We start from the raw sequence: 461373 nt of genomic DNA, 5'->3' as shown, positions 1-461373 counted from the left end.
AGGGTGGCTCCGGTTCGATCAACGCGATGATCTACGTGCGCGGCCAGGCTCACGACTTCGACGACTGGGCGGCCAACGGCGCTGAAGGCTGGGCGTTCAAGGACGTGCTGCCGTATTTTCGCAAGCTCGAATCGCACCCGGCCGGCAACAGCGAATACCACGGCGCCAACGGCCCCATCGGCATCACCCCGATGAAAGGCCAGGCGCATCCGATCTGCGACGTGTTTCTTGAAGGTTGCGAGCAGCTTGGCTACCCGCGCAGCGACGATTTCAATGGCAAGCACTTCGAAGGCGCGGGCATCTATGATGTGAACGTGCGCGATGGCCAGCGCAGCTCCAGCAGCATCGCCTATCTGCACCCGGCCCTGGGCAGGCCCAACCTGACCCTCGAACACCACGCACTGGTTGAACAAGTGTTGTTCGAGGGCAAACGCGCCGTGGGTGTGCGCATTTCACAAAATGGCGAGCAGCGCGAATTCCGCGCACGCCGTGAAGTGATCCTGGCCGCCGGGGCAGTGGATACCCCGAAGGTGCTGCAACTCTCTGGCGTAGGCGAGCCCGCGCTACTCGAACAGCATGGCATTTCGCTGCGCCATGAGCTCCCAGCGGTGGGCAAGAATCTGCAAGACCACTTGTGCGTGAGTTACTACTACGAAGCCAGCATGCCGACCCTCAATGACGTGTTCGGCTCCCTGCTGGGCAAGCTCAAGCTGGGCCTGCAGTACCTGCTGACACGCAAAGGCCCGCTGTCGCTGAGCGTGAACCAGTCTGGCGGATTCTTCCGCAGTGACGACCAGCAGCAGCACCCGAACTTGCAGCTGTATTTCAACCCGTTGTCGTACCAGATCCCCAAAAGCAACAAGGCGACGCTCAAGCCCGAGCCTTATTCCGGCTTCCTGCTGTGCTTCAACCCCTGCCGGCCGACCAGCCGTGGCGAAATCCGTATTGCCTCCAACGACCCGAACGTGCCGGCGCTGATCGACCCCAATTACCTGAGCACGCAGAAGGACATCGACGAAGCCATCCAGGGCAGCCGCCTGATCCGCAAGATCATGCACGCGCCGGCGCTGCAAGCGATCACCCTTCGCGAGGTGCTGCCGGGAGCGGCGGTAGATGACGAGCAAAGCATGTTGCAGTATTTCCGCGAAAACTGCGGCTCGATCTATCACCTGTGCGGCAGTTGCGCCATGGGTGACGACCCGGCCACGAGTGTGGTGGATAAACACCTCAAGGTGCATGGATTGCAAGGTTTGCGGATTGTCGATGCATCGATTTTCCCCAACGTCACCTCCGGCAATACCAATGCGGCCGTCATGATGGTGGCGGAAAAAGGCGCCGACCTGATCCTGGAGGATGCAGCGCGCCACGTTGGCAACGCCGCCTGAAGACCCTGTAATTCGCCTATGTTCATTTGAGTAGTTGGGGTCGCCTTGCGGCCCCAGTGTGGGCGGAACCTAACTTAAATGAACAGGGGGCGCTGTTCAGCTTGAGCAGGGCACATTAGCACTACTAATTGATCATCAGCAGATTTCACTGCAGCTTATGTCGTGCTCAACAATAATGCTGGCCCTCTGTGGCCGCATCCACGCCACCCAAATCCATACAGCTTAAGGGAGCACGCCATGTCGGGCGAAACCTCAATCGCAAAATTGCTATCGGGCATGCAACCTTCGCTCAATCCCGGCGAATACGTGTTCTGCACGTTATCCGACCCGGCCAAATTAAACGGTGAATTCCCCATTGGCACCTTCCGCGAGCAGGAGGGCCTGACCGCTATTCTAGAGCGGACCAAGGCCGACGCATTGGGACTCGAATACAGCTACGTGGCGGCCTGGATCACCCTGACCATTCATTCCGCGCTGGAGGCAGTCGGGCTGACAGCCGCGTTTGCCACGGCACTCGGCAACGCCAACATCAGTTGCAATGTGATTGCTGCCTACTACCACGACCATATTTTCGTTGCCAAAGACGATGCGCAACAGGCGCTGGCGGTCTTGCAGAACCTGGCGAAGTCGTCTGCTTGAGCGCAGTGATGGCGGCTAAACGTGGCGCAACGCAGCCAGCACGCTCGCCGCGTCACTGACCTCGAACTTGCCAGGCGCTTCGACAGCAATGTGTTTGACAACCAGGTTGTCGACCACCATGGCGTAACGCAGCGAACGGCGCCCCAACCCTCGCGCCGACAGGTCCTGGATCAGGCCCAGTGCGTCGGTGAACTCGCCGTTGCCATCGCCGATCATCCTCACCGCCCCGCCCACCTGCAGGCTGTTGCCCCAGGCATTCATGACAAAGGCATCGTTCACCGACACACAGAGGATTTCGTCAACGCCCGCAGCGAACAACGCTTGCGCCTCGGCGATATAACCCGGGACGTGGCGTTCAGAACAGGTAGGCGTGAACGCGCCAGGCAAACCGAAAACAACCACTTTTTTGTGCTTGCAGCGCGCGTGAACGGAAAAGGCATGCGGGCCGATCGCGCAGGCGCCTTCGTCATTGTTGTACTCGTACAGCGTAACGTCGGGCAGTAGATCGCCAGTGTTGATCATCGTGGTCTCCTGGGTGCGTTGATGGCCGGGCACGCTATGATGCCGCAGTCCACCAAGCGAGGTACACCATGCCCGCTGCAACGCCGGTTCAACGCGCCAATATCGCCTGGGGATGGTCGATGGAAGGCACAGGCACCGAAACACGCCGAACCGCCAGCCATTCGCGCATGCGCGCCGTATCGAAAATCTGCCCCTCTTCCATCATCACCAGGATGAGCGCTTGTGACATTCGGTAACATCCACACTGGGAGCAATGCCGCTCTTCCCATCCATGGGTGCATTCGACGGATTGCGCCTGCCCGGCGCAAATCAGACAACTCATGTAAGCCCCCTTTTGTTTTTGTCCATGGAGGGTGAACGCCAGGTTACGAAAATCGTATGCCAAGCGCTTTACATGAGATTTCCATGCCAACTTTGAATCCCCTCCCTTTTTAAAGCGCAATCAGGCCACAACACTCAGCCGACAACGACGCGTTCGGCAAACTGCACCTGCTGGTCAGCATGGTAGGACGAACGCACCAATGGCCCGGATGCCACGTTCCTGAAGCCCATTGCCAGGCCCTGTTCGGCAAACCAGGCAAAGGTGTCCGGGTGCACGAAACGCTGCACCGGCAGGTGGCTGCGGGAAGGCTGCAAGTACTGCCCAAGCGTCAGCATGTCGACCTGATGCTCACGCATGCGCTGCATCACTTCGATCACTTCTTCATCGGTTTCGCCCAGGCCGAGCATCAGCCCGGACTTGGTCGGCACCGTCGGTACCTGTTGCTTGAAGCGCTCCAGCAGGTCCAGCGACCACTCGAAGTCCGAGCCCGGCCGGGCCGCCTTGTACAGGCGCGGCACGGTTTCGAGGTTGTGGTTGAACACGTCTGGCGGCTCCTGCCCGGTGATGGCCAGGGCCACCTCCATGCGCCCGCGGTAATCGGGCACCAGGGTTTCCAGCTGAATGCCGGGTGACAGCCTGCGGATCTCGCGCAGGCAATCGGCAAAATGCCCGGCGCCGCCATCGCGCAAGTCGTCACGGTCCACCGAGGTGATCACCACGTACTTCAGGCCCAGGTCGGCGATAGCGATGGCCAGGTTTTTCGGTTCGTCGACGTCCAGCGGCCTGGGCCGACCATGGCCGACATCGCAAAACGGGCAGCGCCGGGTGCAGATGTCACCCATGATCATGAACGTTGCCGTGCCGCCAGAGAAGCACTCGCCCAGGTTCGGGCAGGCGGCCTCCTCGCACACGCTGTGCAGCTTGTGCTTGCGCAGCAGCGCCTTGATACGCGCCACCTCGGGGGTGGTCGGGATCGCCACGCGGATCCAGTCGGGCTTGCGTGGCACATCCTCGGTGGGCAGGATTTTCACCGGGATACGCGCCACCTTCTCGGCGCCGCGCAGTTTTACCCCGGCCTGCAACGGCTGCGGGCGCGGTGGTGTGTGTTGCAGTTGTTCGGTTGACATGGCTGGCTCCTGGCCGGCGATGAGGCTGAGTTCGCAAGCGGTCCGCTCCCAGCTGACCCGCACTGATTTCAAGGCAAACACAAGCCCTGTAGGAGCAGCCTTGCGCTGCGAAGAGGCCATTGCAGCGGCAGATAGTCTTTAGCCTTACCGGCCTCTTCGCAGCACAAGGCTGCTCCTACAAGGTGATGCGGCAGCCTGAGTCATGTGCAGTTCTGTGAGATTGGCTCATTTGCCTGGCTGAGGGTTACGGGTGTCAGGCCGGGTAGACCGGGAACAGCTTGCACAACTCAGCGACCTGCCCCGCCACATGGGCCTCGACATCGGCATCACCGAGGTGGTCAAGGATGTCGCAGATCCAGGTCGCCAGGGCGCGGCATTCCGCTTCCTTGAAACCACGGGTCGTCACCGCCGGGGTGCCGATGCGCAGGCCCGAGGTCACGAACGGCGACTGCGGGTCGTTGGGCACGGCGTTCTTGTTCACCGTGATGTGCGCACGCCCCAGCGCGGCGTCGGCGTCCTTGCCGGTAATGCCCTGGCGGATCAGGCTGACCAGGAACAGGTGGTTGTCGGTGCCGCCTGAAACTACGTCGAAGCCCCGCTGCATGAACACCTGTGCCATGGCCTGGGCGTTGCTGATGACCTGGCGCTGGTAGTCCTTGAAGCCAGGCTCCAAAGCTTCCTTGAAGCACACCGCCTTGGCCGCGATCACGTGCATCAGCGGCCCGCCCTGCCCGCCCGGGAACACCGCCGAATTGAGCTTTTTCTCAAGCTCCGGGTCCGCCTTGGCCAGGATCAGACCACCACGTGGCCCGCGCAGGGTCTTGTGGGTGGTGGTGGTGACCACGTCGGCATACGGCAGCGGGTTGGGGTACAACCCCGCCGCTACCAGCCCGGCGACGTGGGCCATGTCGACGAACAGGTAGGCCCCGACCTTGTCGGCGATCTGCCGAAAACGCGGGAAGTCGAGGGTTTTCGAGTAGGCCGAGAAGCCCGCCACGATCATCTTCGGCTGGTGCTCGACGGCCAGGCGCTCGACTTCGTCGTAGTCAATGAGGCCGTTGGCGTCGATGCCATATTGCACGGCGTTGTACAGCTTGCCCGAAGACGACACCTTGGCGCCGTGGGTCAGGTGGCCGCCATGCGCCAGGCTCATGCCCAGCAATGTGTCCCCGGCCTGCAACAAGGCCAGGTAGACCGCAGCGTTGGCCTGGGAGCCAGAATGCGGCTGGACGTTGGCATAACCCGCGCCGAACAGTTGCTTTGCACGGTCGATGGCCAGCTGCTCGACCACATCGACATGCTCGCAGCCACCGTAATAACGCTTGCCCGGGTAGCCTTCGGCGTACTTGTTGGTCAGTTCGGTACCTTGCGCCTGCATCACCTGCGGGCTGGTGTAGTTTTCCGAGGCGATCAGCTCGATGTGGTCTTCCTGGCGTTGCACTTCGCGGCGAATGGCGTCGAACAGCGCAGGGTCGAAATCGGACAGGGTCAGGCTTTTATGGAACATGGGTGTGATTCCTTGATTGTTCGGTCGGCAAATAGGGCCCGGAGCGGCTCCGGGCCAGCAGGGTCAGGCGTCTTGGTAACTCGACAGCGGCGGGCAGGCGCAGGCCAGGTTGCGATCGCCGTAGACGTTGTCCACGCGCCCTACCGGCGGCCAGTACTTGCTCTCGCGCAGGTCGGCAAGCGGGTACACCGCCAGTTCCCGGCTATAGCTGTGGGCCCATTCACCGACCAGTTCGCGGGCGGTGTGCGGCGCGTTCTTCAGTGGGTTGTCGAGCTTGTCCAGGGTGCCGTTTTCCACCGCGCGGATTTCTTCGCGGATGCAGATCATCGCGGCGCAAAAGCGGTCCAGCTCCTCTTTGGACTCGCTTTCGGTCGGCTCGACCATCAGCGTGCCGGCCACCGGGAACGACATGGTCGGGGCATGGAAGCCAAAGTCGATCAACCGTTTGGCCACATCCTCGACGCCAATGCCGCTGCTGTCCTTGAGCGGTCGCAGGTCAAGAATGCACTCGTGGGCCACCAGGCCGTTCTCGCCGGTGTACAGCACCGGGTAGTGCTCCTCCAGGCGCCGGGCGATGTAGTTGGCACTGAGGATCGCCAGCTGCGAGGCCCGCTTGAGCCCTGCCCCGCCCATCATGCGGATGTACATCCAGGTAATCGGCAAGATACTGGCACTGCCATACGGCGCCGCACTGACCGCGCCCTGTGGCTGCGGCAGGTGGCCGTGCCCCGGCAGGAACGGCGCCAGGTGCGCCTTGACCCCGATCGGGCCGACGCCGGGGCCGCCGCCACCGTGGGGAATGCAGAACGTCTTGTGCAGGTTCAGGTGCGACACATCGCCACCGAACTTGCCGGGCGCACACAGCCCGACCATGGCGTTCATGTTGGCGCCGTCCAGGTACACCTGGCCGCCACACGCATGAATGATGTCGCAGATACGGGTGATGCCGTCTTCGAACACACCGTGGGTCGACGGGTAGGTAATCATCAAGGCCGCCAGCGTGGCCTTGTGTTGCTCGGCCTTGCGCTGCAGGTCGGCGACATCGACATTGCCGCGCTCATCGCAGTTGACCACCACCACCTGCATGCCGGCCATCTGCGCCGTGGCCGGGTTGGTGCCATGGGCCGATGACGGGATCAGGCACACATCACGCCCGGCCTCGCCACGGCTGGCGTGGTAGGCGCGTATGGCCAGCAGACCGGCGTACTCGCCCTGGGACCCGGCGTTAGGCTGCAACGACATGGCGTCATAACCGGTGGCCGCACACAGCATGGCCTCCAGCTCATCGGTCAATTGCCGGTAGCCCAGCGATTGGCTGGCCGGGGCGAACGGGTGCAGGGCGCCGAACTCGGGCCAGGTGATCGGGATCATCTCGCTGGCGGCGTTGAGCTTCATGGTGCAAGAGCCCAAGGCGATCATGCTGCGGTCCAGGGCCAGGTCCTTGTCGCCCAGGCGACGCAGGTAACGCATCAGCTCGGTTTCAGCGTGGTAACGGTTGAACACCGGGTGCTGCAGGTAAGGCGTGTCACGCAGCAGCACCGACGGCAGGCAATCGGCACCGTCGGCAGCCAACGCCGCGAAGTCCGGAAGCGCCTGCCCCGCGCCCGCAAACACCTGCCACAGGGCCTCGACGCTCGCCTGCTCGCAGGTTTCATCCAGCGCCACGCCAACCCGTACGTCGTCGATCAGGCGCAGGTTCAACCGGGCAGCGTTGGCCGCCGCCAGCACATCGGCCAACGGCCTGGCGGTGACCACGCTGACGGTGTCGAAGAAGTGCGCCTGTTCGACCTGATGCCCGAGCTGGCGCAACCCCTGCACCAGGATCGCCGTCAGGCGGTGCACCCGCCGGGCGATCTGTGCCAGGCCTTGGGGGCCGTGGTAAACCGCATACATGCTGGCGATGTTGGCCAGCAGCACTTGTGCGGTGCAGATGTTGCTGGTGGCTTTTTCGCGGCGGATATGTTGCTCGCGGGTCTGCATGGCCAGGCGCAGTGCCGGTTTGCCGAAGCGGTCGATGGACACGCCGACCAGGCGGCCGGGCATGTCGCGCTTGAACGCGTCGCGGGTGGCAAAGTACGCCGCATGCGGGCCGCCGAAACCCAATGGCACACCAAAGCGCTGGGCGCTGCCGATGACCACGTCGGCGCCCCACTCCCCCGGGGGCGCCAGCAAGGTCAGGGCGAGCAGGTCGGCGGATACCGAAACCAGCGCGCCCGCTGCATGGGCGCGCTGCACCAGGGCGCGGTGATCGACGATTGCACCGGTACTGGCCGGGTACTGCAACAGCAGGCCGAAATAGCCGTCCAGGGGTTGGCCCTCCAGCGCCGCCTCATCACCGATGACCACCTCGATACCCAGTGGCCGCGCACGGGTAAGCAACACATCGAGGGTTTGCGGGTGGCAATGGCGGGAAGCGAAGAACGCCGGGGCCTTGTTCTTCGCCAGGCGCTTGCAGAAGGTCATGGCCTCGGCGGCAGCGGTGGCTTCATCGAGCAACGAGGCGTTGGCGATTTGCATTCCGGTCAGGTCGCTGACCAGGGTCTGGAAGTTCAGCAGTGCTTCCAGGCGGCCTTGGGAAATTTCCGGCTGGTACGGCGTGTACGCGGTGTACCAGGCCGGGTTCTCCAGCAGGTTGCGCAGGATCGGGGCCGGGGTATGGCAAGGGTAATAGCCCTGGCCGATGTGGTTGCGATACAGCTGGTTGCGCGCGGCAATTGCCTTGAGTGCGGCCAGCGCTTCTGCTTCGCCCTGCCCCGGGGTCAGCGCGAGCACACTGCTGCCCTTGATACTGGCGGGGATGACGCTGTCGATCAGCGCGTCGAGCGAATCATGGCCGGTCAGCGCCAGCATGGCCTCGATATCGCCTTCGCGCGGGCCGATGTGACGGGCGACAAACTCATCAAGCGTGCCCAGCGGGATACACGGGTTGTTCATGGCGGCTACCCCGGTTCAGGCGTTGTCGGCCAGGAAGCGGTCGTAGCCGTCCTGGTCCATCAGGGTGTCGAGGTCGGCAGGGTTGCTGGCCTGGATGCGGAAGAACCAGCCGTCCTGCATCGGCGAGGCGTTGATCAGCTCTGGGTCGTCGGCCAGTGCCTGGTTGACTGCCACCACCGTGCCTTTCACGGGCATGGTGATGTTGCTGGCGGCCTTTACCGACTCGAGCACCGCCACCTCATTGCCCTCCCCGTATTCGCCAGGCTCCGGCAGTTGCACGAACACCACGTCACCCAGGGCCTGCTGGGCATAGCTGGTGATGCCGACGGTAAGCTCGCCGGTGGCTTCCAGACGCAGCCATTCGTGTTCGGGCGTAAAACGCAGAGTGCTCATGGACGTTCCTCTCTTGTTATCGGGTGGGTCCCTGTGCGGGACTGCAAGAGACAAGAGCAAGGGCAATGCCAACTCACTATTTTCTATATTTATCAGTATGTTATGAGCAGCCACCTAACATCTCGAAGTACCTGAACCGGAGCGTATTCGCTCCACTGCCAGCGCCCGGCGGTCACAGCTTGCAGGGCTGGCCACTGGATGCGGGCTCCACAGCAAAACGGAGCGCTATCACTCCAGTGGAGCGCATTCGAACCGGGTCGGCTACGAGACCCGGCTGGCGATGCCGTACTTGCGCAGGCGCTGGCCGATGGCCGTGTGAGAGGTCTGCAGGCGCACCGCCAGTTGCCGGGTCGAGGGGTAGCTCTCGTACAGGTTCTCCAGCAGGGCCTTTTCAAAGGCCTGCACGGCCGCTTCCAGGCTGACGATTTCCGCCCCGTCAGCCTGCTGGCTGCTCAACGCTGTGCCCGCCAGTTCCAGATCGTCGCAGTCGATCACCTCGCCTTCGCTGATCGCCGCAGCGCGGAAAATCACGTTCTGCAACTGGCGCACATTGCCTGACCAGCGATTGCCCAACAGCAGCGGATGGGTGGCCAGCGCCAGGCGGCAGGGTGAGCGCTGTATCTGCGCGCAGGCCTGGCGCAGGAAATGTTCGGCCAGCAGCAGAATGTCCTTGCCGCGCTCGCGCAGGGGCGGCACCTTCAGGTTGAGCACGTTCAGCCGGTAGTACAGGTCTTCGCGAAAACTGCCCTCCAGCACCATGTTTTCCAGGTTACGGTGGGTGGCACAGACCACCCGCACATTCACCCGCACCTCGTTGCCACCCCCCACCCGGCGAAAATTGCCGTCGTTGAGAAAGCGCAGCAACTTGGCCTGCAGGTAGGGCGACATCTCGCCCACTTCATCGAGAAACACCGTACCGCCATCGGCAAGTTCCAGCAGGCCCGGCTTGCCGCCGCGCTGGGCGCCGGTGAAGGCGCCGGCGGCGTAGCCGAACAGCTCGCTTTCGGCCAGGCTTTCGGGCAGCGCCGCACAGTTCAGCGCCAGAAAGGACGTGTCGCGCCGGGCACTGAGCGCATGGCAGGCACGGGCCACCAGCTCCTTGCCCGTGCCGGTCTCGCCCTGGATCAGCAACGGCGCCTCCAGGCTTGCCACTTTGTGCAGGCGCGCCTTGAGCGCCTGCAGCGCGGCCGACTCCCCCAGCAACGCCCCCAGCCCTTCACCGTTGTCATGCAGCAGCGAGGCCAGGCGTTCGCCGATGCGGCTGGGTGGGTACAGCGTCAGCAAGCCCCCGACGAGACCTTCGGCGCCCCCGCTGATGGGCGTGGCTTCCAACAGCAGGGACTGGTCCTGAAAGCTCACCTCGCACATGGGCAGGCGAAAACCCTTGTCGATCAGGTTCTGCGCCAGGTCCGGCTCGGCAAACAGCTTGCTCAACGGCTCGCCCGCCGGCTCGTGGCCCACCAGGCTGACCAGCGTCGGGTTGGCCAGCAGCACATGGCCAGTAGGGTCCACTGCCAGCACCGGGTCGCTCATGGCTGCCAGCAAGGCCTCCAGCTGCAAGCGCCGGCGGTGGCCGGGCAGGAAGTCGACCAGCGACACCTCCTGCACACCGTCCACCCCCAACAAGGCGGCATACAGTTCATCCAGCACGACCGGGGACAGCGTCGGGGCATCGATGTAGACGTTGGGCGGAATCATTTCCACCGCGTCCAGGTTGAGATTGCGCGCCCCAAGTAGCGACAGGATTTCCTGGGTGATGCCGACACGGTCGACAAAGTTGACGTGGATTCTCATCTAAGCTCCTCAGCCAAAATCCCTGCTTGGTAAAAAGACAACAAGGGGACAGCGCAGCGCGCCATCCCCTTGGGCAACACATGAATGTGCCGCTCAGTCAGCGTCAAACGACAACTGCGCTGTCGCCTGTTTTTTCTGGCGGATGGACCGGTACGCCAGGCCCAGCACGGCAAACCACACCGGCACCAGGTACAACGCCATGCGGGTGTCGGCCTCCAGGGCCAGCAATGCCAGGATGAACGCGAAGAACGCCAGGCATACCCGGCACATCACGGTGCCACCCGGCATCTTGTACTTCGACGCCTGGTGCAACGGGTCGCGCTGCTTGCGGTACGCCAGGTACGACAGCAGGATGATCGACCAGACAAACATGAACAGCAGTGCCGATACCGTGGTAATCAGGGTGAAGGCATCGAGCATGTTCGGTACCAGGTAGATCACCAGCGCCCCGCCGGTCAGGCACACACACGAAAAGATCAGGCCATTGGAAGGCACGGCACGGCGGGACAGCGCGCCGAACTTGCCAGGCGCATCACCGTCCATCGCCAGGCCGTAAAGCATGCGGCTGGTCGAGAACACGCCGCTGTTGGCCGACGACATGGCCGAGGTCAGTACCACGAAGTTGATGATGCCTGCGGCTGCCGGCAGGCCGGCCAGCACGAACAACTCAACGAAGGGGCTCTTGTTGGCCACCACTTCACGCCACGGGGTAACGGCCATGATGGCGATCAGCGCCAGCACATAGAAGACGATGATGCGCACGGGAATCGAGTTGATCGCCCGCGGCAGGTTGCGCTCCGGGTTCTTGGTTTCGGCCGCGGTGGTGCCCACCAGCTCGATGCCGACGAAGGCGAACACCGCAATCTGAAAGCCCGCGAAAAAGCCCATGGCGCCGTGGGGGAACATGCCGCCGTCGTTCCACAGGTTGGCCAGCGCTGCGGCATGCCCCGCCGGTGACTGGTAGGCCGCAGCCACCATGTAGAAGCCGGTGCAGACCAGGGCGCAAATAGCCACGATCTTGATCATGGCGAACCAGAACTCCATTTCCCCGAACATCTTGACCGTCATCAGGTTCAACGTAAGCAACAGCCCGACGCAGGTCAGTGCCGGTATCCACAACGGCATGTCCGGGAACCAGAACTGTGTATAGGCAGAAATGGCAATCACATCGGCAATGCCGGTGACAATCCAGCAGAACCAGTAGGTCCAGCCGGTAAAGAATCCCGCCCACGGCCCCAGCAGGTCGGCAGCAAAGTCGATGAACGATTTGTACTGCAAATTGGACAGCAACAGCTCGCCCATTGCCCGCATGACGAAGAACAGCATGAAGCCGATGATCATGTAGACAAAGATGATGGAAGGCCCAGCCAGGCTGATGGTCTTGCCAGAGCCCATGAACAGGCCGGTGCCGATGGCACCGCCGATGGCGATCAGTTGGATATGGCGGTTGGACAGGTTGCGTTTGAGTTCGTGTGCGTCACCTTCAGGCGGGCAGTGACCGTGCGGCAAGTTATTCATTGTTATGTACCTTGCTAGTTTAATTGTTTTTATAACGTCACAAGTTCAACCCTCGGACCGGATGAAAAACTTCCAGTGCCGAGCGAGTGCAAGGTGGGGAGCAAGGTCTGTGCCAAGCGCAAACACCGCGAATTAGAGGGGTTCTTGCGAAAAAGGGCTGTACCGGCTGTAAAGAAGTCACTCCATGTATTTGTGTCAAACAGGCCGTTGAACTGCCCAAGGCATCGCCAGCGCTGTACTTGCCCGGCATGTATCGAAATCATTCCAATGGAGCGCATTCAGTCCGCCCGCCCCATCTAAAAGGGTAACGCGGTCAATGTGGGAGCGGCCTTGCCGGGGCGCTCCCACATTGACCGCGTTAACTGGCAACTTAACGGACAGGCAACTCACGTACGGGCTTGCGGCTACGCTGCGCCTCTTCCCAGCCCTCCACCAGGCCAACCGGCACATCAGCCGGTGGCAGCGGCTGGCGCCCGCGCACCAAGTCGGCAGCACGCTCGGCCAGCATGATGGTCGGCGCGTTGAGGTTGCCATTGGGCTCACTCGGGAACACCGAAGAGTCGATCACCCGCAGCCCCTGCAAACCGCGTACACGCAACGCCGAATCGACCACCGCCATGTCATCCTCGCCCATGCGGCACGAGCCGCACGGGTGCATGGTGCTTTCCATGTTGGCGCGCACGAAGGCGTCGATTTCTTCGTCGGTCTGCACCTGGGGCCCCGGCGCCAGCTCTTCGCCACGGTAACGGTCCATGGCCGGCTGGGCGATGATCTCGCGGGTCAGCCGTACACAGCGGCGGAAGCCCTCGCGGTCCTCTTCGCTCTCCAGGTAGTTGAAGCGGATTTGTGGGTGCTGGTACGGGTCGGCCGACAACGCCCGTACATGGCCCCGGCTCTTGGGCTTGTTGGGCCCGGTCAGCACCATGAAGCCATGCCCCTTGAACGGTTTGTCGCCGTCGTAGCGCATGGCCGCCGGCAGGAAGTGAAACTGGATGTCCGGCCAGCGCAGGCCCTTGGACGAGCGGATGAAACCGCCCGCCTCGAAGTGGTTGCTGGCCCCCAGGCCGTCCTTGAACAGCAACCAGCGCAAGCCGATCATGGCCTTGCCCAGCAGGTTCATCTTGCCGTTGAGCGTTACCGGCTCCTTGCAAGCATACTGGATGTAGATTTCCGAGTGGTCCTGCAGGTTTTCGCCCACCCCAGGCAAGTCGTGGCGCACCTCGATACCGGCGCTTTTCAGCACCGCAGCCGGGCCGATGCCAGAGCGTTGCAGCAGGTGCGGTGAGCCGATCGGGCCAGACGCCACCAGCACCTCGCGGTTGCACATGACCTTGTGCGTCTGCCCGCCCTGGTCATATTCCACACCCACCGCCCGCTTGCCCTCCAGCAAGATGCGCCGGGTCATGGCATGGGTGACCACGGTCAGGTTCGGCCGGCTCATGGCCGGGCGCAGATAGGCATTGGCGGTGGACCAGCGCACGCCGTCCTTTACCGTCATGTGCATGGCGCCAAAACCTTCCTGCATGTAGCCGTTGCAGTCGTCGGTCTTGATGTAGCCGGCCTCGGCACCGGCTTCGACCCAGGCGCCGTACAGCGGGTTCTGCATGTTGTTGCCGTTGTTGGTCGACAGCGGCCCCGCCCCGCCCCGGTAATCATCGCCACCGAACTTGTACTGCTCGGCACGTTTGAAGTACGGCAGGCAATTGCGGTAGCTCCAGTTCTTCGCGCCCAGGCTTTCCCACTCATCGAAGTCACAGGCATGGCCACGGATGTACACCAGGCCATTGATCGACGACGAGCCGCCCAGCACCTTGCCCCGTGGGCAGTGCAGGCGCCGGTTGTCCAGGTGCGGCTCGGCCACGGTCTCGTAGTGCCAGTTGTACTTCTTGGTGTTCATCGGCAAGGAGAACGCACTGGGCATCTGGATCAGCACGCTGCGGTCGCTGCCGCCAAATTCCAGTACCAGTACCGAGGTGCCGGCGTCTTCGCTGAGGCGGTTGGCCAACACGCAGCCGGCCGAGCCCGCACCGATGATGATGTAGTCGTATCGCTTGGTCATTGTTCTAGTCCTGTGCGCGAAGGCCTACGGCCTCGATGTTGCGTTCGTTACGCTTTGGGTAGCCGCCCCAACCCAGCCGCGTTGCCAGCAGCCGGGTCAGGCCGTAGTGCACCAGCCCGGCCAGCAGGCAGGACGGTAGCGAGGCCGTGGCGAAGGTGAAGAAGTTGGTATGGGCCAGGGTTTGCGGGTTGAACACCACCACGTAGACCGCAAAGCCCGCCACCAGCGCCACCAGTGCGATGGGGTTGAAGCCTTTGCAGTAGCGCAGGGGTGACACGCTCTGTTCGGCGTAGATATGCCGCAGGTTCAGGCGCTGCTTGCGCAGGAAGAAGTAATCGGCGATGCCGATACCGGCCAGGGCGCTGTTGAGGGCGGAGGTCCACACCAGAAAGATGAAGAAGCCATCGTAGATCCCCGGCAGCAACACCACGATAACCACCGGAATGATGCAGAACAGCGCGATCAACACCCCCCAACCCACACTGCGCAGGCGTTCGCCTGCCAGCTGGCGCAAGCCGATCACGGCGGTGTAGAGGATGTTGACCATGCCGGTCAGGTTGGCCAGCGCCAGGAAGCTCAGGGCGATGACGCCGAACCCCATGCCACCGGCCAGGCGCATCCACGCCGTGGGGTCGCTGCTGCCCAGGGTAGTGGCTGCGAACAGGCTGACCGATTCACCCAGCGAGGCACCGCCGAAGATGCCCACCAGGTTGGGCCAGAAGGCCGTACGCTGGTTGCTGCACAGCCGCGACAGGTTGCCGATGTAGGGCCACCAGGAAAAGCCCGCCGCAATGTTGATTTCCACCGCCACCATGAAGTTGACGTGCGGGTTCTCGAACGGTGGCTGCAAGGGTGGCATGGCCAACAGTTCGTCGAAGCTGTAGCGGCGGGAAATGAAGTACATCAGCGCCAGCATGATCAGGATCAGGCTGGGTGCGATCACCGCACTCAGGCGGCGGATCATGTCTGGCCCGCGCATGGCAACCAACGCCGCCAGCACAATGGCCAGCAAGGCCCCGGCGGTTACCAGCCAACCGTCTGCGCCGGGCTGGCGCTGTTGCACCAGGGTCTGGAGGTTGTCCAGCGCCCGCCCGCACATCAGCCCCAGCACCGCCAGCCAACCCATGGTCAGCACCACCACCGAGAGGAAGTAGACCAGGCGGCTGCCATTGAGGCCGAACATGCTGCGCAGAAAGGTGAACTGCTCGACGCCGTACTTGCCACAGGGCAGGCAGGTGGACGAGGCAGCCAGCACCACGCCGATGATGTTGCCGATGATGATCGCCGCAATCCCTTGCAAGGGCCCGACGAACAGCGCCGTGGCGCCGCCGATCAGGAACACCCAGGTGGCGACCGCCAGCGCCGAGTTGGCGTAGGCAAAGCCCCAGAAGCCCCAGACCCGCTCACCGGGTAGCAAGGGGGTGTCGCCACGTTCCGCCCCCAGGCGAAACTCCTGCTCGCGGGAGGCGCTCATGGCTGGCCTCCCAGGTAGTACGCGCCAGCAATCATCACCAGCACCAGCAAGGCAAGTGCAACCACGTCAGCCGCCCTCAAGGCGCCCGGCCACTGTGCCCTCTTCTCCAGTTCCTCGTAGGCGCACAGGCGCCTTTCCAGGTCCTGCGCACGCTCCACATCCACTTGGCTGTTCATCGGCATCACCTCGACAGGTTCTTGTTCTTGAAATTCGATGCTTGATTGAACCTGCGTCGCTCGCCAAACCTCAGCGACGCAGACAGGCCCTGAACCTCAGGGCAAGGTGATCCAGACCGCCTTGGTCTCCAGCAGAAACTCCAGTTGTTCCGCGCCCAGGTCCTTGCCATAGCCCGACTGCTTGTAGCCACCGAACGGCATGGCCGGGTCGAGGGTGCTGTGGGCATTGACGTACACGGTGCCGGCCCGCAACTGCGGGATCAGCCCGTGCACCCTGCCCAGGTCGTTGGAGTAGATCGCCGCGGCCAGGCCGAACAGCGAGTCGTTGGCCAGGGCCAGTGCCTGCTCCTGGGTATCGAACGGCTGGGTGACCAGCACCGGGCCAAAGATTTCCTCGCTGACGATGCGCATGTCATTGCGGCAGTGGGCGAAGATGGTTGGCTGCACGTAGAAGCCCGGGCCGTCCAGCGGCTCGCCGCCATAGTGCACCTGCGCGCCTTCGGCCTTGCCCAGGGCGATGTAGTCCAGCACCCGCTGCTGCTGTTGCTGCGACACCATGGGGCTGATGAAACAGTCGGGGTCGAGTCCCGGAGCAATCTTCAAGGTCGCCGTATAGCGCGCCAGCGCGTCAAGGAATGCCGGGTAGACACTGCGCTCGATGTAAGCACGGGTACCGGCGTCGCACACTTGCCCTGAATTGAAGAATACGCCGTTGGCCACGGCTTGCGCCGCCGCCTCGATGTCCGCGTCGGCAAACACGATCACCGGTGATTTGCCGCCCAGTTCGAGGGTGAGGCGCTTCATCTGGTCTATCGCCGTCTTGCCCACCGCACAACCCACCGGGGTAGAGCCGGTAAAGCTCAGCTTGTCGATGCCCGGGTGGCAGGACATCGCCTGGCCGACCACGCTGCCGCGCCCGGTCACGATGTTCACCACCCCGTCGGGAATGCCTGCCGCCTGTACCAGTTCGGCAAAGCGCAGCGCCGACAGCGAGGTCAGCTCCGCCGGCTTGACCACCACGGTGCAGCCGGTGGCCAGCGCTGCGCCCAGTTTCCAGGCCATGGTTTGCAGCGGGAAGTTCCACGGCACGATGGCGCCGACCACCCCTACTGCTTCCTTGCGGGTGTATGCCAGGTAATTGCCTGGCAGCGAAGGCTCGACGGTGCGGCCATGAATCTTGCTGGCCCAACCGGCGAAATAGCGCAGGGTGTCGACCGTGCCCTGAATATCGACAGCACGCGCCTGCACCACCGACTTGCCCATGTCGATGGCTTCGATCTGCGCCAGTTCGTCGCCGTGGGTTTCGATCAGGTCGGCCAGGCGATGGATCAGGCGTTCGCGCTCCAGCGGTTTCAGCTGGCGCCAGGCGCCACCATCGAACTGCGCACGCGCGGCGCGCACCGCACGGTCAAGGTCATCCGCAGTCCCCATAGGGATGCGCGTCAGTACCCCTTCGGTAGAAGGCTCGACCACCTCGGCGCTGCCGCCGTCGCTGGCCTCCAGCCAGGCCCCCCCGATGAACATGCGCTGCGGCTTGCTGAGAAAACGCTGGGTCGCCTCGCTAACACCAAAGGCCTGCAAATAGGCTTTTACCTTGTTGTCCACAGTACAGTCTCCGGGTCAGCGGGCTTTGGCGCGCGCGTGGAAGATGAAGCCGATGCTGTTCATCAGCAGTTGTGCGGCAAGGATCGAGGTCATGCCGGTGGGGTCGTAGGCCGGGGCCACTTCGACCAGGTCCATGCCGACAATGCGGCCGTGGCTGCGCTTGGCCAGCGCCTGGATGATTTCCAGCACTTCGTAGTAAAGGAAGCCGCCATGGCTCGGCGTGCCGGTGCCCGGGGCGATGGACGGGTCGAAGCCGTCGATGTCGATGGTGATGTAGTAGTTGCGCCCTTCCGGGATTTTCGCCAGCACGCCTTCGCAGCCCAGGCGGCGAACGTCACGCACCGAAAGAATCTGCGAGCCGGCCTCGCGAGCGGCGTCGTAGTCGTCGCGGTTGGATGACGACACGTTGCGGATGCCCATCTGGGTCATGCCGACGATGTGGTCCAGCTCCGAGGCGCGGCGCAGTGGGCTGCCGTGGCCATAGCGCACACCATGGCGCTCGTCGACAAAATCCAGGTGGGCATCGAAATGCACGATGTGGATCGGCCCATGGCCTTCGAACGCCTTGATCACCGGGGCATGCACCGAATGGTCACCGCCCAGTACCACCGGCATGGCGCCGGCTGCGAGGATTTGCCGTACGGCCGCCTCGATGTTGGCGTTGCTGCTGACCATGTCGGTGTGCACGATGTCGGCATCGCCCACATCGACCATGCGCACCTGGTCTTCGGTCAGGTAGGTGGCGTCATCCTCGAAGTCGTAGGCACCGGCATGGCCGAAGGAAAACAGGGTGGATGCTTCGCGAATGCCACGCGGCCCGAAACGCGCCCCTGAGCGCCACTGGGTGCCCATGTCGTTGGGTGCGCCCAAAATCGCCACGTCGGCGTCGATAGCCTCCCAGTCAGTGCACACCGGCGCCTTGGCGAACGTGCAATGGCCCACGAAGGGCAGGTTCAGGCGGCCGGACTCGTAACCGTGTTTTGCCATGTTCTGGTTTCTCCACTTCTTGTTTTATGTCAGGAGACGGGGCGACTGCTCGACCACCGTTGCAGCCACTATGGCAACCACCGGGGCAGGGAAAAATGCGCAAGTGCAGATACATACATCGCCCCTTCCGATGTATCCGAAGCCAACGTGGGCGGACAACGCCAGGCATTGCAGCGGCCAGGCACTCATGGTTAGCTTGCGCAACAAGAACAATGCACGGGCGCTCATATCAGCACAGGCGATGTGAGGCCCGGCCGGGAGGCTACGGTGATCCAGCTCCACGATGTCGACCTGAAGCTGCTCAGGGTTTTCACCACTATCGTCCGGTGCGGCGGCTTTTCGGCGGCGCAGGCGGCACTCAATGCCGGCCAGTCGACCATCAGCGAACAGATGACGCACCTGGAAACCCGCCTGGGCGTCAAGCTGTGCCAACGCGGGCGCAGCGGCTTTCGCCTGACCGAGCAAGGGGTGGCGATCCATGAGGCAACCCTGCGCCTGCTCAGTGCGGTGGAGAGCTTTTGCCTGGACGCCGACGTGCTCAAGCAGCACATCAGCGGCAAGCTTAACCTGGGCATCATCGACTCCACCCTGACCGACCCCGTCTCACCACTGCCGCGCACCACCCAACGCTTTGTTTCACGCGGGCACGATGCGCACCTGCACATCTACATCGGTGCCCCGGCAGAACTCGAAGAGCGGGTGCTGGATGGCAGGCTGCACCTGGCCATCGGCCACTTCCCGTTGCGGGTAGCGGGCTTGTCCTACCTGCCGCTGTATGACGAGGCCCTGGGGCTTTACTGTGGCCGGCGCCACCCGCTGTTCGCCAGCAATGCAGCCAACGGCCGGCTGATGGAAGACGTGCGCCAGAGCCGTATCGTGGTGCGCGGCTACATGCAGCAGTACGACCTGGAGCAATTGGGCATCACCAAGGCCGACGCAACGGTGGAGAACATCGAGGCAGCGGCGATCCTGATCATTTCCGGCGCCTACATCGGTTTCTTGCCCGTGCACTTTGCCGAGCAGTGGGTCAAGACGGGCGAAATGCGCCGCCTGGGGGCCAGCACGCTGGACCTCAGCTCACCCTTCGAGGTGGTTACCCGGCGCGGTGTGTCGCGCCCGCCCATCCTGCAGGCCTTTCTGGAAGACATGGCGGCCTGCACCAGCCAGCCAGCGGTGCCATGAGCCGCAGGCTCAGCCGGCTTGCGCCAGCTGCACCTGCAGAAACGCCATCAATGCCCCCGCCGCCGGTGACAAGCTGCGCCCCTTGCGGGTGAGCATGCCGATGTGCCGCTCTACCCTGGGCTCGACAAGCGGTACGAACGCCAGCTTGTCGTTCTCTTGCGGAAAGGCCAGGTACGGCAAGGTGCTGATCCCTACTCCCTCCTCCAGCATGGCGATCAACGAAATCATGTTGGAGATGAACAGCCGGCTGTGTGTCAGCAAACCCTCTGCTTCGGTGCCTGCCAACAGTTGCGAGGTGCCATTGCGGATCATCGGCACGCCCTGCAACTGCGCCCAGTGCAGCGGATCACCCGACTGCGCCAACGGGTGGTCACGGCGGCACGCCACGCCCACCTGATCGTTCACGATCGGGGCGAATTCGAGCTGCTCATCGTCCATCCACAGGCTGCTGATGCCGAAATCCACCTGCCCTTGCGCCAGCAACTGCTGCACACGTTCGGCGGTGCCATCCTGGATACTCACCTGCACGTTCGGGTGCGCGGCCACGAAGCGGGCCAGCGGCCCTGGCAGCATGCGGCTGGCCACCGAAGGCACGGTGGCGATGCTGACCTGGCCGATTTCATGCCGGGCCAGCAACGTGGCTTCACGGGCGATACGGTCATGGTGCTCGAGCAAACCGCGAAACAACGGCAGGCAATGCTCGCCGAAGGGCGTCAGCTCTACCCGTCCCCCGCCCTTCTCGACCAGGGCCTGCCCCAGCTTCTGCTCCAGTTCACGCACGGCCAAGGATATCGCCGGCTGGGTGCGAAAGGCCTGGCGGGCGGCCGCGTGGAAGCTCTTGAGTTCGGCAACCAGTACGAAGTAGCGCAACTGGGCGATCTTCAGCTCGGGCAACATGGTTAGCATTCCTTATCAAAGCATTTTTTTTATTAATTTTTATTTGCTGCATATTGCTCGCATGATGAATGCCATGCAAACAGAGGCGTTCATCCATGTCACACAAGACCTACAACAACTACATTGATGGCCAGTGGTGCGAAGGCACCACCACCCTGGGTAACTACAGCCCCTCGGACACCGGCGACCTGATCGGCCAGTACCATCAGGCCAGCGCCGAACAGGCCCGCCAGGCCATCCAGGCCGCCCGCGCCGCACAACCGCTGTGGGCCGCCAGCGGCCTGGAAGCCCGCCAGCAGATCCTGATGGCCATTGGCGACGAGCTGATTGCCCGCAAGGAAGAGCTCGGCGAGCTGCTGTCGCGAGAAGAAGGCAAACCCCTGGCCGAAGGCATCGGCGAGGTCAACCGCAGCGGCCAGTTCTTCCATTACTACGCCGCCGAAGTACTGCGCCAGATGGGCGAGACCGCCGCCTCGGTGCGCGCCGGGGTAGATATCGAAGTGCATCGCGAACCGGTGGGTGTGGTGGGCATCATCACCCCATGGAACTTCCCCATGGCCACCGCCGCCTGGAAAATCGCCCCAGCCCTGGCCTTCGGCAACGCCGTGGTGTTCAAGCCGGCCAACCTGGTGCCGGCCAGTGCCTGGGCACTCACCGAGATCATCAGCCGCCAGGGCTTGCCCAACGGTACCTTCAACCTGGTGATGGGCAGCGGCGCCGACGTCGGCGAAGCCCTGGTGCAGTCCGCCGACATCGATGCCCTGACGTTCACCGGTTCGCTGCAGACTGGCCGGCGCGTGGCGGTCGCCACCGCAGGTAACCTGGTGCGCTGCCAGCTGGAAATGGGCAGCAAGAATGCCCTGGTGGTCATGGACGACGCCGACCTGGAACTGGCCGTGGAATGCGCGCTAAACGGCGCCTTCTTCGGCACCGGGCAGAAGTGCACCGCGTCGTCACGGCTGATTGTGTGCAACGCCATCCACGACCGCTTCGTCGAGGCCCTGCGTGTGCGCATGCGCCAGCTCAAGGTCGGCCATGCCCTGGAGGCCGGCGTGCAGATCGGCCCGGTGGCCGATGCACGCCAGCTGGAACAGAACCTGGCCTACCTGCAGCTGGCCCAGGACGAAGGCGCCACCTTGGTCGAAGGTGGCGAACGCCTGCAACTGGAGAGCGACGGCTACTACATGCGCCCGGCGCTGTTCATCGACAGCCGCAACGACATGCGCATCAACCGCGAGGAAGTGTTCGGCCCCATCGCCTGCGTGATCCGCGTGCGCGACTTCGAAGAGGCACTGGCCACGCTCAACGACACCGAATACGGCCTCACTGCCGGCATCATCACCCAGTCGCTGCGCCACGCCAGCCACTTCAAGCGCCGTGCCCAGACCGGCTGCGTGATGGTCAACCTGCCCACCGCCGGCACCGACTACCACGTGCCCTTCGGCGGCCGCAAAGCCTCGAGTTTCGGCCCACGGGAGCAGGGCCAGTACGCCCGTGACTTCTACACCGTGGTCAAGACCACCTACCTGCGGCCCTGAAGGAGTACACGCCATGCACGACCTCTTGATGATCGACGGCCTGCAGTACTCCAACTGGAGCCCGGAAATATTCCAGCAGATGCAGGCCGGCGGCCTGAGCGCGGTGCACGCCACCATCGCCTACCACGAAAACGCCCGCGAAACCCTGTCGCGCCTGGGCGAATGGAACCGCCGCTTCGAGACCTGGCCCGAGCTGATCCGCCCGGTGCGCACGGCCAGCGACATCCGCCTGGCGCACGAAGAAGGCCGGGTAGGGATTTTCTTCGGCTTCCAGAACTGCTCGCCGATCGAGGACGACATCGCCCTGGTGGAAGTCTTCCGCCAGCTGGGAGTGTTCGTCATGCAACTGACCTACAACAACCAAAGCCTGCTGGCCAGCGGCTGTTATGAGCGTGAAGACAACGGCATCAGCCGCTTCGGCCGCCAGGTAATCGCCGAAATGAACCGCGTCGGCATGCTTATCGACATGTCACACAGCGCCGAACGCAGCACACTGGAGGCCATCGAGCTGTCGAGCCGACCGGTGATCATCTCCCACGCCAACCCGGCCAGCTTCCACGCCGCCAAGCGCAACAAGTCCGATGCGGTGCTGCGCGGGATCGCAGCGTCCGGCGGGCTGCTGGGGTTCAGCACCTACCCGTTCCACCTCAAGGGAGCCTCAGGCTGCAGCCTGGAAAGCTTCTGCGACATGGTCGCGCGCACCGCCGACCTGATGGGCGTGGAGCATATCGGCATCGGCACCGACCTGTGCCAGGCGCAACCGTTGGCCGTGCTGGAATGGATGCGCAACGGCCGCTGGAGCAAGGACAAGGACTACGGCGAAGGCTCCAAGGACAACGCCAACTGGCCGGCGCCCTTGCAGTGGTTCCGCGACAGCCGCGACTTCGGCAACATCGCCCAGGGCCTGCGCGCCCGTGGCTTTGCCGAACAGGACGTGGCCAACATCATGGGCCTGAACTGGTTGCGCCTGCTGGAGACCGCTACCACGGCACAGGCCTGAGCCCCTTGCACGGACAGCATCAACAATAACAACAATCGCAGGTTCCGGAGGCTTCATGAAAAACCCAACCACCCTGCAGGCTGAAGGCCAGGCCATGGGCCTGCCAATGGCACGCGACATCGACTGGCCGCTGTTCGTGATCAGCGGCGGGTTCCTCGGCGCCTTCCTGCTGGCGGCACTGATCGACATCGACAGCGTGTCGGCGCTGGTCAATACCCTGTTCGCCTGGTCGACCAGGTTCTTTGGCCTCTACTGGCAAGTGCTGATGCTGGCAACCTTTGCCGTCAGCCTGTTCATTGGCTTTTCCAGGTGCGGGCGCGTGCGCCTGGGCGGCGTCACCCAGCGCCCGGACATCAGCACCTTCAACTGGATCGCAGTGATCATGTGCGCCCTGCTGGCTGGTGGCGGCGCCTTCTGGGCCGCTGCCGAACCCATGATGCACTTTGCCAGCCCGCCCCCCTTGTTCGCTGGCGTGCAACCGCACAGCGAAGCGGCGGCCACCGCGGCACTGGCGCAATCGTTCGTGCACTGGGGCTTCCTGGCCTGGGCTGTGCTGGGCAGCCTGCTGGCAATCGTGCTGATGCACCTGCACTACGACAAAGGCCTGCCACTGGCGCCGCGCACCCTGCTTTACCCGCTGTTCGGCGAGCGGGCGCTCAAAGGCCCGATCGGCACCCTGGCCGACGCCACCTCGATCATCGCCGTGGTCGCCGGCACCATCGGCCCGATCGGCTTCCTCGGCCTGCAGATCAGCAGCGCCATGCATGCGGTGTGGGGCTTGCCCAACGATATCGTCACCCAGTCGCTGACCATTGTCCTGGTCACGGCCATGTACACCGTCTCGTGCCTGGTGGGCCTCAAAGGCATCCGTTTTGTCAGCGAGATCAACGTCTGGCTGATGATCGGCCTGGCGCTGTTCATGGTGGTGTTCGGGCCGACGCTGTTCATCCTCGGCGGCTTCCCGGCAGCCTTTGCCCTGCATGTGGAGCACTTCATCCCGATGGCGATGTTCCGCGCCGACCCCAAGTGGCTGGACTGGTGGACGGTGTTCTACTGGGGCTGGTTCATCGGCTACGCGCCCATGGTGGCACTGTACGTCGCGCGGATCTCGCGGGGCCGCACGATTCGCGAGATCATCATGACACTGTCGATCATCGCGCCGCTGGTGACCATGTTCTGGTTCACCGTGGTGGGCGGCACCGGTATCGGCCTGGAGCTGCAGACGCCCGGCATCGTCACCGCCCATGGCAGCCAGCCCGAAGACCTGCTGCTGGGGGTGACGCAGAACCTGCCACTGGGTGGCCTGATCAGCGCGCTGTTCCTGTTCCTGAGCTTCATCTCGGTGGCCACCAATGGCGATGCCATGGCCTTCACCGTGGCGCTGGCGATGTCCAGCAACGATAAACCGAAAAAATGGCTGTGCGGTTTCTGGGCCATCGGCATGGGCCTGGCAGCGGTGGTGCTGATCACCATCGGCGCAGGCGGCGTGACGGCCCTGCAGTCCTTCATTGTCATTACCGCGGTGCCGGTGTCGCTGGTGATCCTGCCAGCATTGTGGGATGCAGTGCGCATCGCCCGGCACATGGCCCGCGAACAAGGCGTCTGAACATGATCCATCCAGGTACAACAACAATGCCAAACAACGTGCCTGCAATACCCGCGTTGCGCCCTGCCAGCCAGGTCATGGACCTGGCCCGGCTGGGCAGCCACTTCCAGAGCCCGCTGAGCTTCGTGCGCAGCAGCATGCGGCGGATGATGCAGCAAAACTGGCACATCCAGCGCAGCTGCTTCGACCTTGACGGCCAAGGCTTCGGCACCGCGATCTACCGCATCGACACGCCGAATGGCCATTACCACTGCGTGATCTTCTCGGCCTACCTGCCGCCGGAAAAGCGCAGCGACCGGGTTATCGCCGACCAGTGGGACGTCACCTTCGTGCTGGTGAATGGCGATGTCGATGCCGAGCAACTGGCCGACCTGCAGCGTAACGTGCCGCTGCAGGAGGCTGGCCGCTTCGATGCCCGCGTGCTGGTACTGTCACGGGCCAACCGTAGCTTGCGCAATTTCGACCGGTTCCTGGCAGCGCTGGCGGAGGGGCAACAGCCCGACCCACACCAGTTGGCCGAGGTCGGCTACCTGTATCGCACCACGGCGGTGTACGGCAACGGCAAGTTCGGCATCGCCGACTTTGGCTGCCTGCAGGACAACCCCGACTTCAACCAGCCGTTCAGCGCGCAGATGTTCACGGTCTACCTGCTGCGCCACTTCAGCATCGAGCAGATCAACCACATGGCCCAGGCACTCGACCCGCAGCGGGCAGTGCAGCTGGCGCCGGCCCTGCAACGCTACCTGGGGGTTGGCAACGCGACCGGGTTGGGCATGGCCCCGTTCCTGATCAACCACCCGCAACTGGTGGAACGCTGGATCCGCACCCGGGAAAACGCCCTGGCCCTGGTGTTGGCGCAGCCGGCCGACCCTGACCGGTTGCTGCGCCTGCAGGCACTGCTGGCACGCGCCCGCCTGCATTTGGAACAGTCCCGGACCGAAGACCAGCGCCAGCATGAGCAGAACCTGCAAACCTTGGCCGAGCTTGCTTTGCTGACCACCTGGCTTGGCGCACACGCCACCGGCGCGGGCCTTTGGTCGCGCCTGCTGGCCTGGGCCGAGGCACAGGCGGGGGTGGGCTGCCAGGAACTGCTGGCAAGCCTGCTGCTGGAGCTGTACCCCGAGCAGGTCACGCCACTGGCCGAGCACATGGGCGTCAACGAAAGCTGGCAGCTGGACGCGCAGATGCCCCTTGGGCAACTGCGCCAGCTCATCGAGCAGCAGTACGGCTGGGCGCTGGGCTACGACTTCAGTGCCGTGGATGCCGAGCACTTCTTCTGGTACCGCTCGGCCGAAAAGGAGGAGCCACGCCTGGGCATGCGCGCCGAGGAACCAGGGGCCGAAAAAGAAATGCAGCTAGGCATTGCCCGCAATATCCAGCAGTGCCACGCCGCACTGCTGAAACACCTGCAGCTGGAGCCCCAGGCGCTGACCGCGCACTTCCTGATCGCCCAACCGGCGCTCAAGGGCACGGTGCGCCGCCTGCAAGGCATGGCCCAGACGACCTACGGTGAAATCCGCGCCAACCTGCTGGCACGGGACATGCTGCCGATTCACCTGCTGCGCTGCAAACTGGCGTTTTTCGGCGCGGGCAAGTTCGACCCCAAGTCGAGCCGCTGGGTGCGTATCACGCTGTTCCAGGGCGCACCTCTGGTCAGCGACATCGGCCAGCCGTTCGCAGACGACTGGAATTTCGCGGTCATGCCGCAAGGGGAGCGTTGACCATGCGTGTGTCGCTTAACGAAATACAGGTGATGTGCCGCAAGGCCTTCGAAGGCATGGGCTTCGCCCCCGGCGACTGCGAGGATGCCGCCGAGCTGGTGGGCTGGTTGCAATTGCAAGGGCTGGATGGCCTCGGTGCGCTGGAAAAGGCCCTGCGCTACCTGCAAGCCGAAGCTGCCCAGCCGTACACCCTGAGCCATGAGGATGACGCCCTGCTGGTGATCGACGCCAAGGGCCAGAGCGTGTTGCGCTGCGCCGCGACAGCGGTGGAACTGGCGGCCGCCAAGGCCATGCGCCGTGGCCACACCGAGTTGCGCATCCACCACTGCCACAACCGCTTGCTGCTGCTGGGTTACCTGAGCCGGGCAGCGGTGCAGGGGCTGCACGTGCAAGCCCGCTGGGAGGACGCCCGTCAGTGCCACCTGGCCGACTTTACCGCCGGCATCCAGCGCCCGGAACTGCGCAGTGAAGCCCGGCCCGGCGCCATTGACGCGGCCGAGCAAAGCGTCACGGTGCTGTTCAGCCGGCCAGGCCAGACTGCAACGGCGCCAGCCAACCCGCAAAGCACCTTGCAGCAAGGCTTTACGGTCAACGAACACACCTGGCTACGGCTCAAGCAGCTGGCCGAACACATCCTCGTCGAAAGCACCGATGCCTCGCGCCGCCATGGCGCAGGCGGCGGCAGCGATGCTGACTGAAGCGGCTCAACACTCAGGAAACCAACCCATGAAACATGCAATCAAGACCGAGCTGTTCGCCTCCCGGGCCCCCCTGGAGTGGGCGGTGGTCGGCAACGGTACGCTCTACACCGCCCAGATCCCCATCGATGCACAGGGCCAGGTGGTTGCCGGCGGCATCGAGGCACAGGCCCGCCAGACACTGGACAACCTGCGCCATACGCTGGAAGCCGCCGGCAGCTCGCTGGATGCCGTGACCCAGGTGCTGATCTACGTGACCGACCGTAAATACCTGGCCACCGTCAACAGCCTGTATACCGACTACTTCCAGGCCCCTTACCCCAACCGCGCGGCGATCGTGGTGGCAGGGTTGGCACGCGAAGAAATGCTGGTGGAGCTGGTGGTGTACGCCTGTCTCTGAGGGCCGTGAGGCGCTCGTCTGGAGATTTTCAGCGTCTGTGCGATCGAGCGCCGCCCGCGCGGCGCATCGCGAGCTGCGCTCGCTCCTACGTTTGTTTCGGGCCAATTATTCCTGGGGGAATTGCGCGCGGACGCTTTGGCGCATGCCTCGATATCGAGTTGTATCAACAAGGCGGTCGCGCGCGCCTGTCACAGGCATTACTGGCCCGAAACAAACGTAGGAGCGAGCGCAGCTCGCGATGCGCCGCGCGGGCGGCGCTCGATGTACGCACCACATCGACCGCAAGACATGCACCCAGAAGACCTCACGCCTCCCCCGCCAGGCACCGGCCTGTGCCCCATCTCGGTTCAAAACCCTCAATCCAATCAAAACCGCCCTTTTTTGATGCATCGGCCAAAGCAGCCAGACAGCGGCGCTCAGTCGTGCCCTCCGCATTTCCCGCATTCCCGGCACATCCAAGTGTTTTCGGCACTTTCATTGCAAAGGTTGTGTGTGCTCAACGCACAGGCAATCCATAGCAACCGAGGCTCACGCCAGACACAGCACCCACTTACCCCAGCAAGGCAGCACCCTGAAAAACGTAGAAGAACGGCAATGAAGCTGCCGGCGACGGCGGCAAGGAGTGGGTATGTCCCGGGCTTTTTTCAATGAAATGTACGAAGCGAACGGCAGTTGCCGCCCGCATTACCAGGAGTTCGCCCGCTGGCTGGCCAACACCCCGCTGGAGCTGCTGGAACAGCGCCGGCGTGAGGCCGACCTGCTGTTTCACCGTGCAGGCATCACCTTCACCTTGTACGGCGATAGCCAGGACACCGAGCGCCTGATCCCCTTCGATATCATCCCGCGCAGCATCCGCGCCAGCGAGTGGCGCACCGTCGAGCGTGGCTGTATCCAGCGGGTGCAGGCGCTGAACCTGTTCCTGCAGGACATCTACCACGATCAGCGCATCCTCAAGGCCGGCATCATCCCGCCAGAGCAGGTACTGGCCAACGAGGGCTACCAGATCGCCATGCAGGGCCTGGACCTGCACCGTGGGCTGTATGCCCATATCGCCGGTGTCGACCTGGTGCGTGACGGCGATGGCAGCTACTTCGTGCTGGAAGACAACCTGCGTACCCCCAGCGGCGTCAGCTACATGCTCGAAGACCGCAAGATGATGATGCGCCTGTTCCCCGAACTCTTTGCCGCCCAGCGCATCGCGCCCATCGACCATTACCCCAACCTGCTGCTGGACACGCTCAAGAGCGCCAGCCCGCTGGACAACCCCACTGCCGTGCTGCTCACCCCAGGCCGTTTCAACAGCGCCTACTTCGAGCATGCCTTCCTGGCCCGGGAAATGGGCATCGAGCTGGTCGAAGGCGCAGACCTGTTCGTGCGTGACGAGCATGTCTACATGCGCACCACGGCCGGCCCCCAGCAGGTGGACGTGATCTACCGCCGGCTGGACGACGACTACCTCGACCCGCTGTCCTTCAACCCTGACTCGACGCTGGGCGTACCGGGGCTGATCTCGGTGTACCGCGCCGGCAATGTGGTGCTGGCCAACGCCGTCGGCACAGGCGTGGCCGACGACAAGTCGATCTACCCGTATGTGGACGACATGATCCGTTTCTACCTGAGCGAGGAGCCGATCCTCAACAACGTGCCGACCTGGCAGTGCCGCAAGCCTGCGGACCTGTCCCATGTCCTGGCCCACCTGCCCGAGCTGGTGGTCAAGGAAACCCAGGGCTCCGGTGGCTATGGCATGTTGGTGGGGCCGGCGTCGACCAGCGCCCAGATCGAGGACTTCCGCGCGCGTATCAAAGCCCGCCCGCACGCCTATATCGCGCAACCCACCTTGTGCCTGTCGACCTGCCCCACCTTCGTCGACAGCGGCATCGCGCCGCGCCACATCGACCTGCGCCCGTTCGTGCTATCGGGCAGTGAAACGCGCCTGGTGCCTGGCGGCCTGACCCGCGTGGCCTTGCAGGAAGGCTCGCTGGTGGTCAACTCGTCGCAGGGCGGCGGTACCAAGGACACCTGGGTGGTAGAGGACTGAACCATGCTTTCGCGAACCGCTTCCGACTTGTACTGGATGTCCCGCTACCTGGAACGTGCAGAAAACCTCGCACGCATGCTCGAGGTCAGTTATTCGCTGTCGCTGATGCCCCAGGCCGGGCGCAGCGACGGCCATGCCGAGCTGGCCATGTCGCTGCTGGCCTCTGGCACGCTGGACGACTACATCCGCCGGCACACCGAGCTCGACACCGAGCGCATGCTGCACTTTTTTGCCCTGGACGCGACCAACCCCAGCAGCATCTATTGCTGCCTGCAGGCCGCCAGGACCAATGCCCATGCAGTGCGCGGCCGGATCACCGCCGACATGTGGGAGAACATCAACGCCACCTGGATCGAAATGCGCAACATCGCCAGCAATGGCCTTGGCCGCTATGGCATCAGCCAGTTCTGCGACTGGGTCAAGGAACGCTCGCACCTGTTCCGCGGCGCCACCTCCGGCACCATCATGCGCAACGATGCCTACAGTTTCATTCGCCTGGGCACCTTCCTGGAGCGGGCGGACAACACCCTGCGCCTGCTCGATGCGCGCTACGAAATGTTCGGCGAGGCCTCCGAAGAGGTCAGCGACAGCTCCGCCCGCGGTTACTACCAGTGGAGCGCCCTGCTGCGCGCGCTGACCTCGTACGAAGCCTTCAACGAGCTGTACCGCGCCGCGCCCAGTGCCCGGCCAGTGTCCGAGCTGTTGCTGTTGCGGGTGGACGTGCCGCGCTCGCTGCATGCCTGCATCGAGGAACTGGACATGATTCTGGCCGGCCTGCCAGGCAGCAGCGGCCGCGCCGCCCAGCGCATGGCCGCCGAACTGAACGCGCGCCTGCGCTACACCGCCATCGACGAAATACTCGACGCCGGGCTGCATCCCTGGCTGAGCGACTTCATCGGCCGCGTCAACCAACTGGGCCAGGCCGTCCATCACTCCTACCTGGAGGTTGTATGAAACTGTCCATTCGCCACGACACCACCTACAGCTACGCCAGCGACGTGAGCAACAGCATCCAGTTCCTGCGCCTGACGCCGCGCAGCAGCGAACGCCAGCGCATCAATGACTGGCAACTGGACCTGCCCTGCAAGGTCAAGGGCCAGATCGACCCCTATGGCAACATCCTGCATGTGCTGACCCTGGACAAACCCCATGGCCACCTGGCACTGACCGCCCGCGGCCAGGTCGAGATCGACCCGGACTGCGAACACGAAGCCGAGGGCCAGTCACCCCTGCCGTTCCTGCGCGGCAGCCACCTGACCTTGGCCGATCAGGCCCTCATTGCTTTCGCCGCGCAGCACTGTGGCAGCCACCGCGACCGGGCAGCGCTGATCGGGCTGATGCAAGGCCTGGCCGAGCACATGCCCTACAGCCCCGGGGCCACGTCGGTGGGCACCACGGCCATCGAAGCGTTCAGCGGTGGCGCCGGCGTGTGCCAGGACCACACCCACGCCTTCCTGGCCTGCGCACGCAGCCTGGGGGTGCCGGCACGCTATGTGTCCGGTTACCTGTGCACCGAGGACGAACAGCACCTGGCCAGCCATGCCTGGGCCGAGGCCTGGGTCGATGACGCCTGGTACAGCTTCGACATCACCAACCGCCTGACGCGGCCGGAACGACACTTGAAGCTGGCGGTCGGCCTGGACTATCTCGATGCATGCCCGGTCAGGGGCGTACGCCGCGGCGGTGGCGCCGAAGCCATGCAGGCCAGCGTCCACGTGCATCGCCAGTGACGGGCTTGCTGCAGGCCGGTCTTGCCGCGTGGGTGCGGCAAGGCCACTCCACACGCATCACAAGGGAAACCGCATGACTTACTGCGTCGCCATGCATCTTGAGGACGGGCTTGTCTTCATCAGCGACTCACGCACCAACGCCGGCATCGACCAGATCTCCACCTTTGCCAAGTTGTTCGTCTTCAGCGTGCCGGGCGAGCGGCTGATCGTGCTGCAGACCGCCGGCAACCTGGCAACCTCGCAGTCGGTGGTGAACCTGCTGCGCCAGCGTACCCAAGGCAGCGGCCCTCATCTGCTGAACGTTGCCACGCTCTACGACGCTACGGTGCTGGTTGCCGACACCCTGCGTGAAGTGGTCAGCCGTGACCGCAGCAAGCTTACCGCCGACGTCGACCTGAGCAGTTCATTCATTGTGGGCGGCCAGATAGCCGGCGGGCCCATGGCCATCTACAACGTCTACGCACAAGGCAATTTCTTCCAGGCCACGCCGGACACCCCGTTCCTGCAACTGGGCGAAAGCAAATACGGCCGGCCAATCCTCGACCGCAACCTGGATTACCGTACGCCGCTTGATGAAGCGCTGCGCTGCGGCCTGATTTCGTTCGATTCCACCATCCGCAGCAACCTGTCGGTGGGCATGCCACTGGACTTGCTGGTGTACCGCAATAACAGCCTGGAAAGCACGACCCGCCAGCGCATCACCAGCGACGACGCCTATTACCAGCAGATTCGCAGGCAGTGGAGTGACGGCCTGAAAACCCTGCTGGCCGAACTGCCAGCGCCGCCTTATGGCTGAATAAGCAAACTGCTCAAAATCTCTGCTGCCCGCACTGGCCTCTTCGCGGGCTCGCCCGCTCCCACAGTGGAAGCAACTGTGTTGCACCATCACTCAAGCTACCGCATCACCAGGTAGGAGCAGCCTTGCGCTGCGAAGAGGCCGGTAGGGCTGCAGGTCATCTTTGGCTGCAATGGCCTCTTCGCAGCACAAGGCTGCTCCTACAGGTGCTGTGCTTGCCTTGGAATCGAGACAGTAGTTGGACCAGCTGCCTGGCTGAAAATCTAAAAGGGGCCCCGCCCCCCGTGTGGGAGCGGGCAAGCCCGCGAAGAGGCCGGTACTGGCAACACGTCCGTGACGGCAATTGCAATCCTCGGGACGCCGTGGGTTATCCTGCGCCTTGGGAGCAACTGTCTGGCACCATCACTCAGGCTACCGCATCACCAGGTAGGAGCAGCCTTGTGCTGCGAAGAGGCCGGTAGGGCTGAAAATCATCTTTGGCTGCAATGGCCTCTTCGCAGCACAAGGCTGCTCCTACAGGTGCTGTGCTTGCCTTGGAATCGAAACAGTCAGTTGGACCAGCTGCCTGGCTGAAAATCTAAAAGGGGCCCCGCCCCCCGTGTGGGAGCGGGCAAACCCGCGAAGAGGCCGGTACTGGCAACACGTCCGTGACGGCAATTGCAATCCTCGAGACGCCGTGGGTTATCCTGCGCCTTGGGAGCAACTGTCTGGCACCATCACTCAGGCTACCGCATCACCAGGTAGGAGCAGCCTTGCGCTGCGAAGAGGCCGGTAGGGCTGAAAATCATCTTTGGCTGCAATGGCCTCTTCGCAGCACAAGGCTGCTCCTACAGGTGCTGTGCTTGCCTTGGAATCGAAACAGTCAGTTGGACCAGCTGCCTGGCTGAAAATCTAAAAGGGGCCCCGCCCCCCGTGTGGGAGCGGGCAAGCCCGCGAAGAGGCCGGTACTGGCAACACGTCCGTGACGGCAATTGCAATCCTCGAGACGCCGTGGGTTATCCTGCGCCTTGGGAGCAACTGTCTGGCACCATCACTCAGGCTACCGCATCACCAGGTAGGAGCAGCCTTGCGCTGCGAAGAGGCCGGTAGGGCTGAAAATCATCTTTGGCTGCAATGGCCTCTTCGCAGCACAAGGCTGCTCCTACAGGTGCTGTGCTTGCCTTGGAATCGAAACAGTCAGTTGGACCAGCTGCCTGGCTGAAAATCTAAAAGGGGCCCCGCCCCCCGTGTGGGAGCGGGCAAGCCCGCGAAGAGGCCAGTACTGGCAACACGTCCGTGACGGCAATTGCAATGTTCTAGACACCGTGGGTTATCCTGCGCCCTCGCCCCTGTCACGAGACTGTCATGTCGTCCGCTGCCACACCGGTGCAAACCCACCGCGCCGACCAAGACTCGCGCAATGCCGCCCAGGTACTCAGCCTGTGCCTGCCCAGTGACGTACTGCTCTACCTGCTGCTGCCGATGTACGCCGCCGATTTCGGCGTGACCCTGGCCGAGGCGGGCATTCTGCTTGCGGCCAACCGCCTGGTGCGCATCATCGGCTACGGCTGGGTAGTGCGTTTCTATGCCCGCCATGGTGACCGCGCGGCCTGCAGCCTCGCCGCCTTTGCTGCCGCCGTGTGTGCACTGGGCAACGCGGTGCTGACCGGTTTCGCCGCACTGCTGGTGCTGCGCCTGGTCTGGGGCCTGTGCTTCGCCACCTTCAACCTCAGCACCCAGACCCTCGCCACCGCCGAAGCACAGGGTGCAGCCCGCCGTGCCGGGCGCTCGCGGGCAAGCATTTCCATCGGGCCAATGCTGGCCTTGCCGCTGGGTGCGCTGATGACCCAGGCCTACGGCCCGCGCAGTGTGTTCTTCGTGCTGTGCATCAGCGCCCTGTTCGGGCTGTGGCGTGCGCGTGCCCTGCCCTGCACCGGTCACCCGGTTGCCAGCCGGGGTGGCCGACGGCTGCGCCTGCCAGACAGCATCGCCACCTGGTCCTTCATCGAAGGGGTGACCCTGGACGGCCTGTTCATCTTTGGCCTTTCGCTTTACGCCCAAACCCACCTGGGTGAGTCCGGCGTGCTGGCAGCGGGTGTGCTGATGGCGGTGCGCTACCTCAGCGAAATGCTCTTCAGCCCCTTCGGCGGGCGCCTGGCCGACCGCTTCGGGCCGCTGCGCATGCTGGTAGCGCTGTCACTGGCCACATCGTTGGCGCTGCTGCTGTTCGGCAGCCACTGGCTGTTCATCGGCGCGTTTTTCGTGCTGGTGCTGCGCGCCCTGCAACTGCCACTGGTGATGACGCTGGTCGCCCTGCGCAACCCGCAACAACGCATCCAGGCACTGGCCGGCAACGCCATATGGCGCGACATCGGTGCCGGGCTCGGGCCGATGCTTGCGGGGGTATTGCTGCCGCAGGTACCGGCGATCTGGGCCTATGCCGGGGCGGCACTGGCGGTTGCGGTGGCGGCGTTGAATTGTGCCTGGTCGGCGCGGCAATGAAGGCTGGTGCCATGCATGACATGGGCTCACCTATGGGGTGAGGAGTGATCGTTTGAGTCGATCAAATCGCTGAAATCTAATGGGTGCAAACCAACAAGAAGCTCGCACGGAAGCGATCAGCGATAGAGAAAACCACACGATGACTCCAACGTTCTCATTACTCGTCCTGGGCACCGCGATACTCCTGATCGTCGTCATGATCAGCAAACTTAAAGTACACCCCTTTCTGGCCTTGATGGCCGCAAGCCTGGTGGTCGGTGTCGGCACCGGCATGGCGCCCACGGCAATCGTGGCCGCATTCGAGAAAGGCATGGGCAGCACGCTGGGCTTTCTTGCCGGCATCATCGGCCTGGGCAGTATCCTCGGCAAACTGCTGGAAGAATCCGGGGGCGCCAGGCGCATCGCCACCACGCTGCTGAACAGGCTGGGTGAACGCAATGCTTCGTGGGCAATGATGCTCGTCGGCTTCATCGCCGGTATCCCGGTGTTCTTCGAGGTCGGTTTCGTCCTGCTGATACCGTTGATCTACGTGGTGGCACGGCAAACCCGCATCAGCATGCTGTACCTTGGCGTGCCGCTGGCCACCTCGCTGATGGTGGTGCACTGCATTCTCCCGCCACACCCGGCCGCCACGGCCATCACCGGCATGCTCAATGCGGATATCGGTACTGTCATCCTGTACGGCCTCATCGTTGGCCTTCCGACCGCTATCATCGCGGGCCCGGTGTGGGTTCGCTTCACCTGTGGCCGTGAAGCCGGCGAATCCCAGCAGGCCTTCCTGTCTGCGCGCACGGTGGCTCAAGCAGAAGAGCAGGCAATGCCCGCGTTGGGCATCACACTCACCACCGTACTGCTGCCACTGGTGTTGATGGTCGGCAAAACGTTGGCCGCTACGGTTCTGGAAAAGGGCTCTGCGCTGTACGAGTGGGTGGCCTTCGTGGGCAGCCCACTGATTGCCCTGACGCTGTCGGTGGTGTTCGCCTACTGGGCACTGGGCTTGCGTCGCGGCCTGGACATGGCACACCTGCTGAGCCTGACCCAGCGCTGTTTCCCTCCCCTGGCCGGCATTCTGCTGATCATCGGTGCCGGTGGTGCCTTCAACGACATGCTCGTGGGCAGCGGCATCGGCAAGGCACTGGCCGATGTGCTGAACCAGACGCAGCTCAACCCGATCATCCTCGCCTGGTTGATCGCCGGGATCATGCACTTTGCCGTTGGCTCGGCCACCGTCGCGATGATCAGCGCGGCCGGCATGGTCATGCCGATCCTTGGCCAGCACCCGGAATACAACCGGGAAATCCTGGTGATCGCCATCGGCGCCGGCGCCATCGGCTGGACCCACATCACCGACTCTGCGTTCTGGGTGGTGAAGGAATACCTGGGCCTTTCCCTGAGTGATGCACTGAAGAAGTTCACTGCCGCTACAGTACTGGCCTCGGTAGTCGCCTTGTGCCTGACCCTGCTCCTTTCGAAGATTGTCTGATCTACTCTGCACATACCGCACTACAGGTGAAATCATGATTCACGGAAAAACCCTGGAAGCCTGGCAACAAAGCCACCCGATCATCGCCGAGCTGGTTGCCCTGAAACAAACCAGCTGGTTCAACCCTGGCATCGCCAAGGCTGCAGAAGCCCTGCACGACGTGGGCCTGACAGCGGCCGACGTGCAAGCCACCAGCGCGCGGCTGCTGCGGTTCGCGCCTTACCTGGCCACGGTGTTCCCCGAGACGGCAGCGGCCGGCGGGGTCATCGAGTCGCACATCACCCCGCTACCGCAGCTGCGCCAGCTGCTTATCGACGAAGGATCGCTACAGAATGCAGGCAGCCTGTGGCTCAAGGCGGACAGCGACTTGCCTATCTCCGGTTCGATCAAGGCCCGGGGCGGCATCCATGAAGTGCTCAAGCACGCCGAGGACCTGGCCCTGGCGGCCGGCTTGATCACGCCAACAGATGACTACACCAAGCTGGCGAGCGACCAGGCCCGTGCATTCTTCAGCCAGTACAAGATCGCCGTGGGTTCGACCGGCAACCTGGGGCTGTCGATTGGCATCATGAGTGCCAAGCTGGGCTTCCAGGTGAGCGTGCACATGTCGTCTGACGCCAGGCAATGGAAGAAGGACAAGCTGCGCGCCAACGGCGTCACGGTGGTCGAACACGCCTCCGACTACAGCGTGGCGGTCGAGCAAGGCCGCCAGCAGGCGGCTTCAGACCCCAGCTGCTACTTTGTCGACGACGAAAACTCCCCACAGCTGTTTCTCGGCTATGCCGTGGCCGCCGAACGGTTGGCGCGGCAGTTCGACCAGGCCGGCATCCAGGTAAACGCAGATCATCCTTTGTTCGTGTACCTGCCGTGCGGCGTAGGGGGCGGCCCGGGTGGTGTCGCATTCGGGCTGAAGCTGGTGTTCGGCGATGCCGTGCACTGCATCTTTGCCGAACCTACCCACTCCCCCTGCATGCTGCTGGGTGTTTATACCGGCCTGCACGACGAAACCAGCGTGCAGGACTTCGGCATCGACAACATCACCGCCGCCGACGGCCTGGCGGTCGGTCGCCCATCAGGGTTTGTCGGCAAAGCCATGCAGCGGCTGATCGATGGTTACTACACCGTGACCGACGAGGAACTGTACCGCTTGATGGTCATCGCCCATGAGCAGGACAAGGTCAAACTGGAACCCTCTGCCCTGGCCGGCGTACCCGGTATGCTGCGGGTGCTGCAAGCAGGCGAGTACCTGGCTCGCCAGGGCTTCACCCCAGCCCAGTTGCAGCAGGCTACCCACCTCGTCTGGGGAACGGGTGGCAGCATGGTGCCGATTGATGAATTCAACGCCTATCTGGCGAAGGGGCGTAGCGTGCAGGCGGCGCCGTGAAACTCAATGGCTCGCACCTGGGCAGCCTGCATGTCTTTCTGGTGGCGGCACGGCACTTGAGCTTCTCGCGCGCCGCCGATGAGCTGTGCCTGACGGCCAGTGCCGTGAGCCATCGCATCAATCGCCTGGAAGACGAGCTGGCGCTCAAGTTGTTCCATCGCATGCCGCGCAAGGTCAGCCTCACCGAAGACGGCGAGCGCCTGTTCGCGGTCATGCAACGGACCATGGATGAGCTGAGCGAGGCCGTGCAGGAACGTGCGCACGCCGAAATCGCCGGCCAGCTGACGTTGTATGTGCGCCCGTCAGTCGCACAATGCTGGCTGGTGCCGCGGCTGGCGCAGTTCACCGCCCGCTACCCTGATATCCAGCTGGATATCAGGGTGGGCAACGAGAGCATCGATTACCGCACACGCAAGATCGACTTGGTCCTGTGTTATTCGGATGGCCATCACCCGGGGTTGCAGAGCATCCACTTGATGGACGAGCGGATCGCCCCGGTGTGCTCCCCCCGTTACGCAGAAACCCATGCACTGACCGGTGACCTGCACCCGCTGGATCACTGCACCGCCTTGCATGACGTAGCGGCCTGGGACAACGCTGCATTCGATGCAGAATGGCAGCTCTGGGCCAACACCACAGGTGCGGGTATCAGCCTCCCGCGCCGATTCCTCACCTTCGATCGCTCCGACCTGTGCACGCTCGCCGCGTTGAATCACGTAGGTATCGCCATCGGCCGCGAACAGCTCGTCAAAGATCGTATTGCACACGGTGAACTGGTTCTACCGTTCGGTGGTTTCGTCGACACCCCCAACTATGGCTATTACCTGGTCTACCCGCATCATGACCCGATGCCCAAACGCCTGCAGGTGTTGATCGACTGGCTCGTGAAAGAAGCCTGCACTGACCTGTAGGAGCGGCCTTGTTCAGGCGCGGATGCACTGCGCAAACACCGGCTCCTGCAGATAGGCCACGTTCAGTCGGGTCCAGGGTGTCACAGCCTTCTGGTTCGTCTGGAAGATCGCCCCCGGCGCCAGCATTACCCCCTTGCCCTGCACTTCGCGGGTCAGCAGCGCGGTGTCTTCGATCCCGGGAAAACGCGCCCACAGGTACAGGCTCTGTTCCGGTCGGCAGAACACTTCGGCCCCCAGTTCGTCCAGGACCCGCAAGCCACCGGCAGTGGCTTCCCGCACCCGGTCCTGCAGGCGCATCAGGTGCCGCAGGAAATGCCCTTCGCTGAGGATCACATCCGCCGTGCGCTCGCACAGTTCCGAACAGCTGGTGTGCAGCATCATCTGCAGGTCGGCCAACTCGTCGATGGCCTCCTTGCTGCCTGCGATGTAACCCACCCGCAAGGCCGCCGACACCGATTTGGAAAAACTGCCGATGTACAGCGACCGGCGCAACTGGTCGAGCGCTGCCACCTTGAGCGCAGAGCTGGGTTTGAAGTCGGCCAGGGCATCGTCTTCGACCAGCAGCAAGTCGTGCCGCTCGGCCAGTTGCAGCAGCCGGTGGGCCTTGGCCGGGGAGATATCCGAGCCGGTAGGGTTGTGGCACACCGACTGGATGAAGAACAACCGGGGCCGCTCGACACGCAGCAGGGCCTCCAGCGCGTCCATATCCGGGCCATCCGCCAGGCGCGGAACGCTCAGCAGCCGCGCGCCGTGCAGTTGCAGCTTGCCGAACAGCGGGTAGTACCCCGGGTTTTCCACCAGCACCGCGTCGCCCGGCACCACGAAGCGGCGGATGATCAGGTCCAGCGCATGGTTGGCACCGTGGGTGGTCACGATCTGCCGGGGCGTGGCACTGATGGCGTAGCTGGCCAGCTTGCGCACCAGGCTCTGGCGCAGGCCCGGATTGCCCAGGCGGTTGCCATAGCGGAACAGGTTGCCGGCACCGCTGCGCATGGCCTGCCGGGTGAACTTGTCGAGGCGCATGTCCTGCAGCCAGGCCACCGGCGCAAAACCTTCACCCAGCGGCGCCAGCCCGGGTTCGCGAACGAACTGCTGACGCATCATCCAGATGGTGTCCATCGCCCGGGTATAAGGCGGTGTCTCATCCACTTCGGCGGCCTGCACCTGCGCGCCGACGAAAAAGCCCTGGCCGTGGCGCGCCTCCACCAGCCCCTTGGAGGCGAGGATCTCGTAAGCGGTGATCACCGTATTCTTCGAATGCCCATGCAAGCGCATGTATTCGCGCAGCGACGGCAGGCGATCGCCGACCTTCAGCACCCCAGTACGGATCTGCTGCTCAACCGCATCGGCGACCTGCTGGGCAAGGGTGACACGGGGCATCGGCGGGCTCCTGGGCTGTCAGGGGTACAGTCTGGGTACTGTTGGGCAAAACTGTACCTTTAATCAAGGGCACAGTGGCTGCACATTTAGCACCAAGCCGGCGACGCGCTCAAGCCGCCGCCCAACAACAATGACTCCAACGGAGCTTTCATGAGCCTCGACTCCCGCCTGCCCGCTTTCCGCAACCTGTCCCCTGCCGCACGCCTGGATCATATCGGCCAGCTACTCGGCCTGAGCCACGACGACGTCAGCCTGCTGGCCAACCCCGGCGCCCTGCCGATGGACATTGCCAACGGCATGATCGAAAACGTCATCGGCACCTTTGAACTGCCCTTTGCCGTGGCCAGCAACTTCCAAATCAACGGCCGCGATGTGCTGGTGCCGCTGGTGGTGGAAGAACCCTCGATCGTCGCCGCGGCTTCGTACATGGCCAAGCTGGCCCGCGCCAATGGCGGCTTCATCACCTCCAGCAGCGCCCCACTGATGCGTGCCCAGGTACAGATCGTTGGCGTGCAGGACCCGCTCAATGCGCGCCTGAGCCTGCTGCGGCGCAAGGACGAAATCATTGAGCTGGCCAACCGCAAGGACCAGTTGCTCAACAGCCTCGGTGGCGGCTGCCGGGACATCGAAGTGCACACCTTCGCCGATACCCCACGCGGCCCGATGCTGGTGGCGCACCTGATCGTCGATGTGCGCGATGCCATGGGTGCGAACACCGTGAACACCATGGCCGAGGCCGTGGCGCCGCTGATGGAAGCGATCACCGGGGGCCAGGTACGCCTGCGCATTCTGTCCAACCTGGCCGACCTGCGCCTGGCCCGGGCCCAGGTGCGCATCACCCCTGAACAATTGAAAACGGCTGAGTTCAGCGGCGAGGCGGTGATCGAAGGCATCCTCGACGCCTACGCCTTCGCGGCGGTCGACCCCTACCGCGCGGCCACCCACAACAAGGGCATCATGAACGGCATCGACCCGCTGATCGTCGCCACCGGTAACGACTGGCGTGCCGTTGAAGCCGGCGCCCATGCGTTTGCCTGCCGCAGTGGCCACTATGGTTCGCTGACCACCTGGGAAAAGGACGGTAACGGCCACCTGGTCGGCACCCTGGAAATGCCGATGCCCGTGGGCCTGGTCGGCGGCGCCACCAAAACGCACCCTCTGGCGCAACTGTCGCTGCGCATCCTGCAGGTGAAAACCGCCCAGGACCTGGCGGAGATTGCCGTGGCCGTGGGCCTGGCGCAAAACCTCGGGGCCATGCGCGCCCTTGCCACCGAAGGCATCCAGCGCGGCCACATGGCCCTGCATGCGCGCAATATCGCTGTGGTCGCGGGCGCCCGGGGCGATGAGGTGGACTGGGTTGCCCGGCAACTGGTACAAAACCACGATGTGCGTGCCGACCGCGCCGTAGCGCTGCTGAAACAGAAGCGCGGCGAATGACCATGGCCCCGGCGCAAGCGGTAAAGGTGTTTGAAGTCGGGCCGCGTGACGGCCTGCAGAACGAGCGCCAGCCGTTGTCGGTGGCCGCCCGCGTGGGTTTGATCGGCGAATTGGCGGCCACCGGCCTGCGGCATATCGAAGCCGGCGCTTTCGTGTCGCCGCGCTGGGTGCCGCAAATGGCCGGCAGCGAGGAGGTGTTACGCCAGTTGCCCGATAACGACGGGGTTCGTTATGCAGCCTTGGTGCCCAACCTGCAAGGCTTCCAGGCCGCGCAGCGGGCCGGTTGCCGCGAGGTGGCGGTGTTCGCCGCCGCCTCCGAGGCGTTCTCGCGTAACAACATCAATTGCTCCATCGATGAAAGCTTCGAACGCTTCGCCCCGGTGCTGCAAGCCGCCAGGCAAGCGTCAATCCAAGTACGCGGTTATGTATCCTGCGTGCTCGGCTGCCCGTTCAGTGGTGCGGTGGCGCCAGAGGCCGTGGCCAAGATCGCACGGCGCCTGCACGAACTGGGCTGCTACGAGATCAGCCTGGGCGACACCATCGGTGCCGGCAGGCCGGACGCCACCGCGCAGCTGTTCGAGCACTGCGCGCAGCACGTGCCGGTGGCAGCGTTGGCGGGGCACTTCCACGATACCTGGGGCATGGCCATCGCCAATGTTCATGCCGCGCTGGCACAAGGTGTACGCACCTTCGACAGTTCGGTCGCAGGCCTTGGCGGCTGCCCCTACTCGCCTGGCGCCAGCGGCAACGTGGCCACGGAAGATTTGTTGTACCTGTTGCACGGCCTGGGCTACAGCACCGGTGTCGACCTGCAGGCCGTGGCACGGGTTGGCGTGCACATCAGCGCCCAGCTGGGCACCGCCAACCGCTCCCGCGCCGGCCTCGCCCTGGCGGCAAGGAGCGCCAGCCAGCACTGATCGCACCCGTAGCTCCCGAACAAAAACAACAAGCCCGCAAGGGCAGGAGAAAACCAATGACCCTTGAATGCCGCCTGCAGCCCCTCCCCCCGGAGGTGGACCATGGCTGACGACAACCTGTATGAAGTCTGGGGCGACACCGTGGACAGCCGCCACCTGCTCGCCGCCATCGCCATCGGCGCCGCCTGCAGCCTGGGCACGTTCTTTCTGGCCGAACACTTGCTGACCGGCTGGGTCGAGTCCAGCCAGATGGCCCGCGCCTACGCGATGCTGCTGGGCATTCTTGGCTCACTGCTGGGCGGCGGGGTCAGCGCCTGCCTGTTCAAGCCCAAGCGCCATGTGGTCGAGCACGTCGCCGACCCTGCCTGGCGCCAGCAAGTGATCGAAGAGCTGCGCAGCGAATACGGCGGCATCGGCCAGCTCAGCGACCTGCCGCAAGAGGTACGCAACGAGTTGCGTGAACTGGGCCTGGAGCGCCTGTTCGATGAAGCCGAACCCGATAACGCAGGCGTCGCCTGCACCAGCACCGCCACCCTGAAGCGAGGTGCCGCCTGATGGACGCCCTGTTCGACCAGGTTCTGATAGCCGTACTGATGGGCGTGATCGGTGCCGTGGTGTTTGCTGCCATCGGCCTGATCTCCGGCAGCGACGAAACCACCACCCTGGCGCCGCTGACCTTGCTGGTGGTCCTGCTGGGCGTGCCCGCAGCCGGGGTGTTCACCTTCTTCCTTGCCGGCGCGGTGGCCAAGCACATGACCCACGCGGTGCCCACGGCGTTGCTGGGCATCCCCGGTGACACCATGGCTACCCCACTGATGCGCGAAGCGAACTTCCTGCGCAACCTTGGCGTGCCGCACATTGCCCTGCGCAAGATGATCTCCGGTGCGGTGATCGCCGCGCTGGTGGCCGTCCCGCTGGCGGTGCTGTTCGCCGTGCTGCTGGCGCCCTTCGGCGATGCGATCAAACAGGCCGCGCCCTGGGTGTTCCTCGCCGCCGCCACCACCATTGCCTACTTCTCGGCCGGCCGCTGGGCCTCGGTGCTGGCGCTGCTGCCCTTCGTGCTGGTGATCATCGCCTTGCAGACCCTCACCGGCCAGCACGGCGTCAAACTCAGCGTCAGCTACTTTCTGGGCATCGCCATCGGCCCGCTGATCGCCGCCCTGTTCGCCATGCTCGCCCCGGCAGAGCGGGCGCGGATGAAGCGCAACGAGCGACGCACCTTTGCCCTGTCGCCAGACGTCAAGGGATGGGGGGGCTGGTTCCCCAACCCGCTGAAGGTACTCGACCGCCGCCAGGCCGGCTGGACCTTGGCCACCGCCACGGTGTCCAGTGCCACCTTCGTGTTCAGCCCGGTGGCGATGACGGTGATCCTCGGTGAGGTGGTGGGCTCGCGCATCAAGCACGCCTATCACCGCCTGACCACGGTCATCAGCGTGCGCAATGGAGTTACCGAGTCCACCTACATTGCCGAGGCGCTGATCCCGCTGATTGCCTTTGGCCTGCCGCTCAGCCCGGTAGCCGCCGGGCCGGCCGCACCGCTGTTCAACGCCCCGCCACGCTTCACCGTGGACAGCGCCAGCGGGCAGGTGAACAACCTGCACAACCTGCTCAGCGCAAGCGAGTTCCTCGCCTACGGCATGCTCGCGGTGGTGATCGCCATCCTGATCGCCTACCCCTTCTCGATGAACTTCGCCCACCGCGCCGCTTCGTTCGTTTCCCGGCGCATCAGCCACGAAGCGGTGATCGCCACCTTCGTCGGCCTGATCCTGGTGATCGGCCTGTGGGAAGGCGGCCTGCTGGGCCTGCTGGTGATCCTCACGGTCGGCCTGCTGGGTGGTTTCCTGTACCGCTTCATCGGCTTCAACATCGGCGTGCAATTCATGGGCTACTACACGGCCGTGCTCAGCGTGCCGGCCATCGTCGCCCTGTTCGGCTGAACTGACCCTCCCCTGCTCTGCCACGCAGCCACTGCGGCTGCGTGGTTTCACTCGCCTGCAAGAAAGGAACAACAACAATGAATATCCTTTGCCCCCCTTGCCGCATCACGGCGGCTTGTGCTTGCCTGTTGCTTGGCGCCGGCAGCGCCCAGGCCGAAGGCTTCAGCGAAGACGCCAAGGTCGGCCTGACCTTGCGCAACTTCTACATCAACCGCAATTTCGTCGACCCGGCCTACCCCCAGGGCAAGGCCGAGGAATGGACGCAAAGCTTTATCCTCGACGCGCGCTCCGGCTTTACCCAGGGCGTGGTCGGCTTTGGTATGGATGTGCTGGGGCTGTACTCGGTCAAGCTCGACGGCGGCCGCGGCACTGCCGGTACCCAGTTGCTGCCGGTGCACGACGATGGCCGCCCGGCGGATGACTTCGGCCGCCTGGGTGTGGCCCTCAAGGCACGCGTTTCAGCCACAGAGCTGAAGGCTGGCGAGTGGTCGCCGATGCTGCCGGTGCTGCGTTCGGACGACGGTCGCTCGCTGCCCCAGACCTTCCAGGGCGCCCAGCTCACCTCCCGCGAAATCGACAACCTGACCCTTTACGGCGCGCGCTTTCGCGGCAACAGCCCACGCAACGACGCCAGCATGGAGGACCTGTTCATGGCCGGCAGGCCCACCGCCACCTCCGACCGCCTGGACATCCTCGGCGCCGAATACCTGTTCAACGACAAGGCCACCCAGCTGGCAATCTGGCATTCGGACCTGCAAGACATCTACCGCCAGCAGTACTACAACCTGATCCACAGCCAGGCCGTGGGCAACTGGACCCTGGGGGCCAACCTCGGCTACTTCGTCGGCAACGACAGTGGCCGCTCGCTGGCGGGTGCCATGGACAACCGCACCACCTCGCTGCTGCTCTCGGCCCGTACCGGCGGCCATACCTTTTACCTCGGGCTGCAACGGGTCAGTGGCGACACCGGCTGGATGCGGGTCAACGGCACTGCCGGTACCAGCCTGGCCAACGACAGCTACAACTCCAGCTACGACAACGCCCACGAGCGCTCCTGGCAGCTGCGCTACGACCACAATTTCGCGGTCGACGGCCTGCCCGGCCTGCAATTCATGACCCGTTACATCAGCGGTGACAACGTGCACATCGGCAGCATGCGCGATGGCAAGGAATGGGGCCGCGAAACCGAGCTGGCCTACACAATCCAGAGCGGTACCTTGCGTGACCTGACTGTGAGGTGGCGCAGTTCAACATTGCGCCGGGACTTCAGCAGCAATGCGTTCGATGAGCACAGCAATGCGTTCGATGAGCACCGGGTGATCGTGAGCTATCCGTTTTCGATCTTGTAAATGCGCCGGATATTCAGCGACGCAGTAAAGCGACGTTCTGATCAATGCGTCCCTGAACCGTGCGCAAGGTATCGCTCGTAATGCCGCCTGGGTACAGCTGGCCGGCAACGCTTGCAAACTGATTGGCCACATCACAAATGCGGTCGATCATTTTGCAGGCAACGTCCCGGGGCACTTCGGCCTCTTCCGCAAGCCGGAGCACTTGCGTGCGGGAAATGGCCAGCGCTTCCCCCATCACATCCATCTGATGATACCCGCCAGGTCCCTCGCAGAACGTCACATCGTAGGCCGGCGCCAGTCGCCAGTGGCCTTGCTGCGACATGAGGTACGCAAAGTTCTTGGGATGATCGTCTCTGTTGTTGAATGCAATATTGAAGACGGCACGCTCGAACGCTATCGCCATTTCACGCACGTCACGGGTACACATCTGCGTTGCCCGCACGAAATTGACGTAGTCCAGAACCCCGGGGGACTGAAAATCGGCCCCCGTAAAAGCCGCGAGGCTTTGCATTGGTACACGCAGCCCCTGCTGCCGGTCAAAACGCTTGCTGGCAAATGCCGCAAGCCCATTGGGCAAGCTAAAGTACTGCGTGTCGGGGGTTTCGATACCGCAGCGGCGCAAGCATTCGGCGTAGGCCATCTCGATGGCACACACCTCGGCATGCTCATCCTTGGCCGGGAACTTGACCAACCAAGCCTCCAAGCCTGGGGTCGCAGCAGTAGTAAAACCGCCAGTCTCAGGGTTGCGATAAACCAGGGCCTTGGGCCTGGCACCTTGAGGCGAACCGCCGACTAGCAGCAGTGTCTGCAGGAACTCTCCACCCTCACCCTGAAGCACCTGCGCCACTTCGGCGGCGAGCTTTTCCAGTGGCACATGGACTTCCGGTAGCAACCCTTCAGGTGCAACGGGCTCGAAACTCATGGCACCCATTGCATTGCCACCGATGTAGGCCAGCCGTTCCAGTGCGCCGATACGCGCCGTGTTAAGCCCGCGTCGCCTGAACATGCGATCCATCAGCAGCATGCCCCACCCGTCGGGCAACGCGTCGTACACCGGCCCTGGCAAGTGAAGCTGATGACCGGGGAAGTCCCTGCGTAACGTCGGCCCCTGCAACGGCAGTGTATAGGCGGACAATTCCAGGCCTCTTCGCCTGGCTTCGTCGCTGTACTCGAACACAATCAACGGGCGAGCTGTCAGGGCTGTCGTAGCGGCCAGTGAGCCCCATTGCCAGCGCTCCCCCCAACCCTCGTAGAACACGTTCACCTGTTCAAGCATTGCCAGGCTTCCTTTTTGACCGAAGACGCTTGGCGCTGTTTTCGTAGCGCCGAATGTCTTCGATGCTGTCGAGCCGGGGAAGGAACAAGCCTTCCAGTTCCTTGACGCGCCCAAGCGCCATCGCCACGCGGACAAGATTCTCAAACCCGACATTTCGACCGGCTTCAAGGTTGGACACGGTGTTGACGCTGATACCGGCCCGGCCGGCCAACTCAGCCTGTGTCATGTCCAAAGCGAGGCGCTCGGTGCGTAAACGCTCGCAAAGGCGCCTGACGATTTCGCCGGGCTTGCTGAAGCCTAAATCCAGCATAATGTGTACTAACCATCAAAATTAGCGAATAACACCCAAATTATAGGATTTTCGGCGTTCAGCATCAAGATATCTTCGGCTGCAATGCCTCTTCGCAGCACAAGGCTGCTCCTACAGGGCTTGTGTTTGCCTTGCAATCAACGCAGGTCAGGTGGGAGCAACTGGCTCAACACCGCCCGCAGCTTGCCTGGCTTGACCGGCTTATTCAGCAGCGGCACCCCCAGTTTTTGCAAGCCCCGCCGGCATTGATCGCTGCGGTCTGCGGTAATGATCACCGCCGGTATGGCAACCGCAAAATGCTCACGCAAATACCTGACCACCTCGCACCCCACCACGCCATGGTCCAGGTGGTAGTCGGCCAGGATCAATTCCGGGGCCCGCCCTTGCAAGGCCAGCAAGGCACCTGCCTGGTCGGTCGCGGTCACCACTTCGCAGCCCCACTGCCCAAGCAGCGCGCCCATGCTCTCGAGGATGCTCACTTCGTTGTCCAGCACCAGCAGGCGGCGGCCCGGTAGCGGGTTGCCGACGCTTGGCAGCGGCACAGCCGGGTGAACGGCCAGTGGCACCTCTTTACCCAGCGGTACCTCGATGCTGAACACCGAGCCACGCCCCGGCCACGAACGCACCTGGATCCGGTAGCCGAGAATCTTGGCAATCCGCTCGACGATGGCCAACCCCAGCCCCACGCCCTTGCGATCTGCTGCGCGACCGACGTCCAGTTGGTTGAACTCAAGGAAAATCGCCTGCAACCGGTCTTCGGCAATGCCCCGCCCGGTATCCCACACTTCCAGCCGCAAATGGCCACCCCGGCGCCTGGCACCCAGCAAAATCCGTCCTTCGTCGGTGTAGCGGCAGGCGTTGCTGAGGAAGTTGCGCAGGATGCGCGTCATCAGCCGCAGGTCGGTACTGATGGCACAGTCCGGGATGCGTGCATGCAGCTTGAGGCCTTCCGCGTCGGCCACCGAGCGGAACTCCGAGACCAGTGGCGCGAACAGTTCATCGAGGCGGTACACGGCCACGTCCGGTTTCACCGCTGCCTGGTCGAGCCGGGAAATGTCCAGCAGGTCGGTCAGCAGGTCTTCGGCGCCCTCCAGGGCCTGGTGGGTACGCTCCACCAGCACGTGCTCGGCCTCTGGCAATGGCCGCTCGCGCAAGGTGGAGATCAGCAGGCGGGCAGCGTTCAGCGGTTGCAGCAGGTCATGGCTGGCGGCAGCGAGGTATTTGTCCTTGCTGCGGTTGGCAGCTTCAGCGGCATCGCGCGCCTCCAGCAATTCATCGGTACGTGCAGCGACCCGTTGCTCCAGCTCGTCATTCAGTTGTTGCAGGCGCTGCTGGGCCAGCTTGCGCTCGGTGATGTCGGCGACAAAACCCTCCACCAGCCCTTCCTGCCCGGGCTTGAGCAGCAGGTTCATCAGCACATCGAGGTGGCTGCCATCCTTGCGTCGCAAGCGGGTTTCATAGCCGTGCAGGCTGCGTTCACGGGCCAGGATCGCGGTAATCGCCTGCAACTCTTCGGCACCGCCGTCGAACAGGTTGGCGGCCAGGTCGGTCAGGGAAAACAGCACTGCTTGCGGGTCGTCGTAGCCGAGCATGCGCGCCAACGCCGGGTTGGCGGCACGCATGCCATCCTGCAGGCTGGCCTGGAAAATCCCGTGCACGGCGTTCTCGAACAGCCATTTGTAGCGGTTGCGCTCGGCCTCCAGTTCGTCCAGGCGGGCAGAGAGCTCCGGGTAATGGCTTTTGCGCGCCGAGTGGTCGCCCAGCCCCAGCAACCCGGCCAGTGCCCGCTGCTGCTCGTCAGAGGGCCTCGCCATAAACGACCTCGACATCACGCTGGCTCGACGCGCGGGGGTTGGTGAGGATGCACGGGTCATCCATTGCATGCTGCGACAGGAACGGAATATCCGCGGTGCGCACCCCGTGCAGGCCCAGGGTTTCATGGAAGCCGATGGCGTGCTTAAGGGCAATCAGGTGCTCCACCAGGCGCCCGCAGATCTGCCGGTGGTTGAGGCCACGGCAATCAATGCCGAACACTTCGGCAATCACCTTGAAACGCTCCGGCGCCGAGCTGTAGTTGAACGCCACCACGTGCTCCACCAGAACGGCGTTGCACAGGCCATGTGGCAGGTCGAGGAAGCCGCCCAGGCTGTGGGACATGGCGTGAACCGCGCCCAGAATCGCGTTGGAGAACGCCAGCCCTGCCTGCATGCTACCCAGCATGATCTTCTCGCGCAGGCCGATATCGGCCGGGTTGGCGATCATCTCCACCAGGTTGCCGTTGATCAGGCGCATGGCTTCCAGCGCATGGGGGTCGGTCAGCGGGCCGTGGCCGGTGGAAACAAAGGCTTCGATGGCATGCACCAGCGCATCGATACCGGTGCAGGCCGACAGGAACGGGTCCATGCTCAGGGTGGTTTGCGGGTCGATCAGCGACACATCCGGCACCACCGCCTTGCTGACGATGGAGAACTTCATGCGCTCCTGCTGGTTGGAGATGATCACGAACTGCGACACGTCCGCCGAGGTGCCGGCCGTGGTCGGGATCAGGATCAGCGGCGGGCTGGGCACGCGGATCATGTCCACGCCTTCGAATTCGAGGATGCTGCGCCCGTGGGCGACCACGATGCCGATGGCCTTGCCGCAATCCATCGGGCTGCCACCGCCGACGGCGACGATCACATCGCAGTGGTTCTGCCGGTAGATCTCGGCGCCGAGCATCACCTCTTCCACCCGCGGGTTGGGCGACACGGCGGTATACAGGCAGTAATCGATGCCCTGGGCCTGCAAGCTGGCCTCCACGTCCGCCACCCAGCCGGCGGCGATCACGCCTGGGTCGCTGACCACCAGCACCTTGCGGGCACCGAAGGTTTTCGCGTAATTGGCGACGTTGTGCCGGCAACCGGCACCAAAGATGATTTCAGGCGATACGAACTTGCGAAGCGGGCTGAAACTCTGGCTCATTGGCAAGCCTGTTCTTATTGTTCTGGAAGGTAACCGCCAGCGTAAAGCATCCCGCAGCGAAAGCAACCAGACCAACGAGTAGCACTGGATCAGCCACGGGCGATCAGAGGAACCGGCCACCGTAGCAGTGGCCGGGTGGCACATCAGCGATTGGCGAAGTACATTGTCACTTCAAAGCCGATGCGCAGGTCGGTAAAGGCGGGTTTATTCCACATGGGCAGTCCTCTTCTTGTGCCGGGGGAGTCCGGTAGGTGCATTAATGCACGGGGGGCGGTGGGACTGAATGCTACTTTGGAACGAGTAGGCCGGTAGATTTTCAGCGCCTGTGAGATCGAGCGCCGCCCGCGCGGCGCATCGCGAGCTGCGCTCGCTCCTACGTTTGTTTCTGGCCAGTAACGCCTGTTACAGGCGCGCGCGACCGCCTGGTTTGTACGACGCAATATCGCGCCATGCGCAAAGGCGTTCGCGTGCAAGTTCCCCAGGAATAATTTGCCCGAAACAAACGTAGGAGCGAGCGCAGCTCGCGATGCGCCGCGCGGGCGGCGCTCGATCTCACAGGCACCGATAATCTACCGGCATAAAACTTCCAGATTGTGCGCCTTAGAAGAAGCCCAGCGGGTTGATGTCGTAGCTCACCAGCAGGTTCTTGGTCTGTTGGTAGTGGTCGAGCATCATCTTGTGGGTCTCACGGCCCACGCCAGACTTCTTGTAACCGCCAAACGCCGCATGCGCCGGGTACAGGTGGTAGCAGTTGGTCCACACACGCCCGGCCTTGATGCCGCGGCCCATGCGGTAGGCGCGGTTGATGTCGCGGGTCCACAGGCCGGCGCCCAGGCCGAACTCGGTGTCGTTGGCAATCGCCAGCGCTTCGGCTTCATCCTTGAAGGTGGCCACGCCCACCACCGGGCCGAAGATTTCTTCCTGGAACACACGCATCGAGTTGTTGCCTTTGAGCAGGGTCGGCTGGATGTAGTAACCGCTGCCCAGGTCGCCCTGCAGCCGCTCGGCACCGCCGCCGGTAAGCAGCTGCGCGCCCTCCTCCTTGGCAATCTGCAGGTACGAAAGAATCTTGTCGAACTGCTGCTCTGAGGCCTGGGCACCCACCATGGTCTCGGTGTCCAGCGGGTTGCCCCGGGTGATCTTGGCGATCTTCTTCATCACCTCGGCCATGAAGGGCTCGTAGATCGATTCCTGGATCAATGCCCGCGACGGGCAGGTGCACACTTCACCCTGGTTGAAGAACGCCAGCACCAGGCCTTCGGCGGCCTTCTCGATGAACGCGGGCTCGGCCTGCATGATGTCTTCGAAGAAGATGTTCGGCGACTTGCCGCCCAGTTCGACGGTGGACGGGATGATGTTCTCGGCCGCGCACTTCATGATGTGCGAACCGACCGGGGTGGAGCCGGTGAAGGCGATCTTGGCGATGCGCTTGCTGGTGGCCAAGGCCTCGCCCGCCTCACGGCCGAAGCCCTGGACGATGTTCAACACGCCTTTAGGCAGCAGGTCGGCGATCAGCTCGGCAAAAATGGTGATCGACAGCGGCGTCTGCTCGGCCGGCTTGAGCACCACACAATTGCCGGCGGCCAGGGCCGGGGCAAGCTTCCAGGCGGCCATCAGCAGCGGGAAGTTCCACGGGATGATCTGCCCGACCACGCCCAGCGGCTCATGGATGTGATAAGCCACGGTGCCTTCGTTGATTTCGGCCGCGCCGCCCTCCTGGGCCCGGATGCAACCGGCAAAGTACCGGAAGTGGTCCGCTGCCAGCGGTACGTCGGCATTCAAGGTTTCGCGTACGGCCTTACCGTTGTCCCAGCTTTCGGTGACGGCCAGCACCTCCAGGTTCTGTTCGATGCGGTCGGCAATCTTCAGCAGCACCAGGGCGCGCTCCTGCACCGAGGTCTTGCCCCAGGCTTCGGCGGCTGCGTGCGCGGCGTCCAGGGCGCGGTCGACGTCCTGGGCAGTGGAACGCGGGAATTCGGCAATCGGCTGGCCATTGACCGGCGAGCTGTTGGTGAAGTATTGGCCAGCCAACGGTTGCACGAACTCGCCATTGATGAAGTTGCCATAGCGTGGCTTGAAGGCCACGACGGCGCCTGGGGTTCCGGGTTGTGCGTAGATCATGCTGAGCCTCTGCGGGTCGATGCCTGTCCCACGACAGGCGATGGACCGATGGTAAAAAGCCCCGCGTGCCAGGCGAATGCATCGTTGGCAGCGGGGCTCTCGTCATTTGGTAGTAGGGCCGCTTGCCTCAGGCCGCTGCTTTACGGCTTGGCGCTTGCCGTTTGCTGCAGCTGCTTGGGCAACTTGAAGGTCCAGAGCATGCCGCCCTGGTTGAAGTCCTTGACCCGTTTGGCCACTTCGCCGCCCCACAGCGGCACCGCGCCGCCCCAGCCGGAGACCACCGACACGTATTGCTCGCCGTCCATTTCCCAGGTCACGGGCGAGCCGAGCACACCGGAGCCGGTCTGGAATTCCCAGACCTTGTCGCCGGTCTTGGCGTTGAAGGCCTGCAGGAAGCCTTCCGGCGTGCCGGTGAACACCAGGTTGCCCTTGGTGGTCAGCACCCCGCCCCACAGCGGCGCGTAGTTCTTGTGCCGCCACACTTCCTTGCCACTGATCGGGTCGATGGCGCGCAGCACGCCGATGTAGTCTTCGTTGAGCGGCTTGATGGTGAAGCCGGCGCCGAGGAACGCCGCGCCTTTCTTGTAGGCAATGCCTTCGTTCCAGATGTCCATGCCCCACTCGTTGGACGGCACGTAGAACAGCCCGGTGTCCTTGTTGTAGGCCATCGGCATCCAATTCTTGGCGCCGAGGAAGGCCGGGGCGACAAACACCGAACTGCCCTTGGCTTCGCTGCCGGGTGCGCCCGGGCGGCTGGCATCGTTGTAGATCGGCCGGCCGTCCTTGTCCAGGCCGGTGGCCCAGGTGATCTTGTCGACGAAGGGGAAGCCGCGAATGAACTTGCCGTTGGTGCGGTCCAGCACGTAGAAGAAACCGTTGCGGTCGGCCGTAGCGGCGGCTTTGACCTCCTTGCCGCCGTCCTTGTAGTTGAACGAGATCAGCTCGTTGACGCCGTCGAAGTCCCAGCCGTCATGCGGCGTGCTCTGGAAGTGCCACTTGATGGTGCCGTCGTCCGGGTTCAGCGCCAGGCGCGACGAGGAATACAGGTTGTCACCGGGGCGCAGGTGCGAGTTCCACGGTGCCGGGTTGCCGGTGCCGAACAGGATCAGGTTTGTTTCCGGGTCGTAGTAACCGCCCAGCCAGGGCGCAGCGCCGCCGGTCTTCCACAGGTCGCCGGGCCAGGTCTTGCCCGCCTCGCCGCCGGAAATACCGTTCTCGATTGCCTTGCCGTCCTTGTACACGTAGCCCATGTGCCCTTCCACGGTGGGGCGCATCCACAGCAGCTCGCCGTTTTCCGGGTTGTAGGCCTGGATCTTGCCCACCACGCCGAACTCGCCACCGGCGACACCGGTGATCAGCTTGCCGTTGACGATCATGGGCGCGGCACTGATGGAATAGCCTTCCTTGTGGTCGGCCACCTTCTTGCTCCAGACCACCTTGCCGGTGTCCTTGTTCAGGGCCACCAGCTTGGCGTCCAGGGTGCCGAAGAACACCAGGTCGCCGTACAGCGCCACACCCCGGTTGATCACATCGCAGCACGGGCGGATGTCATCCGGCAGGCGTGCATCGTATTGCCACAGTTTCTTGCCGGTGCGGGCATCCACGGCGAACACCCGCGAGTAGGAACCGGTCAGGTACATCACCCCGTCCTTGATCAACGGCTGGGCCTGCTGGCCGCGTTGTTTCTCACCGCCGAAAGAGAACGCCCAGACCGGCCGCAGTTCCTTGACGTTGTTGGCGTTGAGCAGGTCCAGCGGGCTGTAGCGCTGGCCCTGCACACCCAGGCCATTGGTCACGATCTGCTGCGGGTTCTTCGGGTCCTGGAGGATTTCTTCATTGCTGACAGCGGCGTGGGCTGCGCCGGCAAGCAGCATGGCGCTGAGCACCAGGCTCACGGCGAACAAGGGGCGACGCGGGGATCGGGTCATGACGGCTACCTTTGGTTTTTTTGTTGTGCCCGGGAAAATTTCCCGGTGTGCCGGGAATTCTTGGTTGCCGCCCGTTCGCCAACAATTGCCCGCAGTGCGGAGTTTTCTAGTTCCTTGGTACAGGGCTGCACCCCAAGACTTGCACGATCCCATGTAGGAGCGGCCTTGTGTCGCGATAGGGCTGCGCAGCGGCCCCAGGATTTGTGCCTTTAGCTGAAATCGCCGGGGCCGCTGCGCAGCCCTATCGCGACACAAGGCCGCTCCTACAGGGGATCGCGTCAGGGCAGCAGGTTCAGGGGTTGGCGTCGACGCGCTGGAGTTGTTGGCGTTCGTAGCGGGGATACAGGTGGCTGACACTGCGAATCAGCTCATAACGGGTCAGGCTGATGCCGGCAAAGCGTTCGGGGATGGGGCTGCGGATCATCTCGGCCATGTCGTCGCCGCGCGCCGCGCCGTCGCGCATCAGCCCGTCAAGCCAGCCCAGGTAATCACGCATCTGTTCAAACGGCCGGGCATCGCTGGCCACCGGCCCGTGCCCGGGTACGAGCTGCTTCCAGGGCAAGGCTTGCAGGGTGTCCAGGTCCTTTTCCCACACCCCCAGGCCCGGGCTATTAGGGGTGGTCAGGGCACGCTCGTAGAACACCAGGTCACCAGCGAACAGCACGCCGGTCTTCTCATCCAGAATCGCCAGGTCGGCGCCGGTATGCCCGCCCAGCTCCAGCAACCTCAGGCGGTGCCCGCCGACCTCGTGGATACCCGGCTGCAACATTTGGGTCGGCAGCACCACTTCGGTGCCGCGCATCCAGTCGCCGACCAGGCGGTACATGTTCTCGGCCATGGCCTCGCCCTGCTGGCGCAGCAAGTCGCTGGTACCGGCCAAGGCGCCAATAGGCACATCGGCAAAGGCCTGGTTGCCCAGTACATGGTCAGGGTGATGATGGGTCAGCAGCACTTCCAGCACCGGCTTGTCGGTGGTGGCGGCAATCGCCTGGCGCAACGCTTCGCCGTAGCGTTTCGAAGGCCCGCTGTCGATCACCACCACACCGGTGTCGGTGACGATGAACGCGGTATTGACGATATTGCCGCCATTGGCCTTGGCGAAGTGGTCGGTACTGCCCTCCAGTAGCCAGGTGCCCTCCGCTATCTGCCGGGGGACAAGCCGATAGTCCAGGTCTGCCTGGGCCGGCAGCCCCAGGCATAGCAGCAACAGCAGGATCCAACGCATGAAGGGCGCCTCGGGTCAGGGGTGAAATCGGGCAATGTGCTCAGGGCACCGCCGCTTCGAACTGGTTGCCGCTGTTGTCCTGCAACAGCAGCCGGGTTGGCCCCGCGCCCTGGATATCGAAGCCCAGGTTGGGGTTTTCGCTGACCGCCGGGTACAGCTCAAGGCTGGCCAGGCGCTGGCCGCTCGCGTCTTGCAACTCGGCATGGTTGAGGAAGAACTCGGGAATACCACTGACCAGGCCGTTGTCCATCGGGTGGGCCACCTGCAGGCGCAAGCGGCTGCTGTCGCCACGCGGGTAGCGCCCGCCCAGCACTTCACCAAGGTGTTCTTCCCAGCCGGGTTGGGTGCGCACCACGCTAGGGGCCGTGCAGCCGCCGCCAGCGGCGTCGATCAGGGTCGAGCCGACGTGCCACAGGCCGTCGCGTGTCAGCACGGCGGCGCGCAGCGGGGTGGCCTGTTCGATACGGATTCGGATTGACAGCCAGGGCAGCACGCGTTCGCCGGGCTGGAAGTCGACAATGCGTGGCAGCGGATTGAGTTCGGCCCAGGCGATGATGCGCACCACCTCGCCAGCGAATGCCCGGGCGTCGATCTCCAGCGGCACCTGCCGGGCGTCCTCGGCAAAGGGCGGCGCCAGCAGCTTGACCCGGTCATCGAAGACGAACGCGGCCTGGCCCAGCAACTGCTTGTGGTAGAAGTCCCACATCACCGACGGCACCGGGTCCGTCTGGGTACTTTGTGCGGCAGCCTGGGCTGCCCAGAGCATCCAGCAGGCCAAGAGGAAAGTCGCTTTCAGGTTCATGATCCGCTCCCATGGATCAACACATGGCTTTCAGGATTACCCGAGGCCACTGTGGGAGCGGGTTCACCCGCGAAGCATGCAACGCGGTATATGACACCGGCTTCGCCGGTGTTCGCGGGTGAACCCGCTCCCACAGCTATTGGTACATTTCCGGGGTTTCGTAGCGCAGGCCGTACGCGGCATACATGGCCTTGAGCCGGCCATCGCGGATCATCGCCTCGAGGGCTTCTTCCACGGCATAGGCCAACTGCCGGTTGCTTTCATGCACGGCCATGCCGATTTCCCAGGCCTGCTTGCCCAGGTTGGGGTAGGCGTTTTCCGCCAGGGCCAGGTGCGGGTCAGCGGCCTGGTGCAGCTGCCAGTCGACTTCGCCACGCATCGCCATCACTGCGTCCACCTGGCCAGCCTGCATGGCGCTGAACGCCTGTTGCACGCTGGGGTAATGATGGGTTTTGGCACTGAGCATGCCGTTGAACACCGAGGTCAGGTAGAACGAAGGCACGCTGTCCACCTCGACCCCGATCGGGTGCTGCTGGAACACCGCCACGCTGGCCACCGACGCCAGGCGGCGCTGGTCGTAGGCCACCTGCCAGCGCTCTTGCTGATAAGGGCCGAACATTACCACCTGGGCGTTTTCCAGCTCGCCCAGTTCGTTGCGCTTTTGCGCGTAGGCCTGGTCGTAGGGCACACGCATCATCAGGTCGGCCAACTGCTGGTGGCGCAGCGGGCTGCCGCGCCAGATGTAGTCGCGCAGGTCATCGTCGAGCTTTTCCCCGGCGGGCGCCCAGATCAGCTGCAAGCGCACCCCCAAGGCCGTGGCCAACGCCTGCGCCAGCTCTACATCGACACCGCGGGGTTTGCCGTGGTCCTCGAAACTGTAGGGCGCGAAATCCTTGTACACCGCCACTTTCAGCTCGCCGGCGGCGATGATCGCATCGTAGTTACGCACCTGCGCCTGGGCCGTCGCGCACACCAGCAGCAGGCTACAAAACCATACGGCAAACAGACGCATGGCCGTCACTCCTCGACGTGCACGCTGTCCAGGTAGGTGCGCACCGCCCACAGGGCTTCCTGGCTGAGGTAGTCGGCCATCTTCGGCATGTACACACGGCCATCGCGCACCGCGCCATGGCGTACCCGTTCGACAAACCATTCATCCCCGGCATCACCGACATCGAGCATGCGCAGGTCTGGGGCGATACCGCCGGACTTGGCCTCCAGGCCATGGCAGGCAGCGCAGTTCTGGTTGTAGGCCGAGGCGCCGATCTCCACGGCCTTGTCGTGCTCGGGCGAGCTGCGGTAAGGGTTTACTGCCGCCCAGCCGTCGCCGTCCAGGCTTACGCCGGCGTCCTTGATCGGGGTCAGGCCCTTGGTCTCCACCGCCTGGGGCACCACGTTGCCATGGGCGAAGGCCGTACCGGTCAGCACCGCCGCGGCCAGCAGCCCTGCAGCAAGCAACACATTGCGTTTTGTTGTCATTGTTATGCCCTCACCATTGCACGCAAAGCCTCAACCACAGAGGCCGTGCCGCCATCTTAGAAACAGCCTGCGGGCGGTCGAATGCTGCTTTGGTGGCCGGGCCTTACTCCCTTGGTAGTAGGGCTTGTGGCGAAGGGCCAATTGAGGTGCCGTTCGGGAACTATTCCCGGCAAGGGCGGGACTTTTTCCGTATCCCGCAACAGCTCCCCCGCCCCACCCTGTGCAGGCCAAAACCTCCACTGGGAACTGCAACCATGACAATAAGATCGCTACCCGCCCTTTCCCCTCTGGCCCTGAGCGTGCGCGTCCTGCTACTGGCCGGTGGCCTGGCCCTGGGCAATGTGGCAACAGCGGCCACCGCACCTGCTGCACCTGCCGGCAAGAGCGTCACCTGGGAAGACATCGCCAACGACCACCTCACCACCAAGGACGTGCTGCAGTACGGCATGGGCACCAACGCCCAACGCTGGAGCCCGCTGGCCCAGGTCAACGACCAGAACGTGTTCAAGCTGACCCCGGCCTGGTCCTACTCCTTTGGCGACGAGAAGCAGCGCGGCCAGGAATCCCAGGCCATCGTCAGCGACGGTGTGGTCTACGTCACCGGTTCGTACTCGCGGGTGTTTGCCCTCGATGCCAAGACCGGCAAACGCCTGTGGACCTACAACCACCGCCTGCCCGACAACATTCGCCCGTGCTGCGACGTGGTCAACCGCGGGGCGGCCATCTACGGCGACAAGATCTACTTCGGCACCCTCGACGCGCGGCTCATCGCCCTCGACAAAAACACTGGCAAGGTGGTGTGGAACAAGAAGTTCGGCGACCACAGCGCCGGCTACACAATGACCGGCGCCCCGGTGCTGATCAAAGACAAGACCAGCGGCAAGGTGCTGTTGATCCACGGCAGCTCCGGCGATGAATTCGGCGTGGTCGGCCAGCTGTTCGCCCGCGACCCGGACACCGGCGAAGAGGTCTGGATGCGGCCCTTTGTCGAAGGCCACATGGGCCGCCTGAACGGCAAGGACAGCACCCCGACCGGCGACGTCAAGGCGCCGTCCTGGCCAGACGACCCGACCACCGAAACCGGCAAGGTCGAAGCCTGGAGCCACGGCGGCGGCGCCCCTTGGCAGAGCGCCAGCTTCGATGCCGAGACCAACACCATCATCGTCGGTGCTGGCAACCCCGGCCCCTGGAACACCTGGGCGCGCACCTCCAAAGATGGCAACCCCCACGACTACGACAGCCTCTACACCTCAGGCCAGGTCGGTGTCGACCCCAGCACCGGCGAGGTGAAATGGTTCTACCAGCACACGCCAAACGATGCCTGGGACTTCTCCGGCAACAACGAGCTGGTGCTGTTCGACTACAAGGACAAGGACGGCAAGGTGGTCAAGGCCACCGGGCACGCCGACCGCAACGGCTTCTTCTACGTGGTGGACCGCAACAACGGCAAGCTGCAGAACGCCTTCCCCTTCGTCGACAACATCACCTGGGCCAGCCATATCGACCTGAAGACCGGGCGCCCGGTGGAAAACCCCGGCCAGCGCCCGGCCAAGCCGTTGCCGGGTGAAACCAAGGGCAAACCGGTGGAAGTCTCGCCGCCGTTCCTGGGTGGCAAGAACTGGAACCCCATGGCCTACAGCCAGGACACCGGCCTGTTCTACATCCCTGGCAACCAGTGGAAAGAGGAATACTGGACCGAGGAAGTGAACTACAAGAAGGGCTCGGCGTACCTGGGCATGGGCTTCCGAATCAAGCGCATGTACGACGACCATGTCGGCACCTTGCGCGCCATGGACCCGACCACCGGCAAGCTGGTGTGGGAGCACAAGGAGCACCTGCCGCTGTGGGCGGGCGTGCTGGCAACCAAGGGCAACCTGGTGTTCACCGGCACCGGCGACGGCTTCTTCAAGGCCTTCGACGCCAAGACGGGCAAGGAGCTGTGGAAGTTCCAGACCGGCAGCGGCATCGTCTCGCCGCCCATCACCTGGGAGCAAGACGGCGAGCAGTACATCGGCGTGACCGTGGGCTACGGCGGCGCTGTGCCGCTGTGGGGCGGCGACATGGCCGAGCTGACCAAGCCGGTGGCTCAGGGCGGCTCGTTCTGGGTGTTCAAGATCCCGAGCTGGGACAACAAGACTGCGCAGCGCTGATCGCCAGCGGGGAGCAGGCCAGCCTGCTCCCCGCTTCTGCTCACCTTCCGCCAGGAAACCTTTGCCATGAACTACCTGCCATTTGCCTTGCTGTTGGTGCTGGCCCCGGCCTTGGCCGTGAGTGCCGACGACGATGGCAACGATGCCCCCCTGACCATCAACGGCTGCGTCATTGCCGAAGCCAGCCAGTGCCCGGGAGCCAACCTGCGCGGCGCCAACCTGGCCAACCAGGACCTGCGCAAGATGAACCTGGCCGGCGCCGACCTGCGTGATGCCGACCTGCGCCATGCCCGGCTGGACCTGGCCAACCTGGAAAAAGCCCGGCTGCAGGGCGCCAACCTGACCCGCGCCAGCCTGCAACAGAGCAACCTGCGTGTGGCTGACCTGAGCAACAGCAAGCTGGTGGCCATTCAGGGCTGGGGCTTGTTCGCCCAAGGTGCACAGTTTGAAAAGGCCGACCTCAGTGCCGCCTACTTGCAGTTCGCCAGGCTGTCCGGGGCGAAGCTGCTGCAGGCCAACCTGCAGGCGGCGGACCTGGAAATGGCCTGGCTGAGCAAGGCTGACCTGCAAGGGGCCAACCTGAGCGATGCCAACCTGCAAGAGGCCAAGTTTGGCCAGAGCAACCTGGCACGCGCCGATTTGCGCGGGGCGCGGCAGCATTACGGGAATTTCCAGGAGGCCAACATGGAGGGGTGCACGGGGTGCCCTGATACCTGGGACGAATGAGCGAAGGGTTCGCCGCGGCATCTTCAGCGCCTGTAGATCGAGCGCCGCCCGCGCGGCGCATCGCGAGCTGCGCTCGCTCCTACGTTTGTTTCGGGCCAATTATTCCTGTGGGTTTTGTGCGCGAACGCCTTGGCGCATGGCTCAATATCGTATCGTACAAACAAGGCGGTCGCGCGCGCCTGTCACAGGCATTACTGGCCCGAAACAAACGTAGGAGCGAGCGCAGCTCGCGATGCGCCGCGCGGGCGGCGCTCGATCTCACAGACGCCGCAACTCGCACGTCGAATCACCCCGCCACCCGCACCACCCCCAGGTCAATCCCCAGGTGCACCAGCTCGGCATGCGAACTGACCTGCAACTTGCTCTTGAGCAAGGTCAAATGATTGGACACGGTCTTGGCGCTGATGCACAGCTGCTCGGCAATCACTCGCGCCGGCGTGCCCTTGGCCAGCATGGTGAAAATCTCCAGCTCACGCTGGGTCATGCGCTGCAAACGCGGGTCACTGTCGCTTTGCTGTGACGTGCACGCCAACTGGGTAGCCAAGGGTTGTTCAATGTAGGCGTGCCCGGCCAACACCCGCTGCACCGCGTCGATCAACACTTCTGGCGCCGAGTTTTTGGTCAGGTAGCCCGAGGCACCGGCCTCCAGTGCCTGGCGCACCAGCGGCAGTTCGTCGTGCATGCTGAAAAACAGCACCCGCAGCTGCGGCAGGCGCTGGCGCAGGCGGCGGGTGGTTTCCAGGCCACTGATACCCGGCAGGCCGAAGTCCATGATCACCAGGTTCGGCACTTGCTCCTGCACCCGGGCCAAGGCCTCTTCACCACTGGCAGCCTCTCGCACCTGCACCGTCGGCAACACCGTCCGCAGCAGGCTGGCATAACCCTGGCGGACCACGGCATGGTCATCGACCAACACGATATTCATCACACCTCCTTGGGAATGTTCAGGGCCAGCGCCCAACCACCACCCGGGCGGCTGAGAATGCGCAGTTCGCCTCCCAGGCTGCGGGCGCGCTCGGCCATCGAGTGCAGGCCTACCCCTGGGCGCTGGGGCGGGTGCGCACCGCAGCCATTGTCGCGAATGAACAGGCGCAAACCCTTGGCACTGCGCTGCAGGCGCACCCGCACCTGGCTGGCGCCGGCATGCCGGGCGACGTTGGTCAGTGCCTCTTGCAGCAAGCGGTACAGGTGCGTTCTGCTCGCCCCGGGCAGCGCCGGCAAATGCTCGCCAACCCGCAGCCGGCATTCGATGCCCTGGCTGGCCTGCCACTGGCTCACCAGCAGGCTGAACGCCTCGGCCAGCGGCATGTAGTGCAGCGCCACCGGGTACAGGTTGTGCACCAGCGCGCGAAAGCCTTGCTGAAGGCGCTCGCAATTGAGTTCGAGGTCGTGCGCCGTCTGTGTCACCACCGCAGGCTGCTCGGCCACCATACGCAACAGGCAGAGCTGGGCACGAATACCGGCCAGGTATTGCCCCAGGTCGTCGTGCAGCGCCTGCGCAAGCTGGGTACGCTCCTGCTCCTGCGCAGCCAGCAGCGCCTGGGTCAGTTGCGCATTATCGGCCCGAGCCTGCTCCAGCGTCGCGGTCATATGGTTGAAGTAAGCCGCCAGCTGGCGCGCCTCCGGCAGGCCCGCCTCGCGCAAGCGCGCAGTCAGTTGCCCGCCCGAAACCTGGCGCAGGGCGCACAGCAGTTCATCCAGCAGGTCCATGGCCCGTCTCACCGCCCAGCGGATGGACAACAAACTCAACAGCAAGGCCAGGCCACACAGGCCAAGCAGTTGCTGCAGGGAGTCCCAGACTTCGTCGATCTCATCCCGCGGATCGACCGCAATCAACACCCGGCGCCCGTCATTCAGGTCCAGCAGCCGGCTGCTGCTGGGGCGCTCGCCAAACAGCTGGTGGCCCAGCCAGGCATCCAGCCCGGTCTGCGGCGGTAGCCGCGGCGCTTCACCCGCCGCCAGCCAGTGCACCCGCACATGGCGCAGGCTCTGGGTCAGCCGGGGTTGCAGGCTTGCCGGGTCGCGTTCGGCCGTGTCGCCGAGGTACGCCACCACCGCTTCGGCAGACTGCAACTCACGCTCGACGTCAGCTACCGCCTGATGCAACAACACGCCGGCACAGGCCAGCGTCACCAGGGCGAAACAGAACGTGACCCAAAGGTTGATCCGCCACAGGGCCGACAGGTTGACAAGGCGCACAGGCGATTCTCCTCGGGGCGTCGTGGCCCATCGTGCTCCCCATCCTAAAGCCGCAGCACCCGCGCAGAATTACTACCTTGGTACCGGGCTAGCGCTACTTTCTGCATATTTCCTCCTCCAGGCGGGCTTCCTATGCTGGCGCCATCTGCCGTGGAGTGTGTTATGCGCCAGCCTGCCCACCTTGCCCTGACCTGCCTGCTGGCCTTGGCCGCGACGTTGTCTGCGCCCCTGGTCGCTGCCGCTCAAGGCCAGCCCGCAGAACCGCTGCAAGTGCGCATCGGCTACCTGGGCTATCGCCCCGACCCCGGCCCGCTGCTGTCCAACGTCATTCCTGAGCCTGCCGACGCCGGGCGGCAAGGCGCCGAACTGGCGATTGTGGACAGCAACAGCACCGGGCGCTTCCTGAAGCAGCAGTTCCAGTTGAGCAACGCCACGGTCGACAGCCCCGAGGCGCTACTGCAGGCGGCCAAGTCGCAACACGACCAAGGCCTGCGGCTGTTTGTGGTGAATGCCCCGGCCGCCAGCCTGCGCGCATTGTCTGCCGCCCTCCCCGACAGCCTGCTGTTCAACGCCGGCAGCCCCGACGACGGCCTGCGCAGCAGCCAGTGCCTGGGCAATGTGCTGCACAGCCTGCCGGGGCGGGCCATGCTGGCCGATGCGCTGGTGCAATTCCTGGTGCTGCGCAAGTGGCAGCGGGCGCTACTGGTGGTGGGCCAGACCGAAGACGACCAGGCCTACGCCGCCGCCCTGCGCCGTTCGGTGAAGCGCTTTGGCGTGCAGCTGGTCGCGGAAAAAACCTGGACCTTCGACAACGACCAGCGCCGTAGCGCCCAAGCCGACATGCCGCTGTTCACCCAAACCGCCGAATACGACGTGGTGCTGGTGGCCGACGAGCGCGGCGACTTCGGCGAGTACCTGCCCTACCAGACCTGGTACCCGCGCCCCGTGGCCGGCACCCAGGGCCTGACCCCCACCGGCTGGCACAAGACCGTGGAAACCTTTGGCGCAGCGCAACTGCAAAAGCGCTTCGAAGCCCAGGCGGGGCGCTGGATGAATGACCGCGACTTCGCCGCCTGGATGGCCGTGCGCAGCGTCGCCAGCGCGGCCAGCAAGCTGCGCCAGGCCGAACCACGCGCACTGCAGCAGTTGCTTCTCAGCGAACAGTTGCCACTGGACGGTTTCAAGGGCCGCAAGCTCAGCTACCGCCCGTGGAACGGCGAACTGCGCCAGCCGATCCCGCTGGTGCAGCCGCGCGCCCTGGTCAGCACCTCGCCGCAGGAGGGCTTCCTGCACCCCTTCAACGAAATGGACAGCCTGGGCTACGACAAACCCGAAGTGACCTGCAGCTACCCCTGACCCGATAACCACAACAATAAGGAATTCGCCATGCGCCGCCCCCTCTTCCACCGGGCCCTGCTTTACCCCAGCCTGCTGTCGGCCGCCTTGGCGCTGGCCTGCGGGCACGCCATGGCCGCCACCGCCTGGGTGTCCAACGAAAAGGACAACAGCCTCAGCCTGATCGACATGCAAACGCTTGAAGTCACCGAAACCTTGCCGGTGGGCCAGCGCCCGCGCGGCTTGCTGCTGTCACACGACAACAAGCTGCTGTACATCTGCGCCAGCGACTCGGACCGGGTGCAGGTGATGGACGTGGCCACCCGCAAGATCATCAAGGAGCTGCCCTCCGGCAAGGACCCCGAGCAGTTCGCCCTGCACCCCAACGACCGCTGGCTGTACGTGTCCAACGAGGACGACGCGCTGGTGACGGTGATCGACACCGTCACCGACAAGGTGCTCGGGCAGATCGACGTCGGCATCGAACCTGAAGGCATGGCGGTGAGCCCCGACGGCAAGTGGGCCGTCAACACCAGCGAAACCACCAATATGCTGCACTGGATCGACACCAGCACCCAGACCCTGGCCGACAGCACCCTGGTCGACCAGCGCCCGCGCTTTGTCGAGTTCAACAAGGACGGCTCGCGGCTGTGGGCCTCGGCTGAAATCGGTGGCACGGTGACCATCCTCGACGTGGCCACCCGCCAGGTGCTGAAAACCCTGAACTTCCAGATCAAGGGCGTTCACCCGGACAAGGTCCAGCCGGTGGGCATCAAGCTCAGCGCCGATGGCAAGTACGCCTTCGTCGCCCTGGGCCCGGCCAACCATGTCGCGGTCATCGATGCCAAGACCTATGAGGTACTCGACTACCTGCTGGTCGGGCGGCGGGTCTGGCAGCTGGCGTTCACCCCGGACCAGAGCCAATTGCTGGCTACCAACGGGGTCAGTGGCGACGTTTCGGTGATCGACACGAAGACCCTCAAGGTGCTCAAGTCGGTGAAAGTCGGGCGCTACCCCTGGGGCGTGGTGGTAACACCATGAACGCCCTGGACGTCAGTGATGTGAGCTTCGCCTACGGCCAGCGCGAAGCCCTCAAGCAGGTGGGTTTCAGCCTGGCCACCGGGCGCTTCGCCGCGCTGCTGGGCCCCAATGGCGCTGGCAAGTCGACCTTGATTGCCCTGCTCACGCGCCTGTACGACCTGCAGCATGGCGACATCCGCGTGTGCGGCTGCTCGCTGCGCAACGCTGCACGCCCGGCCCTGCGCCAGCTGGGCGTGGTGTTTCAGCAAAGCACGCTGGACCTGGACCTGAGCGTTGAACAGAACCTGCGTTACCACGCCGCGTTGCATGGCCTGTCGCGGCGCCAGAGCAACCTGCGGGTCGAAGCCGAACTGGCCCGCCAGGGCCTTGGCGAACGCCGGCGCGATCGTGTGCGCGAGCTGAACATCGGCCATCGACGCCGGGTGGAAATTGCCCGCGCGCTGCTGCATGAACCGCGCCTGCTGCTGCTCGACGAAGCCAGCGTCGGCCTGGACCCGGCCAGCCGCCTGGCGCTCAACCAGCACCTGCGCCGGCTGTGCCGCGAGCAGCAGCTCAGCGTGCTGTGGACCACCCACCTGCTGGACGAAGTGCAGCCCAGCGATGACCTGCTGATTCTGCATCAGGGGCGACTGGTGGCCAGCGGCACCGCCGATACCCTGAGCCAGGAACACGGGGGCGATCTCGACAACGCCTTTGCCCGGCTGACCAGCACGCCCTCGGGAGCCAATGCCCTATGAACGCCTACTGGCAATGTTTCAACGGCATCATGCTGCGCGAGTGGCTGCGCTTCGTGTTGCAGCGCACGCGCCTGCTCAGCGCCCTGGTGCGTCCGCTGCTGTGGTTGCTGGTGTTCGCCGCCGGGTTTCGCGCGGCGCTGGGCATTGCCATCATCGAGCCCTACGACACCTATATCCCCTACGAGGTGTACATCATTCCGGGCCTGGCCTGCATGATTCTGCTGTTCAACGGCATGCAGGGCTCGCTGTCGATGGTCTATGACCGCGAGATGGGCAGCATGCGTGTTTTGCTGACCAGCCCGTTGCCACGGCCGTTTCTGCTGGCCAGCAAGCTGTTGGCGACCTCGTTGATTTCCCTGCTGCAGGTGTATGCCTTCCTCGCCATTGCCTGGCTGTACGGCGTGCAGCCACCGGCTGCGGGCTTGCTGCTGGCGCTGCCGGCAATGCTGCTGGTGGCCTTCATGCTCAGCGCCCTGGGGCTGTTGCTGTCGAACGCGATCCGCCAGCTGGAAAACTTTGCCGGGGTGATGAATTTCGTGATCTTCCCGCTGTTTTTCCTGTCTTCGGCGTTGTACCCGCTGTGGAAGATGCGCGAGGCCAGCCAGTGGTTGTACTGGCTGTGTGCCGTGAACCCGTTTACCCATGCCGTGGAGCTGGTGCGCTTTGCGCTTTATGAGCGGTTGAACCTGCTGGCGCTGGCGGTGTGCCTTGGGCTGACCGCGCTGTTCACCCTGCTGGCGATACTCACCTTCAACCCCCAGCATGCAGCGCTGCGCAAGCCCCGCTCTATGAGTTAATCGAGAACCCTGTGGGAGCGGGTTTACCCGCGAAGAAGGCGACGCGGTGCATGGCACCGGCTGCGCCGGTGTTCGCGGGTGAACCCGCTCCCACAAGGACCGCGCCAGCCTGCAGGTATCGGGTAAGCCGGAGGTGTTGGCTACCCCAGCCATCTACTACTTTAGTACTGCATTTGCTGTCTATCGTCGCATTCACAAAGCATCGCCACTGGCATGTAATGGGCCTATAACAAAAAGGAAAATCCCCATGCCACGTGCCCTGCGCCCCTTGCTGGCTGCCGTTTCGCTGAGTCTGTCGCTGGGCGTCGCCCAGGCCGACAGCACCCCGCTGTTCTCCGCCGAAGGCTACCGTGCCACCCTCTACCGCAGCCCGACCCCGCAGCAGGTCGAAGGCGGCCAGGTCATCGACACAGCCGCGTTACAGCACCTGCTGGGCCAGAACCCCAGGCCGGTGCTGATCGACGTCTACCGCCGCCAATGGCTGCAAGGCCGTTTCATCGAAGACGAGCCCCACGCCAACCTGCCCGGCAGCCTGTGGCTGGCCAACACCGGCGACGGCGAACTGAGCCCGGCCTGGCAGGACTACTTCGTGCGCAATCTGCAAAAAGCCACCGCCGGGCACCCGGAGCAACCGCTGGTGTTTTACTGCCGCTCCGATTGCTGGTTAAGCTGGAACGCGGTAAAACGCGCAAAAGCCCTGGGCTATGAAAACCTGTACTGGTACCGCGACGGCGTGGACGCCTGGCAGCAGGCCAACCTGCCGCTGCAACCGGCGCAACCCGTGCCCTTCCCCTGAATAACTTGCCTGCGAATGCGTGCCCCGCCCCATCCAATAAAAACAAGGTGAATAGGCCATGTACAAAATTCTGATTGCCGACGATCACCCCCTGTTTCGCGAAGCCATCCACAACGTCATCAGCGATGGCTTTCAAGGCAGCGAGGTCATGGAAACGGCCGACCTGGACAGCGCCCTGGCATTGACCCAGGCGCACGACGACCTCGACCTGATCCTGCTCGACCTGAACATGCCCGGCATGCACGGGCTCAACGGTTTGATCACCTTGCGCAACGAAGCCCCGACCACGCCGGTGGTGATCGTTTCGGCCGAGCAGGAAAAGCAGATCGTACTGCAGGCCATCACCTACGGGGCCGTGGGTTTCATTACCAAGTCCTCGCCGCGCTCGCAGATGATCGAAGCGATCGAGCAGATCCTCAACGGCAATGTGTATCTGCCGCCCGACATCATCCGTGCCCAGAAAAGCAGCAACAGCCGGCGCCACAACGATACCCCCAGCTTCCCGCCGGAAATGCTCCAGGCCCTGACCCGCAAGCAACTGCTGGTGCTTGAGCGCATGACCAAAGGCGAATCGAACAAGCAGATTGCCTATACGCTGGAAATCGCTGAAACCACGGTCAAGGCGCATGTATCGGCGATCTTGCGCAAACTCAATGTGCATAACCGGGTGCAGGCCATTCTCAGTGCCGGGGATATTGATTTTGCTGACTACTTGCGGCGCTGACCTGCTCTGGCCTCTTCGCGGGTAAACCCGCTCCCACAAGTATCGCGCAGTGCTGAAAACCGCGGGATCCTGTGGGAGCGGGTTTACCCGCGAAGAGGCCGGCAGCTATGTCCCGCTGCTGGCCAACAAATGGCTCATCGCCGTCTTGAGCCTCATCGGCCGCACGGGCTTGTGCATCAGGGTATGGCCCAACTCGCGGATCTGCAGCTTGAGGTCGTTGCTGTAGTTGGCGGTGATCATCAGCGCCGGTAGCGGCTGGGCGCGGCGGGCATTGATCCGCGCCACGGCGTCGACACCGTTGCAGTCGTTGTCCAGGTGGTAGTCGGCAATCAGCAGGTCGGCCTCGGCGTGGTAATTGTCCACCTGGCGCGCCAGGTCTTCCTCCGACAGCGCCGTGACCACCTGGCAGCCCCAGCCCTCCAGCAAGGTGCGCATGCCGGCACAGATCGCCGCATCGTTATCCAGCACCCACACCCGCGCCCCACGCAGGCGTTCGAGCATCGGCTCGCAGATCACCGGGCTTGGCTGGGCCTTGGGCGCGGTGGCGCTCAGCGGCACTTCCACCGCGAACACCGAGCCTTTGCCGAGCCATGAACGCACCCGGATCCGGTGGCCGAGGATGCCGGCGATCTTTTCCACGATCGCCAGGCCCAGGCCCAACCCGCGGTCCTGGTCCGGGCGCTGGACATCACCGCGCTTGAACTCCTGGAACATGTCTTCCAGGTGCTCTTCGGCAATGCCGATACCGCTGTCCCACACTTCAATGCGCAGGCCGCCACGCTGGCGCCGACAGCCCAGCACAACGCGGCCGCTGCAGGTGTAGCGGATGGCATTGCTGAGCAGGTTGCGCAGGATCCGCGCCAGCAGCTGGATGTCACTGCGCACCACCGCAGAACAGCCCACAAAATGCAGCTCAAGCCCTTCGCTGCGCGCCACTTCGGCGTATTCGGCAGCCAGGTTGTCCATCAGCTCGCTGAGGGCGAACGGGGCGACATCGGCCTTGATCACCCCGGCATCGAGCTTGGAAATATCCACCAGAGTGCCTAGCAGGTTCTCGACATCCTCCAGCGAGTTGCTGACATTTCGAACCAGGTGGGCACTGTCTTGCGGCTCGCGGCGCTCGAGCAGCGCACTGGTGAACAGCCGCGCCGCGTTAAGCGGCTGCAGCAGGTCGTGGCTGACCGCAGCGAGGAATTTGGTTTTCGACAGGTTGGCCTGGTCGGCCTCGCGCTTGGCCTCTCGCAGGCGCGACTCGGCTCGGCTGCGCTCCTCGATTTCACGCAGTAGCTGGTCGTTGAGGCTGGTCAGTTCAGCGGTGCGTTCGCGCACCCGCTGCTCCAGGTGCTGATAAGCCTGGTGCAGCGCCTGGGCGGTATTGCGGCGCTCGGTGATGTCGCGGATCAATACGAAGATACCCACCACATCGCCACTGGCCAGGCGGTTGGGTACGTACGAGCGCAGCATGTAGCGCTCCTGGCCATTGATGTTGGTTTCGGCAAACTCGAACGTGACGCTCTCCCCCGCCAGGGCCCTCGCCACATAGCCTTCCAGCCGCTGGTAATGCTGCTCGCTGTGGGCCTCTCGCAGGCTCTGGCCCAGCATTACGCCGTGCGGCCAGCAATACCATTCTTCATAGACCTTGTTGGTGAATTCGTAGACCAGATCGGCATTCAGGTAAGCGATCAGCGCCGGAACATTGTCGGTAATCAGGCGAATCTGGTGCTGGTGGGCAGTCTCGGCCCGCTGTCGAGCCTCGCTGAGCAGGCGGTTGACCGCCTTGAGCTCAGCCATGGCCTGGTTCAGGGCATCGGTGCGTTCACGCACCTGCTCGGCCAGTACCACCGAATGCTGGAACGCCGCATAGGGGTCGTTGCCCCGCGTTACCCCCGACTCGATGCGTTCGATCAACGCGCCGTTGATCCGCTGCAGCTTTTGGTTTTCGTGCTGCAGCCGGCTGAGCTCTGCTTGCAGTTCAGCGCCCGACCGGAGGCCGGTTGCGGGCAATGGCGACCCCGGTGAAGGTCTGGTTGATGTGCATGCCATTGAACTGTTCTCCGTAGGTGTTGAAGCCGATCACCCGCTGCTCGCGCAAGAACGCACCCACTGGCTCCAGGCCGTGATGGGCTTCCAGCTCCAGGCGCCGCAGAAAGCAATCGCAACCGATGGTCAGCAGCGGCGGGCCAAGGCGCTGGTGCAAACCGTCGAACAGCTGGTGCAGGTTCGGCAACAGCGGGCCCGGGGTCATGGCGGTGAGCACGATGCCGTTTTCCACTGCGCAGTAGAAACTCAGGCTCAGGTCCGGATGCACTTGCTGGATCGCCCGCACGTAATACTGGTCATGAATGCGCACCGCCAGCGGGTGGGCGGCGAAAACCCGGTAATCGAGCGCAGCCACCGGCACGCCGATGTGCCGGGCGTACTCCTCGGCCGCAGGCTCGGCATTCAGCTCGAAAACCCGACGCTGGGCACTGTCGGCGCCGGTTACCACCAGTTTTTCCTGGCGTGGCAGGATGTGGTGCGTGGTGAACACTTCGAAATCGAGCCAGGTGTTGACCAGCACCACCACAGCGGCGCCGTTGTGGAACGCGCCGCCGAAATACACATGGGTACGGGTCAGGTAGTTGTCGTCGCCGGCCGAACCGCCAAAATGCGGGATGTCCCCCAGTGCCGCGCTGAGGGCGGCGAGCACCATTTCCTCACGGCTGGACAGGCCGTCGAGCAGGGTCAGGGCAAAGCTGTGGCCCTTGATCGGTGCCAGGGTGTTGCTGCGACAGGTGCCCACCAGGCGCTCGACCATCTGCTGCGCGTCGATCAAGCTGAAGTGCTCCATTTCATCGATCAGCTCGGTGGCGATGGAAAAATGCCGGTGATCGAAGCCCACCGCCGTGACGCAATTGCGGCCGTAGCCCAGCGGGGTGATTTCGCCGGCGCTGGTGCAGCCGACCAGGCGTATGCCGCCAAAATCCTGTTCCAACGCGTCGCCCAACGCCTGCAAGTCGTATTCGGCGGAACAGAAGAACAGCACGAACCCCAGGTGCGGGTGCAGCAGCTGCCGCGCCAGGTCCTGGGCGGCCAGCCGTGCATCGGTGGCCTGGGACATGGCGCTGACCACACCGTCGTTTTGGGCCTGCTGCATCGTGGTCTCCGGCGCGGGGGTGGCTGAGTGGCAAGTGTACGAAGGTGGGTACGGGCGGCGAATGCTACTTGGGTAGCGGGTGGGCGGTTCCATGGGTGTAAAAGCAGCCTGTGTTTAGCAAATCATTGTGGGAGCGGGCGTGCCCGCGAACACCGGCGAAGCCGGTGCCATAAATCGCGTCGCCTGATTCGCGGGCATGCCCGCTCCCACAGGTACACACCAAGGCTGATAACCTGTGATCTACCAGGTCAGCACCGCGCCCACCGCAAAGGTATCGGTGTCTTCGTTCTGCGCACTGGTGTCATGCCCGTCGATGGAAAACTGGTTGTACTCGGCCACCAGCTTGAGGTTGTCGTTGACATCATGGAACAGCGCCACACCCCGGGTCTCGTAGTCCGCCCCGCTACCCACCGCCCCGTTGCCGTCGTCCTTGGTCTTGCCATACGACAGCGCCACGCGGTTCTTGCCGACCTTGTACGAGCCCTGCAGCAGGTAGCCGTCACTGTCGACATTGCGCAACACCGGTTCGCCCGCGTTGTTGGTGAAGAACGGGTTGATGCCCTTGGCCTGGAAGCCCGAGCCGGTCAGCGACAGCCCGCCTATCTTTGCCTGCACCCCGTAACCCACCCCCTTGGACGTGACCGTTTCTACCGTCGAGTCAGTGTTGTCGGAAGTCTGGTAGCTGCCGTTGACCCAGCTGTAGATCTGCGCCCCGCCCAGGTCGAACTGGTAGGTGATCTCGCTCTCGGTGCGCGGGTTTTCCTGGTAGGCCTTGCCGGTCGGGCTGCTGTCGTTGGTGTCCACCGGGTCCATGATGCCCACCGCCACCCGCAGGCCATCCATCACTGGCGTGCGGTAGGTGATCTGCGAGGTGGGGAACGGGTACGGGTAGCCACTGCCGATGTTGCCGAACGACACCCCGCCACCATCCACCAGCCCCAGGGTGTCGCTGACCTGGCCATAACCGGCCAGCAGTTCGTCGAGCAGAATGTTGGAGCGGGCGAACAGCCCGAAGTCCTTGCCGATCAGTACCTCGCCCCACTCGGGGTTGGCCACGGTGCCGTAGAACTGGCGCACGTCGATGGCGGTATCGGTGCCATTGGTTTCACTGTCGTTGATCGTGACCCAGAACGAGGCACGCGCGCCGAGCTTCAGGTCATCCACCTGCTTGCCCATGTTGAAGCCCAGGTAGTTGGGCAAGAAGCCCATCTTCACCCGCGACTGGCGGCGGTCGAACTGCTCGCCCTCCCGGTCGACCTTGCTGTTGACGTAGAAGGCGTTGATGTAGCCGTCGGTAGAGAACGTTGTCTGGTCCTTGTCGTACAGCATGATCTCGGCCTCGGCGACGCCGCTGAGGCCCAGGGCAGAAAAGCTGGCGATGGCGGCTGCCAGAAAACGAGGCGGCAGGTGCTTATTGTTGTTGTGCATGGCGCGCTCCAAACGGGGACTGGATGTCGGAGGCGATTATCAGAAGTGGGCAAATTGCCGGGTACGCTGCTTTCGGGCGGGCGGGCAGGTGCTTTGGGCTGGCGAATGCGGCGTGAGGATTTGGTCGCGGTACCCGGTCGGGCCAGGAGGCAAGACTTAGGGTGTACGCATGAATAGCAGGCGGGTATCAGTACGGCTGTACGAACGGGTGAATTGCGGTCCGGGAGGCGCTGGATGGCACCGGCGCTGCCGGTGTTCGCGGGTAAACCCGCTCCTACAGGTGCTGCGCAAGGCTCGAAGGCTGCGCAAACCCTGTGGGAGCGGGTTTACCCGCGAAGAATTCTACGCGGTGGGTGTCGCTTCCATCAGGAAGCAAGTGCCTGCGAACGCTGGCACGCGGGCATTTCATAGCGGTGCGGTTGCTGCCAGGCCAGGCGGGCCTGCACATCGATAGCCGCGGCCTTCACCTTCTCTGCCCAGTTCTCGTCTTTCGGGCACACCACCACAACGCGAAAACCGTGGTCGACGCCTTCCAGCCGCACACCTTCGGAATCATCGACATGCAGGTCGATGTCGAACGCCGAGGGCAACTTCGAGGGGGAGTTCTCCAGGCCGTTCTGGGCCAGGATATGCTGGTGCCGGTCACTGTTGACCACGCCATCGACATGGATACCGTAGAGCATCAGCCAGCGGCGGATGTACGCCGGGGTGCGCCCCGACGAGGTGTAGATCCAGATGCTGCAGCCCTGGCGGCGCAGGTCGCGGATCAATTCACGCGTGCCACTGCGCAGGGGCTCACCCAGCCAGCGGTGGACGAAGTCTGGAAGCTTGCTGTCTTCGGCGGCAGCATGCTCGGGCAGGCAAGCAAGCGTGTCGTCGATATCGAACGAAATACGTACCTGGCCACGCTTGAGCTTGCGCTCGATGGCTTGCCGCCCGCGTACGAACATGGATGAACGTTGCATCAGCGGTGCCCCCCACAGACAGGCACGGGCGTGCCGTTCAGGAAGAACTTGCCGGGCTCAGGCGCCTTCTCTTCAAGGAAAGCGGCGTACTTTTTCTTGATCTTGGGTAGTTCGTACAAGGCCTTGACACCGTGTTTAGCGGAGTTGCGTATGACCGAGGACGGGTTGAAATAACCCTCGGCGTTGTCCAGCGACAGCACGAATGGCGGTAACCCGGCACGCATCAGCAAGTAGCTGACAATGAGCGAACCTGTGCGATTGTTGCCTTCGATGAACAACTGCGGCTTGCTGAGGATACGTACATACACACCGGCTGCCCGCTTCCAGATCGAATCGCTGCGGTACGAGCAGTACCAGTTGTACAAGTCCTTGATGCCACCTTCGACGTTGTTGAAAAAGTGTGCCTCGGTTGCCGCGAGGTGCGGGGCATATTCCAGGCGACGGGCCGGGTCGCTGCCGCAGAGCACGGTGGCATTGATTTCCAGCATCAGGTTCAGCTGTTGCAGGTCGAAGAGGTCGATACCGCGAGCGACATAGTCGTCAATCAGCGCGTAGCCTTCAAGTACGTTCAGCAGCACCTCGTCGGTAAACGGGTCCCGCGGTTCGGTGAAATGCCGGCTGAGTTCGGCAAAGCGGCCCTGCACCTCGCGCAGTGCGCGCTCTACCGCTGAAAGATCAAGACGACGCGTTGCTCGCATTGGAAATCCCGGGTAACACTTTAACGGAAGGTAACGCGGCCGGGTGCTGCAACCTCCCTGGCTGCAACACCCGGCCACCTTGGGCAGGCCTGACTCAGCTGAACTTGCCGCTGATGTAGTCGCTGGTCAGTTGCTCGCGTGGGTTCTGGAAAATCTGCGCCGTAGGGCCCATCTCGACCAGGTAGCCGGTGCGGCTGCCCTGGGAAATATCGACCGAGAAGAACGCCGTGGTGTCGGCTACACGAATCGCCTGCTGCATGTTGTGGGTCACCAGGGCGATGGTGTAGTCCTTCTTCAGCTCGACCATCAGCTCTTCCACGCGACGGGTGGCAATCGGGTCGAGTGCCGAGCAGGGTTCGTCCAGCAGCAGCACTTCGGGTTCGGTGGCGATGGCACGGGCAATGCACAGACGCTGCTGCTGGCCGCCGGACAGCGACAGGCCGCTGACCTTGAGCTTGTCCTTCACTTCGTCCCACAGCGCGGCACCTTGCAAGGCGTGCTTCACGCGGTCACCCAGGTCGCCCTTGTAGCGGTTCAGGCGCAGGCCGAAAGCCACGTTGTCGAAGATGCTCATCGAGAACGGGTTGGGCTGCTGGAACACCATGCCGATGTAGCGGCGCACGACCACAGGGTCAACGCCCTTGCCGTAGACATCCTGGCCCAGGAAGTGCACATGGCCTTCAAAGCGGAAGCCCTTCACCAGGTCGTTCATGCGGTTGAGGCTACGCAGCACGGTACTCTTGCCGCAGCCCGACGGCCCGATGAAGCCGGTGATCTCGTTCTTTCTGATCGGCACATGGCTGTCACGCACGGCCATGAAGTTGCCGTAGAAAATCTTGTCCAGCTTGCAGTCCATGACGATCGGGGTTGCTTCACTGACCATGGGAGCGGCTCTTTGCGCAGTGGATACGTTCAAGTTGGATGCTCCCTTTCTCAATACTTGGGCTTGCCGAAGACTCGGCTCAGAATGTTGATTACCAGCACGATCATTACCAGCACCAGCGAGGCCGCCCAGGCGAGCTCGAGCTGGTTGTCGAATGGCATGCCGGAGAAGTTGTAAATCAGCACGGCGAGCGAGGCCGTAGGGTTCATGACCGCCAGGCTGCCGTCATGGTAGATCCAGTAGTTGCTGAACAGCGCGGTGAACAGCAGTGGCGCGGTTTCGCCAGCGGCGCGGGCCACGGCCAGCATGACGCCGGTGAGGATGGCCGGCAGGCCGGTGGGCAGGACGATCTTCCAGATCACCTGGGCACGGGTGCAGCCCATGCCGTAGGCGGCGTCCTTCATGATCTTGGGCACCATCTTCATCGACTCTTCAGCGGTCAGCACCACGATCGGCAGCATCAGTACTGCCAGGGCCACACCGCCAGCCGGCGCCGAGTAGGTACCGGTGGTCATCACCACCAGGGCGTAGGCAAATACCCCGGCCAGGATCGACGGCAGGCCGGTGAGCATCTTGGCGGCAAAGCGCGCGGCATTGGCCAGCTTGCTGTCGGGGCCGAGTTCGGCCAGGAATACCGCGGCCAGGATACCTACCGGTACCGCGATGGCGGCGGCAATGCCGACCATGACGAAGGTACCGGCCATGGCGTTACCAAAACCGCCACCCATTTCGAAGCCGGTCGGCGGCAGCTCGGTGAAGACTTCCAGGCTAAGGCGTGCACCGCCGCGGGTGATCAGCATGTACAGCACGGAAATCAGCGGCACGCTGGCCACCAGGGCCGCCAGCCATGCCAGGGTGGTCAAAAGCACGCTGCGCAGGGCACGGCCTTCCAGCTTGCGTTGCAGGCTGGGCAAAGCGGCTACAGGGGTCGTCAAGTCAGTCATTGTGTGTTACCACGCTGGGCGTAGAGCATGATCATCGAGCCAAGCACGTTCACCAGCAGGGTGATGAACATCAGGACCAGTGCCGCGTACATCAGCACTTCGACCTCGTTCGGGCCGGCTTCCGGGAAGTTCAGCGCCAGCAGCGCCGCCAGGGTGTTGGCCGGGGCGAACAAGGAAAGGGAAATGGTGTTGGCGTTGCCGACCAGCATGGCCAGCGCCATGGTTTCACCGAGCGCGCGGCCCAGGCCCAGCACCAGCGAACCAAAGATGCCGGTAGCCGCGGATGGCACCATCACCTTGAGGATGGCTTCCCAGTGGGTAGTGCCCATGCCGTAGGCGGCTTGCTTGGTTTTCATCGGTACGCTGGTCAGCGCATCCTGGGAAACGGCAGCGATGGTCGGCAGGATCATGATCGCCAGTACCAGCGCAGCAGGCAGCAGGCCAGGCCCGCTCAGGGAGGTGCCGAAAAACGGGATCCAGCCCAGCTCGCTGTTCAACCAGGCGGTCAGCGGGCGAATCGCCGGGATGACCACATAGATGCCCCACAGGCCGTAGACCACGCTGGGGATGGCGGCGAGCAGTTCGACGATGGTGCGAAACACCGCGGCGAGCTTGGCCGGAAGGAAATCCTGGGTGAGGAAAATGGCCATGCTGACGCCGAAGAAACCGGCGATCAACAAGGCGATGAATGCACTGTAAAGCGTGCCCCAGATCGCTGGCAGAATACCGTACTTGCCTTGGTTGACGTCCCAGACGCTGCCGAACAGCACGTCAAAGCCGTGCTTTTCGATGCCGGGCAGCGCCTTGCGGCCCACTTCGTAGACCAGCGCGAAGACCAGCGCCAGCACCAGCACCACACCAATGCGTGCAAGCGCACGGAAGGTGCGATCGACCAGGAAGTCCTTCGCAGACGGTGGCTGGCACGCGGAGTCGGGGTTATCCGGTATGGCAAAAGGTGTGTTCATTGGCGAGTTCCGGGACAAGGGACAAACACCCCCGGTATGGCTTCATGCCGATACCGGGAGCGCCTGGGTATTACTGGATGTTGGCGGACGCTTTACGCACCTGGTCGACAACCGACGCAGGCAGCGGGATGTAACCCATCGAGTCGGCGATGGTCTGGCCTTTGGTCAGGCTGTACTCGACCATTTCACGCATGGCCTTGGCTTTTGCCGGGTTGCCGTTGTCCTTGCGGAAGATCATCCAGGTGTAGGAAGTGATCGGGTAGGACTTGGCACCGTCCGGATCAGGCAGCCAGGCCACCAGGTTTTCCGGCATGTTTACCGCAGCCAGTGCTTCGGCACCGCTCTCTGCGTTTGGCACGACGTATTGGCCAGCCTTGTTCTGCAGCACGGCGAAGTCGACCTTGGCCAGCTTGGCGAAGCCGTATTCGATGTAGCCGATGGCGCCCGGGGTCTGGCGGACGGTGGCGGTTACGCCATCGTTCTTCGGCGACTTGATGAACTTGTCGGTGGCCGGCCAGTTGACGGTGTTGCCCTCGCCCAGGCCTTGCTTGAAGTCAGCGTTGATGGCCGACAGGTGCTTGGTGAAGACTGCGGTGGTACCGCTGGAGTCGGCGCGCACGACCACGGTGATCGGGGTGGCTGGCAGTTTCAGCTCAGGGTTGGCCGCGGCGATTTGCGGGTCGTTCCACTGGGTGATCTTGCCCAGGAAGATGTTGGAGTACACCTCGCGCGGCAGCTTCAGCCCTTTAGGGTTGCCCGGCAGGTTGTAGGCCAGGACGATTTCGCCGGCGGTCATTGGCAGCAACTGCACGCCTTCGCCAACCTTGGCGATGTCTGCTTCGCTCATGGCCGAGTCGCTGGCGGCGAAGTCGACGGTCTTGTTCAGGAAGTCCTGAACGCCCGCCCCGCTGCCCTTGGACTGGTAGTCAACGGTGACGCCAGCAGTGTTCTTGCTGAAGTCCTTGAACCAGGTCAGGTAGATCGGTGCAGGGAAGCTGGCGCCGGAACCTGTCAGGCGAACGTTTTCTGCAGCAAAGGCTGCCGAAGTGGCGCAAAGGGAGACCGCAACGGCGAGTGCAGCAGACTTCATCAGGCGTTTCATCAAAAAGTGCTCCTTGTGATGGCCGGCACACTTTGCATCAGCTGTGTTACAGCTTTGTGACTATTGAATGGCACCCCCGTGGTAGAGCGTATTGCACGTGCCATCACGGCAGGTTGATGTCATGCGCTGGTAACCGAAGGCGGCTATCACTTGGCCACCCCCGCCCACGTGAGCCTTTGCCATGACCGAAACCGAACACGCCTTGATGAGGCGCATTCACCGCGAACTGCTCGACCACAGCGACGAAGAGCTGGAGCTGGAACTGGCCGAGGACGGCCATGACCTGAACGCGCTGTTCGACGAACATGTCGAGGACGGCAGCGAAAAGGCCGCGCGCAGGACTTATTTCCGTGAACTGTTCCGCCTGCAGGGCGAACTGGTAAAGCTGCAAAGCTGGGTGGTCAAGACCGGCCATAAAGTGGTGATCCTGTTCGAGGGCCGCGATGCTGCCGGCAAAGGCGGCGTGATCAAGCGCATCACCCAGCGCCTCAACCCCAGGGTGTGCCGGGTTGCCGCCCTGCCCGCGCCGAACGACCGCGAACGCACCCAGTGGTACTTCCAGCGTTACGTTTCACATTTGCCGGCCGCCGGCGAGATCGTGCTGTTCGACCGCAGCTGGTACAACCGCGCCGGCGTGGAAAAGGTCATGGGTTTTTGCAACGACGACCAGTACGAAGAGTTTTTCCGTACCGTGCCGGAGTTCGAACGCATGCTGGCGCGCTCGGGCATTCAGCTGATCAAGTACTGGTTCTCGATTTCCGACCAGGAGCAGCACCTGCGCTTCCTCAGCCGTGTGCACGACCCGCTCAAGCAGTGGAAGCTCAGCCCCATGGACCTGGAGTCCCGCCGGCGCTGGGAGGCCTACACCAAGGCCAAGGAAATCATGCTGGAGCGCACCCACATTGCAGAAGCGCCCTGGTGGGTGGTGCAGGCCGACGACAAGAAGAAGGCCAGGCTCAATTGCATCCACCATCTGCTTGGGCAAATGCCTTATGAAGAGGTGGAAGTGCCGATGATCGAGCTGCCACAACGGGTCAGGAAGGAGGACTACATCCGCAACCCGACGCCGAAAGAAATCATCGTGCCGCAGGTTTACTGATACCTGCTCTTGGCGCTGTGTTCATGCGCAGCGCCTGAGCAAGGTCTTGATCGGGCGCCTTACCCGGCGCTTGGCCACTTGCCTTGGTTTGATCCAGCGGCAGGCGTCGATTTCGTTCAGGGGGCGCGGCTTGTCTGCCGCCTTGCGGGCTTCGAAGAGGTAGTGAATGACCCGCTCCTCGCGGTACTCACTGACAAAGCGCAACTCGTCGAAGGCCAGGCCTGTTTCTTCCGCCATCTCTCGCCGGGCCGCCTGCAGCGGGGTTTCGTCCGGCTCTACCCTGCCACCCGGCAGGTTCCACTTGGCGTTGCGCTTGCGCACGAAAAGCACCTGGCCATCCTTGCGGTAGATGACCGTGGCGCGGAGTTTGATGCCTTTGCGCCTGGCTGTAGCGCTGTCCATTGCCTTCATGCGTGATCCCGGTTCGACTCGCTGGGCTGGAGCACTGCAATGGCTCCTGCCTCAACCCTAAAGGCTCAATGTGTCGATTAAATGACTGCCGCCCTGGGCGAACCCGCCGCTCGTCCATTGCCCGGCACTTTCGATGCACAAGTGGCTTCAACCGTTCAGGCCAATCCAGCAGGAGAGAAAACCATGCCGCGTGGTGACAAAGGCAAGTACACGGAAAAGCAGAAACGCAAGGCCGAGCACATTGAGGAGAGCTACGAGCATAAAGGTCTCCCCAGGGAAGAAGCCGAGGCGCGTGCCTGGGCCACTGTCAACAAGCAATCCGGGGGCGGAGAAAAGCAAGGAGGCTCCGGCAAGGCGACACCTTCCGGCGAGAAGAAAACGGCTCGCTCGGACTCCGCCAAGCGGGCGTCGAAAACACGCCAGGGTTACTCGCGCACTTCAGCCAGTTCCCTGCAAACCCAGACCAAGGAAAGCCTGATGAAGGAAGCCCGCAGCAAGGACATCAAGGGCCGCTCTACCATGACCAAGGCCCAGTTGATAGAAGCGCTGCGCAAACACGGTTGAAGGCATAGTGGCTGGCACCGGCTGCGCCGGTGTTCGCGGGTGAACCCGCTCCCACAGGGAACGGGGGGCGCATGCGGTACAAACCGGGGACATGGTTTACAGGCTGCAGCATCACCTTGCAGGAGCAGCCGTGTGCTGCGAAGAGGCCGGCAAGCCTGAAGATTATCGATGGCTGCAATGGCCTCTTCGCAGCACAAGGCTGCTCCTACAGGGCTTGTGTTTGCCTTGAAATCTCAGCCAATGCCGACAATACCCGCTTCATCACCATCCCGGTTGCGGGATGCGCACTCGAACTCGGCCTGGGCCCGTGTGGAAAAGTTGAGGCTCAAGCGCATCTTTTCTTGGGTGTCATAAAGGTCATACCCCTCTCCCAGGGCGGCAGGAAAGCCAAGACGCCGAGGGTAAACCTCTCGTTTTACTGGCACTGCGGGCACCACAACGAAGCGCGTCTGCATGATCGTCCCTCTTCGGCAGTGCTTAAGTATTAGTACCGCTATGTGAAGGCATCAAGATAACTCATGCAATATTTTGGTTCAGCGACCTATGCTCGCGGTAATGAGTGCGCAAAAACCCACCAGGCAGACAGCCCCGATGGCATAGAACAGCGTTCTCCATGGCTGCACGCCCAGCAGGTAGGCCAGCGTATGCAGCACCCTGGCAAGGGTGAAAGCAATGCTCAGCCACACAGTGGGCTGCGCCGCAACGTCCAGGGCGATAGCCAGCCCACCCAAGGCGAAAAACGCCGGGATGTTTTCCAGGTCGTTAGCCCATACCTTGGCGGCGCGGAGCACCTCAGGTCGCTCAGCCGCTTGCGCCGCACGTTTGAAGACAGCAGCATCCTCAGGGTTGGTGAACGCCACAAAGCGCAAGCGGTGATAGCCCTGGTAACAGGAGACCATGAACATCTTCAGGAACAGCACCACCATACACAGCGCATAAACAGTCAAGGCATTGCTCATGGCTGACGCACCCCGGCAACGCCTCTGTTGACCAGATACAACAGCGGCCCCGCCGAGACGAACACAGCCGTCAGCAACAGGTAGGGCAGCAACGACATCCCCTTCCCGCCCCGTGCACGGTTGTCCCTCACCATCCAGACGCAGGCCAGCCCTGCCATCAGGTACAGGTCGATGACCACCTGAGCGGTGTCAGGCCGCGACAGCAGTTGCAGGCCGAACGCTAGCAGCGACTGCTCGGCAATCAGCATCGTCCAGCCGGTATACAGCGAAAACAGCACCAGCAACGCCAGCGCGCAGATACGCAAGCCCATCGTCCTTTCCTCGGTAGGGTTTGCCGGCACAGTAGTGATAGGGTTGCCTGCGCTCAATGACCTGTGAGGTCATGGACGCTGCAATCAAGGACGATCAGGATCAACACATGAGTCATCATCTGTTCCACCGCAAAAGCCCTGCGCCGGAAACATCGCCAGGCCAGCACCTGCGCCACTTGCGCCAGCAGGCCGGGCTCAGCCAGCTGGCGCTTTCGCTATTGGCTGGCGTATCGCAGCGCCACCTGAGCTGCCTGGAAACCGGGCGCGCCAAGGCCAGCCCTGGCACCTTGCATGCCCTGCTCTCGGCCCTTGGCGCGCCACTGGAGCACTGCAACGAAGTGTTCATTGCCGCCGGCTACGCGCCCCGCTATGCGGCCTCGCCGCTCGACGCGCCTGAGCTGGCATTGGTGCATACCGCCATCGAGCACATCCTGCAGGCGAACAACCCTGCACCTGCAATCGTCATCGACAGCAACTGGGAGGTCATCGCTGCCAATGCCAGTACCGGCCTGCTGCTGGCGATGGTGGGTGTTGCGGCGCAGGCTGCGCCCGGCCTCAACCTTCTGGATACGCTGCTGCGCCCTGGCGGCCTGGGCGATCATCTGGCCAATGCGCAGGAAATTCGTGCCGTTGCCTGGCAACGTGCATCCAGGGAGGCTGTGGGCAACCCGACACTGGCAGAACACTTGCGCAATCTTCCAATCCCGCCCAACCCGGAACAGGCCGCAGGTATCGCGCCCGTGTTGCTGACCCGGGTGACCACCCCCTATGGTGAGCTGAGGTTCCTGTCGACCTTCACCACCTTCGGCATGCCGCTGGATATCACGGTGGAATCACTGCGAATCGAGCACCTGATCCCCGCCGACCCACAAACCCGGCAGAGGATGCAGGCGGCGTTTGATCAATGGTCGGCGGTTACAGCGTGAACGACAGCGCCTGGCCCAGGAACCTGGCGCTAACCTGATGGCCTGTCTCGTTCAGATCGAAAGGCTGGCACATGGCCCCCGTGGTCACCACATCACCTGCCTTCAAGGTCTGGCCACGTTCGGCAGCATGGGCATACAAGTGGGCCAGCGACACCAGCGGGTCGGTCGCGGCATCGCCGAACAAGCCGCGGGCGCGTAACTCGCCGTCTACGTACACTTCGGTGGTCTCGGCCAGGTCGGCCAGCAACGGCACATCGATGCCTGCGCCGAGGTTGTTGCCCACGACCAGCGCTTCGAAGCCCACGTTGTCCGCCACGAAGCTTGGCCAGCCGACGCTCTTGCGGTCGACGAAGCGTGAGCGCACCACTTCGAAGGTGACACAAGTAGCGCGGATATCTTCGCTGGCCGGCACCCGTCCCGCTTGCGGGGGGATATCACGGTCAAGCACGAAGGCGATCTCGCATTCGATGGTGACAGGTGTCACGGCCGGCAGCTCGATGTGCACACCATCAGCGTGGCAGCGCTTTGCTTCCAGCTGGCCAATCAGCGGCCGGGACAGGTTGGCCGCACGCATGCCTGCGGGGCTGCCGACACCCAGCTTCCACCCTCCACGCTGGCCAGCGGCGTCGGCGAAGAACTGGTCCTGGCTGTCATAGCCTTGCTTCAACGTCTCGGGCCTGAGGCTGGCAGGCAGTTCCGTCAGCAGGTCACCGCTACGCCAGTGCTGCAGTAACAAGGCCGCGGTGCGTTGGGGTACGAAGAGCGAACTGTTCATCAAGACCTCATGGAAATGGGCGATGCCGGGCAACCGATGCTAGGGGCTGAAATTAATAATGATAAATATATTGTCATGATGCCTGGTATCACAAATTGTTATGGAAAATCCTCGCGAAGCTGATGCGATCTTTGTGGGAGCAACTGTCTTGATCAAAATCTAAAAGATTGCGCGATCACTGTGGGAGCGGGCTTGCCCGCGAACACGGGCGAAGCCCGTGCCATCCAACGCGTCGCCTGCTTCGCGGGCAAGGCCGCTCCCACAGGGATTGCGCAGGCCTGGCGATCACTGGTCAGTGGAAACCGGCTGCTTCAGCAGCAATACATAAGCCATCGCCGCCACCGCCGCCACCGCAGCGCTGATCAGGAACGCCGAGGCAAACGACCCGGTCTGCTGGATGCTGAACCCGGTCACGATCGGTGCCACCGAGCCTGCCAGGTAGCCACCAAAGTTCTGGATCGAGCCAAACGAGGCCACGCGCTGGCTATCGACCACGGTGTTGGCAATCATCCAGGCGGTCGAGCTGGCCATGTTTACGCTGAACAGCGCGCAGCACAGCAGCGCCACGCTGAGCATCAAGCCGCTGCCGAGCGACAGCGGAACAGTGAATGCCGCGGCCGCAAACAACGCCGTCACCACTACCCGCTTGCGGCTACCCAATACGCTCGCGCCGTTCTTCACCAGGCGGTCGCAGATGCGGCCCGCGACAATGGTGCCCAATGCGCCGAATACATAGGCCAGCGAAACCACCCAGGCCGTCTGGTACAGGCTCAAGCCATGCTCACGCTCGAAGTAGCCCGGCAGCCAGGTAAGGTGCAGCCACAGCATGTAGATCACCCCCATGAAGCCCAGTACGGCGCCCCAGGTGCTCTTGTGGCGGAACAGCTCGGCCCAGGCCGCCAGCTGTGCCCGCAGGCTCGGCCTGGCGCTTGCCACCGGCTGTTTATGGGCCTGTGTCGCCAGCAGCCGCTCACGCTCCTCGGCAGGCAGCTCGGCCAGGTAACGCGCCTTGCTTTTGTAGAAGGCAAACCAGCAGGCGGCGACCAGGATGCCGAACACCCCGGTGACAATGAACATGCCGCGCCAGCCCCAGGTGATCATCAGCAGCGTCAGCAACGGCGGCGCCAGGCACGGCCCGATGCAGGTCGATGACAGCACGATGCCTGTCGGCGTGCCGCGCTTTTCGGCCTCGAACCACTCCGCCAGCGCTTTCGCTGCCGACGGGAACATCGGTGCTTCGCCAATCCCCAGCACCACCCGCAAGCCGATGAATGCTGAAAAACTGTTGATCAGGCCGGAGGCTGTCTGCGCCACCGACCAGCCCAGCAGTGCCGCCCCCAGCGAGATCTTGCTGCCCAGCCGGTCGATGATCATGCCCAGCGGCAACTGCGAGAAGGCATACGCCAGGGAAAACGCCGACAGCAAAATGCCCATCTGTGAAGGCGTGATGCCCATGTCGCGCTGGATCGAGGTATTGGCGATCGACAGCGCACTGCGGTCGACGTAGTTGATGATGCCGATCACCAGCAACAGGCTGACGGTGATGACCTGGTACTTCCTGAACGGGTTCGGGCTCACGACCGCTTCCGGCGAGTGGCCGAGCTCGGCTTGCGCATACTTGGTATTCATGGGCGTTCACTTTTGTTGTTATTGATAGAACAGCGGGTTGGCGCTTTACATCGACGCTTCAAGCAACCCCTGGTAGTCCGCGGCAGACGCCTCACGCGGGTTGGTCCGATGGCTGTGATCGGCCAACGCGCCCTGGATTATGCGTGGGAACTGCTCCTCGCTCACACCCAGTTCGCGCAGGCCGGTCGGCAGGCCCAGGGCGCGGGTCATGTCGCGAATGGCCTGTTCGATCTGGCTGTCATCGGCCAGCCCCATCGCCTGGGCGATACGCGCCATCTTGTGCTCGTTCAGCACGGTTGCGGCCTTGCGGTTGAAGGTGATGACTGCAGGCAGGAAGATCGCGTTGAGGGTGCCATGGTGCAGGCGCGGGTTGATCCCGCCCAAGGCATGGCTCAGGCTGTGCACGCAGCCCAGGCCCTTCTGGAAGGCCAGTGCACCTTGCAGCGAAGCGCTCATCATGTTGATACGCCCATCGAGGTTCTGCGGGTCTCGGGTAGCGCTTTCGATGAAGCGCCAGGCACGCCACAGGCCGTCCAGAGCGATACCGTCGGCAGGTGGGTTGAATGCAGGTGCCATGAACGTTTCCAGGCAGTGGGCAATCGCATCCATGCCGGTGGCCGCGGTCAGTTGCGCAGGCAGGCCAAGGGTCAGCGCCGGGTCGCAAATGGCCGCCTTGGGCACCACATGGGGCGAGATCACGCCCACCTTGCGCCCGTCATCGAGAATCAGGATGGCGCCCCGCCCTACCTCGCTGCCGGTCCCGGCCGTGGTGGGCACGGCAATCACCGGCGCGGTTGCCGGCGTGATTCGCGCCAGGCCGCCTTCGATCACCGCAAAGCTTTTCAATGGCCCTTCGTGCCGGGCACACACGGCCACACCTTTGGCCAGGTCGATCGCCGAGCCGCCGCCAATGGCGATGATGCCGTCACAGCCGCACTCCTTGAACATGGCCACGGCTTCACGCACCGCGTTCTCGTTGGGGTTGGGGGGCGTACCGTCGTAGATCGGCAGTTGGCCAGCGCTGCCTGCGAAGGTGTTCAATGCCGTATCGACGATACCGGCAGCGCGCACGCCGCGGTCGGTCACGATCAAAGGCCTGGTTATACCAATGCGCTCGCATTCGGCAGGCAACAGGGCAATGGCGCCGATCTCGAACTGGATCTGGGTGATGTAATTGATCAGGGACATAAGGCTCAGCAGGCTCCTGGCATTGTTGTTCTGGGCGGTTTAGCCGCACTGGATGCGACACCGTGCAGCGCCAGTATAGGAATGCGCGCCTGGCTATGGTATTGAGAACAATCCATAGCGGTATAACCAGGACGCATACCAGATGACCCCATCACTCAATTCGATCATGTCCAGGCTGCACGCCCGCCACCTGCGCCTGCTCATCGAGCTGGACGAGCACCGCTCGCTGTTGGGCGCAGCAAGCAGCGTCGGGCTTACCCAGCCCGGCGCCAGCAAGGCGCTGCAGGAAATCGAAACCACCTTCGGCACGGTGCTGTTCAACCGCACCAACCGCGGGCTGGAGCCCACAGCCGCCGGGCACTGCGCCATCCGCTACGCGCGCGTGGTACAGACCGATATTGCCAACCTGCGCCATGACCTGGATGCAATCCTGCGCGGTGTGGGCGGCCGGCTGGCGGTGGGCGCCATCATGGGCGCCGTGCCATTGCTGATGCGGGCCGTGTCGCAGTTGGCCAGTATCCAGCCGCAGATGTCCTTCGAGGTCATCGAAGACACCAGCCAGTCGCTGCTGGCACAGATCGAAAGCGGCCGGCTGGACATTGCCCTGTGCCGCACCAGCGTCAGCAATACGCCGCAGCTGTTTGCCAGCACCTTTGTGCAGGATGAGACGCTGGCGGTCATCGCCAATGTCGACCACCCGCTCAAACACGCACAAACCGTGAGCCTTGCCGAGCTGGCCGAGAGCCGCTGGATCGTATACCGGGCCAACATGCCGATGCGTGTGCAACTGGAGCGCGAGTTCCACGACGCCGGGCTGCGCTTCCCGCTGCACCTGGTTGAGACCACCTCGATCCTGGCCACCTTGTCGCTGCTGCAAGACCGCCCCGACTTTGTGGCGCTGGTGTCGATCGACGTGGCCCGGCAATGCGCGATGAACCAGCAAGTGCGCATTCTGCCCCTGGCCATGGGCTCGGTCAGCGACCCCTACGAGCTGGTCACCCGCAAAGGCAGCCAGGCGACACCGGCCATGGACACCCTCACCGAACTGCTGTTGCAGGGCGCACAGCACAACAACAGTTAGTTGTGTTTTCAGGCAGGAACAGCCCATCACAAGCATCTAAAAGCCTGATTTTACTGGACTAAAACATTGGCACAGCAGCTGCAATGCAAGGTCATCCGACTGCATTCGAGCTGCCCATGCCTGACCTGACCGTTTCTGCCACATACGAAATCCGCCAACCGGCGGCGCACATCATTCGCGACGACGCCGAAGCGTTGGCCGTCGCTTATCAAGTCGCCGGGCTGCTGCGCGAGGGCGCCGCCGAACGCGACCGCAGCCGCGAAGTACCCGCCGACATCGTCGACGCGTTTTCCAACAGCGGGCTGTGGGGCATCACCGTACCGCGGGCCTATGGTGGCGCAGAGGTTTCGTTCGCCACACTCGCCCGGGTGATCGCCATCGTCTCCGCTGCCGACCCTTCGCTTGGGCAGATTCCACAAAACCACTACTGCCTGCTTGAAGACATCCGCCTGCAAGGCACCCCAGAACAGCAACGCTATTTCTACGACCTGGTACTGCAAGGCCATCGCTTTGCCAATGCCCTGTCGGAAACCGGCGGCAAGACCGTGCAGGACATTCGCACGCGCCTGGTCGCCGAAGGTGACGGCTATCGCATCGACGGGCGCAAGGGCTACTGCACCGGCTCGTTGTACGCCCACTGGCTCGGCGTGCTAGCGCTGGACGAGCAGGACCGAGCCCAGCTGGCTTTCGTCCAGCGCGGCAGCGCCGGGCTGGTGATTGTCGACGACTGGAGCAGCATGGGCCAGCGCACCACCTCCAGCGGCACGGTGCTGCTCGACGGCCTGCGGGTACCGGCGTTCAACCTGTTCCCCAGCTACCGCTCCTACGAAAGCCCGACCCTCGCCGGCCCTTTCGCCCAGTTGACCACCGCAGCCATCGACGCCGGCATCGGCCGCGCAGCGCTGGACGACACCATTACCTTCGTACGCGAGCATGCCCGGCCATGGATCGACGCCCAGGTCGACAAGGCCAGCGAAGACCCGTTGACCATCATCCAGGTCGGCTCGCTGGAAATTCGCCAGGAGGCCGCCGAGGCACTGCTTGAGCGTGCAGGCCAGGCCCTGGATGCGGCCAGGCCCGCACCGAACGAAGAGAACGTGGCCCAGGCGTCGATTGCGGTGGCCAGGGCCAAGGTACTGACCACCGAGGCCGCCATCGAGGCCAGCAACCGCCTGTTCGAACTGGGCGGCACGCGCTCGTCGCTGACCCGCCACAACTTCGACCGCCACTGGCGCAACGCCCGCGTGCACACCCTGCACGACCCGGTGCGCTGGAAGTACCACCTGGTCGGCAACTGGGCACTGAACGGCATCAAGCCGCCGCGCCACGACTGGAACTGAGGCCGCGCCAATGAACGACCTGCTGACCAACGTCGACTGGGCGGAAATCGCCCAGGCCTGCCTGGAAACACTGAGCATGCTTGGCGCCGCGCTGGGCTTTACCGTGCTGCTCGGCTTGCCCCTTGGCGTGCTGCTGTACCTGACCGGGCAGCGCCAGTTGCTGGCGCACGACCCGCTGTACCGAAGCCTGTCGGTGGTGGTCAACGTGCTGCGCTCGCTGCCGTTCATCATTCTGCTGATCGTGCTGATTCCGCTGACCACCCTGTTGACCGGCACCTCGCTGGGGGTAAAGGGCACCATCCCGCCGCTGGTGGTCGGCTGCACGCCGTTCTTCGCGCGGCTGGTAGAAACCGCCCTGCGCGAAGTGGACCGCGGCCTGGTCGAGGCCAGCCAGGCCATGGGCGGCAGCATCGCGCAGATCATCCGCTACACCCTGCTGCCCGAAGCGCGTACCGGGCTGATTGCCGCGGTCACCGTCACCGCCATCGTGCTGGTCGACTACACCGCCATGGCCGGGGTGATCGGCGGTGGCGGCCTGGGCGACCTGGCGATCCGCTTTGGCTACCAACGCTTCCAGACCGATGTGATGGTGGTCACCGTGCTGCTGCTGATCCTGCTGGTGCAGGCGCTGCAGATGAGCGGTGACCGCCTGGTAAGGCATTTCACCCGCCGCTGAGCCCCCTACTCATCTCAGGTACCGATCATGAAAAAAACCCTCACCGCCCTCGCCGCTTTCCTCGCCTTCAGTGCCCAGGCCGCCGAACACCTGGTGGTCGGCGCCACGCCGGTGCCGCACGCGGAAATCCTCGAATTCGTCAAACCGGCCCTGGCCAAGCAAGGGGTCGACCTGGACATCAAGGTGTTCAACGACTTCATCCAGCCCAACCTGCAACTGGCGCAGAAGAACCTGGACGCCAACTACTACCAGTACCGGCCGTTCCTCAACGATTTCAACAAGACCCGGCACACCGACCTGGTGCCGGTGGTGGGCGTGCACATCGAACCGTTCGGCGCCTACTCGGCCAAGTACAAGCACCTGGCAGAGCTGCCCGATGGCGCCAGCGTTGCCATCCCCAACGACCCGGTCAACACCGGACGTGCCCTGGTGCTGCTGGCCGAGGCCGGGCTGCTCAAGCTGAAAGACCCGACCAACCCGCAGTCCACCCAGCGCGACATCACCGACAACCCCCGCCACCTGAAAATCCGCGAGCTGGAGGGCGCCATGCTGGCGCGCTCGGTGAAACAGGTCGACCTCGCCTTCGTCTTCGCCAACTACGCCCTGGAGGCCGGCATCGATACCAACAGCGCGCTGATCGTGGAAAAAGGCAAAGACCTGTACGTGGAGTACCTGGTCGCTCGCCCCGACAATCTGCAGGACCCAGGCATCCAGAAGCTGGCCAAGGCGCTCAACTCGCCGGAAGTGCGCAACTTCATCCTGACCCGCTACAAAGGCCAGATCGCCCCTGGCTTCTGACCCCTGCCGCCCTCTGGCGACAGAGGGCATGGAACCCGAACATGAGCCGTTACCAGCAGCAAATTCAGCCAACCGATGCGCAGCTGTGCCTGCGCGGCATCCACAAACACTACGGCGCGGTCAGCGCGCTCGACGACATCGACTTGCAGGTACGCCGCGGCGAAGTGTTCGGCATCATCGGCCGCAGCGGTGCGGGCAAATCCTCGCTGCTGCGCCTGCTCAATCGCCTGGAAGCCCCCAGCGCCGGCCAGGTACTGATCGACGGCCAGGACATCGCCGGGCTACAAGGCAAGCCCTTGCATGCGCTGCGGCGCAAGGTGGCGATGATCTTCCAGCACTTCAACCTGCTGGCCAACAGCACGGTGGCCGAGAACATCGAGTTGCCGATGCGCATGGCAGGGGTGCCGCAACAGCAGCGAAGCGCCCGTGTGGACGAGCTGTTGCGCCTGGTTGGCCTGGCCGGCCGTGGCGGCGCTTACCCCGCACAACTGTCCGGTGGCCAGAAGCAGCGCGTCGGCATTGCCCGGGCGCTGGTGCTGGAACCACAGATTCTGTTGTGCGACGAAGCCACGTCGGCGCTGGACCCGGAAAGCACCCAGGCAATCCTCGACCTGCTGCGCAGCATCAACCAGCGGCTGGGCCTGACCATCGTCCTGATCACCCACGAAATGCAGGTAATCCGCGACCTGTGCGATCGTGTAGCCGTTCTGGAACAAGGCCGCATCGTCGAGACCGGCGCGGTGTGGGAAGTGTTCGGCAACCCGCGGCACGCCGTCAGCCGCCTCCTGCTCAGCGAGGCCACGCCGGCCGCACAGGACAGTACTGCCGGCAAGCGCTACCTCGACCTGCACTTCACCGGCGGCAAAGGGCTAACGCCCGACCTGGCAGCCATCGGTGCCGCGCTGGGCGATGGGGTGAGCCTGTTCTCGGGCTCGATCGCGCCAATTCAAGGGCGGTTTCTTGGGCAACTGCGCCTGGCCATCGCCAGTGCGACGCCGGACGACGAGCTGTTGCATCAGGCCAGGCTGCTGGCAGACCGCGCCGAGTGGGTGTGAATCAAACATTGATCTCAAGACATGCGCAACTCCCGGTAGGAGCAGCCTTGTGCTGCGAAGAGGCCGTCACCGCCGAAGCATATCTATTGCCTTGCCGGCCTCTTCGCAGCACAAGGCTGCTCCTACCCGGTAACGAGGCAGCCCGGGCACACGGCATTACTGCTACACCGGCAGCTCGGTGGTGAGCTTGATCTTTTCCATCGGCACTTCGGTCTTCACGTTCTGCACCACGCTCAGGCTGGTGAGGTGCTTGATCTGGAAGCGCCGATAGGCTTCCAGGTCTGCCGCCACCACCCGCAACAGCAAGTCGCAATCGCCCGCCATCACATGGCACTCCACCACCTCGGGCAACTGGCGCACGGCCTCGACAAACTCGTCGGTGGTGTCCTGGTCCTGGCGCTTGAGCCACACCCGCACGAACAGGGTCAGGCCCAGCGCGACCTTGGCCGGGTCCAGCAACGCCACATAGCGCTCTATCACCCCGGCCTCTTCCAGCAGGCGCACCCGACGCAGGCACGGCGAAGCAGACAACCCCACCTGCTTGGCCAGCTCCTGGTTCTGCAGCCTGCCGTCGCGCTGCAGCGCGCGCAGGATGCGCCGGTCGATGGCATCGAGCTTGATTGGCATTGATAGACCTCATTTTCGATATTCTCGGTAGCAGATGCCAAATCCTCGGCGCATCAGTGCAACTACGCAAGCCAATTCCAGCGGTTCATTGGAATAATTTGCCTCCACTGGAGGTGACCATGAATACCCTTGAACCTGTACTGAACGATCCGCCCGCCACCACGCCGCAAAGCGAACTGCGCCGCGGAGCTGTTGCCGCACTGCCGGTGCTGCTGGGCTTCATCCCTTTTGCCCTGGTACTCGGCGCGCAAGCTTCCCGGCAGCAACTGGCACCAGGCGAAGTGGCACTGATGACCGGCCTCAACTTCGGTGGCGGCTCGGAATTCGCCGCGATCGAGCTGTGGACCTCACCGCCGGCAATCCTGGTGATTGTCGCCATGACCCTACTGGTCAACAGCCGCCACCTGCTGATGGGCGCAACCCTGGCGCCGTACTTGCGCCACCTGCCGCTGCCCAAGGCATTGGGGGCGCTGTTCTTCATGTGTGACGAAAGCTGGGCCATGGGCCTGGCCGATGCACGCCAGCGCGGCGGCTTCAGCCTGCGCTATTTCATGGGGGTGTCGCTGTGCCTGTGGGTTACCTGGGTCACCTTCACCAGCCTCGGCGCACAGGTCGGGCCGATGCTCGGCGACCTGCGCAGCTATGGCTTCGACATGGCCTTCGCCGCGGTCTTCCTGGTGCTGCTCAAGGGCATGTGGAAAGGTGTACACGCCGCCCTGCCCTGGCTGTTCAGCCTGATCACTGCCGCCCTGTTCTACCTGCTGATCCCCGGCGGCTGGTACGTGCTCGCGGGCACGGTGGCCGGCCTGGTGACGGCTTACCTGTGGGCCAAGCCATGATTGACGTTGCGACGCTGGTCACCATCGTGGGCATGGCCGTGGTCACCTACCTGACCCGTGCGCTGGGCTTTTTGCTGCTGCGCAACCGCACCCTGGGGCCGCAGCTGACCCAGGTGCTGAACGCCGCGCCCGGCTGCGTGCTGATTGCCGTGATCGCACCCAAGTTCGTGTCCGGGCACCCGGCCGACCTGATTGCGCTGGGGCTTACCGTGTATGCGGCTTCGCGGTTTTCCATCCTGCCGGTGGTGGTGTTCGCCATTGTCGTGACGGGGGTGCTGCGCGTGCTGTTGCCGGCATGATCCGCCGCTGCACCTACACTCCATTGACGCAAATCAAGCACCCGCGCCGGGTTCGCGCGAGGATGGCTGCGAGCAAGGAATGACTCAAGCACCGCCAGCCGCACAGCAATAGGGATTTACCCAATATCACTGTGCGCAGCCTTGGACAAGGAGCCCCACATGAGCCCGCTGAAACACATCCTGGTCGCCACCGACCTGTCCCCTCACGCCCGCAACGCGGCGGAGCGCGCTGCCTACCTGAGCAACGCGCAGCAGGCCTCACTGGACCTGCTCTACGTTGCCAACCCGGCCCCTTTCGAGCGCCTCAAGCAGTTGGTGGCGCCTGATGACGACCTGTTGAAGCGCGTGCTGGACAGCGCTGGCGAAAAAACCCGCGCACTGGCAGCCCTGTTGTTCCAGCGTTACGACATTTCCGCCGGGGTACAGGTTGCCAGCGGCTCGGTGATCACCGAGATCACCCGGGTGGTGCAAGATAAACGCAGCGACCTGCTGGTATGCGGCGCCAAGGGCCAGAGCGTGGCGCGGCGCCTGCTGCTGGGTTCAACCGTGCAGAAAATGCTCAACCACATGCCCTGCCCGTTGCTGGTGGTCAAGCCGGCCCCGCGTGATGCCTACCGCACCGTGCTGGTGCCAGTCGACTTCTCCCCCGTTTCACTGCGCGCCATCAAGCTGGCCAAGGCCATTGCCCCACAGGCCGAAATCATTCTGCTGCATGTGTACGAAGCCCCGTTCGAAGGCAGCGTGCGCTTTGCCCATATCGACCACGACACCCTCACCCACTACCGCAATGTCATCCGCAAGGATGCAGCCGCACAACTTGCTGCGTTGAGTGGGGCTGCCGGCATGCCCGATGCACGGCAGATCATGGTGCACGGTGACCCTGGCTGGCGCATTGCCGAACAGGAACAGGAGCTGGAGTGCGACCTGATCGTGGTCGGCAAGCAGGGTGCAAGCGCGCTGGAGGAGCTGTTGGTGGGCAGCGTCACCAAGCATGTACTGAACGAATCACAGTGTGATGTGCTGGTGGCTCCCTAGCAGGCGAGACCAGGCGGGCCGCCCTTCTCAGGGGGCCGCCCAGCCTGCGTGCAGCATCACCAGGTCCCGATGCACATCCGCCCCGCATTGGAACGTGGTCTCACCCACGACTGCAAAGCCATTGCGCACATAAAAGGCAATAGCCCTGCTGTTGCTGTCATTGACCGTCAACCGCAGAGCCCCTGCGACGCCCTGCAGCACCTCGGCCATCAGGCGCTGGGCCACACCCGCCCCGTGGTATTCGGGCAGCACGTAGCATTTGCTGAGCTCGGCAATGCCATCGGCAGCCACAATGCCCAAGGGCTCCGGGGCAAGGTTGACCAGGCTATAGCCGACGACCGTATCGCGCATCAGGCCTACCGACAGGCGCATATGCGGTTCCCGGCTCAAGCGTTCAAAGTCGGCTGGCATCAACGCCCCTTGGATGTAGGCGCTAATTTCCGTCCCTGGCGTATTCGCCGGGCAAGCCAGCGCAAAAGTGCGCGCCGCGACCTGGCTGATCGCATCACTGTCTGCGGCTGTCGCCGGCCTGATCAAAAAATCCATGAGTTTGGCCCTGGTGTGTAAATGGCGGCCTTGCAACGGCTCAAGAAAAGCATAACACTCGCTATATACATTTCTATACACCGCCTCTCAAAGCCCAGATGAAACCGTGATGTACGCCCAACCCGACATGCCACACACGACCAGCGATGGTGCTGACGCCCCTTTCGGCTCGGTCGACCACGCGCTGGGCAACCCCGGTATCCGGCGCAAGAATCACAAGCTTATTCTGCAGGCTGCCAGCGAAGCGTTTGCCGTGACCGGCTTTACCGCCACCCATTCGCACGATATTGCCGAGCGCGCCGGGCTGCCAAAGGCCAATCTCTATTACTACTTCCAGACAAAAGAGAATTTGTACGTTCAGGTGCTGATGAGCTTCATCGAGCCGCTGGTGAGGGCTTCGGCAGCCTTGCGAAAAAGCGACGACCCGATCGTGGGCCTGCGGGCCTACATCAAGGCCCGCATCCGCATCATTCGGGAGCACCCGTTCAGCGCGGCCGTGTTCAGCCAGGAGTTACTCTCTGGCGGCAAGCGCCTGCCTGAGGTGTGCAAGAACATGCTGCAGGAGGAAGCCAGGCGCAACGTCGCCTGCCTGCGCAACTGGATCGATGATGGCCGGTTGGCGCCCTGTGACCCCGAGCACCTGATGATTTTCATCTGGTCGGCAACGCGCACCTACACCAACCTGGCCTGGCAAATGTCGCAGCTCAGAGGCGTGGCTGTCCCTGACAAGCCGGACTTTGATCGTGCCACCCGCACGGTGACCCAGATGGTGCTGGGCGGTGTCGTCCCAGCATGACCGGCAGCATTGCACCCGGCAGAATGCTGCCGTGGCTGTCATCCACATGCCCAAACGCACATAGACACTATGCGCCTGCAACCATGGGCGGGGCTGCTTTGGCTCTTTAGCATGGATCCGGCATCAAGTACCCGTCGGCATGCCAGGCAAGGCCTGGTCTTTCGCCGACGGTTTCTCCCGATGCCGCTTTCATAACAAGGAGAACCGAAGTGTCCACAACCGCGATTGCCTGCCGGGACGTAACCTGGAACCCGATCACCAAGCACAGCACCTTCACCCCGCACGACCGGGAGATCCTTTGCCAGCAATGGCACCCTGTCGCGTTTTCAGCCGAGGTCACCGACACGCCCTTTGCCGCTACGCTGCTTGACGAGCCCATCGTACTGTACCGGGCCGGTGGCAAAGTGAATGCCGCGCGCGACATCTGCAGCCATCGCGGTGCCCCGCTGAGTAAAGGCTGGGTCCAAGGTGAGAACATCATCTGCCCCTATCACGGCCTGCATTTCGGCATTGACGGCCGCTGTACCCGCATCCCCTCAGAGCCAAACGCCAACCTGACCGAGCGCCACCGTATCCAGGTTTATGCGACCCGCGAAGACTTCGGGCTGATCTGGGTGTTGATGTCGGGCACGGACGCCCCGTTCGCCGAAATGCCCTCCTGGCATGACGCAAGCCATCAGCGCATCCTGCCGCCCTCGATTGACATTGCCGCTTCGGCCGGCCGCCAGGTCGAAGGGTTCATCGATGTAGCGCACTTTGCCTGGATTCACCATGAAGCCTTCGCAGAGCGTGACAACCCCGTGGTGCCGACCTACAAGGCGGAACTTACGCCATATGGGATCCACGCCGAATATGTCAGCAGCGTCAGCAACTTCCCCAAGCACATGCAGCATCGTGCACCCAGCGATTTTCTGTGGAGCAGGACTTTCGACGTATTTACGCCGTTCACGGCCCGCCTGACAGTCAACTTTCCCGACCCGGAACACCGCCTGGTCATACTCAACGCAGCCAGCCCCATTTCGGCGCGCAAAACCCGGATGTTCTGCGCCATCACGCGCAACTTCGACAAGGAGATGCCGCTGGAGGACGTGTACGCCTTCAATCAACAGGTGTTCGAAGAGGATCGCGACATCGTCGAGCTGTGTCGCCCGGAAGACTTGCCGCTGGACCTTGCGCTGGAAATCCATATTCCTGCGGACCGCTCCTCGACCGCCTACCGCCGCGCCCTGAGCGCACTGGGCCTGGGCCGAGCCTTCACCAGCTGAAGACCTGACTGCCAACCGATTGAAGGAGTACCGATCATGTTCAAGTGGGAATGTCTGGTATGCGGCTTCATCTATGACGAAGCTGCAGGCATGCCTGAGCACGATATCCCGGCGGGAACCCGTTGGGAGGATGTGCCGGACAGCTGGTTTTGCCCGGAATGCGGCGTGGGCAAGGCAGATTTTGAAATGGTCAGGATCCCGGCTGATGCCGAGGCCAGCCAGGCGAGCGGCGCCCCCGACCCGGTCATCATCCTGGGTTCGGGGCTGGCCGGTTATACCGTGGCGCGTGAGCTGCGCAAACTGGACAGCACTGTCGCAATCCGGATCGTGACGCGTGATGGCGGTGAGTGCTATTCCAAGCCGGCCCTGTCCAATGCGTTTCAAAGCGGGCGGCTGCCGGATCAACTGGTCACGTTCAGCGCCGGGCAGATGGCCGAGCAATTGCAGGCCCAGATCAACACCTACACCTCGATCGACCGTATCGATACCGATGCGCAAGCGGTCTATATCGACGGTTTGCCGCAGCGCTACAGTGCCCTGGTACTGGCATTGGGCGCCGATGCCAGGCGGCCACCCGTGGACGGCGATGGCGCTGACGCAATCATCACCGTCAATGACCTGGAGGATTACCGCAAGCTACGGCAACAGCTCGGTACAAACAGCAAAGTCGCCATCCTCGGTGGCGGCCTGATCGGCTGCGAGTTTGCCAATGACCTGCGCCATGCCGGCCACCAGGTGAGCATTGTTGACCGCGCACCTTGCCTGTTGAGCCGCCTGCTGCCTGCAGAGGCCGCTGGCGAAATGGCCAATGCGCTGCAATCCATCGGTGTGCACCTGCAGCTTGGCAATGCGCCCGTCGCGGTTCACCGCAAGCACTCGGGCCTGGAGTTGCAACTGGCTGATGGTCAACGGCTTGAAGTGGACCATGTGCTTGGCGCTACTGGCCTGGCACCGCGGGTCGAGCTGGTTCGTGCTGCAGGCATTACGGTGTCCAGCGGTGTGGTTACCGATGCCTGCCTGCGGGCAAGCGCCAGAAATGTCTACGCCTTGGGTGACTGCGCGCAGGTCCATGACCTGGTCCTGCCTTATGTGATGCCGATCATGCTCCAGGCTCGCGCACTCGCCCGGACACTGGCTGGCGAGCCCACCGCAGTCGCTTACCCCGCCATGCCTGTGACCATCAAGACCAGTGTGTTGCCCACGGTGGTTGCCTCGCCGATGGCCAATACAGGCCGGTGGTCGACCGAGTTGGCAGGGCGCTGCGACAAAGGCCTCGCGACTGTGCGATCCATCTACCGCGATGACCACGACCAGATGCACGGGTTTGTACTGATGGGCGCCAGCACCCAGCAAAGGGCCGAACTGCTGAAAGCGTTGCCCGACTGGAAATAGCCAGCCGCACGGCGGTGCTCGCGTGGACGCATTTCGGCTAGCGCTATATCATCATTTATATAGCGTCTCCCTCCTGCCAGGCCGAAACGAACATCCGTCGTGCAGAGGGCGCCGAGACATTCGAGGCTTCTGTGTCCAAGTCCATGCCGAACTGCGATGCGCAACTGATCCGCACGCTCTACACCCTGCTCACCGAGTGCAGCGTCTCGCGTACCGCCGAACTGCTCGGGCAGACTCAGCCTGCAATCAGCGTAGCCTTGCGCCGCCTGCGTGAAATCACCGGCGACCCCTTGCTCGTGCGCAGTGGCAGCCATATGGTACTGACGGAGCATGGCCAGGCACTGATCGAGCCTGTTGCACAGGCATTGGCCGGCATCGAACAGATCCTGCACCCGGTGGATAGCTTTGACCCAGCCACCACCAGGGAGACGTTTCGGATCAGCACACCTGACTATCTAAGTGTGTTCTTTGTCCCAGCCATCATCGAGCGCTTTCATGCGCAGGCACCTTTCGCCACACTGGAGCTGAAACACCTTCAAGCCGAAGGTGGATACGCCCGCGGGCTGGAGCAGGGTCGCCTGGACCTGGTGATCGGCAACTGGAGGACGCCTGCCGACCACCTGCACCTGCAGCCGCTATGCGACGATGACCTGGTGTGCCTGATGCGCGAGGGGCATCCCATCGGGCCAGGAAGCCTCACCCCCGAGGCCTATGCGGATGCCGACCACCTCGATGTCATGACCCATAATGCCTCCGGCGAAGGCACAATCGGCCTTGAGCTCGCCAAAAGCGGGCTTCTCAGGCGGGTTACGACAACCTTGCCGTACTTCTGCCTTGCGCCTTATGCGCTGGTGAAGTCGAACCTGCTGTTCACCACCACGCGATCATTTGCCAAGCATTACACCGAGTTGCTACCGTTGCGTATCGAACCATTTCCGGTGTCGGCGCAGCCATTGCGCTATTACCAGCTGTGGCATGCACGCAAACATCGTTCGGCAGCTTCCAGGTGGCTACGCAGCCTGGTGCTGGCGGCAGCCAGGAACATAGGCTTGCCGCCATAGGCGAAGGCTCTACACAAAGCGTTTCATCGATTGCGCTGATGATTACTATCAAGCGGCCTGCCTGTCGGCCTGACAAGGCCGTCCCTATAATCGCCTGCAAATCCCTCCGCTCCTGCGCCTGCTACAGGCGACATCCCTCATGGAACCGACCCCCATGCCAAGCAACCGCCAGGCCCCTCGCGGCCTTCCCGAACATAGTCAACAGAGTGTCACGCAACAATGGCTGGCAATCCTCTCGGTCGCCGTGGGCGCCTTCGCCCTGGTCACCAGCGAGTTCCTCCCGGTGGGGGTGCTCAACGATGTGGCCAGTGACCTTGGCATCAGTGCAGGCCTTGCCGGCCTGATGGTGACGCTGCCCGGCATCATGGCCGCGCTGGCCGCCCCGTTGATTTCCGTGGGCGTCGGCGCGCTGGACCGGCGCTACCTGCTGATCGGCCTGACGCTGATCATGATCATCGCCAACACCATCGTGGCCTATGCCGTCGACTTCAACCTGCTGTTGGTCGGCCGCGTGCTGCTGGGTGTCAGTATCGGTGGCTTCTGGGCGACCGCCATCGCCCTCAGCGGCCGCCTGGCCCCGGACGGCATGGGCGTGGCCAAGGCCAACTCCATCATCATGGCCGGCGTAACCCTGGCGACCGTAGTGGGCGTGCCCGTGGGCACCTGGCTAAGTGGCCTGATGGGCTGGCGCATGACCTTCCTGGTCACCGCACTGGTGGGCATTCCCGTGCTGCTGGCGCAGGTATTTTTGCTGCCGCGTCTGCTGCCGGAAAAGGCCATTCGCATCAGCGACCTGCCGGCCTTGTTCATCAACCCGCAAGCGCGGGTCGGTTTGATCGCCGTGCTGCTGATCGGCCTGGCGCACTTTGCCGCGTACACCTATGTTGCCCCGTTCTTCAAACAGAATGCCGGCTTTGACGGGCCAACGATTGGCTCACTGTTGCTGCTGTACGGCGTCGCCGGGTTCATGGGCAACATCTTCGCGGGCTACGCTGCCAACCGCAGCGTGCGGCATACCCTGATGCTGGTCGCGCTGATGATTGCTGTCAGCACCGCGCTGTTCCCGCACTTCGCCACCGGCATGACCGGCGCCGCGATGCTGATCGCGCTGTGGGGCTTCGCCTTCGGTGCGTTCCCGGCCTGCGCCAACATCTGGATGTTTGTGGTGGCGCCCAAGGATGTCGAACGTGGCATGCCGCTGTTCGTGGCTATGTTCCAGGTGATCATTGCACTGGGCTCGTTCTTCGGCGGGCAGGTGGTCGACCATATGGGCACTGCAGTGCTGTTGAGCCTGGCCACGGCGCTGGTGGGCTGCGGCTTTGTCACCGTGCTGGTGCTGGGGCGCAATGTGAGCAACAGCCTGGCAGCACAGCCGGGCTGAGTCGCCGCCTGGAGCGACTGCGCAAAGCATGAGCTGTCGAAGACCGAGGCGCCTGCTTCGCGGGCACGCCCGCTCCCACAGGTAACGGGCCGGTTTCAGGCTGACGCAGTCCCTGTAGGAGCGGCTTTAGCCGCGAACACCGGCAAAGCCGGTGCCATACACCGCGCTGGATTCTTCGCGGGTGAACCCGCTCCCACAGGTAACGGGCCGGTTTCAGGCTTACGCTGTACCTGTAGGAGCGGCTTTAGCCGCGAACACCGGCAAAGCCGGTGCCATACACCGCGCTGGATGCTTCGCGGGTGAACCCGCTCCCACAGGTACCGTGCCGGTTTCAGGCTTGCGCTGCACCTGTAGGAGCGGCTTTAGCCGCGAACACCGGCAAAGCCGGTGCCATACACCGCGCTGGATGCTTCGCGGGTGAACCCGCTCCCACAGGTACCGTGCCGGTTTCAGGCTTACGCTGTACCTGTAGGAGCGGCTTTAGCCGCGAACACCGGCAAAGCCGGTGCCATACACCGCGCTGGATGCTTCGCGGGTGAACCCGCTCCCACAGGTACCGGGCCGGCTTCAGGCTTGCGCTGCACCTGTAGGAGCGGCTTTAGCCGCGAACACCGGCAAAGCCGGTGCCATACACCGCGCTGGATACTTCGCGGGTGAACCCGCTCCCACAGGTACCGGGCCGGTTTCAGGCTTGCGCTGCACCTGTGGGAGCGGCTTTAGCCGCGAACACCGGCGAAGCCGGTGCCATACACCGCGCTGGATTCTTCGCGGGTGAACCCGCTCCCACAGGTACCGGGCCGGCTTCAGGCTTGCGCTGCACCTGTAGGAGCGGCTTTAGCCGCGAACACCGGCAAAGCCGGTGCCATACACCGCGCTGGATACTTCGCGGGTGAACCCGCTCCCACAGGTACCGGGCCGGTTTCAGGCTTGCGCTGCACCTGTGGGAGCGGCTTTAGCCGCGAACACCGGCAAAGCCGGTGCCATACACCGCGCTGGATGCTTCGCGGGTGAACCCGCTCCCACAGGTACCGGGCCGGCTTCAGGCTTGCGCTGCACCTGTGGGAGCGGCTTTAGCCGCGAACACCGGCGAAGCCGGTGCCATACCCTGCGTTGGATTCTTCGCGGGTGAACCCGCTGCCACAGGACCAGCGCCAGCTTCAGGCTCACGGGCGAAGCCCGTGCCACCTTGCAGGGCTCAGAACCACTGCCCGAAGCGGCGGATGTAGAGGGTCTTCATCGCTTGCGCGACCACGCAATAACCCAGCAGCGTAGCAACCAGCCAAGGGAAGTATTCCCATGGCAACGGCACCAGGCCGACCATCGCGCCCACCGGCGAGAACGGGATGTAGATGCCCAATGCCATCACCAGTCCCGTTGCCAGCACCACCGGCAGCGCAGCGGTGCTCTGGAAGAACGGCACCTTGCGAGTACGCAGCATGTGTACCACCAAGGTCTGCGACAGCAACCCTTCGATGAACCAGCCAGACTGGAACAGCGCCTGCATCTCGACGCTGTTGGCAGCGAACACGTACCACATCAGGGCAAAGGTGGTGATGTCGAAGATCGACGACGTCGGGCCGATCCACAGCATGAAGCGGCCGATGTTGCGGGCATCCCATTTGCGTGGTTTGCTGAGGAACTCCTTGTCCATGCGGTCCCACGGCAGCGACAGCTGGGAGAAGTCGTACATCAGGTTCTGCAGCAGCAGGTGAATCGCCAGCATCGGCAGGAACGGAATGAACGCACTGGCCACCAAAACCGAGAACACATTGCCGAAGTTGGAACTGGCAGTCATGCACAGGTACTTCATGATGTTGCCGAAGGTTTCGCGGCCTTTGAGCACCCCCTCCTCCAGCACCATCAGGCTCTTTTCCAGCAGGATGATATCGGCCGACTCCTTGGCGATGTCGGTGCCGCTGTCCACCGAGATACCGACATCGGCATCGCGCAGGGCTGCGGCGTCGTTGATGCCGTCGCCGAGGAAGCCCACCGTGTGACCATTGGCCTGCAGGGCCTTGAGCACGCGTGATTTCTGCAGCGGGGTGAGCTTGGCAAAGACCGTGCGTTCCTCGACCTGAAGCTTCAGGGTGGTGTCGTCCATGCGCTCGATGTCCTGGCCGAGCAGTGGCAGGCCTGGCTCCAGGCCCACTTCACGGCAGACCTTGCAGGTAACCACCGGGTTGTCGCCGGTCAGCACCTTCACCCGCACGCCCATGTCGCGCAGGGCGGCGATGGCCGGGCCGGCAGTTTCCTTGGGTGGGTCGAGGAAGGTCAGGAAACCCTGGATGACCAGGTCGCGCTCATCGTCGGTGTGGTACTGCGCCTTGCCTTCGGCCGCCGGGATCTCGCGGGTGGCGACCACCAGCACACGGAAGCCGTCCTGGTTGTAGGCATCGGCGCTGGCCAGAAGCTGCTGGCGGCGGCGCGGGTCCAGGACAACGACGCTGTCGCCTTCCTGCACATGGGTGGCGATGGCGAGCATTTCCTCGACCGCACCCTTGCTGACCAGCAGGTGATCACCCAAGGCGTTCTTCACCACCACCGACAGGCGACGGCGGATGAAATCGAACGGCAGTTCATCGACTTTTGCATAGGCATAGGGCACCTGGAACTCACGGTCCTGACCCGCGAAATGCAGCACGGCCTGGTCCATCAGGTTGCGGATGCCGCTCTGGTGATGGCTGTTGAGCCAGGCCAGTTCAAGGATATGCCGGTCGCGCTGGCCGTCGGAGCGCACGTGGTGTTCGAGGATGATCCGGTCCTGGGTGAGCGTGCCGGTCTTGTCGGTGCACAGTACGTCCATGGAGCCCAGGTTCTGGATGGCGTTCAGGCGCTTGACCACCACCTTGCGCCGGGCCATGGCCACGGCGCCCTTGGCCAGGTTGGCGCTGACGATCATCGGCAGCATTTCCGGGGTCAGGCCCACTGCCACGGCAAGCGCGAAGAGGAAGGCATCACCCCAGTCGCCCTTGACCACACCGTTGATCATGAACACCACCGGCACCATCACCAGCATGAAGCGGATCAGCAGGCTGCTGACGCTGTTCACACCGCGGTCGAAGGCGGTCTGGCTGCGCGAGCCGGCAATGGCTTTGGCCAGCGAGCCGAAGTAGGTGCGCCGGCCGGTGGCGACCACCACGGCGCGGGCGCGGCCGCTGACCACGTTGGTGCCCATGAAGCAGATGTTCGGCAGCTCAAGCAGGTTGCCCTGGTCAGCGCCATGCCCGGTGGCAGACTTCTGCGCGACATTGCCCAAGGTGTCGTACTTCTCGACCGGCAGCGCTTCGCCGGTGAGCACTGCCTGACTGATGAACAGGTCGCGCGATTCGAGCAGGCGAATGTCGGCGGGGATCATGTCGCCTGCAGAAAGCTGCACGATGTCGCCGGCCACCAGTTCGTCCATGGGCACTTCGCGCAGGCGCGGGGCCTGCCCGACCTGCTCGCGGCGCAGTACGGTGGCGGTGGTGCGCACCATGGCCTTGAGCGCGTCGGCGGCCTTGTTCGAGCGGTATTCCTGCCAGAAGCGCAGCAGGCTGCTGAGGCTGACCATGGTCATGATGATGATGACCTTGGTCAGGTCGGCGTCGTCCGTTTCGCCGGCGCTGACCGGCAGCCAGTAGTCGGTGACGAAGCTGATCCCGGCCAGGGTCAGCAGTACATAGATGAACGGGTTGTGCAGGGCCTTGAGCAATTGCACCAGGGCGTGGGGTTGCGGGTCGTGGGCGACCTGGTTGGCCCCATCGCGCTCCAGGCGCTTGGCAGCCTCGTGCTCGGTCAGACCGTGTTCGCTGGCATCAAGGTTGGCGAGGGTAACGGCCAGGCCATTGCGCGCTTCACGGGCAGCGCGGGTAGATAGGCGGGTTTCACGTTCGGCCTTGGCCGATGAGGTGTTGCGGTGTTTGACAGTCATGTTGCTGTGCTCCTGCCGCTGCGGCGGCACGACACACAGACGTTTCACTCAGGCGGTGAACGAAGGCATGTCGGGTCGCAGAAAAATACTCGGGTTGTCCGACAGTTGTCTGTCCGCTGCCGAGGGTCGGAAGTTGTTTCGGCAGCGAACTTTCTACTCGCGCAATCCATGGTTTGATTCCTGTTGATAAATACCGGGCAATAGTTACCCGTGAACTTTTAATTTAAAAAGTTCGAGAGCAAAGATACCGTTCAATATCTTGTATTCAGCGAGAAGTCTGGCGGCTCAAGCGGGCATGAAGACACGCCAGCGGCCCGCATCTACTGGGGGGCTCCTGGCTGTCGTCAGGGTACCCATGCAGGCGGGGCGGCCGGGCACGGGCCTGCTGCGGCGCAAGGCAGGCGAGCAGGCGATGTGATACGAATGAAGTAAGGTTCATGAGCTTGCCTCCAACCGGCGGACACCGGCGGCGGCAAGTCACGGCGGAGCATCAGGCTCTGGCGCGGCTTGCCCGACCAGGGTGTCGGGACCGGTGTTCCGGTTCAAGTGCCTGACCGGGCCATACGGCGGCGGTCAGGCAGCGACTAGATACTGTGTCCATTGAATTCTTCAGTGAAGGGAAAAAAGGCCCTTTCTCGGGGCGATCGAACTTTATGCAAGCGTAGTATCGAAGTCAACCAGCAAGGGGAACTTTAAATAAGTTTCACCGTATTTTAATGTTTCCTCTTTCCTTCAGGCTTGCACTGCCCCTTGTAGGAGCGGCCTTGTGTCGCGATGGGCTGCAGAGCAGCCCCGGGATTTCAGCACAGAAACACAAATTGCCGGGGCTGCTTTGCAGCCCATCGCGACACAAGGCCGCTCCTACAGTTGACCGCGACAACCGGCCAGGTGCGGGCTCGTCGCCCGCCGGACCTCAAACCCTGAACCGGCCCACCAATGCCGTCATCTCGCCCACCAGCCCCGACATCGCCTTGCTCGCTTCGCTGGTCTGCTGCGCGCCCGTCGCCGAATTGATCGACAGCTCGCGGATGTTCAGCAGGTTGCGGTCCACTTCCCGCGCCACCTGAGCCTGCTCTTCGGCCGCACTGGCAATGACCAGGTTGCGCTCGTTGATTTCGCCGATCGCACTGTAGATACCTTCCAGCACCTGCCCGGAGGCCAGGGTCACGTCCAGGGTCGACTGGGCGCGGTTGGTGCTGGCCTGCATCGAAGCCACCGCCGCTTCGGTGCCCGCCTGTACGCGGCCGATCATCTGTTCGATTTCCTGGGTCGACTGTTGCGTGCGGTAGGCCAGCGTGCGCACTTCATCCGCCACCACCGCAAAGCCGCGCCCGGCCTCACCGGCACGGGCGGCCTCGATGGCAGCATTGAGCGCCAGCAGGTTGGTTTGCTCGGACACCGAGCGGATCACTTCCAGTACCTTGCCGATATCCCGCACCTGCCCGACCAGTTGCTCCAGGTGCGCACTGCTGGTCTGGATCTCGCGGGTCATGGCCTCGGTGCCATCGATGTTGTCGCTGACTTGCTGGCGGCTTTGCGCGGCCAGCTGGTTGGACTCGCTGGTGGTTTGCGACGTGGTGATGGCGTTGCGCGCAACCTCCTCCACGGCCGTGGTCATTTCGGTCACGGCGGTGGCTGCCTGCTCCAGCTCCTGCCCCTGCTGGCGGAGGTTGTTGGCGCTTTCTTCGGTGACCGCGTTCAACGCGGTAGCGGCTGCATCCAGCTGCCGGGCACAGTGGTTGATCTGCCCCAGGGTGTCACGCTGGCTCTGCTGCATACGCTGCAGTTCGTGGAACAGCTGGCCGATCTCGTTGTTGCCCTGCCCCTGCACCGGCACGCTGAGGTCGCCACCGGCAATACGCTGGAAATGCCGACCGGCTTCGCGCAGCGGGTGCAAAACACGCTGGGCAATGAAAGCCCAGCACAGCGCCGCCAGCACCAACGTCACCGCCAGCAGCCCCAGACTCAGCAGTTGGGCGCGGGCCAGACGCCGATCAGACTCAAGCATGATCTGCTGGCCACGCTCGCTCAGTGCGCCCACCAGTTGCTGACGCAACGCTTGCAACCGGCCCATGGCATTGCCGGCGTCGCTGTTGACCTTGAAGTACTGCTCCAGCGAGCGCTGGCGGGTTGCCTCACGCTGCCCGGCCACCGCCTTGGCGTATTCGGCAAAGGTAGCCTGCAGTTCGATTGCCAAGGGCCGAAGGGCTGGCTCACGCGCGTTTTCGACAAATTCGTCGACCAGCTTCTGGCTCTTGTCGTTCAGCTCGACCGACAGCGCCATGCGCTTGGCTGCACTCTCGTCATGGCCACCCAACTGCTCGATGAAGCCCGAGGACACATTGGCACTGGAACGAATTGCCATCAGCAACGCGTTGTTCAACCGGTCCGACTGGTGCGCGGTCTGGTCCAGTTCGGTGATCTGCTGGTCGCTGCCCACTGCTGCCCGCCAGGCGCTGATGGTGGAAAACAGCAGGGTCAGGCTGAACAACGACAGCACCCAGAACATTCCGGTACGTATCTTCAGGTTGGCAAGCATGCGGGCAGTACTCCTTTGTTGGCACCACTTCTGGTCGAGATTCGACGGTGGGTGTGCTGCTATCGGAGGTGCCGGCGCAGGCTTGAGGCGCAGGGAGGCGGTTATGGGCGGTAACCGAACAGATGTTGCCGGCCGCAGGCCTCGCCACGGCCTGCCTCAGCGGCCGAGGACGTCGACGACCGCCTCGGCGAACGCCTGTGGTTGGTCCAGCATGATGAAGTGGAAGCTGCCATCTATGCGCTTGAAGCTGATATGCGGTGTGCCGGCATAGGCGTTGGCGAACAATGCATCAACGCTGGCAGCGGGTATGCCAAACAACGGGTCATAGGCGTACACGACCTCCACCGGCGCCTGGATACGGGCCAGTTCCGGGCGCAGGTCGGTAGTCATCAGTTCATAGGTGGCGTCGGCTACAGCCTTGCGGTCTGAACGCAGCGCCGCCTCGACCAACGCAGGCCTGGCCTCAGCCGTCTTGGCCAGCCGGTCGATGGCGGTACGCTGCATCGCTTCGGCCTGGGCTGGCGGGGCCGCCAGCATTGCATCCCGGAATGCCGCAGCCTGCGGTGCAGCCGCTTCGGCGGTCGCCATGGGGTTGATCAGTAACGTGTAGAACGGCAGCGCGTCGACAACGATCAGCCGCCCTACCCGCTCGGGGTGGCGTGCGCCAAGCATCAGCGCGACCTCGCCGCCCAGCGAATGGCCAATGATGGCCGGCGCCTTCAGGTGCTGGCTGCGGATATAGTCTGCAACCGCCTCGGCCACCGGGGCGGCCACGCGCCCGTCCACAGGGGCCACAGCAGGCGGACCGGCAAAGCCTGCAACCTGCACCAGGTGCAGGCGATGCTGTTGGCGCAGTGTGCTGGCGAGCCCCGCCCAAACCTCACGGGATGAGGCCAGCCCGGGGATCAGGATGACGTCCGGCCCGGTGCCCTCGACCTTTACCGAAATACGTTCGTCAGCCACAGGCACTGGCTGGCTTGGCGCAGCCAATGCCGAGCCCAGCGACAAGCTGGTGCCGATTGCTGCAAGCAGGGTGCGTATGCGCATGGTCGCCATTCCTTTGACTTCAACGGAGAAAAGCCCGCCACTATAAGGCCCACGGCAACCCATGGGAAAACTATCGTTTGCAACCCGCTGTGCTGCACCGTTAAAGTCGGGGCCTGGGCGCCGGCTGCGCCTGCGGTCCGCGCGAAGGGGTTGCCCGAGCCATGCGTCACAACATTTCCACACCAGCTCCCGGCTTGTCGGCGGACCGAGCCCCAAAGGAGTTGGCATGCCCGCCATAAATGCTTCCCGCCACCACGGCCTGCTCGACCTGCCCGCCTTGCGCAAACGCGCCAAGCGCTTGCTGGCCGAACTGAAAAACCACCAAGCCGACGACGCCCGCGAGCAATTGCGCGCGCTTGGCCTTCCCGGCCCCGACTACCGGCTTGCCGATACCCAATGGCTGGTGGCCCGCGAGGCCGGCTTTTCCAGCTGGCCCAGGCTCAAGGCCCATGCCGACGCCGTGGCTTTCGCAGCACGCCACCCCGGGTTTTCCGCCGATGACGAGGCCAGCGCGCAGCACTGGCGCTGCGGTAACGACATCGCCCACAGCTTGCGCACCGCCGGGTTTGCCGGCGCCTTCCAGATGTTCGACGACCCCATGGTCATGGGGCCCGTACCGGCACTGCCCGATGAACAGTACTGGCAGGTGCGAAGCGCCTACGTGCAACAGGCGTTCAAGCTGAGCACCCACGACCTTGAGCAGCGCCAAACGGCGCAGCGCAAAGCACTGGCCGGGCTGAACCGCGACAGTGAAATTGTGCTGTGGTGCGAGGCCGACGCATACGACCAGCTGTTCCTGGTTCGCGTGCTGGCCAGCCTGCCCTGCCTGCCGCGTCGGCTGGAGCTGATCGAGATTGATCAGGTGCCCGGGATCGAGCGTTTCATCGGCATCGGGCAACTGGCCCCCGACCTGCTGGCCTGGCTGTGGCCGCAACGTCGCGCACTGGGTGAGGATGCACTGGCCCTGGCCCGCGAGGCATGGGCAGCCTACACCGCAGCGGATCCACAGGCCTGGGCCAGGCTGGCTGGCCGCCAGCACCCGGCCTTGCCGTTGCTGGGCTGGGCATTGGCGCGCCAGCTGCAGGAACTGCCGGGGGCGCAAGATGGATTGAGCCTCACCGAACGCCTGCTGCTGCGTGTGCTGGCTTCACGCGGCGAGCTAGCGGCCGGCCGCGTATTTGGCCAGTTGATGATGCAGGATGAACCCCTGCCCTACCTCGGTGACATGATGTTCCATGTGCTGCTGCAACCGTTGATCCATGCGCCACAGCCGTTGCTGCTGGAAGGCCCGGGCGAGGCCTGGGCGCAGCGACCGCTGCGGCTAACCCCGCTTGCCGAGCAGGTGATTGCAGGCAAGGCGCACTGGCTTGATCACAAGCCTGCACAGCGTTGGGTCGGCGGGGTGCGGGTGGATGCGGCTGACAGGCCTTGGGTAGTGACCGAACAAGGCGAGGTGTGGCGGCGTTGATGATTCCGTAGGGATAGCAAGTCCCTGTGGGAGCGGGTTTACCCGCGAAGAAGGCGACTCGGTGTATGGCACCGGCTATGCCGGTGTTCGCGGGTAAACCCGCTCCCACAGGGCCCCCATTCGGGCATACACCTTTATCTTATCCCGCGGCAATAGCCCTCCACGCCTGTGCCAAACGCTGCGTGGCCTGCCGGATCTCCTCCACATCCAGCGAAGCAAACCCCAGGCGCAAGGCATTCTCGGCATGCCCAAACGGCGAGAACTGCCGACCGCTGCGTACTACCAGGTCCAGCTCCAGCGCCTTGGCTACCAACTGGTCCACATTGATCGCGTCGGCAAACCGCACCCACAGCGCCAACCCGCCTTCCGGTTCCTGCACGGTAATCTGCTCGCCAAACGCATCGTGCAGGCAAGCCAGCAGGGTCTCCCGGCGCCGACGGTACTCGCGGTTGACCCGGCGCAAGTGCTTCTTCAGCTCACCATCGTTGATCAAGTCCGCCAGCATCCGTTGCATCACCGCATCGCCCTGCCCCAGGGTCAGCGTCGCCCTGCGCTCAAGCACTGCTGTCACCTCCACCGGCGCGACGATATAGCTGCACCGGAACGTGCTGCCCAGGGGCTTGGACAGTGTGCCGATGTAAATCACATGCCGCTGCTGGCGGTCGCTGGCCAAAGGCAGATAGGGCCGCCCGGAAAAGTGGTATTCGTAGTCGTAGTCCTCCTCGACCACGCAGAAGTCGTGCTGCCGCGCCAGCTCCAGCAACTGCTGTCGGCGCCCGGCTGGCAAGCTGACCGTGGTCGGAAACTGGTGATGGGGCGTGATGTACATCATCCGCACCTTGTGCTGCCGGCACAGGGCATCGATCTGGTCGACCCGGCAACCCTCATGGTCCAGGTCCACGGTCACCAGCCGGGCACCCAGCTGACGGAAAATCTCCCACGCCGGCGGATAGCTCAGGCGCTCGACCAGCACGGCATCCCCCGGCTTGAGCAACACGCTGGCCAACAGGGACAGCGACATCTGCACGCCCTGGGTCAGGCAGATATGCTCGGCGCCAACGTTCAGGCTGCGATTGTGCCTTAGCATGTCGGCCAGGGCGGCGCGCAGGTAGAGGCTGCTGCAATCGCTGCCATGGCGCACGCTGTTGCTGGTAAAGCTGCTGCGCAAAGCATTGCGGTAATAGCGATGCAGAACTGCCTGGGGCAACAGCCGGTGGTCACAGGCGCCGTTGTCGAAGAACAAGGCCCCTGGCCGCCCCTGCTGCGCTGCAGCCCGTTCGTTCGCCTCGAAGTAGGCAACGGCGGGCTCCTCGGGTAACGCCAGGGCGAAGGGGCCCGTGGTAGCAGGCTCGTTGGGTGTACCGGCCGCCAGCTGCTGGCTGACGAAAGTGCCCCGGCGCTGCACGCTCTGCAGCCAGCCTTTGGTCTCGGCTTCCTCGTAGGCGAGGATCACCGTCTTGCGGTTGACGTTCAGCAGTTGCGCCATCTCCCGCGTGCCCGGCAGCGGCGTGCCAGGGCGCAGGCGGCCCTCGCTGATCGCGGCCACCAGCCCCTCGACGATCTGCCGGTACGAAGCCTGCGCCCCATCAAGCTTGAGCAGCGGCTGCCACTTGCGAAGCTGGACCATGTGAATTATCCAAAACTGGAGGTTCTGCTGGTCCTGGACTATAGCAACAATCGAGCCTCCATTTGCCCCCGAGGTGTTCATGCAAAGCCGCCACGTCATCGAATTGTCGCCCTCGGGCAAAACCTTCGAAGCCAGCCAGGAGTTGCTGCTCGATGCCATGCTCGCCAGCGGCCTGCCGGTACCCTTCTCCTGCCGCCGAGGCGCCTGCGGGTCCTGCAAGGTGAAAGTAATGTCTGGGCAGTATCAGGACAAGCAACGGGATGCAGACACCCCCGCGCCCTCCTACCCCCTGGCCGCCGACGAGATGCTGCTGTGCCAGAGCCACGCCTGCGGTGACATGCGCCTGGAGATCCCTGGCTGGTCCCTGGACGCCCCGGCACTGGCGTTCCAGGCGCAGGTTCACAGCCAGCGCGAGCTGAGTGCAGATATCGTCGAGCTGGTGCTGCAACCGGCTCAACCGCTGGAAGTGCGGGCAGGCCAATACGTGAGGTTCCAGCTCGACAACGGTGACAGTCGCTGCTTCTCCATCGCCAACCTGCCCGTTCAGGACCAGGGCCAACTGGTGTTTCACATCCGCAAGGTCAGCGGCGGCGTGTTCACCGAAGGCCTGCTGCCCACCCTGCAAGCAGGTGCCGTACTGAACCTTGAGGGGCCGGTCGGCGCCTGCACCTGGCAGCATGAAGACCAACGCCCAGTGGTGCTGTTTGCCACCGGCACCGGTTACGCCGGCATCAAGCCCTTGTTGCTGACAGCCCTGGCCCGCGGTGCCGAGGTCAAGCTGTACTGGGGTGGTACGTCGACGGCGGACTTCTATGACCGAGCGTTTCTCGAGCAGGCCAGCCGCGAACACCCACACTTCTGCTGGCACCCGGTTCTTTCGGCGGAGGCACGCGTGCAGCAGGTGGCGCTGGGCCAGGCGCATCAGTGGGCCGATACCCAGGTCTATGCCTGCGGCAATGCCGCAATGATCAGCCAGGCCCGCGAACTGTGCCTTGCCGCCGGCGTGCAACCCCACCGCTTTGTCGCGGAGGCCTTTGTCGCCAGCGGCGCACTGGCGCCCCAGGCTGCAACCGCCAACACCCTGCACCCAGAGCTGGAAAAAGTCGGCCCGCGCTACTCGCTGGACGGCATGCTCGCTGCACGCGAGCAGTCAGTGCGCTCCGTGGCCGCGATCGCCAGCCAACTGCGCGTCGGCATGACCACCGCCCAGGCACTGGAGATGGCTGCGCAAACCTTGCAGGCAATGGGCGCGTCCCACACCTGGCATCCCACCTACATCCGCTTCGGCGACGACACCGTGCGTACACCGCGGCAAGGCATCGACCTGCAACGTGTATTACGTACTACGGATATTGTCGTGGTCGACGTCGGCCCGGTATGGGATGGCTACGAAGGCGACTATGGCGACACCTTCGTGTTTGGCCAGCGCGACCTGCACCACGCTTGCGTCAAGGCACTGCACGAAGTGTTCGACGAAACCCGCGAGGCCTGGGGCCGCGGGCTGACCGGGCGCGAGTTGTATGACTTCGCCGAGCGCAGTGCCCAGGCCAAAGGCTGGCAGCTGGAGCGCAACCTGGCCGGCCATCGCATCGCCGACTTCCCGCATGTGCTGTATGGGCAGGACAAACTGGCCGAGGTGGAAATCGTCCCGAGCGAGGTGGTGTGGGTGCTGGAAATACAGCTGTGCCACCCCACCGAGCCGGTCGGGGCGTTTTTCGAAGACATCCTGATCGGTGAAGGCAAGCCGGCCGTGGCCAGGGCGGCTTAACTGAGAAAAGGCAACAAATCGGTGCCCGGCTTTCAGCCTCGCGGCTGATTTTGCCGGGGCCGCTGTTCTTGCAGCACGGTCTGCTCCACCTGCTGCTCGAACCACTTCAGCACGGCTTGGCACGCGGGGTGGGCAACGCCGCTGTCCCGTAACCACAGGGCATATACACCCCCTGTCTTCAGCGCCTCGCCGAACGGCACCACCAGGTCGCCGCGCACCAGCGCATCGTGGGCCAGCATTCGGTCGGTCATGGCAATGCCCATGCCTCGGGTCGCAGCATCCAGTGCCAGGTCGTCAAGGTTGAACAACAGGTCCTGATACTTGTGCTCGGCTGGAACCTGTTGGGCCTTGAGCCACAGGTTCCATTCGTAGCGCGAAGTGGAGCCGTGGATCAGCGCATGGTCGACGAGCTCCGCCGCACACTTGGGCGGGGCGCGGCCTTCGCCCAGCACAGGGGCGCAGACCGGGATCAGGTACTCGTCGAACAGCGGCGTCAACGGGCGTTCGTCCAGGCCGCCCGGCAGGTACAGCACATACGCGTCGCAGTCGCCGCCGGTGTCTACCAGGTCGCCGCCGACCGTTTCAATCGACAGGGTCAGGCCTGGGTTTAGCGCGTAGAACGAGGTAAGCCGCGGCAACAGCCAGCGTACTGCCAGCGACACGAACATGCGCACGCGGAACGGCCGGTCCAGTGGCGTCGGTGCCAGCTTTTCCTCCAGCGTGCGGAGGGTTTGCAGCATGCCCTTTGCCACCCCGTACACCTCGCGCCCATGGGCGGTCAGCGCGACCTTGCGGCTGGTGCGGTCGAACAACGTGGTCTGGAAATGCTCCTCCAGTTGCTGGATCTGCCGGCTGATGGCGCTTTGGGTCAGGTGCAACTGGCGTGCAGCCTCGGTGAAGTTGCTGGTGTCGGCTACCCGGACCAGGGCCTGCAACGCCTGGAGCGATGGCACACGAAGGTTCTTATCCATGCAAATTCCGAATGGATGAATGAATTATTAGCGTTAGAAATTGCGCTTTGGTCCTCGTAGATTGGAGCCAAGACGCGCTTTCGCGGGCAATAGCCAATAACGCCTGTGCATCGATACTGAAGGAGTGACACGCAATGAACAACCACTGTGGCTGGATTGCGCTGGCCGGTGAAGCACCGCAGCGGCCGCGCCTGCAAGGCACCCACAAGGCCGATTGGCTGATCATCGGCGGCGGCATTACCGGCCTATCCGCAGCCCACGCCCTGGCCCGCCGTTTTCCGTCGCAGCGGATCGTGCTGCTGGAGCGCCAGCGGGTTGCCCAGGGCGCCTCGGCGCGCAACTCTGGCTTCGTGGTCAGCCATGAATTGCCAGGTGCTGGCGAACTGATCGGTACAGCAGGTTTTTCCGCCTATCAGGTCGCCTCGCGGATCGGTGTCGCGGCAGGAAATGAAGTGCGCCAGCAAATCCAGGCGCTGGCTATCGACTGCGAGTTCAGCGACCACGGCTACCACTTCGCGGTACACGAGCCTGCCCATTTGCAGCAGGCCGAGCAGGCACTGGAAACCCTGCGTGCAGTGGGTGCCCAGGCAAGCTACCACGAGGGTGAAGCGCTGCAACGGCGCCTCGGTACCGCGTTCTATTCACGCGCCATCCATTGTGCGGGCGGCAACGGCCTGATGCAGCCGGCGCGCTACGTCAAAGGGCTGGCTGACGGCCTGCCAGAACAGGTGCAAGTGTTCGAGCAAAGCGCTGTGACCGACTTGCGCCGTCGCCCTGGCGAGGGCTGGACTGCCCGCACCGAGGCTGGCGAGGTCGAGGCCCGGCAGGTACTGGCCTGTGTCGGTGCGTTCCTGCCCAGGGTCGGGCTCAAGCGCAGCGGCACTTTCCCGCTGGAGCTGAGTGCAAGCATCACCCGCCCGCTGACCGGCGCGCACTGGCAGCAACTGTTCGACGAACAGGGCTGGGGCGTGCTGTCTACCTTGCCGGGCGGCTGCACCCTGCGCCTGCTGCCGGGGCGCCGCCTGCTGATCCGCAACACCGTGGAATACCGCCACCACGACATCGACAACCGTGGCCTGGCCGTACGCCAGGGTGCACACCTGCAGGGGTTGCAGAAGCGCTTCCCCGGCATCACCGCGCAAGATCTGCAATACACCTGGACCGGCCACCTCAGCGGCACCCGCACGGGCGAGCCGTACTTCGCCCGGGTCGCGGACGGCCTGCATGCCGTTGCCGGCTGCAATGGGTCCGGCGTTGCCCGCGGCACCCTGTGGGGTCGCCTGCTGGTCGAAATGGCACTTGGCATCGACTCGCCCTTGCTCGGCGACGTACTGGCCCAGGCCAGCCCTGGCTACCTGCCGCCCCGCCCGTTCTTCGACCTGGGCGCCAAGGTGCGCATGGCCTGGGAAGTACGCCGCGCGCGGCTGGAACGCTGACTTTCATTTACCTCGCAAACAAAAACAAGAGCGCTATCCCATGATCAAGCACACTTGCGTGGCCCTGTTGTCCTCAGCATTGCTGGCTGCGGCAGTGCAGGCCGAAGAACGGGTCAACATTGCCAACTGGAGCGGCTACATCGCCGACGACACCCTGGCCGAATTCACCCGGCGCACGGGCATCCAGACCACCTACGACCTGATCGACAGCAATGAGACCACCGAAGCCAAGCTGATGACCGGCAACAGTGGCTACGACCTGGTAAGCCCGTCCAACCACTTCCTGCCGCGACTGATCAAGGCCGGCGCCATCGAAGAGCTGGACCGCAGCAAGCTGCCCGCCTGGCACAACCTCGATCCGAAGCTGATGAAGATTCTGGAGGCGAGCGACCCGGGCAACCGCTATGCGATCCCGTATATGTGGGTAACCACCGGCATCGGCTACAACGCCGACAAGATCAAGGCCATCTTCGGCAGCACCGAGGTGACGCAATCCTGGAGCCTGCTGTTCAAGCCGGAGAACATCCAGAAGCTGAGCCAGTGCGGCGTGGCGTTCCTCGACAACCCGACGCAGATCATCTCGATCACGCTCAGGACCCTGGGCCTGGACCCGCACAGCGAGAAGCCAGAGGACCTGAAGAAAGCCGAGGCGGCCTTGCTGGCAGTGCGGCCCTATATCAGCTATTTCCACCAGTCCAAGTACGTCAGCGACCTGGCCAATGGCAACATCTGCGTAGCCATCGGCTTCAGCGGCGACGTGCTGCAAGCCATGGGTAGCGCACAGCAAGCGGGCAACGGGGTGAACGTGGGCTACAGCATTCCGCGCGAGGGCTCGACGGTGGCGGTGGACATGGTGGTGATGCCCAAGGGGGCACCGCATCGGGACAACGGGTATGCGTACCTGAACTACCTGCTGGAGCCGAAGGTCATCGCCAACATCAGCAATACGGTCAAGTACCCCAACGGCAATGCGGCGGCGCTGGCGTACATCACGCCTGAGCTGCGCGACAACCCGGCGGTTTACCCGCCTGAATCGGTACTCGATACGTTGTTCCCGATCAAGACCTTGTCGCCGGCGGGGATGCGCGCGAGCACCCGGCTGTGGACCCGAGTGACCAGCGGGAAGTGACGTAACAGGCACAACCCTTTCAGCCCCTGCATGGTGTGCAGCAATTCAGTTGCGCGCAGGGGCATGGCGGGTCTGTTCGGTAACGTACAGACGCTGCCAGGGCAACCGCCGCAGACTGAATGCTGGAAGGCCAGATCGGCAACCCGGCACACCATGGACAACCCTTGGCTTCTCGCACGCAGCTACCTTCGACGCCTGTACGCCCAAGCGGGGCGCTGGCGTTCGCCCCGGCATACCTTCACCTATGAAAGCCTGCTGCGCTCGGAGCTGTACAACGCCGACCAGATGGCCGAGCACGGCTTGCGGCTGGCCCAACAGCACCGCTTGAGCGAGCGACCGGCCAACGACGCCCTGCTTGACCGCCTGGCCGACAACGAGCGCATGCTCTCTACCAGTTGCACCGCCCTCGCCGCCGCCCTGCCCGGCTCCCGCCCGGCGTTACCGGCCGCGCAGTGGTTGCTCGACAACTTTTACCTGGTCGAAACCCACATCCGCATTGCCAAGCACGACCTGCCGGCCAACTACAGCCTGCAGTTGCCGCAGCTGGACAACGGCCCCTCGACCGGCCTGCCGCGTGTCTATGACATTGCCCTGGAGACCATTTCCCACGGTGACGGGCGCATCGACGCCGAGAGCTTCAGCCGTTTCGTCGAGGCTTATCAGCAGGCCTCTACCCTGACCTTGGGCGAGCTGTGGGCCATCCCCATCATGCTGCGCCTGGCCCTGATAGAAAACCTGCGCCGTGTGGCGGCGCGGGTCATGGCCAACTGGGCGGACCGCGACCTGGCCAATGTCTGGGCCGACCAGCTTGGCGAAACCGCCGAGCGCGACGCCAAGAGCGTGGTCCTGGTGGTTGCCGACATGGCCCGCTCGCAACCGCCGATGACCGCCGCCTTCGTCGCCGAGCTGGCCCGGCGGCTGCAAGGCCACAGCGCTTCGCTGACCCAGCCGCTGCTGTGGGTGGAGCAGATGCTGAGCGAGTCGGCGCGCAGCATCGAGCGCCATGTGCAGCTTGATGCCCAGCAACAGGCCATCGACCAGGTGTCCATCAGCAACAGCATCGGCAGCCTGCGCCTGCTGTCGACCATCGACTGGAAGGTGTTCGTCGAGCACCTTAGCCTGGTCGAACAGACCCTACGCAGCGACCCGGCCGCCATTTACCCCGCCATGGACTTCACCAGCCGTGACTATTACCGGCACAGCGTGGAGCGGCTTGCGCGCCACAGTAAATTCAGCGAACCAGCCGTGGCACGCACGGCCATCGAGCTGGCCCAAACGGCAGGCGCCGCGCCGGGTGAGCCGGCCGAGCACGTGGGCTTCTACCTGGCGGGGGCCGGCCTGCCGTTGCTGGAGCAGCACCTGGCCGCGCGGGTGCCGCTGGCCGAGCGTTGGCAACGCCTGCTGCACCGGGCACCGCTGACGTTCTACCTGCTGCCAGTGACACTGCTGTCGTGCCTGCTGGCCTGGGGCTTCATACGCGCCATTGGCCTGGAGGGCTGGCCTTTGGCGGTGCTGGCGGCCATGGCCCTGCCGGTTCTGCTGAGCACCAGCCGCCTGGCCATCGGCCTGGTGAACTGGCTGGTGACCTTGACCGTCAAGCCCTCCTTCCTGCCACGGCTGGACTACACGGCCGGTATTCCCGCAGACGCCCGCACACTGGTGGTGGTGCCCACCCTGCTGGCCAACGCCGGTGATGTCGAAGAACTGGTCGAAGGGCTGGAAGTACGCTTCCTGGCCAACCGTGACGAGCACCTGCACTTTGCCCTGCTCAGCGACTTCATGGATGCCCGTGAACAAAGCCTGCCCGAAGACGAGGCACTGCTCGACCTGGCCAGCGAAGGGATCCGGGGCCTCAACCACAAGTACCCAAGCCCTGCCGGTGCGCGCTTTTTCCTGTTTCACCGGCCACGCATATGGAACGCCGCCGAGGGCTGCTGGATGGGCCGTGAGCGCAAGCGCGGCAAGCTTGCCGAATTGAACGCGGTGTTGCGCGGCCACGGCCACGGGTGCTTCATGCGTATTGTCGGCGACCTGCAAGCACTCGGCCACGTGCGCTACGTGATCACCCTGGACACCGACACCCAATTGCCGCGCGGCGCCGCCCAGCAATTCATCGGTGCCATGCAGCACCCACTAAACCGCCCACGGTTCGACGCGCGCACCGGACGCATCCATGCAGGCTACGCCATCCTGCAACCACGGGTGGGCATCAGCCTGCCCAGCGTGTCACGCTCGCGCTATGCACGCCTGTTTGGCAGCGATGCCGGTGTCGACCCCTATACACGGGCGGTTTCAGACGTTTATCAGGACCTGTTTCTCAGCGGCTCCTTCATTGGCAAAGGCATCTATGCGGTGGACGCCTTCGAGCAGTCACTGGAGGGCCGGTTTGCCGACAACCGTGTACTCAGCCATGACCTGATCGAAGGCTGCTACGCGCACTCGGGCCTGCTCAGCGATGTGCAACTGTTCGAAACCTACCCCGCCCGCTACAGCGCCGACAGCAAGCGCCGACACCGCTGGATACGCGGCGACTGGCAACTGCTGCCGTGGCTGGTGCCCGGGCTGCACACCGGCACCCAAGGCCTGGTGCAAAGCCCGCTCAGTGCCTTGTCGCGCTGGAAGATTTTCGACAACCTGCGCCGCAGCCTGGAGCCGGCGGCACTGCTGGCCCTGCTGCTGTGGGGGTGGCTGGCCAGTGCCGCGCCGCTCACCTGGACGCTGGCCCTGCTGGCCTTGCTGCTGACCCGCCCAGTGCTGGATTCGCTGCTCGAGGTGCTGGGCAAGCCCACCGATGTACCGGTGCACGCCCACCTGCTGGCAGCCTTACGGACCTCGGGCACCTTTTTCTTGCGTGCCGGCCTTTCACTGGCCTGGTTACCCTTCGAAACCTGCTACAGCCTGGACGCCATCTTCCGCACCTTGTGGCGGCTGGCCGTCAGCAAACAACGCCTGCTGCAATGGAACCCCTCACGCGAGGACGAACGCAGCAGCGCAGATACCCTGCAGGCGGTGTACCGCGAGCAATGGGGGCAGCCGGCTTTGGTGGCCCTGCTGACCGGTGCCTTGGCGATGCAGCCGGCTGTACTGCTGATTGCCTCGCCGGTCCTTGTGTTGTGGCTGCTCGGCCCTGCGCTGGCCTGGTGGCTCAGCCGCCCGAGTGACCTGACCGCGCTCATGCCCGGTGCCGAAGACCTGGTCTTCCTGCATCGGCTCGCCCGCGCCAACTGGGCCTTCTTCGACAATTACGTCGGCCCTGACGATAACTGGCTGCCACCCGACAACATCCAGATGCCGCCCTTCGCCAGCATCGCCCACCGTACCTCACCGACCAACATGGGCATGGCCCTGCTCTCGCACCTCGCGGCCCATGACTTCGGCTACCTCAGTGCGGGTCGCCTGTTCGAGCGCCTGGCCTGCATGCTCGACAGCATGGCCCGCCTGGAACGCTTCAAAGGGCACTTCTACAACTGGTACGACACCCAGACCCTCAAGCCGCTGTCACCGCTGTATATCTCCAGCGTGGACAGCGGCAACCTGGCCGCCCTGCTGTTGACGCTCAGGCCCGGCCTGCTGGAAATGGCCGACACGCCCCTGCTTGACCGGCGACTGACCCAGGGGTTGCTCGACACCTTCGACACGCTGCTGGACGCCTATGCCCGCACAAGCGCCGATGCCCAGCCGATCACGGCCCTGCGCGAGCAGGTGTGGCACGCCCATGAGCAGGTGGGCAACGTATCCGCCACGCTGCTGCCGATGTTGCGGGATCAGTTGCAGGCGCTGATCACGCAACCGGCTACCTTGGCGCCCGGCACAGAAGCTGCTGACGACTGTGCGTTCTGGCTGAACGCCCTGCATGCGCAATGCCTGGACCTGAGCGCCGAACTGCAGCAGCTGCAATTACCCCCTGGCAACGATCAGCCCGCCCAAGCCCCGCTGACCTGGCGCCAGCTGGCACAGCTCGACGCAGACCAGTGGCCGCCCGCCGAGCGCCTGGCGGTGGCCAACGTCAGGGCGGTTGCCCGCCAGCGCATCGCACAGGCACACGCCCTGGCCAGCCATATCGAGGACCTGGCCAGCATGGACTTCACCCTCCTGTACGACAGCCACCGCGACCTGTTCGCCATCGGCTACAACGCCGACGAACACCGCCTGGACGCCGCGTTCTACGACCTGCTGGCATCGGAGATGCGCCTGACCAACTTCGTCGTCATCGCCCAGGGCCAGGTGCCCCAGGCCAGCTGGTTTGCCCTCGGCCGGCTGCTCACCAGCAATGCCGGCGAGCCTGTGTTGTTGTCCTGGTCCGGCTCTATGTTCGAATACCTGATGCCGCTGCTGGTGATGCCGAACTACGAGGGTACCCTGCTCGACCAGACCTGCCATGCCGCCGTCAAACGGCAGATCGAACACGGCAAGCTGTCGGGCTTGCCCTGGGGGGTCTCGGAGTCGGCCTACAACGCGCTAGACGCGCATTTCAACTATCAGTACCGGGCGTTTGGCGTCCCGGGGCTTGGCCTGAAGCGCGGCCTGGGTGAAGAGCGCGTGGTGGCACCGTATGCCAGCGCACTGGCCTTGATGGTGGCGCCCGCTGCCGCCTGTCACAACCTGCAGCGTCTGGCCACTCTCGGCCTGGCTGGCCGCTTCGGGCTCTACGAGGCGGTGGACTACACCGAGGCACGCCTGCCGCCCGGGCAGGACGCCGTGGTGGTCCGTTCCTTCATGGCCCACCATCAGGGCATGAGTTTCCTGGCCCTGACCGCATTGCTGCTGAACAAGCCCATGCAACGGCGCTTCAGCTGCGACCCACAGTTCCAGGCCAGCATGCTGCTGCTTCAGGAGCGCGTGCCGAAAACCGCCGCACCTTACCTGCATACCCTCCAGGCCCCGGCCGTGGAGGCCGTCGAACGCACCCACGAAACACGGCTGCGGGTGTTCAGCGAGCCAAACCGGCGCCACCCGGCCGTGCAACTGCTGTCCAACGGCCGTTATCACGTCATGGTCAACCATGTGGGCAGTGGCTACAGCCAGCGCAACACGCTGGCGGTGACCCGCTGGCGCGAAGACGCAAGCTGCGACGACCTGGGCAGCTTCTGCTACCTGCGCGATGTCGCCAGCGGCGCCTACTGGTCCACCACCTACCAGCCGACCCGGCACCGCACGAAAAACCAGGAAGCGATCTTCAGCGACGGCCGTGCAGAGTTTCGCGTGCGCGAGCGCGACTTCGACTGCCATACCGAAATTGCCGTGTCGCCCGAAGACGACATCGAACTGCGGCGCCTGCACCTGACCAACCATGGCGACCAGCCCCGTACCCTGGAGCTGACCAGCTACGCCGAAGTGGTGTTGGCACCGGCCTTGAGCGATGCCCTGCACCCGGCCTTCAGCAAGCTGTTTATCCAGACCGAACTGATCCGCCCGCTACAGGCCATTCTGTGCACGCGGCGGCCACGCTCGCAGCAGGACGCCGTACCGTGGATGTGCCACGTGCTCGCTGTGCACGGGGCCGACATCGAGGCGCTGTCCTACGAAACCGACCGTGCCCGCTTCATCGGCCGAGGGCGCACCCTGGCGCGGCCGGCGGCCATGGACCGGGACAACGAGGCGTTGTCCGACAGCGCAGGTGCCGTGCTGGACCCGATCGTGGCCATTCGCTGCCGCATCACCCTGATGCCCGGCCATGCAACCACGGTCGACCTGGTCACAGGCGTTGCCGACAGCCGCGACGCATGCCTGCAGCAAGTGGCCAAGTACCGCGACCGGCACCTGGCCGACCGGGTGTTCGACCTCGCCTGGCCGCACAGCCAGGTGCTGCTGCACCAGCTCAATGGTTCGCTGGCCGACGCCCGTCTGTTCGAGCAGATGGCTGCCTCGGTGCTCTACCCCAATGCCAGCCTGCGAGCCAGCGCGGCGCTGCTGGGCAGCAACCGGCGCAACCAGTCCGGCCTGTGGGGCCAGGGGTTGTCAGGTGACCTGCCGATCGTGCTGGTACAGATCGCTGACCCGGCCAACATCCACCTGGTCAAGCAGATGGTGCTGGCCCATGCCTACTGGCGCCAGAAGGGGCTGGCCCTTGACCTGGTGATCTGGAACGAAGACCAGGCCGGTTATCGCCAGCAACTGCAGGAGCTGATCATGGGCATCGTCGCCTCCGGCAGCGAAGCGGCCCTGCTCGACCGCCCGGGCGGCATCTTTGTAAGGCCTGCGCAGCAACTGTCTGCCGAGGACCGGCTGCTGACCTTGTCGGTAGCGCGGCTGGTGCTCAACGACAGCCTCGGCACGCTGGCCGAACAGCTGCACCTGCGCCGCCAGCCACCGGCCCCCCCGCCACCCCAGGCCAACCCGGCCAGGCGCCGGCCCGCAGTTGCCAGCCGTTTGCCAACAGGGCAACCGGCGCTGATGCTGGGCAACGCCCATGGCGGGTTCAGTGCCGACGGCCGCGAATACGTCATCCCGCTGATACCCGGCACACCGCCACCGGCGCCGTGGGTCAACATCCTGGCCAACCCACATTTCGGCTGCGTGGTTTCCGAGGCCGGCAGCGCGTACACCTGGTACGAGAACGCCCACGAGTACCGCTTGACGCCCTGGCACAACGACCCGGTCATCGACCCCAGCGGCGAAGCCTTCTACCTGCGCGACGAGGACAGCGGCGAGTACTGGTCACCGACCCCGCAACCCTGCCCGGGCCCTGGCCGTTACCGCACCCGCCATGGCTTTGGCTACAGCGTGTTCGAATATGCCGATGACGACCTGCGCAGCGAACTGTGGGTGTATGTGGCGCTGGAAGCCCCGGTCAAGTTCAGCCGGCTCACACTGCACAACACCTCGGCGCGGGTACGCCGGTTGTCGGTAACCTGCTTCGTCGAGTGGGTGTTGGGCGATCTGCCCAGCAAAACCGCCATGCACGTGGTCAGCGACACCGACCCGGTGAGCGGCGCGCTGTTTGCCCGCAACAGCTACGCCGTGGAATTTTCAACGCAGGTGGCGTTTCTCGATTGCGACCTGCCGTTGCAGGGCCAAACCTGTGACCGCGGCGAATTCCTCGGGCGCAACGGCGATTACCAGGCGCCCTTGGGCATGCGCCAGGCACGGCTGTCGGGGCGTACCGGCGCAGGCCTGGACCCGTGCGCAGCACTGCAAGTGGCGCTGCAACTGGAGCCCGGCGAAAGCCGCGAAGTGGTGTTTCGCCTGGGCGCCGCCCGGGACGCCACCGCCGCCACCCGCTGCGTCCTGCAATACCGGGGCCTGCAGGCCGCCATGGACGAGCTCGACAAGGTCAACAGCTACTGGCGCCGCACGCTCGATACCGTGCAGATCGAAACGCCAGAACCTGCACTGGACGTGCTGGCCAACGGCTGGTTGATGTACCAGGTGATCGCTTGCCGGTTCTGGGCGCGCAGCGGTTTCTACCAGTCCGGCGGAGCCATCGGTTTTCGCGACCAGCTGCAAGACAGCATGGCCATGGTCCATGCTGCCCCCGCTGCGGCGCGCCAACACCTGCTGGCCTGTGCTGCGCATCAGTATGCCGAAGGCGATGTGCAGCACTGGTGGCACCCACCGCTGCAGCGCGGGGTGCGTACCCGCTGCTCGGACGACCTGCTGTGGCTGCCGCTGGCCGCCAGCCGCTACGTGGAGGTCACCGGGGACTACGCCGTACTTGATGAGCCGGTCGGCTATCTGGAAGGGCGCCTGCTCAATCCCGGTGAAGAGTCCTACTACGACCTGCCCGCCCAGTCGCCCCTGACCGAGAGCCTGTACCAGCATTGTCAGCGAGCCCTCGCCCACGCCCTGCAGTGCGGCGCCCACGGCCTGCCGTTGATGGGCAGCGGCGACTGGAACGACGGCATGAACAGGGTCGGCGAACAAGGGCAAGGCGAAAGTGTGTGGCTAGGCTTCTTCGGCCACGAGGTGCTGCGGGCATTCAGCTGCGTGGCCCTGCGCCAGGGCGACAGCGCCTTTGCGCTGCGTTGCACCACCCGGGCCGCCGCACTCGCCGAACAACTGGAAGCGCACGCCTGGGACGGCGGCTGGTATCGCCGCGCCTGGTTCGACGATGGCCAGGTACTGGGGTCGGCGAGCAACCAGGAATGCCGGATCGACTCACTGGCGCAAAGCTGGGCGGTGCTGTCGGGTGTCGCTTCGCCCGAACGTGCCCGCCTGGCCATGGCGGCGCTGGACAGCCACCTGGTACGCCGCGACATCGGCATCGTCAAACTGCTCGACCCACCCTTCGACCAGGGCCAGCTAGACCCTGGCTACATCAAGGGCTACCTGCCGGGCGTGCGTGAAAACGGTGGGCAGTACACCCATGCGGCCATCTGGGCGAGCATGGCCTACGCGCACCTGAGCGACGCCGACAAGGCCTGGGAGCTGCTGCGCCTGATCAACCCGGTGCGCCAGGGCTGCGACGCGCTGATCGATACCTACAAGGTCGAACCTTATGTGATGGCCGCCGATGTCTATGCGCTTGCGCCCCACGCCGGGCGCGGTGGCTGGAGCTGGTACACCGGTTCTGCCGGCTGGATGTACCGCTTGATCGTCGAAAGCCTGCTGGGCCTGCAACGCAGTGGCGACACCCTGCGCCTGCAGCCGCTGTTGCCGGCAGGCTGGCCGGGGTATGTCCTGCATTACCGCTTTGGTAGCGCCCGTTACCGCATCGAAGTCCGCAACAGCGACCGCAACGAGCTGACCCTGAGCCTGGACGGCGAACGGCTGGCCGAAGCCAAGCTTCAGCTGAAGGATGACGGGCGCGAGCACGACGTCATCGCCCAGTGCGGGGTGGCTTCTTGCCGACCCACTGAACCGTTGGGCGCGCCGGGGCTGCGCTGACGGAAGCCTGAGCCCCGCTAGGCTAGTCTTGTTCCGACAGCCGCTTGCGTCGATGGTCCCCCGCATGCAACACACGTCAAAGCCGCAAAACAACCACTTGCTGGCTGCCCTGTCGCCAGAAGCGTTCAGCCGCCTGGAGCCGGACCTGCAGCACGTCAACCTGCCCCTGGGCAAGGCGTTGTACGAGTCCGGCGACACCCTGCGCCACGTCCACTTCCCGGTCGATGCCATCGTTTCGCTGCTGTATGTGATGGAAAACGGCGCCTCGGCCGAAATTTCAGTGGTGGGTAACGAAGGGCTGGTGGGCATCGCCGTGTTCATGGGCGGTGAAAGCACACCCAGCCGGGCCATCGTGCAAAGCGCCGGGCATGCCTACCGCCTGCCCGTGCAAAGGATCAAGGACGAGTTCAACCGCCATGGCGAGCTGATGACCTTGATGCTGCGCTACACCCAGGCACTGATCACCCAAATGGCACAAACAGCGGTGTGCAACCGGCATCACTCCATCGACCAGCAATTGTGCCGCTGGCTGCTGTTGTCGCTCGACCGCCTGCCGGGCGACCGCCTGTGCATGACCCAGGAGCTGATCGCCAACATGCTGGGCGTGCGCCGCGAGGGGGTGACCGACGCCGCCGGCAAGTTGCAGCGCATGGGGGTGATCGAATACAACCGCGGGCAGATCAGGGTGCTGGACAGGGCACGCCTGGAATTGCTGAGCTGCGAATGCTACGCCGTGGTGAAGAAAGAAACCGACCGACTACTGCCTTACATGCCATCCCCCCACGGATGAAGCCCTGCCGGTCGCCCTCTTCCTGGCTTTTTCGAGACTGCATCCTTGGAACACTCAAAACCCCTCAGCTCACACCACCGTGCCCTCGACTGGCTGAATTTCTTCCTGGCCGACGTGCGCGACGGCCTGGGGCCATATCTGGCCATCTACCTGCTTGCGGTGCACCACTGGCAGCCGGCGAGCATCGGCCTGGTGATGAGCCTGGCAGGCATCGCGGCGCTGCTGGCCCAGACACCCGCCGGGGCCCTGATCGACCGTACGCCGGCCAAGCGCGCAGTGGTGGTAATCGCCGCCGTGCTGGTGACCGGCAGCTGTCTGCTGTTGCCGCTGATTTCTTCATTCGCCGGGGTGGCCTTGACCCAGACGGTCGGCGCCCTGGCGGGCTCGGTGTTCGCCCCGGCAGTTGCCGCCATCTCGCTGGGCATCACCGGCCCCAAGGCCTTTACCCGGCGAGTAGGCCGCAACGAAACCTTCAACCACGCTGGCAATGCCTGCTCGGCGTTGCTGGCCGGCGGCCTGGCCTACCTGTTTGGCCCGGTGGTGGTGTTCTACCTGATGGCGCTGATGACCGTGGCCAGTATCGTGGCAGTGGGCCGAGTGCCCGCCGCGGCCATCGACCACCAAATCGCGCGCGGGCTGCCTCATGGTCCGCAGCGTGATGAGCACCCTGCCGGGCTCAAAGTGCTGCTGCACAACCGTACGCTGCTGGTGTTCGCGATATGCTGCGCATTGTTCCACCTGGCCAACGCGGCGATGCTGCCACTGGTAAGCCAGAAACTGTCGCAAGTCGATTTGCGCCTGGCCACGCCGCTGACCTCCGCCTGCATCGTCGCGGCGCAACTGGTGATGGTGCCGATGGCGCTACTCGTGGGGGCCAAGGCCGACCACTGGGGGCGAAAGCCGTTCCTGCTGGCCGGCTTTCTCATCCTGCCACTGCGCGGCGCGCTGTACGTGGTATCCGACAACCCGTTCTGGCTGGTCGCGGTGCAATTGCTCGACGGCATCGGCGCGGGCATTTTCGGCGCGCTGTTCCCGATCGTGGTCAAGGACCTGACCGAAGGCACCGGGCGCTTTAACGTCAGCCTCGGCGCGCTGACAACGGTATTCGGGTTGGGCGCCGCGCTCAGCCCGGGCATCGCCGGGCTGGTGGTGCAGGCTGCGGGCTACGATGCGGCGTTCCTTACCCTGGCGGCGATTGCTGCGGGGGCCTTCGTGCTGGTGCTGGTCGCGCTGAACGAAACCCGCCCCGCCCCCGGCGCTTCGGCTTCGGTTTTGCACGCCCCCAACATAGGCTGACGCCACGTGGCGAGAGCTGCCAGTTGCAAGCCTGCACCTATCATGACCGGAAACATTTGGAGCGCTGACTGCAAGCGTCGGCACAAATCGTGGGGATGCTGTGTGAGCGCGACCACGTTCATGGTGTGGCCTCTGGCAGGCGGCTGAAGAACAAGGTGATCTGGCCAATCTCAACGCCCAGCTTGCTCATACTCGAGCGGTTGATCAGGGTGTCGTCATCCATGAGATACATCCAGTCATCCAGGTCTACCTGCCAGTGCCGCCCTTCAATCGGCAGGTCTAGCTTGTATCGCCATCGCAGCGCATTACCCGCCACTTCACCACGCGCCTCACCGATCACGTCCCCCGCAGTTCCGCGCCAGCGGCCAGGGCCGTCGGGTACCAGAGTCCAGGTGCGCTGCTGGCGTGTGCCGTCGCTATAGAGAAAATGCTCGTCGAGGATCAGGCGGTCACCTTCGCGGCGGCTATTGATGCGCACGTGGAAGCGCTTGACCACTTCCCCGGAACGCTTCTGGAAAATTCCCCAGGCCTGCACCGGCCGCGAGAAGAACGCAGCCAGGTCCAGTTTCGGGTGCTCCTGGTCATAGTGCTCGACACCGACATTGCCACAGCTGCCCAAAAGCAGGCAGCAAGCCAGCAACACTGCTCTGTACATGATCATGTTCCTCCGTCCTTGCCGACCAGCCCCAGCAGGTGCTGACGCAGTTCTGTATCCCTGGCGCGGGGGTCGAGCCAGATGGCGAAGAACGCCCGGGCAAAGACCGGGTCGGCGATTTCTCGGCTGAGTTTGCCGTCAACGTAGAAACGGCAGCCCTGCCCTGGCAGGTACAAGCCGGCTATGCGCATACCGGGGCGCACGTCCACGAAGGCCTGTTCAAGCACATTGGCCCACGCCGCGCGTTGCTGCGCCGTTATGCTGGCAGCGTTGAGGCGCACCATTTCCGCGAGGCTGGCCTCTGCCAATGTTTCTCTGGATAGCGATCGGTGATAGAGAAGCTCAAGTGCGAATGGCTGGTTCCAGTCATGCTCTGTACCTGCTGTCCATAACTGGGCCTTGTAGAGCCGCATGCCAAACCAAGCGAACTCACCGGCGCCCAACCGTTGCGCCGCAGGTAGCTCCGCCCGCCAATCCCCCGCCGCCGACAACGCAGTCAGTAGAAGGCAAAGGCAAATCCAACGGGCACTGTGCGGCATAGTGACCTCGAACACGCATAGGTACTGTACAAAAATAGCATCATGTACAGATATTTTGCTGCCAGGCCGACGTTGGGCCATAGCGCGTCATGGAGGCTTCGTATTGGTCGGGTGTGAGCTTTCCAGCGTGGTGTATTTTGACCGCACTTTGTCCGCTATCCAGGGGACATGCTGCACAGGCGCTCGACACCGAGGACGACCGCTATCGACCCATAGCGGCCTTTCACGAAAGCCTGCTATCGGACATCAGTCGACGATCATTGACCTCTGTCATGGAGCCACGTGCCGAAATGTTTGCGCACGGCCTCGTGGTGAGACTTATCCTCTCCACGCCATCATGCCGCCGCTTCCGACCAGTCGCTTCTTCGCAGAACCTTTGCCAGTGAGCCGTGAGGATAAGGTGTTCAGACCAAATTGACGGCCGTTCGCTGTACCGTTTCTGTCGACTCCACGTCCCACCGCTGGTCGCAAATAGCGAACGGCTGTATGTGCTAACCACTCTCCTATTCTGAGCGCCGCAGAAACGCATCCAGGCCATCGAAGCTAAGTGTCCTATCCCGTCGCTCGCTGTCTCGCCCGCCTCTCATACGAGCCTTGCTAAATGCTCGAGGGAGATCGCGCGGTTAAAAAATCGTTTGATCACGCCGGGCATTCTCGCTCGCCGGCGTCACCCGAGCAGCCTTGAACCGAGAGTCGGGATGCTCTACTGCCTGTGGCCTCTGGCCAGGAGCGCACTATGAACTTCGAAGAACGCGACAAGTACGGTATGTACAAGGGACGGACCGATTTCTCTGCCGACGGAGACCGCGGCCCGGGGCCCCAGCTGATGGGCGCGGATACCCTCATCGGCAACGACGTGTATAACACGCAAGACGAAGACCTTGGTGACATCAAGGAAATCATGCTGGACACCGCCAGCGGCAAGGTTGCATACGCCGTACTGTCGTTCGGCGGTTTCCTGGGGATGGGTGAAAAGCTGTTCGCCGTGCCATGGGCTGCTTTGCGCCTGGATACGGTAAACAAGCGCTTCGTCCTTGATGCCGACAAGGACCGTCTGAAGAACGCCCCAGGCTTCGATAAGGACAACTGGCCAAATATGAGCGATCCGACTTGGGGCAAAGGTATCCACGACTACTACGGCACCACGTGGGAAAACGATCCCCGGCTGTGATATTGCCAACCTGCTTGGCCGGGCTCCCGGCCAAGCCTCCCCTGACCAAGGCTCCGTGACAGGAGCCTTTCGGTCGATAGCTGTCATTTTCAGGCATGCAATCATCTGTTGCACGGTCTTGATTGGCCATTGATTACGAATTTATATGACAGTGCTTTGATCGTTCGCGATCGCTAGGGACGTAGCACGGTCATGATGACACGAGACGGTTTTTCGCTGCTCATATGAACTGTGTTTCGGGCTATTCGTTTGTTCGCAGCTTGCCCTTCAGGTTCACCGCTATTTGGATTCACATCGAAGCGGGGGAAATTGCTGCTCGCAATATCAATGCGCAGGCGATGACCTTCCTTGAAACGATTGCAAGTGGCAAAGGGATGGATTGATACCTTAAAGCACTGACCAGGCACGGTGGGCGAAGGGGCACTCCAGGAGTTGCGATACCGGGCACGGATGATCCCGTCCGTGATGTTCATTGCGAAACCCTCTGGGTAATCAATGCTCGGTGGGTAGACGTCAACCAGTTTTGCAGTGAAGTCAGTATCCAGGCCATCTGTCTCCACCCACAACTCAAACTCGATACTGCCGGCAACCACAAGGTCCGCCGCCAACGGCTCAGTTGAGAAGCTGAGTACATCGGGTCTGTCGCTCAAAGGACGGTTGTCACCCTGGGCTGCGAAAAAACGAGCCGTCTCGCGCTGGTCGTATGCGCCGCCTGCAAATACAGGCGCACCTGAGGTGAGCGCCCCACCAATGGTTGGCACTGGGTTCAGTGGATCTGCCAGGTACGTCTGGCTGCTGGAATTCGTAGGTGCTTCATCTCTCAGAACACCATCAGCGTAGAAGTGCAGCGTCATTTGCTGACTACCGGGTAAAGGCCACTGGGTTGCCGACAGCCACTCCCCGCCATGATCGATTCGTTGGGATTCGTTTCTGCTACCCGACCCACCGCCCATGATGAACACCTGCACCTGTTGGAGGGATGGCAAGGTTGCGGTTGACTGAAGCAGGTGGTTTTTAAACCACTGCAGGCGGCAAGATAGCCAGTCTTCCTCTACATGCCCATCGAACGCAGAGTTCACTCCGAACTCTGCGTCGCCACTGTGCGTGACGTTGCGATCACCGTGCAGCCACGGCCCCATAATCAGCCGTTGAGGTGCGTTCCCGTGGCGAATGAAGGCGTTGAAATTTTCCAGCGTCGAGCTGACATAGGCGTCATACCAGCTAGACATGTGGAGCACTGGAATGTCGGGAATCCTTGCGCGGTAATGGTCGGCGCAGATACCCAACTGCTTCCAATAGGCGTCGTAATTGCCCCGTCGCCACTGGTCAAGAAGGTAGTCCTCATATTCGGGGGCATGGCGTAACGGAGAGTGGCCAGCCTGCCACGGCATATTCGCAAACCATTCGTGGATGTCCTCCTGCTCAAGCGATGCTCGCAGTTGTAGATCAGTCTTTGCAGCGGGACTCTCTTTGGCCTGTTTGTAGGCCCAGGTAGCCTGCTTGAGTTCAAATGCCCCGCCTTGGCGAATTCCGCACTGGAAGGCGTTGGCGAACCCTCCTGAATCGAGAACCATCGTGCAGAGACCAGGTGGGTTAAGGCATGCCATGGCCAACTGCGTATGGGCGGCATAGGACAGACCCATACTGCCCACGCGCCCGTTACACCAAGGCTGCTCTACCAGCCAGGCGAGTGTGTCGTACCCGTCTTCACCCTCGTTGATGTACTTGACGAATTCGCCTTCGGACTCATACCGACCGCGACAGTCTTGGAAGACGGTCACGAACCCTTCGGTGGCAAAGGCGGCTGCCATTTCCTCACGCCCGAGGTGATGCCCATCCAGACGCTTCTCGGAACGAGATGGCATCGATTTGTTGTACGGGGTGCGCTCGATGATTACGGGTAGTGGAGAGTTCGTGGCATCGGGCAAATAAACGTCCGTGGCCAGCCGAACGCCATCGCGCATCGGCACCATCAAGTTTTTCAAAACGTGCATATCTGCTACTCGAAGTTGCTGGGCTGCTTGCACAGACCGTGATTAGTAACCGATGAGGACGGCGATACTGAGGAGCGCCAAGGCAATGGCGGTGAAGACCAAGAGCAGGGGCCAGATGAAGCGCGCCCACTGGCCCCAGCCCACTTGTGCAGTGGCAAGCAGAACCAGCAAGCCGCTGGAGGTCGGTGTGATGAGGTTTGTCAGTCCATTGCCGAGCAGGAAGGCATACACAGTGGTCTGCGGCGTTACCCCAGAAAGTTGTCCGAGCGGGCCAAAAATTGGCATGGTCACGGCAGCTTGGCCTGACGTGGAGGGAATCAGAACGTCCAGCCCCAATTGGGCGAAGAACATACCGAATGCTGATACCAGTGGGCCATGCTCACCCACCAACTCAGACAGGTGATTGACGATGGTGTCGAGTACCTGACCGGTGCTCAGGATGATTTCAACCGCAGTGGCCAAGCCAATCAGTACGCCGGCCATCAATACCTTTTTCATACCATCGACGAAGGCGCCGGCAGCTTCGCTAGCCCCAATCCCGGCAACAACCGCGAACACCATGCTCAGAGCCAGGTAGTACGCGGAGAGCTCCGGATACTTCCAGTGCCACCGGTTCGATGCGTACACCAGAAATGCTACACCCAGTGCCAAGAGCATGAGATTCGCAGCATGTCGCGGATGAAGGCGTGATTGCTTGAAGTCGAATTGTGCGGTGCTGTCGAAACCGTGACGGCGAATGCTCAGCAGCACAAATGCGATGCCGACTACCAAAAAGGTGAAATAGCTGGCCACCCGCATATCGAGCCCGCTAAACATTGGCACTCCCACCAGCGGCTGGGCTACAGCTAATGCGACAGGGTTGGTGATTGAGCCGAGGTAGCCCACTTTCACCGAGATGGCCACTATCGCGAGGCCGATGATGTTGGGGAGGCCGAGCCGATTGGCCATGGCGACCATCAGCGGGACGATGAGAATGAATTCTTTCGCCAGGCCCATGAATGTGCTGCCGGCGGAGAACACCAGCATCAAACAGGGAACCAAGACGTAAATGTTACCTTTGGTGAGGCCTAGTACACGCTCTAGGCCTGCATCGATGGCGCCTGCTTTGTTCAGAACGCCAAACATTCCGCCGATGAACAGCACCATGAAAATGAGCCCTGCACGCTTTTCGATCCCTTGAGGAATCGCCATGAAGGCTTCAGTCAGGGACACAGGCCGTGCGGCCTCTGCATTAGCGGTTCGAGGCTCGACCGAGAACAATTGACTGAGGCCAGAATCCTTTTCCAGGGTCTGATATGAACCAGGGATGACAGCAATGTCCTTGCGCTCAAATTGGCCTGAGTCCACAAAGTAAGTGAACGCGAGCGCCATGAAAACGATGCTCAGCAGGATCAATGCTGGGTTGAGCTGTTTGGACGGTTTGTTGGAAGTGGGGCTGGAAGGTGCAGCCTCATCAACCTGTTCGACTATTGCCGACGGAGAGTGGGAGCGATTCATAGTGCGCATTCTCGTTTGTTGTTCTTGGGGGGCCAGGCGTTATGGCGGCACACTAGAACAACCCTTCGTGAATGCTCAACGTTATGAGTAATTCGGGTTGACCTATGCGTTACTCGTTATTCGATATCGCCTTGAGGCGTTCACTCATGTGTTCAGCGAAGGCGTCGACCAGCCTGGAGCGAGGTTGATCTTTGCGGAAAATCAGACCGAATCTGTACGGCAGCGCCGGGCGAAGCGGCCTGCTCTGAAGCGCCAAGCTACCGAAGTCTCTGGCAAGCAGTCCGTTGATGATTGAGACGCCCATCCCCTCGGCAACGAATGCACAGGCTGCGCTTACGGAATGCACTTCGACACGTACCTGCGGGGTCACACGAGCCTCTCGAAAACGCTGATCCAGTTCTGAGCGAAGATTCCTTTGCCGCCCCAGGAGAACCAAGGGAACCGCTCGAAGATGATCTACGGTGACCTCCGATAGCTCTGCCAAGGGGTGTCCCTCAGGCACCACGCAAACTCCCTCGGTCTCCAGTACCGGTTGTACCTCGAAATCAGGAAGCTCTGCGGGCAATCGGACAAACGCAAAGTCCGCACTGCGGTCGAGGACAGCACGCTCCAAGGTGTCATAGCCCCCAGTAAGGATTTCAACCACTACGTCTTCCCGCTCGCGCAGGAACTCGGCCACGATGCCCGGTAGCAGGTGATGGGTCATGCTTGTTGGTACTGCCACGCGGAGCAGAGTTCTTCGGGAGCGACCGACCCGAAGCTCGTCAGCCAAACGTTGAACACGTTGAAGGTTGTCGACGAGTGAGGAGACTTGGCCCAAGAGCTCCTCTGCTTCAGGTGTTGCCATCAACCGGCCCTTGCGGCGCAGGAAAAGTGAGAAGCCCAAGTGCTCTTCAAGCTGCGTAAGAAGCCTGCTGACAGCCGACTGGGACAGATCCATCCGCGTGGCTGCGCCTATGGTAGATCCGGTCGCCATGATGGCTTGAAATGCTTCGAGCTGTTTCAGATTCACGTCCTGCTCCCAACGACTTAAGTAGGAGCGTGTGCATAGGGTAATGCGCATCGCTCATAACGTTGTGACTTGTTTCACAGGGCGCTAGTGTCCGCCGCACGACCACGTTGAGTCCAGTCCTGACCTCCACGAGGAGGTACTGACGCCAGTTGTTCGATTGCCAATCTGCCAATAATCACAACATCTAGCAGAGACCTCCTATGCGCATGCTTTTGAGCACGGGCACCCTCGCTTGCGCGGGTGTAATGACCAGCCTCGCCCCTGATTTGGCCGTTGCCGACTTCTTCAAGGATTCCGAGGCACGTTTGGCCCTTCGAAATTACTACTTCAATGACGACTACCGAGATGGCGGTGCTGATCGCAGAGAGTGGGCCCAAGGCTTCATTCTGAAAGCGCAGTCTGGTTTCACAGAGGGGCCAGTTGGGTTCGGAATGGAAGCATTGGGGCTTTCCGGTATTCGACTGGACTCAAGTACGAATCATGCTGGAACGGGCCTACTTCCTGTTCACGACGATGGGCGTGCTGCGAGTGAATACTCCAGCCTTGGCATTACCGGAAAACTGCGCTGGCAAGACACCCTGGTCAGTACAGGCACCTTGCTGCCCAAGATTCCTGTTCTGGTATACAACGACGGGCGCCTTTTGCCTCAGACTTTTCAAGGCACTCAAGTTGAGTACACCGGCATTGATAGGCTGTATGCGCATGCTGGGCATCTGGACAAGCTGAAAGCCCGGAACTCTACCGATAGCGTTGACATCTTTGCGCAGGGCTACACCGGCGGTGAAGGCACAGACTTCGACTTCGTGGGGCTCCGCTACGACCTGAGCAAGCGGTTCAGCATGAGCAGCTACTACGGGGAGTTGCGTGATTTCTATCGGCAGCAATTTTATGGCTTGACCTATACAGCTCCTGTTGGAAAAGGAAAGCTCACAAGCGATCTCCGGTATTTCATCAGCGATGACGCCGGATCAGCCAGAAATGGTGTGGTCGATGCCGACATGTTCAGTGGGCTGTTTACCTATCGCCAAGGGGGGCATTCACTCGGGTTCGGCTACCAGGAAGTCAGCGGGAGTACGGCTCTGCCCTATGTGATGTGAGTACGGTTTACTCCTTCAGCAACGCCAGCATTGGAAAATTCATCCAGCCAGGGGAACGCACCTGGATGCTGCGCTACGACTTCGATTTTGCCAGTGTTGGTGTGCCGGGTCTTGCGTTCATGACCCGCTACTACAACGGTAGCGGCGGTGAGTACCGTGGGCTAGAAGCCAAAGAGCATGAGACCGATACCCAACTGAAGTACGTGGTTCAGGACGGCCTGTTCAAAGGGATAGGGGCCGAGCTTCGACACGCTATTTCAAGAAGCACCTATGCTAGTGACCGCGACAATGTTCGGGTCTATCTGATCTACGAGATCGCGCTGTGGTGAGTTCGTGTGGTTGACTCATGCTGTGAAGGCCTCGATTGCTGAGATGGCCGCGCTGGAGTAGGTGTGGGTGTCCTGCTTGCAAGGGGCAAACGCGGTTTTGATCAACAATGTCGAGGCTCTGTCCTATTCGAGTGTGGCGCTTCTGACTTTGCCAAGCCAAGTCGGTTCAGTGAAGGCGCCAACTGAATTCTTACCCAGGCTCGCAGTCTCAGAAGCACACCTCCCCAGAGAAAAAACCATGATCAGGATAGCCCTACGCATAACTGTTGCCGTTGGGTTATCGGCCCTGTTGCTGGGCTGTTCACCTCTGAAGTTTTTAAACTTCCTCACTCCGGGAGGCACTTGCAACAAGGCATATGACCTGAAGTACGGTAACGATCCGCGGAACCGGCTGGATGTCTACACGCCCGTCAATCTCGCCACCGACGTGCCAGTGGTAGTGTTCTTTTATGGAGGCAGCTGGAGCAGCGGTTCGCGCAGTGACTACGGCTTTGTCGGCGAAGCGCTGGCAGCACGAGGCATCGTAGCTGTAATAGCCGATTACCGGCTTTATCCGCAGGTACACTATCAGGGTTTTCTAGAAGACAGTGCGCGAGCGATCGGCTGGACCCGCGAACACATTCGCCAATACGGTGGAGATCCAGCGCGGCTATATGTGATGGGCCATAGCGCAGGCGGCTACAACGCAGCAATGGTTGCGCTAGACCCCCAATGGCTGGCAGCGGTGGACATGGAGCCTTCGATGCTCAGCGGCTGGATCGGTCTGGCCGGACCTTACGACTTTCTGCCCGTCGAAAATCCGGCGGTGAGACCGATTTTCTTTTTTCCGAATTCGCCACCCGACTCTCAACCGATCAACCACGTTGGCGCCAAATCGCCCCCTGCGCTGTTGATAGCCGCGAGGGACGATACGCTGGTCAATCCCGAGCGCAACACGGGTGGCATGGCCCGACGTTTGCGGGAGCAGGGTGTGCCCGTGCGCGAGCGCTATTTCTCCAAGCCGGGCCACGGGACATTAATTGCAGCATTCTCCCGCCCTATGCGATGGCTGGCGCCGGTTCTGGATGAGGTTGTGGCGTTCATTCATGGGCAAGGTCTAGCATCGGAAATTTCTCACGACTGATGCATCTTTGAGGGTAGTGTTGCGGTGACGGTAGATGGCATCTGCTTAAGGTTCCGAATCCTTTTGAATAGGCGTTCAGTGGGCGTGGCTTATCGCATCACAAAGCCGCCATCGACAGAAATGGACTGCCCTGTCACGTAGCTGGAGGAATTGCTGCACAGCCACACCACGGCATCGGCAATTTCTTCGGGGCGGCCGTGGCGGGCCATAGGGATGAGTTGCAACATGCCGTCGAGGGCGTCTTTTTGCCCCGAGGCCACCATCTGATCGGCCATGGGGGTCCAGATCAGGCCGGGGCACACGGCGTTTACGCGAATGTTACGGGCGGCATATTCCAGAGCGGCGCTTTTGGTCAGGCCGATCACACCATGCTTGGCAGCGTGGTAGTTGGCCCGTTGTGCGCCGCCCACCAGGCCACCGAGCGAGGAACAGTTGACGATGGCGCCGCTGCCTTGCTCACGCATGTGCTGCAACTGGTATTTCATGCAGGCCCACACACCACGCAAGTTCACCGACATGACCCGGTCGTAATCTTCGCTGGAGGCATCAGCAGTTTCGGCTAACTGGTTCTGGATACCGGCATTGTTGAACGCGGCGTCCAAGCGGCCAAAGGCGGCAACGGTGGCTTTGACCATCGCTTCAACCTGACCCAGATCGGCGACATCGCAACTCAAACCGATTGCTTTGTGACCCTTGGTGACCAGCGCTTCAGCCGCCAATTGGGCGGCTGCGCCGTTGATGTCAGCCAGAGCAACGGCAGCGCCGGCTTCAGCGAATGCCTTGGCGGTAGCCAGGCCAATGCCAGATGCTGCACCGGTGACCAGTGCGACTTGGTTATGAAAGGAAAAGCTCATGGATAGATCTCCGTTGGCACGAGGGGCGTCGAGCTGTGCAGATGATGTCCACCCCAACTCACCGAAAACTGCGCGGCCGGACCCGCGTCGTCTCGAATGGTTGGCAGGCTAATCAGGAAAGCATGTGAGAACTAGCCAGGGAAACAGGATGCTCCAGTGAGCCAGCCTCATGAATAGGTGCGCCAGATCGGGGTAATTGATGAGCGCCACTCACAACTTCATGCGGTTTGAAGTCTGTAGTCGCTGCGCTTGTGCTGCATTAAGTTGACCACTGAACTGGCCTTCGCCTCAGGAGCTTACTGATGCCAAAAATCACCGCCGGGTTAGCCCTTGCTGCTGCACTGATCTCGAATGCGGCCATTGCAGCCGACCCTGCCCCCGATCAATCCATGCTGGTTGTGAAGAATGGTGAGCAGCCCTCCATCGTGGGACCGGCGAGCGGTTTTGTCGGTAGTGCGCGGATTGATCCGCTATTCCCGGCCCGAACGCCGTCTCGAGTGTCGGCGGGTTACGTCAACTTCCAACCGGGTGCACGCTCGATGTGGCACACCCACCCGCTGGGGCAGACGCTGGTGGTGACCGCCGGTACAGGCTGGGTGCAGCAAGCGGGTGGTAAGAAGCAGTTGATCAGACCAGGGGATGTGATCTGGACGCCCCCAGGCGTCAAACACTGGCACGGCGCAACGGCCACCACCGGCATGACCCACATGGCCATTCAAGAGTCCCTCGACGGCAAGAACGTTGAATGGCTGGAACCCGTCAGCCAAGCGCAATACGAGGCCGCCGAATGAAATTGCTAAAAACCGCTCTCGCTTCGCTTTCGCTGCTGTTGGCGGCCTGTTCTACCGCTGACAAAACCCCAGCCAACTCTACCGCGCAAAACCCGGTCGCACCCAACCTGGACGACGTGCGTGCAGTCTCGCCCGCCCTGGCGCACAACACCGAGAAGTTGCTGCTCAACGAAGTGTGGAAGCGACCGGGCCTCTCACCCCGCGACCGCAGCCTGGTGACACTCGCGGTGTTGATCAGCCGCAACCAGACCGTGGAGCTGGCGTATCACTTCGACCTGGCTCTGGATAACGGCGTGAAACCGACCGAGCTATCGGAGCTGATCAACCATCTGGCGTTTTACTCCGGCTGGGGCAATGCCACCACCAGCGTCGTGGTCGCCAAGGCAGTTTTTGCCAGCCGAGGCATCGCTGCCGATCAGTTGCCGCCGGTAGCGCCAACCCGATTGCCGATCAACGAAGCCGCCGAAGAAGTGCGAGCGGAAACGGTTGCCAGCAATGTCGGCCCCGTCTCACCTGGACTGGTGCACTACACCGCCGATGCGCTGTTTCATGACCTGTGGCTGCGGCCCGATCTTGCGCCTCGCGACCGCAGCCTCGTCACCGTCAGTGCTCTGATCGCCAACGGTCAGGTCGCTCAAGTGACCTACCACCTCAATCGCGCGATGGACAACGGACTGACCCAACCCGAGGCGGCCGAAATACTTACGCAGTTGGCGTTCTACGCAGGCTGGCCGAATGTGTTTTCTGCCGTGCCAGTCGTCAAGGATGTGTTCGCCAACCGCCACAAAGGCTGAGTTCCAAAGCGCGACGTGTTTGATTTCAGCAAAACGAACCGGCCGGATCAGGGGCTGATCGGCCCCAACGGCTGAACCTCGCGAATCAGGTCAATCAACAACCGCAAGCCCACCGGCAGTTGCCGGTGGCTTGAGTAATACATGTGAAAACCCGGCGCGACGCTGGACCAGTCATCCAGCACCCTGAGCAAATCGCCGGAGGCCACCAGCGGCGTGATCACCGGCTCAGGCGCATACATCAAGCCAGCGCCGTGCCGAATCAATGACACGCCAATGCGCGTCTCATCAATGGTGATCGCCCCCGGAACAGCGATGGCCAACTGTTCGCCATCCTTCTCGAATTCCCAGTCGTACATCCGGTCATTGCCCAGACGAATACGTAAGCAGCGGTGCTTGAGCAAATCGCGCGGATGCTTCGGCTCGCCAAAGCGATGGAGGTAGTTGGCAGAGCCCGCCACCACCCAGCGGATGTCCGGCGACAGGCGCTGGGCGATCATGTCTTCCGGCACCGTACCGCCATAGCGAATGCCCGCGTCATGCCCGCCACCAATCACATCCACCAAACGGTTGGTGACCGTCAGGTCGATTTCGATGTCGGGGTAACGGTCATTGAAAAGGGGTAATACGGGACCAAGGAGAAAATCCGCGCCATCGCTCAAGGTATTTAAACGAATGCGTCCAGTGGGCCCATCGCGGTAGCGATTAAGCACCTCCATCGCCTGGCCGATTTCATCGATAGGCCCACTGATCAAGGAATGCAACTCTTCGCCGGCGGCGGTCAGCGTCACACTGCGGGTGGTTCGGTTCAGCAACCGAACACCGAGGCGAGTCTCCAGACCTTTGATTGCATGGCTGAGCGCCGACGCGCTGATACCCACCTCAAGGCCTGCCCGGTTGAAACTCTGGTGGCGGACAATAGCCAGAAAATAAACGAAGTCGGCCAGGTTGGCACGGCTGAGTTGCATGGGCGGCTCCTGCTGGCAAAGACGGTTTGCGGATGTCTCTATACCAGCATTAGCAGCTTTCGTTAACTGGACACTCATTCAAAGCTCATTTCTCAGCGTCGGCCTGGCCAGGCGCTGGATCAATCACAGCACCATGGGTGCCTCACCCACGCCAGGTCGCTGCGCACGCCCAAGATGCCACGCACAGCATTACGACTGCCTGGGTGTCAACACAGAGGCGGTGGCGTTTTCGCTGGAGAAGACAAGGAACGCCAAGTGGGTCTCATAGCGATTGAGCACGTCATCTATGACCTGCTGTTTGGTCAGGCCCATCAAGTCATAGCCACCAGACCCCGTCTGGGTGAACACCTCCAAACGGTAATAGACATCGATCTCGCGCGTCATGCGGCCACTGAACATGGGCACAGGCGCCTCGACAATGGCGACGTGGTAATGGAAGTCACGGAATTGGTCCATCGACACCCGCAGCAACGGTTCCTCGATACCGCTTGTATGGACCAGGCTTTCCCGGGTGACGGAATAGCCCTGATGGCGGAATTCAGCGACGACCTCGCCCAGCGCTGGCCCGACTGTTCGGTTGAGGAACTGGGTGACCTGCTGCAGCGATGGGTACGCCCGCAGGTGCTCGAGCCGTTGCTTCCAGGAGCGCTCCGGGGCATGCCCCCCGCTGGCCGCCATCGAGGGCCGGCGCAGCACGCGCCCTTCACGTTCGGCACGTTCCATACGCAATACCTTGTAGAAGGATGCCATCACCAGATAAGCGATGACCGTCACCGGTAGCGCGAAAATCAGCGTTGCATACTCCATGGTCGTGACCCCGCCTGCGAGCAGCATCGCCACAGTGAGCATGGCCGTGAGCAAGGCCCAGAAGATCCGCAGCCAACTCGGGCCGTCATGGGAAGGGTCGGGAATCGTTGCAGAAAAATTCGACATCACCATCGCCCCGGAGTTGGCGCTGGTGAGGTAGAACAGCAAGCCTGACAGCGTTGCCAGACCAATCAGAAACATCGAGCCCGGGAACATCTGAAGCAGTGCGTACCAACCCTGCTCGGGGCTGTCCATCGCCAGCGTGGCAAACTCGGTGTTGCCCTGCAGCACCTGAAAAAGTGCGCTGTTGCCGAACAGCGAGACAATGATGAAATCGCACAGCACTGGCGCAGTGACTGCCGCCAGGACGAATTCACGCAAGGTCCGGCCTCGCGAGATTCGCGCCAGGAACACACCGACGAATGGCCCCCAGGCCAGCCAGAAGGCCCAGAAGAACAATGTCCAACCCGCCATCCAGCCGGCCCCGGCGGGCTCGTAGGCAAACGTCTGGAATGTACGCGCGGGAAAGGTGACGAGAAACTGACCGATGTTCGACACCAGTGCATTCAACAAGAACGCCGTCTGCCCTGTTATCAGGATGTACAGCATCATCGCCACGGCGCTCCATAGGTTCAACTCGGCGATCCAGCGGATGCCGCGATCAACCCCGGAGGTGGTGGCCGCAATGGTAAGCGCTACAGCACCCATCACCAATGCGATCTGTAATGAGAGGCCCTGTTCCAGGGCGAATATCAGCGAAAAACCAACACTCAGCAATACCACACCGATACCCATCGAGGTAGCGACTCCAAACACGGTGCCGACCAGCGCAATGATGCTGATGCCATCACCCAAGGGGCCGCGCACGCGTTTGCCAAACAGCGGGTAGAGCGCCGCGCGAATCGACAGCGGCATGTCCCAGCGATAGGCGAAGTAACCCATTGCCATACCCAGCAGCGCATACATCGCCCACCCTGCGATGCCATAGTGAAACATGGTCCAGATGACCGCGTCCTGCATGGCTTGGGCAGTAGCGCCTTCGCCGCTGGGCGGGTGCAAGTACTGTACGACCGGGCCGGTGACTGAATAGAACAGCATGTCTATGCCGACCCCTGCGGCGAACAGCATGGCGACCCAGGTCACTAGCTTGTACTGCGGCCGCGAGTGGTCAGGGCCGATGCGCACGTCCCCTTCCTTGGAAAACGCGACCCACAGCACGAAGCCGATGACCAGGGTCATCGTCAACACGTAGTACCAACCCAGGTTCGTCGCAATCCAGTCGGTGGTCCGCTTCATCGCCGAGCGTGCTGCATCGGGCATGAGGATCGTGGTAATGGAAAACACCAGGATCACCATTGACGAAATCAGCAGGACGCGCCAGTTGATGCGCGCCTCCTGATGTACGACTAATTGGTCGTGACCTTTGCTGAGGTCACTGCGAGATACGGGAGGAACGTCAGCATCGCCTGGTCGCCCAGGGCGGCGTGCCGTGCCGCCGAACTTGCTGCGCTCGAGTGCTGGCATCGACTTCACGCATGGGCCAGCAGTCGTTGAAGTGGTCGGGTCATCACCGTTGCAGTGTTGATCCTTGGGAGGTACGAAGGGCATGAGCTTTCTCCTGTTGCGTGCTTCATTCAACTCCGCCTGATCAGGCCTGCCTCACAGTAGGAGCGAATTCCATCCATTCGGTTGTTTCATGCAATTGCACGCGCGCATGTGCGCGTTTGGGCAGCAGTCCCCAAGGCAGGCTCGCCCGGCGCCAGCGCAAGTGCGTGGGTTGTGGTGGCCAAGCGTGCTGACGCCATGGAAAGCGCATTTGAAATGCGTGACTCGACTACCGTGGGGTAGCTCAGTCCTGCTGATGGAACGCCCAGCCACGAAAGGGCCTGATGATGACGACCACACTGATCGTGCGGGGCAGGATTGCCCCTTCTGGACACGGCTTCGTTAGCCGGGCGCAAGGCAGACAGCGCAGGAGTGCCACGCGTGTCGGTTAGATACACCGCAGTTCAAGCCCGCAGTGGCAATCAAGCGTTTCAACTGAGCCTTGGCTCAATTGAGGATGAAAGCCCTGGGCAGGGAGCATCGCCAGGGTTGGCGTCGTCGCTGTTGCCGGACGACGTATGGGGGGGTTCTGGTGGAACCCCCGAATTGTAACGATACGGGCAGTCAAATAGAAGACTCACCCACAGCTATCGGTCAGAAGCGGCGGAAAACGTTGTGGCCAGTCAGTGCCTACAAAATCAGGGGGAACGCTGCGATCTCCGTGTAGCAAGGAATTGCGCGAGTGCATGTTGCGAAATCCTACGTCAGGCCGGGATGAAAGTGACAGTTGGTCTGCTTCAGGGTGAGGCTTTACGCGACTTGCAAGGGTATCTAGTTGAGAGCACGTGAGTGTCCGCTCAGGGTCGATAGCGACCAGTCGTGGACCATCGCTTTCGCCCCAAAGTGCACTGCAAAGCTAAACGACGGGTAGCCATGAGAATGGCAACCCAGGATTGAAACTCGCACAGGCCTTGCCCTCTTCACTTGCCAAGTGAACTCATCCGTCAAGCTGTGACGCAAACAGGATGGGGATCGCGTCGAGGAAATGAAATGTTTCAGGGCTCTGGAAAAGCCCTGCCGACCTGGCTCTCGAACTCGGTGATTGCAGTTTCTGAACAGCCTGGGGCCAAATCTTCAAGGACCTCGGGAAGGTTGGCTTCCAACCAGTGTTCCAGTCGTTCCATCAATGTGTTCATCTCGAGCTTCCCTAAGGGCGGTTATTACTGGTCTGAATCGGTACGGGGAAACGTGGCGGTAAAAGTCGTTCCCTCTGACTGCTCGGTTTGCAATGTCAGTTCAAGCGATCAGAACGCCGGCACCACATCGCCGTGATAACGCTCGAGGATGAACTGTTTGACCTGAGGTGAGTTCAACAACACCCCAAGTTTCTGCACTGCCGGGTCGCTGGCTTTGTCCCTGCGCACGTACAGGTAGTTGGCGTACGGCGATTCCGAGCTTTCGATGAACAGCGCGTCCTTGTGCGGTACCAGCTTCGCTTCCAGCGCGTAGTCGGCATTGATCAGCGCCATGTCCACCTGGCCCAGCACGCACGGCAGCATGGCCGCTTCAAGCTCCTTGAACTTCAGGTGCTTCGGGTTGCTGGTGATGTCCGCGGCGGTTGCCATGATGTTGCCGGGGTCTTTCAGCGTGATCAGGGCCTGCTTCACAGGGTTTTTCCTTCGAATCGTTCAAGGGTAAACGAGGACAGATCAAGGTCGGTAGTGCCGCGTGTGCACCACTGCGCGAAGGCCTCGCCCAGGGCCGCCGAGTGCTTGAAACCGTGGCCAGAGCAGGCGGACACCACCAGGGTGTGCTTGAGCGTGGGGTGTTGGTCGATGATGAAATGCCGGTCCGGCGTGACGGTGTAGGCGCAAACGGCCGACTTGAGGACCTTGTCTGTGACCCCGGCAATACGGCCCTGCACCTGCTGCTGGTACATCTCGAGTTCTTCTACGGCAGAAACAGTGCGGTCCAGCAGGTCGGGCTGCGAGGCCGTGTGATACTGGGCCGTAGCAATTTTCAGGCTGCCCTCGCCGGGCTGCGCAGGGAAGCCGTAGTTGATTTTGTCGTCCCCCCGCCCATGGGTGAGGATGAACGTGGGCGACGCGCCCTCAAGGCCCGCGCCGTCTTCGAGCTCAAACCAGAACAGCTTTTGCCGGTAGACACTCAGCAACCGTTCGAAGGGCTCACCCAACAACCCGCCGGCCCAGTTCCCGGCGCTGAACACCAGCTTGCGGGCCTTCACCGTGCGCAGGTCAGTCGTGATCGTCACGCCCTGTTCATCCGAGCTGATCTGGGTAACCGTTTCGCCTGTGTGCAAGGTCGCGCCGTGCTGCACCGCCAAACGCAACTGCACCTCGATGCAGCGTTCAGGGCGCACGAAACCACCGCCCGGTTCGAAGTAACCGATCGCGTCGTCGTGTACGTTGGCGAATTGCGGGAAGCGCTGGCGGATCTGCTCGGCGTCGAGCACTTCGTGTTCAATCCCGTAGGTCTGGGCCAACCCTATGGTGCGCAGGGTGAAGTCGGTTTTATCGTCGGGGTCGAAGTCGGGGCTGGAAGTGAGTGCGAGCAAGCCGGACTGTTCGAACAACGACTCGCCAGACTGCGCTTCCAGATCGCGCCAGATCTGCTGGGCCCGCTTCACGATAGGCACGTACTGCGCACCCTCCCCCACGGACAGCCGGGTAATGCGCGTATCACCGTGGCTTGAGCCAAAGGTATGCGGGGGATGGAAGCGGTCGATGCCCACCACATCGACACCTGCCTTGGCCAACTGATACGTGGTGGCGGCGCCCATGGCGCCCAGACCGATGACGACTACTTCACAGTGCTCCACGGACAGCGCTCGCTCAAAAAGGCGCTAGTTGAAAACACAGGGGCTGGGGTGACAAAGAATTAAAGGGTATATGGTTATGCCTTAGTGAATTGGACCTGCGTAGCGCGTAAACATGCTGCACAGGTCCCTCGACATCTAGAAGTCGAGGAGGACCGCTATCGACCCATGGCTGCCATTACGAAAATGCTGCTATTGCTCATTTTCCGAGGCCGGCGTGAACGCTTTGGAAGCAACTGTCCTATTCAAACTTTAAAAGTTTGCGCGATCACAGTGGGAGCGGGTTCACCCGCGAAGAATACTGCGCGGTGGATGGCACCGGGTTCGCCGGTGTTCGCGGCGGTTCGACGCCTGGACACGCCCGCTCCCACAGGAATCGCGTGGACTTTCTAAGTTTGGGCAAGACAGTTCCTTCCACAAAGGTCACCTGACTGTCAGCTCTGGGTCGATAGCTACCTTTCGTGGAATACGCCCCCGCTACGGAGGCAACTTGCTCTAACTCCGGCCATCCCACCATGAAAGTACACGTCGCCTCGCTTCTCGTCTCACTACCTCAGGCAACTGCACGATCGTTTCCCCAGGCCTGAGCCATTGGACGGCCACGTCCCTTTGAGCATGGGCCAGCGTCGCACGAAGTGCTGACGGTGTTCGCCCAGAGCATGATGGCAACCGTCAAACCCGTCTACCCTGCCCCCCTGTCAAAGGCGTAATCCTCGAAAACCAACCACCCTATCCCATGTGAGCACTGTTCATGCCTATCGACTTCAGGCCCGCCCAAGCCTCGGACGCGCACGATATTGCGCGCTTCTTTCAACTGACATCGGAGGGCATGGCCGATTACATATGGAGCAAGCTTGCCGCGCCTGGAGAAGCGTTGCTGAGTGTCGGTGCGTCTCGCTATGCCAGGGAACAGGGCGACTTTTCCTACAAGAACTGCCTGATGGCCACTTTCGAAGGGCAAGTCATCGGCATGATGCATAGCTATGCCTTGCGCGAGGCCCCTGACAGGGCTGTCGAGACAGACCCGGTGCTCGCGCCTTATGCCGACATGGAAGTACCTGACACCTTGTACATATCCAGCCTGGCGCTGGATGAGGCCTGGCGCAGCCAGGGGCTGGGGGTGCAGTTTCTTCGCCACGCCCAGCAGCGCGCCGAGGACGCTGGCCTGGATGGGCTATGCCTGATCGATTATGCAGAAAACCACGGTGCACGCCGCTTCTACGAACGTCACGGTTTTCAGATTGTTAAAACCTGCCAGATCGTTGCGCACCCGATGCTGGGCGTAACCGGTGAAGCCTATTTGATGTATCGCCCTAACCATAACGTGCTCGAGACAAAACCATGAACAACAAACTGACCGTGTTCCGCGAGCTGGATATCCAACCGGTGCGCGACCTTCCCTTTTTTGAAGAGGTCCTGGAAGGCACCCCTCATACGTTGACGTCCAAGTACTATCACGATGAACAGCAAGGCCGCATTTCCGGAGAATGGGAAGCCAGCACCGGCGCGTGGCGCATCGACTACAAAGTGTGGGAGTTCTGCCATGTCCTGAGTGGACGCTGCGTCATCGAGCTTGAGGGCAGCGCCCCCGTCACACTGGCCGCTGGCGACACGTTCATTATCGAACCGGGCGCCAAGGGCAAATGGACCGTGCTGGAAGACATGAAAAAGAACTTCGTGATCATCCTGCCCGCGAACTAGGCATCGGGTCGCAGCTCACTTCACTGTGGGAGCGGGCATGCCCGCGAACACGGGCGAAGCCCGTGCCATCCACCGGGTCGCCTGCTTTGCGAACAAGCCCGCTCCCTCAGGTAGTGAACAGCCGTAGCCGTGCTGCAAAACAAAGAGGGCTCAGCTCCCCATCACTTCGTCCAGTGCCTGTTCAAGGGTGCTGACCGTGCGCTCGATGTTGTGCAGTTTTTCAAGCCCGAACAGGCCGATACGGAAGGTCTGGAAGTCGGCCGGTTCGTCACATTGCAACGGCACCCCGGCAGCTATCTGCAGGCCGTGTTCGGCAAATTTCTTACCGTTCTTGATGTCGGGGTCATCGGTATAGCTCACCACTACGCCCGGGGCCTGAAAGCCGGCTGCGGCCACGCTTTTGATGCCTTTTCCGGTCAACAGGGCGCGTACCCGATCGCCCAGCGCTTGTTGCTCACCGCGGACCTTGTCGAAACCGTAGGCTTGCATCTCGTTCATCACGTCGTTGAACCGCGCGAGCGAATCGCTGGGCATGGTCGCATGATAGGCATGTCCGCCTTGTTCGTATGCCTGCATGATCTGCAGCCACTTTTTCAGGTCGCAGGCAAAGCTGCTGCTCTGCGTGTGCTCGATGCGCTCGAGGGCCAAGGCACTGAGCATCACCAGCGCACAGCAAGGGGAGGCGCTCCAACCTTTTTGCGGTGCGCTGATCAGCAGGTCTACTGCGCACTTGTGCATATCAACCCACAGCGTGCCGGAGGCGATGCAGTCCAGCACGAACAGGCCTCCCACTGCATGCACTGCGTCGCCAATGGCCCGCAAGTAATCGTCGGGCAGGATGATCCCGGATGAGGTTTCAACATGGGGCGCAAAGACCACCTGCGGCTTGTGCGTCTCAATGGCCGCCAGCACTTCGTCCAGAGGCGGGGGCGCGTAGGCTGCCTGGCGCCCCGGCTCGACCGGCCGGGCTTTCAGCACCGTGGTCGCCGCCGGGATGTTGCCCATCTCAAGGATCTGGCTCCAGCGATAACTGAACCAACCGTTGCGGATCACCAGGCACTGCTGGCCGGTGGCAAACTGCCGCGCTACCGATTCCATGCCGAATGTACCGCTGCCCGGCACTACTGCGACAGCCTGGGCGTTATAGACCTGTTTCAGGGTGCTGGAAATGTTCTTCATCACCCCTTGAAACGTCTTTGACATGTGATTGAGCGAGCGGTCGGTGTAGACCACCGAGTACTCGACCAGCCCCTCAGGATCAATACTTGGATATAGCTTTGACATGCGGTGATTCCTTTGGCAGAGATGTCATTGGTATGGACCCTGTCTTATGCATTGGCAAATGACAAGTCGGCAATACTGCAAGCACATGCCCCCTCAGGCACCGGAGAGCGCCAGCACAGGCGATAGCCTGTCCCGGGTTGCTTCAGTACAAGCCTGCATGGGCTCGCGCAGCTCATCGGTCATCAACCCCTGCAACTGCAAAGCTGCCTTGACCACAGCCGGGTTGGGCTCGGCAAAGGCCAGCTTGATCCAAGGCAGCAACTGGTAGAACGTGCCACGCGCCGCCGCCCAGTCGCCGCTATCGACCTGCCGCAGCATGCGCACGTAAAGCTCGGCATGCACATGCGCCGAAGCCGAAATGGCCCCTGCACCGCCCAGGCACAGGTTGTTGAATATCTGCAGGTCTTCACCGGCCAGCACCTGGGCGTGGCCGTCCTGGATCAGGGCCATGGTGGTTTCGCTGTCGCCGCCGCAGTCCTTGACTGCCGCGATGCGCGGGTGGCGCACAATCCGGCGCAAGGTTTCGCGCTCGATGCGCACGCCGGTGCGGTAAGGGATGTCGTACACGATCACTGGCACGCTGGCGGCATCGGCTACGGTGTTGAAGAAGGCTTCGATGCCGGCCTGCGATGGGCGGATGTAGCAAGGCGCCGGCACCAGAAGCCCACCAATGTCACGCTGCTGGATTTCAGCCTGGAACGCCAACAGTTCGCGCAGGTTGTAACCCGACAGGCCCATCACCACCTGGCCTGGCGCCACCCAGGCCAGCACGGCATCCAGCACGGCCAGTTGCTCGGCCTTGGACAGCGCCGCCGCCTCCCCCGTGGTACCGCACACCACAAAACCGGCCACGCCGTCTTCGAGCAGCTTCTTCACCAGCTTTTCCAGGGCGGCGAAGTCGACTTCATTGGCGCGCATGGGTGTGACGAGGGCGATCCAGATACCACGGAAATTCGACATGCAAAAACTCCTGATGTTGACCGAAAGTCAGCGTCAGCGGGTGAAGAGTCGAAGTGGTCTGGCAGGGATGCCTGGCGCCTTCTGTCTCGTCAGCCCATCTGACGAGACAGCGCGCCTCGGTCAGATGAGCGGCTGTTTCTTGGATTTCTTGGCAACGGCAACGCACGCGCCTGCCTGGGCAATGAAGCCCGAAGCGGAAATGGCGTGGTTGGATGTGGACATCATGAGAAAGCCCGTTGCGCAGGTATGGCTGGATAATGGTGCGGCGGCGTGGCTGGTGTCAACCCTTGGTCTGCATCGGTATCTGGAGGACCGTGCAAGGCGGGTATTGCCGTCAACGCCACTCGCTGTAGGGCTCCAGCGGCGTTACCGGCAAGGCCAGGTTGCCCCGCCACGGCTCGAACAGGTAGCGCAGGTAGAGCATGCCATGGCTAGGCGCATAGTCATCGCTGTGCTGCCAGTCGAAGCCACCGCCCAGTACCCACTGATCACTCAGGCGCCGTTCGAACAGCCCGCGCAGGCGGTAGCCCAGCCCGCTGCTGTTGCTGGCTTCGCTCATGGCATCGATGTTGGAATCGACAGCATACTGCGCCAGCACTTTGCGATTGATGTGCGCGTCCGGGTACAACCGGCTGCTGCCACTGTGGGCCTGGGACCAGCTGACAGAACCTTCCAGCAACAGCGACCAGTCGTAGTTGCGCCAGGCGTAGCTGACCGGCATGCCCACCGACGTGTAGCGCTGCGGGCTGTAGTAACCGCCCTGCCCCAGGCTGTAGCCGCCCAGGTCCTTGTCATGGCGCCAGTGCATCAGCGTCAGGCCGACACGCACGCGCTCGTCGGCCCTTTCCACCACGCGGCGGTAATAGCCGGCCATGGCCCGGGTGCGCTGGTTGTCGGCAACGTTCTCGCCATACAGCCAGTGATGCCCCAGGCTGGCCCAGACACCGTTGTCGCCGCCCTGGTCCCAGCTTAGGCCGAGCGTGCCGCCATTGGCGGTGACCCCGCCCCAGCGCACGCCCGTCGGGCGGTCGCGTGCCCCGGCGAACGACAACAGCGAGTTGCTCATGGGCCGCCGCGACGCCGTCAGCGACCAGCCGACCTGGCCGAGGTCGCCGTTGAGCGTTGCGCCACCCAGCCAGTTGTTGATCGCGTAGCCTTGGGTGGTGCCCAGGTCGAATGCCCAGCGGCTGCCTTGCCAACCCAGCGCCAGCACGCTGCCGTCAGCGGTCTGCGAGCCCCCCGTGCATGCAGGCAGCGTTTTTCCGTCAGTGGTCTGGCCGACAAACTGGCAGCTACCGAAGTCGGGGGTGTAGCGCCCCTGATCGTCCTGCTCGAACGACCCTGCATCCATGCCGATGCGCTCAATACGGGCAAAGGCGGTGCCGTCCTGCCAAGGGGTATCGACATGCAACAGGGTCGACTGGGTACTCAGCTCGGAGGTGCCCGGCGTACCGTCATCCTGGCGCCAGCCGTAGTCGTGCATCAGCGTCACATGGGTATTGCGCTGGCGATACAGCGCGTCGACGTCGCTGCGCAGGCTACGCGCCAGCCAGTCGTCCGCGTCCTGCTCACGGCTGGCCAGCGTCAGGGCACGGTCATTCCGTGGCGAGGCGGCGGCACGGTCCAGCAACTGCGCATCGGCCATTGCTGCGGCGTACAGGTCCAGCGCCCGTTGCGGGTCGTCCTGCGCCACCAGGCGGGCGGCGTCACGGCGCAACAATGGGTCAGGCCGGGGCTGCTGCGCGGCAATCCGGTCGAGCAGCCCGGCCGCCTGGTCGTGTTCGCCCAAGGCCACCCAGACAGCCGCCAGGCGCCGCTGGGCATTGCTGTCATCGGCGGCCAGCTGTGGTACCTGCACGGTCATTATGTGCCGGGCCTTGGCCAGGTCGCCTTCAGCCACCGCGCTTTCGATCACGCCAAGCCGCGCGTCCGGTCTCCCGGGCTGTATGGCCAGCACACGTTGGTAATAACCAAGCGCCTTGCCAGGCTCACCGCGCGCTGCCGCCCAGTCAGCCAACAGCATCAGGTCGTCGGGGCCGCCTTCGCCACGCGCCAGGCTGGCTTCAAGCAAGGCTGTCGCCTCGGTACCGCGGCCTTGGGCCTGTAGCTGCTGCGCCGAGGCCAAGGTCATGCGGCGCTGAATGCGCCGCTGCAGCGCCTGCATGTCAGCGTTCCAGGTTGCCTGCGGCACTGCGCCCAGGCTGTCCAGGGCCAAGGCATCACGGTCGCTGGACTCCAGGAACAGGCCGTGGGCATAGCGGGTTGCCGGGTCGCGCGGCTGGTGCTGCACCAGCCTGGCGAATGCCGCGTCGGCCTCGGCGGTGCGGCCCTGGTGACGCAGGCTGTTGGCCAGCTGATACACCAGCCAGGGCTCATCGGGGGCCAAGGCAGTGGCCTGGGCCAGCACCTGGCTGGCCGCTGCCCAGTCTTCGCGTTGCAGCGCCTGCTCACCCTGCTGACGCAAGCGTGCAAGTTCCAGGCTGCGGCGCAAACTGGCGAACTGCACCTGCTGGCGTGGCGGCAGGCTGTCCAGGTACGCCTGCGCCTTGGCGGGCGATTGCGCCTGGTACACACGCATCAGGCCACGCACGGCACTTTCATTATCCGGCGCCATGCGCCTCACTTGCAGGAACTGCCGCTCTGCAGCAGCCGCATCGCCCTCGGCCAGCGAAACATCGGCCAGGCCAAGCAAGGCGTACTCATCTTTCGGGCGTTGCTGGCGCGCCTGCAAGTACAGTGCGCGGGCGCCTCGCAGGTCCTTGGCTTGCAGGGCGCGCTCAGCTTTGTCGAGTTGCGCCCAATACTGGCTGGACGACTCCAGGTCCTTCCACTGGCTGATCCAGTAGGTGTCCTGTTCCTTGGCACTCGCCGCCCGGAACGCTGCATTGGCGTTTTCGTAGCGGCCCTGGCGCATCAGCGCATAGCCCAGGGCGCCGTGCAGGCTGGCGTCCTCCGGGTACTTGCGCAACGCCCGACGCAGTTGCGCTTCGGCTTCGGCATTGCGGCCCTTGTCGAGCAACGCCTTGCCCCGCTGGCCCGCCTGCCAGGACGGGTCGGCCAGCAGCGTGCGCTGCTGTTGCAGGTTGGCGCTGGCCTGTGCCACCAGCGGCGAAGCCGGGTAGCGCTGGAGGAAGGCTTGCCAAGCTGCCGCACTGGCGTTGCTTACCGCTTGCCCGGACAGGTAGTCGAACTCGCGCTGGGCGGCAGCATCCCGTGCGCCGGGGTCGCGCGCCAGCTGATCGAGCAGTGCCAGCGCTTCGGGGGCGCGCTTTTCGGCGAACAGCCAGCCGGCCAGAGTCTGGCGCAGGCCGGCACTGCCGGGGTACTGCTGGTCCAGTTGCTGCAAATGCCTGATCGCTTCAGGCCGCTGGCCTGGCAGGTTGCCGCGCACGCGCCAGTAATCGAGGGCCAGCTCAAGGCTAGGCGGCTCGCCAGCGAACAGCTGCTCATACACCGCCAGCGCCTCTTGGTTGCGCCCGGTAACGGCCAGCAGGCGCGCCTGCTGCAAGCGCCGCGCGGTTTCCGGCTGCTGCAACGCGAGCAGGCGCGCCGCCTGACGCGCTTGCAGGCTACCGGGTGCCAGGGCGCTGATCCTGGCGCTCAGCTGCTCGGCCTCGGTGTTGTTCTTTTCGCGCAACGCCAGGCTCAAGGCCGCCAGCAACACATCCGGGTTGCGCGGCTCCAGCAGTTGCAGGCGGCCCAGTGCATCACGCACCAGGTCATCACGGTGCAGCGCCTCGCCCCGGCGCACCTGGTCCAACAACCATTGGCGCTGCTCCCCGGCATCCTTGGGTTGTGCCACGGCCTGGCAAGCCACAGTCGCCAGCATCAGCACACCGATCATTCGCTGCATGGCATGCTCCAGGCCGGCAACAGGCGGCCGTGCGGATCAAAACGGTAACGGGCCTCGTCCCACCCCTGGCCAAACAGCGCCAGCACCTGGCTGTAATACGCCTTGGCCTCGACCGGCTGCTCATGCAAGCGCTGACGCTGCGCCGCCAGGCCGGCCACGTGCTCGGGCGACGCCGCCAGCAAAGGCAGCAAGGCCGCCGAAAAACCTGCCGGGCCATGGCCGCTGGCAGCACCACTGCGCGCATCCACGTGCTCTGGCGGTAGCCCGTCACGTGTGGTCAATGCCGCCATCGGGGCATAGCGGGCCACCAGTTCGGCACGCTGTGGCGCGTCCTTGGCCAGCATGCCAACCCACAGGTAAACCCGGATGGCATCGTAATCACCGGCACTGCCATGCTGTGGATCCGTGGCCAGCTCACCGGACGGCGTCCACAGTAACCAGTCCGGGGCGAAGCCCTTGGGCGACGACGCCAGCCACAAGCGCCGCGTATTGGCCGCCAGCTCGCCCCACAGCGGGTCCACCAGGTTGAAGCGGTCGAACAGTTGCAACGGCAGGTAACTGGGGTTCAAGCGTGTGCCACGGGCATCCTCGAAACCGTAGTCGCCCGGCAGCAACATCACACCCAGGCCTGGCAGCTTGCGCACGGTCTGCGCAGCGATGCGCCACAGCAGGCGCTGGCCCAGTTGCGTGTAGGCCGGCTCGTGCCACAACCGCCCCGCTTCCAGCAGGCTGTAGGCAATCCACAGGTCGGCGTCGCTGGCGTTGTTGGCATCCAGCACCTGCCACTGCTGTTGGCTGTTACGGCCCCACAGCCAGGCGGGAAGATGCCGGGCCAGGTCACCTTCGGCCAGGTTGTTGGTGGTCCAGCGCAGCATTTGCGCGAAGGCCTGCCGGTCATTGCCTACCAGGGCGAAAAACAGTGCATAGCTCTGCCCTTCCGAGGTCGTGATCAGGCGCTTGTCGCTCGGGTCGATGACCCGGCCGTCCACACTCACCAGCTCGGCCTTGAAGCGGTCCCAGGCGGGCCACGGACAGGCCGGCACGGCATTGGCGAAGAACGGCAGGCCGAAGGTGACCAGCCCCACCAGCAATCGGCGCATCATCACCGCGCCTCACCCAGGCGGCGCTTGCCCGCCCAACGCAGTGCCCGCCATAGCAGGAAGGCAAACAGCACCACGCAAACGGCGGCGATCGCCGCCAGCAGCACGGGGTGCTCGGACAAGTGGAACCACAACAGCAGCCACCACGGCAAGGCGCCCACAAAGTAATGCTCACCGACAAACTGGCTGCTCACGCCACTGCTGCGCACCAGCGTGACCGAACCGGCCACTGCGTCGAGCTTGCCTACGTCGCCGAGCGTATCGCGCAGCAAGCCGTAGTCGCTGTCGCTACTGGCCAACAGGGCAACGACGCTGCGCTGCTCATGGAACGGCGATTTCAACCCGGTGATCGCCGCGATGGGTGCCTGCGCGCTTACCGCCACGCGGCTGCTTGCAGCCACCGGCGCGGTGTCGAAGCGCTGGCTGCCCGGCAGCCCTGCGCTACGGCCTTGCAGCAACCAGTCACGCTGGGCGCTGAGCAGCAGGCCAAGGTTGGGCGCATCGCTCAGGGTTTCGGGCAGGCTGCCGATCAGCAACAAGTCGGCATCGGCCGCTGCGGCCTGCTTCCAGTCATCCACCAGTTGCAGGCCCAGCGCCGGGTAACCGACCTGCCCTGCCACACCGCCAACGGTGTCGAGCAAGGTGCTGACCTGCATCGCCGTGGGTTTGGCCGGCATGATGACCAGGGTTTCGGAAAGGTCGGCCATGCGGCTGAACGGGAAGCCGCTGCGTGCAAATGCACGCAGGTCGGGCATGGCAATGTAGTGGTGATAACCGGACAGGTCGATGGTGGAGTTGTCGTCGATCGCGGCGCGCACATCCACCGGCAGCGAGGTCTGGCACCGGTCGCGCTGGGCGCTGCCCAAGGTGCTGGCAAAGCTGAAATCGAAGCGCAAGCGGTTGCGGTCGCCGATCTTCAGCGCCGGCACCAGTGACTTTTCGGTCAATGCCGTGCTGTCACCGGACAACACCGCCAGGCGCATTTCTTCGAGGGTGCCGCTGCGCCGGTCATTGCCCACCAGCGGCATGCTGGTGATGTACTGGTCGTTGACGCTGATGCTCAGGCGCGATTCGTCGGTTACCGCAGGCGCCGTGTAGCGGTACAGGGTGCGCAGCGGGATGCCCTGGTTACGCCAGACAAACAGGTCAGGCGGCAGGTTCAGCTCCAGCGTGACCGGCCGCGGTTGAAGGCCACTGACTTGCAACTGCTCGGGGTAGTCCAGCAACTCGGCAAAGCGTACCGGCCGGTCGGTGCGCGTCCAGTTGGGCGCATCGTAGGGCTGACGTGGTTGCAAGGGGGTCATCTGCTCCACTTTCACCCGGGCGCCGCGGAACAGGTTGTTGCCAACCGCCAGCGCCGACGCGGCCTTGACCAGATCATCGTCGTTGCGGCCCAGCACCAGCAGCACTTTGCTCCAGCGGTCATCCGGGTGGTCGATCATCTGCAGCACCGGGCCATCGACCGGCGGGAACTGCTGCAGGTCGGCGAGGAAGGCCGGGCGACGGTCGTTGGTGGCAAACACGATGCTTGGCTTCGGCGTGTCCGCCCGTGCCGGCAGGCGGTTGTACAGCACCGGGAAGGTTGCCTTGCGCCAGCCGGCCTGGCTGCCGAAGTACGACGCCAGGATCGCCGCCGCGCGTTGCTCACCCAGGCTTGGCACGCCGCTGAACACCACCGGCAGTTCCACCCTGCCGGTATCCCGCGCATCGAAGAACGGCAGCGGGAAATAGGCCAGGTCGTTGTCCAGCGCCAGGGCCTGCTCGTGCAACTGCACCTGGCTCTTGCGATTGAGGTTCAGCCACAGGCCGCTGTGCGCCGGGTCTTCGCAGATGTCGGTGTAGTGCCCGACAAACTCCAGGCGCACCCGGTTGAAGTCGCTGAGCAGCTTCGGGTCCAGCGGTAACTGGCGGCGCACGCGCTGGCCAGGCTGGTCTTTCTCCACGGGCACCACGCCCATCAGTTCGTCATTGAGGTAGACGCGCAGGTGCGACAGGTTCGGCAGCAGCGCTGGCGAAGGCGTGTAGTCCAGTTGCAGGCTGGCGTCAGTGGCCAGGCGGTCGCGACGCACGCCGAACTCGATGTGTTCAGTGTTGCGCACCCCCAGCAACAGGCTGTCGGACGCATGCCCGAGCTGCTCGAAGGTTTTCATCACTGGCCAGTTCGGTACCGTGGGTACGGCTGGCTCGGCAAGCGGGGCTACAGAGGCGGCAGCAGCAGGCTGCGACAAGGCGGCAAACAGCGCCATCGCCAGGCCCCAGGTACGCGCGGGATAACCAGTCATCATGCGTCTCGATCAACAAGGTTCAAAGAAGGGACAGCCCGCGGTGTGCGGGGCCAGTAGCTGGCCAGCCAACGTGCCAGCGCGCGCAGCGGTCGCAGCCACGCGTGTACCCACGGCGGCAGGTGCTCGAGCAGGCGCAGGTAACCGACACCGCCCAGCTTCAGCACATCGACCAGGCTGCGCAGCGGGCGCTCGACCTCGTGCTGCTCGCTCCAGCCCAGCCAGGCATCGGCGCGGGCAAAGGTGCAGTGCACCAGGTCGATACGCTGCTGCTGGCTGAGCGCGTGGAACACCAGGCCCACGTGCTGCCCGACGGTACGGGTGACACAGGCCTGGAAGGCGAACTCGCGCTGGCCACGGTTGAGCAGCAGGCGCACCTGCTCCCCCGGTTTCAGCGCAAGGCCGTCGTGCAGCTGCAGGCCGACACCGCCATCGGAGTAATCGACCAGGGTGCACGGGTAGGCGTGACCGGTGGCCAGCACCAAGCCTGCCGGCAGGCGCATCTGTACCCGGTGGGCGCGGCGCACCTGGCGCACTTCGGCGGCCACGGCAACCGCGGCGCCGATGATCAGCAGGTTGTAGATCACCCACAGCGAACTGACGATCACCGTGCCGATTTCTGCCGACGGGCCGGTGAACAGGCGCCACACGGCAAAGCCCAGGCCCGCTACGTTGAGTGCCGCAAGCCACAGGTACGGCTGGGCGATGTGCCAGTCGAACTGCTCCTGCTCCATCAGGCCGCCCTTGGCGGTGACGTTGAACTTGCCTTTTTTCGGCGCGAACAGTGCGACCGTGGTCGGCCGGGCGATGTACCAGGCCAGCACGGTCTCGTACACCTCGCCCCAGAAGGTTTGCCGGTACTTGCCCTGCATGCGCGAGTTGGTCAGGCTGGCGTGGATCATGTGCGGCAGCACGTACAACAGGATCATCAACGCCGGCGCGTAGATGATGTAGGCATGCAGCAGCAGGAACGCCAGCGGTGCGGTCAGGAACACCAGACGCGGCAGGCCAGCCAGGAAGTGCAGCATCGCATTGGCATAACACACCCGCTGGAACAGGCTCAGCCCACGCCCGAGCAGGGGGTTGTCGGTGCGGAAGATCTGCACCATGCCGCGCGCCCAGCGAATGCGCTGGCCGATGTGCGCCGACAGGCTTTCGGTAGCCAGGCCCGCCGCCTGCGGGATACTCAGGTAGGCAGATGACCAACCCTGGCGGTGCATGCGCAAGGCGGTGTGGGCGTCTTCGGTCACGGTCTCCACGGCAAAACCACCGATGCTTTCCAGCGCGGTGCGGCGCAGCACCGCGCACGAGCCGCAGAAGAACGCCGCGTTCCACATGTCGTTGCCGTCCTGGATCAGGCCGTAGAACAGCTCCCCTTCATTGGGGCGGCGACGGAACGAACCCAGGTTGCGCTCGAACGGGTCGGGGGAGAAGAAATGGTGCGGCGTCTGCACCAGTGCCAGCTTCGGGTCCTTGAGGAACCAGCCCACCGTCATTTGCAGGAAGGAGCGCACCGGCACGTGGTCGCAGTCGAAAATGGCGATCAGCTCACTGTCGGTCACACCCAGCGCATGGTTGAGGTTGCCGGCTTTGGCGTGTTTGCTGTCCGGCCGCACGATGTAGCCCACCCCCACTTCGTCGGCGAACGCGCGGAACGCATCGCGGCGGCCGTCGTCGAGGATATAGATGCGCAGGCATTCGCGTGGCCAGTCCAGGCCCAGGGCCGCCAGCACCGTGGTGCGCACCACCGACAAGTCTTCGTTGTAGGTGGGGATCATCAGGTCGACGGTCGGCCAGTGCTGCGGGTTGGCAGGCAAGTTCGCCGGCTTGCGCTGCAACGGCCAGCTGGTCTGGATGTAGCCCAAAATCAGCACGAACCACGAATAGGTTTCCGCCGCCAGCAGGATTACCCCGCACACCAGGTCGGTGGTGTCGTTCCAGTTCAGGGTCGCGGTGTAGCGCCACCACAGGTAACGGCAGGAAATGATGGTCGACAGCACGATCAGCATCAGTGTCGGGAAACGCCCTGGCATGTGCCGCACCAGCATGGCAATGCCCAGCAGCAGGCCGATAAACACCAGCTGTGCCAGGTAGCCGAACGGCTCCGTGACGCACAGCAGGGCCAAACCGGTCGCGCACAGCGTCAGCACGCTGTAGAACGCCCGCCGGGCAAACACGCTCAAGCCGCGCAAGCGTGCCGAGGCTTCATGCCTGAAGGCACTGCCACGGTAGCGGGCAGGTAGCTGCTGTAACCTGCCAATCAGCAGGCTGCGGTAATGGCCCGCAACCTGTCGCACGTTACGCAACAGCTCGCGCACGGTGCCCCAGGCACGCCGTGCGCGCCCCGGTCGGCGTGGCGCCGGTTGCTGCCTTAGCAACAGCCACAGGCTCTGGATCAACAGGCGGATCGGGTCACCCAGGCTCGGGCGCTTGCCCGCCAGTTGCGGGTACAGGCGCTGGCGCTCGGCCAACAGCGCCTGCCAGGCCGGAGACTCCAGCCGCAGGAACAGGAAGGCCAGCCAGACGCCGAGGGTAAACAGGCAGGCTACCGGTAAGCGCGCACCGCGCGTGCTGAACCAGGTGTACGCCGACAGGGGGCTCAACGTCACGGCTGGCGCCTCGTCAGGCAACGCACCGCCAGGCTCTGCACATCTCGGCAGGCCAGGCTCTGCGGCGCGTAATGGCCGAGCGGTGCCTTGCACGCCAGCGCTTCGAGGAATGCCTCGTCACGGTGTACCACCTGGATCGGCAGGCGATCACGGTACAGGTCGCGCCACACCATCAACAAGTCGCTTTGCAAACGGCTGGCCGGGTCGTAACGGTTGACCAGCAGCATGTCGTAGCGCTCGACCGGCTCGCGCCCGAGCAACAAGTGGCTGGCCATTTCGGCCTCGGCCACCAGCACTCGCACATCGGTCTCGATGCCGTGGCCAGCGGTATCGGGCGGCAGTTGCGGCAGGTCGAACAACACCCAGTCGAAATGCCCGGCCAGCTCGGCCAGACGCGCGCGCCATGCCTGCGGGTCGGGCGCAGGGCGCGGCACGCCATCTGGCAGGTTGCCGAACGGCAGCAAACACAGGCCATCGAGGACTTCATACACGGCATCGTCGACCCGCCGCCCTTGCTGCTCGGCCAACGCCCAGCCTTCTTGCGTATCCAGCGGCAGGTTGAAGTGCAGCCCGAGCAAGTTGCTTGGGCACAGGTCGATCAGCAGCACCCGCTCGCCCACGCCCTGCAGCGCATAGCCCAGTGCGGCCAGCAAGGCGCTACGCCCCAGGCCACCGCGCACGCCGTGCAAGGCCAGGCTGGTCATGGCGAAACACCCTCGCGCTGCGCTGCAGCTACAGGCGACGTGCCCGGGGTGCTGGCCCGGCAGCTTTCGCCCAGCAACGGCCAGCGCTGCAATGCCTGCTGAACCCCCACCAACATGGAAATGTCCTGGTAGTTCAGTTCTGACATGCCCAGGTGCTGACGCAACTGGGCGATATCGTCGCTGCGGTCCGACGGGTCTGCTTTGCCAATGTTCATGGGCGCTCCTCGGGGATGGGCTGCCAGTCGGGCTGGCCTTGCAGGCGCATGTAGGCGCGCCCCTGATAGTTCACAACCTCTGCCCCGGAGGTTTGCGCAACCTTCTCGGTGGTCGGCAGGTCGGCCAGCAGGCCGGGCACATCCAGCACCTGCTGCTGGCCAAGGCCGGCGTAAACGCGCGACACGAGCTCGGACAGTGCCAGGTAGCTGGTCGGTGCCGAGACACGCAGCGGTTCGCTGCGGGCCGGCTGCCCCATGCCGATGAACTTCAGGCCGACCGGTACATGGGTGATCGACGGCGTCGGGATTTCGCGCATGCCCGACAGCTGCATACGGTCACCGTGCAGCGCAGCGCCATGTTCCGGAACGATGGCCACGACCACGCGGCGGCCACTGCGCTCCAGCTCGTCGAGGAAGGTGCCCAGCTCGCCGAACAGCCGGTTGGCGCGGGTGGCGTAATCGGCCACGCGGGTACCGCCGTCGGCGGTCACGATGCGATTGCCGTCGTGCAGGCTGATGCTGTTGTAGAACAACGACACATGCTCGGCGTCGCTGCCTTTGCGCTGCCCCCACCAGCGGCGCAACACGTCCAGGTCGCTGGCAATCGGCGAGCCGTCGAAACCGACCAGCGCGCGCGGGAAGTCGGTATTGCGCAAGCCGGGCTGCGGCATGTGCTGCTGGGTGATGTCGCCGATGAAGTTGTCGAACTGGCCGCTGTGGTTGAGCAAGGTATTGCTCTGGAAGCCGAGCTTGGCCAGGTTCTGGAACAACAGGCACTGCTCCGGGGCGCTCTGGTAAAGGCCCGCGTGGGACGACTGCCCGCAGCTGGCACGCAGCACGCGGATGGCCGCCGGCCCGCTGTAGGAGGTGGCCGAATTGAACTGGTCGAAGACCACGTCCAGGCGCGACAGCAACGGGTTGTCACGCAGCCCCGCGGCAGACAGGTCATCCCAGGCCAGCGAGCAGATGTTGATGACCAGCAGGTCGAACGGTTGCTCATCGGCATTGAGGGCAGGGAATGCCGTCACCCGCTCCCGCTCGCTGGCGAAGAACCGTTCGAGCCAGCTGTCGAGCGTGGCATTGTCGGCAAGCGCTGCGGCCTGCACGGGCTTGCCGGGGTTTGCAGCCACATTGCCGGAAGGCTGGCCGGCGTTGACGGCCAGTGAAGGCAGCCCGCCCACGGCCAGCCACGCCAGCCCCAGCAGGCTGAAGGTGCTCAGGCGCAGCCAATGGCGCAAGTACAGGTAGCCCACCAGTAACAGCGCCAATGCACCGAGCAGGTTCCAGTTGATGAAGCGGCCCAGCAGTTCGAGCAGGTAGTCCCAGGAAAAGTCGAGCACACCCGGCTGTGCCAGCAGGCGGCTGAAGGGCGGGAACCAGGTGTCCTGGTAGAACAACGCGACCCCAATCGGCACCGCCACCAGCTGCCGCACGACGCGCAGCCACCTACCTGGCAAAGGCAGCAGCAGGAAAGCGGCGAACAGCAGGTTCGGCAACGCCTGGAAGTCCAGCATGCCGAGGGCGACCAGCAGGAATTTTGCCAGGAAATAGAGGTTCCACCCTCCCAGTCCAGGCCAGCGGGCCGGTACCGGGAGGGAGGCTGTGGTCTTAGTCATTACGGGGTTCCTGGCGTGCAGCGCGGTGGCGGACGCCCAGCGGTTTCAGGTAACGGGGTGCAAGGCGGCGGCGCAACCAGCCGCGCAATGCAACGCGCAAGCGCAGCACCAGCAGGGCCAGGGCAAACGTAACCAGCGCAGTGATGGCGATTACTTGCAGGAGCTGCACGAAGTTCATGCTGTACCCCGCTTGCCCAGGGCAGCCCGGCGTGGCGCCAGGGCCGACCTTGGTTGTGCAGGTTGTTGCGCCGATGCATCCAGCCGGGGTGGGCGCGGAGCGCTGTCGTCGAGGAACGCCGGGGTGGCCAGGCTGTCGACCCCGGCGAGTACCTCCTGGCTGATGAACAGTTCTTTCCACGACAACTGGAAGATGTGGTCAAGCGCTTGCTCGACGCCTTCAGAGCGGCAGGCGAACAGGAACAGGAACAGGACTTCGCCCACCACACAGGCGATGTCGCCATCACGACGGAACACCGTGCGCGAACAGGCCTGCAGCGGGGTCAGGCCAGGGGCCGGGCGCAATACCAGCAACTGGTGGACGATTTCGCCGTTGCGCACACCGTGCCACATGGTCTGCACGGCTTCGGCAAATGCACGGGGCGCCACCAGCCCGCAAATGGCCAGCGGTCGCAGCCGTGCGAGCAAGGCATCGAAATTGCCTGGCAGATGCCGGCGCCATACGTAGCCCTGGATGCTCTCGACCATGGTCAAAAAGCGCGACAGGCTGGCACCGAACGGCACGATCTGGGTGGCACCACAGGCCAGCAGCAGTTGCTCGTCCTGGTAGCGCAGGGTGGGCGCCATCTCGCGCACCACCAGCTTCAAGGCGTTGCCACGCAACTGGCGCAGGCGGTGCAGCTGGCGTGCCAGGCTGTCCAGGCGCTGCCCGCCATCCATGGCAAAGATCACCGTGGCAGACACCGCACGGCTGGCTTTGGCGCTCAGTTCGTCAAGGTTCTCGCAGACCTGCCAGTGCTCGGAGAAAGCGGGCGCGCCTTCCAGTACCGGGCGCTGGGCCAGGCACAGCAGTTCATCACCACCGGTGTCGGATGGCACCTGCGGCGCTCCGGTAACGGCAAACCCGACGTCGAGGCGCGCCAGTTCCAAGTCTCGCGTACCGGCCTTGCCGAGCGGGTTGCTCCAGAAATGCTGCAGGTAGCGCATCCCGCCTTTGCCGCGGTACACCTGGGCCAGCCCGTCAACGCCCTGATTGAACGCACGCAGCTGCTCCACCCGTCCGGCACCCTGCCCGCTGCTGATGACCAGCAGCAGCGCAGCCTCGGCCAACAACACCGGGCGCAGGGCATTGCACCAACGGGCAACGTCATCGCCCGCCCAGGCCTCGAGTGGCGCCAGCAGCAACAGCACACGCCCGGGCACGTCGATGCGTGGCAAGTCATCAACCAGGTGCAGGGTGGCTTGCGGGGTGGTCTCGTACAGTGCCAGCTCGCCCGGGCCCTGCGCCGCATCGAGCGCACCCAGCACATCACCCATGGCTTGTGCATCGGTGATCAAGGTTGCCCGCACGCCCTCGGGCATGCCTTCGAGCACTTGGCGGCATAGCAAAGTGGCGTCTTCCGTGGCGTCACAGGCTAACCAGTACAGTCCCTGTTCATGAAGGCAGCTGCTTTCGGCGCCTATGCCGGAAATAGCCAACAACGGCATTCCATTCGTCAAAACAGTGGCTCTACGTCAAAGATTTAAACAGCGTCAACGCTAGATTTGCACATGGGTCGTCGAGGCTTCTTGATCCTCGTCAAAAAAACGACAAAAACACTCATGCACTATTTCGGTGCGTCAATTCTACAGCAGTAAGGCAAAATAATGTCAACAAGAAATGTAATGAATTGCAAAGTTCTGTAATTCTTCCCCTCCTCCTCGCCCTTTCTCGCAGCCGAAAAAACCTCACTGGCAGGCCTGTGGGGGCTTGTTTTTTCGCTCACCGGTCCCGCGAACACGCGGCGCCATGTGTTTCACCTGCCCGCCACACCGCCCCAACCAACCGCACGGCAAGAACAGTTCGGCGACCAGCGTGGTGTTGCGCAAGCAGGCGAATGTTCCGATGTGCGGTAAGGTTACCTGTCAGGCAGATGCTGATTTTCCGGAGACACGCATGCTTCGCTTTTTTGAACGCTGGCTAGACCCCTTCCCCCCCGATGAGGTCCCGCCGCCGCCCGTTGGCCTAGTGCGCTTCATGTGGGCCTGCACCCGCGGCGCACGCGGCTACATTCTTGCCTTGGCACTGCTCAGTGCCGGGGTGTCGATTTACGAAGCCTGGCTGTTTGCCTTCCTTGGCCAGGTGGTCGACCTGCTCTCGGCCTGGCAGGCCGGCGGCGCCGCCGCCAGCACCCAGGAAAGCCACGTGCTGTGGGGGATAGGCATCGTCCTGGTCACCAGCATCGGGCTGGTGGCGTTGCGCACCTTGGTGCAGCACCAGGTGCTGGCCATCAACTTGCCGCTGCGCCTGCGCTGGGACTTCCACCGCCTGATGCTGCGCCAGAGCTTGTCGTTCTTCTCCGACGAGTTCTCTGGCCGGGTTACCACCAAGGTGATGCAGACAGCGCTGGCGGTGCGCGAAGTTTTGTTCACGCTCATCGAGATCCTGCCCGGCATTGGCGTGTACTTCATTGCAATCATCGCCCTGGCCGGTGGCTTTGCCCTGAAACTGATGCTGCCGTTCATTGCCTGGCTCTTGCTGTTCGGGCTGGCCATGCTGTATTTCGTGCCGCGCCTGGGCAAGGTCGGGCAAGAACAGGCCAACGCACGCTCGTCGATGACCGGGCGGATTTCCGACGCCTACACCAACATCACCACGGTGAAGCTGTTCTCGCACTCAAAACGTGAAGCGCACTTTGCCCGTGCGGCCATGGAGGACTTCAAGCAGACCGGCTTTCGCCAGATGCGCCTGGTCAGCCAGTTCGAGATCGTCAACCAGGCGCTGGTGGTGGGCTTGATCTTTGGTGCAGGCGGCTACGCGCTGTGGCTGTGGCACCAAGGCCAGGTCGGTACCGGGGCGGTTGCGGCCATTACCGCCATGGCCTTGCGTATCAATGGCATGTCGCACTGGATCATGTGGCAGATGACCTCACTGTTCGAGAGCATCGGCACCGTGCAGGACGGTATGGCCACCCTCACCCGCGGCCCCAAGGTGCAGGATGCGCCGGGTGCCACCGAACTGGTAACCGGCGGCGGCGCGGTGAGCTTCGACAAGGTCAGTTTCAACTACAACGGCGAGCGCCAGGTGCTCAACGACCTGAGCCTGCATATTCGCCCGGGCGAAAAGGTCGGGCTGGTTGGCCGCTCCGGCGCCGGCAAGTCCACCTTGATCAACCTGCTGCTGCGCTTCTACGACGTGGACAGTGGCGAAATCCGCATCGATGGGCAGAACGTCGCCAAGGTCACGCAAGACAGCTTGCGCAGCGCCATCGGCATGGTCACCCAGGATACCTCGCTGTTGCACCGCTCGATTCGTGACAACATCGCCTATGGGCGCCCGGACGCAACCGACGCACAAATCCGCGCCGCTGCAGCCAATGCCCAGGCCGATGGTTTCATCAGCCAGCTCAGCGACCGCCAGGGCCACAACGGTTACGACACTTTGGTGGGCGAGCGCGGTATCAAGCTGTCCGGCGGCCAGCGCCAGCGCATCGCCATTGCCCGGGTAATGCTGAAGAACGCACCGATCCTGCTGCTGGACGAAGCCACCAGTGCGCTGGACTCGGAAGTGGAAGTGGCGATTCAGGAAAGCCTGGACGAAATGATGCAGGGCAAGACCGTCATCGCCATCGCCCACCGGCTGTCGACGATTGCTGCCATGGACCGGCTGATCGTGATGGATGAAGGGCGCATCATCGAGCAAGGTACCCACGCCGAGCTGCTGGCGAAGAATGGTACCTATGCCCGACTGTGGCAGCACCAGAGTGGTGGGTTCCTGGGTGAAGACCAGGGCGTGGCCGAGGCGGTTGAATAGCTTCACCTGAAGCTGACGCGGACATTGTGCGAGCAGGCGACGCGGTGGATGGCACCGGCTTCGCCGGTGTTCGCGGCTAAAGCCGCTCCCACAGGTACTGCATAAGCCTCAAGCCTGCGCGGTCCCTGTGGGAGCGGGTTCACCCGCGAAGAATCCTGCGCGGTGGATGGCACGGGCTTCGCCCATGTTCGCGGGCACGCCCGCTCCCACAGGGATCGCGTGGACTTCCAAAGTGTGAGCAAAGACAGTTGGTCCCACAGGTACTGCATTAGCCTGAAGCCTGCGCGGTCCTTGTGGGAGCGGGCATGCCCGCGAAGAATCCGGCGCGGTGGATGACACGGGCTTCGCCCGTGTTCGCGGGCACGCCCGCTCCCACAGGGATCGCGTGGACTTCCAAAGTGTGAGCAAAGACAGTTGGTCCCACAGGTACTGCATAAGCCTGAAGCCTGCGCGATACCTGTGGGAGCGGGTTCACCCGCGAAGAATCCGGCGCGGTGGATGGCACGGGCTTCGCCCATGTTCGCGGGCACGCCCGCTCCCACAGGGATCGCGTGGACTTCCAAAGTGTGAGCAAAGACAGTTGGTCCCACAGGTACTGCATAAGCCTGAAGCCTGCGCGATACCTGTGGGAGCGGGTTCACCCGCGAAGAATCCGGCGCGGTGGATGGCACGGGCTTCGCCCATGTTCGCGGGCACGCCCGCTCCCACAGGGATCGCGTGGACTTCCAAAGTGTGAGCAAAGACAGTTGGTCCCACAGGTACTGCATAAGCCTGAAGCCTGCGCGATACCTGTGGGAGCGGGTTCACCCGCGAAGAATCCGGCGCGGTGGATGGCACGGGCTTCGCCCATGTTCGCGGGCACGCCCGCTCCCACAGGGATCGCGTGGACTTCCAAAGTGTGAGCAAAGACAGTTGGTCCCACAGGTACTGCATTAGCCTGAAGCCTGCGCGGTCCTTGTGGGAGCGGGCATGCCCGCGAAGAATCCGGCGCGGTGGATGACACGGGCTTCGCCCGTGTTCGCGGGCACGCCCGCTCCCACAGGGATCGCGTGGACTTCCAAAGTGTGAGCAAAGACAGTTGGTCCCACAGGTACTGCATAAGCCTGAAGCCTGCGCGATACCTGTGGGAGCGGGTTCACCCGCGAAGAATCCGGCGCGGTGGATGGCACGGGCTTCGCCCATGTTCGCGGGCACGCCCGCTCCCACAGGGATCGCGTGGACTTCCAAAGTGTGAGCAAAGACAGTTGCTCCCACAGGTACTGCATTAGCCTGAAGCCTGCGCGGTCCTTGTGGGAGCGGGCATGCCCGCGAAGAATCCGGCGCGGTGGATGACACGGGCTTCGCCCGTGTTCGCGGGCACGCCCGCTCCCACAGGGATCGCGTGGACTTCCAAAGTGTGAGCAAAGACAGTTGGTCCCACAGGTACTGCATAAGCCTGAAGCCTGCGCGATACCTGGACTGCCCCCAAGAAGTTGGACACCAATCCAATTTCTGGGGGTGTCCACATGAGCAAGTATTCAGACCAATTCAAGCTTACTGCCGTTCAGGCTTACCTGGAGAGCGGTGAAGGCTTCCGAACAGTAGCTCAACGATTTGCCGTGGATTTCAGCCTGCTGCGGCGCTGGGTCTCAAGCTTCCAGAAGCATGGTCAGTTCAGTCTGCGCAAATTAGGCCAGCGGTACAGTGCGGCCTACAAGTGCTCAGTCCTTGAGTACATGCATAAACATCAGCTTTCCTTGCGTCAGACCGCCGCCCATTTCGGTCTCGGTCAGTCTTCCCAAGTAGGCATTTGGGCGCGGCAGCACTACAGTGGTGATCCTGCACCGTTTGCTCCCAAGAGAAGAAAACCCGCTGCCATGCCGAAGAAGCCTTACCCCGTTAAACCTACGACTTCCGATGACACAGAGAAAAGCCGTGACCAGTTGCTGGCTGAGCTTGAGTGGCTGCGCATGGAGAACGCTTACCTAAAAAAGCTGGAGGAACTGAAGAAGCAGGAACGAAGGCAGCCCAAAAAGCCCTGATCGTATCGGAGCTCAAGGACCGGTTTCCCTTGGCTGCCGTTCTGCAGCTGGCTGATTTGCCACGCAGTACGTTCTATTACCAGCTTCAAGCGCAGGCCAAACCTGACAAGCATGCTGCTCTGAAGCAGATGATTCATCGTGTCTATCACGAGGAAAAAGGGCTTTACGGTTACCGGCGCGTTGCAATCGTGATTCGCAATGGCGGCACCTTGGTTAACAAGAAGGTGGTGGAACGTTTGATGGTCGAGCTTAATCTTCGCTCACTCGTACGGCCAAAAAAGTACCGGTCGTACAAGGGGGTTGTCGGCACCATCGCGCCCAACCTGTTGGAGCGAAACTTCCTTGCGCAACGCCCGAATCAGAAGTGGGTGACCGATGTTACCGAGTTCAAAGTGGCCCAGGAAAAGATCTATCTCTCCCCTGTGATGGACTTGTACAACGCCGAAATCGTGGCCTACGAAGTAGCCAGCAGGCCGTGCCTTGGGCTGGTTACCAACATGCTGGACAAGGCCTTCGAGCGCCTGGGAAACAAGCCGAAACTGGTGCTTCACTCGGATCAAGGCTGGCACTACCAACACTCGCAGTACCGCCACAAGCTGGCAGAGCAAGGGCTGAAGCAGAGCATGTCACGCAAAGGAAACTGCTTGGACAATGCGGCTATGGAGAGCTTTTTTGGTACGCTTAAGTCCGAGTTTTTCTACCCGAAGCGCTTCGAGAGCGTTGAAGAATTGAAAGCCGGTCTGGACGAGTACATCCACTACTACAACCATGACCGCATCAAGCTGAAGCTCAATGGCATGAGCCCTGTGAAATACAGGACCCATGCCGCTGCGGCTGCTAGCTGAAACTGTCCAACTTTTCGGGGGCAGTCCAACCTGTGGGAGCGGGTTCACCCGCGAAGAATCCGGCGCGGTGGATGGCACGGGCTTCGCCCATGTTCGCGGGCACGCCCGCTCCCACAGTGATCGCGTGGACTTTCAAAGTGTGAGCAAAGACAGTTGGTCCCACAGGTACTGCATAAGCCTGAAGCCTGCGCGGTCCTTGTGGGAGCGGGCATGCCCGCGAAGAACCCGGCGCGGTGGATGGCACCGGCTGCGTCGGTGTTCGCGGGCACGCCGTTCCCACAGTGGTCGCGCCAGCTTTCAGGTTTTGTGCAAGGCAGTTGCGCCCAACGAAATCGCGCCTACCTGAACCTGATACTTCAGCCAAACACATGCGAAGGCCGGCGCAGCACCGGGTCGAACGGGTTGACCCGTTCGCCAATCGCCGCCGCCTCGCGCTTGAGCAATGCCACCACGGTCGGCATGCGGTTGGGCCCCAGGCGGTCGCTGATAGTCGCCACGCTCAACGCTGCCACCGCATGGCCGTTACGGTCGAGAATCGGCACTGCCAGGCCAGCCATGCCGTCGAGCACTCCGGTGTTGCGCCCGGCATAGCCGAGGCTGCGCACGTTGTCGATTTCGGCACGCAGCAACACTTCGTCGTAATGGTGAAAGTCCTTCAACCGCGGCAGGTTGTAGCGGATCACCTCGTCGCGCTCCTCCGCGGGCAGGAAGGCCAGGATCGCCAGGCTGCCCTGCCCCACACCCAATGCCACCCGGCCGCCGATGTCGCCGGTAAAGGTACGGATCGGGTACGGCCCTTCGCTGCGGTCCAGGCACACGGCATCGAACCCCGAGCGCGCCAGCAGAAACAACGAATCGCCCAGCGAAGCCGACAACCGCAGCAGGCTGGGGCGCACCACATCGCGCAGGTTGCCCGCCTGCCCGGCCTTGGCCGCCAGGGCAAAAAAATCCAGGCTCAGGCGATAACGCTTGCTGGTAGCGCACTGGTCGACCATGCCCTCCTCGATCAGGCTACGCAACAGCCGGTGGGTGGTGGGCTGCGCCAGGCCAACCCGCTGGGCCAACTGGCTGACCTTCTCGCCTTCGCCCCCACAATCGCCCAGCGCGCGCAACACGGCGAACAGCCGCGACACTGCGCTTACGCCAACTTCCTTGGCTGGTTCATTTCGTTTATCGGAATCCATTTTTCGTTAAACCCATAGAAATTTCATTGAGTGGAATAATTTCAAAATAGCTGTCACTCAGTGAAATTACCCTTTGTCGCCATCCTAATCATTGCCCTACTCTCCGGTCCATAGGGCGATATCACAACATCGGCCGCCGCCATAGAAGCGAGCGCCAACGTCCGTAAAAGCATTGCTTTTCGCCGCTGGCGCTCTGCCCACCCTGAAACTGCCGGGTTACCCCGGTTCCGTTTGCGATGGAGCACAGCCATGACCTTTCTGTTGATCGACAAGCTTTGCAAGCGCTATGGCGCTACGGAGGCAGTGGCCAGTTCGTCACTGGCCATCGAAAAAGGCGAGTTTGTCTCCCTGCTCGGCCCTTCTGGCTGTGGCAAGACCACCACCCTGCAGATGATTGCCGGCTTCGTCGAGGTCACCAGTGGCCGCATCGTCCTCGACGGCCGCGACATCACCCACGCCAAGCCGGCCACCCGGGGCCTGGGCGTGGTGTTCCAGAGCTACGCGCTGTTCCCGCACATGACCGTGCGCGACAACGTTGCCTTCGGCCTGCGCATGCGCAAGGTGGCCAATGCCGAGATTGCCCGGCGCGTCGACCAGGCGCTGGCGTTGGTACGCCTGGACAAGCACGCCGAACGCTACCCGCGCGAACTGTCCGGCGGCCAACGCCAGCGTGTGGCCCTGGCCCGCGCACTGGTGATCGAACCGCCGGTGCTGCTGCTGGACGAGCCGCTGTCCAACCTGGACGCACACCTGCGCGAAGAGATGCAGTTCGAGATCTGCCGCATCCAGAACGAAGTCGGCATCACCACCCTGATGGTCACCCACGACCAGGCCGAAGCCCTGTCGATCAGCGACCGGGTAGTGGTGATGGAAGCCGGGCGCATCACCCAGATCGATGACCCTTACCGCCTCTACGAACACCCGGGCACACCGTTCATTTCCGACTTTGTCGGCAAGGCCAACCGCCTGCATGGCGTCACCGGCCCCGGCGGGTTGCCGCAGGCAGCCGCCCAGGGCCCGCTGACCCTCAGCCTGCGCCCGGAAAAGATCAGCCTGGGTGCAGCCGGCAGCGGCAAGCTGGCAGGCCGCGTCAGCTGTCGCTATTTCCTGGGCAGCCAGTGGCTGTACCGCGTTGATACCACCTTGGGCAACCTGGCGGTGGTCCGCGCCAACGATGGCAGCGCGCCGCTGGACGAAGGCACCCAGGTCGGCCTGGACTGGAACGATGCCCTGCTGCGGGTGCTGAACACAGCCGAGGTGGCCGCATGAGTACGGCAAAACTGCGCAGCAACACCTGGGGCTACGGCCTGAGCAGCCCGGCCCTGCTGTTGTTCCTGGCCTTGCTGGTGATGCCGCTGGGGCTGACCGTATTGCTGTCGTTCAACGCATTCGACTACACCAGCGGTATCCAGGCCGGCCAGTACACCTTCAGCCATTACCTGAGCCTGGTGACCGACACCTATTATTACGAGATCTTCTTCCGCACCTTCTGGATCAGTGCCCTGGTCACCTTGTTGTGTGTGCTGATCGGCATCCCCGAAGCCATGGTCCTCAGCAGAATGGGGGCGCCGTGGCGCTCGATCTTCCTGATCCTGGTGCTGACCCCGCTGCTGATTTCGGTGGTGGTGCGCGCCTTCGGCTGGAGCCTGCTGCTGGGGTCTGACGGCCTGATCAACCAAGGCATCAGCGCCCTCGGCGGGCAGCCGGTGAAGCTGCTGTACACCCCGTTTGCGGTGATCATCGGCCTGGTCCACGTGATGCTGCCGTTCATGATCATCCCGGTGTGGACCTCGCTGCAAAAGCTCGACCCGGCCGCCGAGCAAGCCGCGCTGTCGCTGGGCGCCAGCCAGTGGACGGTGTTCCGGCGCATCGTGCTGCCACAGATCATGCCCGGTGTGCTGTCGGGCACGCTGATCGTGTTCGGCCTGGCCGCCAGCTCATTCGCCATCCCGGGCCTGCTGGGCGGGCGTCGACTGAAGATGGTCGCCACCATGATCTACGACCAGTACCTGGCCGAACTGAACTGGCCGATGGGCGCCACCATCGCCGTCGCCCTGCTGCTGATCAACCTGCTGGTGATGCTCAGCTGGAACCGGCTGGTCGAACGCCGCTACAAACGCGCACTTGGAGTGTGAACCGATGACCCGTAACGGCCCGCTGGCCCTGTCCTTCCATGCCCTGGTGATGCTGTTCATGCTCGCCCCGCTGGTGGTGGTGTGCCTGGTGGCATTCACCCCGGAAAACACCCTGAGCCTGCCCACTGCCGGCTTCTCGCTGCGCTGGTTCAGCGCTGTGTTCGAGCGTGCCGACTTCCTCGACGCGTTCTACAACAGCCTGAAACTTGCCGCCCTGGCGGCCTCGCTGGCCACCCTGATCGCCGTACCGGCGGGCCTGGCGCTGACCCGCTACAGCTTCCCCGGCCAGGGCTTTGTCAACGGCCTGCTGCTGTCGCCGATCATCATCCCGCACCTGGTGCTGGGTGTGGCCCTGCTGAGGTTGTTCGCCCTGCTTGGGGTCAATGGCAGCTTCACCTGGCTGGTGTTCGCCCACGTGGTGGTCATTACTCCGTACGTGCTGCGCCTGGTACTGGCTGCTGCCATCGGCATCGACCGCAGCGCCGAACAGGCCGCGCAAAGCCTGGGCGCCGGGCGCATCACGCTGTTCTGCAAGGTCACCCTGCCAATGATTCTGCCCGGCGTGGCCGGTGGCTGGCTGCTGGCGTTCATCAACAGCTTCGACGAAGTGACCCTGTCGATCTTCGTCACCTCGCCCGCCACCCAGACCCTGCCGGTGCGCATGTACGTGTACGCCACCGAGTCCATCGACCCGATGATGGCCGCCGTCTCGGCGCTGGTGATTGCCGTCACCGCCCTGACCATGATCGCCCTGGACCGTGTGTATGGCCTGGACCGTGTACTGGTAGGCAAGCAATGACAAGGAATGCCCCTATGCCGCTGTTCAAGCGCGTGGCCGAACACGACCGCGAACCGCTGCCCTTCCTGCTCGACGGCCAACCGGCCCAAGGCATGAACGGCGACACCCTGCTGACCGCCATCCTGACCAACGCCACCCACCTGCGGGGCAGCGACTTCAGCGCCGAACCGCGCGCTGGTTTCTGCCTGATGGGCGCCTGCCAGGACTGCTGGGTACGCCTGCAGGACAGCCGCCGGGTGCGCGCCTGTTCGACCTTTCTGGAGCCGGGCCAATGTGTCACCCGCGAACCAGGGCGCCAGCCATGAGTACAACCGTCATCATTGGTGCCGGCCCGGCCGGCATCCGCGCCGCGCAAACCCTCGTGGCCCATGGCGTGCGCCCGGTGCTGCTGGACGAAGCCAGCCGTGGCGGCGGGCAGATCTACCGCCAGCAGCCGGCCAACTTTCGCCGCCCGGCCAAAGCGTTGTATGGCTTCGAGGCGGGCAAGGCCCAGGCCCTGCACAGCACCCTTGAACAACTGCGCGAGCAGATCGACTACCGCCCGGAAACCTTGGTGTGGAATGCCGAGCAGCAAGTGCTGGACACCTTGCAGCAGGGCCAGTTGGCCGACCGCCTGGCATTCGACCGGGTGATTGTCGCCACTGGCGCCACCGACCGCGTGTTGCCGGTCCCCGGCTGGACCTTGCCCGGGGTGTATACCCTGGGCGCGGCACAGATCGCCCTGAAGTTTCAGGGCTGCGCCATCGGCGAGCGGGTGGTGCTGGCTGGCAGCGGGCCGCTGTTGTACCTGGTGGCCTACCAGTACGCCAAGGCTGGCGCCACGGTCAGCGCAGTGCTCGACACCTCGCCGTTCAGCGCCCAGGTACGCGCCCTGCCGCGCCTGTTGCTGCAGCCGGGCACCTTTGCCAAAGGCCTGTACTACCGCGCCTGGCTCACCCGCAAAGGCGTGCCGGTGCATCAGGGTGTGACCCTGCTGGGCATCGAAGGCGAGCAACGCGCCAGCGCCGTACGCTGGTCGCACAATGGCCAGCAACACACCTTGCCGTGCGACGCCGTGGCATTCGCCCACGCCCTGCGCAGCGAAACCCAGCTGGCAGACCTGCTGGGTTGCAAGTTTGCCTGGAACGCCCTCAACCGCGCCTGGCTACCGGTACGTGACGCCCAAGGCCGCGCCAGCAGCCCCGGTGTGTACCTGGCCGGCGACGGCGCCGGCATCCTCGGTGCCGACGGCGCCGAAATGACCGGTGAACTGGCTGCCCTGACGCTGCTGGCCGACCTCGGCAAGCCTGGCAACCCGCAACGCCAGCAGCAGCTTGAAAAAAAACTGGCCACCCTGCAGCGTTTTCGCCAGGGCCTGGAACAGGCCTTCCCGTTCCCCGAGCAGTGGGCCCGGCAAGCCCCGGACCCGTTGACCGTGTGCCGCTGCGAGCAGGTCAGCGCGGGCGAAATCCGCGCCACCGTGCGTGCCGGGCACTGGGAAATCAACCGGGTCAAAGCCATGTGCCGCGTCGGCATGGGCCGTTGTCAGGGCCGCGTGTGCGGCGCCGCCGCCGCCGAACTGATTGCCTGCGAAAGCGGTCGGCCGATTGACCAGGTCGGGCGCCTGCGTGGCCAGGCACCGGTCAAGCCCCTGCCCTTCGGCCTGGAGATCAAACCATGAAACTGATCGAGGTGGACGCCATTGTGGTCGGCGGCGGCATCGTCGGCAGCAGCGCTGCATTAACCCTGGCCCGCGGTGGCAAACAGGTGGCGCTGCTTGAACGTGATTTCTGTGGCTCGCATTCCAGCGGAGTGAACTATGGCGGGGTCCGTCGCCAGGGCCGCTCGCTGGCCCAGCTGCCGTTGTCGATGCGTGCCCATGCTATCTGGGGGCAGTTGCGCGAGTGGATCGGCATCGACGGCGAGTACGCCCGCAGCGGCCACCTGAAGCTGGCGCGCAGCCAGACCGACTTCGACGCCTTGAAGGCTTATGCCCGTCGGACCCAGGCCTTTGACCTGCGCCTGCAACTGCTGGAGCACCGCGAACTGCGCCAGCGCTTCCCTTGGGTGGGCGATATCGCCGTCGGCGCGTCGTATTGCCCCGAGGACGGCAATGCCAACCCGCGGCTGGTGTCACCCGCCTTCGCCCAGGCGGCCCGGCACAGCGGCGCCCGGTTGCACGAGCAATGCAAAGTGCTGGAGGTAGACCACGACGGCCAGCGTTTTACCGTGCGCACCAGCACAGGCCAGTGCTTCAGGGCACCCTGGCTGCTGAACTGCGCCGGTGCCTGGTCGGCGCACCTGGCCGAATACTTTGGCGAACCGGTGCCGCTGACGGCAGCCCACCCGGCCATGCTGGTCACCGAGCCATTGCCCCTGTTCATGACCGCCAGCACCGGGGTCGAAGGCGGCGGTATCTACGCCCGCCAGGTGGCGCGCGGCAACTGCGTACTGGGCGGCGGGCGCGGCTTTGCCCTGACCCCGACCACCGCACGACCGGGGCAAGCCGCCGTGCTCGACATCCTGCGCAACGCCACCGAGCTGTACCCGGCATTGGCTGGCGCCCAGGCGATTCGCACCTGGAGCGGCACCGAAGGCTACCTGCCTGATGACGAACCCGTGATCGGCCCCAGCCTACGCCAACCCGGCCTGCTGCATGGCTTCGGCTTTGCCGGCGCGGGCTTCCAGATTGGCCCGGCAGCCGGTGAAGCCCTGGCGCAATGCATCCTTCATGGCGCGCCGGCCATCAGCCTGGCGGCCTTTTCCATCAACCGTTTTCAGCCCAACCACCACTACAAGGAAAACCTGTCATGACGCACAAGCAACGTTTGCTCGCCCTGTTCTGCACCGTACCTGGCCTGTTCGCCTGCCTGCCCGCCATGGCACAACCCACGTTGTACCTGGGCATGAACGGCGGCACCATGGAGCGGCTGTTCAGCGACAACATCCTGCCCCCGTTCGAGAAGGCCAACGGGGTGAAAGTGGTGATCGTCCCCGGCACTTCGGCCGACATCCTGGCCAAGGTCCAGGCCACGCCGAACAAGCCGTCGATCCACGTGATGGTGCTGGATGACGGCATCATGTACCGCGCCATCGGCATGGGCCTGTGCAGCACGCTCAAGCCCAACCCGACGCTGGCCCAGCTGCCGGAAAAGGCCCTGATCAAGGACAAGGCCGCCGCCGTCAGCCTGGGTGTGACCGGGCTTGCCTACAACAGCCGCCTGTTCAAGGAAAAAGGCTGGGCAACCCCCACCTCGTGGAACGACCTGGCCGACCCGCGTTTCAAGGACAAAGTGGTGTTCCAGTCGATGGCGTCGTCCACCTTCGGCTTGCACGGTTTCCTGATGTACAACCGCCTGCACGGCGGCAGCGATACCGACGTCAACCCGGGCTTCACGGCCTGGAAGAAGAACGTTGGCCCGAACGTGCTGGAGTACATCCCCAACTCGGCCAAGCTTTCGGAAATGGTGCAAACCGACGAGGCCGCGTTGTTCCCGCTTACCCCTACCCAGGTGACGGCGCTGAAGCTCAAGGGCATCCCGGTAGAATACGCCGCGCCCAAGGAAGGCGCCGTGGTGCTCAACCAGGCCGAATGCGTCACCGCCAACAACGACCAGCCGGAGCTGGCGCAAAAGCTGGCCGAGTTCCTGCTCAGCCCCGAGGCGCAGGCGCCGGCACTGGAGCTGGGTGACCAGATCCCGTCCAACCCCAACACCCCGACCAGCGACAAGACCCGTGGCCAGGTCGAGGCCATGCAGACCTACCTGCAAACTGCCGTGACCATCGACTGGGACCAGGTCAACACCCAGCGCCCGGAATGGAACGCCCGCTGGAATCGCCAGATCGAGCGATAGGCCGAGGCCCCTGACCCGCTGCCGGCGCCCCAGGTGCCGGCCAGCGGGCACACCACCCGCTTGAGCCACCGATAACTGCACCGTCGCTCTGCCCTGCAAAGGCGCGGATACGGCTTCTGCACGCCCGCAAAAGGCTCAGGTACCCCTTGCATCACGCTGCCACCTAACTAGAACAAGCAAACGGAGCATGACATGAGCATCAACACACTGGGTGTAACCGCCGTTCTGCTGGCGTCCGCCAGCCCCCTGCTGCAAGCCAGCGAGCAGGCCGAGTCGGCGGGGTTCATCGAAGGCAGCAAGCTGTCGATCAAGGCACGCAACATGTACATGCAGCGTGACAACCGCGCCAGCGGCGCGCGGCAGAACTACGGCGAGGAATGGGCCCAGGGCTTTATCGGTACCTTTCAGTCCGGCTTCACCCAAGGCACCCTGGGTTTCGGCATCGACCTGATCGGCCAGTACGCCTTCAAGCTCGACACGGGCGACGGCCGCACCGGTGGCGGCACCGGCCTGCTGGAGCAAGACAGCCACGGCGCCAAGCAGGACATCGGCAAGGCCGGCGCGGCGCTGAAAGTGCGCGCGTCCAACACCGTACTCAAGTACGGCACGCAAGTGATGGCAGTACCCGTGCTGGCCACCTCCGACAGCCGCCTGCTGCCAGAAACCGTCGACGGTTTCTCGCTCACCAGCAAGGAAATCCGCAACCTGCAGCTGGATGCCGGCCACTTCACCGGCCTGACCAACCGCAACCAGTCGTCCCGTGACAGCGGGCGCATGACTGCCGTGGACTACATCGGCGGCGTTTACACTTTCAATGAGCGGCTTTCCAGCAGCCTGTACTACGCAAAAACTGCCGAGCACTTTCGCAAGTACTACGTGAACACCCGCTATCTGATGCCGCTGGGCGCCAGCCAGTCGCTGAAGCTGGACTTCAACGCCTACGACACGCAAAGCATCGGCCAGGCCCGCAGTGGCGAACTGGACAACCGCATCTGGAGCCTGGGCGGCACCTGGACGCTGGGTGCACATGCCTTCACCCTGGCCTACCAGAAGGTGTCCGGCACCGGCGACTATGTGTACGGGCCGGACGGCAACGCGGTCTACAACTTTGCCAACTCGGTGCAGTACTCTGACTTCGACTACGAAAACGAGAAGTCCTGGCAGGCCCGCTATGACCTTAACCTGGCCGCTTACGGGGCGCCGGGGCTGAGCTTCATGACCCGCTACGTGAAAGGCACCGACTTCAAGAACGGCAGTGGCGGCGACCTGGATGGCAAGGCCTGGGAGCGCGATGTCGAATTGCGTTACGTGGTACAGGCCGGTATGGCCAAAGACTTGTCGCTGCGCGTGCGCCAGGCCAGCTACCGCAGCTCGGACCGCGGCGGGCAGATAGATGAAGTGCGGGTGATTACCGAGTACCCGTTGAATATTTTCTGATCGCGGTCACGCCCGGCAGGAGCTCGCGGCATGGCACCGCAAAGCAGGCGACGCGGTGCCAGCGCCATCAAGGTTTCAGTCCAGCACTGGTCGAAGCAACGCCTGCGCCTCATACAGTGGCGGCAAATAGCGCATGCGGATTTCATCCACACTCAATCGCGAGGCATGGGTCGTGATGGTCAGCGTCGCTTTCAGCTGCCCGGCACGGTCCAGCAACGGCACACCCAGTACGCGCATACCGATTTCATACTCCTGATCAACGATGCAGAAGCCCTGCCCCTTCACCCGCAGCAACTCCGCGTCTAACTGCACGCGGTCTGTCTGCGTATAAGGCGTCAACGCCCGCAGCGGGTTGCACGCAAAGTACTCATCCCGCTCCCCCTCACCCAGCCAGGCCAGCCAGATCCGCCCGCTGGCCGTGCAATACATCGGCACCCGCGAACCGGGCCTGATCGACAACGAAGCCACATGGCTGTAGCGACTGCGCACCAGGTGGATGATCTCGTCACCATCGCGGGTACCCACCGACACATGCTCCTGGGTCTGGCGGGCGACTTGCTCGACGATCGGCCGCAGCATGCGCGGCAGTTGCGCCGAGTCCACGTACGCCTGGCCGATACGCAAAGCCTTGGGCGTCAGCCAGTACTCGCGGCTGTCGGTTTCGGCAAAGCCCTCGTGCACCAAGGTCAACAAAAAACGCCGTGCGGCGCTTGGCGTAAGGCCCGACAACCTGGCCGCCTGCGGCACGCTCAGGCGCGGTTGCTCGGCGCTGAACAATTGCATCAGGGCCAGGCCTTTCTGCAAACCGGCGATCAGGTCGCGGGGGTGGATGGCGGGCGTGTTCATCTTTATGACTCGCAAGGGGAAAAAACAGCCGATTACTGCGATAACCGGATCATGATTGCGATTATCGCATTAAAAGCCCGATCAACGCATTGTTGCTCTCCCGCCCCTGCATCACGCTTGCCTCCACAACAACATCAATAAGGAGGTCAGCATGATTCGTGGTTCAACTGAACTGGTTGCCATCGTCGGTTCGCCCATTGCCCAGGTGAAGTCCCCCGAAAACTTCAACACCTGGTTCGCCAACAACAACTGCAACGTCGCCATGCTGCCCATCGACCTGCACGAAGCCGCGCTGGGCAGCTTTGCCGACAGCCTGCGCGGCTGGCAGAACCTGCGCGGTTGCGTGGTCACCGTGCCGTACAAGCAGGCCTTGGCCAGCCGCCTGGATGGCCTGAGCGAACGTGCAGCGGCCTTGGGTTCGGTCAATGTGATACGCCGCGAGCGCGACGGGCGCTTGCTGGGTGACAACGTGGACGGCGCCGGCTTCCTCGGTGCTGCGCGCAAGCATGGCTTTAACCCGGCGGGCAAACGGGCGCTGGTGATTGGGTGCGGCGGTGTTGGCAGTGCCATCAGCTATGCGCTGGGCGAAGCCGGGATTGCCAGCATCACCCTCCATGACCCCAGTTCTGAACGCTTGGGCGCAGTATGCGAACAGCTTGGCAATGCCTTCCCCGGGCTCAGCATCTGTACGCAGTTCAATGGACTGGAGGACTTCGACCTGGTGGCCAATGCCTCTCCTGTCGGTATGGGGGAAAACCCAGAGCTACCACTGTCTGCCGCGCTGCTGGCAACCCTGCAGCCCGACACCCTGGTCGCCGACGTGGTCACTTCGCCCGAAATCACCCCGCTGCTGAACCGCGCGCGGCAAGTAGGCTGCGCGACCCAGACCGGCCCGGAAATGGCCTTCGCCCAACTCGGCCACCTTGGCGCCTTCATGGGCGTGACACCACTTGAGATCTGAGGCCATGGCGACTCTTGAACCCATACAACACAGCTTTGACCTGGTGGTATTGGGCAGCGGCGCCGGTGGTTTTGCCGCTGCCGCCACGGCGGCTCGCCGCGGGCTGAAAGTGCTGGTAGTGGAAAAGGCCGAACGCTTTGGCGGCACCTCGGCGATATCCGGCGGTGCGGTGTGGCTGTACGGTACCGATCAAGCCCGCGCCGCGGGGGCCAAGGATTCACCCGAGGCCATGCGCACCTACCTCAAGCATGTAATCGGCGACGGCTACGAACCTGCCCTGGCAGACGCCTTCATCGAGCACGGTCACCAGGCGCTGCGCTGGCTGGAACAGCACACCGAGCTGCGCTACGCCCTGCGCCCGCACTCCCCGGACTACTACCCCGATGCCCCCGGCGCCACCCAGTTTGGTCGGGCGCTGGAAATGGTCGAGTACGACGGCAAGCACCTCGGCCCACGTTTCAAGGACCTGCAAATGCCACCGCCCGGCATGCTGTTGTTCGGTGGCATGATGGTCAACCGCGTGGATATCCAGCATTTCCTCAGCATCCGCCGTTCGCCCAAGTCGCTGTGGCATTGCCTGAAACTGATGGCACGTTATGCACGGGACCGCCTGCAGCATCCACGTGGCACCCGGCTGACAACCGGCAACGCATTGATTGCCCGCCTGGCCACCAGCGCCTTCGCCCATGGCACACAGCTGTGGTTGCGCAGCGAGGCCCTGGAACTGATCGTTGAACAGGGCGTGGTCACGGGCGTGGTGGTACAGCACGAGGGGCGCCGCGAGCGGGTACTGGCCCGGGGCGGCGTGGTGTGCGCCATGGGCGGGTTCGCGGCAGGCGCGCTTGCCGCTGGCTACCGGCCAACCCAGCAGGCAGCGCACCTGACCATGTCACCCGCAGCCAACGAAGGCGCAGCCCTGCGCCTTGGCCAGGCCGTGTCGGCAGCCCAGGGCGAGGGCCTGGCGGCCAACTTTTTCTGGGCGCCGGTTTCCGAACTGCGCCATGCCAGTGGCGAGCGTGAGCGCTTCCCGCACCTGGTCACCGACCGCGCCAAACCTGGCGTGATCGCGGTGAACCCGGCCGGGCGGCGCTTCGTCAACGAATCCGACTCCTACCACCACTTCGTGCAGACCATGTTCGCCAACGGCCTTGCCAGCTGCTGGCTGGTCTGCGATGCCGAGGCCATGAAGCGCTATGGCCTGGGCCTGGCGCGGCCGAAACCGGTGAACAACCAGGCGCTGATCGACGCCGGTTACCTGTATCAGGCTGCAACACCGCACGCCCTGGCCCAGGCCATCGGAGTCGACCCGCAGGTATTCGTGCACACCCTGGAGCAATTCAACGCCGACGCCTGCAACGGCATCGACCGCGCGTTCGGCAAAGGCGGCAACAGCTACAACCGCTACATGGGCGACCCGCAACACACGCCCAACCCGTGCCTGGCGCCGCTTGCCAACGGGCCGTACTACGCCATCCGTATCCACACCGGCGACCTCGGTTCGGCCTGCGGCCTGGTGACCGACGCCCACGCCAACGTGCTGAACCGCGACGGCCAGCCAATTGCCGGCCTGTATGCGGTCGGCAACGACATGAACTCACTGATGAAAGGCACCTACCCCGGCCCCGGCATCACCCTAGGCCCTGCCCTCACCTTCGGCTGGCTCGCTGCCAACCACATCACCGCGCGCCTGCAGGCGCCGGCCACCCAAACGGAGACCCCGGCATGTACTACGAATTGAGAACCTACACCCTCGACCCCCTGAAAATGGCCGACTGGCTGGCGCTGTACCAAAGCCATGCGCTGGAAGTGCAAAGCGAACACCTGGGCAACCTGGTGGGCTTTTTCACCAGCGAGTTCGGCGACGTCAACCAGGTAGTGCACATCTGGGGCTATGCCAGCCTCGACGAGCGTATCGCCCGCCGGGCCGCTATGGCAGCCGACCCGCGCTGGGCGGAATTCTCGCGGCGCAACCGCGAACTGGCGGCAGTCGTACGCCTGCAATCGCGGCTGATGCGGCCCACCGGCTTTTCGCCGCTGCAGTAAACCGGAAGCCACCTCCTACCAACGCCTGAGCGGAACCCTTGCATGCAACCCCTCGAATGCGACGTACTCGTCATCGGTTCCGGTGCCTCTGGCCTGGCGGCCGCCGTTACCGCCGCGCATCACGGCCTGCACGTGATCGTTGCGGAAAAAGCCAGCCAGCTGGGCGGCACCAGCGCCTGGTCGGGGGGCTGGCTGTGGGTACCGCGCAACCCACTGGCCATTGCCGAAGGCATCGTCGAAACCGACGATGCTCCAGAGCGCTACCTGCGTGCGCAAACCCATACCCACGATCTGGACCCACGCCAGCGTGCATTCCTGCGCCACGGCCCGGAGATGGTGGCGTTTTTCCAACAGCACACCGCTGTACAGTTTCAGTCCGGCAGCCGCATGCCCGACATGCGTGAAGGCGACGGCAGCGCATACGGCGGCCGCTCGCTGTGCGCCCTTCCATACGACGGCCGCCTGCTCGGCCCTTGGCTGCACAGGCTGCGTCCACCGCTGGACATCGTCAGCCTGGCCGGCATGGGCATTGCCGGCGGCCCAGACATGGCCGCTTTTTTCAATGCCACCCGCTCGCCCAAGGCAGCGCTGCATGTGGGTAAGCGCCTGCTGCGTCACGGGCGTGACTTACTCCTGCACCGACGCGGCCAGCAACTGGTCAATGGCAACGCACTGGTCGCACGCCTGCTGCGCAGCGCCCTCGACTTGGGTGTCACATTGCTGACAGACAAACCGGCCAGTCGCCTGTTGGGTGAAGGGCGGGTCGACGGCGCGCTGTTTGCCGATGGCCAGGCGATCCACGCACGCCGCGGCGTAGTGCTGGCCTGTGGCGGCTTCCCGCATGATCGACAGCGCATCGCTCAATTGATGGCGCATGCGCCGGATGGCACCCGGCATTACTCTGCCGCGCCCGAAGAAAACAGCGGCGACGGCCTGCGCCTGGGCGAACAGGCCGGTGGCCTGGTGAGCACCGAGCTGGCCCAATCCGGCGCCTGGGCACCGGTCTCACGAGTACCACACAGTGATGGCACCTTCGGCCATTTCCCACACCTGATCGACCGCGCCAAACCCGGCTTCATCGCCGTGCGCCGCGATGGCCGACGCTTCGTCAACGAAGCCGATTGCTACCATGACTTCATGAACGCACTGTTTGCCGCCACGCCTCAAGGCGAACCCCCAGAGGCCTGGCTGATCTGCGACCACGCCGCGCAACGCCGCTACGGCATCGGCTGGGCCAAGCCGTTTCCCTTCCCCACCCGCCCTTACCAGCACTGTGGCTACCTGCACAGCGGCGCTACGCTGGCACAGCTGGCGCAGCGCTGCGGGATTGATGCCGAGCAGTTGCAGCGCACGGTGGAAGGCTTCAATCGCCCCGCGGCACAAGGTGAAGACCCGACCTTCCAGCGCGGCGCGTCAGCCTACAACCGGGCCCAGGGCGAACCGCAGCAGGCGCCCAACCCGTCACTTCGACCATTGCTGAAGGGGCCGTTTTACGCGGTGAAACTGCTGCCAGGCAGCCTTGGCACTTTCGCCGGTCTGGGCACCGACGCCTCGGCCCGTGTGCTGGACCACGCTGGGCAGCCGATACCCGGGCTGTTTGCGGTGGGTAACGACATGCACAGCGTGATGGGTGGGCACTACCCGAGCGGTGGGATTACCCTTGGGCCGGGGATGACCTTTGGGTATCTGGCCGGTAGAACGTTAAGTGGCCTGGGCTCACCGTGACCTCCACGAGGGCTGGTTTTCATAAAGGCTGCCCATGCGCTTGCTCTACCAGAGCCACCTTAGGCGACTGTTGCAACAACCCTCGTGGCAAGCGGAAGCTTTTGAACGGTTGCTGGGTAATGGGATTGAAGGCCTTTTCAGCATTCAGCCTATAGCGCATCACGCCATCACCGGTCCTGAAGCTCAGGTCTACGCTGGTTGGCGTGCGCCCATTGAGTGAGCCGCGGCTGAGCAAGCGGAACATCGACCATGGCCCGCGGTACTCCAGGCTGCTGCTGTTACCGTTCTGCCTGAGCAAGGTAAGGTTGCTGCGCACCTGCTGCCCCAAAGTATTGGGCCAGACGATCCCGGTGATCTGGCTCGGTCCATGGGTGTAGGCGATCAACTGGCCATCCAGGTCCAGCAGGCTGGTGCGCTGGTTCGCACTGAGCCCCAACGGCTCGATGCTGAACTGCACACTCAGCCTGCCGCGTTGGTCGAAGAAGGTTTCGCGAATGCGATCCGCCAGCTGGAGTTGCTCGATCACATCGGTGCGAACCAAGGATTGCCCATGCTGAACGGACTGCAAGGCCTCAAGGTTTTCCTTGAGGAAGACGTCCAGATATTGATCACGAAACTGCTGCAGGCGTCCTTTTGGCCCGAAGAAGGCCTCGAAATCATCCAGTGAAGCATCGGGTGCCTTCACCATAAAGGGGTAGCGGCCGGCCAGACGTTGCTGGAAGAAGCTGTACACTTCAGCATCCCAACGTCGCTCCAGTTCGCGCAGTGCTTCAACGTTCAGCACCTGGGCGGTCTGCTCGGCGAGCTTTCTGACCTGGTGGTTGATGGGTTCAGGCAAGCCTGTGGAAACACGTTGCAGGGTGCCGATCGGGTCTTGTCCTGTCATCGCAAAGCGCTGATGCACGGCCTGCAGTGCGGCCTTGCCGCGGTCCGGGCTGTCCTGTACGGCCTTGGCGTAGTCCAGCACAGCCGCAACAGCGCCAAGGGTTTCATCGTAGTAGCTCGGTTTTTCTCCTGTCGCCTGCAGCATCGCGCCCAAGCCTGCAAACGCCCGCTGGATGGCCAACGCTTGCTGTTGTTCGGGTTTGCCTGTTGCTGAGCGCAGCGTATTCAGTTCACCCGTTACTTCAACACCCGCTGGCGAAGCGAGTGAAGTGTTGTCCCTGACCGTATCCAGCAGCCGCTGCAAAGGTGCTGCTGGGCCGGTCAACTGCTGCAGGACCGTGACACCATGGTCCAGATCACGGAAGTCGGCCACGGCGAAGGCGTTCAAGGCGCGTCGCCAACTGTCAATGTAATCGGCGCTGTAGAGGTTGTGCAGCCGTTCGGTCAGCGCATTACGGTCGACGTCCGAATAGTCGAGTTGGCTGCGCTCCCCCAAGGCCCACTGGTCGACCATCGCCATTTCAGCGAACCGCTGGCTGCGCGGCTCGAAGTATTCCCTGAAGCCTTTGGCGGTAAGCATGGCGGCCAGCAGTACCGCCTCCTCCCCTTGCCTGGCCCCGGAAGACGGCTGGTACACCACATCGAACGCAGGCCCTACCTGGTGGCGCAGGTCCAGCCCGGTGTGCAACTGCTCTTGCGCCTGTTGCTTCAGCCCCGCATAGACCCGCTGTGCCAACGGCAATTTACGCAACGCCTGCTGCACTTCGCTGACACGCTGACGGTACTGCGGCAAATCGGTATCGGCATAGGCCAAGGCGTACTTCAAATGCTGCATGAGGTCTCGCTGAAGTTGTCCCTGGCCAGGGAAAGCCCGTTGCCACTGACGGGCCATCCAGTCCTCGACCCATTCGGGCCGGCGGCTGTCGCGGTCCTCGATCATCCGGTAAACCCTGAGCGCGGCCATCTGTTGTTCGCTACCCGGTGGTGCTGCGTCCATGGCATCGATCACACCACTGGCCAAGGCCGGCAAGAATCGCCTGGACAACAAGCTCAGGTACGCCTCATCAATCAGGGGGCCAATGTTGCGCCCTTGATACAGGCCAAAATCGGCTACACCCAGCCATGCCGCGCGATAGTCGCCAAACACCGCCACCGCATCGCGAATCTGGTCCAGTGGCTCCAGCAGGTTGCGCCCGGTCGGATCAAGACGCAGATCGACTTCCTGCCGGCTGTACTCCTGGCTTTTGGCAAACACACTGGCAGCCTTGGCGCTATTGATATCGAAGTAGCGCTGCCAGCTGGCGATGGCGATGCCGAACGCCAGGAGGCCTACGCCAGAACCGATCCACAGCAACTGGCGCTTGCTGCGCGCTACCCGGACGTTGTCGCCCGCCAGACCGGCCTCCTGATAGATAACCCGCCTGAATGCTTGCTGGATGAAATAGACCAACGCCTTGCCCTGCGCCTTGCCCTCACGCAGGGGAAGTTTTGTCTTGTAGGGCTGTGCCGCTTCACGGACAAATGCATTGTGCATGTCGCCGAGCTGCACCACTGACGACCAATATACGCCACGTACCAACGGTGGCGTGGTGAAACGGTCACTTGCCAAGGCTTCGCGAAGAAATGCCAGCAGTATGGGGCGCAACCCGACCAGTTGCGCCTGCAGTGAGAGCAGGCGCCCGCGCGGCGATGTTTTGCCCAGCACATCCAGGTGATCGAAGACCTGCTCGTTCAATGTGGCGAGAAACCGCCCGTAGTGGTCGTCATACTCATCCAGCCAGGCGTCGAATGCCTCAACCGCATCCAGGTTGAACGTGAACCCCAACAGGCTTTCACGCTTGGCGGCCGGAAGCTTGCTGTAGAACTGGTCGAAGCCGTCCAGCAGATCGAATTTGGTCAGTACCACGTAGAGTGGCAGGCGCGACCCCAGCTGGGTGCTGACTTCGTACAGGCGTGTGCGCAACCCGTGGGCCAGCGCGACGCGTTGCTCGGGCTTGCCATGCAACAGCGCTGGCAGATCCACGACCAGCAACACACCATTAAGCGCGCGCTGGCTTCGGTTACGCACCAGCCAGCCCAACAGGTGCTCCCACAACCGGGCCTCGGTACCGGGCGGCGCGGAGGGTTCGGACTCGGAGGGGGCGTTGGCCGCCAAGCCCGTCGGTGTTTTTTGACTGATGAAGACACCGGGCGGATCAATGATCACAGCATCGTCGCTGACCCACCAGCCTACCGGGTAGGCCAGTGCTTCAGCCTGTCGACCCCGTGCCTGGGTCTGGTCGATTCGCGTCAGGGTGAAGCGCTGATCAGTGCGGTCGATGAAGCTGGTTTTACCGGACTTTTCGTCGCCCAACACCAGGTACCAGGGCAGCCGGTACAGCGCACGTCGTCCACCGGCATTGTCGAGGTATCGCGCAAGCCCCTGGCTCAACGCCTTCTCTTGCGCCTGCATGAACGGTAGCGTGCCATCCAGTTCGACGGTGCGTGCCTGCCGGCGTTCTGCTTGCAGGCGGCGTAAGCGCCGGCGCACCACTACAAGCCAGCACAAGAGCGGCACCAGCACGAGTACCAGGCTTGCCACGCTGCGATGCGCCACACTTGCCAGCGGCTGGTGCTCACGCCACATCCATTGCGGGCCAAGCCACCAGATAGCGACCAGCATCAGCAAGGCGCCAAGCCCGAGCAGCAGCGGCAGCGCCAGGCCAATGCGCGTTACCCACGGCAAGCCCCAACGTTTGAGTTGCGTCCATATTTGATTCATCGAGGCTCCTGATTCTTGTCTTGAACTGCCAGTGCTGGGGATGTCGCGTACTGCTGAAGCCGCTGGAACACTTCTGGCTCCCACGCACTGGCGGTGGTTTGCTGCATCGTTTGGGCAACGCTGGCGCACAGGTCCTGGGCCAGCCAGGACACACCCCGCGCGGCCAGCAGGTCGGCAGCGATCACGGTGGCGTGGCAGCGCTCACGAGGAGCACGAAAGCTCGCTTGCAGCCCTTGCAGCCTAAGGAGCACCGGTTCTACACCGGCGGTTTCCAGCTGGCTGACCAGCTCCTCGCGCAGGCCTCCAAACTCGTGTGAGGTTGCACTTTGCTCAGAAGGCCCTTGCGTGCCTTTGAGCCAGGCCAGGCATTGGTCGTCGACAAACACCGTGCCGTCGCTGAAGCACAACTGCTGCAGCGCCGGCATGCGCTGTACAAACCGGGCAGTCGCACAACGGATGGCTTCAGCCACCTCGTCCATCGCCAGCCGCGTGGCAACGGTCGCAGCCAGAAAGCTGCCACGAATCCAGTAGGGGCAAGCCGTTGCGCTTTTTTCAATACGCTGAAGCAGTGCAGGGTCAAATGCCGTACTGGCAATGGCCTCTTCATAGACCCGCGTGATATCCAGCGGAACCGCCATCAATTCCGTACGGTTAGCCTGCCTGGCCTGGGGAGCAGATTGAATGTGCGCCCACAACCCAAAACGCCGTAACTGGTAGCCGGTAGCGTCATACGGGTCCTGCTGGTTGATGAGCTCGGCCATGGCGAGCACGGCCCGCCGTGTCTCACGCTCATTGCCCATCGACAGGCGTGACGCGGGTGTGGCGATGACGTCGGCCAGCGGCGCAGGTTTCACGCTTGCCGCCGGTGCCTTGGGTATCGCACCCTCGCCGACACCGTTGGCGAGCTCTATGTGCTTTCGCAGCAGGCGCTCCAGTTCGTCGAGAACAGCTGCCTCCAGCTGTGCCGCGCCCTGTTGCTGCAGGTGCTTCAACGCCGCCTGCGCTGCCGCTGCATGGGTAGGGGTATAGGTGAAACGGTCAAGACGCGGTAACGCCTCGGTCAAACGATTGATTACCAGGCCAACCAGCTTGCGCTTGCCCAGGAAGCCTTTCGGCCCCGGCTTGGGATGAGCGGGTTCCCAGTAGCACTCGATCATGCCGGCCAGCAACGCCAAGGTGTATCCCCAACGCTCCCAGCAGCCGCTACGCAGCCATGCGGCACTCAGGTGCGCAACAATTCGCAAATGCTTGCATTGCTGGCTCAGGTACTGACGGGATGCTTCTTCGATGTAGACCCAGTCGATCGAGGTGTCCTGCAGCCCACCCAGCTTGACCATCTCCTGGTCAATGGCCTGATAGGTTTCGTCCTCGACATCGAACAGCCCAGCCGGCACTGCTGGATCAATCGGTGCGAGCAGCCGAGCGACTTCGACCGCAGATACCTGCGCTACCACCGACATGTGCTTCGCGCCTGGCTGATCAAAGGGTCCAGGCCTTGTGCATCGAAGGTCAGCCCGTCGATCTCGCCGTGCTCACTCACAACCTCGATACGCTGGGCACCGATCAGTTTCCTGATCTGCTCGATGGCTGGCAGGCCCCGCCCAGCATCTAGCACCTGCCCGTTCTCCATCACCTGCCAGGGCGTCTCACGGGTAGACCAGCCCTCCCCGGTCAGCCGTACCTTGACCCAGCTTGCGTCGATCGGGCGCCTGGCAATCAGCTGCAGCCGGGAGATGGCCTGGATGCAACTGATCGCCATGTAGGTAGTTTCATCACCCGATGCAATGGCGGGCGCCGAAATCACCAGCGCAGGTGCGCCAGCACCGTCCTGCGTCTGGCTGCCGATGCGAAACGTCAGGTCATCCGATGCCCGTGCAGCTTCATTTGCCATCACGCGCAACACACTGGGGGCCTGCTGCTCCGGTGCGGACCACTGTCGTTTTGGCGTATACGCCGGAGTGCCCGCAGCCTGATCGAAACAGGCCAGTCGCTCGACGTTGGACACAATCCGGGGGCAGTCCCGCGTGGGGCCCGCCAGCACCGATTGCAGACAAAACAGCAACGAGAGACCGGCGCCATATGCACAGCGGTTAATCATCCTGAACTTACTCTCTGAAATAGTACAAACGGCCTATATGACGGCGCGAACTTTCCTACAAATAAACACCAATGCCCATATGCGCATACAGCCAACTCCAACAAACCCAGCAGAAGCCTAATACAGAGTTCCGAGTGCACACAAACAAATATTTACTTACATCTTCACACTCGACCACCGAACACTTTTCCATGCATGGTTTTTATAGAAAACGGGCAGCCAGCCCGATCAATTAAACATACGCAGGAAACTTCCTACAAGACCGCAACAACAATAAACACAACTTGCATCTAAATTTCCTACAACCCAACAGGGAGTTACGTACTGATGTCTAAGAACACGGGATCCGTCGCACCTAAAGAACGCGTCAATATCAAGTATGTCCCCGCGACGAGCGATGAGCAGGCTGAGGTGGAGCTGCCCCACAAGATGCTGGTTCTGGGCGACTTCGGCCTGGATGACAGCCGTGCGCTTGAGGACCGCCAGGTCGTGCGCATCGATAAACACACATTCAACAGCGTATTGAACGACGCCGGCGTGAGCCTGGACGTGTCTGTGCCCTCCAGGCTCAGCACCGCCCCGGATGCCGAGCTGGCGGTCCACCTGCAGTTCAGGTCCATCACCGATTTCGGACCGGACCGGATCGCGCGCCAGGTGCCAGAGCTGAACAAGCTGCTGGAGCTGCGTGAAGCGCTGGTCGCCCTGAAAGGCCCACTGGGCAACGTCCCGGCCTTCCGCAAGCAACTGCAGCACCTGCTTAACAACGAGCAGGCCCGTAAACAGCTTGCCCAAGAGCTGGACCTGGTGCTTGAAGCACCCGAAAAAGACTGAGACAACGGAGCGTCCCCCATGCCTAAGCCAAGCAACACCACCATCACCACAGACGCAACGACCGACACGTTGGGCAGTGCCTCCTTGCTGGACCAGATCATGGCAGAAACCAAACTGGTACCTGCTCAAGAGGGCTACCAGGTTGCCAGGCAGGGCGTATCTGCGTTCATCGCCGAAATCCTCAAAAGCAATGACCCGGATCAACTGATCAACAAACACCGGGCCGACCAGATGATTGCCGAAATCGACCGGGTACTCAGCAAACAGATGGATGCCATTCTGCATCAGCCTGAGTTCCAGCAGCTCGAATCATCATGGCGCAGCCTGAAACTTCTGGTCGACCGCACGGATTTCAGGGAAAACATCAAACTCGAAGTCTTGCATGCCAGTAAAGATGACCTGCTGGACGACTTCGAAAACGCTGCGGACATCACCTGCAGCGGTATCTACAAACATGTTTACACCGCAGGTTACGGCCAATTCGGGGGGGAGCCGGTTGCAGCCATGATTGGCAACTACAACTTCGGCCCCTCTTCCCCTGATATCAAGCTGCTGAGTTACATGGCCTCCGTTGGCGCCATGTCCCATGCTCCCTTTCTTGCCGCACCTGCCCCCGAGTTCTTCAACTTGAGCAGCTTCGAGGAGCTGCCCAACCTCAAGGAAATAAAAGACCTCTTCGCCGGCCCACGGCATGCCAAGTGGCGTGCATTTCGTGAAAGCGAAGACGCCCGCCATGTCGCGTTGACCGGGCCGCGCTTCATGCTTCGCTCCGCTTACCACCCGCAGGAACAACCGATCGAGAGCTTCAACTACGACGAAGACATCGCCGGGCAGCACGACAACTACCTGTGGGGCAATTCTGCGTTTCTGTTGGCCAGTTGCATCAACGACAGCTTCGCCCGCTACCGCTGGTGCCCGAACATCATCGGCCCTCAATCGGGTGGTGCCGTCGAAGACTTGCCGGTGCACCTGTACGAATCCTTGGGCCAGTTGCAGGCCAAGATTCCTACCGAGGTGCTGATATCCGACCGCAAGGAGTTCGAACTGGCCGAAGAGGGCTTCATCGCCCTGACCATGCGCAAAGACAGCGACAACGCCGCGTTCTTCTCGGCCAACTCGGTGCAAAGGCCCAAGAACTTCCCGAAAACCCCCGAGGGGCTGGAGGCTCAGACCAACTACAAGCTGGGTACCCAGTTGCCCTACCTGTTCATCGTCAACCGGCTGGCTCACTACATCAAGGTGCTACAGCGCGAGCAGATCGGTAGCTGGAAGGAGCGCCGTGACCTTGAGTCCGAGTTGAACAAATGGATCAAGCAGTACGTCGCCGACCAGGAGAACCCGTCTGCCGACGTTCGCAGTCGCCGGCCACTGCGAGCCGCCAGAATCGAGGTCTCGGATGTTGCCGGTGACCCGGGCTGGTACCAGGTTTCGCTCGCCGTGCGCCCGCACTTCAAGTACATGGGTGCGAATTTCGAAATCTCCCTGGTCGGGCGGCTCGATACGCAATGAGTGGGCTTTTTGATCGTTTGATGCGGGATCAGTGTACCAGCCGGGAGCCGTCCCGACGGGAGAGCGCTTCCCACAAGTTCGCCGCCATCAAGTGCCACCTCGAAACATTGCTGAATGCCCGCCAGGGGTGCTCCCAGAGCAGCCCTGAGCTGGGCCTGCGCGACTTCAACGGGCATGACGTTAACAACGGCGACTTGCTCGTACAGGTGAGCGCGGATATCCGCCGCACCCTGCAGCGCTTCGAGCCACGCATACAGATACGCACGCTCAAAGCAGTGCCCGATGCCCATGCCCCGCTGGAGCTGCATTTCAGGCTGGATTGCCTGGTCCAGGTCAACAACCACGCCGAGCGACTGCAACTCGAGCTGCTGGTCAACGGGCACAACCGCTACACCCGAGTGAGGTGACCGATGTCACTGAAAGACAGTTTCAGCGAAGAACTGCGTTACCTGCACGAGCTCGGGAACGACTTCGCGAAGGACAACCCACAACTCGCCCGGTTGCTTGGCAAAGGTGCCAGCGATCCCGATGTCGAACGCCTGATGGAAGCCTTTGCGTTCCTCACCGCCAAGCTGCGGCTGAAGCTGGAGGACGACTTGCCAGAGCTGACCCATCCCATGCTGCAACTGTTGTGGCCGAACTATCTGCGGCCCCTGCCCAGCGCGACAATCATCCAGTTCAGCCCGATCAGGCAATCCCTCAGCCAGTCACAGCGCATCCCAAAGGGATCGCGGCTGTTCTCGAAACGGGTGGACGGTGTGGCCTGTGAGTTTCGCACCTGCACAGCGGTCAACATTCATCCGTTCGAGATCGACACGGTGGGCGCCACCCAGACACTCGACAGTTCCGTGGTCCGCATCGGCCTTCAAACACTGGTCGAGCGGCCGTTGAACAGCCTGGGCTGTACCAGCCTCGACTTCTACCTCAGTGGCGATACCCTCACCGCACGCACGCTTTACCTGTGGGTTTCTCAATACCTCAAGGATGTCAGCGTGACCATCGATGGCGAGGTTCGTCGGCTGCCGGCAAACAGCATCGCATTCCCGGGGTTCAGCCCCGACGACGCCTTGCTGCCTTACCCGCAGAACGTCTTTGATGGCTACCGGATCCTGCAGGAATACTTCGCCTTCCCCCAACGTTTCCATTTCTTCAGCGTGACCGGGCTGGAAAAAATCTGGCCAGCTCATGACAGCCAGCAGGTAAGCCTCGAATTTCACTTCACCCGCCAGCTACCCGACACGCTGCGTGTCGGCAGAGCAGATTTCAACCTGTTTTGCGCACCTGCGGTCAACCTGTTCCAGCACAGCGCCGAGCCCATCGACCTGTCCGGCGAGGACGCCCTGGCTCCACTGACGCCCAAGGGCACAGAGCCGCACGGCTACGAAATCTTCAGTGTCGACCAGGTCATCAGCACCCGAACGACGACAGAGGGGAACACCGGTGAGCAGCTGCGAACCTTTCGTCCCTTCGAGTCGTTCGCCCATGAAATCGAGCACGCTCAGGGGCGCACGGCGCTGTACTACCGCTGCCATCTGGAGGAGTCCCTGCACGGCGATGGCGTCATGCATCGAATCGCCTTCGTGCGCGCCGACGCCAACAGCTACATAGGCGAACTGGAAACCGCCTCCATCGACCTGACCTGCACCAATCGGGACCTGCCGTTGGCGCTGGACATCGATGACATCAATGTCCTGACCGAACTGACGCCCCCGCTGGCCACCTACACCAATCTCTGTAAACCCACCCGCCCCTGCCGCCCCGTGCTGGACGGCCAGTTGCAGTGGGCATTGATCTCCAACATGTCGCTCAACTACCTGTCCCTGCTCTCGGTAGAGCCACTGAAAGCCGTGATCCGCGCCTACGACTTCATGGCCCTGCACGACATCCAGCAGGCGCGCACCACCGGTAAACGCCTGGACGGCATGCGCGACATTCATACACAGCCCATGGATTGGCTGATCAAGGGGCAGCCCATTCGCGGCCTGCACACCCGGCTGAAACTGGACCAGACCGCCTTTCTCTGCGAAGGCGACTTGTACCTCTTCAGCTGTGTGCTCGCCCACTTCTTCGCCCTGTACGCCAGCATCAACTCCTTCCATCAGCTGGAAGTGATCAACACCACCAATAACGAGCACTACACATGGCCAATACAGACCGGCAAGCAACCGCTGATCTAGCCGACAAGCTGCTCTCTGAGGCGCATCAGTACAACTTCTTCCAGTTGCTGGAGCGGCTGCACGGGCTGCATGGCGATGACCTCGAACCCCGTTGGCCGGACGAAGCCACCCGGCGGCGGGTGCGCCTGGCCTGCGACCCACGGCTGAGCTTCCCGGTTTCGGATGTGTACAAAGCCCAGAGGATGCCCGCTGAGCAAGAGCGCTACCGCGTCATTGCCACGTTTCTGGGCTTGCACGGCACCGATTCGCCATTGCCCACCTACTACCTGGAACAGGTGGCCTATGAACATGCACAGGGCATCGGTGTACGGCCGGCCTTCTTCGATTTTTTCAACCACTACCTGCTCAGCCTGTTGCACCGTATCTGGCGCAAGTACCGCTATTACATCCGTTTCCAGCCGGGTGCCAGTGATGGGTTTTCGCAGTACGTGTTTGCCCTGCTGGGGCTTAACGACAAGCAGTTGCGAGGGGACACGGCGCTGCCTTGGAGCCGCCTGCTCAGTTTTGCCGGGGTGATCGCCAGCCGCAGCCGCGCGCCCGGTACTGTGGCCGGCATCATTGCGCACTGCTTCGACCTCGAGCATGTGCGCATCCGCGAGTTCGAGACACGCTCAGTCACCACCACGTCCAGGCAGCTCGTAAGCCTGGGGCGTGCCAACGGCCAGTTGGGCAGCACGTTCATGGTCGGCAGCCGCACGCGCACCCGCAGCAGCAAGTTCACCATCGTGATCAGCGAACTCGACCAGGCGCAGCTGCGGGACTTGCTGCCCAGCGGCATCAACTTCGGCCGTTTGCGCGCACTGATCGACTTTCTGCTGCGTGACGGTCTGGCCTACGACCTGGAGCTGCGCTTGAAACAGAATGCGTTATCACCCTTCTGCTTGCATCACACCCAGGGCGCTTACCTGGGCTGGACCAGCTTCGTCGATGACCGGCATGGCCAGATCAGCCCGGTTGTACGCTTCCGGGGGCGCTCATGAACACAGTGACCTTGAGCATCACCAACCTCGACCAACTGCAGCACGACGTTACTGCCCGGCACCGTTTCGATTGCAAGGGCGGCACCATCGGCAGCGAAAGGGCAAGCTGGCGGATCAATGACCGTGCTCAGGCCGTTGCGCCCCTTCACTGCGAAATCCGCTGGCTCGAAGGCAGCTTCTGCGTGATCGACCACTGCCACCGCACCTACCTGAATGACAGTGCTACCAGCCTGGAAACGCTTGCACCCAGGCGTCTGGTTGAAGGTGACCAGCTTCGCATTGGCGCCTACCGGCTACAGGTTCAGTACGCCCAGGATGAAGCCTGCACACGCTCGCTGGCGGACCTGTTCAACCCGGACCGAAGAGTGCTCGACCGCCTGATAGCCGAAGAGCCCGCCACCCCTTGGCCGACAAAGCCATCTGCCCCTCAACCAGCGGTCGAGATCTGCTCGGTCTTCAAGGCAGCCATGGGCAATGACCCGCTGGCAGCGCTGGACGCAGCGGCTGATGCAGGGGCGTTCCGAGAATGCCCACTGCAGCGCCTGATTGCAGGAGAACACCCATGACCCGTCATCCACTACTGATAGCGCCGCTGCTGCTTGCGTTGGTCGGGCTCACCGGCTGCACCTCTTTGAGCAGAGCGAGCCAGGTCGTCATGAACCCTTCGTTGCCCATCGGGCCGCCGAAGGACCATGCGACCCAGGTCGCGTTCAGCATCAATGCCAGCCCTACCCTCAACGGCAATCCGAACAGCCTTGAGGTAGCGGACGAACAGGAGCACGCCCTGGAGCCCAGCCCCTACGCAGTGACCCTGAGTGCCGGCGACCCCTATGCGCTGACCGAAAAAATCGGGACCCTGTTCGAATACCTGCAAGCGCAATTTCCTGCGATGTCCCCCGTCGAAATGCACGACGAAGGCGAAAGCGACCCGGTGCGCTCGCCCCTGGAAGAAAGCGCCCCCGGCAGCTACGACGACCCTACCGTGGTGCTGACCTTGCCACGCACCACAGCCATTACCTCAGAGCCTGTGGCCACGCCCATTGCCATCAAGATCCTGCAACTGCGCGACGACTCACTGCTGCGCAACACCGTGTACCAGCTGCTGGACCAGGACCCGGCCAAGGCACTGCGCAGTACCTACATCCGTGGTGACGACTACCTGCTGCGCCCTGGCCAGTTCAAGTACATCCCGTTCGAGCCCATCCACGCCGAAACACGCTTCGTCGCGGTGATTGGCGACTACCGAGGCCATGAAAACGCCAGTTGGCGGCAAGTGCTGCGCATTCCGCCGCGTGGCCACCTGATCATGCTGTCGGTGTTGGTCAACGACACGCACATCGTGCTCAAGGAAGAAGACTGATGGCGCCTGAACACCCTTTGCCCTTCCTGCTTACTCACGCTGACACGGAGCGCCCATGAGTTCACGCAACCCCGTTCTCTGGCCCGAAGGCCTGTTCGTCAAACCACAGCATTTCCAACAGGCTGCCAGGGCCAGCGAAGCAGCCATGCACCAGCGCCTCGCCAGCCTTAATGCAGCCTTCTACGGCTTCAGCGAACTTCAGCTGAACGACGAATACCTGAGCCTGGGCAAGATCGCCATCACCCGGGCGCGAGGCGTCATGCCGGACGGCACGGTGTTCGATATTCCCGCCGACCTGCCTCCACCGCCGCCGCTGGAAATCGACGACGCCTGCACAGACAGCGAGGTGTATCTGTGCCTGCCGCTGCGCACCAATGGCGGCCGCGAAGTGAGCTGGCCTGACAATGCCGCCAACTTCCGCTACACCGCCCAGGCACAGGAAATCAAGGATACCCACACCGCTGACGGTGACCTGGTACAGGTAGACCTTGCCGTGCCCAACCTGCAGATCAGACGCACCACCGAAGACAGCAGCGCCTACACCCGCCTGGCCCTGGCACGTATCCTGGAACGGCGCCCCGACGGCAGCTTGCAACTGGACGAGGCGTTCTACCCGACCAGCGTGTCGGTGCGGGCGGTGCCGGCACTGCAACGGTTCCTTGAAGAAATCACCAATACGTTGCGGGAGCGGGCGCGGGGCCTTGCCACGCGTATAGGCGCTTCGGGCCAGTCCGGTATTGCCGACATCCGCGACTTCAACCTGCTGCAGGCCATGAACCGTTGGTGGCCGTGCTTCCAGCATCTGGCCAGACAAGCGCACACGCACCCCGAGCAGCTGTACCTGTGCATGAGCCAAGCCTGTGGCGAATTCGTCACCTTCACCGACCAGAACAGGCTGCCGCAAGAGTACCCCGCGTACAACCACACTGCGCTGCGCGCCTCGTTCAAGCCACTGGAAGACACCATGCGTCGGTCCCTGAGCACCGTGTTGCAGCCACGCGCTGTTTCACTGCCGCTCGAGAGCGAAAAATTCGGTGTGATGACGACCACGCTGGCAGATCGCCGGCTGATCGACGAAGCCGACTTCATCCTCGCCGTGCGCGCCGACCTGCCACCGCAGGCGCTGCGCCAGATGTTCATCCAGAAAGCCAAGATCACCTCACTCGAGTCACTCAACGACCTGGTGCCACTGCAACTGCCGGGCATCCCTCTGTTGCCATTGCCGGTGGCACCCCGCGACCTGCCCTTCCATGCGGGCTTCAGCTACTTCGAGCTGAACCGACGCGACCCGGCCTGGGCATGCATGGCCAAGGCGAATGGCTTCGGCATCCACATTGCGGGCGATTTCCCAGGGCTTGAACTGCAGTTCTGGGCGATCAGGGGTGAGTGAAATGGGAGAAGACAACAAAACGCCCATCGATGAAAAAAACGCTGAAGTCGGCCCGCTTGGTTCAACCCTTAAAAAGCCGGTTTCCGACGCCCAGGCCACGGCAACCAATGCGCAAGCATCCGCGCAAATCCCTGAGCCAGAGCCTGCGTCGGAAGGCTACCCCGCCGACCCCGAATTTCAGCTGCGGGGCGGCTTCGCCAACCTGATGCTGGATGCCGCGTCACCGTTGTTCGGCTTGGTCATACGCCTGCGTACGCTGGACGAACTGCCAAACATCAAGGACGTGCACCAGCAAGTACGTAACCAGATCGACAACATTCAGGAAGAAATGCGCCAGCACGGTTACGAGCCCGCTCAGTTGCTGGCGTATTCCTACGGCCTGTGCCTGTTCATAGACGAGGCCGTGATGGAGCGGCCCTGGGGCAAGAGCAGTTGCTGGAGCCAGGAACCGCTGCTGAGCATCTTCCACGACGAAACCTGGGGCGGGGAAAAAATCTTCACCGTGATTACCCGACTGATGCAGGAGCCCAAGCGTTATCAGGATGTGCTGGAGTTCATGTACTACGCCCTGTGCCTTGGGCTGAAAGGCAAGTATGCGCTCGCGCCAAAAGGTGAAGAAACACTCAACGCACTGATTCACCAGCTGCACGGGATCATCCGCGAACTGCGTGGCCCCACGCCAGAAGAACTCTGCGACCCCTACACCAACGTGGCACCGCGCAACTTCCGCATGAACCGGCAGTGGCCCTGGTGGAGCCCTTTGGTGATTTCGGCCATCGCCATGGCGGTGGCCTACGGCATCTACAGCTATCGCCTGCACCTGATTACCACCGAGGTAGTGGAGTCGCTCAACCGCATCTTGCAGCAGTAGGCCGCAGCCATACGGGCCAAAAGAATTTCACGAATTAACGGGGCTGCAAGCCTTGTTGACAAGCCCATCGTTTCCGATGGCCACGCCACCCATGGTGCGCGTGTCAATCCACATGGACGCAGGAGAAACTGCCATGCCAACACCCGCTTACATCAAGATCGAAGGCAAGACCCAAGGCAACATCACCGCCGGCGCATTCACCTCCGACTCAGTCGGCAATGTGTTCGTCGAGGGGCATGAGGACGAGATTCTGGTACAGGAGATCAAGCACCAGGTGACTGTCCCTACCGATCCGCAAAGTGGCCAACCTGCTGGCCAAAGGGTGCACAAGCCCTTCATTTTCACCAGTTCACTGAACAAAGCCACACCCCTGATGTACCAGGCGCTGGCCAGCGGCGAAATGCTGCCAGTCGTTGAAGTGAACTGGTACCGCACCTCGGTGGAGGGCAAGCAAGAGCACTTCTTCACCACCAAGCTGGAGGACGCCACCATCGTGGACATCACTACCACCCTGCCTCATGCCCAAAATCAGAAAAACGCTGACTACACCCAGTTGATCGAAGTGGCCATGTCATACCGCAAGATTTCCTGGACGCACGTAACGGCGGGTACGGAAGGTTCCGACGATTGGCGCAAACCGATCGTCTGATCTAGCGGAAATGCCCGGGCAAGCATGATCTGCCTGGGCACTTCGAAGTCTCAGACGGCGGACAAGGACTGCTTATGCCTAGCCAATCTGATTTGCGATACAGCTTCCAGCCACTTGTTGGAAAAGCTGAATTTGAAGTGGTGTCGTTCAAGCTCAAGGAGGCGCTCAGCCAACCGTTCACGTTGACCCTGGAACTTATCAGCTTCGTGCACGATGTCGACTTCGGCCACCTGCTCGACAAACCTGTGCTGTTCACCATCTGGGACGGTGAACGGCCCGTACGCTACGTACACGGCCTGGTCAGCAGTTTCAGCCAGGGCGAGAGCGGCTTCCACCGCACCTACTATCACGCATTGGTCGAGCCGCAACTGGCCCGCGCGAGGCTGCGCTCGAACTGGCGCATTTTCCAGCACAAAACCGCGCCGCAAATTCTCGAACTGATGCTGAAGCGACAAGGCATCACCCAGTATCAATTCGGAACCGGCTTCAACTATCACGCGCGGGAATTCTGCGTACAGGCCGGCGAAACCGATCTCGACTTCTTTGCGCGCATCGCTGCTGAAGAAGGTTTGGTCTATCGGTTCGAGCACACTGAAAAGCATCACAAGCTGATCATCACCGACCGGCTGCTGACATTGGGGCAAATTGAGTGCAATGCAGCAAAAGCAAAGATCATCGATGAAGGGTTTGTCGATGACGATGAATCAACCAAACCCTACACAGTGCTGTACCACGCCAACGGAGGCGGCGACCAGCCCCAACCCTGCCTGCGGCGCGTGCGCTATAGCGAACAGGTACGTCCTGCACGGCAGGTTCAACGCGACTACACCTTCACCCACCCCGCCTATCGTCAGGAACACAAGGCCTCAGGCCCCTATCTGAAGCACCAGTCCACGGACTACGAGTACTTCGACTACCCCGGCCGCTACAAACGCGATGCCGTTGGCAAGCCGTTCACCGAAAACCGCATCACCGCCTTGCGCCACGACGTGCGCATTGCCGAGGTGCAAGGCGACGATATACGCCTGCAACCGGGCCTGAGCTTCACCCTGACCGGCCACCCGCGCGAAGACCTGAATGTGCATTGGCGGGTAAGCACGGTCAGCCACGAAGGCAGCCAGTTCACCAGCCTGCAGGAAGAAGCTGCGGGGGCCGACCAGAGCACACGTTACGAGCAAAAGGCGGTACTGGTGCCGGGCAGAACAGAATGGCGCCCGGCACCATTGCCCAAACCACGCGTTGACGGCCCGCACATGGCCACTGTGGTCGGGCCACCCGGTGAAGAGATCTACTGCGACGAATGGGGCCGGGTCAAGGTCAGCTTCCCCTGGGACCGCGAAAGCCAGGACAACGAGTTCAGCTCTTGCTGGGTTCGAGTATCCCAGGGCTGGGCTGGCGGCAGTTGGGGCTCGATGGCCATCCCGCGCATCGGCCAGGACGTGATCATCCATTACGTCAACGGCGACCCCGATCAGCCGATGATCACCGGCCGAACCTACTGCGGCAACCAGCTGCCCCCATACGACCTTCCCCGCCACAAGACCCGCATGACCATCAAGAGCCAGACCCACAAGGGCGATGGCTTCAATGAGCTGCGCTTTGAGGATGAACTGGGCCAGGAGGAAGTGTTCATTCATGCCCAGAAAGACCAGAACAATGTGGTCAGGCACGATGAGACAACGCAGGTAGGCAATGACCGCAAAGAACAGGTCAACAACGACGAATCAATCCTGATCGGCCACGACCGCAATGAAACGGTTGGCAACGATGAGCGCGTCACCATTGGGCATGACGCCGCGCTCGACATCGGTCGAAACCACACAATCAAGATCGCCAAGGACCGTGTTGAGACCATCGGCAATCACCGCCATGACCAGATCACAGCCAATCACCACACCCGCATTGGCGGCAACCTCGAACAACAGGTCGAAGGGCATGCCGAGCTTGAAGCCCGAGGGGATATCCGCAGACGTACCCGCCGTTATGAACTTCGAGCATCGGAAGCAGTGGTCATCCAAGGCCCTGGGGGCTCCATTCGAATCGATGAAACGGGCATCACACTGGACAGCCCGACGATTCGCATCACTGGCCAGATGCTCAAATCGGCAGATGGGGCAAGCAACCTCTTTTCCATCAGCGGCGCGCCGGTCGATGGCTACCCCCTAGATCGTCAGTGCGGACGCCGCCCCGATGGCACCTGCCCCTTGCCCGACTGCCGCTGCATCAGAGGGCCAGGCCAATGAAAACAGCCCTTTCAAATGCGCTGCCAGACGAGCACTTCGCAAAGAATGCTCGGTTCATTTTGCTCTTGACCAGCGAGCTCGAGTATTGGGCCTACCGACCAATACCCCAAGAGGGCGAACTGGTCCCGGCCTATGCCCCTTCGGTACTCGAGCTCATCAATGAAGTCAGCCGAAATACCCAGCACGCCTGGCTGTGGAGGCGCAGCGCCCTGGACGACCGTCATGACTTTGGGCCATTGCTGGTAGACGTGTCAGAAGCGCCCGAACTGCTTGCCCATGCAACATCGACCTGGATGCCCATTGGCGGTGCCATCGCGCTGGATGCCGAGATCGGCCTTGCCCAGTTGGCAGACCACTTCACCAGCCTTGTGCAGATCGCGCTTCCGGACCAGGGGCTAGCCACTTTCCAGTTCAAACCGGACCACCTTGCGGCCTGGCTGGATGCACTGGATGAAGACCATCGAGCAACGTGGCTTGGCCCTGTGACGTCGCTGGCCTGGCGCGTCAACTGGGGGCCGGCCTACGAATGGAAAACGCTCGAGCGCAGCCCGACCAATGCCCGCTCTTATCAGGAACCTGCATTACCCCTTCGCCGGCTTGAACTTGAACGGCTGCAAGCAGGCATGCACGAACACTTCGTGCTCACGTTGGCGCATGAGGTGTTAGCACTGCCACAGCACGCCACCCACACATTGGCCGACATCCGGCAATGGATCGAACGTCTGCTGCCACAACTGAAAGCCCTCAACTTTGGCGATGAGGAAGTCGCTGGGCAATTCATCAGGCTGATCGCCAGGCACATGTGGCTCATGGCCGATGACCAGGCGGGGAAGATCTACACCAACCTTGAGGAGTCACCCCAGGGCCGCCTCCGCGAGTTGCACGCACTGATCGAAAGCAAGGAGCCCACCCATGAATGACGCCAGTGTCAGCAGTGCCACCTCCGGCCCTGCGTGCAGCGCACGCATCCCTATCCTGCCGGTGCGCTATGCCATCGTGCCACGCATCGGCGATTCCCCCGCCTGCCGCTATGCCAATGCAGGTTTCAACCTGGAACAAGGCTTCGCCCCGCTGCAACACTCTGCTTACACCCTGCGCGCTTTGCGGCCCGGTTATGTGTACGTGTTCATGAAGGGCCCGAAGGGCGAAAAGCTGGTCATTCATGAGTACGTTGGCGCGGGCCTTTACAAGGAACTGCGTTACAAAGGGCTGGATAACTACCACCTGCGTGAGCGCTACTTCTCCAGCCGGCCCATGGGTTGGGTGTGGGCCGACACCTGCCCCGATACCGCCAAGGAAGTGTGGATCGGCTACAGCCCGCACCTGTGGACCAACGCCGTGACCGCCCGCATCACCGGTTCGTCAGCCCTGCGCAAACGACACATGCGCCAGTTGGACATGGCCGAACTGATCGCCGGCAACCAGGCGCCGTCCACCCAGCCCCATGCGTTGCCGGTGAGTGCCCTGCAAACCTGGGTCGAAGACTTCAAGCCAACAGAGCGGCGCATGCCTTTGACCTGGAGCAGCGACCCGGTCACCGATACCTTGCCTATCGGCAACCTTGTCGCCGTGGCGCGTCACTACCCCTGGACCCAGCCGAAAGTGCCGGTGGTGGTAGCGCTCGCCGACGCCGAAGGCATGGCCCTGGACCTGAGCCTGTCGGTCTCGGCCTACCAGCATCAAATGCGCGACCTGATGCCCGCCGAGCAACTGGCACACACAAAACCCGCGCAACCTCCCGAGCAGGAACGCGTGCCGGCGTGCTACCGCCTGGATGCCGAGCAACTGAGCGTGCAAAGCCGCGATTTCCACCATCGCAACCTGGTGGGCATGCTGCTGAACAAGACGCTGGAAAGCCTGTACCCGCCCGATGCACCATCACCAGAACTGGCCGCGTTCAGGCTTGGTACGGAGCGGCGTGGGCCTGCGCTGTCTGCGGCCGAGTCACATTTTCACGCCCTTACCCATGAAGCTTATTCCCCCCACGGCGCGCGTTTGGCAAAGCGCCTCGATATCGCCAAATACCGACGCTTCCTGGCCGAACGCGATGAGCTGGAACGGCGCATTGCAGCGCTGCGCAACCTGGCCTTGCAAGCCAGCAACGATCATGACGCCTGGCTGGCCACCGCCGAATCGCAACATATCGACAACCCCTACAGCCTGGCCGCCGCCCTGGCGTGTTACGACCGCGACGAACGCACCTCCGCCCGCGGTCTGGAAATCTCGCTGGCTTTGCTGATTCACCCGATGGGCCAGCCGACACCCGGCACCGAAGATCAGGACCGACGCTTCAAACGCCTGGAGCAATGGTTGGACCAGCACGACAGCCCGCTGTACACCGCCTTGGCGCCGTTCAACCCGTTCAAGGACAAGGCGGATTCGATGGGCTCTTTGTTCGGCGCCAGCGACAACGTGATTGAAGGATTGGTGGGTCGCTTCCCGGCCATGGCCGACATCACCGACCTCACCGCCCAGGCGGTCAATACCGTGGTGCTCAAGCGCCTGCGTGGGCAGACCCGCTGGGATGCCAGTCATGGTTTGCGTCAGCAGGTGTTGCTGGCGGCGCGTGAGGCGAATGCCGAGAAGGCGTTGGGGCTGTTGGCGGCGCGTTACCGGATCACCGAGCAGGCCATCACGGAAAATCCATTTAGCCAGGAGGTACAGAAGTATTTGAAGAGCGGCATGGCGCAGGTTGAGGAGATGAAAGAGCTGCGCATCTCGGGAAGCCGGAACGTGTCAATCGAACTGACCACCACTGCGCGAGTGAAGCCTAACTTTCTCGGGTTGCTTACAACGGGCGGTGGGGGTGGTTTGAACGCGGGGATGCTGTGGTTCAACATCTTATCGCTCAAGACGGCCTATAACAGCCTGCAGAAGAGCGATGCACCGGAATACACCTTGGGGTTTGCTTCATCGATTTTCGGTGTGATCGGTGCAGCGGCGGCGACGATGGTCAGCGTGCGGGCAACGCAGAAGGCTGTAATGCTGAGATTGAGTCCGACCGCACCAGGCATGGCCTTTGGCAACGGGATCATCAAGTTCTTAAGCAGTAACCTGTTTGCGCGTTTGGCCGGATACCCTGCAATAGCATTCAGCCTATTTTCAGACATATCAAAGGGAATGCGTCAGCTCAAAAGTGGTGGTTCAACTGCAGGCGGATACACCTTGGCCGGAGGGGTAACCATGGCCATCGGCTCTGCTGTCGTCCTTGAAGCAGGGCTTGCCGTTGCGGGCGCGACAACATTAGTACCCTTTGCCGGATGGGCCGCGGCTGCCCTTGTCCTCGTAGGCGTAGCCATCATTGCAGGAGGCTTGTACCTGCACGCCAAGGCACATGATCACCTTCACAGCCCAATTGAGCTTTGGGCCGCACGCAGCATCTTCGGTAATCGCATCAATGATGGAGAGGGGCGCCCTGGCATTACCTTGGACTATGAGCAGAAACTTCCGGCTTACGCGTCGCTACAAGCCGAGGTCAAAGCCTGGCACAACGAGCATTACGGACCGAAACTGCTGTCCGCCGAGCAGGCGCTGTCACTGGGCATAACTGAAGCGGGCACTAAATGGCATCGGAACGATCACTGGTCTCCGCCCAACTGGACAGCTATTACACATAACGAAGCAGCCAGACCTCAACCAACTGTTGGGTTCACAGTGCTACTGCCTGGCTTCAGGCTAGGCGTAAGTGAATGGTCAGGGAGCTTAAGCGCCCTCCGTGACGACCAAGGGATGGACGTTTTCCCAATCGCCCCAACCGGTCACATCGTAGGTGCTGGTTTAGTTCTGCACTTCGAGAACACGCTAACCAACCAAAATCATGTCTCGCTGCAATTAGCTTACAGCGCCAATCAAGGGTTGGACGAAGACAATGAGACCCTGTCAATTTTTCGACTGGAACGCTGAGCATGGCAACCATCTGGATATTCAATTCGAAGACAGGTTCAGGACACAAGCCCGCTATCACTGGGCAGCTATTAAGCCTATCCGACAATTTTTTATGCTTGAGAAACCCATGGGTAACAGACTCGGTATTCATGGGGAAACTGTACTGTGCAATAATAACTATTTCAATGATCGGCTTCTACCCCTATCTATTTGACGGGGAGTTCATTAAGTACTTTAAATCCAACCCACTTCTAATGACCAGCTTCGCACTCACGCCCTTCACCTTCCTCCCGTTCCTAATTTACCGAATATACTTCGTAAAGCGCTTATCGAGCATATGTTTCAACCGATCAACTCAGAAGATTTACTATCAACGCTTGAGCAAGGTATTCGTCTTTGAGTGGAGTAACACTGGCGGAGGCGTTTTCAAACGCACCGAGTACGGCGGTTCATCCTTCAGCACCAGCTACGCCCTCGCCTTCGCTCCTCGCAGAGAAGACGGCAGCCTACACCAAAAAGATTGCCTCTGGGTCGACAGCAATGAACCCACCGAACCCGGCGTCAGACACGTCGCCGAAGTATGGGAATACCTCCGCCATTTCATGAACCACGGCCCGGACAAGCTCCCCCCGCCCGGTGAACCCAATTGGTGGCACAAGCCACTCCATGCCATCTACCTGACCCCGGCAGAAGCCTGGCGCCACTATGCGCCTTGGCGTACCGGCGAGCCCGGTGAAATGCAGGGTAAAAAGAACTGGCAACTGCCGTTCTGGGCCGTGCTGTTCCCCTACAACCTCACGGTTGCCATCTGTTGGTACTTCATCTGCAAACTGTTCAACGTCCGAGCAGCAACCCCGCCCGCAGCAGCCTTTGAAGAAGCCCCTGGTCAACCGAAAAAAAGGAAGCGCAAATGAGACCTATCGTACTTGTAGGCCATCGTCACAGCTGCCCGCTCCATGGCGAAGGCACCGTGGAAACAGGCGCAAGCGCAACATTTGTGGATGGCAAAGCCGTCGCACGGGTGGGCGACCGCATCAGTTGCGGCGCCGTCATCGAAACCGGCGCAGCCTGCACGATGATCGAGGGCCAAGCAGCAGCACGGGAAGGCGACACTACCAGCCACGGAGGGACTTTGATCGAGGGGGACCAGGGTTGGCTCATTGATTGAAAGAAAATCCCAGCTACTGAGATGAGCCCGGTTAAACGCCAGACATCAAACGAGATCACTCCCTTAACTCTAAAACCTGTCAGTCACGTGATTGGGCCGTCTTTCGGCCCAAATACCGAGCACGTGCTCACTGGCACTATAAACCAAGGTTATCTCCTGAAACTATTAGTTCGTCCAGCGTGGGAATTCCCTTACACAAAACTCATAAATCTAAACAACTTCACGAAAAACGAAGCCATGGTGGTCTTCCAAGAAAAATCCTTCAAATTATTTCACCGCTTGCATTTCCATTCGGCAACCACTAACACTAACACCATCACCCGATGGAGATTAACCATGTCCCGCCTCGCCGAATTCCGTGCCCTCGAGCGACTACTCGCGACCAAAAAATCCGAACTCTCCTTCATAACAATCGACCCGCGCCTCATCCGCGAATTCGAATTCGAAAGCAAACTCCACAACCTGCTTGCCGAATATCAGTTCGATCTGTCGAACGTACTGACCATCCTCGAGAGTGAAATCGCAAACCAGGATTACAACGCCTATCAACAACCGCCCTCTGCCGTATTGCCCACACGTTACAGAGCTCGGCAAAGCAAATACTACATAAACCCTCATACCGGAGAGGAAGTAGAAGCAAAAAGCACCCTGCAGAAAACCGTGCGATTGTGGATCCAGCAGTACGGCCGCGCCGAGGTCGAAAGCTGGGCAACTGCATGGTCAGTGTGCACGCACAAACCCGGCCTGTAGCCACGCTGAACAGCACAACGATCACACCCTGCCTTCCCTGCTGACCTGCGCCCATCAAGCAACAAGGGTGAAAGCCTTCTACCCTTTATTGACGTGAATCCCTGCCGCGCCCACAGGGCAACGCAACCGTTCGGTAACCGAACAGTAGCCCGTCTCTCGAATTGACGCTGCCGCCTTCACTGCGCACCATGCACCGGCCTTGCGTGCCCTCTGCCTGGGAATCGGCCACGTACCCGTAGGGTTTGTACGAAAAGTGCCTGCGCGACGATCATGCTGCGTTGAAAACAGGCTCGGAATGCTCATTTGCAACTAGCAAACTCCGCTTCCTCGCCTGTTTTCGCCTTGCCTGATCGCCGCTCGGCGACTTTTCGTACAAACCCTAGCACCGCAGCTGAATACAATTTCAAGAAACGAGCAGTTTATGAACCACACCAAGACCACCCCCGCCGCGCCCCGGATGCACCAGGGTTCGATTGGCGACAAGCTTCGCGGCGCCTTCGGCGTCGGCAAGACCCGTTGGGGCATGCTTGCCCTGGTGTTTTTCGCCACCACCCTCAACTACATTGACCGCGCCGCCCTTGGCATCATGCAGCCCGTGCTGGCCAAGGAGATGAGCTGGACGGCGATGGACTACGCCAACATCAACTTCTGGTTCCAGGTCGGCTATGCCATAGGCTTTCTGCTGCAGGGCCGGCTGATCGACAAGGTTGGGGTTAAACGCGCCTTCTTCTTCGCCGTACTGCTGTGGAGCCTGGCCACCGGCGCCCATGGCCTGGCTACTTCGGCGGCCGGCTTCATGGTTTGCCGTTTCATCCTGGGCCTGACCGAGGCCGCCAACTACCCGGCCTGCGTGAAGACTGTGCGGTTGTGGTTCCCGGCGGGTGAGCGGGCTATTGCTACTGGCCTGTTCAACGCCGGCACCAACGTCGGCGCCATGGTCACCCCGGCCCTGCTGCCGCTGATTCTGGCCGTATGGGGCTGGCAGGCTGCGTTCATCGCCATGGGCTGCCTGGGCCTGGTCTGGGTGGTGTTCTGGGTATTGAAGTACTACAACCCTGAAGACCACCCCAGCGTGCGCCAGAGTGAGGTGCAGTACATCCAGCAGGATGACGAGCCCGAGCCGACCCGCGTGCCGTTCAGCCGTATTTTGCGCCTGCGTGGCACCTGGGCGTTTGCGGTGGCCTATGCGATCACTGCGCCGGTGTTCTGGTTTTACCTGTACTGGCTGCCGCCGTTTCTCAACCAGCAATACAGCCTGGGCATCAACGTGACCCAGATGGGCATCCCGCTGATCATCATCTGGCTGACGGCGGACTTTGGCAGCATCGGCGGCGGCATCCTGTCGTCCTGGCTGATCGGGCGTGGCGTGCGGGCCACCACCGCGCGGCTGGTGTCGATGCTGATCTTTGCCTGCACCATGGTCAGCGTCGTCTTTGCCGCCAACGCCAGCGGCCTGTGGGTCGCTGTGGCCGCCATCTCGCTGGCAGTCGGCGCGCATCAGGCGTGGACGGCGAATATCTGGAGCCTGGTGATGGATTACACGCCCAAGCACCTGGTGAGCACGGTGTTCGGCTTCGGCAGCATGTGCGCGGCGATTGGCGGGATGTTCATGACGCAGATCGTCGGCAGCGTACTGACCGCCACCAACAACAACTATGCCGTGTTGTTCACGATGATTCCGGCCATGTATTTCCTGGCGCTGGTGTGGATGTACTTCATGGCACCGCGCAAGGTCGAAAGCGCCTGAGGGCGCTAGCCACTTACCTCTACGGGGCCCTTGCGGGCCCTTTTTTTGGTCTGGTGATCAGGCCTGTCAGGGCAGCGTCGATTGCGAGGGCAAACACAAGCCCTGTAGGAGCAGCCTTGTGCTGCGAAGAGGCCATTGCAGCCGAAGATAAACTTTAGCCTTACCGGCCTCTTCGCAGCACAAGGCTGCTCCTACAGGGTGATGCGATAGCCTGAGTGATGGTTCCGAAATCAGACGGTAGCCAGTACAGCCATGGCTTTTTCCAGCGCCATGCGCGCGCGCTGTTCGCCGCTGATGCCTTGCTCCAGTAGCTGCCGTGTGGGGATTTCCAGGCTCAGCGGCACGGTTGGTGGCAGGCCGCGCAGCAGGCTGACCAGGTCGGCATCGCCGTCACCGGGGAAGCGCCGCTCGTTACGCGCCTGGCGCAGGATTTCGTCCATGTCGGCCGGTACCGGGCCGGCGACGTCGCACAGCTGGGCGTAGCGCATGCGTTGCGGCGCCAGTTGTGCCAGGTCGCCCAGCGAAGACCGGGAGCGGTTGAAGTGGAAGGCATCCACCAGCACGCAGCCATTGCTGCGGTCGGCGTTGGACACCACGCGCATGGCCTGGCTCAGGTCGCGCACATCGGTCCAGGGCATGAACTCCAGATGCGGATAAATGCCGTACCCCGCTGCCAGGTCACACAACGCGGCAAAGCGCTCGGTCAGACGGGCTTCATCCGGGTCGTTGCCAGCCACCAGCAGCTCCGTTCCACCCAGCTCGGCCCCTACCGCCAGAATTGGTTCGAAATCGGCCACGCAGGTTTCCGGCTTCAGGCGCAGTATCTCCAAATCGAGCACCTTGATACCGGTGTCGCGCAGGCGCGCCTGGGTTTGCCGGCGCAGGTCGGCGTCGGCCACCAGCGGGAAGTGCTGCTCCTGTTCGGTGGCGGGCACCAGGCGCAGGCCAACGTGGCTGTAACCGGCGCGGGCAGCTGCCTCGACCATGTCCGGCGGGGACAGTTCGAGCACCGTCAGGGCGGCAAGGGAGAAAATTCGATCAGTCATTGTTAGTCACCAAATATAAGTCAAGGTCGGCTTAGGCAATCTGCTCGGGGGCACAGGCCCGGCCGCTTTGTGCCGCCTGGCGGATCGCTTCGATCAGCGCCAGGGTGCGGCCACCGTCGGCAGCGTCGATCAGCGGCGCCTGCTCACCCCGGGCAACCCGCACGAAATGCTGCAACTGCAGGGTCAACGCCTCGCCGTCAGGAATGCTTTCTTCACTTTGCAGCAGCGGCGTGTGCCAGCCCGACCCCGCCTCGGCGTAGTGCCAGCGCTTGAGCTGGGGAATGCTCAGCGCCCCTTGGGTGCCGGCCAGCAGGTAGCAGGGCTGGCCATCCTGGCGCGGGTATATGGGGCTTTCGCCAGAGTCCAGCTCCCAGCTCCACGGCGCGGCCACCGCGTCGGAGCCGGTCAGGCTGCCCAACGCACCGTTGGCAAACTGCAGCAGCACCGCCGCGCTGTCTTCGTTGGCAAACCCGCGTACATCGTTACGGGTGAACGCCTGCACCTGCACTACCTCGCCGCACAGATGGCGCAGCAGGTCGAGGTCGTGGATCAGGTTGGTCAGCAAGAAGCCGGCCCCCGGCTCGCGACGCCAGGGGGTGTCGAAGTAACTGTCTGGTTTTTGCAGTTGCCACAGTGCAGTGACATTGATCAGCCGGCCCAGCTTGCCGTCGGCAATCACCTGGTACGCCTTGGCGATCAGTGGGTTGTGCCGCCGGTGATGGCCGACCAGCACTGGCACACCCCGGCTGCGCGATGCCTCTACCAGCGCACGGACTTCATCCAGGTGCACGCCCACCGGTTTCTCGACCAGCACTGGCACGCCGGCCTCAATGCAATCCAGCGCGGTAGCCACATGCAGGTTGTTCGGGTTGGCAACGATTACCGCCTCGGGGCGCACACGTTCCAGCATCTGCCGGTGGTCGGCAAAACAGGGCACGCCGCATTCGGCGGCAAAAGCCTCGGCCTGCGGGCCGGGGTCGGCCACCGCGCACAGTTGCGCTTGCGGCACATTGCGCAGGTGCTGGGAGTGCTGGCGGCCCATGATGCCGGCGCCGATCAAGGCAATACGAAGGGGTGCGTTCAACAGCCTGTCCTCTTGTCATTGTTGTTGTGCCGATTCTGAAATCAGATTCCAGAATCAACACTCGACAATTTAGAACCAAGTTCAGCTTTTCAGAAGAACCCTCAGAACAGACTGTGCGGTAATCGACCAGTAACGCGCTTTCAGGCGAACAATTCGCTTGCCCGGCTGGCTGCGGACAGCTCTTGCGCCGCCGCCAGCAGCAGCGGCGCCAGCTCTGCCAGGCGGCTTGGCGCCATGCGCGCGCTGGGCCCGGCGATGCTCAATACGCCGATCACCTCGTCCGTTTGCGGGCGACGCACCACCGCCGCCAGGGCCGAGGTTCCGATCGCCGAGGTTTCCTCCACCCAGGCATAACCTTGCTCGCGGGCGCGGTGCAGGTAGGCGAGCAGCGCGTCAGTAGAACGTGGCGCGTTCGGGCCGAACTGCGCAGGGTCGGCAATGCCCTGGCGCAGCACCATCTGCAGCGCCTGTTCATCGTCCAGGCTGGCCAGCCAGGCATGCCCGGAGGCGGTGTAGAACAGTGGCGCATCGCGGCCCATGTCCGGGTCGTAACGCAGCCCGGAGCGGGCGCCCTGAGACTTGGCGATCCAGGTCTGGCGGGCACCGTCAATCACGCCAAGGCGCACCAGTTCGCCGCTGTCCTGGGCCAGACGGTCGAGAATCGGCTGGATGATGTCGGCACCGTTGCTGGACAAGTAACGAAAGCCCATGGCCACCAGCTTGGCCGACAGCTGATAACGGCTGTTGTCGCGGTTCTGCCGCACGTAGCCCAGCCGCACCAGTTCGGTGAGCATGCGGTGGGCCGCGCTTTTGGGAATGTCCAGGCGCTCGGCCAGGGTTTGCAATGGCAGCCCCTGAGGTTCGCCGGTAAGGCTTTCTACAAGACTGAAGGCGCGTTCGATCTGACTACCAGCCATGACACAGGTCCCTGAATTTTTTGCGGATTCTAGAAGATGATTCCACATGAGCGGTAGAGGGCGCAGCCAGGAGGCCGTGAAATGTCCGGTTATCGCCCAGTAGTTGCCAAGCCAGGCTGCCATGCACTTGCAGGCCAAAGCAGTGCGAATAAAAATATGGAACCTTGTTCTAATAACAAAACAGGAACGCCGCAATGCCTTCTGCTGCTCTCGATACCGAATATGATGTACTGGTCATAGGCTCCGGCGCCGCCGGGCTGGCTGCGGCCGTGACGGCTGCCTGGCACGGGCAGAAGGTGATCGTGCTGGAGAAGGAACCCGTTTTTGGCGGCGCCACCGCCTGGTCCGGCGGCTGGGCTTGGGTGCCACGCAACCCGCTGGCCCAGCGGGCTGGCATTGCGGAAGACATCGAGCAGCCACGCACCTACCTGCGCAATGAACTGGGGGCGAATTACAACGCCGAGCGTGTGGATGCCTTCCTCGAAGCCTGCCCGCATATGGTGGCGTTCTTCGAAAAACACACAGCGCTGCAGTTTGCCGACGGCAACGGCATCCCGGACATGCATGGCGACACACCCGGTGCGGCCCAGGGCGGGCACCAAGTGATTGCCGCGCCGTACGACGCCCGCCAGGTTGGCGCGTTGCTGCCGCGTTTACGCAAGACCATGCGCGAAACTTCGTTCATGGGCATGCCGATCATGGCCGGCGTCGACCTGGCCGCCTTCCTCAACATGACCCGCTCGCCCAAGGCCTTGCTGCATGTCTGCAAACGCTTTGGCCGCCACCTGTATCACCTGGCCCGGCATGGCCGGGCGATGCACCTGGTCAATGGTGTGGCGCTGGTGGCGCGCCTGGCCAAGTCGGCACAAGACCTGGGCGTGCACCTGCAGGAGTCGGCGCCGGCCAAACGCCTGCTGGTCGAAGAGGGCCAGGTACGCGGGGTGCTGGTGGGCACACCGCAGGGCGATCGGCAGATTCGGGCCAAGGCGGTGGTACTCGCGGCCGGTGGCTTCCCCAACGACAGTGCCCGGCGCCGCCAGCTTTTCCCACGTGATGCCAGCGGCCACGACAACCTGGCCCTGCCGCCCCAGGGTTGTTCCGGTGACGGGCTGCGCCTGGGCGAGTCAGCCGGAGGCGTGGTCGCCACCGACCTGAAGTCGCCGGTGGCCTGGGCACCGGTTTCACAGGTGCCGCACCGTGACGGCAGCGTCGGCCACTTCCCGCACATCATCGAGCGCGGCAAGCCCGGCATCATTGGTGTGCTGGCCAACGGCAAGCGCTTTGTCAACGAAGCGCATGGCTATTACGATTATGTGTCAGCCATGGTCGCGGCGGTGCCGTCGGACGAAGAAGTGTGCTCGTGGCTGGTCTGCGACCATCGCTTCTTGCGCCGCTATGGCCTGGGTTATGCCCGCCCGGCACCGCTGCCGGTAGGGCCGCATGTGCGCAACGGCTACCTCAAGCGCGGCGCCACGCTCGAACAACTCGCCCAGGCCTGTGGCATCGACCCGTCCGGGCTACGCGCCACGGTCGATGGCTTCAACAGCCACGCCCGCAACGGCCAGGACCCGGCATTCGGCCGTGGTTCCACACCGTTCAACCGCAAGCAGGGCGACCCGCAGCACAAAGGGCCCAACCCCTGTGTAGCGCCCATCGAGCACGGGCCATTCTATGCGGTGAAGGTGAAGCCTGGCTGCTTTGGCACCTTTGCCGGGCTGCGCACCGATGGCAGTGCCCGCGTGCTGGACGAGGCCGGGCAGCCGATCCCGGGGCTGTATGCCGCAGGTACCGACATGGCCAGCGTGTTTGGCGGCTGGTACCCGTCGGGTGGCATCAACCTGGGCCCGGCGCTGACCTTTGGTTATGTGGCCGGGCGGCATATAGCCGGGGTGCAGGGGTACGAGTGAGGTTCGCCGAAAGGTTTGCAGCGTTTATGAGATCGCGCGCCGCCCGCGCGGCGCATCGCGAGCTACGCTCGCTCCTACGTTTGTTTCGGGCCAGTCATGCCTGTGCCAGAGGCGCGCGACCGCCTGGTTTATACGACGCGATATCGTGTCATGCAACGGGGCGTTCGCGCGCAAATCTCGCAGGCATAATTGGCCCGAAACAAACGTAGGAGCGAGCGTAGCTCGCGATGCGCCGCGCGGGCGGCGCTCGGTCTCACAGGCGCAGAAATTGTTGTGGTGAACACCTGCCGGCCCTTTCGCGGCTAAACCCGCTCCTACATAGCGCATGGTCCGTGGCTTGCATCAGGTGGCAGGCATTCCTGCGCTCGAAGCGGATATCTGCGCCAGCCAATACGGCACATCCACCTCGTCGATCTGCTCGGCGCGCAGGAAACGCTCGGCATACTGGCGGTACACCCCGCTGCTGAGGAACAGTTGCAGCAGTTGCCCGTCGATGTGCCTGTCGCGGGCCATGAACACCAGGATTTTCACCGACTCGGACAGCGTCTTCGGCGGTTTGTACGGCCGGTCTGCCGCCGTCAGCGCTTCGAAGATGTCGGCAATCGCCATCACCCGTTCGGCAATGCCCAGGTCGTGCTCGCCCAGCCGGCGTGGGTAGCCGCTGCCATCCATCTTTTCGTGGTGGTTGCCGGCAATGGCCGGTACCCGTTTCAGCTGACGCGGAAACGGCAGCGCGCTGAGCATGATGATGGTCTGCACGATGTGCTCGTTGACCTTGAAGCGCTCTTCGTCATTCAGCGTGCCGCGTCGGATCGACAGGTTGTACAGCTCGCCATGGTCGCTGGCATGGGCTGGCAGGCGCATGTCGAAGCCCCAGTGGTTGCGCGGGTCGCCCTTGGCCACCGGTGGTTTGCGCTCACCCCAGGGCACGCGGTGCTCCGGCCGGTCGGCCAGCAGGGGTTCGTCTACCGGCAGTGCAGGTTGCGGTAAGCCTGCAAAACGCTCGGCCTCGTCGCGGGAAATGCCCAGGCGGTTGTCGAAGTGGCGCTGCCAGCGGCGCTGGCCAATCTGCTGCAAGCGTTCGATGTCGGCGTCCTGCATGAACTCGCCGCCGATGTTGGCCTGGGCGACGAAGGCGAAGTCATCCTGCAAGCGGGCCTGGCTTTGTACCAGGTTGGCTTGCAGCGCCTGCTGATCTGCACCGCTGGCCAGGCCTTGCCAGTACGCGAGTTCGGCATCGCGCCACAGCACTTCAAAGCGCATGCGCACTTCGTGAATGCGGTTGTACAAGGTTTCCAGCTTTGTCGCCTTGTCCACCACATACTCGGGGCTGGTGACCTTGCCACAATCGTGCAGCCAGGCCGCCACGCGGAATTCGTAGCGCTCGGCCTCGGTCATGCTGAAACTGGCATAGGGGCCGCTGTCGGCGGCTACCACCTGGTCCAGCAGCATCTGCGCCAGCTGCGGCACCCGCTCGCAATGGCCGCCGGTATAGGGGCTTTTGGCATCAATGGCGTCGGCCAGCAGCTTGATCATGGCATCCATCAGGCGTTGCTGGGCTTCGACCAGCTGGCGCGTCTCGATGGCCACAGCCACCACACCCGACAGCTCTTCGACAAACTGCCGGAACGGCTGGCCCAACTGGTCGCGCGCCTGTGCGTCGTCCAGTTGCAGCACCAGGATGCCCAACAGCGCCTGGCTACGGTCTTTCAGCACCACAGCCAGGCTGCGTTCGTGCAGCCCGAGGGCCTTGTTCACGGCAGCGGCCAGCGTGGGCCGGGCAGCTTCATCCACGGCCAGCTCGGCCGGGTATTGCTCACCGCGGCAGGAGGCGGCCAGGCGTAGCAGCGCGTGCTCGGCGTCAAACAGGTACACCACACCGGCATCGGCCCCGGCAGCCTCCACCAGGTGGGTGAGCACGCCATCGAGCATGTGCTCCAGGTCGCGCTCGCGACTGAGTGCGAGGGTAATGGCCTGAAAGCTGCGGATGGTGCCGGACATGCGGCTCAGTACATGGCTCAGTCCGCGTACTTCGGTCACCCGCGACGTCACCCCCACTTCACGGCTGAAGTCGAAGCCGGCCAGGCCCTGCACCTGCTCGGCCAGCACCTTCAACGGGCGACCGATGCGCCGCCCGAGTACCCCGCCGAGCACCAGCAGCACGGCCATCAGCGCAGCGGTCCAGAGCAACTGCTCGAACAGCACCTTGCGCGCACCGGCCAGCAACTCATGGGCCGGCACGGCAATCAGTACCTGCAAGTCCTGCCCGGCCAGGTTGGTCAGCGGGATGCGCATGCCATACCAGGTCTGCCCCTCCACCTGATAGGGCTGTGCCCGGGTGCCTTGCTGCTGGTCAGCGTAAAGGTGCTGCAGGCTTGCAACGCCCAGCTCGCCGATACGCGACAGGCGCACGCCCTGCCCTTCGTGCACGATCACCCGCTGCAAGTCCGGGTAGGCCACCACGCTGCCCTGGTCGTCGACCACAGCAATCTCGGTGCCGGGGGTGATGCGCAGGCCTTGGGTTTCGCTGGCCAGGTCGTTGACCGAAACATCCATGCCGATCACTGCACCACCGTCAATGCTGCGTTGCGCCATGGTCAGGCCGATCTCGCGGGTGGTGAAAAACACGTATGGCGGGGTCAGCGCGGTACCGGGCTGTGCGCTGGCTTCGGCGAACCACGGGCGCGTGCGCGGATCGTAGCGGTATTCGGGTTTGGCCTGGGCTTGCAACAGGTTCAACGCCCGGTCGTAGTAGCGCCACTCGCCCTGTACCACCCCGCCCTCTCCCCGGCTGACACTCTGCACCAGAAACGCGGTGCCCGGCGGCGCGGCAAAGCGCTGCAGCAGCTGTGGGTCGCGCAGCCGGCGGACCAACAGGAAATCACCGTTGGTGTAGCCCATGTAAGCAGCACTGAGCATGCGGTTGGCATCCAGTGTCTCGACCAACTGTGGCAGCCGTTCCAGGCGCTGTGCCTGGGTATGTGCGGACGGGTTGTGGGCCAGCAGGCGGATGCTGCTTTGCGCCGGGTCGATCAGGCGCCGGGCGCGTTCGTCGATGGTCTTGCCAACCTGCTGGGCGGCATCGCCGGCGGCGGCGACCAGGGTCTGGCGAATGCCGCGATAACCCTGCCAGGCCAGGGCAGCGCCGAGCAACAGCATGCCCAGCACGATGGCCAGCGCTATCAGCCATTGCAGTGAGATACCACGCCCGGCTTTACCGGCAACACGGCCATTCGACACGCAGCCCATTCCAGGTACTCCATGTGTGGCACATTGCCTTGGCTGATATCCGGAGCAGTGTAGAGTGCGGGCGGGGTTTCTGCCGGGTTGGCGAAAAAATAACGTGGGGTTGACACGTCCGGTGCCTGCCGCAATACGAGCAGCGCCTGATCAGGCCTCTTCGCGGGCTCGCCCGCTCCCACAGTAGTGAGCTGCCCTCTGGTGTGACTCGGTTCCTGTGGGAGCGGGCGAGCCCGCGAACACCGGCGCAGCCGGTGCCATGCCACCACATCAACCGCGCTGCTCCAGCATGACCAGCGCGCCAACAATCAGCGCCTGCATGCCCTCAAGCAACTCCACTTCCATCTCCGATTCTTCGCCAGCCCGGTCGGCCTCCAGCAGCGGCTCGCGCCCCGACACCGTGTACACCGTGTCGGCCACCGCAAAGCCGTGGAACGCCACCGTCGACAACAACCAGCGCGCCTGCTCCAGGCTCAGGCCGTAGGCCTGGGCGATGTGTGCCTGGTGGTCGTTGATCTTGTCGATCATCGCTTCTGTCGCCGCCAGCCTGCGGATCACATACGGCGTCAACCCCGGGTGCGCCTTGACGAATGCCTGTACCGACGCGGCAAAGCGCGTCAGGTAGGCCTGTAACCCTTCTGCACAATCCCCGTCTGCCTTGGGGATTTGCCAGCGCTGGAAGACTTCCTCGGCCACCAGGCACTTGAGTGCTTCGATGTTCGGCACGTGCTTGTACAGGGCCATGTGGCTTACGCCCAACGCAGCGGCCACACCCACGAAGGTGAGGTTGGGCAGACCGATGACGACGCTCACGTCGGCAATCCGTTCACGGGTGATGGTGCGAGGGCGACCGCGTCCGGGTGTGCGTTGTGGTGGTTGCATCGGTTCCTCCAGGCTGTGTGAAGACAGTCTTGTAGCTGTCTTGTCGGGTTTTCGCAAATTAGTTTATAGTCATGCAACTAATTAATTTGCAGCTTTCCAGGCCCGCTTCATGTCCGATCCATCAACGCCCCTTGACGATACCGCCCCTCCAACCAGCAAAGCCCGCAGCCCGCTCAGCCGTGTACTCTCGCCCATTCGCGGGCGGTTGGCGCTGTCGGCATTTCTGGCCGCTGTAGGTTCGATGCTGGCTTTGGTACCGCTGGCAGGCATTGCGTACATCGCGCAGCTGGCCTTGAGCGAAACCGCCACATCGGGCGCCATTGGCCGGGCCATCGCAGCCAGCATCGCCAGCCTGTTCACCGGCATGGCCCTGATCACCACGGCCGAAATGCTGGCGCACCAGGCCGACAACCACATCACCCATCACCTGCGCGTCGCGATCGGCCAGCGCCTGATGCAAGTGCCACTCGGCTGGTTCAGCGAGCGGGCATCAAGCGACGTGAAAAGGGCCATGCAGGACGACATCGGCACACTGCACAGCCTGACCGCGCACTTTTTCACCACGCTGGGCCGCGCCGTGGGCGCCGTGCTGATTTCCGTGGCCTACCTGTTCGCCATGGACTGGCGCCTTGCCGTGGTCGTGCTGCTGCCCTTCCCGGCGTTTTTCCTGTTTCTGCACCGGGCCATCAAGGCCAGCTCAGCGCATATGGGTGATGTGGTGGCAGGCATGGGGCGCATCGACAACGCGGTGGTCGAGTTCGTCAATGGCATGCCGCTGGTCAAGGCATTCGGCGGGCGCGGCAACGCGCAGGACCGCTACCGTGCAGCGGTCGATGCCTTTGCCGACACCTTCACCGGGTTCACCCGCCCACTGGTGGTGGCGATGGCACGGGCCAATGCCTTGATCGCCCCGGTGACGGTACTGGGCGTGGTGCTGCTGGCAGGCATGGCGTTCGTGGCCCTGGGCTGGATAGCGCCGCTACAGATACTGCCCTTTGTCTTGGTCACACCTGGGTTGTGCGCGCCGCTACAGTTGTTGCACTTCATCACCCACGACCTCAACAACGCGGTGGGGGCGGCCCAGCGGGTGCAGGCCCTGCTGGACACCCCGGTGCTGCCGGCCCCTGCGGTTGGCAGCCTGCCCAACGGCAGCGAAGTACGCGTGGAGCAACTGAGCCATGCCTACGCCCCCGGCAACAACGTGCTCGATGACGTCAGCTTCACCCTGGCCCCCGGCACCACCACCGCCATCGTCGGCCCCTCTGGCGCCGGCAAGTCGACGCTGGCGCGCCTGCTGCTGCGGTTCTTCGACCCCGACGCCGGGCGCATCACCCTGGGCGGCGTCGACCTGCGGCAGGTCGAGAGCCGCGAACTGTACCGACGCATCGGTTTCGTGCTGCAGGAGGTGCGGCTGATCCATGCCAGCGTGGCCGACAACATCGCCCTGGGTAAACCGACTGCAACCCGCGAAGAAGTCGAAGCGGCTGCGCGCCTGGCCAACATTCACGCACGCATCCTGCAACTGCCGCGTGGCTATGACTCGGTGGTGGGCGAAGACGCGCAATTGTCCGGGGGTGAGCAACAACGCCTGAGCATCGCCCGCGCCGTGCTGCTCGACCCGCCCGTGCTGGTCCTGGACGAGGCCACTGCAGCCGCCGATGCCGAAAGTGAGGCGGCGATCCAGGATGCCCTGTCGCGTTTCGCCCGGGGTCGCACCCTGCTGGTCATCGCCCACCGGCTGGACACGGTGATGCATGCCGACCAGATCCTGGTGCTGGACCAAGGCGCCCTGTGTGAACAAGGGCGCCACAGCGAATTGCTCACCCGCCAAGGCCTTTATGCACGGCTGTGGGCGCAGGGTGGGTATCAGGACACCGTGAAAAAGGCGCTGCCAGCATGCTGAAAACCTTCGTTCGACTGCTGGGCGAAAGCGCCCCGGCCTGGCGCCGTTACCTGCTGATGACCGTGCTGTACGGGGTATTCAGTGGCCTGACCATCAGTACCCTGGCGCCGATCATGCTGCACCTGCTGAACAGCGAAATACGCGCTGCCAGTGCCTGGCTGGCCGTACTGGCCGCCGGCATGACGCTGTGCTGGGTCTGGCGACGCCGGGTGGAACAGGCCGGCATAAGCTTGGCGGTAGCGGTGCTGCAAGGCGGCCGTCAGCATATTGGTGCCCAGGTGGCGCAGCTGCCACTGGGTTGGTTCACTCCCGACAACACCGCGCGGCTCGGGCATGTGATCACCCAGGGCACGATGGCCGTGGCCCAACTGCCGGCCCATGTGCTCACACCCTTGATCAGTGGCAGCGTCACGCCGCTGGTATTGGTGGTAGCGCTGTTCATCCTGCACCCGCCGCTGGGCCTGATCGCCCTGCTGGCGCTGCCGGCGCTGGGTGCAGTGCTGCTGTTCAGCGCACGCCTGGGGCGCCGCGCCGATCAGGCCTTTCACCAGCACTTCGCCGCCGCCAGCCAGCGCATGGTCGAGTTCGCCCAGGCACAGTCGGTGCTGCGGGCCTTCAATGGGGCTGGTGGTGGCACGCGGTTGCTGACGCAAAGCCTGGAGCAGCAGCGCAGCAGCGGCATGGGCCTGATCATTCGTGCTTCGCTGTCAGCACTGCTCAACAGCTGGGCAGTACAGGCAACGTTCGCCGCGCTGCTGGTGGCCGCCGGCCTGTGGTTCGGCGATCAGGCGGGTGGCCAGGCGCAGGATGCAGTGGCGGTGATCGTGGCACTGGTGCTGGTCTGCCGCTTCATCGACCCGCTGCAGGACGTGGCCAGCCATGTCGAGATCCTGCGCGGGGCCCATGGCCAGTTGCAGGAAATCGAACGGATCCTGGCAGCCAAGCCGTTGCCAGAGCCCGCCTCGCCCCAGCGGCCAGTGGGCAGCGCGATCGACCTGCAAGGGGTGAGCTTGCGCTACAGCCCTACCGGGCCCGACGTGCTGCAGAACGTGAACCTGCACACCCCGGCAGGCAGCATGACCGCCGTCATCGGCGCCTCGGGTTCGGGCAAGACATCGCTGATGCGCCTGATTGCACGCTGCTTCGATACCACTGAAGGCAGCGTGCGCATTGGCGGCGCGGACGTGCGGCACATGGCCCGCGCCTGCCTGACCGACACGGTCAGCCAGGTGCTGCAGGATACCTGGCTGTTCCAGGGCAGCATCGCCGACAACATCCGTATCGGCAAAGCCGATGCCAGCGACGCCGAGGTGCTGCAAGCGGCGCACATGGCCGGCTTGGCGCACACCCTCGAACGGCTGCCCGAGGGCCTCGATACCCCCGTGGGCGAAGGCGGGGCGCGGCTTTCCGGTGGCGAGCGCCAGCGTGTCACCATTGCCCGTGCGCTGATCAGGCAAGCGCCAGTACTGCTGGTGGACGAAGCCACCGCCGCCCTCGATGCCGAGAACCAGGCCGTGATTGCCCGGACGCTGCACAGCCTGCGTGGGCGTTGCACCTTGGTGGTCATCGCGCACCAGCTCAGCACCGTGGCCATGGCCGACCATATCGTGGTGCTGGACGCCGGGCAGGTTGTCGAGCAAGGCGCACCGGCCACACTGCGGGCCAATGGCGGGCACTATGCACGCATGCTCGAACAGCGCCACGCCGCCAGCGGCTGGCGCATCGGGGCAGCGAGGGTGGAACACGACTGATGCGTGTTGCATGGCTCATCCTGTTCCTGCTGTTGTGCGCAGCCTCACTGGCGGTCGGCGTTCGTGAGCTGGCCTGGACCCAGTTGCTTACCCTGCAAGGCGACGCCTGGCTGACCCTGACCGCAAGCCGCCTGCCACGCCTGGCCGCATTGATACTGGTGGGTGTCGGGCTGGCGGTATGCGGGGTGATCCTGCAGCAGATCGTGCGCAACCGTTTCGTCGAGCCCGGCACCACCGGCGGGCTCGATGCCGCGCGCCTGGGCATCTTGCTGTCGCTGGGCCTGGCGCCGGCGGCCGGGGCCCTGCTGCGCATGCTGTTCGCACTGGCCGTGTGCTTTGCCGCCAGCCTGCTGTTTGTCGCCATCATCCGCCGCATACGCGCCCGCAACGCGGTGCTGGTGCCGGTCATCGGCCTGATGTACGGCGGCGTGCTGAGTGCGCTGGCGGAGTTCTATGCCTACCGCTTCAACCTGCTGCAAAGCATGCAGGGCTGGTTGCTGGGTGATTTTTCCAAGGTGGTGCAGGGCCGCTACGAAACCCTCTACCTGATCGTACCGATCGTGCTGCTCACCTACCTGTACGCACAACGCTTCACCGTGCTGGGCATGGGCGAAGGCATGGCCACCAGCCTGGGCCTGAACTACACCGCCAACGTGACGTTGGGCCTGCTGCTGGTAGCAGTGACGGTGTCGGCCAGTGTGATCATCGTCGGCGCCATCCCCTTCGTCGGCCTGGTGGTGCCCAACCTGGTCGCCCTGCGCCATGGCGACAACCTGCGCCGCACCCTGCCACTGGTGGCACTGGGCGGTGCGGCGTTGCTGCTGGTCTGCGACCTGCTCGGGCGGCTGCTGATCTACCCGTTCGAAGTGCCCATCGGCCTGACTGCAGGCGGCCTGGGCGGGCTGATCTTCCTCGGGCTGATCATCTGGAGGCAACGATGAAAGGCCGACACTGCATGTGGCTGGCCGTGGTCGCCCTGGCCACGCTGTTCGTGTTCGTCAACGCCGGGGCGGACTTCGCCTACCTCATCCCCAAGCGCCTTGTGCGGCTGGCGGCCATGGTGATCGGTGGCGTGTGCGTGGCCTGCTCCGCCATCGCCTTCCAGACCCTCTCCGGCAACCGCATCCTCACCCCGGCGATCATGGGCTACGAAGCCGTGTACCTGCTGCTGCAGGCGCTGCTGGTGCTGGGCATGGGCGTGCAGGGGCTGACAGTGCTGGGCAGTAACGGCAACTTCCTGCTCTCGGTGCTGCTGATGCTCGGCTATTCCTGGGCCCTGCACCGCTGGCTGTTTCGCGACGGCAAAAACAACGTGTACTTCCTGCTGCTGGTCGGCCTGGTGCTGACCATGGTCATGGCCACGTTCACCCAGTTCGTCCAGCTGAAAGTCAGCCCCGGCGAGTTCTCGATGCTGCTGGGCTACACCCAGGCGTCGTTCAACCGGGCATCGCCGCAGTTGCTGCTGTATTCGGCGGTACTGGTGGCGGGCTTGTGTGTGCTGCTGGCCCGGGCGGTATCGGTGCTGGACGTGCTGGCACTCGGGCGCGACCAGGCCATTTCGCTGGGCGTGGACTATCGGCGCAACGTGCGCCTGCTGCTGGCGCTGATCGCAGCGCTGGTCGCGGTGTCGACCAGCCTGCTGGGGCCCACGGCATTCATGGGCGTGTTCGTCGCCAACATCACCTATGCCCTGGCCGGCACCTTCCGCCACCGGGTCACCCTGGCCCTCGGCAGCGCCGTGGCCATTGCCGTGTTCATTGCCGCCCAGTTGCTGGTCGAGCATGTCTTCAACTACAGGACCACCGTCGGCATCCTCGTGAACCTGGTGTGTGGCACCTACTTCCTCGCCCTGATGGTGCGCAAACAGGGAGCCGCATGATTACTGTCCACAACCTGCACAAAACCTATGGCAGCAAGGCGGTGTTGAGCGGGGTAAGCGCCAGCTTCCCACGCGGACAGCTGACCTCGCTGATCGGCCCCAACGGCGCCGGCAAGACCACCTTGCTGATGATGCTGGCCCGGCTGCTGGCGCCGGGCAGCGGTGACATACGCCTGGACGGGCAACGCATCGACAGCATCGCCATCGGCGACTATGCCCGACGCGTGGCCACCCTGCGCCAGTCGGTGGACTTCAACCTGCGCCTGACTGTCGACGAGCTGGTCGCGTTCGGCCGCTTCCCCTACAGCCGTGGTGCGCTCACCTGGGAAGACCAGTTGGCCATCGACCAGGCCATTGCCTTTCTGTCGCTGGAGCCGCTGCGCCAGGCCTACCTCGATGAACTCAGCGGAGGCCAGCGGCAAATGGCGTTTCTGGCCATGACCATCGCCCAGCAGACCGACTACCTGCTGCTCGACGAGCCGTTGAACAACCTCGACATGCGCCACGCCGTGCAGATCATGCGCGCCCTGCGCCGGCTGTGCGACGAGTTCGGCCGCACGGTGATCCTGGTGGTGCACGACATCAACTTCGCCGCCGCCTACTCCGACTGCATCGTCGCCATGCAGGGCGGCCGGGTGCATTGCAGCGGCAGCGTCGAGCAGGTGGTCACCGAGCAACAGCTGCACGCGCTGTACGGGCTTGATTTCGAAATCACCCACGGCGCGCGCGGCCGCCTGTGCAACTACTTCAACCCACCCGGAGAACAGCAATGAACCGCAACCACACCGCCGGCGGCTGGCCATTGGCGCTACTGCTAGGCGCCACCCTCGCCCTGCACGGCTGCAACGAGCCCACGGCAGCCACAGCGGCAACGGAAAAAACCGCGCAGCATGGCGACTACATGCCGGTCACCGTGCAGCACAAGCTGGGCACCACCGTGATCAATCAACTGCCACAGCGCGCGGTGGCGCTGGACATGAACGAAGTGGACTTTCTCGACCAACTGGGCGTGCCCGTGGCGGGCATGCCCAAGGACTTCGTGCCGGACTTTCTTGCACGCTACAAGGATGCCGGGCAAACGGCAGATGTCGGCTCGATCGTGCAGCCCAACCTGGAGCGGGTGCATGCGGCGCGACCTGACCTGATCCTGATCACCTCGCTGCAGGCCAACCACTATGGCGAGCTGAGCGAAATGGCGCCGACCCTGCACTTCGATGTGGACTACCGCGACAGCGAAGCCGGGCATGTCACCGTGGTCAAGCAGCACCTGCTCAGCCTTGGCCAGGTGTTCGCCAAGCAGGACCTGGCCCAGCGCCAGGTGGACGCTCTGGAGGCCAGGCTGGCCCAGGCGCGCAACGTCACCCGCGACCGCCCGGAGCGGGCCCTGGTGGTGCTGCACAACAACGGCGCCTTCAGTGCCTTCGGCGTGCAATCGCGTTACGGCTTCATCTTCAACGACCTGGGCGTCAGGCCGGCCACCACCACCCTGGATACCGGCCTGCATGGCCAGCCGATTTCCAGCGAGTTCATCCAGCAGGCCAACCCCGACATCCTCTACGTGGTGGACCGCACCGCCGTGATGGAGCATCGCCCGATGATGACGGCAGACACCCTGGACAACCCCCTGCTGCGCCAGACCAACGCCTGGAAGCACGGCCGCGTGGTGTTCGTCGACCCACAGGCCTGGTACGTCACGGCCGCCAGCCCGACCTCACTGGCCTTGATCGCGGATGACGTGATCAGGGGCTATCAGGACTAGGCACTGCCTTTTTGCAAATGCCTGTCGCTGCGTTAGCGCGTGATTCTCGTTTGCCTTACGACTTCGCTTTTTAAAACCAAAAACACAACCAGCCATCTGTCCCTCTGGAGCCATCGCGTGTCCATCCGTCCCTTGCACACACTCTCGTCCCCTGCCCTGGCATTGCCTGCGCTGCCGCGCACCCCGCTGGCACATGCCGTACTCATTGGCTTGGCCCTTGGTAGCTGCACACTGGCGCCAATCGCCGCATACGCCGAGGCAGCCAACACCCTTCCCCAAGAGGCCGCTGAAGAAAAACCCGCCGCCCCGGAATTGCCCGCCACCCTGATCGACGCCCAGGCCAGCGCCGCCGATCCACTGCCACCGGTGTATGCCGGCGGCCAGGTGGCCACTGGCGGGCGGGTGGGCCTGCTGGGCAACAAAGACTTCATGGAAACGCCGTTCAGCACCGTCAGCTACACCGACACCTACATCCAGGACCTGCAGGCCCGGGACATCACCGATGTCATCGCCGCCACCGACCCGGCGGTATTCAGCAACGGCCTGACCGGCACCTACAGCGAGAACTACTCGATCCGCGGCTTCCAGACCAGCGTCAGTGACATGACTGTCGATGGCCTGTTCGGCATGGCACCCTACTACCGCGCTTCACCCGAAATGTACGAGCGTATCGAAGTCCTCAAAGGCCCGTCGGCGCTGCTCAACGGTATGCCGCCCGGCGGTTCGGTGGGCGGTGTCGTCAACCTGATACCCAAGCGCGCTGGCGACACGCCGCTGACCCGGCTGACCGCCACCTACGCGTCCGACGCCCAGCTTGGCGGCCATGTGGACGTTGGCCGGCGCTTCGGCGAGGGCAACCAGTTCGGCGTGCGCTTCAACGGCATGTACCGTGACGGCGACACGGCCATAAACGATCAACGCCAGCGCAACGTGCTGTCTTCGCTTGCCCTGGACTGGCGTGGCGAACGTGGCAAGTTGTCGCTCGACCTGTTCGATACCGACGACCACATCAGCGGCCAGAACCGCGGCATGGGCCTGGCCGCTGGCGTGCCAGTGCCCAGGCCACCCAAGAATGACACGCTGCTCAACCCCAACTGGGCCTATGTGGAAACCAAGGACAAGGGGGTCATCCTGCGCGGTGAGTACGAGCTGAACGACCAGTTGCTGGCCTATGGCGCGGTCGGCACCAGCAAGACCGACTATCGCTACAGCGGCGCCCTCACAGCCACGGTGAACAACAGCGCCGGCGATTTCACCACCGCGATGGGCCAGTTGCAGATGGAGATCCACAAGACCTCTGCCGAGGTCGGGCTGCGTGGCCATTTCGACACCTTCGGTATCGGCCACCAATGGTCGGTCAATGCCACCCAGTACAGCGACACGCAAAAGGACTTCGGCCGCCGCGCCGCCGGCTCGAACTGGACGACCAATATCTACAACCCGGTCTGGGGTCCAAAGGTGTCAGAGGCCTGGCCACTGATTGCCCACACGGAAAACGACCTGAAAAGCTATGGCATCGCCGACACCCTGTCGGTGCTGGATGACCGCATACAACTGACCCTCGGCGTACGTCGTCAGGAAGTGGTCACCGACACCTTCAACACCAATACCGGTGCGCGCAACAAACCCGGCTATGACACCCATGCCACCACCCCCGCCGGGGCCATTCTGTTCAAGCTGACCGATGAATTGTCGCTGTACGCCAACTACATCGAAGGCCTGAGCAAGGGCGCGGCCGCACCCATCACCGCAGCCAACTATGGCGACGTGTTCGCGCCGTACAAATCCAAACAGAAGGAAATCGGCCTCAAGCTCGACCTGGGCACGTTCAGCCACACCCTGGCGCTGTACGAAATCAAGCGCCCGGGCAGCTACACCGACCCGGTCACCAACATCTTCTCGTTCGGTGGCGAGCAGCGTAACCGTGGGGTGGAATGGAGCTTCTTCGGCGCCCCCCTGTCCGACGTGCGCCTGATGGGTGGCGTGGCCTATGTCGACCCCAAGCTGACCAAGACCGCAGGTGGTGCCAACGATGGCAAGACCGCCACCGCCTACCCCAAGCTGCAGGGCAAGCTGGGCATGGAATGGGACATCCCTGGCCTGGACGGGCTGACCCTGACCGGCAACGTGACCTCGCAATCCAAGCAGTACATCAATGCCGAGAACAGCCTGTCGATTCCGGGTTACACGATCTTCGACCTTGGCGCCCGCTATGTGACCCTGGTCGCCAGCAAGCCGGTGACCTTGCGTGCGAACATCGCCAACCTGGGGGACAAGGACTACTGGGGTGTGCCGCTGACCCAGACCTTGGGGCTGGGGGCGCCGCGGACTTATCAGCTGTCGGCTAGCGTCGACTTCTGACCGGGCCCGTTGCGGCGCCTGACAGGGCCTCTTCGCGGGCACGCCCGCTCCCACAGGTACTGCACCGCTCTCAGGTGCAGTGCGATTCCTGTGGGAGCGGGCGTGCCCGCGAAGCAGGCGACGCGGTTGATGACCAGAACCTCAGCCGCGCAACTGGTACCAGGTGGTCTTGAGCTGCGAATACTTGTCGAACGAATGCAGCGACAGGTCGCGCCCGAACCCCGACTGCTTGCCCCCGCCAAACGGCACCGTCACATCCAGCGCATCGACCGTGTTCACCGACACGGTACCGGCCTTCAACGCCCGCGCCACCCGGTGCACCTGGTTGAAGTCATCGCTCCACACCGAGGCCGCCAGGCCATAGATGCTGTCGTTGGCCAGGCGCACCGCTTCTTCTTCCGTGTCGAAGGCGCTGACGGCCAGCACCGGCCCGAACACTTCCTCCTGCGCCAGGCGCATGCGGCCATCGACACCGGCAAAAATGGTCGGCTCGATGTAGTTGTTTGAACCCTCGATGGTCAGGCGCCGGCCGCCACACACCAACCGTGCGCCCTCTTGCCCGGCACGCGCAATGGCGGCCTCGATGCGGCCGGTCTGCTCGGCATCGACAATGGCACCCGCACGGCTCGCCGGGTCCAGCGGATTGCCGGGCAACCACTGGCGGGCTTTGGCTTGCAGGCGCTCGACAAATTCGTCATGGATGGAGCGCTGCACGTACAGCCGCGAGTTGGCCGAACACACCTCGCCCTGATTGAAGAAAATACCGAAAGCGGCCTTTTCCGCCGCCAGGTCCAGGTCCTGACAGTTTTCGAACACCAGGTTGGGGCTTTTGCCGCCGCACTCCAGCCACACCTGCTTGAGGTTGGACTGCGCCGAGTACTGCATGAAGTACTTGCCCACCTGGGTGGAGCCGGTGAACACCAGGCAGTCCACATCCGGGTGCAGGCCCAGCGCCTGCCCGGCCTGCTCGCCCAGCCCCGGCACCACGTTCAGCACGCCTTCCGGCAAGCCTGCTTCCAGCGCCAGTTGGGCCAGGCGCAGGGCCGAGAACGGTGATTGTTCGGCAGGTTTTAGCACCACGCTGTTACCGGCCGCCAGCGCCGGGGCGAGCTTCCAGGCGGCCATGTCGAGCGGGAAGTTCCAGGGCACCACGGCGGCGACCACGCCGAGGGCTTCGCGGGTGATGGTGGCCAGCGCATTCGCCGCAGTGGGCGCCACTTGGTCGTACAGCTTGTCCAGCGCCTCGCCGTACCAGGCGAATACATGGGCCGAGCCCGGCACATCGATGTTGTAGGCGTCCATCACCGGCTTGCCCATGTTCAGCGAGTCCAGTAGCGCCAGCTCCTCGCGATGGGCCATGATCAGCTCGGCCAGGCGCAGCAGCACTTTCTTGCGCTCGCCGTGGGCCATGCGCGGCCAGGGGCCTTGTTCGAAGGCCCGACGGGCGCTGGCCACGGCAAGGTCGACCTCGCCCTGGCCGCAGGCGGCGACCTGGGCCAGTACGCCGTTGGTGGCGGGGTTGATGGCGGCGAAGGTGGCGCCATCCTGTGCGTTGACGGGTTTGCCGTTGATCAGCGCCTGGGAGGGCAGGTACAGGTCCGAGGCGCGTTGTTGCCAGAATTCGAGGGTGTACATTTGTACTCCAGGCGACCGCCGTGGCGGTCATTGTTGCGGAGGTATCAGGTACCACACAGTCCGCAAGCGCGCCGCGCTCCCTCTGTGGGAGCGGGCATGCCCGCGAATCAGGCGACACGATGGATGGCACCGGCTGCGCCGGTGTTCGCGGGCACGCCCGCTCCCACAGAGAAACAGGTGGCCCTTAGAGTTTGCCGACCAGGCGCGCGGTGCGGTCCACGGCAATGCGGGTTTTCTCCACCAGTTCATCCAGCTCGCTGTGGTTGGCGATCAAGGCTGGGGCCATGATCATCCGGCCCAGGGTCGAGCGAATGATCACCCCTTCCTCGAAACCAAAGGTGCGGCATTGCCAGGCCAGGTCGTTCTCGTTGGCAAAGCGTTTGCGCGTTGGCTTGTGCTCGGCGAACTGCAACGCTGCCACCAACCCGGCGCCCTGCACCTGGCCGATCAATGGGTGGTCGGCGAACACCTCGCGCAGGATGCGCTGCAGGTACGGCCCGGTGTCATCCTTCACCTGGGTGACAATGCCTTCGTCGCGCAGCGCCTTCAGGTTGGCAATCGCCACCGCCGCCGCCACCGGGTGGCCGGAATAGGTCAGGCCGTGGGCAAACACCCCGCCGCGCTCCACCAGTGCCTCGGCAATGCGCTTGCTCAGCACCAGGCCACCCATGGGCACGTAGCCGCTGGTCAGGCCCTTGGCGATCGACAGGGTGTCGGGCTCGAAGCCGAAGTATTCATGGGCAAACCACTCGCCGGTGCGGCCAAAGCCACCAATCACCTCATCGGCGCACAACAGCACGTCGTACTGGCGGCAGATGCGCTGGATTTCCGGCCAGTAGCTTTCCGGCGGGAAAATCATGCCGCCTGCGCCCTGGAACGGCTCGGCGATAAAGCCGGCAACGTTCTCGGCGCCCAGTTCGAGGATTTTTTCCTCCAGTTGCATGGCGCAGCGACGGCCGAACTCGGCCGGGGTCAGCTCGCCACCCTCGGCGTACCAGTACGGTTCGTCGATGTGCGCCACATCCGGGATCAGCCCGCCCATTTCATGCATGAACTTCATGCCGCCCAGCGCCGTGGCCGCCAGGGTCGAGCCGTGGTAACCGTTCCAGCGGCCGATCATGACTTTCTTGTTCGGCTGGCCAACCACTTGCCAGTAGCGGCGCACGGTACGGATCAACACTTCGTTGGCTTCAGAGCCGGAGTTGGTGTAGATCGCGTGGCTGTAGTGGCCGGGCAGCAGGCTGAACAGCAGCTCGGACAGTTCGATCACCGCCGGGTGGGTGGTGTGGAAGAACATGTTGTAGTAGGCCAGCTGGTCCATCTGCGTGGCGGCGGCGACAGTCAGGTCGCGGCGCCCGTAGCCGAGCTGGGTGCACCACAGGCCAGACATGCCATCCAGGTAGCGCTTGCCCTCGCTGTCCCACAGGTGCAGGCGTTCGCCACCGACGATCACCCGCGGCCCTTCGGCATTCAGCGCCTTCTGGTCGAGGAAGGCATGGATATGGTGCGCGGCATCGGAGGCCTGGTAGTCGCGGGTCTGGCGTTGCGGGGCGAAAGGCGCATTCATTGTTGGTTTTCCTTTGCGGTGGGGTTGCAGGGTGGCTGGCGCTCAGCGCAGCTTTCCCATGTAGCTTTCCAGCGGGTCCTTGCCCAGCACGCCCTGGGCATTGGCCAGCGCGTCGATGAACAGGGAAAACAGCTCGGACTGGGTGCCGATATCGAGCTTGGCGTAGACGTTCTTGCGGTGCGACTTGATGGTGTCTTCCGACACCCCCAGGCGCTCGGCCAGCGACTTGGTCGAGTGGCCACGCAGGATCAACTGGGCGATACGGCACTCACGCTCGGTCAGCAGCGAGCTGCCAAAGTTGTTCAGCGCGGCGTGGATGCGTTGTTCGAGGATGTTCTCGAAGCGCCCGGCGCGGCTGTCCAGCCCGGCGAAATGCTTGCTCAGCACCGCCAGCACCCAGGGGGTGATGCGCCCGTACAGCTCGCGGGTGTGCGCATCCAGCTTGTCGGTGAACGCCAGCGACACCGCCAGGCTCTGACCCGGCGCAACCTGCAGGATGTAGTTGAGCTCATCCTCCAGGTGCGAGTGCCGGTAGAACGACTGGTAGTACTCGCTGACCTCGAAATGGTCGGGCGCCACTTCGAACAACCCATAGCAACCCGACTCGACCTGCTCTACACACGCCCCGTAGAACGGGTCGAGCAGGTAGAAGCCGGACAAGTAGCGGCTGACATTGCCCTCGGGCTGCCAGGGCGCCTTGTCGTCTTGCTGGAACAGCGCACAAGGCATGCCGTCGTGCGGGTACAGGTACACCGTGGTCGCCTGGATCGGCCGGATCACGCCAAGTGCGGCAAACAGGTTGGCGGCAAAGCCCGGCCGGCCGATGGCCTCGGTGACCTTGGCCAGGTGCTCGAACCACTGTTCTGAAAGCAATTGATTAGTCACTGTGGGCCTGCCGTTTCCATTCAATGGCACCGCCGCCAGTGCGGTGCGTTGTTGACCAGATACTCCCACGCCGCTGCAGACGCCGAAATCACCCTTTGGGGTGAGCCGGGCAAGGGCTTCACCCACTCACCCCAAAGGGTGATTCCGGGTGCCTGCAGGGTGTGGGAGCATCAACCCGCCCCAGCGCTGCGAGCCTTCCGCTCGACCTCCTTGCACTTCACCCACCGGTAGCGAGCCTGCTCGCGTACTGCGGTGTCCTGCATCCTTTTCCAGGAGTTAGCAATGCATACAACAACAAGTACAGCCCATAGCACCTCCCATAGCCCCGCCCCGCATGCACCCTCGCAACCCGGCGCCAGCACCGGCCGCTTCCGCAAGTCCATGGGGCTGACCGCCCTGGTACTGTTCGGCCTGGCCTACATGGTGCCCCTGGCCGTATTCACCACTTACGGGCTGGTCACCCAGATGACCAAAGGGCACCTGCCCACCGCTTACTTGCTCACCCTCGCCGCCATGCTGCTGACCGCCTACAGCTACGGCCGCATGGTCCAGGCCCACCCTTACTCCGGCTCGGTCTACACCTACACGCGCAAGGCCTTCGGCAGCAGCATCGGCTTTATTACCGGCTGGACACTGCTGCTCGACTACATCTTCCTGCCATTGCTCAGCTACCTGCTGATCGGCATCTACATGTCGGAATACTTCCCCGCCATCCACGCCTGGGTGTGGGTGGCAGGCTCCATTGCCCTGGTCACCTTCCTCAACCTGATCGGCATCGAGTCCATCACCCGGGTCAACTGGATCCTGGTGGTGGTGCAGCTGGTGTTCATCATCGTCTTCGTCGCCCTGTCCGTTCTCAAGCTCAGCGGACAGGCGGAGCCGGTGTCGCTGCTGGCCCCCTTCCACCACGAAGGCTTCAGCGTGCCGCTGATCATGACCGGCGCCGCCGTGCTGTGCCTGTCCTTCCTGGGGTTCGATGCGGTCTCGACCATGGCCGAAGAAACGACCAACCCGACCTACCGCATTCCAGTGGCGATCCTGGCGGTGTCGCTGATCGGCGGCTTGCTGTTTTTGGTGGTGTCGTACTGCGCGCAGATGGTGTTCCCCGACTGGGGCAGCTTCGCCGACCCGGATTCGGCCTCGGTGGACGTGATGCGCCGTGTTGGCGGCGAACTGCTGGTAACGGCTTTCACTGCCACCTACGTGGCCGGCTGCTTCGCCTCGGCGATGGTGTCCCAGGCCAGCGTGTCGCGCGTGCTGTTCGCCATGGGCCGCGACGGCGCATTGCCCCGGGCATTCGGCCAGCTGGTGACGAAAAAACGCGTGCCGGCCACTGCCATCCTGGTGGTCAGCCTGCTGTCGCTGATCGCTCTGGTGATCACCCTCGACACCGTGGCCAACATGATCAGCTTTGGCGCGCTGTTCGCCTTCTCGGCGGTAAACCTCGCGGTAGTCAAGCACTACCTGGTCGACCAGAAGCTGCGCGGTGGCCGCAACTACCTGCTGTACGGCGCCATTCCCGGCCTGGGCTTTCTCAGCACGCTGTGGCTGTGGAGCAGCCTGACCAGCCTGTCGTTCACCATCGGCCTGTGCTGGATGGGCATGGGCCTGGTGGTGCTGATGGGGCTGACCCGCGCGTTTCGGGTGAAGCTGCCGGATTTGCAGATGGCGGAGTGACACCCAAATACGTGCGCGCCCTGAAATCTGGGTGATAACTGGTCGTTATCACCCGATCCGCATTAATCATTATTCAGCCCCCCGTTCGCCGCCTACAGTCCCAGCACAACGACTGTCATTGCCAACGGGAAACGAAATGCCCATCGAACATCGCCTGAACCATATCGCCGGCCAGCTCAGCGGCAACGGTGACGTGCTGCTGAACAGCGTCGACGCCCGCACCGGCGAGCCACTGCCCTACGCCTTCCACCAGGCGACCGGCGACGAAGTAGAGGCCGCCGTGCAGGCCGCCGAGGCCGCCTACCCGGCCTACCGCAGCACCAGCCCCGCCCAGCGTGCCACCTTCCTTGACGCCATCGCCAACGAGCTGGACGCACTGGGTGATGACTTCATCCAGCATGTGATGCGCGAAACCGCGCTGCCCGAAGCCCGCATCCGTGGCGAACGCAGCCGCACCAGCAACCAGCTGCGCCTGTTTGCCGAGGTGGTACGCCGTGGCGATTTCTACGCCGCACGCATCGACCGTGCCCTGCCCCAGCGTACCCCGCTGCCGCGCCCGGACCTGCGCCAGTACCGTATCGGCGTGGGCCCGGTGGCTGTGTTCGGCGCCAGCAACTTCCCGCTGGCCTTCTCCACCGCTGGCGGTGACACCGCCTCCGCGCTGGCCGCTGGCTGCCCGGTGGTGTTCAAGGCGCACAGCGGGCACATGCTCACTGCCGCCCATGTGGCAGCTGCCATTGACCGCGCGGTGGCCAGCAGCGGCATGCCGGCAGGCGTGTTCAACCTGATCTACGGTGCCGGCGTGGGCGAAGCGCTGGTCAAGCACCCGGCCATCCAGGCGGTCGGTTTTACCGGCTCGCTGCGCGGTGGCCGCGCCCTGTGCGACATGGCGGCGGCACGCCCGCAGCCGATCCCGGTGTTTGCCGAAATGAGCAGCATCAACCCGGTGATTGTCCTGCCCCAGGCGTTGCAGGCCCGTGGCGAGCAAGTCGCCGGCGAACTGGCCGCCTCGGTGGTGCTGGGTTGCGGGCAGTTCTGCACCAACCCGGGCCTGGTGGTGGGCATCCAGTCGCCGCAATTCGGGCATTTCGTGCAAACCCTGGTGGCTCGCATGGCCGACCAGGGCCCGCAGACCATGCTCAACGCCGGCACCCTGCGCAGCTACCAGAACGGTGTGCAGCACCTGCTGGCGCACCCGGATATCCAGCACCTGGCCGGTCAGCCACAAACCGGCAACCAGGCCCAGCCACAGCTGTTCAAGGCAGACGTAAGCCTGCTGCTGAACGGCGACCCGCTGCTGCAGGAAGAAGTGTTCGGCCCGACCACCGTGGTGGTTGAGGTGGCCGATGCCGAGCAACTGGCCGAAGCGCTGGGCCACCTGCAGGGCCAGCTGACCGCCACCCTGATTGCCGAGCCTGACGACCTGCACGCCTTTGCCGCGCTGGTGCCGTTGCTGGAGCGCAAGGCCGGGCGCCTGCTGCTCAACGGCTACCCGACCGGTGTGGAAGTTTCGGATGCCATGGTGCACGGCGGGCCTTACCCCGCCACCTCGGACGCACGCGGCACGTCGGTCGGTAGCTTGGCCATCGACCGTTTCCTGCGGCCGGTGTGTTTCCAGAACTACCCGGATGCGCTGCTGCCGGATGCACTGAAAAACGATAACCCGTTGGGGATTGCGCGGTTGCTGGACGGTGTGAGCAGCCGCGAGGCGGTGTGATCATCCGTTGATGTAGCCAGTGCCGGCCTCTTCGCGGGTAAACCCGCTCCCACAAGGATCGCACCCATTTCGATGATGGTAATAAACCTGTGGGAGCGGGTTTACCCGCGAAGAGGCCGGTGCAGGCTTAACTGGCCTGTATACAATCAGCAAAAACCTTGATTACAATGCCGTGCGCCTATGACATCGGTAATCGCCGATGCGTATTGCGGCAGGCTCACGCCATGTCATCTACAACCCCTGCAAAAACGCTACTCGTCAAAAACGCCGCACTTCTGGTCACCATGGACGGCCAACGCCGCGAGATCAAGAACGGCGGCCTGTACATCGAAGACAACCTGATCAAACAGGTCGGCCCCAGCGATACCCTGCCACAACAGGCCGATGTCATCCTCGACATGGCCGGCAAAGTGGTCATCCCGGGCCTGGTCAACACCCACCACCACATGTACCAGAGCCTCACCCGCGTGGTGCCGGCAGCCCAGGACGGCGAGCTGTTCAACTGGCTGACCAACCTGTACCCGATCTGGGCACGCCTGACACCCGAGATGATCGCGGTGTCGACCCAGACCGCCATGGCCGAGCTGATCCTGTCCGGCTGCACCACCTCCAGCGACCACCTGTACATCTACCCCAACGGCTGCAAGCTCGACGACAGCATCCATGCTGCCGCCGAGATCGGCATGCGCTTCCACGCCGCGCGCGGCAGTATGAGCGTCGGCCAGAGCCAGGGCGGCCTACCGCCTGATTCGGTGGTGGAAAAGGAAGCTGACATCCTCAAGGAGTCCCAGCGCCTGATCGAGGACTACCACGATGCCAGCCACGGCTCGATGCGCCGCATCGTGGTAGCGCCCTGCTCGCCGTTCTCGGTCAGCCGCGACCTGATGCGCGAAGCGGCCGTGCTGGCGCGCCAGTACGGGGTGTCGCTGCACACCCACCTGGCCGAGAACGTCAACGACATCGCCTACAGCCGCGAGAAGTTCGGCATGACCCCTGCCGAGTACGCCGAAGACCTTGGCTGGGTCGGCCACGACGTATGGCATGCCCACTGCGTGCAGCTCGACCAGCACGGCATCGAGCTGTTCGCCCGCACCGGCACCGGTGTCGCCCACTGCCCATGCTCGAACATGCGCCTGGCCTCGGGCATTGCCCCGATTCGCAAGATGCGCGACCACGGCGTACCGGTAGGGTTGGGGGTCGACGGCTCTGCCTCCAACGACGGCGCCAGCATGATCGGTGAAGTGCGCCAGGCCCTGCTGCTGCAGCGGGTAGGCTTCGGCCCCGACGCCATGACCGCCCGCGAAGCACTGGAAATCGCCACCCTCGGCGGCGCCAAGGTGCTCAACCGCAATGACATCGGTGCCCTTGCACCCGGCATGGTTGCCGACTTCGTCGCCTTCGACCTGGGCCATGTGGCCTATGCCGGCGGCCACCACGACCCGCTGGCAGCACTGGTGTTCTGCACCCCGACCCAGGTGCACACCAGCGTGATCAACGGCCGCGTCGTGGTCAAAGATGGCCAGTTGGCCACCGTCGACTTGCCACGCGTGCTGGAGCGCCACAACCAGCTGGCACACCAGCTGGTCAGCGGCGCCTGATCTACACGGGCTGCTGCGCAGCCCATCGCCGGCAAGCCAGCTCCCACAAATACTGCACATGCCTTGAGCCCGATGCGGTCAAAGTGGGAGCTGGCTTGCCGGCGATGGGCCGCAACGCGGCCCGCTTTTAGCTGTTCATCACTCAACGAATGCGACTGAGACCGTGCTGTTAGACGCATAAAATAAAAAAGCGAGCTACTCACCATGACTTCTCCCGCTTCACCTCGTCCGGAAGACGAGAACCTCGGCGTGGGCGCCAACCTGGCCTATGGCCTGCAACATGTACTGACCATGTACGGCGGCATGATCGCCGTACCGCTGATCATCGGGCAGGCCGCAGGCCTCAGCGCTGGCGATGTCGGCCTGCTGATTGCCGCCTCGCTGTTCGCCGGGGGCCTGGCAACATTGCTGCAGACCTTGGGCATTCCCTTCTTCGGCTGCCGCTTGCCCCTGGTGCAGGGGGTTTCCTTTGCCAGCGTCGCCACCATGGTCGCGATCATCGGCAATGACGGCACCGGCGGCATGCAGGTGGTGTTCGGCGCGGTGATCGTGTCGTCGCTGGTCGGCCTGCTGATCACCCCGCTGTTCTCGCGCATCATCAAGTACTTCCCGCCCCTGGTGACGGGCATCGTCATCACCACCATCGGCCTGACCCTGATGCCGGTGACCGCGCGCTGGGCCATGGGCGGCAACAGCCAGGCCGCTGATTTTGGCAGCCCGGCGAACATTGGCCTGGCGGCGTTCACCCTGGCCTCGGTACTGCTGCTGAGCAAGCTGGGCAGTGCCAGCCTGTCGCGCCTGTCGATCCTGCTGGCCATCGTGATCGGCACGCTGGCAGCGATGGTCACCGGCATGGCCGATTTCTCCCAGGCGCTGCAAGGGCCATGGGTGGCCATGCCCGAGGTGCTGCACTTCGGCGCGCCGCAGTTCCAGGTGGCGGCGATCCTGTCGATGCTGATCGTCATCGTGGTGACCATGGTCGAGACTTCGGCAGACATCCTGGCCGTGGGTGAAATCATCGGCACCCCGGTCGACTCCAAGCGCCTGGGCAATGGCCTGCGTGCCGACATGATCTCCAGCGCCCTGGCGCCGTTGTTCGGCTCGTTCACGCAAAGTGCCTTTGCGCAAAACGTCGGCCTGGTCGCCGTGACCGGGGTAAAGAGCCGCTACGTGGTGGCCAGCGCCGGCCTGATCCTGGTCACGCTGGGGCTGCTGCCGGTGATGGGCAGGCTGGTCGCCGCGGTGCCTACCGCCGTGCTCGGCGGTGCCGGGCTGGTGCTGTTCGGCACGGTCGCGGCCAGCGGCATCCGCACCCTGGCCCAGGTGGACTACCGCAACAACATGAACCTGATCATTGTCGCCACCTCGATCGGCTTTGGCATGATCCCGATTGCGGCCCCGGGCTTCTATCACCACTTCCCGACCTGGTTCGAGACCATTTTCCACTCCGGCATCAGCTCGGCGGCGATCATGGCGATTCTGCTCAACCTGCTGTTCAACCACCTGCGCGCCGGCAACTCCGACCAGCAGTCGGTGTTCGTCGCCGCCAGCGAGCGCACCCTGCGCTACCGAGATATCGCCGGGTTGAATGAAGGTGACGTGTTCCGTGATGGCAGGCTGTATGACCGGGATGGCAACGAGGTGCCGATCATGGAGGTTGATGAGGGGCATTTGAAACCGGCCAAGACGCCAGTGGCGCACATGCACTGACCCTGCATCTCTAAAGCCTTGCGCGGTCCCCCTGTAGGAGCGGCCTTGTGTCGCGATCGGGCTGCGCAGCAGCCCCCGGATTCCAGCGTCAACGCAGCCATTGCCGGGGCTGCTGCGCAGCCCGATCGCGACACAAGGCCGCTCCTACAGGGACCGCGTCAGTGTATCGGGCCGGTTATTGCTGCTGGCGGGTAGCGCACACCACGATTTCGCGGATGCACACCGACTGCGGCTGGCCATAGGCAAAGCCGATGGTCTCGGCAATGGTTTCGGCTGTGAGCACCCCGCCCATCTCCTGTTTCCAGTCGTTGTACCCCGCCTTGATGGCGTCATCGGTCGTGTGGCTGAGCAGTTCGGTATCGACTGCACCCGGCTCGATGGTGATCACCCGCACGTTACTCGGCGCCAGCTCTTCACGCAGGTTTTCCGAAAGGCCGGTAACGGCAAACTTGGTGCCGACGTAGGCGACATGGTTGGGGAAGGCTTTGCGCCCGGCCACGGAACTCACGTTGATGATGGTGCCGTGCTTGCGCTCGACCATGCCGCTGGCCACCGCATGGATGCCGTTGAGTAACCCACGCACGTTGACGTCGAGCATGCGGTCCCACTGCTCCGGGTCCTGGGTGGCGATACTGCCCAGCAGCATCACGCCAGCATTGTTGATGATCGCGTCTACCGGGCCAAACCGCGCTTCGGCTTCGGCGACGGCTGCCAGCACGGCAGCGCGGTCAGTGATATCGACCGCCAGTGCCAAGGTATCCGGCAACTGCAGTTGCTGCATCGGCGCCAGGCGACGGGACAGCAGCAACAGGGCGTGGCCACGGCTGGACAGCAGCTTGGCGGTGGCCAGGCCGATACCGGAGCTGGCACCGGTAATGACTACCAAGGGTTTGTGGGTGTTGGTCATGGTCACCATCCTGTTATCCGATTTGCCTATGGGTAAGAAGTAGAGCGAGTATAGAAGCTGGTTTTTCTTGCGAAAAACGGGAAATTCTTTTCGCAGCCATCGGCATCACTTATGGGTACCCCATGGATTATCGCCAGCTTCGCGCCTTTATCGCCGTGTTCGAAGAGCGCAACATCACCGCCGCCGCACGTTCGATACACCTTAGCCAACCGGCGCTTTCCAGCAGCATCCGGGCATTGGAGCAGGCCCTGGGCACCACGCTGTTCGTGCGCCAGGCCCGCGGCGTCGAGGTGACTGAAGATGCACGCGCGCTGTACCCCGAAGCGCAGCGCATGGTCGCCGACGCCAACCGCCTGCTCGGCCGCTTCAAGGGCGATCGTGAGCGTGCGCCGTTGCAGATCGGCGTGGAGCAGGATGTGAGTGCGGCGGTACTGGGCAAGGTGGTGCTGGCAGCGGCTGCCCTCCAGCACCCGGTGCGCCTGCAACTGGCGACCGGCTGCCTGGGCGCGGTGCGGCTGGCCAGCGAAGAACTGCGCTGTGAGGATGAGTTGTTTCTGCCGCTGCACAGCGACCCGTTCGTGCTGGCGGTTGCGCAGCAGGCAACCACCGAAGCGCGCTGGATCACCTGCCCGGCCCAGCCCAGCCATCAGCGCCTGCAACCTTTCTACAACGGTACTCTGGTGGCGGAAGCAGACACCTTTGCCCTGGCCCTGGAGCTGGTCGCCGCGGGCCTGGGTGCCGCGATCGTGCCGGAGTCGCTGGCCACCGAACACCCGGGCGTGCGCATCGAGCCCATGCCCCAGCTGGACCTTCGCCGGCGTATCGGCCTGTGCTATTCGGCCCAGGCGCTGGCGCTTGATGGCGTCCTTCAGCTACGCGATGCGTTGTAGGGCCGCGCCACGGCCATCAGGTGCGCAGCACTTGTTCCCCGGCGTTGCTTGGCAAGCGCATGGCATCCGCCAACGCCACACAGGCAATCAACGCAACGCCAATCAACGCCCAGTGGAAGTCGCTGACGGTCATCTCGCCTTCGCCGCCCCGCACCATCATCGCCACGCGCAACAGCAGTGCCACCACCGCCACACCCAACGCCATCGCCAGCTGGAAGCACATGCTGAACAGCGTCGAAGCCTCGCCCATCTGCGGCTTGGGTACTTCGGCAAAACCGACAGCGTTGTACGTGGTGAACTGCATCGAGCGCGAAAGCCCGCCCATGAACAACACAACGGCCATCCAGTACCACGGCATGCCTTGCTGCAAGCCCAGGCAGGCCAGAATGCAGCCAACGCCAAGCAGCCCGTTGACCAGCAACACGCGGCGGAAACCATAGCGGCGCAGCAACCCGGTGGTAAACGGCTTCATCGCCAGGTTGCCGGCAAAGATCGCCAGCACCAGCAGCCCGGCGTCCACCGGCGACAAGCCGAAACCAATCTGCAGCAGCAACGGGATGAGGAACGGCAAGGCGCTGATCGACAGGCGGAACAACGTACCGCCAACAATGCTGACCCTGAACGTGGGGATGGACAGGGTATCCAGTGGCAATAGCGGTGCAGCATGGCGCCGGCAATGGCGAATCGCCAACCAGGTCAGCACGCCACCCAGCAACACCAGCGCCAATCCGGCACCCAGGCTGTCACCCGCCAGCGAGCCAAGCATTTCCAGGCCGACCAGCCACGCCGCGCAAGCCGATGCCAGAAAAACGAAACCCAGCGTGTCAAAGCGGCGTTTTTCATCAGACCGCGTATTCGGAATCAGCATCCAGGCCGCCGCAATGGCCAGCAACCCGAGGGGGATGTTCAGGTAGAAAATCCAGGGCCACGACCAATGCGTGACGATCAGGCCACCGAGCGGCGGGCCCAGTACCGGCGCCACCAGGCCGGGCCAGGTGATCACTGCGAGCATTTTCACCAGGTCTTTCTTCTCGGTCGTGCGCAGCACCACCAGCCGGCCCACCGGTACCATCAGAGCACCGCCGATACCCTGAAGCACCCGGGCGGCGACGAAGGTTTCCAGGGTCGGGGCCATGCCGCACAGCAACGACGCCATGGTAAACAGGCCAGTGGCCCCGGCAAATACCTGTCGCGGGCCGAAACGGTCGGCCACCCAGCCACTGAGCGGAATGAACACCGCTACTGCCAGCAGGTAGGCACTGATGCCGATGTTCAGGCTGACCGCGCTTTCACCGAAGTCACTGGCGATTTGCGGCAATGCAGTGGCGATAACCGTGGCGTCGAGGTTTTCCATGAAGAAGGTGATAGCAACCAGCAAGGCGATGCAGGTGGTTTGGCGGGAGGTATAGACGGCTGCCGGGCTGGCCAAAGTTTCAGGTCCTTCTGATGGGTAGATGGGGCTCTGGCAAACCGTGCCCTCAGAGGACCATGACCATCTCATGCCAGGCCATGCCGCCATGATCCGACGGCGACGGTTTCACGTACTGATACCCCATCTTCTGGTACAGCGCCACATGCTGCTGCTTGCACATCAGGTGAATGGTCTGCTTGCCGGATGCCTTCATGCGGGCGATGAATTCGTCCATCAAGCGCTTGGCGTAACCTTTGCCCTGGTGAGCCGGGTCCACCACCACCGACATGATCACCACGTTCGGGGCTGCCGGGTCATGGCCGACCAGTTCCTTGAAGTCTTCATCCGACATGACCACTTCGTGGGCGCAGCCGCTATTGATGAAGCCGACGATTTCACCCGCGTGTTCCAGGATCAGGAAGCCTTGCGGATACTGCGCGATGCGGGTGCGGATTTTCTCCAGCGTGGCCGCTTCATCCCCTTCATAGGCACCGATTTCAATGGCGTAGCAGCGCTCGGCGTCTGCAAGTGTGGGGGTGCGGAACTGCGGGGTACTCATGGCTGACTCCTTGGAAACGTGAAAGCGTCAGGCATGTTAAACCACTCGCGTCGTGCTTGCCGCCTACCTGGGATGGCAAGCATCATGGGCGCATTGCCTACTCGCCCAAGGACACGCCTATGACCGCTGCCCCACCCCCTCTCACAGAGCCAGGGCGCTGCAAACGCCTGAAAGCGGCCAGCAGCAGCGACCATGACAACGTCGACGAACTGGTGATGGCGGCGCGGCCGTTCGCAGACCGCGAACGTTATGCCTGCTTCCTGCAGGTGCAGCACCGTTTCCACGGCAGCCTGTTGTCGCTTTACCGCGACGAGGCGCTCAACCTGCGCCTGCCGGGGCTGGTGCAGCTGTCGCGTTTTGCGGCGGTCGAGGACGACCTGCGTGACCTCGGGCTGCCGCTGCCTGCGTTGCCACAACAGGTTTGCACCAGTGCCGCCCAGGCCTTGGGCTGGCTGTATTGCAGCGAAGGCTCCAACCTGGGTGCAGCGTTTCTCTTCAAGCAAACCCAACGCCTGGGCCTGAATGGCGATGAGGGTGCCCGCCACCTGGCGCCGCACCCCGACGGTCGTGCACTGCACTGGCGCGAGTTTGTGGCCAGGCTTGATGGCCTGGTGCTGGATGAGGCGGAAGAGGCAGAAGTTGTGACGGGGGCGATTGCTGCGTTCGACAGTTACCGGACGCATCTGCGTGAGGTATTCCCACGAAAATAACGGTGCGGCATGGCACCGGCTGCGCCGGTGTTCGCGGCTGAAGCCGCTCCCACAGGTACTGCCTAAGCCTGAAGGCTGTGCTGTACCTGCAGGAGCCGCGAAGGAGGTAACGCAGCGCCTCACACCATGTGCTACACACCAGGCCTCAGTGGTACCCCTCGCCGTCCTTGACCTTGCCGCGGAACACGTAATACGACCAGGCCGAATAGCCAAGGATGAACGGGATGATCAGCAGCGCCCCGACCAGGGCGAAGCCCAGGCTCTGGGGCGGCGCTGCGGCTTCCCAGATGGTCAGGCTGGGCGGCAGCACATACGGCCAGATGCTGATCACCAGACCGGTAAACCCGAGGAACACCAGCAGCAGCGACCAGACGAAAGGCCCGGCGTGCGGTGCGCCGCGCAACGACTTGAGGATCGCCCAGGTGGCCACCAGCACCAGCACCGGTACCGGCAGGAAGAACCAGAAGTTCGGCAGGCTGAACCAGCGCTCGAAAATGGCCGGGTGGGTCAGTGGCGTCCAGATGCTGACGATCAGCATCGCCGCCACCGTCGCCAGGGTAATCGGTGAGCACGCGCGAATGATGCTGGCCTGCAACCGGCCTTCAGTCTTCAACACCAGCCAGGTGGCGCCCAGCAGCGCATACGCCACCACCACCCCGACCCCGCAGAACACGTTGAACGGTGTCAGCCAGCTCATCACGCCGTTGGTGGCCACGCCGTCGACAATCGCATGCCCTTCGATGAACGCCCCCAGCATCACCCCCTGGAAAAACGCCGCCGCGTAGGACCCGCACGTGAACGCCTTGTCCCAGAACGGCTTGTGCGCCTCGTCGGCCTTGAAGCGGAACTCGAACGACACACCACGCCAGATCAACCCGGCCAGCAGGCCGAGTGCGGGGATGTACAGCGCACTGAGCAAGATGGCGTAGACCTTGGGGAACGCCGCCATCAACCCTGCCCCACCCAGCACCAGCCAGGTTTCGTTGCCATCCCACACCGGCGCCACGGTGTTGACCATGGTGTCGCGGTGGTCGCGGTCGGTGATGAACGGGAACAGGATGCCGATACCCAGGTCGAAACCGTCCATGATGACGTACATCATCACGCCAAAGCCGATGATCAGAAACCAGATCAGCGGAAGATCAATACCCATGACAACGTCTCCGGTCAGTCAGTGTGATTGGGCGAATGTGGATACAGCGGGTCGTCCACTGCCGACAACGGGCGGGCGGGCCGCTGGTTGGCGGTCACGGGCTGCTCGTGGTCGTCGTGCGCCTGCGGCCCCTTGCCCACCAGGCGCAGCATGTAGGCGACGCCGGTGCCGAATACCCCTATGTACATCACCACCAGAACCACCAGGCCCACCGACAGGGTCAGCGCCGAGTGGTCGGACACCGCGTCCTTGGTACGCATCAGGCCGTACACCACCCAGGGCTGGCGGCCAATCTCGGTGACGTACCAGCCGGCCAGCAAGGCCACCAGGCCCGACGGCCCCATCCACAGGGCAAACCGCGCCAGCCCCCGTGACGCGTACAACCGCCCACGCCAGCGCTGCCAGGTGCCATACAGACCGAGCACGACCATCAGCAGCCCCAGGCCGACCATGACCCGGAAGCACCAGAACAGGATGGTCGCGTTGGGCCGGTCCTCTTTCGGGAAGTCCTTCAGCGCAGGGATCTGCCCGTGCAGGCTGTGGGTCAGGATCAGGCTGGCCAGATTAGGGATCTCGACCTTGTAGCGGGTGGTTTCCGCCTCCATGTCCGGGATGCCGAACAGGATCAGCGGTACGCCCTGCCCCGGGGTATTGCTCCAGTGGCCTTCCACTGCGGCAATCTTCGCGGGCTGGTACTTGAGCGTATTCAGGCCGTGCATGTCACCGATCAGCACCTGCAACGGCGCGGTGAACAGCAGCATCCACAGGGCCATCGAGAACATCCGCCGCACCGCCGGGGTGTTATTGCCGCGCAACAGGTGCCACGCCGCCGAAGCCCCTACGAACAACGCGGTCGACAGCATTGCCGCAGTGACCATATGGGCCAGGCGGTACGGGAACGATGGGTTGAAGATGATGGCGAACCAGTCCACCGGCACCACCACGCCATTGATCACTTCATGCCCTTGCGGTGTCTGCATCCAGCTGTTCGATGCCAGGATCCACGTGGCGGAGATCATCGTGCCCACCGCCACCATGACGGTGGCGAAAAAGTGCAGGCCGCGGCCGACCTTGTGCCAGCCGAACAGCATCACCCCGAGGAAACCCGCTTCAAGAAAGAAGGCCGTCAGCACCTCGTAGGTCAGCAACGGGCCGGTGATGCTGCCGGCGAACTGCGAGTAGAAGCTCCAGTTGGTGCCGAACTGGTACGCCATGACCAGCCCCGAGACCACGCCCATGGCGAAGTTGACGGCGAAGATCTTCGACCAGAAGTGGTACAGGTCGAGGTAGGCGTTGTCTTTCTTCCACAGCCACAAACCTTCAAGTACCGCGAGGAATGCCGCAAGGCCAATGGTGATGGCCGGGAAGATGATGTGAAAGGTAATGGTGAAACCGAACTGTATACGGGCCAGCTCCAGGGCTGTAAGGCTGAACATGGCTATGCCTCGCTCCGTTGGGAAAGACGTTGCAACAGGGTGCGTGGTGGGGCCTGGTGATGGGCGGCCGCGGCGTCCTGCCAGCGCTGCGCCGGCACGCTGGCCGACACCCGTACGCTGGTGAACCCGCACTGCAACAACATGGCGAACTGGTCGGGCAGCAAGGGCCCGGTGGCGCGCAGGTCACCGCTGAAGCCGTGGCGCTCGCGCAGCAACCTGGCAAGGGTGAAGCCGCGGCCATCGCGTGACTTGGCGAACTCGACCACGATCAATGCCAGGTGGCCGAGCAACGGCAGCACCTGCGCCGGGTCCTGGTCGGCGGCCAGCCACAGGCCTTCGGCCGGTTGGCCGAAACGCATGTGGTAGTCATCCCACTGCTGCGGCTGCAGCACGGTGTGCGGGGCGTAGGTCGGCAGCGCTTCACTGTCCAGGTAGCGCCAGCTGTCGGGCTGAACCCGGCCATCACGATCAACGAGCATCACGCAGCACCTCCTTGAACGGCTCGATACCGACACGGCGATAGGTATCGAGGAAGCGCTCGGCGTCCTCGCGCAATTGCAGATAAATGCCAACAATCGCCTCGACGATGTCGGGCACCTCCTCGAAGGGCACCGAACGGCCCAGGATGGTCCCGACCGCGGCGTCCTCTTCGGCGCTGCCGCCCAGGGTGATCTGGTAGTTTTCGTGGCCGGCCTTGTCCAGGCCGAGGATGCCGATATGCGCCACATGGTGGTGGGCGCAGGCATTGATGCAGCCAGACACGTTGAGTTTCAGTTCGCCGATGTCCTGTTGCCGGGCCGCGTCGAAACGCAAGGCGATGCGTTGGGCGACCGGCACCGAACGGGCGGTGGCCAGGCTGCAGTAATCCATGCCCGGGCAGGCGATGGAGTCGGACAACAAACCGATATTGCTGGTCGCCAGCCCGGCCTGGCGCAAGGCCTGCCATACGCTGTACAGGTCGCCCTGGCGGATGTGCGGCAGCACCAGGTTCTGCTCGTGGGACACGCGAATTTCGTTCAGCGAGTAGGCCTCGGCCAAATCGGCCAAGGTGAGCATTTCCTCGGCGCTGACATCGCCGGGGATGCCACCCGGTGGTTTCAGCGAAATGACGGCGCTGATGTAGCCACGCTGTTTGTGCGGGTGGGTATTGGTGCGTACCCAGCTGGCAAACCCGTTGTCGTCCGCCCGTGCACGCATAAAGCTGTCACACAACCCAGGCAGCGCCTCGAAGGCCGGCTGCACGAAGCGGGCACGGATACCCTGGACGATGGCCGGCTCCAGGTACTGGTGATCCGCCGGCAGGCTGGCGAACTCGTGCTCGATCATTTCAATGAAACGGCCGGGTTTGAGCTCGCGCACCAGGATCTTGATGCGTGCCTTGTACAGGTTGTCGCGCCGGCCCAGGGCGTTGTACACCCGCAGGATGGCTTCGACATAACGCAGCAGTTCGCGCTCGGGCAACCACTCCCGCACACGGGTGCCAACGACCGGAGTACGCCCCAGACCACCTCCGGCATACACCTGGAAGCCCACCTCACCCTGCGCATTGCGCTGCGCCAGGATGCCGATGTCGTGGAAGCGCACGGCCGCGCGGTCCTTGGGGCTGCCGGTAATGGCAATCTTGAACTTGCGTGGCAGGTAGGTGAATTCCGGGTGGTCGGTGGACCACTGGCGCAGGATCTCGGCATGCACCCGTGGGTCCAGCACTTCATCCTCGGCAGCCCCGGCAAAGTGGTCAGTGGTGACGTTGCGAATGCAGTTGCCGCTGGTCTGGATGCAATGCAGGTCGGCATCGGCCAGTACCGACAGGATTTCTGGCGTATCGGCCAGGCGCGGCCAGTTGAACTGGATGTTCTGCCGGGTGGTGAGGTGGCCGTAGCCCTTGTCATAGGTGCGGGCCACATAGGCCAGCTGGCGCAGCTGTACCGCGCTCAAGGTGCCATAAGGGATGGCCACGCGCAGCATGTAGCCGTGCAGTTGCAGGTACAGGCCGTTCATCAGCCGGTACACCTTGAACGCCTCTTCGTCCAGCTCGCCGCTCAAGCGGCGGGCAACCTGCTGCTCGAACTGGCGGGCGCGGTCCTTGAGGAACTCACGCTCGAACGGGTCGTACCGGTACACCCCAGCTTGCCCCGCCGCCACCGGCAGCAGCGGGCGCTCGCCCTTGCCACCTTGCGGCGACGTGCCTGCGGCCTGCTTGCCAAGGTCGCTGCGTACCGACGGGCCGCGCGAGCGCAACCGTTCACGCAGGCTTTTCGGCTCTGGCAGGCCATCGACCAGCCAGGCTTCACAAGGCGTCGGCGCAACCACCTGGTTGGCCAACACGGCAGCCTCGGCGGCGAGGGTTGCCGGCACCAGCGCCTGCGCATCGAAGGTGCCGGCGTGTTGCAGTGTGTCTACCCATTCATGCCCGGCATCAAGCCAGACCACAGCCCCATCGTCGAGGCGATTGGCGCAGATCAGATGACAGTCATCCATCAAACATCTCCATGACTGGCAGCCCGGAAGCGCTTATCGTTGCAACCCTGCCGCGCCGTTCCGGTGCACATCAAATAAACCATACGCTTTCCATATTGTATGGATTTTTTAATAATCGTATGTCATGATATGCCTATGTGTATGGACTTACAACCGGGAGGAATACCTATGCCTCTTGCCGAAACGCCAAGAGAAGCTGCTCAAATGCGCTGGACAAAGCCATTCAAGCCAAAAGCAGGCCCGAGATACATACAGATTGCAGAGATGCTTGCAGAATCCATACAGTCTGGAATTTTGCAGGACGGCGAGCAAATTCCGCCGCAGCGTGCACTGGCTGCGCACTTAGGCGTCGACCTGACCACGGTGACCCGGGCTTATGCCGAGGCTCGCGACCGTGGCCTGATTGCCTCCTACAGTGGCCGCGGCTCGTTCATCCTGGGCGCCCGCGAAACGCCCACCCTGGCAGGCATCGACCTGACCATGAACATCCCGCCGCAGCCGGCCAATGGCTCGATGGCCCAGCGGGTGAGCGCCGGGCTGGAACAGGTGCTGCAGCGCAATCGCATCGAAGTGCTGTCGCCCTACCAGGACGAACCGACCACCCGCTCGCTGCTGCAGGCGGCACAGGGTTGGCTGAAACCGGCACTGGGTGATCTGGACAGCCGCAGCCTGGCAGTCTGCTCGGGTTCGCAAGCCGCCATCTTTGCCATCCTCAGCGCTCACGCCCGCGCCGGTGACGCCATTCTCTGCGATCCACTCACCTACCCCGGCCTGCTGCTGGCCGCCCGGCAACTGGGGCTGCTCATTGTCGCGGTGGCCAGTGATGCCGACGGCATGCGCCCGGACGACCTGGAGCAGGCCTGCCAGGAGAGCGGTGCGCGCCTGCTGTACCTCAACCCCACGTTCCACAATCCCACCGCGCACACCATGCCCGCGGCCCGGCGCCAGGCAATTGCCGAGGTGCTGCTCAAGCGCGGTATCACGCTGATCGAGGATGACCCTTACCGTTACCTGCTCGACGACGCGCCGGCGCCCATCGCCTGCCTGACCGGGGGCGCCAATACGTACTACCTGGCGTCGCTGTCCAAGTGCCTGTGGCCAAGCCTGCGCACGGCCTTTGTGCTGCCACCGCGTGGCGATGACGGGCAAGGCCTGCTCAAGGGCTTGCGCGCATCGAGCATGGGCTGCTCGGCCTTGCTGCTGGCGCTGGTCGACCAGTGGATCCGCAGCGGCACCGCCAGGGAGCTGGTCCAGGAAATCCAGCGCGAAGCGCGTGCCCGCCAGCATCTGGCACGCACGCTGTTGAGCCATGAGTTCCAGGCCCACCCCACCGGGCTGCATCTGTGGTTGCAGCTGCCAGCGCACTGGCACCAGGAACGGTTTACCCAAGCCCTGGAGGATGTGGGGGTGAGCGTGGCCGGTGCGGACTCGTTCAGCGTGGCGACACAGGGGCCGGATGCCGTACGCATCTCGCTGGGTGGGGCGCCGGACCAGGCCCTGCTGGGGCAGGCGTTGCGCAAGGTGGAGGGGTTGTTGAAGGAAGACCGCCGGCGTGGCGGGCGGGCGTTTGTGTAAAGAGGTGACCCGGCGTCAAAGTTCTACAAGTTGTTGCTGCAGCGAACTTTTTCCCGTTTACCGGTCTATGTGGGAGGCACAGAAAGGTAGCGGCACGCGAGACAAGGTTCGCCCCACACCTGCTGGCCAGATGGCTCAATTGTTATCAGAGGTTGGCTTCGCTCATGAAAATACATGTCGCAAGGTTGGTGCTGCTCGGCCTGTTCTCGTTCGCGGCGGTGGGCACGGCATCGGCAACACAAATGAAAGCACCGGTGGCGCCGGCACCGGCCGTTCAGTCACCGTTGCAGCCTGCCGGCAACCCCTGGTCCAGGGTGGCCAGTGCGGCCGATGCACAGCCGGCGACACTGCTGGCGCACGACGACGACCGCTGGCATGACCACAGAAGCGACTGGCGCCGTGAGCAGTGGCGGCGCGAGCAAGCCCGCCGGGACTGGGAGCGGCGGCGTGACTGGGAACGGCGCCGCGACTGGGAGCGCCGCCACGAGCGGGCCATGCACCAGCGCCACCATGACGACCACCGCTACTACCGCCGTTGAAGCCAATGCGATCCCTGTAGGAGCAGCCTTGTGCTGCGAAGAGGCCGGTACAGGCGCAGCATTTGTGTCGCGATTACCGGCCTCTTCGCAGCACAAGGCTGCTCCTACCGGGTGATGCGGTAGCCTGAGAGACAGTTGTTACACAGCCTGCGTCAGTCAGCTGGATTGGCGCTATCCCCCACCGCCTCGGCCTCCATCTTCAAGCGGTCTGCCTTGCAGATGTACTTGGGCTTGCGCGGCGCCAGTTTGGCATTGGCCTTTTTGGCATGCGCTTCCAATAGCTGCTTGATCTTCTTACGACGGTTCATAGTCCACAGGGCCTGTCAGTGCTGTTTTGCTGACTACATCATACCTGTGCGGCCTGCGCATTGCGCACCACTTGCGCCAGACGCCTCAGCCCTTCGTCCAACTGGCCCGGGGCAACGTGGCTGAAGTTCAGGCGCAGATGCCCGTGATGCCGGTCCGGGTCAGGGAAAAACGGCTCGCCAGGCATGAACGCCACGTCCACCGCCAATGCCTCTGCCAACAGGGTGCGGGTATCCAGCGGCTGCTTCAACGTCAGCCAGAAGAACAACCCGCCATCCGGCTTGTGCCAGTCCGCCAAGTCGGCAAAATGTGTTTCCAGCGCCACCTGGAACGCATCCCTGCGCGTGCGGTAGTAGTCGCGCAACGTCTTCAGGTGCAACTGCAGCTTGTCGCTACCCAACCACTGCAGCACCTGCCACTGCCCCACGCGGTTGGTGTGCAGGTCGGCGGCCTGCTTGAGCCGCAACAAATGCGGGAACAGGTCGGGGCTGGCAATCAGGTAGCCGACCCGCAGCCCGGGGAGCAAGGTTTTGGAAACCGTACCGGTGTAAATCCAGCTGGCGTTACGCAAGCGGCTGACGATCGGCTGGGCGCTGCCACCATCGAAACTCAACTCGCGGTAGGGTTCGTCCTCGATCAGCGTTACACCGAATTCATCCAGCAAAGCCGCCACAGCATCGCGCTTGGCTTCGCTGTAACGCAGGCCCGAGGGGTTCTGGAAGGTCGGGATCAGGTAGATGAAGGCCGGGCGGTGGCGTTGCAGGCGATCACGCAGCTCAACCAGGTCTGGGCCGTCAGCTTGCATCGGCAAGGCGAGGCAGTCGGCACCGAACAGCTGGAATATTTGCAGCGCGGCCAGGTAGGTCGGCGCTTCAAGCAGGATCTGCGTGCCCTGGTCGATGTACAGCTTGGCTGCCAGGTCGAGGGCCTGCTGCGAACCACTCACCACCAGCACCTGGCTGGCCTGGCAGTCGACCCCCAATGCCCGTGCCTCGGCCGCCAGCGCTTCGCGCAGGGCCGGCTCCCCCTCACTCATGCCGTATTGCCCCATACCCACCGGCATGTCGGCCCAATCGACCTTGGGCAACATGGCTTCAGCCGGCAAACCGCCAGCAAAGGACATCACCCCGGGCCGCTGCGCAGCGGCGAGGATTTCACGGATCAGGGAACTCTTGAGGCGCGTGACACGTTCAGAGAAAGCCATGGGGATCACCGGTAGCAAGGCAGAAGGAAAATACGTCAAACTGTTTGACCGAAATTACGCTGCCGCCTACGGATAAGTCAATATGATTGACCTTAAAAACCCAGCCTCCCAACAACAGGCGATGGAAGCCTTTTTCTTTGGCTACCAGGCATTCACCGCCAAGGCAGACGAAATGCTCGAACGCCGAGGCCTGGGCCGCGTGCATCAACGCATCGTGTTTTTCGTCGCGCGCTACCCGAACCTGAGCGTGAAAGACCTGCTGGCCTTGCTCGGGGTCAGCAAACAGGCGCTGAACATGCCGATGCGCCAGTTGACGGAAATGCGCCTGGTGGACAGCGTGGCCTGCGAGACAGACAAACGTAAGCGTTTGCTGGCCCTGACCGAGGAAGGCGCACGCCTGGAGCAGATGCTGCGGCGCGAGCAGGTGAAGTTGCTGGAACGGGTGTTCGCAGAAGCCGGGGAAGATGCAGTGAATGGCTGGCTGGCGGTGAACATGGCGCTGGGCAACAGCCGGGCCTAACTGCGACAGCCCGTGGTACTCGCCGCGTTAACGTTATTTTCACACGCCGCAGATTAGCGTCACGCCCTTTCCGGTCACGGGCACATCCGCTGGCCTCCAAGGTACGACGAGGCATACGTGTCACACACTACATCCCCCGCCGCGCACACGCGCGTGGACTGGGCCGGCCTGGGCTGGCTGCTGCTGTTCTTCTGGTACTTCTCCGGCGTCACCCAGGCGCTGCTGCTGTTCAGCGGGACTACCGGCTTCGCCGGTTTTCGCGATGCGTTCTTCCTCAGTAGCCTGTGGCTGGCCCCGGTGCTGCTGCTGCCCCGCTTCACCCGCGCCACTGCGGCCGTCATCGGCCTGGTGTTGTGGGCTGCATCGCTGGTGGGCTTGAGCTACTTCGGCATCTATCGCCAGGAGTTCTCGCAAAGCGTCATCTTCGTGATGTTCGAGTCCAACACCGCCGAAGCCGGTGAGTATTTCAGCCAGTACTTCAGCGTGTGGCTGGGCCTGGCGTTGTTGCTGTACACACTAGGGGCGGTGCTGCTATGGAAGCGCGTGCGCCCGGTCAGCCTGCCCCTGCGCAGCCGCCTGCCGGTGGTGGCCCTGTTGCTGGTCGCCAACCTGGTGTACCCGTTCTACAAGCAGATGGTCACCCAGGAGCGCAACTTCGCCGATGCTGCCGAAAAGGTGCAGCAGCGCATGGAGCCCGCCGTGCCCTGGCAACTGCTGGTCGGCTACCGTCAGTACCTTCAGCAATTGGACAACATGCAGAAGCTGCTGGCGCAGAACGCCGCGTTGCCGCCCCTGCAAAACCTGAGTGACAGCAGTGGTAAGGCGCCACGCACGCTGGTGTTGGTGCTGGGCGAGTCCACCACCCGCGAGCACATGCACCTGTATGGCTACAACCGCGACACCACGCCTAACCTGGACGCACTGGCCGCCAGCGACAAGGGCCTGACGGTATTCCGCGACGTGGTATCGCCGCGCCCGTACACCATCGAAGTGATGCAGCAGATCCTCACCTTTGGCAACGAGCAGAACCCGGACCGCTTCCTCACCGACCCTTCGCTGATCAACCTGATGAAACAGGCCGGCTACAAGACCTTCTGGATCACCAACCAGCAGACCATGACCAAGCGCAACACCATGCTGACCACGTTCTCGCAGCAGACCGATGCGCCGGTGTACCTGAACAACCAGCGCAACCAGAACGCCAGCCAGTACGATGACGTGGTGCTGGCGCCGTTCGAGAAGGCCCTGCAAGACCCTGCGCCGAACAAGTTCATCATCGTGCACCTGCTGGGCACGCACATGGACTATCGCTTCCGCTACCCGAACGACTACGCGCATTTCACCGACAGCCAGGGCGTGCCGAAAGCGCTGACCCCAGACCAGGTAGAAACCTACAACTTCTACGACAACGCGGTGCGCTACAACGATTACGTGGTATCGAGCCTGATCAAGCGTTACTCGGCCGGCAGCCCCAATGGCTTCCTGCTGTACTTGTCCGACCATGGCGAAGACGTGTACAGCTCCGGCAACCACGACCGCCTGGGGCGCAACGAAGGCGCGCCGACCCGGCCGATGTACACCATCCCGTTCCTGCTGTGGACTTCGCCCAGCTGGCAGGCCGAGCACCCACGTGACTTGCAGGCCATGGCCAACCGCCCTTACAGCAGCTCGCACCTGATCCATACCCTGTCCGACCTGGCCGGGCTGAGCTATGACCGCTTCGAGCCGGCCAAAAGCCTGGTGAGCCCGCAATTTGTGGTGGCACCGCGCTGGATCGGCGACCCGTACCGCAAGGATGGCCTGCGCGAGTTCGACCACCTGCCGCTGGACAAGCCCGAGCGGGTGCAAGAGACGGCCAGCAACCATCAGTAGATCGTCACGTGTAGGAGCAGCCTTGTGCTGCGAAGAGGCCGGTATTGGACGCATACGGATGTGTGGCCTGTACCGGCCTCTTCGCAGCACAAGGCTGATCCTACAAAAATCGCGACAGGCCGTTTGCCGGATAAATTAAATTTAAATTGATTTTAAATTAAGCCTCAGCCACGCTCTGCCCATCTTCCTGGCTTGCAGAGTACCCACCATGTCCGCAGCCCCCCGCGAACCCCGCAAGGACGGCGCCGTCACCCGTACGCGCATCCTCGAAGCCGCCGGCGAACTGTTCGCCGCGCTCGGCTACGCCGAAACCAGCAACAAGGCCGTCGCAGCCAAGGCCGAGGTCGATCTGGCCTCGATCAATTACCACTTTGGCAGCCGCAACGGCCTGTACCTGGCCGTGCTCGACGAGGCCCGCCAGCGTTTCCTCGACCTCAGCGACTTGCAGCGCATCACCCAAGGCACCCAAACACCAGCCGAGAAGCTGCGCGTGCTGGTGGAACTGGTGGTGCACAAGGCCACCCAGGACCGGGACAACTGGCACTTGCGGGTACTGGCCGCAGAAATCCTCGCCCCCAGCCCTCACGGCCAGGCACATCTGCAGGCCGCCGCGCCAATGCGCCTGTCACTGCTCAAGGGGCTGTTGAGCGAGGTCAGCACCCTCCCCGTCGACGACCCGGCCCTGACCCGCTGCATCCTGTGCGTCACGGCGCCCTGGGCAATGTTGCTGATCGGCCCGCGTGGCGGCTCCGGGGCGCTGCACGAGATTCTGCAGATGCCCAGCGAGGCCGTTGCAGCGCAGCTTTACCGCTTTGCCCTGGCAGGCCTGCAGGACGCTGGCCAGCAGCATGCCCAGGCCCACGCCAAACCCCGTTGAGGTAAGCCCCGTGCAACCTGTACCCACTGATACCTCCCCAACCGCAACGGACGCGCAAACCTCCATCCCGCTGCTGTTGGCAGCGCTGATGCTGGTGATGTTCCTGGCCGCCCTCGACCAGACCATCGTCTCGACCGCGCTGCCGACCATCGTCAGCGACCTCGGTGGGTTGCGCTGGCTGTCGTGGGTGGTGACCGCCTACCTGCTGGCCTCCACGGTGGTGGTGCCGCTGTATGGCAAATTCGGCGACCAGTTCGGCCGCAAGCGCGTGCTGCAGGTGGCCATCGTGCTGTTCCTGCTGGGCTCGGCCTTGTGTGGCGCAGCACAGGACATGGCCCAGCTGATCGCCTTCCGTACCCTGCAAGGGCTGGGTGGCGGCGGCCTGATGGTGGTGGCGATGGCCGCCATCGGCGATGTCATCCCGCCTGCCGAACGTGGCCGCTATCAGGGCCTGTTCGGGGGGGTGTTCGGCCTGGCCACGGTGGTGGGGCCGCTGATCGGCGGTTTTCTGGTCGAGCAGCTGTCGTGGCACTGGATCTTCTACATCAACCTGCCCCTGGGCCTGCTGGCGCTGCTGGTGATCGGCAGCGTGTTCCGCCCGCATGTGGCGCTGGTACGGCATACGGTGGACTACATCGGCGCATTCTTCCTTACCGTGGCCTTGGCTGCCCTGGTGCTCATCACCAGCCTCGGCGGCAGCCTGCTGGCGTGGCAGTCGCTGGACATGCTGTGCCTGTCCCTGTTCGCCCTGATCGGCCTGGTCGGTTTCGTCCTGGAACAACGCCGCGCCGCCGAGCCGATCATGCCGCTGCACCTGTTCCGTCACCGTACCTTCGTGCTTGCCGGGCTGATCGGTTTCATCGTCGGGGTGTCGCTGTTCGGTGCCGTCACCTTCCTGCCGCTGTACATGCAGGTGGTGAAGAACGCCACGCCCACCAGCGCCGGGCTGCAGATGCTACCCCTGATGGGTGGCCTGCTGGTGGTGTCGGCGATTACCGGGCGGCTGATCAGCCGCTGGGGGCGTTACCGGGTGTTCCCGATTGTCGGCACCCTGCTGCAAGTGATTGCCCTGGGCCTGCTCAGCCGGCTGGAGCTGGACACGCCCATGGCGCTGATGAACCTGTACATGGGCTTGCTGGGTGCCGGCCTGGGTATGGTCATGCAGGTGCTGATCCTGGCCGTGCAGAACAGCGTCGAATTGCGCCACATGGGCGTGGCGACCTCCGGGGCGACCTTGTTCCGCTCGATTGGCGGCGCCATTGGTGTATCGCTGTTTGGCGCCCTGTTCTCGCATGCCTTGCTGGGCGGGCTGGGCAGTGACTTTGCCGCCAGTGCAGGTGGCGCCGCGAGCCTTTCGCCGGCCGCCGTGCATGCCCTGCCCGCAGCCCTGCAGCACAGTTACCTGCAGGCGTTTTCCGGGGCAATGCATGGTGTGTTCCTGCTGGCCGGGGTGATCACCAGCGTGGCTTTCGCATTGTCCTGGCTGCTGCGCGAAGTGCCGCTGCGCAAGGCCACGCAGGCGTGAGCACAGGTCGGCAAGCCTTCAGGCAGAGGGCGAGCAGCTGCCCCGAGCGGCACTGCCCCGCACTGCCTCGGCCAGTTTGCGCAGGTTGGCCTGGTGCGCATTCACCAGGCTGGTGATGCTGTTGTCAGCCGCAGTCTGCACCGAGGTGCGGCAGGTCAGCTCGGCCTGCCCCACCAGCTTCAGGCGCCACACGGCTTCCAGCGAGGCATAGCGCCCCGGCACCGTATCGAAGCGCTGTACGTCCACCCGCACTGCCGCCTTGGCGCCAGCCGACGGCCCTCCCAGTTGGTCCTGCAAGGCGCTGCGAAACTCATCCACCAGGTTGGCCCCCCACCATTCCGTCTCCAGAATGGCCAGGCCACTCTGCCCTTGGCGCACCACCAGTTGCGGGCGGTCCACCTGGGGCGGCACGACCACCCGGGTCACCCGGATGTGCTGCCCGCTGTCACGCATCGGCTCGTTCGGCACCAGCGTGTGGTAGTTGTTCGGCGTACTGCTGCAGGCCCCGAGCCACACCAGCAGGCTGGCCACACACGCATTGCGCAGTCGTTGCATCGGCTGTCTCCTCAGGGTTCAAGCTCTGCGGCCCCGGCTGCTTTCGGCCGCCCGCGAATCAGCGACTCGGGGTGCCGGCCCAGGTAGTCGGCAAGGTCACGCAGCGAACGCGACATGCGCTCCAGTTCGTCCAGTGTTTCGCCCATCCGCTCGCGCTGCGGCGAGTCCTCGGAAATGGCCGCATTGGCCGTGCGCAGGGTCTTGTGCACTTCATCCAGCGCCACCTTCACATCCGGCAGCGTCTGGCCATTGAACTGCTTGAGGCTGGCGCGCAGCTCCCGCAGGCTGCCGTCCAGGTTGCTGGCGATGCTTTCCAGCGGCAGCTTGGCAATGCGCTCGACCACCCGTTGCAGTTGCTCCTGCAACTGTTCCAGGCTGCCCGGCAAGGTGGGGATGGTGATGGGGTTGGCGGCCATGTCGAAGGCCACCTTGGGGGCATCCGGGTAGAAGTCCAGGGAGATGAACATCTGCCCGGTGATCAGGTTGCCGCTGCGCGCCTGGGCCCGCAGCCCGTGCTCGACGAAGGTGCCGATCAGCTGCCGCGCCCCATCCATGTCGCCCTCGGTGTGCTTGAACACTGCCAGCATCTTGCGGTGCACCGGCCCCAGCCGCTGCGGGTAGATCACCGCATCGACCACCACCGGGAAGGTCTGCCGCTCGGCATCGTAGTCAAGCTTGATCGAGGTGACCCGGCCAAACTCCACGCCCTTGAACTCCACCGGCGCCCCCACTGACAGGCCACGCATGGCCTGGTCAAAGCGCAGCTGCAGGTATTGCGCCTGGCCATTGGGCGGGGCCAACGCAGAGTCTCGGTCGGCAAACAGCTGGAAGCGGGCCTGATCGGCGGCCGGCTCTGCTTGCGGGGCAAAATCGGGCGAGCCGAAGGCCAGCCCGCCCACCAGGATCGATGACAGCGATTCGGTATCGACCTTCAGGCCGTTGGCGCCAATCTGCATGTCGACGCCACTGGCATTCCAGAAGCGGCTGTCAGCGGTGACGAAACTGTCGTAGGGGGCCCGCACGAACACGCCAATCTCCACCCCCTTGCCATCGTCCTGCAGGGCAAAGGACACCACCTCCCCCACCGGGATCTTGCGGTAGTAGATCGCCGAGCCGACATCCAGCGAGCCCAGGTCGCTGGCGGTGAGGAAAAAGCGCTTGCCCTTTTCGTCGAAGGTAATGGGTGGCGGCAGTTCCAGGCCGACAAAGGACTTTTCCGGTGTTTTCGATTCGCCGGAATCGGCCCCGATGAAACTGCCCGACAGCAAGGTATCCACCCCGGAAATCCCGCCCACCCCAATACGCGGGCGCACCACCCAGAAGCGCGCGCCCTGGGTGGCGAACGCGCGGGCATCGTCGGACAACTGCACCTTGGCCACCACGCTTTTCTTGTCCTCGGCCAGGTCCACCGTCGTGACTTCGCCAATCACCACGCTGCGGTACTTGACCTGGGTCTTGCCCGCCACCAGCCCCTCCCCCGAGTGGAAGGAAATGGCAATGACCGGGCCCTGCTGCATCCAGTTGCGCACCACCAAGGACGCGCCGATCAGGATTGCCAAAATCGGCACGATCCACACCAGCGACACACTCCAGCGCCGGGTGCGCACCTCAACCTGCCCCGCGCCTTCGCGCTCGTCAGTCTGCTCCCCCATCAGTGCGGCCTCCCTTCGTTGGCATGGCTATCCCAGATCAGGCGTGGATCGAAGCTCATCGCAGAAAACATGGTCAGCACCACCACCATGCCAAAGAACAGGATGCCCACCCGCGGCTCGATGGTGCCCAGCCCGCGCAACTGCACCAGCGCCGCCACCAGCGCCACCACCATCACATCGAGCATCGACCAGTAGCCGATCAGCTCGACGAAGCGGTACAGCTGCGAGCGCTGCCGGCAGGCCCAGGTGGAACGTTGCTGGACGGTGAACAGCAGCAGGCCGAGCGAGAAGAATTTGATGGCCGGCACCCCAACGCTGGCAATGAAGATGATCAGCGCGATGTCCCAGGCGCCGGCCTCCCAGAACTCCAGCACACCACCGCCAATGGTGCTTTCGCTGCCACTGCCAAGCATTTCGGTGTGCATCACCGGCAGCAGGTTGGCCGGGATGTAGAACACCAGCGCCGCCAGCAGAAACGCCCAGCCGCGGGCGATGGCATTGGCCTTGCGTCGGTGGATGGCTGCGCCGCAGCGGGTGCACCTGTGTGCGCCGCTGCCAAGGTCACAGGCCTGGCCGCAGCCATGGCACAGGCACAGGCCCAGTTCGTCGGCGTTGGCCGGGTAATTCATACCTGTACCCACAGGTCGCGTACGTCCTTGCCGGCAATGTGGATGATCAGCATGCTCAGTGCGGCCAGGGCCAGCAGGCCGATGCCGGGGATTACATCGAGCAGCCCGGCCAGCTTGATCACTGCCACCATCGCGCCCAGCAGGCACACCTCCAGCATGCTCCACGGCCTCAGGCTCTCCAGGCCGCGCATGCACAGGGCAAAACCGGGGGCTCGCTGGCCGGCCAGGGCAAAGCTCAGCACCCAGCACAACAGGGCAATCTGCAGCAGCGGCGCAAAGATGATCGACAACGCCATGACCAGGGCGATGAAGGTGATGCTGCCGTGGCTGAGGATTTGCACCGCGTCCCACAACGTCGCCGAATGGGTGAGCCCCTGCATGCCGATGGTCATCACCGGGTAGGCGTTGGCGAACACCAGCAGGATGCCGCCGGTCACACTCAGGGCCAGCCGCTGCTCAATGGTCAGTGACGTGTGCCGGTACAGCACACCGCCACAGCGCTGGCAAAGGGCGCGCTGGTGCTTGAGCAAAGGTGCACGCTGGTACACCGTGTCGCAGTACTCACAGATGATCAGATCTTGGGGCTGGGTCATGGCGTGTCCACGGGTAGCCCGACGTGAGGGTCACATGCAATGGCGAACTCTGATATCCGGTGTAGACCATGCGGGCAAATCCGCAATCCCCAACCGATGACGGACTATCCTGTGAAACGGGCTTTCTGCCCGGTGGAGGTGTGCCATGCCTACGTTCACGTGGAGTTACCTGCTGGTGCTGCTGTGTGCCGCATCGGCAGCCCAGGCGCAGTCGGTCGTGCCGCTCAAGGGCCAGAGCAGCCAGCAGATGCAACTGGACATCAACGATTGCAACACCGTCGCTACCAATGCTGCGAACAGCACCGCGACGTCCAGCGAAGCCCATGTCGGGGGCCGGGTGCGTGGGGCGGCAGCAGGCGCCGCAGCCGGTGCCGTTGGCGCGCAAGTGCGCGGCAACCAGCACGAGGAGCTGTACGACCGGGCCAGTGACGATGCCAAGCAACAATACCGGCAGAACCGTGCCGGCGAAACGGCCGCCGCCGGTGCGGCGGTCGGCGGCATGCGCCAGCGTCAGGACCGGCGACAGGATCGGCGCAGCCAGGACCAGGCTAAAACCCAGGCGCATGCCAGTGCCTACAGCGGTTGCCTGCAAGGGCGCGGTTATCAGGTAAACCCTTGATCAGCGGGCACGCCATGCGCCTGGATTGCGCAGCATGGCGTGCCAGCCTCAGAACTTGGCCAGCTCTTCTCGACAGAACTCGACGAACAGCTGTGCAGGTTTGGTCAGCTGCACCCGCTTCAACCACGCTGCCGCCAGCCCCGATAGCGCCACTGGCTCGGCTATATCCAGCAGGGCCAGGCGCTGGCCGTCGTAGGTGTATTCCGAATGCGGTCGGGTCACCAGCAGCGAAAAACCGAAGCCCTGCCCGACCATGCCCCGCACCATCTCGATGGACGGCGAGCTGAAGACGATGTTCGGCGTCAGGCCCATCTCGTTGAACAGGCTGACGAAGTAGGTGCGGCTGGGGGCCACGTCCAGCAGGATCATCGGCTCTGGGCACAGGTCGCGCAGCGATACCTGGGCCTGGCCGGCAAAGCGGTGGTTCTCCGGCAGCAGCACGTAAGGTTTTTGCGGTGGCATCAGCGGCTCGGCTTCAATGGTGCCGTCCAGGTCATGATCGTAGAGAAACGCCAGGTCGAACGTTCCGGCGGTCAGCCCCTGGATCAGTTCCTGCTGCTCGCCGTCGCGCAGGCGGATATCCACGCCCGGGTAACGCTGGCGAAAGGCGGCGATCAGACGCGGCAGATACAGCGGTGCCACGGTTTCGAAACAGCCGATGTCGATCTGCCCGGCGACGGTGTCGTTGTCAGCCAGGGCGTTCTGCTCGAACTCGTGGGCCATCTGCAGCAGCGATCGGGTCTTGGCGTAGAAGCGCTTGCCGCTGGGCGTCAGCGACACGCCCTGGGCGTGATGGCGAATGAACAGCTGCACGCCGAAGCTTTCTTCCAGGCTTTTGATGGCCGTGGAAATGGACGGCTGGGCGATGTACAGCTGGCGCGAGGCCTCGGCCACGCTGCCGGCCTCCACGGTGGTGACGAAGTACTTCAGTTGTCGCAAGGTATAGGCAGCCACGGGCACCTCTTTGACGCCGGTCTGGGCGCGCTGGGATCATGCCTGACACTTTAACCCCGGCCGCTGGCGGATGGGGGCCGGGCGATGAAGGATTTACCTATGGCTTGAGCAGTTTTTTTATAGAGCAATGGCCCGAGCCCCGGAACAGCTGCTGGCCAAATACTCCCAAACGTCTTTACTGATACCCAACGGCCCCAGCAATACGGAGTGCGCCTATGAAGATCGTGGTCACCAGCATTCTTGTCGACGACCAGGCCAAGGCCCTGGCCTTCTACCACTACGTACTCGGTTTCGAGCCAAGGCACGACATTCCCATGGGCCGGCACCGCTGGCTGACGCTAACCTCCCCCAACGACCCCAACGGCGTCGAGCTGTTGCTGGAGCCCGACGCGCACCCGGCGTCCAAGGTGTACAAGGCCGCGCTCAAGCAGGATGGCATCCCCGCCACCTCGTTTGGCGTGCGCGATATCCAGGCCGAATACACCCGGCTGTGTGCAGCGGGCGTGCAGTTCACCCAGCCGCCCACCGACATGGGCCCCGTTACCGTTGCCGTGTTCGATGACACCTGTGGCAACCTGATCCAGATCGCCCAGAAACACTGACAGCCCCACGCGCACCCATAAGGAAAACAGATGCGCCACGAATTCAGCGAAGTGCTCAACGACCTGGTCGATTACTTTCTGCTTGGCGATATCCAGCTGCTCGAGCGTTTCAAGCATGAGCATGAGCTACCGGACGACCTGGCCCACGCCTTCACCCACGGCGACAGCGGTGACAGGGCGGTGCGCGAAGGCATCGTGCTGCCGCTGGCCGGGGTCGACAACCTGCCCTACCGCATCCTGTTTACCCTCGATGGCCATACCCCGGCCCTGCGCGAAGCCGGCAGCCGCCTGAAGCACCGGCGCAATGGCTATGTGCTGCGGGTCGAGCACGGGGCGCTGATGCTGTACACCTGGCGCATTCTGCAGCACTTCACGCCCAAGACCCTGGGTGACCTGATTGCCCGCTACCAAGTGCCGGGGCGGCCGATCATCGAGCTGGACAATGGCTGGTATGACGTGGAGGTACTGGCGGGGGCGCTGGTGCGCGACGGGCTGTACGAGCCGGCGTTCGAGTTTGTGTTGAAGAAGCGCTGGAGCCGGGGTGAGGCAACGGAGGTGGATACCGGGTATGCCTTTGGGCTGCGTGGCTACTTCGACTGATTGATGGCCTGTGCCGGCCTCTTCGCGGGCTTGCCCGCTCCCACAGGTCCAACACAAGCCGTGAAGTCTGTGTTGTATCTGTGGGAGCGGGCAAGCCCGCGAAGAGGCCAGCACAGCTGCACCATCAGTCTCAGTTGATATCCCGGTCCTTGGTCTCCGGCAGGAAGAAGATCCCCAGCACCGCCGTCATTGCCGCGATCACGATCGGGTACCACAGGCCGTAGTAGATATCCCCGGTCGCCGCCACCATGGCAAACGCCACCGTCGGCAGGAAGCCGCCGAACCAGCCATTACCGATGTGATAAGGCAGCGACATCGAGGTGTAACGGATACGCGCCGGGAACAGCTCCACCAGCCAGGCGGCAATCGGGCCGTAGACCATGGTCACGTAGATCACCAGGATGGTCAGCAACAACAGCACCATCGGGTAGTGGATCTTCGCCGGGTCAGCCTTTTCCGGATAACCGGCTTCTTTCAGCGCTCCACTCAAGGTGGCGGTAAACGCCTCGCTCTGCACCTTGAAGTCCGCTGCGGCCATGCTGCTGCCTTCAAAGCTCGGCAGTACCCGCTCACCGATACGAATCTGCGCCACGCTGCCAGGCTCGGCCGCCTGGTTGGTGTAGGGTATGGCGCGCTTGGCCAGCAGGCTCTTGGCAATGTCGCAGGAGCTGGTGAATTTGGCCTTGCCCACCGGGTCGAACTGGAATGCGCACTGGCCAGGGTCGGCCACCACCACGACCGGGTTCTGCTCCTGGGCGACGAACACGTCCGGGTTGCCGTACTCGGTTAGCGCCTTGAAGATCGGGAAATAGGTCAGCGCAGCGATGATGCAACCCGCCATGATGATCTTCTTGCGGCCAATACGGTCGGACAAGCTGCCGAAGAAGATGAAGAACGGCGTGCCGATCAGCAACGAGCCGGCAATCAGCAGGTTGGCCGTCTGCGGTTCGATCTTGAGCATCTGCAGCAGGAAGAACAGCGCATAGAACTGCCCGGTGTACCACACCACCGCCTGCCCGGCTGTGCCGCCCAGCAGCGACATGATCACCACCTTGAGGTTGTCCCAGCGGGCGAACGACTCGGTCAGCGGCGCCTTGGAAGCTTTGCCTTCGGCCTTCATCTTCATGAACACCGGCGACTCGTTGAGCTGCATGCGGATGTACACCGAGATCGCCAGCAGCAGGATCGACAGCAGGAACGGCACCCGCCAGCCCCACGCCTCGAACACCTCGGTGCCCATAACCGTGCGGCAGGTCATGATCACCAGCAGCGACAGGAACAGCCCCAAGGTGGCGGTGGTCTGGATCCAGGCAGTGAAGAAGCCGCGTCGGCCTTTGGGTGCATGCTCGGCCACATAGGTGGCCGCGCCACCGTACTCGCCACCCAAGGCCAGGCCCTGCAGCAACCGCAAGGTGATCAGGATGACCGGCGCGGCCACGCCGATCGCGCTGTAGCTCGGTAGCAGGCCCACCAGTGCCGTGGACAGGCCCATAATCACAATCGTGATGAGGAAGGTGTGCTTGCGCCCGATCATGTCGCCCAGGCGGCCGAACACGATAGCCCCGAACGGCCTCACCGCGAAGCCAGCGGCAAAGGCCAGCAAGGCAAAGATGAACGAGGTGGTTTCATTCACACCGGCAAAGAAGTGCTTGGCGATGATCGCGGCGAGGGAGCCGTACAGGTAGAAGTCATACCATTCGAACACCGTGCCCAGGGACGAAGCGAAGATGACCTTGCGCTCCTCCTTGGTGATACCGCGTTGGGGCGCGCTACTGCCCGTGGATGCGCTGTCGATAACCGCCATGGGTTGCCTCCGTCATGTCGTCATACAGGCCGGAGCACCTCACAACCACTTCACCGTCGCACCCAGGCCCTGGGGCTTGCTTTGGTTGCGCGAAGCACGACGAGGCGGGCCGCCTCGGATCGCAGCAAGGTAAATGAAGCATAATCGGGTTTGCCGGGATATCCACCCGCCTGGCCATGAACAAGAGGGCGGCATGAACGGCACGGCAATACCGGGCTGGCAAGGCGACATCTGGTTGGCTGACGATCACTGCCTGCTGCAGTCGACGCTAGGCAGGACCGACAGCCATGTGCACTACGCGCATCAGGTACTTGTCGGCCTGGGTGCGGATGTCGAGGTACGCGTGGGTGAACAGATCTGCAGCGGCCCGCAGGTGCTGATCGCGTCGCGCCAACCCCATGCCATCCTCAGCCATGGCGTGCCTTGCCTTACCCTGTTCGCCGAACCGCTGGCGTTCGACCTGGCAGACCTTGCCCTGGCCTGCGTGCAAGCCGGCAACAGCGCAGAGCAACTGGCAGCGAGCCTTGGGCGCTGGCCGCGCCGCCCGCTCAACCCGCGCCTGGAGAAAGCGCTCGAGCGGATCCGCGCACTCGACGAGCAGGCCTTGCCCGCCCAGGCACTGGCCAGCACGGCAGCGCTGTCGATCAGCCAACTGGAACGCCTGTTCAGCGGTTCACTGAAACTCTCAGTACGGCGGCTGGTGCTGTGGCAGCGCTTGCGCGTGGCCCTGCAGCGGGCGCTGGGCGGCGCCAGCCTCACCGAGGCGGCACTGGCGGCGGGGTTTGCCGACTCGGCGCATTTCACCCGCAGTGTGCGCCATCAGTTCGGCCTCAGCCCCGGTGCCGCTTTGCGTCACTTGCGTCTACGCACGCTTGGCTAACGCCTGGCGCAGTCCCGCCGGCAACACCGCAGGAGGATGAGCATCTCCCCTCGCCCACGGCTCACGCAATTGCGCCAGGTATGCCTGGGGATAGTCCGGCCGGTCACCAATCCCCATGTCGTCGTCCGCCAGCGCATAGTCAGGCAGGTACAGTTGCGTGCCAAGCAGGCGGTCCCAGAGCGGAAAGAACAGGGCAAAGTTGACGTCACCGTTATTGCCGTACTTCAGGTGATGCAGGCGATGCACCGGCGCCCAGGCAAACACATGGCGCAAGCCGCCAATACGCATGTCGACGTTGCTGTGCTGTAGCAACAGCTGGATAGACACACTGAACGCCAGCAGCGCTGCCACATCGACGGGTAAGCCGAGCAGCAGCAACGGCAAGGTGCCGCCCACAGTTTCGAGCAACTGGTGTGCGGGGTGTTTCATCAGGCCATTGAAGCCGTACAGACGGGTGACACTGTGGTGTACCGCATGCAGCCGCCACAGCAGCGGGCTACAGTGGCTGGCGTAGTGCACCAGGGTGATGCCCAGATCGGCCAACGCAATGGCCAGCAGCAACTGCAAGGCCAACGGCCAGTGATCAGGCCAGAGACCTGTTGCCGGGAGCCAGTGGGCAAGCAACGGGATGGCCGCCACACTGGAGAGGGTCAGGCATTCGTTGACCAGTGCATGGCAAAGGTCGCGGCGGCCATCGCCTTGAGCCTGGTTCCAGGCGGGCTTGTAGGGGATGAGCCGTTCGCAGGTGAATGACAGCAGCACCGCACTGGCCAGCAGGGGCAGCAGCCACAACGGGTGGGCAGCCAATGACAGTGCTGCGGCAATGAAACCGAAGAAGAACAGGGGGGCGTAGAGGGTGCGCATGGGTGGCTCCAGGTAGTCAGGAGCCACCAGTGTTGGCGCAAGGGCCACGTTGGCGCTTGAACGAACGGCGCATGTATACGCGGTTTTTTGTGGAGGCTTCATATACGTCAAGGCAAACACAATCACTGTAGGAGCAGCCTTGTGCTGCGAAGATGCCATCGCAGGCGAAGACAATCTTTAGCCTTGCGGGCCTCTTCGCAGCACAAGGCTGCTCCTACAGGGTGATGCGCTAGCCTGAGTGATGGTGCAAGACAGTTGCTCCCACAACACCCCCGCCAGCCTTCAAGACCGACCATGACCGCAAAGGCATCACCGCAAAAACCGTGCGACTTCCGTCAATACTGCCTCAGCGTGCTCCCGGTGCGGTACATGCCCACACCCTTGCAGCAACTGCATCGCCGCCGGCCCGCCCGCCAGCGCCACCAGTCGCTCGGGGTGCGCGCATGTGCAGGTCGCTCATACCGCCTCCGCTACCGGCCCCTTCAACTCGACCTGGTTGCCATCCGGGTCGTAGCAGTACAGCGAAAGCCCCTCGCCTTCGGCGCCATAACGCTTTTCTGCCGGCTCCACTTTTACCCCGGCCGCTTCCAGGTAGGCGATCAAGGCCGCCTCGTCGAACGGCTCGATACGCAGGCAGAAATGGTGCAGGTTGCGCCCTTCTACCCCCGGTGCCGCCCCGCCTGGCCGCCCCAGCGGGCCTTCCAGGGTTACCAGGTCGATCATTGCCGTGCCCGTGGCCAGGTGCACCATGCCCAGGTCTTCGCGCACGCGGCTGACCTGGCAGCCGAGCAGCTCGGTGTAGAACGCAACACTGCGCGGCAGGTCGCTGACCCGCAGGACAAGATGGTCGATGTGCTTGATAGCGAACGGTCGCATGCCGGGCTCCTTGTGCCGTGTGTGCGAATACCTTCGCCACCATAGCCCAGCTTCGCCCGGCGTGACCAGAATCAGCTACTCGTTTACCAAGCGTTGCAGCACGCCCCCTTCATGGTGCGCAAGGATACGCAGCAGCTGGTCGACCAGCGCCCGGTCCGGGGCATCCAGGTGGAAGTGGTGCCCGCCGGGGTGCCAGGAAACCTTGGCATGGCTGGGCAAGGCTGCCTGACGCCGGGTAAAAGCCTCGCCGGTGAATGCCCCCTGGCGGCCGAACAGCAGGTACAGCGGGCAGCGGATCTGGTTGAGCAGGTCGCATGCGTCACGCTCGGTCAGCGGCATGGGTTCGGGCAACACCAGTCGCGGGTCGTGGCGCCAGCAATAGCCATCACCCAGTTGCAGCAGGTCGCGCAACGCCAGCAGCCGTGCGGCACCTTCCGACAGTTCGGTGTCAAGGCGCTCGCGGCGTTGCGCCAGGGCGGTGTCCAGGTCGTCGAAGCGGCCGGAGTCCGGCTCGGCAAAGCCCGGCAGCTGGCTGCGCTGGACCATGCGTTTGAGTCGGTAGGCCCGCGCCAGGTGCTGCACGCGGTCATCCTCGGCCACCGTGAACGGTGCCCCCATGCCATCGAGGAAGGTCATGCTGGCAATGCCGCTGGTCATGGCCGCCAGTAGCGACGCCACACCGGTGCCCATGCCATGGGCGAGCACGTGGAATTGCGCCAGGCCCAGGCTGTCGGTCACCGCCAGCATGTCTTCGGCATGCTCCCACAAGTAATAGCCACTGTCGCGGCGGCGATGGTCCGAACGGCCATGGCCGACCAGGTCGGGGGCCACCACGAAGCAACCGTCCAGCATCGGTGCCAGGCGTTCGAACGAGGCGGCGTTATCCAGCCAGCCATGCAGGGCCAGTACGGGAATACCGTCTTCGGCGCCCCAGGTGCGCACCGCTATTTCAATACCATCGAGGTCGAGCAGGTGATCTTTCGGACTGCACAGCGAACGCATTGCAATTCTCCTTGGCTGCCTGCGTCTTGGCCTGCCCCACCCTCTCGCACATCCCCCCTCGCCGCTAGCCCCTCACCGACCCGCGCATGCGCAGGACCGACCGGTGCCGACAACTATCTACCGCACCGCAGCGCCTCGATTGACGTCGACTATCACGCCCTGCGCAAGAGATCGCCGCCATGACAAACCCCACCCCCTTACATCAAGCCCAGATAACCCGCTCACTACCGAAATGGAGCAAGGCCCTTCATCCCGCTCATGTGCAGAGCGTGCTGCAAAGCCTGCGCAAGGATTATCTGGATGAAGATGGCAGCCCCTACGCGTGGTATGCCTCTGCCGATGCGCCAATGCGTGAGCAGCTACGCAGCGCTATCGAAACGCGGGACCAATCCCTGGCTCGGCTCAGAAAGGCACTGGTGGGGTTCAAGGACATCATCGCGTTCTGCACCCCCCTGCTGACCGAGCGGTTGAACGTGAGCGTACCTGTAGACAGGGCGCAATATGTCTTCCAGCCCTTTGAAACAGCCGCCGACATCTGGCCCGGCGTTCCCGATGTGGAAACACCCTTGGTCCCCGGCCTGGAGGTGGATGTTCTTGCTACCCGCCCCGTGGGTGAGGCGCAAACACGCAGTTTGCTGGAGGCTGCCCTGCACAACTTCGAGGGCCTGAATGAAGTCGGCGCCTACAGCAGGCTCACCTACGCCGCAGGCAGCGATACGCCCCTGCCTGACCTGACCATGGCGGACTTCGTCAAACATTGTCGGACGCTGGACCTCGGCAAGCGCTATCAGGACCATTTGCTGGCAACCCATGAGGGCGCCAACCGTGCTGAGATCCAGCACCTGTCGATATCAGCAAGCCGTGATGCCTTGAGGGTCCAGGCACTGATTGCAAGGCTCAAAGCCCTGCTGAGCCGCCACGGGCGCGATGCGCTCATGCAACTGTGCGACGGCAACCCCAACCCCACCTACGAAAACCAGGCACTGCAGTGCTGGCACTTCAACCTGTTCGATGTGCCGATTCACGAAATCCTGTTCATCGGGCCAGACAATCCCGACCAGACAAACCCCTGCATCCTGTATATACCGGGCGACAGCGAGCACCCGGTGCGGGAGTTCGACTCACACCAGGAAGCGGGCAGGCACCTGCGTAGCCGGCTACTACAAAGCAGTTTTCGCCAAGCCTTGGTGAACTTCACCTACAAGGACAGGCAAAAAGAACTGGCTGGAAAACTGGACAACGCGCTGTTCGAAAAGGATGAAACAGGCACACGCAAACCGCGAAAAAAGCCGGTAATCCCTTTCACCCCCTCACGAATGAGAAACGATCCCTGGACGACCCTGTATAACGCGCATCTCGAGCGCATGAAGGCCGACGCAAAAACCATCGCGGTTCCGACCGCCGAAGTTGACGCCAAGGCCCGCAATGAGCGCCTGAAGCATTGGCTGGATTTGGGTATGAATGCACTGAACGTCGCCGCGTTTTTCGTGCCCGGGTTGAACACGGTCATGCTTGGCGTTTTCGCCTACGACCTGATGAGCTCTGTTTTCACCGGCTTCGAGGCCTGGGAACAAGGTGATACCCAGCAAGCATTGGCGCAAGTGGAATCGCTGGCCATCAATGCGGCGGTGATTGCCGGCTTTGCTGCCGGTGCCAGGATCGTCCAGGCGTCAGGTTTTGTCGATGCGCTGACGAGCGTGTGGCACGAAGATACGCAAGTGCTCTGGCACCCCGACATGAAGCCGTATGCGAGCACAGCGGCTATCCCTGCAGGGGCTCGCCCCGACTCGCTCGGCCATGTGCACGTCGATGACAAGGCCTACCTGAATGTGGATGGGGCGCTGTACGAAGTGTTTCAGGATGCAGAGCAACAATGGCGCGTGCGCCATCCCGATGATCCCCGGGCCTACGCCCCACGCCTGGTGCATCAGGGCAACGCCCGCTGGCAACTGGCCCATGAGCAACCTCTGGAATGGGACCGGGAACAACTGATGCGCCGCCTCGGCGGCTACAGCGCAGGCCTGGACGATACGGAACTCGGTAGCGCCATGCGCATCACCGGCACGGAAGAAGACGTGTTGCGCCGCACTCAGGCAGCAGGCTTGCGCCCACCCGCTTTGTTGATCGACACCTTGCAACGCCTGCAACTGGACAACGAGACGCAGCAGATCATTACCCACGTACGCGATGGGCTGCCGCTGGCTGCGTACAAAAATTTTGCCCTACCTGAATTGCTGCGCCTGCCGGGGTGGCCCGAGGAGTACGTACTCAAGGTTTACCAAGGGCCAGAACCCTGGGGCGAAGCTGTGCGCTATGGCCCTGCACCCACGGTTGGTCTGGTAGAAATCGAATTGACCCGTACCGATCTGGACAACGGCCAGTTGAGCCAGACCGTGTTGGCTCAGATGGATGAACAAGCCGCACTGCAGTTGCTCGGTAACACGCAGCCCGAGCACCGATCATCGGCTTTGAACACCAAACTCGCGCAGCAGCTGGAGCAACATCGAGCGGCGCTGTTCAGCAGCCTGCAACAACATCGCCGCCCCGCTCTCCCCCCGACTGTGCGCCCCCTCGCCCGGCAGTTTCCCTCCCTGCCACACAGCGCGCTTGAAGAATTGCTGGCCAACATCAGCAACGCCGAACGGCAACGCCTCACACAGGCAAAGGTACCGCTGCGTGTTGCCGAAGAAGCGCGCCTTCTGCAGGCCCGAGCGCGACTTGACCGCGCCATCCTCGGCCTCTTCAGGCCCAGCCTGGCCAGCGACGACAGCCAGCGCCTGATACAGGCCCTGCAGGCCGAGCACCCTCAGGCTGACTCGGCCCGGTTGCTGCAAATCGCCCTTGGCGATCGCCAGCACTGCGCTTCATTGCTCGGCCAACAGCCCATCAAACCGGGCTTTCGCTCCCCCTTGCGATTGGCCAACGGCCAGCTGGGCTACCCACTGAGTGGCCGAGGCACGCAAGGGCGGGCCTTGCCAGCCGCGCGGCGACTCAGGGCTCTCTACCCCGAGCTCAGCAGCCAGCAGGTCAATGCACTGCAAACCGAACTTGCCCAAGGCGCAGACCTGGGTAGCGTTATCAGTCGCCTGGAAATTGAGCAACGCACCCTCAACCGCGACCTCAACCGTTGGGTGGGCGCCGCGCGCACCCTTGAAGAACGCTTTGATCGCCAACAATGTACCGAGCGACTGATGAGTGCGTCACGCCGTGAAGGTCGCGCACAGCGCGAAGCGCTCGTGCTGGACCGCATGCAACTGGAGGCGCTGCCAACGTTCACCGCATCCATGCCGCATATCCGGCAGCTCACCCTGGATGGGCTGCGATTGCGAGGCCTGGAGAGCAGCTTCCTGTCAAACTTCCCTAACCTGGAAATCCTGGAAATCATCGGCAATCCGGATATGGACGCCGAAGCATTGTTCCAGGCGCTCAAGTCCATGCCACGGCTGCGCGAACTGGGCCTGGCAGGCAATGGCCTGACTACCCTGCCACCCACTGCCCGACAGGCCATCGGGTCGATGCCCGGCTTGAAGGTATTGGGCCTCAGCCGTAACCGGCTGCGGCTCGACGACGCGAGTTTGGGTTTCCTCACACGCCTGCCCCTGGACGCACTCGGGCTGGGCCACAATCAAATCACACTCGATGAAACCCTCGCAGCCCGGTTTCAGGACATGGTCCACCCCAAGGTGCTGCACCTGTCTGGCAATCCACTACAGCGGGCGCCCGACCTGCGCTTCATGGCCCGCCTCACTCACCTGGACCTTGACCGTTGCGAACTGCAGCAGTGGCCCGACGGCTTGACCATTCTCATGAGCCAGCCCCAGTACCAACTGCGCTACCTCAACCTCTCCTCCAACCGCATTCGTACGTTACCAGACCTGCCAGGTGTGCTGCGTACCCCCTTCGCCCGCGATGTCGGCGCGCGCCTGCCGGAGCGCCGCTGGCTGTTCAACTACAACACCCTGGAGGCCCAGACGCGCGCACGCCTGAGTGCCAGTGGCGTCAACGTGTTCGAGCACGCAGAGGACGTGCCGCCTTGGCAGCAGGTTTTCCGCGGCGAGGCGAGCAATAGCGAAGAGCAGCTGTGGAGCGACTTGTTCGACCAAGGTGAAAACGCCGCGCTGCTAGGGGTGCTGGAACGCCTTGCCCAATCGGCAGAGGCACAGCGTGATGCCGAAGCCCTGAGCGAACGGGTCTGGGATTTGCTGGAGAGCGCTGCCCACGACACCCTGCTGCGTGAACGCCTTGCCACCGTCGCCGGCGACTTCCCCCCAACCTGTGGCGATGCAGGTGCCGACGCGTTCAGCGCCCTGGAGATAGAAGCGCTGGCCCACGAAGCTGCAGGCCACGCGGGTAGCCGGCCGGCCGATCTGTTGAACCTGTATCGCAAGCTGTATCGACGCGACCAGGTCAATCAACTGGCGGACCGCATCAGCTGGAAAAGGTCCTTGCGTAAACAGGCGCTGCTCGATGATGTCTTCGATGAACAACTCCCACCCTACGATGAGCTCGACGACCCCTCTGCCTTTCCGGACATCGACCTGGAAACGGGGCTGGTGGACGATATCGAGATGCGCCTGGCCTTGCGCCAGTCATTGGCTACCGCACTCGATTACCCCGAGCCGAGCCATGGCATGCTGTACCGCGAAACGGCCAGAATCAACCAGACCATCATCGACAGGGTGAAAGCTGCGGTCATGGCCCTGGATAAGGATGCCACCGCACGGGAGCAATGGTTGAACCAGCAGCCGGGTTGGGTTGAGTACCTCAAGCGGGAGCATGCGGCACAATTCAGCCTTGTAACCGACTTTTGGCGACCAGGGCTGGACTACCTGTACTACTGCCTGGATGAAACCGCAGAGCCGGTAATGTCGCTGGACAGCTCGGTACTACGGGCCTTATCCCGCGTCATGCCTGAAAGCCCCATGGATGCCCAAGGTAGCCTGCGTCGCGTCGCCATCAACGAGCAGCAGTATCGCCAGGGCGTGGATGTGCTGACTGCCGAGCAGCAACAGGTGGAAACCGGTCTGCTGACCAGTCTCACTCGCCAGACACAATCAATCGGGGGTTGAAGCCTGCCCACTGGCCGAGCACGTTTTCATGGAAGACCTGCCGGCCATCTACCGGGCAGGCAATTATCTACCACCTGGCGCGCCAGCTCATGCGGCCCCATAGCGGCTCCCGTCACCGGAGTGCCGACATGAGCCACACCCCTTATCACCACGCACAAATGGTGCGCACCCTGCCCACCTGGAGCAAGGTGCTGCATAGCGAGCATGCCAGCCAAATCCTGACGCGCGTGCGCAAGGACTACCAGGACAGCGAGGGTAAGCCCTACGCGTGGTATGAACAGGCAGACGAACCCACCCGCCAGGCCCTGCAGCGTGCCATCGCCAAGCGTGATGCCAGCAGCAGGGCCTTGCAGGCGGCGCTGAACGGCTTGCAGGGCATTACCGAGTTCTGCGCCCCTCTGCTGCAGAAGCGGCTGAACATCGATACCCCGGTCACTCAGGCGCAATACGTTTACCAAGCGACCGCCGTCAAGCAACCTGACCGGCTGCCTGGTGGCCCGGCAGTGCCACATGAGCCTGGCGAGATCGTGCCCAAAGGCGCCCCGCAGTATCGCAGCCTCCTGGAAGCGGCCCTGCACAATTTCGAAGGCCCTGCCGACACCACCCGCTTCAGCCGCCTGCAGCTTGGCCGCCAGGACATCAGGCCCGTCGCCGGGCTGACGCTGAGAGGGTTCATCGAACACTGCCGGGCGCTGAACCTGGGCGAGTGCTACCAGCAGCACCTAGACCAGGTTTACAACGGTGCAAACAAAACCGAGCTGCAATCGTTGGCCACGACCGCACGGCGTGACGAGTTCCGCGTGCAAACCCGGATCGCCGCCTGCAAAGGCCACCTGAGCCCGTCTGGCTCGCTCGCTCTGCATGGCCTGTGTGCCGACACCCCCACCCATACCTATCAAGGACGCCCCCTGCGTTGCTGGCAATTGCAGTTGTTTGGCATCCCCATTCACGAGCTGCTGTTCATCGCGCCCGCACAGAACCGCAAGCATGACCCGGTATTCCTCTACAACCCTGTGGATGGCGACGCAATCAGGGCGTTTGCCTCGCTGGGTGATGCACGCAAATACCTGCGCCAGCAGCTTCTGCAGGACGACTACCGCAAGCGCTTTGTCAGCCTGGCCCTGCAAGCACAGCAGGCAGGGTTGAACGAGCGGCTCAAGCGCGCCCTGTACAGCAACGCCGACCAGGAAGCCGGCACACAGCTGGAACCTCGCACGTCCATACATCTGCAGGCCATCGACAAACCTCTGGCAGAGGCTCCCTGGGCGCAACTGGAATCCAGCCACCTTGTACGCTTGCGGGCCGATGCTCGCCGGGTCGCGGTGCCCACCGAGGATGTTGACGCCCGGGTGCGCTTGCAGCACATAGCGTACTGGCTGGACCTGGGCATGACCGTGCTGAATGTCGCAGCGATGGTGGTGCCATGCCTGAACCCGATCATGTTGACCCTCGGCGCAGCGCAAATCATGGGCAGCGTGTTCGAGGGCATTTCGGCCTGGGAGGAAGGCGACAATCAGGAGGCTGCAGCCCAGCTTGAGTCGGTGTTGCTGAACATTGTCACGGTGGCGGCCGTAGGCGGCGGTGCCGTGGCGCTGAAGGGCTCCGGGTTCGTCGATGCCATGCAAAGCATCGTCAAGGACGGCAAGGACTACCTGTGGAGCGCCACGCTGAAGGGCCATGAAAGCCCGGTATCGATTGCCGGGCATCTCGAACCCGATGCACAAGGCCGTTACACGGTGGACGGGCGCCACTACATTCGCATCGATGGCGCCGTGTACGAACAGGTCCAAGCCCGCGGCCAATGGCGTATCTCCCACCCACAGGACGCACAGGCCTATCGGCCGATCGTGAGGGACAACGGCGCAGGCGCGTGGCGTGCGGCACACGAAGTGCCACTGGAGTGGAACGACCTGCAACTGTTGCAGCGGCTGGGGCCAATCGGTGACGGGCTGAATGAAGGCGAGTTGCAGGCAGCACTGCAGTGCTCGGGGGTACAAAGCGATGAACTTCGCTACACCCAGGTTGCCGCACGGCAACCGCCTGCCTTGCTGGCGGATGCACTCGACCGGCTGAGCATGCGAGACCAGGTGAGCCTTGCCGAAGAAGCCCGGCCCCTTGCAAGGCAGTTCCCGGGGCTGCCACACCACGCCGTAGAGCAGATCATGGCCAAGGCTAGCGCCAGTCAGCGACTGCGCCTTGCACAAGGCAGGGTTCCATTGCGCCTCGCCGAAGAGGCCCGGAGGTTTCAGGCACATGCCCGCTTGAGCAGGGCCTTGCTGGGGCTTTACCGCCCTGGCCTGGCCACTGCGGACAGTGAGGTGCTGGATGCTGCACTCAAGGCCGAATACCCTGACCTTGATGGACGCCAGCGGTATGACGTCGCCATCGCCGACCGGGCGCAGGCGGCGCGGCTGATAGGGCAGCAGCCAATCAGGCCAGGCTACCGTTCGCCGATGCGCCTGGCCGATGGGCGCCTTGGCTACCCACTCAGTGGAAGGCTGCCTTGGGCCAATACGGCAGATCGACGATTACGGGCACTCTACCCTGGCCTGAACACCCGTGAACGTAATGCCATGCTCGGCCACTTGCGCCAGCGGGGCGATGTTGCGGCTCAGCTCAGGGCGCTGGAAATGGAACGCAGCACGCTCGACGACTGGCTGCGCGACTGGGCAAACCAAGGCACGGAGGCGCAGCGCAGCGATCGCACCGAGCTCCGTGAACTGTTCAACGCCGCCTGGCGTCGTGACGAACCCGATAGCCTGACGCTGCAGGCTCTGGACATGGACACACTGCCATCGTTGCCGGCGCGCTTCGACCACATCACCACCCTTAACATTCGTGCCATCGGCCTCCGTCAGATCCCTGTGGACTTCTTTCAGAGCTTCCCTTCGCTACGCACCTTGCGCCTGGTGCAATGCCCGGAACTCGACTTTGACGTTATGTTTCGGGCGCTGCAGTCCACCCCCCACCTGGAGGTACTGGAACTGGGCAACAACCAACTCGGCGGCCTGACAGAAGAAATGCGCCAGCGCCTGCCCGGCCTGCTTAGCCTGCGCAGGTTGAGCCTGCGCCGGAACAGGCTGACGCTTGCCGAAGCAGACCTGCAAGCCCTTGCGCAGTTGCGCCTCGAACACCTCGACCTTGAACACAACCACATTGCCCTGGATGAACCCCTGGCCGCGTCCTTTGCCGGCCTGCGCAGGCTGCGCGACCTTCGCCTGTCCGACAACCCGCTGGGGCAGGCACCGGATGTGACCGGCCTGACACGCCTGGCAAACTTGCAACTGCGCAACTGCAATCTGGTGGCATGGCCACGCGGCCTCACAGGGCTGATGCTCCAGGCTGATGCAGCATTGCGTTACCTGAGCCTGAGCCGTAACCCCATTGGTCACGTGCCAGACCTGGACCGCATCCTGGCCGGCCCGTTTGTTGAGCGTGCAGGCTTTCGCAATGGAACATGGGACTTCAACGCCAACGCCCTGGACTACGAGAGCAATCGTCGGTTGCGCGCCCTGGGCGTACAAGTCGAAACAGCCCACCCACCGCTGGGCGCCGACAACCCCTGGCTGAACCAGGCACGTGCAGACCAGCGGCAGCGTTGGCACGCGCTGTTCGAAGGTGATGCCAATCGCCATCTGCGCGATGTGGTCGAGCGGGTGGCGCGTTCACGGCAAGCCGGGACCGATCTGCGCGGGCTGTCCAACCAGGTCTGGCAGCTGCTTGAGCAGGCCGGGCAGGATGAGGAATTGCGTACTCATCTGGACAATGTCGCGCAAGACTATCCACCCACCTGCGGCGATGCGGGTGCCGATGCATTCAGCGCCCTTGATCTCGAAGCGCACGTTTTCGGGCAACTGGCCGAGGAGGCAGAACGCCCGGCCTATCTGTTCAACTTTTTCAGAAGCCTGTACCGCCGCGAAATGGTCAACGCGCTTGGAGAGCGTATTCAACTCGCCCGGCTGGCCCGTCAGGCCCGCCTGCTGGAGCTGGAACGGCTACCAGCGCAAGCTCAGCCGGCAAGGCTTGATGTACCTGCACTGGACAGCCTGGACGTGATTGATGACGACTCGCTACTCGATGGCGGGGTGGACCTTATCGAAATACGCCTGGCGTTGCGCCAGTCGCTGGCGCTGCCCCTCGACTTTCCGGAAAGCAGCCAGGGCATGCTGTACCGCCGCGAAGCGATGATTTCGGAACGCGTGGCCAGCAATGTCGAACGCGCTGTCCGGCGGCTCGATGAAACGGCTGCAGAGCGCAGGGCCTGGGTTGCGCGACAGCCCAGCTGGCAACGCTACCTGGCCCAGCGCTTCGCCAACCGCTTCGCAACGCTGGACGAGCGTTGGTACCAAGGTATGCAGTACCTGGATTATTGCCTGGATGCAGAAAGCGAAGCGGTCACTTCACTGGATCGCGCGGTGCTGCGAACCCTTACCGAGGTACTGCCCTCGCCACCGCTGGATGCAACCGGCCAATTGCACAGAATGGACCTGGGCAGCCAGGCTTACGACCAGGCCAGCCGGCGCCTGAATGCCGGGCGCGACCAGCAGCGCGAAGCGTTGTTCGAAACGCTCACCCGCGCGCAGGATCCCAACAACTAGACCTCTCACAGGAACAGCACATAGCTCATTGATGTAGCGGGCCCCTGTGGGAGCGGGTTCACCCGCGAACACCGGCACAGCCGGTGCCATGCACCGCGTTGGCTTCTTCGCGGGTAAACCCGCTCCCACACGGAGGGCATGGGGCGAGCCTACTGCCCGCGCAGGTCTTCGAAGAAGGCCTGCCTGCCATCCACCTGGCTCGACGCCCTTGGGGCCGCCGCCGCATCACCATTGGCGGCCTCGACATGCCAGTAGCAGTGCTGCACTGCACGGGTCACCGCCACGTAGGCCAAGCGCTGCACTTCTTCCTTCTGCGCCGTATCGAACGGTTGGGCATCCCCGGCCTTGCCCAGGCCAGCCTGGCGATACACCTGGTTCTTGTAGGGCGAGCTGGTCAGGTACTGGCAGTCGCCCAGCATGAACACCGCATCGGCCTGCAAACCCTTGGCACTGTGGTAAGTCAGCTGACGCAACCGGCGCTGCTCGGCCGGCAACGCCGCCTCAGCCTGCAGCACGCTTTGCAGGTGCTCGTTCATCAACGCCCTGTCGCTGCCCTTGCGGTACAGCATCATCACCGTCTCGCCCCGTTGGTAGTGCTCGATCAGCGTTTCGCCCAGGGCAGCCTCGTCACGGTCGAACACCTTGACCGCAGAGCCCGGCAATTCGGCTGCCGGGCCACTGGCGCGGGCTTTCTTGCCGGCAATTGCCGGAGTGCCCTTGACCAGGTGCTCGGCCGCGTCGATCACCTGCTGCTGGCAGCGATAGTTGTCGACCAGCATCACCCGCGTGTTGGCCGGCGACGGGAAGGCTTTGGTGAACTCCATGAAGTACTTGGGCGAACTGCCACGCCAGCCATAGATCGACTGCCAGTCGTCACCCACACACAGCAGCGACGAATGCTGCGCATGGCGACCGGTGTGCATGCTCGGGCCACGTCGGCGGATTTCAGCAAGGCTGGCGCGCAGCCAGCTGACGATCTGCGGCGACACGTCCTGGAACTCGTCGATCATCAGGTGCGCCAGCGGCCGCAACAACGGGTCGGGCAGCAGTTGCAGGTTTTCCGGGTTGTTCTCGCTGAACAGCGCGAACATGCGGTTGTAGCTCATCACTGGCGGCGACTGGTCCAGCAGGTGTGCTTCCAGGGCCTTCCAGTACAGGGCCAGGGCCTCGAAAAACAAGGCATCGCTGTCGCCGGACGGGAAGCTCATCGCCGCCACCGCGTTGTTCACGCCCAGGCCAAGGTTCTCGATGAAGTTGGCCGCGCCGACAAAAGCGTCCAGCAACGGCGCCGGGGCCAGTTCGCCTTTGACCTTGTACTCGAACCCCGGGCCGGCCACGGCATCGCCAGCCAGCGAGGCCGCCAGGCGCCGGGCCATGGCGTAGTTGTCGAGCCAGATCAGCGGCCGGTCGCAGAACGCCTGCAACAGAGTGCGCTTGACCGCCCACTCGGCACGCACCGCCAACTTGGCGCCGGGGCGCTGGTACTGCGCGCTTTCCGCCGGGTCGAAGCCCAGCACCACCAACGGCCCCTGGCCAGCCAGGCGGCCATGCACATGGAAGCGGCTGCCCCGGATATCGACGGTTTCGCGGCACGGCTCGATGCCCTTGATTGGCCAGGCGCCGGCGGCGAACCACAGGTCCTCGATCACGTCGCACAGTTCTTCGTCGCGCTGGGCGGCCAACTGGGTCACCTGTGCGCGTTTCTGCACGTCAGGGTTGTTCGGGTCCAGTGGTCTGAGTTGCAAGGCTTCACTGCGCAACAGGCCGACCAGCTCGGCAAAACGCGGGCTCTCACCCAGCACGCGGCTATAGCACTGGTTCAGTTGCTGGCGCTGGGCATCGTTCAGGCGCAGGTCGAACGGGTTGCTGTCGGCCTCGGCCTCACGCCCGGCAGGCATCTCGTTGCCCAGCGTCTCGAAGGCGCGTACCTGGCCGAAGCCCGGCAGGCTGCGCACCAGCGGCAGGATGCGCGAATGGAAGGTACGCACCAGCTCGCGGGCCTGCACCGGTTGCAGGTTGATCTGCCACAGGGCGAACACCTGCAGCAGACGCTTGATGAAGTCTTTGCGCGACTCGCGGGTAAACGTGACCACGGTCATCGCGTCCAGTTCGTAGCCCAGGTAGTGGCGCAGCAGCAGGATGCGCAACACCAGCGACGTGGACTTGCCTGCCCCGGCGCCGGCCACCACACAGGTGGACGGGGTGTCACTGAAGATCAGCTTCCACTGCGCGGCGCTGGGCTGCGCTTCGGCGGGCAGGCGCTGGGCGACATCGGCCTTGAAGCGCTTTTTCAGCTCGGCCGTCAACGGCAGGCGCCAGTCGTCGAACAGGTTGTCGTCCTGACCGGGCACGGCAGCGATGTCAGGCCGGGTATCGCGGATCACCAGCACCTGGCGCCCGGCTTCGTAACCCTCCACCCGCCCTTGGTCGAACCCTTCGCGCACGCCATCGGCGTGGCCACTGCGCTGGCCGGTGGCGTGGCCAAGGAACCAGGAATCACGGTGCTGGGCTTGCAGGCGGGTCAGGCCACGCCCCAGCAGGCGGGCGGCCAGGCGGCGAAACCAGGGCAATTGCGCAGGAGGGGTAAGGTCGGCGGGGGCCTGGGGTTGATCGTGGGCCACGGTCACTCCGTTGAAAAACAAAAACAGCCGGCATGTTCGCCGCATCGACGGAAAATCGCCAGCGAATGCTTGCAGATCAGTGGATTAGGCGATGAAGCGGATCAAGCATGGCAGCAAATAATATCTAATAATACGATTATTTTAAGCCGATATTTACGCTTATTTTCGATGTTTCTTTAGCGCATCATGGCGTCATTCCACTGATTCAAGGAGCACGACCATGCTGCAACTGCGACCCTTTGAAGGCCTGGGCCACGCCAACCACGGCTGGCTCGATGCCCACCACCATTTCTCGTTCGCCGAATACTACGACCCGGCGCGCATGCACTGGGGCAACCTGCGGGTATGGAACGACGACCTGATCGCGGCTGGCAGCGGCTTCCCGCCGCACCCGCACCGCGACATGGAAATCATCACCTATGTACGTGAAGGCGCGATCAGCCACCAGGACAGCCTGGGCAACAAAGGCCGTACCGAAGCCGGTGACGTGCAGGTAATGAGCGCCGGCACCGGTATCGTCCATAGCGAGTACAACCTGGAAGACGTCGATACGCGTATTTTCCAGATCTGGATCGTGCCGGAGCGCACCGGTGAAGCACCGCAGTGGGGCAGCCGGCCGTTCCCCAAAGGCGAGCGTGGCGAAGGCTTCGTGACCCTGGCCAGCGGCCGTGCCGGTGATGAAGACAGCCTGCAGATTCGCACCGATGCCCGCCTGGTGGCTGCCACCTTGCGTGCAGGTGAAACCGCCGAGTACCGCTTCGATGCCGCACGCCGGGGTTACCTGGTGCCGGCCAAGGGGTTGGTGGACGTCAACGGGCTGCGGGCCAAGGCGCGTGATGGCGTGGCGATCGAGCAGGAAGAGGTGCTGCGGGTGACCGCCATCGAGGACAGCGAGATCGTGCTGGTGGATGTGGCCTGATGGATCGGCCCAGTGCAGGCAGCCTTGCAATGCCTGGACTGGCCTCATCGCCGGCAAGCCAGCTCCCACAGGGACCGTGCAGGCCAGAAGATTTATGTAAAACCTGCGCGGTCCCTGTGGGAGCTGGCTTGCCGGCGATGGGCTGCGCAGCAGCCCCCGCAATTTATGCAGCGCAGCAGAAACCGAGGGGCTGCTGTGTGCCCCCGGCTATCGCGGGGCATTGGCGACATCGGCCCGCCTGCACTAGCGTTGTGCTACCTGCCAGCCCAACGTTCATGCGGAGCCTTCACCCACCATGCCGGACCTGCGCCCGAACCCGACGCTGCGCCTGGAATACCGTGCCGAGCAGCCGATTCACCACGCCTTCCTCGAGCAGGCCGGCCGCTGCCCGGATGCCACCGCCATCCTTGGGCCGCACGCTACCTGCAGCTACGCCCAACTGGCGCAGGTCAGCCAGGGCATTGCTGAATACCTGGTGGAAAATGCTGTCAGCGGCACTGATCGTGTCGTCATCGTCGCCAGCCGCTGCGCAGCCCTGGTGTATGCCATGCTCGGCTGCCTGCGCGCCGGCCTGGCCTTTACCGTGGCCGACGCGGCCTACCCTCCCGCACGTATCGGGCAAATCGTCCGCACATTAAGGCCGGCCGTGATCCTGCGCTGTGGCGAGGCCACTGTCGATGCCAACGGCCCACTTGTCGTCAGCGTCCCGGAAGCCCCCGCCGAGGCACTGCAAGCCTTCCGCAGCCAACCTGTGGCGCTACCCCGCGTCAGCCCCGAGCAACCGGCCTACATCACCTTCACCTCGGGCAGCACCGGTGAACCCAAGGGGATCGTCACCCACCACGCGCCACTGGTGCACTTCATCGACTGGCATGTCCGCCAGCATGGCTTCACCCAGGCCGACACCTTCTCCCTGCTTTCCGGCCTGGGCCACGACCCGGTGTACCGCGACGTGTTCACGCCCCTGTCGATTGGCGCGACCATCGCCTGCCCTGCCCAGCCAACGCTGACCGACCCGGCACAACTGGCAGGCTGGATTCACCAGCACGGCGTAAGCGTGATCCACCTTACCCCACCGCTGGGCAAGCTGATCGAAACCGGCGCACACATGAAGGGCCAGGTACTCGACCGGCTGCGCTACCTGTTCTGGGGCGGCGATGCCCTCAGCCCGGCGCTGTACCAGCAGATCCGCGCCATCGCGCCCAATGCCGCCAATGTGAACTTCTACGGCACCACCGAAACACCACAAGCCATGGCCTTCCATACCCTCGACCCGGCTTCGGACACCTCCCGGGTGCCCTTGGGCAAAGGCATCGCCAATGCGCAGTTGCTGGTGGTCAACGCGGCCAACCACTTGGTCAGCGCGGGCGAAACCGGTGAAATCCTGATCCGCAGCCCCTACCTGTCGCAGGGGTACTGGGGCGACCCGGCGCTGACCGAGGCCAAGTTCATCGTCAACCCGTTCACTGGTGCCGCCGATGACCGCTGTTATCGCACCGGTGACCTGGGCACCTACCTGGCCGATGGCAGCGCCAGTTTTCTGGGGCGCGGTGACAGCCAGGTAAAAATCCGTGGCCATCGCATCGAGCTGGCGGAAATCGAGAACGCCATCACCCGTCACCCGCACATCGGCCAGTGCGTGGTCGTGGCCAACCACGACAGCGCGTCGATCCGGCTGGTGGCTTATTGCGTGGGTCAAACGCCCACCGGCGCCGATGAACTGCGCCAGGCGCTCGCCGGCCAGCTGCCGGACTACATGGTGCCCGCGCTGTTCGTGTTCCTCGACGCCCTGCCGCTGACCCCGAACGGCAAGGTGGACAAACGCGCCTTGCCTGCGCCATTTGACGACAGCGCCACCCTGCCCTTGTCCCCCCTGGCCGAAAAACTGAGCACGGCCTGGGCGCGCATCCTCCAGGTGCCGCGCCTGGACGCCAGGTTGAGCTTTGTCGAACTGGGCGGCGATTCGCTGTCGTTCGTGCAGGCCTCGCGGGTGCTGGAGGAGCTGATCGGCCACCTGCCGCAGCGCTGGGAAACGCTACCGGTGTGCCAGCTGGCCGAGCTAAGTGCGCCCCCGAAAAGCGCGTGGCGGGTGATGGAAATGCCGGTGTTCGTGCGGATGCTCGCCATTATCCTGATCGTGGTCGGCCACCTGAGCGAGTTCGACCACTGGCTGATCGTCGGCGAAACGTCGGTGCTGTTCCTGGTCTCCGGCATCAGCCTGGCGCGGTTCCAGCTCAAGGCCATCGAAGAACGTGGCAACGCGCGCACGCTGCTCAGGTCGCTGGCAGCCATCGTGGTACCGACGCTGTTGTACCTCGTGCTGATCCAGCTGGTGTTCGACCGGCTGCACTGGCAATCCCTGCTGCTGGTGTCCAACTGGTTCCCGGCCAGCGCGGTGAGCCTGTTCAATTATTGGTACATCGAAGTGCTGGTACAGATGATCCTGATCATCGGTGTGGTGCTGTCGATCAGGCGCATACGCCAGGCCGTCCTCGCCGCCCCGTTCCGCTGCCTGATCATTGCGGCCTGTGCTCTGGTGGCGCTGGATGTGCTGCTCAGCCGCTTCGTGTTCGACGCCAGCCCGCTGTTCAACCGGGTGCCCCAGCACTTCCTGGCGGTAATGGTACTGGGCATGGCCGTGCACCATGCCGACACCACGGCACGCAAATGGGTGGCCAGCGCGGTGGCCGTACTGGTGGTCGCCGAGCTGGACCTGATGGCGGTTGCCGGCGTGGGCTGGCAGGCTTTCTCGCGCTACATCGACATCGCCCTGCCGGCGATGCTGGCCCTTATCTGGTTCCGCTCGGTGCCTGTGCCTGCCCTGGTGGCGCGGGCAGGTGCGGTGATCGCATCGTCAACCTTGTTCATCTACCTGACGCATTTCCAGTTCCAGTCGGTAGCGGACCATATTTTCAATCATCCACTGTTCGAGTTGGCCCTGGCGCTCGCCGGCGGGGTGCTGGTGGGATACTGCTGGAATACCCTGGTGCGCCTGCTGTTTGCCCGCCGGAACAAACAGAATCAGGCACGCGGGACCGATCCAGCCGAACGCGCCACCTCTGCTTGAGCAGACGTACCGGGACAGGCGCAGTGATTGCAAACCCTGAAATACTCTGCCTAAAATGCGAACCATTAACATTTGCAAATATTTTCAGGCGGCATGGATGAGCACCCCGGATGTAGCGTTCACTTCTCAAGTCGGCCAGCTATACCGAGCCCAGAGCAAATGGTTGCACAACTGGCTGCGGCCGCGGGTGAACTGCAGCCACCTGGCAGCAGACCTCGTCCAGGATGTGTTCGTGCGGGTCATGTCTGCAGCCGACGCCGCCGTAAAGCTCGAAGCCGTACGCGAACCCAAAGGCTACCTGGCCACCATCGCTCGCCGCCTGATGATCGATCACCTCCGCCGGGTGCACCTGGAAAGGGCCTGGCTACAGGTGCTCGCCGAGCAACCCGAGGCACTGGACATCTCGCCTGAGCAACGCCTGGCCTTGCTGCAAACCTTGTTTGAACTCGACGCCATGCTGGCCTCGCTCGGGCCCAAGGTGCGTGAGGCATTCTTGCTGTCGCAGATCGATGGCATGCCCTACAAACACATCGCCACGCAGTTGGGCATTTCCGAAGTCAGTGTGCGCCGCTACATTGCCAAGGCGGCCGAGCACTGCATGATCTACAGCCTCGGCCATGATCAGTGAAGATGAACCTGAATGCCGAGCAACTGGCTTCGTTGCGCCAGGCCGCGCACTGGTTCAGCCAGCTCAACAGCGGTGACGTGCAGGCCAGTGATTATTCGGCCTGGCAGCTGTGGCTGAATGCAGCGCCCGTCAATGCCTGGGCCTGGCAGCAGGCCGAGCGCCTGCAAACACGCATGGCAGCCAGCGACAACCCGGCGTCTGCACGCGTGCTGGCGCTGGCAGCCCATGGCCGGAACGCCAGCCGTCGGCGCGTGGTCAAGGCTGGCTTGCTGCTGCTGGGTGGCGGCGCGCTGGGCCTGGGTGGATACCGGGAGGTCAAGCAGTCCCCACTGCTGGCAGACGTGCGTACCGGCGTGGGCGAACAGCGTTCGTTGATGCTGACCAATGGCACTGCGCTGCTGCTCAATACCGCCTCCGCGGTCGATGTGGCTGACGCCCACGACCCTGCGCGCTTGCGCCTGCGCCAAGGTGAAGTCATGGTCACCGTGCCGGCGCGCCAGCATTGCACGGTCAGCACTCGAAACGGCACGGTCGAGGCAGGCGAAAGCCGCTTTGCCCTGCGCTTGTTCGAGGACGGCAGCAGCCTGGAGGTATTTGCCCGGCAGGCGCGTGTAACCCTGAACTCGGGCCAGACCCTGCTGGTAAACACTGGCGAACGCTGTCGGTTCAACGACCAGGGCTTCGCCGCACTGGAAACCGTCCCCTTGGCCGCAGACGCCTGGGGCCGCGGGTTGCTGATTGCCAATGACCAGCGGCTCGATGCCTTCATCAGCAACCTGTCACGCTACCGCCCGGGCTGGCTGCGCTGCGCACCCGCCGTGGCAGGGCTGCGCATCAGCGGCACCTACAGGCTCGACGATACCGACCAGATCCTGCGCGCGCTGACCACGTCACTGCCGGTGCAGGTACAGGCCCGTACCCGTTTCTGGGTAACCATCACGGCAGCGTAAAAAAAATGCCGAGTGCCTGATCACTTTGCCAGGGCTTATCCGACTCATAGGTAACCCGACTTTTACCTATCAGAGAAACGCGAAGATGACCTGCCGCTTCACACCCAGGCCTTTCACTGCGCCAGGCCTGCGCACCTGCCTGCTACTGACTGCACTGCTCGCGGGGCCTGGCGTTGCCTGCGCCGCGCAAGCCCATGACTACCACCTGCCACAGGGCGACCTGGGCGAAACGCTGACCCAGTTCGCTGCCGAGTCTGGCATCGTGCTGTCGTTCGACACCCGCTGGACGCGCGGCAAACGTTCGCCTGCGCTTGACGGGCGTTATGACGTCGACCAGGCCTTGCAGATTCTGCTCAGTGGCACCGGGCTGCAGGCCACGCGGGAAAGTGACGGCCGCTATTCGCTGCTGTTGACCACCGGCCAGGGCGATGCGGTGGAGTTGGCCCCCAGCCGCGTCGACGCCCTGGGCTTGGGTTACGTCACCGAAGGGACCGGCGCCTACACCACCGGCGGCTCTACCACGGCCACCAAGCTGCCGCTGACCCTGCGTGAAACACCGCAGTCGGTCAGCATCATCACCCGCCAGGTAATCGACGACCACGGTTCGCAAGACATCGGTGACGTGCTGCGCAACACGCCCGGGGTTTCGGTGCAGGCCTACGACAGCGAACGCATGGAGTACGCCGCGCGCGGTTTTGCCATTACCAACTACCAGTACGATGGCATCAACACCATCTACGACGGTGTCTACGATGAGGGCGTGACCCACGTCGACATGGCCGCCTACGACCGCATCGAAGTCATCAAGGGTGCGACCGGCCTGATGACCGGCTCTGGCGACCCCTCGGCGACGGTCAACCTGGTGCGCAAGAAGCCCACCCACGACTTCAAGGCGTCGATCACCGCCAGCGCGGGCTCCTGGGACAACTACCGTACCGAAGGCGATATTTCCGGCTCGCTCAACGACAGCGGTAGCGTGCGTGGCCGCCTGGTGGGTGCCTACCAGGACCGCAAGTCGTACCTGGATCACTACAAGCAGAAAAAGGACGTCTACTACGGCATTGTCGAAGCCGACCTGACGCCCGACACCCTGCTGACCTTCGGCATCGACAACCAGGCCACAACCCCGCGCGGGTCGTCCTGGACCGGTAACCCGACTTACTTTTCCGATGGCAGCCGCACCGATTTCTCGCGCTCGCACAACCCGGCGGCAGACTGGAGCCGCCGCGACTTCCAGTCCACCACCTACTTCACCTCGCTGGAGCAGGCCCTGGCCAACGACTGGAAGGTCAAGCTCAGCCTCAACCACATGATCAGCGACCATGACACGCGCCTGGCGTCTGCCAGCGGCGGCAACCCGGACCCACTTACCGGCGAAGGCATGTTCCTGTATTGGGGCCGCTGGGAAGGCCACCGCGTGCAAAACACCGCCGACGTGAATGTATCCGGCCCGTTCACCCTGTTCGGCCGCGAGAACGACCTGGTGGCAGGCTTCATGACTTCACATTCGAAGCAGACCGGCGATACCTACGACGGCAGCGCGTTCGCCATGGTGCCCGGCTCCATCTTCGACTGGAACGGCAACCTGCCGGAGCAGGACTTCCCGAAAAACGGCGACTACACCACCACGCAAAGCCAGAACGGCGCCTACGTGGCCACCCGCCTGAGGCCGACCGACAAGCTTTCGGTCATCCTTGGCACCCGGGTCAGCACCTTCAAGTACAACGATGATCAGGACTACTACCCCACGTCTTCGTTGAGCGACACCCACGCAAGCTACAAGGAACACGGTGTGGTCACCCCCTATGCGGGCGTGGTTTATGACCTGGACGACACCTACTCGGTGTATGCCAGCTACACCTCGATCTATCAGCCGCAGGTTTACAAGGACATCAACGGCGCCACCCTCGCGCCCGTCGAAGGCAATGGCTATGAAGCCGGGCTGAAGGCCGCTTGGTTCGACGGCAGGCTGAACGGCACCCTGGCGTTCTTCCGCATCGAGCAAGACAACGTCGCCTCCAGCATCGGCACCAACCCGGTGACCAACGAAGGCATCTACAAGGCCATCGACGGCGCCACCACCAAGGGCGTCGAACTGGAGCTGGCCGGCGAACTGGCACCCGGCTGGAACGTCACCGCCGGCTATACCTACGCCCGTACCCGCGACGCCGACGACCAGCGGATTTTCGGCTTCCCTCTGGCAACCACCAAGCCTGAGCATGTAGTACGGCTGTTCAATACCTACCGCCTGCCTGGCGCATTCGACCCGGTGACCGTGGGCGGTGGCCTGCGCTGGCAGAGCGGCTTCTACGGCAACATCTACAGCCCGATCGCCAATGACTACACGCGCATCAAGCAAGGCGGCTACACCCTGGTGGACCTGATGGCCCGCTATCAGTACAGCGAGCACCTGAGCTTCACGGTCAATGCCAACAACGTATTCGACAAGGTCTACCTGACCGGGCTTGGCAACTTCGATACCACGTATTACGGCGAGCCACGCAACATGATGGTCACAACGCGCTGGGATTTCTGAACCTGCATCACCTGGTTGGTCTAGCATGGTCTCTGTGGGAGCGGGTTCACCCGCGAACACCGGCGCAGCCGGTGCCATGCACCGCGTCGGATTGTTCGCGGGTAAACCCGCTCCCACAGGGTCACCACAAGCCTTAGGGTTCTCGCCCCTACCCCGCCTGCACGATGATCTGGCTCTGCAGGTCGCGGATCATTGCCTCCAGCGCCGGCTTCATGGCCGCGAAATCCTCAGGCGTGCACACCACGTCCGGCCGGCTGAACCTGAAACGCCGCTCCACCACCACCGCATTGCCATCCTGGGTGTAGCGTGCGCTGTAGTCGACATTGCCGTCATGCAGCTTCACAGGTTTCGGGATTGCCAGCACATTGACCTGGGCCGGAAACTCGAAGCGCGAGGTTTCCACCGTGTCGTTGCCAATGCACACGAAGCTTTGGCTGCGTTCCTTCTCCAGGGTGAAGCTGTACACGTTCTGCGAGATACCGCCCGCCAGGCTGGTAAGGGTTGCCACACCCACCGGCCCTGGCAGGTTGACCAGGTTTTCCGTGTGCCCGTCCACATTGCTGACAAAGTCGCCGTTGGCGGTGGGTGGCTCGATCTTGAACGAACCACTGCCACGCTGCCCGTAGGCGGCCAGCACCCTTTCGACCAGCATTTGGCGGTCTGCCGGTTGCATCAGTTTCAAGCCAAAGCGGCTCATCTCGCTGGCCCAGCCCTTCACCGTCGAAACGTTGGTGAAGTCGGCGCCGCCATCGGCCTTGACCTTGAACAGCAAGTCACTGGAAACCTGGTTCAGCTGCATGGCCGGGGTCTGGCCAAACTCGCCGGTCGCAGTCAGCAGCACCCGCTTGTTCAGCACGGTCAATGGCAGGTAGCCGGCAGCAATCGACGGGTCGGTAGAGTCCAGGTACAAGTCCAGGCTCGGCACATAGGTGATCACATGGTTCAGCACACCCAAGGTCGGCACTTTGGGGAACACATAGGCAGTGCCCTGGTTCACCAGGGCCGGGGTGCTCTTGATGCCTGCCGCGCTCAGCAGCGCTTCCAGCAGCGCAACATGGTCCTTGCAGTCCCCGTAGCGGTTGTCCAGCACGGTTTGCGCGGCATGCGGCACTACACCGCCAGCGCCGACATACACCGCCACATAGCGGATGTTCTCGCGTACCCAATCACTGAGGGTCAGGGCTTTTTCCCGCGCGGTGGGCAAACCGGCCGTCAGGCGCTTCGCCAGTTCGCTAATCTGCGGGGTGACCTCGACCGAGGCCCTGGCTTGGTAGGCCTGGGCGAAATCCTTGAAGCCGGAGAAGGTCGAAACCGCCAGGTAGTGGCCGTAATCCAGGTACGACACTGCACCTGTCTCGATCCGCGCCCGCGCCGCCGGTAGGTAGTCCCAGCGATACACCGTGCGCCCTTCCCCGCTGGCGGGTGACGATGCCTTGAAGCCACGGGCATCAGCCTGAAACGGCATGCCCTGGGGCAGGTCGTAGGTCAGCGAAAACTGCCCGACCGGGTAGAACTGCGGCACGGTGATGTCTTCGAATTGCCCGGGGAAAAGCGCTGTAGCGCGGTTACGTTGATAACGCAGCACCAGCCGGTCCCCCACCGCAACCTCGGGGAAGATGACCACCTTGTTGACCGAGTCCTGGAACATCGGCGCCTGCGCAGAAGCCTGCTCCTGCTGCTCCTTGATATGCGCGGCATCCACCGGCACTTTGCGGCCGTCGGGCTTTTGCGTGTAGGCCTCCAGCACCTCCAGCGTCTCCAGCGAACGGTTGTAGCTTACCGGGTGCTGGGCGTTGGTCTTGATGGCGCGTTCTTCGTTGATCAGCATGACGCTGTCGACATCCAGACGGAAGCTGCCGTCCTTCTGCACCACGAACGTCTGCGCGACCTTTTCCAGGGTGACGGAACGGTCGGTACCGTCGGTAAAAGCCTGGGCAAGACCCGCCCAGAACAATGTGACAGGCAGCAGAACAGCTGCCAGGTATGGCGTTTCAAACATGGAGATCCTTCTCGATCAGCGGCTTACAATCGCCAATGATACGCATCGGCGCCACATGATGGCAAAGTGACAATATTGTTTAGCGTTGCGCCGCCAGTTCGGCCAGCACTTCAGTCGAGGTCGTGACCTGGCGGAAGTGATGCTGCCACAGCTCGATCCCCAGCTTGGCCGAGCGGTCCAGCGAAGAGCCTACCGTCATGTCCGTCACCAGGGTGGGATTCAGCCCGGCATCGAACAGGGCAAACCCGGCGGCCAGCACACAGGTTTCGGTCTGCAGCCCACACACCAGCACCCGCTCCACACCCAGCTGCCTGATGTACTCGAGGGCTTCGGCGCTCTGCCCGTAGCCATGCTTGATGAACACCTGGTCGGCTTCGATCAGGCTTTCGTCCTCGGCCGCCGGGTGCCAGCCGAGCTGCCGTTCGAACGGTGTAACCTGTTCGTCGTGCAGCTCGACCGAGGCAATGGTGGGAATGTTCGCAGACAACCGCCGCAAACCGTCGACCAGCCACTCGGGCGGGCTGAAGGTGGACTGGACATCGACGATGAGCAAAACCTGGCGCATAGCGTTCTCCGGCCATTGGCAAAATGGCGCGGAGTATAACGCGTGGCGTGGCGGCTTGATCACCAGTCGTAGGTCATCTCTACCGACGCTACCCGCTCCTGCCCGTAATAGCAGCCAAACGCGTAGTTGCAGTCCGATACGTACTCACGGTCGAAGACGTTCTGCACATTCACGCTGGCCTGCAGGCCGCGCAGGCTTGGGTCGAGCTTGGCCAGGTCGTAGCTGACGGTAGCGTCGTACACGGCATAGGCCGGTACATCGAAGGTGTTGGCCGAGTTACCCGGTTTGCGGCCGGTGTAACGGGCACCGGCGCCAAAGGTCAGGCCATTGAGGGTGGCCTGGGTGAAGTGGTAATCCACCCACAGCGTGGCCGACACCGGGGCCTGCGACTCGTTGCGGTTGCCCTGGTCGCCATAGGTGCTCTTGGTATAGAACGAGTCGATGTAGGTGGCAGCGGCCAGTACGTCGACATTCTCGATGCTGGATTTGAGCTCCAGCTCCACCCCACGCGAGCGCACCTCGCCATTTTGCGACTGGTACTGCGGGTACTCGGTATCACCAGTCAGCACGTTCTTCTGCTTCACCTGGAACACCGAGGCGGTGAACAAGGTGCCTTCGGCTGGCTGGTACTTCAGCCCCACTTCGTATTGCTCTCCTTCGGTTGGCTCGAACGCCTTGCCGCCACGCTCGGGCGCTGCCGTGCTCAAGGTTGGCAAGAACGACTGGGAATAGCTGACATACGGCGCCAGGCCAAACTCGGTGACATAGGTAAGGCCGATGCGCCCGGTGAACTTGTTGTCGCGCTGGGAAGCAATGCTGTGCGCCAGCAGGTCCTTGTTGTCGATTTCAGCCCAGTCCTGGCGCCCGCCTACGGTCAGGATCCAGTTGTCCAGCTTGATCTGGTCCTGCAAGTAGACCCCGGTCTGGCGCACGGTGTTGTCCCAACGGGTATCCAGCACCGGGGTCACGCTGCCGGTGGGGTAGTTGTTCTTGCCGTAGAGGTCGACCGGCAACACGTTGTAGGCGTTGTAGCCATCGTACTTGCGCGAGAAGTGCCGGTAGTCCGCACCCGCCAGCAAGGTGTGCCGCAGCGCGCCAGTGTTGAAGGTGTACTCCAGGTTGTTATCGACGGTGTAGGCGATGTTGTGCTGGCGCCAGTCAAGCTTGACCCGGTTGGCGCGGGTGTAGTCGACCACATCGCCATCCGTCACGAAGCTGCGCAGGTAGAAGCCCTTGTATTGGTCGCGCACATCGGTGTATCGCGCCGTAGAGCGCCAGGCCAGGTCATCGTTGAAACGGTGGCTGAAGTCGTAACCCAGAACGTACTGGTCGCGCTTGTAATCGTTGTAGCGGGAATCCCCCGAGAAGAAGTCGCGGTCGATTTTCTGGCCGGTCGGGCCACGCTTGAGCGAGCCCACCATCGGCAACGATTGATAATCGGCAAGGCCGTCATCGCGCTGCACTTGCGCCAGCAACGTCAGCGAGGTGTCTTCGTTCGGCGCCCAGGTCAGGCTTGGCGCCAGCAACAAGCGCTCGCTGTGGGTGTGCGCGACCATTTCATTGCCTTTGTCGGCTACGCCGACCAGGCGATAGGTAAAGACCTTTTGCTCATCCAGCGGGCCGCTGGTATCGAAGGCACCGTTGACCCGGTTGTAGCTGCCGGCGCCAAGCTTGACCTGGCTTCGCTGCTCGCGGGTCGGGCGCTTGGAGACCATGTTGATCAGCCCGCCCGGCTGGTTTTGCCCGTACAACACTGAGGATGGGCCTTTGAGCACTTCGATACGCTCCAGCGTGTAGGGGTCGATCTGCGGCGCGCCCCCCAGGCTACCGGCGTATGGAATGTACGCACCGTCCAGGTACAGCGGGGTCGGGGCAAAACCGCGGCTGGTGATTTCGTCGGCAATGCTGTTGCGATCGGTAAAGCCGCCAGTGGCCAGGCCCGGGGTGTAGCGCAGCGCCTGGGTCAGGTTGCGCGCCCCCTGGGCTTGCACCTGGTCGGCGGTGACCACGTTGATGGCCTGGGGGATCTCCAGGATGGGCGTGTCGGTCTTGGTCCCGGTGGCACTGCGGCTGGCAACGTAGCCATTCACCGGCCCATAGGCGGACTCCACGGCCGCGCCGGTCACGCTGGTGGTATCAAGCTGCAGGGTCGAGTCGTCACCGACCATTGGCAGCAGCGAGTAGCTGCCGTTGGCCTGCTTCAACAGCTGCAAACGGTTACCTGCCAGCAACTGGCGCAGGCCGGCATCGGGGCTGTAGCGGCCATGCAGGCCAGGCGACTTCAGCGCCTGCACCGATGACGGCTCGAACGACACCGTTACCCCCGCTGCCGAAGCAAATTGGGTAAGCGCCGTGACCAGCGGGCCGGCGGCGATATCGAAAGCAGCTTCAGCCTGGCTTTGCGCAACCGCAGGGCTGGCGACCATCACCGTTGCCAATGGCGTGGCCAGCGCCACGCTGAACAATGCGCGATTCACTGCACGCGCCAGTTTGGTCTTGGTCGAGTTGATCAATAGGGTACGGTTGCAATCGTTGACAGCGAGCATGCGGTTTCCTTTCGCCCTGCGGCAGTTTTTTCATTGCGCTTGGTGCGCGTCTACCTACAAGTCGAACGAGAACGACAATCGATAACCCTTCGCGAAAAAAAATTCGTCCGCCTTCGCGATAATGCCATTCAGCGATGCATTTTGGGGCCGCTTTACGGCCCATCGCCGGCAAGCCGGGCTCCCACAGGGACGGTGCAGCCCTCAAGCCTGCACTGTACCTGTGGGAGCCCGGCTTGCCGGCGATGGGCTGCGCAGCAGCCCCAAAATACCCAACTGACCGGCATTGGCTTCAGGCAGCCTCGACGCGCGTCCAGTAGCGGCTGAAGCGACGAATGCGCACAGGTAGCGTGGTGGTCAGGTTTTCCAGGACGATATCGATGTCGCCCAGGTGAAACGCACCTGACAGCCGCAACCCGCTCACGGCCTCATCACAGCCCAGGTACCCAGGCCGGTAGCGCTGCAGTTCGCTCACGACATCGGCCAGGCGCCAGTCATCCACGATCAGCATCTCGCGGGCCCATGCGTCTGCCATCGCCGCCACAGGCGTCACATTGCCCGTTTTCCCGGCGCTGAATTCCAGCTGTTGACCGGCGTCTACCCGCACAGCCGCCATGGCATGTGCACTGCGCACTTCCACGGCATGTTGCAACACGCACACCCGCGCAAAGTCGTTATCGCAGCGCACGATGAAACGCGTACCCAGCGCGCGGACGCTACCCAGTGCGGTATGCACGATGAACGGGCGGGACAACCCATCCGATGCGGTCTGCACCAGAATTTCCCCTTTCAGCAACTCAAGTGCACGCCACGCGCCGTCGTAGCGAATATCAACCGCGGTGTCGGTGTTCAGTTGTAATTGGCTGCCATCGTCCAGCCGCAACGAACGCTGCTCGCCAACGCCTGTGCGCACATCGGCCATCAACCGTGCAGCGCCGCCATCGCGCAACACCACACCCCCTGTCGCGCCCGCTACCAGCAGCACCGACAGCACCTTGAGCACTTCACGTCGCTTGGCCCTGGCGCTGCTTAACGTCGGCCGTGCAATACCGGGCACGACCTGCGCCAGCTTGCCCTGCAAGCGTGCCAGGCGTTCCCAGGCTTGCACGTGCCGCGGGTCACTCAGCAACCAGCGCTGATGCGCCGCGCGCGTGTTGTCATCCGCCTCGCAGCGCAGCTCGACATACCAGCGTGCGGCAGCCTCCAGGGTGTTGCGGTCCAGCGGTTCAGCCCCCGCCATCGCTTACGCCTCGGCCAGCATCAGGCAATGGGTCAGTGCCCGCACTGCATGCTTTTTCACGGTAGTGAGCGAAACATCCAGCCGCCGCGCGATTTCCACATAGCTCAGGCCATCGAGCTGGGCCATCAGGAAGATCTCGCGGGTACGCGTGCCCAGGCCATCGAGTAGCCGATCGATTTCCAGCAGGGTCTCGATGATCAGCAGGCGCGCCTCGGGCGAAACCGCTACAGGCTCGGGCCGTGCCGCGAGGGTTTCCAGGTAGGCCTGCTCCAGCGCACGGCGCCGGAACATGTCGATCATCAGGCTGCGGGCCACACTGCTCAGATAAGCCCGTGGCTGTTGCAGCTCCGCTGCCTTGCGCAGGGTCAGCACCCGTATGAACGTGTCCTGGGCCAGGTCGGCCGCATGCTCCATGCACCCGAGCTTGCTGCGCAGCCAGCCGCACAGCCAGGAATGGTGGTCCTCGTAGAGCGTGTGCACGGCTTTTTGCAGGGAAGGGTCAGCACAGGACATGGTAGAACCGATGAGAGCGTCTTTAGTAATGACTCTCATTTAACCTGAGTGTGGGCGGTTTTCGCAATTGCTTTGCGCAGATGGCTGGAGCCTAGGCCACGATACTTCTACTCAACCCCAAGCCCCACGCAGCGGCCATCTTCTCCCCAACACGCTCAAACGCCGGATGGCTGTTGCGATAATCCGAAAGCTCCGCCATCGCACGGTTCATGCCGACTTCCACCCTGTTGAGCAACTCCTCGCAGCGCGCTTGCGTCAGGTTGCACGCAGTGCGCCCGAACTGCACCAGCATCTTGCGCTTGGGCCACGCTTTCGAGCCGCCCAGCAACAGCCCCATGATGTCGTGGCTGTTGTACACCGTCGTGGTCACCAGGTCATACGCGGGTGCCAGCCAGATGTCGGCGTCCTCGGCACAGTTTTCGTAGAGCAGGCCAAAGTTCTTCAAGTGAGCATCGCCGTTCTGGATACCGGCGCACAACGCAACCATGGTGAAGAAGTCCTCAAGCGCACGCGCTACCCGACCAGGTGTGACATACAGCTTGATCAACTGCGCGCAGCCTTGGTAGCTGCCATCGTACTTCTTACGCGTGCCCCACCCCGAGAGCACGCACATGTCCTCAAAACCAAGGTAGGCGTTGGCGCCGACATCGAAGCGTCGAACAACCAGAAACCTGCCCTGCTGACTAAGCTGGAACTCAGGCACTTCAAGGCCGCAATGCAATGCCGCCCGCATGCAGAAATACTCGTTGGCGGCCAGCTGAGGGAAATCTGATTCGTTGAATGCCTTTACCAGGTGAGTGGCACCGCGGTGGGTGACCCGGTCAACATCGGGGGCGCTAGCATCGGTATCCCGCACCAGCACCTTGGGCTGGACACCTGATACGCCTGAGTAGGCCGCGTAGGTACTCAAAAGCTCGGCAAACAGGTCGCTTGCACCGTCGTGAACCAGCAAGCTGGACAGCTTCATGCCTGGAACGGGGTCGTCACCGAGATGCTGGGCGATGCTGATCCGCCCCAGTTGGTGGGGGCCGACAATGCCCAGCAAGGCGAACTCGTCGAAACCGCGCACCGACTTGCTGAACCGCCGCATCAGCTCTTCCTTGAGGTGCCCTTCGGGAAGGTTCATCTCGAACAACGGGTGTACTCCGTACTCCCACTTGTAACTCTCCAGGCGCGTTGGCATGGTCAGGGAGACGGCTTGCGCTTCGCCGGCCGATGGGTTGTAAGTGAAGACCGTATCACGCGGATTTTCGTCACTGCGCCCCAGGGTGCCGACAGTGGCGTCGCCCGCGCCGACGTACAAGCGATCACTCGAACTGATCATGGATACCCCCGGCCTTCAGCTCATCGAGGGTTCTACGCCGGCGCTTGGGCGTGGCCGTCAGTTCGTATCCCAAACCCTCCAGGATCGCTGCAACCTTACGAATGCCGACTTCGGCGATCGAATTGTTCTCGATCCCCGAAATGGTCGCACGACTCATGCCGTGACGCTGCGCAAGCTGGGCTTGGGAAAGCCCGGCATCCTTACGCAACTTCTTGATCAGTTTGCCCAATTCATCCATACATTTTTGCACCGTATACAATGCATATTGCAAAAAAACACATGAATGCATCGTATTTGATTCAATAAATCCTGTACAGGCGTTTTATTACGGCCCTGTAAAGCCAAGGTTATCGGGCGCAATACCGTACAACCGCAGTGCCTGCCCCACCACCCTGCTGAAAATTGGCGCCGATACCAACCCGCCGTAGTAGCCCTGCTTCGACGGGTTGTCGAGCATGACCACCACCGCGAACCTGGGCCTGCTAGCGGGTGCAAAACCGGCGAATATCGCCCTGTAGGCCTTGCCCTGATAGCCATGGCCTGCAACTGCGGTTTTTCTCGCCGTACCGCTTTTGCCACCCACATGGTAGCCGGCCACTTTGGCCCGGTAGATCCCTCTCGGCGCCTCGACCACCTGCACCAGCATGTGCTTGAGCGCATCCGCCACTGGCGGTGCAATGGCCTGGGTCGTCGCCGGTGCCTGCGTCACCTTGAGCAGCGACACCGGTACACGCCTGCCGCCATTGACCAGGGTGGCGTAGGCACTGGCCAGTTGCACGGCCGTGACCGACACCCCATAACCGTAGGACAGCGTTGCCGTCTCGGTGGCCCGCCATTGCCGCCTGAGCGGCAGCAGCCCCGAACGTTCCCCCGGAAAGCCCGAGCCACTTGCCTGCCCCAGCCCTACACGTTGCAAGGTGTCTTGAATGGTCTGGCCACCGATATCGAACGCTACCTGGCTGATCGCAACGTTGCTGGAGCGCACCAGGATACCGGTCATGTCCAGCCGCTCGCCTGCCGTGCGCGACGCATCGTGAATGGTGAAACGGCCAATCTTCAGGCTGCCGGTTTGCACCAGCACGCTATCGGAAGCCTGCCAGCGGCCGCTTTGCAGGGCTGCGGCTACCGAGAAAGGCTTGAGTGTCGACGCGGGCTCGAACACGTCCACCAGCGCGCGGTTACGCATCGCTGCCGGGCTGACATGCGCGCGGTTGTTCGGGTTGTAGGTCGGGTAGTTGGCCACGGCCAGCAGCTCGCCCGACTGCACATCCAGCACCACCACGCTGCCCGCCTCGGCACCGTTGTCCACGATGCCCTTTTTCAGTTCGCGACTGGCCAGGTACTGCAAGCGCAGGTCCAGGGACAACGCCAGGGCCTGGCCCGGCTTGGCCGGCAGGCTCACGCCCAGGTCCTCGATCACATGACCACGCCGGTCCTTCAGCACCTGCTGCTTGCCGCGCTCACCGCGCAACACGGCATCGTACGCCAGCTCAATGCCTTCGCTGCCGTTGCCGTCGATATCGGTAAAGCCGACCAGTTGCGCGGCAACTGCCCCGGCCGGATAAAACCGCCGCGGCTCCTCCAGGCTGTAAACACCCTTGACGTGCAAACGCTGCACCGCCTGCAGCAAGAGCTCTGCCTGCTCGGGGGCAAGGCGCCTGCGCAGGTAGATGAAGGCCTTGCCGGTGCTGCGCTGCAACAACGCGTTCAGCCGCTCGCGTGGCATGCCCAATGCGTCGGCGAGCGCCGGCCAGCTTGGCTTTTCCAGGGCCAGCTCCCGGCCATTGGCCCACAGCGTCACCACCGGCGTGCTGACCGCCAGCGGCTGGCCGTTGCGGTCGGTTATAAGCCCGCGCGGGGCTGCAATGTCCAGATAACGCAGGCTGCGTGCATCCCCCTGCTGACGCAGGAAGCGGTTATCCAGCACCTGCAGGCTGACGATGCGCCAGCACAGGACCGAGGACAACAGCAAGACCAGGAAAATGACCAACCTGAAGCGCCACGGGTAACCCGGCGATGTTGTTGTAGCGAATGGCATGGCTTGGGTTCACAACCGTTCAGTGCTGCATCCAGTGCGGCGGCGCAATGCCCAGCACCTTCAGTGTGGGCAGGTTGACGCTGCCAGTGAGGGGCAGTTCATGCGCCATTTGCAACAGGTAGAGTGCTTCCTGTGTGCGGGCGCCTATCAGCCCATCGATTTCACCCTGGTACAAGCGCAGCTCCGACAATGCCAGCTGTAGCTGCGTCACCAGTTGCGTGCCCGGTGCTGCTGCCTGGCTGTCTTCAGGCAACCCGTGCGGCACGTGCGGGGCAGCACTCGAAAGATTGGCGCAGAGCACCACCACCACGAGGCAAAAGCCTTGCATCAGCACCACACCTTTACTGAAGCGGGTCATAACCAAACGCATCGCTTTGGCTGTTCCATTCCACCACCACCCGCCGGTTGTATTGCATGGCCTCTGCACCACTGCCCTCGTGCGCGGGGTAGCGCTCGCCGTAGGCACGCGTATTCAGCTGATCGTACAAAGCGCCGTATTTCACCAGGTAATAGGCGATCATGTCGGCGCGTGCCTGGGCCAGCACCACGTTCTGCTCAGGCGACCCGTCGTCATCCGTATGGCCTTCGATGAACACCTCGGCCTGTGGGTGGGCAAGCAGAAAGCCCGCTACCTGCCCCAGCCTGGCGATGTCCTGGTCGGTAACGGCTGCGCTGTCCGTGGCGAAGTACACGACCAGGCCACCGGCCGTTTCGCGCTCATCCGACTGCAGGCGCAGCGCGCGTTCATTGAAGGCATCAGCCTCGTCAGCCGTTACCAGCAGACGGTGCTCACTGGCAGCGTGGTCGGTACTGCAGGCTGCCGTGGCGAGCATGCACATGGCAGGCAGCAGGTAACGCAGGCAACTGCTCATAAGCCCCCCTCGCCGTTGCACAACAGGCACACACCCAGCCACTGATAAAGCTTCAGCAGCAGAAAGTCCCAGGCACGGCTGAACCAGCCGCCCTCGTGGACCGCCTCCATCACGACCAGAGGCTTTTCCGCTATGTGCCGGGAACCGATCTGGAAATTGACCACACCCACCACCTGCCCCGCCTGCAACGGCGCATGGAGTTCGGGGCTGTCGAGGATGGCACTGACGCTCACGTCAGCGGCCTGCCCGTAAGGCACGCTGATGGCCGGGTGCGCGCCTGCATTGAGCTTCACGTTATGCGTGTCACCAAACCAGACACGCTTGCTCACAAACACTTCGTCGGCCTTGATCGGGGTGACCGTCTCGAATGCTCGAAACCCCCACTTGAGCAGCTTTTCACTCTCCTGAAACCTCAGCCGGTCCGACTCGGCGCCCAGCACCACGGCAATCAGCCGGCGCCCGTCGAGCACTGCCGAGGTCACCAGGCTGTAGCCACCCGCAGCGGAATTGCCAGTCTTCAGACCGTCGACAGCCAGGCTGGTACTCCACAACAGCCGGTTGCGGTTGTGCTGAACCACCTGGTTGAAAGAAAACGCCTTTTCCTTGTACAGGGCATATTCAGCCGGCAATTGTTCGATCAGTGCCCGGCTCAATAACGCCATGTCCCGCGCGCTGCTGTATTGCCCTTCGGCGGCCAGGCCATGCACGGTCTTGAATTGGGTATTGAGCATGCCCAGTTGGCGGGCCTGTTCATTCATGGCATCGACAAAGGCCTGTTCACTGCCGGCCAGGTAATCAGCCACCGCGATACAGGCATCGTTGCCCGATTGAATGACAATGCCCTTGTTCAAATCATCAATCGTCACCCGGTCACCGGGTTTCAGAAACATCAACGACGAGCCTTGCAACTGCGCGTTGCCAGCCGCCGAAGCGTCGGTGTCGATTGTCACGCGGTCATTCCCGTCGACAGTGCCGCCCTGCAGGGCCTGGCCCAGCACGTAGCTGGTCATGATCTTCACCAGGCTGGCCGGGTCTACCCGGGCGTCGGCATTTCCCTGCGCCAGCACTTCGCCGCTTTCAGGGTCCATCAATAGCCACGATTGCGCGGCAACACCCGGTGCTGGCAGATAATCTTCAGCCTGCGCCAGCCCTATATTCAGCACCAGCAACTGTGCAACTAACGCCCGTAACAACCAGCCGACAACTCGAATACCTTTCATACACTCCAGAACCTGAAACACATCACAACTCATACATTCAGAACCCCACCTGAAGTGCGCCCCTGAATTATTTGTCGGTGCATTCTGCGAGTGCGTATACTATAAATCAATCAACTATCAGGATATCTGATATGCATAGTATTGATATCGATAGCGTCGACCTGAACCTGCTTCGGGTATTTGTCGCGTTGATCGAAGAAGGCGGCGCCAGCCGCGCTGCGTTGCGCCTGGGCGTCACCCAGCCCGCGGTCAGCGCCGCCCTCGCCCGGCTGCGGGAGATCTACGCCGACCCGCTGTTTGAACGCACCGGCCGAGGCCTGCGGCCCACCGTGCGGGCCAACGAACTGGCACCGCTGATTGGCGAAGCACTCAACCGCTGCCGGCAAGCCCTGGCGCTGTCGGTGGCAGGCAAGGACATCAAAGGCCGGACCATCACTGTCGGGCTTTCGGACGATGCCGAAATCGCCCTTGGCCAAGGCCTGCTGGCACTGGTCGACAAGCACTTGGATGGGCTGCGTATCCTGTTCAGGCAAACCCATAGCGGCCTGGTCCAGGACATGCTGATGCGCCACCAGGTGGATATCGCCGTATCTGCAGGCGGGTTGTCCTCACCCCTGATCGCCCGGCAGCGCCTGGGCCGGGGCAATTACCTGGGCATTGCCGATGCACACAACACCCCGCCGGTCAGTGCAGAGGACTATGCCCAGCGGCCGCACCTGCTGGTGTCATCGGGTGGTTTTGTCGGCATCGTCGACGAAGGCCTGAATGCTGCCGGGTACAAGCGCAGCATTCGTGCCTCTACCTCACACTTTGCCGCCGTGCCGTTCCTGCTGGTGGGCTCGGAGCTGATCACCACGGTGCCTACCCATGCCGCACGCGCCATGGAGCGGGTGTCGACGCTCAAGACCTTTCCTTGCCCGGTAGCGCTGCCCTCCTACGACCTGGAGATCGGCACGCGGGTCGGCAGCAAGCACGACAGCACACTGCAAACGGTCAAGGCTTTGATCATTGAGCTGGTTGAGCAGTCGTTTTGCCTGTCGTGACGGGCGTGTCCTCTATCAGCCGCACCGGTATGGCAAGGATCAACACCGTTGCCCCCAGGGTGAGCGCACCGGCAAACACATACAGGCCAAGGTCGAGGCTGCCGGTGCTGGCCTTCACCGCCCCCAACACCGTCGGGCTGGTGAAGCCGCCGAACAAGGCCAGCGAATTGATCAAGGCAATGCCCCCGGCAGCCGCCTGGCCACCCAGGTAGCGCGTGGGGATGGTCCAGAACAATGGCATCGAGGCATACAACCCCACCGCTGCCACACTCAAGGTCACCAGCCCAGGTACCAACTGCCCCGGCACCCAGGTACAGGCAACCAAGGCACAGGCCGCCAGGACCATGCAGCTTGCCAGGTGCCAGCGGCGCTCACCCACCGCATCGGAGTGCCTGCCGATCACGATCATGCCCACACCACCGGCAAGATACGGCACGGCCGTAAGCAGGCCGATGTGCAAAGGGTCTGTCACGCCATAGCCCTTGATCATGCCCGGCAACCAGAAGCCCAGGATATACAGCCCGGCCATCACCGAAAAGTACACCAACGCCAAGGCATAGACCCGCGGGTCGCGCAGCACGGCACCCAGCCTGTGGCTGCTGCCGGCAACGGGCGCTTCGACCTCCTGGGCAATGCGCGCGCGTTCCTCGGCACTTAGCCATTTGGCGTCTTCGGGTCTGTCGATCAGCAGCAAGGCCGCCAGGATACCGAGGACAATCGCCGGCGAACCTTCCAGCAGGAACATCCACTGCCAGCCATGCAGGCCATGCACGCCATCCATCGCACCGATGATCCAGCCGGATAACGGCCCGCCCAGCACCCCGGCAATGGCGATGGCAGACATGAACACGGCAATCACACTGCCGCGCAGGCGTGCCGGGAACCAGAAGGTCAGGTAAAGGATGATGCCAGGGAAGAACCCGGCTTCGAACACACCCAACAGGAAGCGGGCGATATAGAACTGCTGTGGGGTCTGGACGAACATCATGCTGGACGACACCAGGCCCCAGGCAATCATGATGCGCATGATCGTCCTGCGTGCACCGATACGCGTCAGCAACAAGTTGCTGGGCACTTCAAACAATACATAGCCGATAAAGAAGATACCTGCGCCCAGCCCATAAACAGCATCACTGAAACCCAGGTCCTGTTGCATGCGCAACGCCGCAAAACCGATGTTCACACGGTCCAGGTAAGAAACGATGTAACTCACAAACAGCAAGGGCAAGATCTTCCAGGCGATCTTGCGGTACAACAGACGCGAATCGTTGTTCATTTTTGAAAAGCCTCGGATGTTTTTTTTATTAGTGCAGGGCTGCGTGATGCACAGAAACGTGAATCGGCCCCTGCCGGGCAGCAGCGCGATGCCAGGCAGGGGCCGATTCAACGGTGTCGCGTGTTCAGGTCACTGCTGGAACTTGACGGAGGCCTTGGCCCGTTCATCGACGGTCAGGGTGAATACGTCGGGCCGCGAATAGTGGCCGACCACATCGAAGTCGTAACGCGCCTTGACCAGCTCGGCCGAATCGATCTGCGCCACCAGCAAGCCCGGGCCGTTTTTCAGCGGGCCGGCAATCACCTCGCCCATGGGGCCTATGATTACGCTGTTGCCCTGCATCAGCAGGCGGTCATCGTCCCAATGCGGCAGGCTCACCCCAAGGTCGCGCGGTGAGGGCTGGAACTGGCAGGCACTGACCAGGAAGCAGCGCCCTTCGTGAGCGATATGGCGCATGGAAACCTGCCAGTTGTCACGCTCGTCCACGGTCGGTGCACACCACACCTCGATGCCTTTGGCATACATGGCCGTGCGCAGCAGCGGCATGTGGTTTTCCCAGCAGATGGCAGCACCGATCTTGCCGACCGGGGTGTCGATCACTGGCAACGTCGAGCCATCGCCCTGCCCCCAGATCAGCCGCTCACTGCCGGTTGGCATCAGTTTGCGGTGGTTGCCGACCAGCCCCTGTTCCGGCGAGAAGAACAATGCCGAGCAAAACAACGAACTGCCCGCCCGCTCGATCACGCCGACCACCAGATGCGCACCGGTGCGTTGCGCCAACGCGGCCAGTTCGGCAGTTTCAGCGCCCGGGACATCAATGGCATTGTCGAAATAGCGCTGGAACGCTTCGCGACCCTCAGGCAGGCGATAGCCCATGTAAGTGCCGAATATTTCACCTTTCGGATAACCGCCGAGCAACGCTTCTGGCATGACGACCAATTGCGCGCCAGCGCGCTTTATTTCGTCTTCATAAGTCAGGATTGTTTCCAGCGTTTGTTGTTTGCCGTCAGGGTGAGAGCCAATTTGCAGTGCGGCTACAGTCGAGATAGTCATGGGTTTTTATTTTTCAGGTGGTGGATGGTCTGCATAGGTTCCACTTACCCTCGATATCGAGCAATTCGCATTACTTTAAATCTGTTATCAGCTCTATTTATATCCTGAGCAATGGCACGCTGTTACTGTGTCACTGCCGTGGACATCATCCCTGGCCTACGCAACTCGCGGTAGGAGCAGCCTTGTGCTGCGAAGAGGCCATTGCAGCCGAAGATGATCTTCAGCCTTGCCGGCCTCTTCGCAGCACAAGGCTGCTCCTACAGGTCCTGTGCTTGCCTTGGAGAATGGAGCAGCTGCCACGCCGCCTGGCTGTCGTCCTGGGTGAAGAACGTCCGCAGATGCTCGACAAAGCACGACACCTTGGCCGACAGGTTCAGGCGTTCCAGGTACACCGCATAGATATCCGCAGGCGGTGTCTGGTAGTCGCCCAGCACTTCCACCAAACGCCCGCTGCGCAGGTGATCAGCCAGGTTCCACTCGGCCCGCATCAGGATGCCTTGCCCATCGAGGGCCCAGTTCAGGGCCACTTCGCCATCATTGGTGCTCAGGCTGCCACGTACCTTCACCGACTCGCTCTGCTTGCCGCGGCTGAGCCGCCAGATGCCGAACGCGGCATCGTTCTGGCGCAACACGATGCAGTTGTGGCTGGCCAGGTCTTTTGGCGTGCCAGGGGTGCCGTGGGCCTCCAGATAAGCGGGCGCCGCGCACAATCGGCGGCGGTTGGCCGCGATCTTGCGGGCGATCAAACGCGAGTCAGGCAGCTCACCAAAGCGGATCGCCACATCGATGGCATCGTTCGGCAGGGCGATGGGGCGGTCGGTCAGGTGCAACTGTACCTCTACCTCGGGGTAGCGTTTGGCAAACGACGACACGGCCGGCCCCACATGCGTACGACCAAAGCCCAGCGGCGCATTGACCCGTAGCAGGCCCTTGGGTTCGGCACGGCTGCTGGAAACCTGGCGCTCCATTTCCTCGATCTCACCCAGTATCCGCCGGGCATTCACCAGGTAGGTCTCGCCTTCGGCGGTAAGGCTGATGCTGCGTGTGGTGCGGTTGAGCAGGCGCACGCCCAGGCGCTGCTCCAGCTGGGCCAGGCGCTTGGAGACTGCGGGCGGCGTCAGGTTCAGTTCGCGCGCGGTGCCCGCCAGGCTGCCCACCCTGATCAGCTGGGTGAAAAACGCCAGCTCCGATACCGGATTCATAATTAACCTGAGGGAAACAATGAGTTGAATTTCATTGTATTACAGCATTTTTGAAAAACCATTACCTTTTGCCCTGCGTGATTAACCACAAAGACGCTGGGCTTTTCGGCCACCAAGGCCAGGTGTGACCTGCACCCCACGAGCAGCCCGGCCGCCAGATAAATCCGACTCACAACAATAATTCGGAGACGGCAATGGCCAAGCGATTGTTCGGCAAGCTTTACGTACAGGTATTGATCGGCGTAACCCTCGGGGTGCTGATCGGGGTGTTCTGGCCACAGGTTGGCGCAGACTTGAAGCCCATCGGCGACGCCTTCATCAAACTGATCAAAATGGTCTTCGCCCCCATCATCTTCGCCACGGTGGTGCTGGGCATCGCCAAGATGGAAAACATGAAGGAACTCGGCCGCGTGGGTGTGCGTGCGCTGATCTACTTCGAAGTGCTGTCCACCTTCGCCCTGGTACTGGGGTTGGTGGTGGTCAACCTGGTACAGCCCGGCCAGGGCATGAACGTCGACCCTGCAACCCTTGATGCCAAAAGCATTTCCACCTATACCGCAGCGGCCGCCGGCAACAGCGGGGGCTTCATCGACTTCATGCTGCATGTGATACCCGGCAGCGTGACCGACGCCTTCGCCAAGAACGAGATCCTGCCGATCCTGCTGTTCAGCACATTGTTCGGGGTCGCCCTCTCGCACCTGGGCCCTCGCGGCAAACCCATGGTGGATGTGCTGGAAGCGTTCTCCCACGGCATGTTCTTCATCGTCGGCATGATCATGCGTGTGGCCCCGCTGGCCGCCTGCGGCGCCATGGCCTTCACCGTCGGCAAGTACGGCCTGGGCTCGATCGTGTCGCTGGGCAAGCTGATGGCAACCATGTACCTGACCTGCTTCCTGTTCGTGGTGATCGTGCTGGGGGCCATCGCCCGGTTGTCCGGCTTCAACCTGTGGAAGTTCCTCAAGTACCTGAAGGAAGAACTGTTCACGGTACTGGGCACCAGCTCATCCGAGTCGGTGGTGCCGCAATTAATGAACAAGCTGGAAAAGGTCGGCGTGTCCAAACCAGTGGTGGGCCTGGTGATCCCCTCGGGCCTTACCTTCAACCCGGATGGCCAGTGCATCTACTACACCATGGCCGCCATCTTCATCGCCCAGGCCACCAACACGCCGTTGACCCTGATGGACCAACTGCTGGTGCTCGGCGTGCTGCTGCTCACCTCCAAAGGCTCCGCAGGGGTGACCGGTTCGGGCTTCATCACCCTGGCCGCGACCCTGGCGACCATGGACAACATCCCGGTAGCCGGCATGGTGCTGCTGCTGGGCGTGGACCGTTTCATGTCCGAAGCCCGCGCCATCACCAACACCATCGGCAATGCCGTCGGCACTGTGGCCATCGCCAACTGGGTCGGTGCGCTGGACAAGCAGCGCATGGCCCAGGCCCTGGACGGCCAGCTACCGGAAGAACCACAACCCACCGAGACCCGCCCTGCTGTCCTTGCACGCATGGAGGCCGGCACACCCACACCCTGACCTATCGATAACAGCAAGAAGAACCCGCCTTGTGATGCAGTGAGGAAATAATCATGGACAAAGAAACCGCCGTGTCATCGCTTACCGACGTGATGGCCAAGTTCACCGCCTATATCGGCAAACGCCTGCCCAAAGACGTGAAGGAAAAGACCGCCAAGTTGCGCGCCGCCGAAACCAACCCGTTGGCCATCGCCGTGTACGACTCGATGGCCGACAACCAGGAATACGCCGACAAGCTCAACCGCCCCAGCTGCCAGGACACCGGCGTGATCCAGTACTTCGTCGCGGCCGGCGCGCGCTTCCCGCTGCTAGGTGAGATGGAAAGCATCCTCGAGAACGCCACCAAGGAAGCCACTGTCCAGGGGCCGTTACGCCACAACGCGGTGGAAACCTTCATCGAGAAGAACACCGGCACCAACACTGGCTCGAAAATCCCCTGGCTGGACTGGGAAATCATCCCGGATGCCGACTACGCCATCGTCGATGTGTACATGGCCGGTGGCGGCTGCACCTTGCCAGGTTCGGCCAAGGTGCTGATGCCGGGGCAAGGCTATGAAGGGGTGACCGAGTTCGTCTTCGATGTCATCACCTCGCGTGGGGTCAACGCCTGCCCGCCGTTGCTGGTGGGGGTCGGGGTTTCGACCTCGGTAGAGACAGCAGCGCGCCTGTCGAAAAAGGCCATCCTGCGCGAAGTCGACTCCAGCCACCCCAACGAAAGCGCAGCAATGATGGAAAAGCTGCTGGAGGACGGCCTGAACGAAATCGGCATCGGCCCACAGGGCCTGACCGGCAACAGCAGTGTGATGGGTGTGAACATCGAGTCCTCGGCCCGCCACCCCTCCACCATCGGCGTGGCAGTATCCACCGGTTGCTGGGCGCATCGCCGCGGCAAGATCCGCATCAACGCCGACCTGACCTACGACATCCTCTCGCACGAAGGGGTAGTACTGTGAAAAAGATCCTGAGCACCCCGATCAGCGACGAAGACCTGGCAAACCTCAACGTTGGCGATGTGGTCTACCTGACCGGCCAACTCGTGACCTGCCGAGACGTGGCACACCGCCGCCTCATCGAACTGGGCCGCGAGCTGCCGGTCGACCTGCGGGGCGGCGCCATTTTCCACGCCGGCCCTATCGTCAAGAAGAAAGACGACGGCAGCTTCGAGATGGTATCCATTGGCCCCACCACCAGCATGCGCATGGAAAAGTTCGAGAAGCAGTTCATCGAGCAGACCGGGGTGAAGCTGATTGTCGGCAAGGGTGGCATGGGCCCGGAAACCACCACCGGCTGCCTGGAAAACAAGGCGGTGCATGCCGTGTTCCCTGGAGGCTGTGCAGTGCTGGCAGCCACCCAGGTCGAGGAAATCGAGCGCGCCGAATGGCAGGATCTGGGCATGCCGGAAACCCTCTGGGTCAACCGTGTGCGCGAGTTCGGGCCGCTGATCATCTCCATTGATACCAAGGGCAACAACCTGTTCGAACAGAACAAGGCCCGCTTCAACGCGCGCAAAGGGGCAGTGATCGAGAAGATCAACAGCCAGGTGCGGTTCATCAAATAAACCTCGGCTGCTGGCTACGCGGTCCCACCTGACCTGTATTTTATTTCAAGGCAAACACAGGCCCGGTAGGAGCAGCCTTGTGCTGCGAAGAGGCCGGTAAAGTTCACATAACAGTATGATCTGTACCGGCCTCTTCGCAGCACAAGGCTGCTCCTACAGGGATGGACAGCGCCCACTACGCTTTTGTCAGTTCGCCAATCTTCTCCAGCCGCGCCCGCACGATATTGCGGCTGATGTTCAGCAAGCGCCCCGTCTGCAGCTGGTTGCCGTGGCAATACCGATACGCCGCCCTGAACACCGTCTCTTCGATGTGCTCATACAAATTCGGCACATTCTGCTCGAACAGCGCCAGCAATGCGCTTTCCAGATCTGGCGGTGCCGCGCTCGCTGCCGGCAAGTACCCATGGGTCACAGGCGCCGCCACCTGCGGCCGCATATCGACCAGGTGCAGGTCCGCCGGTGCCACCACCTGATACCGGCACACCAGCAAGGCATGGTGAATGGCATTTTCCAGCTCGCGGATGTTGCCGGGCCAGCTATGCGCCAGCAATTTGCGCTCGGCATCCGGGCTCAGCGATGCCCGTTCGTAACCCAGCCGTCGGCAATGCTCTTCGATGAAAAATTCCGCCAGGGGCAGGATGTCCCCCGGCCGCTCTCGCAATGGCGGCAGGCGGATTGTCGCGACATGCAGGCGATAGAACAGGTCTTCACGAAAATGCCCCGCCACCACCGCATCGGCCAGGTTGACGTTGGTCGCCGCCACCAGCCGCACGTTGATCGGGATCGGCGTACGTGAGCCCAGGCGCACCACTTCGCGCTCCTGCAGCACCCGCAGCAACTTCACCTGCATGTTCAGCGGCAGGTCGCCAATTTCATCGAGGAACAGCGTGCCGCCATTGGCCGCTTCGAACCAGCCGGCCTTGTTGCTGGTGGCGCCAGTGAACGCGCCTTTCTCGTGGCCGAACAGCTCGCTCTCCACCAGGGTTTCGGCAAAGGCACCGCAGTTCACGGCCACGAACGGTTCGCGCCCACGGCGGCTGAGGTGGTGGATATGACGGGCAACCAGCTCCTTGCCGGTGCCGGTTTCGCCGATGATCAGGGTATTGGCCTCGCTGGGCGCCAGGCGCTCGATGCGGCTGAGTAGCTCCTGGGAGCGCGGGTCCTTGAACACGAGCACGGTGGCACGTACCGACTTGGTCAGCTCGCGGGCATTGGGGTGGGTGATCAGCGACATAGGGGCATTCCTGGCAGTTGACGCGCCGGCCCATAGTGCATGAAACAAATTAGATCAAAAAATTATTAATTAATCTTTCGATATTCGAATTAAGAATATTGCAATTTTCAGCAACCCATTGCTGCCACAGCAGCAACCCGTCAGCACTCCCCTGCCCGCCGATCAGCAGACCGTTTCCTTCACACCAACTTGTTCATGGCTGGAGGCCCTGTAAATAAAGGGCTTAAGCCACTTTAAGGCATGCTGGCATGCATTTCGCTCCTGGCCTGTAGAACCTTTGCCTGGAGCTGCACATGAACAATCCCTGGCGTCATGCCCTCGCCCTGCTGGGCGGCCTGTTCCTCAGCCTGGCTGCGCTGGCAGCCGAGCCACCGGCGGCGGTGCGCATCGCCATCGTCGCCTTCACCCAGGGCGGTGCGCCGGTGTTCGGCGGCATCCCCGGGCGGGTGATCGAAGAAGGCTGGCTGGAACAGCAACTGGCCGCCCGCGGCGTGAAACTGCAATGGACCGCCCTACCCCATGCCGGCGCCGGGCCGCAGATCAACGAAGGCTTCAGCAACGACAGCCTGGACTTTGCCGTACGCGGCGATCTGCCTTCGGTCATCGCCGGGGCCGGCCAGGTGCCGGGCAAGCTGGTGGTACCGGGTGGCAGCGGCAACAACATCTACCTGGTAGTACCGAGCGACTCGACGGTGCGCAGCATCCAGGACCTCAAGGGCAAGCGCCTGGCCTTGCACCGCGGCCGGCCTTGGGAGTTCGCCTTCAGCAACTTCCTGCAAAGCCAGGGCCTGGCACTGAGCGACTTCAAGATCGCCAACCTCAACCCGCAAGTGGGCGCCGCAGCGGTGTCTGCCGGCAAGGTCGACGCCGCTGTGCTGCTCAACGAAGCCTATGCCCTTGAAGACAAAGGCGTGGCGCGCATCCTCTGGTCGACCAAGCAAGGCGCCAACGACTGGCGGCTGGTCTCGGACCTGTGGGGCACTGACCGCTTCGTGCAGCAACACGCCGACCTGACGCAACTGGTGGCCACCGCTTGGGTGCGCGCGGCCTGGTGGATTTCCCAAGAGCAGAACCGCGATGGCTACTACGCGCTGTCATCCCGCGCTGGTGTCAGCGAAAGCGTGCTGCGCCGGGACGACCAGGACGACCCGGTCGCGTGGAAAGCGCGCTGGGCGCCGAAAAGCGATGCCCAGCTCAAGGCCCACTACGACGCCCTGGGCCAGTACGCCCTGGCCAACCGGCTGATCCGCACGCCCTACGACATTACCCACGACCTGGCCACGGGCTTTACCCGCCAGGCGCTGATCGACCTGCAACTGACCCACTACTGGCCGTCCCTCGACGCCCAGATCAGCCAACAACCTTGAGAGCCTTACCCATGAAACTGCCTGCTTCGCTCGTCTTCGGCCTCAGCGCCCTGGCTCTGTCCATCGGTGCCATGGCCGCCGAAACCTACGCGCCCAAACCCGACCCGCAACAGGGCGATGGCCGTGTCTCGGCCTTCTACACCTGGAGCAAGGCCATCCCCGCCACGCCCGGGAAACTGCTGCGCAGCGAACCGCTGGACCAGGCACTCAGCCTGCCCAATGCGGCCAGCGCGCAACGCATTCTGTACACCTCCCTGGATGGCATCGACGGCAAGACGCCAGTCGTGGTGTCCGGCGCACTGTTCATCCCCAAAGGCAAGGCGCCGGCAGGCGGCTGGCCGGTCGCCAGCTGGGGCCATGGCACTGTGGGTGTGGCAGATATCTGCGCACCGTCCTGGGCTGGCCGCAGCTACCGCGACGTGCAATACCTCAACCGCTGGCTCGAGGAGGGCTACGCCATCGTCGCCACCGACTACCAGGGCCTCGGTGTACCGGGCGGCCACCCGCTGCTGAACAACCGCATGGCCGCCTACGGCATTCTCGATGCGGCCAAGGCCGTGGTCGCCGGCGTGCCGGGGCTGGCCGACAAGGTGCTGATCATTGGCCAGTCGCAAGGCGGCGCCGGGGCCTTTGCCGCCGGTGCCTATGCGGCGACCTATGCACCCAAGCTGGGCGTCAAGGGCAGCATTGGCACAGGGGTGATCTACACCGTGGGCGCGAAGAATGTGGGCGAGCAGGACCCGGACAAGGTCGACCCGGCCCTGGCCTATGGCTTCTACACACTGCTGGCTGCGCAGCAGTACGACCCGAGCATCGACCCGCGCGACTTCTACACCGACAAGGCCCTGCCGCTGTTCGAACAGGCGCGCACCAGCTGCCTGTCGGCACTGGTCAGCGACGTGGTCGGCACAGGCCTGACCCCGGCCAACGCCAAGAAAGACTACCAGGGCGACCAGCTCAAGCCATGGCTGGCGCAGGTGTCGTACCCGACCCTGAAGCTGGCCCAGCCGATTTTCATCGGCACCGGCGCCGAGGACAAGACACCCGCCGCCGCTACACAGGTGGCGCTGATGCAGGACGCCTGCAAGGCCGGCTCGGTGGTGCAGGGCCACCTGTACAAGGGCCTGGGCCACAGCGAAACGGTGAATGCCTCGCTGAAGGACTCGATCCCCTTCGCCCGCCAGGTCATCAGCGGCCAGCCGGTCATCCCCAATTGCAGCCCAAGCGTCCAGTAAGGAGGCCAGCCCATGAGCATCGAATTCTTCACCCGCCTGCCCCTGCATGGCGAAACCCAGTTCCTCCCCGGCGACCCGCGCAACCGCGGCGACTGGCATGCGGGCGGGCCCAGCACCGGTGCGGTGTCGGGGTTTGCCGTGGGTGATCACTTCACCTACATCGACTACCTCGGGCAAATCGCCCGCGCCGCTGAAATCAACGGCTTCGGCGGCGCATTGATGGTCAACGCCCCCACCGGCGAGGAGCCGTGGACGGTGTGCTCGCTGCTGGCCCGGGAAACCCGCACGCTGAAATTCGTCACCGCGTTCCAGCCCTACCACTACACCCCGTGGGTGGCCGTGCAGCAGGCCGCAACCTACCAGCGCGCCACCGGCAACCGCCTGGTGTGGAACATCATCAACGGCGGCTCGGATGCCATCCAGCGCCAAGTCGGCGACTTCGAAGACCATGACCAGCGCTATGCCCGCGCCACCGAATTCATGGATGTGGTGCGCGGCTATTGGCACAACGAGCAGTTCCACTATGAAGGCACCTACTACCGCGCCGAAGGCGGCGGCCTGCGCGGCCCGCTGAAAAAGGCCGAGCTGCCGCTGATCTGCACCGCCGGCTCGTCGGTGGCAGCGCGCGAGTTCGCCGCCAAGCACGCCGACTTCTACCTGATGCGTGCCGAGCACCCGGACGAGATTGCCGCGCTGATCGCCGACATCCGCGCCCGGGCGCTGAAGTGGGGCCGTACCGACATCCGCTTTGGCCTGTCCATCGACGTGATCGCCCGCGAGACCGAAGAAGCCGCACTGGCCGAGGCCAAGCGCTTCTTCGACGAAGGCGTGGCCAAGGGCACGGTCAAGGCCCGCGCCGCCCACGCCGGCCTGCGCACGGCGCGCAAGCTGAGCTACGAGCACGGCTACAGCGACCAGGAGGAGCAGCAGGCGTTCGACGATTTCTTCATTCACCCCAATGTGTGGACCGGTTTCGGCTACATCGGCGTCCCGCCGGGCTGCGCGCTGGTGGGCAGCTACGCCAACGTGGTGGCGCGTATCCGCGAGTACCACGGCATCGGTGTCGACCTGTTCTTCCTCGCCGGCTACCCGCACCTGGAAGAGGCCTACCGCATCGGCGAGCACATCCTGCCGCACTTCCGTGCGCAGCGTGCAGCCCTGGCCCGCCCGGCAGCCGAACCCGTGCAACTGCACGCCAGCAACGGAGCCTGACGCCATGGCCAGGGACGGTTACCCACTGAGTCGGCGCGGCTTTCTTGGCCACGCCGGCGTGCTGGCTGGCGGGCTGCTGGCCGGCTGCGGCCCCGCCGACAGCCCGACCCATGCCGCAGCCGACCAGCCACGCCATGGCGGGCGCCTGCGCCTGGGCATCATCGACGGCAACCAGAGCGGCAACCTCGACGCCCACAAGCCCATCGGCAGCGGCATCGTGCGTGGCTTTGCGTTGTACAGCAAGCTGTGGGAATGGGACGAGCAGATGCAGCCGCGCCTGGCCCTGGCCGAGTTCGCCGAGCCCAATGCCGATGCCAGTGGCTGGACCTTGCGGCTGAAGCCGGGGCTGGAATTCCATCACGGCAAGACCATCGACGCCGATGACCTTATCTTCTCCATCCGCCGCCTCACCGACCCGCAGCTGGCCTCACCCTACGCGGCGCTGCTGCACTGGGTGGACCGCGACAACCTGGTCAAGCTTGACGACCGCACCGTGCGCCTGGGCTTTCGCGAGGGCCGCAGCTACCTGCCGCTGCCGGAAACCTGGGTCAACTTCGGCGGCATCGTGCCGGTGGACTACCACCCGGTCACCAACCCGGTCGGTGCCGGGCCGTACAAGCTGAAAAGCTTCACCCCGGGCCAGCGCTCGCTGTTCACCCGCTTCGACAACTACTACAAACCTGGCAAGCCCTATGCCGATGAACTGGAGATCATCGACTTCAAGGACCAGACCGGCCGCCTGGCGGCGTTGCGTGCCGGGCAAATCGACATGGCCAACGTCATGTCCACCGAACACCTGCAGGTGCTGCAGGCCGACCCACGGTTGCGCCTGCTGAAATCGGTGAGCGGCAACTGGCTGTCGTTCGACATGAATACCGCCAAGGCGCCCTTCAACGACCCGCGCGTGCGTGAGGCATTCCGCCTGCTGGCCGACCGCGAGGAGCTGGTGCGCCGTGCGCTAAATGGCCAGGGCCGCGTAGCCAACGACCTGTATGCACCGTTCGACCCCACCTTCGACCACAGCATCGGCCCGCGCCCCCACGACCCACAGCGGGCAGCACAGTTGCTGCGCGAAGCAGGCCATGAACAGTTGCAGGTGGAACTGGTGACCACCCCAGGGGCGGGGCTGGCTTCGGCCCTGGTATTGGCCGAGCAAGCCCGGCGCATCGGCGTGACCGTCAACGTGCGCCAGGTCGACCTGGCCACCTTCCAGGGCCCGCAGCGCGACGACTGGACCTTGAGTACCGGTGGCAGCATCGGTGCGCCGTACCTGGCCAGCGCCATCCACACCGACGCGCCGTTCGCGGTGGCCAACAAGACCCACTTCCACGACCCCGAATTCAGCGACGCCTTCCTCGCCGCCATGGCCCAGCCGGACCTGGAGCAACGCAAGGCGCTGGTGCACCGCGCGCAACGCATTCAGTACGAGCGCGGCGGCATGCTGATCTGGGGCTTTGCCGACCTGCTCGACAGCGTCAGCACCCGCGTGGGTGGCGCGCAGGCCGAGCAGTCGCTGTTCAGTACCTGGCGGTTCGAGAGCCTGTGGCTGAAAACCTGACCTCCAGCGCCATACACCCTCCCCCTGTGGGAGCGGGTTTACCCGCGAAGAATCCAACGCGGTGTATGGCACCGGCTGCGCCGGTGTTCGCGGGTGAACCCGCTCCCACAGAGACCGTGTAGTACATCCCGGCAATCCATAACCGCAGGCGCGGCTGCGCCCTCGTTTCTCCCACATTCCTACTCTTGAACGAGGCCCAGCCAATGCCCCGCGTGACCTTGCTGCACCCCAAATTCCAGCCCAGCGCCCTGGCGCTGGCCATTCTGGCCGGCAGCCTGCCGCCGGCCCACGCCGAAGACACCCAGCTGCAAACCGTCACCGTGCAGGCCGAACAGGCCGATGACGACGCCCTGCCCACCCGCCCGCCCGCCTCGATCTACGGCGGCCTGGAAGCCAAGGTGCTGGACACCCCGCGTTCGGTCACCCAGATCAACGCCGAGCAACTGGCCAACGACCCGATCCGCAGCTCCGACGACCTGGTCAAGTACGCCCCCGGCATCACCCGCGGTGGTGGCCAGAACGCCGGCATCGCCCCGCAGATGCGCGGGCAGAACACCGAGGTGTTCCAGGATGGCCAGCGCGCCTACGGGGTGCGCCACCCAGCCAACTTCAACGCCTACGAAGGCGCCGACATCGTCGCCGGGCCGTCGTCGGTGACCTACGGTTCGGTCAGCGGCAGTGGCGGCTACGTCAACTACCTGAGCAAGAAGCCCGACTTCAACGGTTTCCGCACCAAGCTCAGCGGCGAAATCGGCAGCTGGATCCCGGATGGCGAATCACGCGATGCCACCAAGTTCAACATCGACAACACCGGCCCGCTTACGGACAACCTGGCTTACCGCGTAAGCATCACCCGCCAGCGCCAGGAAGACTTCTACGACAACGTCGAGAACAACTTCGACGCCTTCTACGGCGCCCTCGCCTGGCGCAACGACAACCTGCGGGTGGACTGGAACGCCGCCTACGACGACTACTACGACTACAACATCACCCACGGCTGGAACCGCGCCACCCAGGACCTGGTCGACCACGGCAAGTACTCCGCCGGCCGCGCCACACCCATCATCCAGAACGGCAATACCCTGTGGTCGCCAGTGCTGTCCTCCGGCGCTGCCGATGCCCAGGTGCTCGGCTGGGTGCAGCGCCAGCGCAATGCCCAGGGCCAGTACCAGGTGGTCAACGGCAGCTTCCAGGGCGCGTCGCCCAACACCCAGGCCAACCCCGGCAGCCTGCGTGGCTGGGTCTATGACCCGTCGCTGGCGGGCAACGGCCTGACCTCCTTATCGTCACAAACCGGCCAGCGCGCGCAGGACGAGAACCGCTCGCGGCGCTTTACCACGCAGTTGCGGGTCGAAGGCGACCTGACCCCGTCGATCACCCTGGCCAACAGCACTTTCTACCAGCACTCCACCGACACCACCGATGCCGTCGGGGCGTTCCAGGTGCAGGGCAAGGACGACATCTTCGACAACCGCTTCGAGTTCCGCGCCCGTGGCCAATTTCAGCTGGGCGACCTTACCCTGATCGACGACAGCAACACCGGGCTGATCTACCGCCGCGAGCGCAACGAGTCGATCGCCGCCAACAACAACTTCGGCAGCACCATCAACGCCTATGACCTGACCCTCGACCCCACCCTGAAAAATCCAGGCGACTTGCTCGGCCTGGGCGGCCGCAACCCCGCCGGTGGCAACGCTGCCTGGATCGGTCAACCCGGCGTGCCGCAATTTTCCAACTATTACGGCTGGCTCAACCTGCCCGCCATGTACCCGGCCGGGCACGGCCTGTATGCCGAATCGGTGGCGCCCTACACCGCCGACAGCACCTGGACCACCAAGACCCTGTTCAGCCAGCACAACCTGCGCCTGGGCGAACGCGTGGGCCTGAACGTGGGTGCCAGCCGCAGCTGGATCGACGCCCGTATCGAAAACCCCTTCGTGCTGCCCGGCGGCAACCCGCGCAAGGACTCGGACAACTACCGGCTGTTCTCGGTGCAGGTCAGCCCCTATTTCAAACCCACGGAAAACAGCACGCTGTATTACACCTTCGACCGCTCGCTGGCGGTGAATACCGGCTTCTTCACCAACGGCCTGGGCTGGGGCAGCGGCACAGGGGCCAACCAGCTCAACCCGCTGGCCTTCGAGAGCCTGAGCGTGTTGCATGAGGTGGGTTTGAAAGTGGAGGCTGTGCCCGACCAGCTGTTCCTCACCCTGGCCGCCTACAAGCAGGCCCGCGACCAGTCGCCCGACAGCAACAACAACATCGCCCGGCTGATCGTCAAAGGCTGGGAAGCCACCCTACGCTACCAGGACCAGAACTTGCGCAGCGGCCTCAACCTCAGCCGCATCAGCGCCTATAACGAGTTCACCAGCCAGGCCGGGTTCGCCTCGGCCGGTTTCATCCCCGACAACGGCACCGTGTTCGGCGACAACAACAGCCTCAACCAGCGCCCGTCCGGCAAGTTCGATGCCGTGCAGATCCCCGAATACAACGCCGGCGGGTATGTCGACTACCGCTTCGACTCAGGGTTTGGCGTCGAGCTTTCCGGCTGGTGGACCAGCAGCTGGTACCTGAACCTGAGCAAGACGGTGAAAGTGCCGGACGAATACAACCTCGACCTTGCCGTGTACTACCGCCAGCTGCAGTGGGGCGTGACGGTGCGCATGCTCAACGTCACCGACGAGCTGAATTTCGTCAGTGGCCTGGCCGGTTCCACCAATACCTTCCTGCAACCGATGCCGGGCCGCACGCTGCTGGCCCAGGTCGATTACCAGTTCTGATCTCCCTCAACCTGAAAGGCCTCAGCCATGTCCATTGAATTTGTCGGCATGATCTTCCCTCGTCAGTGGTCCGAGACCCGTGGCGTACGCACACCCGACTTCGACCTGCCGTTCATCCGTCACCACGCCCGCGCCCATGAGCATGCCGGCTTCGACCGGGTGCTGATCGCCAGCGGCCCGGGCAGCGCCGACAGCCTGCAGATTGCCGCCTATGCTGCCGCGCACACCGAACGCCTTGGTTTCATGATTGCCCACCGCCCGGCCCTGACCGCGCCGACGGTGGCTGCACGGGCATTCGCCACCCTCGACCACACCACCGGCGGCGGGCGCATCCGCCTGCATGCGATCACCGGTATCACCGCCGAGCCGCAAGAGGGGGACACCCTGCTGGACAAGACCGAGCGCTACCGGCGTGCCGACGAGTACCTGGAGATTGTCCGTCGCACCTGGACCGCCGAAGAGCCGTTTGACTTCGAGGGCCGCTACTTCAACATCAAGGGTGCCTTCTCACCGGTGAAGCCGCTGCAGCAGCCGCATATCCCGATTTCCTTCGGAGGTTCGTCCGACATCGCCTACCAGATCGCCGTCAAGCATGCGGACCTGTATGCCCTGTGGGGTGAGCCGCTGAGCGGTGTGGCCGAGCAGATCAGCAAACTCAAGGCTGCCGCGAACGCTGCAGGCGTGGCGGCGCCGAGGGTCAGTTTGTCGGTAAGGTTGATTTTGGGTGCCACCGAGGAGCAGGCCTGGCAGCGGGCCGAACAGATCCTCGCGCAGATCAAGGCCAACCCGCAGTTTGCGGCGGACAGCCCTTGGCAGAAGCGCATCAAGGGCACCGGCTCCGAACGCCTGCTCGCCGCCGCCGCCCGCGCCGACCGGCATGACCGGGCGTTGTGGATGCCGACGGCGACTGCGGTGGGTGCCTATGGCGATACCACCGCGCTGGTGGGCACGCCGGAGACCGTGGCCCAGGCGTTGCTCGATTACGTCGACCTTGGGGTGACCACCTTTCTCAACCGGGGCTACGACCCGCTGTATGACACGGTGGATTACGGACGCTGGGTGATTCCGGCGGTGCGCGAGGAAGTACGGCGGCGGCAGGTCCGGTTTGTGGGGTGAGGGTTGGGGATATGGCTTTGGGGGTGCATTTGGGTTGTCAGGTGCATGCCTTGAGTTGTTTGGCGCCTGTGAGATCGAGCGCCGCCGCGCGGCGGAGGGTGTCAGAAATTTTGTGTTCGGGCATAACATGAGTAAGAGGTGCATGTATGCCAACCAAAAAGAAACCCTTGCGTGACCTGCCCAAAATCCCCAAAGAGCTTCTGGAGCAGTTCGGTGAGGGCCTGATGACCGCAGAAGCTATCGAGGATGCCTCTGCGGCATTCAAGAAGGCCCTGATCGAACGTGCTCTGCATGCCGAGCTTGGCCACCACCTAGGTTATCCGCCGGGCGCGCAGCGCCCAGAGGATGAAACCAATCAGCGTAACGGCAAGAGTAGCAAGACGGTTTTGACCGGCGATGGCCCGCTGCGACTGGAAATTCCTCGCGACCGAGACGGCAGTTTTGCGCCCATCCTGATTCCTAAGCATGAGCGGCGGTACACCGGTTTCGATGACAAGATCATCGCCATGTACGCCCGTGGAATGACGGTCAGAGAGATCCGGGCATTTCTGTCCGAGCAATACGGCACCGACGTTTCACCCGACTTCATCAGCTCTGTAACAGACGAGGTCATGGAAGAAATTGGCGCGTGGCAACAGCGGCCACTGGAGCCGATGTACCCGGTCATTTTCTTTGATGCGCTGCGGGTGAAGATTCGCGAAGAAGGCCTGGTGCGCAACAAAGCCATTTACTTGGTTTTGGGCGTTCTACCCGACGGGACGCGTGACATCCTGGGCATCTGGATCGAGAACACCGAGGGTGCGAAGTTTTGGATGAAGGTCTTTAACGATCTCAAGACGCGTGGTGTCGAAGATGTGCTGATTGCCGTGACCGATGGCCTCAAAGGTATGCCAGAGGCCCTCAGTGCCGTGTTTCCAGAGACGACGCTGCAGACGTGCATCGTGCACCTGATCCGCAACAGCCTCGAATACGCGGCCTGGGACAAGCGACGGGCTCTGGCCAAGGAGCTGAAGCCGATTTACCAAGCCATCAATGCCGAAGCCGCTGAGCAAGCGCTCGATGAGTTTGAGAACGGGCCATGGGGCGAGAAATATCCGACGGTGGTGGCTGCCTGGAGGCGGGCCTGGGATCGAGTGATTCCATTCTTTGTTTTCCCGCCCGCCATCCGCAAGGTGATCTATACCACCAACGCCATCGAGAGCATCAACGCCCAGCTACGCAAGGTCATCAAGACTCGTGGGCATTTCCCGAATGATGACGCCGCGACCAAACTGATTTGGCTGGGATTGCGCAACATAACAGCCAATTGGGGAAAACCGGCTCATGATTGGAAAAACGCGATGAATCAATTTGCGATTCTGTACGGAGATCGGTTCATCAGGCCAACCTGGTGAAAATCAGGGCCTGCCTAACGGCAGGCCGTTACCGGCCCGCACACAAAAAATCTGACAGTCCCGGTCTTTCAGGTTCAGATATTGATAAGCGCCTTGAGCACTGTCTTGAAGGTATCCAGCTGCGCTTCACTGAACTGCCCGAACACCTTGTCCTGCTGTTCGCGGGCAATGGTCCACAACGCCTCGGTCTCGTCCACGCCCTTCACCGACAACCGCACACGCCCCTCGTCATCGGCAATCAGCCCTTTGCGCTTGAGGTTGGCCACCGCCTCCTCAATCTCCCGCGCCGGCATCGCCACTTCCCGTTGCAGGTCGTTCAGGCTCAGGCCCGCATCGTTCTCCAGCACCATCAGCATGCGTGCCTCGCTGGTGCGCAGGCCGGTGCACAACTGGCGTGGCTGGTAGTCAGCCTGGTAGGCGCGCAACGCCTGGGTCATCAGGTAGTACAGGTTGTGCTGCAGACGGCCCTGGAAGTGGCTGCTCGGTGCCTGCCCCTCCGCGCGCTGGGTCATGCGGGTATGCGGCAGCACCATGGAATAGGCGCCCTGGTGGTACAGCAGCGGCGAGCGGCCGAAATCATCAAAGGCCACTACCTTGCCCACCAGGATCCAGTGATCACCACCGTCCAGCTGCTGGTACTTTTCACATTCGAAGCGCGCCGCGCAGTCGGCGAACAGCGGCGCACCGCCGACCCCGGTTTCGTACTCGACGCCGGCAAAGCGATCTTCCTTCGGGCGGGCAAAGTTGTTGGACAGGTCGATCTGGTCCGCAGCCAGAATGTTCACGGCAAAGTGCGAGGCCTCTTCGAACACTTCATGGCTGGTGGAGCGCTTGTCGATGCTCCACAGGATCAGCGCCGGGTCCAGCGATACCGAGTTGAAGCTGTTGGCGGTAACGCCGACCTTGCGGCCACTGGGGCCGGCGGCAGTCACCACGGTCACGCCAGTGGCGAAGTTGCCCAAGGCGCGGCGAAAGGCACGTGAATCGAAGGTTTCGTTGGACATGCAAGACTCCCGGGCAGGCCTGGCAGGCTGCCCTGTTTGTTGTTGTGCTTGTAGGGGATGGTTGAAAACAGGTGGCGGCTCAGACCATCGCCGGGTCAGGCTCCAGGCCCATCAGCTCGCGGCCGAGGATTTGCGAACACACGTCATAGTCGGTGTAGGCATGGGCGCCGGTCATGTGCGAATCGCGGAACAGCCGTTGCAGTTCGTTGCTCTCGAACCAGGCGCCACCACCGGCCGCTTCCATCAGGCGGTCGACGGCCTGGATGCACATCTTCACGGCGTAGCCCTGGTTGGTGCGCCAGAACGCCAGCGTGCCACGCGACGGGTATTCGTGACGGGCGCTGTGCTCGGCAATCTCGTCCCAGCTCTTTTCCAGCAATGCCCGGGCGGCGGCCACCTGGTGGGTCGACTCGGCCAGGCGCATCAGCGCCGGAGTGGCGGCGCCCACGGCAGCACCGGTGTAGGCACGCACGCGGTTGCGGGTTTTCTCGCGGAACACCTCCAGCATGCGCTCGGCAACGCCCAGGCTGACCGTGGAGAAGCCGCTGGCGAAATACGGGCGATACGGGGCAAAGAATATTTTGCTGTCTGGGTACAAGCCAAAGCCCGCCGACTTGCCCTCCATCATGTCCTTGGCCTTCTGGATGCGGTGCTCGGGCACGAAGGCGTCACGCACGATCAGGGTCTTGCTGCCGCTGCCGCGCATGCCCACGGCATACCAGTCATCACGGATTTCATAGTCGCTGCGTGGCAGGATGGCGAAGCAGTAATCCTGAGTGCCTTCGGCATTCTTGCGGCGGAAACCGAGAATCGCCCATTCGGCGTGATCGCAACCGGAGCTCCAGCCCATTTCGCCGCTGAACGACACGCCCCCCTCGACCTCTTCGGTGCGGCCGAACGGCGCGATACTGCTGCTGGCGGTGGCGTCCGGGTCGCTGCCCCACACCTCCTGCTGCAGCTTGGGCGAAAACATTGCCATCTGGTGGCTGTGGGTGCACAGCAGGCTCATGGCCCAGGCGGTGCTGGCGCAGGCCCCCGCCAGCAGGGCGATGCACTGGGCGAACTCCGGCAGGGTGATTTCCATGCCGCCGTAGTGTTTGGGCAAGAAGGCGCGGTGCATGCCGATGCTTTTCAGCAAGGCGATATTCTCTGCCGGTACACTGCGGTCCTGCTCTGCACGCATGGCATTGGCGGCAATGGTCGGCAGGACGGATTTCAGGTCTTCCAGCAGGGGGTTTGGCTTTTTCATGAGCGGTCTCTTTCTTATTGGATTCGAAGACGCGATCAGTATGTGAGCGGCGATGGGGGGGCGGAATGCACGTTACGAGGGGAACATTGCACTTTCCATGGCGCCCGGAAATTGCCATGCGACAAGCATTGACCCGTGCATTTTCGATCACCACAATCCCACCCTCAAGACGCGCGCGGCCCGCCGCGCCCCTGACGGAGCGATGCTGTTGAAAGACCTTTCCCCTTCTGCGGTGCGTGTGTGCGATGCCGCCGTCGGCCACTTCGCCGAGTACGGCTATGACGCCTCTTCGCTGAACGAAATCGCCCAACTGGCGGGCATGCGCAAGGCCTCGCTGTATGCGCACTTCGCCAACAAGGACGCCTTGTTCGTGGAGGTGTTCCAGCGTGCGCTGGTGCAGGAAACGGCCTTTGTCGAGCACAGCTTCGCCCAGGAAGGTCGTGACGGCCTGGCGCCGGGGCACTGGCTGGCCCTGCACCTGGCCGACCGTTACCGCGACTCGGCCGAACTGCGCTTCGTGCTGCGCACGGCGTTCCTGCCCCCGGCGGGCATCAAGCCGATTGTCACGTCGGGCTTTGAAAAATACCTGGACGGCATACGCGAAGGCTTCTGCCAGGCCCTGCAGGCTCGCCACGGCTGGGCGCATGAGCAGCACAGCCGCCTGGCGCTGTATGCCGATGCCTACCTGGGCATCATCGACAGCCTGTATGTGGAGCTGATGTACGCAGGCCCCGACGCCTATGAGCGGCGCGCGGCAGCACTGCTGAAAGTGCTTGAGGACTCGCTTTCACTCAACCGCTGACGCCTGGCGCGTCAGGGTTTGATCTTCTTCATTTCGTCCAGCAGCTGCATCAGCTGCTGCAACTTGTCCTCGCCAAACTGGGCGAGGATCTTGTCGTAGTTGCGCGTCATCTCTTCACTCATCGCCAAAAAAGCCTGCTGGCCGGCCTCGGTCAGGCTGATGAACACCCGGCGCTGGTCTTCCGGCGACTTGCGCCGCGCCACGATGCCGTCACGCTCCAGGCGCTTGAGCACCCCGCTCATGCTGGGCTTGAGGATACAGGCCAGCTCCGCCAACTGATGGCTTTCCAGCTCGCCTTGCTGACGCAGGATACGGATTACCCGCCATTGCTGCTCGGTCAGGTCATGGGCATTAAGCGCCGGGCGGAAGAACGCCATGGTGGCTTCGCGCGCCTGCAGCAAGGTCAGGGTCAAGGAGGGTCTTGGTGTGGTCATGCGGGCTCAAAGGGGCTGGAAATAGCAAACCGGCGAGTATGCCAGTGCACAATCATTAATACATTAATAGAATGGTTTTTACCCATTTCCTGACAGCAACGCCAGCCGCCGGTTGCGCCTGGCAGGCTGGTTACACGCGATGGCAGGCAAGAACAAGACACCTACCGAGCAGCTGGCGCTCAATTGCCGGGCGCTCCGCGAAACGGCCCTCTCACAATTCCAATTCAGCAGGCTGCGCCATGATCACCCTCGAGAGCCCCACCTACTACTCGGCGACCAAGAAGTACAACCTGAGCTTCCCTACGCTGGAAAGCGACATCGAGGCCGATGTGGTGGTGATCGGTGGCGGCTTCTCCGGCATCAACACCGCCCTGGAGCTGGCGGAACAGGGCGTGACCAATGTCGTCGTGCTCGAAGCCCGCTACCTGGGCTACGGCGGTACCGGGCGCAACGGCGGGCAGATCATGGCGGGTATCGGCCACGACCTGGAGAAGGTTCGCAGCAGCGTCGGCGATCAGGGCGTCAGGGACATTTTCGAGATCAGCGAACTGGGCGCCGGCATCATCAAGGCACGCATCGCCCGCTACGCCATCGACGCCGACTTCTGCCACGGCTACGGCTACATGGGCTTCAACCGCCGCCAGGAACAGACCCTGCGCAAGTGGGAAAAGGAATTCAAGGCGATCAACACACGCGACGAAATCCGTTTTCTCGGTGGCAGCGAAGTGCGCCAGATCATCGGCAGCAACGCCTACAACAGCGCCCTGCTGCACATGGGCGGTGGCCATGTGCATTCACTGAACCTGCTGCTGGGCGAAGCGCAGGCACTGGTGGGCCATGGCGCGCGCATCTTCGAACACAGCCCGGCCCTGGAAGTGACCTACGGCGAGCGCATCAAGGTACGCACCGGCCGCGGTTCGGTACGCGCCAGCAAGCTGCTGTGGGCGTGCGACAGCTTCCTCAACAAACTGGAGCCGGAGCTGCACGCACGCACCCTCAACACCTACGCCTTCCAGATGATGACCGAGCCATTGCCAGATGAGCTGATCGAGCGCATCAGCCCGATACGGGGTGCCTACAGCGATATCCGCCCGGTGATCGACTACTACCGGGTCACCCGCGAGAACCGCCTGCTGTTCGGCGCCGCCACGCCCTTCGTCGAGCACTTCCCGCTGGACCTGAAGGCCTGGAACCGCGCCCTGATGCTGAAGATTTTCCCTTACCTGAAAGACGTGCGCATCGACTTGGCCTGGGGCGGCCCGATGGCCACCAGCGCCAACCTGTTTCCGCAGATCGGCACGCTCGCCAACCGCCCCAACGCTTTCTATGTGCAGGGCTACTCCGGCTTTGGCGTCACGCCCAGCCACATCATTTGCAAGATCCTCGCCGAGGGCATGCAGGAGGGATCGAAGCGTTATGACCTGGTCAGCTCGGTCAAGCATGCGCGCATCCTCGGCAAAGACCATTTCCGCCCGTTGCTGCTCACTGCCGGCAAGACCGTGCACCAGCTGTCGGGCTACTTCAACGGCCGTCGCTGAACCTTTTGACTCAACCCTGGAGAACTGCCATGACCCTTACCGCCGCCAAGCAAGGCGTACAATTGTCCGAACTCGATGCCTGGGGCACCGTTGCCGACCTGGGCTCGGAAATACTTGAGGGCGAGGTGAAAGCCTTTGGCAAGATGACCTACGGCGCACCTGACGACGCTGTCAGCAGTGCCTATTTTGGCACCACCCGCGGCAAGTTCCGCATGGTCTACCCGTTCGACGAACAGGCAGTGATCGTGACGGGCGAGATCCAGCTGACCGATGAATCCACCGGCCAGATCACCCGCTACAAAGCCGGTGATGCCTGGTTCGTGACCAAGGGCACCCCGGTGCTGTGGGAAGTGCTGAGCGAGTCGTTCGTCAAGCATTACCTGGCGGTGGCTTGAACAAATCCCCCGGGGACTCCCAGCTGGCCTGCGGTGATTTCAAGACAAACAGAAGACCTGTAGGAGCAGCCTTGTGCTGCGAAGAGGCCATTGCAGCCGAAGAGAATCGTTAGCCTTACCGGCCTCTTCGCAGCACAAGGCTGCTCCTACAGGGTAAGCGGCAGCCTGACTGAGTATGCAAGACAGTTGCTCCCACAAGGGGGCGCGCAAGGCTCGTGAATAGTGTTCAGGCCATCGCCTGCGCCCGGTAATCCTTGGGCGAGCGTTCGAACTGTTTCTTGAACGAACGGCTGAAATGCGCCGAGTCGGTAAACCCCCACTTGTAGGCAATCGAGGTGATCGACTCGCTCCTGAAGAACGGGTTGGCCAGGTCATCGGCACTGCGCTTCAGGCGCGCACGCTGGATGTAGCGGCACACGCTATCCCCCTCCTCCTCGAACAGCCGGTAAAGGTGGCGCACCGAGATGTTCAGGCGCCCGGCCAGGTTGGACGGGGTCAGCCCTGGTTGTGACAGCGACTCGTCGATCACCTGCTGCACGTAACCGCGCAAGCTGGCGCCGTTCAACGCCCCCAGGTTGCCCGGCGCGTCGCCATGGCGCTCGAAGCCCGGTTCCAGCAGGGCGATGAAGGCAGTCTGCAGCGCGTCGCCCTGGGCGCCATCACCACTGACGTTGCCGTCTTTGCACAGCTGGTCCATCAGCACATGCAACATGCGCCCGCAGGCATTGCTTGAGGAGATCTTGCCAAACATCGGGCCGCTGCCTTGCACGTACTTGCGTACCTGCTCACGCGACAGGGCCAGCGAGACATGTTCGATCAACCCACTGGGGGTGATTTCGCAGCGCCCGACCGAATCCATCAGCAGCAGCTCACCCGGCGCCAGGCTGACCTGCATGCCACCCTGGGACACGGTGGAATGCCCCGCACGCTGGCTGACCAGGAAGCAATGCTGGTCATCGTCAAGCGTCGGGTTTTCGCCCAGCCGGCGGATGTTGCCGGCGTTGGTGCGCAGGTTGGCCAGCGGCAAGCCGGCACGGGAAAAGGTGGAAACCTCGCCGATGAACAGCGAGTGATTGGACGCAAGCTCCGTCTCGAAACGGCCACAGATCTGCTGCATGGCCGTGGTCCAGCGTTCCAGCCCCTGACGGTTGGATTGTTGAGTATGCATGGCTGCCCTCGACGCAGGATTTGTTGTTATGCGCACATTGTTAACATGTTATCTATGTGCGCACAACTGTCATCATTTGTCGGTAGATACAGCAAGCCGTATGCCAGGTTGCATCAAAGGGTGGGCAGCAACGTGTTGAACTGGGCCAGGCTGGCCATCAGGTGCGCCCGCTGTTGCGGGCTGATCGGGATGTAGCGACGAAACGCCGGCATGCGGTTGACCACTTCGCTGCCGCCCATGTGCTCCAGCGTCAGCAACCATTGGCCGTCGCGCCAGGCCAGGGTCAGGCGTTTGAAATCCAGCGGCATCAGCGCCGCCATCAATGCAACCTGCTGCAGCAACCGGTCGCGCAGTTGGGCGAAGCGCGCCCGATCGCCCTTGCGGTACACACAGGCCAGGCCGGTACGGCGTAGCGCACCGGTATGGCGCAGCTCCAGGCTGACCTCGCCCCCTTGCGGGGCAGGCAACTGCAGCTGGAATTCACAGGTGACGATGTGCATCAGCAGGTGGGCCTCGACGCGTTCGTGCACCTTGGCCTGCCAGCCCTGGGCTGGGTCGTGAATCACCCCCGCAGCCACCAGGCTCTGCTGACCCAGGTTGCGCGCCAGGCATGCCAGCGTCGCACCCGGGCGATAGCCGGAAGGCGCCCGAGGCGCCAGCAGGCGTTCACGCAAACTTCTGATCATGCAGCACGTGCTCCACGGCGTGGCCAGGCTCGGCGGCGAACTCTTTTTCGAGCACATCCTCGACCCGCGCCGGCTTGAACGGGTTGACCTTCTGCACGCACAGCGTCCAGAACAAGGCATAGCTCGCCGTGGCGCCAAGCATGATGGCGAACGGCACGTAGACATCGGCAGGGTTCATGCCCGGTGGCGTGATGAACGCCATGCCGATGAAGATACCGCTGCTGGAGAAGATCTGCGGCAACGGGAACAGCGGCGAGCGGTAGGCACGCGGCAGGTCTGGGCGGCGGATGCGCAAGATCACCACCGACAGCGTCACCAGCAGGTAGGCGGTGCTCCAGGCGCACACGGCAGCCAGCACCAGGTGCAGGATGTTGTCCGGGTTGCCGCCCAGGTACCAGGCATGCAGGCAAGGGATCAACGCCACCACCAGGATGCACAGCAGCGGCGTCTTGAAGCGCGGGTGCAGGTAGGTGAACACCTTGGGCAACGCGCCGTCGACCGCCATGCCGTAAAGAATGCGTGGCACACCGGCCATCAACGTGTTGATGGTGGCCGCGCCGGCGAACAAGAAGCCGATGCCCAGCCACACTGGGCCGATATCACCCATCACCTGCTCGGCGAAGCGCGGGATGGCCATGGGCGTGTCCAGCAGGTGCACGCCGCTGGCGGCATCCAGCACCACGTTTTCCACCTGGCGTTTCATCGCGGCGCCGTAGATGAACATGCAACTGGCCACGCCGAACAGGCCCAGCGCCATGGCCCGTGGCAGTACCCAGGCCGAGCGACGCAGTTCGGGCGCCAGCGGCGTGACGAACTCGCAGCCGACGAACATGAACATGGCCATGCCGACCAGCGACAGGATGGTCATCAGGTCGGTGCCCACCAGCGAAACGCCGAATGGGCCATCCAGTTCCACGGCGGGTGCGGCGATCAGGCCGAGCACGCCGAACACCATCAAGGTGGTCCACATGCCGAAGGTGAGGATCACTTCGGCGCGGCTGAAGGCGCTGACGCCAAAGGCATTGAGCACCGCAAACGCCACCACGAAGCACACCCCCAGCAACCACGAACCACCGGCGGATTCCGCCAGGGTATTGAGGTGCTCGAAGTTCACCAGCGCCATCACCCCCGACAGGATGGTTTCGGCGGTACCGGCGAACACATGCACGATCAGGTAGGCCGACAGCGTGCCGGTGATGGCGAAAAAGCGGCCCATGCCACAGTTGATGTAGTCGTATACCGAGCCCGTGGTCGGCAGGATCGATGCGGCCTCGGCAAAGGTGGTGGACTGCGCCAGCATCATCAGTGCGGCGATGACCATGGCCACGGCGAAGGCGCTGCCGCCGATGCCAAAGCCCATGGTCGCGGTGAGGATCACCGGGCTGGCCATGATCAGCCCGACGGTGCTGGCCAGTGCGGTGGGGAAACCGACCGTGCCGCGGTTGAGGTGCTCGGTGAGCTTGTTATTGAGTGACATCGTTATGCCCCGGCTTGTTTTTGTGGCGTTGAACGAGTGATTACTGTGCGCTGCAGGTGGCATGCCGTCTTGCCGATGGCTGCCGCCGGGCTTGTTGCTGCCTGCCAGCAATCAGCTCCAGAGCCTGGCGCCGCCCCTGTAGGAGCGGCCTTGTGTCGCGATCGGGCCGCAAAGCGGCCCCGGCGATATTGGCTGTGATGCAAAAAACGGGGGCTGCTGCGCAGCCCGATCGCGACACAAGGCCGCTCCTACAAGGGATCGCGCAAGGCTGACTCATCGCCTGGCAGCCACAGTCATGCCCCTGTCACGCAGGCACAAGAACCCCTCTGCCCCGCTCACTAAGCTGCAAGCTTTGGCCACCTGCCCCGGAGTCTGCATGAGCGACATCACCCTCCTACCTGCCGTCACGGCCTTCCTGGCCCGCGAGCATGGCGTGTTCATCCACGGCCAGCACCTCGCCAGCCAGTCGTCGTCGACAATCGCCGTGGTCAACCCGGCCAACGGCCAGACCATCGCCCACATCGCCGACGCCAACCAGGCCGATGTCGACCATGCCGTCAGCTCTTCGCGCCAAGGCTTTACCGCCTGGTCGCACACCAGCCCCGCCGCCCGCGCCGCCGTGCTGTTCAAGCTGGCCGACCTGCTGGAAGCCAACCGCGAAGAACTGGCGCAGCTGGAAACCTTGCAGTCCGGCAAGCTGATCGGCATTTCCCGTGCCTTCGAAGTAGAGCAGGCCGCGCACTTTTTGCGCTACTACGCCGGCTGGGCGACCAAGATCACCGGCCAGACCATCACCCCGTCGCTGCCCTCGTTCGCCGGTGAACGCTACAGCGCCTTCACCCTGCGCGAGCCGATTGGCGTGGTGGTGGGCATCGTGCCGTGGAACTTCGCCACCATGATCGCCATCTGGAAGCTGGCCTCGGCCCTGACCACTGGCTGCAGCATCATCCTCAAGCCCAGCGAATTCACCCCGCTGACGCTGCTGCGCATTGCCGAACTGGCCACCGAAGCAGGCCTGCCGGCCGGTGTACTGAACGTGTTGACCGGTGGTGGCCTGGTGGGCAAGGCACTGATCGAGCACGCAGGTACCGACAAGGTCTCGTTCACCGGTTCCGTACCCACCGGCATCGCCGTCGGCCAGGCGGCCATGGGCGCCAAGCTGACCCGCGCGACACTGGAACTGGGCGGCAAGAACGCGGTGGCCTTCCTGCCCGACGTGGCAACCGACAAGGCAGTGGACGGCATCATCGAGGCCGGCTTCCTGCACTCGGGGCAGATCTGCGCCGCTGGCGAGCGCTTCTACGTGCACCGCTCGCGCATCGACCCGCTGCTGGACGCCCTGTCCCAGCGCCTGGGCCAGCTGAAAATCGGCTCGCCGCTGGACGAGGCCACCCAGTTCGGCCCGGTGGCCAACAAGCCACACCAGCAGAAGCTGGGCGAACTGTTCGCCATCGCGCGCGCCGAGGGCAGCCAGATCATCCATGGCGCCCAGCTGGGTGACGGCCCCGGCTGTTTCGTCGAACCCACGGTAATCCTCGCCAGGTCGGCCAGCGACACCCTGCTCAACCAGGAAACCTTCGGCCCGGTGGCGACCTTCCTGCCGTATGACGACGAAGACGAACTGCTGCACCTGATGAACGCCTCGCCCTACGGCCTCAGCGCCAGCCTGTGGACCAACGACCTGGGCAAGGCCATGCGCATGATCCCGCGAATCCAGGCCGGTACCCTGTGGGTGAACATGCACACCCTGCTCGACCCGGCTGTGCCGTTTGGGGGCATCAAGGCGTCCGGCATCGGCCGCGAGTTCGGCTCGGCCTTCATCGATGACTTCACCGAGCTCAAGTCGGTGATGATCCGCTACTGACCCGCCCCCTTGGCCAAGGCGTGCAAGCGCCTTGGCAGCCACGAACAAGACCCCGCCCCACCGCACACGCCCTAATAGGCCATCGCCGCCAACCGCGATGGCCCCTCGCCAGCCCGAGGGTGCCCCCGAACAACAAAGGCCCCTCTGAAGGTGGCCGAGAACAATCGAGGGATGTGTAATGGTCAAACCGCAAACGCTGTCCACCCTGGCCCTGGCCACCCTGCTGGCCAGCCAGGCCGCGCCGGCCGTTGAGCTGTACGCCGACGATGACAGCCACCTGAACGCCGACATGCTGGCGGTATGGGGCATGTTCAACAGCCGCAAGAACTACGACGGCACCACGGGTGGTTCGACCTGGCGCGAAGGCTTCATCAAGTATGGCCTCAGCGGTGACCAGGGCCTGGCCGGCAGCGGCACACTGTACGGCAGCCTGAACTGGGTAAGCTCGGCCACCTGGGGCGACGGCGATGCGGCCGGCAATACCGATGGTTCCGAACGCACCACCAAGATCGAAGACGCCTTCCTCGGCTGGCGCTCCGCCGACCTGTTCCCCGCGCTGGGCAAAGATGGCGTGGACGTTTCCGCCGGCCGCCAAACCATTCGCCTGGGCAGTGGCTTTTTGATCAACGACGACGGCCCGAACCTGGGCAATGGCGTTGCCGACGGTGCGCTGGACCGTGGCGGGGCCTACTACCTGGCCGCCCGCCACGCCTTTGACCGCACCGCCATGCTGCGCCTGGGGGGCAGCGATGGCCTGCATGGCAGCCTGCTGTGGCTGAAATCCGACAACCGCGCCCAGGCCGAAACCGAACTGGCCGCCGGCACGCTGGACTACACCCACGCCCTGGGCACCCTGGGGCTGACCTGGATTCACGGCATCAACGTCACCGACCAATGGGCCAGCGACTTCCAGAAAGCCCGTGAAGGCATGGACGTGTACAGCGTGCGTGGCGAAGGCAGTGCCGGCATCGACAATGCCAGTTTCGCTTTCGAATACGCCTGGCAGGACAAGACCGACGGCCCCGAGCAAGCCTGGTACCTGCAGGCCGGCTACACCTTCGCCGACCTGCCGTGGGCACCGCAGGTCACCTACCGCTACACCCGCTACTCGGCAGGCTGGGACTCGCTGTTCAGCGGCCTGTCCAGCGGTTATGGCACCTGGTTCCAGGGTGAAGTCGCCGCCAACTACGCCGGCCCGTTCAACAGCAACACCGGCATTCACCATGTGGGCATAAAGGCGACACCGCTGGAAAACCTCACGGTCGGCGCGCTGTACTTCGACTTCGACACCGTGCGCAGCCGCGACAGCCTCAACCTCGATGCCCGGGAGCTGGACCTGTATGTGGAATGGGCGGTGAACGAGCACCTGATCATCAGCCCGCTGGTGGGCCTGTACCAGCCGCGCAAGGACGAGAGCAACGGCGGCAACCAGGTGGGAGGGAATGGTACCAATGTGTATAGCCAGCTGACGGTGGCTGTGCCGTTCTGAAGTCGCCACCCCCACCAATATCTAAAAGCTTGCAGGATCCCTGTGGGAGCGGGCATGCCCGCGAAGAAAGCGACTCGGTATATGGCACCGGCTTTGCCGGTGTTCGCGGGCATGCCCGCTCCCACAGGCGTGAGTGGCTTTCCGGAAGGGTTTGACCTTGACTGGGCCGGCGCATACTATTTGCCAACCTACCGATCGGTAGGTGAAAAATCAGCCAGAGAAAACCATGCAAGCCAATCCCTCCCCTCCCGTACGCTTCAGCTTCGCTCTGGGCCTAGGCCTGATCGGCGCCCTCGGCCCTTCCGCCGTCGACATGTACCTGTCGAGCCTGCCGGAAATCGCCAGCCACTATCAGGCAAGCTTCACCCGCGTGCAGCTGACACTGACCTTCTTCCTGCTGGCCATGGGCGCCGGCCAGCTGATCTTTGGCCCCATCGTCGACGCCTATGGCCGGCGCAAGCCGCTGCTGGCCGGCCTGCTGCTGTTCATCCTGTGCTCGCTCGGCGCAGCCGCAGCTCCCAGCCTCGACACCCTGATCATGCTGCGGTTCTTCCAGGGCCTGGGCAGCGCGCTGACCCTGGTGGTGATCATGAGCATGGTGCGCGATGTCAGCCAGGGTGTTGCCGCGACCAAACTGTTTGCCCTGCTGATGACCATCGAAGGCGTGGCGCCAATCCTGGCACCGGCCCTGGGCGGCGTGATCGACGCGCATTTCGGCTGGCGTGCAGTGATGCTGGTACTCGCCGGCATGGGCGTGGCAGTGCTGGTCAACAGCGTGTTGAACCTGCCGGAAACCCTGCCCTTGGGTAAACGCGAGCCCCTGCGCCTGGGCCACGCCTGCCGCACCTACCTGGCCATCCTGGCCGACCGCCGTTTCCTGCGCCCGACCCTGGCTGTGGCTGCGGTGTTCTTCTTCCTGTTCGCCTACATCGGCGGTGCCACCCTGGTGTACCAGGCCCACTACGGCCTGAGCGCCCAGGCCTTCGGCCTGCTGTTCGGCGCCACCGGCGTGTCGATCCTGTTCGGCGCCATGACGGCCAGCCGCCTGATCAGCCGGCTGGGCCTGAACACCCTGACTCGGGTGGGCGTGCTGTGCATGGCCGGCGGCGCCTGCATCAGCCTGCTTGGCGCACTGACGGGCCTGGGGCTACCGGGTGTGGCTGGCGGCATGGTGGTAGCCCTGTTCGGCCTGGGGATAGCCGAGTCAACGCTGATGTCGCTGGTGATGGCCTCGCAGGACAAGGCACTGGGCTCTACCGCAGCGCTGCTGGGCGCCATCCAGCTGTCGGCGTCTGCCGGCGCGGCCCCTCTGGCCGCAGTGGTAATCAACCACGGCCCGACCGCGTGGGCCGCGCTGCTGGCCCTGTGCACCCTGGTGGTATGCCTGCTGACTGCCCTCAGCCTGCGCGACACCCCGGCCAGCTTCTCGCTCGCGGGCCATTGAAGCCCTGGCACTGACGGTCAACTCGGCTGGCAGGCAGGCACAAGACGACCTACCAGTCGTTAGCGAAACTGGCTGCCACGTCACCAACAACAAATCCGACGGCAGCCAGCCCTGCGAGACCCGCCATGATCCTCGATACCAGAATTGACTTCATCTACCTGTCCGAGCAGGACATGATCCGCGCCGGCGTCACCGACATGCCGGCCTGTGTCGACACCATGGAAGAAATGTTCGGCCTGCTGTACCAGGGCGACTACCGCATGGCCGGCCCGAACAGCGACTCGCACGGCGCGATGATCACCTTCCCCGAACAATCGCCGTTCCCCAACATGCCCAAGCCCACCGCCGACCGGCGCATGATGGCGATGCCGGCGTACCTTGGTGGCAACTTCCAGACTGCAGGCGCCAAGTGGTACGGCTCGAACATCGCCAACCGCGAGAAAGGCCTGCCCCGCTCGATCCTGATGTTCACCCTCAACGATGCCGACACCGGCGCGCCACTGGCGCACATGTCGGCCAACCTGCTGTCGGCCTACCGCACCGGCGCCATCCCGGGTGTCGGTGCCCGCCACCTGGCGCGCAAGGACGCCAAGGTCATCGGCCTGGCCGGCCCGGGGGTGATGGGCAAGACCACGGTCGCCGCGTTCATGGCCGTCTGCCCGCTGATCGACACCCTCAAGGTCAAGGGCCGTGGCCAGAAGAACCTGGATGCGTTTGTCGCCTGGGTGAAAACCAGCTTCCCGCAAATCACGAATGTACAGGTGGTTGAAACCCTGGAAGAAGTGGTACGCGGCTCCGACCTGGTCAGCTACTGCAGCTCGGGCGAAGTCGGCGACCCCAGCCAGTACCCGCTGGTGCGCCGCGAGTGGGTCAAGCCTGGCGCGTTCCTGGCCATGCCAGCCCCGTGCAGCATCGACGCCGGCATGGAGCAGGCCGACGTGCGCAAGGTGGTGGACAACACCGGCCTCTACGAGGCCTGGTTCGAAGAGCTGCCCAAGCCTGCGCACAACCATGTGCCGCTGGTAGGCGTGCGCTTCATGGACATGATTGCCGAAGGCACGCTGGCCGCCGAGCAGGTGGAAGACATCGGCAAGATCATCAGCGGCGACGCACCGGGCCGCCTGCATGACGACGAAATCATCCTGATGTCGGTGGGCGGCATGCCCGTCGAAGACGTGGCCTGGGGCACCGTGGTGTACCGCAAGGCGCTCGAGCAAGGCATCGGCGTGAAGCTCAACCTCTGGGAAACCCCCGTTCTCAGCTGACCCCCCGCAACCGGATAACAAGGCAAAGCCCATGACACAGATCATCAAACTGAAAACCGGCTCCAAGTTCGAAGACATGGCCAGCTACTCCCGCCTGGTGGCGGTGGACAACTGGATTCACGTCTCCAACACCGCCGGGCGCAACCCGCAGACCCAGGTCATTCCAGAGGATGTCATCGAACAGACCCACCAGGTGTTCGCCAACATCGAAACCGCGCTGGCTGCGGTCGATGCCAGCCTGGCCGACGTCATCAACTCACGGGTGTTTATCCAGGACCCTGCCGATGTGCCACGAGTAATGGACGTGATCGGCGAGAAGTTCCGCGGCATCGACCCGGCCACCACGGTCACCTGCCCACCGCTGGGTTCGACCGTTTACAAGGTCGAGCTGGAGGTCACCGCCTACCGCGGCGCGGGGCAAGCGCAAGTGACCCTGATCCGCCTTGGCCAGTGAGGCCACTGGCTGGCGCTGAGCACTCCCCCTGCACGAACAATAAAGAGTAAAGCCATGTCCCCCACGATCGCCCCTGTGCAAACCAGCACCCGCCACCCCGACGCCACCACCGTGGTGATCATCGGTGGCGGCATTATCGGCCTCACCGCCGCATTGAGCCTCGCCGAACGCAACATACCGGTGGTGGTGCTGGAAAAGGGGCGCATCGCGGGCGAGCAGTCGTCGCGCAACCTGGGCTGGGTGCGCAAGACCAACCGCCACGCCCATGACATTCCCCTGGCGCTGGCGGCTGATCGGCTGTGGGCCGAGATGCCCGCACGAGTGGGCAGCGACGTTGGCTATCGCCAGGCCGGCATCATGTTCATCGGCCGCAACGACACACAGATGGGCATGCATGAAGGCTGGCTGAAAAGCGTCGAGGCGCTGAACCTGGATTCGCGGCTGCTGAGCGCGCGTGAAATCGCGCAGATGGTGCCGGGTGGTCGGGCGGATTGGGCTGGTGGCATCTTCACGCCGTCGGACGCCCGCGCCGAACCAACCCTGGCCGCCAGCGCCATCGCCCGAGCGGCAATCGCCAAAGGTGCGGTGCTGGTGGAGAACTGCGCAGTGCGCACTTTGGTCACCGCAGCCGGCCGTGTCAGCGGGGTGGTCACCGAGCAAGGCGAAATCCGCTGCGACCAGGTGTTGCTGGCCGGGGGCCTGTGGTCGCGCAAGTTCCTCGGCAACCTGGGCATCAACCTGCCGACCTTGCCGCTGACCTGTTCCGTGTTGCGCACAGCGCCCATGGACGGGCCAACCGACATCGCCGTTGGCGCACCAGACTTTTCCTTCCGCAAGCACAAGGACGGCGGCTACATCATCACCCAGCGCGGCGCGCTGGATGCCTTCCTCACTCTGGACCACCTGCTGCTGGGCAAGCGTTACCTGCCCCAACTGCGTGCCCAGCGGGATTTCTTGCGCATCAGCTTTGGCAAGTATTTCTTCAAGGACCTGGCCTTGGCCCGGCGCTGGAAGGCTACCGATGTAACCCCTTTCGAGCGGGTACGGGTACAAGACCCGCACGCCAACCCGGCACTTAACGACGAGGCCATGCGCAACCTGAAAGCGGCCTGGCCGGTGTTCGAACAGGCACGCATCGCCAGCGCCTGGGCCGGCACGATCGACGTCACCCCCGACTCCAACCCGGTCATCGGCCCTGTGGCCAGCATCCCGGGCCTGACCCTGGCCACCGGCTTCTCCGGGCATGGCTTCGGCACCTCACCTGCTGCCGGCCAGCTGGCGGCAGACCTGGTTGCCCAGGCCACCCCGCTGATCGACCCGTCCCCGTACCGCTTCGAGCGCTTCGCCTGACACCGCACCCGCCCTCACGGGCTTTGTGGAAGCGAGCAAGCCCGTGAACACCGCGTCGTATTCTTCGCGGGCAAGCCCGCTCCCACAGGACCTGCGTCTGGCTCGATTTATGCGCTGGACGCAATCCCTGTGGGAGCGGGTTCACCCGCGAACACCGGCAAAGCCGGTGCCATCCACCGCGTCGCATTCTTCGCGGGTAAACCCGCTCCCACAGGACCGGTGTCTGGCTCAATTTATGCGCTGGACGCAATCCCTGGGAGCGGGCGCGCCCGCGAACACCGGCGTAGCCGGTGCCATCTACCGCGTCGCATTCTTCGCGGGTAAACCCGCTCCCACACGGGGGGCGTGCCCCCTTTTAGATTTTCAGCCAGGCAGCTGGTCCAACTGACTGTCTCGATTACAAGGCAGGTACAGGACCTGTAGGAGCAGCCTTGTGCTGCGAAGAGGCCGTGGCAGCCAAAGATGATTTTCAGCCCTACCGGCCTCTTCGCAGCACAAGGCTGATCCTACCTGGTGATGCGGTAGCCTGAGTGATGGTGCAAGACAGTTGCTCCCACAGGACCGGTGTCTGGCTCAATTTATGCGCTGGACGCAATCCCTGTGGGAGCGGGCGCGCCCGCGAACACCGGCGTAGCCGGTGCCATCTACCGCGTCGCATTCTTCGCGGGTAAACCCGCTCCCACACGGGGGGCGTGCCCCCTTTTAGATTTTCAGCCAGGCAGCTGGTCCAACTGACTGTCTCGATTACAAGGCAAGTACAGGACCTGTAGGAGCAGCCTTGTGCTGCGAAGAGGCCGTGGCAGCCAAAGATGATTTTCAGCCCTACCGGCCTCTTCGCAGCACAAGGCTGCTCCTACCTGGTGATGCGGTAGCCTGAGTGATGGTGCAAGACAGTTGCTCCCACAGGACCGGTGTCTGGCTCAATTTATGCGCTGGACGCAATCCCTGTGGGAGCGGGCGCGCCCGCGAACACCGGCGTAGCCGGTGCCATCTACCGCGTCGCATTCTTCGCGGGTAAACCCGCTCCCACACGGGGGGCGTGCCCCCTTTTAGATTTTCAGCCAGGCAGCTGGTCCAACTGACTGTCTCGATTACAAGGCAAGTACAGGACCTGTAGGAGCAGCCTTGTGCTGCGAAGAGGCCGTGGCAGCCAAAGATGATTTTCAGCCCTACCGGCCTCTTCGCAGCACAAGGCTGCTCCTACCTGGTGATGCGGTAGCCTGAGTGATGGTGCAAGACAGTTGCTCCCACAGGACCGGTGTCTGGCTCAATTTATGCGCTGGACGCAATCCCTGTGGGAGCGGGTTCATCGAGGCGTCGAACCGCCGCGAACACCGGCAAAGCCGGTGCCATCCATCGCGGTGTATTCTTCGCGGGTAAACCCGCTCCCACAGGAATCTGCGTTGTTCAAGCTGTCAACGAATGTAGCTGCCGCCATTCACATCCAGCGTCGCGCCGTTGAGCGACACCTGCGACGGCCGCAAGGCAAACGCCACCAGCTCGGCAATCTCGGCCGGGCTGGCCATGCGCCCCACCGGGATGTCCGCTAACGCCGCCGCTTCGCCATGCTGGGCAATGAACTGCTCGGCCATGTCGGTGCGCACCCAGCCCGGGGCAATGGCCACCGCGACCACACCCTGCGCGGCCACGCTGCGCGCCAGCGACTTGGTCAGGTTGACCAGCGCCGCCTTGCTGCTGCCGTATGGCAGGGCATCGGCCGCATAACCGCGTTGCGCTGCGCGGCTGGCCATGTTGATGATGCGCCCGCCACCCTGCACACGAAAATGCGCCACGGCTTCCCGGCACAGGTCGGCCGCCGCGAAGAAGTTGACCTGAAACTCCCGCCGCCAAGCTGCGCGCCACTGTGAGGAAGGTGCATCCAGCGCAATTTCGGTACGGATACCCGCATTGTTGACCAAGCCGTGAATGCGTCCTCCTGCCAGCTCCAGCGCCGCTTGCCAGAGTTTGTCCGGCCCGCAGTCCTCGCTCAGGTCACCCTGCACGGTCCAGCCGTTGCCACCGATACGCGCCAACAGTTGCTCTGCGCCGTGCGCATCGCGGCTGTAATGGATCAGCGCCTTGGCACCTTCGGCCACCACCTGTTCGACGATGGCAGCGCCAATGCCACCGGTAGCGCCGGTCACCAGCACGGTCTGCCCGGCCAGAGGGCGTGCCAGATCACTCATTCTTGTTCACCTGGGCATTGGCGGCGAGCGATGCCTTGTCGACCAGCCGCTGGATGTCACCGGTCTCTCGGCGCTGCGCCAGGTAGATGTTCAGCACCTGCAGGTCGGCCGGGGAAATATCACGGCGCACGCCAAACGATACGCCCTGCTTGGCCAGCGCCGGCTTGGGCAGGATCTCGCGGGTCCAGCCGGGGTTGGCCAGGGCGAACAGGTGGTTGGTGTCGCTGGCGTCGACCAGCACATCGGCGCGCTTGGACATCACCGCCAGGCGCGCTTCGTCCATGCCCGGCAGGCGCATGATCTTGCCGTTGCGAATCACCGAGGAAATGGCTTTTTCCTGGGCAGTGCCAGACATCACCGCAAAGGTCACCTCCGGCTTGTCGAGGGCGCTGATGTCGTCCTTCACCTCGGCCATTTTGGGGTTGTCCTTGTTCACCAGCAGCGACACCTGGTAGTCGGTGGCCGGCACGGTAAAGCCCACCGCCAGCGCACGCTCCGGCGTCTGGTTCAGGGCCATGGCCAGGTCCCACTTGCTGCTCTGCAGGCCGGCCACCAGGTTGTCCCAGCTGGTATCGACGAAGGCCACCTTGACCTTCAGCACCTTCTCGCCGAAGTCGCGGCACAGGTCGACGAAGTAGCCGCTGTAATCGCCGCTACTGGCATCGCGCATCACGTAGGGCGCGGCCACCGCCGCGCCGCAGCGCAACACACCGGCCTTCTGCACGTCCTGCCATATCGAGGTTTCTGCTGCCTGGGCCGCCGACTGGGCCAGCAAAGCCCCACAAAGACCGGCGCCGATGACCAGGGCCTTGAGGGATGACGAGCGCGATGAATGCATGGTGGACCTCACTGAAATTCGTTGTTTTTGGGCAGGAAGGTACGGCAAGAACCTGCACGCAACAGTCAATGCATGCAAGGATGCATACAACATAGGAACTCTCTCATCGCCTGTCAACAGCCCTCGATCCGGGGCTTTTCGGGCACTGCTAAAAAAATCCGGGCATGAGTTGACAGGTCGCATCACTGCGCAATACCTTGAATACAGCACTGCACACATCGAAAAACTCAACGAAGCTCAGTGTGATCCTTTTTGCTTGCTCTTCTGCCTACAAGAACAATTCACCGGAGAGATTCAAAATGACCATTCCCCGTTTGGTGGCCGCCCAGCCACAGGCTTCGCTCACCCCGGATTCCACCCTGGGCGGCGATTTCATCCAGCTGCACGGTGTGCGCAAGGCCTACAGCGAGCAGCTGGTGGTGATGGACCAGATGGACCTGGGCATGCGTGCCGACGACCGGCTGGTGATCATTGGCCCGTCCGGCAGCGGCAAGAGCTCGCTGCTGCGGGTGCTGATGGGCCTGGAAGGCATCCAGGGCGGCAGCATCCGGTTCCAGGGCAAACCGTACATCGACGGCAGCCGCAAACAGGGCAAACCCCTGGACGAAACCCTGCACAAGCAGATTGGCATGGTGTTCCAGCACTACACCCTGTTCCCGCACCTGTCGGTGCTGGGCAACCTGATCCTGGCACCGGTCAAGGTGCACGGCATGAGCAAGGCCGAGGCCACCGAAAAGGCCCGCGCCTACCTGGCCCGACTGGGCCTGGAAAGCAAGCTGCACGCCTACCCCAGCCAGCTGTCCGGCGGCCAGAAACAGCGCGTGGCCATCGCCCGGGCGCTGATGCTGGAGCCCCGCCTGATGCTGTTCGACGAAGTCACCTCGGCGCTGGACCCGGAAATGGTCATCGAAGTGCAGAACGTGATGATGCAGCTGGCCGAGCAGAAGATGGCGATGATCATCGTCACCCACGACATGCACTTCGCCCGGCACATCGCCACCCGCGTGGTGTTCTGCGCCAACGGCAAGGTGGTCGAGCAAGGCCACCCCGAACAGATCTTCACCCGGCCTCGGGAAGCACGCACGCGTGAGTTCCTCGAGAAGGTTGTGCAGTTCGATTGAGGGCGCTGCGATGAACTACCAATTCGATTTCCACTTTCTCAACGGCAGCCTGCCGGCCCTGCTCGACGGGCTGAAGGTAACGCTGGAGCTGGCCCTGGTCTCGAACCTGATCGGCCTTACCTGCGGTTTCGTGCTGTGCCTGATGACCCTGAGCCGCTGGTTCTTCGTGCGCTGGCCGGCACAACTGTTCATCGAGTTTTTCCGCTGCACCCCGGCGCTGCTGCAGATCGTCTGGTTCTTCTACTGCGTGCCGATGCTGTTCGACGTGTTCATCGACCCCATCGCCATGGGCTTCCTGGCCCTGGGCCTGAACCTGACCGCATTCAACGCCGAAGCCTATCGCGCCGGTGTGCAGGCGGTGCCGCGCGAACACCTGGATGCCTCGATCGCACTGGGCCTGAAGGGCTGGCAACGCACCCTGTACGTGGTGTTGCCGCAAGCATTGCGCAGCGCCCTGCCGGTGTTGATCACCAATGGCATCGGCACCCTGCAGCAAAGCGCACTGGTGGCCATCGTCGCCGTCGCCGACCTGATGTACGTGGGCAAGAGCCTGGCCACCGAGGCCTACCGCCCGCTGGAAACCTACACCCTGATCGCCTTGATCTACTTCGCCCTGTCGTTGCCGATCGCGCAGCTGGTGCAGTGGTTCGAACGGCGCCAGGAACTGGCCGCCCAGCGCTGAGGAGAACGTCATGCCACTCGATTTTTCGGTTGTATTGCACTACTGGCCGGTGCTGCTCAAGGGCCTGGCCCTGACCTTGGCGTTCACCGCAGTGTGCGCGCTGCTGGGGAGCCTGCTGGGCTTCGTGGTCAGCCTGCTGCGCCAGACGAAGCTGAAGCTGGTGCGCCTGCCGCTGGCCCTTTATGTGGAGTTTTTCCGTGGCACGCCGCTGCTGATCCAGCTGTTCTGGGTGTTCTTCTGCTTCCCGGTGGTGTTCGGCCTGGACATCCCGCCCTACGTGTCGGTGCTGATCGCCCTGACCCTGTACATGGGCGCGATCACCAGCGAGACCTTCCGTGGCGCGCTGAAGTCGATTGCCAGCGAACAGCACGACGCCTGCACCGCGCTGGGCCTGACCTCGCGGGTGAAGGTGCTGTACGTGGTGTTCCCCCAGGCGCTGCTGCGCTCGGTACCGCCACTGCTGTCGAACGTGGTCAGCCTGTTCAAGGAAAGCGCGCTGATCTCCTCGGTCGGGGTCGCCGACCTGATGTTCGTCGGCCAGAACATTTCCAACAGCACCGCGCGCCCGGTCGAGTTCCTCTCGGCAGTGGCCGTCATCTATTTCCTGGTGGCCTTCCCGCTCACCCGCCTGGTCGGTGTGGTCGAGGGGCGCCTGCTTCGTCGCTACGCCTACTGATACCTTCCCCAAGGAGAGTTACCCGATGAAACTGAATGGCATCCTGCCCGCCCTGGTCACCCCGTTCGACGCTGCCGGCAAAGTCGATCACGACACCCTGGCCGCGATCCTCGAGCATCAGCTGGCCGCTGGCGTGAAAGGTTTCGTGCCGCTGGGCTCGACCGGTGAGTACTACGCCCTGGCCAACGACGAACGCCGGCAGATCCTGGCCACCGTCAAGGAAGTGGTTGGCGAACGCGGCACCCTGATTGCCGGCGCCAACGGCTCCTGCACCCGTGAAGTGCTGGAGCAGGTGCGGCAGACCGTCGACGCCGGCTACACCAACCTGCTGATCGCCCCGCCCTACTACGCACTGCCGTCCCAGGAAGAGCTGCTGGCCCACTACAACACCATCCTCTCGACGTTCCCCGAGATCAACGTGGTGCTCTACAACTACCCGATCCGCACCAACGTCGAAGTGGGCCTGGACGTGGTCGCCGCGCTGCACGAGCACCCGCGTGTGATCGGCATCAAGGAAAGCAGCGGCAACCTGTTGCGCGCCATCGAGATTGGTGAGAAATACAAAGGCATCCAGCTGTCGTGTGGTTCCGACGACCAGGCGCTGGATTTCTACCTGTGGGGCGCAGACAGCTGGATCTGCGGCCCGGCCAACATCTTCCCGGAGAAGGTGGTGGCCTTCCACAACGCGTTCACCGGCGGCGATATCCGTGGCGCCCAGCGGATCATGCGCAGCCTGTTCCCGGCCATGGCCAACCTGGAAAGCGGCAAGTTCGTGCAGAAGGTCAAGTACGGCACTGAGCTGGCCGGTTTCAAGGTGGGCCCGGCGCGTGCGCCGCTGCTGCCGCTGACCGATGAAGAGAAGGCCGAGTTCCGCAAGGTGTTCGAGGCCTCTCAGGCCTGATGCTTTCCCTTGTAGGAGCAGCCTTGTGCTGCGAAGAGGCCGGTATGCCCAGCAGAGTTGCAGTGCCTGGGCTGGCCTCTTCGCAGCTCAAGGCTGCTCATACAGGAACCTCACACACCCTTTAGAGCATGTGATCCATGAACAACCCGCACCCCTCACCGCAACAGGCTGTAGTCATCGGCGGCGGCATTGTCGGTGTGTGCTGCGCGCTGTACCTGCAGCGCGACGGCCACCGGGTCACCCTCATCGACCCTGCCGCCCCCGGCGACAGCACCGCCAAATGGAGCTGCGGGCAGATGGCGGTCAGCGAAGTCATCCCGCTGTCCAAGCCCGGCATCCTGATGAAAATACCCGGCTGGCTGCTGGACCAGAAAGGCCCGCTGGCCCTGCGCCCCAGCGCCCTGCCCGGCATCCTGCCATGGTTCATGCGCTTCCTGGCCTGCGCCCGGCCCTCGAAAATCAACGAAATCGCCCAGGACATGGCGCGCCTGACCCAGCATGTTTATGAAGACTATGCGCCGTTGCTGGAGGCATGCCCCGACAAGACCCTGCTCGGTGACCGCCCGATTCTGGAAGTGTTCGACTCCCCGGCGGGCCTTGAACACGAACGCCCGCACCTGGAGCTGCGCAAGCAATTGGGCTTCCGCTCCGAAGAGCTGAACGGCGAGCAGATCAGCGACCTGGAACCGGCCCTGGCCGGCAAGTTCCAGCACGGCCTGATGTTCCCCGACTGGCGTGCCGTGAACGACACCGAAGGTTTCATCGCCGCCCTGACTGAAAGCTTCATTGCCCAGGGCGGCGTGCGTGTGCGCCAGCGGGTGGAGAAGATCGACGAACACCACGACAAAGCCACCGGCGTCACCCTGCAAGACGGCACCCGCGTTCCCGCCGACCTGCTGGTGGTCGCCGCCGGCACGGGCTCGCGCGCCTTCTTCAACTCGCTCGGTGTGCACATCCCGCTGGCAGGCATCGCCGGCTACCAGGCCGTACTGCCACAGCCTGGCGTGGAAATCCGCCACTCGGTGATCTACGCCGATGGCGGCTTCTGCTTCGCCCCCATGACCCGTGGCCTGCAGATTGGCGGCACCATCGAGTTCGCCGGCGCCAATGCCGAGCCCAATTTCAGGCGCGCCGAAATCATCATGGAAAAAGCCCGCCGTGTGCTGCCGCAACTGAACACGCAAGGCATGGAATTCGGCGTCGGCTATCGCCCGTTCCTGCCCGACACAAAACCTGTGATCGACCGCTCGCCACGGCTGAAAAACGCCATCCTGGCCTTCGGCCACGGCCAGCTCGGCCTCACCCTTGGCGCCACCACCGGCCGCCTGGTGAGCGACCTCGCCGCACAGCGCAGCCCCACCCAGAACCTTTCTGCATTCGGTGCACGACGCTTCGCCGTGCTTGGAGGAAACGCATGAACCGCTTCGACCAGTTCTACATCAATGGCCAGTGGGTCAGCCCGATCAATGGCGGCAGCTTCAATTCGTATGACCCGAGCGACGAAAGCCTGATCGCCAGCGTGGCCTCTGGCTGCGCAGCAGACGTGGACGTTGCAGTAAAAGCTGCCCGTGCCGCGTTTGACGAAGGCCCATGGCCGCGCCTGAGCGGTGCCGAGCGTGGCGCCTACCTGCGCAAGATTGCCGAGGGCATCCGTGCCCGGCAAGAGGCACTGGCCGAGCTGGAAGTGCGTGACAACGGCAAGCCGTTCCCGGAAGCCATGTGGGACATCGGCGACACTGCCGGCTGCTTCGACTTCTACGCCAACCTGGCCGAGGAACTGGACACCCAACGCGAAAAACCGGTGGCGCTGGCCGATGACCGCTTCAGTTCCCTGGCGCGCAAGGAGCCCATCGGCGTAGCCGGCGCCATCGTGCCGTGGAACTTCCCCATGCTGATGGCTTCGTGGAAGATCGCGCCGGCCCTGGCCGCGGGTTGCTGCATCATCCTCAAACCCGCCGAACAAACCTCGCTGACCGCCCTGGAGCTTGCCCGCATCGCCGATGAAGCCGGCCTGCCCGCTGGCGTGCTGAACATCGTCACCGGCCCGGGCTCCACCGTCGGTGCAGCCATCACCGCGCACCCTGGTGTCGACAAGCTGGCGTTTACCGGCAGCGTGCCGGTGGGCAGCCGCATCATGCAAGCGGCCGCCCAGGACATCAAGAACGTGACCCTGGAACTGGGCGGCAAATCGCCGTTCGTGATCTTCGCCGACAGCGACATCGAACAGGCGGTGGAATGGATCCTGTTCGGGATTTTCTGGAACAAAGGTGAGGTCTGCTCCGCCACCTCCCGCGTGCTGGTGGAGCGTGCAGCCTACGCGCCATTGCTCGCCCGCCTGGCCGAGGAAACGCGCAAGATCAAGATCGGCAACGGCATGGACGAAGGCGTGCTGCTTGGCCCGCTGGTCAACCGCAACCAGTACGAAGGCACCCTGCAAGCCATTTCCCGCGGCCTGGAAGAAGGCGCGCGCCTGGTGTGCGGCGGCGAGCGCCCGGCGCACCTGGACAAGGGCTTCTACCTGCAGCCGACAGTGTTCGCCGACGTGCCGGAAGACAGCTGGATCTGGAACGAGGAAATCTTCGGCCCGGTGGTGTGCATCCGCCCGTTCGACAGCGAAGAAGAAGCGGTAAGATCGGCCAATAATTCGCGCTTTGGCCTGGGCGCAGCCGTGATGTCCAAGGACCTGCAGCGCTGCGAGCGCGTGGCGCGCAGGTTCCGTGCGGGCATCGTCTGGATCAACTGCTCGCAACCCACCTTCACCGAAGCCCCTTGGGGTGGCTACAAGCAAAGCGGCATTGGCCGCGAGTTGGGTGAATGGGGCCTGAACAACTACCTGGAAACCAAGCAGATCACCCGCTACGACAGCGAGCAGCCTTGGGGCTGGTACATCAAGTGAGGTAACACCCATGCGTTGGAAACAGACCCTTCAGCTGGCCGAAGTGCACTGCGAAGGCGAAATCGGCAAGGTCATCACCGGCGGCGTGCTGGGCATCCCCGGCGCCACCATGCTGGACAAGATGAACTACATCAACGACGTGGATGACAGCCTGCGCCGCCTGGTGACACTGGAACCGCGTGGCTGCCTGCAGATGTCGGTCAACCTGTTGCTGCCGCCAACCCGGCCAGAAGCCCAGGCAGGCTTCATCGTGCTGCAGGCCGACAAGGCCCACCCGATGTCCGGCAGCAACTGCATCTGTGTGGTCACCGCCCTGCTGGAGCTGGGCATGCTGCCAATGCAAGAACCCGAGACCACGGTGGTGCTGGACACCCCCGCCGGCCTGGTCACCGCCCGCGCCCAATGCGCAAACGGCCGCTGCCTGAGTGTTTCGCTGGACATGGTGCCCGCCTTCGTCGAGCACCTCGACCTTGCCATCGAAACCGAGGCCTTTGGCCCGATCAACATCGATGTGGCCTTTGGCGGCGTTTACTACGCGCTGATCGACGTGGAACAGACCGGCCTGTCGATTGCCCCGCAACATGCCCGCGCACTGGCCGATGCCGGTGTGGCCTTGAAAGCGGTGATCAACCGCCAGCTGAACATCCAGCACCCGTTGCTGCCTTCGGTCAACGAAGTGGCCTACGTGATGTTCCGCAACCGCCTGGACGCGCGCACCTACCAGACCTGCACCACCCTGCCACCGGGGCGGGTCGACCGCTCGCCCTGCGGTACCGGCAGCTCGGCCAACCTGGCCACCTTGGCAGCACGCGGGCTGGTGCAGGTCGGCGACCCGCTGGTGTCGCGCTCGACCATCGGCGGGCAGTTCCAGGTAGAGCTGCTGGGCCACACCGAGGTGGCCGGGCGGCCAGCGGTGCTGCCACGGGTGACCGGGCGGGCCTGGCTGTACGGCCTGCAACAGCTGGGGGTGGACCCGGACGACCCACTGGCGGCGGGCTTTATGCTGAGCGATACCTGGGGGGCTGGCCTTTCCTGATCCTCAACGGCAGTGCCCGCTCCCTGTAGGAGCAGCCTTGTGCTGCGAAGAGGCCGGTAAAGGCTGTACACAAGCTGTGCTGCCACTGGCCTCTTCGCAGCGCAAGGCTGCTCCTACAGAGAGCGCGTGATGCCGGGATGAAAACAACAAGGGCCGGCCTGTATGATACGGCCGAGCCCAACCGAGACCTGATGATGGCCAAAGATACCGATACCGAAGGCGCGCCACGACGCCACAGCGGCCGCTATATATACGAAGAGCTGCGCAAACAGATTCTCACCCTGAAGCTCAAGCCCGGCGTACAGCTGGACGAAGTCTCGCTGGCTGCGCAGTTCGGCCTGTCCCGTTCGCCGGTGCGTGATGCCCTTGCCCGGCTGATCACCGAAGGGCTGGTGGTGATCCTGCCAAACCGCACCACGCTGGTGACGCCGTTCGAGATCGAGGAATTCCCCAACTACATCTCTGCCCTGGACCTGATCCAGCGCGCCGTCACCCGCCTGGCCGCCACTCAGCATCGCGAAGAAGACCTGGCGGCCATCCGCAAAGCCGACGCGGCCTACCTCAAGGCGGTGACCGGCGGCGACTTCCAGGCCATGTCCGAGCTGAACAAGGCCTTCCACATGGCCATTGCCCGGGCCGGGCGCAACCCCTATTTCATCAACTATTACGAACGCCTGCTGGGCGAAGGCCAGCGCTTGCTGCACCTGCACTTCGACCACGTGGTCAGCTCGGCCGGTGCCCATCGCCTGGGCCGCGACCATGATGAAATCATCGAAGCCATCGCCGCTCGCGATGCCGACGCTGCCGAAGCAGCCGCCCACGAACACACCATGCTGTTCCAGCGCCGGTTCCTCGACTACATGCAGCAGAACCTCACGGCGCGCATGTCCATCGCCTGACCCGTAAAGCACCTTGAACCACATTGCGGGGCTGACTACGTCAGCCCTGTTGACACTCGCACGCCCACTCACTAGATTGCATGCAGCGCTGCACACAATATAACAGGAGTCGTGAATGAACAGGTTCCAGAAGAAAGTGGCGATCGTGACCGGTGGCGCGGGGGGCATCGGCGCCGCCATTGCCTCCCGGTTGGCAAGCGAAGGTGCGACCGTGGTGGTCAGTGATGTCAACCTCAAGGCAGCGCAGGCTGTTGTGCAGGCCATTGAGGCTGAAGGTGGCAAGGCCCTGGCCATGGTCGCTGACATCGCCTCGGGCGAGGCTTGCCGCGGCCTTGTGCAGGCAGTCGCCAGCGAGTTCGGGCGCATTGATGTGCTGGTCAACAACGCCGGCATCAACCGCCGCGGCAACCTGCTGGCCCTGAGCGAAGACGACTGGCACAGCAGCTTTGCCGTCAACCTGGATGCCATGTTCCACCTCTGCCGGGCCGTGCTGCCAGGCATGATCGAGGGCGGTGGTGGTGCCATCGTCAACACCGCTTCGCAGTGGGGCCTGTACCCGGCGCCTGGGCACATTGCCTACAACGTGACCAAGGCGGCGGTGGCCTCGTTCACGCAGAACCTGGCACGCGATTATGCGCCGCAGAAGATCCGGGTGAATGCCGTCTGCCCGGGCGAGATTCACACACCGATGCTGGAGGCTGGGGTATTGCGCTCAGGCCGCACCATTGCCGACCTGGACCGCATGGTGCCGTTCGGGCGCATTGGCAAGCCGGAAGAAGTGGCTGCGCTGGTGGCCTTCCTGGCGTCGGACGAGGCGGCGTTCATGTGTGGGTCGCTGGTGGAGATCACCGGGGCGCAGGCGGTGGCCTAAGGTACAGGCTTGCGCGAAATCTGTAGGAGCAGCCTTGTGCTGCGAAGAGGCCATTAATGCCAAAGAAGATCTTTAGCCTCACCGGCCTCTTCGCAGCACAAGGCTGCTCCTACAGGGTGTGCGCAAGGCATCAGAACGTGGTCGGCTAGCGGAACTGGTACTCCAACCCCGCCCCCGCATACCACGAGCGCCCGGGCGCTGCCTCGTAATAGCGCCCGTTGCTGTCGCCGACAATCACCGACCCCACATACTGCCGGTCAAACAGGTTGTCCAGGCGCACCAGCTGGTGGAACGTCCAGGCCCCGACATGCTGCTCGAACCGGGTCCGCCAGTTGAATACCGCATACGCAGGTGCGGCCTTGGCGTTGTTGCTGTCGTCCACATACACCTTGCTGCGGTACTGCCCTTCAACCCCCATGCTGATGGACGACATCGGCTTCCACACCAGCTCGCCATACAGGTTGTTCAGCGGCACACCGGGCAGCCGGTTGCCACTTTTGATGGCCTGGCTGATGTCATCGGCGTAGCGGGCATCGGTGCGGGTGTACACCAAGGTGGTCTGCCACTGCTCGCTCAGGTCACTCTGCAGGCTCGCCTCAAAGCCGCGTCGTACAGTACGCCCGCCATTGCGATAGCTGGTTCGACCATCCGTAGCGCTGGCCACGACGATTTCGTCATCGGTGTGAATCTCATACACCGCCGCATTCAGGCGCGTACGCTCGCCAAGCCGGTACTTCACACCCATTTCGTACTGCATGCTGGTGGCGGGCTTGAGGCCGAAGTTGAAGCTTTCGGCCAAGCCAGGCGCATAGGCCATTTCGGCCTGGGTGGGGGTTTCAAAGCCTTTGCCGACGCTCACGTAACCGCGCAGGTCCGGCGTGAACGCGTACATCACCGACAGCGATGGCGTGGCCTGCTGGTACTTCTTCGAGCCGCTTGAGTCGCCGTTGGCCAGGTAATGGTCGTCGACACGCATTTCCATGGTGCTGTAGCGCAGCCCCAGCTCGCTGGTCCAGTTGCCGATTTCCCAGTGCGCCTGGAGGTACGGGTCCAGGCTGGTCGCGGTGTCTTTCTCGTCACGGCGCAACTCGCCTTTCACGCCCAGCTGGTCACCGCTGAAGTTCTGGTAGCCGCGGCGGTCGTCCTTGCTCTGGTCGTAATCGGCGCCGACGGTGAAGGTGAGATTGCCCGGCACGTCGGCAACCGGCTGTATCCAGCGCAACGTTCCGCCGTGGAACTCGCGGTCGAAGGCCACAACCCCGCCGCCGCGCTGGCTGTTGGAAGCCACCGTTCTGGGGATGGACAGGTACTGCACCACGCTGCGCCGCCCCGCATACAGGTTGAACTGCAGCGTGGCATCGCCAAAGTAGCGCTCGTAGTTCATGCCCAGTTGCTGGTGGTCGATGCTTTTGCGGGTGTTGTAGGTTTCGGCCACTGCCGCCGTGGAGCGCGGGTCATGCTTGTAGGCATCCCAGGTTTGCCCCAGCGGGTCCTGCGTGTTGTTCTGCTCCAGGCTGCTGTAGATCAGCGCCATGCGCGAGTCTTCATCGGGCTTGAAATTGACCTTGGCGAAGGTCTGGTCACGGCGCGCGGCACTGTGGTCGCGGTAGCCATCGGTATCCAGGCGCGAGGCATCCAGTACAAAGCCTGCGGTGTCGTTACCGCCCTCGGCCGACAGGTGATTCTTGTTGAAGCCGTCGCTACCGAACGTGGTTTCGGCCCCCACACGTGCGGGCCCCTGCCCGTCGCGGGTAAACATCTGGATCACACCACCGGCGTTGCTGCCGTACAGCGTCGCTGCCGGGCCGCGCAGCACTTCGATACGGTCGGCCACGTCCAGGTTCAGCGTGGCGGCCTGCCCTTGCCCGTCGGGCGTACTGGCCGGTATGCCGTCACTCAGCAGCTTGATGCCACGCACGCCAAAGGCCGAACGTGCACCGTAACCCCGCGAGGAAATCTGCAGGTCTTGCGCGTAGTTCTGCCGGTTCTGCACCACCAGTCCAGGTACTTTGCTCAGCACTTCCGACAGGTTGACGCCAAGTTGGCCATCCGTGCCGTGGGACAGGTCAACCGTATCCACCGAAAACGGCAGGTCGAATGTGCTGGTGGGCGCATAGGCGCCGGTCACCACCAGCGGGTCCATGACCACTATATCGGGTACGTCGGGGGCGGCTTGGCCGGTGGTGCTCATGCCCCCTGTCAGCAAAAGGGCAAAGCCTGTCCGGGCAGGCAAACGGGAAAGGATTGGGTACATGCGAAACTTCCTGAAACCCGGGCCTGGCCCCTTACGAGCCAAGTCCGGGGTAACGCTACCGTGCGCAGGCACGGCATACGCAAAAAAATGAATTGAAAAGGATGGCGGCAAGCCAGCGCTAGATTCTGTTGGCGTAGCAGTGCCTCTGGGTACTGACCACCGACACCCGCTTCTCGATTGCCCTGCCTTGGTAATCCAGGGCAATGCGCACGATCTGCAACAGCGGCGCCCCCACTTCGATACCCAGCACCTGTGCCTGGCTGGCATCGGCGCTGATCGCAAAGATGCGCTCATCGGCATGTGCCACCGTGGCACCGAAGCGCTGCTGGTACAGGCGATACAGCGTGTTGGGCAGTACTTCAGGCTGCCTTTCCAAGCCAATGAAGCGCTCGGCGCACAGGGTGATGTCCTCGTAGATGGCCGGCTTGCCATCCAGCTCGCGGGTACGCGAAATGTGGATCACCTTGGCGCCCGGCTGCAGGCCCAACGCCTGCGCTTCCTGCGCACTGGCCTTGCGCACCTTGCGCCCCAGCACGATCGAAACCGGCAGGCAGCGCTCGCCGTCGGGGCGGCAGATGTTGAAGAAGCGGAACAACGCATGGTCGCCATCATGGGTGGCGACCGAGGTCCCCTTGCCCTGCTGACGCACCACCACGTTCTCGGCCACCAGCTCGTTGAGCGCCTTGCGCAGGGTGCCGACGCTGACCTGATAAGTGGTCGCCAGCGCCGCTTCGCTGGGGATGAACGTGCCGGGCGACCACTCACCTGTATGGATGCGCTCCATCAGCAAGTCCTTGATCTGCATGTACAGCGGCTGGAAGGTCGGGGCCTTTTGCGGGTTCTGCAGGGCGTCGGTCATGGTCATCAGTCGTCGGCAGTTCGTATGGCGCAAGTATACCCCAAGCACGAAAGAAAGCACCGCACCTTGACTATCCTATAACCTATGTCCTATACATGACTTACGGCATATGAATGACCGTCACAGGAGAACAACAATGAGCATTGATTTTGTCGTCCACGATGCCGACGACGCCGTCGGCGTCGTAGTAGTCGAAGGCGTGCAGGCGGGCCAGAAGTTGACAGGCTGGGTCATGGACCAGGACCAGACCCTGGAATTCGTGGTGCGCGACGCCATCCCGATCGGCCACAAGCTGGCCATCCGTGACCTGCAGGAAGGCGATACGGTGATCAAATACGGTGTCGACATCGGCCGGGTGATCAAGCCCATCCGCGAAGGCGAGCACCTGCACGTCCACAACGTCAAAACCAAGAGGTGGTAAGCATGCAACTCAACGGACGCACTTTCCTGGGCTACCGCCGCGACAATGGCCGTGTGGGCATTCGCAACCATGTGATCATCCTGCCGGTGGACGACATCTCCAATGCGGCCGCCGAAGCGGTGGCCAACAACATCAAGGGCACCCTCGGGCTGCCACACCCTTATGGCCGGCTGCAGTTCGGCGAGGACCTGGACCTGCACTTCCGCACCCTGATCGGTACCGGCTGCAACCCCAACGTGGCAGCGGTGGTGGTGATCGGCATCGAGCCCGGCTGGACCCGCCGCGTGGTCGAAGGCATCCGTGCCAGTGGCAAGCCGGCAGAAGGCTTCTGGATCGAACAGAACGGCGACCACAACACCATCTGCGCCGCCTCGCGCAAGGCTCGCGAATTCGTGCAGTACGCTACCGAGCTGCGCCGCGAGGAGTGCGACATCAGTGAACTGTGGGTCTCGACCAAGTGCGGCGAGTCCGACACCACCTCCGGCTGCGGCGCCAACCCCACCGTGGGCAATGCGTTCGACAAGCTGTATGCACAGGGCTGCACCCTGGTGTTCGGCGAAACGTCAGAGCTGACCGGCGGCGAGCACCTGGTCGCCGAGCGTTGCAGCACCCCGGCAGTGCGGGAGCGGTTCCAGTTCATGTTCGACCGCTACAGCGCAATGATCGACCGCTGGAAAACCAGCGACCTGTCCGAGTCGCAGCCAACCAAGGGCAACATCGAAGGCGGCCTGACCACCATCGAGGAAAAGGCCCTGGGGAACATCCAGAAGATCGGCCGTAAATGCCGGGTTGACGGTGTCCTGGACAAGGCCGAGGCACCCACCGGGCCAGGCCTGTGGTTCATGGACTCGTCGTCGGCGGCAGCAGAAATGGTCACCCTGTGCGCCGCATCCGGGTATGTGGCGCACTTCTTCCCGACCGGCCAGGGCAACGTCATCGGCAACCCGATCTTGCCGGTGATCAAGATCTGCGCCAACCCGCGAACCTTCCGTACCATGGGTGAACACATCGATGTCGATGTTTCCGGCCTGCTGCGGCGCGAAATCAACATGGACGATGCCGGCGACCGCTTGCTCGACATGCTGATGCGCACCGCCAATGGCCGCTACACTGCCGCCGAAGCCCTCGGGCACCGCGAGTTCGTGCTGACCCGGTTGTTCGAAAGCGCCTGACCTGCCGCGCCGTTGCCTGCCTCATCAGGCAACGGCGCTTGTTTCTGCCTGCGTTCAAGAAGTACGTCTCACAACAACCATAAATGGAGACCTTCATGAAACCGCTCTGCCCTGATGCCCTGCCCCCTCCGGTGTTTCTCCCCAAGCCCACGCAGCCACGACGACCGTAGTGAGCGCCCGCGTGCCGCGCAAAAGACCCGAACTTGCTCCCCTGCCCTGATCAGCCAGCTTGGCACGGGGTATTCGCTCATGGAGAAACAACCGTGAAAATTCTCAAGAACCTGTATGTCCAGGTGGTGATCGGCCTGATCGCCGGCATTGCCCTGGGCTACTGCTGGCCTTCGCTCGGGGTCGAGATGAAGCCGCTGGGTGATACGTTCATCCGCCTGATCAAGATGCTCATCACCCTGGTGATCTTCTGCACCGTGGCCATTGGCATCGCGCGCATGGAAAGCCTGAAGGAGCTGGGCAAGGTCGGCTTCAAGACCTTCATGTACTTCGAGGTGGTGACCACCCTGGCGCTGTTGCTGGGCATGATCATCGCCAACCTGGTGCAGCCTGGCGCCGGCATGAACATCGACCCGGCCAGCCTGGACGGTGGCGCCATGTCGCAATACCTTGACCAGGTGCATGCGCAGGAGTCCTCCAGCCTGCTCACCCAGCTGATCCCCAACTCGGTGGTCGGCGCCTTCGCCAGCGGCAACCTGCTGCAGGTGCTGCTGTTCTCGGTACTGTTCGGCGTGGCGTTGTCCGGCATGTCCAGGCGCAGCCGGCTGGCTGCGCGGGTGATCGAGCAGTTTGGCGAAACCCTGTTGCGCATCGTCGGCATGATCATGTGGCTGGCACCCATCGGCGCGTTCGGCGCCATGGCCTTCACCATCGGCAAGTACGGCATCGGGGCGTTGCAGCAGATGGGCTTGCTGATCGTCTGCCTGTACGTCACCAGCCTGCTGTTCATCGGCATTGTCCTGGGCTCGATCAGCTTTGCCTGCGGGATCAACATCTGGTCGCTGATCAAGTACCTGCGCGAAGAGCTGCTGATCGTGCTGGGCACCTCCACCACCGAGTCGGTACTGCCGCGCTTGATGCAGAAACTGGAACGGCTGGGCTGCGACAAATCGGTGATCGGCCTGGTGCTGCCCACCGGCTACTCGTTCAACCTCGACGGCGCCGCCATCTACCTGACCATGGCCTCGTTGTTTTTGGCGCAAGCACTGAACATCGACTTGTCATGGGGCCAGCAGCTGAGCCTGCTGGTGATCCTGCTGGTGACTTCCAAGGGCGGCGCGGGGGTGGCTGGCGCAGCGCTGATCGTGCTGACCGCAACGCTGGCCAGCCACGACATCATCCCGGTGGCAGCCATTACGCTGATTCTGGGCATCGACCGCATCCTCAATGAGGTGCGAGCGCTGACCAACATGATGGGCAACGTGGTCGGCACCCTGGCGATTGCCCGCTGGGAAGGCAAGCTCGACCTGGCCAAGGCGCGCGCCGAACTGGCTGCCCCCAGCCGCTTGCCTGTGCTTGATCAGGCACCGCTGAATCTGTCGCAGAAAAAACCCTGAAGCCCGCTGCAAGGAGCCACCCCATGACTGTGCAAATCAGCGTTCGCCATGCACATGAACTTGCCATGCAGGCACTGCGCAGCGCCGGCATGCCGGAAAGCGCCGCGCAAAGTTGCGCACAGGCGCTGGTGCAAGCCGAGCGCGAAGGCCTGCCCTCCCATGGCCTGTCACGCTTGCCGTTTTATCTGGAGCAGATGGCCACCGGTAAGGTAGACGCCAGGGCCGAGCCCAAGGTGCTGGTCGAAGGGGCAGTCGTGCGCGTCGACGCCTGCCACGGCCTGGCGTTTGCGGCCATCGATGCCGGCCTGGGCCCGGCGATGGCCACGGCGCGCCGCCTGGGTATCGCGGCGTTGGCCATCGGCCGCTCGCACCACTTCGGCGTGGCCGGGCAACCGGTGGAACGGGCTGCACGCGAGGGCTTACTGGCACTGGCACTGAGCAATGCACCCGCCGCGATGGCCCCCTGGGGCGGGCGAACGCCGCTGTTCGGCACCAACCCCATTGCCTTCGCTTCGCCACGCCGGGGTGCAGACCCTGTTGTCATCGACCTGTCGCTGTCGAAGGTCGCCCGTGGCAAGGTGATGCTGGCCAGGCAAGCGGGCACGCCGATCCCGGCCGGCTGGGCCATCGACAGTGCAGGTAACGACACCACCGATCCACAGGCGGCGCTGGCCGGCAGCATGGTGCCCATGGGCGATGCCAAGGGTGCCGCACTGGCGATGATGGTGGAGCTGCTGACGGCGGGCCTGACCGGCAGCCATTTCGGTTTCCAGGCCAGTTCGTTCTTCGATGCAGAGGGGGGCGCGCCCGGAGTGGCGCACTTGTTGTTGCTGATTGACCCGCAGCGGTTTGGCGCGGGGTACCTGAACCATGTCGAAGCGTTGTTCGCCGCCATATTGACGCAGCCGGGCGTGCGCTTGCCAGGGCAGCGGCGGATAGGTGAAAGGCAGGTACGCAGTGATTTCATCGAGGTGCCGCAGGCGTTGCTGGAACGGCTGGAGAGCTGCGTTTGAGCTTGTGATTTTGGGGGCGCTTTGCGCCCCATCGCGACGCAAGGCCGCTCCCACATGGACCGCGCAGGCTTCAGGCTTATGCAGTTACCTGTGGGAGCGGCCTTGTGTCGCGATGGGCTGCAAAGCAGCCCCAGGATCTACCAGGCAACCAATGGCTTTCCCCCTTAACAGAGGCAGATTCATTGCTCAACAGGCAGCTTATGCGCCAGCGCCACACATCTGCGCGCCAGGATCATCGTCGGGTCCACAAGCGCAACCGGCCTGCCATTCAGGTCATAGGCATCGCAGTGGCTGAGCACCAACGGCAGCTCTGTACAGCCCAGTATCAACACTTCTGCCCCGACCTCTGCGAGATGCTCGGCAGCAATCAGCAACTGATCCCGGCACAGCCCGTCCGTGAAACCCGCCTTGATGCCGCGCTCTCCGTAAATGGCCTCCATGACGAGCTTCTGGTAATCCGGCGCCGGCACGATCACCTCAAGCCCAGCGCGGCTCGCAGACTGGTGATAGACCTGGCTTGCGACGGTCCCTGAGGTGGCCAGCAAGCCGATAACCTTGTCTGAACCATACGTGCGCTTTATCCAGTCGACCGTTTCGGTGAGCATGTTGACGATCGGCACGCGCAGGTGCTCCTGGATGCGCTCGACGAACGCATGGGCGGTATTGCACGGGATCGCAATGGCGTTGGCACCCGCGCTCTCCAGCCGTTTGCAGGTCGCGTACATGGCCATGGTCGGGTCCGCCTCATCATTCAGCAGATTGGCTGTGCGGTCCGGTATTTGCGGGTTCTGCTCCACCACCATCTTGATATGGTCCTGGTCACGACCTGCCGGTGTGCTGGCAACCACCTTGCCCATGAAATCAACCGTCGCTGCGGGGCCGACACCGCCCACGATACCCAGTTTGAAAGGCAGGTCACGTGGCTCACGTGAGCCTTGCGTGGCAAACGTGGCGTAGAGGTCGTTGATATCGAGCGCCGTGATACCACGGCGCTGCAGGTCGGCGCACACCAGGGACAACTCGGTCATGCCCGGCACGATCAGTGCCGCCCCTTGCGCCTGCACTGAAAGGCAAGCCTGGTAGACCGACTCCAGCGGTACCCCGTCCAGATGCCCGTCCTTGATGCCGTTGCCCCCATACATGGCCTGCATAAGGGCGGCCTGGGCCTGCGCATCGGGGTACACCACTGCGTACTCGGCGCCCAACGCCCGCTCGAAGAGCCCGGAATGGCGCACGTAATCCGAAGCAAGCACACCCAGCGTGCTGCCCGGCACGGCGATCTGGCGGATGTGCTGTACCAGGCTTTCCATCATGTCCAGCACAGGGATGCCCAGCTCGTCCTGAATCTCTGCACGAAACGTCTGGCTGGCAAAACACGGCAGCATGATTGCATCCACACCGCTCGCTTCGAACGACCTGCACACCTCGAAGGCATAGAACTTTCGCGATGTCATGCTCGCGTCAGCATCCAGCGGCAGCTGTACACCCTTGAACGGATGTTGTTCGAGCAGGAAATGAAAACGCCCCTGGTCCTCCAGCACTGCCCGCGACTTCACAAGCTTGTAGAACAGGTCGCCCCCCGCAAGCGCCCCAAGCCCCCCGACAATCCCGATCTTGTGCGAAAGGGGTTGCTGCGCAGCTGCCTTCTCCGACGTCATGAGCCTATTCCTCAGGCGATTGATACTGGGCGATCGAGGGTGGACGGTTGGGCTGCAGTCTCATCGGCCTCATCCGGCTCGGCCTGTGGCTCTGACTTGGCGACTACAGCCGTGGCGATGCTGTTGCCCACGACGTTGGTAGCGGTACGCGCCATGTCGAGGAACTGATCGATACCGATGATCAGCAGCAGGCCAGCCTCTGGCAGGTTGAACATCGGCAAGGTCGCCGCGACCACCACCACCGAGGCGCGCGCAACACCGGCCATGCCCTTGCTGGTGATCATCAGGGTCAAAAGGATCAACACCTGCTGGGTGAAGCTGAGGTCGATGTTGTAGGCCTGGGCGATGAACATGATGGCGAATGCCTGGTACATCATCGAGCCATCGAGGTTGAACGAGTAGCCCAATGGCAAGACGAAGCTGGAGACACGCTTCGGCGCGCCGAACTTTTCCAGCGCCTCCATGGTTTTCGGGTAGGCCGCCTCGCTGCTGGCGGTAGAGAACGCCAACAGGACCGGCTCGCGAATCAGTTTGCCAAGCGTGAAAACCGACTTGCCCAGGAACAGGTACCCTACACCGAACAACACAGCCCACAAAAGAAGGATGCCTAGGTAGAACTCGACAATGAGCTTGCCGTAATCGACCAACAAACCCAGGCCTTGGGTGGTGATTGCCGACGCAATAGCGGCGAATACCCCGATGGGTGCAAAAGCCATCACATAGTCGGTAATGCGGAACATTACTTTGGACAGTTCATCGATACAATCAACAACCTTTGTATACCCGGCACGGTTGACGCTAGCCAGTGCGAACCCGAAGAACAATGAGAACACCACGATCTGAAGTATTTCATTATTCGCCATCGCCTCTGCAATACTGCGCGGGAATACATGGCTGATAAATACTTTAAGGCTGAAGTCCCCCGTATTCACAGGCACAGCCACGGCATCCGCATGCTGTACGACCTGCATGTTCAAGCCAGCGCCTGGCTCGAACAGGTTGACCAGTGCCATCCCGATCGCCAACGAAATGGCCGAAGCACAGACAAACCAGGCCATGGCACGAAAGCCGATGCGGCCGACCGAGCGCGAATTGCCCATGCTTGCAATCCCGCCCACCAGCGTGGCGAACACCAGCGGCGCAATGATCATTTTAATCAGGCGCAGGAAGATGTCCGTCACCATGCTGAAGTAAGCAGCCATTTCCTTCGCGGCTTGCTCGCTGCCTGCGAAATGATGACAGGCCCAACCGACAACTACGCCCAAGGCGATACCCATGGCAATTCGGCGCGGAAGCTTATTATTGTTCACGACAGTTTCCTCAAGTGATGTTCTATTTCTTCTACTTGGCAGGATTGAAATAAAGACAGGCACACCCACTTACCGAGTGGGTGTGGGGCAAGTTTATCGCCACGCGAACAGCCAGTTGATGAGTAATAGGGCTGGCCCTATGCGTTTTCGGAATAGTTTTTAGCCCTTGCTATCAGCGCTTGTCCGAACACGCTTACACTGTGCGCCTGGTGAAGGAGATCAGCGATGCAGATCAAGTGGCTTGACGACCTGTTGGCGATCGCCGAGTGGAAGAATTTCTCGCGCGCCGCCGAAGTGCGCTGCGTTACGCAGTCCGCGCTCTCCAGGAGAATCCGCTCGCTCGAAGAATGGGTGGGTGTGGAGCTGGTTGATCGTGCCACCTACCCGGTACAGCTCACCCCCGCCGGCCAGCGCTTTTGCGATGAGTCGCGCCAGGCGCTGGCCGCACTGATGGCGCTACGTGCCGACCTTCGGGACGTCAAGCGGATGCCGGGGCGCTCGATCCAGATCACCGCAGCCCACAGCCTGTCGATGACCTTTCTGCCAAAATGGCTCAGCCAGTTCCAGCAGCACAATGAACGCTTCAATGCCCGGGTAGTGGCCGCCAACATCAATGACGCCGTCATCGCCCTTGAAGAAGGCAGCTGTGACCTGATGATTGTCTACCATCACCCGCTTACCCCCATCTCGCTGGACCCTGAGCGCTTCGCCAGCCTGGCACTGGGGCATGACGCGTTCATCCCCGTGTGCGCACCCAATGCGCATGGCAAGCCGCTGTTCACACTTGCTGCAAACAACAAACCCATTCCACACCTGGCTTACACGGCCACGACTTTCTTGGGGAAAGTCGCAGACGTGGTCATTCGCAACGCCCCTGAGATTGCACCGCTGGAGCGGTGCTATGAAGCAGATATGGCAATGCTGCTGGTGCGCATGGCCGTGGAAGGCTACGGGGTAGCCTGGCTGCCCTACAGCGCTGTGCAGGATGAACTGGAAAGAGGGTTGCTGGTACAAGCCGGCGGCGCCGAATGGAGCACGCGCCTGGAGATTCGCTCGTACTGCTCGCTGTTGAACCAGAACCCTACGATGCGAAGCCTGTGGAATACTTTGGACAACGCTGCTCACGCATCCGCCCAAGCTTGAACGCAGTTTTCGCCTGACAAGCTGTTGCGAATTTACTTACAGTGAAATACTGTATGTGCATACAGCAAAATAAGGAACTGCCTGTGTCCAGCACCGCCTCCGCCACTCCGAGCAGCTATGAACAGTTGGGTGTACGCATCCAGAAGATCATCAACAGCCCCACCGCCCAGCGCAGCCGTGCGGCGCTGATCTTTCGCCTGGAGCAGGAAAGCCCGGATGACTGGGAGACCTTGCTCGAGGAAATCGCCGAGAACGACAACGTCACCCTCGCCCACCGTGACGATGGCGGCGTGCAGGTTTTCTGGACCGTACCGAAGGAAGACTGACCGCGCATGAGAGTTTCGTTTTTCGCGGCAGCCTGCCTGTTACTGACCACACCACTTGTGCAAGCCGACGCCCCGCGCACCTTCCAGGAGGCCAAGAAGGTCGCGTGGAAGCTCTATGCGCCGCAATCGACCGAGTTTTATTGCGGCTGCAAATACAAGGGCAACAAGGTCGACCTGGCATCCTGCGGCTATGCCCCGCGCAAGAATGCCCAGCGCGCGGCGCGCATCGAGTGGGAACACATCGTACCGGCCTGGCAGATCGGCCATCAGCGCCAGTGCTGGCAGAGCGGCGGGCGCAAGCAGTGCTCGCAGCATGACGAGGTGTACAAGCGCGCCGAAGCCGACCTGCACAACCTGGTGCCGAGCATCGGCGAGGTCAATGGCGACCGCAGCAACTTCAGTTTCGGCTGGCTGCCAGAACAACGCGGCCAGTACGGCAGCTGCCTGACCCAGGTCGATTTCAAGGCCAAGAAGGTGATGCCGCGCCCATCGATCCGCGGCATGATCGCCCGCACCTACTTCTACATGAGCAAGCAGTACAACCTGCGCCTGTCCAGGCAGGACCGCCAGTTGTACGAGGCCTGGAACAAGACCTACCCGCCGCAGGCATGGGAGCGGCAACGCAACCAACAGGTGGCCTGTGTGATGGGACGAGGTAACGAGTTTGTTGGCCCGGTCAACCTCAAGGCGTGCGGTTGAGCCTCAGGTCAGCGCTTGCAAATAGGCGCTGGCTTCCTGGTAACGGGCCAGCCGCGCCAGGTCGGCGGGGCCAGGGCAGGGAATGCGTGAGAGGTCACTGTTGTCGGCCAGGTCGGCCAGCTTGACGGTGCGTGCCAATGGGTCATCGCCCAGGCGTGCCACGAAGTCCTGATAGGGCTCGCCCTCACGGCGGCTGAGCGCCAGCAAGGCGGCAAGGATTTTCAGCGCAAACCCCTCGCGCGCCAGGTCGGACAACGTCAGCGGGGTGTCCTCGATCACATCGTGAAGCACTGCGACAATCCGTTGCTCGGGTGTGGACACCCGCATCATCACGCGTAGCGGGTGGAGAATGTACGCCACCCCACCCTTGTCGTATTGCCCTTCATGCGCCCTGGCAGCCACGGCAATGGCCCGCTCCAGTGTAGACATGAGGCCCCTCCCCGTTCGGCATCTTCAACCCAAGCATAGCCAAACTTGTGTGAACAATGTCTAACACACGCCTGACAAAGCTGCACACACCCGTTGGCGCGGCCTTTGTGGATGCAACTGTTGCGGGAGCAACTGTCTTGTTCAAAATCCAAGAGTTTGCGCGATCACTGTGGGAGCGGGCGAGCCCGCGAACACGGGCGAAGCCCGTGCCATCCACCGCGCCGGGTTCTTCGCGGGCATGCCCGCTCCCACAAGTCCTGCAAAGGTTCCGGGCTCCCACCCGTGGCCTCGGGCTTAGCGAGTTGCGCCGTGCTGGATGACCACCGAATCGGTGCCCAGCTTGGCCATCACTTCGTCCTTGCGCGCTTGCGCTTCTTCACGGGTAGGGAACGGCCCCATCAGCACCACCGGCTTGCCGTTGCGGTATTCCACCGAAGACGGGATGCCCTTTTCGATCAGCCGTGCGGTCATGTCGCTCAGTGCGCCCATGTTGGCACCCTGGATCACTTCCACATCCCAGCCTTCTGGTGCCGGCTGGCCAGCCAGTGCATCGGCACGGCGCTGCAGGTCGGCGCCGCCGCACACTTCGCGGATGCGCAGGTTGTTGCCGTTGTCGTCGACGATGATGTCGTACTGGCCGTCGCGCTTGATGGCCACGTAGCTGCGGTAGGCTTCGTACTGCCCGGCATCGTCCTTGCCGCGGACCTGGCCGCAGATGGTGCCCTGGGTGTCGATCCGCACGTTGCCGAACTTGGCGGTCTTGGGGTTGTGCAGGTGTTCGGCCACCTGCTTGTGCACGCCTTCGACCTCGTTCTCACAGCCCGCCAGGGCGAGCACTGCCATTACCACAGCCAGTTTGCGCACGCGTGTACCTCCAGTTTCGAAGGCGCGGATTCTAGCACGCCGGCCCTGCGCAAGAACCGCGACCATACGTTACACCTTGCAACCAAGTCATCGGATGACATTCGCTGGCAGCGGCGCTGATCGCTATTCCTTATCCCCCTGATAAAAAACTTGAGGCAGCGCAAAGCGGGCATTTGTTGAAGAATCCGGGCAGTCATACGACGACGTATGTCGAATAATAATAAAGGTGAACCCATGTCCCGATCACACATACAGGTGGATGCTCCCGTCCGCATAATCGCACCGGGCGCTTTTGGCGCTCCCTGGGCAGCCCTGCCCCAGGAGGCGCCATGAAAACCCTGGTCGACGGCTATTTCCTCATCCTCAAGACACTGGTAGTGGCATGCCTGGTAGGCATCACCTGCCTGATTTTCACAAACGTGGTTCTGCGCTACGGCTTCAACTCGGGGTTGTTTTTCAGCGAAGAAATCTCCCGCCTGGCGTTTGTCTGGCTGGTGTTCGCCGGGGCGCAGTTGATGCTGCACGAAAACGGCCACATCGGCGTCGACATCGTCACGCGCCGCGTCTCGCCCGGTGTAGCCCGCGGCCTGCTGGCGCTGACCCAAGTGCTGATGCTCTACGTCACCTGGCTGTTCATGGACGGCAGCTGGAAGCAAACCCTGATCAACCTGCATGTCGGCGCGCCCTCCACGGGCATTTCAATGGCGCTGTTCCATGGCGCGGGGCTGGTCTTCTCCGTCTTCAGCGCACTGCTGATTTGCACACAGCTGGCCAGGAACCTCATGGGCACCCTGCCCATGCCCACCCAGGCCGAACCTTCGGTAAATGATGGAGCAGTCGAGTAATGGCCCTGTCTGTTTTCGTCGGCGTGCTGATGGCCGCCATCCTGATCGGCGCCCCCATCGCCTATGCCCTGATCCTTTGCGGTGTGGCGCTGATGTGGTTGCTGGGCCTGTTCGATGGCCAGATCATCGCGCAGAACATCATCAACTCTGCCGGTAGCTTCCCGCTGCTGGCCATCCCGCTGTTCATCATCGCAGGCGAGGTGATGAACAGCGGCGGCTTGTCCAAACGCATCATCAAGCTGGCTATCACGCTGGTCGGCCACCTGCGCGGGGGGTTGGGCTATGTCACCATCTTTGCCGGCGTCTTGCTATCGAGCCTGTCCGGATCGGCGCTGGCCGACGCCGCCTCCCTGACTGCCCTGCTGCTGCCGATGATGGTCATCGCCGGCTATAACCGTGACCGTTCCGGGGGGTTGATCGCTTCGGTATCAGTACTCGGCTCGATCATCCCGCCCAGCATTGGCTTCGTGGTACTTGGGGTGGCTTCGGGGCTTTCGATTACCAAGCTGTTCCTGGCCGGCATCGCCCCGGGGCTTATGATCGCCGCCGCCCTGGTAGTGGCCTGGTGGCTTGTATCGCGGCGCAACAGCGACGTCGAACTGAGCCCCAAGGCCAGTGGCAAGGAACGCCTCAAGGCTCTGGTCGACAGCTTCTGGGCGCTGATGCTGCCCGTGATCATCGTGGTCGGCCTGCGCTTCGGCGTGGTCACGCCCACCGAGGCCGGTGCGGTGGCCAGTGTCTATGCACTGCTGGTGTCGTCGCTGATCTACCGCGAGCTCAGCCTCAAGTCGCTCAACGAACTGCTGCTGCGCGCCGGCAAGACCACCGCAGCGGTCATGTTCCTGGTTGCTGCCGCCTCGATTCCCGCATGGATGATCACCATCGCTGATATCCCCGGGCAGATCATCGACCTGATCCAGCCGGTGATGGACAACCCGCGCCTGCTGATCGTGGTGCTAATGCTGCTGATCCTGGTGATCTCCATGGTCATGGACCTCACCCCCACCGTGCTGCTGCTTGCGCCGATCCTGGTACCAGTAGTGACCGCCGCGAATATCGACCCGATCTACTTCGGTGTGCTGTTCATGATCAATTGCTCGATCGGCCTGATCACTCCGCCCGTGGGCACGGTGCTGAATGTGGTCTGCGGCATTGGCCGCATGCGCTACGAGGCGCTGCTCAAAGGGACCTTCCCGTTCCTGATCGCCGAAATCATCGTGCTGTTCCTGCTGGTCATCTTCCCCGAACTGGTCACCGTCCCGGCCCAGTGGTTCGGGCATTGATTCCTCCAATAAAAAGAAAGGTACCCACCATGAAAAAACTCGCCGTCATCGCCGCCCTGTTGCTGTCCAGCAGCTTGAGCATGGCCGCCGACTACAACGCCCGCGTCATCAAGTTTGCCGCCACCAGCCCCAAGGGCACGCCGCCAGCGATCGGCATGGAACTGTTTGCCAAGAAGGTGCAGGAGCGCAGCGATGGCAAGATCAAGGTCCGCACCTTCCCCAACGGCGTGCTGGGTGGCGATGTGCAGGTGCTGTCGTCGCTGCAGGGCGGCGTGGTGGAAATGATGACCTGGAACGCCGGGCTGATGCTCAACCATGTGACCGACTTTGGCATCCTCGACTTCCCGTTCCTGTACACCGACACCGCCAAGGTCGATGCCATGCTCGATGGCGAGGTGGGCAAGATCCTCACCGACCAGTTGCCCGCGAAGGACCTGGTAGGCCTGGCGTTCTGGGAACTGGGCGAGCGCAACCTGACCAACAATGCGCGACCGGTGCAAAAGCTCGAGGACATCGCCGGGCTGAAAATTCGTGCCCAGCAATCGCCGCTGTTCCTCGACGTGTGGGCAGCACTGGGGGCCAACCCGACGCCGCTGCCCTTCACCGAAGTGCACACAGCCCTGGAGACCGGCACCGTGGACGGCCAGGAAAACCCGGCCGCGCTGATTCTTGCCTCGCGCTTCAACGAGGTGCAGAAATACCTGAGCCTGACCCGACACAACTACAACCCGCAGATAGTGCTTATCAGCAAGCCCTTCTGGGACACCCTCAACAAGGACGAGCAGCAACTGCTGAGCGAGGTCGCCCAGGAGGTACGCCTGGAGCAACGGCGCATTTCCCGCGAGGCGGACAGCAAGGCCATCGCCGAACTGCAAGGTGCGGGCATGCAGGTCAACGAACTGCCGGCCGAAGAGGTGGCGCGGATCCAGGCCAGGATCCGCCCCGTGGTCGACAAGTACGCCGCGCAGATCAACCCGGAACTGGTCAGCAAGGTCTACCAGGCCGTGGGCTACCAGCCGCAGTGACGCCAACCGCGCCGCGCACTGCGGCGCCTTTCGAATGCCATCAAGGAACAGCATGAAAATCTCCGTAGCCCAGATTCATCCGGTGGCCGGCAACCCGGCCCTTACCGTCGACAAAGTCGCCACACTGGCGCGCCAGACCGCGGCCGAAGGCTCGCGCCTGATCGCCTTTGCCGAATGCCTGATCACCGGCGGTGCCTTCGACAGCCGCGAAGACCTCGAGCGTGGCGCCATCACCCTCGACACCCTGGCGCCGCTGCTGGAAGCATCGGCACAAACCGGCATCCTGATCGTCGTCGGCTTTTACGAGCGGCACGCCACCTCGGTGTACAACACCGCCGCACTCATCGGCCCGCAGGGCATCATCGGCCTGCACCGCAAGCGCCACCTGCCGTTCATGATCGGCGACCGCTTTACCGACCGCCCCAGCGAGTGGGCACCGCCGGTGTTCGACACCGAGATTGGCCGCATCGGCCTGGCCATCTGCTATGAAATCCGCTTCCCCGAAGTGGTCCGCACCCTGGCCCTGGAAGGTGCCGACATCGTCGTGCTGCCGGCGGCATGGCCAGAGCAGGCCCGCATGCTGCCGGACATATTCAGCACCGTGCGCGCCGCCGAAAACATGGTGTATTTCGTGGCCCCCAACCGCAACGACATGGACGAAGGCATGCAGTTCATCGGCACCAGCCACATCATCGAGCCGTCCGGCAAAACCCTGGTACGCGCCGGGCTGGAAGATGGCGTGTACAGCGTCGAGATCGACTTGGCCAAGGCCCGCAACAAATCGCTGATCCGCGACCCGGGCGTGTTTGAAGTGCACCCGTTCCGCGACCGGCTGCCCGAAACCTATCGCATCTGACCAAGGGGACATCACGCATGAACCAGAGCACCACACACACGTTGCTGAAGGCGCGCATGGCCCGCGGCACAACCTTTGGCATGAATATCTACAGCACTGCCTGCATGGCCATCGAGGTGGCTGGCAACTGGGGGCTGGACTTTGTCTTCATCGACGCCGAGCACACTGCGCTGGGCGTGGACCGCGACATGGAAAAACTGCTGCTGGCGGCCAGCAGCGCCGCCATCCCCAGCCTGGTCCGGGTGCGTGGCACACTGGAATGGGACATCCGCAAAGCCCTGGAGATGGGCGCTGCCGGGGTAATCGTGCCGCAGGTGCACAATGCCACGCAGATGCGCCAGATCATCCACTACAGCAAATTTCCGCCCTTGGGCCGCCGCGGCGGCGACAGTTCGGTGCGCTCGGCCGGGTTCGCCGGGCCGGGCTTCGACTGGGCGCGCTATACCCAGGCAGAAAACGCCCGCAGCGTGATCGTGCCCATGGCCGAAAGCTACGAATTCTTCGACAACATCGATGAGATTCTCGATGTAGAAGGGATCGATGCGGTGCACTTCGGGCCGGCCGACTACTCATTGTCGCGCGGGTTGCCGGTCGACTACCGCCTGGGCAACCCAGAAGTGCTACAGCGCCTGCAATTGCTTATCGAGAAATGCCACGCCCGCGCGATCAAGGTGATGGTGCCGTGCTTTCCAGCCGACCGGGTCACCGCCGGGCGGCTGCTGGACATGGGCAGCGACATGCTGCTGATGGGCAGTGACCTGTCCTGGCTCAACCAGGCCGGGCAGCACATTGCGGCGGTAAAACAGGCGCTGACCTGAACCGCGGGTACGCCCCCTTTAGCCGCAATCAATCCACCAAAAAGTTCTGCTTGACCAGCGTTGCCCGGATAATCGACACCAGCTCGCCAAGTTGCATGTCCGGGCGTTCGGTCAGGTAGGAAAGGCAGAACTTCGCGGGCGGTATCGGCGGATCGCAAGGCAATGTCTTCAACATATCCACTGCCAACATGTCGCGAATCAACGGCACCGGCAAGATCCCGATGGCATGCCCCGCCGATACCATCTTCGCAATAAAAGCCAGTGAATTGCTGGAGTGAAAAGCCTGGCTCGCCGAGCCGCTTTCCTTCAACCAGCGATCCACCACTGAATACAGTGTCGACGGCGCACTGTGGGTGACAATCGAATACTGCCGGGCGTGCTGCGGCAGGAACGGCCCTTCGGCAATCACCAAATGCCGCGCCGCTACCCACTGAAAGGTCATCCAGCCAAGGAACACATCGGTCACATCCTCACGCGTGGCCGGATTGGTCAGCAAGGCGATGTCCAGTTCGTGATCGTTCAGTTTGCGGTTGAGCGCAGCCCCCACGTCGATGGTGATTTCCAGGGTAATTTCCGGGAAGTGCGCCTTTATTTCACTGATCACCGCCGTCAGCCCGACCATGGCCGAACACTCGTCTGCGCCCAGTCTCAGGCGCCGGTGTTGCTTCTGCTGGGCGGCAAACTGTTCCAGCTGCGTGCTGTTGTTCAGCACCAGCTCGGCATGGCGCAAGGCCGTGTGGCCATCGGCGGTCAGGCTCATGCGCTGCTTGCTGCGGTCGAACAGCTTGACGCTCAGCAACGATTCCATTTCCTTGATCCGCGCGGACACCGCCGGTTGCGTCAGATGAAGATGGCGAGAGGCTGCGTGCACACCACCCAGGCGGGCGGTCCAGTAAAATGCCTCGATCTGCATCAGCGTAATACGCATGATAAAAACTGCTCCGGGTACTGCTTACGGATTTTTATTATCGACCGTTCAGGGCGCTTGTTAGGATGACCGAAACCCTTCGAAAAAGCATCCGGTATAACAACAACTCCCTATGTATATCATCGAAGCACTGCCTACTCCGGTTACCGCTCATGAACTTGAAATATTGGTCGACGCCGAACCGGCAACCATCGGCCATTTCATTACCCATGGCATCCCCAGCCCCGAAATCAAGGCGCACTTGCAGAATGTGCGAGCAGTGGGCACGGCCATTACCGTGCGCATGCCCGGCAATGACGGCGGTATCCTGCACTACGCCATGGGCTGCGCCCGCCCCGGCGATTTCCTGGTGGTGGACCGCTGCGGCGAACGCATCACCGCCGCACTGGGAGGGGCCATGGCCTACGCCGCCAAACAGGCCGGAGTAGCGGGGATCATCGTCGACGGTTACGTCACCGACCTTGGCGAATTGCGCGAGCATGGCGTGCCGGTGTGGTCACGCGGTGCCAGCGCCATCACCACGCGGGTGATCGGGCAGGAGGGCGAGTTTTGCACTGACATCCAGTGCGGCGGGGTCATCGTGCGCCCGGGCGATGCCGTGGTGGCAGACGAAAACGGCATCGTGTTCCTGCGGCCGGGCCAGGTGATCGAACTGGCGCAACGCGCCATCGACTTCCAGCGCAACGAAAAGAACACCCTGGCCCGGTTGGCCAAGGGTGAGAAGTTTCCCGATATTGTCGGCTCGCGGTCAACCATCGAGGCGGCCACCCGCCCGCGTGATTAGCGCCAGCCCTCTTTCGAAGTAGCTCCCTGACAACAACAAGAGGACTACCGTGAAACCAAGCGCCGCGTTCATTGCATTGGCCTTTTCTGCGTTTCTGGGCAGCCCGCCCGCACACGCGCAGGGCTATCCTGAAATCCGTTTCAACGTGATCGGTGGCGGCAGCCACAACTACACGTTCCGCGCGGTCGAACAGCCGTTCTGGGCCCGCACCTTGCCCGCCGCCTCCGGCGGCAAGGTCAGCGCGCAGCTGCTGGGGCTTTCAGAGAGCGGCCTCAAGGGCCCCGAGATCATTCGCCTGATGAGGTTTGGTGCGGTGGACATCGGCATGGGTGTGTTCGCTTTCGTCGCGGGTGACGATGCTACGTTCGAAGGCATCGACCTGCCGGGCATGGCCGCCGATATCGACACCGCACGCACCCTTTCGAACGCCTACAAGCCGGTGCTGGCGCAGCGCATGGCCGAGCGCCATGGCATCAAGCTGCTGGCCACCGTGCCGTATACCGCCCAGGTGTTCTTCTGCCGCGCCCCCGTGCCAACGCTGGCCGACCTCAAAGGCCGGAAAGTCCGTACTCGCGGGCGCAACATGGCCGAGTTGGTCAAGGCCCTGGGCGCGGCGCCTGTGACCCTGCCCTTTGCCGAAGTGGTCACCGCCATGCAGACCGGGGTCATCGACTGCGCCATCACCGGCATCGGCTCTGGCAACGCGGCCAAATGGTACGACGTCGCCGGCTATCTCTACGACCTGCCGGTGGACTGGTCAATCGGCTTCTACGGCATTGGCCTCAAGCGCTGGCAGCAACTGCCGCCGCAGGTTCAGCAATTGCTGCAGACACAGTCGCAGGTGCTGGAGGATGCCTTGTGGCAGGAGACCGCCCGAGAAAACCGCTATGCCATGGCTTGCAATGTCGGCAGCCCCGACTGCCAGATCCACCAACCCGCGCACATGATTGCCTCGGCACCTGACCAGCAGGAAAAACAGGCGGTGCGTGAGGCTGCGTTGCGAATTGCCAACGATTGGGGCAAACGCTGCGGCGCCCCCTGTGTTGCGCACTGGAATGCAACCGTCGGCCGTGCCGTCGGCGTACGCCTCACCCCATGAGCCATTTTTCCCGGAGAGTTCACCCATGAATACGGCCCGTTCCGGTATGGCAGCCATCACCGCCATTGCAAAGGCCAGCACCTGGTTCGGTGGCTTTGCCCTGCTCGCCTGCGCCTTGCTGATTGGCATCGACCTGATCTTGCGCAAGACCCTGGGCGTATCCATCGGCGGGGCAGACGAAATCGCCGGCTACATGCTGGCAATCACCAGTGCCTGGGCATTCCCGGTCACCTTGCTCAAGCGCTCGCATATCCGTGTCGACATCCTGTATGCGCGCCTTGGCCTCAAGCCACGGGTGGCCCTGGACGTGTTCGCCCTGGCCTGCATGGCCTTGCTGGTGAGCACCCTGGCCTACCACGCCTGGAATGTGCTCTGGGACTCCATCGAGTACCGCTCGGTGTCCAACACGCCGTTGCAAGTGCCGCAATGGATACCGCAATCCATCTGGTTTGCCGGCTACGTTTTCTTCGCCCTGACCCTGCTCAGCCTGGCGGTGGCCTGCGCTGGCCATCTGTTGCACGGGCGCTGGGGGGCCGCCAGCGCGCTGATCGGCATCAACACGGTCGAGGAAGAAATCGCGGAAGAACTTCACCCAGTCACCACCATCGCCAAAGGGCACAAGCCATGCTGAGCATCACCCTCCTTTTGCTGCTGGCCTTGTTGGCACTGAGCGTGGCCGCTGCTGTCAGCGTCGGCTTGCTGGGGATGTCATTGTCAAAACTGTTCTCGACCCTGCCGTTGAGCAATGCCATGGGCGAAATCGCCTGGAACACCAGCGCCGAGTTCCTGCTGGTGGCTATCCCCCTGTACATCCTGATGGGTGAACTGCTGGTATGCTCGGGCGTGGCTGGGCGCATGTATCAGGCAGTGGAAAAGTGGCTGTCATGGCTGCCGGGCGGGTTGATGAACTCCAATATCGGTGCCAGCGCACTGTTTGCCACCACCAGCGGCTCCAGCGTTGCAACTGCCGCCACCATTTCCACCCTGGCCATCCCGGAGCAGGAGCGCAAAGGCTACAACGCCCCGTTGTTCCTGGGTTCGATCGCCGCAGGTGGCACGCTGGGCATCCTGATTCCACCGTCCATCAACATGATCCTGTTCGCCCTGATCGCCAACGTCTCGGTGCCCAAACTGTACCTGGCCGCGACCATTCCCAGCATCATCCTCAGCCTGCTGTTCGTCACGCTGATCGTGCTGGCCTGCCTGGTGCGCCCGCAACTGGGTGGGCGCAAAGAACACACGCGCTGGGCAGAACGCCTGGCCTGCATCCCCGACCTGCTGCCGCCCTTGGCGATCTTCATCCTGGTGATCGGCTCGATCTACAGCGGTTTTGCCACCGCCAGCGAGTCGGCGGCACTGGGAGTGCTCAGTGCCCTGGGCCTGGGGCTATGGCGCCGGGCCTTCACCTGGCAGAGCCTGGGCCAGGCGTTCGAAGCCACGCTGCGTACCACCGGCATGATCATCTTCATCACCCTGTCGGCGTTCTTTCTCAATTTCGTCCTGGCGTCCATCGGGCTGACCACCCTCTTGTTCAACTTCATCCGCGAGTTGAACCTGTCGCCCATGGCCACACTGCTGGCGATCATCCTGTTCTACATCGTGCTGGGCTGCTTCATGGACACCCTGGCGATGCTGATCACCACTGCGCCATTGATCGTACCGATCGTCGTCACCCTGGGCTTCGACCCGCTATGGTTCGGGGTGGTGCTGATCGTGCTGTGCGAAATGGGCCAGATTACCCCACCGTTCGGCATGAACCTGTTCGTGGTGCAAAGTATCCGTGGCCGCGGCAATTTCATGGACGTAGTGTACGGAGCGCTACCGTTCTGCCTGGCGTTGCTGGCGTTGATAGGCTTGCTGATCGCCTTTCCACAGCTGGCACTGTGGCTGCCCTCGGCTTTCTAGCGGACAAATAAAAAGGGCGATCATTTCTGATCGCCCTTTTTAGATTTGGTAGGCACAATTGGACTCGAACCAACGACCCCCACCATGTCAAGGTGGTGCTCTAACCAACTGAGCTATGTGCCTGTCGTGTGGTGCGCATATTAGTGATCCGATGCGTACCTGTAAAGCTTTTTTTTGAGAAAAATCAAAAACTTTCGAATGTGAGCGCTGCCTGCCCATACCGCGGTTTCGATGCCCGCGAAATGGACAATGAAAAAAAGGATGACCCTTTCGGATCACCCCTTTTTCGATTTGGTAGGCACAATTGGACTCGAACCAACGACCCCCACCATGTCAAGGTGGTGCTCTAACCAACTGAGCTATGTGCCTGTCGTGTGGTGCGCATTCTACGCATTCCAGAAACCCTGTCAACACTTTTTTTCGAGCTAACCTACTGAATCTTAAACTCTTTATATAGAGAGGCGCTGGCAGGTCCGCCGTAAAGGATTTTCATCAGACGACTAGCGGGTGTTTATTATTATTGATAGCATCGGTACATTCGTTAAAAATATAAAACACGAGGTTCCTGCAGCATGGCTAACACCCCCTACCCCCAGTCCTACTACGCCGCCTCGGCCAACCCGGTGCCGCCACGTCCGGCGCTGCAGGGTGAGGTGGAAACCGATGTGTGCATCATCGGTGCCGGCTACACCGGCCTTTCCAGCGCCCTGTTCCTGCTGGAGAACGGCTTCAAGGTGAGCATCGTCGAAGCGGCCAAGGTCGGCTTCGGCGCATCGGGCCGCAACGGCGGCCAGATCGTCAACAGCTACAGCCGCGACATCGACGTCATCGAACGCACCGTCGGCCCCAAGGAAGCACAACTGCTGGGCCACATGGCCTTCGAAGGCGGGCGCATCATTCGTGAGCGCGTGGCCAAGTACAACATCCAGTGCGACCTGAAAGACGGTGGCGTGTTCGCCGCCATCACCAGCAAGCAGATGGGCCACCTGGAGTCGCAAAAGCGCCTGTGGGAACGCTTCGGCCACAACCAGCTCGAGCTGATGGACCAGAAGCGCATCCGTGAAGTGGTCGCGTGCGACAGCTATATCGGCGGCATGCTGGACATGAGCGGCGGCCACATCCACCCACTGAACCTGGCCCTGGGTGAAGCTGCTGCGGTCGAGTCGCTGGGCGGCATCATCTATGAGCAAACCCCGGCAATCCGCATCGAGCGCGGTGCCAACCCGGTCGTGCACACCCCACAAGGCAAGGTGCGCGCCAAGTTCATCATCGTCGCCGGCAACGCCTACCTGGGCAACCTGGTGCCGGAACTGGCCGCCAAATCCATGCCATGCGGTACCCAGGTGATCACCACCGAACCACTGGGCGAGGAACTGGCGCGCACCCTGCTGCCGCAGGATTACTGCGTCGAGGACTGCAACTACCTGCTCGACTACTACCGCCTGACCAGCGACAAGCGCCTGATCTTCGGCGGTGGCGTGGTGTACGGCGCGCGTGACCCGGCCAACATCGAGGCGATCATTCGTCCGAAGATGATCAAGGCCTTCCCGCAGCTGAAGAACGTGAAGATCGACTACGCCTGGACCGGCAACTTCCTGCTGACCCTGTCGCGCCTGCCGCAGGTCGGCCGTATCGGCGACAACATCTACTACTCGCAGGGTTGCTCGGGCCACGGCGTGACCTACACCCACCTGGCGGGCAAAGTGCTGGCCGAGGCCCTGCGCGGCCAGGCTGAGCGTTTCGACGCCTTCGCCGGCCTGCCGCACTACCCGTTCCCGGGTGGCCAGATGCTGCGCGTGCCGTTCAGCGCCATTGGCGCCTGGTACTACAGCCTGCGCGATCGTCTGGGCTTCTGATGTAAGCAGGCCTGGCCTCTTCGCGGGTAAACCCGCTCCTACAGGTACCTCGCGGTACATTGTGGGAGCGGGTTTACCCGCGAAAGGGCCGGCACAGGCAACGCTATTTGTTCAGGCTATTCACAGCCTGCTTCGCAGCGATCTCCTGCCCCGCCCTGGCCAGTTCATCCGCAGCCTTCAACCAGCGCTGACGATCCACCTGGGCCGGCAACTGCCGCGGTGGCTGCACCAGCACGGCCCAACTCCCCTGCTTCGCCCACGCCGACGCAAAGTCATCGAACGCCATCACCTGCCGCCGGTGCATGCCCGAGCGCAGCAGTACACGCTGCTTGTAGCGGTCATAGCCAATCAGCACTGCATAGCGTGGTTCACTCCACCAGGCCGAACCCTCCTCGTAACGCAACAGCACCGGGTTGCCCGCCGCCACCTGGGCCAGCAGTGCGTCCAGTTGTTTGTCCAACGGGTACACCACCATGCCATAGTCCCGCGCCACACGAGGGATGCCAGTGTCCAGGGCTTCGGCGCCCTGCGGCAGGTTCAACGGTTTGTCCAGCAGGCCCGGCGTGATGGGCGCTCCCTGTTGCGACAACACTGCTGCCAGCGCCATGGCACCGCTGTGGTTGGCGTTGCCACGGTAGAACGGCACGCTGCTGATCTCGACCCGCTGCGGCAGGCCCTTGAGGCTGGCGGGAGGTGCGCTGGCACAGCCCGCCAGGGTGACGGCCATCAGGCAGGCCGCCAGCAGCCGACGGGGGGCAGACTTGAAGGAATGTTGCTGCATGGACACTCGCTTGTTCCAACGCCAGGCAGGCAGCGCCCGGCTCTGACCACCGATCATAGGTCCGACAGCGGCGCGGGTATAGTCCGACAGCGGCTTGGAGCGAATCGGACCAAGAGATAGACCTTTGTTCGATGGAACGTCACAGGCGAAGGGCTAGACTAAAGCAGTGTCTGGAAGGCAAGGCTGGCCAATCGAGCGCTTGCCGTAGAGATGGAGGCACAGATGAGCCTGACCATGGCAATTCTCATGCTGGTAGGCATGTGGCTAAGCGTTGCAGCCGCCATGCTGTGGGGTGTACTGCGTATCGTGCGGCGCCATTCCCACCACCACCTGCCACCGCAGGCCCCTGCCAAGCCACAACCTGTGCGCCGGGCACGGCGACCAGCCGGAGTGCATTAAGACTTCAGAAAACGCGAACGGGGCGCAATGCGCCCCGCCTTTTTACATCAACCTTCAGCCGCCTCACGTTTCATGCGCGCCCGCCGGGCAAAGATGTTGAGCATCTCGATCACAGTCGAGAACGCCATTGCCGCATACACATACCCCTTCGGTACATGAGCGCCAAAACCTTCGGCGATCAGCGTCATGCCGATCATGATCAGGAAGCCCAGGGCCAGCATGACCACCGTCGGGTTGTCATTGATGAAGTTGGCCAGCGGGTCGGCGGCCACCATCATGACAATGACTGCCGTGATCACGGCAATGATCATGATCGGCAAGTGCTCGGTCATGCCCACGGCGGTGATGATGCTGTCGACCGAGAAGACGATGTCCAGCAACAGGATCTGGAAGATTGCCGCAGCAAAGCCCAGGGTAATGGTCGAACCGACCTTGGCTTCTTCCTTGGCACCGTGCGGGTCAACGCTTTCGTGGATTTCCTTGGTCGCCTTCCACAGCAGGAACAGGCCACCGGCAATCAGGATCACGTCCTTCCAGGAGAAGGCGTTTCCGAACACTTCGAACACCGGGTCGGTCAGCTGTACGATCCAGGCCACCGTGCTGAGCAAGGCCAGGCGCATGACCAACGCCATGCTGATACCGATACGCCGTGCCTTGGAGCGGTACTCCACGGGCAGTTTGTTGGTCAGGATGGAGATGAAGATCAGGTTGTCGATGCCCAGTACAACTTCCATGGCGACCAGCGTAGCCAGGGCAACCCAGGCGGTGGGGCTAGCGGCGAGTTCCAGCAAGTATTCCATTGTTCAAATCCTGCAGCGGCGGTTTAGGGTCAGATTTCCTGGGTGTCTTTTTTCTTGTCGGCTTCTTCAGGCTTTTGCCCTTCGCCGCCGATGGCCTCGTTCAACGCCTGCTGAGCGGCCTTGTTGGTGTCGTCGATGGCCTGCTTGGCCGACTGCGCGGCCTGGTCGAGCATCTGCTGGGCGGATTTCTCGGCCTGATCGCAACCTGCCAGGGTGAACAGGGCCAACGCCAGCACCAATGGGGTACCGATGGATTTGAGTTGCAGCATGGTGTCCTCGCTTGAAATATCCCGTCGGCGCATGGCGCCTGATGCGGTGCATTCTAGAGACGCTGATAGTTCAGGAAAATTCGTATTTTCATGGCGTATACTTCGGTTTTTACGAATCGGGACGACCGACGGTGCTCAACTATCGCCAGCTGCATTACTTCTGGGCCGTGGCCAAGACAGGCAGCATTACCCGCGCCAGCGAACAACTGAACCTTACTCCGCAAACCATCAGCGGGCAGATTAGCCTGTTCGAGCAAACCTACGGCCTGGAACTGTTCCAGCGCGCCGGCCGGCAGCTGGAGCTGACCGAGACCGGCCGCCAGGCGCTGGTATATGCAGAGCAGATGTTCCAGATCGGCGGCGAGCTGGAAGCCATGCTGCGCGCCGGCCCCCAGGAGCAGATCCTGTTCCGCGTGGGGGTGGCCGACGTGGTGCCCAAATCCATCGTCTACCGCCTGCTGGCACCGACCATGGAGCTGGATGAGGTGCTGCGCATCAACTGCCGCGAAGACAAACTTGAGCGGTTGCTGGCCGACCTGGCCATCCAGCGCCTGGACCTGGTGATTTCCGACAGCCCCATGCCCGGCAACCTGGACATCAAGGGCTACAGCCAGAAGCTGGGTGAGTGCGGGCTGAGCTTCTTCGCCACGCCGGCGCTGGCGCAACGCCTGGACGGCCCCTTCCCCGCCTGCCTGCAGGACGCCCCGCTGCTGGTTCCCGGCCAGGAAACCGTGGTGCGCAGCCGCCTGCTGCGGTGGCTGGGTGAGCAACAGGTGCAGCCGCGCATTGTGGGCGAATTCGATGACAGTGCGCTGATGCAGGCGTTTGGCCAGTCGGGCAGCGGCATTTTCGTTGCCCCCAGCGTGATCGCCGAAGAAGTATGCCGCCAGTATGGCGTGACGCTGATCGGCCAGACCGAGGCCGTGCACGAGTCGTTCTATGCCATTTCGGTGGAACGCAAGGTCAAGCACCCGGGGATCGTGGCGATTACCGAGGGGGCGCGTCGGGAGTTGTTTCACTGGTAGCCATCAAGGCCTGATTGACTCAAGCCATGCACTGAACCTGTAGGAGCAGCCTTGCGCTGCGAAAGGGCCTGCATGGCTAAAGCAAATAGGTGGCAGTAATGGCCTCTTCGCAGCACAAGGCTGCTCCTACAGGTATTGCATCAGCCTGTCCGCACAAGGCCAGACATGCCCTACAAGCCTCTATGGTAAAGTCCGACCTTTCCAGATTCCGAGATACCGCAGCACATGACCCCCCTCCTTCGCCTCCTCAACCGTACCAGCCTGGTGACACAGATCGTCATCGGCCTGCTCGCCGGCATCGCCCTTGCCCTACTCGCGCCCGCCATCGCCCGCGACCTGGCCTTCCTCGGCAAGGTATTCGTCAGTGCCCTGAAGGCCGTGGCGCCCGTGCTGGTGTTCGTGCTGGTCATGGCCTCTATCGCCAACCACCGCCACGGCCAGGAAACCCATATCCGCCCGATCCTCTGGCTGTACCTGCTGGGCACTTTCGCCGCAGCGGTGGTGGCCGTGGTCGCCAGCATGCTGTTCCCGTCCAATCTGGTGCTGAGCGCTGGTGAGGCAACGCTGAGCGCGCCGGGCGGCATCTCCGAGGTGATGCAGAACCTGCTGCTGAGCGCGGTCGACAACCCGATCAACGCCCTGCTCAACGCCAACTTCATCGGCATACTGACCTGGGCCATCGGTTTGGGCGTTGCCCTGCGCCATGCTGGTCAAACCACGCGAACCGTGGTCGAAGACCTTTCCAATGGCGTAACCCTGATCGTGCGCGTGGTCATCCGCTTCGCCCCGCTGGGCATCTTTGGCCTGGTCAGCTCCACCCTCGCCCAGTCGGGCCTGCAGGCGCTGCTCGGCTACCTGCACCTGCTGGCTGTGCTGATCGGCTGCATGCTGTTCGTGGCGCTGGTGATGAACCCGCTGATCGTGTTCTGGAAGATCCGCCGCAACCCTTACCCGCTGACCCTGCTGTGCCTGCGCGAAAGCGGCATCACTGCGTTCTTCACCCGCAGCTCGGCGGCCAATATCCCGGTCAACCTGGCGCTGTCGGAGCGCCTTGGCCTGCATGAAGACACCTACTCGGTGTCGATCCCGTTGGGCGCAACCATCAACATGGCCGGCGCGGCCATCACCATTACCGTGCTGACCCTGGCTGCGGTGCATACCCTGGGTATCCCGGTGGACCTGCCAACGGCCGTGCTGCTCAGCGTGGTGGCGGCGGTGTGCGCCTGCGGCGCTTCGGGTGTGGCCGGGGGCTCGCTGCTGCTGATTCCGCTGGCGTGCAGCCTGTTTGGCATCCCCAGTGAAATTGCCATGCAGGTGGTGGCGGTGGGCTTCATCATCGGTGTGCTGCAGGATTCGGCCGAGACAGCGCTGAATTCGTCGACCGATGTGCTGTTCACTGCGGCAGCTTGCCAGGCCGAAGAGCGGCGTAACGCTTGAGGACCAAGGGGCCGCTTGTGGGAGCGGGTTCACCCGCGAATCAAGCGACGCGGTGGATGGCACCGGCTGCGCCGGTGTTCGCGGGTGAACCCGCTCCCACAGGATTGCGAGCGGCCCCAATTGCCTTACACGGTGGCATTACCTACCCTAGTGGCCTTTCCCCAGTAATGAGACAGGGCCATGTCAGAACACGAAACCGCCGGTGTTGGCCGCTTCAACAGCGTTGAGATCCGCATTCTCGGTTCGCTGATCGAAAAGCAGGCCACCAGCCCGGAAAGCTACCCGCTGACCCTCAATGCCCTGGTCCTGGCCTGCAACCAGAAGACCAGCCGCGAGCCGGTGATGACCCTTACCCAAGGCCAGGTCGGCCAGGCCTTGCGCGCCCTTGAAGGGCAGGAAATGACCCGCCTGCAGATGGGCAGCCGCGCCGACCGCTGGGAACAGCGGGTGGACAAGGCACTGGAGCTGGTGCCGGCCCAGCTGATACTGATGGGCCTGATGTTCCTGCGCGGCCCGCAAACCCTCAACGAACTGCTGACCCGCAGCAACCGCCTGCACGACTTCGACGACACCGACCAGATCCAGCACCAGCTGGAGCGCCTGATCTCGCGCGATCTGGCCTTGCACCTGCCACGCCAGGCCGGCCAGCGTGAAGACCGCTATACCCACGCCCTGGGCGACCCGGCAGAAATCGAGGTCATCCTCGCTGCACGCCAGCAGGAAGGTGGCGCGCGCAGCAGTGGCGCCAGTGTCTCGGAAGACCGCATCGAAGCCCTCGAAGCCCGCATCGCGGCGCTGGAGGCGCGCCTGGCCGGGCTGGAAGGCTGAGCCGTCACGGCTCGCGGTCGGGGAAGTTGCGGCAGCTCTTGCGTTCGGCCAGCTCCCGGTCACTGGGGCGCTGGTCGACGAACACGGTACGGCCGTCGGCGTAGATTTCCAGGTAGCCCCAGTGCAGGTCCTGCTCTTTCTGCCCGGGCTTGGGGGGGACTAGCCACCAGGGTTCGCGGCTGATCAGGGTCATGTTCAAGCTCCTGAGGGTGTCTGCACTAATCATAGACACCCTCAAGTACAGCTTTGTCAGTTCCGGCCCTTTCGCGGGCAAGCCCGCTCCCACAGTGGCCTACACAATGCTCAGACTTGTGCGGTACTTGTGGGAGCGGGCTTGCCCGCGAAGAGGCCGGTACAGGCTTACGCCGGCGCCGAAGTGCGAATCAGGTGATCGAAGGCCGCCAGCGAAGCCTTGGCCCCCTCACCCACCGCAATCACGATCTGCTTATACGGCACGGTAGTCACGTCACCAGCGGCAAACACACCCGGGATGCTGGTCTGGCCCTTGGCATCGACGATGATCTCGCCACGCGGCGACAGCTCGACGGTGCCCTTCAGCCAATCAGTGTTCGGCAGCAGGCCGATCTGCACGAAGATGCCTTCCAGCGCCACATCGTGTTGTTCATCCGTGGTGCGATCCTTGTAGCGCAGGCCGGTCACTTTCTCGCCGTTGCCCAGCACTTCGGTGGTCAGCGCACTGGTGATCACTTTCACGTTCGGCAGGCTGTGCAACTTGCGTTGCAATACCGCATCGGCACGCAGTTGGCTGTCGAATTCGATCAGCGTCACCTGGGCGACGATACCGGCCAGGTCGATGGCCGCTTCCACGCCTGAGTTGCCGCCACCAATCACCGCCACGCGCTTGCCCTTGAACAGCGGGCCGTCACAGTGCGGGCAGTAGGCCACGCCGCGGCCGCGGTATTCCTGCTCGCCCGGCACGTTCATTTCGCGCCAGCGGGCACCGGTGGCCAGGATTACGGTCTTGGCCTTGAGCGACGCACCGCCGGCCAGGCGTACTTCATGCAGGCCGCCGTCGGTGGCCGGAATCAGCGCTTCGCCGCGCTGCAGGTTCATGATGTCCACGTCGTATTGCTTGACGTGTTCTTCCAGTGCCGTGGCCAGTTTCGGCCCTTCGGTTTCCTGCACCGAGACGAAGTTTTCGATGGCCAGGGTATCGAGCACCTGGCCGCCGAAGCGCTCGGCGGCGACACCGGTGCGGATGCCTTTACGTGCGGCGTAGATGGCCGCTGCTGCGCCAGCTGGGCCACCGCCGACTACCAGTACATCGAAAGCGTCCTTGGCGTTGATCTTCTCAGCCTGGCGAGCGCCGGCATTGGTGTCGATCTTGCCGAGGATTTCTTCCAGGCCCATACGGCCCTGGCCGAACACTTCGCCGTTCAGGTAGACGCTTGGCACCGCCATGATCTTGCGCGATTCCACTTCGTCCTGGAACAGCGCACCGTCAATGGCAACGTGGCGCACGTTAGGGTTGAGCACCGCCATCAGGTTCAGCGCCTGGACCACGTCCGGGCAGTTCTGGCACGACAGCGAGAAGTAGGTTTCGAAGGTGAACTCGCCTTCCAGCGCCTGGATCTGCTCGATCACTTCGGCACTGGCCTTGGACGGGTGGCCGCCGACTTGCAGCAGCGCCAATACCAGCGAGGTGAATTCGTGGCCCATGGGTATGCCAGCGAAGCGCAGGCTGATGTCGCTACCCGGGCGGTTCAGCGAAAACGACGGGCGACGGGCATCGGTACCGTCCGCGCTGAAGGTAATGAGGTTCGACAAACCGGCAATTTCCACCAGCAGGTCGTGCAATTCGCGGGACTTCGCGCCGTCGTCGAGGGAGGCAACGATCTCGATCGGCTGGGTGACCCGCTCCAGGTAGGTTTTCAGTTGCGATTTAAGCGTGGCGTCCAACATACGGGCGATTCCTTTTTTCAAAACTCGGATACAAAAACGCCCAGGCGATGTCGCCCGGGCGTTTGACGGGGCGGTAACAACTTCAGCTTTGGCGGCTGAGTACCGCCCGCGACTGGCTCACAGCCTTAGATCTTGCCAACCAGGTCCAGCGATGGCGCCAGAGTGGCTTCGCCTTCTTTCCACTTGGCCGGGCACACTTCGCCTGGGTGAGCGGCCACGTACTGGGCAGCCTTCACTTTACGCAGCAGTTCGGCAGCATCGCGGCCTACACCACCGTCGTTCAGTTCGACGATCTTGATCTGGCCTTCCGGGTTGATCACGAAGGTACCCCGATCGGCCAGGCCGGCTTCTTCGATCAGCACGTCGAAGTTGCGCGAAATGACGTGGGTCGGGTCACCGATCAGCGGGTACTGGATCTTGCCGATGGTGTCCGAAGTGTCGTGCCAGGCTTTGTGGGTGAAGTGGGTGTCGGTGGACACGCCGTAGATTTCCACACCCAGTTTCTGGAACTCGGCGTAGTTGTCGGCAAGGTCACCCAGCTCGGTCGGGCAGACGAAGGTGAAGTCAGCCGGGTAGAAGAACACGACAGACCACTTGCCTTTCAGGTCGGCTTCGCTGACCTGGACGAACTCGCCCTTGTGGTAGGCGGTGGCGTTGAACGGTTTGACTTGGCTGTTGATGATTGGCATGAGAGACGCTCCTTCATGGGGTTGGAATCAGTTGATGGATAGAATCCTAACTAATCATTCCGCTGAAGGCTCATTGGCAAAGCTCATGCTTGCGATTGGTTTTGGCTATAACCGGGGTTAATTAATAGAAGGGATTAAGCTGAGCAAAGGATTGCGAACCGAGCACCTGCCGGGTTGGCACACCCTCTGTAGGAGCAGCCTTGTGCTGCGAAGAGGCCCGAATGCCAGAAGAAGTTCTGTGACAGCAAGGGCCTCTTCGCAGCACAAGGCTGCTCCTACAGGTTGCAAGCAGACTGAGCGATATCAGCGGGTGACTGTGCGCATGGTCACGAACTCTTCGGCCGCCGTCGGGTGCACGCCGATGGTTTCATCGAACTGCTGCTTGGTCGCCCCGGCCTTCAGGGCAACGCCCAGGCCTTGGATGATCTCGCCGGCATCAGGGCCAACCATGTGGCAACCCAGCACCTTGTCGGTCTCGGCATCGACCACCAGCTTCATCAGGGTCTTTTCCTGAATGTCGGTCAGGGTCAGCTTCATGGCGCGGAAGCGGCTTTCGAACACCTGCACCTTGTGCCCGGCCTCCAGCGCCTGCTCCTCGGTCAGGCCAACAGTGCCGATAGGCGGCTGGCTGAACACCGCCGTCGGGATGTTCTGGTAGTCCACCGGGCGGTACTGCTCCGGCTTGAACAGGCGTCGCGCCACGGCCATGCCTTCGGCCAGGGCCACCGGGGTCAGTTGCACACGGCCGATCACATCGCCAATGGCCAGGATCGACGGCGCAGTCGTCTGGTACTGCTCGTCGACACGAATGTAGCCACGCGCATCCAGCTCGACGCCGGTGTTTTCCAGGCCCAGGTTGTCCAGCATCGGGCGCCGCCCCGTGGCGTAGAACACGCAGTCTGCAACCAGCTCGCGGCCGTCCTTGAGGGTGGCCTTGAGGCTGCCATCTTCAAGCTTGTCGATACGCTGGATATCGGCATTGAACTGCAGGTCGAGGCCGCGCTTTTCCAGTTCTTCCTTCAGGTGCGTGCGCACCGAGCCATCGAAGCCGCGCAGGAACAGGTCGCCACGGTACAGCAGCGTGGTGTCGGCCCCCAGGCCCTGGAAGATGCCAGCGAACTCGACGGCGATGTAACCACCGCCCACTACCAGCACCCGACGTGGCAGGTCCTTGAGGTAGAAGGCCTCATTGGAGGTGATCGCCAGTTCCTTGCCCGGGATGTCCGGGATCTGCGGCCAGCCGCCGGTAGCGATGAGGATGTGCTCGGCGGTGTAGCGCTGGCCTTCCACTTCCACTTCATTGGCGCCGGTCATGCGCGCGTGCCCCTGCAGCAGGGTCACGCCGCTGTTGACCAGCAGGTTGCGGTAGATGCCGTTGAGGCGCTCGATCTCGCGGTTCTTGTTGGCAATCAGGGTGCCCCAGTCGAAATGCCCTTCTTCCAGGGTCCAGCCAAAACCTGCGGCCTGTTCCAGTTCGTCCGCGACATGCGCGCCGTACACCAGCAGCTTTTTCGGCACACAGCCGACGTTGACGCAGGTCCCCCCCAGGTAGCGGCTTTCGGCCACTGCCACTTTTGCGCCAAAGCCCGCGGCAAAGCGCGCTGCGCGCACACCGCCGGACCCGGCACCAATCACGAACAGATCAAAATCGTAGGCCATGTATTCAGTCTCCTAGGCAGGCGCCCAGCATAACGCCGTTGGCCGCCGCAAACAAAAAAGCCACCCCGAAGGGTGGCTCTCGTACCAGCTGGGCTTATCAGTAAGCCTTGCCGGTCTTGTAGAAGTTTTCGAAGCAGAAGTTGGTCGCCTCGATGTAACCCTCGGCACCACCGCAGTCGAAACGACGGCCTTTGAATTTGTAGGCGATCACATTACCTTCCGCCGCTTGCTTCATCAGGGCGTCGGTGATCTGGATCTCGCCACCTTTGCCCGGCTCGGTCTGCTCGATCTTCTCGAAGATGTCCGGGGTCAGGATGTAACGGCCGATGATGGCCAGGTTCGACGGCGCATCTTCAGGCTTCGGCTTCTCGACCATCGAGTCCACACGGAAGATGCCGTCACGGATCTCTTCGCCGGCGATGACGCCGTACTTGTTGGTTTCCTGCGGGTCGACTTCCTGGATCGCAACGATCGAGCAGCGGTATTGCTTGAACAGCTTGACCATCTGCGCCAGCACGCCGTCACCGTCAAGGTTGACGCACAGGTCGTCCGCCAGCACCACTGCAAACGGCTCGTCGCCAATCAGCGGGCGGCCGGTGAGAATAGCGTGGCCCAGGCCTTTCATTTCGGTCTGGCGGGTGTAGGAGAACGAGCACTCGTCAAGCAGGCGACGGATACCTACCAGGTATTTTTCCTTGTCGGTGCCCTTGATCTGGTTTTCCAGCTCGTAGCTGATGTCGAAATGGTCTTCCAGGGCGCGCTTGCCGCGGCCGGTAACGATGGAGATTTCTTTCAGACCGGCATCCAATGCTTCTTCAACGCCATACTGGATCAGTGGCTTGTTGACCACCGGCAGCATTTCCTTGGGCATGGCTTTGGTAGCGGGCAGGAAGCGAGTGCCGTAGCCGGCCGCCGGGAACAAGCATTTTTTGATCATATACGTCCTTAACAAAGGCTAGGCCTGTGGAATTCGGCGCAGTCTAATCAGGCGGCACTCACCTTACAATGCCCCCGATAGCGACCGATGCCATCATAGAGATAACCCAGTGTAGATAGTTCCGGGGGATCGTAAATATTACCGTCATACATGACGGGCGGATGACAGCAAAAAGATGGCGCCCATGCCGGCCATTTCGCGGGCTTGCCCGCTCCCACAGGTAACGCACCGCATACAGAACTGTGGTGATCCTGTGGGAGCGGGCAAGCCCGCGAAGAGGCCGGCAAAGGCGCTACATCAGCTACCGGTCCCCTGCCCGATCAGCACCCCGTCTACCTTCTGACCATACAGGTTCACGCCATCATTGGCATGGAACTTCACCCGCGTCTTCTCGATGGAGCCCTCCACCAGTCGCGGGTCCTGCGGCCGTTCATGGCGGTTGACCCACGCGGCAACGTCCCAGGCCTGCTGATCGCTGAGGCTGCCCGGCTTGCCCAGCGGCATGTTGTACTTGATGAACGACGCCGCCGTGTTGATGCGGTGCATGCCAGCGCCCCAGTTGTAGGAGTCCTTGCCCCACAGCGGCGGCATCACGTAATCACCAGCCACCTTCTGCCCTTCGCCGTTGTCGCCGTGGCAAATCGCGCATTGCTCGCGGTACACCTGCTGGCCGCGCTTGAAGTCATAGCCGCCCTCAGGCTGCGGCACTTCCGGGTAACCACGCCCGGCAATCTCCACGCCAGTGGGCGCCTTGGTCGACAGCCAGTACGCATAGGTGGCCAGTGCCGTCATCTGCGGGCTATCGGCGGCGGGAGGCTTGCCGTTCATGCTGAACTGGAAACAGCCCTGGATGCGCTCTGCGTAGGTATTCACCTTGTCGTTCTTCTTGCGGTACGCGGGGTACATCGGGTACGCGCCCCACATCGGCGCGGAATGCGCCAGGCGCCCCTGGTCGAGGTGGCAGTTGCTGCAATTCATGCCGTTACCTACGGCCTCGGGCATCAGCCGGCGGGTATCGACGAACAGCGCATGGCCCTCGCGCACCATCTTGCCAAAGGCATTGTCGGGCAACTCGCTTTCAGCGGGCGGCACGAACTGCGGCGCGGCTTGCACGCCGGGTACCTTCAACTGCGACTGGTCTTCCATGGCGATCGGGGCGGCCTGGGCGCCGCCCATGGCCAGCAGCAACACGGCTGGAATCAGTGGTTTCATGGCGTGACCTCCTGGCTGGTAGAGCGGGCGAAGAACTCGGCGACAGCCTTGATCTCGTCATCAGTCATGGCCTTGGCCACGCCGACCATCAGCTGGTTGGGGTCATTGCTGCGGCTGCCGTCGCGCCAGGCATTGAGCTGCGCCACCAGGTAACCGGCGGGCTGGCCGGCCAAAGGCGGGAAGTGTTCGCCAACCCCGGCGCCGCCAGGGCCATGGCACTGCACACAGCCTGGGATCTGCCGGCTCCAGTCGCCGTACAGGGCCATGCGGGTGGTAGGGTCATCGGCAATCTGCTGGCGCCACAGGTGGCCGGCGGGGTCTGCTGGCAGGCTGGCCAGGTAGGCACTCACCGCCTTGATTTCATCTTCGCTCAGGGCCTTGGCGAGCGGTTCCATCACCGGCTGCTTGCGGCTGCCATTGCGCCAGTCATGCAGTTGCTTGCTGAGGTAACCGGCCGGTAACCCGGCCAAACGCGGAAAGCCGGCGGCGGCAATGCCCTTGCCGTCCGGGCCATGGCACCCGAGGCAAGCCATGGCAGCGGGGTTGGCCCCGCCCTGGGTGAAGACTTTCTGGCCATCGGCGGCATGCGCCGTGGGCCAGGCCAGGATCAGCAGGCTGCCGATCCCGACGCGTCTCAACGGTGTCATCACGAATCTCCTTTTCTTTTGTTATATGTTTAGGCTTAAAACATATAAGCAAAGAAAGGAAGGTCCGTTGCCTCAGATCAATGTCCGGAGATGCATTGGGTGGCCGCCGTGCGTACATCGCCCAGGCGCAGGGGGAAGTTGTTCAGCCGCTCATGCAGCTTGATGCTGCTGCCGCTGCCACGCTTGTCGATGTCCACCAGCGCCGCCGGGCCCACCCCCGAGCTGATCTTCTGCGGCACGATCAGGCGCAGGCCGTCGCCACGCGGCTCTTCCACCAGCGGATCGCGCGTATCGGCCAGCTTCTGCTTGATGCAGTCGGCATATTCACGCGGGGTCTTGCCAGAAATCACATCCAGCGTTTCGTGCGATTGCTCCAGCTCCGAAACGCTGACGCAACCGCCCAGCGCCGCCACAGACAACACCGCCACCATCCACTTCATTCAGAGCACCTCAGCCTTCAAGAATCCCGTTCGACCGCAGCCAGGCGGTTTTGCTCCCTGCCCTGGCAGATTTATCGGGGGCCTGGCCATCGAGCGCGCCAGTGTATCGGCACATCGTGGTATCTTTTGCCTTTACAGATCCAAACCTTGCGGAGCATCACATGAAATTCGTACACCAGCGCGAGCACCTCAACGAGGACGACATCGTCGTTATCGAATGCTCCCAGCGCTGCAATATCCGCCTGATGAACGACGCCAACTTCCGCAGCTTCAAGAACGGCGGCCGTCACACCTACCACGGCGGCGCTTTCGATCAGTTCCCGGCGAAAATCACCGTGCCCAGCACCGGCTTCTGGAACATCACCATCGATACCGTGACCACCCGCCCGATCTCGGTCACCCGCAAGCCAACGCTGACGCACAAGATCAAGTTCATCCGTCGTTCGTCGTCGAAACTCAGATAAGGCCACCATGTCCCAGACCACCAAGTACGTCATCAAATACAAGCTCGACGGCCAGCGCCGCTGGGATTTCGCACTGATGCCCGATGCCTCCCAAGAGCAAGCCCTGGAAGCACTGCGCAAGATCCACGGCGAAGACGCCGAGAAAATCAGCGATATCCAGGTCAGCAAGGCCCTGTAAAACCCGCCGCACCGCTCGCCCCGCGCAAGGAGAACCGCATGAGTCACTGGCCAGACCGCCGCATCCTCGACCTGCTGGGCATCGGCTTGCCTGTTCTGCAGGCCCCCATGGCGGGGGCAAGCGGTTCGCACATGGCCATTGCCGTGGGCCTGGCCGGCGGGCTGGGTGCCCTGCCCTGCGCCATGCTCACCGCTGAGCAGGTGCGTGCCGAGATCGAGGCCTTTCGCGCTGGCTGCCCGGGCCGCCCGCTGAACCTGAACTTCTTCTGCCACCAGCCGCCAGCGCCCGATGCCGAGCGCGATGCACGCTGGAAGCAGGCCCTGGCGCCCTACTACAGCGAAACGGGCGCCGATTTCACGGCCCCCACGCCGGTGTCCAACCGTGCGCCTTTCGACGAACAAAGCTGCCAGCTGATCGAGCAACTGCGCCCGGAGGTGGTGAGCTTTCACTTCGGCCTCCCCCAGGCAGACTTGCTGCAACGGGTGAAGGCCAGCGGGGCCAAGGTACTGTCCAGCGCCACGACGGTGGAAGAAGCGGTTTGGCTGGAGCGCAATGGCTGTGACGCGATCATCGCCATGGGTTATGAAGCCGGCGGCCATCGGGGCATGTTCCTCAGCGACGACATTACCAGCCAGATCGGCACCTTCGCCCTGGTGCCGCAGGTGGCGGACGCGGTCAGCGTGCCGGTGATTGCCGCAGGCGGTATCGGCGACCACCGCGGCCTGGTAGCGGCCCTGGCTTTGGGCGCTTCGGCCGTGCAGATCGGCACGGCTTACCTGTTCTGCCCCGAGGCCAAGGTTTCGCCGGCCCACCGCCAGGCGCTGGACAGCGCGCCCGCCAGCGACACGGCGTTGACCAACCTGTTTACCGGCCGCCCGGCGCGTGGCATCAACAACCGCATCATGCGCGAGCTGGGGCCGATGAGCGACCTGGCACCGCGCTTCCCGCTGGCGGGTGGGGCATTGATGCCTTTGCGGGCGATCACCGATCCGCAGGGTAACAGTGACTTCAGTAATCTGTGGTCGGGGCAGGCGTTGCGGTTGGGTAGGCACATGCCTGCAGGGGAGCTGACCCGGCAGATTGCAGAACAGGCACTGGCCTTGGTTAGTCGTTAGGCATCTTCATACGCAGGTTCGGCCTCTTCGCAGCACAAGGCTGCTCCTACAGAGGTTACGCCGCCTGTAGGAGCAGCCTTGTGCTGCGAAGAGGCCGGGCCTGCAAATGCATCACCCAGCCCCTTCCCGGCAAATGGCCTATCGCTATATAGTTGAAGATATAACGATAACCCCAAGGAGCTGTCTTCATGCGTATCCGCCCAACCCACCTGGCCGTCACCGCCCTGGCCACCCTGTTCGCCTTCAACACTGCCTGGGCCGACGAAGTCCAGGTTGCGGTCGCAGCCAACTTCACAGCCCCCATCCAGGCCATCGCCAAAGACTTCGAAAAGGACACCGGCCACAAACTGGTCGCGGCCTACGGCGCCACCGGGCAGTTCTACGCACAGATCAAGAACGGCGCACCGTTCGAAGTGTTCCTCGCCGCTGACGACAGCACCCCGAAGAAGCTTGAAGAAGAAAAGGAAATCGTCCCGGGGTCGCGCTTCACTTACGCCATCGGCACCCTGGCCCTGTGGTCGGCCAAAGATGGCTACGTAGATGCCAAGGGTGACGTACTGAAGAAGAACGAATACAAACACCTGTCCATCGCCAACCCGAAAGCCGCACCTTACGGCCTGGCCGCCACCCAGGTGCTGGACAAGCTGAAGCTCACCGAAGCCACCAAAGGCAAGATCGTCGAAGGCCAGAACATCACCCAGGCCTTCCAGTTCGTCTCCACCGGCAGTGCCGAGCTGGGCTTCGTCGCCCTGTCGCAGATCTACAAGGACGGCAAGGTAACCAACGGCTCGGCCTGGATCGTCCCCTCCAACCTGCACGACCCGATCCGCCAGGACGCGGTGATCCTCAACAAAGGCAAGGACAATGCAGCCGCCAAGGCGCTGGTCGAATACCTGAAAGGCCCGAAAGCTGCAGCGGTGATCAAGTCCTACGGCTATGAACTCTGATGCCACTGGACGCCAGTGACCTGGGTGCAATCTGGCTGACCGTCAAACTGGCCAGCCTGACCACCCTGATCCTGCTGGTTATCGGTACCCCCATCGCCTGGTGGCTGGCGCGCACGCGCTCATGGCTACGCGGGCCGGTGGGTGCGGTGGTGGCACTGCCGCTGGTATTGCCACCGACGGTGATCGGCTTTTACCTGCTGATCGCCCTCGGGCCGCACGGCTGGCTCGGCCAGGCTACCCAGGCGCTGGGCCTGGGCACTGTAGTGTTCAGCTTCACGGGCCTGGTGATCGGCTCGACGGTGTATTCCATGCCGTTCGTGGTGCAACCGTTGCAGAATGCCTTTGGCGCGATCGGCCAGCGCCCGCTGGAAGTCGCCGCTACCCTGCGCGCCAGCCCATGGGATACCTTCGTTCATGTGGTGCTGCCGCTGGCCCGCCCCGGCTTCGTCACTGCCAGCATCCTCGGCTTCGCCCATACCGTGGGCGAATTTGGCGTAGTGCTGATGATCGGGGGCAACATCCCCGACAAGACCCGCGTGGTCTCGGTGCAAATCTTCGATCACGTCGAGGCCATGGAGTATTCGCAAGCCCACTGGCTGGCCGGTGCCATGCTGGTGTTCTCTTTCCTGGTGCTGCTCCTGCTGTACGCCGGACGCCGCGGCAAAGCTGGCTGGAGCTGAAATGACCGCATCGATAGTGGCGCGCCTGAACCTGGCGCGCGACGACTTTACCCTGGACGTTGACCTGCACCTGCCCGGGCGCGGCATCAGCGGGCTGTTCGGCCACTCGGGCTCCGGCAAGACCAGCTGCCTTCGCTGCCTGGCCGGGCTGGAGCGGGCCGCCAGCGCCTACATCGAGGTTAACGGCGAAGTCTGGGAAGACAGCACCCGCGGCTACTTCCAGGCCCCGCACCTGCGGCCGGTGGGCTATGTGTTCCAGGAGGCCAGCCTGTTCCCGCACCTGTCGGTACGCGGCAACCTGGAATTCGGCTGGCGTCGGGTGGCGGCGGCAGAACGCAAAGTCAGCCTCGACCAGGCCTGCCAGTTGCTGGGCATCGGCCACTTGCTGGAACGCCGCCCCGCGACGTTGTCTGGCGGCGAGGCGCAGCGGGTGGGCATTGCCCGTGCCCTGCTCAGCAGCCCACGCCTGCTGCTGATGGACGAGCCGCTGGCGGCCCTCGACGGGCCGCGCAAGCGCGAAATCCTGCCCTACCTTGAGCGCCTGCACGATGAACTGGACATTCCGCTGGTGTATGTCAGCCACGCCCAGGATGAAGTCGCACGGCTGGCCGACCACCTGGTGTTGCTGGAGCAAGGCCTGGTGGTCGCCAGCGGCCCGATTGGCGAAACCCTGGCCCGCCTCGACCTGTCGCTGGCCCAGGGCGAGGACGCTGGTGTGGTGTTCGAAGGCCTGGTGGTCGGCCACGATCCGCACTACGACCTGCTCGACCTGCGCCTGCCCGGCGGCACAGGGCCGCTGCTGCGCATCGCCCATCCGGCCCACGTGATGGGCAGCACCTTGCGGGTCAAGGTGCAGGCCCGCGACGTCAGCCTGGCGCTGGCGGCCGACAGCACATCGAGCATCCTCAACCGCCTGCCGGTGCAGGTGTGCGAAAGCCGCCCGGCCGACAACCCGGCCCATGTGCTGGTCAGCCTGGATGCCGGCGGCAATGCCTTGCTCGCGCGCATCACGCGCTTCTCGGCAGACCAGCTCGGCCTGCACCCGGGCCAGCTGCTGTTCGCCCAGATCAAGTCGGTGGCGTTACTGGGCTGAGCATCCTGCGCGCGGGCGTTGTCCATTGATCAGTGACCTGATCGAGGCCTGCCCGCCATGCTCGACTGCCCCCTGCCGCGCAGTTTGCACTACGTTGACGACAGCCAGCCGGGCCTGACCCGGCGACGCTGGCGCGACCGCTTCATTTACCTGAATGCCGATGGCCAGCGGGTGCGCGACAGCGCCACCCTTGCGCGTATAGCCGCGTTGGTGATTCCGCCGGCCTACACAGATGTGTGGATCTGCACCGACCCACAGGGCCACTTGCAGGCAACCGGTCGCGATGCCCGTGGCCGCAAGCAGTACCGCTACCACACGCAGTGGCGCGAGTTGCGCGACCAGCACAAGTACGGCCGCATGCTGGCCTTCGCCCAGGCCTTGCCAAAACTGCGCGCGCAACTGGAAACCCACCTGGCACGGCCAGGCCTGGACCGGGAAAAGGTCATGGCATTGGTCGTGAGCCTGCTGGACCACACCCTGATCCGCATCGGCAACCAGCGCTACCTGCGCGACAACCAGTCCTACGGGCTGACCACCCTGCGCAACCGCCACGTTCAGGTAAAAGGCAGCAGTATCCGCTTCCAGTTTCGCGGCAAGCGTGGCGTGGAGCACGACGTCACCCTCACCGACCGGCGCCTGGCCAACCTGCTCAAGCGCTGCATGGAGTTGCCCGGCCAAGCGCTGTTCCAGTACCTGGATGAAGACGGCGAGCGCCACAGCATCGGCTCCAGCGAGGTCAATCAGTTCCTGCAGGAGCTGACCGGTGCGGACTTCACGGCCAAGGACTACCGCACCTGGGCCGGCAGCAGCCTGGCCCTGAACCTGCTCAGGCCCTTGGCCTGGGAGCCCGAGACCGAGGCAAAGCGCCAGGTCGCCGCCATCGTCCGCCAGGTGGCCACACGGCTGGGCAATACACCCGCGGTATGCAGGCGCTGCTACATTCACCCGGCGGTACTTGAACACTATGCCCTGGGGCGGCTGGGCAACTTGCCGAAGCGCCGTATGCGCAAAGGCCTGGACCCTGAAGAAGTAGCCTTGCTGTTATTTCTTCAGGCACTTGAGGAACAGGATGGCCATTAAGCCTGTCTATTCAGGCGATGATACGAAGAAATTTCCCATTGGCCGCCAAGCCCCCTATTCTTGCCATCGAGCACCTTGGCCGACAAACCGCTGGCGGTTTGTTTCGGCACCTGCAACTGAAGATACGCAACAGAATTTGTCTGTCGGGGAATTACTATCCGCCGAAAGCGTCTTTAATGAGAAGGAAGAGGGACACGCTCCCGCCGCCGCGGCAACTGGCCCAGCGGTCTTTTACATCACCAAGGAGAACTACATGCTGATACTCACCCGCAAGGTTGGCGAAAGCATCGTCATCAACGATGACATCAAAGTCACCATTCTGGGCGTCAAAGGGATGCAGGTGAGGATCGGGATCGATGCACCGAAAGATGTCCAGGTCCATCGCGAGGAGATTTTCAAACGCATTCAGGCCGGTAGCCCAGCCCCGGAAAAGCACGACGACTCACATTGAGCTTACCCCCTCCAGCGTGCAAGGACGCGCTCGACCGCCAGCCTCAGGTGCCCAGTAACTGACGCACCTTGGCGATCATCTCGTCCATGTCGAACGGCTTGTCGAATATTGCGGCGAACAGGGCCGGGCATCCTTGGCTGGCCTGCGCGCCGCTCATCAGAATGACCGGCAACTCGCACAGCGTCGGGTCTTCGCGCATGGCGCGGACCAGCTCCTCACCGTTGAGCAGCGGCATCATGTAGTCGGTGATTACCAGCTCAACGCGCTTCTCTTTCAGTGCCTCTAGCGCCTTGCAGCCATTGCTCGCCTTTTCAACCAGAAAGCCTTCGTCCTCCAGCGCAAAACCGAGGATATCGGCAATCAGGTATTCGTCATCGACGATCAGGATGGTGTTCATCGGCGCGCTCCGTCACCCATTCCCTTGCGGCACCGGCGTTCCCGACAGCACACCACAGGCGCCTTCGAACGCCTTGCGCAAGGTGATGCCCTGCGGCCCGATCAGCAGCTCGTGCAAGGCAGGGTCATGGTGACTGTCACGCACCTTGAGGATGGACAGCATGCGCCGCAGCTGCGAATCCAGCTCGACGAAGCGCATCAGCATCAGGTTGTCGACAATGCTCGACAGGTCCGGGGCCGGGGCGCTGATTTCGGCGCCGAAGATGTCGCGCATTTCCCAGGTCAGCATCACGCTTACATCACGCGCACGCAGCTCGCCAGCGATGGCGCGGAAAAACGCATTGAGCCGCGTCGGTTCGACAGCGAGGCGACTGAACGCCCCGAGGCTGTCAATCAACACGCGCTTGCTGCCCTGCGCCTCGACACGCTCAAGAAGGCGCGCACCGACCTGGTCCAGCAGCCCCTCGGTGGTCGGTTGCCAGCACAACTGCAGGCTACCTTCCTGCTCCATCGCTGCAAAGTCGTACCCCAGCGACGCGGCCTTGTTGCGCAGGCGTTCGGGGGTTTCGTAAAAGCCGAAATGCAGCCCCGGCGCCTGCACGGTGCTGGCGCCAAGAAAGGCCAGCCCCAATGAAGTCTTGCCGATACCCGACGGCCCGATCAACAGGCTGACCGAACCCTTGGCCAGGCCGCCGTCGAGCATTTCATCTAGGGTTGGCACACCGCTGCCGATGCGCGCCGGGGTGGCACTGCCCATCTGGCTGGGGTGGCTGTACAACGCCTCCAGGCGCGGGTAGACGTGCATGCCGCTTTCATCGATAAGGCATTCGTGGCGCCCCGACAACGCCCCACTGCCGCGGGTCTTGCGCAACTGGACATGGCGCACGGCGCGGCTGCCCACCAGTTGCTCACCCAGCTCGATCACCCCATCGACCATGGTGTGCTCCGGGCTGCCTTCGTCCAGCCGCGCGCTGGTGAGCAGCAGCACGGTGCAGCCGGCAAAGGCCGCATGGCCTTGCAGCTCGGAGACAAACTTCTTGGTGTCCAGCGAGGTTTCGGCACGCACCCGGGCATTGAGCACGCCGTCGACAATCAACAGGCTGGCCTGCTGCCGGGCGATTTCCTGGCGCAGCAGCCGCACCACGGCATCCAGCCCTTCCTGCTCCAGGGTGTCGAATGCACTGACAAACTGAATCTGGTCGCCGACCAGCGTCGGGTCGAAAAAGTCCAGGGTGGACAGGTACTGGAACAGCCGCTCATGCGACTCGCTCAGCAAGGTGGCCACCAGCACCCGGCCGCCCGCGCGCACGTGACCACACGCCAGCTGGTTGGCCAGGATGGTCTTGCCGGCACCGGGCGGGCCTTGAATGATGTAGGAGGCGCCGGCCACCAGGCCGCCCTTGAGCAGGGCATCGAGCCCTTCGATACCTGTCACCAACCGCCTGAGTGCCTGCGCCATGATGCTTACCTGTCGAGTGGGCTGTTGGTCTTGTCCTGATACGTTGGCAAGTAAAGCTGCATGGAAGTTCCATGGCCGAACTCACTGGCGACCCAAATGGCGCCACCGCTCTGCCTGGCAAAACCATACACCTGGCTAAGGCCCAGGCCAGTGCCCTTGCCAAACGGCTTGGTGGTGAAGAAGGGCTCGAAGATGCGCGGCAATACTTCTGGTGCAATCCCTTCGCCGCTGTCTTCCACCACAAACCGCACAAAGCTGCCGTGCAACCCTTCCACCTCGCCAGCCAACTCGACCACATCGGCCGTCAGCCCTATGCGGCCCTCCCCGGCGATGGCATCGCGGGCATTGAACAGCAGGTTCAGCAGCACCATCTGCAACTGCCCGGCGTCCACTTCGATCAACGGCAAGCCCGCTTGCAACTGCACCTGCAGTTCAATAGAACCGGGCAGTGCATGCTCCAATAGACCGCGAGTAGCCGCTACAAGGTCTGCCGGTGCGACGCAAGCCACATCGAGCTGTCGGTGGCGGGCAAAGCTGAGCAGTTGCTGGGTCAGTTCGGTGCCCCGCTGCCCGGCATCGAGAATGTGCTGCAGCATGCGCTGTATACGTGCCGGGTCCTGGCTGGCCAGCGCCAGGCGCGCTGAACTGATGATGATGGTCAGCATGTTGTTGAAGTCATGCGCCAGCCCCCCGGTCAACTGGCCGAGGGCTTCCAGCTTTTGCGCCTGGAACAGCTGGGCGCGCACGGCATCGAGCTGCATCGCCGACTCGCGGCGGTCGGTGATGTCCCGCGTGACCTTGGCCAGGCCGATGATCTGGCCCTGGTCATCGCGGATCACATCCAGCGCCGCCAGCGCCCAGAACTGTGTGCCATCCTTGCGCACCCGCCAGCCCTCATCCTGCGCCACACCCTGCTCCAGCGCCTGGCGCAGCAAGCGCTCGGGGCGGCCGTCGGCACAATCCTGGGGGGTGAAGAACAGCGAGAAATGCTGGCCGATCACTTCATCGGTGCGGTAGCCCTTGATCCGTTGCGCGCCGGCATTCCACGACACCACATGGCCGGTCGGGTCGAGCATATAGATGGCGTAATCCACCACCGACTGCACCAGCTGTTCATAGCGCTGGGCAGGCATGACGGGGTGATCGAGGCAGTCAGCTGAAACCATGAAAACTCCGCTGGCACAGCAGGAGGGACAATATGAGCTTAGCCGAGGGTAACCGCCAACGGCCCCCTGTGGCTACCGATCGTCAGCGTTCAGGCTCGACCAACGCAGGGCTGATACGCCGTGGCATGGCAACTTTCAGCAGCCACAGGCCAACCAGCATGATCACCGCGCCGCCAGCCATAGCCATCCACCGCTGCGGCTGTGGGTGCTCGGCATCGAAACCGAGCATCAAGAGGTAGCCACCCAGGCTGATCAGGCTGAGGTAAAGAAAAGCCCCCAACCCGATCACCAGCGCAAACAACAGCCGCCAGAACAGCCGTGGGCGCACGACACGCTCGCCAGCGTCGGACTTAGCCATCGCCGCATACTCTTGGATCCAATAAAGGGTGCAACAGTGGCGTAATGACAGCAAGGTGTCAATTACCCCGTGGTTCGGCCCTTCATTCTGTTGATCATAGGTGCTGCAGTTGACTCAACTATAACAATGGGTTATAAAGCGCGCTTGATTGCAAAGCCCTTCTGCTTAGAAGCGAGCTGGTCGTTGCGGCCCTTTCAAGCGTGCGAGTGTGGTGGAATTGGTATACACAGCAGACTTAAAATCTGTCGGCGTGAGCCTTGCGGGTTCGAGTCCCGCCACTCGCACCAAACTTCTTCGAAAAGGCGCCCTTGCGGCGCCTTTTTGCTGTCTGCCAGCAATGTTTTGCGCAGCTGCTAGAGTGGAACGTGTCCCCGTCCACTGGAACGCTACCATGCGCTACTCCCTGTTCGATGGCCAACGCGACATCATTATCCTGATCGCCCGCGTGCTGCTTATGATCCTGTTCGTCTTGTCTGGCTGGGCCAAGCTCACCGGCTTTGATGGCACAGTTGGCTACATGACGTCGTTGGGCGCCCCTGCCCCCATGCTGGCGGCTGCAATTGCCGTAATCATGGAGTTTGTCGTCGCCATTCTGCTGATCCTGGGCTTCTACACACGGCCGCTGGCGTTTCTGTTCGCGCTGTTCGTGCTGGGCACGGCGCTGCTGGGCCACCCGTTCTGGAACATGGTCGACCCCGAGCGCAGCGCCAACATGACCCAGTTTCTGAAAAACATGAGCATCATGGGCGGCCTGCTGTTGCTGGCCGTGAGCGGCCCAGGCCGTTTCTCGGTGGATGGGCGATGAGTCAGTCGTCTTCGCAATCATCGAACCAGGCCGAGTGATCACGCTCCTCGTCATCGAGGTCATCCAGCGTTTCCTCGTCCTCTTCCACTTCATCCTCGGCGCCCTGGGCATCCGCCTCGGGCTCCATGCCTTCGTCGAGAAATTCATGGTCAAGCAGGTGATCGTGCTCGGGTTCGTGCAGGTCGTCTTCGTCGTGCATGCTGGCTCCTGGGGTAATGGCAGGCCTGTATAGGCGCATCAGGTTCCGAGGTCAATGTGTTGCCGCTTAATCCTGGGTTAACCGGCCAGGCGCAGCCTGCAGTCTCTCCCTTCAAACGTCTTTTGCCCGCCTTTCATGGCGGGCTTTTTTATGGCCTTGGGCGCATGACAGCCTCATGACCTGAGCTTCACGAAATACTCACAACCGGATCGGCACACTGGCCCCGCTCCGTACGTTCTTGCAGCCCGCCGCATCATTGCCGCGGGCTTTTCTTTTTGCGGCGTGTTCTTGAAGCATGACCTACAGCAGTTTTGCCCGACCCGGCAAGGGCTATGCTAAGCCAGCGATAACCCAAGCTCACTCGGATAGACACGGAGGCTCTTATGAAAGCTGCTGTTGTTGCACCAGGCCGTCGCGTGGACGTGGTAGAGAAAACCCTGCGCCCCCTCGAACACGGCGAAGCACTGCTGAAGATGCAATGCTGCGGTGTCTGCCACACCGACCTGCACGTGAAAAATGGCGACTTCGGTGACAAGACCGGCGTCGTGCTGGGCCACGAAGGTATTGGCGTGGTCCAGGAAGTCGGGCCGGGCGTTACCTCGCTCAAGCCGGGTGACCGTGCCAGCGTTGCCTGGTTTTACCAGGGTTGCGGGCATTGCGAGTATTGCAACAGCGGCAACGAAACCCTGTGCCGCGAAGTGAAGAACTCCGGGTACACCGTGGACGGTGGCATGGCCGAAGCCTGCATCGTCAAGGCCGACTATTCGGTCAAGGTGCCCGACGGGCTCGACTCCGCTGCTGCCAGCAGCATCACCTGCGCCGGCGTGACCACCTACAAGGCGGTAAAGATCTCCAACATCCGCCCCGGACAGTGGATCGCCATCTACGGCCTCGGCGGGCTGGGCAACCTGGCCCTGCAATATGCCAAGAACGTCTTCAACGCCAAAGTGATCGCCATCGACGTCAACGAGCAGCAACTGCGCTTCGCCAGCGAAATGGGCGCAGACCTGATGGTCAACCCGCTCAACGAAGACGCCGCAAAGGTTATCCAGGCCAAGACCGGTGGCGCCCACGCCGCCGTGGTAACTGCTGTCGCCAAAGGCGCATTCAACTCGGCCGTCGATGCCCTGCGCGCTGGCGGGCGACTGGTTGCCGTCGGGCTTCCGTCGGAATCCATGGACCTGAACATTCCCCGCCTGGTACTGGATGGCATCGAAGTGGTGGGCTCGCTGGTAGGCACACGCCAGGACCTGCAGGAAGCCTTCCAGTTTGCAGCTGAAGGCAAAGTGGTGCCCAAGGTGACCCTGCGCCCGATCGAAGACATCAACCAGATCTTTGACGAGATGCTGGAAGGCAAGATCAAAGGCCGCATGGTGATCCAGTTCGAAGGTTGATAGCCTGAAGACGGATCATTTCGCACGACCACAAAGCCCGTAGATGATCCTCTACGGGCTTTTTGCCTTCTCAACAGTCAAGGAACAGACCATGAGCTTCGACTGGCACGCCGGGCCGATTACCCGCGCCACCCCGCTGGACAAGCAGTACCGCAACACGCAGAAGGTTCGTCAGTTTCTGCTCAGTGAGTGTGGCGCGTCATTCAAGTTCGACCGTGCATTTATGGCATGGATCAAAACCGGGGCACCCTCAACGATGGGCGAAGTCGCGGACGAATGGCGGCGAATCCATCGATGACAGCGGGCACCTGATGCCTGCGAGCAGGTTTGTGCTGTAGCGGCTTCTTTGAGCATCTTGTCCAACGATTCAACCATGCTGGAATAATCCATTTCCTGACTCCAATTGGATTTGGCTTGAGTTCACCCTAGCTGGAGAACGTTTCAATATTTGATGAGGGCGCCGAGGCGAAATTGCTCGCCCTCCTCCTGATGACCGTCGCGCAAGCGGTGAGGTTCAAGATAAGGCGCGAATCTTTGCTGCGGGAAAAACCCGGGATAGAGCGCCCTGGTCAAATGATGCGCCCGCCACGCTGGCGGGCTTTCCGGCATGGGCTATCTGAGGGGCAAGCGTGGTGAAACTACTGCACAGCTGGTGCTTGAGGCTTCCAGCCCTTTGCCGTTGCGGCTACGTAACTCATCATTGATAGGGGCACTTTGAATACTGGATAGGCAAGCGTCTGCATCCTGATCATGGTGTCCAGCATCAGCGTGCCGCTGCTCTGCTCGCTAGCAGTGCCAATCCAGGCCTGGTAAGTGGGGTGGGACGTCAGGCTGGTACTGATGAACCATCCTTGAACAACGCTAAAGCACGGGATCATAGCGGGCACAATGGCCATTAACCATCATCGTTTTCGATCGTCGCGAAACCCGGAGTGGGTGCCCACCTCAAGCACGAACCATGCATTCAAGGAGTAATTCAAGTGATTGGTGGTAATGCAGCCTCAGCGCCTGCACTTGAGACTGCTCCCCCTGCGACGAAACAAGCGAAAGGGCGCTGCCATGGGCATGGTCGACAAGCACATCACGCCATAGCAAAGGGTTCGTGGCAACTTGCTCCAAGCACTGAGTCAGCAGTTCGGTGAGTTGGGCTGTCACGCCAGCAAATGCTTGCGGGTTAGCAAAAATTGCCAACGTCAGCTGAGGGTGCTGGCTCACTGCATCGTGATATCGGGACAACAATGTACGGATCACCGCTCCGGCATTTACTTGAAGCGGAACTTCCTTTAACACGCCCGCATAGACGTGGTCCGAAAGCGCTTGTATAAGCCCCGCCTTGTCCTCTACATGCCTATAGATTGCCATTGCGCTGACCCCGAGCCGGCTTGCGAGTACCCGCATGGTCAAACCCGCTTCTCCGCTTTCTTGCAGCACCTGAAGTGCGGCAGCGATGATGTCGGCACGTGTAAGCTCGTTGCCTTGAGCGGGCCTGCCGCGTGCTCGTGTCATCCAACCACCCTGTAGTTGGACTGTACCAACCCGGAAGGAAAACTACGGCTGCTGACAAACTTCAAGTCGACATCAGCCTCTATTGCGCCAAACAGCGGTCTCCCCTGCCCCAGCAGGACCGGCGCCACGGTAATGACAAGGTCGCAGATGAGCCCCGCTCGCAAGAACGCTTGCACCACCTTCCCTCCGTCTACATAGACGCGACCTACGCCTTGCGCTGCCAGCTCCAGCATAAGTTCCACAGGCTGAGCGCTCGTGAAGTTGACCTTGCCCATTAGCGCTTCTGGCACAGGTGTTTCGCTCAGTTTCGTAGACATCACCAGTACGGGGCGATCATAGGGCCAAGGCCCCATTTCCAGTACCTTTTCGTAAGTTCCACGGCCCATTACGATCATGTCTATATTGGCGATGAAATCTCCATAACCATGATCTTCGGATGGGTCGTCACGCTCCATCAGCCAGTTCACATCGCCATTGGGCCGGGCGATGAAGCCATCCAGGCTGGTTGCGATGAAGGCATGTGCGGTGGTCATTGGTTAGCTCCTCACCCTTAAATATACGACGTATACTTTATCTGCGAGAAGCGGGTAACGCAAACAGGTTCCAGGCAGCTATCAGACACCTGCCATACTGCCCATCCCCTCGCCAGCTCAAGCTGTCTGTTCCTCCTCAATCAGCGCCCACCGTCTAGCCGCCTCGGCAAATTCCAGCATGTCGGCTAGCTGGTCTGCATCCACGTCACTGCGTCGATGCGCTGAAATTGCGAGCTCGGCAAGCACCGCGGCCTGGCCATCAGGATCCGCAACCAAGGCCGACTGGTCATTGAGCTCTGCCAACCAGGCCGCTGGCAGGTTCAACACTTGACCGTCCACAGCTGATCGATCCGTGTGGTATAGGATTGGCTCATCATCTCCCTCTTCATTCCCCAGTCCGGTGTTGCCGGCACGCTGGCGGTTCGCATTGTTCCCCTCCCCCAGCGCTCGTTGATGCCATCCATCATCTGCATCAGTCGGTCACATGCCACCGATTGCTTGAGGGCAAACAAGTCCTCTGAAAAATCACCAGGTTGCCGCAGGTCCATCAACAGCACCTCTGCCTTGCTGTAGCGAAACCCGGGCCTGAAGACCCGGCCAACCGCATCGGTGGCCAATCGGGTCATCAGCAACGTGTCGGAAGTCGGGTATGGCAGTTCTACCAATGCGCCCTGGGCGTGGTGTGCCTCGTCCGGGTTGAACATGCCGGTGCGGATGCTCACGCGCATGCGCTTGCACACTGAACCCTGGGCCCGGAGCTTTTCGGCAGCCCGGCCAACATAGGTGGCCACCGCCTGCTTGATGGGCGCCAGCTCAGTGAGGCGCCTGCCGAACATCCGGCTGCAGCAGATTTCCTGTTTCGGGGGCTCGGCCTCGTCCAGCTCCAGGCACGGCGTACCCGCCAGTTCGCGGGCAGTTTTCTCCACCACCACACTGAATTTCTGTCGCAGCGTCCAGGCATCAGCCTTGGCCAGGTCCATCGCCGTGTGAATACCCATCGCCTCGAGGTGAGCGGTCATCCGCCGCCCAACGCCCCACACCTCTTTCACGCCAGTATTGCGCAGCACCCAATCGCGTTTGAACGGCTCGGTAATGTCGACCACTCCACCCGTCTGCGCCTGCAGGCGCTTGGCGGTGTGGTTGGCCAGCTTCGCCAATGTTTTCGTGCTTGCAATGCCGACCCCCACGGGCACGCCGGTGCACTGGAAAATTCTGGATCGCAGCGCTCGCCCGAACTGGGTCAGGTTTTCCTGAATACCGGACAGGTCAGCGAAACACTCGTCAATGTAAAGGAAAGTTTAGCGGGTATGGACATCGCCGCAGGCCAGGCCGGGCCGGGCTTTTCTCGGACCTCACAATGTCCATAGGATGCGTCCGCTTTGTGAATGAAACCTTGTTGTGATGTCCATGGCACGCATCCACAAACGCTCCGCATTTTTTCGGCGAGGGCTTGACCCCTATTGCACATCCCACTCCGAATGAGATTTCATCCGCCAATCAAGGATGGAGATCTTCATGTACCTCGCTGAACTCACCATAAAAAACTTCCGCAAGCTGCGTGACACAACAGTGAAATTTCAGCCTGGGTTGAACGTTCTGGTCGGGCCCAACAACGTGGGAAAAAGCGCCGTGGTCGACGCGCTGCGGACGCTTCTGGCCGGGCATGAAGAGCCGTACCCACGTCTTGATATTGCCGATCGCCACCGGCCCCTTGAAGGCGAACCAGGTGGCGACATCAGCTTCCATTTTGTTTTTAGAGATCTGAGCCACGACGACGAGGCTGACTTTATCGCGGCCCTGAAACCCTCAGCTGACAACTCTATGGAAGCGCACATCCACGTCCGCTACACCGATGCCGATCAATCTGGTCGCTTCAGGGTTAAACGATGGTGCGGAGATCACCAAGACATTGCTCTTACTTCGGACATGATGGAAAACCTGCGTGGTGTCTATCTTCAGCCTCTGCGGGATGCTGCTCAGGGACTTCGCCCCAGCCGCAACAGCCAGCTGGCTCGCTTGTTCCACCTACTGACCGATGACCAAGGCCGAGAGGCTATCAACACCGCACTGAAAGAGCTGGATGACCAGTTGCAGCAGAATGAGTCGATTAAAAGTACCCATGCCGCGATCTCTTCGCGTCACGGCGCCATGATGGGTGAGCAGTTGGCGCAGGTGCTTGCAGTGGGACTGAGTGCGACAGATTTCCAGCGCCTTTCTGCTCGACTGTCCATGACTGCAGAGTCCATGGAAATTGAGCAGAACGGCTTGGGTTTCAACAATCTGATTTTTATGGCCGTGGTGCTGAGCGAACTGGCCAAAAACCCAGATGCTGCTTACCGAAGCTTGATTGTCGAGGAGCCGGAAGCGCATCTGCACCCCCAATTGCAGCGCGTGCTCTTGAGCTACCTGGCAGGCATTCCTACGAATGAAGGTGAAAAGCCTGTGCAATTGTTCGTTACCAGCCACTCGCCAAACTTCGCCAGCAATTCAAAGCTCCAGTCCCTGGTGTGCTTGGTCGAGAACGATGCCGGGGTAGAGACTTTCTTCCCTCGCGATGTCCAGTTCGAAAAGGGTAAGCGTGAAAAGCTCGAACGATACCTGGACGTGACCCGGGCAGAGCTGTTTTTCGCCCGTCGCGTCATTTTCGTCGAAGGCGCCGCCGAGCTCATGCTGGTGGACGCTCTTGCGAAACGGCTGGGTTTCGATTTGAAGGATTACGGCATCAGCCTCATCAGCGTCGAGGGTCTTAACTTCGACTCGTTCCTCCCACTGTTCGGTGAGAAGGGACTGCGTATACCTGTGTCTGTGATCACAGATGCCGACCCGTTTGAAGAGGAAGAGATCCCTGAATTAGCGGGAGCAGAACTGACAGACGTGGAGGTCGCGGAGGAGCTACTCGCAGAGGCGGCGTATCTTGAAGAGACCGACGCACAGAACGAAGAGGAAGTCGAAGAGCCTGCCGACTTGGAGGACGGTGACGGCGGCGGGAAGAAGAAAAAGGTCAAGCGCAAGGCTGTCTATCCTGGGCTAGGCGAAGCCATTCAGGTATCGAGCAACACGTTGAAGATGAAGGCGTCCGAAGACAAGTATGTAAAAGTGCATCACGGCGTTAAGACCCTTGAGTATGACCTTGCTCTGCTTGAGGAAAATCGAGACGCAATGCTGAAGGCTTTGGCTGAGTTTCATCCGAAAATCTCAAAGGCGCTGCGTAAGATCGTAGACGCTGCACCAGACAATACTGCGAAAGCGAAAGCGCTGTTCTGCGGTATGTTCGAGCGCAAGGACAGCCGTAGCAACGTTCAGAAAGGCCGTTTCGGTCAAGCGCTCGCCGAGCAGATCTCCCTGACACCTGGGTGCAAAGTTCCTGCGTACCTTGAGCAGGCGATCCAGCACGTTTGCCAGGGAGCGGGCAAACTATGAAATTGTCCGATGAGCAAAAGGCGGTGATCCACGCGCCATTACAGGCCATGGCCGTTACCGCTTGCGCCGGTAGCGGAAAAACTGCCACGGCAATCCGCAGACTCATCGCGATTCGGGAAAAGCTCGCAGATCACCGCGGGCGAGTCTTGCTGCTGTCGTTTTCCAATGTCGCTGTGAACACCTTCAACAAAGGTTACGCGCAGCTCGCTTCAGGTTTACCAGACGACGCTAATCGTAAGCGTGTAGAAGTGGACACATTGGATGGCTTCTTCACCCAGCATGTTCTACGCCCCCATGCCTTCCGCTCCATGGGCGCCAAGCAAGCCGCCTATCTCGTGTCAGGATCAGAACCCTTCTTAAACAGTTTCCAGTACTGGAGGAATGAGCAAGAGAAGAAGCGCCCTATCCCGCTGAAAGATCTGCAAGTGGGCGTAGAGGCTGGAAAAGCATTCTTTTTCGTCGAAACTCATGCTGGAGTCGAAAAACTTGACCGCGCGAAGGCCAGAGCGCTTATTGAGAAGCTAGGTAGTACTGGCGCGTACACCCATGAACTGGGGCGCTATTGGGTCTATCGAACGTTGATTCAACAACCTGCAATTCTGCGAGCGCTCGTCACTCGCTACCCCCAGATTCTGGTAGATGAATCGCAGGATCTGGGGTCGATGCATCAGGCAATCCTTGAGCAGCTGATCAATGCGGGCGCCCAGGTTTCGCTGATCGGTGACGTTAACCAAGGCATCTTCGCTTTCGCCGGCGCCGATGGCACATTTCTTAAAACTTACGCCAACCGCCCAAGAGTGCAAGACTACAAGCTTACCCGCAACTACCGTTCCCTCCCCCCCATCATAGATATCGCCAACCGGCTTTGCGGCCGCAACGATGAGGCAGACAGGGAAGCTGATCAAGGCGGAGCGTTTTTTATTGGGTACAAGGGCACCCGAATTCCCCATCTCATCACGGCGTTCAAGGCTCGCTTCAGTGAGTTGGGCATTGAGTCTTCAGATTCAGTCATTCTAAGCAGAGGAACTGATCGAGCCGCTAAGCTTTCAGGGAAGCCAGCGGCTCCAGGACAAGGTACGGTGAAGCTGTTCGCGGAGGCTTCACTTGCCCGTGACCAACAGGGTCGGTTAAGAGATGCTTTCCGCCTAGTGTGCAGTGCGGTGGTTAGCCTTATCGACGATGCTCCGCATGGCCTCAGCTCTGCGCTACAGGGTTCGCCTCACGAAGAGCGGCTGCTGATGCTCAGGCGATTATTGTGGGCATTTGTCCGAGATGCCGAGACGGGGCTTCCCTCCTCGACGCTGCAAGCCAGCGCAGAGTGGCATCCGAAGCTTTTGGGCAATCTGCGCTCACTGCTCGCAAAAATTGACCAACAGTTCTCGCTAAAAACGATTGCCACCTTCGGCAACATGATGGCCAAAAAGCGCTTGAATGACATCCCACTCAATGGCGCCAAAGCCGGTGAGCAGGAGCCACATGGCTTGAGGGTTGAAACTGTTCACCAGGTTAAAGGCGAATCCATAGGAGCTGTGCTCTACGTCGCGACCAAAGCCAACATCCGCGCAATGCTGGGCGGCACAGGGACGGAGGACGGCCGCATTGGCTATGTGGCGCTGACGAGAGCGAAAAACCTTTTCTGGCTCGCCGTTCCAGATAGTTGCTTAGACGAAGTGCGAGAGGACCTCATCAAGGCTGGCTTCACAGAGGTGCCAGCCGGTAAGGCGGAGAAACGCGTCAAACAAGCCCTCAAGGTCGAGTGAAACCCGTTTCTCACAGTGGCACGGCGGGCTCAACCCACTCAGCTCAGGTAGCTGGAATTACAGCCCACTGTCGGAACCTACTGTAGTCAGTGACTTCGTCGTGTTACGCTGCCTAGCAAGAATAGCCCCCACGCCTCGGGCAGATCGCTGAATCTGTACTGCGCACCAGAGGGTTAGTTTTTTCAGGGATTCCGCTTCTCCCGCCTTTAAGATCATGACCCTATCAGACCTCACCTGTGATTACTGGGTGGATCCATCAGAAAAGATCCTGCTCAGGTTCCGGGTTCAAGTGTTTCTCCAGAAATTCCAGCTTCGCAAGAAGTTCGTCAAAAGTGACGATATCCACGTCCTTGCAGGCGTTGCGGAACACCTCAAAACTGCGCAGTTGAATCGGATCGGTTGGCAAGGTCCCTGCAACGATCACGCATTTAATGACATCGGCACCTGATTGTTGCAATCCCGGAGTGTCGTGCCGATGGTGCACCCAACGTTGCTTGAGCTCATTTTGCTGGAACAGGACTTGGGTCATCGCTCCAGAGAGATCAGAGGTCGGTCCGAATACTTCCTGTCCACGGTAGGCCTTGGCTCGCAACAAGATCGTTTCCGGAGTCTTGATTTCCACTATAGCCAGCGCCTGACCACGCTCTTTAAATAGGAAGTCACCGATCTGAGCACCCAAGCCGGTTAAGGTAGATCCCTTGGCATGGAATTGCGTATGTGCCAGCTCAACAGGGCGTGCAAATGCCATACTCAGGACAAACTTGTTCATTTCAAAGAACATCTGCCACACGGGCTCGGTAAGTTTGCCCGCGAGCTTCTCACGGAAAGCCTCGATCATCTTGGCGAGGGTCACTCGCTCGATCTCAGCATGCAGCAACATCAGCTCCCTAGGGGCCTCGGTCACCAACTCATTGAGTTGCCTGCGAACGGTCTGCACATTGGATCTACGTTCGATACGCGCCCGGTTTGCAGCTTGCCTTGAACCCTCACGTCGAACTTCGACTAAGGGAGTTGTCACCCTTACAATGCGTGGAAATCGCTCGGGGTCAATCCGGTTTAGCACACCATCGTGCACGAGACCTTGCTGACTGTGGCGAATTAGCTTACGGCCGTTCGTTCTCACCCTATTAAAACCCCGACGCAGCTTGTCGAGTTCCTCTTCACCTACGGAAATTACTCTGTCGTCCGCGTACTGATCCGGATTTCGGCTAACGACTAGGGTCGTTGCATTCGGAATTCGCGAGAGACCTTGCCACACTTGGTCGAGATCTCCGTGCAAACCCAGGCCGCGATCCGGTGAGTCAAAGACTTTCCAAGGTAGTTGCATCTCAATGAGGCTCGTCGCTTTCGCGGCATCATTCGGCAATTCGGTGCCGACTTCAGTCATATAAATGACTGACGTAAACCGACCATTCTTTGGCGACAGGTAGCGCTGTGCATGTGGGTTTACATGGATAGGCCGCATGAGGATCTGGTTGGGAGTGATGGAAGCAAGGAGTGGCCATTCGCTCTCAGGTCTTGCATGCCAAATCCGAGCGTCTGCATCCGTAAGCTCGTATGTCCGGAGATACAGTTTGCGCGCTGGCGCTTCCGGCTCTGTCACGATCTCCAAGCGAAAAAACGCATCCAACACGTCCTGATCAGTGAATGTCTGTAACGGTGCTGCGTTTCCACCAGATCCTTTAGCCATGTAGCTATCCTTCGTTGGAATAGTAGGGATGTTCCATCCTATTTCAGAATCATACGGGCACCCAAACAACCTCGGAATGCTCATTTACAACCTGTAGGGGACACTGCATTTAGGAGATGAGAACAGCATGATCAGCGGTGAACGTCTTACGGAGCAGCAAACCTCCATTCGTCTCAAGGTGGCACGGCGGATCATTGGCGGCTGGGAAGCCACTCAAATGCAGGCCTGCCGGATTCTCAGAATTTCACCCGGAACCGCTGGCCGGCGGCTCGATCAGAATCAGCAGCGTATCGGGTTGGTGCTGGGCATCCATGCTTCTCTGCGGGCGGTCTTTTCCAGCCTTCGATATTCACGACGCAAAAATGCCGCCTGCTACGCGGCGTTAAGTACTAAAGCGAGCCAATCTACTATTAGGGGTACAATGCATTTAGGAGAGGAGAACAGCATGACCAGTGGTGAACGTCTTACGGAGCAGCAAACCTCCATTGGTCTGAAGGTGGCACTGCGGATCATTGGCGGCTGTAAAGCCACTTAAATGCAGGCCTGCCGGATTCTCCGAATTCCACCCGGAACCTATCGTCAAGCAACGCGTGGTTTTGCTGCTGGTCGGCGGCTCGATCAGAATCAGCAGCAGCGTTTCGGGTTGGTGCTGGGCATCCATGCTTCTCTGCGGGCGGTCTTTTCCAGTCTTCGATATTCACGACGCACAAATGACGCCTGCTACGCGGCGTTAAGTACTAAAGCGAGCCAATCTACGATTAGGGGTACACTGCATTTAGGAGAGGAGAACAGCATGATCAGTGGTGAACGTCTTGGAGCAGCAAACCTCCATTGCTTTAAAGGTGGCATTGCGGATCATTGGCGGCTGGAAAGCCACTCAAATGCAGGCCTGCCGGATTCTCAGGATTTCACCTGCAACCTATCGTCGAGCAACACGTGGCTTTGCTGCTGGTCGGCGGCTCGATCAGGATCAGCAGCAGCGTATCGGGTTGGTGCTGGGCATCCACGCTTCTCTGCGGGCGGTCTTTTCCAACCAGGAAAACGTGAGAGGCTTTCCTAGCTTCAAGAACGACAATCCTTTTTTTGCCGGCCGATCACCTCTGGATGTGATGTCTAGTGGTGACATGATCTCACTCTACGAAACCTTTAAGCGAATCGAGTACCTAGAGGTAACCAACTGAAGACCGCCGCTTGAACTGCCCTGGCATTAGTCGTGCGCCGATCTCTGGAGGTAGCAGATCGTCGGAGGAAGTTGGTAGAAGTCTTTGCGAATGTCTACTTTGGTTCGGAAGCGGCCGTTCGTCAGTGTCCGCTATCGACCCATAGCGGTCAGTGGTTGCAGACCTTTTGCTCAAATCACTTTTACCGCGCGGCCAATGAACTTCACCGGCCCCGTCGGCAGCCCGGTAGGCGAACCGCCGGATTTCTCCAATGTCAGCTCGAACAACTGGTTGGCCTCCAGCGGTGGCAGGCTCTGTAGCGGAACACGATAGGGCTCTCCGGGCTTGATCAGGCCCAGCGAAACCGGTGCGCGCCACTGTTCGCCCTTGGTCCAGAACTGCAGGGCCATGCCTTCGGGGACAGCGTCCTGGCCAAGCGGGATCAGCTCGATCATGCGGCTGTCGCTGGTCTGTACCACCCAGCCGGCGATCTGGCTACTCGGCGCCACCAATACCACCACGAATTGAGTGGTGGGCGGGGGCGCAGTAAACAATGTAAACGCCAGGACCGCGCTTGCAGCCAGCCCCGCAGCACTCAGCCCTTGCCACAGGCCGAGGCGCCTCCACCATTTGACTCGCTGTTGTAAGGCGGGTGCGGCCAGTTCATTCAGGCTGCGCTGGATACGGCCCCACAGGTGGGCGCTCGGTGGCTGCGGCGCAGTCAGCGCGATCAGCTCCAGCAAACGTGCCTCCCAGGCATCCACAGCGGCGCGCAAAGCCGGGTCGCTGCCCAGGCGCTCGGTCACTGTGGCTTGTTGCTGTGGCGACAGGGTTCCCAGCACAAACTCGCCGGCGAGGCTTTCCAGTTCCTCGGCAGTATCCGGCTTCATTCCAGGCACTCCCGCAATGCCTTGAGGCTGCGCTTGATCCAGGCTTTGACGGTACCCAATGGCGCCCCCAGCAGCCCGGCGATTTCGGCGTGGCTGCAGCCGTCCACATAGGCGTGCAGGATGCAGCGCTGCGGTGCAGGCTGCAGTTTTTCGAGGCAACGGTAGATCTTCGCCGACCCTGACCATAGGTCAATGTCGTCGAGCCCTCCGTGTGATGTGGGCGTCGTATCCACATCGGCTTCGTCCAGCACGGTTTCACAGCGGGTATCGCGGATCGAATTCAGTGCCAGGTGGCGGGTGATGCTGTAGATCCAGCCGCGTGCCGAGCCGCGCGCCGGGTCGAAGCTGGCGGCGCGGGTCCAGATACGGATAAACGCATCGTGGACAATGTCTTCTGCGCTGGCGTCGTCACGCGCGATGCGCCGGGCAACGCCCAGCAGGCGCGCGCCTTCGTGGTCGTAAAGCGCCTGCAGGGCGCGCCGGTCGCCCTGTGCGCAGGCCAGCAGGCAGCGGTGGAAGTCGAAGGGGGCGACAGGCGAGTTCAACGTGTGCAGCTTCCTTGTGTCATGCAAGGTACCCCGGCCATCCAGCCGGGGGCTTGCCAACGAGCGTAGATGAACGATTGCAAGGTGTCTGCTCAAGTGCGTCTTACTTGGCTGTCCAGAACACATAGTCGGCCTGGTACTGGACGACCTGCTTGGCACCTTTGTTCTGCGCCGTGCAGTCGCTGGCCGGCGCCACGCCGCCGCGGGTGGCCAGGCGCTGGATGTAGCTGACCCCTTGCATGGCGCCATTGCCTTCGGCCGGGTTGGCCTTGACCAGTTGATAGGGTATGGCGCCTTTGTCTGCGGGAGCCACCGCCAGCTGGGTGCCGGTGACTTTCGATCCGTCCTTGGCCTGCCAGGTGGCGGGTGGGCCGTAGTAATCGCCTACCTGTTTGCCGGCACGGTCATTGAGCACGGCCTTGGGGCCGACGAAGGTCCATTCGGTCTGGCCGGGGGTGTTGGCCTTGTCGCGGCACTGGTAGGTGATCTCGCCGACGCCTACGGTCTCGAGCAGGACGCGATGGCCATCGGGGACCTTGACCGCATCTGGCAGTGCGGATTGGGCGTGAACGGGTTGCAGCGCCAGGGCGATGCTGCAGGCGAAAAGGCAGGCGTAGGGTTTGAGGCTCATGGGTAGTGCTCCTGACAGGTCATTTGGCTGGGCAGACAGAGGCCGCCCATAAGCAATACCCGCCAACGGGTGGACTGGATGCACCGAATTGAAAAAAACTGCGCCAGGGCCACCCGGGCAGCACTTGCAAAGCAGGCTAGAGTGGATGAATGCGCCGCAGGAGACCGCCCCCTTTGCCTATCAGACCGAACACCGAGGATCCCACCGCAGGGGAAACCGAGGCCCAGGCACAAGATGTGCTGCTGCAGGCCTGCGGCAGCGGTAACCGGCTGGCCTTCGAAACCCTGTACCGCGCCACTTCGGCCCGGCTGTTCGGGATCTGCCTGTACTACCTGGGCAATCGCGCCGAGGCAGAAGAAGTGCTGCAGGAGGCCTACACCAGTATCTGGCTCAAGGCTTCCAGTTTCGACCCCGGTCTCGCCAGTGCCTACACATGGCTTGCGACCATCACTCGGCACAAGGCCATCGACCGACGCCGCGCCCGGCGTGTACACGAGCCACTCGAAGCCGCCACGCAATGGGTTGCCAAGGACACGGTCATCGACAGCGTCGAGCGCGAACGCCAGGGCTATGCGATCGATCGCTGCCTGGCAACGCTGGCGGAGGATCAGCAACGCTATATCCGCGTGGCATTCTTCGAGGGCTGCTCGTATGCCGAGCTGGCCGAACGCCACAGCATCCCGCTGGGTACCATGAAAAGCTGGATCCGTCGCGGGCTGCTGGTCTTGCGTGGGTGCCTGGGCCTATGAACGAGCAAGGCGTGCCATCCGACGAACGCGATCAGTTGATTGCCGAATACGTGCTGGGCGTGCTCAGCGCCGAGGACCGCGCTCAGGTCGAGGCCATGGCTGCGCAGGACCCGAGTGCTCAAGCGGCAATTGCCGCGTGGCAGTCTCACTTTGCCTGCTGGCTCGATGAGCTGCCCGAGGCCAGCCCGCCAGCGCATGTCTGGCAGGCGATCGAGGCGCAGTTGTTCCCTGTTGGCAGCCAGCAGCCGAGAGAACGAGCGGCCTGGTGGGGCGGCCTCGGGTTCTGGCGTTGGACCTCGGCGGCTCTGGCGGCCGGCTTGCTGGCAAGCGTGATCACGCTGCTGCAGCCGCCCCCTCCAGCGCCGCCCGCAATGCTTGCCCGCCTGGAGCAGAGCGACGGGATCACGCTGTTTGCCGCGACGGTTCAAGCCGATGGAGCCAGCGTGCTGTTCGTCCCCACCCAAACCGCCACCTGGCAGAATCGTAGTGCCCAGGCCTGGCTGATCGGTGGCGATGGCACAGCGCATTCGCTTGGCCTGCTGCCGGACAACGCCGCCACAGCCTTGGCCGTGCCCTCGAAACTGGCTGATGCGTTGACCGACGGCGCGGTGCTGGCGGTGTCACTGGAACCGCTGAACGGCTCGCCGACCGGGCTGCCGACCGGTCCCGTCATCGCCCAGGGAAAAATAACGTCGTTGTGATGCATCCATTCGGGCTACTGCTCCGTATATTCCTCACCTTCATCCGAAGGCCGAAGAATCGAGGAGACGCATCATGCTTACCTTTGTTCAACGCATTGCCGCGACCTGCCTGGCCGCCCTCTGCCTGGCCGCATCCCCCGGTTTCGCCGCCAGCCCTCCCATGGTCGGCGGCGCCCCGATGTACCCCAACAAGACCATTGTCGAGAACGCGGTGAACTCCAAAGACCACACCACGCTGGTGGCGGCGGTCAAAGCGGCGGGGCTGGTCGACACCCTCAACAGCAAAGGGCCGTTCACCGTCTTTGCACCGACCAACGAAGCCTTCGCCAAGCTGCCTGCCGGCACAGTCGATACCCTGGTGCAACCCGAGCACAAAGCGGACCTGACGAAAATCCTGACCTACCACGTGGTATCCGGCACCCTCACCGCCAAGCAATTGATGACCGAGGCCAAAGCGCACGGCGGCAAGATCATGCTGAAAACCGTCCAGGGTGAACCACTGACCGTGATGCTCAACGGCAGTCAGCTCTGGGTGGTGGACGCTAAGGGCGGCAAGGCCGCAGTCACCATCGCCGATGTGATGCAGGCCAATGGCGTGATTCATGTGGTCGATACGGTGTTGATGCCGAAGTAATGTTGTCGGCCATGGCGGGCATTCTGGTGATGCCCGCTATGGGTCGATAGCGATTAGTGGCGACAGGCTGCTTTCGACCCATAGCTGACGTTCGAGGGCTGATTACACAGGCGTTTAGGCGCCACGAAAAAAGCGAATGAAAGAGTCACAGCAATGAAGCTGCTTATGTACAGCAGTCAGTCAAGCGCTGAATTCCTACCCAAGCTCGCAGTCATAAAAGCACACTGCCTCAGAGAACGAACCATGATCAGGATAGCCCTACGCCCATTTGTTGTCGTTGGGCTATTGGGCCTATTGCTGGGCTGTTCACCTTTGAAGTTTTTAAACCTCCTCACCCCGGGAGGCACCTTCAACAAGACATCTGACCTGCAGTACGGTAATGATCCGCGCAACCGGCTGGATGTCTACACGCCGGTTAATCTCGCCACCGAAGTGCCAGTGGTGGTGTTCTTTTATGGCGGCAGCTGGAGCAGCGGTTCGCGCAGTGACTACAGCTTTGTCGGCGAGGCGCTGGCAGCACGAGGCATCGTAGCTGTAATCGCCGATTACCGGCTTTATCCGCAGGTACACTATCAGGGTTTTCTAGAAGACAGTGCGCGAGCGGTGGGCTGGACCCGCGAACACATCCGCCAATACGGCGGTGATCCAGCGCGGCTGTATGTAATGGGCCATAGCGCAGGCGGCTACAACGCAGCGATGGTTGCGCTAGACCCCCAATGGCTGGCAGCGGTGGGCATGGAGCCGTCGATGCTTAGCGGCTGGATCGGTCTGGCCGGACCCTACGACTTTCTCCCCGTCGAAAATCCGGAGGTGAGACCGATTTTCTTCTTTCCGGATTCGCCACCCGACTCCCAACCGATCAACCACGTTGGCGCCAAGTCGCCCCCTGCGCTGTTGATAGCCGCGAAGGACGATACCCTGGTCAATCCCGAGCGCAACGCTGGAGGCATGGCCCGACGTTTGCGGGAGCAGGGTGTGTCCGTGCGCGAGCTCTATTTCTCCAGGCCGGGCCACGGAACATTGATTGCAGCATTCTCCCGCCCCATGCAATGGCTGGCGCCGGTCCTGGATGAGGTAGTGGCGTTCATTCATGGACATCGTTTGGCATCGGAAACTTCTCACGGCTGATGAAGCGTTTCTGCCCCGTGCGCATCCTCTATCTGGAAACGTGGGTCGATTGCTGCCGGTCGTGGATGACTGCCATCGACCCGAAGCTGCCATTCTAGCCATTCAGACTTGGTCTAGCCTGCTTGAAGCAAGGTAACTCGGGCGGGATCCTGCATAAGGAAAACTAATCCACAATGAGTAGAATTGATTAAACTAATGACCTGCTTAAATGCACACTGCCGTCTTTCAAACGGGAGTAACGCTATGTCAGGTGAAAAATCGATCTCAGCTCTGCTCCGCGGCATGAGCCCAATCCTCAATGAAGGCGACTTTGTGTTCTGCACAGTGGCGGATGCTTCGGCGCTTCAGGGTACCGATGTGCTTGGTACATTCCGCGAAAAAGAAGGTCTCACTGCAATTATTGAGCGCAAACACGCTGATGAACTGGGCCTTGAGTACAGTTTTGTCGCAGCCTGGATCACGCTCACGGTCCACTCAGCTCTTGATGCGGTGGGTTTGACGGCCGCATTCGCCACCGCTCTCGGGAAGGCTGGCATCAGTTGCAACGTGATCGCAGCCTTTTACCATGATCACATTTTCGTAGCCAAGGACGATGCCCCTAAAGCCATGGATGTCCTCCAAGTCTTATCTCGCGCAGGCGAATCCGCTTAGCCCCCGGCCATGATGCTTGCGGGCTATCTATTGGTGGTTGCTACCTATGGTGAACATCCGCTATGGGTCGAATCGCGACGGTCATACTTCGACCGTCGCTGGACGCTGTCAGACCTCCGTCTGCTCTGCCATCTCCAATGCGTCATCGACCTCAATACCCAGGTATCGCACCGTGCTTTCAAGCTTTGTATGACCGAGTAGGAGCTGAACTGCTCTCAGGTTCTTTGTCCTGCGATAGATCAGCGATGCCTTCGTACGTCTCATCGTGTGGGTGCCGTACATAGCTGGATCTAGCCCAATAGACTTTATCCACGCTTTGACGATTCGGGCGTACTGCCGGGTGGAGAGATGCGCTGAGGCGTGTAGCCGGCTTGTAAAAAGACAATCCTCGCTGTGGAGCTGGGCTTGATTTATCCAGGCCTGTAGGGCCAGCCGCGTTTGCTCTGTAATTTCAAACTGCACGGGACGTTGGGTTTTCTGCTGCATCACTATTGCTCGCGATGACACGTGTTCCCCATGAGCAACGTCGCGTACGCGAAGCATGGTCAGATCGCAGGCTCGTAGCTTGCTGTCGATGGCCAGATCGAAAAGAGCCAAATCACGAGTTTCCTCCGCGATTTGAAGCCTCACTCGAATAGCCAGATATCTTTCAGTCGGAGCGGCGCTTTTTGCCCGACCAATTTTCCTTTGTTCCAAGGCTGATGGCTGCTGGTCGAAGTAGTACTCATGGCTTGCCCTCCATGTAAGAGAGGATAAGGATGGTCAGCTCGACCCAGAGGCGCTAACCGACTCATAGCGGACAGTCCTTGGATACCAGCCTTCGGTTCGTAGGGTTCTAAACGTCCGTCGATTGTTTAGCCTGCTTTGCCGGCAGCGGACCGATGAACATTATTTTTAACCGCTCTCGTCCGATAACACGTGCCAACTCAGCAATGACGCAGTACATGAATATCAGGGTGATCAGCAGAATTTGAATAGCCCAAAAGCGAGGCCAGTTCATCGAGGACCACAGGAGGGCGTTTGCATCCATGAAGCCGGGGGACTCTTTCCAGTAGTCATAAAGTCGCTCCAAGTAGTGGATTACCAGGGCGACGAAGGCATACATCAAGGTTTTCCATCCGACATTCCAGAGTAGTGGTTTATCGGGGAATCGATTGATAAACGGCAGCATGTCAGCCAGCAATACCGATTTGCCGAGGATCAGGGAGGCAATCAATACTGATCCGGTAACGGGGAGATCCACTCCAGTCCCCTTGATCATCAGTGAGCGAATCAAGGTTACGATATGCAGAATGACGAAGAAGAACAGGGTTGGCGGAAGCGCCTTCATGAACTCATGTTTTATTTTTAGCATCGCTGTTTTCATCAGGGAATCCTTCAGAATGTGAAATGCTCCGTGTGTAAGCTATTCAAGCCTTAACGTCCCCTGTCGTAACCCGCGCGACAGCGGCACTAAAGCCTATTTCTTTAACGATTGATAGGAGGTGGCCATGTCCTTGGCCCAACCATCGAGTACAGCACGGGCGTCTTTGGCCTGCATTACCTGCGAGGAATTCTCCAGGTCGGTGCCGGCGCCCTTGCGAACCACTTCAGCGACCACTTCATTGGTCTGGCCGTCTATGAATGCTGCTTCGGTGGCCACACTTGTATCTTGGTCGCGGATCCCCGTAGCAGTGCTGATACCTGCCGCCACCAACGCGATCGGGATCACCTCATACGGGCGCAGTCCCTTGGTTTTGGCACTCACCCCGGTAATCGCCGGTCTCACGATCAGCACGCCAGGGCCAGGACTGGTTGCCAAGGGCAGGTACTTGGAAAACTGAGTTTTCAAAGCTTGGTCGTAGTACTGAGTTATACCTTGTAGCGTCTGCTGGGGGATCTTTTCAGTCGGCTGCGGTTTAGGGTACAGCTGGCTGGGCTCAATAAAGATGCTGCTGTAGCTATTGGCATTGACCCCAGACTTGATCCAGCGCATTACGGGGGCACCTGATGGTGACTTGCCCTCTTCAAGCTTGCTGTAATCTTTGAGGAACCCTGAGTATTGATCCGGCTCTACGTATTTGCTTGTACAGCCATGGAGCAGTATTGATGCAAGGCACAATGCTGGAACTAACGATTTACACTTCATGCAAGTTCTCCATTTGCGTTAAATTACAATTCGTTTAATTCCCTCAAAAGCGCCACGTCGCGCCCCCTCCCAGAATATGGAGAGCTGCATTGTTGTAGCTACCTGAGAGCGTATTACCTGAGCGCGCCTTGGTTTGCTCTACGTCCATGTCGCCGAGCCAGACCAAGGTATAGGCCATATGTAAATCGAAGCCTTCCTCGACTTGGTAGTTCACCCCGGTTGCAAAACGCCAAGCCTCGCCCATGGGGTTGTCAACCGTACGATCTTTGTCGTCCACCGCTGAGCTGTCATAGCCCACGCCGAAGCTTAAGCGCAGTTGTTTGGTCATCTGGTATTGCGCGCCTATCGAAGCGTGCCAAGTATCCTTGTACTGACGATCGACCGTTCTGCTGACATCCGCCGCATTGGCGTCGACCTCCACCCCGATATCGCCAAAATCGCTCCAGTCCTGCCAGCCCAGACTGCCCAGCAACGTCCATTGATCGTCCATCTCGTGGGCGACGCTGAAAGTCACGGTCTGCGGCACGTTCATATCCAGCTCCAGCGTGTCCACGGCCAGGCGATTGAGTGCGGCGTTGATGATGGGGTTGTTGATGTCGCTGACGTGGGGGCTATCCTCGAACTCCAGTTTCACCTTGCTGGTGTAGGCCAGGCCCAGACGGGTATGGGGTGTGAGCTGATACATCAGCCCCAGATTCAGGCCCATTCCGACATCGGTATCCTTGTACTCCAGCTGGCCATCAGGGCGGTCGACCAAGCCCAACAAGCTATTGTTGATAGCCATTTCGGTACGGTAGTAGCCCAACATCATGCGAGGGCCAATCCCGACAGTGAGGTCGTCGGTGAACTTGTAGGCGAAGGTTGGTTGGAACGAGATACCGATAATCGCTGCTTCCTGAGTGAAATAGCGTCCGGTCCAGTCGTCGTCGTAGTCCAGGGCGAGTCCAAAGTTGCCGTACATTCCAAAACCGATCGCCGAGCGGTCATCAAGCTGGTGGCTTATAAACAGGCTGGACCCCGGCAGGTACTGCAAGGCGTTGCCGCCTTCATTGCCGTCAAACTGGTTACTGCTGTCGCGTGAGAAGCGCATGTCGCCGAAGATCACCTGAGCATTGGCACTGATCTGTGTCCCGGGAAGCAGCGCGATGCCCGCGGGGTTACTCATCAGCACGCTGGGATCCTGGGCCAGCGCCGCTGAGCCGGCGTTAGCTAAGCCATTACCTTCTTGGCCGGCTTCGTAGATGAAGATCCCCCCAGCCAAACTATTAGTGCTGTGGAGAGACAGCACGAGCAGTGATGCAGGTATCCACCATTGCTTACATTTGAATGGATAAATGGTCGTCATAGTCCCTTACTCCGCACTTAAAAAGAGCAGGACACCGAATTTTCAGTGCCCTGCCTGACGTCCGATTGCGTCAAGGGAGCAATCAAGGTGTGAAAGGGGCAGGCCCGAACACGTCTGTGTAACTCAACGGCTTCTGAGCGCACCTTCAGAAGCCCTTGCCAGAGGGTGCAACACCCTCCTCACGAATCAGGGCGAGGTCACTTCGACGGGCGGGAACTTGTATCCGCCGCCTTGCACTGCCTTGCTTGGGCCGTACAACCTCAAGACGATGTAGGCATCCTTTTCCGGAATTGGCAGGTAATTGGGGTTGCTCTCTTCACCCTTGGCGCTCAGCTCGATGGTGTATTCGCCATTCGCATCCGGCTTGAGGGTACGGTCACCGCGGCTGTGGCGGTTGATGGCGTTGTGGGCCATCAGGCGGTTGTCCGAGGCATAGACGGTGAAGGACCAGAACTGGCTGACCTCGGGCGCCTTGAAGTGCATGGTGTAGGACTTACCATTGGCACCATTGATCGGCTTGCCGTCCGCAGCGGTCTCGGTGCGCAGGTAGATACTTTCATCCGGTGGCAGCCCCCACTGGCCGATGTAGGTGCCCTCGGCAAACAGGTCACGGGGCCCGTCACCCAACTGCTCGCGTGTGCCCAGCAGCTTGCCGGCATCGGTCATCTTCGGAGCGAGTTCCTTGATGTGCTTCATGCCCAGTTCTTCACCCTTCTTCGCGGCTGCCAGCTGCTCCTTGGTGAAGTTTTCCTTGCAGGGTTCGACGCCGACTGACTTGTACTGGTCGAGCCATTTCTTGTCGGCCTGGCCCATGTTGCCGTCGCACAGCACGAAGTTCACCCGTTGCAGCCAATTGGTCTTGGCCGGATCGGGGTACGTGCGCTGCTTGGCCTTTGGGCCGGGCTCGCCCAGGTAAGCCGATAGCGTACGGACGTTCCAGTCGTCCATGTAGGCAAGCGCCTTCTTCTGGTCTTCAGGCCCGGTGGACATGATCCTGCCCATCAGCTTCACCAGGTTGGACTCGACACGGATCACTTCGGTGACGCTGTCGGGCACCGTGCCCTTCCACTGTGGTGAGGCGAACATGAAGTGGCCGCCCTTGGTGTCGCGCGTGCGGGAGCCGATCATGGACGTGGTGTAATGGCCCATGTCCATGGTGTGCAGGATCCAGTAACGACCTTTTTCCATGTCCGGAACGCTGACGATCACCGGTTCTGCGGCGATATCCAGCCAGCCCATCAAGTGCAGCGTGTCATTGTTGATGGTGGGGTGGTCGACGTAAGTGTCATCGGCCAGGTGGCGGATGTTCTGGAAGCGATTGAGCGGCGTATTGGTCTTGACTGCCGTCTCATAGAAGAACTTGTAGGCCTCGTCCATGGAGTAACCATAGATGTAGGCGTCTTCGGCAAGCTTATCGGGAATCTGTGCGAAGGCCGGCACGGCAAGCGAAAGCAGGGCTGCTCCAAGCACCATGGGTTTCATCAAGTCTCCTTGGGCCGGCGGGCCAGCCCCTGTCTTTTGGTTTTCGAAGGATGCAAGCAGTACTCAGGGGTTTACCCGTTCGAAGTCGGGCAACTTGAAGGTCTTGTTGTTGAACGCTTCGGTGGGACCGTAGAAGCGCATGGCAGGCAATGGACGCTTGCCGGAGGTGGGAATCCAGTTGGCTTCCTCGCCTTGCGGGGCCGTCGGCCCGACATAGATCGTCACGCCGCCATCGGCATTCTTCTTCATCTTGTCGACGTCGAACGACGACAGCGTGGTGCGGTTGCTGTCGCTGTAGATGAACGAGAAGGTGGCTCGGTCATAGACCGTCAGCGCCCAGAACTGCTTGACCGGCATGTCCTTGGGCACATCGAGCTTGTAAAGCTGGCCGGCTTCCAGCGGTTTGCCGTCCTTGTCGGCCATCGCCATCTGGTACGACGTCGCCGGCGAGGCACTGAGGACTTTAGGCATGTAGGTGCACCAGAAGTACTCCGCTGCCCGTTCGAGCAAGTCGATGCGATCTTCGTAGATGAACGTGAACGTGTGGTTGGCATCAGGCTGCAACAGCGAGACGTAGTGCCGATCCGGCCAGTACACGCGCTTGGACATCTCGGTGTCGAACCATTGCTGGAGAAAGAACCAGGCATCGATCGCGGCCTGGTGCATGGCCTTTTTGGCAGTTTCGTCCGGTGCGAAGGGTTTGCCTTTGACGATGCCCAGGGACGACAGCATGCCCATCATGACCTTGTCGTGTTCGCGCACTGGCTCCACGCTCATGATCGCGTGCATGTCTTCGAAGTGACGTTCGTCATAGAACGGCAGCGTCGGGTAGCGCTCATGGGCAGGGTCGATGAACTTCTGCTGCGGTGGCGACTTGGCTTCAGCCAGGTAATACATGCGCAGGCGCTTGGCGTATTCGTAGGCGTCCTTGGCTGTCTTGCCCGCGGGCGGCACCGAGCGAAACGCCAGAGCGATACGGTAGTTGGGCGAGGCCACGTGGATATAGCCCTTGGGTACTTCACCTTGGTAATCAGGTGCAGTGAACAGGTACTTGCCGCCTTTGCCTTTGTCGAGCCCTGCCGGGCCTACATCGGCGATGGTAAGTTGCCAGGCATCCACCACCTGGCCATATAGGCTGCCGTCCGCGGAGGCTGCCGGGATTTCCAGCACCACTGGGCCTTTGCGCAGGTCCGTGTAGGCCGCGATGTAAGGCGTGGTGCTGTTGGCAGTAATGGCTTCAAGTTGTGGGGTAGCCGTTGCCGAATAGGCAATGATGTCATTGTCCTTGTAGCCAAGATCCTTTTCGGCAGCACGGCGGAAGGAGTAGATGGCAATCGCCGGCATGTTCCAGAGGATCGCTTCGAACGCACGCTGGTACTTGATCTGATAGTCGAAGTCCTTCACCGAAGGGGTGGCCCCCGCTGGGGGTTGCCCACCCAAGGGTTCGGTCGCTGCCTGCGCGGTGACGACAGTACAAGCGGCAATCGCTGTGGCCAGCAGGCAAGGCTTCAGGCAGGTGACCATCCGAGTCATCAACCCATCTATGACTTCCATGAACATCTCCTTGGGCTAGAAAGACTGTCGGTAGACGGCAGAGGTAACGAGGCGCTAGTTAGCCTGCTGTATGCAGCATGGCGACTTCAGAAAACTTGAAGCAGTGTAGATCAGGTTTACTGGGCAGCTTGATGAGCTGCCAATTTTTTGCACCTGATTCTCCAGGCCTTCAGCTATGGCACTGGCAATTTCAACTCGCGCTCGGCGGCAATTGATATTGCCATTTGCCTGCTCTCACCGTGCGAGCAGTCGTTGTCTACACTGGCGCTGGGGCAATGCCTGCGAACTTCGAACCGCCTCTCAACAGGAAGAGCTTATGCAAAAAGTCCATTGCACATGCTGGATCTCGCTGGTCATTGCTGTTGGAGCCGGAAGTGCCCAGGCCGAAGACTCCGCAGAACTGGCCAAGGCTGCCCTCAACCCTGTGGCTGCCATGTACAGCCTGCCGGTGCAGTACAACTGGGATCAGAAGATCGGCTCCACCGGTGATGGTATGCACAGCGTGACTAACATCCAGCCAGTGCTGCCATTCACGCTGAATGAGGACTGGAATCTCATTTCACGCACCATCTTGCCTGTCATCGACCAGCACGGCCTGGCCCCCAACGGCGCAGCGAACAAATCAGGCGCAGGGGACGTTACGCAAAGCTTCTTCTTTTCCCCCAGCAAGCCCACCGACAGCGGATGGATCCTCGGTACAGGCCCAGCCCTGTTGATTCCGACCGCCAGCGACGAACTGCTCGGGAATGAACAATGGGGCCTGGGCCCGACTGCGGTAGCGCTCAAGCAGTCAAATGGTTGGACCCGAGGCATACTCGCCAACCATATCTGGGGGCTTGATGGCAGCCCACCGGATGGCAAGGAAAAGGTCAATCAGACATTCCTGCAACCCTTCCTGTCGTACACCACCAAGTCGCTCACCACCTACGGCATCAACACGGAATCGACCTATGACTGGCAGTCACGCGAGTGGTCGATCCCCATCAATTTGACCGTCACCCAACTGCTCAAGATAAATGGCCAACCCCTGACCATCCAAGCGGGCCCAAGGTACTGGCTGGACAGATCAGGCGATGGCCCCCAAGGCTGGGGATTCCGCGCAGCTGTGACATTGCTGTTCCCTCGCTGACAGGCCTCCATTCAACCGATGCATATCAGTTTTTCGAGAGGAATTTGAAGCCCCTAGACTTCGTCTGCCCATACCGCTATCGGCGAATGTCTGCTTTGGGTCGAAAGCAGCCACTCGCGAACGGCTGCTTACGACCCATAGCTGCCACTCACCACTGGCAGCTAACGGCCAATAGCGGACAACCGCAGTCTCTTGGAATCTTCCTGATGCACACCCGCTCTGCCTCACGATGAAGCCCCTCCCCCTATGTTGCTCAATTCAACGAAACCATAAGCGGTGTCCGCAAGGTGGCGCGTGCCGCGAGGTAGGCCAGAACGGCCCCCAGCACCAACAACGCTGCACTCAGTTCGAAAGTAGCCCGATAACCGTCAACAAGCTAACCTCGATCGCCGACGTGATGGGCGTGCATCCACTCAGCATTTTGGCTGAAGGCTTTTTGCTGCAGTCGGGGGGCAGTCTTGACGAACTATTCGCTCGTGTAAGGGCAGAAATCAGCGATGAATGCTGAGGCTTTGCCATCGAGGGCCAAGCTTTCTGGTGAGAATTGCACTATACCCGTTGGGTATGCACCCCTATAAGTCGTCACCCTGAGACGCTTGGGCACCTCGCCCTAGTGATGGAACCCACGGCAGCGTTAGAAAAGAGGCGTTTAGAAACTCAACACTTTACGGTCCACAGCTGATCAATCCGCGTGGTGTAAGACTGGCTCATCATTTCTCTTCGCATCCCCCAATCCGGCGCGACAGGCACGCGAGCAACCCGCATTGTCCCGCGCCCCCACCGGTCGTTGATATCATCCATAACCTGCATAAGTCGGCCACACGCAACTGGCTGCTTAAGCGCGAACAAATCCTCTGAGAACTCTCCAGGTTGACGCAGTTCCATCAGCAGTACCTCCGCCTTGCTGTACCGGAAACCAGGCCTGTAAATCTTCGACACAGCATCGGTGGCGAATCTGGTCATTAACAGGGTGTCGGAGGTTGGGTAAGGCAACTCAACCAGCACGCCCTGGGCGTGGTGCACCTCCTCCGGGTTAAACATCCCGGTGCGGATGCTTACGCGTATTCGCTTGCACACTGAGCCCTGCGCTCGGAGTTTTTCAGCAGCACGCGCGACGTAAGTGGCCACGGCTTGCTTGATCAGCACAAGCTCTGTCAGTCGCTTGCCAAACATCCGGCTGCAACAGATCTCCTGCTTTGGCGGCTCTGCTTCGTCCAGTTCCAAGCAGGGCGTGCCAGCTAGTTCACGCGCCGTCTTCTCCACCACTACGTTGAACTTCTGTCGAAGCGTCCACGCGTCGGCCCTTGCCAGGTCCATTGCCGTACGTATGCCCATAGCCCCGAAGTGTTCCGCCATACGACGTCCAACTCCCCAAACCTCCGTTACCGCAGTATTACGCAAAACCCAATCGCGTTTGAAATTATCGCGAATGTCCACCACTCCACCAGTGTGAGCTTGGAGCCTTTTGGCCGTATGATTAGCCAACTTGGCTAACGTCTTGGTGTGTGCGATACCAACACCAACTGGAATGCTAGTGCAGCGAAGAACTCGGTGACGTAAGTCGCGACTGAAAGCCTCCATGTCTCCCGGCATGCCTGTCAGATCGAGCCAAGCCTCATCAATAGAATAACGTTCACAACGCTCTACGGAAGATTCTAGGAGCGTCATAACGCGCTCGGAGATATTGCCATACAACGCATAATTACTAGAAAACGGAACAATTCCATGCCGCTTTAGCTTGTCTCTAATTTGGAAGAAAGGCTCACCCATTTTTACAAACGGTTTTGCGTCATACGACCGTGCGATCACACACCCATCATTATTACTCAGTACTACGATAGGCGTTTTTTCCAGATCGGGTCGGAAGATACGCTCGCAGCTCGCATAAAATGAGTTGCAATCAACCAGCGCGAACACTTGATCATTGCGCATGATCACGCACACTGAAACGGATTACGCCCCAAATCAATAGCTCATCTCCTTCGAGGACGTATCGCGCGGGATAGCTGGGGTTTTCCGATTTGAGTATCACCACCCCGTTACGCTTGTGAAGACGCTTACAAACTGGCTCATTGTTCAACGCCGCGATGACTACATCACCGTGCTCGGCCTCCCGGCTCCTGTCGACAATGACCAGATCACCCGAAAAAATCCCCGATCCCTGCATGCTATCCCCTTCTATTTTTACCAGATAAATATGAGGCGCTCGCAGTTCGAAAAGGTCGTCAAGAGAAATGTCGCCTTCCAGATGGTCGGTCGCAGGTGAAGGGAAGCCTGCAGGTACGCGAAAGGAATAGCAGGGAAGCTTGGCGGCACCACCGGTTGGCTTGCCTAAAAAGGTAATAGTCATGGCGAACGCTCAAGGATTAACTGTACATGCATACAGCTAATCCTTGATTCAGTCTCGGGTCAATCCCGCTCGCTGGTGATTCGTCGGAGCTTGCTCAGAGACGCTTGCGGCCTCGCGGATCGATTGGGCGCACATTCGTTGGCGGTAACTGCTGTTCTAGCTCAGAAATGCGGTCGTAGAGCTCCAGAATGGTAGCGTCCGCTTCGGTCAACAGACTGGCAAGGCGATCTCGTTGCTGAGTGATCTCTGCAATCCGCTGCCTAAGACCCCGGTTCGTTTTGCGTGCAAGCACCTTAGTCTGATGCACTGATGGGGGACGCGCCTGGGCCTGTCCCTCAACAAACCTCTGAATCTCTTCAATCAACAAAGGGAACCGACTTTTTTTGAGAGCCGACGGATCGCTGCCGGCTTCCTTGGCCACGTTGTTCTGGCTGACGAGAGCACCTTTAGGAAGTCGCTCAGGCTCGTTCGCCTTCAGTCGCTCAAACGCTGCCCGGTAAAGATCCCCCGCGCTTAACCGCCGTCCCGATTCAGGAGGTTGATTCGCGGATGACATTTCGATAATTCTCCACACTACGTTTTTGAGCTTCTAGGGATCCCATGAGGGGACTATTAGCATCGGCGGTCTCTATAAGCTCATCTAAGACGGTTTCAAGATTCTCGACCTGGTCGAGTAGCCTAGAGTCGTACAGCACATGAGCACAAGGCTTTGGATCGGCCTCCAAATCTCCTCCGCCACAATGAGCAATATTATCGATCCCTCCGTATGGACACGGGATTCTACTAGTACATACGCCGAGCACTACAGGCCTATGGGCTACCAGCCCTCGCTCCGCCAAATTAATCAACTTTTTTTCCTCTTCTGCCGAAACCAAGCGTACTATCTCGGCTTTTCTCTTTTCTCCATGAGGGCTAATGAATCTATCGCTCGCGAGTTGCTGCAACTGCTTACCTAAAACTTCATACATGGTTCGCACATAGTAGGTATGGGCTTTGTCTTCCAGCCGAACCTTTGAATGGTTTTGCCCATAGTAAAGGCTCATTGCACGCACAACATGCTTAAGCTGGAACTGTAAGGAGGCGTCACTGACCCAACCAGATGCCTGCATATTGACAGCACCAGTTCGCCTTAACTGATGCCACGCCAAGGGCCAGATTTCGCCGACCGCAAACTCATCGGTTAACGTTGGCGTCACCATTCGAGCCAACTCGAAGTCCTTGGGTGTAATGCGCAACTGCTCCGGATCAAACAACTTAATACCCGACTGCAAAAGTCTTTTATAGCTATAAATACTTGGACGCAACGACTTAGAGCCAGCATGCTTCTTAGTTAGCCAAGGCGCAAATTGATAATCGATAAGATATAGTGAGGATAACTTAGCAGAAACTAGATCTGGCAGCGTCATTAAAGCAATCTCCTGACGAAGCTCAGCGACCGCTCGCATTGCTTCAATAGCTACCGTTACAGATGGTGAAGTAACCCAAAGCGCCCTTTGATCGGACATTGTCTTAGTGGTTTCCCCACTTAAGACGTAAATATCGCCAAACTGGGGGTCACTCTCAATCTGTAAACAATCTGAACGAAGCCCCCACGCTTCCTCGACACGCATGAGACTGAAATTCAGAATATAAGCTAGTCCTACATAGCTTACAAATACAAGGTAGCTACTCAATATATTAGGGCGAAAATCTTCCTCTTTGCCCCCTAGCCAGCGACTGATCAAATTTGCGACGCCAAATCTGCGCGCAGTATTAACAAAAGGGCCATAGTAACGACAACCAGTCACTCGACCATGCTTTCCACCACTAGGAGGCTGAAACGGACGATATTTTGCAAATTTATCGCCCTTTATGAACCTAGCGTTATTATAGATATGCGCAGCACTGCTAAAGCGATAGCAGGCCTCGAAATCCTTTCGATGCTCCAGAAAGTCTTCGAGACACTCTCGCAAGCGTGAAACTTGGTATGCCCAAATTCGCGGTGGGATATAAGCGGTTTGCGCGGTCTGATGTTCTGGTATTGATGCTGCTAGGCAGGCTAAGCCGCCTCGATCCAGTAAAACGAATCCCAGGGCATCACGCCGCTCGTACAGCTCGTGCAGCAACGCGAGAAGCTCGCCTGAGCGGGAAACTTGTAGAACTGATGGCAGACGGTCGATCACGCGTGGAAAATGAGCCAGCTCAGATGCCAAAATTCCCTCTTGTGAACACAAAACGAAAAGCTTGCGAATTTGATCAAAGCGAGTTTTAAGCCCTCTGTAACCTCGTGCTGCACTTGGACCAAACATCCACCATCCAGTAATGATTCGGAGCAGGTCCGCATTTTTCGAATCAATCGCTGCCGCAAATTTCTGGGAGGAGCTATCTCCGAAATTCAAAGTAACTTTTTTTCCGGCCCAAGGATCGAGACGCCAAACAGAATCACCCCAGCAGCTAACAGTTTTACCTACCGCATCGATGATGGCCGGCCAATTAGGGTGCGGCGGCCAACTCGGTGGACGGTAATTAATAGCGTCCGGCCCTACAATAGGAGATTCGATGGCAAGTCCAAGTTCATGAAGGAAATCTTTCACAACGCTGATTCCTTTTGAAACTCTGCTAAACGTATAAAACCGTACCAAGCTGGGTGGTAGTCTTCTTCGTGTATACGGGCTGTGGCTTCGACGACCCACTCCTTGCGAATTGCGCTACTCTGCTCAAAAAAACGAAGCTTGGCTGTCAATCGATCTACAACCTGAAAAGTAGGATGCTCCGAAATACTTTGCTCATCATGAGCAGGCGGACGATAGCGGGCCAACTCTAAGGACTTTAGATGACGGAGACTTGCAAGAGACCAAACGTGGTCAGCACTTTCGATATCGCGATGGTGCATACAGAATAAGCATCCAGCTGCGTTGATACAATCCGGTTCCGGCACGTTCTTTAAGAACGTATCTAGAGGTTCTGGTGCTGCTGAAACGCAGCGACCAGGGGCTGGCGGTGATATCGAAGGATCGTTAGTTTGATGGAAACGTGTGATTTCAAGCATAGCCGTCTGTGGATGCGGTTCCGCATAAACCCTCAGGAGAGTTCCCACAGTATGCTGTGCAATTTCAGCGACCTGCTCCGGGTTCTGTGATTGTCGAAGAAGCCAATTGATGCGCGTGCCACGGAGCTTCAAAGGTCTCACAAGCACAACCCCAACTTCGCCACAAATGCGCGTTAAGTTAGTGAACTGCGGAGCAGTACCCACGAGTCGGCCACCACTACGAACAAGTGGAAAAAGTAAGGCGTCATCATCAATAGAAAACCACTGGGCTCGCCAGATCAAATAACGCTCAAACCACTTCTTGTAGCTGGCGAAAATTTCAAATAACACCTCGCCCTCCCGCCGCTCCTTATAGGCGCGGACCTGATATCCATCGAGATGGCTAGTGTAGTGGTACTGATCTAGCCTCAATGTATGAGTTTGCTTCAAATTTAGCCCTGTCTGGGCAATAAATATCAGCATCTCACTTTCAATTCGTAGATTTACGAGCGGGGTACGAGCTCTCAAAGACCTGTCATTTATCCATGCCTCGTTAAAACCTTTCGCAGCATCGATTTTTCGTTGGGCATGAGGCATTTTTCGTTGCGCTGCATACTTTTCAGGATTGCGTAGCCCTGACCACAATTCTAGCATCTTCCCTGAACTCAGCATGACTTTTACAGGTAAAGGCCCAGTTATCACCTCCCAGGTCAGGGCATCGCAAATAGCAGCCAGAAAACGACCAAACTCAAAGGTTTCTTGAAGACTTTGTTTAGCAGAGTGAGATGTGTGAACTTTACCGTTACCTCGCGGCTTTCGAACTCGAATTCTTTTACTCAAACTAGCCTTACTACCCAAGACTTTATCTAGCATCGTTGCAATGAGCTTAGTAAGCTCATAAAGGGTGCGCGCACTAAACTCCTTACGAATTCGATGACATTGAACCATGTGCTCAGACCAGCGAATAAATGCATCAGGGGCTGAATCAAGACTCAAAGGGAATTCTTCAGCGTCGACCCAGGCAAAAAACCTGCGGAGAACAGTCACCTTGTTATCTGCGGAGAACCGACTCCCACCACCGGCAAGATCATCAGCCAGGTTCTCATGAAGCTTGGTTACTAGTTCAATACGTTCTGCAAGGAGGCCTCCTAATTTATTGGACTCGATTAATTGGCTTACCTTATTTACCCTCACAGCAGCACCCCCGCGAAAAAGCAAGGACCTCAAGTCCCATGGAGTTTCAGTGGCACCGTATTCGAGCATGGGGAATGTAAGTACACCTTCGAAGTTATTCACCACGTGGTCTCTCGAACCTGACGCCGATGAAGGCAGACATAAAACTGTTTGAAATCGCTTGTTTAGCGGGCATTGCCTGAACGAAGCGTATATATTTAAAAGTGGTTGACTCAGAATTGCGCCCATGAAGTAGCGCATCACTAACCATCGCAACAACTACGGAGACATCGGCACAAGCACTAAGTGCGACTTGCGCCAACACAGTGCCAAACGTACATCTAGTTTGATGAAAGCGAAATCCCCGAAGAGCAACTAATCCGGAAGCAATACCAGACTTCCGTAGCGCTGACATTTCTACGTTCACTGCCGAAGATTGATCGCTTCCACGTCTCCCGTAAGGATTACCAAAACGGGTCAAAAACACCAAACTACGATTACCAGGTAACGCCTTGGCTTCTCGCTCTATTCGCCGCCAACTTTGGACGTACTCCAACAATGCGTTCCGCAGGGCGTGGGGAATCCAAACCTGACCGGTCACTTCAAACTTTGTATGTACCGCCGGGGACGCTCCCGGTCCAATGGCTATACGAAGAAGGCCTTGAGCACACGGGTCTGGAACTGCACGCTCCAGTGTATCAATCTTAAGATCGCAAATGCTACCGAGCCTCATACCTGTAAAGAACCCAACCGCCATCATCAGATAGAGCTCCGGCGTGGCGTTAGCCTTTGCAAAATCTAATATTCTATCCCTATCAACTTCGGACACTGGCAGAAGCCCACCTTCTAGAGTCAACCCAAGTCGACGCCTATTTGGAATGCCAAGATCAGTAGTTACACCACTGAGTGTACGCTCGAAGCCAACCTGATCAAAAAACTTTATAAAGTAAGATTTCTCGCGCCACAGTGCGACATGAGGAGCCAACAGGTCTTTCGCCCTTATCCACTTATAAAATTTTACGCAATTTCTCATGTATTCCGACGCTGTCGATGGGCTAACCCCTCCGACATTGCGTAACTTGATAAGCGCTCCCCGATACAATACCAAGCAGCGATCAGCTTTTCGGACAGGAAACTCAAACCACTGCAAGTTACGGGACTCAAGGAATTTAGCGTAATTCAATAGACCGTTCATATTGCTAGTAACGGTCTTTAGCGTCGCCTCGCCAGTAGTCACGCGTTCCACTGCCCAAAGATTTGCCTCTCTCCACGGGGTACCGTCAGTCCAAAAGATCTGCGGTAACCCTTCGATCACTTGACGGCTTCCACTTGGAGAGTAAGCGACCGCGCCAGACTCTCGTGTGTGGTAATGGGGTGAAAAGCAGATGCGCTCTAACGTGACCATTCGGCAGCCTCAGCGAACACCATCATGTCCATGGTCTCTACCTTGTTGTGTGGATGCCCATACCCTACACCTTACCGTTATCAATGCTGTAGACCTCGGTGGCCGGCACCATGGATTCGATCAAGGTCATGACGCGCTCGCTCATGTCGCCGTACAGCGCGTAATTACTGCTGAAGGCCATGATGCCATGGCGTTGCAGCTTGTCCTTGGCCTGGAAATACGGCTCACCCATCTTCACGAATGGCTTCGCATCGTATGACCGAGCGATCACACACCCATCGTTGTTGCTCAACACAACGATGGGTGTCTTGGCCAAGTCCGGCCGGAACACGCGCTCACAGCTCGCGTAGAACGAGTTGCAATCAATCAGCGCGAACACCTGGTCACTGCGCATGGTCGCGCACGCTGTAACGCACAACGCCCCAAACGACAAGCTCATCGCCTTCCATGATGTACCGCGCAGGGTATGCCGGGTTCTCCGACTTGAGAATCACCACTCCGTCACGGCGGTGCAGACGCTTGCATACGGGCTCGGTGTTGACCGCAGCGATGACAATGTCCCCATGCTCCGCCTCACGCCCGCGGTCTACGATAACGATGTCACCGGAGTAGATCCCTGCCCCTTGCATGCTGTCCCCCTCCACTTTCACCAGATACACATGGGGTGCGCGGAGGTCGAATAGCTCATCAAGGGAAATATGGCCTTCCAGATGGTCCGCTGCCGGGGATGGGAAACCGGCCGGAACGTGAAATGAATAGAGTGGTAGGGGTTCGGTACCGCCGGTTGGCGTGCCTAAGAATGTAATGGTCATTGTGGAAGGTCCGATGCAAACTGTATGCATATACAGTAAATCTGGCATCGGAAGCTCGGTCAATCCTGGGCGGTGAATTTTCTGACGAGCGAGAGGCTAGCGATGTGCGGACGGTATTCGATCTACGAGTCAATGGATTACTACCTGCGCCAGCTATCGCTGGATCTGGTCGTAATCAACGGCTACGACCACGAGCCAATCAGTCGCTACAACGTAGCGCCTTCGACCCGCGTCGAGGTCATACGCCAGGTAAAGGGTGGGCTGAGCGTGGATCGCGTCAAGTGGGGATGGTCGCCGTTTTGGGCGAAGGGGAAGCGGCCGGACCCGATTAATGCGCGGGCCGAAACAGTGGTAACAGGGAAATTCTTCAAAGACCTGTGGCCAGGTGGTAGAGCCCTGGCGCCGGCGAACGGATGGTTCGAGTGGATACCAGATCCAGCGGACCCAAAGCGCAAGCAGCCGTACTACATCACAAGCGCCAACGGCGCCCCGCTCTATTTCGCGGCGCTTGCAGAAGTGCACCAGAACACCGAGACAGACGAGCGCGATGGATTTGTGATCATCACCGCAGCAGCGGATCAGGGACTGATCGACATCCACGACAGGAAGCCCTTGGTGTTGCCCCCTGAGCTCGCGCGGGAATGGATCGACCCGACTACATCGCCGGAACGGGCTGTGGCGATCGTGGAGCAAGGTTGCAGGCCGGCTGCACAATTCCGGTGGTATCCGGTCGGCAAGGCGGTAGGAAATGTGAGGAATGAGGGTGAGTCGTTGATTACGCCGATGGACAACGAAAACCATCAAGGTCAGCTAGAGTTTTAATGAGTACAAGCACCGCGAGGTAACAATCATGCTAAAACAAGAAGCAGATGACGTGATTGAGCGTATAAGGGACGATCTGAAAAGGCACGGCGTGCTGATCGGCTACGATCCAGAGCTTACCAGTGCTGAATTCGGGTGCGACCTGGACCACTACGTTGCTCAGGCCAGAGAGGATCCGAACAACCGTGTGCTGGGTATCGCGATACATGACGAAGGCTTATGGGCCCAGCTCCGGCAGGGAACGGTGTATCGCTGTGTTGTCAGTGATTGCCGAGGGAAGCTCTTCGGTATTCCTATTACGATAGAACCGAGAACCGATGCTTCCTACACCATTCAATACAAGCTCTGAATGTTGCCTGGGTAGTCTGCCGGCAACACCACCCGACACCCCGCGCGGCACCGCCGCGCAAACCTGCCTTGCCCTCCCACGCTGCCCTTGAGCGCCTTGACGCTTATCGTGCAGCGCTGGCAACCAGGCACTGCTGCACCAGATGCCCCCGACATCGTCAGGTAGACCCAACCGCCAAAAAAATTGAATCTGCCAGTTGCCTGCCCGGTCAGCAATTAAGAACGCAGTAATCTGACGAGGTGACAGCAATGACTATCCAGGCAGAGACACTCGCTCAACTGACCGAAGCGCTTCAAAAGCGCGGCATGACCCTAGTATCAGACGTGGCATTCACCAGAGCGCCGTACCGGCAAAATCATCGTTGGATTTGCACCGTAGAGTGAATAACCCGCGATGCCGGCGGCCTGGAACAAAATTCCACCGCCGCCCCCCTTCTCAAGACCCCAATGTATAGACCGCGCAACCCTGGACTGCATGGCAACCTGACGCAGTGAGCACATTTGTACTCCGGCCCGCTGTAACTCCCTTCCCCTCTATTTTGAGCAGGCGAACTGATCGAACTGAGGGATGGTATCGGTAGCGACTCGACGGGCCCGGCCCACACCCCAGGCCAAACCCCTCGTCATCGACTCACCAGGGCGCGAATCGAAAGCCTCTTCGTGAAGTGCCATACCGGACGACGCATACACCCCGATGAACATCTGCGTAGTGCCTGTTCGCGACAGTCGCACCTGGACATCGATGCATGTGCCGTCATCGAGTGTCTCGCCATGAATGCGGTGATGAAGCGTCGGGTCAGCCCAAGCCCAGTACACGTGGCCCCTCATTCGCATAAAGATCTCCTTCACCGCCGGCTGGTGGTTGGTGTAACCAGGACTGGCAGACCCATCATTTGTAATTAGGCCTATCCAACTAGCTTGACCACCGGCCACGAACAAAACTCCATTTTTTTACCCCTCTGCCCTTTATTCACTGCCGCGATATGGCGGCCAGGGACGAAGTCATGCCTGAAGGTTTTGCGCTCCGCTTCTCGCATGTCGACGAACCGGGCGCGCGACATACCGCCTTCGATCTCGGCCGCCCAGCGCTGGGCTTCGGCCTTGGTATCGAAGGTCGCAGATAGGGAGGGATATCCTTTCCGGCGGATCTTTGCCCGCCATGCGCCGCCTGGGCGCTGCTCGTAAGTGGCCATGCACCGGGTTTTGCGGGGGACAACTGGGACACGCAATTTTCTTCGGTGTCCCAAATTTGTCCCAAATCGAGCGCGGGACAAAATCCGCAGGCATTAAAAAAGCCCCGCAACCTCAATGGCTGCGGGGCTTTCGAATGGTGGAGGCCGAGGTCGGAATCGAACCGGCGTAGACGGATTTGCAATCCGGAGCATAACCACTTTGCTACTCGGCCTCAAAGGTCGGATCTAGCTGCTTGCGCTTTGCTATCTCCTTGAAACGCTGAACCTTTTTCAAAGTTTGCTGCGTTTCGATGGGCGCCATTATGTCTTCATTCTTTTAACCTTGCAACCCCCTGAACGAAAAAAAATTTCAACGGGCTCAAGGTGTTAGCGCAGACGGCTGAGTTTACTCCACAAGCCCACCACGGTGTTCTCCACCGTGCCACTGGCAGCCATGCCGATTCGCTCTTGCAGGCTCTTGCGCTCGGCATAGTGCAGGTGGAACAGGTTGGCGTTGCGCGCGCGCTCGCTGAGGTACTCGTCGCTGGTCTGCAGTTCGTCCACCAGCTGGCGGTTGAGTGCGGCAACGCCGAGCCACACTTCGCCAGTGGCCACTTCGTCAATGTGCAGTTGCGGGCGATAGCGGGCGACAAAATCCTTGAACAGCTGGTGGGTGATGTCCAGGTCTTCCTGGAACTTCTCCCGGCCCTTGTCGGTGTTTTCGCCAAACACGGTGAGGGTGCGCTTGTACTCGCCGGCGGTCAGCACTTCGAAGTCGATGTCGTGCTTCTTCAACAGGCGGTTGATATTGGGCAGCTGTGCCACCACCCCGATCGAACCCAGTACGGCGAACGGGGCACTGACGATTTTCTCGCCGATGCAGGCCATCATGTAACCACCGCTGGCGGCCACCTTGTCGATGCACACGGTCAGCGGGATGCCCGCCTGGCGAATGCGCGCCAGTTGCGACGCGGCCAGGCCGTAGCTGTGCACCAGGCCACCACCGCTCTCGAGGCGCAGCACCACTTCGTCACGCGGGGTGGCGAGGGTCAGCAGCGCAGTGATTTCGTTGCGCAGGCTTTCGGTGGCAGAGGCTTTGATGTCGCCATCGAAGTCCAGCACGAAGACCCGGCCCTTTTCCTCGGCCTTGCCTTTCTTCTGTTGTTTTTCCGCCTTGGCCTGCTGCTTGCGCAAGGCCTTGAGCTGGGCCTTGTCGAGCAGGCCGGACTCCAGGCGTTCGCGCAGGTCCTTGTAGAATTCGTTCAGGCGGGTGACCTGCAGCTGCCCACCCGGTTTGCGCCGCCCTTTGCTGCGCAACCCGGCGATGGCCGACAGCACCACGAGGATGGCGATAACCAGGGTGGCGGTTTTGGCGAGAAAGCTTGCGTACTCGGCAAGAAACTCCACGTTGACTCCTTAAATACCTGCGCCAGAACGGCGCGTAACTGTTGCAAGCATACCGCTGCACCTGAGGCGCTGCCAGCCGGTGTAAACGCTGGCAACACCTTTCAAACAACCTTTTCAAACGCTTGTATGTTTTTTCGTTGACAGCCCGTGTGCTGCATCCTAACCTCGCAGCAACCTCCAAACAGGCCGGAACCTTTCGTGGGCAACCTCTACCTGATCCGACATGGCCAAGCCTCCTTCGGTGCCGATGACTACGACGTCCTCTCGCCCGTGGGTGTGCGCCAGAGCCAGGCCTTGGGTGAGCACCTGGCCCAACTGGGTATTCGGCTGGACCGCTGCGTGGCAGGCGACCTGCGCCGCCAGCAGGATACCGCACGCCTGGCCCTGGAGGCCTTGCATGCCAGTGGCTGCCCGGTGCCGGCTGTTGAGACCGACGCTGCGTTCAATGAGTTCGATGCCGATGGCGTCATCCGCGCCCTGTTACCCGGGCTGCTGCCAGAAGAGCCCGATGCCCTGCACATCCTGCGCAATGCAGCGCAGCACCGCAGTGAGTTCCAGCGCCTGTTCGCCTTGATGGTGCAGCGCTGGCACGCGGGCGAACATGCCGACGATGGCCTGGAAAGCTGGCAGGCGTTCACCAGCCGTGTACAAGGTGGCCTGCAGCGCGTGCTCGATGCCGCCGGCAGCGGTGATAACGTTGCCATCTTCACCTCCGGCGGCACCATTGCCGCCCTGCTCCACCTGGTTACCCGTATTACCCCCAGCCAGGCGTTCGCGCTGAACTGGCAGATCATCAACACGTCGCTCAGCCAGCTGAAGTTCCGCGGCCGCGACGTGGCACTGGCCTCCTTCAACAGCCAGGCCCATGTGCAGCTGTTGAGGGTACCGGAGCTTGTCACCTATCGATAAGCCCGGTTTGTTGTGTCCCTGCGGGGACGTGTAAATAACTCTATAAGGAATGCGCCATGACCTCCGTAGCTGATGCCGTCAAAACAATGCAAGCGAAGTTCAACCCATCCGCTGCCGCCGGCCTGGACCTGGTGTTCGGCTTCAACATCACCGACGAAGACAAGCAATACGCACTGATCGTCAAAGATGGCACCTGCGACCTGCAGGAAGGCGAAAACCCGGACGCCAACTGCACCCTGGTGATGGACAGCGAAACCCTGAAGGGTATCGTCAGCGGCGAAACCGACGGCATGCAGGCCTTCATGGGCGGCAAGCTGCGCGTTGAAGGCGACATGATGCTGTCGATGAAACTCAGCGAGCTGTTCCCGTCCTGAGGGCTGGGTACACCGGATGATCGAAAAACCGAAGCCTTGCCGGCTTCGGTTTTTTTTTGCCTGGTCCAGAACTGCGCTGGCTATTTGTAGGAGCGGCCTTGTGTCGCGATGGGCCGCCAGGCGGCCCCGGCAATCTTGCATGGTGCGCAAATCCGGGGCCGCCTTGCGGCTCATCGCGACACAAGGCCGCTCCTACACGGGGATGCGATCAGGCTATCGGTGGTTTACATCAAGGCAGTTGATCAGGCAGCAACACCCTCACCTATATGGCACCTGGCACGCTTGTTCCAACGCCGGCAGGCCATTAGATTAGCCAATAGTCCTTGCGATCGAGAATAAGGAAAACGCATGACGCTCACCGACCAGTCCACCCAGGTACGCCCCGGCGAAGAACTCGACGCGGCCGTCATCGACCCTTACCTCAAGGCCAGCATCCCCGGCCTGGACGGCCTGCCGCGCATCAGCCAGTTCCCGGGAGGGGCCTCCAACCTCACCTACCTGGTCAGCTACCCGGGCCGGGACTTTGTGCTGCGCCGCCCGCCCTTCGGGCAAAAGGCCAAGTCGGCCCACGACATGGGCCGCGAGTTTCGCATCCTCAACCAGTTGAACAGCGGCTTTCCCTTCTGCCCCAAGGCGTACGTGCACTGCACGGACAGCAGCCTGATCGGCGGCGAGTTCTACGTCATGGAACGGGTCAAGGGCATCATCCTGCGCTCGGACATCCCCGCCGAGCTGAACCTGGACGCCAGCCGTACCGAGGCCCTGTGCAAAAGCTTTATCGACCGCCTGGTCGAGTTGCACCAGGTGGACTACAACGCCTGTGGCCTGGCCGACCTGGGCAAGCCGGAAGGCTACGTGCAGCGCCAGATCGAGGGCTGGACCAGCCGCTACGAAAAAGCCCTGACACCGGATGCCCCGCGCTGGGAAAAGGTGACCGCCTGGTTGCACGATAAAATGCCCGCCGACCATCCGCAGCCCGCCATCGTGCACAACGATTACCGCTTCGACAACGTGATCCTCGACGCCGACAACCCCATGCGCATCATCGGCGTGCTGGACTGGGAAATGGCCACCCTGGGCGACCCGCTGATGGACCTGGGCAACAGCCTGGCCTACTGGATCGAGGCCGACGACCCGGCGCCGGTGCAGATGATGCGCCGCCAGCCGAGCAACGCGCCGGGCATGCTCACCCGCCGCCAGTTCGTGGATTACTACGCCGAGCGCGCGGGCATCCCGCTGGACAACTTCGATTACTACTATTGCTATGGCCTGTTCCGCCTGGCCGGCATCGTCCAGCAGATCTACTACCGCTACTTCCACGGCCAGACCCAGGACAAGCGCTTCGCCCAGTTCATCCACATGAACCGCTTGCTGGAGCAGATGAGCTTGCAGGTCATTGCCAAATCCAGCCTCTGAACAACGCCCACGACGACGGATAACAAGGAAAACAGCATGTCCAAGACCCACCTGTTCGACCTCGACGGCAAGATTGCCTTTGTTTCCGGCGCCAGCCGCGGCATCGGCGAAGCCATCGCCCACCTGCTGGCCCAGCAAGGTGCCCATGTGATCGTTTCCAGCCGCAAGCTCGACGGTTGCCAGCAAGTGGCCGAGGCGATCATCGCGGCGGGGGGCAAGGCGACCGCAGTGGCCTGCCACATCGGTGAGATGGAACAGATCCAGCAGGTGTTCGCCGGCATCCGTGAACAGTTCGGGCGCCTGGACATCCTGGTCAACAACGCTGCCACCAACCCGCAGTTCTGCAACGTGCTGGACACCGACGTGAATGCCTTCCAGAAGACCGTGGACGTGAACATCCGCGGCTACTTCTTCATGTCGGTGGAAGCCGGCAAGCTGATGCGCGAGCATGGCGGTGGCAGCATCATCAACGTGGCGTCCATCAACGGCGTGTCCCCCGGCCACTTCCAGGGTATCTATTCGGTGACCAAGGCAGCGGTCATCAACATGACCAAGGTCTTCGCCAAGGAATGCGCCCAGTTCGGCATTCGCTGCAACGCCCTGCTGCCGGGCCTGACCGACACCAAGTTCGCCTCTGCACTGGTGAAGAACGATGCCATCCTGAACGCCGCACTGCAGCAGATCCCGCTCAAGCGCGTGGCCGACCCCAAGGAAATGGCCGGCACGGTGCTGTACCTGGCCAGCGATGCCTCCAGCTACACCACCGGCACGGCACTCAACGTCGACGGCGGCTACCTGTCCTGATCAGGCTTTGACCGCCACCAAGGTGTAGCTCAGGGGCAGGCGTGCAGGCTGCTCGCGCAAGCGGTATTCACCATCGCTGCCCTTGACCATCTGCCCCGGCAGCGCCTCCCAGGGGATGCTCTGGTGCTCGACCAGTGCCGTCAGCTGCAGCCCATGTGCCAGCAAGGCAGTCACGACTTCACCCAGGCCGTGGTTCCATTCGTGGGTTTCGGTGTGGGCAAGGCGCTGTTCGGTTTCAACGTAGGTCTGGTCGTTGTGCCACACCGTCGGCGCTTCGTGCTCGAAATAGGGGTATTCGAGCTGCAGGCGGTCCGTGTGGTCTTCGTTGACGGCCATCAGCATCGGGTGCCCATCGCGCAGGAACAACCGCCCGCCAGGCTTCAGCAGCGCCGCGACCGCACGCGCCCACGGCTCGATGCGGGGCAACCAGCAGAGCGCGCCAATACCGGTGTAGACCAGGTCGAACGTGCCTGCCGGCAGGACCTTGTCGGCGGCATAGACGTCGGATTCGACATACGCGATGGGCACCGCGCAACGCTCGGCCAGTGACCGCGCCTCCACCAGCGAAGCGGCGGAATAGTCCAGGCCGCAGACCTTGGCGCCAAGGCGTGCCAGCGACAGGGTGTCGGTGCCGATGTGGCACTGCAGATGGACCGTGTTCAGCCCGTTGATGTCGCCGAGCAACGGCAGGTCGAAGCGGACGGTTTCGGAAAGGTGCCCCGGGCGCTGGACCAGAATCTCGACTTCGTAGTCCTTCGAGGCAGCGTGCAGCGGGGCGCGTTCGTCCCAGCTGGTGCGGTTGAGTTGCAGTGAGCGCTCCATGGTGTCTTCCTTGAGTGGTGACGGCTCATGCTAGCGTCCACCTACGTCCCCACGACACCACTGCCTTGCTAAAAATTGTAAAACCCGAAAAACACCCACCGGGCAAACAACTGGGCCCTTGTAGGAGCGGCCTTGTGTCGCGATAGGGCTGCGCAGCAGCCCCAGGGTTTCAGCGCAGACGCACAGATTGCTGGGGCTGCCTTGCAGCCCTATCGCGACGCAAGGCCGCTCATACAGGCCGGCGATGAAGCCAGCCTTTACAAACAGGTGGCCGCCGCCGCCCGGCGCTGCAGCGCCACGCCGTCATTCTTCTGCGCGTAGTAGTCGACCCGCGCCCCGCCTGCCTGCGGGTAAACATCCACAAACGCTTCGGCCTCACGGGTGTACACCGTAAACCCGCCTTGCTTGCGCGGCTCCAGGTAACCACTGGCATCGTCGCCGAACACCTTCTCCTCCTGCCAGCTGAACTGGATGCACTGGGCCACCAGCTCCGGCGCCTTGTGCGAATCAAGCTGCGCAGTCGGCTTGCCGCCGCGGGCCGTCTCCATGGTCGCAGAAGCACAACCGACCAGCATCAGCGCCGCGGCCATCGGCAGAATCGCACGCATGTTCCATCCTCAAGGGTATTGAAAAAGAAGCGACTCTAGCACTGGCGGGCATCGCGAGTGAATTGTCACGCACATGCCGCTGTCGCAGATAAGGCATGCCGCCATAAAGGAGCACCACATGAAGCTTCACTATCTGCTACTCGCCGCCCTGCCCTGCCTGCCCCTGGCTGTCAGCGCCGCGCCCTCCAGCGAAGAGAGCATCACCGCCCCGGAAACCCACAATCGCGAGCTGAGCGTCGGCGACAAGGCACCGGACCAGTACAAACGTGACGACCAGGCCATCAAGGACTGGAAAGCCAAAGGCCTGCCCGCACCCGAGAAGGAAAGCCATTGGGTGCGCATGGGCGAGCACTACGTGCTGGTACAGATCACCAATGGGGTGGTGCTGGCGATTCAGCCGGCGTCCTGATTCAACCCGCCTCGACCACTGCCGCCATGTGCACCGTGTTGCGCCCGGCGGCCTTGGCCTGGTAAAGCGCCGCATCGGCCTGGGCCAGCAGGTTGGCGGTGCTGTCGTCGGGGCCCGGCACGCCACACCACAGCCCGACGCTGAAGCGCAGTTCGATCTGGTCACCGGCAAAACGCGCCGGGCTGCGCGCAATGGCCTCACGCAGCCCTTGCAGCGCAGCCATCGCCCCGCTGCGGTCAGAGCCCGGTAGCAGCAACAAGAACTCCTCACCGCCATAACGCCCCAGGCTGTCGCCCTGGCGCAGCCGCTGCTGCAACTGGCGCACGCAATGGCACAGCACCTCGTCGCCGGCCAGGTGCCCATACAGGTCGTTGATGCGCTTGAAATGGTCGATGTCGATCATTGCCACGGCCAGGCTGGCCTGTTGCTGGCGAGCATGGTCCAGCTCCACGGCAAACCGTTCCAGGATTGCCCTGCGGTTGAAGGTGCCGGTCAGCACATCGTGCAGGGCCAGGTGCTGCAAGCGTGACTCGCTGCGTTCCTTGGCCATCAGCACCAGCCCGATCGAATACATCATCACCGTCGCCGTGCCGATTGCCACGGAAATGCTCTGCTTGAGGTTGCTGGTGTCGTAACGCATTTCCACTGCCGTGCCATTGGCCACCGCCACCACACGCATGCCCAGGCCGACCAGGCTGATCAATGCACCTATCTGCAGCAGCAGGTGGGCCCTGCCCGGCCGCTCGGCATGGCGCCACGCCCAGTAAAGGATCATCGCGCATTGCAGCACCAGTACCAGCGTCGCCAGCAGCATGCGCGGCTCCAGCGTATCGAGCAGCAGCATCAGCCCCACCAGCATGCAGGCGGGGATGACGAAGATGACACGCCAGGGCACCACCTGCTCGCGTACCCGGAACAGGCTGGCGGTGTAGAACGCCAGGGCCAGCGACAGCAAGCTGTTGCCCAGGCCATAGCTGACCCACAGCGGGGCCTGGGCATAGACGGTGTAGCAGACATAAGCCAAGGCATGCACCAGCAGCCCGCAACCGGTGAGCAGCAGGTTGTCACGGCGGTTGCTGCGCCCGACCAGCAGCAGGCAGAAGGCCAGAATGGTTGCGACCAGTGCAACGGCGGCGAACAACGTGGGGGTATGGGCGATCATCGTGATTCACCGTGTGGCAGATGGCCGTCTTGGCTGCGGCTTACCCCACAGTTTAGAGGGACATTGCCCGCTCGACCATGACCGAATGGGACAGAACAACAGCCTGCAAGCACGCCGCTCATCACTGCAGCGACAATTTTTTGCCCGTCTGGGAAACCAAATGGATCATTCCCAGTCTCAGGAAGTGTCCCGTAAACCATTGCGGATCAAGGACCTATATCGTGATGACCCGCTTTGCAAGCCTTTCGCTGATTGCTGCATTTTTGCTGACCGCAGGCTGCCACAGCCATCGCTACCATGACGACGACGATGGCTGGCGCGACCACGACCGTGGCCATCGCCACCACCATCGGCATGACCGCGATGACGATGACAATCGTCAATACCGCGGTGACCGCGACTACCGCTGAAGCGTCTTTGCACCCCTGACCTGCCGCCCGTTGCGCGGCAACTTAACCTGATGATTCCTTTGAGGTTCGTACCATGCGTCTGACTCTGCCTTCCCTTGCCCTCGGCCTGCTGCTGTGCCAGGGCGCTTTCGCCGGTGACGGTACTGCCGCCATTGGCGGTGGCCTGGGTGGTGTCCTGGGTAACGTTGTCGGTCAACAACTCGGCGGCAAGACCGGCGCAGCCATCGGTGCCGGCGTCGGCGGCGCAGCCGGCAGTGCGGTAGGTGCACGCAAGGGCAACCGTACCGAAGCCGCTATCGGCGGTGGCCTGGGTTCGGCTGGCGGCTCGCTGCTGGGCGGCGCGGTGGGCGGCAAGACCGGCTCCACCGTCGGTGCCGGCCTGGGCGGCGCGGCCGGTGGTGCCCTCGGCAATCACCTGGGTGACGACAACCGCGGCAGCAAGAAGCACCGCCGTCACCGTCACTGATTAGGTGACCAAGGGGCCGCATAGCGGCCCTTTTTGTTGCAGCACATCAACACCCCCTTCATCACAAGCTGGCACACTGGCTGCTACTGTCTATCGTGCCCCGTGTGAAGGAACACCCCCTCCCCATGAACCAAGAGCTGCTCTGGGTCCTCGGCCTGCTGGCCATCGTCGTCGTCCTGTTCATCATCAATCGCCCACGCATGGACGTGGTCGCGCTGATGGTGATTCTCGCCCTGCCGCTACTCGGCATTCTCACCGTGGAGCAGGCCCTGGCCGGCTTCAGCGACCCCAACGTGGTACTGATCGCCGCCCTGTTCGTGATCGGCGAAGGCCTGGTGCGCACCGGTATTGCCTACCGTATTGGCGAATGGATGAGCGAGCGGGCCGGCAATAGCGAGACACGCCTGCTGGTGCTGCTGATGGTGGCCGTGGCCGGGCTGGGGTCGATCATGAGTTCCACCGGCGTGGTGGCCATTTTCATCCCGGTGGTGCTGAGCATTTCCGCACGGCTGCAGCTCTCACCCAGCCGCCTGATGATGCCATTGGCCTTCGCCGGCCTGATCAGCGGCATGCTCAGCCTGGTGGCCACGCCGCCCAACGTGGTGGTGCACAGCGAACTGGTGCGCAACGGCGAAGCGGGTTTCAGCTTCTTCAGCTTTACCCCGTTCGGCCTGGTGGTGCTGGTGCTGGGCATCGGCTACATGCTGCTTACCCGCCACTGGCTCAACGGCGAAGTACGCAAGGACGGCCGCGTGGAAACCCGCCGCACACTGCTGGACCTGGTACTGGACTACAAGCTCAACGGCCGTGAGCGGCGCCTGCGCATCCGCCCTCATTCGCCGCTGATCGGCCACACCCTCGGTGAGCTGGAACTGCGCACCCGGCACGGCGCCAACGTGATCGGCATCGAGCGCCAGCACAAGTTCACCACACGGGTGATCTCCGCCGACTCCAACACCGTGCTGCAGCAGGGCGACGTGCTGTTGCTCGACCTGTTCGCCAACCGCGACGACCTGCGCAGCCTGTGCCAGACCATGCAACTGGAGCCCCTGCACTTCAAGGCGGCCTATTTCATCGATCAGTCCCAGGAGCTGGGCATGGCCGAAGTCTCGCTGCCACCAGGCTCGCAGCTGATCGGCAAGAGTATTCTCGAACTGGCCTTCCGCACCCGTTTCGACCTCAACGTGGTCGGCCTGCGCCGCGAACAGGCCGCTATCGAAGAGCAACTGGTCGAAGAAAAGCTGCGCCTGGGCGACACACTGCTGGTGGTCGGCCCGTGGAAAGCGGTACGCCAGTTGCAAAGCAAACCCAAGGACTTCCTGGTGCTGAGCCTGCCCGCCGAGATCGACCAGGTCGCGCCTGCCCGCACCCGCGCGCCGCAGGCATTGCTTAGCCTGGCGGTGATGGTCGGGCTGATGGTCAGCGGTGCCGTACCCAATGTCATCGCGGCGCTGATCGGTTGCCTGCTGATGGGCGCCGGCCGCTGCATCGACATGAACAGCGCCTATCGGGCGATTCACTGGCAAAGCCTGGTGCTGATCGTCGGCATGCTGCCATTCGCCCAGGCACTGCAGAAAACCGGTGGTATCGACCTGGCGGTAGGCGGGCTGGTCAGCGTGCTGGGTGATGCCGGCCCCAGTGCCATTCTTGCCTGCCTGTTCGCCGTCACGGCGGTGATTGGCCTGTTCATTTCCAACACGGCCACGGCGGTATTGATGGCGCCGGTGGCTGTCAGTACCGCCGCGCAGCTGGGCATGTCACCCTACCCGTTTGCCATGACCGTGGCCCTGGCCGCGTCGGCGGCGTTCATGACGCCGGTGTCATCGCCGGTCAACACACTGGTGCTGGGGCCGGGGCAATACCGCTTCGCCGACTTCGTCAAAATCGGCGTGCCGTTCACCGTGTTGGTGATGCTGGTCACCGTGGTGATGGTGCCGTGGTTCTTCGGCTTGTAAGAAAAGCGCCAGGGATTAGAGGCAATTTGACATTATCTCGACCGATCGCGGCAGATTGACATCAACTGGCCTGACGAAACACACTGCGGGTTATTGCCCCAGGTGCTTCAAGGCGTTGTCCTGGATTTCGTTTCCGCTTGCCGGTCGAGTTCATGGTTTTTCCAGCCCAATCGCGCTTGTTGCCTTACGTCGTTCTGCTTTGCCTGACCTTTGCCCTCACCTTGGGCGGCATCCTGGCACGCCCGATCGAATCGCTGTCGCTGTTCTGGCCAGTGAATGCTGTGTTGGCCGGCGTACTCCTGCGCTACCCCCGCCAGGCCACGCTGACCGGCTTTAGCCTGGTGTGGCTGGCCATGGTCGGCGCCGACCTGTTGTGTGGCAGCGCCTGGGTGCCGGCCCTGTGGTTCAACCTGTGCAATCTGGCAGTGGTGGTGACGCTTTGGCAGCTGCTATCGCGCTTGCCACGGCTGCACCGGCGCATGCGCACCCCGCACGGCGTACTCAGCGTGTTCGCCGCCTGTGCCGCCGCCGCCATGGTGGCGGCCAGCATGGCGGCGGTCATGGCCGCACCGTGGTTCGAGCAATCCTTGCGCGCCACCTGGCTGGCCTGGTTCAGCGAACAGTTCTCCACCAGCGTGCTGGTGCTGCCGGTGCTGCTCACCGCGCCCTCGGTACGGGCCCTGGTGCGCGGTGGCGCCCAGGCCATCCGCCTGGCGCCGCTGCTGGTGCTGCTGGTCTCGCTGGCGGTCAGCATTGCCTTTGGCGGCCCCGGTGCCATTGCCTTCCCGATTGCCGCCTTGCTGTGGTGTGCCTGGACCTACTCGCCGTTCATGGTTTCACTGCTGACCCTCACCGCCGGCAGCACCTTGATTGTGGCGGTGGCGCAAAACCTCATGCACTTCAGCGTGCCGCAAAGCGAGCCTGGGGTGACCACGCTGATGTCGGCGCGCCTGGGCATTGCCATGCTGGTGCTCGGCCCGCTGGTGGTGGCCTGCGTCAGCCAGGCCAACCGCAGCCTGATGGCCCGCCTGGCGCATCAGGCCACCATCGACCACCTGACCGGCGTGCTCACCCGCAGTGCCTTCACCCGCCGTGCCAACGCGCTGCTGGACAGCCGCCAGCAGCATGCCCAGGCACTGCCACTGACCCTGATGATGCTGGACATCGACCACTTCAAGTCGATCAACGATGCCCACGGCCACGGGGTCGGTGACCAGGTGCTGCGCCAGTTCGCCAGCACCCTGCAAGACCAGTTGCACAACGATGAACTGCTCGCGCGAATGGGCGGCGAGGAGTTCGTCGTCATCCTCCCGGGCCTTGCGCCAGAACGCGCCAAGTTCACCGCCGAACGCCTGCGCCGCGCCGTACAGGACCTGCACGTGGTGCAGGCCGACCAGCGCCTGCAGATCACCGTGAGTATCGGCCTGGCCGGCTGTGACGCCAATATCCCGGCCCCCAGCCTGGACGCGTTGCTGGCAAGTGCCGACCAGGCGCTGTACCGGGCCAAGGCCCATGGCCGCAACCGTGTGGAGCAGGCCGAAGCACAGCGCCAGGTAGTCTGACTCAACCGGCCAGCAAGTCCCACGACAGCTTGGCGATCAGCACACACAGCAGTATCAGGAACAGCCCGCGCACAAAGCCTGCGCCCTTGCGCACCGCCAGCCAGGTGCCGGTAAGTGCCCCAAGCACGTTGCACGCGGCCATGGGCAGGGCGATGGCATACAGCACGTTGCCCGAGGGCACGAAGAACACCAGCGCCGCCAGGTTGGTGGCAATGTTCACCACTTTGGCCGAGGCCGAGGCGTGCAGGAAGTCCAGGGCGAAGAAGCGGATGAACAGGAAGATCAGGAAGCTGCCGGTGCCCGGGCCGAACAGGCCATCGTAAAAACCGATTGCGCCACCGATCAGCACCGCCAGGCATTGCTCCTTGCGGCCGATCTTCGCGGGTTTGTGCAGCGTGCCGAAGTCTTTCTTGCAGAAGGTGTAGATGGCCATCAGCACGATCATCACCAGCACGGCCGGGCGCATCACACTGGGCGGCACCAGTGACACCGTGGCAGCGCCTGCGAACGACATGACAAAGGCGCTGAGCGCCGCCGGCACGATCAGCCCCCAGTCCAGCGTCACCTTGCGAATGAACGAGCGCGCCGCGAAGGCCGTACCACAGACCGACGCCAGCTTGTTGGTGCCGAGCAAAGCCGCCGGCTGCGCAGTGGGCAGCACGTTGAACAAGGCCGGGATCTGGATCAGCCCACCGCCCCCCACTGCGGCGTCGATCAGCCCAGCGGCAAAGGCGAACACAGAAAGCACAGCAATATCCATCATGACGCGGTTCCAGGCAGTGAAGACCCCTGCAAGGCTAATCAAAGTGCCGCGCTTGTGTTGAAATGCCATATTGCAAAAACTGCAACAAGGAGCAAGCAATGGCGTTGGACATGTTGCGGGAAATCCAGGCGTTCGTCAGCGTGGCGCACAAGCGCAGCTTCGTGGCCGCCGCCCGCGCGCTGGGGCGCTCACCCAGCGCGGTGACCCGTGCGGTACAAACCCTGGAAGACAACGCCGGTAGCAAGCTGCTCAACCGCAACGCCAACGCCGTCACGCTCACCGAAGCCGGCGAGCGCCTGCTGCCCCATGCCGAACGCTTGCTGGATGTGCAACGCGATGCGGCCGACGAACTGGCCGCGCTCAGCGGCAGCGCCCAAGGCTGGATACGCTTTGCCGTGCCGCAACTGCTGGGTGAGCATGTGCTGCCCCAGGTGCTCGCCGAATTCTCCCGCTGCCACCCCAAGGTCACCCTGGATGTACGGTACTGCGACGAAACCCTCGACCCGCTGCAAGGCAAGTTCGATTTCGTGGTGCGCGGGGCTTTCCCGCAATCGAGCGAGCTGATCGGCTACCCGCTGTGGGCCTACCAGCGCCACCTGTATGCCAGCCCGGCATACCTGGCCTTGGCCGGCACGCCACAGCAACCGGAAGACCTCGAAGGGCATGCGCTGATCCTGCACACCGCCCCGCGCATTCTCAAGGCCTGGCATTTTTGCCGCGACGACCAGATTACCAGCCTGCGGCCCAGGCCCAGGCTGCGCCTGGACTCCGGTGACGCGGTGTACCACAGCACCCTGGCCGGCGCAGGCATCGCCCGCCTGGCGGCCTGGATTGGCGAAGCGCAGGTCAAGGCCGGGCGGCTGGTGCGGGTGTGCCCGCAATACCGCCTGACTTCCAGCAGCGGCCAGGACCCGCAAATGCATGCCGTGTACCCTGCTGGCGAACTGCCGGCGCGGGTACGCGACCTGCTAGCGGCATTGCGCCGCGCCGGCCTGGCCTGCTGAAACAGCCCCCTGAAAAGACTGTTCAATTTCTGCTCAATTTAACAGAGCCCGCCGCGGGCCTGGCTTGCAGCACTTTATCCACAGACCTACCCACGTTTTTTGTGGACAGATTTCCCAACGCAAAGAACGACTTATCGCACAACCAGCAAGGCCGTATTGGCCAGCTTCACCAGTTCGATCCACTCCGACGTACTGATCACTCCAGCCTGTTCCAGCACCAGGGCATCGCGCAATGCCTGGTCATAACCCTGCTCATCAAGTGTGCCTTCGGCAAGAAAACGGCTACGCCACTCCAGCATGGCTGAAGTGCCTTTCTTGTATTCCATTGATGTATCGACTCCACGGCAAAGAGACCGGCCCGAATGAGCGGCGGCGGGAGACTACACGAGGCTTTTGCACTTGAGAATGACTTGCAGCTACCGCTGGTCCAGCAGTGCAGGCAAGGGGAATACTGGCCAATTGGTCAGTGATTGGGCCCGTCAGTTGAAATAGACGGGCCGCGCAGGAAAAACGCAGTTGAAGTCAGCTTGGCGGAATGGTGCCAAGAATACCAATCAGAATGGTCAGTAGCAGAAAACCACCCAGGAACAGCGCCAGCTTGCCCATTGGAACCTCTACAGTTGTGATGCGGGAATGGGCATATTGTCGGCCTTGGGCTGATACGGTTACAGATTCAGGTTTGTGGAAAAAAAGCGGACCAGATGAGCTGGCGCGCCGCAGGTGCTGGCGGTTTTTGCACCTCAGGTCAGTTGCTGAAGTTTTTCCGCCGGTAACCAGCCCAACTCACCATTACCATGGCGCCGGCACCAGACCCAGCCGTTGAGCGGCCGCACCACCTGCACCAGTTGCCCTGGGTCGGCGTCCAGTTCGTGCGCAGAATAATGGTCCAGCGCCCTGCCCTGGTTTACACCGAGCCGCTCTATCAGCTGCGACGGCACCCAGCCCGGCTCTTGACCGGTGCAGCTGCACAGGTACCAGTCCTGCCAGCCTGGCTCGCCCTCGTAGCGCGGGCCGATCTCCAGCAACGTGCCCTTGGCAAAGCGGATGGGCCGCGGGTATTCGCTGCGGTGGGGTTCAATGACAACGTAATGCATGGGCCTCTCCCTGGCCGGAAAACCTTCGATCGTAGCAGAGGCGGGCAAAACCGCCGCCGCACTGTGTTTGTATCGTCATGTGTATAAATTGAGACCTGATACACAAGAACGTTTTCTGCGGGCTAATCCGACATATCGGCGATACAGGCATCAACTTTACTGGCACCCATCAAACCGCACCGCTGGCTTTGCCAAGGAGACGCCCGATGCCTGCCCGCCACTCGACCACCGCCCTGCCACGCCGTTTCAGCCGTACGCTACTGGCCTGCGCCCTGCTGCCGCTGGGCCTGACCGCCGCAAACGTCACCACCGCTGCGCCTCAAAAGCCGCCGATAACGGCAGCAGCAGCGGATGACTTCGGCCCGCTGAAGCATGTGCACGCGGGCGTGCTCGATGTGGCCTACGTCGAGCAAGGCCCCGCCGACGGCCCGGTGGTGATCCTGCTCCATGGCTGGCCGTACGACATCCACAGCTTCGAAGCGGTTGCACCCGCGCTTGCCGCAAAAGGTTACCGGGTGTTGGTGCCCTACGTGCGCGGTTACGGCCAGACCCGCTTCCTGTCCGCAGCCACCCCACGCAACGCCCAGCCGACAGCGCTGGCCAGCGATGTCATTGCCTTCATGGACGCATTGCACGTCCAGCGTGCCGTGCTCGCCGGGTTCGACTGGGGCGCACGCACCGCCGACATTGTCTCGGCACTGTGGCCTGAGCGGGTGAAAGCGCTGGTGTCGGTCAGTGGCTACCTGATAAGCAGCCAGGAGGCGGCCAAGGCCCCGCTGCCGCCCAGCGCCGAACTGCAGTGGTGGTACCAGTACTACTTCGCGACCCCACGCGGCCAGGCCGGCTACGAGCAGAACCGCCATGCCTTCGCCAAGCTGATCTGGCAAACCGCCTCACCCAAATGGGCCTTCGACGATGCCACGTTCGAGCGCAGCGCCAAGGCGTTGGACAACCCCGACCAGGTGGCAATAACCGTGCACAACTATCGCTGGCGGCTCGGGCTGGCACAGGGTGAAACACGCTACGACCCACTGGAGGCCAAGCTGGCCGGCTTCCCCACCATTGCGGTACCGACCATCACCCTGGAAGGCGATGCCAACGGCGCCCCTCACCCACCCGCCGAAGCCTATGCGCAGCGTTTTACCGGCAAATACGAGTATCGGCTGATCAGCGGCGGCATTGGCCACAACCTGCCACAGGAAGCGCCGCAGGCGTTTGCGCAGGCGGTGGTGGATGCGGATCACCTGTAGCCTGCAGGCCAGCAATTGCTACACAAGATTTCGAAAAGCACGGCAGGCCGAGGCCGGGACTGATTGAGGGCCTGCTGTGCCGAAAACCGGTTGTGGCCCGCTATCACGCGGGGTTGAGCCTGGTTTGCATGACACGATTTGAAAAGCGGGTTGTAGGATCTTTTACCGCACGATGTCGGAATCATCGGTTAAGGAGGGTTTTCCTGTATGAAACATCAGTTTCTACAGGAAATTCGAGCTGCTACGGTCCGCTTTTCCTACAACGGCACGGAAGCCCACAGCGCGAGAAAAGCATGGACCCGTACAATGCCTCGGCCCTGCAACTGCAGAAGAATTTGCTTAACCTGCGCCTTGAGCGTGATCGCCTGAAAATGGAGGGCAAGGACAAGGAAGCGGACCAGCTCGCCGGGCCGATCGCAACGATGGAAGCAACCCTTCGGCAGTTGCCAGGCAGCTTGAAACCCGTGACCTTGCAGTGAAAGGACCGGCATCGTGCTTTATCCGCGAACGCCGGTAAAGCCGATGCCACGCCCTTCCACTCAGGCTGCCTGTACCTGCAACCCCAGCAATTTCCTCGCGTGCTTCAGGTCATCCTGCAGATCATGGTTCCACAGCCAGTCAAAGCGCTCGCCCAGCACCTTCCCCAACACTTGCCGATCGTCCAGCACCGCCGGGTCACGGAACTCGTAAAGCTCGCCCGCCTCCCTCGATGTGCGTTGCACCCGGCATGCACGCGGCCGCCGCACAGCGTCATAGGCCTGGAGTACCGCCTGCGGGCTGCCTTGTAAAACCTCCGGGTCAGCCAACAGCCGCGCCAACAGCCAGGCGTCCTCCAGCCCCTGCCCGGCCCCCGCGCCCTGGTGCGGTAGCATGGCGTGGGCCGCGTCACCGATCAGCCCGACCCGGCCGTGGGCATACCCCGGCAACTCGGCAAGATCATGCAGCGCCCACAACGATGGCGTTGCGATGCACGCCAGCAGCACCTGCGCCGCCTCCCCCCAGCCCTCGAACGCCTTCAGCATTTCAGCCTGTGTGGCCTGCCGCACCCAGGGCGCATCGTGCGGCCATAGCGGGTTCGGCTGGGTCCGGTCCGACACAAACGCCACCACGTTGATCAACCGCCCTTGTTTGACCGGGAAGGTCAGAATGTGCCCGTCGAGCCCCAGGTACATCTGCGGCACATCGATCAGATGCTCGCCGATACCACGCGCCCAATAGGCCTCGCGCAGCCGCTCGCTGTCGATCAGCCCACGGTAGGCGCACGTGCCACTGAACCGGGGCGAAACCCGCGGCACGCCCAGGCCATCGAGCACATGGTCACGGAGGGACGACTTGATGCCGTCGGCACCAATCAACAGATCGCAGTGGTGTTCTGTTCCATCGGTAAAGCACACACGCACGCGTTCGCCCACTTGCTCGACCTGCCGGGCACGCTTGCCGAACTGTGCGATGCCCGCCGGCAACTGGCTGGCCAGTGCATCGAGGAAGTCAGCCCGATGCACCGATGACTGCCCGACCCCTTGCGCCACACTGCTGCCCAGGTACTGCGCGTCGCGCCCGTCACGCCATTCGAACCATACATCCTGCCAAGGTGCTGGCGTGCTGTCGGCAATGTTGGCGTAGGCCTCGGCAATGCCCAGGCCGGCAATGGCGCGCACGGCATTGGCACCAAAAGACACCCCCGCGCCCACTTCACCCAACGCAGCGGCCGATTCGAACAGTTGAACCTTCAGGTGCGCATGCCGGCAAAGGTCGAGCGCAAGTGCAACACCTGCGATACCCCCACCAATAATGGAAACTTCGAGCGCAGTAGCTTTTTGCATTGCAAGGTACCTCGGGGCTGATTGTTATTGGAATGCGCCAATCATTACGGCTGGCCAGCCATTGATAAATATTGCGAAACCCATAAACGGCATCACCCGCCTGAATATCCCTCAGCCGGTTATTTGCCGAACGCGGCGAAGGCCGGGGCAGCCACCTGACGCCGGATAAACACCAGAACGGCGACGGCGCCGATGGCACCGGGTACGGCAAACGCCAGGAAGCTGCTTTGATAAGGCAAGTTCGCGCCATGCAGTACCCCGCCCAACAGCGGCCCGACAATCGCGCCAAGCCGCCCTATCCCCATCGCCCAGCCAAGGCTGGTGGAGCGTATGTGCGGCGTAGCCGGCACCGCCCATCAACTTGGGCAACCAGGCACTCAATGCATAAACCATCAGCAGGCAGCAGAAGAAGGCGACCCACAACGCAAGCGTATTGATCGCCCGGCCTTCATTGAATATTTCGCGGATCGAGACTTTTGCCCCACGGGCAGAGGCCAAGCTCAGTTGATCCGCGTTATTCGGCAAATACGTCGGCGTGAATACTATTCAGGCATACCCAGTGAGTCTGGTTTCGGGTAGCGTTGTATTTGGGCGCTGATAAAACCTGAAACCAATACCCGTCGCGTCTCGATCAATACCTGAGAGGTATCATGGAATTACGCGATCTGGACCTGAACCTGCTTCTGGTTTTCAACCAGCTACTGATCGACCGCAAAGTCTCCACCGCTGCCGAAAACCTGGACCTGACCCAGCCGGCAATGAGCAATGCACTGAAGCGCTTGCGTACTGTGCTGCAGGACGAGTTGTTCGTGCGCACCTACCAGGGCATGGAGCCAACCCCCTACGCCCTGCAACTGGCAGACCCGGTGACCACAGCCATTCACACGCTGCGCGATGCATTTGCCAGGCAAGACACCTTCGACCCGCGCACCAGCAACCGCCGCTTCACCATGGCCATGACCGACATAGGCGAGATCTACTTCATGCCGAAGCTGATGGACGCCTTTGCCACGCTGGCACCCGGGTGCACCATCAGCACCCTGCGCAACTCGGCGGACACCCTGGCCGAAGGGCTGCAGAACGGCGCCATCGACCTGGCGGTAGGCCTGCTGCCGCATTTGCAGGCGGGGTTCTTCCAGCGACGGCTGTTTCACCATCGCTACGTGTGCCTGTGCCGCAAAGGGCACCCCGCCACACAGCAGCCACTGACCGTGGAGAGGTTCGTGAGCTTCGACCATGTGAACGTGGTGGCGGCCAATACGGGGCATGGTGAAGTGGATACGTTTTATGCCCGGGCGGGGGTAGTGCGCAACATTCGCCTGGAGGTGCCGCACTTTGTAGCGGTGGGGCATATCTTGCAGCGCACCGATCTGCTGGCGACGGTGCCCGAGCGGTTTGCCGCCAGTTGCGAAGTGCCGTTTGGGCTGAGCGTACTGCCGCCGCCGGTGGCGTTGCCGAACATCGAGATCAACCTGTTCTGGCATGGGCGCTACAACAAGGACCCGGCAAACCGATGGCTCAGGCAGCTGATGTTCGATCTGTTCTCGGACACTCACTGACCGCTCGCTGGGCGCGCGTCAGGCAGTTGATCAGGTGCAGCCGCATGGCAGCGCGGGCGGCACCCGCATCCTTGCGGGTGATCGCGTCATGCACTTGCTGGCGCTCCCGCGCCTCCAGTGCCCGCTGCTCGGCATCGCACGCCGGCATGGCCTGCTGCGCCACCGCCAACAAGGTATGCCCAAGGTGGGTCATGGTGTCGATGAAAAAACTGTTGCCCGTGCATTGGGCTATCTGCAGGTGAAACTCGAAGTCGGTGCGCATGCAGGGCGCTGACTGCGTATCAACAGCCTCATCCAGCGCCGCCCGCATGGCAGCCAGTTGCTGTGCGGTGGCACGCTGGGCAGCGATGGCAGCCGCCTCGACCTCCAGGCAAAGCCGCAACTCGATGATCGCCACCTCGTTGTAAGCATCGCCCATTCCAGGGCCGGTACTCTGGAAGTCACCTGCCGGGATGGCGTCTACCACGAAGGTGCCGATACCACGGCGGGTTTCGACCAGACCTTCGGCCTGCAACCGGGAAATGGCTTCACGCACCACGGTACGGCTTACGCCTCGCGCTTTGGTCAAGGCTTCTTCGGTGGGCAATTTGCTACCCGCTGGCAATTCACCCGAGCGAATCTGCTGCGACAGGTCATGCACCAGTTGCTGGGCGAGATTCAGGCGTTTTTCCGGGGTCGCGGATGGCATCAAGTGAACCCTTGGTAAGCGGAAGACCCCGGAGTATACCCGCAGCCTGGGGCCAAAACGCACTATACTGGCCGCTGTTCACACACGAGCACAGCAATGCCAGACCACACCGCCAGCCCCTCTCAACCGCCCCGCCGCCTGGCCGAAGCGCTGGTCGAACGCTTCGCCGAGCGCATGCGCGAAGGCACACTCAAGCGTGGCGACAAGCTGCCCACCGAAGCAACGCTAATCGCAACCGAAGGCGTCAGCCGCTCGGTGATTCGCGAGGCGTTGTCACGCATGCAGGCCGCGGGCCTGGTCGAGACTCGCCATGGTGTCGGCACCTTCGTGCTGGACATGCCGGCGCCAGAGAGCTTCAACGTGGGGCCGGCAACCATCAGCCTGTTGTCCGATGTGCTCGACCTGCTGGAGTACCGCCTCAGCCTTGAAGTGCAAGCCGCAGGCATGGCAGCCGAACGGGCCACGCCGCAAGCGCTCGAAGAACTGCATCAAGCACTTGAGGCCTTGATGCAGGGCCCGGAAAAATCCGGCAGCACCACCAACGCTGATTTCCAGTTCCACCTGAAAATTGCCAAGGCGGCGGGCAACCAGTACCTGATCGATATCATGAAGCATCTGGGCACCAAGATGATCCCGCGCACGCGCATGAACTCCGCCTACACCGGGCAAAGCAACCGCAGCACCTACCTGGCCGGCATCAACATCGAGCATCAGCAGATCTACGACGCCATCGCCAGCCGCCAGGTCGATGCGGCGCGCGCGGCCATGTACCTGCACCTGAGCAACAGCCGTACGCGCCTGCGTGAGGCGCAACGGCTACAGGCTTTCTACAGCGAGGCCTGAGGCTAAGGCGCAGGCTCCACATCGGTGAAGGCAAGCCCTTGGCTGCCCTGTACCTGCCAAGGGTTGGTACCCCCGGTGTGGGTGAAGCGAAGCCCGACGAAGCGCGAATCTTTCAGGCCATCGATCTTGACCGGGGCCGCCCCGCTGAAGCGTACACGCTCGAACACCAGCCCCTGATGATAGGCGCCATGGCTGCTATCGCCCTTCACCTCGATGGCAGCGGTGCTGGCGTTTTCCACGCTCACGTCGCTGACCGTGATGTCACGGAACTGCCCCGCCACCGTCGATCGCTTGTAATCGAGCTTGGCATTCGGGTCGTTGTAATCCAGGGTGAAGATGAAGGCCTGTTTTGCGGTATTGCGAATGGCTGAGTCACGGAAGGTCACGTGGCGTGCGCCACCGCCCATGAAGTTGGTGCTTTTCATGCGCAAGCCGGTATCTGTGCCGTCCGAAACGTTGTCTTCGGCCAGGATGTTCTGGATCCAGGCGCCGGTGTGGCTGCCCGCCACGATCATCCCATGGCCCTTGCGGAAGTAGTTGTTGAAGATCCACGCATCTTCCTGCGGCTTTTGGTGGACCGCACCCGCACCGGTGCCAGCGGCGAAGTTGACGCAGTCGTCACCGGTATCGAAGAAGTTGTTGAACACCAAGGCCCCACGGCTGTTGGCGAATTCGATACCGTCACCGTTGTTGGCGTCGTACGTACGGTGCGTGGTGTTGGCCAGCACCACATTCTGCGTCTCCAGGTTCATGATGCCGTGATAGGCCGGGTTGACCACCGTGAAGCCGCCATAGAACACGTTTGTCACATTGCGCAGGGTGATCAGCGACGAGCGCATCTGGCCGTAGGCGTCCTTGACGTTCATGCCCTCGGCCACCGCCCGCTCTACTTGCGCCTTGGCCAGCACGCCGTCGTGCATGTAGCGGGTGTTGTCGCTGGGCAGGTAGACGGGTAAGGCCTGCCCGCGCTCGTCGATCACGTCGGGGTTACGCTTCCAGCCATTGCCGTCGATCGTGCCCTTGCCAACGATACGGATGTTCTCAAAGGCCTGATGCGCCTGCGGGTCGCGCGGCAAGGCGTTGATCAGCGAGGCCGGGCGCACGGTGGTGGAATACGGGTACTGGATATAGCCCTCGCGCGGGTAGTCCTCGGCACGCTCTGAGCCCAGCAGGGTAGCGCCCTCGGCGATTTCCAGGGTCATGTTGCTCTTGAGGTACAGCGCCCCGCTCTTGTACGTACCGGCAGGCAGCAGCACCTTGCAGCCCTTGCTGCACGCGTCGATGGCACGCTGGATGGCGGCCGTGTCGAGCGCCTTGCCATCGCCCCTGGCACCGTACTGCTGCACGTTGAACAGTGCCGGTACGGCCGCGGTGCGCTGCACCACCACAGGGCTGTCGGCCGACTCGTTGCCGTTGCGATCGACCGAACGCACGGTGAAGCGGTATTCGGTATCGGGCGCAAGCCCTTGGGCGGTGAAGTTGTGAATGGCGATGCGGTGGTGGAAGTTCTGGGTGTCCTGCTGGTAGAAGTGGTCGATGTAAGGCTTGGCCGGTGATACCTGATCGTTGTTGGCGTTGCTGGCACCGAGCAGCTTGCCATTGGCATAGACATGGTAATCGACGATCTCGGCGTGGTCGGCCGGCTTCTCCCAGACCAGGATGATCTGTTGCTCATCGTAGGCCAGCGTCGGCACCTGGAGCTTCGCAGGGGCCTCCACGGCCCACAGCGGCAAGCTGCTGCCCAAGGCCAGGGCAGCCAGGGCAGCACGCGCCAGCGAAGCGGGCGCAGGGTTGGCATTCGGCATGTTGTTGTCTTCCTTGTTGGAGCCAGGTTCAGGCCGACATGGCCGGGGCAGCGTCGGCGCTGAAGTCGCGGCTGGCTTGCACCAGCATTCGGGTGTAATCGTGAGTGGCCAGGTCCTGGCTCAGTGCCCGGCAGTCCAACTGCTCGACGATACGCCCCTGCTGCATCACCGCGACCTTGTCGCACAGGTGGCTGACCACCCCCAGGTCGTGGGTCACCATCAGGTAGGTGAGCTTCTCGCGCTGGCGCAGGTCTGCCAGCAGGTTGAGGATCTCCGCCTGCACCGAGACATCCAGCGCCGAGGTCGGCTCATCCAGCAGCAACACACGCGGCTCGAGGATCAGCGCGCGGGCAATCGCCACACGCTGGCGCTGCCCGCCCGACAACTGGTGCGGATAGCGGTAGCGGAAGCTGTCATTGAGGCCGACCTTGACCAGGATGTCGTTGATCCGGTCGTCGCGATCAGCCATGCCGTGAATGGTCAGCGGCTCGCGCAAGGCGGTGTCGATGGTGTGCCGCGGGTGCAACGAGCCGTAGGGGTCCTGGAAGACCATCTGCACCTTGCGAAAGTGCTTTTTGGGCAGCTTGTGCTGCAACGCACCGCCGGCAATGCTCAGCGCCCCGCTCCAGTGCCGGTACTGGCCGGCCAGGCAGCGCAGCACGGTGGTCTTGCCGGAGCCCGATTCGCCGACCAGGCCGAACGACTCGCCGTCCTCGACGGCCAGGTCGACGTCGTGCAGCACCTGGTTGAGGGTGGCGCCAACGCCGAAGCTCAGGTTCAGCGATTGTGCTTGGATCATGGACATGTCAGTTACCTCAGCAGGTGAGCCAGAGCGGGTCGCGTTGCAGCACCGGCAAGCGCGGGCGGCGGTTGTCCATGCTCGGCAAGGCCGCCAGCAGGCCACGGGTATACGGGTGTTCGGCATACTGCAGGTCGCACGCGGCGAGCGACTCGACCACCCGCCCGGCGTACATCACCAACACCCGGTCACAGTAGTTGCGCACCAGGTTGAGGTCGTGGCTGACGAAGATCAGCCCCATCTGCTGCTCGACCACCAGCTCTTCGAGCACGTTGAGCACCTGTTGACGCACCGACACGTCCAGCGCCGAGGTCGGCTCGTCGGCGATGATCACCTCCGGGTTGGTGATGACCATCATGGCGATCATGATGCGCTGGCCCATGCCGCCGCTGACTTCATGCGGGTACAGGTTGTAGACGCGTTTCGGGTCGCGGATATGGACCTTTTCCAGCATCAGCATGACCCGCTCGCGGGCCTCGCTGCGGCTGGCCTTGTGGTGGGCCAGGTACGCCTCGGCGATCTGGTCGCCAACCTTGACCACCGGGTTAAGCGAGTACTTGGGGTCTTGCATGATCATCGAGATGCGCTGGCCACGGATCTTCTGCATGGCCTTTTCGCTGGCGCTAAGCAGGTCGACATCGCCGAACTGCAGGGCCTTGGCGGTGATCTGCGTGCTGCCGGGGTGCAGCTTGAGCAAGCTGCGCCCGACCGTCGACTTGCCCGAGCCGGACTCGCCGACGATGGCCAGTTTTTCCCGGCCAAGGGTGAACGACACATCGCGCACCGCGTGCATTTCTTTCTTGCCGTTGACGAAGCGTACGTTGAGCGCTTCGACGTTGAGTTTGAGCGACGACATAAAGCCTCCAGTTACTCGCTACGCGGGTCGAGAATGTCCCGCAGGCCATCGCCCAGCAGGTTGAACGCCAGGCTCACCAGCATGATCGCCGCACCCGGTACCGCCACCAGCCACCAGCATTCGAGCATGTAGCGTCGACCGGTGGAGATCATCGCGCCCCACTCCGGCAGCGGCGCCTGTGCGCCAAGGCCGAGAAAGCCCAGCGCTGCGGCGGTGAGGATGATGCCGGCCATGTTCATGGTCAGGCGGATGATCACCGACGACAGGCACATCGGCACGATGTGACGCAGGATGATGCGCGTCGACGAGGCGCCCTGCAGCTCGACCGCGACAACGAAGTCGGCCTTGCGCAGCGACAGGGTTTCAGCCCTTGCCAGCCGTGCGATGGGTGGCCACGAGGTGAGCGCGATAGCGACCACGGCATGCTCCAGGCCAGGGCCAAGGGCAGCGATGAACGCCAGTGCCAGGACCAGGCTGGGGAACGAGATGAAGATGTCGGTGATGCGCATGAACACCGTGTCGACGATGCCACCGTAGTAGCCCGACACGGTGCCGATGAACAGCCCGATCGGCCCGACGATAACGGTCACCAGGGTAATGATGTAGAGGGTGATGCGTGAGCCGTAGACCAACCGGCTGAAGATGTCGCGGCCGTATTCGTCGGTGCCGAACCAGTGCGCGGCACCGGGGGCCTGCAGGGCGTTGGCGAGGTTCTGCACCACCGGGTCATGGGTGGCGATCCACGGGGCGAAGGTGGCGACCACGATCAGCAGCACGGCCACCAGCAGCCCGGCCAGGGTCATCGGGTTGCGCAACAGGTGGCGCAGCACCCGCAGGCAGCTTTTGTAAAAGGCGTCGAGGCTGGAGGCCGGCGTGGTGTCGGCCTGCGGCTTGGCGCTTGCTTGGGTAGAAGACATGTTGGCAATCATCGGCATGTTCTCGGTGTGAAATCATGGCCGCCCGGAGCGCCCGCAGGCGCCCCCGGACAGGTTCAGCGTTGCTTGTAGACGCCCAGGTAACGGGTCGCCTCGGCGTCATCGCCGGTAAAGCCCTTGACGTCCACCGCGCTCACCGCGGTGTCGGTCATCTGCGAGAGCATCATGATCGGCCCGACCTGCTGGTCGTAGCGCTGCTGGGCCTGGTGGTACAGGCTCACGCGCTTGGCGGCGTCCCGCTCGACGCCCGCCTGGTCGATCAGCGCATTGAGCTGTTGATCGAAGAACGACGCGCGCCAGCCCTGGAAGTTGGGCAGGCCGGCGCTGTCGCTGTTGTCCGGGTTGTAGACAAAGGTGCGCAGGCTGAAGTACGGGTGCGGGTAGCGCTCGGCACCGCGCGCGACGATCATCTCGAAGTTGCGCGCGCGCATCGCGCCATACACCTGGTTGCCGGTGCCGGTGACGATGCTGGCCTTGATCCCGCCTTCGGCGAGCGTCGACTGCATGCGCGCGGCAATGTCGATGAACGGCGGCTCGGACAAGGTCCGGATGGTGGTGGTGAAGCCTTGCGGGTAGCCGGCTTCGGCGAGCAACGCCTTGGCCTTGGCGACATCCAGCTTGTAGCCCGGGTCCGGCAGGCGGGCATCGAGGCCAAGCTGCATCGGCTGCTGGTTGAGCATGCCGTAGTGCGGCATGACCTGCTCGTCGATGCCCTTGTAGTCGATCAGGTTGCGCACCGCTTCGCGGACTTTCTGGTTGGCGAATTCGGGCTGCTTCATGCTCATCGCCACGTAGTACATGGTGCCGCGCTGCAGCGGTTGCACCTGCAGCTTGGGCGAGCGCTCGATGGCCTTGATGTCTGGCGCGGCCATGCCGTAGACCAGGTCGAGGTCACCGCGCTCGAGCATCAGCCGTAGTGATTGCGACTCGGTCATGTGCCGCACCAGCACCCGCTTCATTTTTGCAGGGCCCGCCCAGTAGCCGTCGAAGCGGGTCATCACCAAGGCGTCGTTGGCGCTCCACTTGGTCAGGGTGAACGGGCCGCTGCCGGCCTCGTTGGTGACCAGCCAGGCGGCGCCGAGGTCGCCGTCCTTCTCGTGCTTCACGGCTTCCTGACGGTCGACGATGACCGCGCTGGGCGAGATCGCCAGCGAGTCGATCAGCAGCAGCGGGTCGGCGGGCTGCGGCAGCTCGATCACCAGGGTGTGCGGGCCCGTGGCGCGGATCAGCCCCTGAATGTTGTCGACGCTGTAGCCGTAGGCCTTCCAGGTGGTGGCCAGGCCGAAGTTGAGTTTCATCACGCGGTACAGCGACCAGGCCACGTCTTCGGCGGTCAGCGGGTTGCCGGAATGGAACTTGACGTCGCTGCGCAGGTGGAAGGTGACCTGCTTGCCGTCTTCGCTGATCTCCCAGCGTTCGGCCAACTGTGGCAGGTGTTTTTCCGGGTTGCCCTGGTCGCGCTTGACCAGCGTGTCATACAGGTTGGCGTTGACCCCGGAGGCATCCAGGCCCGGGGCGTTGGCCGGGTCGATGGAGAACAGGTTGACCATGCTCATGCCGACGATCAACTGGTCGGCGGGGGTCTTGGCCTGCACGGCGGCCATCGGCCCCAGTGCCAGCATCGCACCCAGCAGGCTCAGGCGCAGGATCGGAAGTACAGTTTTCATGTGGCTGTCCTTGTTTTTATAGTCATGCACTGTGTTCGCGCTGGCCGCGCGGGGCTTAGCGGGTCCTTGGGTCGAACACCTTGTACAGGGCGTCGCTGATCAGGTTCAGGGCGACGAAGATCAGCCCGATCACCAGCACACAGCCCATCACCGCGTTCATGTCACCGAGCATCAGGCTGCTGGTGAGGTACTGGCCGAAACCGGGCCAGGCAAACACTGTTTCGATCAGTACCGCGCCTTCGAGCAGCGAGCCGTAGGCCAGAGCGACCACCGTCAGCAGCTGCACGAGGATGTTGCGAAACGCATGGCCCCAGACCACCTGGCGGCGCGACAGGCCCTTGACCCGGGCGGTGATGATGTATTCCTGGGACAGCTGTTCGAGCATGAAGCTGCGGGTCATGCGGCTGATGTAGGCGACCGAGTTGAGGCCCAGGATCAGCCCCGGCAGGACGATGTGCCGCAGCGCGCTGGTGAAGGCTTCCCAATCGCCGGCCAGGGCCGTGTCGATCAGCAGCAGGCCGGTGATGTCCGGCACCATGCCGTCGTAGGCGAGGTCGATGCGCCCTGCCCCGCCGGCCCAGCCGAGCCAGGCGTAGAACACCAGCAGGCCCATCATGCCGACCCAGAAGATCGGCGTGGAGTAACCGAACAGGGTGATCACCCGTGCCACATGGTCGCCAAGGCGGCCCTGGTTGCTGGCCGCGACCACGCCCAGTGGCAAGCCGATGACGATACCGAAGAGGATCGCCAGGGTGGCCAGCTCGATGGTCGCCGGGAACACCCGCTTGATGTCGTCCAGCACCGGGTGGCCGGTCAGCAGGGCGTTGCCGAAATCACCGTGGAGCAGGTCGTTGAGGTACAGCCCGAACT

392 protein-coding genes, 4 tRNA genes and 7 pseudogenes (2 of these 403 cut by a window edge) are annotated in these 461373 nt (G+C 62.6%); 210 read left to right on the top strand and 193 right to left on the bottom strand.

Translation table 11 applies throughout. The annotated features are described in order from the left end of the window. Positions 1-1385 carry the 3' portion of a GMC family oxidoreductase gene (locus tag ABOC32_RS15310; protein ID WP_426807794.1) on the top strand. It extends 250 nt beyond the left edge of the window, so 1385 of the gene's 1635 nt are visible here — the last part of the coding sequence; the start codon falls outside the window, past its left edge; its stop codon occupies positions 1383-1385. 237 nt (positions 1386-1622) lie between these two features. Next, entirely contained in the window at positions 1623-2024 is a 402-nt protein-coding gene (locus ABOC32_RS15305) for an ACT domain-containing protein (protein ID WP_426807793.1), read from the top strand. Positions 2025-2039: 15 nt separating this feature from the next. Here the strand turns inward: ABOC32_RS15305 and ABOC32_RS15300 are convergent, their stop codons facing one another. From ABOC32_RS15300 to speB, 13 genes are all read right to left on the bottom strand, one after another. Next, entirely contained in the window at positions 2040-2546 is a 507-nt protein-coding gene (locus tag ABOC32_RS15300; RefSeq protein ID WP_426807792.1) for a peroxiredoxin, read from the bottom strand. 88 nt (positions 2547-2634) lie between these two features. After that, positions 2635-2775 carry a hypothetical protein gene (locus tag ABOC32_RS15295; RefSeq protein ID WP_426807791.1) on the bottom strand — a complete coding sequence of 47 codons (141 nt, stop codon included), beginning with the start codon at positions 2773-2775 and terminating at the stop codon, positions 2635-2637. 227 nt (positions 2776-3002) lie between these two features. Beyond that, positions 3003-3995, bottom strand: a complete 993-nt coding sequence (gene lipA / locus ABOC32_RS15290; RefSeq protein ID WP_426807790.1) for a lipoyl synthase — start codon at positions 3993-3995, stop codon at positions 3003-3005. Positions 3996-4248: 253 nt separating this feature from the next. Then, positions 4249-5502, bottom strand: a complete 1254-nt coding sequence (gene glyA, locus ABOC32_RS15285) for a serine hydroxymethyltransferase (RefSeq protein ID WP_426807789.1) — start codon at positions 5500-5502, stop codon at positions 4249-4251. A 63-nt stretch (positions 5503-5565) separates the two neighbouring features. Then, positions 5566-8436 (bottom strand): aminomethyl-transferring glycine dehydrogenase, encoded by a 2871-nt coding sequence (gene gcvP / locus ABOC32_RS15280; protein WP_426807788.1) that lies wholly within the window; start codon positions 8434-8436, stop codon positions 5566-5568. A 15-nt stretch (positions 8437-8451) separates the two neighbouring features. Beyond that, positions 8452-8829 (bottom strand): glycine cleavage system protein GcvH, encoded by a 378-nt coding sequence (gcvH, locus tag ABOC32_RS15275; protein WP_234225339.1) that lies wholly within the window; start codon positions 8827-8829, stop codon positions 8452-8454. Positions 8830-9090: 261 nt separating this feature from the next. Continuing rightward, positions 9091-10623: a sigma 54-interacting transcriptional regulator gene (locus ABOC32_RS15270; protein ID WP_426807787.1), complete on the bottom strand. Its 1533-nt coding sequence runs from the start codon at positions 10621-10623 to the stop codon at positions 9091-9093. A gap of 93 nt (positions 10624-10716) precedes the next feature. Further along, positions 10717-12141, bottom strand: coding sequence for a D-serine/D-alanine/glycine transporter (gene cycA / locus ABOC32_RS15265; protein WP_197862710.1), 1425 nt, complete (start codon positions 12139-12141; stop codon positions 10717-10719). Between the two features lie 370 nt (positions 12142-12511). Next, on the bottom strand, positions 12512-14200 hold the full coding sequence (betA, locus tag ABOC32_RS15260; RefSeq protein WP_426807786.1) for a choline dehydrogenase: 1689 nt from the start codon (positions 14198-14200) through the stop codon (positions 12512-12514). Between the two features lie 4 nt (positions 14201-14204). Next, entirely contained in the window at positions 14205-15674 is a 1470-nt protein-coding gene (locus ABOC32_RS15255; RefSeq protein ID WP_426807785.1) for a cytosine permease, read from the bottom strand. Beyond that, a complete protein-coding gene (locus ABOC32_RS15250) occupies positions 15671-15850 on the bottom strand; it encodes a hypothetical protein (protein ID WP_426807784.1) in 180 nt (59 codons plus the stop codon). The genes ABOC32_RS15255 and ABOC32_RS15250 overlap by 4 nt, the downstream gene beginning before the upstream one ends. A 96-nt stretch (positions 15851-15946) precedes the next feature. Beyond that, on the bottom strand, positions 15947-17455 hold the full coding sequence (locus tag ABOC32_RS15245) for an aldehyde dehydrogenase family protein (RefSeq protein WP_426807783.1): 1509 nt from the start codon (positions 17453-17455) through the stop codon (positions 15947-15949). 15 nt (positions 17456-17470) lie between these two features. Then, the gene (speB, locus tag ABOC32_RS15240) at positions 17471-18442 is read right to left on the bottom strand and encodes an agmatinase (protein WP_016486208.1); all 972 of its coding nucleotides are present in this window, start codon (positions 18440-18442) and stop codon (positions 17471-17473) included. 267 nt (positions 18443-18709) lie between these two features. Here speB and ABOC32_RS15235 point away from each other — a divergent pair, with 267 nt between their 5' ends. Next, complete coding sequence (locus tag ABOC32_RS15235) at positions 18710-19624, top strand: LysR family transcriptional regulator (RefSeq protein ID WP_043195869.1); 915 nt, start codon at positions 18710-18712, stop codon at positions 19622-19624. A gap of 9 nt (positions 19625-19633) precedes the next feature. On the opposite strand, the gene ABOC32_RS15230 is transcribed toward ABOC32_RS15235, so the two are convergent. Then, a complete protein-coding gene (locus ABOC32_RS15230) occupies positions 19634-20521 on the bottom strand; it encodes a LysR substrate-binding domain-containing protein (protein WP_426807782.1) in 888 nt (295 codons plus the stop codon). Positions 20522-20616: 95 nt separating this feature from the next. On the opposite strand from ABOC32_RS15230, the gene ABOC32_RS15225 reads away from it, so the two are divergent. The 14 genes from ABOC32_RS15225 to dsdC all read left to right on the top strand — a co-directional run bounded on the left by ABOC32_RS15225 (position 20617) and on the right by dsdC (position 38307). Next, complete coding sequence (locus ABOC32_RS15225; RefSeq protein WP_426807781.1) at positions 20617-22059, top strand: aldehyde dehydrogenase family protein; 1443 nt, start codon at positions 20617-20619, stop codon at positions 22057-22059. Positions 22060-22072: 13 nt separating this feature from the next. After that, positions 22073-23059, top strand: a complete 987-nt coding sequence (locus ABOC32_RS15220) for a dipeptidase (protein ID WP_016500202.1) — start codon at positions 22073-22075, stop codon at positions 23057-23059. A 55-nt stretch (positions 23060-23114) separates the two neighbouring features. After that, positions 23115-24665, top strand: coding sequence for a BCCT family transporter (locus tag ABOC32_RS15215; protein ID WP_426807780.1), 1551 nt, complete (start codon positions 23115-23117; stop codon positions 24663-24665). A 26-nt stretch (positions 24666-24691) separates the two neighbouring features. Further along, on the top strand, positions 24692-26386 hold the full coding sequence (locus tag ABOC32_RS15210; RefSeq protein WP_426807779.1) for a hypothetical protein: 1695 nt from the start codon (positions 24692-24694) through the stop codon (positions 26384-26386). Positions 26387-26388: 2 nt separating this feature from the next. After that, the gene (locus ABOC32_RS15205) at positions 26389-27084 is read left to right on the top strand and encodes a DUF3726 domain-containing protein (protein ID WP_426807778.1); all 696 of its coding nucleotides are present in this window, start codon (positions 26389-26391) and stop codon (positions 27082-27084) included. Between the two features lie 28 nt (positions 27085-27112). Then, complete coding sequence (locus ABOC32_RS15200) at positions 27113-27484, top strand: RidA family protein (RefSeq protein WP_426807777.1); 372 nt, start codon at positions 27113-27115, stop codon at positions 27482-27484. Between the two features lie 628 nt (positions 27485-28112). Further along, positions 28113-29522 carry a circularly permuted type 2 ATP-grasp protein gene (locus tag ABOC32_RS15195; protein WP_016486198.1) on the top strand — a complete coding sequence of 470 codons (1410 nt, stop codon included), beginning with the start codon at positions 28113-28115 and terminating at the stop codon, positions 29520-29522. Positions 29523-29525: 3 nt separating this feature from the next. Next, entirely contained in the window at positions 29526-30476 is a 951-nt protein-coding gene (locus ABOC32_RS15190; protein ID WP_043195880.1) for an alpha-E domain-containing protein, read from the top strand. Then, positions 30473-31252: a transglutaminase family protein gene (locus tag ABOC32_RS15185; protein ID WP_426807776.1), complete on the top strand. Its 780-nt coding sequence runs from the start codon at positions 30473-30475 to the stop codon at positions 31250-31252. The genes ABOC32_RS15190 and ABOC32_RS15185 overlap by 4 nt, the downstream gene beginning before the upstream one ends. Before the next feature lie 73 nt (positions 31253-31325). Beyond that, complete coding sequence (locus ABOC32_RS15180; RefSeq protein WP_426807775.1) at positions 31326-32048, top strand: peptidase; 723 nt, start codon at positions 31326-31328, stop codon at positions 32046-32048. 1344 nt (positions 32049-33392) lie between these two features. Beyond that, positions 33393-34529 carry an MFS transporter gene (locus ABOC32_RS15175; RefSeq protein WP_426807774.1) on the top strand — a complete coding sequence of 379 codons (1137 nt, stop codon included), beginning with the start codon at positions 33393-33395 and terminating at the stop codon, positions 34527-34529. A gap of 139 nt (positions 34530-34668) precedes the next feature. Next, positions 34669-36012: a gluconate:H+ symporter gene (locus tag ABOC32_RS15170; protein ID WP_426807773.1), complete on the top strand. Its 1344-nt coding sequence runs from the start codon at positions 34669-34671 to the stop codon at positions 36010-36012. A gap of 34 nt (positions 36013-36046) precedes the next feature. Beyond that, complete coding sequence (locus ABOC32_RS15165) at positions 36047-37396, top strand: D-serine ammonia-lyase (protein WP_426807772.1); 1350 nt, start codon at positions 36047-36049, stop codon at positions 37394-37396. Beyond that, on the top strand, positions 37393-38307 hold the full coding sequence (dsdC, locus tag ABOC32_RS15160; protein ID WP_086977425.1) for a DNA-binding transcriptional regulator DsdC: 915 nt from the start codon (positions 37393-37395) through the stop codon (positions 38305-38307). Before ABOC32_RS15165 ends, dsdC begins: the two co-directional genes overlap by 4 nt. Before the next feature lie 12 nt (positions 38308-38319). Here dsdC and ABOC32_RS15155 read toward each other — a convergent pair whose 3' ends face one another. Then, positions 38320-39687, bottom strand: a complete 1368-nt coding sequence (locus ABOC32_RS15155) for a PLP-dependent aminotransferase family protein (protein ID WP_426807771.1) — start codon at positions 39685-39687, stop codon at positions 38320-38322. A gap of 144 nt (positions 39688-39831) precedes the next feature. On the opposite strand from ABOC32_RS15155, the pseudogene ABOC32_RS15150 reads away from it, so the two are divergent. The 5 genes and pseudogenes from ABOC32_RS15150 to ABOC32_RS15130 form a co-directional block, all read left to right on the top strand. Further along, positions 39832-41124 (top strand): annotated as a pseudogene (locus ABOC32_RS15150) (hydroxymethylglutaryl-CoA reductase, degradative); the annotation flags it as partial. Then, positions 41121-42041 carry a hydroxymethylglutaryl-CoA lyase gene (locus ABOC32_RS15145; protein ID WP_426807770.1) on the top strand — a complete coding sequence of 307 codons (921 nt, stop codon included), beginning with the start codon at positions 41121-41123 and terminating at the stop codon, positions 42039-42041. The pseudogene ABOC32_RS15150 and the gene ABOC32_RS15145, both read left to right, overlap by 4 nt. Positions 42042-42143: 102 nt before the next feature. Beyond that, positions 42144-42596, top strand: a complete 453-nt coding sequence (locus ABOC32_RS15140) for a hypothetical protein (protein WP_426807769.1) — start codon at positions 42144-42146, stop codon at positions 42594-42596. Further along, entirely contained in the window at positions 42596-43978 is a 1383-nt protein-coding gene (locus tag ABOC32_RS15135; RefSeq protein WP_426807768.1) for a tripartite tricarboxylate transporter permease, read from the top strand. The genes ABOC32_RS15140 and ABOC32_RS15135 overlap by 1 nt, the downstream gene beginning before the upstream one ends. Positions 43979-44055: 77 nt before the next feature. Then, positions 44056-45327, top strand: a complete 1272-nt coding sequence (locus tag ABOC32_RS15130) for an OprD family porin (protein ID WP_426807767.1) — start codon at positions 44056-44058, stop codon at positions 45325-45327. 13 nt (positions 45328-45340) lie between these two features. On the opposite strand, the gene ABOC32_RS15125 is transcribed toward ABOC32_RS15130, so the two are convergent. The 11 genes from ABOC32_RS15125 to pedF form a co-directional block, all read right to left on the bottom strand. Next, a complete protein-coding gene (locus tag ABOC32_RS15125; protein ID WP_426807766.1) occupies positions 45341-46603 on the bottom strand; it encodes a type II toxin-antitoxin system HipA family toxin in 1263 nt (420 codons plus the stop codon). Further along, positions 46596-46913: a helix-turn-helix domain-containing protein gene (locus ABOC32_RS15120; RefSeq protein WP_426807765.1), complete on the bottom strand. Its 318-nt coding sequence runs from the start codon at positions 46911-46913 to the stop codon at positions 46596-46598. Before ABOC32_RS15120 ends, ABOC32_RS15125 begins: the two co-directional genes overlap by 8 nt. 137 nt (positions 46914-47050) lie before the next feature. After that, complete coding sequence (locus ABOC32_RS15115; protein WP_426807764.1) at positions 47051-48727, bottom strand: PAS domain-containing hybrid sensor histidine kinase/response regulator; 1677 nt, start codon at positions 48725-48727, stop codon at positions 47051-47053. Beyond that, entirely contained in the window at positions 48711-49874 is a 1164-nt protein-coding gene (ercA, locus tag ABOC32_RS15110; protein ID WP_086977441.1) for an alcohol dehydrogenase-like regulatory protein ErcA, read from the bottom strand. Before ercA ends, ABOC32_RS15115 begins: the two co-directional genes overlap by 17 nt. A 143-nt stretch (positions 49875-50017) precedes the next feature. Beyond that, positions 50018-50089, bottom strand: a complete 72-nt coding sequence (pqqA, locus tag ABOC32_RS15105; RefSeq protein WP_010455123.1) for a pyrroloquinoline quinone precursor peptide PqqA — start codon at positions 50087-50089, stop codon at positions 50018-50020. Between the two features lie 385 nt (positions 50090-50474). Next, positions 50475-51995: an acetaldehyde dehydrogenase ExaC gene (gene exaC, locus ABOC32_RS15100; RefSeq protein WP_426807763.1), complete on the bottom strand. Its 1521-nt coding sequence runs from the start codon at positions 51993-51995 to the stop codon at positions 50475-50477. A gap of 140 nt (positions 51996-52135) precedes the next feature. Further along, a complete protein-coding gene (gene pedH, locus ABOC32_RS15095) occupies positions 52136-53923 on the bottom strand; it encodes a PQQ-dependent alcohol dehydrogenase PedH (protein WP_043195908.1) in 1788 nt (595 codons plus the stop codon). A 292-nt stretch (positions 53924-54215) separates the two neighbouring features. After that, the gene (locus ABOC32_RS15090) at positions 54216-55148 is read right to left on the bottom strand and encodes a quinoprotein relay system zinc metallohydrolase 1 (protein ID WP_426807762.1); all 933 of its coding nucleotides are present in this window, start codon (positions 55146-55148) and stop codon (positions 54216-54218) included. A gap of 40 nt (positions 55149-55188) precedes the next feature. Further along, positions 55189-55950: a quinoprotein dehydrogenase-associated SoxYZ-like carrier gene (locus ABOC32_RS15085; protein WP_426807761.1), complete on the bottom strand. Its 762-nt coding sequence runs from the start codon at positions 55948-55950 to the stop codon at positions 55189-55191. A 136-nt stretch (positions 55951-56086) separates the two neighbouring features. Then, positions 56087-56962 carry a substrate-binding periplasmic protein gene (locus tag ABOC32_RS15080; protein ID WP_426807760.1) on the bottom strand — a complete coding sequence of 292 codons (876 nt, stop codon included), beginning with the start codon at positions 56960-56962 and terminating at the stop codon, positions 56087-56089. 5 nt (positions 56963-56967) lie between these two features. Next, positions 56968-57429 (bottom strand): cytochrome c-550 PedF, encoded by a 462-nt coding sequence (gene pedF, locus ABOC32_RS15075; RefSeq protein WP_426807759.1) that lies wholly within the window; start codon positions 57427-57429, stop codon positions 56968-56970. A 254-nt stretch (positions 57430-57683) separates the two neighbouring features. Here pedF and exaA point away from each other — a divergent pair, with 254 nt between their 5' ends. Both exaA and ABOC32_RS15065 read left to right on the top strand, forming a co-directional pair. Next, a complete protein-coding gene (exaA, locus tag ABOC32_RS15070) occupies positions 57684-59579 on the top strand; it encodes a quinoprotein ethanol dehydrogenase (protein ID WP_426807758.1) in 1896 nt (631 codons plus the stop codon). A 66-nt stretch (positions 59580-59645) separates the two neighbouring features. Further along, positions 59646-60305 carry a pentapeptide repeat-containing protein gene (locus ABOC32_RS15065; protein ID WP_426807757.1) on the top strand — a complete coding sequence of 220 codons (660 nt, stop codon included), beginning with the start codon at positions 59646-59648 and terminating at the stop codon, positions 60303-60305. 286 nt (positions 60306-60591) lie between these two features. Here ABOC32_RS15065 and ABOC32_RS15060 read toward each other — a convergent pair whose 3' ends face one another. Next, positions 60592-61230 carry a response regulator gene (locus tag ABOC32_RS15060; protein WP_426807756.1) on the bottom strand — a complete coding sequence of 213 codons (639 nt, stop codon included), beginning with the start codon at positions 61228-61230 and terminating at the stop codon, positions 60592-60594. Further along, complete coding sequence (locus ABOC32_RS15055; RefSeq protein ID WP_426807755.1) at positions 61230-62504, bottom strand: HAMP domain-containing sensor histidine kinase; 1275 nt, start codon at positions 62502-62504, stop codon at positions 61230-61232. The genes ABOC32_RS15060 and ABOC32_RS15055 overlap by 1 nt, the downstream gene beginning before the upstream one ends. Before the next feature lie 162 nt (positions 62505-62666). On the opposite strand from ABOC32_RS15055, the gene ABOC32_RS15050 reads away from it, so the two are divergent. From ABOC32_RS15050 to ABOC32_RS15025, 6 genes are all read left to right on the top strand, one after another. Next, complete coding sequence (locus ABOC32_RS15050; protein WP_426807754.1) at positions 62667-63860, top strand: ABC transporter substrate-binding protein; 1194 nt, start codon at positions 62667-62669, stop codon at positions 63858-63860. Between the two features lie 30 nt (positions 63861-63890). After that, the gene (locus ABOC32_RS15045) at positions 63891-64880 is read left to right on the top strand and encodes a YVTN family beta-propeller repeat protein (RefSeq protein WP_426807753.1); all 990 of its coding nucleotides are present in this window, start codon (positions 63891-63893) and stop codon (positions 64878-64880) included. After that, positions 64877-65617 carry an ABC transporter ATP-binding protein gene (locus ABOC32_RS15040; RefSeq protein WP_426807752.1) on the top strand — a complete coding sequence of 247 codons (741 nt, stop codon included), beginning with the start codon at positions 64877-64879 and terminating at the stop codon, positions 65615-65617. The genes ABOC32_RS15045 and ABOC32_RS15040 overlap by 4 nt, the downstream gene beginning before the upstream one ends. Continuing rightward, positions 65614-66414, top strand: coding sequence for an ABC transporter permease (locus ABOC32_RS15035; RefSeq protein WP_426807751.1), 801 nt, complete (start codon positions 65614-65616; stop codon positions 66412-66414). The genes ABOC32_RS15040 and ABOC32_RS15035 overlap by 4 nt, the downstream gene beginning before the upstream one ends. 247 nt (positions 66415-66661) lie before the next feature. Next, positions 66662-67210 carry a PQQ-dependent catabolism-associated CXXCW motif protein gene (locus ABOC32_RS15030; protein WP_426807750.1) on the top strand — a complete coding sequence of 183 codons (549 nt, stop codon included), beginning with the start codon at positions 66662-66664 and terminating at the stop codon, positions 67208-67210. 58 nt (positions 67211-67268) lie between these two features. Next, complete coding sequence (locus tag ABOC32_RS15025) at positions 67269-67934, top strand: response regulator transcription factor (protein ID WP_043195925.1); 666 nt, start codon at positions 67269-67271, stop codon at positions 67932-67934. Positions 67935-68039: 105 nt separating this feature from the next. On the opposite strand, the gene ABOC32_RS15020 is transcribed toward ABOC32_RS15025, so the two are convergent. From ABOC32_RS15020 to pstS, 9 genes are all read right to left on the bottom strand, one after another. Next, positions 68040-69938, bottom strand: a complete 1899-nt coding sequence (locus ABOC32_RS15020; RefSeq protein WP_426807749.1) for a NahK/ErcS family hybrid sensor histidine kinase/response regulator — start codon at positions 69936-69938, stop codon at positions 68040-68042. Beyond that, positions 69907-71070: a nitric oxide-sensing protein NosP gene (gene nosP / locus ABOC32_RS15015; protein ID WP_426807748.1), complete on the bottom strand. Its 1164-nt coding sequence runs from the start codon at positions 71068-71070 to the stop codon at positions 69907-69909. The genes ABOC32_RS15020 and nosP overlap by 32 nt, the downstream gene beginning before the upstream one ends. A gap of 240 nt (positions 71071-71310) precedes the next feature. After that, positions 71311-72498, bottom strand: a complete 1188-nt coding sequence (locus tag ABOC32_RS15010) for a porin (RefSeq protein WP_426807747.1) — start codon at positions 72496-72498, stop codon at positions 71311-71313. 365 nt (positions 72499-72863) lie between these two features. After that, the gene (locus ABOC32_RS15005; RefSeq protein WP_426807746.1) at positions 72864-73463 is read right to left on the bottom strand and encodes a hypothetical protein; all 600 of its coding nucleotides are present in this window, start codon (positions 73461-73463) and stop codon (positions 72864-72866) included. After that, positions 73463-74161: a hypothetical protein gene (locus ABOC32_RS15000; RefSeq protein WP_234225412.1), complete on the bottom strand. Its 699-nt coding sequence runs from the start codon at positions 74159-74161 to the stop codon at positions 73463-73465. Before ABOC32_RS15000 ends, ABOC32_RS15005 begins: the two co-directional genes overlap by 1 nt. A 94-nt stretch (positions 74162-74255) precedes the next feature. Beyond that, on the bottom strand, positions 74256-75044 hold the full coding sequence (gene pstB, locus ABOC32_RS14995) for a phosphate ABC transporter ATP-binding protein PstB (protein ID WP_016500238.1): 789 nt from the start codon (positions 75042-75044) through the stop codon (positions 74256-74258). Between the two features lie 50 nt (positions 75045-75094). Continuing rightward, positions 75095-75988 (bottom strand): phosphate ABC transporter permease PstA, encoded by an 894-nt coding sequence (pstA, locus tag ABOC32_RS14990; protein ID WP_016486166.1) that lies wholly within the window; start codon positions 75986-75988, stop codon positions 75095-75097. Beyond that, positions 75985-76953 (bottom strand): phosphate ABC transporter permease subunit PstC, encoded by a 969-nt coding sequence (pstC, locus tag ABOC32_RS14985; protein WP_426807745.1) that lies wholly within the window; start codon positions 76951-76953, stop codon positions 75985-75987. Before pstC ends, pstA begins: the two co-directional genes overlap by 4 nt. Positions 76954-77023: 70 nt before the next feature. Then, a complete protein-coding gene (gene pstS / locus ABOC32_RS14980) occupies positions 77024-78055 on the bottom strand; it encodes a phosphate ABC transporter substrate-binding protein PstS (protein ID WP_016486164.1) in 1032 nt (343 codons plus the stop codon). Positions 78056-78236: 181 nt separating this feature from the next. On the opposite strand from pstS, the gene ppk2 reads away from it, so the two are divergent. Then, entirely contained in the window at positions 78237-79154 is a 918-nt protein-coding gene (gene ppk2, locus ABOC32_RS14975) for a polyphosphate kinase 2 (RefSeq protein WP_264359582.1), read from the top strand. 21 nt (positions 79155-79175) lie between these two features. On the opposite strand, the gene ABOC32_RS14970 is transcribed toward ppk2, so the two are convergent. Further along, a complete protein-coding gene (locus tag ABOC32_RS14970) occupies positions 79176-79565 on the bottom strand; it encodes an NUDIX domain-containing protein (RefSeq protein WP_050491815.1) in 390 nt (129 codons plus the stop codon). A gap of 183 nt (positions 79566-79748) precedes the next feature. Here ABOC32_RS14970 and ABOC32_RS14965 point away from each other — a divergent pair, with 183 nt between their 5' ends. After that, on the top strand, positions 79749-80129 hold the full coding sequence (locus ABOC32_RS14965) for a termination factor Rho (RefSeq protein ID WP_426811607.1): 381 nt from the start codon (positions 79749-79751) through the stop codon (positions 80127-80129). A gap of 233 nt (positions 80130-80362) precedes the next feature. Here the strand turns inward: ABOC32_RS14965 and ABOC32_RS14960 are convergent, their stop codons facing one another. The 3 genes from ABOC32_RS14960 to ABOC32_RS14950 all read right to left on the bottom strand — a co-directional run bounded on the left by ABOC32_RS14960 (position 80363) and on the right by ABOC32_RS14950 (position 81399). After that, entirely contained in the window at positions 80363-80584 is a 222-nt protein-coding gene (locus tag ABOC32_RS14960) for a hypothetical protein (RefSeq protein WP_426807744.1), read from the bottom strand. Between the two features lie 78 nt (positions 80585-80662). Beyond that, positions 80663-81088, bottom strand: a complete 426-nt coding sequence (locus tag ABOC32_RS14955) for an MAPEG family protein (protein ID WP_426807743.1) — start codon at positions 81086-81088, stop codon at positions 80663-80665. Then, positions 81085-81399, bottom strand: coding sequence for a DUF2834 domain-containing protein (locus ABOC32_RS14950; RefSeq protein WP_426807742.1), 315 nt, complete (start codon positions 81397-81399; stop codon positions 81085-81087). Before ABOC32_RS14950 ends, ABOC32_RS14955 begins: the two co-directional genes overlap by 4 nt. A 107-nt stretch (positions 81400-81506) precedes the next feature. On the opposite strand from ABOC32_RS14950, the gene ABOC32_RS14945 reads away from it, so the two are divergent. After that, on the top strand, positions 81507-82325 hold the full coding sequence (locus ABOC32_RS14945) for a helix-turn-helix domain-containing protein (protein WP_426807741.1): 819 nt from the start codon (positions 81507-81509) through the stop codon (positions 82323-82325). On the opposite strand, the gene ABOC32_RS14940 is transcribed toward ABOC32_RS14945, so the two are convergent. The 3 genes from ABOC32_RS14940 to ABOC32_RS14930 all read right to left on the bottom strand — a co-directional run bounded on the left by ABOC32_RS14940 (position 82315) and on the right by ABOC32_RS14930 (position 85917). Beyond that, the gene (locus ABOC32_RS14940) at positions 82315-83100 is read right to left on the bottom strand and encodes a 2-keto-4-pentenoate hydratase (RefSeq protein WP_426807740.1); all 786 of its coding nucleotides are present in this window, start codon (positions 83098-83100) and stop codon (positions 82315-82317) included. The two genes, ABOC32_RS14945 and ABOC32_RS14940, sit on opposite strands and share 11 nt — an antisense overlap. Before the next feature lie 285 nt (positions 83101-83385). After that, positions 83386-84729, bottom strand: a complete 1344-nt coding sequence (locus ABOC32_RS14935; protein ID WP_426807739.1) for an MFS transporter — start codon at positions 84727-84729, stop codon at positions 83386-83388. Positions 84730-84774: 45 nt separating this feature from the next. Next, complete coding sequence (locus ABOC32_RS14930) at positions 84775-85917, bottom strand: iron-containing alcohol dehydrogenase (RefSeq protein ID WP_426807738.1); 1143 nt, start codon at positions 85915-85917, stop codon at positions 84775-84777. Between the two features lie 142 nt (positions 85918-86059). On the opposite strand from ABOC32_RS14930, the gene ABOC32_RS14925 reads away from it, so the two are divergent. The 5 genes from ABOC32_RS14925 (at position 86060) to ABOC32_RS14905 (ending at position 90867) form a co-directional block, all read left to right on the top strand. After that, entirely contained in the window at positions 86060-86998 is a 939-nt protein-coding gene (locus ABOC32_RS14925) for a LysR family transcriptional regulator (RefSeq protein WP_426807737.1), read from the top strand. Between the two features lie 116 nt (positions 86999-87114). Next, complete coding sequence (locus ABOC32_RS14920; protein WP_426807736.1) at positions 87115-88338, top strand: SfnB family sulfur acquisition oxidoreductase; 1224 nt, start codon at positions 87115-87117, stop codon at positions 88336-88338. Between the two features lie 10 nt (positions 88339-88348). Continuing rightward, positions 88349-89014 (top strand): methionine ABC transporter permease, encoded by a 666-nt coding sequence (locus tag ABOC32_RS14915; protein WP_426807735.1) that lies wholly within the window; start codon positions 88349-88351, stop codon positions 89012-89014. A gap of 27 nt (positions 89015-89041) precedes the next feature. Continuing rightward, the gene (locus tag ABOC32_RS14910) at positions 89042-89812 is read left to right on the top strand and encodes a MetQ/NlpA family ABC transporter substrate-binding protein (RefSeq protein ID WP_426807734.1); all 771 of its coding nucleotides are present in this window, start codon (positions 89042-89044) and stop codon (positions 89810-89812) included. A 41-nt stretch (positions 89813-89853) separates the two neighbouring features. Continuing rightward, the gene (locus ABOC32_RS14905) at positions 89854-90867 is read left to right on the top strand and encodes a methionine ABC transporter ATP-binding protein (protein ID WP_426807733.1); all 1014 of its coding nucleotides are present in this window, start codon (positions 89854-89856) and stop codon (positions 90865-90867) included. A 162-nt stretch (positions 90868-91029) separates the two neighbouring features. Here ABOC32_RS14905 and ABOC32_RS14900 read toward each other — a convergent pair whose 3' ends face one another. After that, positions 91030-91494 carry an Lrp/AsnC family transcriptional regulator gene (locus ABOC32_RS14900; RefSeq protein WP_012272789.1) on the bottom strand — a complete coding sequence of 155 codons (465 nt, stop codon included), beginning with the start codon at positions 91492-91494 and terminating at the stop codon, positions 91030-91032. 119 nt (positions 91495-91613) lie between these two features. Between ABOC32_RS14900 and ABOC32_RS14895 the strand changes: the two genes are divergently transcribed. The 3 genes from ABOC32_RS14895 to ABOC32_RS14885 all read left to right on the top strand — a co-directional run bounded on the left by ABOC32_RS14895 (position 91614) and on the right by ABOC32_RS14885 (position 93667). Next, positions 91614-92333: an AzlC family ABC transporter permease gene (locus tag ABOC32_RS14895; protein WP_426807732.1), complete on the top strand. Its 720-nt coding sequence runs from the start codon at positions 91614-91616 to the stop codon at positions 92331-92333. Continuing rightward, positions 92330-92632, top strand: coding sequence for an AzlD family protein (locus ABOC32_RS14890; RefSeq protein ID WP_426807731.1), 303 nt, complete (start codon positions 92330-92332; stop codon positions 92630-92632). Before ABOC32_RS14895 ends, ABOC32_RS14890 begins: the two co-directional genes overlap by 4 nt. A 159-nt stretch (positions 92633-92791) precedes the next feature. Further along, positions 92792-93667: a universal stress protein gene (locus tag ABOC32_RS14885; protein WP_426807730.1), complete on the top strand. Its 876-nt coding sequence runs from the start codon at positions 92792-92794 to the stop codon at positions 93665-93667. 27 nt (positions 93668-93694) lie between these two features. Here the strand turns inward: ABOC32_RS14885 and ABOC32_RS14880 are convergent, their stop codons facing one another. Continuing rightward, positions 93695-94078 (bottom strand): GNAT family N-acetyltransferase, encoded by a 384-nt coding sequence (locus ABOC32_RS14880; protein ID WP_426807729.1) that lies wholly within the window; start codon positions 94076-94078, stop codon positions 93695-93697. Positions 94079-94322: 244 nt separating this feature from the next. Between ABOC32_RS14880 and ABOC32_RS14875 the strand changes: the two genes are divergently transcribed. The 5 genes from ABOC32_RS14875 (at position 94323) to ABOC32_RS14855 (ending at position 100108) form a co-directional block, all read left to right on the top strand. Beyond that, complete coding sequence (locus ABOC32_RS14875; protein ID WP_426807728.1) at positions 94323-95009, top strand: TetR/AcrR family transcriptional regulator; 687 nt, start codon at positions 94323-94325, stop codon at positions 95007-95009. Positions 95010-95218: 209 nt separating this feature from the next. Continuing rightward, positions 95219-96274, top strand: coding sequence for a Rieske 2Fe-2S domain-containing protein (locus tag ABOC32_RS14870; protein WP_426807727.1), 1056 nt, complete (start codon positions 95219-95221; stop codon positions 96272-96274). Positions 96275-96310: 36 nt separating this feature from the next. After that, positions 96311-97666: an FAD-dependent oxidoreductase gene (locus ABOC32_RS14865; protein ID WP_426807726.1), complete on the top strand. Its 1356-nt coding sequence runs from the start codon at positions 96311-96313 to the stop codon at positions 97664-97666. A 131-nt stretch (positions 97667-97797) separates the two neighbouring features. Continuing rightward, positions 97798-98727: a LysR family transcriptional regulator gene (locus ABOC32_RS14860; RefSeq protein WP_426807725.1), complete on the top strand. Its 930-nt coding sequence runs from the start codon at positions 97798-97800 to the stop codon at positions 98725-98727. Positions 98728-98881: 154 nt separating this feature from the next. Further along, positions 98882-100108, top strand: a complete 1227-nt coding sequence (locus tag ABOC32_RS14855; protein WP_426811606.1) for an MFS transporter — start codon at positions 98882-98884, stop codon at positions 100106-100108. A 1195-nt stretch (positions 100109-101303) separates the two neighbouring features. On the opposite strand, the gene mgtA is transcribed toward ABOC32_RS14855, so the two are convergent. The 3 genes from mgtA to ABOC32_RS14840 all read right to left on the bottom strand — a co-directional run bounded on the left by mgtA (position 101304) and on the right by ABOC32_RS14840 (position 107604). Further along, positions 101304-104018 carry a magnesium-translocating P-type ATPase gene (mgtA, locus tag ABOC32_RS14850; protein WP_426807724.1) on the bottom strand — a complete coding sequence of 905 codons (2715 nt, stop codon included), beginning with the start codon at positions 104016-104018 and terminating at the stop codon, positions 101304-101306. 913 nt (positions 104019-104931) lie between these two features. Beyond that, entirely contained in the window at positions 104932-106557 is a 1626-nt protein-coding gene (locus ABOC32_RS14845) for a methyl-accepting chemotaxis protein (protein ID WP_426807723.1), read from the bottom strand. Between the two features lie 156 nt (positions 106558-106713). Next, entirely contained in the window at positions 106714-107604 is an 891-nt protein-coding gene (locus tag ABOC32_RS14840) for an alpha/beta fold hydrolase (RefSeq protein ID WP_426807722.1), read from the bottom strand. Between the two features lie 226 nt (positions 107605-107830). Between ABOC32_RS14840 and ABOC32_RS14835 the strand changes: the two genes are divergently transcribed. Further along, positions 107831-109072, top strand: coding sequence for a DUF1835 domain-containing protein (locus ABOC32_RS14835; RefSeq protein ID WP_426807721.1), 1242 nt, complete (start codon positions 107831-107833; stop codon positions 109070-109072). A 139-nt stretch (positions 109073-109211) separates the two neighbouring features. Here the strand turns inward: ABOC32_RS14835 and ABOC32_RS14830 are convergent, their stop codons facing one another. Beyond that, the gene (locus ABOC32_RS14830; protein ID WP_426807720.1) at positions 109212-110699 is read right to left on the bottom strand and encodes a PLP-dependent aminotransferase family protein; all 1488 of its coding nucleotides are present in this window, start codon (positions 110697-110699) and stop codon (positions 109212-109214) included. A gap of 79 nt (positions 110700-110778) precedes the next feature. Between ABOC32_RS14830 and ABOC32_RS14825 the strand changes: the two genes are divergently transcribed. Beyond that, entirely contained in the window at positions 110779-112467 is a 1689-nt protein-coding gene (locus ABOC32_RS14825; RefSeq protein ID WP_426807719.1) for a M24 family metallopeptidase, read from the top strand. 32 nt (positions 112468-112499) lie between these two features. Here the strand turns inward: ABOC32_RS14825 and ABOC32_RS14820 are convergent, their stop codons facing one another. Continuing rightward, positions 112500-113438, bottom strand: a complete 939-nt coding sequence (locus ABOC32_RS14820) for a LysR substrate-binding domain-containing protein (RefSeq protein ID WP_426807718.1) — start codon at positions 113436-113438, stop codon at positions 112500-112502. 134 nt (positions 113439-113572) lie between these two features. On the opposite strand from ABOC32_RS14820, the gene ABOC32_RS14815 reads away from it, so the two are divergent. The 5 genes from ABOC32_RS14815 to ABOC32_RS14795 all read left to right on the top strand — a co-directional run bounded on the left by ABOC32_RS14815 (position 113573) and on the right by ABOC32_RS14795 (position 126915). Then, entirely contained in the window at positions 113573-114874 is a 1302-nt protein-coding gene (locus tag ABOC32_RS14815; RefSeq protein ID WP_426807717.1) for an NAD(P)/FAD-dependent oxidoreductase, read from the top strand. Between the two features lie 40 nt (positions 114875-114914). After that, positions 114915-116003, top strand: coding sequence for a polyamine ABC transporter substrate-binding protein (locus tag ABOC32_RS14810; RefSeq protein ID WP_426807716.1), 1089 nt, complete (start codon positions 114915-114917; stop codon positions 116001-116003). 153 nt (positions 116004-116156) lie between these two features. Then, a complete protein-coding gene (locus ABOC32_RS14805; protein ID WP_426807715.1) occupies positions 116157-124829 on the top strand; it encodes a GH36-type glycosyl hydrolase domain-containing protein in 8673 nt (2890 codons plus the stop codon). Positions 124830-124893: 64 nt separating this feature from the next. Next, positions 124894-125619 carry a Crp/Fnr family transcriptional regulator gene (locus tag ABOC32_RS14800; RefSeq protein WP_426807714.1) on the top strand — a complete coding sequence of 242 codons (726 nt, stop codon included), beginning with the start codon at positions 124894-124896 and terminating at the stop codon, positions 125617-125619. A 45-nt stretch (positions 125620-125664) separates the two neighbouring features. Further along, positions 125665-126915 (top strand): MFS transporter, encoded by a 1251-nt coding sequence (locus tag ABOC32_RS14795; RefSeq protein WP_426807713.1) that lies wholly within the window; start codon positions 125665-125667, stop codon positions 126913-126915. A 118-nt stretch (positions 126916-127033) separates the two neighbouring features. Here the strand turns inward: ABOC32_RS14795 and ABOC32_RS14790 are convergent, their stop codons facing one another. Beyond that, positions 127034-127576, bottom strand: a complete 543-nt coding sequence (locus tag ABOC32_RS14790; protein ID WP_426807712.1) for a DUF3833 domain-containing protein — start codon at positions 127574-127576, stop codon at positions 127034-127036. Then, positions 127573-128109, bottom strand: coding sequence for a chalcone isomerase family protein (locus ABOC32_RS14785; protein ID WP_426811605.1), 537 nt, complete (start codon positions 128107-128109; stop codon positions 127573-127575). Before ABOC32_RS14785 ends, ABOC32_RS14790 begins: the two co-directional genes overlap by 4 nt. 736 nt (positions 128110-128845) lie before the next feature. On the opposite strand from ABOC32_RS14785, the gene ABOC32_RS14780 reads away from it, so the two are divergent. After that, positions 128846-129280, top strand: coding sequence for a PRC-barrel domain-containing protein (locus ABOC32_RS14780; protein ID WP_426807711.1), 435 nt, complete (start codon positions 128846-128848; stop codon positions 129278-129280). Positions 129281-129453: 173 nt separating this feature from the next. Here ABOC32_RS14780 and ABOC32_RS14775 read toward each other — a convergent pair whose 3' ends face one another. The 3 genes from ABOC32_RS14775 to ABOC32_RS14765 all read right to left on the bottom strand — a co-directional run bounded on the left by ABOC32_RS14775 (position 129454) and on the right by ABOC32_RS14765 (position 133783). Beyond that, entirely contained in the window at positions 129454-131274 is a 1821-nt protein-coding gene (locus tag ABOC32_RS14775) for a CocE/NonD family hydrolase (protein ID WP_426807710.1), read from the bottom strand. 42 nt (positions 131275-131316) lie between these two features. Next, positions 131317-132771, bottom strand: coding sequence for a YfcC family protein (locus ABOC32_RS14770; RefSeq protein ID WP_426807709.1), 1455 nt, complete (start codon positions 132769-132771; stop codon positions 131317-131319). Positions 132772-132880: 109 nt separating this feature from the next. Further along, the gene (locus ABOC32_RS14765; RefSeq protein WP_317663010.1) at positions 132881-133783 is read right to left on the bottom strand and encodes a LysR family transcriptional regulator; all 903 of its coding nucleotides are present in this window, start codon (positions 133781-133783) and stop codon (positions 132881-132883) included. A gap of 200 nt (positions 133784-133983) precedes the next feature. Here ABOC32_RS14765 and ABOC32_RS14760 point away from each other — a divergent pair. Together ABOC32_RS14760 and ABOC32_RS14755 are read left to right on the top strand one after the other, a co-directional pair. Continuing rightward, a pseudogene (locus tag ABOC32_RS14760) lies at positions 133984-135209 on the top strand (OprD family porin). Positions 135210-135447: 238 nt separating this feature from the next. Further along, positions 135448-136332 carry an alpha/beta hydrolase gene (locus ABOC32_RS14755; RefSeq protein ID WP_426811604.1) on the top strand — a complete coding sequence of 295 codons (885 nt, stop codon included), beginning with the start codon at positions 135448-135450 and terminating at the stop codon, positions 136330-136332. An 89-nt stretch (positions 136333-136421) separates the two neighbouring features. Here ABOC32_RS14755 and ABOC32_RS14750 read toward each other — a convergent pair whose 3' ends face one another. Further along, positions 136422-137186: an SDR family NAD(P)-dependent oxidoreductase gene (locus tag ABOC32_RS14750; protein WP_426807708.1), complete on the bottom strand. Its 765-nt coding sequence runs from the start codon at positions 137184-137186 to the stop codon at positions 136422-136424. 302 nt (positions 137187-137488) lie between these two features. Here ABOC32_RS14750 and ABOC32_RS14745 point away from each other — a divergent pair, with 302 nt between their 5' ends. Together ABOC32_RS14745 and ABOC32_RS14740 are read left to right on the top strand one after the other, a co-directional pair. After that, positions 137489-137977, top strand: coding sequence for a (R)-mandelonitrile lyase (locus tag ABOC32_RS14745; RefSeq protein WP_426807707.1), 489 nt, complete (start codon positions 137489-137491; stop codon positions 137975-137977). Continuing rightward, positions 137974-138771 carry a carboxymuconolactone decarboxylase family protein gene (locus tag ABOC32_RS14740; protein WP_426807706.1) on the top strand — a complete coding sequence of 266 codons (798 nt, stop codon included), beginning with the start codon at positions 137974-137976 and terminating at the stop codon, positions 138769-138771. The genes ABOC32_RS14745 and ABOC32_RS14740 overlap by 4 nt, the downstream gene beginning before the upstream one ends. 47 nt (positions 138772-138818) lie before the next feature. On the opposite strand, the gene ABOC32_RS14735 is transcribed toward ABOC32_RS14740, so the two are convergent. The 4 genes and pseudogenes from ABOC32_RS14735 to solA all read right to left on the bottom strand — a co-directional run bounded on the left by ABOC32_RS14735 (position 138819) and on the right by solA (position 144927). Further along, complete coding sequence (locus ABOC32_RS14735) at positions 138819-139736, bottom strand: LysR substrate-binding domain-containing protein (RefSeq protein ID WP_426807705.1); 918 nt, start codon at positions 139734-139736, stop codon at positions 138819-138821. A gap of 189 nt (positions 139737-139925) precedes the next feature. Then, positions 139926-142151, bottom strand: coding sequence for a choline BCCT transporter BetT (betT, locus tag ABOC32_RS14730; RefSeq protein WP_426807704.1), 2226 nt, complete (start codon positions 142149-142151; stop codon positions 139926-139928). Between the two features lie 1241 nt (positions 142152-143392). Continuing rightward, positions 143393-143752: pseudogene (locus ABOC32_RS14725) on the bottom strand (MetQ/NlpA family ABC transporter substrate-binding protein); the annotation flags it as partial. Next, the gene (gene solA / locus ABOC32_RS14720; RefSeq protein ID WP_426807703.1) at positions 143752-144927 is read right to left on the bottom strand and encodes an N-methyl-L-tryptophan oxidase; all 1176 of its coding nucleotides are present in this window, start codon (positions 144925-144927) and stop codon (positions 143752-143754) included. The gene solA and the pseudogene ABOC32_RS14725, both read right to left, overlap by 1 nt. Positions 144928-145675: 748 nt before the next feature. Here solA and ABOC32_RS14715 point away from each other — a divergent pair. Both ABOC32_RS14715 and ABOC32_RS14710 read left to right on the top strand, forming a co-directional pair. Continuing rightward, positions 145676-146269 (top strand): N-acetyltransferase family protein, encoded by a 594-nt coding sequence (locus ABOC32_RS14715; protein WP_426807702.1) that lies wholly within the window; start codon positions 145676-145678, stop codon positions 146267-146269. Continuing rightward, the gene (locus ABOC32_RS14710; RefSeq protein ID WP_426807701.1) at positions 146266-146625 is read left to right on the top strand and encodes a cupin domain-containing protein; all 360 of its coding nucleotides are present in this window, start codon (positions 146266-146268) and stop codon (positions 146623-146625) included. Before ABOC32_RS14715 ends, ABOC32_RS14710 begins: the two co-directional genes overlap by 4 nt. Before the next feature lie 150 nt (positions 146626-146775). Here the strand turns inward: ABOC32_RS14710 and ABOC32_RS14705 are convergent, their stop codons facing one another. The 11 genes from ABOC32_RS14705 to ABOC32_RS14655 form a co-directional block, all read right to left on the bottom strand. Beyond that, complete coding sequence (locus ABOC32_RS14705; protein WP_426807700.1) at positions 146776-147909, bottom strand: aminotransferase class V-fold PLP-dependent enzyme; 1134 nt, start codon at positions 147907-147909, stop codon at positions 146776-146778. A 93-nt stretch (positions 147910-148002) separates the two neighbouring features. Then, entirely contained in the window at positions 148003-148869 is an 867-nt protein-coding gene (dapA, locus tag ABOC32_RS14700; protein WP_426807699.1) for a 4-hydroxy-tetrahydrodipicolinate synthase, read from the bottom strand. 334 nt (positions 148870-149203) lie between these two features. After that, the gene (gene bcsC, locus ABOC32_RS14695) at positions 149204-152722 is read right to left on the bottom strand and encodes a cellulose synthase complex outer membrane protein BcsC (RefSeq protein WP_426807698.1); all 3519 of its coding nucleotides are present in this window, start codon (positions 152720-152722) and stop codon (positions 149204-149206) included. Next, positions 152710-153825: a cellulose synthase complex periplasmic endoglucanase BcsZ gene (gene bcsZ, locus ABOC32_RS14690; protein ID WP_426807697.1), complete on the bottom strand. Its 1116-nt coding sequence runs from the start codon at positions 153823-153825 to the stop codon at positions 152710-152712. The genes bcsC and bcsZ overlap by 13 nt, the downstream gene beginning before the upstream one ends. Continuing rightward, positions 153825-156107 carry a cellulose biosynthesis cyclic di-GMP-binding regulatory protein BcsB gene (gene bcsB, locus ABOC32_RS14685; RefSeq protein ID WP_426807696.1) on the bottom strand — a complete coding sequence of 761 codons (2283 nt, stop codon included), beginning with the start codon at positions 156105-156107 and terminating at the stop codon, positions 153825-153827. Before bcsB ends, bcsZ begins: the two co-directional genes overlap by 1 nt. After that, a complete protein-coding gene (gene bcsA / locus ABOC32_RS14680) occupies positions 156104-158713 on the bottom strand; it encodes a UDP-forming cellulose synthase catalytic subunit (RefSeq protein ID WP_426807695.1) in 2610 nt (869 codons plus the stop codon). The genes bcsB and bcsA overlap by 4 nt, the downstream gene beginning before the upstream one ends. Beyond that, positions 158710-159417 carry a cellulose biosynthesis protein BcsQ gene (bcsQ, locus tag ABOC32_RS14675; protein ID WP_426807694.1) on the bottom strand — a complete coding sequence of 236 codons (708 nt, stop codon included), beginning with the start codon at positions 159415-159417 and terminating at the stop codon, positions 158710-158712. The genes bcsA and bcsQ overlap by 4 nt, the downstream gene beginning before the upstream one ends. Then, entirely contained in the window at positions 159414-159632 is a 219-nt protein-coding gene (gene bcsR, locus ABOC32_RS14670) for a cellulose biosynthesis protein BcsR (protein WP_426807693.1), read from the bottom strand. The genes bcsQ and bcsR overlap by 4 nt, the downstream gene beginning before the upstream one ends. Next, the gene (gene bcsG / locus ABOC32_RS14665) at positions 159629-161248 is read right to left on the bottom strand and encodes a cellulose biosynthesis protein BcsG (RefSeq protein ID WP_426807692.1); all 1620 of its coding nucleotides are present in this window, start codon (positions 161246-161248) and stop codon (positions 159629-159631) included. The genes bcsR and bcsG overlap by 4 nt, the downstream gene beginning before the upstream one ends. Continuing rightward, a complete protein-coding gene (gene bcsF / locus ABOC32_RS14660) occupies positions 161241-161426 on the bottom strand; it encodes a cellulose biosynthesis protein BcsF (RefSeq protein WP_016500280.1) in 186 nt (61 codons plus the stop codon). The genes bcsG and bcsF overlap by 8 nt, the downstream gene beginning before the upstream one ends. Beyond that, positions 161423-162913 carry a BcsE family c-di-GMP-binding protein gene (locus ABOC32_RS14655; protein WP_426807691.1) on the bottom strand — a complete coding sequence of 497 codons (1491 nt, stop codon included), beginning with the start codon at positions 162911-162913 and terminating at the stop codon, positions 161423-161425. The genes bcsF and ABOC32_RS14655 overlap by 4 nt, the downstream gene beginning before the upstream one ends. Positions 162914-163361: 448 nt before the next feature. On the opposite strand from ABOC32_RS14655, the gene ABOC32_RS14650 reads away from it, so the two are divergent. Then, positions 163362-165218, top strand: a complete 1857-nt coding sequence (locus tag ABOC32_RS14650; RefSeq protein ID WP_426811550.1) for an ABC transporter ATP-binding protein — start codon at positions 163362-163364, stop codon at positions 165216-165218. 1505 nt (positions 165219-166723) lie between these two features. After that, positions 166724-168084 (top strand): IS3 family transposase gene (locus ABOC32_RS14645; RefSeq protein WP_426809945.1). Its coding sequence is split into 2 segments (ribosomal slippage): positions 166724-167192 and positions 167192-168084, totalling 1362 coding nucleotides; the frame shifts between segments, so codons are not numbered across the junction. 356 nt (positions 168085-168440) lie between these two features. Here the strand turns inward: ABOC32_RS14645 and ABOC32_RS14640 are convergent. Continuing rightward, positions 168441-169268, bottom strand: coding sequence for an IclR family transcriptional regulator (locus ABOC32_RS14640; protein WP_426811549.1), 828 nt, complete (start codon positions 169266-169268; stop codon positions 168441-168443). A 249-nt stretch (positions 169269-169517) separates the two neighbouring features. Between ABOC32_RS14640 and ABOC32_RS14635 the strand changes: the two genes are divergently transcribed. The 8 genes from ABOC32_RS14635 to ABOC32_RS14600 all read left to right on the top strand — a co-directional run bounded on the left by ABOC32_RS14635 (position 169518) and on the right by ABOC32_RS14600 (position 177472). Continuing rightward, the gene (locus ABOC32_RS14635; RefSeq protein ID WP_426811548.1) at positions 169518-170537 is read left to right on the top strand and encodes an ABC transporter ATP-binding protein; all 1020 of its coding nucleotides are present in this window, start codon (positions 169518-169520) and stop codon (positions 170535-170537) included. Continuing rightward, on the top strand, positions 170534-171403 hold the full coding sequence (locus tag ABOC32_RS14630; protein ID WP_016500285.1) for an ABC transporter permease: 870 nt from the start codon (positions 170534-170536) through the stop codon (positions 171401-171403). Before ABOC32_RS14635 ends, ABOC32_RS14630 begins: the two co-directional genes overlap by 4 nt. 4 nt (positions 171404-171407) lie before the next feature. Further along, positions 171408-172202 (top strand): ABC transporter permease, encoded by a 795-nt coding sequence (locus ABOC32_RS14625; RefSeq protein ID WP_043201537.1) that lies wholly within the window; start codon positions 171408-171410, stop codon positions 172200-172202. Positions 172203-172216: 14 nt separating this feature from the next. Continuing rightward, positions 172217-172507: a (2Fe-2S)-binding protein gene (locus tag ABOC32_RS14620; protein ID WP_426811547.1), complete on the top strand. Its 291-nt coding sequence runs from the start codon at positions 172217-172219 to the stop codon at positions 172505-172507. Then, complete coding sequence (locus ABOC32_RS14615) at positions 172504-173862, top strand: FAD-dependent oxidoreductase (RefSeq protein WP_426811546.1); 1359 nt, start codon at positions 172504-172506, stop codon at positions 173860-173862. The genes ABOC32_RS14620 and ABOC32_RS14615 overlap by 4 nt, the downstream gene beginning before the upstream one ends. Beyond that, positions 173859-174995, top strand: coding sequence for an NAD(P)/FAD-dependent oxidoreductase (locus tag ABOC32_RS14610; RefSeq protein WP_426811545.1), 1137 nt, complete (start codon positions 173859-173861; stop codon positions 174993-174995). The genes ABOC32_RS14615 and ABOC32_RS14610 overlap by 4 nt, the downstream gene beginning before the upstream one ends. Continuing rightward, on the top strand, positions 174992-176035 hold the full coding sequence (locus tag ABOC32_RS14605) for an ABC transporter substrate-binding protein (RefSeq protein WP_176393804.1): 1044 nt from the start codon (positions 174992-174994) through the stop codon (positions 176033-176035). The genes ABOC32_RS14610 and ABOC32_RS14605 overlap by 4 nt, the downstream gene beginning before the upstream one ends. Positions 176036-176227: 192 nt before the next feature. After that, a complete protein-coding gene (locus tag ABOC32_RS14600; protein WP_426811544.1) occupies positions 176228-177472 on the top strand; it encodes an OprD family porin in 1245 nt (414 codons plus the stop codon). A 75-nt stretch (positions 177473-177547) separates the two neighbouring features. On the opposite strand, the gene ABOC32_RS14595 is transcribed toward ABOC32_RS14600, so the two are convergent. After that, on the bottom strand, positions 177548-178318 hold the full coding sequence (locus tag ABOC32_RS14595) for an IclR family transcriptional regulator (protein WP_426811543.1): 771 nt from the start codon (positions 178316-178318) through the stop codon (positions 177548-177550). 151 nt (positions 178319-178469) lie between these two features. Between ABOC32_RS14595 and ABOC32_RS14590 the strand changes: the two genes are divergently transcribed. Genes ABOC32_RS14590 through ABOC32_RS14575 form a run of 4 tightly spaced genes read left to right on the top strand, consistent with a single transcriptional unit; the run spans position 178470 to position 183047 of the window. After that, complete coding sequence (locus tag ABOC32_RS14590; RefSeq protein WP_426811542.1) at positions 178470-179279, top strand: shikimate dehydrogenase family protein; 810 nt, start codon at positions 178470-178472, stop codon at positions 179277-179279. Positions 179280-179283: 4 nt separating this feature from the next. Further along, on the top strand, positions 179284-181017 hold the full coding sequence (locus ABOC32_RS14585) for an FAD-dependent oxidoreductase (RefSeq protein ID WP_426811541.1): 1734 nt from the start codon (positions 179284-179286) through the stop codon (positions 181015-181017). Then, on the top strand, positions 181002-181322 hold the full coding sequence (locus tag ABOC32_RS14580) for an NIPSNAP family protein (protein WP_016500295.1): 321 nt from the start codon (positions 181002-181004) through the stop codon (positions 181320-181322). The genes ABOC32_RS14585 and ABOC32_RS14580 overlap by 16 nt, the downstream gene beginning before the upstream one ends. A gap of 42 nt (positions 181323-181364) precedes the next feature. Next, positions 181365-183047 (top strand): FAD-dependent oxidoreductase, encoded by a 1683-nt coding sequence (locus tag ABOC32_RS14575; protein WP_426811540.1) that lies wholly within the window; start codon positions 181365-181367, stop codon positions 183045-183047. 19 nt (positions 183048-183066) lie between these two features. Here ABOC32_RS14575 and tssM read toward each other — a convergent pair whose 3' ends face one another. Genes tssM through vasI form a run of 3 tightly spaced genes read right to left on the bottom strand, consistent with a single transcriptional unit; the run spans position 183067 to position 188791 of the window. Beyond that, positions 183067-186693, bottom strand: a complete 3627-nt coding sequence (gene tssM / locus ABOC32_RS14570) for a type VI secretion system membrane subunit TssM (RefSeq protein WP_426811539.1) — start codon at positions 186691-186693, stop codon at positions 183067-183069. Next, positions 186690-188153 carry a type VI secretion system protein TssA gene (gene tssA, locus ABOC32_RS14565; protein WP_426811538.1) on the bottom strand — a complete coding sequence of 488 codons (1464 nt, stop codon included), beginning with the start codon at positions 188151-188153 and terminating at the stop codon, positions 186690-186692. Before tssA ends, tssM begins: the two co-directional genes overlap by 4 nt. Continuing rightward, positions 188141-188791 (bottom strand): type VI secretion system-associated protein VasI, encoded by a 651-nt coding sequence (vasI, locus tag ABOC32_RS14560; RefSeq protein ID WP_426811537.1) that lies wholly within the window; start codon positions 188789-188791, stop codon positions 188141-188143. Before vasI ends, tssA begins: the two co-directional genes overlap by 13 nt. 327 nt (positions 188792-189118) lie before the next feature. Here vasI and tssB point away from each other — a divergent pair, with 327 nt between their 5' ends. From tssB to ABOC32_RS14475, 17 genes are all read left to right on the top strand, one after another. Continuing rightward, positions 189119-189622, top strand: a complete 504-nt coding sequence (gene tssB, locus ABOC32_RS14555; RefSeq protein WP_426811536.1) for a type VI secretion system contractile sheath small subunit — start codon at positions 189119-189121, stop codon at positions 189620-189622. 18 nt (positions 189623-189640) lie between these two features. Further along, complete coding sequence (gene tssC / locus ABOC32_RS14550) at positions 189641-191131, top strand: type VI secretion system contractile sheath large subunit (protein WP_426811535.1); 1491 nt, start codon at positions 189641-189643, stop codon at positions 191129-191131. Then, entirely contained in the window at positions 191128-191538 is a 411-nt protein-coding gene (gene tssE / locus ABOC32_RS14545) for a type VI secretion system baseplate subunit TssE (protein ID WP_426811534.1), read from the top strand. The genes tssC and tssE overlap by 4 nt, the downstream gene beginning before the upstream one ends. Positions 191539-191541: 3 nt before the next feature. Next, positions 191542-193308, top strand: coding sequence for a type VI secretion system baseplate subunit TssF (gene tssF, locus ABOC32_RS14540; protein WP_426811533.1), 1767 nt, complete (start codon positions 191542-191544; stop codon positions 193306-193308). Beyond that, the gene (tssG, locus tag ABOC32_RS14535) at positions 193272-194288 is read left to right on the top strand and encodes a type VI secretion system baseplate subunit TssG (RefSeq protein ID WP_426811532.1); all 1017 of its coding nucleotides are present in this window, start codon (positions 193272-193274) and stop codon (positions 194286-194288) included. Before tssF ends, tssG begins: the two co-directional genes overlap by 37 nt. Beyond that, positions 194285-194854 (top strand): FHA domain-containing protein, encoded by a 570-nt coding sequence (locus ABOC32_RS14530; RefSeq protein ID WP_426811531.1) that lies wholly within the window; start codon positions 194285-194287, stop codon positions 194852-194854. Before tssG ends, ABOC32_RS14530 begins: the two co-directional genes overlap by 4 nt. After that, positions 194851-195648, top strand: coding sequence for a type VI secretion system lipoprotein TssJ (tssJ, locus tag ABOC32_RS14525; RefSeq protein ID WP_426811530.1), 798 nt, complete (start codon positions 194851-194853; stop codon positions 195646-195648). The genes ABOC32_RS14530 and tssJ overlap by 4 nt, the downstream gene beginning before the upstream one ends. A gap of 55 nt (positions 195649-195703) precedes the next feature. Beyond that, the gene (gene tssK, locus ABOC32_RS14520) at positions 195704-197038 is read left to right on the top strand and encodes a type VI secretion system baseplate subunit TssK (RefSeq protein WP_426811529.1); all 1335 of its coding nucleotides are present in this window, start codon (positions 195704-195706) and stop codon (positions 197036-197038) included. 1 nt (position 197039) lies between these two features. Next, complete coding sequence (icmH, locus tag ABOC32_RS14515; protein WP_426811528.1) at positions 197040-197909, top strand: type IVB secretion system protein IcmH/DotU; 870 nt, start codon at positions 197040-197042, stop codon at positions 197907-197909. Between the two features lie 133 nt (positions 197910-198042). Further along, on the top strand, positions 198043-198558 hold the full coding sequence (locus ABOC32_RS14510) for an Hcp family type VI secretion system effector (protein WP_043204177.1): 516 nt from the start codon (positions 198043-198045) through the stop codon (positions 198556-198558). 74 nt (positions 198559-198632) lie between these two features. Beyond that, positions 198633-200801 carry a type VI secretion system Vgr family protein gene (locus ABOC32_RS14505; protein ID WP_426811527.1) on the top strand — a complete coding sequence of 723 codons (2169 nt, stop codon included), beginning with the start codon at positions 198633-198635 and terminating at the stop codon, positions 200799-200801. Beyond that, positions 200798-201721 (top strand): DUF4123 domain-containing protein, encoded by a 924-nt coding sequence (locus ABOC32_RS14500; RefSeq protein WP_426811526.1) that lies wholly within the window; start codon positions 200798-200800, stop codon positions 201719-201721. Before ABOC32_RS14505 ends, ABOC32_RS14500 begins: the two co-directional genes overlap by 4 nt. Further along, on the top strand, positions 201714-204704 hold the full coding sequence (locus ABOC32_RS14495) for a T6SS effector BTH_I2691 family protein (RefSeq protein ID WP_426811525.1): 2991 nt from the start codon (positions 201714-201716) through the stop codon (positions 204702-204704). The genes ABOC32_RS14500 and ABOC32_RS14495 overlap by 8 nt, the downstream gene beginning before the upstream one ends. Positions 204705-204706: 2 nt before the next feature. Then, a complete protein-coding gene (locus ABOC32_RS14490; RefSeq protein ID WP_426811524.1) occupies positions 204707-205600 on the top strand; it encodes a DUF6708 domain-containing protein in 894 nt (297 codons plus the stop codon). Continuing rightward, on the top strand, positions 205597-205854 hold the full coding sequence (locus ABOC32_RS14485; protein ID WP_426811523.1) for a PAAR domain-containing protein: 258 nt from the start codon (positions 205597-205599) through the stop codon (positions 205852-205854). The genes ABOC32_RS14490 and ABOC32_RS14485 overlap by 4 nt, the downstream gene beginning before the upstream one ends. Before the next feature lie 336 nt (positions 205855-206190). Beyond that, positions 206191-206604: a histone-like nucleoid-structuring protein, MvaT/MvaU family gene (locus tag ABOC32_RS14480; protein WP_426811522.1), complete on the top strand. Its 414-nt coding sequence runs from the start codon at positions 206191-206193 to the stop codon at positions 206602-206604. 457 nt (positions 206605-207061) lie between these two features. Next, a complete protein-coding gene (locus ABOC32_RS14475) occupies positions 207062-208351 on the top strand; it encodes an MFS transporter (protein ID WP_426811603.1) in 1290 nt (429 codons plus the stop codon). Positions 208352-208581: 230 nt separating this feature from the next. On the opposite strand, the gene ABOC32_RS14470 is transcribed toward ABOC32_RS14475, so the two are convergent. From ABOC32_RS14470 to ABOC32_RS14460, 3 genes are all read right to left on the bottom strand, one after another. Further along, the gene (locus tag ABOC32_RS14470) at positions 208582-209397 is read right to left on the bottom strand and encodes a sugar phosphate isomerase/epimerase family protein (RefSeq protein ID WP_426811521.1); all 816 of its coding nucleotides are present in this window, start codon (positions 209395-209397) and stop codon (positions 208582-208584) included. 31 nt (positions 209398-209428) lie between these two features. Further along, complete coding sequence (locus ABOC32_RS14465) at positions 209429-210481, bottom strand: Gfo/Idh/MocA family protein (RefSeq protein WP_426811520.1); 1053 nt, start codon at positions 210479-210481, stop codon at positions 209429-209431. A 140-nt stretch (positions 210482-210621) separates the two neighbouring features. After that, a complete protein-coding gene (locus ABOC32_RS14460) occupies positions 210622-211398 on the bottom strand; it encodes an IclR family transcriptional regulator (protein ID WP_043196663.1) in 777 nt (258 codons plus the stop codon). A gap of 194 nt (positions 211399-211592) precedes the next feature. Here ABOC32_RS14460 and ABOC32_RS14455 point away from each other — a divergent pair, with 194 nt between their 5' ends. Then, on the top strand, positions 211593-213305 hold the full coding sequence (locus tag ABOC32_RS14455) for an FAD-dependent oxidoreductase (protein WP_426811519.1): 1713 nt from the start codon (positions 211593-211595) through the stop codon (positions 213303-213305). A gap of 342 nt (positions 213306-213647) precedes the next feature. Here the strand turns inward: ABOC32_RS14455 and ABOC32_RS14450 are convergent, their stop codons facing one another. Next, positions 213648-216554: an HD domain-containing phosphohydrolase gene (locus tag ABOC32_RS14450; RefSeq protein ID WP_426811518.1), complete on the bottom strand. Its 2907-nt coding sequence runs from the start codon at positions 216552-216554 to the stop codon at positions 213648-213650. A gap of 261 nt (positions 216555-216815) precedes the next feature. Then, positions 216816-217427, bottom strand: a complete 612-nt coding sequence (locus ABOC32_RS14445; RefSeq protein WP_426811517.1) for a TetR/AcrR family transcriptional regulator — start codon at positions 217425-217427, stop codon at positions 216816-216818. 109 nt (positions 217428-217536) lie between these two features. Here ABOC32_RS14445 and ABOC32_RS14440 point away from each other — a divergent pair, with 109 nt between their 5' ends. The 7 genes from ABOC32_RS14440 to ABOC32_RS14410 all read left to right on the top strand — a co-directional run bounded on the left by ABOC32_RS14440 (position 217537) and on the right by ABOC32_RS14410 (position 227080). Beyond that, complete coding sequence (locus tag ABOC32_RS14440) at positions 217537-219330, top strand: ABC transporter ATP-binding protein (protein ID WP_426811516.1); 1794 nt, start codon at positions 217537-217539, stop codon at positions 219328-219330. After that, positions 219324-221081, top strand: a complete 1758-nt coding sequence (locus ABOC32_RS14435; RefSeq protein WP_426811515.1) for an ABC transporter ATP-binding protein — start codon at positions 219324-219326, stop codon at positions 221079-221081. Before ABOC32_RS14440 ends, ABOC32_RS14435 begins: the two co-directional genes overlap by 7 nt. After that, positions 221081-222022 carry an ABC transporter permease gene (locus ABOC32_RS14430; protein WP_426811514.1) on the top strand — a complete coding sequence of 314 codons (942 nt, stop codon included), beginning with the start codon at positions 221081-221083 and terminating at the stop codon, positions 222020-222022. Before ABOC32_RS14435 ends, ABOC32_RS14430 begins: the two co-directional genes overlap by 1 nt. After that, positions 222019-222960 carry an iron chelate uptake ABC transporter family permease subunit gene (locus ABOC32_RS14425; protein WP_426811513.1) on the top strand — a complete coding sequence of 314 codons (942 nt, stop codon included), beginning with the start codon at positions 222019-222021 and terminating at the stop codon, positions 222958-222960. Before ABOC32_RS14430 ends, ABOC32_RS14425 begins: the two co-directional genes overlap by 4 nt. Then, positions 222957-223733, top strand: a complete 777-nt coding sequence (locus tag ABOC32_RS14420; RefSeq protein ID WP_426811512.1) for an ABC transporter ATP-binding protein — start codon at positions 222957-222959, stop codon at positions 223731-223733. Before ABOC32_RS14425 ends, ABOC32_RS14420 begins: the two co-directional genes overlap by 4 nt. Next, entirely contained in the window at positions 223730-224719 is a 990-nt protein-coding gene (locus ABOC32_RS14415) for a siderophore ABC transporter substrate-binding protein (protein WP_426811511.1), read from the top strand. The genes ABOC32_RS14420 and ABOC32_RS14415 overlap by 4 nt, the downstream gene beginning before the upstream one ends. Before the next feature lie 117 nt (positions 224720-224836). Next, positions 224837-227080, top strand: coding sequence for a TonB-dependent receptor (locus ABOC32_RS14410; RefSeq protein WP_426811510.1), 2244 nt, complete (start codon positions 224837-224839; stop codon positions 227078-227080). A 141-nt stretch (positions 227081-227221) separates the two neighbouring features. Here ABOC32_RS14410 and ABOC32_RS14405 read toward each other — a convergent pair whose 3' ends face one another. The 3 genes from ABOC32_RS14405 to ABOC32_RS14395 all read right to left on the bottom strand — a co-directional run bounded on the left by ABOC32_RS14405 (position 227222) and on the right by ABOC32_RS14395 (position 231167). After that, the gene (locus tag ABOC32_RS14405; protein WP_426811509.1) at positions 227222-228715 is read right to left on the bottom strand and encodes an aldehyde dehydrogenase; all 1494 of its coding nucleotides are present in this window, start codon (positions 228713-228715) and stop codon (positions 227222-227224) included. Positions 228716-228899: 184 nt separating this feature from the next. Then, complete coding sequence (locus ABOC32_RS14400; protein ID WP_043196680.1) at positions 228900-230282, bottom strand: aspartate aminotransferase family protein; 1383 nt, start codon at positions 230280-230282, stop codon at positions 228900-228902. 42 nt (positions 230283-230324) lie between these two features. Next, positions 230325-231167 carry a LuxR C-terminal-related transcriptional regulator gene (locus tag ABOC32_RS14395; protein ID WP_426811508.1) on the bottom strand — a complete coding sequence of 281 codons (843 nt, stop codon included), beginning with the start codon at positions 231165-231167 and terminating at the stop codon, positions 230325-230327. A 282-nt stretch (positions 231168-231449) separates the two neighbouring features. On the opposite strand from ABOC32_RS14395, the gene ABOC32_RS14390 reads away from it, so the two are divergent. The 4 genes from ABOC32_RS14390 to ABOC32_RS14375 all read left to right on the top strand — a co-directional run bounded on the left by ABOC32_RS14390 (position 231450) and on the right by ABOC32_RS14375 (position 237869). Then, the gene (locus ABOC32_RS14390; RefSeq protein ID WP_426811507.1) at positions 231450-232844 is read left to right on the top strand and encodes an APC family permease; all 1395 of its coding nucleotides are present in this window, start codon (positions 231450-231452) and stop codon (positions 232842-232844) included. Positions 232845-232980: 136 nt separating this feature from the next. After that, positions 232981-234561 (top strand): aldehyde dehydrogenase (NADP(+)), encoded by a 1581-nt coding sequence (locus ABOC32_RS14385; RefSeq protein WP_426811506.1) that lies wholly within the window; start codon positions 232981-232983, stop codon positions 234559-234561. Between the two features lie 224 nt (positions 234562-234785). Beyond that, positions 234786-236159 carry an 8-oxoguanine deaminase gene (locus ABOC32_RS14380; RefSeq protein WP_426811505.1) on the top strand — a complete coding sequence of 458 codons (1374 nt, stop codon included), beginning with the start codon at positions 234786-234788 and terminating at the stop codon, positions 236157-236159. 204 nt (positions 236160-236363) lie between these two features. After that, entirely contained in the window at positions 236364-237869 is a 1506-nt protein-coding gene (locus tag ABOC32_RS14375; RefSeq protein ID WP_426811504.1) for a nucleobase:cation symporter-2 family protein, read from the top strand. Positions 237870-238044: 175 nt separating this feature from the next. On the opposite strand, the gene ABOC32_RS14370 is transcribed toward ABOC32_RS14375, so the two are convergent. Next, the gene (locus ABOC32_RS14370) at positions 238045-238776 is read right to left on the bottom strand and encodes an SDR family oxidoreductase (RefSeq protein WP_426811503.1); all 732 of its coding nucleotides are present in this window, start codon (positions 238774-238776) and stop codon (positions 238045-238047) included. Between the two features lie 122 nt (positions 238777-238898). On the opposite strand from ABOC32_RS14370, the gene ABOC32_RS14365 reads away from it, so the two are divergent. Beyond that, positions 238899-239666, top strand: coding sequence for a LysR family transcriptional regulator (locus ABOC32_RS14365; RefSeq protein WP_426811502.1), 768 nt, complete (start codon positions 238899-238901; stop codon positions 239664-239666). 16 nt (positions 239667-239682) lie between these two features. Here the strand turns inward: ABOC32_RS14365 and ABOC32_RS14360 are convergent, their stop codons facing one another. Together ABOC32_RS14360 and ABOC32_RS14355 are read right to left on the bottom strand one after the other, a co-directional pair. Beyond that, positions 239683-241095 carry an MFS transporter gene (locus ABOC32_RS14360; RefSeq protein ID WP_426811501.1) on the bottom strand — a complete coding sequence of 471 codons (1413 nt, stop codon included), beginning with the start codon at positions 241093-241095 and terminating at the stop codon, positions 239683-239685. Between the two features lie 49 nt (positions 241096-241144). Next, on the bottom strand, positions 241145-241636 hold the full coding sequence (locus ABOC32_RS14355) for a GNAT family N-acetyltransferase (protein ID WP_426811500.1): 492 nt from the start codon (positions 241634-241636) through the stop codon (positions 241145-241147). A gap of 119 nt (positions 241637-241755) precedes the next feature. On the opposite strand from ABOC32_RS14355, the gene ABOC32_RS14350 reads away from it, so the two are divergent. Then, positions 241756-242346, top strand: coding sequence for a biliverdin-producing heme oxygenase (locus ABOC32_RS14350; RefSeq protein WP_426811499.1), 591 nt, complete (start codon positions 241756-241758; stop codon positions 242344-242346). A gap of 145 nt (positions 242347-242491) precedes the next feature. Here ABOC32_RS14350 and cydB read toward each other — a convergent pair whose 3' ends face one another. The 4 genes from cydB to ABOC32_RS14330 are packed head-to-tail and all read right to left on the bottom strand — an operon-like array spanning position 242492 to position 247413. Next, on the bottom strand, positions 242492-243499 hold the full coding sequence (gene cydB, locus ABOC32_RS14345; RefSeq protein WP_426811498.1) for a cytochrome d ubiquinol oxidase subunit II: 1008 nt from the start codon (positions 243497-243499) through the stop codon (positions 242492-242494). Positions 243500-243513: 14 nt separating this feature from the next. Further along, the gene (locus ABOC32_RS14340; protein WP_426811497.1) at positions 243514-244935 is read right to left on the bottom strand and encodes a cytochrome ubiquinol oxidase subunit I; all 1422 of its coding nucleotides are present in this window, start codon (positions 244933-244935) and stop codon (positions 243514-243516) included. A gap of 2 nt (positions 244936-244937) precedes the next feature. Further along, positions 244938-245414: a DUF934 domain-containing protein gene (locus ABOC32_RS14335; RefSeq protein WP_426811496.1), complete on the bottom strand. Its 477-nt coding sequence runs from the start codon at positions 245412-245414 to the stop codon at positions 244938-244940. After that, positions 245404-247413 carry a DUF2849 domain-containing protein gene (locus tag ABOC32_RS14330; protein ID WP_426811495.1) on the bottom strand — a complete coding sequence of 670 codons (2010 nt, stop codon included), beginning with the start codon at positions 247411-247413 and terminating at the stop codon, positions 245404-245406. The genes ABOC32_RS14335 and ABOC32_RS14330 overlap by 11 nt, the downstream gene beginning before the upstream one ends. Before the next feature lie 129 nt (positions 247414-247542). On the opposite strand from ABOC32_RS14330, the gene ABOC32_RS14325 reads away from it, so the two are divergent. Next, positions 247543-248988, top strand: coding sequence for a PLP-dependent aminotransferase family protein (locus tag ABOC32_RS14325; RefSeq protein ID WP_426811494.1), 1446 nt, complete (start codon positions 247543-247545; stop codon positions 248986-248988). Between the two features lie 164 nt (positions 248989-249152). Next, positions 249153-249527 carry a hypothetical protein gene (locus tag ABOC32_RS14320; protein ID WP_234225585.1) on the top strand — a complete coding sequence of 125 codons (375 nt, stop codon included), beginning with the start codon at positions 249153-249155 and terminating at the stop codon, positions 249525-249527. A 152-nt stretch (positions 249528-249679) separates the two neighbouring features. Here the strand turns inward: ABOC32_RS14320 and ABOC32_RS14315 are convergent, their stop codons facing one another. Both ABOC32_RS14315 and ABOC32_RS14310 read right to left on the bottom strand, forming a co-directional pair. Beyond that, complete coding sequence (locus ABOC32_RS14315) at positions 249680-249835, bottom strand: DUF2986 domain-containing protein (RefSeq protein WP_426811493.1); 156 nt, start codon at positions 249833-249835, stop codon at positions 249680-249682. A 38-nt stretch (positions 249836-249873) separates the two neighbouring features. Further along, on the bottom strand, positions 249874-251037 hold the full coding sequence (locus ABOC32_RS14310) for a PLP-dependent aminotransferase family protein (protein WP_426811492.1): 1164 nt from the start codon (positions 251035-251037) through the stop codon (positions 249874-249876). A gap of 82 nt (positions 251038-251119) precedes the next feature. On the opposite strand from ABOC32_RS14310, the gene ABOC32_RS14305 reads away from it, so the two are divergent. The 4 genes from ABOC32_RS14305 (at position 251120) to ABOC32_RS14290 (ending at position 255831) form a co-directional block, all read left to right on the top strand. Then, on the top strand, positions 251120-251557 hold the full coding sequence (locus tag ABOC32_RS14305) for a MarR family winged helix-turn-helix transcriptional regulator (protein WP_086976321.1): 438 nt from the start codon (positions 251120-251122) through the stop codon (positions 251555-251557). A gap of 117 nt (positions 251558-251674) precedes the next feature. After that, on the top strand, positions 251675-253429 hold the full coding sequence (locus tag ABOC32_RS14300) for a phosphoethanolamine transferase CptA (RefSeq protein ID WP_426811491.1): 1755 nt from the start codon (positions 251675-251677) through the stop codon (positions 253427-253429). 208 nt (positions 253430-253637) lie between these two features. Then, on the top strand, positions 253638-254306 hold the full coding sequence (locus tag ABOC32_RS14295; RefSeq protein ID WP_426811490.1) for a TetR/AcrR family transcriptional regulator: 669 nt from the start codon (positions 253638-253640) through the stop codon (positions 254304-254306). 10 nt (positions 254307-254316) lie between these two features. After that, positions 254317-255831 (top strand): MDR family MFS transporter, encoded by a 1515-nt coding sequence (locus ABOC32_RS14290; RefSeq protein WP_426811489.1) that lies wholly within the window; start codon positions 254317-254319, stop codon positions 255829-255831. An 18-nt stretch (positions 255832-255849) separates the two neighbouring features. On the opposite strand, the gene ABOC32_RS14285 is transcribed toward ABOC32_RS14290, so the two are convergent. From ABOC32_RS14285 to ABOC32_RS14270, 4 genes are read right to left on the bottom strand one after another with little or no spacing between them, the layout of a single operon-like run. Then, positions 255850-256386, bottom strand: a complete 537-nt coding sequence (locus ABOC32_RS14285; protein WP_426811488.1) for a PqiC family protein — start codon at positions 256384-256386, stop codon at positions 255850-255852. Between the two features lie 11 nt (positions 256387-256397). Next, positions 256398-258038: an intermembrane transport protein PqiB gene (locus ABOC32_RS14280; RefSeq protein ID WP_426811487.1), complete on the bottom strand. Its 1641-nt coding sequence runs from the start codon at positions 258036-258038 to the stop codon at positions 256398-256400. Continuing rightward, positions 258038-258667, bottom strand: a complete 630-nt coding sequence (locus ABOC32_RS14275; RefSeq protein ID WP_426811486.1) for a paraquat-inducible protein A — start codon at positions 258665-258667, stop codon at positions 258038-258040. Before ABOC32_RS14275 ends, ABOC32_RS14280 begins: the two co-directional genes overlap by 1 nt. After that, entirely contained in the window at positions 258664-259260 is a 597-nt protein-coding gene (locus ABOC32_RS14270) for a paraquat-inducible protein A (RefSeq protein ID WP_426811485.1), read from the bottom strand. Before ABOC32_RS14270 ends, ABOC32_RS14275 begins: the two co-directional genes overlap by 4 nt. A 145-nt stretch (positions 259261-259405) precedes the next feature. Here ABOC32_RS14270 and ABOC32_RS14265 point away from each other — a divergent pair, with 145 nt between their 5' ends. After that, positions 259406-259879 (top strand): hypothetical protein, encoded by a 474-nt coding sequence (locus tag ABOC32_RS14265; RefSeq protein WP_426811484.1) that lies wholly within the window; start codon positions 259406-259408, stop codon positions 259877-259879. A gap of 48 nt (positions 259880-259927) precedes the next feature. Here ABOC32_RS14265 and ABOC32_RS14260 read toward each other — a convergent pair whose 3' ends face one another. After that, a complete protein-coding gene (locus ABOC32_RS14260; protein ID WP_016500346.1) occupies positions 259928-260833 on the bottom strand; it encodes a LysR family transcriptional regulator in 906 nt (301 codons plus the stop codon). A gap of 215 nt (positions 260834-261048) precedes the next feature. Here ABOC32_RS14260 and ABOC32_RS14255 point away from each other — a divergent pair, with 215 nt between their 5' ends. Both ABOC32_RS14255 and ABOC32_RS14250 read left to right on the top strand, forming a co-directional pair. After that, the gene (locus ABOC32_RS14255) at positions 261049-261435 is read left to right on the top strand and encodes a VOC family protein (protein ID WP_426811483.1); all 387 of its coding nucleotides are present in this window, start codon (positions 261049-261051) and stop codon (positions 261433-261435) included. Between the two features lie 30 nt (positions 261436-261465). After that, positions 261466-262035, top strand: a complete 570-nt coding sequence (locus ABOC32_RS14250) for a hypothetical protein (RefSeq protein ID WP_426811482.1) — start codon at positions 261466-261468, stop codon at positions 262033-262035. Between the two features lie 130 nt (positions 262036-262165). Here ABOC32_RS14250 and ABOC32_RS14245 read toward each other — a convergent pair whose 3' ends face one another. Continuing rightward, positions 262166-263839: an MFS transporter gene (locus ABOC32_RS14245; RefSeq protein WP_426811481.1), complete on the bottom strand. Its 1674-nt coding sequence runs from the start codon at positions 263837-263839 to the stop codon at positions 262166-262168. A gap of 193 nt (positions 263840-264032) precedes the next feature. Here ABOC32_RS14245 and ABOC32_RS14240 point away from each other — a divergent pair, with 193 nt between their 5' ends. Then, complete coding sequence (locus ABOC32_RS14240) at positions 264033-264719, top strand: helix-turn-helix domain-containing protein (RefSeq protein ID WP_426811602.1); 687 nt, start codon at positions 264033-264035, stop codon at positions 264717-264719. Here the strand turns inward: ABOC32_RS14240 and ABOC32_RS14235 are convergent. The 3 genes from ABOC32_RS14235 to ABOC32_RS14225 all read right to left on the bottom strand — a co-directional run bounded on the left by ABOC32_RS14235 (position 264702) and on the right by ABOC32_RS14225 (position 267461). Continuing rightward, complete coding sequence (locus ABOC32_RS14235; protein WP_426811480.1) at positions 264702-265583, bottom strand: sterol desaturase family protein; 882 nt, start codon at positions 265581-265583, stop codon at positions 264702-264704. The two genes, ABOC32_RS14240 and ABOC32_RS14235, sit on opposite strands and share 18 nt — an antisense overlap. 456 nt (positions 265584-266039) lie before the next feature. Then, positions 266040-266459 carry a VOC family protein gene (locus ABOC32_RS14230; RefSeq protein ID WP_426811479.1) on the bottom strand — a complete coding sequence of 140 codons (420 nt, stop codon included), beginning with the start codon at positions 266457-266459 and terminating at the stop codon, positions 266040-266042. A 75-nt stretch (positions 266460-266534) separates the two neighbouring features. Next, positions 266535-267461 (bottom strand): alpha/beta fold hydrolase, encoded by a 927-nt coding sequence (locus tag ABOC32_RS14225; protein ID WP_426811478.1) that lies wholly within the window; start codon positions 267459-267461, stop codon positions 266535-266537. Between the two features lie 269 nt (positions 267462-267730). On the opposite strand from ABOC32_RS14225, the gene ABOC32_RS14220 reads away from it, so the two are divergent. Next, positions 267731-272530, top strand: a complete 4800-nt coding sequence (locus ABOC32_RS14220) for an NEL-type E3 ubiquitin ligase domain-containing protein (protein WP_426811477.1) — start codon at positions 267731-267733, stop codon at positions 272528-272530. A 128-nt stretch (positions 272531-272658) separates the two neighbouring features. Next, positions 272659-277128 (top strand): dermonecrotic toxin domain-containing protein, encoded by a 4470-nt coding sequence (locus tag ABOC32_RS14215; protein WP_426811476.1) that lies wholly within the window; start codon positions 272659-272661, stop codon positions 277126-277128. A 149-nt stretch (positions 277129-277277) separates the two neighbouring features. On the opposite strand, the gene ABOC32_RS14210 is transcribed toward ABOC32_RS14215, so the two are convergent. After that, positions 277278-279794, bottom strand: coding sequence for a UvrD-helicase domain-containing protein (locus tag ABOC32_RS14210; protein WP_426811475.1), 2517 nt, complete (start codon positions 279792-279794; stop codon positions 277278-277280). 175 nt (positions 279795-279969) lie between these two features. Here ABOC32_RS14210 and ABOC32_RS14205 point away from each other — a divergent pair, with 175 nt between their 5' ends. The 5 genes from ABOC32_RS14205 (at position 279970) to ABOC32_RS14185 (ending at position 287849) form a co-directional block, all read left to right on the top strand. Next, entirely contained in the window at positions 279970-280668 is a 699-nt protein-coding gene (locus tag ABOC32_RS14205) for a pirin family protein (protein WP_426811474.1), read from the top strand. A 295-nt stretch (positions 280669-280963) separates the two neighbouring features. Beyond that, positions 280964-283735, top strand: a complete 2772-nt coding sequence (locus tag ABOC32_RS14200; protein WP_426811473.1) for an amino acid adenylation domain-containing protein — start codon at positions 280964-280966, stop codon at positions 283733-283735. Positions 283736-283832: 97 nt separating this feature from the next. After that, positions 283833-284363, top strand: coding sequence for a sigma-70 family RNA polymerase sigma factor (locus ABOC32_RS14195; protein WP_426811472.1), 531 nt, complete (start codon positions 283833-283835; stop codon positions 284361-284363). 2 nt (positions 284364-284365) lie between these two features. Further along, on the top strand, positions 284366-285313 hold the full coding sequence (locus ABOC32_RS14190; protein WP_426811471.1) for a FecR domain-containing protein: 948 nt from the start codon (positions 284366-284368) through the stop codon (positions 285311-285313). A gap of 85 nt (positions 285314-285398) precedes the next feature. Continuing rightward, positions 285399-287849 (top strand): TonB-dependent siderophore receptor, encoded by a 2451-nt coding sequence (locus ABOC32_RS14185; protein WP_426811470.1) that lies wholly within the window; start codon positions 285399-285401, stop codon positions 287847-287849. Between the two features lie 148 nt (positions 287850-287997). Here ABOC32_RS14185 and ABOC32_RS14180 read toward each other — a convergent pair whose 3' ends face one another. The 11 genes from ABOC32_RS14180 to ABOC32_RS14130 form a co-directional block, all read right to left on the bottom strand. Beyond that, positions 287998-289848, bottom strand: coding sequence for a DUF3857 domain-containing transglutaminase family protein (locus tag ABOC32_RS14180; RefSeq protein WP_426811469.1), 1851 nt, complete (start codon positions 289846-289848; stop codon positions 287998-288000). Between the two features lie 79 nt (positions 289849-289927). Beyond that, positions 289928-290413: an isochorismatase family cysteine hydrolase gene (locus ABOC32_RS14175; protein WP_426811468.1), complete on the bottom strand. Its 486-nt coding sequence runs from the start codon at positions 290411-290413 to the stop codon at positions 289928-289930. Positions 290414-290472: 59 nt separating this feature from the next. Continuing rightward, positions 290473-292959, bottom strand: coding sequence for a TonB-dependent siderophore receptor (locus tag ABOC32_RS14170; RefSeq protein WP_426811467.1), 2487 nt, complete (start codon positions 292957-292959; stop codon positions 290473-290475). Between the two features lie 289 nt (positions 292960-293248). Then, entirely contained in the window at positions 293249-294196 is a 948-nt protein-coding gene (locus tag ABOC32_RS14165; RefSeq protein WP_426811466.1) for a FecR domain-containing protein, read from the bottom strand. 3 nt (positions 294197-294199) lie between these two features. After that, complete coding sequence (locus ABOC32_RS14160) at positions 294200-294709, bottom strand: sigma-70 family RNA polymerase sigma factor (RefSeq protein ID WP_043196733.1); 510 nt, start codon at positions 294707-294709, stop codon at positions 294200-294202. A 91-nt stretch (positions 294710-294800) separates the two neighbouring features. Next, positions 294801-296033 carry a type II toxin-antitoxin system HipA family toxin gene (locus ABOC32_RS14155; RefSeq protein ID WP_426811465.1) on the bottom strand — a complete coding sequence of 411 codons (1233 nt, stop codon included), beginning with the start codon at positions 296031-296033 and terminating at the stop codon, positions 294801-294803. Beyond that, entirely contained in the window at positions 296017-296271 is a 255-nt protein-coding gene (locus ABOC32_RS14150) for a helix-turn-helix domain-containing protein (RefSeq protein WP_264359715.1), read from the bottom strand. Before ABOC32_RS14150 ends, ABOC32_RS14155 begins: the two co-directional genes overlap by 17 nt. An 87-nt stretch (positions 296272-296358) precedes the next feature. Next, on the bottom strand, positions 296359-298071 hold the full coding sequence (locus ABOC32_RS14145; protein ID WP_426811464.1) for a peptidoglycan D,D-transpeptidase FtsI family protein: 1713 nt from the start codon (positions 298069-298071) through the stop codon (positions 296359-296361). Positions 298072-298090: 19 nt separating this feature from the next. Continuing rightward, entirely contained in the window at positions 298091-298429 is a 339-nt protein-coding gene (locus ABOC32_RS14140; protein ID WP_426811463.1) for a peptidoglycan-binding domain-containing protein, read from the bottom strand. Then, on the bottom strand, positions 298413-298943 hold the full coding sequence (locus ABOC32_RS14135) for an OmpA family protein (protein ID WP_426811462.1): 531 nt from the start codon (positions 298941-298943) through the stop codon (positions 298413-298415). Before ABOC32_RS14135 ends, ABOC32_RS14140 begins: the two co-directional genes overlap by 17 nt. After that, complete coding sequence (locus ABOC32_RS14130) at positions 298940-300163, bottom strand: serine hydrolase (protein WP_426811461.1); 1224 nt, start codon at positions 300161-300163, stop codon at positions 298940-298942. The genes ABOC32_RS14135 and ABOC32_RS14130 overlap by 4 nt, the downstream gene beginning before the upstream one ends. A 131-nt stretch (positions 300164-300294) precedes the next feature. Here ABOC32_RS14130 and ABOC32_RS14125 point away from each other — a divergent pair, with 131 nt between their 5' ends. Further along, on the top strand, positions 300295-301206 hold the full coding sequence (locus ABOC32_RS14125) for a LysR family transcriptional regulator (RefSeq protein ID WP_426811460.1): 912 nt from the start codon (positions 300295-300297) through the stop codon (positions 301204-301206). Here the strand turns inward: ABOC32_RS14125 and ABOC32_RS14120 are convergent. The 3 genes from ABOC32_RS14120 to ABOC32_RS14110 form a co-directional block, all read right to left on the bottom strand. Beyond that, positions 301169-302482 (bottom strand): MFS transporter, encoded by a 1314-nt coding sequence (locus ABOC32_RS14120; protein WP_426811459.1) that lies wholly within the window; start codon positions 302480-302482, stop codon positions 301169-301171. The two genes, ABOC32_RS14125 and ABOC32_RS14120, sit on opposite strands and share 38 nt — an antisense overlap. Positions 302483-302611: 129 nt before the next feature. Next, complete coding sequence (locus ABOC32_RS14115) at positions 302612-303535, bottom strand: carbon-nitrogen hydrolase family protein (RefSeq protein ID WP_426811458.1); 924 nt, start codon at positions 303533-303535, stop codon at positions 302612-302614. A gap of 257 nt (positions 303536-303792) precedes the next feature. Further along, positions 303793-304737, bottom strand: a complete 945-nt coding sequence (locus ABOC32_RS14110) for a LysR substrate-binding domain-containing protein (RefSeq protein ID WP_426811457.1) — start codon at positions 304735-304737, stop codon at positions 303793-303795. A gap of 194 nt (positions 304738-304931) precedes the next feature. On the opposite strand from ABOC32_RS14110, the gene ABOC32_RS14105 reads away from it, so the two are divergent. From ABOC32_RS14105 to ttdB, 3 genes are read left to right on the top strand one after another with little or no spacing between them, the layout of a single operon-like run. Further along, positions 304932-306266, top strand: coding sequence for a dicarboxylate/amino acid:cation symporter (locus ABOC32_RS14105; RefSeq protein WP_426811456.1), 1335 nt, complete (start codon positions 304932-304934; stop codon positions 306264-306266). Positions 306267-306319: 53 nt separating this feature from the next. Then, positions 306320-307219, top strand: a complete 900-nt coding sequence (ttdA, locus tag ABOC32_RS14100; protein WP_234225648.1) for a L(+)-tartrate dehydratase subunit alpha — start codon at positions 306320-306322, stop codon at positions 307217-307219. Continuing rightward, on the top strand, positions 307216-307824 hold the full coding sequence (gene ttdB / locus ABOC32_RS14095) for a L(+)-tartrate dehydratase subunit beta (protein WP_426811455.1): 609 nt from the start codon (positions 307216-307218) through the stop codon (positions 307822-307824). The genes ttdA and ttdB overlap by 4 nt, the downstream gene beginning before the upstream one ends. A gap of 175 nt (positions 307825-307999) precedes the next feature. Here ttdB and ABOC32_RS14090 read toward each other — a convergent pair whose 3' ends face one another. Next, positions 308000-309058 carry a sigma-54 interaction domain-containing protein gene (locus ABOC32_RS14090; protein ID WP_426811454.1) on the bottom strand — a complete coding sequence of 353 codons (1059 nt, stop codon included), beginning with the start codon at positions 309056-309058 and terminating at the stop codon, positions 308000-308002. Between the two features lie 293 nt (positions 309059-309351). Here ABOC32_RS14090 and ABOC32_RS14085 point away from each other — a divergent pair, with 293 nt between their 5' ends. The 7 genes from ABOC32_RS14085 to ABOC32_RS14055 all read left to right on the top strand — a co-directional run bounded on the left by ABOC32_RS14085 (position 309352) and on the right by ABOC32_RS14055 (position 319720). Further along, entirely contained in the window at positions 309352-310425 is a 1074-nt protein-coding gene (locus ABOC32_RS14085) for an ABC transporter substrate-binding protein (RefSeq protein ID WP_426811453.1), read from the top strand. Positions 310426-310436: 11 nt separating this feature from the next. Then, positions 310437-311660, top strand: a complete 1224-nt coding sequence (locus ABOC32_RS14080) for a lipase family protein (RefSeq protein WP_426811452.1) — start codon at positions 310437-310439, stop codon at positions 311658-311660. Positions 311661-311672: 12 nt separating this feature from the next. Then, complete coding sequence (locus tag ABOC32_RS14075; RefSeq protein WP_426811451.1) at positions 311673-312872, top strand: LLM class flavin-dependent oxidoreductase; 1200 nt, start codon at positions 311673-311675, stop codon at positions 312870-312872. A gap of 4 nt (positions 312873-312876) precedes the next feature. Further along, positions 312877-314430: an ABC transporter substrate-binding protein gene (locus ABOC32_RS14070; RefSeq protein WP_426811450.1), complete on the top strand. Its 1554-nt coding sequence runs from the start codon at positions 312877-312879 to the stop codon at positions 314428-314430. Between the two features lie 203 nt (positions 314431-314633). Beyond that, positions 314634-317210, top strand: a complete 2577-nt coding sequence (locus tag ABOC32_RS14065; RefSeq protein WP_426811449.1) for a TonB-dependent receptor — start codon at positions 314634-314636, stop codon at positions 317208-317210. A gap of 27 nt (positions 317211-317237) precedes the next feature. Further along, positions 317238-318326, top strand: coding sequence for an LLM class flavin-dependent oxidoreductase (locus tag ABOC32_RS14060; protein ID WP_426811448.1), 1089 nt, complete (start codon positions 317238-317240; stop codon positions 318324-318326). Between the two features lie 146 nt (positions 318327-318472). Further along, positions 318473-319720, top strand: coding sequence for an IS256 family transposase (locus ABOC32_RS14055; RefSeq protein WP_426811447.1), 1248 nt, complete (start codon positions 318473-318475; stop codon positions 319718-319720). Positions 319721-319794: 74 nt separating this feature from the next. Here ABOC32_RS14055 and ABOC32_RS14050 read toward each other — a convergent pair whose 3' ends face one another. Together ABOC32_RS14050 and ABOC32_RS14045 are read right to left on the bottom strand one after the other, a co-directional pair. Continuing rightward, a complete protein-coding gene (locus ABOC32_RS14050) occupies positions 319795-320724 on the bottom strand; it encodes a p-hydroxyphenylacetate 3-hydroxylase reductase component (protein WP_426811446.1) in 930 nt (309 codons plus the stop codon). A 79-nt stretch (positions 320725-320803) separates the two neighbouring features. Then, positions 320804-321973, bottom strand: a complete 1170-nt coding sequence (locus tag ABOC32_RS14045; RefSeq protein WP_426811445.1) for a p-hydroxyphenylacetate 3-hydroxylase oxygenase component — start codon at positions 321971-321973, stop codon at positions 320804-320806. Between the two features lie 202 nt (positions 321974-322175). Between ABOC32_RS14045 and ABOC32_RS14040 the strand changes: the two genes are divergently transcribed. Beyond that, complete coding sequence (locus ABOC32_RS14040) at positions 322176-322775, top strand: TetR/AcrR family transcriptional regulator (RefSeq protein WP_234227147.1); 600 nt, start codon at positions 322176-322178, stop codon at positions 322773-322775. Between the two features lie 11 nt (positions 322776-322786). Here ABOC32_RS14040 and hpaR read toward each other — a convergent pair whose 3' ends face one another. Further along, the gene (gene hpaR / locus ABOC32_RS14035) at positions 322787-323209 is read right to left on the bottom strand and encodes a homoprotocatechuate degradation operon regulator HpaR (RefSeq protein WP_028613295.1); all 423 of its coding nucleotides are present in this window, start codon (positions 323207-323209) and stop codon (positions 322787-322789) included. Positions 323210-323448: 239 nt separating this feature from the next. On the opposite strand from hpaR, the gene ABOC32_RS14030 reads away from it, so the two are divergent. Both ABOC32_RS14030 and ABOC32_RS14025 read left to right on the top strand, forming a co-directional pair. Beyond that, positions 323449-324747 (top strand): NAD(P)/FAD-dependent oxidoreductase, encoded by a 1299-nt coding sequence (locus ABOC32_RS14030; RefSeq protein ID WP_426811444.1) that lies wholly within the window; start codon positions 323449-323451, stop codon positions 324745-324747. Between the two features lie 29 nt (positions 324748-324776). Continuing rightward, positions 324777-325142, top strand: a complete 366-nt coding sequence (locus tag ABOC32_RS14025; RefSeq protein ID WP_426811443.1) for a cupin domain-containing protein — start codon at positions 324777-324779, stop codon at positions 325140-325142. Positions 325143-325368: 226 nt separating this feature from the next. Here ABOC32_RS14025 and feaR read toward each other — a convergent pair whose 3' ends face one another. The 3 genes from feaR to ABOC32_RS14010 all read right to left on the bottom strand — a co-directional run bounded on the left by feaR (position 325369) and on the right by ABOC32_RS14010 (position 328473). Continuing rightward, positions 325369-326310: a transcriptional regulator FeaR gene (feaR, locus tag ABOC32_RS14020; protein ID WP_043199769.1), complete on the bottom strand. Its 942-nt coding sequence runs from the start codon at positions 326308-326310 to the stop codon at positions 325369-325371. Positions 326311-326423: 113 nt separating this feature from the next. Next, on the bottom strand, positions 326424-326996 hold the full coding sequence (locus ABOC32_RS14015) for a DUF3156 family protein (protein ID WP_426811442.1): 573 nt from the start codon (positions 326994-326996) through the stop codon (positions 326424-326426). Beyond that, positions 326977-328473, bottom strand: coding sequence for an APC family permease (locus ABOC32_RS14010; RefSeq protein WP_426811441.1), 1497 nt, complete (start codon positions 328471-328473; stop codon positions 326977-326979). The genes ABOC32_RS14015 and ABOC32_RS14010 overlap by 20 nt, the downstream gene beginning before the upstream one ends. A 376-nt stretch (positions 328474-328849) precedes the next feature. Here ABOC32_RS14010 and ABOC32_RS14005 point away from each other — a divergent pair, with 376 nt between their 5' ends. The 6 genes from ABOC32_RS14005 to ABOC32_RS13980 all read left to right on the top strand — a co-directional run bounded on the left by ABOC32_RS14005 (position 328850) and on the right by ABOC32_RS13980 (position 336339). After that, positions 328850-330337: an aldehyde dehydrogenase family protein gene (locus ABOC32_RS14005; RefSeq protein ID WP_426811440.1), complete on the top strand. Its 1488-nt coding sequence runs from the start codon at positions 328850-328852 to the stop codon at positions 330335-330337. A 178-nt stretch (positions 330338-330515) separates the two neighbouring features. After that, entirely contained in the window at positions 330516-331826 is a 1311-nt protein-coding gene (locus ABOC32_RS14000; protein WP_426811439.1) for a hypothetical protein, read from the top strand. Between the two features lie 226 nt (positions 331827-332052). Beyond that, positions 332053-333270 (top strand): multidrug effflux MFS transporter, encoded by a 1218-nt coding sequence (locus tag ABOC32_RS13995; RefSeq protein ID WP_426811438.1) that lies wholly within the window; start codon positions 332053-332055, stop codon positions 333268-333270. A gap of 125 nt (positions 333271-333395) precedes the next feature. After that, entirely contained in the window at positions 333396-334535 is a 1140-nt protein-coding gene (locus ABOC32_RS13990) for a tyramine oxidase subunit B (protein ID WP_426811437.1), read from the top strand. A 31-nt stretch (positions 334536-334566) separates the two neighbouring features. Continuing rightward, complete coding sequence (locus tag ABOC32_RS13985; protein WP_016498980.1) at positions 334567-334989, top strand: RidA family protein; 423 nt, start codon at positions 334567-334569, stop codon at positions 334987-334989. A gap of 54 nt (positions 334990-335043) precedes the next feature. Continuing rightward, on the top strand, positions 335044-336339 hold the full coding sequence (locus tag ABOC32_RS13980) for an NAD(P)/FAD-dependent oxidoreductase (protein ID WP_426811436.1): 1296 nt from the start codon (positions 335044-335046) through the stop codon (positions 336337-336339). Positions 336340-337754: 1415 nt separating this feature from the next. On the opposite strand, the gene ABOC32_RS13975 is transcribed toward ABOC32_RS13980, so the two are convergent. Next, complete coding sequence (locus tag ABOC32_RS13975) at positions 337755-338525, bottom strand: SDR family NAD(P)-dependent oxidoreductase (protein ID WP_426811435.1); 771 nt, start codon at positions 338523-338525, stop codon at positions 337755-337757. After that, on the bottom strand, positions 338518-339363 hold the full coding sequence (locus tag ABOC32_RS13970; protein ID WP_426811434.1) for a transporter substrate-binding domain-containing protein: 846 nt from the start codon (positions 339361-339363) through the stop codon (positions 338518-338520). The genes ABOC32_RS13975 and ABOC32_RS13970 overlap by 8 nt, the downstream gene beginning before the upstream one ends. 299 nt (positions 339364-339662) lie before the next feature. Here ABOC32_RS13970 and ABOC32_RS13965 point away from each other — a divergent pair, with 299 nt between their 5' ends. From ABOC32_RS13965 to ABOC32_RS13925, 9 genes are all read left to right on the top strand, one after another. Next, complete coding sequence (locus ABOC32_RS13965; RefSeq protein ID WP_426811433.1) at positions 339663-340484, top strand: amino acid ABC transporter ATP-binding protein; 822 nt, start codon at positions 339663-339665, stop codon at positions 340482-340484. A gap of 10 nt (positions 340485-340494) precedes the next feature. Then, positions 340495-341166 carry an amino acid ABC transporter permease gene (locus ABOC32_RS13960; RefSeq protein ID WP_043199785.1) on the top strand — a complete coding sequence of 224 codons (672 nt, stop codon included), beginning with the start codon at positions 340495-340497 and terminating at the stop codon, positions 341164-341166. A 10-nt stretch (positions 341167-341176) separates the two neighbouring features. Continuing rightward, on the top strand, positions 341177-341842 hold the full coding sequence (locus ABOC32_RS13955) for an amino acid ABC transporter permease (protein ID WP_086977568.1): 666 nt from the start codon (positions 341177-341179) through the stop codon (positions 341840-341842). A 25-nt stretch (positions 341843-341867) separates the two neighbouring features. After that, the gene (locus ABOC32_RS13950) at positions 341868-342743 is read left to right on the top strand and encodes a dihydrodipicolinate synthase family protein (protein ID WP_426811432.1); all 876 of its coding nucleotides are present in this window, start codon (positions 341868-341870) and stop codon (positions 342741-342743) included. A gap of 137 nt (positions 342744-342880) precedes the next feature. Continuing rightward, on the top strand, positions 342881-344161 hold the full coding sequence (locus ABOC32_RS13945; protein ID WP_426811431.1) for an NAD(P)/FAD-dependent oxidoreductase: 1281 nt from the start codon (positions 342881-342883) through the stop codon (positions 344159-344161). Continuing rightward, positions 344158-345639: an aldehyde dehydrogenase family protein gene (locus ABOC32_RS13940; protein WP_426811430.1), complete on the top strand. Its 1482-nt coding sequence runs from the start codon at positions 344158-344160 to the stop codon at positions 345637-345639. Before ABOC32_RS13945 ends, ABOC32_RS13940 begins: the two co-directional genes overlap by 4 nt. A 10-nt stretch (positions 345640-345649) precedes the next feature. Next, positions 345650-346675: a proline racemase family protein gene (locus ABOC32_RS13935; RefSeq protein ID WP_426811429.1), complete on the top strand. Its 1026-nt coding sequence runs from the start codon at positions 345650-345652 to the stop codon at positions 346673-346675. Between the two features lie 191 nt (positions 346676-346866). Next, complete coding sequence (locus ABOC32_RS13930; protein WP_426811428.1) at positions 346867-347574, top strand: GntR family transcriptional regulator; 708 nt, start codon at positions 346867-346869, stop codon at positions 347572-347574. Positions 347575-347689: 115 nt separating this feature from the next. Continuing rightward, entirely contained in the window at positions 347690-348445 is a 756-nt protein-coding gene (locus tag ABOC32_RS13925; protein WP_426811427.1) for an SDR family NAD(P)-dependent oxidoreductase, read from the top strand. Between the two features lie 145 nt (positions 348446-348590). On the opposite strand, the gene ABOC32_RS13920 is transcribed toward ABOC32_RS13925, so the two are convergent. Next, on the bottom strand, positions 348591-350636 hold the full coding sequence (locus ABOC32_RS13920; protein ID WP_426811426.1) for a TonB-dependent receptor family protein: 2046 nt from the start codon (positions 350634-350636) through the stop codon (positions 348591-348593). A gap of 181 nt (positions 350637-350817) precedes the next feature. Then, positions 350818-351558: a GntR family transcriptional regulator gene (locus ABOC32_RS13915; RefSeq protein WP_050491877.1), complete on the bottom strand. Its 741-nt coding sequence runs from the start codon at positions 351556-351558 to the stop codon at positions 350818-350820. 136 nt (positions 351559-351694) lie between these two features. Here ABOC32_RS13915 and ABOC32_RS13910 point away from each other — a divergent pair, with 136 nt between their 5' ends. The 4 genes from ABOC32_RS13910 (at position 351695) to ABOC32_RS13895 (ending at position 355729) form a co-directional block, all read left to right on the top strand. Further along, positions 351695-351979, top strand: coding sequence for a UxaA family hydrolase (locus tag ABOC32_RS13910; protein ID WP_043199623.1), 285 nt, complete (start codon positions 351695-351697; stop codon positions 351977-351979). Between the two features lie 2 nt (positions 351980-351981). After that, entirely contained in the window at positions 351982-353151 is a 1170-nt protein-coding gene (locus ABOC32_RS13905) for a UxaA family hydrolase (RefSeq protein WP_426811425.1), read from the top strand. A gap of 263 nt (positions 353152-353414) precedes the next feature. Further along, positions 353415-354716 carry a C4-dicarboxylate transporter DctA gene (gene dctA, locus ABOC32_RS13900; protein ID WP_426811424.1) on the top strand — a complete coding sequence of 434 codons (1302 nt, stop codon included), beginning with the start codon at positions 353415-353417 and terminating at the stop codon, positions 354714-354716. Between the two features lie 23 nt (positions 354717-354739). Next, a complete protein-coding gene (locus ABOC32_RS13895; RefSeq protein WP_426811423.1) occupies positions 354740-355729 on the top strand; it encodes an Ldh family oxidoreductase in 990 nt (329 codons plus the stop codon). Between the two features lie 179 nt (positions 355730-355908). Here ABOC32_RS13895 and ABOC32_RS13890 read toward each other — a convergent pair whose 3' ends face one another. Together ABOC32_RS13890 and ABOC32_RS13885 are read right to left on the bottom strand one after the other, a co-directional pair. Continuing rightward, positions 355909-357387 carry an amino acid racemase gene (locus tag ABOC32_RS13890; RefSeq protein ID WP_426811422.1) on the bottom strand — a complete coding sequence of 493 codons (1479 nt, stop codon included), beginning with the start codon at positions 357385-357387 and terminating at the stop codon, positions 355909-355911. Between the two features lie 11 nt (positions 357388-357398). Further along, positions 357399-358697 carry a dicarboxylate/amino acid:cation symporter gene (locus ABOC32_RS13885; RefSeq protein ID WP_426811421.1) on the bottom strand — a complete coding sequence of 433 codons (1299 nt, stop codon included), beginning with the start codon at positions 358695-358697 and terminating at the stop codon, positions 357399-357401. A 225-nt stretch (positions 358698-358922) separates the two neighbouring features. Here ABOC32_RS13885 and ABOC32_RS13880 point away from each other — a divergent pair, with 225 nt between their 5' ends. The 3 genes from ABOC32_RS13880 (at position 358923) to ABOC32_RS13870 (ending at position 360865) form a co-directional block, all read left to right on the top strand. After that, the gene (locus tag ABOC32_RS13880; RefSeq protein ID WP_426811420.1) at positions 358923-359840 is read left to right on the top strand and encodes a LysR substrate-binding domain-containing protein; all 918 of its coding nucleotides are present in this window, start codon (positions 358923-358925) and stop codon (positions 359838-359840) included. 83 nt (positions 359841-359923) lie between these two features. Further along, entirely contained in the window at positions 359924-360166 is a 243-nt protein-coding gene (locus ABOC32_RS13875; protein WP_016498977.1) for a DUF1654 domain-containing protein, read from the top strand. A gap of 6 nt (positions 360167-360172) precedes the next feature. Further along, positions 360173-360865: an endonuclease gene (locus tag ABOC32_RS13870; RefSeq protein ID WP_426811419.1), complete on the top strand. Its 693-nt coding sequence runs from the start codon at positions 360173-360175 to the stop codon at positions 360863-360865. A 3-nt stretch (positions 360866-360868) separates the two neighbouring features. On the opposite strand, the gene ABOC32_RS13865 is transcribed toward ABOC32_RS13870, so the two are convergent. Further along, a complete protein-coding gene (locus ABOC32_RS13865; protein WP_426811418.1) occupies positions 360869-361294 on the bottom strand; it encodes a GTP pyrophosphokinase in 426 nt (141 codons plus the stop codon). A gap of 294 nt (positions 361295-361588) precedes the next feature. Next, positions 361589-362158, bottom strand: a complete 570-nt coding sequence (locus tag ABOC32_RS13860) for an SPOR domain-containing protein (RefSeq protein WP_043199611.1) — start codon at positions 362156-362158, stop codon at positions 361589-361591. A gap of 329 nt (positions 362159-362487) precedes the next feature. Between ABOC32_RS13860 and ABOC32_RS13855 the strand changes: the two genes are divergently transcribed. The 5 genes from ABOC32_RS13855 to ABOC32_RS13835 are packed head-to-tail and all read left to right on the top strand — an operon-like array spanning position 362488 to position 366985. Further along, on the top strand, positions 362488-363003 hold the full coding sequence (locus ABOC32_RS13855; protein ID WP_426811417.1) for a TRAP transporter small permease: 516 nt from the start codon (positions 362488-362490) through the stop codon (positions 363001-363003). Then, positions 363003-364286 carry a TRAP transporter large permease subunit gene (locus tag ABOC32_RS13850; RefSeq protein ID WP_426811416.1) on the top strand — a complete coding sequence of 428 codons (1284 nt, stop codon included), beginning with the start codon at positions 363003-363005 and terminating at the stop codon, positions 364284-364286. The genes ABOC32_RS13855 and ABOC32_RS13850 overlap by 1 nt, the downstream gene beginning before the upstream one ends. A gap of 29 nt (positions 364287-364315) precedes the next feature. Beyond that, entirely contained in the window at positions 364316-365311 is a 996-nt protein-coding gene (locus tag ABOC32_RS13845; protein ID WP_426811415.1) for a TRAP transporter substrate-binding protein, read from the top strand. A 52-nt stretch (positions 365312-365363) separates the two neighbouring features. Beyond that, positions 365364-366167, top strand: coding sequence for a carbon-nitrogen hydrolase family protein (locus tag ABOC32_RS13840; protein WP_426811414.1), 804 nt, complete (start codon positions 365364-365366; stop codon positions 366165-366167). 17 nt (positions 366168-366184) lie between these two features. Further along, complete coding sequence (locus ABOC32_RS13835; protein WP_426811413.1) at positions 366185-366985, top strand: HpcH/HpaI aldolase family protein; 801 nt, start codon at positions 366185-366187, stop codon at positions 366983-366985. A gap of 28 nt (positions 366986-367013) precedes the next feature. Here ABOC32_RS13835 and ABOC32_RS13830 read toward each other — a convergent pair whose 3' ends face one another. After that, entirely contained in the window at positions 367014-367913 is a 900-nt protein-coding gene (locus ABOC32_RS13830; RefSeq protein WP_426811412.1) for a LysR family transcriptional regulator, read from the bottom strand. Positions 367914-368025: 112 nt separating this feature from the next. Between ABOC32_RS13830 and ABOC32_RS13825 the strand changes: the two genes are divergently transcribed. The 4 genes from ABOC32_RS13825 to ABOC32_RS13810 are packed head-to-tail and all read left to right on the top strand — an operon-like array spanning position 368026 to position 371701. Then, positions 368026-368697: an RraA family protein gene (locus ABOC32_RS13825; RefSeq protein WP_426811411.1), complete on the top strand. Its 672-nt coding sequence runs from the start codon at positions 368026-368028 to the stop codon at positions 368695-368697. 49 nt (positions 368698-368746) lie between these two features. Then, positions 368747-369796 carry a TRAP transporter substrate-binding protein gene (locus ABOC32_RS13820; protein WP_426811410.1) on the top strand — a complete coding sequence of 350 codons (1050 nt, stop codon included), beginning with the start codon at positions 368747-368749 and terminating at the stop codon, positions 369794-369796. A gap of 25 nt (positions 369797-369821) precedes the next feature. Then, a complete protein-coding gene (locus ABOC32_RS13815; RefSeq protein ID WP_426811409.1) occupies positions 369822-370427 on the top strand; it encodes a TRAP transporter small permease subunit in 606 nt (201 codons plus the stop codon). Continuing rightward, entirely contained in the window at positions 370421-371701 is a 1281-nt protein-coding gene (locus ABOC32_RS13810; protein ID WP_426811408.1) for a TRAP transporter large permease, read from the top strand. The genes ABOC32_RS13815 and ABOC32_RS13810 overlap by 7 nt, the downstream gene beginning before the upstream one ends. 46 nt (positions 371702-371747) lie before the next feature. Here the strand turns inward: ABOC32_RS13810 and ABOC32_RS13805 are convergent. Further along, positions 371748-371824: transfer RNA gene (locus tag ABOC32_RS13805), tRNA-Val, on the bottom strand. Positions 371825-371993: 169 nt separating this feature from the next. After that, a tRNA-Val gene (locus ABOC32_RS13800) sits at positions 371994-372070 on the bottom strand. Between the two features lie 203 nt (positions 372071-372273). Here ABOC32_RS13800 and ABOC32_RS13795 point away from each other — a divergent pair. Then, positions 372274-373557, top strand: a complete 1284-nt coding sequence (locus ABOC32_RS13795; protein ID WP_063425598.1) for an NAD(P)/FAD-dependent oxidoreductase — start codon at positions 372274-372276, stop codon at positions 373555-373557. A gap of 103 nt (positions 373558-373660) precedes the next feature. Here the strand turns inward: ABOC32_RS13795 and ABOC32_RS13790 are convergent, their stop codons facing one another. After that, the gene (locus ABOC32_RS13790) at positions 373661-374395 is read right to left on the bottom strand and encodes a peptidase C39 family protein (protein WP_426811407.1); all 735 of its coding nucleotides are present in this window, start codon (positions 374393-374395) and stop codon (positions 373661-373663) included. Positions 374396-374560: 165 nt separating this feature from the next. Here ABOC32_RS13790 and ABOC32_RS13785 point away from each other — a divergent pair, with 165 nt between their 5' ends. Further along, a complete protein-coding gene (locus ABOC32_RS13785; RefSeq protein ID WP_176393894.1) occupies positions 374561-374737 on the top strand; it encodes a hypothetical protein in 177 nt (58 codons plus the stop codon). Positions 374738-374784: 47 nt separating this feature from the next. On the opposite strand, the gene ABOC32_RS13780 is transcribed toward ABOC32_RS13785, so the two are convergent. Both ABOC32_RS13780 and ABOC32_RS13775 read right to left on the bottom strand, forming a co-directional pair. After that, complete coding sequence (locus tag ABOC32_RS13780) at positions 374785-375537, bottom strand: TerC family protein (protein WP_086977597.1); 753 nt, start codon at positions 375535-375537, stop codon at positions 374785-374787. Positions 375538-375566: 29 nt separating this feature from the next. Beyond that, the gene (locus ABOC32_RS13775; protein ID WP_086977599.1) at positions 375567-375806 is read right to left on the bottom strand and encodes a hypothetical protein; all 240 of its coding nucleotides are present in this window, start codon (positions 375804-375806) and stop codon (positions 375567-375569) included. A 131-nt stretch (positions 375807-375937) separates the two neighbouring features. On the opposite strand from ABOC32_RS13775, the gene nhaR reads away from it, so the two are divergent. From nhaR to ABOC32_RS13760, 3 genes are all read left to right on the top strand, one after another. Then, positions 375938-376831 (top strand): transcriptional activator NhaR, encoded by an 894-nt coding sequence (gene nhaR, locus ABOC32_RS13770; RefSeq protein WP_426811406.1) that lies wholly within the window; start codon positions 375938-375940, stop codon positions 376829-376831. A 225-nt stretch (positions 376832-377056) separates the two neighbouring features. After that, positions 377057-378268 (top strand): serine/threonine transporter SstT, encoded by a 1212-nt coding sequence (sstT, locus tag ABOC32_RS13765; protein ID WP_426811405.1) that lies wholly within the window; start codon positions 377057-377059, stop codon positions 378266-378268. Positions 378269-378448: 180 nt separating this feature from the next. Next, on the top strand, positions 378449-379096 hold the full coding sequence (locus ABOC32_RS13760; RefSeq protein ID WP_426811404.1) for a YceH family protein: 648 nt from the start codon (positions 378449-378451) through the stop codon (positions 379094-379096). Between the two features lie 4 nt (positions 379097-379100). Here ABOC32_RS13760 and ABOC32_RS13755 read toward each other — a convergent pair whose 3' ends face one another. The 8 genes from ABOC32_RS13755 to ABOC32_RS13720 all read right to left on the bottom strand — a co-directional run bounded on the left by ABOC32_RS13755 (position 379101) and on the right by ABOC32_RS13720 (position 386603). After that, complete coding sequence (locus ABOC32_RS13755) at positions 379101-379289, bottom strand: hypothetical protein (protein ID WP_043199601.1); 189 nt, start codon at positions 379287-379289, stop codon at positions 379101-379103. Between the two features lie 167 nt (positions 379290-379456). Next, entirely contained in the window at positions 379457-381019 is a 1563-nt protein-coding gene (gene ahpF, locus ABOC32_RS13750) for an alkyl hydroperoxide reductase subunit F (RefSeq protein ID WP_426811403.1), read from the bottom strand. 125 nt (positions 381020-381144) lie between these two features. Beyond that, positions 381145-381708, bottom strand: coding sequence for an alkyl hydroperoxide reductase subunit C (gene ahpC / locus ABOC32_RS13745; protein WP_004375926.1), 564 nt, complete (start codon positions 381706-381708; stop codon positions 381145-381147). 303 nt (positions 381709-382011) lie between these two features. Further along, entirely contained in the window at positions 382012-383367 is a 1356-nt protein-coding gene (gorA, locus tag ABOC32_RS13740) for a glutathione-disulfide reductase (RefSeq protein WP_043199598.1), read from the bottom strand. Positions 383368-383464: 97 nt separating this feature from the next. Next, complete coding sequence (gene galU / locus ABOC32_RS13735) at positions 383465-384304, bottom strand: UTP--glucose-1-phosphate uridylyltransferase GalU (RefSeq protein ID WP_043199596.1); 840 nt, start codon at positions 384302-384304, stop codon at positions 383465-383467. A 297-nt stretch (positions 384305-384601) separates the two neighbouring features. Further along, entirely contained in the window at positions 384602-385516 is a 915-nt protein-coding gene (locus tag ABOC32_RS13730) for a c-type cytochrome (RefSeq protein ID WP_426811402.1), read from the bottom strand. Next, positions 385513-386163, bottom strand: a complete 651-nt coding sequence (locus ABOC32_RS13725) for a c-type cytochrome (protein ID WP_426811401.1) — start codon at positions 386161-386163, stop codon at positions 385513-385515. Before ABOC32_RS13725 ends, ABOC32_RS13730 begins: the two co-directional genes overlap by 4 nt. 77 nt (positions 386164-386240) lie before the next feature. Then, positions 386241-386603: a hypothetical protein gene (locus ABOC32_RS13720; RefSeq protein ID WP_426811400.1), complete on the bottom strand. Its 363-nt coding sequence runs from the start codon at positions 386601-386603 to the stop codon at positions 386241-386243. A gap of 161 nt (positions 386604-386764) precedes the next feature. On the opposite strand from ABOC32_RS13720, the gene ABOC32_RS13715 reads away from it, so the two are divergent. From ABOC32_RS13715 to csrA, 8 genes are all read left to right on the top strand, one after another. Then, positions 386765-387067, top strand: a complete 303-nt coding sequence (locus tag ABOC32_RS13715) for a DUF1883 domain-containing protein (RefSeq protein WP_086977615.1) — start codon at positions 386765-386767, stop codon at positions 387065-387067. A 7-nt stretch (positions 387068-387074) separates the two neighbouring features. After that, positions 387075-387245 (top strand): hypothetical protein, encoded by a 171-nt coding sequence (locus tag ABOC32_RS13710; protein ID WP_426811399.1) that lies wholly within the window; start codon positions 387075-387077, stop codon positions 387243-387245. 38 nt (positions 387246-387283) lie between these two features. Beyond that, positions 387284-388360, top strand: a complete 1077-nt coding sequence (locus ABOC32_RS13705) for an NAD(P)H-dependent flavin oxidoreductase (protein ID WP_426811398.1) — start codon at positions 387284-387286, stop codon at positions 388358-388360. A gap of 188 nt (positions 388361-388548) precedes the next feature. Further along, complete coding sequence (gene modA, locus ABOC32_RS13700; protein ID WP_426811397.1) at positions 388549-389307, top strand: molybdate ABC transporter substrate-binding protein; 759 nt, start codon at positions 388549-388551, stop codon at positions 389305-389307. Then, positions 389307-389987, top strand: a complete 681-nt coding sequence (gene modB, locus ABOC32_RS13695; protein WP_012273152.1) for a molybdate ABC transporter permease subunit — start codon at positions 389307-389309, stop codon at positions 389985-389987. The genes modA and modB overlap by 1 nt, the downstream gene beginning before the upstream one ends. A gap of 1 nt (position 389988) precedes the next feature. Beyond that, positions 389989-391080, top strand: coding sequence for a molybdenum ABC transporter ATP-binding protein (gene modC, locus ABOC32_RS13690; protein WP_426811396.1), 1092 nt, complete (start codon positions 389989-389991; stop codon positions 391078-391080). Between the two features lie 57 nt (positions 391081-391137). Next, positions 391138-392160 carry a DNA topoisomerase IB gene (locus ABOC32_RS13685; RefSeq protein WP_426811395.1) on the top strand — a complete coding sequence of 341 codons (1023 nt, stop codon included), beginning with the start codon at positions 391138-391140 and terminating at the stop codon, positions 392158-392160. Positions 392161-392413: 253 nt separating this feature from the next. Then, entirely contained in the window at positions 392414-392611 is a 198-nt protein-coding gene (gene csrA / locus ABOC32_RS13680; protein WP_004375914.1) for a carbon storage regulator CsrA, read from the top strand. Between the two features lie 43 nt (positions 392612-392654). Here the strand turns inward: csrA and ABOC32_RS13675 are convergent, their stop codons facing one another. The 4 genes from ABOC32_RS13675 to ABOC32_RS13660 all read right to left on the bottom strand — a co-directional run bounded on the left by ABOC32_RS13675 (position 392655) and on the right by ABOC32_RS13660 (position 395990). Beyond that, positions 392655-393008, bottom strand: coding sequence for a response regulator (locus tag ABOC32_RS13675; RefSeq protein WP_426811394.1), 354 nt, complete (start codon positions 393006-393008; stop codon positions 392655-392657). Between the two features lie 12 nt (positions 393009-393020). Beyond that, positions 393021-394466 (bottom strand): ATPase domain-containing protein, encoded by a 1446-nt coding sequence (locus tag ABOC32_RS13670; protein ID WP_426811393.1) that lies wholly within the window; start codon positions 394464-394466, stop codon positions 393021-393023. 5 nt (positions 394467-394471) lie between these two features. Continuing rightward, positions 394472-395632, bottom strand: coding sequence for a two-component system sensor histidine kinase NtrB (locus ABOC32_RS13665; protein ID WP_426811392.1), 1161 nt, complete (start codon positions 395630-395632; stop codon positions 394472-394474). 82 nt (positions 395633-395714) lie between these two features. Next, on the bottom strand, positions 395715-395990 hold the full coding sequence (locus ABOC32_RS13660; RefSeq protein ID WP_426811391.1) for a hypothetical protein: 276 nt from the start codon (positions 395988-395990) through the stop codon (positions 395715-395717). A gap of 202 nt (positions 395991-396192) precedes the next feature. Here ABOC32_RS13660 and ABOC32_RS13655 point away from each other — a divergent pair. After that, a tRNA-Leu gene (locus tag ABOC32_RS13655) sits at positions 396193-396277 on the top strand. A gap of 104 nt (positions 396278-396381) precedes the next feature. Then, positions 396382-396795: a DoxX family protein gene (locus tag ABOC32_RS13650; RefSeq protein WP_016498950.1), complete on the top strand. Its 414-nt coding sequence runs from the start codon at positions 396382-396384 to the stop codon at positions 396793-396795. A gap of 1 nt (position 396796) precedes the next feature. On the opposite strand, the gene ABOC32_RS13645 is transcribed toward ABOC32_RS13650, so the two are convergent. Further along, on the bottom strand, positions 396797-396994 hold the full coding sequence (locus ABOC32_RS13645; protein ID WP_426811390.1) for a hypothetical protein: 198 nt from the start codon (positions 396992-396994) through the stop codon (positions 396797-396799). A gap of 383 nt (positions 396995-397377) precedes the next feature. Between ABOC32_RS13645 and adhP the strand changes: the two genes are divergently transcribed. Together adhP and ABOC32_RS13635 are read left to right on the top strand one after the other, a co-directional pair. Continuing rightward, positions 397378-398388: an alcohol dehydrogenase AdhP gene (adhP, locus tag ABOC32_RS13640; protein ID WP_426811389.1), complete on the top strand. Its 1011-nt coding sequence runs from the start codon at positions 397378-397380 to the stop codon at positions 398386-398388. A gap of 91 nt (positions 398389-398479) precedes the next feature. Next, the gene (locus ABOC32_RS13635) at positions 398480-398686 is read left to right on the top strand and encodes a DUF6434 domain-containing protein (protein WP_426811388.1); all 207 of its coding nucleotides are present in this window, start codon (positions 398480-398482) and stop codon (positions 398684-398686) included. A gap of 647 nt (positions 398687-399333) precedes the next feature. Here ABOC32_RS13635 and ABOC32_RS13630 read toward each other — a convergent pair. The 4 genes and pseudogenes from ABOC32_RS13630 to ABOC32_RS13615 all read right to left on the bottom strand — a co-directional run. Further along, the gene (locus ABOC32_RS13630) at positions 399334-399894 is read right to left on the bottom strand and encodes a TetR/AcrR family transcriptional regulator (RefSeq protein ID WP_426811387.1); all 561 of its coding nucleotides are present in this window, start codon (positions 399892-399894) and stop codon (positions 399334-399336) included. After that, entirely contained in the window at positions 399891-400427 is a 537-nt protein-coding gene (locus ABOC32_RS13625) for a dihydrofolate reductase family protein (RefSeq protein ID WP_426811386.1), read from the bottom strand. Before ABOC32_RS13625 ends, ABOC32_RS13630 begins: the two co-directional genes overlap by 4 nt. Before the next feature lie 117 nt (positions 400428-400544). Further along, positions 400545-400754 carry a hypothetical protein gene (locus ABOC32_RS13620; RefSeq protein WP_426811385.1) on the bottom strand — a complete coding sequence of 70 codons (210 nt, stop codon included), beginning with the start codon at positions 400752-400754 and terminating at the stop codon, positions 400545-400547. After that, a pseudogene (locus tag ABOC32_RS13615) lies at positions 400748-401713 on the bottom strand (Y-family DNA polymerase); the annotation flags it as partial. The pseudogene ABOC32_RS13615 and the gene ABOC32_RS13620, both read right to left, overlap by 7 nt. A 229-nt stretch (positions 401714-401942) precedes the next feature. On the opposite strand from ABOC32_RS13615, the gene ABOC32_RS13610 reads away from it, so the two are divergent. Next, on the top strand, positions 401943-403847 hold the full coding sequence (locus ABOC32_RS13610; protein ID WP_426811384.1) for an ATP-dependent nuclease: 1905 nt from the start codon (positions 401943-401945) through the stop codon (positions 403845-403847). Beyond that, positions 403844-405607, top strand: a complete 1764-nt coding sequence (locus ABOC32_RS13605) for a UvrD-helicase domain-containing protein (RefSeq protein ID WP_426811383.1) — start codon at positions 403844-403846, stop codon at positions 405605-405607. The genes ABOC32_RS13610 and ABOC32_RS13605 overlap by 4 nt, the downstream gene beginning before the upstream one ends. 256 nt (positions 405608-405863) lie before the next feature. Here ABOC32_RS13605 and ABOC32_RS13600 read toward each other — a convergent pair whose 3' ends face one another. Then, entirely contained in the window at positions 405864-407297 is a 1434-nt protein-coding gene (locus ABOC32_RS13600; RefSeq protein WP_426811382.1) for a Shedu immune nuclease family protein, read from the bottom strand. A 127-nt stretch (positions 407298-407424) separates the two neighbouring features. On the opposite strand from ABOC32_RS13600, the gene ABOC32_RS13595 reads away from it, so the two are divergent. Beyond that, a complete protein-coding gene (locus ABOC32_RS13595) occupies positions 407425-407832 on the top strand; it encodes a hypothetical protein (protein WP_426811381.1) in 408 nt (135 codons plus the stop codon). A 277-nt stretch (positions 407833-408109) separates the two neighbouring features. Further along, a complete protein-coding gene (locus ABOC32_RS13590; RefSeq protein ID WP_426811380.1) occupies positions 408110-408478 on the top strand; it encodes an antitoxin Xre-like helix-turn-helix domain-containing protein in 369 nt (122 codons plus the stop codon). 170 nt (positions 408479-408648) lie between these two features. Here ABOC32_RS13590 and ABOC32_RS13585 read toward each other — a convergent pair whose 3' ends face one another. From ABOC32_RS13585 to ABOC32_RS13575, 3 genes are all read right to left on the bottom strand, one after another. Then, on the bottom strand, positions 408649-409347 hold the full coding sequence (locus ABOC32_RS13585; protein ID WP_426811379.1) for an anti-sigma factor: 699 nt from the start codon (positions 409345-409347) through the stop codon (positions 408649-408651). Further along, entirely contained in the window at positions 409344-409892 is a 549-nt protein-coding gene (locus ABOC32_RS13580; RefSeq protein ID WP_426811378.1) for a sigma-70 family RNA polymerase sigma factor, read from the bottom strand. Before ABOC32_RS13580 ends, ABOC32_RS13585 begins: the two co-directional genes overlap by 4 nt. 103 nt (positions 409893-409995) lie before the next feature. After that, entirely contained in the window at positions 409996-410523 is a 528-nt protein-coding gene (locus tag ABOC32_RS13575) for a DUF3455 domain-containing protein (RefSeq protein ID WP_426811377.1), read from the bottom strand. 173 nt (positions 410524-410696) lie between these two features. Between ABOC32_RS13575 and ABOC32_RS13570 the strand changes: the two genes are divergently transcribed. The 5 genes from ABOC32_RS13570 (at position 410697) to ABOC32_RS13550 (ending at position 414386) form a co-directional block, all read left to right on the top strand. Then, positions 410697-411272, top strand: a complete 576-nt coding sequence (locus tag ABOC32_RS13570; RefSeq protein ID WP_426811376.1) for a sigma-70 family RNA polymerase sigma factor — start codon at positions 410697-410699, stop codon at positions 411270-411272. Then, positions 411269-411973, top strand: coding sequence for an anti-sigma factor (locus tag ABOC32_RS13565; RefSeq protein ID WP_426811375.1), 705 nt, complete (start codon positions 411269-411271; stop codon positions 411971-411973). Before ABOC32_RS13570 ends, ABOC32_RS13565 begins: the two co-directional genes overlap by 4 nt. 73 nt (positions 411974-412046) lie before the next feature. Next, positions 412047-412607 (top strand): fasciclin domain-containing protein, encoded by a 561-nt coding sequence (locus ABOC32_RS13560; protein ID WP_371877775.1) that lies wholly within the window; start codon positions 412047-412049, stop codon positions 412605-412607. Between the two features lie 243 nt (positions 412608-412850). Continuing rightward, complete coding sequence (locus ABOC32_RS13555; RefSeq protein ID WP_426811601.1) at positions 412851-413735, top strand: alpha/beta hydrolase; 885 nt, start codon at positions 412851-412853, stop codon at positions 413733-413735. Between the two features lie 243 nt (positions 413736-413978). After that, entirely contained in the window at positions 413979-414386 is a 408-nt protein-coding gene (locus tag ABOC32_RS13550; protein ID WP_426811374.1) for an ACT domain-containing protein, read from the top strand. A gap of 108 nt (positions 414387-414494) precedes the next feature. Here the strand turns inward: ABOC32_RS13550 and ABOC32_RS13545 are convergent. From ABOC32_RS13545 to ABOC32_RS13520, 6 genes and pseudogenes are all read right to left on the bottom strand, one after another. Next, positions 414495-415114: pseudogene (locus ABOC32_RS13545) on the bottom strand (tyrosine-type recombinase/integrase). Positions 415115-415221: 107 nt separating this feature from the next. Continuing rightward, positions 415222-415752, bottom strand: coding sequence for a hypothetical protein (locus tag ABOC32_RS13540; RefSeq protein WP_426811373.1), 531 nt, complete (start codon positions 415750-415752; stop codon positions 415222-415224). Positions 415753-415845: 93 nt separating this feature from the next. Further along, positions 415846-416514, bottom strand: a complete 669-nt coding sequence (locus ABOC32_RS13535) for a DUF3313 domain-containing protein (RefSeq protein ID WP_426811372.1) — start codon at positions 416512-416514, stop codon at positions 415846-415848. 43 nt (positions 416515-416557) lie between these two features. After that, entirely contained in the window at positions 416558-417859 is a 1302-nt protein-coding gene (locus tag ABOC32_RS13530) for an OmpP1/FadL family transporter (RefSeq protein ID WP_426811371.1), read from the bottom strand. A gap of 186 nt (positions 417860-418045) precedes the next feature. Next, positions 418046-419341 carry a DUF1254 domain-containing protein gene (locus ABOC32_RS13525; RefSeq protein WP_400639971.1) on the bottom strand — a complete coding sequence of 432 codons (1296 nt, stop codon included), beginning with the start codon at positions 419339-419341 and terminating at the stop codon, positions 418046-418048. A 63-nt stretch (positions 419342-419404) separates the two neighbouring features. After that, positions 419405-420895, bottom strand: coding sequence for a DUF1254 domain-containing protein (locus tag ABOC32_RS13520; protein WP_426811370.1), 1491 nt, complete (start codon positions 420893-420895; stop codon positions 419405-419407). A 316-nt stretch (positions 420896-421211) separates the two neighbouring features. Here ABOC32_RS13520 and ABOC32_RS13515 point away from each other — a divergent pair, with 316 nt between their 5' ends. Beyond that, positions 421212-422024 (top strand): transporter, encoded by an 813-nt coding sequence (locus ABOC32_RS13515; RefSeq protein ID WP_426811369.1) that lies wholly within the window; start codon positions 421212-421214, stop codon positions 422022-422024. A 657-nt stretch (positions 422025-422681) separates the two neighbouring features. On the opposite strand, the gene ABOC32_RS13510 is transcribed toward ABOC32_RS13515, so the two are convergent. The 8 genes and pseudogenes from ABOC32_RS13510 to ABOC32_RS13475 all read right to left on the bottom strand — a co-directional run bounded on the left by ABOC32_RS13510 (position 422682) and on the right by ABOC32_RS13475 (position 430771). Beyond that, entirely contained in the window at positions 422682-423956 is a 1275-nt protein-coding gene (locus ABOC32_RS13510) for a Y-family DNA polymerase (protein WP_426811368.1), read from the bottom strand. Continuing rightward, positions 423946-424374: a LexA family protein gene (locus ABOC32_RS13505; protein WP_426811367.1), complete on the bottom strand. Its 429-nt coding sequence runs from the start codon at positions 424372-424374 to the stop codon at positions 423946-423948. Before ABOC32_RS13505 ends, ABOC32_RS13510 begins: the two co-directional genes overlap by 11 nt. Positions 424375-424468: 94 nt before the next feature. Continuing rightward, positions 424469-424930, bottom strand: coding sequence for a hypothetical protein (locus ABOC32_RS13500; RefSeq protein ID WP_426811366.1), 462 nt, complete (start codon positions 424928-424930; stop codon positions 424469-424471). Next, positions 424905-426947, bottom strand: coding sequence for a hypothetical protein (locus tag ABOC32_RS13495; protein WP_426811365.1), 2043 nt, complete (start codon positions 426945-426947; stop codon positions 424905-424907). The genes ABOC32_RS13500 and ABOC32_RS13495 overlap by 26 nt, the downstream gene beginning before the upstream one ends. Continuing rightward, entirely contained in the window at positions 426944-428677 is a 1734-nt protein-coding gene (locus ABOC32_RS13490; RefSeq protein ID WP_426811364.1) for a site-specific integrase, read from the bottom strand. Before ABOC32_RS13490 ends, ABOC32_RS13495 begins: the two co-directional genes overlap by 4 nt. Continuing rightward, on the bottom strand, positions 428670-429959 hold the full coding sequence (locus ABOC32_RS13485) for a site-specific integrase (RefSeq protein ID WP_426811363.1): 1290 nt from the start codon (positions 429957-429959) through the stop codon (positions 428670-428672). Before ABOC32_RS13485 ends, ABOC32_RS13490 begins: the two co-directional genes overlap by 8 nt. A gap of 79 nt (positions 429960-430038) precedes the next feature. Continuing rightward, a pseudogene (locus ABOC32_RS13480) lies at positions 430039-430353 on the bottom strand (DNA polymerase V subunit UmuC); the annotation flags it as partial. After that, positions 430343-430771 (bottom strand): S24 family peptidase, encoded by a 429-nt coding sequence (locus ABOC32_RS13475; RefSeq protein ID WP_234227094.1) that lies wholly within the window; start codon positions 430769-430771, stop codon positions 430343-430345. The pseudogene ABOC32_RS13480 and the gene ABOC32_RS13475, both read right to left, overlap by 11 nt. 102 nt (positions 430772-430873) lie before the next feature. Here ABOC32_RS13475 and ABOC32_RS13470 point away from each other — a divergent pair, with 102 nt between their 5' ends. Further along, positions 430874-431593: an SOS response-associated peptidase gene (locus ABOC32_RS13470; protein ID WP_426811600.1), complete on the top strand. Its 720-nt coding sequence runs from the start codon at positions 430874-430876 to the stop codon at positions 431591-431593. A gap of 28 nt (positions 431594-431621) precedes the next feature. Further along, a complete protein-coding gene (locus tag ABOC32_RS13465; protein ID WP_426811362.1) occupies positions 431622-431942 on the top strand; it encodes a hypothetical protein in 321 nt (106 codons plus the stop codon). A gap of 533 nt (positions 431943-432475) precedes the next feature. Here the strand turns inward: ABOC32_RS13465 and ABOC32_RS13460 are convergent. The 4 genes from ABOC32_RS13460 to sohB all read right to left on the bottom strand — a co-directional run bounded on the left by ABOC32_RS13460 (position 432476) and on the right by sohB (position 434520). Continuing rightward, positions 432476-432775 carry a hypothetical protein gene (locus ABOC32_RS13460; RefSeq protein WP_426811599.1) on the bottom strand — a complete coding sequence of 100 codons (300 nt, stop codon included), beginning with the start codon at positions 432773-432775 and terminating at the stop codon, positions 432476-432478. 71 nt (positions 432776-432846) lie between these two features. Further along, the gene (locus tag ABOC32_RS13455; RefSeq protein WP_426811361.1) at positions 432847-433134 is read right to left on the bottom strand and encodes a hypothetical protein; all 288 of its coding nucleotides are present in this window, start codon (positions 433132-433134) and stop codon (positions 432847-432849) included. A 138-nt stretch (positions 433135-433272) separates the two neighbouring features. Then, positions 433273-433346: transfer RNA gene (locus ABOC32_RS13450), tRNA-Cys, on the bottom strand. A 154-nt stretch (positions 433347-433500) separates the two neighbouring features. Further along, on the bottom strand, positions 433501-434520 hold the full coding sequence (gene sohB / locus ABOC32_RS13445; protein ID WP_043199556.1) for a protease SohB: 1020 nt from the start codon (positions 434518-434520) through the stop codon (positions 433501-433503). A 198-nt stretch (positions 434521-434718) separates the two neighbouring features. On the opposite strand from sohB, the gene ABOC32_RS13440 reads away from it, so the two are divergent. From ABOC32_RS13440 to ABOC32_RS13425, 4 genes are all read left to right on the top strand, one after another. Further along, positions 434719-435429: a histidine phosphatase family protein gene (locus tag ABOC32_RS13440; RefSeq protein WP_234227009.1), complete on the top strand. Its 711-nt coding sequence runs from the start codon at positions 434719-434721 to the stop codon at positions 435427-435429. A gap of 56 nt (positions 435430-435485) precedes the next feature. After that, positions 435486-435803 (top strand): SCP2 sterol-binding domain-containing protein, encoded by a 318-nt coding sequence (locus ABOC32_RS13435; protein WP_043199553.1) that lies wholly within the window; start codon positions 435486-435488, stop codon positions 435801-435803. Between the two features lie 348 nt (positions 435804-436151). Beyond that, positions 436152-437219, top strand: coding sequence for a phosphotransferase family protein (locus ABOC32_RS13430; protein WP_426811360.1), 1068 nt, complete (start codon positions 436152-436154; stop codon positions 437217-437219). 36 nt (positions 437220-437255) lie between these two features. Then, positions 437256-438023 (top strand): SDR family oxidoreductase, encoded by a 768-nt coding sequence (locus tag ABOC32_RS13425; RefSeq protein WP_426811359.1) that lies wholly within the window; start codon positions 437256-437258, stop codon positions 438021-438023. On the opposite strand, the gene ABOC32_RS13420 is transcribed toward ABOC32_RS13425, so the two are convergent. Together ABOC32_RS13420 and ABOC32_RS13415 are read right to left on the bottom strand one after the other, a co-directional pair. Next, positions 438024-438845: a class I SAM-dependent methyltransferase gene (locus ABOC32_RS13420; RefSeq protein ID WP_426811358.1), complete on the bottom strand. Its 822-nt coding sequence runs from the start codon at positions 438843-438845 to the stop codon at positions 438024-438026. Between the two features lie 257 nt (positions 438846-439102). Continuing rightward, a complete protein-coding gene (locus ABOC32_RS13415) occupies positions 439103-439453 on the bottom strand; it encodes a hypothetical protein (RefSeq protein WP_016498900.1) in 351 nt (116 codons plus the stop codon). A gap of 118 nt (positions 439454-439571) precedes the next feature. Here ABOC32_RS13415 and ABOC32_RS13410 point away from each other — a divergent pair, with 118 nt between their 5' ends. Beyond that, positions 439572-439862: an RcnB family protein gene (locus ABOC32_RS13410; protein ID WP_086977771.1), complete on the top strand. Its 291-nt coding sequence runs from the start codon at positions 439572-439574 to the stop codon at positions 439860-439862. Between the two features lies 1 nt (position 439863). Here ABOC32_RS13410 and ABOC32_RS13405 read toward each other — a convergent pair whose 3' ends face one another. Continuing rightward, on the bottom strand, positions 439864-441024 hold the full coding sequence (locus ABOC32_RS13405) for a GGDEF domain-containing protein (RefSeq protein ID WP_426811357.1): 1161 nt from the start codon (positions 441022-441024) through the stop codon (positions 439864-439866). Between the two features lie 224 nt (positions 441025-441248). On the opposite strand from ABOC32_RS13405, the gene ABOC32_RS13400 reads away from it, so the two are divergent. From ABOC32_RS13400 to ABOC32_RS13385, 4 genes are all read left to right on the top strand, one after another. After that, positions 441249-441434 carry a hypothetical protein gene (locus tag ABOC32_RS13400; protein ID WP_426811356.1) on the top strand — a complete coding sequence of 62 codons (186 nt, stop codon included), beginning with the start codon at positions 441249-441251 and terminating at the stop codon, positions 441432-441434. A 73-nt stretch (positions 441435-441507) separates the two neighbouring features. Further along, entirely contained in the window at positions 441508-441900 is a 393-nt protein-coding gene (locus ABOC32_RS13395) for a glycine zipper domain-containing protein (protein ID WP_016498896.1), read from the top strand. A 125-nt stretch (positions 441901-442025) separates the two neighbouring features. Continuing rightward, positions 442026-443855 (top strand): SLC13 family permease, encoded by a 1830-nt coding sequence (locus ABOC32_RS13390; RefSeq protein WP_426811355.1) that lies wholly within the window; start codon positions 442026-442028, stop codon positions 443853-443855. A 137-nt stretch (positions 443856-443992) separates the two neighbouring features. Then, positions 443993-445417: a diguanylate cyclase gene (locus ABOC32_RS13385; RefSeq protein ID WP_426811354.1), complete on the top strand. Its 1425-nt coding sequence runs from the start codon at positions 443993-443995 to the stop codon at positions 445415-445417. Position 445418: 1 nt separating this feature from the next. Here the strand turns inward: ABOC32_RS13385 and ABOC32_RS13380 are convergent, their stop codons facing one another. Beyond that, positions 445419-446180 carry a sulfite exporter TauE/SafE family protein gene (locus ABOC32_RS13380; protein WP_086977776.1) on the bottom strand — a complete coding sequence of 254 codons (762 nt, stop codon included), beginning with the start codon at positions 446178-446180 and terminating at the stop codon, positions 445419-445421. A 98-nt stretch (positions 446181-446278) separates the two neighbouring features. On the opposite strand from ABOC32_RS13380, the gene ABOC32_RS13375 reads away from it, so the two are divergent. Further along, the gene (locus ABOC32_RS13375; RefSeq protein WP_426811353.1) at positions 446279-447184 is read left to right on the top strand and encodes a LysR substrate-binding domain-containing protein; all 906 of its coding nucleotides are present in this window, start codon (positions 446279-446281) and stop codon (positions 447182-447184) included. 131 nt (positions 447185-447315) lie between these two features. On the opposite strand, the gene ABOC32_RS13370 is transcribed toward ABOC32_RS13375, so the two are convergent. Then, the gene (locus ABOC32_RS13370) at positions 447316-447510 is read right to left on the bottom strand and encodes a hypothetical protein (protein ID WP_043199536.1); all 195 of its coding nucleotides are present in this window, start codon (positions 447508-447510) and stop codon (positions 447316-447318) included. A gap of 414 nt (positions 447511-447924) precedes the next feature. Next, positions 447925-448278 (bottom strand): SH3 domain-containing protein, encoded by a 354-nt coding sequence (locus ABOC32_RS13365; RefSeq protein ID WP_234226999.1) that lies wholly within the window; start codon positions 448276-448278, stop codon positions 447925-447927. Positions 448279-448484: 206 nt separating this feature from the next. Here ABOC32_RS13365 and ABOC32_RS13360 point away from each other — a divergent pair, with 206 nt between their 5' ends. Together ABOC32_RS13360 and ABOC32_RS13355 are read left to right on the top strand one after the other, a co-directional pair. Further along, on the top strand, positions 448485-449528 hold the full coding sequence (locus ABOC32_RS13360) for an alpha/beta fold hydrolase (protein WP_426811352.1): 1044 nt from the start codon (positions 448485-448487) through the stop codon (positions 449526-449528). A gap of 293 nt (positions 449529-449821) precedes the next feature. Further along, the gene (locus tag ABOC32_RS13355; RefSeq protein ID WP_426811351.1) at positions 449822-450007 is read left to right on the top strand and encodes a hypothetical protein; all 186 of its coding nucleotides are present in this window, start codon (positions 449822-449824) and stop codon (positions 450005-450007) included. 60 nt (positions 450008-450067) lie between these two features. On the opposite strand, the gene salA is transcribed toward ABOC32_RS13355, so the two are convergent. After that, a complete protein-coding gene (gene salA, locus ABOC32_RS13350; RefSeq protein ID WP_426811350.1) occupies positions 450068-451351 on the bottom strand; it encodes a salicylate 1-monooxygenase in 1284 nt (427 codons plus the stop codon). Between the two features lie 119 nt (positions 451352-451470). Beyond that, positions 451471-451885, bottom strand: a pseudogene (locus ABOC32_RS13345) (hypothetical protein); the annotation flags it as partial. Between the two features lie 116 nt (positions 451886-452001). Here ABOC32_RS13345 and ABOC32_RS13340 point away from each other — a divergent pair. Continuing rightward, positions 452002-452910: a LysR family transcriptional regulator gene (locus ABOC32_RS13340; protein WP_426811349.1), complete on the top strand. Its 909-nt coding sequence runs from the start codon at positions 452002-452004 to the stop codon at positions 452908-452910. Here ABOC32_RS13340 and ABOC32_RS13335 read toward each other — a convergent pair. Beyond that, positions 452870-453598, bottom strand: a complete 729-nt coding sequence (locus ABOC32_RS13335; protein WP_426811348.1) for a FadR/GntR family transcriptional regulator — start codon at positions 453596-453598, stop codon at positions 452870-452872. The two genes, ABOC32_RS13340 and ABOC32_RS13335, sit on opposite strands and share 41 nt — an antisense overlap. A gap of 96 nt (positions 453599-453694) precedes the next feature. Here ABOC32_RS13335 and ABOC32_RS13330 point away from each other — a divergent pair, with 96 nt between their 5' ends. Continuing rightward, positions 453695-454441 carry a FadR/GntR family transcriptional regulator gene (locus ABOC32_RS13330; protein ID WP_426811347.1) on the top strand — a complete coding sequence of 249 codons (747 nt, stop codon included), beginning with the start codon at positions 453695-453697 and terminating at the stop codon, positions 454439-454441. 2 nt (positions 454442-454443) lie between these two features. Here the strand turns inward: ABOC32_RS13330 and ABOC32_RS13325 are convergent, their stop codons facing one another. The 6 genes from ABOC32_RS13325 to ABOC32_RS13300 form a co-directional block, all read right to left on the bottom strand. Next, on the bottom strand, positions 454444-456246 hold the full coding sequence (locus ABOC32_RS13325) for a glycosyl hydrolase family 28 protein (RefSeq protein ID WP_426811346.1): 1803 nt from the start codon (positions 456244-456246) through the stop codon (positions 454444-454446). 28 nt (positions 456247-456274) lie between these two features. After that, on the bottom strand, positions 456275-457051 hold the full coding sequence (locus ABOC32_RS13320; protein WP_426811345.1) for an ABC transporter ATP-binding protein: 777 nt from the start codon (positions 457049-457051) through the stop codon (positions 456275-456277). Positions 457052-457061: 10 nt separating this feature from the next. After that, positions 457062-457901: an ABC transporter ATP-binding protein gene (locus ABOC32_RS13315; RefSeq protein WP_024717435.1), complete on the bottom strand. Its 840-nt coding sequence runs from the start codon at positions 457899-457901 to the stop codon at positions 457062-457064. An 11-nt stretch (positions 457902-457912) separates the two neighbouring features. Beyond that, positions 457913-458830 carry an ABC transporter permease gene (locus tag ABOC32_RS13310; RefSeq protein WP_426811344.1) on the bottom strand — a complete coding sequence of 306 codons (918 nt, stop codon included), beginning with the start codon at positions 458828-458830 and terminating at the stop codon, positions 457913-457915. A 62-nt stretch (positions 458831-458892) separates the two neighbouring features. Further along, entirely contained in the window at positions 458893-460503 is a 1611-nt protein-coding gene (locus tag ABOC32_RS13305) for an ABC transporter substrate-binding protein (RefSeq protein ID WP_426811343.1), read from the bottom strand. Between the two features lie 55 nt (positions 460504-460558). Then, positions 460559-461373 carry the 3' portion of an ABC transporter permease gene (locus tag ABOC32_RS13300; RefSeq protein WP_023047279.1) on the bottom strand. The gene runs 223 nt beyond the window's last position, so the window shows 815 of its 1038 coding nt (coding positions 224-1038); its start codon lies off the right edge, out of view; its stop codon occupies positions 460559-460561.

Source organism: Pseudomonas sp. WOUb67 (assembly GCF_050058005.1).
Classification (GTDB): Bacteria; Pseudomonadota; Gammaproteobacteria; order Pseudomonadales; family Pseudomonadaceae; genus Aquipseudomonas; species Aquipseudomonas putida_R.
Note: the sequence above shows the minus strand (reverse complement) of the source record. Positions and strands in the feature narration are given on the sequence as shown.

Bases quoted from the DNA above. Each gene is read 5' to 3' on its own strand.
- ABOC32_RS15305 (WP_426807793.1), top strand. From the start codon at position 1,623: ATGTCGGGCGAAACCTCAATCGCAAAATTGCTATCGGGCATGCAACCT.
- ABOC32_RS15300 (WP_426807792.1), bottom strand. From the start codon at position 2,546: ATGATCAACACTGGCGATCTACTGCCCGACGTTACGCTGTACGAGTAC.
- ABOC32_RS15295 (WP_426807791.1), bottom strand. From the start codon at position 2,775: ATGTCACAAGCGCTCATCCTGGTGATGATGGAAGAGGGGCAGATTTTC.
- lipA (WP_426807790.1), bottom strand. From the start codon at position 3,995: ATGTCAACCGAACAACTGCAACACACACCACCGCGCCCGCAGCCGTTG.
- glyA (WP_426807789.1), bottom strand. From the start codon at position 5,502: ATGTTCCATAAAAGCCTGACCCTGTCCGATTTCGACCCTGCGCTGTTC.
- gcvP (WP_426807788.1), bottom strand. From the start codon at position 8,436: ATGAACAACCCGTGTATCCCGCTGGGCACGCTTGATGAGTTTGTCGCC.
- gcvH (WP_234225339.1), bottom strand. From the start codon at position 8,829: ATGAGCACTCTGCGTTTTACGCCCGAACACGAATGGCTGCGTCTGGAA.
- ABOC32_RS15270 (WP_426807787.1), bottom strand. From the start codon at position 10,623: ATGAGAATCCACGTCAACTTTGTCGACCGTGTCGGCATCACCCAGGAA.
- cycA (WP_197862710.1), bottom strand. From the start codon at position 12,141: ATGAATAACTTGCCGCACGGTCACTGCCCGCCTGAAGGTGACGCACAC.
- betA (WP_426807786.1), bottom strand. From the start codon at position 14,200: ATGACCAAGCGATACGACTACATCATCATCGGTGCGGGCTCGGCCGGC.
- ABOC32_RS15255 (WP_426807785.1), bottom strand. From the start codon at position 15,674: ATGAGCGCCTCCCGCGAGCAGGAGTTTCGCCTGGGGGCGGAACGTGGC.
- ABOC32_RS15250 (WP_426807784.1), bottom strand. From the start codon at position 15,850: ATGAACAGCCAAGTGGATGTGGAGCGTGCGCAGGACCTGGAAAGGCGC.
- speB (WP_016486208.1), bottom strand. From the start codon at position 18,442: ATGGCAAAACACGGTTACGAGTCCGGCCGCCTGAACCTGCCCTTCGTG.
- ABOC32_RS15230 (WP_426807782.1), bottom strand. From the start codon at position 20,521: ATGTTGCCCGAGCTGAAGATCGCCCAGTTGCGCTACTTCGTACTGGTT.
- ABOC32_RS15225 (WP_426807781.1), top strand. From the start codon at position 20,617: ATGTCACACAAGACCTACAACAACTACATTGATGGCCAGTGGTGCGAA.
- ABOC32_RS15220 (WP_016500202.1), top strand. From the start codon at position 22,073: ATGCACGACCTCTTGATGATCGACGGCCTGCAGTACTCCAACTGGAGC.
- ABOC32_RS15215 (WP_426807780.1), top strand. From the start codon at position 23,115: ATGAAAAACCCAACCACCCTGCAGGCTGAAGGCCAGGCCATGGGCCTG.
- ABOC32_RS15210 (WP_426807779.1), top strand. From the start codon at position 24,692: ATGCCAAACAACGTGCCTGCAATACCCGCGTTGCGCCCTGCCAGCCAG.
- ABOC32_RS15205 (WP_426807778.1), top strand. From the start codon at position 26,389: ATGCGTGTGTCGCTTAACGAAATACAGGTGATGTGCCGCAAGGCCTTC.
- ABOC32_RS15200 (WP_426807777.1), top strand. From the start codon at position 27,113: ATGAAACATGCAATCAAGACCGAGCTGTTCGCCTCCCGGGCCCCCCTG.
- ABOC32_RS15195 (WP_016486198.1), top strand. From the start codon at position 28,113: ATGTCCCGGGCTTTTTTCAATGAAATGTACGAAGCGAACGGCAGTTGC.
- ABOC32_RS15190 (WP_043195880.1), top strand. From the start codon at position 29,526: ATGCTTTCGCGAACCGCTTCCGACTTGTACTGGATGTCCCGCTACCTG.
- ABOC32_RS15185 (WP_426807776.1), top strand. From the start codon at position 30,473: ATGAAACTGTCCATTCGCCACGACACCACCTACAGCTACGCCAGCGAC.
- ABOC32_RS15180 (WP_426807775.1), top strand. From the start codon at position 31,326: ATGACTTACTGCGTCGCCATGCATCTTGAGGACGGGCTTGTCTTCATC.
- ABOC32_RS15175 (WP_426807774.1), top strand. From the start codon at position 33,393: ATGTCGTCCGCTGCCACACCGGTGCAAACCCACCGCGCCGACCAAGAC.
- ABOC32_RS15170 (WP_426807773.1), top strand. From the start codon at position 34,669: ATGACTCCAACGTTCTCATTACTCGTCCTGGGCACCGCGATACTCCTG.
- ABOC32_RS15165 (WP_426807772.1), top strand. From the start codon at position 36,047: ATGATTCACGGAAAAACCCTGGAAGCCTGGCAACAAAGCCACCCGATC.
- ABOC32_RS15155 (WP_426807771.1), bottom strand. From the start codon at position 39,687: ATGCCCCGTGTCACCCTTGCCCAGCAGGTCGCCGATGCGGTTGAGCAG.
- ABOC32_RS15145 (WP_426807770.1), top strand. From the start codon at position 41,121: ATGACCATGGCCCCGGCGCAAGCGGTAAAGGTGTTTGAAGTCGGGCCG.
- ABOC32_RS15140 (WP_426807769.1), top strand. From the start codon at position 42,144: ATGGCTGACGACAACCTGTATGAAGTCTGGGGCGACACCGTGGACAGC.
- ABOC32_RS15135 (WP_426807768.1), top strand. From the start codon at position 42,596: ATGGACGCCCTGTTCGACCAGGTTCTGATAGCCGTACTGATGGGCGTG.
- ABOC32_RS15130 (WP_426807767.1), top strand. From the start codon at position 44,056: ATGAATATCCTTTGCCCCCCTTGCCGCATCACGGCGGCTTGTGCTTGC.
- ABOC32_RS15125 (WP_426807766.1), bottom strand. From the start codon at position 46,603: ATGCTTGAACAGGTGAACGTGTTCTACGAGGGTTGGGGGGAGCGCTGG.
- ABOC32_RS15120 (WP_426807765.1), bottom strand. From the start codon at position 46,913: ATGCTGGATTTAGGCTTCAGCAAGCCCGGCGAAATCGTCAGGCGCCTT.
- ABOC32_RS15115 (WP_426807764.1), bottom strand. From the start codon at position 48,727: ATGGCGAGGCCCTCTGACGAGCAGCAGCGGGCACTGGCCGGGTTGCTG.
- ercA (WP_086977441.1), bottom strand. From the start codon at position 49,874: ATGAGCCAGAGTTTCAGCCCGCTTCGCAAGTTCGTATCGCCTGAAATC.
- exaC (WP_426807763.1), bottom strand. From the start codon at position 51,995: ATGATCTACGCACAACCCGGAACCCCAGGCGCCGTCGTGGCCTTCAAG.
- pedH (WP_043195908.1), bottom strand. From the start codon at position 53,923: ATGACCCGATCCCCGCGTCGCCCCTTGTTCGCCGTGAGCCTGGTGCTC.
- ABOC32_RS15090 (WP_426807762.1), bottom strand. From the start codon at position 55,148: ATGCGTTGGATCCTGCTGTTGCTGCTATGCCTGGGGCTGCCGGCCCAG.
- ABOC32_RS15085 (WP_426807761.1), bottom strand. From the start codon at position 55,950: ATGAACCTGAAAGCGACTTTCCTCTTGGCCTGCTGGATGCTCTGGGCA.
- ABOC32_RS15080 (WP_426807760.1), bottom strand. From the start codon at position 56,962: ATGCGTCTGTTTGCCGTATGGTTTTGTAGCCTGCTGCTGGTGTGCGCG.
- pedF (WP_426807759.1), bottom strand. From the start codon at position 57,429: ATGACAACAAAACGCAATGTGTTGCTTGCTGCAGGGCTGCTGGCCGCG.
- exaA (WP_426807758.1), top strand. From the start codon at position 57,684: ATGACAATAAGATCGCTACCCGCCCTTTCCCCTCTGGCCCTGAGCGTG.
- ABOC32_RS15065 (WP_426807757.1), top strand. From the start codon at position 59,646: ATGAACTACCTGCCATTTGCCTTGCTGTTGGTGCTGGCCCCGGCCTTG.
- ABOC32_RS15060 (WP_426807756.1), bottom strand. From the start codon at position 61,230: ATGAATATCGTGTTGGTCGATGACCATGCCGTGGTCCGCCAGGGTTAT.
- ABOC32_RS15050 (WP_426807754.1), top strand. From the start codon at position 62,667: ATGCGCCAGCCTGCCCACCTTGCCCTGACCTGCCTGCTGGCCTTGGCC.
- ABOC32_RS15045 (WP_426807753.1), top strand. From the start codon at position 63,891: ATGCGCCGCCCCCTCTTCCACCGGGCCCTGCTTTACCCCAGCCTGCTG.
- ABOC32_RS15040 (WP_426807752.1), top strand. From the start codon at position 64,877: ATGAACGCCCTGGACGTCAGTGATGTGAGCTTCGCCTACGGCCAGCGC.
- ABOC32_RS15035 (WP_426807751.1), top strand. From the start codon at position 65,614: ATGAACGCCTACTGGCAATGTTTCAACGGCATCATGCTGCGCGAGTGG.
- ABOC32_RS15030 (WP_426807750.1), top strand. From the start codon at position 66,662: ATGCCACGTGCCCTGCGCCCCTTGCTGGCTGCCGTTTCGCTGAGTCTG.
- ABOC32_RS15025 (WP_043195925.1), top strand. From the start codon at position 67,269: ATGTACAAAATTCTGATTGCCGACGATCACCCCCTGTTTCGCGAAGCC.
- nosP (WP_426807748.1), bottom strand. From the start codon at position 71,070: ATGCAGCAGGCCCAAAACGACGGTGTGGTCAGCGCCATGTCCCAGGCC.
- ABOC32_RS15010 (WP_426807747.1), bottom strand. From the start codon at position 72,498: ATGCACAACAACAATAAGCACCTGCCGCCTCGTTTTCTGGCAGCCGCC.
- ABOC32_RS15005 (WP_426807746.1), bottom strand. From the start codon at position 73,463: ATGCAACGTTCATCCATGTTCGTACGCGGGCGGCAAGCCATCGAGCGC.
- ABOC32_RS15000 (WP_234225412.1), bottom strand. From the start codon at position 74,161: ATGCGAGCAACGCGTCGTCTTGATCTTTCAGCGGTAGAGCGCGCACTG.
- pstB (WP_016500238.1), bottom strand. From the start codon at position 75,044: ATGGTCAGTGAAGCAACCCCGATCGTCATGGACTGCAAGCTGGACAAG.
- pstA (WP_016486166.1), bottom strand. From the start codon at position 75,988: ATGACTGACTTGACGACCCCTGTAGCCGCTTTGCCCAGCCTGCAACGC.
- pstC (WP_426807745.1), bottom strand. From the start codon at position 76,953: ATGAACACACCTTTTGCCATACCGGATAACCCCGACTCCGCGTGCCAG.
- pstS (WP_016486164.1), bottom strand. From the start codon at position 78,055: ATGAAACGCCTGATGAAGTCTGCTGCACTCGCCGTTGCGGTCTCCCTT.
- ppk2 (WP_264359582.1), top strand. From the start codon at position 78,237: ATGACCGAAACCGAACACGCCTTGATGAGGCGCATTCACCGCGAACTG.
- ABOC32_RS14970 (WP_050491815.1), bottom strand. From the start codon at position 79,565: ATGAAGGCAATGGACAGCGCTACAGCCAGGCGCAAAGGCATCAAACTC.
- ABOC32_RS14965 (WP_426811607.1), top strand. From the start codon at position 79,749: ATGCCGCGTGGTGACAAAGGCAAGTACACGGAAAAGCAGAAACGCAAG.
- ABOC32_RS14960 (WP_426807744.1), bottom strand. From the start codon at position 80,584: ATGCAGACGCGCTTCGTTGTGGTGCCCGCAGTGCCAGTAAAACGAGAG.
- ABOC32_RS14955 (WP_426807743.1), bottom strand. From the start codon at position 81,088: ATGAGCAATGCCTTGACTGTTTATGCGCTGTGTATGGTGGTGCTGTTC.
- ABOC32_RS14950 (WP_426807742.1), bottom strand. From the start codon at position 81,399: ATGGGCTTGCGTATCTGCGCGCTGGCGTTGCTGGTGCTGTTTTCGCTG.
- ABOC32_RS14945 (WP_426807741.1), top strand. From the start codon at position 81,507: ATGAGTCATCATCTGTTCCACCGCAAAAGCCCTGCGCCGGAAACATCG.
- ABOC32_RS14940 (WP_426807740.1), bottom strand. From the start codon at position 83,100: ATGAACAGTTCGCTCTTCGTACCCCAACGCACCGCGGCCTTGTTACTG.
- ABOC32_RS14935 (WP_426807739.1), bottom strand. From the start codon at position 84,729: ATGAATACCAAGTATGCGCAAGCCGAGCTCGGCCACTCGCCGGAAGCG.
- ABOC32_RS14930 (WP_426807738.1), bottom strand. From the start codon at position 85,917: ATGTCCCTGATCAATTACATCACCCAGATCCAGTTCGAGATCGGCGCC.
- ABOC32_RS14925 (WP_426807737.1), top strand. From the start codon at position 86,060: ATGACCCCATCACTCAATTCGATCATGTCCAGGCTGCACGCCCGCCAC.
- ABOC32_RS14920 (WP_426807736.1), top strand. From the start codon at position 87,115: ATGCCTGACCTGACCGTTTCTGCCACATACGAAATCCGCCAACCGGCG.
- ABOC32_RS14915 (WP_426807735.1), top strand. From the start codon at position 88,349: ATGAACGACCTGCTGACCAACGTCGACTGGGCGGAAATCGCCCAGGCC.
- ABOC32_RS14910 (WP_426807734.1), top strand. From the start codon at position 89,042: ATGAAAAAAACCCTCACCGCCCTCGCCGCTTTCCTCGCCTTCAGTGCC.
- ABOC32_RS14905 (WP_426807733.1), top strand. From the start codon at position 89,854: ATGAGCCGTTACCAGCAGCAAATTCAGCCAACCGATGCGCAGCTGTGC.
- ABOC32_RS14900 (WP_012272789.1), bottom strand. From the start codon at position 91,494: ATGCCAATCAAGCTCGATGCCATCGACCGGCGCATCCTGCGCGCGCTG.
- ABOC32_RS14895 (WP_426807732.1), top strand. From the start codon at position 91,614: ATGAATACCCTTGAACCTGTACTGAACGATCCGCCCGCCACCACGCCG.
- ABOC32_RS14890 (WP_426807731.1), top strand. From the start codon at position 92,330: ATGATTGACGTTGCGACGCTGGTCACCATCGTGGGCATGGCCGTGGTC.
- ABOC32_RS14885 (WP_426807730.1), top strand. From the start codon at position 92,792: ATGAGCCCGCTGAAACACATCCTGGTCGCCACCGACCTGTCCCCTCAC.
- ABOC32_RS14880 (WP_426807729.1), bottom strand. From the start codon at position 94,078: ATGCCAGCCGACTTTGAACGCTTGAGCCGGGAACCGCATATGCGCCTG.
- ABOC32_RS14875 (WP_426807728.1), top strand. From the start codon at position 94,323: ATGTACGCCCAACCCGACATGCCACACACGACCAGCGATGGTGCTGAC.
- ABOC32_RS14865 (WP_426807726.1), top strand. From the start codon at position 96,311: ATGTTCAAGTGGGAATGTCTGGTATGCGGCTTCATCTATGACGAAGCT.
- ABOC32_RS14855 (WP_426811606.1), top strand. From the start codon at position 98,882: ATGCCAAGCAACCGCCAGGCCCCTCGCGGCCTTCCCGAACATAGTCAA.
- mgtA (WP_426807724.1), bottom strand. From the start codon at position 104,018: ATGACTGTCAAACACCGCAACACCTCATCGGCCAAGGCCGAACGTGAA.
- ABOC32_RS14845 (WP_426807723.1), bottom strand. From the start codon at position 106,557: ATGCTTGCCAACCTGAAGATACGTACCGGAATGTTCTGGGTGCTGTCG.
- ABOC32_RS14840 (WP_426807722.1), bottom strand. From the start codon at position 107,604: ATGCGCATACGCACCCTGCTTGCAGCAATCGGCACCAGCTTGTCGCTG.
- ABOC32_RS14835 (WP_426807721.1), top strand. From the start codon at position 107,831: ATGCCCGCCATAAATGCTTCCCGCCACCACGGCCTGCTCGACCTGCCC.
- ABOC32_RS14830 (WP_426807720.1), bottom strand. From the start codon at position 110,699: ATGGTCCAGCTTCGCAAGTGGCAGCCGCTGCTCAAGCTTGATGGGGCG.
- ABOC32_RS14825 (WP_426807719.1), top strand. From the start codon at position 110,779: ATGCAAAGCCGCCACGTCATCGAATTGTCGCCCTCGGGCAAAACCTTC.
- ABOC32_RS14820 (WP_426807718.1), bottom strand. From the start codon at position 113,438: ATGGATAAGAACCTTCGTGTGCCATCGCTCCAGGCGTTGCAGGCCCTG.
- ABOC32_RS14815 (WP_426807717.1), top strand. From the start codon at position 113,573: ATGAACAACCACTGTGGCTGGATTGCGCTGGCCGGTGAAGCACCGCAG.
- ABOC32_RS14810 (WP_426807716.1), top strand. From the start codon at position 114,915: ATGATCAAGCACACTTGCGTGGCCCTGTTGTCCTCAGCATTGCTGGCT.
- ABOC32_RS14805 (WP_426807715.1), top strand. From the start codon at position 116,157: ATGGACAACCCTTGGCTTCTCGCACGCAGCTACCTTCGACGCCTGTAC.
- ABOC32_RS14800 (WP_426807714.1), top strand. From the start codon at position 124,894: ATGCAACACACGTCAAAGCCGCAAAACAACCACTTGCTGGCTGCCCTG.
- ABOC32_RS14790 (WP_426807712.1), bottom strand. From the start codon at position 127,576: ATGATCATGTACAGAGCAGTGTTGCTGGCTTGCTGCCTGCTTTTGGGC.
- ABOC32_RS14785 (WP_426811605.1), bottom strand. From the start codon at position 128,109: ATGCCGCACAGTGCCCGTTGGATTTGCCTTTGCCTTCTACTGACTGCG.
- ABOC32_RS14780 (WP_426807711.1), top strand. From the start codon at position 128,846: ATGAACTTCGAAGAACGCGACAAGTACGGTATGTACAAGGGACGGACC.
- ABOC32_RS14775 (WP_426807710.1), bottom strand. From the start codon at position 131,274: ATGCACGTTTTGAAAAACTTGATGGTGCCGATGCGCGATGGCGTTCGG.
- ABOC32_RS14770 (WP_426807709.1), bottom strand. From the start codon at position 132,771: ATGAATCGCTCCCACTCTCCGTCGGCAATAGTCGAACAGGTTGATGAG.
- ABOC32_RS14755 (WP_426811604.1), top strand. From the start codon at position 135,448: ATGATCAGGATAGCCCTACGCATAACTGTTGCCGTTGGGTTATCGGCC.
- ABOC32_RS14750 (WP_426807708.1), bottom strand. From the start codon at position 137,186: ATGAGCTTTTCCTTTCATAACCAAGTCGCACTGGTCACCGGTGCAGCA.
- ABOC32_RS14745 (WP_426807707.1), top strand. From the start codon at position 137,489: ATGCCAAAAATCACCGCCGGGTTAGCCCTTGCTGCTGCACTGATCTCG.
- ABOC32_RS14740 (WP_426807706.1), top strand. From the start codon at position 137,974: ATGAAATTGCTAAAAACCGCTCTCGCTTCGCTTTCGCTGCTGTTGGCG.
- ABOC32_RS14735 (WP_426807705.1), bottom strand. From the start codon at position 139,736: ATGCAACTCAGCCGTGCCAACCTGGCCGACTTCGTTTATTTTCTGGCT.
- betT (WP_426807704.1), bottom strand. From the start codon at position 142,151: ATGCCCTTCGTACCTCCCAAGGATCAACACTGCAACGGTGATGACCCG.
- ABOC32_RS14715 (WP_426807702.1), top strand. From the start codon at position 145,676: ATGCCTATCGACTTCAGGCCCGCCCAAGCCTCGGACGCGCACGATATT.
- ABOC32_RS14710 (WP_426807701.1), top strand. From the start codon at position 146,266: ATGAACAACAAACTGACCGTGTTCCGCGAGCTGGATATCCAACCGGTG.
- ABOC32_RS14705 (WP_426807700.1), bottom strand. From the start codon at position 147,909: ATGTCAAAGCTATATCCAAGTATTGATCCTGAGGGGCTGGTCGAGTAC.
- dapA (WP_426807699.1), bottom strand. From the start codon at position 148,869: ATGTCGAATTTCCGTGGTATCTGGATCGCCCTCGTCACACCCATGCGC.
- bcsC (WP_426807698.1), bottom strand. From the start codon at position 152,722: ATGCAGCGAATGATCGGTGTGCTGATGCTGGCGACTGTGGCTTGCCAG.
- bcsZ (WP_426807697.1), bottom strand. From the start codon at position 153,825: ATGATGCGCCGATTGCTGGTGGGGCTGGTCACCTTCGGCCTGCCGTTC.
- bcsB (WP_426807696.1), bottom strand. From the start codon at position 156,107: ATGATGACTGGTTATCCCGCGCGTACCTGGGGCCTGGCGATGGCGCTG.
- bcsQ (WP_426807694.1), bottom strand. From the start codon at position 159,417: ATGACCAGCCTGGCCTTGCACGGCGTGCGCGGTGGCCTGGGGCGTAGC.
- bcsR (WP_426807693.1), bottom strand. From the start codon at position 159,632: ATGAACATTGGCAAAGCAGACCCGTCGGACCGCAGCGACGATATCGCC.
- bcsG (WP_426807692.1), bottom strand. From the start codon at position 161,248: ATGACTAAGACCACAGCCTCCCTCCCGGTACCGGCCCGCTGGCCTGGA.
- bcsF (WP_016500280.1), bottom strand. From the start codon at position 161,426: ATGAACTTCGTGCAGCTCCTGCAAGTAATCGCCATCACTGCGCTGGTT.
- ABOC32_RS14655 (WP_426807691.1), bottom strand. From the start codon at position 162,913: ATGCCGTTGTTGGCTATTTCCGGCATAGGCGCCGAAAGCAGCTGCCTT.
- ABOC32_RS14650 (WP_426811550.1), top strand. From the start codon at position 163,362: ATGCTTCGCTTTTTTGAACGCTGGCTAGACCCCTTCCCCCCCGATGAG.
- ABOC32_RS14640 (WP_426811549.1), bottom strand. From the start codon at position 169,268: ATGGATTCCGATAAACGAAATGAACCAGCCAAGGAAGTTGGCGTAAGC.
- ABOC32_RS14635 (WP_426811548.1), top strand. From the start codon at position 169,518: ATGACCTTTCTGTTGATCGACAAGCTTTGCAAGCGCTATGGCGCTACG.
- ABOC32_RS14630 (WP_016500285.1), top strand. From the start codon at position 170,534: ATGAGTACGGCAAAACTGCGCAGCAACACCTGGGGCTACGGCCTGAGC.
- ABOC32_RS14625 (WP_043201537.1), top strand. From the start codon at position 171,408: ATGACCCGTAACGGCCCGCTGGCCCTGTCCTTCCATGCCCTGGTGATG.
- ABOC32_RS14620 (WP_426811547.1), top strand. From the start codon at position 172,217: ATGCCGCTGTTCAAGCGCGTGGCCGAACACGACCGCGAACCGCTGCCC.
- ABOC32_RS14615 (WP_426811546.1), top strand. From the start codon at position 172,504: ATGAGTACAACCGTCATCATTGGTGCCGGCCCGGCCGGCATCCGCGCC.
- ABOC32_RS14610 (WP_426811545.1), top strand. From the start codon at position 173,859: ATGAAACTGATCGAGGTGGACGCCATTGTGGTCGGCGGCGGCATCGTC.
- ABOC32_RS14605 (WP_176393804.1), top strand. From the start codon at position 174,992: ATGACGCACAAGCAACGTTTGCTCGCCCTGTTCTGCACCGTACCTGGC.
- ABOC32_RS14600 (WP_426811544.1), top strand. From the start codon at position 176,228: ATGAGCATCAACACACTGGGTGTAACCGCCGTTCTGCTGGCGTCCGCC.
- ABOC32_RS14595 (WP_426811543.1), bottom strand. From the start codon at position 178,318: ATGAACACGCCCGCCATCCACCCCCGCGACCTGATCGCCGGTTTGCAG.
- ABOC32_RS14590 (WP_426811542.1), top strand. From the start codon at position 178,470: ATGATTCGTGGTTCAACTGAACTGGTTGCCATCGTCGGTTCGCCCATT.
- ABOC32_RS14585 (WP_426811541.1), top strand. From the start codon at position 179,284: ATGGCGACTCTTGAACCCATACAACACAGCTTTGACCTGGTGGTATTG.
- ABOC32_RS14580 (WP_016500295.1), top strand. From the start codon at position 181,002: ATGTACTACGAATTGAGAACCTACACCCTCGACCCCCTGAAAATGGCC.
- ABOC32_RS14575 (WP_426811540.1), top strand. From the start codon at position 181,365: ATGCAACCCCTCGAATGCGACGTACTCGTCATCGGTTCCGGTGCCTCT.
- tssM (WP_426811539.1), bottom strand. From the start codon at position 186,693: ATGAATCAAATATGGACGCAACTCAAACGTTGGGGCTTGCCGTGGGTA.
- tssA (WP_426811538.1), bottom strand. From the start codon at position 188,153: ATGTCGGTGGTAGCGCAGGTATCTGCGGTCGAAGTCGCTCGGCTGCTC.
- vasI (WP_426811537.1), bottom strand. From the start codon at position 188,791: ATGATTAACCGCTGTGCATATGGCGCCGGTCTCTCGTTGCTGTTTTGT.
- tssB (WP_426811536.1), top strand. From the start codon at position 189,119: ATGTCTAAGAACACGGGATCCGTCGCACCTAAAGAACGCGTCAATATC.
- tssC (WP_426811535.1), top strand. From the start codon at position 189,641: ATGCCTAAGCCAAGCAACACCACCATCACCACAGACGCAACGACCGAC.
- tssE (WP_426811534.1), top strand. From the start codon at position 191,128: ATGAGTGGGCTTTTTGATCGTTTGATGCGGGATCAGTGTACCAGCCGG.
- tssF (WP_426811533.1), top strand. From the start codon at position 191,542: ATGTCACTGAAAGACAGTTTCAGCGAAGAACTGCGTTACCTGCACGAG.
- tssG (WP_426811532.1), top strand. From the start codon at position 193,272: ATGGCCAATACAGACCGGCAAGCAACCGCTGATCTAGCCGACAAGCTG.
- ABOC32_RS14530 (WP_426811531.1), top strand. From the start codon at position 194,285: ATGAACACAGTGACCTTGAGCATCACCAACCTCGACCAACTGCAGCAC.
- tssJ (WP_426811530.1), top strand. From the start codon at position 194,851: ATGACCCGTCATCCACTACTGATAGCGCCGCTGCTGCTTGCGTTGGTC.
- tssK (WP_426811529.1), top strand. From the start codon at position 195,704: ATGAGTTCACGCAACCCCGTTCTCTGGCCCGAAGGCCTGTTCGTCAAA.
- icmH (WP_426811528.1), top strand. From the start codon at position 197,040: ATGGGAGAAGACAACAAAACGCCCATCGATGAAAAAAACGCTGAAGTC.
- ABOC32_RS14510 (WP_043204177.1), top strand. From the start codon at position 198,043: ATGCCAACACCCGCTTACATCAAGATCGAAGGCAAGACCCAAGGCAAC.
- ABOC32_RS14505 (WP_426811527.1), top strand. From the start codon at position 198,633: ATGCCTAGCCAATCTGATTTGCGATACAGCTTCCAGCCACTTGTTGGA.
- ABOC32_RS14500 (WP_426811526.1), top strand. From the start codon at position 200,798: ATGAAAACAGCCCTTTCAAATGCGCTGCCAGACGAGCACTTCGCAAAG.
- ABOC32_RS14495 (WP_426811525.1), top strand. From the start codon at position 201,714: ATGAATGACGCCAGTGTCAGCAGTGCCACCTCCGGCCCTGCGTGCAGC.
- ABOC32_RS14490 (WP_426811524.1), top strand. From the start codon at position 204,707: ATGGCAACCATCTGGATATTCAATTCGAAGACAGGTTCAGGACACAAG.
- ABOC32_RS14485 (WP_426811523.1), top strand. From the start codon at position 205,597: ATGAGACCTATCGTACTTGTAGGCCATCGTCACAGCTGCCCGCTCCAT.
- ABOC32_RS14480 (WP_426811522.1), top strand. From the start codon at position 206,191: ATGTCCCGCCTCGCCGAATTCCGTGCCCTCGAGCGACTACTCGCGACC.
- ABOC32_RS14475 (WP_426811603.1), top strand. From the start codon at position 207,062: ATGCACCAGGGTTCGATTGGCGACAAGCTTCGCGGCGCCTTCGGCGTC.
- ABOC32_RS14470 (WP_426811521.1), bottom strand. From the start codon at position 209,397: ATGACTGATCGAATTTTCTCCCTTGCCGCCCTGACGGTGCTCGAACTG.
- ABOC32_RS14460 (WP_043196663.1), bottom strand. From the start codon at position 211,398: ATGGCTGGTAGTCAGATCGAACGCGCCTTCAGTCTTGTAGAAAGCCTT.
- ABOC32_RS14455 (WP_426811519.1), top strand. From the start codon at position 211,593: ATGCCTTCTGCTGCTCTCGATACCGAATATGATGTACTGGTCATAGGC.
- ABOC32_RS14450 (WP_426811518.1), bottom strand. From the start codon at position 216,554: ATGGGCTGCGTGTCGAATGGCCGTGTTGCCGGTAAAGCCGGGCGTGGT.
- ABOC32_RS14445 (WP_426811517.1), bottom strand. From the start codon at position 217,427: ATGCAACCACCACAACGCACACCCGGACGCGGTCGCCCTCGCACCATC.
- ABOC32_RS14440 (WP_426811516.1), top strand. From the start codon at position 217,537: ATGTCCGATCCATCAACGCCCCTTGACGATACCGCCCCTCCAACCAGC.
- ABOC32_RS14435 (WP_426811515.1), top strand. From the start codon at position 219,324: ATGCTGAAAACCTTCGTTCGACTGCTGGGCGAAAGCGCCCCGGCCTGG.
- ABOC32_RS14430 (WP_426811514.1), top strand. From the start codon at position 221,081: ATGCGTGTTGCATGGCTCATCCTGTTCCTGCTGTTGTGCGCAGCCTCA.
- ABOC32_RS14425 (WP_426811513.1), top strand. From the start codon at position 222,019: ATGAAAGGCCGACACTGCATGTGGCTGGCCGTGGTCGCCCTGGCCACG.
- ABOC32_RS14420 (WP_426811512.1), top strand. From the start codon at position 222,957: ATGATTACTGTCCACAACCTGCACAAAACCTATGGCAGCAAGGCGGTG.
- ABOC32_RS14415 (WP_426811511.1), top strand. From the start codon at position 223,730: ATGAACCGCAACCACACCGCCGGCGGCTGGCCATTGGCGCTACTGCTA.
- ABOC32_RS14405 (WP_426811509.1), bottom strand. From the start codon at position 228,715: ATGTACACCCTCGAATTCTGGCAACAACGCGCCTCGGACCTGTACCTG.
- ABOC32_RS14400 (WP_043196680.1), bottom strand. From the start codon at position 230,282: ATGAATGCGCCTTTCGCCCCGCAACGCCAGACCCGCGACTACCAGGCC.
- ABOC32_RS14390 (WP_426811507.1), top strand. From the start codon at position 231,450: ATGCATACAACAACAAGTACAGCCCATAGCACCTCCCATAGCCCCGCC.
- ABOC32_RS14385 (WP_426811506.1), top strand. From the start codon at position 232,981: ATGCCCATCGAACATCGCCTGAACCATATCGCCGGCCAGCTCAGCGGC.
- ABOC32_RS14380 (WP_426811505.1), top strand. From the start codon at position 234,786: ATGTCATCTACAACCCCTGCAAAAACGCTACTCGTCAAAAACGCCGCA.
- ABOC32_RS14375 (WP_426811504.1), top strand. From the start codon at position 236,364: ATGACTTCTCCCGCTTCACCTCGTCCGGAAGACGAGAACCTCGGCGTG.
- ABOC32_RS14370 (WP_426811503.1), bottom strand. From the start codon at position 238,776: ATGACCAACACCCACAAACCCTTGGTAGTCATTACCGGTGCCAGCTCC.
- ABOC32_RS14365 (WP_426811502.1), top strand. From the start codon at position 238,899: ATGGATTATCGCCAGCTTCGCGCCTTTATCGCCGTGTTCGAAGAGCGC.
- ABOC32_RS14355 (WP_426811500.1), bottom strand. From the start codon at position 241,636: ATGAGTACCCCGCAGTTCCGCACCCCCACACTTGCAGACGCCGAGCGC.
- ABOC32_RS14350 (WP_426811499.1), top strand. From the start codon at position 241,756: ATGACCGCTGCCCCACCCCCTCTCACAGAGCCAGGGCGCTGCAAACGC.
- cydB (WP_426811498.1), bottom strand. From the start codon at position 243,499: ATGGGTATTGATCTTCCGCTGATCTGGTTTCTGATCATCGGCTTTGGC.
- ABOC32_RS14340 (WP_426811497.1), bottom strand. From the start codon at position 244,935: ATGTTCAGCCTTACAGCCCTGGAGCTGGCCCGTATACAGTTCGGTTTC.
- ABOC32_RS14335 (WP_426811496.1), bottom strand. From the start codon at position 245,414: ATGCTCGTTGATCGTGATGGCCGGGTTCAGCCCGACAGCTGGCGCTAC.
- ABOC32_RS14330 (WP_426811495.1), bottom strand. From the start codon at position 247,413: ATGGATGACTGTCATCTGATCTGCGCCAATCGCCTCGACGATGGGGCT.
- ABOC32_RS14325 (WP_426811494.1), top strand. From the start codon at position 247,543: ATGCCTATGTGTATGGACTTACAACCGGGAGGAATACCTATGCCTCTT.
- ABOC32_RS14320 (WP_234225585.1), top strand. From the start codon at position 249,153: ATGAAAATACATGTCGCAAGGTTGGTGCTGCTCGGCCTGTTCTCGTTC.
- ABOC32_RS14315 (WP_426811493.1), bottom strand. From the start codon at position 249,835: ATGAACCGTCGTAAGAAGATCAAGCAGCTATTGGAAGCGCATGCCAAA.
- ABOC32_RS14310 (WP_426811492.1), bottom strand. From the start codon at position 251,037: ATGGCTTTCTCTGAACGTGTCACGCGCCTCAAGAGTTCCCTGATCCGT.
- ABOC32_RS14305 (WP_086976321.1), top strand. From the start codon at position 251,120: ATGATTGACCTTAAAAACCCAGCCTCCCAACAACAGGCGATGGAAGCC.
- ABOC32_RS14295 (WP_426811490.1), top strand. From the start codon at position 253,638: ATGTCCGCAGCCCCCCGCGAACCCCGCAAGGACGGCGCCGTCACCCGT.
- ABOC32_RS14285 (WP_426811488.1), bottom strand. From the start codon at position 256,386: ATGCAACGACTGCGCAATGCGTGTGTGGCCAGCCTGCTGGTGTGGCTC.
- ABOC32_RS14280 (WP_426811487.1), bottom strand. From the start codon at position 258,038: ATGGGGGAGCAGACTGACGAGCGCGAAGGCGCGGGGCAGGTTGAGGTG.
- ABOC32_RS14275 (WP_426811486.1), bottom strand. From the start codon at position 258,667: ATGAATTACCCGGCCAACGCCGACGAACTGGGCCTGTGCCTGTGCCAT.
- ABOC32_RS14270 (WP_426811485.1), bottom strand. From the start codon at position 259,260: ATGACCCAGCCCCAAGATCTGATCATCTGTGAGTACTGCGACACGGTG.
- ABOC32_RS14265 (WP_426811484.1), top strand. From the start codon at position 259,406: ATGCCTACGTTCACGTGGAGTTACCTGCTGGTGCTGCTGTGTGCCGCA.
- ABOC32_RS14255 (WP_426811483.1), top strand. From the start codon at position 261,049: ATGAAGATCGTGGTCACCAGCATTCTTGTCGACGACCAGGCCAAGGCC.
- ABOC32_RS14250 (WP_426811482.1), top strand. From the start codon at position 261,466: ATGCGCCACGAATTCAGCGAAGTGCTCAACGACCTGGTCGATTACTTT.
- ABOC32_RS14245 (WP_426811481.1), bottom strand. From the start codon at position 263,839: ATGGCGGTTATCGACAGCGCATCCACGGGCAGTAGCGCGCCCCAACGC.
- ABOC32_RS14240 (WP_426811602.1), top strand. From the start codon at position 264,033: ATGAACGGCACGGCAATACCGGGCTGGCAAGGCGACATCTGGTTGGCT.
- ABOC32_RS14235 (WP_426811480.1), bottom strand. From the start codon at position 265,583: ATGCGCACCCTCTACGCCCCCCTGTTCTTCTTCGGTTTCATTGCCGCA.
- ABOC32_RS14230 (WP_426811479.1), bottom strand. From the start codon at position 266,459: ATGCGACCGTTCGCTATCAAGCACATCGACCATCTTGTCCTGCGGGTC.
- ABOC32_RS14225 (WP_426811478.1), bottom strand. From the start codon at position 267,461: ATGCGTTCGCTGTGCAGTCCGAAAGATCACCTGCTCGACCTCGATGGT.
- ABOC32_RS14215 (WP_426811476.1), top strand. From the start codon at position 272,659: ATGAGCCACACCCCTTATCACCACGCACAAATGGTGCGCACCCTGCCC.
- ABOC32_RS14210 (WP_426811475.1), bottom strand. From the start codon at position 279,794: ATGCGGCGAACATGCCGGCTGTTTTTGTTTTTCAACGGAGTGACCGTG.
- ABOC32_RS14205 (WP_426811474.1), top strand. From the start codon at position 279,970: ATGCTGCAACTGCGACCCTTTGAAGGCCTGGGCCACGCCAACCACGGC.
- ABOC32_RS14200 (WP_426811473.1), top strand. From the start codon at position 280,964: ATGCCGGACCTGCGCCCGAACCCGACGCTGCGCCTGGAATACCGTGCC.
- ABOC32_RS14195 (WP_426811472.1), top strand. From the start codon at position 283,833: ATGAGCACCCCGGATGTAGCGTTCACTTCTCAAGTCGGCCAGCTATAC.
- ABOC32_RS14190 (WP_426811471.1), top strand. From the start codon at position 284,366: ATGAACCTGAATGCCGAGCAACTGGCTTCGTTGCGCCAGGCCGCGCAC.
- ABOC32_RS14185 (WP_426811470.1), top strand. From the start codon at position 285,399: ATGACCTGCCGCTTCACACCCAGGCCTTTCACTGCGCCAGGCCTGCGC.
- ABOC32_RS14180 (WP_426811469.1), bottom strand. From the start codon at position 289,848: ATGTTTGAAACGCCATACCTGGCAGCTGTTCTGCTGCCTGTCACATTG.
- ABOC32_RS14175 (WP_426811468.1), bottom strand. From the start codon at position 290,413: ATGCGCCAGGTTTTGCTCATCGTCGATGTCCAGTCCACCTTCAGCCCG.
- ABOC32_RS14170 (WP_426811467.1), bottom strand. From the start codon at position 292,959: ATGCTCGCTGTCAACGATTGCAACCGTACCCTATTGATCAACTCGACC.
- ABOC32_RS14165 (WP_426811466.1), bottom strand. From the start codon at position 294,196: ATGGCGGGGGCTGAACCGCTGGACCGCAACACCCTGGAGGCTGCCGCA.
- ABOC32_RS14160 (WP_043196733.1), bottom strand. From the start codon at position 294,709: ATGTCCTGTGCTGACCCTTCCCTGCAAAAAGCCGTGCACACGCTCTAC.
- ABOC32_RS14155 (WP_426811465.1), bottom strand. From the start codon at position 296,033: ATGATCAGTTCGAGTGATCGCTTGTACGTCGGCGCGGGCGACGCCACT.
- ABOC32_RS14150 (WP_264359715.1), bottom strand. From the start codon at position 296,271: ATGGATGAATTGGGCAAACTGATCAAGAAGTTGCGTAAGGATGCCGGG.
- ABOC32_RS14145 (WP_426811464.1), bottom strand. From the start codon at position 298,071: ATGCCATTCGCTACAACAACATCGCCGGGTTACCCGTGGCGCTTCAGG.
- ABOC32_RS14140 (WP_426811463.1), bottom strand. From the start codon at position 298,429: ATGACCCGCTTCAGTAAAGGTGTGGTGCTGATGCAAGGCTTTTGCCTC.
- ABOC32_RS14135 (WP_426811462.1), bottom strand. From the start codon at position 298,943: ATGAGCAGTTGCCTGCGTTACCTGCTGCCTGCCATGTGCATGCTCGCC.
- ABOC32_RS14130 (WP_426811461.1), bottom strand. From the start codon at position 300,163: ATGAAAGGTATTCGAGTTGTCGGCTGGTTGTTACGGGCGTTAGTTGCA.
- ABOC32_RS14125 (WP_426811460.1), top strand. From the start codon at position 300,295: ATGCATAGTATTGATATCGATAGCGTCGACCTGAACCTGCTTCGGGTA.
- ABOC32_RS14120 (WP_426811459.1), bottom strand. From the start codon at position 302,482: ATGAACAACGATTCGCGTCTGTTGTACCGCAAGATCGCCTGGAAGATC.
- ABOC32_RS14115 (WP_426811458.1), bottom strand. From the start codon at position 303,535: ATGACTATCTCGACTGTAGCCGCACTGCAAATTGGCTCTCACCCTGAC.
- ABOC32_RS14110 (WP_426811457.1), bottom strand. From the start codon at position 304,737: ATGAATCCGGTATCGGAGCTGGCGTTTTTCACCCAGCTGATCAGGGTG.
- ABOC32_RS14105 (WP_426811456.1), top strand. From the start codon at position 304,932: ATGGCCAAGCGATTGTTCGGCAAGCTTTACGTACAGGTATTGATCGGC.
- ttdA (WP_234225648.1), top strand. From the start codon at position 306,320: ATGGACAAAGAAACCGCCGTGTCATCGCTTACCGACGTGATGGCCAAG.
- ABOC32_RS14090 (WP_426811454.1), bottom strand. From the start codon at position 309,058: ATGTCGCTGATCACCCACCCCAATGCCCGCGAGCTGACCAAGTCGGTA.
- ABOC32_RS14085 (WP_426811453.1), top strand. From the start codon at position 309,352: ATGAACAATCCCTGGCGTCATGCCCTCGCCCTGCTGGGCGGCCTGTTC.
- ABOC32_RS14080 (WP_426811452.1), top strand. From the start codon at position 310,437: ATGAAACTGCCTGCTTCGCTCGTCTTCGGCCTCAGCGCCCTGGCTCTG.
- ABOC32_RS14075 (WP_426811451.1), top strand. From the start codon at position 311,673: ATGAGCATCGAATTCTTCACCCGCCTGCCCCTGCATGGCGAAACCCAG.
- ABOC32_RS14070 (WP_426811450.1), top strand. From the start codon at position 312,877: ATGGCCAGGGACGGTTACCCACTGAGTCGGCGCGGCTTTCTTGGCCAC.
- ABOC32_RS14065 (WP_426811449.1), top strand. From the start codon at position 314,634: ATGCCCCGCGTGACCTTGCTGCACCCCAAATTCCAGCCCAGCGCCCTG.
- ABOC32_RS14060 (WP_426811448.1), top strand. From the start codon at position 317,238: ATGTCCATTGAATTTGTCGGCATGATCTTCCCTCGTCAGTGGTCCGAG.
- ABOC32_RS14055 (WP_426811447.1), top strand. From the start codon at position 318,473: ATGCCAACCAAAAAGAAACCCTTGCGTGACCTGCCCAAAATCCCCAAA.
- ABOC32_RS14050 (WP_426811446.1), bottom strand. From the start codon at position 320,724: ATGTCCAACGAAACCTTCGATTCACGTGCCTTTCGCCGCGCCTTGGGC.
- ABOC32_RS14045 (WP_426811445.1), bottom strand. From the start codon at position 321,973: ATGAAAAAGCCAAACCCCCTGCTGGAAGACCTGAAATCCGTCCTGCCG.
- ABOC32_RS14040 (WP_234227147.1), top strand. From the start codon at position 322,176: ATGCTGTTGAAAGACCTTTCCCCTTCTGCGGTGCGTGTGTGCGATGCC.
- hpaR (WP_028613295.1), bottom strand. From the start codon at position 323,209: ATGACCACACCAAGACCCTCCTTGACCCTGACCTTGCTGCAGGCGCGC.
- ABOC32_RS14030 (WP_426811444.1), top strand. From the start codon at position 323,449: ATGATCACCCTCGAGAGCCCCACCTACTACTCGGCGACCAAGAAGTAC.
- ABOC32_RS14025 (WP_426811443.1), top strand. From the start codon at position 324,777: ATGACCCTTACCGCCGCCAAGCAAGGCGTACAATTGTCCGAACTCGAT.
- feaR (WP_043199769.1), bottom strand. From the start codon at position 326,310: ATGCATACTCAACAATCCAACCGTCAGGGGCTGGAACGCTGGACCACG.
- ABOC32_RS14015 (WP_426811442.1), bottom strand. From the start codon at position 326,996: ATGATCAGAAGTTTGCGTGAACGCCTGCTGGCGCCTCGGGCGCCTTCC.
- ABOC32_RS14010 (WP_426811441.1), bottom strand. From the start codon at position 328,473: ATGTCACTCAATAACAAGCTCACCGAGCACCTCAACCGCGGCACGGTC.
- ABOC32_RS14005 (WP_426811440.1), top strand. From the start codon at position 328,850: ATGAGCGACATCACCCTCCTACCTGCCGTCACGGCCTTCCTGGCCCGC.
- ABOC32_RS14000 (WP_426811439.1), top strand. From the start codon at position 330,516: ATGGTCAAACCGCAAACGCTGTCCACCCTGGCCCTGGCCACCCTGCTG.
- ABOC32_RS13995 (WP_426811438.1), top strand. From the start codon at position 332,053: ATGCAAGCCAATCCCTCCCCTCCCGTACGCTTCAGCTTCGCTCTGGGC.
- ABOC32_RS13990 (WP_426811437.1), top strand. From the start codon at position 333,396: ATGATCCTCGATACCAGAATTGACTTCATCTACCTGTCCGAGCAGGAC.
- ABOC32_RS13985 (WP_016498980.1), top strand. From the start codon at position 334,567: ATGACACAGATCATCAAACTGAAAACCGGCTCCAAGTTCGAAGACATG.
- ABOC32_RS13980 (WP_426811436.1), top strand. From the start codon at position 335,044: ATGTCCCCCACGATCGCCCCTGTGCAAACCAGCACCCGCCACCCCGAC.
- ABOC32_RS13975 (WP_426811435.1), bottom strand. From the start codon at position 338,525: ATGAGTGATCTGGCACGCCCTCTGGCCGGGCAGACCGTGCTGGTGACC.
- ABOC32_RS13970 (WP_426811434.1), bottom strand. From the start codon at position 339,363: ATGCATTCATCGCGCTCGTCATCCCTCAAGGCCCTGGTCATCGGCGCC.
- ABOC32_RS13965 (WP_426811433.1), top strand. From the start codon at position 339,663: ATGACCATTCCCCGTTTGGTGGCCGCCCAGCCACAGGCTTCGCTCACC.
- ABOC32_RS13960 (WP_043199785.1), top strand. From the start codon at position 340,495: ATGAACTACCAATTCGATTTCCACTTTCTCAACGGCAGCCTGCCGGCC.
- ABOC32_RS13955 (WP_086977568.1), top strand. From the start codon at position 341,177: ATGCCACTCGATTTTTCGGTTGTATTGCACTACTGGCCGGTGCTGCTC.
- ABOC32_RS13950 (WP_426811432.1), top strand. From the start codon at position 341,868: ATGAAACTGAATGGCATCCTGCCCGCCCTGGTCACCCCGTTCGACGCT.
- ABOC32_RS13945 (WP_426811431.1), top strand. From the start codon at position 342,881: ATGAACAACCCGCACCCCTCACCGCAACAGGCTGTAGTCATCGGCGGC.
- ABOC32_RS13940 (WP_426811430.1), top strand. From the start codon at position 344,158: ATGAACCGCTTCGACCAGTTCTACATCAATGGCCAGTGGGTCAGCCCG.
- ABOC32_RS13935 (WP_426811429.1), top strand. From the start codon at position 345,650: ATGCGTTGGAAACAGACCCTTCAGCTGGCCGAAGTGCACTGCGAAGGC.
- ABOC32_RS13930 (WP_426811428.1), top strand. From the start codon at position 346,867: ATGATGGCCAAAGATACCGATACCGAAGGCGCGCCACGACGCCACAGC.
- ABOC32_RS13925 (WP_426811427.1), top strand. From the start codon at position 347,690: ATGAACAGGTTCCAGAAGAAAGTGGCGATCGTGACCGGTGGCGCGGGG.
- ABOC32_RS13920 (WP_426811426.1), bottom strand. From the start codon at position 350,636: ATGAGCACCACCGGCCAAGCCGCCCCCGACGTACCCGATATAGTGGTC.
- ABOC32_RS13915 (WP_050491877.1), bottom strand. From the start codon at position 351,558: ATGACCGACGCCCTGCAGAACCCGCAAAAGGCCCCGACCTTCCAGCCG.
- ABOC32_RS13910 (WP_043199623.1), top strand. From the start codon at position 351,695: ATGAGCATTGATTTTGTCGTCCACGATGCCGACGACGCCGTCGGCGTC.
- ABOC32_RS13905 (WP_426811425.1), top strand. From the start codon at position 351,982: ATGCAACTCAACGGACGCACTTTCCTGGGCTACCGCCGCGACAATGGC.
- ABOC32_RS13895 (WP_426811423.1), top strand. From the start codon at position 354,740: ATGACTGTGCAAATCAGCGTTCGCCATGCACATGAACTTGCCATGCAG.
- ABOC32_RS13890 (WP_426811422.1), bottom strand. From the start codon at position 357,387: ATGACGTCGGAGAAGGCAGCTGCGCAGCAACCCCTTTCGCACAAGATC.
- ABOC32_RS13880 (WP_426811420.1), top strand. From the start codon at position 358,923: ATGCAGATCAAGTGGCTTGACGACCTGTTGGCGATCGCCGAGTGGAAG.
- ABOC32_RS13870 (WP_426811419.1), top strand. From the start codon at position 360,173: ATGAGAGTTTCGTTTTTCGCGGCAGCCTGCCTGTTACTGACCACACCA.
- ABOC32_RS13865 (WP_426811418.1), bottom strand. From the start codon at position 361,294: ATGTCTACACTGGAGCGGGCCATTGCCGTGGCTGCCAGGGCGCATGAA.
- ABOC32_RS13855 (WP_426811417.1), top strand. From the start codon at position 362,488: ATGAAAACCCTGGTCGACGGCTATTTCCTCATCCTCAAGACACTGGTA.
- ABOC32_RS13850 (WP_426811416.1), top strand. From the start codon at position 363,003: ATGGCCCTGTCTGTTTTCGTCGGCGTGCTGATGGCCGCCATCCTGATC.
- ABOC32_RS13845 (WP_426811415.1), top strand. From the start codon at position 364,316: ATGAAAAAACTCGCCGTCATCGCCGCCCTGTTGCTGTCCAGCAGCTTG.
- ABOC32_RS13840 (WP_426811414.1), top strand. From the start codon at position 365,364: ATGAAAATCTCCGTAGCCCAGATTCATCCGGTGGCCGGCAACCCGGCC.
- ABOC32_RS13835 (WP_426811413.1), top strand. From the start codon at position 366,185: ATGAACCAGAGCACCACACACACGTTGCTGAAGGCGCGCATGGCCCGC.
- ABOC32_RS13830 (WP_426811412.1), bottom strand. From the start codon at position 367,913: ATGCGTATTACGCTGATGCAGATCGAGGCATTTTACTGGACCGCCCGC.
- ABOC32_RS13825 (WP_426811411.1), top strand. From the start codon at position 368,026: ATGTATATCATCGAAGCACTGCCTACTCCGGTTACCGCTCATGAACTT.
- ABOC32_RS13815 (WP_426811409.1), top strand. From the start codon at position 369,822: ATGAATACGGCCCGTTCCGGTATGGCAGCCATCACCGCCATTGCAAAG.
- ABOC32_RS13810 (WP_426811408.1), top strand. From the start codon at position 370,421: ATGCTGAGCATCACCCTCCTTTTGCTGCTGGCCTTGTTGGCACTGAGC.
- ABOC32_RS13795 (WP_063425598.1), top strand. From the start codon at position 372,274: ATGGCTAACACCCCCTACCCCCAGTCCTACTACGCCGCCTCGGCCAAC.
- ABOC32_RS13790 (WP_426811407.1), bottom strand. From the start codon at position 374,395: ATGATCGGTGGTCAGAGCCGGGCGCTGCCTGCCTGGCGTTGGAACAAG.
- ABOC32_RS13785 (WP_176393894.1), top strand. From the start codon at position 374,561: ATGAGCCTGACCATGGCAATTCTCATGCTGGTAGGCATGTGGCTAAGC.
- ABOC32_RS13780 (WP_086977597.1), bottom strand. From the start codon at position 375,537: ATGGAATACTTGCTGGAACTCGCCGCTAGCCCCACCGCCTGGGTTGCC.
- ABOC32_RS13775 (WP_086977599.1), bottom strand. From the start codon at position 375,806: ATGCTGCAACTCAAATCCATCGGTACCCCATTGGTGCTGGCGTTGGCC.
- sstT (WP_426811405.1), top strand. From the start codon at position 377,057: ATGACCCCCCTCCTTCGCCTCCTCAACCGTACCAGCCTGGTGACACAG.
- ABOC32_RS13760 (WP_426811404.1), top strand. From the start codon at position 378,449: ATGTCAGAACACGAAACCGCCGGTGTTGGCCGCTTCAACAGCGTTGAG.
- ABOC32_RS13755 (WP_043199601.1), bottom strand. From the start codon at position 379,289: ATGACCCTGATCAGCCGCGAACCCTGGTGGCTAGTCCCCCCCAAGCCC.
- ahpF (WP_426811403.1), bottom strand. From the start codon at position 381,019: ATGTTGGACGCCACGCTTAAATCGCAACTGAAAACCTACCTGGAGCGG.
- ahpC (WP_004375926.1), bottom strand. From the start codon at position 381,708: ATGCCAATCATCAACAGCCAAGTCAAACCGTTCAACGCCACCGCCTAC.
- gorA (WP_043199598.1), bottom strand. From the start codon at position 383,367: ATGGCCTACGATTTTGATCTGTTCGTGATTGGTGCCGGGTCCGGCGGT.
- galU (WP_043199596.1), bottom strand. From the start codon at position 384,304: ATGATCAAAAAATGCTTGTTCCCGGCGGCCGGCTACGGCACTCGCTTC.
- ABOC32_RS13730 (WP_426811402.1), bottom strand. From the start codon at position 385,516: ATGAAACCACTGATTCCAGCCGTGTTGCTGCTGGCCATGGGCGGCGCC.
- ABOC32_RS13725 (WP_426811401.1), bottom strand. From the start codon at position 386,163: ATGACACCGTTGAGACGCGTCGGGATCGGCAGCCTGCTGATCCTGGCC.
- ABOC32_RS13720 (WP_426811400.1), bottom strand. From the start codon at position 386,603: ATGAAGTGGATGGTGGCGGTGTTGTCTGTGGCGGCGCTGGGCGGTTGC.
- ABOC32_RS13715 (WP_086977615.1), top strand. From the start codon at position 386,765: ATGAAATTCGTACACCAGCGCGAGCACCTCAACGAGGACGACATCGTC.
- ABOC32_RS13710 (WP_426811399.1), top strand. From the start codon at position 387,075: ATGTCCCAGACCACCAAGTACGTCATCAAATACAAGCTCGACGGCCAG.
- ABOC32_RS13705 (WP_426811398.1), top strand. From the start codon at position 387,284: ATGAGTCACTGGCCAGACCGCCGCATCCTCGACCTGCTGGGCATCGGC.
- modA (WP_426811397.1), top strand. From the start codon at position 388,549: ATGCGTATCCGCCCAACCCACCTGGCCGTCACCGCCCTGGCCACCCTG.
- modB (WP_012273152.1), top strand. From the start codon at position 389,307: ATGCCACTGGACGCCAGTGACCTGGGTGCAATCTGGCTGACCGTCAAA.
- modC (WP_426811396.1), top strand. From the start codon at position 389,989: ATGACCGCATCGATAGTGGCGCGCCTGAACCTGGCGCGCGACGACTTT.
- ABOC32_RS13685 (WP_426811395.1), top strand. From the start codon at position 391,138: ATGCTCGACTGCCCCCTGCCGCGCAGTTTGCACTACGTTGACGACAGC.
- csrA (WP_004375914.1), top strand. From the start codon at position 392,414: ATGCTGATACTCACCCGCAAGGTTGGCGAAAGCATCGTCATCAACGAT.
- ABOC32_RS13675 (WP_426811394.1), bottom strand. From the start codon at position 393,008: ATGAACACCATCCTGATCGTCGATGACGAATACCTGATTGCCGATATC.
- ABOC32_RS13670 (WP_426811393.1), bottom strand. From the start codon at position 394,466: ATGGCGCAGGCACTCAGGCGGTTGGTGACAGGTATCGAAGGGCTCGAT.
- ABOC32_RS13665 (WP_426811392.1), bottom strand. From the start codon at position 395,632: ATGGTTTCAGCTGACTGCCTCGATCACCCCGTCATGCCTGCCCAGCGC.
- ABOC32_RS13660 (WP_426811391.1), bottom strand. From the start codon at position 395,990: ATGGCTAAGTCCGACGCTGGCGAGCGTGTCGTGCGCCCACGGCTGTTC.
- ABOC32_RS13650 (WP_016498950.1), top strand. From the start codon at position 396,382: ATGCGCTACTCCCTGTTCGATGGCCAACGCGACATCATTATCCTGATC.
- ABOC32_RS13645 (WP_426811390.1), bottom strand. From the start codon at position 396,994: ATGCACGACGAAGACGACCTGCACGAACCCGAGCACGATCACCTGCTT.
- adhP (WP_426811389.1), top strand. From the start codon at position 397,378: ATGAAAGCTGCTGTTGTTGCACCAGGCCGTCGCGTGGACGTGGTAGAG.
- ABOC32_RS13635 (WP_426811388.1), top strand. From the start codon at position 398,480: ATGAGCTTCGACTGGCACGCCGGGCCGATTACCCGCGCCACCCCGCTG.
- ABOC32_RS13630 (WP_426811387.1), bottom strand. From the start codon at position 399,894: ATGACACGAGCACGCGGCAGGCCCGCTCAAGGCAACGAGCTTACACGT.
- ABOC32_RS13625 (WP_426811386.1), bottom strand. From the start codon at position 400,427: ATGACCACCGCACATGCCTTCATCGCAACCAGCCTGGATGGCTTCATC.
- ABOC32_RS13610 (WP_426811384.1), top strand. From the start codon at position 401,943: ATGTACCTCGCTGAACTCACCATAAAAAACTTCCGCAAGCTGCGTGAC.
- ABOC32_RS13605 (WP_426811383.1), top strand. From the start codon at position 403,844: ATGAAATTGTCCGATGAGCAAAAGGCGGTGATCCACGCGCCATTACAG.
- ABOC32_RS13600 (WP_426811382.1), bottom strand. From the start codon at position 407,297: ATGGCTAAAGGATCTGGTGGAAACGCAGCACCGTTACAGACATTCACT.
- ABOC32_RS13595 (WP_426811381.1), top strand. From the start codon at position 407,425: ATGATCAGCGGTGAACGTCTTACGGAGCAGCAAACCTCCATTCGTCTC.
- ABOC32_RS13585 (WP_426811379.1), bottom strand. From the start codon at position 409,347: ATGAAGCCGGATACTGCCGAGGAACTGGAAAGCCTCGCCGGCGAGTTT.
- ABOC32_RS13575 (WP_426811377.1), bottom strand. From the start codon at position 410,523: ATGAGCCTCAAACCCTACGCCTGCCTTTTCGCCTGCAGCATCGCCCTG.
- ABOC32_RS13565 (WP_426811375.1), top strand. From the start codon at position 411,269: ATGAACGAGCAAGGCGTGCCATCCGACGAACGCGATCAGTTGATTGCC.
- ABOC32_RS13560 (WP_371877775.1), top strand. From the start codon at position 412,047: ATGCTTACCTTTGTTCAACGCATTGCCGCGACCTGCCTGGCCGCCCTC.
- ABOC32_RS13555 (WP_426811601.1), top strand. From the start codon at position 412,851: ATGATCAGGATAGCCCTACGCCCATTTGTTGTCGTTGGGCTATTGGGC.
- ABOC32_RS13550 (WP_426811374.1), top strand. From the start codon at position 413,979: ATGTCAGGTGAAAAATCGATCTCAGCTCTGCTCCGCGGCATGAGCCCA.
- ABOC32_RS13540 (WP_426811373.1), bottom strand. From the start codon at position 415,752: ATGAAAACAGCGATGCTAAAAATAAAACATGAGTTCATGAAGGCGCTT.
- ABOC32_RS13535 (WP_426811372.1), bottom strand. From the start codon at position 416,514: ATGAAGTGTAAATCGTTAGTTCCAGCATTGTGCCTTGCATCAATACTG.
- ABOC32_RS13530 (WP_426811371.1), bottom strand. From the start codon at position 417,859: ATGACGACCATTTATCCATTCAAATGTAAGCAATGGTGGATACCTGCA.
- ABOC32_RS13525 (WP_400639971.1), bottom strand. From the start codon at position 419,341: ATGAAACCCATGGTGCTTGGAGCAGCCCTGCTTTCGCTTGCCGTGCCG.
- ABOC32_RS13520 (WP_426811370.1), bottom strand. From the start codon at position 420,895: ATGGAAGTCATAGATGGGTTGATGACTCGGATGGTCACCTGCCTGAAG.
- ABOC32_RS13515 (WP_426811369.1), top strand. From the start codon at position 421,212: ATGCAAAAAGTCCATTGCACATGCTGGATCTCGCTGGTCATTGCTGTT.
- ABOC32_RS13510 (WP_426811368.1), bottom strand. From the start codon at position 423,956: ATGCGCAATGATCAAGTGTTCGCGCTGGTTGATTGCAACTCATTTTAT.
- ABOC32_RS13505 (WP_426811367.1), bottom strand. From the start codon at position 424,374: ATGACTATTACCTTTTTAGGCAAGCCAACCGGTGGTGCCGCCAAGCTT.
- ABOC32_RS13500 (WP_426811366.1), bottom strand. From the start codon at position 424,930: ATGTCATCCGCGAATCAACCTCCTGAATCGGGACGGCGGTTAAGCGCG.
- ABOC32_RS13485 (WP_426811363.1), bottom strand. From the start codon at position 429,959: ATGGTCACGTTAGAGCGCATCTGCTTTTCACCCCATTACCACACACGA.
- ABOC32_RS13475 (WP_234227094.1), bottom strand. From the start codon at position 430,771: ATGACCATTACATTCTTAGGCACGCCAACCGGCGGTACCGAACCCCTA.
- ABOC32_RS13470 (WP_426811600.1), top strand. From the start codon at position 430,874: ATGTGCGGACGGTATTCGATCTACGAGTCAATGGATTACTACCTGCGC.
- ABOC32_RS13465 (WP_426811362.1), top strand. From the start codon at position 431,622: ATGCTAAAACAAGAAGCAGATGACGTGATTGAGCGTATAAGGGACGAT.
- ABOC32_RS13460 (WP_426811599.1), bottom strand. From the start codon at position 432,775: ATGCGAATGAGGGGCCACGTGTACTGGGCTTGGGCTGACCCGACGCTT.
- ABOC32_RS13455 (WP_426811361.1), bottom strand. From the start codon at position 433,134: ATGGCCACTTACGAGCAGCGCCCAGGCGGCGCATGGCGGGCAAAGATC.
- ABOC32_RS13435 (WP_043199553.1), top strand. From the start codon at position 435,486: ATGACCTCCGTAGCTGATGCCGTCAAAACAATGCAAGCGAAGTTCAAC.
- ABOC32_RS13430 (WP_426811360.1), top strand. From the start codon at position 436,152: ATGACGCTCACCGACCAGTCCACCCAGGTACGCCCCGGCGAAGAACTC.
- ABOC32_RS13425 (WP_426811359.1), top strand. From the start codon at position 437,256: ATGTCCAAGACCCACCTGTTCGACCTCGACGGCAAGATTGCCTTTGTT.
- ABOC32_RS13420 (WP_426811358.1), bottom strand. From the start codon at position 438,845: ATGGAGCGCTCACTGCAACTCAACCGCACCAGCTGGGACGAACGCGCC.
- ABOC32_RS13415 (WP_016498900.1), bottom strand. From the start codon at position 439,453: ATGCGTGCGATTCTGCCGATGGCCGCGGCGCTGATGCTGGTCGGTTGT.
- ABOC32_RS13410 (WP_086977771.1), top strand. From the start codon at position 439,572: ATGAAGCTTCACTATCTGCTACTCGCCGCCCTGCCCTGCCTGCCCCTG.
- ABOC32_RS13405 (WP_426811357.1), bottom strand. From the start codon at position 441,024: ATGATCGCCCATACCCCCACGTTGTTCGCCGCCGTTGCACTGGTCGCA.
- ABOC32_RS13400 (WP_426811356.1), top strand. From the start codon at position 441,249: ATGACCCGCTTTGCAAGCCTTTCGCTGATTGCTGCATTTTTGCTGACC.
- ABOC32_RS13395 (WP_016498896.1), top strand. From the start codon at position 441,508: ATGCGTCTGACTCTGCCTTCCCTTGCCCTCGGCCTGCTGCTGTGCCAG.
- ABOC32_RS13390 (WP_426811355.1), top strand. From the start codon at position 442,026: ATGAACCAAGAGCTGCTCTGGGTCCTCGGCCTGCTGGCCATCGTCGTC.
- ABOC32_RS13380 (WP_086977776.1), bottom strand. From the start codon at position 446,180: ATGATGGATATTGCTGTGCTTTCTGTGTTCGCCTTTGCCGCTGGGCTG.
- ABOC32_RS13375 (WP_426811353.1), top strand. From the start codon at position 446,279: ATGGCGTTGGACATGTTGCGGGAAATCCAGGCGTTCGTCAGCGTGGCG.
- ABOC32_RS13370 (WP_043199536.1), bottom strand. From the start codon at position 447,510: ATGGAATACAAGAAAGGCACTTCAGCCATGCTGGAGTGGCGTAGCCGT.
- ABOC32_RS13365 (WP_234226999.1), bottom strand. From the start codon at position 448,278: ATGCATTACGTTGTCATTGAACCCCACCGCAGCGAATACCCGCGGCCC.
- ABOC32_RS13360 (WP_426811352.1), top strand. From the start codon at position 448,485: ATGCCTGCCCGCCACTCGACCACCGCCCTGCCACGCCGTTTCAGCCGT.
- ABOC32_RS13355 (WP_426811351.1), top strand. From the start codon at position 449,822: ATGGACCCGTACAATGCCTCGGCCCTGCAACTGCAGAAGAATTTGCTT.
- salA (WP_426811350.1), bottom strand. From the start codon at position 451,351: ATGCAAAAAGCTACTGCGCTCGAAGTTTCCATTATTGGTGGGGGTATC.
- ABOC32_RS13340 (WP_426811349.1), top strand. From the start codon at position 452,002: ATGGAATTACGCGATCTGGACCTGAACCTGCTTCTGGTTTTCAACCAG.
- ABOC32_RS13335 (WP_426811348.1), bottom strand. From the start codon at position 453,598: ATGCCATCCGCGACCCCGGAAAAACGCCTGAATCTCGCCCAGCAACTG.
- ABOC32_RS13330 (WP_426811347.1), top strand. From the start codon at position 453,695: ATGCCAGACCACACCGCCAGCCCCTCTCAACCGCCCCGCCGCCTGGCC.
- ABOC32_RS13325 (WP_426811346.1), bottom strand. From the start codon at position 456,246: ATGCCGAATGCCAACCCTGCGCCCGCTTCGCTGGCGCGTGCTGCCCTG.
- ABOC32_RS13320 (WP_426811345.1), bottom strand. From the start codon at position 457,051: ATGTCCATGATCCAAGCACAATCGCTGAACCTGAGCTTCGGCGTTGGC.
- ABOC32_RS13315 (WP_024717435.1), bottom strand. From the start codon at position 457,901: ATGTCGTCGCTCAAACTCAACGTCGAAGCGCTCAACGTACGCTTCGTC.
- ABOC32_RS13310 (WP_426811344.1), bottom strand. From the start codon at position 458,830: ATGATTGCCAACATGTCTTCTACCCAAGCAAGCGCCAAGCCGCAGGCC.
- ABOC32_RS13305 (WP_426811343.1), bottom strand. From the start codon at position 460,503: ATGAAAACTGTACTTCCGATCCTGCGCCTGAGCCTGCTGGGTGCGATG.